The following is a 451,953-nucleotide window of genomic DNA, read 5'->3' as shown; positions in this document are numbered from 1 at the left end:
GCGGCCGGGGTCGGCTTTGCAGTCGGGTCCATCAGCGGGTGTCTCCTCGCAGGATGTGTCGGCAGCGGCGCGACAGGCGCGCCGCTAGAATGTACCTCTTGGTATATTTATGTACCGATGGGTATGATGCTAGGCCGGATGCGCTCCGGCGTCAATCGGACGAATCCCGTGACGGGCCGTTACGCCCTTGCCGGCCGCGCACGCCATCCCACGGTTGGACGGGATCGCGCGGCCGTGGCGCCATGCGAGAATTGAGCTATGTCGATTGCACCGAAACCCGAAGCGGTGGCCGAGGAAACGCCGGCCCGTCCGCATATCGCCGAGCGCCAGGAAGCCCGCCGCCGCCAGATCCTCGACGCGGCGGCGCAGCTCTTCTACACGAAGGGCTATCCCGGCATGACCATGAACGACCTGTGCCGCGCGCTGGGCGTGACCAAGCCTGCGGTCTACTACTACTTCACCGACAAGTACGAGATCTTCGACATCCTGTGCCGCGAGTCGGCGCAGACCTGCCTGCCCGTGATCCGCGAGACGGCAGATCCGTCGCTGCCGGTGCGGGAACGGCTGCATGCCTGCCTGCTTGAAATGGCGCGTCGCTGCGTTTCGTGCCATGTCGCCGCCACACTCAGCTTTCGCGACAACCAGTACCTCAAGCCGGAGACCGTAGCCTGGCTCGACAGCATGGCGCGCGACTTCTACCGGGACCTCTACGCTCTGCTCGAAGAAGGCAAGCGCGAGGGTGTGTTCGCGTTCGGCGATGCGCGCGTCACGGCCCATGCGATCGGCAGCGTGGTCGGTTTCATGTACACCTGGCACCAGCCGGGCCGCATGGAGCCCGAAGCGCTCGCGCAGGAACTCGCCGCCAACATGATGAAGCTGGTGCTGCCGGACTGAGCACGGCGGTCTTGGGGTTATCCCGTGGCCGCGACAGCAGCCGTGGCGCATAATCCTCCTGGAGACCGGTCTTCCCCCTGAGGACTTCGTCTAACGTGTTGTTTTCACGCGGGTTGCCGTTTAGCATTCCCAAAAAATCGAACGACCATTCAGAAATCAGGAGACGGTGTCATGGACAGGATTTGGCTGAAACACTACCCGGCTGGCGTACCTGCCGAGATCGATGCCAGCCAGTTTCGCTCGCTTGCGCAACTGCTCGAGCATTCCTTCCGCACCTACGCTGACCGCCGCGCCTTTGTCTGCATGGACAAGGCCATCACCTATGGCGAGCTGGACCGGATGTCCGCGCGCTTCGCCGCGTGGCTGCAGTCGCGCGGCCTGCGTCCCGGCGCGCGCGTGGCGATCATGATGCCGAACGTGCTGCAGTATCCGGTGGTGCTGGCCGCGGTGCTGCGCGCGGGCTTTGTCGTGGTCAACGTCAACCCGCTCTATACCCCGCGCGAACTCGAGCACCAGCTCAAGGACAGCGGTGCCGAGGCCATTGTCATCCTCGAGAACTTTGCCACCACGCTGCAGCATGTGCTTGCGCGCACGCCGGTCAAGCACGTGGTGGTCGCGAGCATGGGCGACCTGCTGGGCGGCCTCAAGGGCGCCATCGTCAATTTCGTGGTGCGCAACGTCAAGAAGATGGTGCCGGAGTGGGAGCTGCCCAATTGCGTGCGCTTCAACGCCGTGCTGGCCGAAGGACGCAGGCTTACGCTGCAGCCGGCCACGACCGGCCCGGACGACGTCGCGTTCCTGCAATACACGGGCGGCACCACCGGCGTCTCCAAGGGCGCGGAGCTGCTGCATCGCAACGTCGTGGCCAACGTGCTGCAGTCCGAAGCCTGGATGCAGCCCGCGTTGAACAAGGGTGCGCCGATCGAGCAGGTGGTCACGATCACCGCGCTGCCGCTGTACCACATCTTCGCGCTGACGGTCTGCTGCCTGCTGGGCATGCGCAAGGGCGGCATGAGCGTGCTGATCCCGAACCCGCGCGACATCCCGGGGTTCATCAAGGAACTGCAGAAGTACAAGTTCCATATGTTCCCGGCGGTCAACACGCTGTACAACGCGCTGATCAACAACCCCGAAATCGGCAAGGTCGATTTCTCGGGCCTGCGCGTGGCCAATGGCGGTGGCATGGCGGTGCAGGAAGCCGTAGCCAAGCAGTGGCTGGCCAAGACCGGGTGCCCGATCATCGAAGGCTACGGACTGTCCGAGACCTCGCCGTCGGCCACCTGCAACCCGACCGACAGCACGGCATTCTCCGGCACCATCGGCCTGCCGCTGCCATCGACCGATATCGCCATCCGCGACGACGACGGCCGCGACGTGCCGCTCGGCCAGCCCGGCGAAATCTGCATCCGCGGCCCGCAGGTGATGGCCGGCTACTGGAACCGGCCGGACGAGACCGCCAAGGTCATGACGGCCGACGGCTTCTTCAAGACCGGCGATATCGGCGTGATGGACGAGCGCGGCTACACCAAGATCGTCGATCGCAAGAAGGACATGATCCTGGTGTCGGGCTTCAACGTCTATCCGAACGAGATCGAAGGCGTGGCGGCTGAATGCCCCGGCGTGCTGGAAGTCGCCGCCGTGGGCGTTCCCGACACGCATTCCGGCGAAGTGGTGAAGCTCTACGTGGTGAAGAAGGACCCGGCGCTCACCGAGACCGACGTGATCGAGTTCTGCAAGGAGCGGCTGACCGGCTACAAGCGGCCCAAGTACGTCGAGTTCCGCACCGAGCTGCCCAAGACCAACGTGGGCAAGATCCTGCGGCGCGAACTGCGCGATTCCCGCCAGGCGGCCTGATCCCTTACCCGGACCTGCGGCACAGACGGAACGGCCTCCCTCACGTCATTCGGGGAGGCCGTTCTGCTTTGCACGCGCCGTTCAGCACTCGTTCGATGGCGCCAGGCGGGCATCGCCGCCACCATCAGGGTAGATCACCCGCACGCAGGCCCCCGGCTCCAGCCCGGGCGCGGCCGGGGCATTGACCGACGCAATGGTGCCGTCGATGGTGCGTACCTTGTACTGGAACAGGTCGATCTGCTGCGGCGGCGGCCGGTTGAACAGGCGCGAGAGGTCAAACGAGAAGCCGACGCCCACGCCACCTCCGCCCCCACCGCCGCCTCCCACGGCGCCGACGCCAACGCCGCCATAGCTGCCGTAGCCGGCGCTGCCGTCGGCTACATCGATACGGGTCAGGAAGGTCTTCTCGGTGACGCGGCCGAGCTTGATGGTGGCATTGAGCGGCGTGACCTGCGGCGCTGGCGGCGCCGTATTGCAGCCGGCCAGCGCCGCCAGCAGGGCGGCCAGAATCAGTGTGCGTGTGGTCTTCATGGCGAAGTCAGCCCGGCCTTGAGCCGGCCAAGCAGCCGGAACAGGGCGCGGCGGTCGCTATCGGCCAGGCCCGCGAACAGTTGCTCGATCCAGTCTTCGTGCGCGCGCGCCATGCGGGAAAAGGCCTCGCGGCCGGCCGGCGTGAGCCGGATCAGGTAGGCGCGCCGGTCGGTAGGCAGGGCCTCGCGCGAGACCAGTCCTTCCTCCTGCAGCTGGTCGGTGATGCCGGTGACGTTGCCGCCGGTCACCATCATGCGGCGTGACAGCTCGCCCATCTTGAGGCCTTCCGGATGGCGGTCGAGCTGGGCCATCAGGTCGAAGCGGGGCAGGGTACAGGCGAAGTCCTGGCGCAGCCGGCTGCGGATGTCGGCTTCCACCAGGTTGGTGCAGGTCAGCAGGCGCAGCCAAAGGCGCAGCGCCTCGTGGACGGTGTCGCCGGCACGGGTTTCCAGGTCGACCGGGGCGGCATCGGCACTGCCGGCGGCGGAGGGATTGGGCATCTCTATGGCAGGTTGTGCAGTCGGACAGCTGGTTCTGCCGGACTGTCCAGACATTTGATGCCTCAAGTATATGCCGGTTGGACCGTTGGGACCGCCGTCTCAGTCCACCTTTGCACCGGAGGCCTTGACCACCTGGGCCCACTTGGCCGTTTCGGCCTTGATCAGCGCGGCGAACTGCTCGGGCGTGTTGCCGACCGGTTCCGCCCCTTGTGCCAGCAGGCGCTCGCGCACGGCCGGCGCGCCCAGTGCCTTGGCCACCTCATGCTGCAGGCGGCTGACGATCTCCGGCGGCGTGCCGGCAGGCGCCAGCAGGCCAAACCATGAGCTCGCTTCGTAGGTCGGCAGGTTCGCGGCGGCTGCGATGGTCGGCACGTCGGGCAGTGCCGGCGACGGCTTCGCGCTGGTCACGGCCAGCGCCTTGAGCTTGCCGGCCTTGATCAGCGCCATGGAGGACGGCAGGTTGTCGAACATGACCTGCATGGTGCCGCCGGCCAGGTCCGTCAGCGCCGGCCCGCTGCCCTTGTACGGGAAGTGGACCATGTAGGTGCGCGTCTGCGTCTTGAACAGCTCGCCCGCCAGGTGAATCGACGTGCCGTTGCCGCTCGATGCCATGTTGAGCTTGCCGGGATTGGCGCGCGCGTAGGCAATCAGGTCGCGCACATTGCTGATCTTGTTCTGCTGGGCGAAGGCCGGGTTGACGACCAGCACGTTGGGCACCGCGGCCACTTCGGTGATCGGCGCGAAATCCTTGATCGGATCGAACGGCAGCTTGCCGTACAGAGACTGGTTGATGCCGTGCGTGCCGACCGTGCCCATCAGCAGTGTGTAGCCGTCGGGTGCCGATTTCGCGACGATGTCGGCGCCGATATTGCCGCCGGCGCCGGGCTTGTTGTCCACCACCATATTCCAGCCCGGCAGCTTCGCCAGCTCGGCCGCCACGGCCCGCGCCAGGATGTCGGTCGTGCCACCGGCCGCGAACGGCACCACGAGCCGGATCGGCTTGTTCGGATAGGAATCGGCCGCGAGGACAGCCTGGCTGAAAAGCGCGGCGAGACCACCGGACAACAGCAGTGCGACGACGTGCCGGCGATTGGTTGGCATGTGGGTCTCCTGAGGGCTCCGGGCGGCCCGGTTGGATGGGTCAGTGCATTGTAGTTGGCACCTCCGTCGACGCCGATGAGGTGATGCCCTATGACCGCGCATGCGCCGTGCCAATGAAAAAAGCACCCGAAGGTGCCTTTCCTGTTCAAGCGGAATGCGCTCAGAACTTGTGGCGGATACCGATGGCGGCGCCGAACATCGAGCTCTGGCCATTGGCCAGCGCATAGCTGTTGCCAAGGGAAAGGCTGGTGGCGAACGTGGTTGCCAGCGATTCCATCGTGAGGCCGGCGTTCTTGGCGTAGGCCGTGCTCAGGTAGACATCGGTACGCTTGGAGAACGAGTAGCTCGCAATGAAGGCGATTTGCCACGGGTTGGCAACATGCGTGTCGCCGAACAGGCTCTTCATGTTGTCGTAGTTGTACTCGAGCGTCAGGCCGATGGCCGGGGTGACCTGGTAGTTGGCACCGATCCAGTAGAAGTCGTCACGCTGGATCAGCACGTCTACGTTGTTCTTTTGCTGGCCCCAACGGTAGCCGCCCATGATCTTGGCCGGGCCATACGTATAGCTCGCCGCGACCGAAGCCTTCTTGACGGTGCCGTTGCCGGTACCGATGGTCGGATTCCACTGGTCGTAGCCAACGGTCGCGCCGAACGGGCCTGCAGCGTAGGCCACGGCCGCACCGTAGCCCGTGTCGCGCCGGAACGCGCCCGGGACTTCGCCGTTGCCGCCGATCGGCGTTGCCACGCCAACCGTAGCCGGCAAGGCTACGCCAGTCCCGAACGACCAGTGGGCGCCCGCGGTGATCGGACCAAACTTGCCGGTGTACTTGACGGTATTGTCCTCGCGGTAGTTCGGGCCTTGCTGCAGTACGACAGGTTCGTACTGGGTGGCGTAGGCGGTCGGCGAGAAGTTGGCCAGGGCGTCGAACATCGACACGTACTGGCGGCCGAAGGTGAATTGCCCAAAGCTATCGCTTTGCAGACCCACGAAGGACTGGCGACCGAACAGGCGGCCACTTTGCTGGAGGCCGCCGCTGTCACTGCTGAAGCCGCTTTCGAGCACGAATACGGCCTTCAGGCCGCCGCCAAGATCTTCCGTGCCGCGCAGGCCCCAGCGTGATCCGGACAGGCCGCCGGCGTCCATGCGGGCAACGGAATGGGCCGGGCCGCGATTGAAGCCGTTGGTTGCAACCGGTACGGCGCCAACGTTGTTGACATATTCGATGTTGGCGTCCACCACGCCGTAAAGCGTCACGCTCGATTGTGCTTGTGCCGCACCAGCAAACGCGCCCAATGCAGCGAGCGCGATAAGCGATTTTTTCATGCTCAACGATCTCCACTAATGATTGTTATGTGGTCCGCGGGGAAACCTCCTGGGTCTCCAATCCCCACTGCCAAACTTCGTAAGAAGCTGCGAAGCACTGTAACAAACAACCCTTAATTCACTATCCGGTGCCAACCCCTTTGTCTGCTTTTAACAACTCAGGGTTTTTGTGTACTCGTGAGTAAATAGCTAGGCCTGGCATGGGATGGCGGGGATTAGAGGCTTGCTACAATGCGGGTAATCCCGATGCTTTCGCCGATCCGCGGCGGTGGCATGTTGTCCCTGCTTTGGCAGGGTATTGCGGGGCCAGGTCCGGATTTCCGGTATTTGCCTGATCGCCTTTTCCTTTTTCTGGTCTTTTCGCTTTCCCGCATGGACACTTTCATTCGCGAATTCGACATGGCATTGCGTGCCATCGCCGGCGCTACGCGCTCGGGCCGTTCCAACCCGGCTGACCGGCTGGCGCCGGACGATGGGCAGCTCAGTGCGGACGAGCGCCGCCACGTAGCCGGCCTGATGCGCATCAACCATGTCGGCGAGGTCTGCGCACAGGCGCTCTACCAGGCGCAGAAACTCACCGCGCGCAATGGCGAGGTCCGCGCCCAGATGGACGCCGCCGCGCGAGAGGAAGAAGACCACCTGGCCTGGTGCGCCGAGCGCCTGCGCGAGCTCGATTCGCGGCCCAGCCTCCTGAATCCGCTGTGGTATGCCGGCGCCTTTGCCATTGGCTTCCTGGCGGGTCGTGCCGGCGACCGCGTCAGCCTGGGCTTTGTCGCCGAGACCGAGCATCAGGTCGAGCAGCACCTGAGCGGCCACCTCGATCGGCTGCCCGCCGCGGACGGGCGTTCGCGCGTCATCCTCGAACAGATGCGCGACGACGAGATCCGTCACGGCGATGCCGCCCGGGCTGCCGGTGGCGTGCCGCTGCCTGCCCCGGTGCGTGCGCTGATGCGCGGCGCCTCGCGCGTGATGACGACTGCCGCGTACCGGATCTGAGTATCTGAGTATCTGAGTATCTGAGTATCTGACCATCGGGAACGGGCTTGGAACCAGGGCCGTTCCGGCAGTCATGCCGGCCAAATGTTGTATCCTTCCCCACGGTTGCGGGCCGGTCTTTCCCGCACTGTCGGCAGTCCCTCCCCCGGTAGTTCTCAGGTGGTTTCTCTGCTTTCCTCCCTAAGATCTTCATTTCATTAAGGATTCACGTTGACCGTGGGCTTAGGTGTGCGCGCTAAGTCTTTGTTCTGATTCGAAAATCCTGGTTTGTTGCCCTGCAGCGAGCCTTGACCCGCGAAATTGCTTCCTCTAAAGTGGGAAATAGTGTGAGGAAGTGTATTTTTGTGTGAAATTGAGTCCTGCCCGTGGGATCATCCGCAGGGTCGGGAACTGAGCGATTCACGCATGTGCCGGCAAGCCAGAAGCCGGCCGGGACCGGGGGGCAAGCTTGTTTCAGGGAGCTTCGGCGCTCTCCCTGGATGCCAAGGGGCGGATGTCGATTCCGTCGCGGCACCGGGAAGCGCTGCAACAGCAGGCCGAGGGCCGGGTGACGCTGACCAAGCACCCGGACGGCTGCCTGCTGCTGTTTCCCAGGCCTGAGTGGGAAAATTTCCGGGAACGGATTGCGGCGCTGCCGATGGATGCGCACTGGTGGAAACGCATATTCCTGGGCAACGCCGCCGACGTGGAGATGGACGGCGCAGGCCGCGTGCTGATTGCACCGGAGCTGCGCAGTGCCGCCATGCTCGACAAGGAAGTCATGCTGCTCGGCATGGGCAGCCATTTCGAAGTCTGGGATGCCGCGACATACGCCGCCAAGGAACAGCAGGCGATGGCGCAGGGCATGCCGGAAGCATTGAAGAATTTCTCTTTCTGACGAAGTCATGAGTCCTACCGGATCGCCGGCAACCACCGCCCTGCGCCATCGCACCGTGCTGCTGGACGAGGCCGTCGAGGCCCTGGTCTGGCGGCCGGATGGCGCCTACGTGGATGGCACCTTCGGCAGGGGAGGGCACAGCCGGGCGGTACTGGCCCGGCTGGGGCCAGACGGGGCTCTGGTCGCGTTCGACAAGGACCCAGCAGCAATCGCAGAAGCGGGCACCATCCAGGATGCCCGCTTCTCCATTGAGCACGCGAGCTTTGCAGACATGGGCGAGCGCCTGGCCGGGCGCGGCCATGTGGCTGGCGTGCTGCTCGACCTGGGGATCAGCTCGCCCCAGATCGATGAGGCGGCGAGGGGGTTTTCCTTTCGTTTCGAGGGCCCGCTGGACATGCGCATGGACACCACGCGCGGCATCACTGCCGCCGAGTGGCTCGCGCAGGCGGAAGAGCAGGACATTGCCAGGGTGATACGAGACTATGGGGAAGAACGGTTTGCTGTACAGATTGCAAAGGCGATTGTTGCTCGCCGGCGCGAACCCGGCGATGGGGGACCTCTCGCCACTACTGCCGACCTTGCCGCGCTCGTGGCGAAAGCCGTCAAAACACGCGAGAAGGGTCAGGACCCTGCGACCCGCACCTTTCAGGCTCTACGGATTCACATCAATCAAGAGCTTGAGGACCTCGAAAGAGGGCTGAAGGCCGCCTATGACCTGCTGCAGGTAGGCGGTCGCCTCGTGGTGATCAGCTTCCATTCGCTGGAGGACCGCATCGTCAAGCGGTTCATGGCGGCGCACGCCCGTCCCCAGCAGGATGCCGATCCGGCGCTGCGCCGCGCGCCGCTGCGCGCGGCCGACCTGCCGCAGCCCACGTTGCGCCTGCTGGGCCGCGTCAAGCCCGGCGCCCAGGAGATTGCCGACAACCCGCGCGCGCGCTCGGCCGTGATGCGCGTGGCGGAGAAGCTGGCGCCGGCCGCGCCGGGCCGGGGAGGCATGCCGGCATGAACCGACTGACCTTCTTCCTGCTCGCCGCGCTGATCTTCTGCGCGCTTTCGCTCGTCAGCGCGCAGCACCAGGCGCGCACGCTGTTCGTCGCGCTGGAGCGCGCGCAGTCCGAGGAAAAGCAGCTCGACGTCGACTGGTCGCGGCTTCAGTACCAGCAAAGCGCGCTGGGCAAGAGCGCGCGCATCGCCGAGGCCGCGCGCACCCAGTTGCGCATGGCGCCGGTCATGGCGGGCAGGACCCAGTACCTTTCGGGTATCGCGCTGCCGCAGGCCGCGCCGGCCCCCGCGGCTGGCGCCTCCGCTCCCGCCGGGGAGGAACGCCCATGACCATGGCCCGCAGCGGCGCCGCCTCGCGCAACCGCCCGAACAACTCGCGTCCGCGTACAGGGCAGTTCTCGGCCAGCCCGGTGCTGGGCCTGCGCCTGCCGATGTGGCGCTCCAAGTTCGTCGTGTTCCTGATGTTCGCGGCGTTCGTGGCGCTGGCCGTGCGCGCGCTGTGGATCCAGGGTCCCGGCAACCAGTTCTATGAGGCCGAGGGCAAGAAGCGCTTCCAGCGTACGCTGGAGCTGCCGGCCACGCGCGGCAAGATCCTGGACCGCAACGGCCTGGTGCTGGCCACCAGCCTGCCGGTCAAGGCGATCTGGGCCGTGCCCGAAGACGTGCCCAACCAGGTCGAGGCCGCCAAGATCCGCCAGCTCGCGAAGCTGCTCGACATGTCCGAGAAGGACCTGGGCCGCAAGCTGTCGGAAGACAAGAGCTTCGTGTACCTGAAGCGCCAGGTCCAGCCGGACGTGGCGGAGAAGATCGCCGCGCTCAAGATCGAGGGCGTGCACCAGACCCGCGAATACAAGCGCTTCTACCCGGAAGGCGAGGCGATGGCGCACATCGTCGGCTTCACCAACGTCGAGGACCGCGGCCAGGAAGGCGTGGAGCTTGCGCGCGAAGCCGGCCTGGCCGGGCGTGCCGGCGCACGCCAGGTGATCAAGGACCGCCTGGGCCGCGTGGTCGAGGACGTCGGCATCATCAAGACGCCGCGCGACGGCGAGGACATGCAGCTGTCGATCGACGCCAAGATCCAGTACCTGGCCTACAACGAGCTGAAGGCGGTGGTCGAGCGCAGCAAGGCCAAGGCGGCCAGCGCGGTGGTGCTCGACGCCCAGACCGGCGAGGTGCTGGCGCTGGCCAACTGGCCGACCTACAACCCGAACGACCGCACCCGGCTGTCGGGCGAGCAGCTGCGCAACCGCGTGCTGACCGACACCTTCGAGCCTGGCTCGATGATGAAGCCGATCACCATCGGCCTGGCCTTGCAGCTCAAGCGCGTGACGCCGTCGACGGTGGTCGTCACCACCGGCAAGTACAACTTCGAAGGCGCCACCATCACCGACACCCATAACTACGGCGCGCTGACCGTGGGCGGCGTGATCCAGAAGTCGAGCAATATCGGCACGACCAAGATCGCGATGATGATGAAGCCCCAGGAAATGTGGGACATGTTCACCAGCGTCGGCCTCGGGCAGGCGCCCAAGATCGGATTCCCGGGCGCCGTGGCGGGCCGCGTGCGCCCGTTCAAGAGCTGGCGCCCGATCGAGCAGGCCACCATGTCCTACGGCTACGGCCTGTCGGTGTCGCTGTTCCAGATGGCGCATGCCTACACGATCTTCGCCCATGACGGCGAAATCATTCCCGTATCAATGTTCCGCACCAGCGGGCCTGTCACCGGCGAGCGCATCCTGACACCGCAGGTCGCCCGCGACGTGCGCGCCATGCTCGAAACCGTGACCGCACCGGGCGGCACCGCGCCGGAGGCTCAGGTGATGGGCTACCGCGTCGGCGGCAAGACCGGTACCGCATACAAGCATGAAGGCCGCGGCTATAACCGCAGCAAGTACCGCGCCTCGTTCATCGGCCTGGCGCCGATGTCGAACCCGCGCGTCATCGTGGCCGTCAGCGTGGACGAGCCGAGCGCCGGCAGCCACTATGGCGGCGCCGTGGCCGGTCCGGTCTTCGCCGCGATCACGGGCGGCACGCTGCGCGCCCTGAACGTCCAGCCCGACTCGCCGATCCGCCAGCTGGTGGTCAGCGACAAGGTACAGGAAAGCGAACCGTGGAGCTCGACGCAATGACGGCCAAGCCGCTGCTCCCGCTCGAAGTCACCGCACAGGCCAGCGATGCGCTGGCCTGGCTGCGTACCACGGTGTCGGCCAACGCGCAGTTGACCGGCGATACGCGCCGGCTGGTGCGTGGCGACGTCTTTGTCGCCTACGTGCTCGGAAACGAACGCCTGGCCACGGACGGCCGCCCGCATATTGCCCAGGCCATTGCCGCCGGCGCTGGCGCCATCCTTTATGAGGCCGATGGCTACGACTGGACCTTCGGCGATACCGTGCCGCACCTGGCGCTGGAGAACCTGTACCAGCTGGCCGGCCCGATCGCCGCCGGCTGGCATGGCAATCCCGCACGCGGGCTGGCGGTGACCGGTATTACCGGCACCAATGGCAAGACCTCGTGCAGCCAGTGGCTGGCGCGGCTGCTGCAGGCCGCCGGCACGCCGTGCGCCACCATTGGTACGCTCGGCACCGGCTTCCCGGATGCGCTGCACCCGACCGGATTCACCACGCCCGACGCCGTGCAGCTGCAGGCCAGCCTGGCCAGCCTGCACGACGCCGGCGCGCGTGCCGTGGCGATGGAAGTGTCCTCGCACGGGCTCGAGCAGGAACGCGTGGCCGGCACGCATTTCTCGGTTGCAGTGCTGACCAACCTGACGCAGGACCACCTCGACTACCACGGCACCATGGCCGAGTACGAGGCCGCCAAGGCGCGCCTGTTCCGCTGGGACGGCCTGCGCACCGCCGTGATCAACCGCGACGACGCCATGGGCCGGCGCCTGCTGGCGTCCAATGGCGCGGCCATCCAGGCGCCGCACGTGATCGAGTACGGCATCGACGGCCCGGCGGGCGCGTCGGTCAGCGGCGCGCGCGGGCAGTGGCTGCGCGCGACCGGCGTCCGCGCGACGGCGACCGGCACCGCCTTCCATATCGATGGCAGCTTCGGTAGTACCGACGTGGCCACGCCGATGATCGGCGCGTTCAACGTCAGCAACCTGCTCGCGGTGCTGGGAGCGGCGCTGGCCAACGGCGTGGCCTGGGATGCCGCGCTGGCCGCACTGCGCACACTCGCGCCCGTGGACGGCCGCATGGAACTGTTCGGCGCCCATGCCGGGCAGGATGGCCCGCTGGCCGTGGTCGACTACGCGCACACGCCTGATGCGCTTGAAAAGACGCTCGAAGCACTGCGCCCGGTTGCCCAGGCGCGCAACGGGCGCCTGTGGTGCGTGTTTGGCTGTGGGGGCGATCGCGATCCGATCAAGCGTCCGCTGATGGGCGCCTTGGCCGAGCGACTGGCCGACGAGATCGTGCTGACCAGCGATAATCCACGCAGCGAGGACCCGCAGGACATCCTCGACGCTATCGCCGACGGCATGGCCGATCGCGCGCGCGGGCGCCAGATCGAGGATCGCGCGGCCGCCATTCTTTATGCAATCAAGCACGCGGCCGGAGCCGACGTGGTGCTGGTGGCCGGCAAGGGCCATGAGGCCACGCAGGAGAGCCATGGCCGCAAGCGGCCATTCTCGGACCGCGAGCATGTACGCCTGGCCCTCGCCGCGCGGGGGGTATCGGCATGAGCCATTCACTGATGACCAGTTTGCAGGAAGCCGCCGGCTGGATCGCCGGCGCGCGTGTTTTGGGCGATGGCACCCGGAGCTTTGCCCGCGTGCATACCGACAGCCGCACGGTCGAGCCGGGCGACCTGTTCGTCGCGCTCAAGGGCGAGCGTTTCGACGCGCATGATTTCATTGCCGACGTGGTGGCGCGCGGCGCCGTTGCCGTGCTGGTGAGCCGCGAGGTCGACGCCGGCGTGCCGGCGATCGTCGCGCCCGACACGCGCATCGCGCTGGGCGAACTCGGCGCCGGCTGGCGCCGGCAGTTCACGCTGCCGGCGGTGGCGGTGACGGGCAGCAACGGCAAGACCACGGTCAAGGAAATGATCGCGGCGATCTTCGCCGCGGCCGTGGGCGAGGACCAGCGCCTGGCGACCGGCGGCAACCTGAACAACGACATCGGCCTGCCGCTGACGGTGCTGCGCCTGCGCGCGTCGCACCAGCTGGCCGTGCTCGAACTCGGCATGAACCATCCGGGCGAGACGGTCTACCTGGCCGGCATTGCCCAGCCGACGGTGGCGGTGATCACTAACGCCCAGCGCGAACATCAGGAATTCATGGTCAGCGTGGAAGCTGTCGCCCACGAGCACGCCGCGGCCATTGCCGCGCTGCCAGCCGATGGCGTGGCCGTGTTTCCGCTCGACGAGGAAAGCGGCGGCCAGCACGCCGCCGTGTGGCGCGAGGCTGCCGGCGCGCGCCGCGTGCTGAGCTTCGGCACCGCGCCCGAGGCCGACGTGCACGCCACCGTCGCACTGGTCGACGGCGTGCAGGTAATGCAGGTGCGCGCGCCGGGCCATGCCTTCGAGGTCTGCCTCGGGCTGCTCGGCACGCACAACGTGCGCAATGCGCTTGCGGCCACCGCGTGCGCGCTGGCCGCCGGCGTGCACGTGCCGGCGATCCAGGAAGGCCTGGCGACGTTCAAGGCGGTCAAGGGCCGCCTGCAGGTCAAGTACACGCCGGGCGGCACCGTGGTGATCGACGACACCTACAACGCCAACCCCGACTCGATGCGCGCCGCGATCGACGTGCTGGCCGGGTTTGCCGCGCCGCGCCTGCTGGTGCTCGGCGACATGGGCGAAGTCGGCGACCAGGGGCCGGCCTTCCACACGGAGATCGGCGCCTATGCGCAGGCGCGCGGCATCGAGGCGCTGTGGGCGACCGGGGAACTGGCGCCGCACGCCGTGCAGGCGTTCGGCGCGCAGGGCAAGCATTTCGGCCGGGCGGAGGATCTCGCCCGGGCGCTGGAGGAAGACGAAGGGGGCATGGTGGCCAGGGCTGGCGCCGTGCTGGTGAAGGGATCGCGCTTCATGCGCATGGAACGGATCGTGGATGCGCTGGTCGCAGACACTTCCGCTCACTAAGTAAGAAAACACGATGTTATTGGCTCTGGCCCAGTGGCTGCAAAACGATTACAGCTTCCTTCGGGTCGTCAACTACCTGACCTTCCGCGCGGTGATGGCCAACCTCACCGCGCTGGTGATCGGCCTTGCGGCCGGTCCGTGGGTCATCCGCAAGCTGACCGAACTGAAGGTCGGCCAGGCCGTGCGCACGATCGGCCCGCAGACCCACCTGGTCAAGTCCGGGACGCCGACCATGGGTGGCGTGCTGGTGCTCGTCTCCATCGCCATTTCGACGGTGCTGTGGTGCGACTGGGGCAACCGCTTCATCTGGGTGGTGATGCTGGTCACGCTCGGCTACGGCGCCATCGGCTGGGTCGACGACTACCGCAAGGTGGTCTATCGCGATCCGCGCGGCATGTCGAGCCGCGAGAAGTTCTTCTGGCAGACGCTGATCGGCCTGGTCGCCGCGGTCTATCTCGCGTTCTCGGTGTCCGAGAGCAGCAACGTGCGGGTCTGGGACCTGTTCCTGAGCTGGGTCGAGGGCGGCCTGTCGCTGGACATGCCGTACAAGTCCAACCTGATCGTGCCCTTCTTCAAGGAAGTCAGCTACCCGCTGGGCGTGGCCGGTTTCATCGTGCTGACCTATCTCGTGATCGTCGGCTCGAGCAACGCGGTGAACCTGACCGACGGCCTGGACGGCCTGGTGATCATGCCGGTGGTGCTGGTCGGCGGCGCGCTTGGCGCGTTTGCCTACGTGATGGGCAACGCGGTCTACAGCAAGTATCTGCTCTTTCCCCACATTCCCGGCGCGGGCGAGCTGCTGATCTTCTGCTCGGCGCTGGCCGGCGCGGGGCTGGCTTTCCTCTGGTTCAACGCGCACCCGGCGCAGGTGTTCATGGGCGATGTCGGCGCCCTGGCGCTGGGCGGCGCGCTCGGCACCGTGGCGGTGATCGTGCGCCAGGAGATCGTGCTGTTCGTGATGGGCGGCATCTTCGTGGTGGAAACCGTGTCGGTGATGCTGCAGGTCACGTGGTTCAAGATCACCAAGCGCCGCTATGGCGAGGGGCGAAGGCTCTTCCGCATGGCGCCGCTGCACCACCATTTCGAGCTGAGCGGCTGGAAGGAGACGCAGGTCACCGTGCGCTTCTGGATCATCACCATGCTGCTGGTGCTGATCGGGCTGTCCACGCTGAAGCTGCGCTGATGCGGGCGCTTCTTATATAGACACAGGATTACTGAACTACCAACCAACAAAAGGCAGGAATACGAAGTGTTTGGCGAGCTGCAAAAACCTCATGTGCTGGTACTGGGCCTCGGCGAATCGGGGCTGGCCATGGCGCGCTGGTGTGGCCTGAACGGCTGCGCGGTGCGCGTGGCCGACACGCGCGAGGCTCCCGCCAACCTTGTTTTCCTGCAGGCCGAGCTGACGTCGGCCGAGTTCGTGGGCGGCCCGTTCGCCGAAAGCCTGCTCGACGGCATCGGCCTGGTGGCGATCAGCCCGGGCCTGTCGCCGCTTGAGGCCGATACCGGCGCACTGCTGGCCAACGCGCGTGCGCGCGGGATTCCGGTGTGGGGCGAGATCGAACTGTTTGCGCGTGCGCTGGCGCACCTGCAGGCCGAATCCGGCTACGCACCGAAGGTGCTGGCGATCACGGGCACCAACGGCAAGACCACCACCACGGCGCTGACTGGCCGGCTGGTCGAGCGCGCCGGCAAGAGCGTGGCGGTCGCCGGCAATATCAGCCCGTCGGCGCTGGACAAGCTGTCGGCCTGCATCGCCTCGGCCACGCTGCCGGAGGTGTGGGTGCTGGAACTATCGAGCTTCCAGCTCGAGACCACGCACACGCTGGCGCCGCACGCGGCCACGGTGCTCAACGTCACCCAGGACCACCTCGACTGGCATGGCTCGATGCAAGCCTATGCAGCGTCCAAGGCGCGCATCTTCGGCCCGGCCGGCACGGCCTGCGTACAGGTGTTGAACCGTAATGACCGCCTGACCATGGACATGGCCCGCCCGGGCACGGCGCCGGTGACCTTCGGCACCGACCTGCCCGAGGCGCCCGGCAGCTTCGGCGTGCTGCGCGAGGGCGGCATGCCCTGGCTGGTACTGGCCGAAACCGATACGGAAGCCGAAGCAGAGGGCAAGCCGCGCCGCCGCAAGGCCGACGCCGCGCAGGAAGCCGTGCCGGTGCGCCACAAGCGCCTGATGCCGGCCGACGCGCTGCATATCCGCGGCATGCACAACGCCACCAACGCCATGGCGGCGCTGGCGCTGTGCCGTGCCATCGACCTGCCGCTCAACGCGCTGCTGCATGGGCTGCGTGAATACCGTGGCGAACCGCACCGCGTGGAGTGGGTCGCCACCATCGACGACATCGAGTATTTCGACGACAGCAAGGGTACCAACGTGGGTGCCACGGTGGCCGCGCTGTCGGGCCTGGACAAGCGCGTCGTGCTGATCGCCGGCGGCGAAGGCAAGGGCCAGGATTTCTCGCCCCTGGCTGAGCCGGTGGCGCAATACGCGCGCGCCGTGGTGCTGATCGGCCGCGCCGCGGGCGAGCTGCGCGATGCGCTGCAGGGCAGCGGCGCGTCGCTGGTCGATGTCGCCACGCTCGAAGAAGCCGTGAACATGGCGGCGGAACTGGCCGAGCGCGGCGACGTCGTGCTGCTGTCGCCGGCGTGCGCCAGCCTGGATATGTTCCGCAACTATGTGCACCGCGCCGAGGTATTTCGCGCCGCGGTGGAAGAACTGGCCCTGTCGCGGGGGATCATGCCATGAGTGACTCGCAGGTCAAGCGCAGCGGTTTCATCGGCGCCACCATCGGCAATGCCTGGGGCGGCCTGCGCGATGCGGTATCGGGCGTCAAGCCGACCCGCTCGCGCATGATGGAGTACGACCAGCCCCTGCTGTGGGTGGCGATCGTGCTGCTCGCGCTCGGCCTGGTGATGGTCTACTCGGCCTCGATCGCGCTGCCCGATTCGCCGCGCTACGCGAATTACCGCGAAAGCCACTTCCTGGTGCGGCACCTGTTCGCGCTGCTGATCGGCCTCTCGGTCGGGCTCGCGGCGTTCCAGATCCCGGTCAAGGTGTGGGACCGCTACGCACCCAAGCTCTTCATCATCGCGCTGGTGCTGCTGGTGTTGGTGCTGGTGCCGTTCGTCGGCAAGGGCGTGAACGGCGCGCGCCGCTGGATTCCGCTCGGCATCATGAACTTCCAGCCGTCGGAGCTGATGAAGCTCGCGGTGGTGCTGTACGCGGCTAACTACACGGTGCGCAAGCAGGAGTGGATGCAGACCGTGGCCAAGGGCTTCCTGCCGATGGGCGTGGCCGTGGTGGTGGTCGGCATGCTGCTGCTGCTCGAGCCCGACATGGGCGCGTTCCTGGTGATCGCAGCGGTGGCCATGGGCATCCTGTTCCTGGGCGGCATCAACGGCAAGCTGTTCGCCGGCCTGGTCGGCGTGGCGGTCGGCGCGTTCGCGCTGCTGATCACCTTGTCGCCATGGCGGCGCGAGCGGATCTTCGCGTACCTGAACCCGTGGGAAGAGAGCAACGCACTCGGCAAGGCCTACCAGCTCACGCATTCGCTGATCGCGTTCGGGCGCGGCGAATGGACCGGCGTCGGCCTCGGCGGCAGCATCGAGAAGCTGCACTACCTGCCCGAAGCGCACACCGACTTCATCCTCGCCGTGATCGGCGAGGAATTCGGCTTCGTCGGCGTGCTCGTCATCATCATCCTGTTCTACTGGCTGGTGCGTCGCGCGTTCAATATCGGCCGCACCGCGCTGCAGCTCGACCGCACCTTTGCGGGCCTGGTGGCCAAGGGCATCGGTGTGTGGATCGGCTGGCAGACCTTCATCAATATGGGCGTGAACCTGGGCCTGCTGCCGACCAAGGGGCTGACGCTGCCGCTGGTGAGCTATGGCGGCTCGGGCATCCTCATGAACTGCGTGGCGCTGGCGATTCTCCTTCGTATCGACTATGAGAACCGGGTCATGATGCGCGGAGGCAAGGTATGACGCAGCAGCGCACCTTGCTCGTCATGGCCGGCGGCACCGGGGGGCACGTCTTCCCGGGGCTGGCGGTCGCGCACGCGCTGCGCGAGCAGGGCTGGAAAGTAGTCTGGCTGGGCAACCGCACCGGGATGGAAGCCACGCTGGTACCGAAGCACGACATCCCGATGGAGTTCATCCAGTTTGGCGGGCTGCGCGGCAAGGGGCTGGTGACCAAGTTCCTGCTGCCGCTGAACCTGCTGCGCGCGTTCTGGCAGAGCATCGGCGCGCTGCGCCGCGTGCGTCCGAGCGTGGTGCTGGGCATGGGCGGCTATATCACGTTCCCGGCGGGGATGATGGCCTCGCTGCTCGGGCGCCCGCTGGTGCTGCACGAGCAGAACTCGATCGCCGGCCTGGCCAACAAGGTGCTGGCCAAGGTGGCGGACCGCGTGCTGTGCGCGTTCCCGGACACGCTGCCCGGCAGCGAGTGGACCGGCAACCCCGTGCGCGAGGCACTGGCCCATATGGCGCAGCCGGAAGCACGCTATGACCGGCGCACCGGTCCGCTGAACATCCTGGTGGTGGGCGGCAGCCTGGGCGCTGCGGCGCTCAACGAAGTCGTGCCGAAGGCCCTCGCCATGCTGCCCGAGGGGCAGCGCCCGGTGGTCACGCACCAGGCGGGCGCGAAGCAGATCGACACGCTGCGCGCGAACTATGCCGCCGCGCAGGTGTCTGCTCAGGCCGTGCCTTTTATCGATGACATGGCGAAGGCCTATGCCGACGCCGACCTGGTGATCTGCCGCGCGGGCGCGATGACGGTTTCCGAAGTGGCGGCCGCCGGCGTGGCCGCACTGTTCGTGCCGTTCCCGCATGCGGTGGACGATCACCAGACGACCAATGCGGAATTCCTGTCCAAGCAGGGTGCAGCCCTGCTCGTGCAGCAAAAAGAACTGACGGCGGACGGGCTGGCGAAGACCATCGCCGGCCTGAACCGGCCGCAACTGAAAGAGATGGCGCGCCTGGCGCGCGGACTGGCCAAGCCTGAGGCAACCCGGCGCGTAGCCGAGGTCTGCAGCGAGATGGCCAGGGACTGAAGCCCAATACATGTAGTGACTCAATGAAGCATATCGTCAAGAACATCCACTTCGTAGGCATCGGCGGCGCCGGCATGAGCGGCATCGCCGAGGTCCTGCTGAACCTGGGCTACAAGGTCTCGGGTTCCGATGTGGGCAGCAATGCCGCCACGCGGCGCCTGGCCTCGCTGGGCGCCACGGTCATGCACGGGCATGACGCGGCCAATATCGCCGGCGCCAATGCCGTGGTGGTTTCGACCGCCGTGAGCGGCGACAACCCCGAAGTGCTGGCTGCCCGCAGCAAGCGCATCCCGGTGGTGCCGCGCGCGGTGATGCTGGCCGAGCTGATGCGCCTGAAGCAGGGCGTGGCCATTGCCGGCACGCATGGCAAGACCACCACCACGAGCCTGGTGGCCTCGGTGCTGGCCGAAGGCGGGCTGGACCCGACCTTCGTGATCGGCGGCCGCCTGAATTCCGCGGGCGCCAACGCGCGCCTGGGCACGGGCGACTTCATCGTGGCCGAGGCGGACGAATCCGACGCCTCGTTCCTCAACCTGTTCCCGGTCATTGAGGTCATCACCAATATCGATGCCGACCACATGGACACCTACGGGCACGACTTTGCGCGGCTCAAGCAGGCGTTCATCGAATTCACGCAGCGCCTGCCGTTCTATGGCATCGCCGTGCTGTGCGTGGACGACCCGAACGTGCGCGAGATCCTGCCGTTCGTGTCCAAGCCCGTGGTGCGCTACGGCTTTGCCGAGGATGCGCAGATCCGCGCGGTCAACGCGCGCGCCGTCGACGGCCAGATGCACTTCACGGTGCTGCGTCAGCTCAACGGCCACGCCGAGCCGCCGCTGGACGTGGTGCTGAACCTGCCGGGCCTGCACAACGTGCAGAACGCGCTGGCGGCGATCGCCATCGCCACCGAGCTCGAAGTGCCCGACGCCGCTATCGTCAAGGCGCTGCGGGAGTTCCACGGCGTCGGCCGCCGCTTCCAGCGCTACGGCGAGGTGGCCACCGCGGACGGCACTGGCACGTTCACGCTGGTCGACGACTACGGCCACCACCCGGTGGAAATGGCCGCCACGCTCGCCGCCGCGCGCGGTGCGTTCCCGGACCGCCGCCTGGTGCTGGCGTTCCAGCCGCACCGGTTCACGCGTACGCGCGATTGTTTCGAGGATTTCGTCAAGGTGCTCGGCACCGTTGACGCGCTGCTGCTGGCCGAGGTCTATGCCGCCGGCGAAGCGCCGATCGTCGCGGCCGATGGCCGCGCGCTGACCCGGGCCCTGCGCGTGGCGGGCAAGGTCGAACCTGTATTCGTGGAGCAGATGGAAGAGATGCCGCAGGCCATCATGAATGCCGCCCGGCCCGGCGATGTGGTCGTGACCATGGGGGCCGGCTCGATCGGCGCGGTGCCGGGACAAGTGGTCTCGCACCAGCAGCCGCTGCAGGTGGGAGGTGCGGCATGAGCTTCGTCGCCAATCCAAAGATCGACCCGAAATCGCTGGGCAAGGTCGGCGTGCTGTACGGCGGCCGTTCGGCCGAGCGCGAGATTTCGCTGATGTCGGGCGCCGGTGTGCTGGCCGCGCTGCAGTCGCGCGGCGTCGATGCGCACGGTTTCGATCCGGGCAAGCAGGGCGTGGCCGAGCTGGCCGCGGCCGGCTTTGACCGCGTCTTTATCGCGCTGCACGGCCGCTACGGCGAAGATGGGACCATCCAGGGTCTGCTCGAGCAGCTCGGCGTGCCGTACACGGGCAGCGGCGTGCTGGCCTCGGCGCTGGCCATGGACAAGCAGGCGACCAAGCGCCTGTGGATGACGCACGACCTGTCCACGCCGCGCTTCGCCATGCTGTATGCCGATACGGATTTCGATGCGGTGGTGGCCGACCTGGGCCTGCCGCTGATCGTCAAGCCGGCGCGGGAAGGTTCCTCGATCGGCCTGAGCAAGGTCACCGATGCGGCGCAGATGCGCGAAGCCTTTGAGAAGGCGGCGGCGCTGGACAACGACGTCATTGCCGAGACCTTTATCGATGGCGCCGAGCTGACCTGCCCGCTCGTCGGGGAGGGCGCCACGGCCGAAGCGCTGCCGGTCATCCGCATCGTCGCGCCGGATTCGAACTACGACTATCAAAATAAGTACTTTACTGACGATACCCAATATCTGTGTCCGTCCGGTCTGAGCGCCGAAGTCGAGCGCGAAGTGCAGCAACTGGCGGTGCAGGCCTACCGCGTGCTGGGTTGCCGTGGCTGGGCGCGCGCGGACGTGATGCTGCGCGCCGACGGCAAGCCTTTCCTGCTTGAAATGAATACCTCGCCGGGCATGACCGGCCATTCGCTCGTGCCGATGGCCGCGCGTGCGGCTGGCATCAGCTACGAGGACTTCGTCATGCAGGTGGTGGCCGCCGCGACGCTGGACCTGCATCCGAACGAACACTGGAAACCTGAATAACCCTGGCAAGACCATACCGGACGAACTCGCACCATGTGGCATAACGCTCGCCTGCTCAACCTGATCGCCTCCGCGCTCTATGCGCTGGTGGCGCTGATGGCGCTCGCGGCCGGTTTGCTGTGGCTCGCGCAGCGGCCGGTGTTCGCCATTACCCATGTCGTGGTGGCGCCGATGGACGGCGGCGCGCTGCGCCACGTCAACGCGCCCAGCGTGCGGGCCAATGCGGTGGGCAAGCTGACCGGCAACTTCTTCACGCTGGACCTGAACGCGGCGCGGCAGGTGTTCGAATCGGTGCCCTGGGTACGGCGCGCGAGCGTGCGGCGCGAGTGGCCCAACGGACTGACCGTGGAAGTCGAGGAACACGAGGCGCTGGGCACCTGGGGCGCCGCCGACGGCGGCAGGCTCATCAACACCTATGGCGAAGTGTTTGTCGCCAATACCGCCGAGGCCGAGGAAGACGCCCAGCTGCTGGCGCTGGATGGACCGCCCGACAGTGAGGGCGACGTGATCGAGAAGCTCGAGGTCATGCGCGAATGGTTCAAGCCGCTCAAGGCCGAACCGCTGTCGGTGGCGCTGTCCGGACGCTATGCCTGGCGCACCAAGCTGTCCAACGGCATGGTGGTCGAGCTTGGCCGCGAGCAGAACGACGAAGAGCGCGCCGCGATGGAGCAGCGCGTGAAACGTTTCGTTGCCGCGTGGCCGCAGGTCACCGAGCAGTGGGGCAAGCAGATCGATTACGCCGACCTGCGCTACCCGAACGGCTTCGCGATCCGCACGGCAAACGCGCGCTTCCTGACCGACGCGCAGGCCGCGGCGGCCGCGAAGGCCAAGGCGACGGCAGGCACGGGAGCCACAGCAACTGGTACTTCCATCAACAATCCGACGCGACTGAAGAGTAAGAACGCGGAGAAAACCCGATGAGCAAGGAATACAAGGACCTACTGGTCGGTCTCGACATCGGCACCTCGAAGGTGGCGGCCGTGGTGGCGGAACTGCGCCCCGACGGCAGCTACGAGGTGATCGGGATGGGCCAGTCAGAGTCCAAGGGTCTGAAGAAAGGGGTCGTGGTCAATATCGAGGCCACCGTGCAGTCGATCCAGAAGGCGCTCGAAGAGGCCGAGCTGATGGCCGACTGCAAGATCGCCGAGGTATTCACCGGCATTGCCGGCAGCCATATCCGCAGCTTCAATTCGAGCGGCATGGTGGCGATCAAGGACAAGGAGGTCACGCAGACCGACGTGGCGCGCGTGATCGAGACCGCCAAGGCGGTCAATATCCCGACCGACCAGCAGATCCTGCACATCCTGACGCAGGAATTCATCATCGACGGCCAGGAGGACGTGCGCGAGCCGATCGGCATGAGCGGCATCCGGCTGGAAGTGAAGGTGCATATCGTCACCGGCGCCGTCAGCGCCGCGCAGAACATCGTCAAGTGCGTGCGCCGCTGCGGCCTGGAAGTGCATGACCTGATCCTGCAGCCGCTCGCTTCGAGCCTGGCGGTGCTGACCGAGGATGAGAAGGAACTGGGCGTGGTGCTGGTCGATATCGGCGGCGGCACTACCGACATCGCGATCTTCAGCGAAGGCGCGATCCGCCATACGGCCGTGATCCCCATCGCCGGCGACCAGATCACCAACGACATCGCCATGGCGCTGCGCACGCCGACGCCGGATGCCGAGGACATCAAGATGCAGTACGGCATCGCCAAGCAGGCCATTGCCGATCCGGAAGACATGATCGAGGTGCCCGGCGTGGGCGACCGCGGCACGCGCACGCTGTCGCGCCAGGCGCTGGCGGCGGTGATCGAGCCGCGCATCGAGGAACTGTATTCGCTGGTGCACCAGGTGGTGCGTGAATCGGGCTATGAAGAGCTGCTGTCGTCCGGCGTGGTGATCACCGGCGGCACGGCGATGATGCCGGGCATGGTGGAGCTAGGCGAGGACATCTTCCTGAAGCCGGTGCGCGTGGGCGTGCCCGAGTACCGCGGCAATTTGCACGAGGTGGTAAAGAGCCCGCGCTACGCCACCGTGATGGGCCTGCTGCTCGAAGGCCGCGTGCAGCGCATGCGCGGACGAAAGGTGGCTGTGCAGAGCGGCTCGGTCAAGCAGGTGTGGGGCCGCATGAAGGAATGGTTTGTCGGCAACTTCTGACGTGAAGCTTGTCTGACGCAAGGAAAGTCGCGCTGTCTCTGTCGTTCGTGTCTACGCAGACAGGGGTGGCGCGTTGAAGGGAACATCTTTTTAATTGGTTTCTTGTTCAGGAACCAGGGGTTGCGGCGGGGAGGCTGCAAAGTCTGGGGACTGATTTTTCTCGGAGGCAGTGATGGACTTTGACATGATCGAAACGGAAGTGATGGACGGCACCATCATCAAAGTGGTGGGCGTGGGCGGCGCGGGCGGCAATGCCGTGCAGCACATGATCAGCCGCGGCGTGCAGGGTGTTGAATTCATCTGCATGAACACCGACGCGCAGGCACTGAAGCGTTCGAGCGCTTCGCGCGTGCTGCAACTGGGCAATTCCGGCCTGGGCGCTGGTGCCAAGCCGGAAGTCGGTCGTAACTGCGCCGAGCAGGCCCGCGAGCAGATCGCGGACGCGCTGCGCGGCGCCCACATGGTCTTCATCACTGCCGGCATGGGCGGCGGCACCGGTACCGGCGCCGCGCCGATCGTGGCGCAGGTGGCCAAGGAAATGGGCATCCTGACCGTGGGCGTGGTCAGCAAGCCGTTCGACTTCGAAGGCGCGCGCCGCGCCAAGGTAGCCGAGCACGGCTCGAGCGAGCTGGAAAGCTCGGTCGATTCGCTGATCGTGGTGCTCAACGAGAAGCTCTTCGAAGTCATGGGTGATGACGCCGAGATGGACAAGTGCTTCCAGTGCGCGGACGACGTGCTGCACAACGCCGTGGCCGGTATCGCCGAAATCATCAATGTGGACGGCCTGGTGAACGTCGACTTCGAAGACGTGAAGACGGTGATGGGCGAGCAGGGCAAGGCCATGATGGGCACGGCCACCGTGTCGGGCGTGGACCGCGCCCGCCTGGCTGCCGAGCAGGCCGTGGCCAGCCCGCTGCTGGAAGGCGTGGACCTGTCCGGCGCGCGCGGCGTGCTGGTCAACATCACCGCCAGCCGCTCGCTCAAGCTGTCGGAAACCAAGGAAGTCATGAACACCATCCGCAGCTACGCCGCGGAAGATGCGACCGTGATCTTCGGTACGGTGTATGACGACGCGATGGGCGATGCCCTGCGCGTGACGGTGGTGGCGACGGGCCTGGGCCGTTCGGCCAAGAAGCAGCAGCCGATGACCCTGCTCAAGACCGGCACCGACAACATCCCGGTGCAGATGATGGCCGGCATGGCTTCGGCCGCCGCCACGCACAGCTCGCCGGACTACAGTGGCCTGGATACCCCGGCGGTGTGGCGCAGCTCGCGTGAATCGGCGTCGGCCCACGTGGCCGCGCTGCAGGAGAAGGGTGTCGATACGTACGACATCCCGGCCTTCCTGCGCAAGCAGGCAGACTGAGCCGGAGCGGCCGGATCGAGCATCGCAGGGCCGGTCCCTGACGGCTTGCGCGTCCTTGTCGCGAAGCACGCAGCGCTCCCCATCCGCGCGTGCCTTGCATGGACCGTGCATTCCGCCCGGGCTGCCGGTGGTGCCGCGTCCGCGCTGAACCGCCTCCGTTCACATCCTGTCGCCGGGACGGGCGGCCACTGGCCGCCTCCCCGGACTGGTTTCCCGCCTTCCCGGTCGGGATGTGCCGTCGTCCGCGCGGCGCGCTGCAAGGCGCGCCGCGCGGACGTTTTTGTAGCAAGCTGTATCGAAATGCCACCGGATGTCATTGGCCTTGGACGCGCGCGCCGGGGAGCCTATGATTGCCGGCAGGTTTCGCCCTCCCTTCTTTTGACAGGATGCCAATCGCCATGATCGCTGTCGGACAACGCGTCCCGGACGCCACGCTGCAGGAATTCTTCGATACCCAGAGCGAAGGCTGCTCGCTGGGTCCCAATGCCTTTCGCGTGTCGGACCTCGTCAAGGGCCGCAAGATCGTTGTCTTTGCCTTGCCCGGCGCCTTTACGCCGACCTGCTCCGCCAAGCACGTGCCCGGCTACGTGGCCGAGGCGCAAACGCTGCGCGACGCCGGCGTGGATGAGGTCTGGTGCGTCTCGGTCAACGACGCCTTCGTGATGGGCGCCTGGGGCCGCGAGCAGCACACTGCAGGCAAGGTGCGCATGATGGCCGACGGAAGCGCAGAATGGACACGTGCGCTGGGTCTGGACCAGGATCTCTCCGCGCGCGGCATGGGCGTGCGCTCCAAGCGGTACGCGATGGTGATCGACGATGGTGTGGTGACCCACCTGCAGGTGGAGGCGCCCGGCGAATTCAAGGTCAGCAGCGCGGAAGCGACGCTCGAGGCGTTGCGCGGCTGACACAAATCAGTCACGCGATGTGTCGCATATTCCACTCCGTGTGCATGTATTAACACACCGAAACAAAGACTCTTAGCGGGATTTCCCTAGCAGTGTTAAAATCACTTAATCGACTAAGAGAATCTGATAGGTTCTAATAATTACTGAGGCCGCCATGCTTAAACAGCGCACCATCAAGTCCCTGGTGAAGACGGTCGGCATCGGTCTGCACTCGGGTCGCAAAGTGACGCTGACCCTGCGGCCGGCACCGGCTGGGACCGGTATCGTATTCACCCGCGTAGACCTGCCCGAAGCCGTCGAGATTCCCGCAGCCGCCGGATCCATTGGCGACACGCGCCTGGCATCGGTGCTGCAGAAGGATGGCGCGCGCGTTTCCACGGTCGAGCACCTGATGTCGGCCTGCGCCGGCCTGGGCATCGACAACCTCTATGTCGACGTCGACGCCGAGGAAATCCCGATCATGGACGGCAGCGCGGCATCGTTCGTGTTCCTGCTGCAATCGGCCGGCATCGAAGAGCAGAACGCCGCCAAGCGCTTTATCCGCGTAAAGAAGGCCGTCGAAGTGCGCGAAGGCGACAAGCTCGCGCGCCTGGAACCGTTCTTCGGCTTCAAGCTCTCGTTCACGATCGACTTCCGCCATCCTGCCGTCGACAAGACCGGCCAGAGCTTCGCGATCGATTTCGCCGACACCAGCTACGTGCGCGAGATCGCCCGTGCGCGCACCTTCGGCTTCGCCCATGAGGTCGAGGCGCTGCGCGAGATGGGCCTGGCCCGTGGCGGCAGTCTGGATAACGCGATCGTGCTGGATGAGCACCGCATGCTCAACAACGAAGAGCTGCGCTATGGCGACGAGTTCGTGCGCCACAAGATCCTGGATGCGATTGGCGACCTGTATGTGGTCGGCCATCCGTTGATTGGCGCCTATATCGCGCACAAGTCAGGCCATGGCATGAACAACCAGCTGCTGCGTGCACTGCTGGCGGACCAGGAAGCCTATGAGCTGGTGACGTTCGACCGCGTGGAAGACGCTCCGGCCGCGTTCCTGCCGCAGCTCCAGCCCGCGTTTGCCTGATTGCGGCGAGCAGTGGGAAGAAAAAAGCCGGCCCTCGGGCCGGTTTTTCATTTTGCGATCCTACCGATGATGCGACAGCAGGGTCTTCAACGCATCCTGCAGCGGGGACGGCGGCAGGCTGCGCGCCAACTCGTCCAGGCTGGCAAGCCCGACCGCTGTCATCCGTCCGTGGGTCCGCGGCCGCACCACAGGCCCGGTATCCCAGTCGCTGTGGCGCGTTGTTTCGGGTTGTACCCGTACCCGGATTGCAGTCACCTGCGAGCCCCGCTCTTGCAGGCGAGACAGCAATGTCGGCACCACCTGACGCACACGCGCCGCCGCCGCGCCATGCGCGGCCAGCAACAGCAGTACCTGCTCCTGCTGCGGTCCGCGGCCATCGCGCTTGACCCCGGCGACGGCAATGCCGTTGCGCATGGCCGGTGGCAGCAGCGACAGCACCTCGGCTTCGAGCGAGGCGAGTTCCCGCGCGGTCTGCATCAGCGCGGAAACCGGGCCGGCCTTGGCCAGCCAGTCGTTCAGGGGCTTGGCCGCCGGTGTCTGCAGGGCGTGGTGGGTGAACAGGCGCATCGATGCATTCTAGCAAGCCAGGGCGCCGCAACGGCATTTGCGGGGTCCTGTGAAGGGTTTGTCACGCAATCCGAAGCGCACATCCGGCGGCCGGCGATTGAACCTTGCCGTTCCGCCCCGATCTTTCGATAAATCAACGTCCCGCCGGGCTTTGGTAACAGGGCCGCACCCGTCCCGGCCGCGACCCCGGCACATGATAAACTCGGCGTTTTGCGCCAATCTATCCATGCCTGGCACGGCTGGGGCCGCCCGCACGCGGGTCGCCGGTCCGGTCCGCGCAGGTGAAAGCACTCGATGATCACGGGCCTTCTCAAGAAAGTCTTCGGCAGCCGCAACGAGCGGCTGATCAAACAATACCGCCGCACGGTGGCGCAGATCAACGCGCTGGAGCCCAAGTTCGAGCAGCTCTCGGATGACGACCTGCGCGGCATGACGGAGACCTTCCGGCAGCGCCACGCCGGTGGCGAATCGCTCGAGGCCCTGCTGCCCGAGGCCTTTGCCGTGTGCCGCGAGGCCAGCAAGCGCGTCATGAAGATGCGCCACTTCGACGTGCAGCTGATCGGCGGCATGGTGCTGAACGACAACAAGATCGCCGAAATGCGCACCGGCGAGGGCAAGACGCTGACCGCCACGCTGGCCGTGTACCTCAATGCCATCACCGGCAAGGGCGTGCACGTGGTGACCGTCAACGACTACCTGGCCCAGCGCGACGCCGAGTGGATGGGGCGCCTGTACAACTACCTGGGCCTGTCGGTGGGCGTGAACCTGTCGCAGATGGCGCATGACCAGAAGCAGGCCGCATACAACGCCGACATCACCTACGGCACCAATAACGAGTTCGGCTTCGACTACCTGCGCGACAACATGGTCTACGACCCGTCGCAGCGCGTGCAGCGGCCGCTGAACTACGCGATCGTCGACGAAGTGGACTCGATCCTGATCGACGAGGCCCGTACGCCGCTGATCATCTCGGGCCAGGCGGAGAACCACACCGATCTCTACCAGCGCATGAACGGCATTCCCAAGCTGCTGACGCGCCAGATCGGCGAGGAAAAGGCCGACGGTACCGGCGTGGAAGTGCCGGGCGACTACTACGTGGACGAGAAGGGCCACCAGGTCTACCTGACCGAGTCCGGCCACGAGAAGGCCGAGGAAATCCTGGCGCAGCAGGGCCTGATCGGCGAGGGCGAATCGGTCTACGCGCCGCAGAACATCACGCTGATGCACCACCTGTACGCCGCCCTGCGCGCGCACAGCCTGTTCCACCGCGACCAGCACTACGTGGTGCAGAACGACGAGGTCGTGATCGTCGACGAATTCACCGGCCGCCTGATGACGGGCCGCCGCTGGTCCGACGGCCTGCACCAGGCCGTGGAAGCCAAGGAAGGCGTGACCATCCAGCAGGAAAACCAGACGCTGGCCACCATCACGTTCCAGAACTACTTCCGCATGTACACCAAGCTGGCCGGCATGACCGGCACGGCCGACACGGAAGCCTACGAATTCCAGGAAATCTACGGCCTGGAAGTGGTGGTGATCCCGACCAACCGCCCGGCCCAGCGCAAGGACCTGCAGGACCAGATCTACAAGACGTCCAAGGAGCGTTACGACGCCGTCGTGCGCGACATCCGCGACTGCTACGAGCGTGGCCAGCCGGTGCTGGTCGGCACGACCTCGATCGAGACGTCCGAGTACCTGTCGGACCTGCTCGGCAAGGAAAAGCTGCCGCACCAGGTGCTCAACGCCAAGCAGCACGAGCGCGAGGCCGAGATCGTGGCCCAGGCCGGCCGCCCGAAGATGATCACCATCGCCACCAACATGGCCGGCCGCGGTACCGACATCGTGCTCGGCGGCAACGTGGAGAAGCAGGCCGGCTTCATCGAGGTCGACCCGAACCTGTCGGATGCCGACAAGGCTGCGCGCATCCAGCAGCTCAAGGACGAATGGCAGTCGCTGCACGAGCAGGTCAAGTCCTTCGGCGGCCTGCATATCGTCGGCACCGAGCGCCATGAGTCGCGCCGTATCGACAACCAGTTGCGCGGCCGTGCCGGCCGCCAGGGCGACCCGGGTTCGTCGCGCTTCTACCTGTCGCTGGACGACCAGCTGCTGCGCATCTTCGCGGGCGACCGCGTGCGCGCGATCATGGAACGCCTGAAGATGCCCGAGGGCGAGCCGATCGAAGCCGGCATCGTCACGCGCTCGATCGAATCGGCGCAGCGCAAGGTGGAAGGCCGCAACTTCGACATCCGCAAGCAGCTGCTGCAGTACGACGACGTCGCCAACGACCAGCGCAAGGAAATCTACAAGCTGCGCAACGACGTGCTCGAAGCCAATGACGTCGGCGAAATGGTCAAGAACCTGCGCGAAAGCGTGCTGATCGAGCTGTTCCGCGAGCACGTGCCGGCCGATACCATGGAAGAGCAGTGGGATATTGCCGGCCTGGAAGCGCGCCTGCGCGAGAACTGGGGCCTGGAGCTGCCGCTGGCCAAGACCATCGAAGGCGCCCAGAGCATTGAGGACGAACAACTCCTCGACATGATCCAGAAGGCCGCCGAGGAACGTTACGAAGGCAAGGTGGCCATGGTGGGCCGCGAATCGTTTGCCGGTTTCGAGCGCTCGGTCATGCTGCAGAGCATCGACACGCACTGGCGCGAGCACCTGGCCGCGCTGGACCACCTGCGCCAGGGCATTCACCTGCGCGGCTATGCGCAGAAGGACCCGAAGCAGGAATACAAGCGCGAGTCGTTCGAACTGTTCGCGCGCCTGCTGGACGTGATCAAGGACGAAGTCACGCGCGTGACGTTCAACGTGCAGATCCAGTCGCCGGAGGAGCTGGAGCAGGCTTCGGAACAGATCGAGGAAGGCCTGTCGCACCTGGAGAACGTGCAGTACAAGCACGACGAGTTCGCCGAGGGCCGCGAGCCCGTGGAAGAGGCGCCGTCGCCGCGCACCGGCGCCGCCGTGGCCGCGGAAATGGCGCTGGCCGGCATGCCCAAGGTGGGCCGCAACGATCCTTGCCCGTGCGGTTCGGGCAAGAAGTTCAAGCAGTGCCACGGCAAGCTGAGCTGAGCCTGGCGCCAGCCGGACCATGCACGACAGCCCTTGCCGCCACGGCGCAAGGGGCGAAGAGGTAACGACATGCCCGCGCCAAGCGGGCATGTTCGTCTGACGACTGAACAACAGATCAAGCAGGACTACAGGACAGGAGCCGATATGCCCGTCAATCTTCCGCTGCCGCAGGCAGAAAACCTGAAACCCGTCGCCGGCGTCGAGCTCGGCTGGGCCGAGGCCGGCATCCGCAAGGCCAACCGCAAGGACGTGCTGGTGGTGCGTGTGGCGGAAGGCAGCACCGTGGCAGGCGTCTTCACGCGCAACCGCTTCTGCGCCGCGCCCGTGCAGGTGTGCCGCGAGCACCTGGCTGCGGCCAAGGGCATCCGCGCACTGGTGATCAACACCGGCAACGCCAATGCCGGCACCGGCCACCTCGGCCTGGCGAATGCGCGCGCGACCTGCGATGCGGTGGCGGCAAAACTGCACATCACCACGGATCAGGTGTTGCCGTTTTCCACCGGCGTGATCCTGGAGCAGTTGCCGGTGGACCGCCTGGTCGCTGCGCTGCCCGCCGCCATCGCCAATGCGAAGCCGGACAACTGGCTGGCCGCCGCCGAATCGATCATGACCACGGACACGCAGCCCAAGGCGGCGTCGCGCACTGTGCATATCAACGGCAAGACCGTCACGCTGACGGGCATCAGCAAGGGCGCCGGCATGATCCGCCCGAACATGGCGACCATGCTCGGCTTCATTGCCACCGACGCGGCCGTGGCCCAGCCGGTGCTGCAGGCGCTGGTGTCGCATGCGGCCGACCACTCGTTCAACAGCATCACGATCGACGGCGACACCTCGACCAACGATTCCTTTGTGCTGATTGCCACGGGCAAGTCGGGCGCCGCCGCCATCGACCGTGCCGAAGGCCCGGCCTTCGAGGCGCTGCGCGAGGCCGTCACGAGCCTGGCCCAGGAACTCGCGCAGATGATCGTGCGCGACGGCGAAGGCGCCACCAAGCTCATGACCATCCGCGTGGAAGGCGGCAAGGACGTGGCCGAGTGCCGCCAGATCGCCTATGCCGTGGCCCATTCGCCGCTGGTCAAGACCGCGTTCTATGCGTCGGACCCCAACCTGGGCCGTATCCTGGCTGCGGTGGGCTACGCCGGCGTGGACGATCTTGATGTCGACCGCGTCAACCTGTGGCTCGATGACGTCTGGGTGGCTCGCGACGGCGGCCGCAATCCCGACTACCTCGAAGAGGACGGCCAGCGCGTGATGAAGCAGGCCGAAATCACCGTGCGCATCGCGCTCGGCCGCGGCAAGGCCGAGGCCACGGTGTGGACCTGCGACCTCTCGCACGACTACGTGTCGATCAACGCCGACTACCGTTCCTGATCACCGCTCCCTGTTCAACGACGCTCCGCTGCTGCCATGTCTGACCTCGCCTCCCGCCTCGACAACTTCCTCGCCCGACTGGAACAGTGGCTGCCGCCGCAACTGACGGATGCGGACTGGCAGGAGGCGGTAGCGTTCCGCTGGCGCAAGCGGCAGAGCCTGTTCGGCAATATCGGCTACCTGCAGCCGGTGCGCCAGCTGCCGCCGATCCACCTGGACGACCTCAAGAACATCGAGCGCCAGAAGGACGCCATCGTCGGCAATACGCGCCAGTTCGTGAACCAGCTGCCGGCCAACAACGTGCTGCTGACCGGCGCGCGCGGCACCGGCAAGTCGTCGCTGATCAAGGCCTGCCTCAATGCCTTCGTCAAGGACGGGCTGCGGCTGGTGGAAGTGGACAAGAGCGACCTGGGCGACCTTGGCGATATCGTCGAGCAGGTCTCGCAGCGCCCGGAGCGCTTCGTGATCTTCTGCGACGACCTGTCGTTCGAGGAAGGCGAATCGGGCTACAAGGCGCTCAAGTCGGCGCTCGACGGCTCGGTGGCCGCGCAGTCGGACAATGTGCTCGTGTACGCGACGTCCAACCGCCGCCACCTGCTGCCGGAGTACATGAAGGACAACGAGTCCTACCGCCATACCGAGGATGGCGAGATCCACCCCGGCGAGGTGGTCGAGGAGAAGATTTCGCTGTCCGAGCGCTTCGGCCTGTGGCTGTCGTTCTATCCGCCCAAGCAGGACGAGTACCTGGCCATCGTCGGTCACTGGCTCAAGCATTTTGGCTGCACGGACGAGGACATTGCCGCCGCGCGCGGCGATGCGCTGGTGTGGGCGCTCGAGCGCGGCTCGCGCTCGGGCCGGGTGGCCTGGCAGTTCGCGCGCGACTGGGGCGGCAAGCATGGCAAGCCGTTCATTGCCGACGTGGAGGGCGCATGATGCAAGCGCAAGACACGGCTGCGCCGCGCAAGGTTACCGAGGTGGCCGTGGGCGTGCTGGTGCAGCCCGACGGCCGCTTTTTGCTGGCGCAGCGCCCGGGCGGCAAGCCCTACGAGGGCTACTGGGAATTCCCGGGCGGCAAGCTGGAACTGGGCGAGACGGTGGAAGCCGCGCTCGCGCGCGAACTTCATGAAGAGCTGGGCCTGGACATCACCGAATGCGTGCGCTGGCACGTGCTCGAACACGATTACCCGCACGCCTACGTGCGGCTGCATTTCTGCAAGGTCATGGCATGGCGCGGCGATCCGGTCGGGCGCGAGGGCCAGGCCTTCTCGTGGCAGACGGTGCCGGTGACGGTCGAACCGCTGCTGCCGGCCACCATCCCGGTGGTCGAATGGCTGGGCGAAGAATCCCGCGCCGCCTGACAATCCGAGCATTACCCGCGCCCCTGCGGCCGCGGCGCCCGTGATCGCGCCGACATAACAACAGCAAGAAAGGAACCCGTATGCCGCGTGCAGACCGCGTTGCCGACGATATTTCCCTCCCTGAGCTGACCCTGCGCGGCATCATCCTTGGGGCGCTGATTACGGTGGTGTTCACCGCCTCCAACATCTACCTTGGCCTCAAGGTCGGGCTTACCTTCTCCTCGGCGATTCCCGCCGCCGTGATCTCGATGGCGGTGCTGCGCCTGTTCCCGAGCGCCAATATCCTCGAGAACAACATGGTGCAGACGCAGGCCTCGGCCGCGGGCACCCTGTCGTCGATCATCTTCGTGCTGCCGGGCCTGGTGATGCTGGGCCACTGGCAGGGTTTCCCGTTCTGGCAGACGCTGTCGATCTGCGCGGCGGGCGGCATGCTCGGCGTGTTGTTCAGCATTCCGCTGCGCCATGCGATGGTGGTACAGAGCGAGCTGCCATATCCGGAGGGTGTGGCCGCCGCCGAGATCCTGCGCGTGGGCAGTGCCGGGCAGGACACCGCATCCGGCGGGAAGAAGCAGGGTACCGGTCTGGCAGACCTGATGGCCGGTGGCCTGGTGGCGGGCGTGTTCAGCTTTGCCGCGGGCGGCCTGCGCCTGCTCGCCGAGGGCGCCAACCTGTGGCTCGCTGCCGGGGCATCGGTGGTGCGCTTCTCGATGGGCTTCTCGCTGGCGCTGGTGGGTGCGGGCTACCTGGTCGGCATCGTCGGCGGGCTTGCCATGCTGCTTGGCCTGGTGCTGACGTGGGGCATCGCCGTGCCCTGGCTGACAGCCATTACGCCGCGCCCGGAAGGCGCCACGCTGCAGGCCTTTGGAACGATGGTGTGGAGCACGCAGGTGCGCTTCATCGGCGCGGGCACCATCGGTATCGCGGCAATCTGGACGCTGATCACGCTGGCCGGGCCAATGCTCGAAGGCATCCGCGCATCGCTTGGTGCGATCAAGGGCGCCGGTGCGGGTGGTGGTGCCGGGATGCCGCGCACGCAGAAGGATATGCCGGTACGCTGGATCGGCATCCTGGCCGTCGCGCTGGCGGTGGTGCTGGCGGCGACGTTCGGCTATTTCATGATGCCGGCGCCGATGGATGCCGGCGCGCGCTGGCGCCTCGTGGGCTGCGCCGTGCTGTTCGCCTTCGTGTTCGGATTCCTGGTGGCCGCTGCCTGCGGCTACATGGCAGGGCTGGTGGGTTCGTCCGCCAGCCCGATCTCGGGCATCGGCATCATCGCGGTGATCCTGGTGTCGCTGCTGATCCTGGCGATCGGCACGGCCGACGGCCTGCTCGATACACCGGAAGGCGGCAAGTTCGCGATTGCGCTGGCCATCTTCACGACCGCCGCCGTGCTGGCCGTGGCCACGATCTCCAACGACAACCTGCAGGACCTGAAAACCGGCTGGCTCGTGGGCGCCACGCCGTGGCGCCAGCAGGTCGCGCTGCTGATCGGATGCGCGGTCGGTGCGGCGGTGATCCCGCCGGTGCTGGAACTGCTCTACAACGCCTATGGGTTTGCGGGTGCGCTCCCGCGCGCGGGCATGGACCCGGGGCAGGCGCTGGCGGCTCCGCAGGCCACGCTGATGACGGCCATTGCCACCGGCATCTTCACGCACCAGCTCAACTGGAACATGATCCTGATCGGCATTGCGCTCGGCGTGGTGCTGATCGCGATCGACGAGATGCTGCGCCGCGGCGGCACGGGGCGGTTGCCGGTGCTGGCCGTGGGCATCGGCATCTACCTGCCGCCGACGATCAGCTCGGCACTGGTCGTGGGGGCCGTGCTCGCATGGTTTCTGCTGCGCTCCGAGCGCCGCCGCGCCACCGCGCGTGGGGATGATGTCAAGCTGGCGCTTGAACATGCCGAACGGCGCGGCACGCTATTGGCGTCGGGCCTGATCGTCGGGGAAAGCCTGGTCGGGGTGCTGCTGGCGGCCGTGATCGGCCTGTCAGGCAAGGACGCGCCGCTGGCCGTGGTGGGCGAGGGCTTTGCCGTCACGGCCGAATGGCTCGGCCTGGCGGTGTTCGTGCTGGTGTGCGTGGGGTTCTACCGCCGCGTGCTGGCCGCGGCGCACTGAGCTGGCGGGACGGTCCGGCGGGGTGACCCGGTCTCCCGGCTCAGTCGTCTTCGTCTTCCGGCAGGTCCGGCGACGGCGTTTCGCCGGGCTTGCTGCCGATCACGTACTTCTCGGATGCCCACGCGCCCAGGTCGATCTGCTTGCAGCGCTCGGAGCAGAACGGGCGGAACTTGTTTTCGGGAATCCATTCCACCTTGGTGCCGCAGGTGGGGCATTTGACGACGGCAGGCATGACTTCAGAAATTGCAGAGCTTGAGCAGGAACGGGATGTCGGCATCGACTGAACGCGGGCGCAGGTCGCCGTCCTGCTGCGTAAAGCGCACCCACAGCATGTACTTGTTGGCGCTCATCTCGGGGATGAAGGCCAGCAGCGAGTCATCGAGATGCACCTGCATGAGCTGGTAGCTGCGGCCCGAAAGCATCTGCTGGTAGCTGCCGCCGGTGGCGATCACCTTGCCGCTCTGGCCCGATTCACGCAGCAGCCGTAGCACCGTGGAGGTACCGGCGCGCAGCGCCACCAGGGGCCTGGCCCACTTCAGGATATCGGCGCGGCGTTCCTCGGCCGGACGATGTTGCCAGGCGTAGTAGGCCGGCAGGTCGAACTCGCAGGTGCCGCCGGGAATGATGGCGCGGCTGCGAATGCTGGTCAGCCACTCGTTGTCGGCCAGCAGCTGGCCCGCCTTGCCCACGGTCTGGTTGAGCATGGCGATGCCTTGCTCGATCTCGCCGATGACCGCATCCAGTGCTTCCTGGTCGATCTGCGGATTGACGCGCAACGCGGTCAACGCCTGGCGCTGGCGCTCCAGTTCCTTGATCAGGTCGGTCTTGAGATCGGCGCGGCCGGCCACGTCGATGATCTCGAACAGCGTGGTCAGCGCGACATGGTGCTGCAGGGCGTGTTCCTGGCCAAGGAAATAATCCAGCCGATCGAACAGGTCTTCAAGGCGCAGCAGCGTCCTGATGCGTTCGTTGAAAGGATATTCGTACAGGATCAAGTGCTATGTCCGAGCAGCTGAGGCGGCGCTCCTGTGGGAGCGTCCCGGTGCGGGCGTGGCCCGGGGAACGTCAGGAATGCGTGGAAGCTACGTCTCTCCGCGCATTTCGCGTCATGATCCAGCGCATTCTATGCGAGACGGGCTGCGAGGACAATGCAATGTGCGTGATGCGCCGTTTGTTCGCTCATGCCGGACCCGACTGTGCCCCGGAATCAGGCTCGCGTGACGCCGGCGGCGGACAGCGACCGATAGGTCTGGTCCAGCCGGTCCACCTGCGCGGTCAGCGCTTCGACTGGCCCGTCGTTGTCGACCACATCGTCGGCCACGGCCAGGCGCTGTGCCCGCGTGGCCTGTTTCGCCATGATGGCCAGCACCTGCTCGCGGCTGAAGCCGTTGCGCGCCATGACGCGCGCAACCTGCGTGTCCTCGGTGCAATCGACCACCAGCACCCGCCCGACGCGCTCGACCCAGGTGCCGGATTCGACCAGCAGTGGCACCACGTAGATCAGGTACGGGTGCTCGCCGGTATCGGCGATGGCCTTGGCGCGCGTGGTGGTCAGGTTGCGGATCAGCGGATGGGTGATGCCTTCGAGTCGCGCCTTGGCGGCAGGATCGGCAAAGACCAGCGCACGCATGGCGTCGCGGTCCATGGCGCCGTCGGGGCGCAGGCACTGCGGGCCGAAGGCCTCGACCAGCGCGGGAATGGCCTGCCCGCCCGGGGCGGTGATCTCGTGGGCAAGCAGGTCGGTGTCGATGATGGCGGCGCCGCGCGCGGCAAACATGTCGGCCACGCGCGTCTTGCCGCTGCCGATGCCGCCTGTCAGTCCGATCTCCAGCATGTCAGGTTCCGTGGGTGCAATGCCCGAACGATACCAGCTTGGCGCGGCGCAGGCCGCCGCTCACGGCATCGGCAGCGGCAGCACGGCGGGGCCGAAGAACAGCACCAGCACGCCGGCGCCGGCAATGAAGGGGCCGAACGGGAAGGGCGTGTCGCGGCCCTGGCGGCGCAGCGCGATGCTGGCCACGCCAAAGACCACGCCGACCACCGAAGACAGCAGCACCAGCGTCGGCAGCGCCTGCCAGCCGAACCAGGCGCCCAGCGCGGCCATCAGCTTGAAGTCGCCATAGCCCATGCCTTCCTTGCCGCGCACCAGCTTGAACGCCCAGTAGGCGGACCACAGCAGCAGGTAGCCGGCCGCGGCGCCGATCACCGCATCGGCCAGCGGCACGAACAGCCCGCCCAGGTTGAGCAGCAGCCCCAGCCACACCAACGGCAGCGTGATCTGGTCGGGCAGGAGCTGCGTATCGGCATCGATCATCGTCAGCGCCAGCAGCGACCACAGCAGCATCAGCGCGGCCACGCCCTGCCAGGTCGGTCCGAAGTGCCAGGCAGCCAGCGCGCTCAGCACGCCGCAAGCCAGCTCCACCAGCGGGTACCGCATGCCGATAGGCGCTTTGCACGACGAGCAGCGCCCGCGCAGGAAGAGGTAGCTGATGACCGGAATGTTCTCCCAGGCGGCGATGGCATGTCCACAGTGCGGGCAGGCCGAGCGCGGCACCATCAGGTTGTAGCGTTCCGGGTAGGGCAGGGGATCGCCGCGCAGTTCGGCGATGTAGTTGGCCTCGTCATACTCCATCATGCGCGGCAACCGGTGGATCACCACGTTCAGGAAGCTGCCCACCAGCAGGCCGAGGACGGCCGCTGCCGCCAGCAGGAACGACGGCGGCAGCGCCGCCAGCGCCGGCAGCGTGGAGGCGCCGCCGGCGGGAAATACCGGATTCATCGATTACACCACCTGTCCCAGCTTGAAGATCGGCAGGTACATCGCGACCACCATGCCGCCGATGAGCACGCCCAGCACCACGATGATCAGCGGTTCGATCAGGCTCGAAATGGCCGCCACGGCGTCATCGACCTCGCGCTCGTAGAACTCGGCCACCTTGAGCAGCATATTGTCGAGCGCGCCCGATTCCTCGCCGATCTGGGTCATCTGCAGCACCATGGCATCGAACACGTGCGTGGCCTGCATGGCGTTGGTCAGGCTGGTGCCGATGCGCACCGCCTGTTCGATCTCGCGCGTGGCGTCGTAGTAGACCCAGTTGCCGGCGGCACCCGCCACGGATTCCATCGATTCCACCAGCGGCGTGCCGGCGGCGAACATGGTGGCGAGCGTACGCGTCCAGCGCGCGATCACGGCCTTGCGGAACAGGCTGCCGAAGATGGGCAGCTTCAGCAACATGCGGTCGGTGCTGCGCTGGACCTTCTCCGACTTCTTCAAGGCCCGTAAATAGAGGGCGATGCCGCCCACCGGTATGCCGATGACGATGTACCAGTACGAGACAAAGAAGTCCGAGATCGCGATCACTACCAGCGTCGGCGCCGGCAGGTTGGCGCCGAAGCTCGAGAACACGCCCTTGAAGGCCGGGATCACGAACAGCATCAGGATCACCGTCACGGCAAAGGCCACGGTCAGCACCGCGATCGGGTAGATCATCGCGGACTTGATCTGGCTCTTCAGCGCGATGGTCTTTTCCATGTAGAGCGACAGGCGCTCCAGCAGGGAATCGAGGATACCGCCCTGTTCGCCGGCGTCGATCAGGTTGCAGTACAGCGTGTCGAAATAGCGCGGGTGGCGGCGGAAGGCCTGCGCCATGCTGCTGCCGGACTCGATGTCGAAGCGGATGTCGGACAGCAGCTGCGTGAAGTTCGGGTTGGCATGGCCGCGCGCGATGATGTCGATCGACTGCAGCAGCGGGATGCCCGCCTTGAGCATGGTCGAGAGCTGGCGGGTGAAGTACGCGATGTCCTTCTCGGTGATCTTCTTGCCGCGCGCCGCCTTGCGCTTTTTCATCTTGACCACGGTGAGGCCCTGCTTGCGCAGTGCCGCCGTGACCTCGGCCTGGTTCTCGGCCCGCTGTTCCCCGGTGAACGTCTTGCCCTTGCGGTCCTTGCCTTCCCACTCAAAGATGTACTGCGTAGGTGCCTTGCGTCCTGCTTTCGCGCGTGACGGCGCTGCCGCCCGTGCGCCCGCTGCTGGTGCGCGCGTTGCCATGTTCGACCCCCGACATTATTTGTCTGTTGTTTTAAGCATTGGTTGTGGCCAGCACTTCTTCGAGTGACGTGACCCCCTGCTTGACCTTCAGCAAGCCGGCTTCCCGCAACGATAGCACGCCGTCGCGCCGGGCCTGTTCGGCAATCTGCAGCGCCGTGCCGTGCGACAGGATGATCTGCTGCATGGCCTCGGTGATCGGCATGACCTGGTAGATGCCGCAGCGTCCCTTGTAGCCGCTGCCGTTGCAGCGCTCGCAACCGACCGGATGATAAGGCTGCCAGCTGCCATCGATCTGCGCTTCCTTGAAGCCCGCATCGAGCAGTGCCTCATGCGGGATCGAGCCCGCGCGCTTGCATGTGCACAGCCGCCGCGCCAGCCGCTGCGCCGTGATCAGCAGCACGCTGGAGGCAATATTGAATGGCGCCACGCCCATGTTCATCAGGCGCGTCAGCGTAGTCGGCGCATCGTTGGTGTGCAGCGTCGACAGTACCAGGTGGCCGGTCTGCGCGGCCTTGATCGAGATATCGGCGGTCTCCAGGTCGCGGATTTCGCCGACCATGATGATGTCCGGATCCTGGCGCAGGAACGAGCGCAGCGCCGCGGCGAAGGTCAGGCCCGCCTTGTCGTTGACGTTGACCTGGTTGATGCCGGGCAGCTGGATTTCAGCCGGGTCTTCGGCCGTCGAGATATTGATGTCGCCCTGGTTCAGCAGGTTCAGGAACGTGTAGAGCGAAACGGTCTTGCCGCTGCCGGTGGGGCCGGTGACCAGGATCATTCCGTATGGGCGCTTGATGGTGTCCATCAGCAGCGCCTTCTGCTCGGGCTCGTAGCCGAGCTGGTCGATGTCCAGCTTGTCGCTCGACGATTCCAGGATACGCATTACGATCTTCTCGCCGAAGAGCGTAGGCAGCGTCGACACGCGGAAGTCCACCGCCTTCTCGACGATTTCCTTGGAGTCCTTGCCCTGCGGCAGCGGGATCAGCAGCTTCATGCGGCCGTCTTGCGGCACGCGCTTTTCGGAGATGTCCAGGCGCGACAGCACCTTGATGCGCGTCGCGATCTTGTCGCGGATATCGAGCGGCGGGCGTGCTACCTCTTGCAGCACCCCGTCGACACGGAAGCGGACGCGGTAGAAAGTTTCGAATGGCTCGAAGTGAAGGTCTGATGCGCCGCGGTGGAAAGCCTCGGTCAGCAGCTTCTGCAGGAAGCGCACGACCGGCGCATCGTCGATGTCGCTGGTGGCGGTGCGATTGCGCTGCGCAGTCGCAGCGGCCACGGGGTCGTACTCGATCAGCTTGCGCTGGGTGGGCGTTGCCCCGGGCGCGATGTCCTTAAGCGTGCCCGCCGCTTCCCCGGCCGAGCGCACATGCTTCATCAGCTTGTCGTGCTCCACCACCACGGTATCGACCGGCAGGTTGTACTTCTGCTTGATGGCGTCGAGCCCGGCCTGGTTGGACGGGTCGGAGATCGCCACCACCAGGCGGTTCTCGCGCCGGCCTAGCGGCAGCAGTCGATGAGCATGAAATTCGCGGTTGCCCGCCAGCGCAGGCGGAACCTTGTTCAGGTTGTACTGCGTCAGGTCGAGCAGCGGCAGCTGGTACTTGTCGGCGGCGAACAGCGCGACATCGTGCGCGCTCATGGTGCCGCTGCCGACGATCTCGTCGATCAACTGCGTCTGCTTTTCGCGCGCGGACTGTTCCAGCTGGGCGAGCAGCGCAGGCGCGATGCGACGGCTCTGTGCAAGGGCGAGACCAAGTGTCATGGCAGGAACCAAATGGTGCGAGCGCGCGCGGGCGCCCGTCGGGGCCACAGGCCCCCGGATCGGCGCAGTTTGCCGCCGGAGTCACTTTTTGTAAAGGCGACAACGGGCCATGTCGGCATTTGTGCGACAGGGGCGCAACCCTACTTGCGCGGGGAGCGTGGAGGGCGGCGAAGCGTGGGGGATTGGGGCAGGGATTTGGGCAGCGCGAAAAACAAAAAAGCCGCACATTGCTGTGCGGCTTCTTGCTGGCCGGAAACTGCGTGGCCATGAATTCTGGTCGGGGTGAGAGGATTCGAACCTCCGGCCTCTACGTCCCGAACGTAGCGCTCTACCAGGCTAAGCTACACCCCGAATTCTGACTTTGTCGCCAACCGTTGGCGGTCAGCAGCAAAGAAGATAAGTCTAACAGCGTTTCTCCCGAATGGGAAGAGGGTTGCGGCTATTTCAGGATTGCCGCTCCAGCGAGAACGCGCACAGCGCAATCAGCGTATCTTTCAATGCCGACGGCGGAAACAGCTGGGCGGCCTTTTCGGCGGCCTCGGCTTCGCGGCGCGCGGCTTCGTAGGTGACCTCGAGCGCGCCGCTCGCATGGATGGCCGAGAACACCGCGTCGAAATGCTCGGTGCCACCCTGCACGATGGCGTCGCGCGCCAGTGCGCGCTGCTCCGGCGTGCCGTGCTCGAGCAGGTGTAGCAGCGGCAGCGTCGGCTTGCCTTCGCGCAGGTCGTCGCCGGCGTTCTTTCCCATCTGCTCGGCGCTGGCGGTGTAGTCCAGCATGTCGTCGATGAGCTGGAACGCGGTGCCGATGCGGCGGCCGTATTCGGCTGCGGCTTCTTCCATGGCGGTGTCGGCGCCCGCGAGCACGGCGCCAAGCTGGGCCGAAGCCTCGAACAGCTTGGCGGTCTTGTAGCGGATCACCTGCAGGTAGCGCTCGACGGTGACATCGGGATCGTGCATGTTCAGCAACTGCAGCACTTCACCCTCGGCGATCACGTTGGTCGCGTTCGAGAGGATTTCCATGATGCGCATGCTGCCCGCATCGACCATCATCTGAAACGCGCGCGAATAGAGGAAGTCGCCCACCAGCACACTGGCGGCGTTGCCGAACACCGCGTTGGCGGTCTCGCGGCCGCGGCGCAGCTCGGATTCATCGACCACGTCGTCATGCAGCAGCGTGGCGGTGTGGATGAACTCCACGACGGCGGCCAGTTCATGGTGGCGGTGGCCGTCGTAGCCGAAGGCGCGTGCCGACAGCAGCAGGATCACCGGGCGCAGGCGCTTGCCGCCGGCGCTGATGATGTATTCACCGATCTGCTCGATCAGGGGGACTTCGGAAGACAGTCGTTGACGGATGACCGCATCGACCGCGCGCATGTCTGCAGCGACCGGGGCAAGCAAGGCAGTGGCGGAAGGCTGGGTCAAGATGATCACCGTTACGCAAAACCGGACGATTATATGCGATGCCAATGGGGTTCATGCCAGTGCTTGTCCCCGTTCGGGTGATGCGGGGCGCTCGCCGGCCTATAATCCCGGCATGAACAAGCCCACGTCCCGCCGCAACGCCCGCCGCACGGCCTGGTGGGTGGCGTTCGCCGCACTGGCGGGCTTTCTGCTGGCCGATCTGACCTGATCCGCACCTCCACAGAAGTGCATAAGGCGCCGCCGGACAGGCTATGTGCCTGTTTTCTTTGCGTTTTTCTCCCGTCTGGTTTATAGTTCCCGGTTTCCTCCGGTTGTTTTGCCCGTCTCGGGTGGTGGCCGGTGGGAGATAACCGGGCCGCACAGGCGTGCGCAGGCTGCCTAGCAGCGTTTGCGGGAACACCCAGTGCCGGCATTCGGCGTTTTATTCACATCCGAGAGGTTCGACAATGTACGCGGTCGTAAAAACCGGCGGCAAGCAATACAAGGTTGCTGCTGGCGAAAAACTGAAAGTAGAACAGATACCGGCAGACATTGGCGCAGAAATCACGCTCGACCAGGTGCTCGCAGTGGGCGCCGGCGACCAAATCAAGTTTGGTACGCCGCTGGTTAGCGGGGCTTCCGTCAAGGCTACCGTTATCTCCCAAGGTCGTCACGACAAGGTGAAGATCTTCAAGATGCGCCGTCGCAAGCACTACCAGAAGCGTCAAGGCCATCGCCAGAACTACACCGAGCTGCGCATCGAAGCGATCAACGCCTGATCATTCGAACGTAACCCGGTAAAGCGACAGGAGTAAGACATGGCACAGAAAAAAGGCGGCGGTTCCACGCGGAACGGCCGTGATTCCGAATCGAAGCGTCTGGGCGTGAAGGTGTTTGGTGGCCAGGCCATCAACGCCGGCGGCATCATCGTCCGTCAGCGCGGTACCCGTGTGCACGCAGGCGACAACGTCGGCGTGGGCAAGGACCACACCCTGTTTGCACTGGTCGACGGCCACGTGCAATTCGCCGTCAAGGGCCCTGCCAAAAAGCAGCAAGTCAGCGTCGTTCCGGCGGCCTGATAACAGCCTTTGCAGCACGAAGGCCCCGCAATGCTTGCGGGGCTTTTTCATTTTTGGCGACAATGTGAGTTGCCAATGCCGGTCGGTAGCCCGGTCCACCACGGAAACCCACTATGAAGTTCATCGACGAAGCCCGAATCGAAGCCATCGCCGGCAACGGCGGCAATGGCAGCGCCTCGTTCCGGCGCGAGAAGTTTGTGCCCTTCGGTGGTCCGGATGGGGGGGATGGCGGCCGGGGCGGCAGCGTGTTCGCCGTGGCGGACCGTAATATCAACACCCTGATCGACTTCCGCTACGCCAAGAAGCACGTCGCCAAGAATGGCGAGAACGGCCGTGGCTCCGACTGCTATGGCGCCGCGGGCGACGACGTCACGCTGCGCATGCCGGTCGGCACGCTGATCACCGACATGGACACCGGCGAGCTGATCGCCGACCTGACCGAGCACGGCCAGAAGGTCTGCCTCGCGGAAGGCGGCATGGGCGGCTGGGGCAACCTGCATTTCAAGTCCAGTACCAACCGCGCGCCGCGCCAGCAGGTGGACGGCAAGCCCGGCGAGCGCCGCATGCTCAAGCTGGAGCTGAAGGTGCTGGCCGACGTCGGCCTGCTGGGCATGCCCAACGCGGGCAAGTCGACGTTCATCTCGCATATCTCCAACGCGCGCCCGAAGGTGGCGGACTATCCGTTCACCACGCTGCACCCGAACCTTGGGGTGGTGCGCGTCGATCATGAGCAGTCCTTCGTGGTGGCCGACATTCCCGGCCTGATCGAAGGCGCGGCCGAAGGCGCTGGCCTGGGCCACCAGTTCCTGCGCCACCTGCAGCGCACGGGACTGCTGCTGCATATAGTCGACCTGGCCCCGTTCGACGAAGCGGTGGACCCGGTGGCGGAAGCCAAGGCCATCGTCAACGAGCTGAAGAAGTACGATGAAACGCTCTACGACAAGCCGCGCTGGCTCGTTCTGAACAAGCTCGACATGGTGCCGGAGGACGAGCGTGGCGCGCGCGCCAAGGATTTCATCAAGCGCTACAAGTGGAAGGGCCCGGTCTTCCAGATCTCGGCGCTCACCGGCGAAGGCTGCCGCGAGCTGATCTACGCGATCAAGGACCACCTGGCCGCGATCAAGGCCGAAGAGGCCGCTGCGCTGGCCGAGCCCGACATCCGGCTCGACGGGCGCCTGCACAACGTCGACCAGGAAGGTCACGAGCAGTAAGCCGGTTCTTCTTCCTCGCCCATGCGGGGCGAGGGACCACCATTGGGGATGCAAAAAAAGCCCCCCCGGAGACAGGATTTCTCGCCATGCAATCGGTCATTGCCCAGGCAAAACGTATCGTCGTGAAGGTTGGTTCCAGCCTGGTCACCAACGACGGCAAGGGGTTGGACTACGACGCCATTGCGCGCTGGGCGGCGCAGATCGCCAAGCTGCGCTCGATCGGCAAGGAAGTGGTGCTGGTCAGCTCCGGCGCCATTGCCGAAGGCATGCAGCGCCTGGGCTGGGTGCGCCGCCCGCGTGAAATCCACGAACTGCAGGCTGCCGCCGCTGTCGGCCAGATGGGGCTGGCCCAGGTGTACGAGAGCCAGTTCGGCCGCTACGGCATCCGCACCGCGCAGGTGCTGCTCACCCACGCCGACCTGGCCGACCGCGAACGCTACCTGAACGCGCGCTCCACGCTGCTGACGCTGCTGTCGCTGGGCGTGGTGCCGATCATCAACGAGAACGACACCGTGGTCACCGACGAAATCAAGTTCGGCGACAACGATACGCTGGGCGCGCTGGTGACCAACCTGATCGAAGGCGATGCGCTGGTCATCCTGACCGACCAGCGCGGGCTCTACACCGCCGATCCGCGCAAGGACCCGAATGCCGAGTTCGTCGACGAGGCGCTGGCCGGCACACCCGAGCTGGAAGCGATGGCGGGCGGCGCCGGCACGTCCATCGGCCGGGGCGGCATGCTGACCAAGATCCTGGCGGCCAAGCGCGCGGCCAAGTCGGGCGCGCACACCACCATCGCCTCGGGCCGCGAAGCCAACGTGCTGGAACGCCTGGCCGCGGGCGAGGCCATCGGCACGCAACTGCTGGCGCCGACTGGCCGCCTGACCGCGCGCAAGCAGTGGATGGCGGATCACTTGCAGCTGCGCGGCCGTGTGATGATCGATGCCGGCGCGGTAGAAAAGCTGACCAGTGGCGGCAAGTCGCTGCTGCCGATCGGCGTGGTGGAAGTGCAGGGCGAGTTCGCGCGTGGCGAGGTGATCGCCTGTGTCGGCGCCGATGGGCGCGAAGTGGCGCGCGGCATCACGAACTATTCGAGCGCCGAAGCCCGCCTGATCGCACGCAAGCCGTCGTCGGAGATCGAATCGGTGCTGGGTCACCTGAACGAACCCGAGCTGATCCACCGGGACAACCTGGTGCTGGTCTGAGCCCGATCAGCCGGCCAAAAGAAGAAAGGGCGATGCCTCGGCATCGCCCTTTTGCGTTCAGTCCGGCGCCACTCAGCGCTTGTGCGGCGCGCTGTCTTTCAGGTCGCGGACCATTTTTTCCGGTGTACCGGCCACGGTGCGGCCTTCGCAGAAGAAATCGGTCGCCAGCGTGGCCGCGTAGGCGTTGCGCGCGCTGGTCTGCATGCGGACCCAGCTATCGCGGTTATCGCCGCGGTTGAGTTCCCATTCCTTGGCGCCCACGGGCAGCGTCGCGTAGATCCTGCGCTCGAACGCGTCGCAGCGCAGGCCTTCGAAGTTCACGTTGCGCGCGCCACTGGCGCTGCTGATCACCACCGTAAAGCGCACCACCTTGTCCGCGCCGACCGACACCGACTTGCTGTCCACCTCGAACGTGAGGTTGCCGGTGCCGTTGACCGAGAACGGGATCAGGTTCGCATCCTGCGGCAGTGCCGGCAGGATGGCCTCTTCCTCCTTGAAGGTCTTCGGCTCGAACGGATTGATCCACTTGGATTCTTCTTCGGGCATTTCCTTGGCGGTGGTCTTGCAGCCCGCCAGCGCCAGGCAGGCGGCGGCAAGCAACAGGCCGGCAGCGGTCAGGCCGCCGCGGCGGCCGTGGCCGGTAACACGATTCATCAGGACTCCGTGTGGTTGGAAGCCGGCGCGGCCGGCAAAACTGCGTCACCTTCTTCTGCTGCGGCCGGCACCACGGGCGCCCCTACGGCCGCTTGGGCCGCCTGGGGCGGCCGGCGCTGCCCGCCGCCATGGCGGTTGTGATGCACGCCGTATGGACTGAGCGGCACGCGCGCATTGCGGTTCAGGAAGCGCGACAGCTCCGTCAGCGCCAGCTGGTAGACGTCGCGCTTGAACTCGATGACCGCGTCCAGCGGTACCCAGTAGTCGCTCCACCGCCAGGCGTCGAACTCGGGATGGTCGGTGGCGCGCAGGTGAACATCACAGTCCCTGCCTGCCATGCGCAGCAGGAACCAGATCTGTTTCTGGCCTCTGTAATGGCCGCGGATCTCGCGGCGGATGAACTTGTCCGGCACCTCATAGCGCAACCAGTCGCGCGTGCGACCGACGATCCTGACGTGCTCCGGTAGCAGGCCGATCTCCTCATGCAGTTCGCGGTACATGGCCTGTTCCGGCGTTTCGCCGTACTTGATGCCGCCTTGCGGAAACTGCCAGGAATGCTCGCCGATTCGCTTGCCCCAGAAAACCTCGTTTCGTGCGTTGATGAGGATGATGCCGACGTTCGGGCGAAAGCCTTCACGATCGAGCATGACTGCACCTCGAATCCTTTAGAATTATGTCGATTATAAAGGATGCGCGCGGCCCGGCTCAGGCGGGGCGCTGCTGGTTTTCCCCGAGCGGGAAGAGCAGTTTCAGGCAGTTTCAGGCAGTTGCCGGCGCGTTCCAGTCGATTATGCGCGGCATGGCTGCCGCCAATTCACCGGGATTCCCGGTTTCCAGAGAAGACATTCGGATGAAAGCCTCGCAATTTTTCATTTCCACCCTGAAAGAAGCCCCCGCCGACGCGGAAATCGTGTCGCACAAGCTGATGATGCGCGCGGGCATGATCAAGAAGCTCGGCGCCGGCATTTACAACTACATGCCGGTTGGGCTGCGCGCGATCCGCAAGGTGGAAAACATCGTCCGCGAGGAAATGAACCGCGCCGGCGCCGTGGAACTGTCCATGCCCGTGATCCAGCCGGCCGAGCTGTGGCAGGAAACCGGCCGCTGGGACAAGATGGGCCCCGAGCTGCTGCGCCTGAAGGACCGCCACGAGCGCGATTTCGCCGTGCAGCCGACCTCCGAGGAAGTGGTGACGGACATCGCCCGCTCGGAAATCCGCAGCTACAAGCAATTGCCGGTCAATTTCTACCAGATCCAGACCAAGTTCCGCGACGAGCGCCGTCCGCGCTTCGGCATCATGCGCGGCCGCGAGTTCACGATGAAGGATGCCTATTCCTTCGACCGCGACACGGAAGGCCTGAAAAAGTCGTACCAGAACATGTACGACGCCTATGTGCGCATTTTCCAGCGCTTCGGCCTCGAATTCCGCGCCGTGGCGGCCGACAACGGCGCCATCGGCGGCTCGGGCTCGCATGAGTTCCACGTGATCGCCGACACCGGCGAAGACGCCATCGTCTACTGCCCGACGTCCGACTACGCCGCCAACATGGAGGCCGCCGAGGCGCTGCCGCTGCTGGCCGAGCGCGCCGCACCCAGGGAAGACCTGGTCAAGACCTTTACCCCGGAGAAGGTCAAGTGCGAGCAGGTGGCTGAATTCTTGAACATTCCGCTGGAGCGCAACGTCAAGTCGATCGTGCTGGCCACCGACAGTGACGCCGGCGCCCAGATCTGGCTGCTGCTGATCCGCGCCGACCACGAGCTGAACGAGGTCAAGGCCTCCAAGGTGCCGGGCCTGGCCGATTTCCGCTTCGCCACCGAGAACGAGATCGTCGACGCCTTCGGTTCGCCCCCCGGCTACCTGGGCCCGATCGACATGAAGAAGCCGGTCAAGGTCGTGGCCGACCGCACCGTCGCCAACATGAGCGACTTCTGCTGCGGCGCCAACTACCGCGACTACCACTTCACCGGCGTCAACTGGGGCCGCGACCTGCCCGAGCCCGTCGTCGCCGACCTGCGCAACGTGGTCGCCGGCGATGCCTCGCCGGACGGCAAGGGCACGCTGGAAATCTGCCGCGGCATCGAGGTGGGCCATGTGTTCATGCTCGGCACGCGCTATTCCGAGTCGATGAACGCGACCTTCCTGGACGAGAACGGCAAGACCCAGCCGATGCAGATGGGCTGCTACGGCATCGGCGTCACCCGTATCCTGGGCGCGGCGATCGAGCAGAACTTCGACGAGCGCGGCATCATCTGGCCCGCCGCCATCGCCCCGTTCGAAGTGGTGGTGTGCCCGGTCGGCTATGACCGCTCCGAGGCCGTCAAGGCCGAGGCCGACCGCATCCACGCCGAGCTGCTGGCCGCCGGTGTCGACGTCATCCTCGACGACCGCGGCGAGCGCCCGGGCGTGATGTTCGCCGACTGGGAGCTGATCGGCGTGCCGCACCGCGTGGTGGTCGGCGACCGTGGCCTGAAGGAAGGCAAGGTCGAATACCAGGGCCGCCGCGACGCCCAGGCGACCCAGGTAGCCGTGGCCGACGTGGTCGGCCACGTACGCAGCCAGGTCGGCAAGTAAGCCCATGCGCGCGGCCCGTCTGGTTCGCACGGCCGGCAGCCTGCTGCTGGCCCTTGCCGCGGCCGCTGCGCAGGCCGGCGCGCAGAAGGAAGAAGACCTGGCCGACTCGGTACGCGGCGCGCTGGCGGCAGCCATTGCCGACTCGCGCCCGGTGCGCCCCGCCTTCGCCTCGGGCGGCGAGCGCCTGGCTTACCTGAAGTGGCTCGGCGAGATGTCGCACCGGCTCGAAGGGCGCATCCCCGAGCCGCAGATGCGCGTCGAGCTGATCGAAACCGCCTACTACGAAGCCAAGCGTGCCGGGCTGGAGCCCGCGCTGGTGCTGGGGCTGGTGCAGGTCGAGAGCAATTTCCGCAAGTACGCCATGAGCTCGGTCGGCGCGCGCGGGCTGATGCAGGTGATGCCATTCTGGACCCGCACCATCGGCGACAACGACACGCGCAAGCTGTTCCACCTGCAGAGCAACCTGCGCTACGGCTGCACCATCCTGCGCCACTACCTGGACCGCGAGCAGGGCGACCTGTTCCTGGCGTTGGGGCGCTACAACGGCAGCCGCGGCCGCGCGGAATACCCGAACGCCGTGCTGGCGGCGTGGAAGCGCTGGCAGTATTCGGAAGCCACCGTGACCGTCGCGGGCGATCCGGAAATCGCTCCGGCCCGTCCGCGCAAGCTGCAGCCCGAGGCGCCGGACCGCAACCCGTTCTCGCCGCAGCGCCTGGCCAATCCGTCATGACCACCGACACGCGCCCGGCCGTGGGCTCGCCGGGCTACGCCACTTCGTCACCGGAACTCGAACGCTGGCTGGCGCGGCATATCGCCGAAGGCTTCGGCGCCGAATCGCTGGTGCTGTCCATGCTGCGCTCGGGCTACGACGCTGTCTTCGCCCGCACCGCGGTGGCCACGGCCATGGGACATCGGCCGGCCGCATCGTCTGCCACGCCAGCCACGCCAGCCGTTACCCGGGCCACGGTAGCCAGCCCCGCGAAGCGCCCAAGTGCACCTGAGGTGCAGGTGCTGTTCTCGCTGCAGGCACCCGCGATCCGCCTGTACCACCAGTTGCTCAGCGATGCCGAGTGCGATGCGCTGATCGACCTCGCGCGCGGCCGGCTGGCGCGTTCGCCGGTGGTCAATCCCGATACCGGCGACGAGAACCTGATCGATGCACGCACCAGCATGGGCGCGATGTTCCAGGTCGGCGAACACGCGCTGCTCCAGCGCATCGAGGCACGCATCGCCGCGGTGACCGGCGTGCCGGCCGATCATGGCGAGGGTTTGCAGATCCTCAATTACAAGCCCGGCGGCGAATACCAGCCGCATTTCGATTTCTTCAACCCGAAGCGCCCCGGCGAGGCGCGCCAGCTCCGCGTAGGCGGCCAGCGCATCGCCACGCTGGTGATCTACCTGAACACGCCACCCGCCGGCGGCGCAACGGCATTCCCGCGCATCGGCCTGGAAGTGGAGCCGGTCAAGGGCAATGCCGTGTACTTCAGCTACCGGCTGCCCGACGGCACGCTGGACGAGCGCACGCTCCATGCAGGCCTGCCGGTGCAGTCCGGCGAGAAATGGATCGCCACCAAGTGGCTGCGCGAGCACCCGTATCGGGCCGTGGTATAGCTGACTGTCCCGCCGGCCCGCGTCATGCCGTCATGGCAGAATTTAGGCAAACTGTACCGGTACTGTACCGTTTGCTGTGACTAGACTGGCAGCAATCCCTTGTTTCTTGTGGTTGCCTGCCATGGCCTTTCCCGACCTTGCTGCCGGTTCCGGCGTCTTCCTTGCCTTTTCGGCGTTCGCGCTGGTGTCATCCATCACGCCCGGCCCCAACAACACCATGGTGCTGGCCTCGGGCGTGAACTTCGGTTTTGCGCGGACCATTCCGCATCTGCTTGGCATCAGCGGCGGGTTTGCGCTGATGGTGGCTCTGGTCGGGCTGGGGCTCGGTTCGATGTTCTCGCACTGGCCGTGGACCTGGCAGCTGCTGCGCGTGGTGGCAGGCGTCTACCTGGTCTGGCTGGCGTGGAAGCTCGCGACCTCAGGCGGCGTGCAGGACCGCCAGGTCGCGCGCCCGATGGGTTTCCTGAAGGCGGCGGCGTTCCAGTGGGTCAACCCCAAGGCGTGGGTGATGGCGGTGGGCGCGTGCAGCACTTATGTGCTGCACGGCAATGTGTGGCTGAACGTGCTGATGCTGGCCGGCATCTTCGCGGTGATCAACCTGCCCAGCGTGGCGATGTGGGCCGTGTTCGGCTCGGCCCTGCGCCGCTGGCTGGCGCAGCCGCGGGTGCTGCGCGTGTTCAACGTGGGGATGGCGCTGCTGCTGCTGGCGTCGTTGTGGCCCATCCTTGGGGCGCACCACGTCGGCTGACGGCGCTTACATCAGCGCGCGGATCGCCCCCAGGTTCCGCCAATACCCCTTGGCATCCATCCCGCAGCCAAACACATAGCGATCCGGCACCTGGAACCCGCAGAAGTCCGGGTGCATCGGCTTGAGCTTGGTGAGCGTCTTTTCGCACAGCACGGCGGCGTGGAATTCCTTGGCGCCCATGTCCAGGATGCGCTCGCGGATGGCGGCCATGGTTTCGCCTTCATCCAGGATGTCGTCGAGCACCAGCACGACGCGGTCCTTGACCGATTCACGCGGCGCCACGCGCCATTGCATCTCGCCGCCCACGGTCTTGTTGTTGTAGCGGGACAGGTGGATGTAGTCGAACTCCAGCGGGAACTGCAGCTTGGGCAGCAGCATGCCGGTGAACACCACCGCGCCGCCCATCACGGACAGCACCAGCGGGAAGGCATCGCCCATCTTGTCGGTGATGTCCTTCGCCATGCGGTCCAGCGAAGCCTGGACTTCTTCTGCGCTGACGATTTCCTCGGAGTTGGCCCACAGTTCGCGGGCCTGTTCGACGGTCATCATGGTGTCTTTCCTGTCTTTGTCTCTTTGCGGGGGAAAAGGGGGCGGGGCCGGATCAGCGGTTGAACAGGCCCTTCATGCCGCCCTTCATCGCACCCATCTGGCGCATCATTTTCATCATGCCGCCGCCCTTGAGCTTCTTCATCATGCCTTGCATCTGGTCGAACTGGTTCAGCAGGCGGTTCACTTCCTGCACCGGCACGCCCGCGCCCGCGGCAATGCGGCGCTTGCGGCTGGCCTTGATCAGCTCGGGCTTGGCGCGCTCGGCGGCCGTCATGCTGTTGATGATGCCTTCCATGCGGCGCACCTGTTTTTCCGCCTGATCCATATTGGCGCCCTGCGCCTGCTGCGCGAACTGCGCCGGCAGCTTGTCGACCAGGCTGCCCAGGCCGCCCATCTTCTTCATCTGGCCGATCTGGGCCTTGAAATCTTCCAGGTCGAAGCCACCGGTCTTCTTGATCTTCTTGGCCAGCTTCTCGGCGGCGTCCATGTCCACGCCGCGCTGGGCTTCCTCGACCAGCGCGAGGATGTCGCCCATGCCCAGGATACGCTGGGCCATGCGGTCGGGGTAGAACGGCTCCAGGCCGTCGAGCTTTTCGCCCACGCCGACGAACTTGATCGGCCGGCCGGTGATATGGCGCACCGACAGCGCGGCACCGCCGCGCGCATCGCCGTCCAGCTTGGTCAGCACCACGCCGGTCAGCGGCAGCGTGTCATTGAAGGCCTTGGCGGTGTTGACCGCGTCCTGGCCGAGCATGGCATCGACCACGAACAGCGTTTCCGCGGGCTTCAGTTCGGCGTGCAGCGCGGCGATTTCCTGCATCATCGCCTCGTCGATACCCAGGCGGCCCGCGGTATCGACGATCAGCACGTCGTGGTAATGCTTGCGCGCCCAGTCCACCGCCGCGCGGGCGATGTCCACCGGCTTCTGCTCAGGCTGCGACGGGAAGAACTCGGCACCCACCTGTTCGGACACGGTCTTCAGCTGGGCGATAGCGGCCGGGCGGTACACGTCGCACGAGACCGTCAGCACCTTCTTCTTTTTGTTCTCTTTGAGCCACTTCGCCAGCTTGCCGACGGTGGTGGTCTTGCCGGCGCCCTGCAGGCCGGCCATCAGGATGATCGCGGGCGGCTGCACGGCCAGGTTCAGCTCGGCGCTCTTGGCGCCGGTGACCGCTTCCTCGCCGCCGATCACCGCGGTCAGCTCGCGCTGCACCACGCCGACCAGCGCCTGGCCCGGGGTCAGGCTGGCGACCACATCCTCGCCCATTGCCTTTTCCTTGACGCGGGCGATGAATTCGCGCACGACCGGCAGGGCCACGTCGGCCTCCAGCATGGCCAGGCGCACTTCGCGCAGCATTTCGGCGGTATTGGCCTCGGTCAGGCGGGCCTCGCCGCGCATGGTCTTGACGACCCGCGCCAGGCGTTGAGTGAGATTGTCCAGCATGGCAGGAATGGGGGAAGAAAGGGCTGTGTTGCGGCCTCTGTTACCGCGTTAGCCGCCCGCCACTGGCAGGAGGCACTAAGGTAAACTGCGCAAATGGCCATTGTACTGTATGCCCTGACGGCACTTCTCTATTGCGGCCTGGCCTTGCACGGCTGGGCAACCCGCAATCCGCGGCTCGCCGCCGCCGGTGGCCACGCCAATGGCGCGGCGTCGGCCGTGCTGACGGCCAACGGCGGCCCGGCGGCCCACGCAGCGCGGCACGGCGACGTGCAGCCGGCGTGGTGGCACCTGCTGATGGCCGGCGTGCTGGCCAGCCACGGCATGCTGCTGCACGAGACCATCTTCCCGGCCGACCGCATGGTGTTCGGCTTTGCCTTTGCGCTGTCGGCCATGCTGTGGCTGGGCGTGGGCATCTACTGGATCGAGAGCTTCTTCTTCTCGCTCGCCGGGCTGGGGCTGATCGTGATCCCGGTGGCGCTCGTCGCCAGCCTGATGCCGCTGGCCTTCCCGGGCTCGCTGATCCTGGGCTATGCCGCGCAGCCGCTGTTCAAGCTGCACTTCATCATCGCCAACGTGGCCTATGGCCTGTTCACGCTGGCCGCATTCCACGCCTTCCTGATGCTGCTGGCCGAGCGCCGCCTGCATGGCTTCAAGCATGCGCCGGCGCGCCCCGGCAGCGGCAAGCCCAAGGCGCCGGCCGAGCAGTGGCTGGGCCGCTGGCTGGACCTGCTGCCGCCGCTGCTGACGCTGGAAAAGCTGCTGTTCCGCCTGATCGGCGCGGGCTTCGTGCTGCTGACGCTGACGATCGCCTCGGGCTTGCTGTTCTCCGAAGAGCTGTTCGGCCGGGCCTTCCGGCTCGACCACAAGACCGTGTTCGCGCTGATCTCCTGGGCGATGTTCGGCGGCATCCTGGCCGGGCGGCTTTTCCGCGGCTGGCGCGGCCGCGTGGCGCTGCGCTGGGTGATTGCGTCGTTTGGCATCCTGCTGCTGGCCTACGTCGGCAGCCGCTTCGTGATCGAAGTGATCCTGCACCGGCTCTGAGACCGCCATGGCAAGAATCCTTATCCTGCTGGCCGTGGTGCTGGGGGTCATCTGGTGGCTGCGGTCCCGCGCCGAATCGCGCCAGCAGCAAGCTGCCCGCACATCGCGCTCGGCCAATAACGCCTCCCGCGACGACAGCGCCGAGGCCATGGTCCAGTGCGCCCACTGCGGCGTGCACCTGCCGCGCAGCGAGGCCATTGCCTGGCACGGCCTGCACTACTGCCGGCGCAGCCACCTGCCGGACGACAGCGGCGACCACGCATGATCACGGCGCGGCCGACGAACATCGCCCGGCACGCCACGTGGCACGGCTTTGCGCAACTGTGGCGCCAGCCCGAGCCGACTGACTTCCACTGGCGCCTGCTGCGCTACTTCTGCTGGACCCGCGTGGCCGTCGGCCTGCTGCTGCTGGCCTTCGCCATGATGCAGCGCGGCGCCGTGACGCACGGTGCTCCGCTGATGCTGCCGTTCCAGCTTGCATTGCCCGCCTACCAATCGGCGGGCATGCGCCTGGCCGTGCCCTACCTGGGCATTGCGCTGGCCATGCTGGCCGGCACGCTATGGCGGCGGCGCTTCCACCTGCGCGTGCGGCTGCAGGTGCTGGCCGACCTGGCCATGCTCGGCCTGATCTACGAGACCCTGGGCCAGAATGGCCATGCCGACGGGCTGGCCATGATCTTCCTGCTGCCGGCGCTGGAAGCAGGCGCGCTCACCAGCCTGCTGTTCGCGCTGTTTGCCGCCTCGGTCTCGGCGCTGGTGGTCATGGCACACCCGTTCATGCAGACCATCCTGCTGCGCCAGGCCGATGCCGGCCTGCTCGGCTCGGGCCTGTACGGGCTGGTGTTCATGATCGCGGCGCTGCTGATGTACATGCTGGCGTACCGCCAGGTGGCGCAGGAAAGGCTGGCGCTCGCGCGCGAACAGGAACTGCGGCTGCAGCAGCTCGTCAACCGGCTGATGGTCAACGACATGCAGGACGGCGTGATGCTGGTGCGCGCCAACGGCATGGTGGTGGCGGCCAACCCGGCAGCCGTGGTGCTGCTGGGCGTGCAGCCGCACGAACGCGCCTACTCGCGCCGCGCGCGGGAAGGCGAGGGCGACGGGGAGGGCGGCCAGGTCGCGATATTCGACCTGCGCCGCATCCCGCGCCTGCAGCCGCTCATGGAAATGCTGCGCGACTGGCTGCGCCGCAAGGACGACGTGCCGCGCATCCTGCAACTGCTGCCGATCGTCTCGCGTTCCGCGCCGCCGGGCGGCGGTACGCTGCACACGCGGCTGCGGCTGCGTTTCGTGCTGCCGGGCCTGGCCGGACTGCGCAATTCCATCAGCAGTACCTCGACCTTGCCGTCCAGCCTCGACACCGCCGCGTGGAACGAGCTGACGCCAGAGGTCGCGACGCGCCTGCGCCTGGCTATCGCCCAGCAGGAAGCCATGGCCTGGTCCCCCGACGACGAGGCCCTGCTGCGCAGCGAAATGCGCGACACCGTGCTGGTCCATATCGAAAGCTGGGAGCGCATTGCCGAGCAGGTCCAGCAGGAAAAGCTCGCCGCCATGGGCCGGCTGGTGGCCAGCGTCGCCCACCAGATCCGCAACCCGCTGGCCGCCATCAGCCAGGCCAGCGAGCTGCTTGGCGACGGCGCGCGCGTGGGCGACGGCGTCGAATCGGACGTCGATGCACGGCTGCTGCGCATCATCCATGACAACGTGCGGCGGCTGGACCAGGTCGTCTCCGACGTGCTGCAGCTCTCGCGCCGCCCGCGCACGGGCCGCAGCACCGCGCAGCTTGCGCAGGCGTTGCCCGAGATCGTCGACCGCTGGCGCCTGGAAATGCGTTCGCGCCTGCCGCGCGCTGGCGACACGTGCCAGCCGGGCCGCGGCGAGGTCAACCCGAATGCCGTCCGCGTAACGGTCGACGTGGCACAGCCGGTCGTCTTCGACACTTCGCAGCTCCAGCAGGTACTCGGCAACCTGCTCGACAACGCATGGCGTTATTGCAGCCGCCTGCCGGGCGCCATCCGCCTGCTCGCCCACGCGCTGGACCAGCACCATGCCGAGCTGATCGTCTGGAACGATGGCACCGAGATTCCGCGCGAACACCAGCGCAGCCTGTTCGAACCGTTCTTCACCAGCAATGCGCAGGGCACCGGGCTGGGCCTGTTCATGGCGCGCGAGCTGTGCGGCGCCAACGACGCGCAGGTCCGCTACGGCACCATCGCGCTCGACGACCTGCTCGAGCGCACCGGCCTGCTGGCCGCGCCGCGCGATACACTGCCCGCCAAGGCCTTCGTACTGACGCTGCGCATCGACACCGGCGATGCGGCCTCGCCAGACACGAAGATCCACTGAACTTCCGCACCTGACACGCCGCTCCATGCCACCCAGAACGCCCGGCCTTGATCCCATCCTCGTGATCGACGACGAGGCAGACCTGCGCGAGCTGCTCGATATTTCCATCCGCCGCATGGGGCATGACGTGGTGCTGGCCGGCTCGCTGGCCGAAGCGCGCGAGAAGCTCGCGCAGCGCCGCTACAGCCTGGTGCTGACCGATATGCGCCTCGGCGACGGCCTGGGCATCGAGATCGTGCGGCAGCTTTCGGCCGCGCCGGAACGCGTGCCCGTGGCAGTCATCACCGCCTACGGCAGTGCCGACAACGCTGTCGAAGCCCTCAAGGCCGGCGCGTTCGACTACATCGCCAAGCCGGTGTCGCTGGACCAGTTGCGCAGCCTGGTGATGAACGCGCTGGGCCGGCACCAGCAGCGCGAAGACCAGGATCAAGCCGCCGCCGACGCAAGCCTGGCGGCCGACCGCGCCGCCGCGCTGCTGCCCGGCCACTCGCCGGCCATGCAGGAGGTGCGGCGCTCGCTCTCGCGCCTGGCGCGCAGCATGGCGCCGGTGGTGATCAGCGGCGAATCGGGCAGCGGCAAGGAGCGCGCCGCACAGGCCATCCACGCCACCAGCGCGCGCGCCGCGCATCCGTTCGTGGCGGTGAACTGCGGCGCCATCCCCGAAAACCTGATGGAGTCCGAGTTCTTCGGCTACGTCAAAGGCGCGTTCACCGGTGCAGACGCCGAGCGCGGCGGCTTCTTCCAGTCCGCCAACGGCGGCACGCTGCTGCTCGACGAGGTGGCCGACCTGCCGCTGGCCATGCAGGTCAAGCTGCTGCGCGCGCTGCAGGAGCGCCGCGTTCGCAAGATCGGCGCCAGCCGCGAAGATGCCGTCGATGTACGCGTGATGTGCGCGAGCCACAAGGACCTTGCCGCCATGGTCTCGGCCGGCCTGTTCCGCCAGGACTTGTACTACCGGCTCAATGTGCTGGAACTGCGCATGCCGACGCTGCGCGAGCGTGCCGAGGATATCCCCGTGCTCGCGCGCGCCATCCTCGAACACCTGGCCGTGCGCTACGGCGACCCGCGTCCGCGCCGCCTGTCGCAGGCCGCGCTGGAGCGGCTGGTGGCCTATCCGTTCCCGGGCAATGTGCGCGAGCTGGAGAACCTGCTCGAACGCGCCTATGCGTTTGCCGAGTCTGAGGACATCCAGGTGGCCGACCTGGGCCCGCTCGACGCCAATCTGGAACGCGCGGCGCTGCGTGCGGCGCCGTCGCCGCTGACCCCGTACACGCCATGGGCCGGCGGCTGGGCGCCGATGGGGATCATGCCCGCCGAGCCCGCGCCGGTCCCCATGCCCGCGCAGGCCGCAGCCGAGCCGGAGCCGGACGCCGTTGCCGTGGCAGCAGACCTGCCCGATGCCGCCGAGCGCGCCTGCCGGGGCGTGGTGTTCCCGATCGACCTGCAGGCCAGGCTCGAAAACGTGGAGCGCGAGATCATCCTGCAGGCGCTGTCGCAGACCGGCTTCAACCGTACGGCCGCGGCGCCGCTGCTGGGCCTGAACCTGCGTCAGCTGCGCTACCGCATCCAGCAGCTCGATATCCGCGAAGGGCGCGACGAGCGCGAGGAAGGGGAGGGCGCGGCATGAAGGCCCCGGCTTCCGCCTCTGTCCCCGCCAGCTTCCTTCCGGACGCCGAAGGCTGGGTGCCGGCCGCGCGCCGCGTGCCGTCGCCCAATTTCGATGACCGCCCGGAGGGCATGCCGGTCGACCTGGTGGTGCTGCACAACATCAGCCTGCCGCCGGGCCAGTTCGGCAGCGGCGATATCGAGGCGTTCTTCCAGAACAGGCTCGACCCCGACCGCCACCCGTTCTTCGCCACGATTCACCAGGTGCAGGTCTCCGCCCACTTCCTGGTCCGGCGCGACGGCGAACTCGTGCAGTTCGTGCCTTGCGGCAAGCGCGCATGGCATGCAGGCCTGTCTGACTTCTTCGGCCGCGGCCGCTGCAATGACTTCTCGGTCGGCATCGAGATCGAAGGCGCCGATGACCAGCCATTCACCGCCGCCCAGTACGCCACCACCGCCACGCTGGTAAAGGCCCTGCGCACCACTTTGCCGGTGCAGGCGATTGCCGGACACAGCGACATCGCCCCGGGCCGCAAGACCGACCCCGGGCCGCACTTCGACTGGGACCGTTTCGCGCGTCTCGCCGACGTTCCGCAAAACCTGTTACCCTACCGCCCCTCGCACAGTTAGGGTGCTTGCGGCGTCGCCAAGGGGCTGCCACAGCACCATGTCGGCGCGATGTCACATGCCAATTCCCCACGCCCGTGTGGGGCTATCGGACGCGTCGCTCGGATAAAAAAAATTTCCAAAAAATGTGCGTTTGCGCACGACTTGGCGCGATCCCTTGTCGCAGCGCGGTTCCCGGGAATGTGGCGCCGCCGCACTTGTCATCCGGGTGTCGCAACCACGCTTGTCAAGACTGGTCATTCGGTTTTCTTTCACTATACTTGGGCCAGATTTCCGCAGTGACCACTATATGTAGTAGTTCAACCGGGGAGCTGGCCTAGCAACGAGGGGCGCTGTCGCAGACGTGGCGATAGTGGTTGAAACCCTGATGTGGGGCCGGCGCATCACAAGAGTCCCTGGCGAAATGTTTAGCAAAAGGCAGTCAGTCCAGCCGCCGCCAACGCACGGCCGGACGCTTTCGCAGCCGCATTTCGCCAGGGACTCTTTTGTCTCTTAAAACAGGCTAAAAAGACAGGAGTTCTTATGCAGACGGCCCAGAACGAAATCACCACGGGCGCAGCGGGCGCCGCCGGTATTGCAGGTACCGAGCAACAGGCCCCCGCGACCCAAGCCGGCACGACGAACTACCAGGATTACAAGATCATCCGCCGCAACGGCGCCGTGGTGGCGTTCGAGCCGTCCAAGATCACCGTCGCCATGACCAAGGCCTTCCTGGCCGTCAACGGCGGCCAGGGTGCCGCTTCGGCCCGCGTGCGCGAGGTCGTCGAGCAACTGACCGGCAACGTGGTGCGCGCGCTGGTGCGCAGCCGCCCGAGCGGTGGCGCCATCCATATTGAAGACGTGCAGGATCACGTCGAACTGGCCCTGATGCGCTCGGGCGAGCACGAAGTGGCCCGTTCCTACGTGCTGTACCGCGAAAAGCGCGCCCAGGAGCGCGCCAGCGCCAGCGCGCAGGCCGTGGCCCGCGTGCAGGAAGCCGGCATCCAGTTCAACGTGACCGACGGTGGCGTGAGCAAGCCGCTGGACATCGTCGCGCTGCACGCCCTGCTCGACAACGCCTGCGCCGGCCTGGGCAAGGCCGTCAGCGCCGAGCCGATCCTCAAGGAAACGCTGAAGAACCTGTACGAAGGCGTGCCGATGACGCAGGTGTACGACTCCGCCATCCTGGCCGCGCGTACCCTGATCGAAAAGGACCCGGACTACAGCCAGGTCACCGCCCGTATCCTGCTGCACACCATCCGCAAGGAAATCCTGGGCGCCGAAGTGACGCAGGCCGAAATGACCACGCGTTACGCCGAGTACTTCCCCAAGTTCATCGCCCGCGGTATCGCCGCCGAGCTGCTGGACGAGAAGCTGGCCACCTTCGACCTGGCCCGCCTGGGCGCGGCGCTGGACGCCGGCCGCGACTTCCAGTTCAACTACCTGGGCCTGCAGACCCTGTATGACCGCTACTTCCTGCACATCGACGAGACCCGCATCGAGATGCCGCAGGCATTCTTCATGCGCGTCGCCATGGGCCTGGCCCTCAACGAAACCGACCGCGAAGCGCGCGCCATCGAGTTCTACCAGCTGCTGTCGTCGTTCGACTTCATGTCGTCCACGCCGACCCTGTTCAACTCGGGCACCCAGCGCTCGCAGCTGTCGTCGTGCTACCTGACCACCGTCTCGGACGACCTGGAAGGCATCTACGAGGCGCTCAAGGAAAACGCGCTGCTGTCCAAGTTCGCCGGCGGCCTGGGCAATGACTGGACCAACGTGCGCGCACTGGGCTCGCACATCAAGGGCACCAACGGCAAGTCGCAGGGCGTGGTCCCGTTCCTGAAGGTGGTGAACGACACCGCCGTGGCCGTGAACCAGGGCGGCAAGCGCAAGGGCGCCGTCTGCGCCTACCTGGAAACGTGGCACCTGGACATCGAAGAATTCCTGGAGCTGCGCAAGAACACCGGCGACGACCGCCGCCGCACCCACGACATGAACACGGCCAACTGGATTCCGGACCTGTTCATGAAGCGCGTGATGGAAAACGCCGAATGGACGCTGTTCTCGCCGTCCACCTGCCCGGACCTGCACGACAAGGTTGGCAAGGAATTCGAAAAGGCCTACCTCGGCTACGAAGCCAAGGCCGCCAACGGCGAACTGAAGCTGTTCAAGAAGGTCCCGGCCATGCAGCTCTGGCGCAAGATGCTGGGCATGCTGTTCGAAACCGGCCACCCGTGGATCACCTTCAAGGATCCTTGCAACATCCGCAGCCCGCAGCAGCACGTCGGCGTCGTCCACAGCTCCAACCTGTGCACGGAAATCACGCTGAATACCAACGACAGCGAAATCGCCGTGTGCAACCTGGGTTCGGTGAACCTGGTGGCCCACCTGGCCAGGCAGGCTGACGGCTCGTACGCGCTCGACCACGCCAAGCTGCAGAAGACCATCCGCACCGCCATGCGGATGCTGGATAACGTCATCGACATCAACTACTACGCTGTCGAGAAGGCCCGCAATTCCAACCTGCGCCACCGTCCGGTCGGCATGGGCATCATGGGCTTCCAGGACTGCCTGCACGTGCTGCGCACGCCGTACGCCAGCGACGCCGCGGTGAAGTTCTCCGACACCTCGATGGAAGCCGTGTGCTACTACGCCTACCAGGCCTCCACCGAGCTGGCCGAAGAGCGTGGCCGCTACGAGACCTACGCCGGCTCGCTGTGGGACCGCGGCATCCTGCCGCAGGACTCGCTCAAGCTGCTGGCCGAAGAGCGCGGCGGCTACCTGGACGTGGATCTGTCGAGCACGATGGACTGGGACAGCCTGCGTGCCCGCATCAAGCAGCACGGCATGCGCAACTCGAACTGCATCGCGATCGCGCCGACCGCCACGATCTCGAACATCATCGGCGTGTCCGCCTGCATCGAGCCGACGTTCCAGAACCTGTACGTCAAGTCCAACCTGTCGGGCGAGTTCACCGTGGTCAATGACTACCTGGTGCGCGACCTGAAGGAACGCGGCCTGTGGGACGAAGTGATGGTCGCCGACCTGAAGTACTTCGACGGCTCGCTGTCGCGCATCGACCGCATTCCGCAAGACCTGCGCGACATCTACGCCACCGCGTTCGAAGTCGAGCCGACCTGGCTGGTGGAAGCCGCCAGCCGCCGCCAGAAGTGGATCGACCAGGCCCAGTCCCTGAACATCTACATGGCCGGCGCCTCGGGCAAGAAGCTGGACGACACCTACAAGCTGGCCTGGCTGCGCGGCCTGAAGACCACGTACTACCTGCGCACCATGGCCGCCACGCACGTGGAGAAGTCCACCGTGTCGCGCGGCTCGCTGAACGCGGTGTCGTCGGGCAGCGACAGCGGCTCCGCCCTGGACGCGGCTGCTGCATTGGCCCCGGCCATGCCGGAAGCGGAAGGCGCGGTCTGCACGATGCGCCCGGGTGACCCTGGCTTTGAAGAGTGCGAAGCCTGCCAGTAATCAGGCAGTAGAGACTTAACGCAGTAACCAACCACCCCCGGGGTTTGCACCCCTCTCCCGCGAGCGGGAGAGGGGCCGGGGGAGAGGGCCGGCGCCACCACAACGTGAGCCGTCATTTCTGACCACCGCGCCCCCCAATCGAATCACGGAGAACCACATCATGCTGAGCTGGGACGACGACGTTCAAGCCACCCCGCAGGCCGCACCGCAGCCTGCCCTGCAACCCGCTGCATCGGCTGCCACCGCTGACCAGCAAGGCGTGCTGCCGTCGAGCGCCACGCAAGCCGGCATCCTGGGCAACAACCCCAACGCCGCCGCCGCGCAGAGCAACCGCCGCGTCAACGCCGCCGACAAGCGCGTGATCAACGGCTCGACCGACGTCAACCAGCTCGTCCCGTTCAAGTACAAGTGGGCGTGGGAAAAGTACCTGGCCGGCTGCGCCAACCACTGGATGCCGCAGGAAATCAACATGTCGCGCGACATCGCCACGTGGAAGGACCCGAACGGCCTGACCGAGGACGAGCGCCGCATCATCAAGCGCAACCTGGGCTTCTTTGTCACGGCCGACTCGCTGGCCGCCAACAACATCGTGCTGGGCACCTACCGCCAGATCACCGCGCCGGAATGCCGCCAGTACCTGCTGCGCCAGGCCTTTGAAGAGGCCATCCACACGCACGCCTACCAGTACATCGTTGAATCGCTGGGCCTGAACGAAGCCGAGATCTTCAACGCGTACCACGAAGTGCAGTCGATCCGCGACAAGGACGAGTTCCTGATCCCATTTATCGACACGCTGACCGACCCGTCGTTCAAGACTGGCACGCCGGAAAACGACCAGAAGCTGCTGAAGTCGCTGATCGTGTTCGCCTGCATCATGGAAGGGCTGTTCTTCTATGTGGGCTTCACGCAGATCCTGGCGATGGGGCGGCAGAACAAGATGACTGGGGCTGCGGAGCAGTATCAGTACATCCTGCGGGATGAGTCGCTGCACTGCAATTTTGGTATCGACCTGATTAATCAGATCAAGTTGGAGAATCCGCATCTGTGGACGGCTGAATTCAAGGCCGAGATCACCGAGCTGTTCAAGAAGGCGGTGGATTTGGAGTATCGCTATGCGGAGGACACCATGCCGCGTGGCGTGCTGGGTCTGAATGCGCCGATGTTCAAGTCGTATCTGCGATTCATCTGCAATCGTCGTTGCCAGCAGATTGGTCTTGATCAGCTGTTCCCGAACGAGGAGAACCCGTTCCCGTGGATGAGCGAGATGATCGATCTGAAGAAGGAGAGGAACTTCTTCGAGACGCGCGTCATTGAGTATCAGACGGGTGGGGCGTTGAGCTGGGATTGAGTTGTTGTTGTTTTGCTTTGATGATGAGAAATGGGAGCTGATGGCTCCCATTTTTTATGACTCGAGATGGACCGTGTCTGCAATCGACCTGCGGAGTAGCCACTCATGTCTTTCGACCAGACACCTGCTTCAGACTTGGCTCCGCTTTTCGGGCTATGGGTCTATGTTTAGGCTTCGCTGATGCCCGCTAGTGACGGTCGAGCAGGCCAACTGCACGTGTAGAGTATTCACGTCGGCTGCCATGTTGGCGAGTACGCGAAGAGATCGCGCCGCACCACGGAGGACAAATTGATGACGGCTACCAAGCCAGCGATGAAGATGCCTGAGTTACTGGTCTTCGCCAAGTCGCTCGCCTTTGGCTTTGTAGGTGCGGAGGTTTGGCGGACCGCCTTCTACCTCGGTGCGAACTTCGCACAGACGCTGTCTGACGTCCCACTTTGGGCGAAGGCCGGTGGGGTACTGGCCGGACTGCTGCTCTGCCTGATCTATTCAGTTGAGCGGGGCGCGCACGCCGCTGCTGCCCGGATGGGCCGCAGCCTCCGCCTCGATCTGCTGATCGCGATCGGCATCGGCATCTGGACAAATGAGTTGGCCTTGCCTTGGTTGGCTAAAGCCCATGCAGCACTCAAGAATGCAGGTCCTCATTGGGCACCAGCGATATTCCTTCTGCTCTGTATCGTGCTTTTGTCGCCACTGGTTCAACAGTACTGGCCGAGACCCAAAAGAACGACTCCACAGCTTTACTTCATTGCGGATGAGGAAATCGGAGACGAGAAAGAGGATCTGTTTGCAAGCGAGGCGCAAGCCAAGTCGTTCGCGGAGACTGTTCTCGCAAGCGGTGCCCACCCAGGGCTCGTCTTCGGGGTCGATGGACCATGGGGAGTCGGCAAGACAAGCTTCATCAACCTTGCTGAGCGCTATTGGGCAAAAGCGGAAGACAAAGCGATTGTTTGTCGATTCGAACCCCTCCGGTATGCATCAGAGCCTGACCTTGCAGACCGTTTGATTCGCGATTTGTCCGCGGCAATTCAACGAAAGGTCTTCGCTCCGGAGTTTCGGCCGGCGGCGTCGCGGTACTCCCGGCTGATAAAGGGAAAAGCCGACGTATCGTTCCTTGGCTTCAAGCTTTCCTTGGAACCGTCGCAGGAGACCGTTGATGAACTGCTCGATGACATCGACGAGGTCCTTAGGCGCATCGGTCGTCGCGTGATCATCGTCATCGACGACCTTGATCGTTTGGATGCAAAGACTACAAACAACGTCCTGTTCGCAACGCGGCGGACGTTCAAACTCTCGCAGGCTACCTATGTCCTCTGCTACGACACAGAGGTACTTGCCGGAGGCCAGGAGGAAGGTTCCAGGGCGCGGGAGTTTCTTGAGAAGTTTGTGACAGTCAAGTTGAGCTTGTTCGTTGATAGCTCAAGCATTCGGGACTTCTTGCGGAGAGACTGGCAACGCGCAGACAACCAACTTGGCTCGATTCCCTCCGACACGATGCTGAAGCTTGGCGCAGTGCTCAACGAGTTGGCAAGCATTCTCGATGGTGAATTGGCGGCGAAGTACCTACCCCTTGTCGGCGACCTGCGCAAGGTAAAGCGCTTCGTCAACGCAATGCTGCTCATGCAAATCGAGAGGAGCGACTTAGGCCGGACGGACTTCAATAAGCGCGACCTCATCAACCTCATGCTCTTGCATCTGAACTACCCTGGATTGTTCAGGCGCATCTACGCAGAGGAGACGGAGGGACGTAGCGGGACCTTCTCGGTGCGTCGCGAGTACGGAGAATCAGAGTTCAAGAACTCTGCTGAATTCCCGAAGCTTGTGGCGGACCACCAAGGGACCGCAGGATTCCTATTGACGCAGCTTTTCGATGTGACGAGTTTGGAGCTTGGTGATTCGAGCGCCGTTGAGGAGGCAGTTCTGAGGTCGCGCGCGTGCTTCAACCATGAGGACGTGAGGAATCTCGAGGGGTATCTCAAGCTCATTGTGCGGTTCGCAACACCAGAGCCGCAGGAGACATTTGTTCTTTACCAGGAGGCAGTGGAACGAGTTCGGAAGGGGGCGTCTATTGCTTCGGTGCTGACGTCGGCTGACTTCCAATTGGAAAGCGGTGAGCATGCGCATGACCAATTCTGGAGGGTGCTTGTCAATCAATCTCATGAATTCACTCGCGCTGCCGCTGAAGACGCCATTGACACGCTCGCCGACTATTTGCCGCGCTACTCGGCAATCGAGAACCATGATCGCGGGTTGCGACAGAGGTCGATCTACTCCCTATTGCGGCTCTTGGATCGAGCTGGTTGGGGAAGGACATCGGGTCGTCGTCTTCCGAATACCGCGGAGAACATCATAGAGATCGCATGGCGAATCTTTGGCGAGGGCTCCTATGAAGGCAAGGGTCTAATCCAACGCCTTGCCAGCAGTGATCGCGGCGTCCTCGGCTGGAACGATCTCATGTTGTTCAGACTCCAATGCTCCGCAGATCGTCAAGGGCAGCTTTACAACCTGCATTCAGCTCTCATCGTCCATCAGGATAGGGGAGCTGCGACAACAGGTTTGGTCAATAATCTCGCATTAATGGGAATGAGAAGACTGTCTCAGGAGGTCTTCGCGCTGTTCAAGCGAACCTACATTGATCCCCGGCGAAACTTTTTTTCAGAAGTCAGTGATGCCCCAGATGAAGCGTTTCTCGGCGAAGCTTCGTCTCAACTTGGTCAGCGGGCCTCAAGGGGCGCTCAATCCGAGCAAGGTGCCCCTTCGCTTGCTCAGCGCGTTTTCTCGGCGCGCTCTGTCGTCAAATCCTTCGTGGCCTACCAACTGAGCAATTCGCTGCCGCCAAATGGGTCAGGTGTGGGCTGCGGGCTTTACGACGAGTGTGGGGCTGGTGATGGTGGTGGCATAGCAAGGCAAATGAACGAGTACGTGTTTGGAATCTGCTTCAACCCCACCATCCAAGAGGACAACGTCTTCCATTTCCTCGACCACTGCTTGTCGCATTTGAGTAACTCATTCTTTACAGGCGGAGATGAAGAGGGCTATTTTGCGTCCAAAGCTGAACTTCCAGGAGGTCTTGATCCGAAGGAGATGGGACGGTACTGGAGTCAGCACCAGGAACTCATTCGCAAACGAGTCCTACAAGTCGAAGAGCGGTACGTAGTCACGCCCAACTACACAGCTTCGTATCGCGAAGATCTGGCTGGAGTCTTCAAAGTACTTGATGGATTGGTCGACGAAGTATCAGCGGTGGAGGTGGAGTCCGACAAGCTTCTGCCGAACCTGAGTTAAGCAGGGTCGGACACGGGTTGAGCGCGCCTCAGCGACTCGGTGCAGCCTGCGCTCGGGGTACCTAGACCTCACACTCCCTGGCAGGTGCGCTGGCAGGGAGTATGTACGCGATTCTTGTTAGGGTCGCCAAAACTGGCTGTGGCTATTCCGAAGAAATTACGACAACCTTATTCCGTACCTCCACTTTGAGCGCTTGCCCGATCTTGAAGCCGGCCCGTTCCAACCATACTCCACCTAACCGGATCCATGGAACGCATCGCATTCCAGAATAGCGGTTGCCCTCGGCTGCCTTGACCCGGAAATGCCTGTAGCTAGTCGTGAATATGCGCACGTGCGCAGTGGAAGATATCTTCCCCATAGCGAACTCCTGATTCGAAACTTGGAATCGCCCGTGCAAACTGGGCGGCCGGGCACTTGAACACCGCCCGCAGATCGGCCCGCATGTTTCCCCTTTCGGGTCTTGTATCGATGCGCGCTGCCCGGCCTTAGCAGAAAGCTATGGAAGACACGCCACGACTGTCGGACGTGGCAACGCTGCGGGGGTGTGTTCAGCACCGACAGCTAGGCTAAGGATTGCGGATACTGCCGCCAATGAGACAACTCTGCATTGCGGTACCGCAACCCGCGAGGGCAGAGGAAGCGGGCGGATCTATTTCAAGCTCAAGGGATAGATCTGTGCCCTTTCGTCCGGTCCGCCGCCGTCATGAGACTTCGTCACCGCCATCAAGCTGCACCTCGTCCGACAAAGGCCAAAACTCTCCGACCAGCCTTTCACGCGGAAACGACGCAATCGCAGCCGTACTCAAGCCTTCACTGTCGCCACGGACCGATATCCGGCGCGGAAGTGGTTAGCGCCCTTGATCGCAACCAGCTTGTACCCGGTGACATCCAGCCCATGCAGCACAAACGGCTCGACATCAAAGATCTGCTCGGCACGCGAAGCCACGATGACATCGACACCGTTGATGATGAGGCGACACATCACCCCCAGGTCAAAGCGAACCCCTTCAAACATCGCCCCAGGGCGATTCACGAAACGACCGTCCGTAATGCATTTCACATAGGCATCGGCCTCGATCGACGCGCCCTGGAAGCGGCCTTGCTTGCCGCCCAGTGAGACCCTGATCGTGGCCCCGACGCCTGCATGCTGTGCTTGTGCAACCACGGCAGCATCGTTGATCGACGCGAAACAGCACGTGCCGGCGGGCGGATTGGCGTCCAGTAACGCGCGAAGCAGATGCGTGCCGTCTCCGGGTGTGCCGCCGCCCGGGTTGTCTGCGTACTCGTTGACAACGACAGGCCCCTCTGCCGCCGACAGGGCAAGGGCGACGCCCTGTGCGGGGGTCGGAAACGTCGGACGGAACGCCTCGCGATGCGACCAGATCCATTGCGCGACTTCGTCGACGCAACGCTGCGCAAGCGCGGCGTCTCCGGTTGTGGTGCACACGACCGCCGGGCAGGGGGCCGCGATATCCGCGTAGGGGAAGCCGTGGAACCACGAGCAGTCGATGACGCCGGGCTGTGCGGCCAGCTTCCGGCAAACGTCGTTGACTTCCGCCGGGATGAACCCGTCTTGTGTCGTCACGATGTACGGCAGCATCGGCAGGCGTCGCATTGCGGTGACCGGTGTGAGCCCGCCCCGAATCATCTCAAGCAGCAGCGCGACGGCTTCGACGCCCCGGTCATGGAAGTCGGTATGCGGATACAGCTTGCACGGCAACGTCAGGTCGCAAGCGTCGCGCATCGCGTCCGTCATGTTGCCGTGCAAATCGTAGACCGCGGCAATCGGGACACCCGGCCCGACCAGCGCACGAACGGCAAGCGCCAGATCGCCTTCGACGTCTTCAGTGCCGTCGGCGACACCGGCGCCATGCAGGGCCAGCAGCACGCCGTCAGCCGGCAGCGCAGCGCGAATGCCTTCGAGGATGTCTTGCTTCATGGCGGCATACGCGCCGGCTTCGATCGTGCCCGAGGGCGTCGCCTGCCCGACATAGGTGGGAATGAGCGTGGCGCCGGTCCTGCGCGCGCCTTCGATAAAGCCGCCCACCTGATGATTCGATTTGTCGAACGCCGCCAGGATTTCGTCGCCCCGATACTGCTCGAACGCGCGCAGCGGCGTCATGCCCGCGAATTCGGCGGCGTACGTGTTGGTCTCGTGGATGAGTCCGGCAACGGCCAGACGGACGGGCAATTGGTCTGAAGTCACGGGAATGCCTCCGGGAGGTAGGTGTTGCGCGCGATCAGCGATTGACCTTCTTTGGATCAAAGCTTAGGGCGATCTGGGCGCTGGAGACAAGCGCATGGCGCTCTGCCATCCCGACACGTGAAGCCTGCAGCAGACCAATTCCCAGCGGCGGATCAGGAGGCGCCACCTTCATAACCCTTCCCGTAGAACCTACGTTCGACAAGCCGATTTGAATTTTCCAGTGCGCCAGCATTTCCGCAGGGGATACTGGCGTCGGGAGATAGCGGGGAGGCTTTCTGGCTAGTTGCCGGCTGCCAACGCAGGCGCGGCAGCGGCGTTCGTGTCGCTCAATCCCATTTCGGCCAGTCCTACGGTGTAATGACCGCCGGTCTCTCTCTTCAGGGCGAGAAGGTCATAGGTCTTCAGCATGTCCACCAGGCCCGAATGTCCATAGCTGGCGGGCGAGAAGCTGGGGTCGGTACGCTTGAGATACTGGCCCAGAGCACCGAGATGCACGCGGCCCTCGGAGGTGTTGGCGGCAAGCAAGCTGATGGCTTCGACCACGAACCTGGGCCGTCGTTTGACTTGAGGCTGCTTTGGCGGAGCTGGCTTCGTCTGGACGGAAGCACCCCCGACCGTCTCGGGAATCGCTGCGGGGGCCGGTGTCCACTCGAAGAACTGGTCGCTGGCATTGCGCAGCGCTTCCGGCGTCTTAGCTTCTCCAACGATGCAAACCGTCGCGCCACGCTCTCGGAGCTTACGGCAGAGATAGGCAAAATCAGAGTCGCTGGTTACCAGGCAGAACTTGTCAGCCCGGTGATCGAACATGGCTTCCAGCGCATCCAGCGCAAGCGCAATGTCGGCGGTGTTCTTTCCCGCCGCGTATTGATACTGAAGGCAGGGCGTAAAGGCCTGCCGAACCAGCGCTTCTTGCCACGTCTTTCCGAGCGTGCTTTGATTGCCATAGCCGCGCCGGAGCACCACGCGTCCAAACTGGGCCACAACGCGAAGGGCGTAGTCCAGTATGTCCGGCGTCGTGTTATCGCAGTCGACAAGTACGGCAACACGAGATTCGGCAACGAGGGGAGGTGCGCTCATCTGTTCGCTCATCGAGTGACGAAGGGTGACGTCATGATAATGGCAAATCGATTCCTAATAGTAGGCTCCGCAATACGTCTGATATCGGAGAGGAGGAATCCGAATACCCTTTGGAGCCAGGTAGAACAACACTTTGGCTTAATCCAATACAGCATCACGCCGCGGCCGCTGAGAACATTACTCGAATCACCCAGGTGTCCAAGGCATAGCAGGCAACAAAGGCTAAGACGGTCGTCCCGGCGACCGTCAGCAATGCTCCGCGCTGGATCGGGCTGGCCCAGAGCAAGTATCCCAACGCCCCAAGCCAAACCATCGCGAGACCAAGGTCAACCAGAAGCACCGCCGCTGATACAACCCCCGCATAGCCAACAAACATATCATCGCGCGTTGGGGAGGCCATGACGTGAAAGAGGCTTAGCCCGATCAGGGAACCGGGCAGCAGTACCGAGGGCAACAGGAACAACCAACGCAGAACCATTACCTCACTCCATCAGCTGCGACTCGATCCGCCAGCTTCTGCAGCCGACGCGGCAAATCGGGCACCACGTGTGCATAGTAGAAATGGCCTTCACCAGTCCCGGCGGACATCTGGCTCGCAAGTGTTGGTGCTGCCGCAATCAGCGCGGCTTGCGACATGCCCGCGTAAATCGGGTCTCTGTGTTCAGTCAAGTCGATCACAATGACTTTGCGAATGTGAGGAAGCTTCCGCAGCTTATCCAGGAATGTCCCATCGATCGGCGAGCCGATCAGTACCAGATGGTCAACAGTATGCCCCTGCTTGGCGTAGTAGTTTGCGGTCTGCGCTGCAAGCAACGACCCATAGGAGTACCCGATCAGATTGAACTGCGCCGCGTCGGCTGACATGCCAGAGGTGATGACCCATTCCGCATTGTCCTCATAACGGATCGTGAGTCCGGCACGAATGGCGTCGACCAACATTCCACGCTCGCCGAGGACCGTCCGTGTTGCCGTGTTGGTCAGGCCCACATTGAACGATCGTATGCCTGACGCCTGGAACGCCTTTGCGGTGAGGGGGATGTAGCCACCATCCAGCCCAGCACCACCCCAATACAAGGTTCCCCGCGGCCGCAGCAAATAAACCTTGACGGGCTCCGTATCCGAGACCGGGGTCAACCGGACGTTGATTGTCTTGAGTGGTTGCATGACTATCTCTCCTCCCCAAAGACCTCAAGCCGAACCGTCATCGCGCGATCGGCGAACACTCGCGTGGTGAAACCTTCGCTGTCGGTACGACCCTCATGCTGACCGTTCTCGCCAGTCACGCGATACCGCCAGTTCATCAAGGGTTGGCCGCTGATTTCGTCCAGCAACTGGATGCGTTGATCATGACTGGCGGCTCCGTGTGAATGCAGCGATTGCACGGTTGCTGCAAAGCCGCCGCGCACGACAGCACGGCGTTCCGCAGCATCACCAGCAGTCATGGTCATGGTGAACGCCCGGGAGGCATGGAAGATCGGTGGCGGCTGGCAGCCGCAGGTACAGACGTCACCGCTGAGTGCGACTTGCTTGCCCAGGTCCGTGAAAAGCAGGCGTGGCCCGACACAGACAATGAAGGCTTCTTGCTTGCAAGCAGGGCAGTAGACGGCGTCGCCTTCCCGGGCAACAGGCTCGTTGTGCCAAAAGAAGGAGTCACTGCCGCCCACAATGACAGCTCCGTTGCTGGCGATGTCGCCTCTGATCAGATAGGTCCGGGTCACCATAACGAGACCTCGGCGCTTGAGGATGCGCTTTGTGAGCTTGACCTGACGCAAAGGTCTGTAGAGCTTGCTAGATGAAGAATCTTGATTCCGATTGAGGCCATATCCGGCTCCGTTGAGCATGGCAAGTCGCCACCGGAGATATGGAACAAGGCGTTGGGTACGGAATCAATCGGGAGACTTCCAAATTGGTCGCGGAAATTGCTTCAAGGTGTTCGGACCAGTTGTACGCCAGAACTTGGACAATAGCGTGCTGAGAACATGAAATCTGATCTTCGAAAGTTTGCCGGTCATGTGGTTGTCCCGGCGGCGCTCGTGGCAACCGGAATCTTGATCATCTTCCTATACCCTTTTCGCCTGTCGGACGAGAACGTAACGATTGATGTCATGTACATGCAGTATGCCTGCGGGGACTGCTACGTACAGTACCGGGTGCTAAAGGCAGGTGGAGGGGGCGGCCAGATGCAAGCCAGAACGTCCGATAACGAGAGCGATACCCCGACGCGGTTCATTGGCTGGGATGTCGTTGTTCTATACAAGGACTCTGACAAGCCGTTGCTCGAGTACGTAGAACCAGGCACCGCCTCACGCAATGACTGCGCTAGCCCCGTCGTCCGCCTGAGCGGGCAGTTCAGGCGCAAGCTGATCTACATGTTTCTCTACTCCGGCGAAAGGTACGATGGCATCTACTTTGATGCGGACACCGCTTCGATCGTCCCGAACGGCATCCACGGCTGCAGGCCGAGTCGCAGGGCGTCGATCCGATAAGCCAAGATATCTTCGGTGCAGCACTGGGTAATGACAGTGGTTTCGCCGCAGGTCAAACGCCTGAAACGGGGTGAAGCGTAGGGCGACTTTGGGGTAGGCAGCTTCTTGCGTAGGTGTCAGGCTGCCTGTTGCATCGCGCCACACACATGGCCGGCCAACGTCGCGGCGTAATCCTGGAACCGCCGAAGCTCCTCGGGCGGAACGAGCGAGCCGCCGGTGGCCCAGATCACATGCGTGGCGTCGTGCATGTTCAATCCGTGATCGCGCACATACGCCTGGCCCTCCGGCGAGCCGCTCAGCCAGCCCGGGCCTCCGATGCCGGCGGCCGCTGACGGCTCCACTTCCACGCCCATCGACGTCTTGAGCGCGAGCAACTGAACGTAGAGCTGATCGTCGGCGACGGTGAACACGCCGGCGAGTTGGGAAGCCATCAACGGGCTGATCAGATGGGATGCCTGGCCGACGGCGAGGCCATCGGCGTCGGTCCGGTTATCCAGGCCGATGTCGTAGACGGATACGGGAGCTTGCGCACCTGAGGCCAACTGCACCAGTACGCACGGCGAGGCCACGGGCTCGGCGAAAAAGCAGTGCACATGTTCGCCGAACAGGGCCTTGAGCCCGTAAGTGATACCACCGGGTGCGCCGCCGACACCGCAGGGCAGATAGACGAAGAGCGGATGCGCGGCATCCACGACGCGGCCGGCTTCGGCCAGTTGGCGCGCCAGGTGGCGTGCCGCGGCAGCGTATCCGAAGAAGAGCATGGCGGAGCGCTCGTCATCGACAAAATGGCAGCGCGGCGCTGCCAGCGCCTGCTCCCGGCCCGCTGCCACGGCTTCGGCGTAGTCGCCTTCATGTTCCACGACGCGTACGCCGCGTTTGCGCAGGCGGTCCTTCTTCCACGCCTTGGCGTCGGCGGACATATGCACAACCGCATCGAACCCGAGAGCAGCCGCCATCACGCCGATGCTCAGGCCAAGGTTGCCGGTGCTGCCGACCGTCACCGAGTATTGCGAGAACAGCGCGCGCGCCGCCGCCGTCGCCAGCACGCGGCGATCACCGTCCAGGTCGAGGACACCGTGCTCGATCGCGATGGATTCGGCAATCGCCAGCACTTCATGAAAGCCGCCACGAGCCTTGATGGAACCGGCAATCGGCAGTTCGTCGTCCCGCTTGATGAACCAGGCGCCCTCGGCGCCATCGTTGCCGGCGATCGCATGCTGGAGTGCGGTGGCAGGCATCAGTTGCGATTCAACTTGCCCGTGGCATGACGCCAGTTCGGGAAACAGCGTCGCCATGAGCGGTGCACAGCGCGCAAGACGCGACTCGGCCGATGCGATCCCTTCCGTCGATGGGGCAGAAGCTGGCAGGGGTTGCCCCAGCCTCGGATTCAGCCAAAGCAGCGGCTGTCTCGATTGAAGTCTTGCTAATAGATCGCCTGTGAGCGGTAGAGTGGCCATTACGTCCTTCTCCAAGGAATCCCTTATGAGCCGTGATCGTAGACTCTGTAGTCGTGCAAAAATAGCGATCGTTTCTAACGCATGCATTAGTCAGGCTAATACGAATGCAGCTCGATTCCTCTGTCCTCGGCGCGCTGCGGTGTTTTGAAGCTGCGGGGCGCCTGTTGAGCTTCACCAAGGCCGCCGAATCGCTGAACCTCACCCAAAGCGCGGTGAGCCAGCAGATTCGCCATCTGGAAGACCGTCTCGGTTATGTGCTCTTCGTGCGCCAGCCGCGCAACTTGAAACTGACGCCAAAGGGCGAGGCGCTGTTCGAGACGACCACGCGCGCGCTGCATGAGATCCAGCAGACCATCCAGCGACTCGGCCTGCCAAACGCGCCTTTGCAGGTCAATTGCCTGCCGTCGTTTGCGCTGCAATGGCTGATGCCGCGCCTGACCGAGTTTCACCGCGAGCAGCCGGATGTTTCGGTGCGCCTGAAAGCCGAGTTCCAGTCGCTGGACAAGCAAGCGATGGACGCGGAAGACATTGACGTGGCAGTGCGTTACGACCCGGTCCGCTACTGCCAGTTGCACGCGGACGTTTTGCTGGATGAGTACCTGATTCCTGTGGCCACTCCCGAGTACCTCGCCCGGCATCCCGGGTTATCTGAGGGCGCTTCGCTCGACGGCGTCGAGTTGCTGCATGACGCATCGCCATGGGTCGGCGCAGCCGAGTTCGTGGAGTGGCGCACATGGATCGAGGCGTTCCACCCGGCATGGATTGCGCATCTGGAGGGGCCGCAGTTCAATCTTTCGAGCCTTGCCATCAGCGCGGCGTTGAACCATCAGGGGGTGGCAATGGGGCGTACGGCTCTGGTCTATGACGAGATCAGGAGCGGACGGCTGGTGAATGTCTTCGGCAAGCACGTACGCGCGCCGGCGCGCTACATGCTGCTTTCTCGTAATCCTGAGGATCGGCGCACGACCATTTTCTCAAAGTGGCTCAAGGCGGAGTGTGCGAGATTCGAGGCCGCGCGGATGAAGTTGCTTTCGGTGAATGGGGTGTCACGAGAAGCCGGGTAGGGGCCTCTGATACTGCTGTCGGTGCCGCCGAAGAGGCCAGTCATCGCACCGAGACTGGCCGCCAGTTTGCACGTGCTCGGAATCAGTCGGCGTCAACTTTCAGGTTGCGCAACAGCGGTTGCCATTTGTCGCTCTCAGCCTTCAGCCAGTGCTGCAGCCCCTGAGGGGTCTGTTTGTCCAGCGGGACGATCTGCGCACCCAGTTCGGTCAGCTTGGCGACTACTGCCGGGTCCCGCAGCCCCTTCTGCAGCGCCTCCGTAATGCGCTTCGTGATGGCCGGCGATGTGCCTTTCGGCGCATAGATGCCGTGCCAGACCTTGACCTCGAAGCCTTTGAGACCGCCTTCCTGAAGTGTTGGGGCCTGGGGCAGCGCGGCAATCCGTTGAGCCGTGGTGACGCCGAAGAGCTTCACGCGACCGGCCTTGATCTGCGGCAGAGTGGCAGTCGTCTGATCGCACAGCAGGTCGACTTGCCCGCCCAGCAATGCGGTAAGCGCGGGCCCGGCACCGGGATAGGGAACCGCCGTCATCTTGGTTTGCACCGACTCCTCAAACAGCAGGCCACACAATTGCGATACCGCGCCCAGGCCTGCGTTTGCCAGCGAGACTTTGTCCCGGTTCTGGCGAACATAGTGGATCAGTTCCGGCAGCGTTGAGGCGGGGAGGTCTTTGCGGCCCATCAGCGTCATCGGTACATCGGCGACTTGCCCGATGTACTCGAAGTCCTTGAGCGGATCGTAGGAGAGCTTTTTGTAAAGCGCGGGCGCCGTTGCCATCCCGTTGTGGTGAATCAGGATGGTGTAGCCGTCGGGCTGGGCGCGGGCAACGTACGCTGCCGCCACCGTGCCGCCGGCGCCGACGCGGTTCTCCACGATGACACTTTGACCAAGCTCGCGCGTGATGGCAGCCGCGAGCGAACGAGAGACCACATCGGTGGGGCCGCCAGCGGAGTAAGGAACAACCAGAGTAATGGGCTTGGACGGGTACGCGTCCGCGGCCTGGGCGGTCGATGCCAACATCGTTGTTGTAAGCAGGCCAGACATCAACACGCTGGCAATCCTGTATCCAAGCATCATTGTCTCCATCTTGATTTGCCGGCACGCGAGAAATCGCCAGCGAAAGGTGCGTTGCACGTACGATGGGAGACGCCGCTAAATGCGGCAATTCTTATTTCCTGAAGTGGACTTTTGTGGTGGGTGAATGCTGCGCTGCACAGCGGCGATGCAATGCCAGCCTAGCGGTGGAAGGCGACCGTCCCGATGACGTTCCCCATTTGGTCCCGGCCAATCGAAGTACACATACCGCAGTACCCAACGGTCGTCGTATTGACGGGCGAGCGCAAGCGCATGCTTAAGCAACTGCGGCGCGCCAATGTGCCGAAACGCTTCGCGCCCTGCTTGCAGGGCTTGCGCAAGGGACTGCGCTCGGGGCAGTCCGACTTCCTCCCAACGGCTGCGTCCCTTTGCAAGGTATGGCGGCCTGAACGCCTCGCCCAACTGCGTTGCCTTGCCGCGTAGCCATTCCGTGAACCTGCTCTCCACGCCAGCCATGATGCCGTTCGCCAGTGGCAAGCACACATCCAGATTGGCGTGGCTGTCGACCCCGGTGGGCAGTTTGGATTCGAATAGCGCTGCGGTCGGGCAGGAGGGCAGCGCCAGCGCTTTCATCAAAGGCGTGGCATCGGCGCAATCGGTCCAGAAATCGAAGATGTTCGCGGCCAGCGCGGAGGACGAATGCAGGGCTCGCATCTTTGCTGGCTTGTCCCCACGCTCAAGTAGTTCGCCACCGTCGCCATTTGCAAACGCTGCCAATGTTGCTGGCGAGAGTGGCCGCATCAGATTCAGGTCCAAATCGGGGACATAACCGCGTGCGTCAAAGGCGATGCCCCGAGTCGCCGCCCACTCCTGCTGTGCCCTGAATATGGCTGCCGATATAGCATTGGACGGCGGCTGAGCGCAGGTATGTAGCCAGCCGCCCTCGCTTGTCGCGCATCTGAACGGAGCAAGGCGTTACGCCAGAGCACCATCAAGATAGAGATCGACATTGCGAGCAGGAGCGTCCGAAGGCCACTTCTGGTCCAGCCCAGCCACAAAGCGGGCGCCGTCGTAATACGGATCCACATTGCGCGCACCGTCGACATACGGGCTGCGCGGCTCCTGCACCGAACGGGCCCCTTCGGTGTACGGGTCACGTGCATCGCTGACCGAACGGGCACCATCGGTGAACGGGTCGCGTGCGCCAACGTGCGAAAGGCCGGCGGCTTGTGCACCGGCGGCAGCGGCAACCAGGGCGATAGCGAGAACAAAGCGCTTGGTGATGTTGGTAGTCATGATCGATTCCTTTGGCAATAAGTAGGTTTGAGGTCCGGCGGAGACCGCTTCGTTGCAACTCGCCGCCCGGCCTTGGAAAGCATTAAAGGAAACCGATGTATCTCGCCTGTAAAGCGCGCGAGCCCTATTTGTCGGAGTGAGTGTCATCGCCGCAGAGCGATACAAAGCGGTACAAACTCCCCCCACGGATCACGCGGCACATGCGCCGGATACCCCATCAGAGTGACGAGGGAGTGCGGCTTCGACTGCATCGCGGCACTTGTGGCCCGGAAGGGGGGAGCGTCAAAGTGATGCCACGGGCAGTTTCTCAACTTACGCCGCCCCATGCCGTTAAGACGCCTGCCGTACCCAGCCAGTACCCCCGGCATCCCGCCCCTACATCAAAAACCCCGGCAATGAAAATCGCAGTCAAACTCCCGCTAGCCTTCGCCGCAGCCCTCCTCGTCATGTTCGCCGGCGCGCTATACGGCCTCAGCACCCTGAACAGCTCTATCGACGAATACAACAACGTGGTGCTGCAGCGAGTCGAAGAAGAGCGCCTCGTCACCGCGATGCTCGTCGACTTCAAGGAGCAGGTCCAGGAGTGGAAGAACACGATTCTGCGCGGACACGATGCGGCCAGGCTGGAGAAGCACTGGTCCGCATTCGCCGCCCGTGAGAAGGCAGTCCGCGAACGTGGCGCGCTGCTGGGCAAGCGGCTTGCCGAGGGTAAATCCAGGGAACTGGTCACGCAGTTCAACCGTGCGCACGAAGCGATGGGCGCGGGGTATCGTCGCGGTTTCGAGGCGTTCAAGGCGGCCGATTTCGACCCGACCGCAGGCGACCGGGTTGTCGCGGGCGTCGACCGGGAGCCAGCGCGCCTGCTGGAGGAAGCCGCGCGCCTGATCGCCGCGGATACCGCGGCCGTGTCCGCGCAGACGGCGGCAGCGGCGAGCCGCGCTGCCACGCTCAGCTACGTCCTGATGTTCGCGGCGTTCGTCTGCGGGCTGGCCGGCGCGATGTTGTTCAGCCGCACGCTGACCAGGCCGCTGTCGCGTGCGCTCAATGTCGCCCAGACCGTGGCAAAGGGCGACCTGTCGACACGGATCGACACGCGCGGCAAGGACGAGATCGCGGCGCTGATGCACGCGCTGCACGACATGCAGCACAGCCTGTCCGAGGTCGTTGGCCTGGTCCGCCGCAATGCGGAAGGGGTGGCTGCGGCCAGCAGCCAGATCGCGAACGGCAATTTCGACCTCTCGGCCCGCACCGAGCAGCAGGCCGCTTCGCTCGAGCAGACCGCTGCCAGCATGGACGAGCTGACCGCTACCGTGCGCACCAACGCGGAGAATGTCGAACAGGCATCCCACCAGACCACCGTTGCCCGCGACATCGCCCGGCGCAGCGCCGACATGATGGGCGACGTCGTCACCACCATGCAGGAGATCGCAGACCGCTCGGCGAAGGTGGCCGACATCGTTGGCGTAATCGAAGGCATTGCCGTCCAGACCAATCTTCTGGCGTTGAACGCGGCCGTCGAGGCGGCGCGCGCCGGCGAGCAGGGACGCGGCTTCGCCGTGGTTGCGAATGAAGTCCGCACGCTCGCGCAGCGCAGCGCGGTGGCCTCGCGCGAGATCAAGGTGCTGATCGAAGTGGCGGTCGAGCGGGTCGCAGCCGGCCATGCGCTGGTCGGCAACGCCGGCGGCACCATCGAAGAGATGACTGCCGCGATGGCGCAGGTGTCCCGCTTTGTGAATGAAATGGCCGCGGCGTCCGGCGAGCAGAGCAACGGCATCGAACAGGTCAATATGGCCGTTGGTCAGCTCGATCAGGTCACCCAGCAGAATGCCGCGCTCGTCGAAGAGGCATCGGCGGCTACGCAGTCGATGGCAGAGCAGGCGAGGGCGCTGCGCGAGGCGGTGGCGGTGTTCCGGCTTGGCGGGCAGGGGATGGTGGCTGCGTGATTCAATCCGATTCCTTCAGGCGCTAAGCCCTCCGGGAAGGCGCTTCATCCGCACCCACCCGGCATCTCCGTGCCGACCCGATGCACTGCAATCCCTTCTATCGGATCCAGCGGCTCGCGCCATGGGGCACGCTCCAGTGCGCGTTGCGTGTCCTTGTACCCGGCCATCCAGCGGCGCTCGATCCCGCAAGTGGAGAAGTCGATATCGCGGTGAATGTCGTTGCCGTCGAGTTGCGGCGCGTCGAGCTCGACTACATGCATGGTCGTCCCGCATCCCCAGCCGAGCAGTTCCTGCACGTCGGCCTGCACGCGTTCGCTTTCGGGGATGTGCTTGCCCAGTTCGCGGATCACATGCCGCAGGCGGTGGATCTGCCGCTGCCGCTCCAGATGGGATTCCGCCCGGCTGGAATACTGGATATCCCGCAGCCGGCTCATTACCTGCCAGATCGAATCGGGCTCCGGGCCGCTGGCGGGCCAAAGCTGCACGGCGAAGATCAGCGAGCTGCGGCGCGGGCGGTCATCGAGAATCGCTTCCAGCGGCGTGTTCGAATAGATGCCGCCGTCCCAGTAGGGCTCGCCCTCGACCTGTACGGAAGGGAAGCCAGGAGGGAACGCCGCCGAGGCCATCACGTGATCAATATTCAGCGGCGTGTCGCGGTTGGTGAAGTAGCGCATGCGGCCGCTCCGGACACTGACCGTGCCGACCGTCAGCCTTGTCTGCCCGGCATTCAGGTAGTCGAAGTCGACCAGCCTGGCCAGGGTCGCGCGCAGCGGCGAAGTCGAGTAGAACGCCGCCCTGGCGAGGCCGACAGTGGCGCGTACGCCCAGCCACCAGGCATCGGGGCTCGGGGTGAAGAACGAGGGAATGCCCCGGGTTGTGACCGACAGCACCCGCAGCCAGTCCTCGATCTGTCGAAAGCCGCCGCTCCCTTCGGCAGTGCCTCGATAGGCAACGCCGTCCCAGAATTGCTTGAGCCGGGAGAGCCGCTGCTCAGGCGGATTGCCGGCGATGATGGCCCCGTTGATCGCCCCGATCGAGGTGCCGATCACCCATTCCGGCTCGAGACCCGCCTCATGCAGGGACTGATAGACGCCCACCTGGTAGGCGCCGAGTGCGCCACCGCCTTGCAGTACCAGCACGACCTGGCCCGGTAGCTCCGCGAACGACGTTCCAGCATGCGCGGAGCTGGCGCCTGGTGCTTTTGCGTTCTCGCCCATTTGCTCCCCCAGTCTGTCGTGGCACAGGGACGCCAACTGTTCGCCAGTATCGCCCTGCATATCAGGGCCGGCAATCGCCAACTGACGGTGTCGCGGCGCCTTTTTCCCCGGAGTGGCGCTTCAGATACCGGAGCCCTGCGTTTGCCGGCGCATACCGCAAGTTCTTCGGATCTATGCAGAATCCGGCCGCGCGACATCGCGGCGGCGCGCGGCGTTACCTATGCTGGACAGAAGCGGCGATCCGGCCGGGCAGCCGCGTGGTTCCATCTCATTTCAAGGAGACAACCGTGGACAAGCGATTGAGTGAAGAAGGCATGGATCTGATCTTTCGCGAGGCTCGCACGCACAGCGCGTGGCTGAACAAGCCCGTGAGCGACGAGACCCTGCGGCAACTCTATGACCTGATGAAATGGGGGCCGACCAGCGCCAACTGCTGTCCCGCGCGCATTCTGTTCCTGCGTACCCCTGAGGCCAAGCAGCGCCTGTTGCCCGCGCTGGCACCGGGCAACGCAGAAAAGACCATGGCCGCGCCGGTCACGGCCATCATCGCCTATGACATCAAGTTCTACGAGCTTCTACCCAAGCTGTTTCCGCATGCGGACGCACGCTCATGGTTCACCGACACGCCGGAACTCGCGCTCACCACCGCGAGGCGGAACAGTTCCCTGCAGGGCGCGTACTTCATGATTGCGGCCCGCTCGCTGGGGCTCGACTGCGGGCCGATGTCCGGCTTTGACAATGCCAAGGTCGATCATGAATTCTTTCCCGCGGACCCGAAGGAGAATGCCTTCCAGCTCGAATATTTCCCGGACAGCCATGTGAAATCGAACCTCCTGTGCAATCTGGGCTATGGCGACCCTGCCAAGCTGTTTCCGCGCAGCCCCCGCCTGGATTTCGACGAGGCATGCAAACTGCTCTGAAGCAACTGGTGTCGCGCGACCGTGCGCGGCGCCGGTCCGCGACACCCGATCTCTTGCTGGCTCCGGCGTCCGAACTTCAATCTGTGGCGCGGGCCAGACCATGGCGCAATATCGTCTTGTCCGACGATCGTGTATTGGATAATGAAACGCCTTCAAAGCCGCGCTTGACGAGATTGCGGAGAAGCAGATAGATTGGCGCAATCATGAGCCGCTGCCCTGCCTCCCTCTCTCTCCTCACTGCGAACCAACCGCAATGGGGCGCGCGCGCCAAATCCAAAAAACAGTCGCTCACCTGACCGGAGCGCGCTGTTCCGTCAGTTGAGCGACGGAACAGCATCAGTGTAGAAGACGGTCTGCCAGTTTCCCCCTTACTGTCTTGAGCGCCTCTTGCTCCGTCGCTTGCCTGCGCGGTTTCCGAATCGGTCGATCCGGAGCATGCAATGCAAGAAGTGGAACATCTCTATCGTGGTATCTGGCTACCCCTGGTCACCCCTTTTCGCAACGATGAGGTGGATTACGTCGCACTGCGGCGGCTAGTGGCTTATTACCGCTGCAGTGGCCTGGCGGGATTAGTGGTGTGCGGCAGCACCGGCGAAGCCGCCGCGCTCGATGAGGCGGAACAGCTGGCGGTGCTGGATACCGTGCTGGCCGAGGCGGGGGAGTTGCCGGTCATGATGGGCCTGGCCGGCAATAATCTCCGGCATGTGCTGGGCCGTCTGGACAGGATTGGCGAACGTCCGCTGGCGGGGGTCCTGGCGCCTGCGCCGTACTACATCAGACCGTCGCAGGAAGGATTGAAGGCATATTTTCGCGAGCTGGCCGACAGATCCCGCGCACCACTGGTGCTGTATGACATTCCCTACCGGACCGGTGTGACGCTGAGCGCTGAAACGCTGCTTGCGTTGGCGAACCACGGCAATATCCGGGGTATCAAGGACTGCGGCGGGAATGCTGAAACCACACAGGCGCTAATCGCCGATGGCCGCCTGGCCGTCCTCGCGGGAGAGGATCACGAACTGCTTGCCACGCTGTGCATGGGCGGCCAGGGCGCGATCGTTGCATCAGCGCACATTCGGCCTGATCTCTTCTCGGCGTTGTGGCGCGCGGTGGCTGACCAGCGCCTGAGCGTTGCCCGCCATCTTTTCCATGCCCTGATGCCGCTGATTCGGCTCGTGTTTGCGGAACCTAATCCAGGTCCGATCAAGACACTGCTGGCCAGGCATGGCTGGCTGTCTGATGAACTGCGATTGCCAATGACGTCGGCTTCGACCGCGCTAGCTGAGCAATTGGCGATTGCGTGTGAAACCTTGGATTCGCGACACGTGAATGCTTTGTAGTTGCGCAGGCTGGAGGTAGGCGTACGGTCACTGCCGTATGTCTGCCCGTTATTGTGAGTAAGGACTGTGTCCGAATGCCAGGGACCTTCGCCTACGGAGCCGGCGGGAGGCTCGGTACAGGGAACTCGGCGGCGAGGACGACTCGCCGGCCGAATCGCCGATTCCAGAGTCGTCTCAACGCGGCCTTACCTCCATGGCACGACACTTTTCCGATGCACCCGGATTTTGCTTAATTCTAGGTTGTCACTTGACAACCTACGATTGCTTATCTAGCCTCGGAGATATAGATGGTCGTCCGTGCCAAACACCCGAAGAAGGAAGTCGAAGAAGCGCTAAGGTACGCCGAGTCGCAGGGCTGGCGCGTCGAAAAGGCGAAGGGAAACGGACATGCATGGGGCCGCATCTACTGCCAGCCCAACGATAAGGGATGCCGCGGCGGCGAGTTCTGTGTCTTCAGCATCTATAGCACGCCGAAGAGTCCGTTCAACCACGCTGACAGGGTCAGGCGGATCGTGGACCACTGCTCGTATCGGTACGAGGAAGCAATACCGCTTAAGCTGCTTAAGAGGACCTAGCCATGGAGTATGCATTCACCCTCAGATACCAACTGTCGCAGGACGACAGCGATCCCGACACGCTGGTCGAGCGGCTCTATGAAGCCGGATGTGACGACGCGATCGTAGGAACGGGCGTGGCCGGCCGGATCGCGCTCGCCTTCGACCGCGAAGCTGAATCCGCCAGCGCTGCCATCATGAGCGCCCTTGCCGATGCCAGGCGCGCAATGCCATCTGCCACGCTGATCGAAGCCGCTCCCGATCTGGTGGGACTCACCGATATCGCCGATGCCGTTGGCATGTCCCGCCAGAACATGCGCAAGCTGATGCTTGCCAATCCGGATTCATTCCCGGCACCAGCGCATGAAGGCACCAGCTCCCTCTGGCACATGATGGAGGTTCTCTTGTGGATGAGCGGAAAGGGCTATGAGATTGAGCGGGGACTCATTGAAACCGCATCCACGACCAAGCAAGTCAACCTGGCCAGGCGCGCCCGAGATGTGGTTCCGGCGATGGCGCGGCAGTTGCGGGCATTGTTAGCGTAGGGCCGCAGGCAGGATGACTCACGCCGCTGTCATCGCCCTGTCATTCCGGCCATCGACAATGCGCAGCGAAGCAGGGGGCCGAGCCTTCCCGGCTGACCGCGTGACGCGGCGCAGCGACGGAATGTCTTGACTCCCGATTTTTTCCGCCTTCAATGAAAACGTTTTCATCCGGCCCCGCCGCTCTGGCTGCCCGGAATGCTCGAATCAGGTAGCCGTGACGCGAAAACACATCCCCGGTGGCAAGCCCGCCAAGCCCGAAGCCAGGCCCGACAGCGGCGGCGCGACGCTGCTCGACGTGGCTCAGGCCGCGCGCGTGTCGCTGGCGACCGCGTCGCGCGTTTTCAGCGCACCCGGCATGGTGCGGGAGAGCACCGCACAGCGTGTGCTCGACGCGGCGCACAAGCTGAGCTTTCGCCCGAACCTGCTTGGCAGCAAGCTGCGCGCCCAGCAGTCCCGGATGATCGGCGTGATGCTGCCGACGATGGACAACGCGGTATTCGCGGAATGCTGGCGCGGGATCGAGGAGGCGGCGCTCGCCGCCGGCTACTCGCTGATGCTGGTGACGAGCGGCTACGACCCGGCGCGCGAGCGCGAGCGCGTGGAGTACCTGCTGCGTCATCGCGTCGACGGCATGGTGCTGACCGTGGCCGATGCGGCACGCAGCGCGGTGCTGGACCAACTCGACGGCGAGGGCGTGCCGTATGTGCTCGCGTACAACCAGGCCAGCGCACGCGGCCGTCGGCATTCGGTTTCCGTGGACAACCGCGGCAGCGCCTGCGCGGGCGTGGAGACGCTGATCGCGGCTGGGCACCGGCGCATCGTCGTGGTCTCTGGCGCCTTTGTTGCCTCGGACCGCGCGCGCCAGCGCTTTGCGGGCTACCAGGACGCGATGCGCGAACACGGGCTGGAGCCGGTCCCGGCACTCTGCCTGCCGTCGCACACCGCCAGCAATGCGGCGCAGATCCGCGCGCTGATGGACGCTGACGACGCCCCCACGGCCTTCTTTTGCACCAACGACCTGCTGGCGATCGGCGTGATCGCCGACCTGGGCCGGCTCGGCCTGCGCGTGCCGGCCGACGTCTCCGTGCTCGGCTACGACGGCATCGCGCTCGGCAGCGTGGTCGAGCCGACGCTCGCGACCGTGGTGCAGCCCAACACCGACATCGGCACCCGGGCCGTGCGCCATCTGCTGGCGCGGCTGCGGGCCACGCCCGACGGCGCGCCGGCGCCCGCGCGCGTGACGCTGCTGCCCCACGCGCTGCGCGTGACCGGCACCATCGCGGCGCCGCCGGCGCGTGCGAATCCGGGCATTCCCGCGCATGTCCCGCGCGTTGCCGCACGAATCCGGCGTATCCCATAACCCAGCTTTCCACCACCGACAGTTGCCAACCAAGGAGCCTCACATGCAACCGTTCTCCGCCTGGCGCCGCCCGCTGCGCCGGATCGCCCTGATGTTCGCCGCCGCGGCCTTCAGCCACGGAGCCTTCGCGCAGACCGCCATCTGCTACAACTGCCCGCCCGAATGGGCCGACTGGGCCGCGCAGATCCGCGCCATCAAGGAAAAGACCGGCGTTACCGTGCCGCTGGACAACAAGAACTCCGGCCAGTCGCTGGCGCAGTTGGTGGCGGAGAAGGCGAGCCCGGTGGCCGACGTGGTCTACTACGGCGTGACCTTCGGCATCCAGGCCAAGAAGGACGGGGTGACCGCACCGTACAAGCCAGCGCACTGGAACGACATCCCCGATGGCCTGAAGGACCCGCAGGGCAACTGGTTCGCGATCCACTCGGGCACGCTCGGCTTCATGGTCAACGTGGACGCGCTGCGCGGCAAGCCCGTGCCACAGTCGTGGGCCGACCTGCAGAAGCCCGAGTACAAGGGCCTGATCGGCTATCTCGACCCGGCCAGCGCGTTCGTCGGCTACGTCGGCGCGGTCGCCGTCAACCAGGCGCTGGGCGGCACGTTCGACAACTTCGGCCCCGCCTTCAAGTACTTCAAGGACCTGCAGAAGAACCAGCCGATCGTGCCGAAGCAGACCGCCTACGCGCGCGTGCTCTCCGGCGAGATCCCCATCCTGCTCGACTATGACTTCAATGCGTACCGCGCCCGCTACAAGGACCACGCCAACGTGGCCTTCGTCATCCCGAAGGAAGGTACGGTCGTGGTGCCCTACGTGATGAGCCTCGTCAACAAGGCCCCGCATGAGGCCGAGGGCCGCAAGGTGCTGGACTTCGTGCTGTCGGACGCCGGCCAGGCGCTGTGGGCCAATGCCTACCTGCGCCCGGTGCGCAGCAGCGCGGTTTCGAAGGAGGTCCAGGCACGCTTCCTGCCGGCCTCCGAGTACGCGCGTGCCAAGCCGGTCGATTTCGGCCGCATGGCCGATGTGCAGAAGGCATTCAGCGAGCAGTACCTGAAGGAAGTGCGCTGAGCACGCGCTGGTAATGGTCAGTCGTCCCCGCCCCCCGCTCGCGCGGGGACGACGCCACGGCAAGGCCCATCCCATGACAAAGCGAAATCTCCTCCTGTTCGGCTTCGCACTGCCGGCACTGGTCGTCTTCCTTGCGTTCTTCTGCCTGCCGATGGCGCGCCTTGTCGCGGTCAGCGTCGAAGGGCCGCAAGGCGCGGGCGTGTACTGGACCGTGCTGACGAGTCCCCGCTATCTGCACAGCCTGATGGTGACGGTGCTGCTGTCCGGCGCCGTCACGCTGGCGACGCTCGTCATCGCCGGCATCGCCGGCACGTTTCTGCAGCGCAACCCCGTGCCGGGCAAGCCCGCGCTTGTCGCCGTGCTGACGTTCCCCCTGGCGTTCCCCGGGGTGGTGATCGGCTTCATGGTCATCATGCTCGGCGGACGCAACGGCCTTTCGGCGATGGTCGGCGACTGGCTCGCGGGCGAGCGCTGGGCCTTTGCCTACGGGCTTGCCGGCCTCTTCGTCGGCTACCTGTACTTCTCGATTCCGCGCGTGATCCTGACCGTGATGGCGGCGGTGGAGAAGCTCGACACCTCGCTCGAGGAAGCGGCGCGCTCGCTCGGCGCGAGCCCGTGGCGCGTGGTGTGCGACGTGATGCTGCCCGCGCTGATGCCGGCGATGCTCTCCAGCGGCGCAATCTGCTTCGCGACCAGCATGGGCGCGTTCGGCACGGCATTCACGCTGGCCACGCAGCTCGACGTGCTGCCGCTGACGATCTACAACGAATTCACCAACTACGCCAACTTCGGCATGGCGGCCGCGCTCTCCATCCTGCTGGGCAGCGTGACCTGGGCCCTGCTCGCGGTGGCGCGCTGGTTCTCCGGCGATGCCGTCGCCGCCACCGCCTAGGAGCTCGATCATGTCTACCGTTCGCCCTGGCCTTCGCTACTGGCTGCAGCTCGCGCTGACGCTGGCGGTCTGCCTGTTCATGATCGTGCCGGTCGTGCTGTCCGTGCTGGCCGGCCTCACCAACAACATCTTCGTCGGCCTCGCCAGCGGCCTTACCACTCGCTGGCTCGAGGAGGTCTGGTCGCTGTACCGCAATACGATCTTCCTGTCGCTCGGCATCGCGCTCGCATGCCTGGCCTGCACGCTGGTGCTCGGCGTGCCCGCCGCGTACTACATGGCGCTGCGCCGCAACCGCGTCACGCGCCTGATCGAGGAACTGCTGATGTTGCCCGTGGCGATCCCGGGCCTTGCCACCGCGCTCGGCCTGATCCTGCTCTATGGCCAGTGGCAGGCGCTGCGCACGAGCTGGGTGTTTATCCTGATCGGCCACGTGCTGTTCACGCTGCCGTTCATGGTGCGTGCCGTGCTGGCGATCCTGTCGGCCATCGACATCCGCACGCTCGAGGACGCGGCCGCCAGCCTTGGCGCCGGCCGCATGCAGCGCTTCTTCACGGTGATCCTGCCGAACTGCCGCCAGGGGATCCTGGCCGGCGCGCTGATGGTGGTCACGCTGTCGGTCGGCGAGTTCAACCTGACCTGGATGCTGCACACGCCGACCACGCAGACGCTGCCCGTGGGACTGGCGGACAGCTATGCGTCGATGCGGCTCGAGATCGGCTCCGCCTACACCATCGTCTTCTTCGTGATGATCATTCCGCTGCTCGTGCTGATGCAGGCGCTGGCCGCCATGGGCGCGCGCGCCCGCAAGCACGTGCGCGCCGAGGTGCCGGCCGTGACCGCCGCGCCCGCCACCCCTACCGAGACCCGCCATGCATGAACCCACGACCATCCGCCTGCGCCGCTGCGGCAAGACCTTCGCCGACGGCGCACTGGCGCTGCAGCCGCTGGACCTGGACATCGGTGCCGCCGAGACGCTGGTGCTGCTCGGCCCCTCGGGCTGCGGCAAGACCACCACGCTGCGCATCATCGCGGGACTGGAGTCGCCGGACGCTGGCGGCGAGGTCTGGTTCGGCGACACCAACGTGACGGCGCTGCCGATCGAGCAGCGCGGCGTCGGCATGGTGTTCCAGAACTATGCGCTGTTTCCCAACATGACGGTCGCCGAGAACATCGGCTACGGCCTGCGCGTGCGCCGCGTGGACGCCGCCACGCAACGCCGGCGCATCGACGACATGCTCGGCATGATGCATCTCGGGCCGTTCGCCGACCGCCGCGTCGACCAGCTTTCCGGCGGCCAGCGTCAGCGCGTGGCGCTCGCCCGCGCCATTGCCGTGCAGCCGCGCGTGCTGCTGCTGGACGAGCCGCTGACCGCGCTCGACGCCAAGCTGCGCGACGCATTGCGCGCCGACATCAACCAGCTCCTGCGCAGCCTGCGCATCACGGCCGTCTACGTGACGCACGACCAGGCGGAGGCGATGGCGCTCGGCGACCGCATCATCGTCATGGACCGCGGCCGCATCGCGCAGGCAGGCACGCCGCAGGAGATCTACCGCGCGCCGGCCAATGCGTTCGTCGCGGATTTCATCGGCACGATGAACCGCCTCTGCGCCACGGCGGAGCACGGCGGCGCGTGGCGCGTGCCGGGCGGCGTGGTGCCGCGCGACCCCAAGACCGCGGCCGGCCCGCGTGCCGAACTCATGTTCAGGCCCGAGGACGTGGCGCTCGCGCATGCGGACAACGCGCATGTGCAGGGTGCTGTGATCACCGCGCTGTTTCTCGGCAACTGCACGCGGCTGCTGGTGGATGTTGGCGCCGGCGCGCCGCTGATCGTCGACACCACGCGGCGCGACGGCTGGCAGGCCGGCGATCGCATCGGATTGCGCGTCGACACCGCGCACATGATCACATTGGCGGAGGCCGAGGCAGCATGAGCAAGCCCTATCTCGTTGCGCATGTCACCGACCTGCACATCAAGGCCGGCGGAAAACTGTCCTACCGGATGGTCGATACCGCCGGCGCGCTGCACCGCTGGATCGACACGCTGCTGGCCCTGCCGCAACGCCCGGACATCGTCATCATCACCGGCGACCTGGTCGACTTCGGCGCCGAGGCCGAGTACTGCTTCCTGCGCGACATCCTGCAGCGCCTGCCGATGCCATACCGCCTGCTGCCCGGCAATCACGACAGCCGCGGCGCGCTGCGGGCGGTGTTTGCCGATCATGACTACCTGTTTGCCAATGGCGACGGCGAGGCGCCGGTCCACTATGCCGTCGACGCAGGGCCGCTGCGCCTCGTCGGTTTCGACTGCACGGTGCCGGGCAAACCGGGCGGGCGCGTCGATCCCGCCGCGCTGCCGTGGCTGCAGGCCACACTCGCCGCCGCGCCGGCCAAGCCGACGCTGTTGCTGCTGCACCATCCGCCGTTCTACACGGGCATCGGGCACATGGACGAACAGGGGCTGGAAAATGCGGCGGCGCTCGAAGCCGTCGTGCGGCAGCACCCGCAGGTCGAGCGCATACTGTGTGGCCACCTGCATCGCCACATCACGCGGCGCTTCGCCGGCACCATCGCGATCACCGCGCCCGGTCCCGCGCATCAGGTGGCGCTGGACCTGGACCCACAGGCACCGTCGCGCTTCCGCATGGAGCCGCCCGGCTACCTGTTGCACTGGTGGCATCCGCAGCACGGCCTGGTCACACACGCCGCCGCGATCGGCGAGTATGGCCCACTGCATCCGTTCTTCGATGCGCACGGCAAGCTGATCGACTAAGCGGTTACCGGGACAGGTGGCACAGCCGCGCCTCTCCAGGTGAGGCGACAGGGACCAGGTGCGGCAGTTGCCCGTACCGGATAAACTGTGCGCGGCCATTCAGCCCGTGGCGGGCGGCACGCGTTGCACGCCTGCAGCCACTCTTCCTCTTCCGTCATTCCAATGCCAATGAAAGCCATCCTTTCCACCCTGACCTTCGCCCTGCTGGCTCCGCTTGCTGCCCATGCCGCCAACGAATGCGACAAGTACCGCACCAGCTACGACAAGACGTACTGCTTCGCGAAGTTGTTCCTCGAATCCGACAAGGAATTGAATTCGAGCTACAACGAGTTGCGTGGCCTGGTCGGCGACAGCGTGAAGCAGCAGTTGAAGGACACCCAACTGGCCTGGATCAAGTACCGCGACGCGTCGTGCGAGTCTAGCGGGGCCATCGACGTCGACTGCAACTACCGCGTCAACCGCGACCGCGCCGAATACCTGCGCGACCGCGTGCGCGAATGCAAGGCCGGCACCTGCCGCAACGACATGATCAGCAAGAAGTCCTGGAACTGATCCGATGACAGGGGCGATCTCTCGCGGCCGCCGGGCAGTGTTGGCTGGGCTGGCGGCCGGCCTTTCGGCCGTCGCCTGCGCGTCGCAGTCGCCCGCCAGCCCGCGGCCGGTCCGCATCGTCATCGATCCCGGACACACACCGTCGCAAGGCGGCGCATTGGGTGTACGTGGCATCCATGAGGTGCACTACAACGACCGGCTGACCTCGCAGCTGGTACAGGCGCTCACGCTGGCCGGGTTCGATGTGGCCCTCACCCGTGGCCCGACCGAGAACGTGTCGCTGGAAGCGCGCGCCCAGTACGCGAATGCACGGCAGGCGGACCTGTTCCTGTCGATCCACCACGATTCCGCGCAGATGCAGTATCTGGAGAGAGCCAAGGCGGGCGATCTCGATGCATATCGGACTACGCGGCCCATCGCCGGCTATTCGATCTTCGTGTCGCAACGCAATCCGCGCTTCGCGCAGAGCTATGTATTCGCGCAGATCCTCGGCGAAGAAATGCGCAAGCTGGGGCGCGCGCCGACGTTGCATCATGCGGAACCAATCGCCGGCGAATCGCGGGAACTACTGGCGCCAGATTTTGGTATTTATCGCTTCGACGATCTGGTTGTTCTGCGGCAATCCGTGATGCCAGCGGTGCTGCTGGAGGCGGGGGTCATTGTGGATCCGGCTGACGAGGCTTATGTCAGTGATCCGGGGAACCAGGCTCGCATGGTTCATGCGGTGGTTGTAGCGGTGCAACGGTATGTGGCGATGGTTCGGGCCGGCGACGCGGGGAGATGATGTAGCGGCGCTGGAGATCGTGAGGAGGTGGTGGCCTTCGATTCAATATCCCGAAACTGGCTGCATAGCCTATGACCTACCGCAGCGAAACCTGATCGCTTGACACGAACAGTCATAGCATCTGCGCCACGCGTCACGGCAATCGCAGAATCGCAGAATCGAAAGAAATCACAAGTGTTTCAAGATTGATATTAAGCACCGTGCGCTTTTTCCTTTGACGCGCAGCCTGCGCCTGCGGGCATACGCAACGCGGATGCACCGGCTGTGTCATGTCATCATTGACTTTCCGGATTGGTGGACTACACATCTTGATACACAGCCTGTCGCGATCCACGTTCGCACTTGCTGTTGCCATCCCCCGCACCTCAGGCATACAAGTCCGGCGCTGATTTCTGTCATCGCACAGCAGCCCTGCGAACGAACAAGTTGCCTGCCATTCACGGGGGTATTCCCACGCCTTGTGTTTCGCGATGGACATGGAGGCTTTCATGATCCCTCATCCTTCCCCCGTCCTTTCCCGTAGAGGTTGCCTGACCGCCGGCAGTGTCCTGTTGCTGCTCGCCGGTGTCGTCCAGGCCCAGACATCCGTCGTGCCCGAGCAACATTTCCCGCCGGGCTACCTCGAGTCGGTTTCTACTGGCTACGAAAATGGTGCGGGGATCCCAGGGACCGCCATGGACGAGTCGCGTGTCACCCCTGCATCCCCCAAGGAGGCACGCGAACCGACTTCCACGCCTCTGAGTCACGCGATGTTCCTCGTGCCGCCGAAATCTCCCGTTTCGACTTCGCCCCAGAAAAAGAAGCGCCACGAGTGAATGGGGACGGAAGGCGCCGACTGGCGCGGCGCCAAGCCGCGGCATTGGCGACCTATGCAGTGCTGCCCCTTCGCGAGCATCCCGATGAAGCTGCGCGGACGCGGGAAACCCGCAATTGCCGATGCCGGCGCTCATGCAGACAATCGGCGAGCACACAGCTTCATTCCGACATGCTTGTGGCGGTTTCGCTGACCGCCATCTGTCGCTCGCCCACAACGACGCCCATTGGCGCGCAGACCATCGTGACGTCTTCCTCCTCACGCAATCCCCGCCTCCATTTCGACCTCACCACCATCCAGCTCTTCATCGCAGTCGCCGACCAAGGCAGCATCACGCGCGGCGCGGAGCGCCTGCACCTGGCCGCGGCGGCCGCGTCCCGCCGCATCCTCGAGCTGGAATCCCAGCTCGGCGTCTCCCTGTTCGAACGCCTGCCTCATGGCATGGCCCTGACCGAAGCCGGCCGCGCGCTGCTGGCCCACGCCCGCGGCATTACCCACACGGTCCAGCGCATGCAGGACGATGCGTCGTCGTTCGTCGGCGGCGACCTCGGCGTGGTGCGGGTGGCGGCGCCCAAGTCCGCCGTGATCCAGTTCCTGCCGTTCGACATCCAGCGCTGCGCCAGCGCTTGCCCCGGCGTGCGTATCGATCTGCAGGAGATGAACAGCCAGGAGGTCCAGCAGTGCCTGCGCCGCGGTACCGTGGATATCGGCATTTACGAAAGCAGCCTCGGCGTGATCGATATGCCGACTGCACCATACCGGGCCGACCGGCTGATGCTCGTGGTTGCGCGCGGCCATGCGTTGGCGCGGCGCAAGCAGGTGACTACGGACGACGTGCTGGACTGCGACCTGATCGTGCTCGGCGAGAGTTCGGCGATCTCGATCGGGCTGGAGCGGCTGGCTGAAGAGGCCGGCCGCGTACTGCGGATGCGCATGCGGGTGGGCGGCTTTGACAGCATTGCCGCACTGGTGGCGCAGAACCTGGGTGGCGGGGTGATGCCAGAGGCGATAGCGGCCGAGGTGGCCGCTGGCAGCCGCTTCGTGCGGCTGCCCATCGCCGGGCCCTGGGCGCAGCGGCAGTTCGTGCTGTGCCACCGACCGCCCGGCGCGCTGTCGTCGGCCGCGCAGGGCGTGCTGGCGGTGCTTGCGCAAAACGCGAAACCTGAATCCCCCAAATAGCGATAGCCTGCTGCAGCCGCATTGCGCATCATGGGCTCCATAACGACCAGTCATAGGACGGAGACACGCAATGCAGCGCAGACAATTCATGCTCGCGGCCGTGGCCGGATTGGCGGTTCCCAGCCTCGTGCGCGCCGCCGCCGACGTGCACGGGCCGGTGCGGATCGTGGTCGGCTTTGCGCCGGGCGGCGGCACCGATGTGCTGGCGCGTGTCATCGGGCAGAAGCTCGGGGTCATGTGGAACACCAGCGTGCTGGTGGAGAACAAGCCGGGCGCGACCGGCGCGATCGCCGCCGCCTATGTCGCCAAGCAACCGCCTGATGGCACCACGCTGCTGATGGCCCACGTCAACAGCCATGCGATCGCCCCCGCGCTGCTCGACGTCAAGTACGACCCGCGCACCGACTTCTCGCCGATCTCGATGGTCGGCGTCACGCCCAATATGCTGACCTGTCGGCCCGAGCAGAAGGTGCGCACGGTATCGGAGATCGTGGCGCTGTGCCGGCAGAAGCCCGGCAAGATTTCCTTCGGCTCGTCTGGCATCGGCTCGGCCCAGCATCTGGCGCTGGAGATGTTCCGGATGCAGGCGAAGCTCGACGTGGTGCACGTGCCGTACAAGGGCTCGGGCCCGCTGGTGGCGGACCTGCTCGGCGGCCAGATCGACTATGCCTTCGACACGATGACCGCCGCCACGCCGTTCATCCAGCAGGGCAAGGTGATCGCCATCGCGCAGACCCGCCTGAAGCGCGCGGCCAGTCATCCGAATGTGCCAACGCTGGCGGAGTCCGGCTTCCCCGGCCTCGACGCGGCCTCGTGGTACGGCCTGGTGGGCCCGAAAGGCATGGCGCCGGCGCTGGTGCAGCGCATGAACGAGGACGTCAACCGCGTGCTGGCCATGCCCGACGTGGTCGAGCGCCTCAAGAGCTTCGGCGCCGAGGACTCGGGCGGCACGAGCCAGCAGTTCGGCGCCTTCATCGTGTCCGAGTCCAGCAAGTGGGCCAGGGTCGTGAAGGACGCCGGCGTGAAGGCGGAAGCCTGATGGCCGGGCGCGCCGCCGCACCCGCACCCGCGCACGCCACCCGATACCCTTATCCAGGAAGTACCCGATGACAGATTTCGCCGATACCCGCGACCAGACGTCCGCTCGCCCCTTGCCGCTGGCCGGCGTGCGCGTGCTCGACATCTGCCAGGTCATGGCCGGCCCCTATGCCTGCATGCTGCTGGCCGACCTTGGCGCCGACGTGATCAAGATCGAACCGCCAGAGGGCGGCGACCAGACGCGCGGCTCGATGGGGTTCAAGATGAAGGGCCCGGACAGCATGGGCTTCCTCAACATGAACCGCAACAAGCGCAGCGTCACGCTCGATCTCAAGACCGAGTCGGGCCGCGAGGTACTGTATCGCCTGGCGCAGACGGCCGACATCCTGGTCGAGAACTATCGTCCGGGCGTGATGAAGCGCCTGGGCATCGACTACGAGACGCTCAGCAAGATCAACCCGAAGCTGGTCTACTGCAGCATCTCCGGCTTTGGCCAGAGCGGCCCGTGGGCCAGCCGGCCCGGCTTCGACCTGATGGCGCAGGCCATGTCGGGCGTGATGAGCGTGACTGGCTACCCGGGCGGCGCGCCGGTCAAGGCGGGCGTGCCGGTGGCCGACATCGGCTGCGCGCTGTTCGCGACCTACGGCATGCTGTCCGCATATATCGGTGCGAAGGCGACTGGCAAGGGGCAGTATGTCGATGCGTCGCTGTTCGACTCCGCGCTGGCGTTCTCGATCTGGGACACCTGCGAATACTGGGGCACCGGCCGCGAGCCCGAGCCGCTGGGCACGGCCAATCGCATGAGCGCGCCGTACCAGGCGATGAAGGCCGCCGATGGCTATTTCGTCATGGGCGCGACCAACCAGAAGCTGTGGCAGTTGCTGTGCAAGACCATCGACCGGCCGGACCTGCTGGCCGATGAGCGCTTTGCCACCGTCGCGCTGCGCTTGAACAACCGCAAGGAACTGATCGCCGCGCTGGAGGAGAGTTTCGCCAGGCAGGGCTGCGACTACTGGATCGAACACCTGCTCGAAGTCGGCATTCCGGCGGGGCCGATCCTGACCTATCCGCAGGCCTTCGACAGCGAGCACGGCCGGCACCGCCAGATGCGCATCGAGATCGACCACCCGATCGAAGGCAAGGTGCCTAATATCGGCTTCGCCGTGAAGATGGGCGGCACGCCGCAACAGGTACGGCGCCCGCCGCCGCTGCTGGGCCAGCATACGGAGGAAATCCTGGCGGAGCTGGGGCTTTCGAAGGACCAACAGAAGTCGCTGGCCGCGGCCGGCGCGTTCGGCGCGTGAGCACCGCTCAGCCCGACGAAGGGCGGGTCACGCTCACGAGGCAAGGGCAGGTCGCGACGCTGACCTTCGACCGTCCGGCCGCGCGCAATGCGATGACGTGGGCCATGTACGAGCAGCTTGCCTCGCACTGCCGCACGCTTTCCGCCGAGGGCAACTCTGGCGCGCGCGTGGTGGTCATGCGCGGCGCGGGCGGCGAGGCCTTTGTCGCGGGCACCGATATCGCCCAGTTCCGGCAGTTCTCCGGTGGCGACGACGGGGTGGGCTACGAAGCGCGCATCGACGAGGGCATCGGGCTGGTAGAGCGGCTGCCGATGCCTACCGTGGCAGTCGTCGAAGGATGGGCGGTGGGCGGCGGGCTTGCCATTGCCACGGCATGCGATTTCCGTGTCGCGACGCCCAAAGCAAAATTCGGCGTGCCGATTGCGAAGACGCTCGGCAATACGTTGTCGGCACAGAACCTCGCCAAGCTGCGTGCGGCATGGGGCCTGCAGCCCGTGCGCCGCATGCTGTTGCTCGCGCAGATACTCGATGCCGATGCGGCGCTGGCGTGTGGCTTTCTGGAAGGGGTCTATGCACCGGAGGCGCTGGACGGCGAGGTCAACGCCCTGTGCGGCCGGCTCGCCGCGCTGGCGCCGGTAACGCAGCGGGTCGTGAAGGAGTCATTGCGGCGACAGACCGTGGAGGCAGTGGCCGATACCGATGACCTGGTGCGGCAGTGCTATGGCAGCGAAGACTTCCGCGAAGGCGTGGAGGCGTTCGTGGGTCGGCGGCCGCCGGAGTGGAGGGGCAAGTGAATGATGGATAGGGATGGTGACAGCCAGCGCGTTGTTACTCCTCCACGAGTGCCTGCACAGCCCTGCGCGCAACCGGCGTGACCAGCAGGACGGCAGGAAACGCAACCAGCCAGGCCGTCAGCCATGCGCTGATCCACATGCCGGCAAAGTCCGGTACCAGGCCGACAGCGCGATACGTCGAGATGCCGGCAACGATCAGGGACATCAGCCCCGACAGCACCAGGCTGAACAACTGCGGACCGTATTTCCTCGGGATCATGGGCGTTCCTCGTATTCGTTGCGCGGGACGTGCATTTCAGCGGACGCGGTGCAGCGTCTCGGCGAAGTTCCTGCCGAACATTCTGGCGGTCTTCACATCGCCGGGGGCGAACGCATCTGCCGCCGCGGAGTGGTCGGACTGGGCCATCAGGCCCGACCACGATCCCAGCCGGTTGGCGGCCTCGTCATAGGGAACGCCGCCGTGCTGCTCGGGCAAGATAGGGTTGCCGACCCACAGCATCCCGTGCTGCATGGAAAACACGAAGATCGACATCAGCGTTGACTGCTTGTCGCCGGCAGGCAGCGACGACACCGTGAAGCCGGCAGCGAGCTTCCCCTTGAGTTGCTGCGTTCGCCACAGGCGCCCGGTGGCATCCATGAAGGTCTTGAAGGTGCCGGAGACACCGCCAAGGTAGGTTGGCGAGCCGAGGATGTAGGCGTCGTACCCTAGCAGTTCCTCCGGGGCTTCTGCCAGGTCCCTGGCCTTGATCAGCCGGGCTTCGGTATCGGCGACGCTCGCCGCGCCTTCCTGCACGCACCCGGCAATGTGTTCGGTGTGGCCGTGGGCGCTGTGATAGATGATGGCTAGCTTCTTCATGGCGATTAATCCAGTTTACGTTGCGGTAGTTCGGGGAAGGCGTTCTTTATTGCATTAGAGATGCGATACAGCGCGCGGACAGGTACAGGCCGAAGCCAAAGACGGTGTGATTGGCGACGCTGCGCAGGCAGTTCCTGAACGGCGTCGGCGTCCGGGAAGCGGCAAAGCCGGCGCCCATGGCTGGCTGCATGATGAACAGCGGTGCCGCGACTGTAGCCATGCCGACGAGAACCGCCGGCAGCACTGTGGGGTTGTGGGCCCAGCTGGCACCGCCGATCGCAATGAGCAGCCACGCGAACGCGATGCCGATCGCATAGTGCGTGAGCCAGCCCAGTGCGCGTTCGCCGGAAATCGGCTGTGCCTGCCCGATCGAGGCGTGCGCGAATCTCCCGCGAAACAGGTGGCCGACCCATCGCCCGATGAACGCGAAATTGAGTGTCGGGACGCCGATGCGCTTGAGGAACGTCAGCCAGACGTCCATGAAGGCCGTGGCACCCATCCCGATGGCAACGATCGTGGCGATTTCTGGCAGGCGTGTCATGGGGTTCCTTGCAGTTGACTTGCGGAAACGATGTGGCCACTATAGAAGTTGAAGTCAACTTCAAGTCAAGGGCCGTCTGATGGATATCGCCGAAGTCGCCAAACGCACGGGGGTGCCTGCTTCGACACTGCGCTATTACGAGAAGAAGGGGCTGATCGTGTCGCTGGGCCCGCAGGGCGCCCGGCGCAGGTTTGCAGAAGGCGTCGTGAATCAGCTTGCGCTGATCTCGCTCGGGCAGGCGGCGGGACTCTCGCTGGATGAGATCCGTTCGATGTTCGCGCCTGATGGCCAGGCGCACATCGACAGGCAGTTGCTGCTGGAAAAGGCCGACGAGATCGACGCGCTGATCACGCGGCTTCGCGCGATGAGCCACGGCCTGCGGCATGCGGCGGAATGCCCGGCGCCGAGCCATGCTGAATGCCCGACCTTCCAGAAGCTTGTCAAAGCGGCGGCGTCAGGCGCTCTCCAGAGGGGCCTGGGGCAACCAGCATTGAAACGTGGCGCCAGGTAGCGCCGAGGTGGGTCAATGAAGCACTACATCCTGCTGCTGAGAGGCATTAACGTTGGCGGCAAGAACGCCTTGCCGATGAAAGATCTGGTTTCCATCCTCGATAGCCTGGGTGCGGTGGAAGTCAGAACCTATATCCAGAGCGGCAACGTGGTATTCGAGGCCAGCAAGGAGGCGGCAGCGCACATTGCATCGAAGCTCGGCCCGGAGATCAAGCGTCGACGCGGCTTTCAGCCAACGGTGCTGGTGCTGTCACAGAATGATCTGCGCAGGGCGATCGAGCGCAATCCGTTCCCCGATGCTGAAAGCGATGCAAACCGCCTGCAGGTCGGATTCCTGGCTGACGCTCCCGCGAGTCCCGACCTGGAACGACTCGGCACCATCAAGCTGGAGTCCGAGCGCTTTCGTCTCGATGGCAAGGTGTTCTATCTGCATGCCCCGGCAGGCGTTGGAACATCGAAGCTTGCCGCGAACAGCGAGCGACTGCTCGGCGTACCGATGACAGCGCGGAACTGGAAAACGGTTTGCCGGCTCATGGAGATGGCGGAGGCTCGGGCACCGAAATAAGCGAAGGTGCATGATCTGGCCTGCCCGTCGCCAGCGCTGACAGGCTTTTCCTCAGGGAAGGAGTAGCACGACCGCACCGTGACGATGGTGACGCGTCGATCCCTGTGGCCGCGACGCTTTGAGTTCGGCGCCACCGCGTTTCTCCGCCCACCTGCCGGCCGGCTATTGCTTGAGCATTTGCGTCTTGAAGAAGCCACCAGTGCCGGTGGTCGCGACCATGGTCAGCGAGCGGCGGTACAGGGTGTTGCTTGTCGTGACGATGCTGCCATCGGACGGCACAAAGCGGATCGCGGCATAGCCCTGATGCGGGATGTCTACGGACATGGCACAGCCAGTGCTTGCAGGCGACGTCGCAACGGAAGGGGTCACACTGACTCGATAGAGATTCTTCGCTGAGCCCGGCTCGGCCAACATCGCGGTGCCTGTCAACGCGCAGATTTTTGTGCCGCTCGTGTAGGTGCCGCTGACATTGCCCTGGTCATCGATCGATATCTCGAAGCCGTCTTGCTTCCAGCTTCCCTCGATGCTCGCCTGATCCACTGCGAGCGCATTGGCGGGATCGTATGTGGCACCGATGGTTGACGGCGTGTCCGATCCGGCCCTCTGGTAGGAGCCGTCAAGCTTGCTGTTCAGCGCAATAGTCCCTGTGCCAGTGACGGTCGTCGCAACAAGGAACTCGGAGACAGTATCTGGCGTGAAGTTCCAGGTTGAACCGGAAAACCGAAAGCCTCCGCGCACGGTACCGACCAGCTCGGCGCGGACGAAGCGCGCGCCGCTGTCGATGAATGTGACGGTCATGAATTCCGACCACAGCCCCTCGCTGCCATTGCCGACCGCTGCCGTTGAGCCGGGCTGTGGAGCCGACAGGCTCGGCAATGATTCGCCGGTATGCGGTGGGGCCGGAGTCGGCGAGGGGGCAGGCGAAGGTGTAGGCGAAGGTGTAGGCGAAGGCGCCGGGGGAGGGACTGGCGGACTGCTGCCGCTGTCATCTCCGCCTCCGCAGGCGCTCAGCAACGCGCATGCCGCCAGCGCGGCCACTGCAATCTGTGATGGGATGGCTCGCATCGGAATCTCCTTGTTGGATCGTCTTGGTAAGGCCGAGCGATCGTAGGGAGAGCGGTGCGACTGAACTTGATCTCAGATCAATGGACTTGCGGTTTAGGAAGATTGCCATGTCGGAGGGCCCAACAGCGTCGTTTGCGCGCGACAGGCCGGAGGCCGGAACTCAGCGGTGCATCGGTGCAATGGTGGCGCTGTCGTCCCGGTCTTGCACGGGGGCCATCGCATCCCCGGCCGTACCCTGTTGCCTGGCCACGGTACGCAGGATTTCCACAAACGCGTCCATGGCCTCGGATCGCAGTTCGTTCTTCCGCGTGACGATGCCGTAGCTCGTCATGGCCCGGCGGATCGGCACGGGTACGCGCCCGAGCAGTCCTTGCCCGACGTACTTCTCGACCGCGGCGCGCGGCTGCAGCGACAGCATCTCGGTCGCCTGCAACAGCTCCAGCGTGGAGAAGATCGAGGGCGTTTCCACCATGCCGACCAGCGAGCGGATACCCGCGGCGGCAAAGGTTTCTTCGAACAGCTGCCGGATGGCAGTGGCGGGCGGGTAGAGGATCCACGGCCATTCGGCCAGGTCGGCCAGCTCCGGTCGTGCCTGGGCAAGCAAGGGATGGTCCGGCTTGCATACCACCCACACCGGCTCCGGCGACAGGACCTCGAAATCGAAGATCGCCTGCTGGCGCGGCTCGGTCAGGCGCCCGACCATGATGTCGAGCTTCTTTTCCTCCAGCCACACGGCGAGCTGGTCGCTGCTCTGCTCCACCAGCCGGATGACCAGGCGCGGGCGCTTCTGCAGGATCTCGCGGATGCCGGCGGTCACCACCTGCGCCGCCGACGCGGAGATCGCACCGACCGTGAGGTGGCCGTGCCCGCCCGCGCGCAGGGTTTCCAGTTCGCTGACGAACTTGCCGAGGTCGGCCACCGCCGTGCTGGCGTAGCGTACGGCGAACAGGCCCAGGTCCGTCGGGCACATGTCGCGCGGCAGGCGCTCGAACAGCTTTGCCTGGAGCATGCCCTCGATATCGCTCAGGATCTTGGTGGCGGCCGGCTGGGTGATGTGCAGCTGTTCGGCGGCCGCGCGCAGGTTGCGGGTGCGTCCGAGGACGTCCAGCAACTGCAGGTGCCGGAAACGCAGCCTGGCCAGCACGGATGACGGGGGAGCAACGGCTTGTCGGGACATGAGGTTAACCCGGTAATACTGATAACCAGATGGAATCGATGTTAGCAAATAATCGATTGGATGTTTATCGATGCCACACATAGAGTTGCACCTGCGCACCGGACTCCGCCATGGTCCCGATGTTCGCGCCGACAATAATTTGTACGTGGAGACAACGATGACTTCCCTGCCTGCGCTCAGCCTCAGCGCCAAGGAGACCCTGCCCGCCGATGGCCTGCGCGGCACGCTGGTCGGCCGTGCGTGGTTGCCGCCGACCGACGCATCGCCTGGTGGCCCATCGGTGGTGGCCGTGCGCGCCGATGGCGTGTTCGACATCTCCGCAGCCGCGCCGACCATGAGCGGCCTGCTCGAACAGGCGGACCCGGTTGCCACGGTACGCGGCACGCCGGGCCGATGGATCGGCAGCCTGGACAGCCTGCTGGCCAATGCGCCGGCCAGCACCGGCAGCGCGCAAGCCGCGCACCTGCTGGCGCCGTGCGATCTGCAGGTGATCAAGGCGGCGGGGGTGACTTTTGCCGGCAGCCTGGTCGAGCGCGTGATCGAAGAGCAGACCAAGGGCGATCCGCAGGGGGCCGCCGAGGTACGCGCCAGGATCCACGCGCTGGTGGGCGACAGCCTGTCGAGCCTCCGGCCGGGTTCCGCCGAGGCAGGCGAGCTCAAGGCGCTGCTGATCGCGCAGGGCATGTGGTCGCAGTATCTCGAAGTGGGCATCGGCCCGGATGCCGAGGTCTTTACCAAGGCACCGCTGCTGTCGGCGCTGGGCACCGGCACGGAGATCGGCCTGCACCCGGCATCCGAATGGAACAACCCGGAACCAGAAATCGTGCTGGCCGTCGACAGCCGCAGCCGCGTGCTGGGCGCCACGTTGGGCAATGACGTGAACCTGCGCGACTTCGAGGGCCGTAGCGCGCTGTTGCTGGGCAAGGCCAAGGACAATAACGGTTCCTGCGCGATCGGCCCGCTCCTGCGCCTCTTCGATGAAAGCTTTTCGCTCGACGATGTGCGCCGCGCGAAGGTGGACCTGCGCGTCGACGGCCAGGACGGCTTCGTGTTGTCCGGCGCCAGTTCGATGGACCAGATCACGCGCGATCCGCTCGACCTGGTCGGACAAGCCATGGGCCCCACCCATCAGTATCCCGACGGGTTCATGCTGTTCCTGGGCACGCTGTTCGCGCCGGTGGAAGACCGCGACGCGGCGGGCGGCGGCTTCACGCACAAGGACGGCGATATCGTCCGGATCTCAAGCCAGCTGCTGGGCACCCTGGCAAGCCGCGTCAGCCGTAGCGACCGCATTGCCCCGTGGCAGTTCGGCGTGCGCGCGCTGATGGCCAACCTCGCGGCGCGCGGGTTGATCGACGCATCGCTCTGATCGCGCCGGCAGGCGCGACCCCTGATCACCCGACGACCTCACGCACGAAAAAGAACGGGGCGTCGTAATTTCTCGGAACCGCTTCACGCGGATCCGCACTGGAGACAAGCATGCAGAACCTATCTGCCAAATTCGATCCGCTGGCCAGCGCGGTCAGCAAGGCCCGCCTGCGCCTGACGCCATTCCTGGCGCTGATGTTTGCACTGTCGATGCTCGACCGCTCCAACGTCGGCTTCGTCAAGCAGGCGCTGATGGTGGATTCGAACATCGGCAACGCGGCCTATGCGCTGGGCGCCGGCATCTTCTTCATCGGCTACGCCGTGTTCGAGATTCCGAGCAACCTGATCCTGCACCGGGTCGGCGCCAAGGTCTGGCTAAGCCGGATCATGGTGACCTGGGGGCTGGCCTCGGCGGCCATGATGTTTGCCCATGACGAGACCTCGTTCTATGTGCTGCGCTTTATCCTGGGCGTGGCGGAAGCCGGCTTTTCGCCGGGCGTGATCCTGTTCTCGACCTACTGGTTTCCCGCCAGCCAGCGCGGCAAGGCGCTCGGCATGTACTACTTCGGCTTGCCGGTGGCGCTGGTGCTCGGTGGGCCGATTTCCGGCCTGCTGCTTGACGTGATGGGTGGCCAGCTCGGCCTGCGCAACTGGCAATGGATGTTCATCATCGAAGGGCTGGCGGCAGTGGTGGTGGGCGTGATCGCCTTCTTCTACCTGGTCAGCAAGCCGCGCGACGCGAAGTGGCTCAGCGACGACGAAAAGGCCGCGCTGGAAACCGCCATCGCGGCGGAAGACAGCCACAAGGTGGCCCATGGTCCCGCCACGGCACTGAGCGCGCTGGGCAACTGGCAGGTGCTGCGCTTCGTGGCGATCTACTTCGCGATCCAGGTCAGCGTCTATGGCGTCATCTTCTACCTGCCGACGCGCATCTCCGAGCTGACCGGTACCGCGGTCGGCGCCAAGGTCGGCCTGCTGACGGCGATTCCGTGGCTCTGCGCGGTCATCGCCCTGCGCGTGATCACCGGCATGGCCGATGCGAAGGGCAAGCAACGGGAATTTGCCATGGCCATGCTGGCGATGGCGGCCGCCGGCATCGGGCTGTCGACGCTTGGCCATGAGCTGGTGCCGGTGCTGCTGGCCTTCTGCATTGCCACGGTTGGCTTCGTCGTCGTCCAGCCGCTGTTCTGGACGCTGCCGACCGCCTACCTGAGCGGCACCGCCGCGGCCAGTGGCATTGCGCTGATTGGTGCACTGGGCAATCTTGGCGGCTTCATCGCGCCGACGCTGAAGACCGCGGTCGAAGCCGCATTTCACAGCCAGCGGGCGGGCATGCTGGCCCTGGCCATCGCCGGCGCGGTCGGCGTGCTGCTCCTGATGAGCGTCGGGGCGCGGGCCCGACGTGCGGCAGCGTTGCCGCTCGGCTCGTCCAGGGTCGCGTGACGGCATAGCAGTATTCTTTGTATTCGAGATTCCTGACATGACCATCCTCGGACATCACTACATCGGCGGCCGACGCAGCGCTGCCACGGGCCATCCGATCCATAGCGTTGATGCAGTCACTGACAAGCGCCACCCGGTGAGCTTCCATGCGGCGACCGAAGCGGAAGTCGCCGCGGCCGCGCAGGCCGCGCACGATGCCTTCCCGGCGTTCCGGGCCACCAGCCCGGCCGTGCGTGCGGCCCTGCTGGAAGCGATGGCCGATGAGATCGATGCGATCGGGGATGCGTTCATTGCCGAAGCGTCCCGCGAAACCGCCTTGCCGGCGGCGCGGCTGGAGGGCGAGCGCAAGCGCACCAGCAACCAGATGCGCTTGTTTGCCGCCGTCTTGCGCCGCGGGGACTTCCTGGACGCACGCATCGATCGTGCCTTGCCTGACCGCAAGCCCCAGCCGCGCGCAGACCTGCGGCAGTACCGCATCGGCGTGGGCCCGGTGGCGGTGTTCGGCGCCAGCAATTTCCCGATCGCCTTTTCGGTGGCGGGCGGCGATACGGCATCGGCACTGGCGGCGGGATGTCCCGTGGTCGTGAAGGCGCATCCGGGCCACCCTGTGACGTCTGAACTGATGGCCGATGCGATGGAACGTGCCATTGCCCGCTGCGGGGCGCCGGCGGGCATCTTCAATATGGTCCATGGCGCCGCGGCCACTGGCGCGGCATTGGTGCGGGCGCCGCAGATCAAGGCCGTCGGCTTTACGGGCTCGCTGTCGGCAGGGCGGGCGCTGTTCGACATGGCACAGGCGCGTCCGGAGCCGATTCCGGTGTTCGCCGAGATGTCCAGCGTCAACCCGGTCTTCCTGCTGCCTTCGGCACTGGAGGCACGCGGCCCGCAGATTGCGCGCGAGCTGGCGGCGTCGGTGACGTTCGGCTGCGGCCAGCTCTGCACCAGTCCCGGCCTGGTCCTTGGCGTGCGCTCACCGGCCTTCGATGCTTTCCAGGCGGAACTGGCCACGGCCCTGGCGGAGGCCGCGCCGCAGCCCATGCTGGGTGCTGGCATCCGCGACAACTTCCGGCGCGGGTTCGCGGGACTGCTTGCGGTACCCGGCCTGGAAACGCTGGTGGCGGTGGAGGCGGAGAGCAGCATTGGCGGGCATCTGCTCAAGGCTGAACGGCATGTCCTGTTCGACGAAGACGCGCCGCTCGAAGAGGAGGTGTTCGGCCCGCTGACGGTCGTCGTGGCGCTCGATTCGGAGCGCGACTTCGTGGCCTACGCCGAGCGGATGCGTGGCCAGCTGACCGCGACCGTGATGGCTAGCGAGACCGATCTGCTGCGCCATGGCGAGCTGATTGGTCTGCTGGAAGCCAGGGCAGGGCGGTTGCTGTTCAACGGCTATCCGACCGGTGTGGAAGTGGGCGATGCCATCGTGCATGGCGGACCGTACCCCGCGACCACCGACGCGCGCGGCACGTCGGTGGGCAGCGCGGCCATCGAGCGCTTCCTGCGCCCGGTGTGCTATCAGAACTATCCGGACGCGGCCTTGCCGGCGGCCCTGCGCGATGCCAATCCCTGGCGTCTGCCGCGCCTGGTGGATGGCGTATTGACCCGCGATGCGGTAACGAACCCCGGCAGCGTGGAGGCCGCAGCATGAGCGCCATCCTGGAACAAACGCAGCCAGCGGGCCTTGCCCGCAACGCCGCAGCTGCCGTCGAGCCGGTGATCTGGCTGCATGCGGATGACGATGTGGTCATCGCGCGCCGGCAACTGCTTGCCGGCATGCGCCTTGACAATGGCCTTGCAGTCCGCGGACTGGTGCCGGCCGGGCACAAGATGGCCGTACGCACGGTGGCGGCCGGTGTGCCGGTGCGCCGCTACGGGCAGATCATCGGGTTTGCCACGCGCCAGATCCTGGCGGGCGAGCACGTTCACACGCACAACCTCGCCATTGGCGCGTTCGAGCGCGACCATGCCTTCGGCATCGACGCACGGCCCGCGCCGACGGTGGCGTCGCGCGCGCAGTTCATGGGTATCGTGCGCGCCGACGAGCGGGTGGCAACGCGCAACTACATCGGCATCCTGACCTCGGTCAACTGCTCGGCCACCGCGGCCCGCGCCATTGCGGACCACTTCCGGCGCGACATCAACCCGCGGGCGCTGGCGGACTATCCGAACGTGGATGGCGTGGTGGCGCTGACACATGGCCAGGGCTGCGCGGTCGACAGCGAAGGCGAGGGACTGGAACTGCTGCGGCGCACGCTTGGCGGCTATGCCCGCCACCCGAACTTCGCGGCGGTCCTGATCGTCGGCCTGGGTTGCGAGACCAACCAGATCGACGGACTGATGCAAGGCCAGGGCCTGGCGAGCGGCGCAACGCTGAAAACGATGACGATCCAGGCTACCGGCGGCACCGCGCGCACGGTGGCGGCTGGCATCGAACAGGTCAAGGCGATGCTGGCCGACGCCAACCAGGTGCGGCGCGAACCTGTCGACGCCAGCCACCTGGTGGTGGGGCTGCAATGCGGCGGGTCCGATGGCTACTCGGGCATCAGCGCCAATCCGGCTTTGGGCGCGGCCGTTGACAGGCTGGTCGCGCACGGCGGCACGGCCATTCTCTCGGAGACGCCGGAAATCTACGGGGCCGAGCATTTGCTGACACGGCGGGCAGTGTCAGCGGATGTCGGCCGGAAGCTGCTCGACCGGATCCGCTGGTGGGAAGCCTACTGCGCGCGCATGAACGCCAGCCTGGACAACAATCCGTCCGCGGGCAACAAGGCCGGTGGTCTCACTACGATCCTCGAAAAATCGCTCGGTGCCGTGGCCAAGGGCGGTACCACCAACCTGGTCGACGTCTATCGCTATGCGGAGCCGGTGCGGGCACACGGCCTGGTCTTCATGGACACGCCGGGCTACGACCCGGTCTCGGCCACCGGCCAGGTGGCGGGGGGGGCCAACCTGATCTGCTTCACCACCGGGCGCGGCTCGGCATACGGCTGCGCACCGGCGCCCTCGCTGAAGCTGGGTACCAATACGGCGTTGTGGCAGCGGCAGCAGGAAGACATCGATCTCAATTGCGGCGCCGTCGTGGACGGCACAAGGACGATCGACGAGCTTGGCGAAGAGATCTTCCAGCTCATCCTGACCATTGCCTCCGGGCGGCAGTCCAAGAGCGAAGTGCATGGTTATGGGCACAACGAGTTCGTGCCCTGGCAACTGGGCGCCATTACCTGACGATGAGTTGCACGCTCGGGGGATCTGGGCAAGCGTGGGCGCGGTCACGCGCAACCGATTGAAATTCCGCGTCGTCCATCGCACCACTCACCGTGCATATTTTTCATGCCGCGATGCGGCGGTGCCTTTGCATCGCCGCCACGGCCCTTGCCGGTGGCGGCATTCCCGACTGGCATGTTTTTCGCGTCACAGAGCCATCCCACCCCCGGATTGCGCGTCCCCTTGCGCGCCGTCCGTACCGGAGCCCGTGATGACGACAACCCCATTCCTTACCGATGTAAAAACGTTGCGCGAGCGTGCGCGCAAGCATATCGACGATGGTGCCGTAACAGCCGGCTATTCGGCCGAGCGCGATACCGTGATCAAGCTGCTCAATGACGCACTGGCCACGGAACTGGTTTGCGTGCTGCGCTATCGCCGCCACTACTTCATGGCCCAGGGCCCGAACTCAAAGAGCGTGGCGGAGGAATTCCTGGCCCATTCGAACGAAGAGCAGGGCCACGCCGACATGATCGCGGAGCGCATCGTGCAGCTCGGCGGCGAGCCCGACTTCGCGCCCAACGGGCTGGCGAGCCGGTCCCATGCGGAGTATGTCGAAGGCAAGACGCTGACCGACATGATCCGCGAGGACCTGGTCGCCGAGCGCATCGCGATCGACAGCTATCGCGAGATCGTCAAGTTCCTTGGCGACCGCGATCCCACTTCGCGCCGCATGATGGAAGAGATCCTGGCCGTGGAGGAGGAGCACGCCGACGACATGGCGGACCTGCTGGCCCGCCAGGGGACGGAACGCTGATCGTGCAGCCTTGCGGCGGCGTCGTTCAGCTCGTGTGCGGAGGCGCCGGTGACAGCGTGTCGGCTGGCTTGGGCTCCGCCGCTTCGACAGGTGCGGTGGCAGGCTCGTCGACCCAGAGCCAGAACAGGCGGTAGCCGACAGACAGCATCACCGGCCCGATGAACAGCCCGATGATGCCGCCGCTGACCATGCCGCCGAGCGCGCCGATGAGCACCACTGGCATCGGCACGTCCACGCCGCGCCCGAGCAGCAGCGGCTTGAGCACATTGTCGGCCAGCCCGGCCACGAACACATAGACCGCGAACACGATCGTCACGACGCTGGTGCCTTCCGTGGCGAAGACGTAGACGATGACCGGTATCGTGATCAGCGTGGCCGGCAACTGCATGATGCCGAGCAGCAGCACGGCCAGCGCCAGCAGCCCGGCCCCGGGAATGTCCTTCATGATGAATGCGACGCCGATCAGCAGCATCTGGATAAAGGCAATGCCCACCACGCCCTGCGCCACGGCGCGGATGGTCGCGGTGCACAGTTCCACGATGCGCGCGCCACGGTCCGGTCCGACGATGCGCGCGGCGATGCGATGTGCGCTGTTCGTGCCCATTTCGCCGTAGGCCATGATGATGCCGGCGATGATCAGCGCAAACACGAAGACCAGCAGGCCCGTGCCGACCCCGGCGAGCTTGCCCAGCAGGACGACGCTGAAATCCTTCAGTTGCGGCGCGACCTTCATCAGCAGGCCGCTCAGGTCGGTGGCGGCCTGCTGCCAGAACCCATGAAGCTGCTGGCCCACCACCGGCCAGGCGGACACGGAGTCGGGCGGCTGCGGGATGCGCAAGTTTCCGCCCTTGACGATATCGATCGCGCGGTCGACCGAATCGAACACGGCAAGGCCCAGCAGGTAGGCCGGCACCAGGATGATCGCGATCGAGATCAGAATGATCAGCGTGGCGATGTGCCCCTCGCTGAGGCCGAAATGTCCGCGCATCCGTACCTGCAGCGGATAGATCGTGACGGCCAGGATCAGCGCCCAGACCACCAGGTCGAAGAACGGATGGAAAATTTCGAAGCAGAAGATGACCAGCGTGGCGATCAGCCCCGCGCGGATCAGTACGTCCAGCAAACTGCGGGACAGCGCCCGCTCGGAAATGGATGTTTGCAGCATCGCTTGTCTCCTTGCAGGGCGCGGCCGGACGCCAGCCGACAACGCAACGCTGGCTGCGCGCCGGCCGCGGCAGGTGCACGGCGAAGAACGCCGGAATTCAGTCTAGGTCAGCCGGAGTGCCGGAACAAGCTCAATGGCGCCCGTCGCCGGGTGCCTATTCGGGCGATGCCGGGGCCGCGAGCCACAGTGCGAGCGCTGGATTGAGCGCCAGCCATGGCTGCCATGCCGCGCGCACCATGTCGGCCCACCACTGCAAGACGTCTTCGAACGGCAGCGGCGGAGACTGCGCGAGCCAGTGCTCGATGGCGGCGAATGCAGGCGTGGCGCGGACCAGCACGGCAATGAGGTCGGCATCCTGCTCGGGCAGGCTGCGCCGCATGAGCTCGATGTCCATCGTCGGAAGATGTGCGGTGATGCTTGCTTCGGGCATGGTCGTCAACTCCTGGTGAAAGATGCCTGGTGGAAGAGGGCCTTGCCCATTCTTGACGACGAATGTGTCCGCTGCAAGCCCTGTGGGCAAGCCCACGCAGCAAATTGACGGGCCACGCGAACAGGAGCACGCTGGAGGCATCGTTCCACCCCTCCCGCGGAGTCCGCCATGCCCACCGACGATTTCAAGGCGTTCAAGGCAACCCTGGCGATGCTGCTGCGCGACATGCCGGCGGGCACCACCGCCGACTTCACCGACGTGGCAGTGGCCTACTGGGACGGCACGCGCGTGGCGGGCTTCTACCTGCGCGACGGCGGGCACCTCGACGAGGATTTCGAGTTCGATGAAAACGCGTGGGAGAACTGGCGCGACGAACTTGGCGCGTGGCTGGCCGCGCCGCACTTCAGCGAGCGCGACGAACTCAGGGCCCGGTTGTCCGGGGCCGGGCGCGAAACCGGTGGCACCGGCGGCGCGCGCCCGGCGACGGTGAGCTGGCTTACGCCTGCGGCGCAGCGCTGAAGGTCTTGTTGGCGATACCCCATACGCCATTGATTTCCAGCAGCGTGAAGTAGTCGGTGAACGTCACCCCCGGATATTGCAGCACCACCTTGGCCGTGCCGGCATTGCCGGTGACATCGAATTGCGTGATGAAGCGCTTGCGCTGCGCCTCGTCCGCCGCGGGCTCGCCCTGGAAGCGCGCGGCGATGAATTCCTCGACGCTCAGGCTGTAAAGGACGCCATCGCGGAACGAGATGATGCGCGCGTCCGGGTGGAACGCCTTGCGGATGTACTCGCCCTTGCCGCTCGCATGGCCTTTCAGGTAGTTCTCGACGGGCTCCAGGGCGGCAACGTGCTGCGTCGTCGCGCTGGTTTCGCGGAATGTCATGGTCTCCTCCTGTCCAGGGGTATGCCTGGGCCAGGGCCCGGGGCATGGTTCAAAGAGAGCATTGTATTCCAAAATTGTATGCAAAATCTTGATGCTTTTTGCGCAATGCCCGCGCGCGCGGCGCCTGCAATTTTCGTGTTGCCGCTACCACCGAAGCGGGGCGGCAATGTGTGGATCGATGAATTTCCCCTGCGCCGAGCCCGCACCTCCGCAACAGTTATGCCGATATGAGGCTGAATTGCTGTGCCCCCGCGAACAACTGACGGGGCTGCCGCTCTGTCAGAGATCGCGCGGTTTGTCGATGCGAAATATCTAAAATCACAGCCCAATAAAACTGAATTCCGTTTCGCTTTTCCTTCTGCAACGATAGCTTCGCGGTGCGCTTTACGCACCACTTGTGCTTTGCGGAGGAGAGTCATGGGCAAGAAGCGCCGGATTTCCGCTACGGGCATGGCGCCGGCGGAGGGCGCTGCGACAGCGGTTGCCGCCGCGCCGCGCTGGCGCGCAGGCATGGTTGCGATGCTGGTGTGCGCAGGCGTCGCGGCGGGCTTTGGCGCGACCTGGTGGATGATGCATGGCCGCCAGGCGGACCACGCGCAGGACACCGCGGTCGGAGATGGCGTCCGTGGACCGGCCGGCATGGTTCATATCCCGGGCGGCGAATTCCTCATGGGCAGCGACAGCAAGATGGCGCAGGCCAACGAGAAGCCCGCGCACAAGGTTCGCATCCACGGCTTCTGGATGGACCAGCACCACGTCACCAATGCCGAGTTCCGCAAGTTCGTCGAGTCCACCGGCTACGTCACCACCGCGGAAAAGGCGCCCGACTGGGAAACCCTGAAGGTGCAGCTGCCACCCGGCACGCCGCGCCCGCCCGACAGCGCGATGGTGGCTGGCGGCATGGTGTTCGTGGGCACCGCACGGCCCGTTCCGCTGCAGGACTACTCGCGCTGGTGGCGCTACGTGCATGGCGCCGACTGGCGCCACCCGGGCGGCCCGGGCACGTCGATCGAGGGCAAAGACAACCACCCGGTGGTGCAGGTCTCGTACGAAGACGCGCAGGCCTATGCGAAGTGGGTCGGCAAGCGCCTGCCCACGGAAGCCGAGTGGGAGTTCGCCGCGCGCGGCGGCCTGGAGCAGGCCACCTACGCGTGGGGCGAAAAATTCGCGCCGGACGGCAAGCAGATGGCCAATGTCTGGCAGGGACAGCAGGGCCAGCCATTCCCGGTGATCAGCCCGAAGGCGGGCGGCGCGCTGGGCACCAGCCCGGTCGGTACGTTCCCGGCCAACGGCTACGGCCTATATGACATGACCGGCAACGCGTGGCAGTGGGTCGCGGACTGGTACCGCGCGGACCAGTTCCGGCGCGAGGCTGCGCTGGGCAAGCTGATCGCGGATCCGGCGGGCCCCGTGGCGTCGTGGGATCCGAGCGAGCCCGGCGTGCCCGTCAGCGCGCCCAAGCGTGTCACGCGCGGCGGCTCCTTCCTCTGCAACGAGGACTACTGCCTGAGCTACCGGCCCAGCGCCCGTCGCGGCACCGATCCGTACAACAGCATGTCGCACCTTGGCTTCCGGCTCGTGATGGACGACAGCCGCTGGGCCGAGCAGCGCAGGCAGCCGCCGCTGGCGATGGCGCGATAGCGGCGCCATCTCCCCGCGCCCCCTTGCTTACGACTGGAGTACGCGTGATGGAACGCTCCACCCTCAAGCAGTCCGGACGCAATCTTCTGCGTCCGGCGCTGGCCGCGCTGTGCCTGGCCGCACTGGCCTTTGCCGGCGCCAACCTGGGCGGATGCGCGGCACCGGCCGAAGGCGGAACGGCTGCGGCGGGCGCGCAGTCCGCTCCGGCGTCCCAGGCCGCTGCGCAGGCCCTGCCTTCCTGGCGTGACGGCGCGGCGCGGCAGGCGCTGCTGAAGTTCGTGGCCGATACCACGCGCCCCGGCTCGCCGACCTTCGTCGCGCCAGAGGACCGCATCGCCGTGTTCGACAACGACGGCACACTGTGGAGCGAACAGCCGCTTTACTTCCAGTTCTACTTCCTGCTCGACCAGGTCAGAGCGGCCGCGCCGCAGCATCCCGAGTGGAAGAGCAATCCCGCCTTCAAGGCGCTCATGGCCAACGACATGCAGGCCCTGATGCGCAACGAGAAGCCGCTGCTGTCACTGATTGCCGTGGCCAACAGCGGCATGACGGTGGACGAATACGACCGCACCATCCGTGCGTGGCTCGCGCAAGCGAAGCATCCGAAGCTGCAGCGACCGTTCACCGAGCTGGTCTACCAGCCGCAGCTCGAACTGCTGTCCTACCTGCGCGCCAACGGCTTCAGGACCTACATCGTCTCGGGCGGCACCATCGAATTCATGCGGCCGTGGACGGAAAAGGTCTACGGCATTCCGCCCGAGCAGGTAATCGGTTCCTCGCAGGCGGTCAAGTACGTATCGCGCGATGGCAAGCCTGTGCTGGTGCGCGACCCGAAGCTCGAATTCATCGATGACGGACCGGGCAAGCCGGTCGGCATCTACCGCCATATCGGCCGCCGCCCGATCCTTGCCGTGGGCAATTCGGACGGCGACCTGCAGATGCTGGAGTACACCACCGGCGGCGACGGGCCGCGCATGGCCGTGCTGGTCCACCACGACGACGCCGAGCGCGAGTTCGCCTATGACCGGCAGTCAAAGGTCGGCAAGCTCGACAAGGCGCTTGACGCGGCCAGTGCCAGGGGCTGGACGGTGGTCAGCATGAAGCAGGACTGGCTGCAGGTCTATCCGGCCGGCAAGCCATGAGCACGATGAAGGCAGCAGTGAACCGACCGTAACGGGTCAATGAACGGAGGCGGGACATGCACCGAGTTGAAGAGGGCATAGGGAAACGAGGGGGCTCCAGGCTGGTGATGCTGGCCATGGCCGCTGCCGTATTCACCATCGCGGGCTGCGGCAAGAAGGAGACGCCGCCCAAGGAACAGCAGCCGGCGGCACAGGCGCCGGCCGCGGCGCGGGAATCCGGCGCGGCCGCGCCTGTGCCGGCCAAGGAGAATCCGCCGGTTGCAGCCAATGCGCCGGTTCCCGCGGCTTCGGCGCCCGCGCTGGCGGCCACCGCGCCGTCCGGCAAGAAGCCGAACATCCTCGTCATCTTTGGCGATGACGTCGGACAGACCAACATCAGCGCCTACAGCCACGGCGTAGTGGGCTATCGCACGCCCAACATCGACCGTATCGCGAACGAAGGCATGATGCTCACCGATTACTACGGCGAGAACAGTTGCACGGCGGGCCGCTCCACCTTCATCACCGGTGAGGTCGGGTTGCGCACGGGCTTGCTGAAAGTCGGCATTCCGGGCGCGCCGGTCGGCCTGCAGGCGCAGAACGTGACCATCGCCCAAGCGCTCAAACCGCTTGGCTATGCGACCGGCCAGTTCGGCAAGAACCACCTGGGCGACCGCAACGAGTACTTGCCGACCGCGCACGGCTTCGACGAGTTCTTCGGCAACCTGTACCACCTCAATGCGGAAGAGGAGCCTGAGCGCCCGTACTACCCGAAGAACGATACGGCCTGGGTCAAGGCGAACGGGCCGCGCGGCGTCCTTCACTCCTACGCCGACGGCAAGGTGGAAGATACCGGTCCGCTGAACCGCAAGCGCATGGAAACCATCGACGACGAAACCACGGCGGCGGCGATCGGCTTCATGGAGAAGCAGGTCAAGGCCGACAAGCCGTTCTTCGTGTGGATGAATACGACGCGCATGCATGCCTTCACCCATGTTCGCCCGTCCATGCAAGGACAGAGCGGCATGCCGGGCAATGAGTACGCGGACGGCATGCTCGAGCACGACGGCGATATCGGCAAACTGCTCAAGTCGCTCGACGACCTGAAGGTTGCCGACAACACCATCGTCGTCTACACCACCGACAACGGGCCCAACCAGTGGTCCTGGCCGGACGCGGCAACCACGCCGTTCCGCAGCGAAAAGGACACCAACTGGGAAGGCGCATTCCGTGTGCCGGCACTGGTGCGCTGGCCGGGCAGGATCAAGCCCGGCACGGTGTCCACGACGATGATGTCCGGTCTCGACTGGTTCCCGACGCTGCTTGCGGCGGCCGGCGATGGTGACGTCAAGGACCGGCTGCTCAAGGGCATCAGCATCAGCGGAAAGTCCTTCAAGGTGCACCTGGACGGCTATAACTTCCTGCCATACCTGACCGGGCAGACCAACGTCGGACCGCGCCAGGACTTCTTCTACTTCAACGATGATGGCGTACTGGTGGCCATGCGCCACAACGACTGGAAGTTCGTGTTCTGCGAACAGCGCCAGCCGGGCGGCTTCGAGGTGTGGGCCAACCCCTTCACCTGCCTGCGCGTGCCAAAGGTATTCAACCTGCGCATGGACCCGTATGAGCGGGCGAATATCGTCTCCGATCAGTACTATGACTGGACGGCGAAGAATGCCTATATGGTCAGCTATGCAGCGTCGCGTGTGGCGCCGTTCCTCCAGACGTTCAAGGACTACCCGCCCAGCCAGCGCCCGGCGAGCTTCACCATCGACCAGATGACCGAGGCGGTGATGAAGTCCATCGACAAGGGGGCAGGCGCCGGCAAGTAATACCAGTGGCAATGGTTGGCCGGGTCACTCCGGCCAACCTCTTCACCAGGATCGCACCATGAGAGAAGCGCATGCCGGCGCCAACGCCGGCAAGCAGCAAGCGCGGCACAGATCTGACAAACCGCGGCGCCCGGAAGGCGCCGCGTTGCAGGCAGGGCAGGGTCAACTGGCGCATGACGGTGCCGTGCTGGCACCTGCCCTGTTGCTTTTCGCGTCCGGCGCGGCCGGGCTGATCTACCAGGTTCTCTGGATCAAGCAGCTCGCGCTGGTGGTCGGAGTGGATGTGCACGCCGTCACCACCGCCGTCAGCGCATTCTTTGCGGGCCTCGCACTAGGCGGCTGGCTGCTGGGGCGCGTGGCCGACCGTCATGCGCAGCCGCTGCGGCTGTATGCGTGGCTTGAAATCGCCGTGCTGGTGCTGGCCATTGGCGCCACGCTGGCGCTGGCGCGTGCCGCCGCGCCGTTCGCCTGGCTGGAAAGCCGCGCCGGGCTGCTGGCCTGGGCGCTGCCGTTCGTGCTGGTGATCCTGCCCGCGGCGGCCATGGGTGGCACGCTGCCTGTGCTGATGCGTGTGCTGGCGTCGCGCGCGGGCCAGGTCGGCACGCATGGCGGACGCCTCTATGCCGCCAACACCGCGGGCGCCATTGCCGGCACGCTGCTGGCGGGCTTCGTGCTGATCCCGTGGCTCGGCATCACGGGCAGCGCGCTGGCCGCGGCCACGCTCAACGGTCTCGCTGCGGTCGCCGCGCTGACCCTGGCGTCACGCGCGGTGCCTGTGGAGGAGCCGGCCACGACTGCCATCGCGCCAGCCTCCGCACAGTCCGCGCGCGATGCGGGCGACGGCCGCCTGGCATTGGTGCTCTACGCCGCTGCCGGCGGCATTGCGCTTGGCTATGAAGTCGTGTGGTCGCAGGCCATCGTGCAGTTCATCAGCACGCGCACCTTTGCTTTCACGATGGTGCTCGCGACTTATCTTGCGGGCCTTGCGATCGGCAGCGCGCTGGCTGCGCGCCGGGCCGACCGTGCGCGCGACCCTTGGGGCGCGTTCGCCATGTTGATTGTCGCGGCAGGGCTGGTTGCGCTGCTGGAGATCGTCGTGCTCGGCGACTGGCTGCTGCAGACGCAGGCGGCGGTATCGGCCTCGGCGCAGTCGGTCACGTCGAGCGGTCTGCTGGCCGCCTGCGCGAACTTCGCGGTGGCGGCGTTGTGCGTGGTGTTCGTGCCCACGCTGCTGCTGGGCGCCGCGTTCCCGTTCGTGTTGCGCGTGGGCGTGGACAACCACCGGCTAGGAGCCGGTGTGGGCGCGGTGGTGGCGCTCAATACGCTGGGCGGCATCGCCGGTACGGCAGTGGCGGGGTTTGTGCTGGTGCCGCGCATTGGCCTCGTCCATACGCTGTCGTTTCTGGCCGTGGGCGCCGGCATTGTCGGTGTCATCGCCGTAGCGCTCGGCTCGGGCGTGCGCAAGCCGGCGCGCTGGGCCGTGCCGATGGTGGCGCTGCTCGTGGTGATTGCCGCGGCGTTTGCGCCCGCGGACCGGCTCGCCACGCTGCTGGCGCGCGCACGTGGCGGCGAGATGGTGTTCTACGAGGAAGGCCGCGGCGCCACCGTGGCGGTGGTGAAACAGTCGTCGTCGAGCCACTCGTTCAACCGCCTCTATATCCAGGGCGTGTCCAATTCCGGCGACACCATGACGTCGCTGCGCTACATGCGGCTGCAGGCGCTGCTGCCGCTGATCGTGCACAGTGGCACACCGCGCTCGGCGCTGGTGATCGGCCTTGGCACCGGTATCACCGCCGGAGCCACGCTGCCGTATCCGGGCCTTGAGCAGCGCGTGGTGGCCGAGTTGCTGCCGCCGGTGCTGCGCGCCGTGCCGCAGTTCCAGGGCAACTTCGGCGTGGCCGGCGACCACCGCGTCGAGATCCGCCTGCGCGACGGCCGGCGCGAGCTGCTGCAGAGCGACCAGCGCTACGACCTGATCACGCTGGAGCCGCCGCCGCCTTCCGCCGCGGGCGTGGTCAACCTGTACTCGACCGATTTCTATCGCCTTGCGGCAGCGCGCCTGCAAGCCGGCGGCCTGGTCGCGCAATGGCTGCCGCTGCCCACGCAGAACGACGAAGACACGCGTTCGCTGGTGCGCAGTTTCCTCGACGTGTTTCCGTATGCGACGCTGTGGACCACCGAGCTGCACGAGATGATGCTGGTGGGCTCGCTGGCGCCCATCACGCTCGACCCCGTGCGCATCCGCGAGCGCTTTGCCCAGCCGGAAGTCTCGGCTGCGCTGCGCGAGGTCGGCGTAGCGTCGCCGGCCGCGTTGCTGGCGACCTGGGTGACGGACCGCGCGGGCCTGGAGCGCTATGCCGGTGACGCGCCCGCCGTGACCGACGATCACCCCCGCATCGAGTACGCGACCTGGGTGCGGCGCGCCGAGTTCCCGCAGGTCCTGCAGCGCCTGCTGACGCTGCAGAACGAGCCCCCGCTGACCGAAGCCGATGCCGGCCTGATCGCCGATATCGGGCAGGAACGCGAAACGCTGCACACCTTCTACACGGCCGGCCTCGATGCCTACTACGGCGACCGAGACGCCTGGGCGCTGCATATGCAACAAGTCATGCGTACTGATCCCGACAACCCTTACTACGCCTGGTTCGGAGGTGGCCGCCGAAGCTCCGCCCCGGCGCCATCGAGGAATGCCCCATGAGCAACCGCGACGACGTGCTGGCGCTGCAGAGGCGCATGGGCGAAGCCATCGTCGGCCAGCAGCACATGATCGAGCGCCTGTTGCTGGGCCTGCTGGCCGATGGCCACTTGCTGGTGGAGGGGTTGCCGGGCCTCGCCAAGACGCGCGCGATCAAGGTGCTGGCCCGCAACCTGGAAGCAAAGCTGTCGCGCATCCAGTTCACGCCCGACCTGCTGCCGGCCGATATCACGGGCTCCGAGGTGTACTACACCGAGGGCGGCAAGGGCGAGTTCCGCTTCCAGGCCGGCCCGATCTTCGCCAACCTGGTGCTCGCCGACGAGGTCAACCGCTCGCCGGCCAAGGTGCAGGCCGCGCTGCTCGAAGCCATGGAAGAGCGCCAGGTCACCGTCGGCGGCGTGACCCACAAGCTCGACCCGCTGTTCCTGGTCATGGCCACGCAGAACCCGATCGAGCAGGAAGGCACCTATCCGCTGCCCGAAGCGCAAATGGACCGCTTCCTGATGCACGTGAACGTGACCTACCCGGAAGCGGACGCCGAAGCGCAGATCGTGGCGCTGGCGCGTGCCGAAGAATCGGGCGCGGCCGCCGGCACGCAAGCGGCCGCGCTACAACGGCTTGCACCCGAAGTCATATTCGCCGCGCGCGCCGAGATTCACGGCATCCACGTGAGCGAAGCGGTGGCGCGCTACATGGTCGCGCTGGTGCATGCCACGCGCGAGCCCAGGACCGTCGACGACGAGCTCGATCGCTGGATCCAGGTCGGCGTGAGCCCGCGCGGCTCGATCGGACTCGACAAGGTGTCGCGCGCCTATGCCTGGCTGCGTGGACAAGACTTTGTCTCGCCCGAGCACGTGCAGGCTGTCGTGCATGAGGTGTTCCGCCACCGCCTGATCCTGTCATACGAGGCGCACGCGGCCGGTGTCAGCGCCGATGCCGTGATCGACCGCCTGGTGCAGCAGGTCGCCGTGGCCTGACGCGGCGGCCGGCGCCATGCGTTCCCATCTTGCCTCGCTTGGCCGCTCGCCGGTGCCCGCCGGGGAGCGGCCTGCCACACACGCCCAAGCCGGTGTCAGCGTGGACGCCGCGGCGCTGGTGGCGCTCGAAGTCGCTGCGCGCGATTTTCATTTCCTGCCGAGCCAGCCCGTGCACAGCGTGCTGGCGGGCCGGCATGCCTCCCGGGTGCGCGGGCGCGGCCTGACGTTCGAGGAAGTGCGCGGCTACCTGCCCGGCGACGATATCCGCAGCATGGACTGGCGCGTCACCGCGCGCACCGGCAAGCCGCACGTGCGCGTGTACAGCGAAGAGAAGGACCGCCCGGTGCTGCTGCTGGTGGACCAGCGCATCAATATGTTCTTCGGCAGCCGCTGCGCGATGAAATCCGTGGTCGCGGCCGAGGCCGCGGCGCTGGCGGCGTGGCGCGTGCTGTCGGAGGGCGACCGCGTCGGCGGCCTGGTGTTCGGCGACGGCGAATGCACCGAGCTCGCGCCGCGCCGCAGCCGGCAGGCTGTGGAGCACCTGCTCGGCGAGATCGCGCGGCACAACCAGGCGCTGCGTGCCGATGCCCCCGCGCGGCGCGGCGCCGGGCAACTCAATGCCGCGCTCGAGCGCGCCGCGCGCCTCGCGCGGCATGACCACCTGGTCATTGTCATCAGCGACTTCGACGGGCACGACGCGGCCACGCGTGACCTGATGCTGTCGATGAGCGCGCGCAACGACCTGCTGACGATGCTGGTCTACGACCCGTTCCTGCTCGAACTGCCGGACTCCGGCCACCTTGTCGTTAGCGACGGCGAGTTGCAGGTCGAGCTGGGATTCGGCCACGCCTCCACGCGCAAGGGCATCGCCGAATTCGTCGATGCGCAGAGCCGCAACCTGCTGGGCTGGCACCGCGCCATCGGCGTGCCGCTGCTGCCGCTGTCGGCCGCGGAGGAGACGCCGCTGCAATTGCGCCGCCTGCTTGGCCAGGCGCTGCCGCAAGGCCAGGCCACGCTGCGCGCCCGGCAGGGAGGGCGGCCGTGAGCGACCTGACGCACAGCACCGCGGCGCCGGATAGCGCGACGATTGCCGGCGATCTCCGGCAGATGGCCGAAGTGGTCGAGCCGCCGCCGCCGTCGTGGCGGCCGCAGACCATCGGCTGGCCGGTGGCGGGCGCGATCGTGCTGGCGCTGCTGGCCGCCACGGCCTGGCGCTGGTGGCGCCGTTACCGCGCGAATCGCTACCGCCGCGAGGCCCTGGCCGAACTGGCACGATTGCGTGCGGGCCTGGCCGTGTCGCCGCAGGCACGTGCGCAAGCGCTGGCCGCCATGGCGGAACTGCTCAAGCGCACCGCGCTGGCGGCGTGGCCGCGCGCGCATGTCGCCAGCATGGCGGGCGCCGAGTGGGCCAGGTTCCTTCAAGCCCACGCGGGCAAGGCCGGCGCGGCGGTGCCGGTGCTCGCGACGCTGGTCAACGACGCGCAGTACCGCGATGCCGCGGTGCTGGCGCAATGGCCCGACAGCCAGGTGGCGGTCACGGCCGCCGCCTGCCAGCAATGGATTGCCGGCCACCATGTACCAGTTTGAATACCCGTGGTTCTTCGTGCTGCTGCCGCTGCCCTTGCTGCTGTGGTGGCTGCTGCCGCCGTATCGCGAAGAAAGCCCGTCGGTGCGCCTGCCGTTCTTCGGCGAGGTCGCGAGCGCGGCGGGGCTGAAGCCGGCGCCGGGAGCGGTCGTGCCGCGCAGCAACTGGCTGCAGCGCATCCTGGCGCCGCTCGCGTGGGCGCTGCTGGTGACGGCGCTGGCGCGCCCGCAGTTCCTGGAGGCGCCCATCGAGAAGGTGCAGCCCGCGCGCGACCTGCTGCTGGCGCTGGACCTGTCGCAGTCGATGGACACGCGCGATTTCCGCGACCCGGCCGGCGCACTGATCCCGCGCGTGCAGGCGGTGCGCGACGTGGTCAGCCGGTTCGTGACGCGCCGTCCCGGCGACCGCATCGGCCTGCTCGTGTTCGGCGACGCGCCGTACCCGCTGGCGCCGTTTACGCTCGACCATGTGCTCGTGCAGTCCATGATCCATGACCTGCTGCCGGGGATAGCGGGCCCCAGCACGGCGCTTGGCGATGGCATCGGCCTTGGCATCAAGATGTTCGACCAGAGCCAGGCGCCCGAGAAGGTGCTGATCGTGCTGACCGACGGCAACGACACCGCCAGCAAGATGCCGCCCGAACGCGCCGCGGAGATCGCGAAGGAGCGCCATGTGATCGTGCATACGATCGGCATCGGCGATCCGTCCGCCGAGGGCGAGCAGCGCGTCGATCTTGGCGTGCTGCAGCGCATTGCCGCGCGGACGCGCGGGCGCTATTTCTTCGGCGCCGACCAGGCGGGACTCGAAAGCATCTATGCCACGCTCGACCGCATCACGCCGCACAACCACAAGACGCTGTCGTGGCGGCCGCACCGGGAGCTGTTCGTGTGGCCGCTCGGTGCCGCGATGGGCGTGGTGCTGTGGTACCAGCTCGTCATGGCGGTGTGGTCGGCGTGGCTGTCGCGTCCGCGACGGCCTGCCGCGCCGGAACCGGCAGCGCAGGAGCCGTGATGCAGGCGCTCGCGGACTTTCACTTCCTGCGCCCATGGTGGCTGCTGGTGCTGGTCCCGGCGGTACTGCTGGTATGGGCCGTGCGCCGCCGCGGCGATGTTCGGCGCCGCTGGCGTGATGCGATTGCCCCGCATTTGCTGGATGCATTGATGGTCGGCGAGCGCCGCCGGCTGGCCATCCGTCCCGTGCACCTGACTGCGCTGCTGCTCGCACTCGGCGCCATCGCGCTGGCCGGTCCCACGTGGGAGCGCGAACGTCCGCCATTCCTCGACGACAAGGCACCGCTGGCGATTGCTATCGACCTGTCGCCGACCATGGACGCGATCGACGTAACGCCTACGCGGCTCGAGCGCGCCAAGCTCAAGGTCAAGGCGCTGCTCGCGCGGCGCGATGGCGGGCGCACGGCCATCTGGGCCTACGCCGGCTCCACGCACCTGGTGCTTCCGCTGACCGACGACGCCACGCTGCTGCAGACCTTTGTCGATGCGCTGCAGACCCGCATCATGCCCGCGCCGGGCAAGGACACCGCGCTCGCGCTGCGCACCATCGACGCGGCGCTTGCGCATGAGGAAGTGCCCGGCACCATCCTGTTCCTGACCGACGGGGTGGAGGCCGCTGCCGTGCGAGGGTTCAAGGCCCAGGCCGGCAGCGGGCGCAGCCAGCCGGTGGTGCTGGCGATCGGCACCGAGCGCGGCGGACCGCTGCGCAGTGGCCCCGAGGGCTTTGTCGAGAAGGACGGCGTGCGCGTGTTCGCACGCATGGACATGGCCGCGCTCAAGCGCTTTGGCGACGACACCGGCGTGCCGGTCGCCACGTTCACGCCCGATAGCGACGACGACGTCGCCTGGGTGCAGCGCCACGTGCAATCGCACCTGGCGCGAAAGCAGTCGGCGGACAACACGCGCTGGAAGGACGAGGGCTGGAGGCTGACGATCCCGATCGCGCTGCTCGGCGTGCTGTGGTTCCGCAAGGGCTGGACCGTACGCTGGATCACGGGCGTGCTGCTTGCTGTGGCGCTGGCGGCGCCGCAGCAGGACCTCCGCGCGCAAGCGTCGGCGCCCGATGCCGAAGCGCCGCGCGCGTGGCGCTTTGTCGACCTGTGGCTCACGCATGACCAGCAGGGCCGGCGCGCTTTCGAGCGTGGCGATTTCTCCGGCGCCGCGGCGCTGTTCGACGATCCCATGTGGCGCGGCGTGGCGCAGTACCGCACGGGGCAGTACGCACGGGCGGTGCAGAGCTTCGCGCTGGTCGATTCGCCCGAGAGCGACTTCAACCAGGGCGACGCGCTCGCGCGGATGGGCAAGTACAAGGATGCGGCGGCGCGCTACCGGCAGGCCCTGAAGCGCCGCCCGCAATGGCCCGCGGCCACGGCCAACCTGGCGCTCATGGAAAAGCTGGCGGCGAAGGCGGACAAGCCGAAGGAAGGCGAGGAGCCGCCCGATATCAAGCCCGACGAAGTGAAATACGACAGGGATGCCAAGCCACCCGAGGGCGCAGGCAAGAAGCGCGAGATGGGTGCGGTGGAAAGCGCCGAGACCTGGATGCGCGCGATCCAGACCACGCCGACCGAGCTGCTGCAACGCAAGTTCGCGTTGCAGCAGAGCCAGGCGCGGCCGGGCGCCGGAGCCCAGCCATGACGCGCGCGGGCCGGGGTCTCGGCATCTGGTGCACCGGTCTTGCGCTGTGGCAGGCGAGCGCGCTCGCGCTGGCAGCCGACCCACTCGTGCGTGTCGAGGTGGCGGCGCAGCAGCCCGTGCTGCCGGGCCAGCAGATCCGCATCGAGGTGACGGTGCTGGCGCCCAACTTCTTCCTGTCCGCACCGGTCTTTCCGACACTGCAGGTGCCCGGCGCGATCGTCACCATGCCGGACGACCGCGGCCAGAACACGGTCGAGACCATCAATGGCGCGAGCTATGCCGGCATCCGCAAGACCTACCTGTTTGCCGCGGAGCAGGGCGGCGATTTCCAGTTGCCACAGGTCTCCATCGCGTTCACTTATTCCGGTGATGACGGCAAGCCGCGCCAGGGCAGCGTGACGCTGCCGGCCACAACCATTCGCGCTGCGGGCGCCGCCGGCGCGCCAGCCGCAGCCACGCTGCCGGTGGCGCGGCTGATCGTCACGCAGCACTTCGACCGTCCGGTCAGCGGCCCGCAGGCGCATTTCCATGCCGGCGATGCGCTGGTGCGCACTGTCACCACGTTCGCGCCGCAGACCCAGGCCATGATGATCCGGCCGCCGAAGGTGGAGGCGCCATCAGGCGTGCGCGTGTTTGCGGGCGATCCGCAACTCAGCGATGCCGCGCAGGACAGCGCCGGCAATGCGGGCGGCAGCCGCACGGACCGCATCACCTATGTGTTCGAGCACGCGGGGACCTATACGCTGCCCGCGATCAAGGTCGAATGGTTCGATCCGGTCACGCGCAAGCCCGGCGAATCGGAGGCGCCCGAGGTGAAGGTGGACGTGGCCTCCGCGCCGGGGCTGGCAGGACTGTCACCGACCGGCCCCCACGCCGCGCCCTTGCCCGGAGAGCGCGGTGCCGCATGGCGCCGGTGGCTGTGGGCGGCCGGCGGCGTCCTGGTATTGCTGCCGGCGTGGCTGCTGCAGCGTTGGGCCCGGCCGCGCGTGGCACGCCTGCGCCGGGCGCTCGCGGCACGGCGCAGCGCCAGGGCGGCCGGCAGCGAGGCGCGGCTCGCGGTGCTGCTGCAGGCTTGCCGCGACAACGACGCGGTGGCGGCTTATCGCGCGCTCGGTGTCTGGTCGCACACAGCGTGGGGCAAGGCGCAGTCGGAATGGGTGGCCGGCACCGGCAACGCGGCGCTGGCGGCCGCCGTCGGCGAGCTTGAACGGCGTCTGTTCGGTGCCGGTGCCAGCGCGAGGCCATGGAGCGGTGGCGAGCTGGCGCGCCTGTTGCCGGAATATGCCCCCGCGCACCGGCCTGTCCGCGCGCGTCGGGCCACGCCGGCAGCGCTGCCGCCGCTCAATCCCTGAGGCCTGCTGGCCGAACCGGCCGGATCGACTATGATGGGCGCCTCGCCGCCAGCCTGCGGGGATGGAATGATCCTGCGCCACGCCTGGTGGCGGCTTCCTGTCCACTTTGCCCGATGCCGCCATGGCCCGTCTTCAGCTCGATCTCCCCGACGACCAGTTCTGCTATTCGACCCACCTGACCGTGCGCGTCACCGATATCAATTCGGCCAACCACCTGGCCAACGATTCGATGATCTCGATGATTTCCGAGGCGCGCGCCCGCTTCCTCTTCGAGTTCGGCAGCGAGGGCGACCAGGTCGAGGGCCTCGGCATCATCGTCACGGACCTGGCCACCATGTACCGCAATGAAGCGCACGCGCGCGACCAGCTGCTGTTCGAGGTCGGCGTGATGGATTTCAACAAGTACGGCGGCGACATCATCTTCCGCATCACGCGCCCGCAGGACGGCGCGCTGATCGCCATGGCCAAGTCCGGCTTCGTGTTCTTCGACTACCACCAGAAGAAGGTGATGCCGATGCCGGCAGGGTTTGCCGGCCGCTTCCCCAAGGTCAACTGGCTCGGCTGAGCCTCATGCTTCGGGCGGTGCCGCTGGCGCGATGAAGTGCGACACTACGGGCGGCTGATCGCCGGTGTGGAAGGCCAGGACGCGTTCCTGGATGTCGCGGTCGTGCAGCGTCACGCGCTCGTGCTGGCGCAGGTGCTCCAGCCAGGACACGACCTGGAAGCACTCCAGATAGCGTCCGGGCTGCGCGGCGTCCTCGAACAATCCCCATGAAAAGGCGCCGTCGCGCAGGCGCGCCTGGCTCAGTTCGTCCAGCGTGGCGACGAAGCGTGCCGCGTTTTCGGGCTGCACCTGGTACTCGATGGTGATCAGCACCGGGCCGCGGTCATGGCCGACTTCGTCGCTTACTTGCGGGGCCGGCCAGTGCATGGACGGCGCCAGGCGTGACGAATCGCCCTGCTGTAGCTTGTAGCGCCACGTCAGCGCGATGGCGAGCAACGCGCCGGCGCTGGCGATCAGCAGCGCGGCAGGGATGCCGAGGCGGCTTGCCGCCTGGCCCCAGACAATGCTGCCGGCGCTCATCGAGCCGAAGAACACCGTGACGAAGATCGACAGGCCGCGCGCGCGCACCCATTCCGGCAGCGAGGTCTGTGCCGACACGTTCAGCGTGGTCAGCACGGCGATCCACGAGGCGCCCGCCACCAGGCTCGCGGCGCCTGCCGCAACCGGGTTGTGGATCGTCGCGAACAGCAGCAGCGCGACCACGGTGCCCAGCGTGCCGAGCGCCACCACGCGGTCCGGCCCGAGCCACTGGCGCAGCCGGCCCAACCCCAGCGCGCCCAGCACCGCGCCCACGCCCACGCAGCCGAGCAGCGCGCCGTAGAGCTGGGCACCGCCGGCCAATACCTGGCGTGCGATCAATGGCAGCATGGCCCAGTAGGCGCTGGCGAACAGGAAGAATGCGGCAGCGCGTGCCAGCGTGGCCTTGAGCGCCTGGCTGTGCCACGCAAAGCGCACGCCGGCGCGCATCGCGCCGAGCAGGTCTTCGGCAGGCAGGCGGCGCGTGGCCGGGGCCGGCGGGTGCCACCACGCGAGCGCGGCAACCACCGCCAGGAAGCTGGCGGCATTGATCAGGAACGGCGCGGCTACGCCGATGCCGGAAATGATGAAGCCCGCCAGCGCGGGCCCGATGGCGCGGCTGATGTTGATGCCCACGCTATTGGTCGCCACTGCCTGCTGCAGTGCCTGGCGCGGCACCAGGCTCGGCACGATGGCCTGCCAGGCCGGCGCCGTGATGGCGGCGCCCACGCCCATGGCGAACGTGAACAGCAATAGCAGCGCCGGCGTGGCGCCGCCCAGCAGTACGACGATGCCCAGGCCGGCCGCTACTGCGGCCATCACCACCTGCACCACCAGCAGCATGCGGCGCCGGTCGAGGATATCGGCGAGCGCGCCGGCCGGCAGGGCCAGCAGGAACACCGGCAGCGACGTGGCGGTCTGTACCAGCGCCACCCAGGCCGGCGACGGCGCCAGCGAGGTCATCAGCCAGCCGGCACCCACGTCGTGCATCCAGGTGCCGATATTGGACAGCACGGTGGCCGTCCACAGCACGCTGAAGGCGGGATAGGCAAAGGGGCTGGCAGCCGGGGCGGCGTCGCCGGACGAGGAGGGAGCGGGGGAAGGGGTGGCCTTGGATCTGTCCACGGGCGGCTCCGAAAAGGGGGCGCGTCAGTCGGGCAATTCCAAGGCTAGGCAGAAAAACGGCCGCGCAAGGCGGCCGTCGAAAGATTTCAGATCGCAGGCGCTGGCCTCAGACCTTGCGCTCGCCGCCGAGCGCCTCGGTCAGGTCGCTCAGCATGCCAGCCAGTTCTCCCGCCATCAGCGTGAAATCGGCGTCGAAACGCTCGTCTTCGTCGCTGCCGGTGTGGTCGGCTTGTTCCTTGATCACGTCCAGCGGCGCCACGCGCTTGACCGCGAGCGAATCGGTCAGCACGAACGACACGCGGTCGTTCCAGGTCATGGCCAGGCGCGTGCAGCGCTTGCCGCCGGAGATATGGCGGCGCAGGTCTTCGGCATCGAGCGGATGACGCACGTAGCGCACGGTGGCCTTGCTTTCGGCGCCGGACTGGAGTTCGATCTCCTGGTCCACGGTGAAGCCGGCGGGCGCGGTGTCGGTGGCCAGCCAGTCGGTCATGGCTGCCACGGGCGACTGGTTCACGTGCAGGTTCGCGAGCGGCAGCGGGTCGAGTGCCTTGAACAGCATGCCACGCACTTCGTCGGCCTTGGCCGCGCTGGCGGCGTCGATGGCCAGCCAGCCATTGTCGGGGTCGATCCACACGCGCGTGTCGCGGCGGATGCTGAAGGCGCGCGGCAGCAGTTCTTCGGTGACCTGCTCCTTCAGTTCCTTCATTTGCTTGCGGCCGGGCTTGTAGCCTTGCTGCTCCTCGATCTCGGCGGCGCGCGCCTTGGTCACCTGGTTGACCACGGTGGCGGGCAGCAGTTTTTTCTCGGTGCGCAGCGTCAGGAGCATCTGGCGGCCCACGGCGTGGACCAGCTGGCCGTTGTCGCGCGGCGAAGCCCAGCCCTGCGTCTGCATTTCAAGGCTGGTGCCGGGAAAGAAGGCATGTTTGGCCAGGCTGGCTTCGACCTCGTCGGCGCCGGGTGACCATGGAGCGGAAAAACGGTGGAGCTGCAGGTTCTTGAACCACATGGGAGGAATTCGGCCAAAGGGACGAATTCTATCCGGTCGCCGCGGTGCCGCCGGAAAAAGCGGCGGCACCGCGCGGTGGCATGCTACAGATCGAGCTTGGTGATCTTGCTGCCTTCCAGGCTCAGTCCGGCCATCAGGCCCGCATTGGTCATGACGAAACCGACGATCGGAGATTGCGCGGTGTTGGTGTCCAGCACGCCGTTGGCGCCTACCGTTGCCAGCGCCACGGTGGCGTCCACGCCGGCGGTCCAGCCTTCGCTGCGCACGAACTTGTCGTAGGCGTCCTGCGTCAGGAACATCAGGATGACGGACTTGGACTGCGCGCCGATCTGCCAGCCGACCGAGCCCGCGATCAGGCGGTAGTAGCCGCGCGTGGCGCCGCCCGAGCGCAGCGCGCCATCGCCATACTCGCCGCCGACGACAAAACCCGCCGTCAGCGTCTTCGGGAACACCAGGATGCCGCGAGCCTTGTTGGCCAGGTCGTGCGAGCCCTTGACGCTGCCGTACAGCTTGCCGAGCGTGGCATCCACACCCGAATCCAGTTCGCGCCGCCGCGCGGCCTTATCGGTTTGCGCATCGGGACCCGTGGTGGTGCAAGCGGCCAGCGACAGGCTGCCCAGCACGAGGCCGGCACCGGTTTGGAGGAATGAGCGGCGCTTCATAGGATCTCCTTCTGCTTGTTTGTGTACTTTGAAGCATAGTGCCCGGCCGCGTGCGGGCCAATGGCGGACCGTGTGCAACACGTTGAAGTCGTTTCCATTTGTTAATGTTGTGTCGGATGGTCGACTTTTTCGAGGCAAGGCCGCGCATGCTGCGGTACAGTCCCGACGCATGAAGACGATCCTCCATGCCCCCAAGTTATCCCTCCTGCTGGTTGCCGCGCTGCTTGGCGCCTGCGGGTCCCAACCGCCCGCGCCCGACGCGGGCGAGGCCGCCGGCGCAAGCGCAAGCGCGAGCACGAACGCCGACAACGGCTGGCAGGCGCTGCGCGCCCGCTATATGGACTGCGTGCAGCACAAGGCCGACGAAGGCGTGTCCGGCAAGGCGCAGACCAAGGACGTGGTGTCCTCGGCGCTGGCCGCATGCAACGGTGAACTGAAGGCGATGCACGATGCCTTCGGCACCTATCTCGGTGGCCAGATGGTGTCCTCGCACGGCAAGTCCGGCGCGCGCCAGGCGGCCGAGCGCGTCACCATCGACACGCGCGAGAAGGCGCGCGCCTACCTGACGAAATACGTGGAGCGCGAGCGCTATATCGCCCGGGCGCAGTAAGGCCGCCAGGGCCTACAGCATTTCCAGCGGCGCGGGTCCTTTCGGCGGCGGGAACAGGCGGTCGAGTTCCTGAAGTTGTTCCGGCGCGAGCGGGTGCTGCAGCGCGCCGAAGTTCTCGCGCAGGCGTTCGCGGTGTCCGGTCTTCGGGATGGCGATGATGTCGTCGCGTGCAAGCAGCCAGGCCAGCGCAACGTGAACCGGCGTCATGCCGTTGGCCTGCGCGAAGCGCACGAGCTTCGGGTGCCGCACCAGCCGCGCCTGCTCGATCGGCGAATAGGCCATGACCGGCACGCCATGCGCCCGCAGCCACGGCAGCAGGTCCCATTCGATGCCTCGGCGGGTCAGGTTGTACAGGAGCTGGTTGACCGCAACCTGGTCCCCGCCCGGGACCTCCCACAATTCCTCCATATCGGACAGGTCAAGATTGCTCACGCCATAGTGGCGGATCTTGCCATCGCGCTGCAGGCCCCGCAGCGCTTCCACCGTTTCCTCCAGCGCGATGCCGCCGCGCCAGTGCAGCAGGTAGAGGTCGAGGCGGTCGGTGCCGAGCCGGCGCAGGCTGCGTTCGCACGCGGCCACGGTGCCGCGCCGGCTGGCGTTGTGCGGGTAGACCTTGCTGACCAGGAAGACCTCGTCGCGCCGGCCGGCGATGGCTTCGCCGATCATCTCTTCGGACTGGCCCTCGCCATACATCTCGGCGGTGTCGATCAGGCGCAGGCCCAGGTCCAGGCCCAGCCGCAGCGTAGCGATTTCCTCGGCACGCGCGGCGGGGTGTTCGCCCATATTCCACGTTCCCATGCCAAGCGCGGGCACGCGCTCGCCATCGGGCAGGGTGACATGCTTCATGGTGGCTTTCCCTCGTGGTGGGTGGTACGCATGGCTGCTGCGCCCACACTAGTTAACAAGTCACCAATCTACAAGAACACGAGAGCGGAATTAAGGCTGAAATTGTCCCGTCAGCCTGTACGTAGCTGACCGGTACCCGCCATCTTCACCCATGCTGATGCCGATACTCCTGCGTCAGCCCGCCATATCCATAAGCCGCGGCACGTGCATCGATCACGTGGATATACGAGACCGGATGCACGTTGCCGATCAGCTCGGACAGTGCCTCGAACACGGCTTTCAGGTACGCAGCCTTCTCCGCCTTGGTATTGGTTTCATCGGTCACGCTGATATCCAGATGGAAGGCATTGCGCCCGCTTTCGGACAGCGGCTCGCCGCCGATGATCCACTGTTCGCGCGGCACATACTGGACCGCGATGGCGATGACATCGGGCTTCTTGCCGAGCACGCGCTGCGTGAGTTCGGCCACTGCCGCGGCGCTGCGGCGGGTGAGGGCGGCGTCGGGCTGGCCGGAGATCTGCAGGTTGATGTGGGGCATGGCTGGCTCCTGTCTGATTGCGTTGGTGATGTCATGGTAGGTGCCGGTGTACCATCGGAAAAGCGGGAAGTTCCGATATGAACCATCGGATTCTCCGAATCAATGTGTTCATCAGGAATCAGGGGATCACCATGCGCGGATTCGACACCGACCAGTTGCGCACCTTCGTCACGGTGGCCGATAGCGGCAGCCTGTCCGCAGCCGCGCCCCGGCTGTTCCTGTCGCAGTCCTCCGTCAGCGAGCAATTGCGCAAGCTCGAGGAGCGCGCCGGCCTGCCGTTGCTCACGCGCGGGCGCAAAGGCGCGGTGCCGACGCCCGCGGGAATGCGTCTGCTCGAGCATGCGCGGCGCATCCTGGCGCTCAACGACATGGCGCTGCAGGAGTTGCGCGGCCGCGTGCTGGAGGGCGAGCTGCGGCTCGCGGTGACCGATTACTTCCGGCCCGCCGAGATCGCCGGCATGCTGCGCCGCCTGCGCGAACGCCATCCGCTGCTGCGCCTGCACGTCACGGTGATGAAGAGCGCCGTGATCGACGCCACGGCGGACATGGACGCGTTCGATGTCGGCCTGAGCATGCGCATCGTGGGCACGCGCGGCCAGGCAGCGGCACGGCGCGGGACGTTGCTGCGGCGCGAGCTGCTGTCGTGGGTGACGGCGCAGGGCGAGGCCGGCAACTTGCCGCCGACGCTGCCGCTTGTGCTGCTGCCCGACTCGTGCTCGCTGCACCAGTTCGTGGTGAAGCTGCTGGTGCGCAAGCATCGGCCGTTCGAGATCGCGCACTCCGCTTCGGGCGTCGCGGGTTTGCACCTGGCGCTGGCTGCGGGGCTGGGCCTTTCGTGCCTGAACGCGTCGGCGATCGGCCCCGGCGTGGCGCCGCTCGATGCCGCAAGCCAGCGGCGGCTGGGCCTGCCGGCGTTGCCCGAAGCGGAGTTCTTCCTGTTGCCTGGCCGGCGCGGCGAGCCGGATTTCATCGCGGCCGCGCGCGATGCGCTGGCGGAACAGTTCGGGTAATCGCCGGGCACGGGCAGGCGTCTGACGGGGATCAAAAATGTGATCTGAGTGACTCTTTAACAACAAAGCCGAGGAGGATATTTCGCCGCAAATTTGACCTTGCGTTCCCTGTAAATGATAATGCGTCGCATTTTAGTCGCCGCATTACAAAAAATTACAGGGAAATGAGCCTTAAACTGCATCCAGTACACCGCGCCGTTCTGACGGTATTCGCCTGCCAGCCAATGCTGGCCGGCATTGTCCATGCCCAGGAGGCCGGTGCCGCAGCTGCCGCATCGCAGCAGAGCCTTCCCGAGGTCACGGTCAGGGCCGATGCCAGCCAGGACCTGGGGACGGGCTACAACCCCGCGAAGACAGTCAGCGCCACCAAGACCGAGGCGCCGCTGCGCGACGTACCGCAGACGGTCAACGTGGTCACGGCCGATGTCATGCGCGACCAGCATGCCAACTCGATGCAGGACGCCCTGAAGAACGTGCCGGGCGTGTCGTTCTCAACGGGCGATGGCCAGCGCGACCAGGTGTCGATCCGCGGTTTCACCGCGATTGCCGACCAGTTCGTCGACGGCATCCGCGACGATGCGCTCTATTTCCGTGACCTGTCCAACGTGGACCGCGTCGAAGTCATCAAGGGACCGGCCGCCGTGCTCTATGGCCGTGGCTCGTCGGGCGGCCTGATCAACCGCGTGACCAAGAAGCCGGGCATCGACGTGACCGACTTCGCGCTGAGCTACGGCATGTGGGCCGACCGCCGCGCCGAGGCCGACGTCGGCCGCGTGTTCGCCGATGGCGCCGCCGCATTCCGCGTGACGGGCGCGGTGGAGAAGGCCAACAGCTACCGCTCGCAGCAGTTCCTCGATCGCAAGGCGATCGCGCCGTCGCTCGAACTGCGGATCGCACCCGAGACCACCGTGCTGCTGCAGGCCGACTATCTCGAAGACCGTCGCGTGACCGACTTCGGCATCCCGGCCTACAAGGGCCGCCCGGTCGACGTGCCGGCCTCGCGCTACTACGGCGCGGCCAACGCGCGCGACGCCGACTACTCGCAGTCCCGCGTGTACTCGGGCACGGCCACGATCAACCATCGCTTCAACGACAGCTGGTCGATCCGCAATGCCACACGCTATTACCACTATTCGCTGGACCGCAACAATACGCTGACCAACTCCGTCAACGAGGCGGCGCAGACCTTCACCATGAACCACGGCAATGTCGGCCGCGAGGAGCATGGCTGGTTCAACCAGACCGACCTGACGCAGAAGGCCAGTTTCTTCGGCATGCAGCATGAGCTGCTGTACGGCATGGAGATCGGCCAGCAGAACAAGAACCAGGTCAACAACACCAAGCCGGTGCTCGGTGCGGACGGGAGGGTAGCGAACTTCAACCTGTTCAATCCGGTGCTGCCCACGCTGGCGCGCCTGGCGCCGGGCACGCCGGCTACCAACAACCTTGGCGAGTTCAATACCCTGGCGTTCTACACGCAGGACATGCTGACTCTCAGCGAGCAATGGAAGGCGTTGCTGGGCGTGCGCTACGACCGCTTCGAGCAGGAGACGCGGCAGAACATTGCCGGCCAGCCCAATCTGTCGCGCACCGACAATGCGTGGAGTCCGCGTGCCGGCCTGGTCTGGCAGCCGACGAAGGCGCAGTCCTACTACGTGTCGTGGAGCAAGTCGTTCCAGCCGTCGGGCGAAGCCTTCGCGCTCGCGGCCAACAACACGCAACTCGCGCCCGAAACGACCAGCAACACGGAAGTCGGGGCCAAGTACGACTTCCTGGATGGCAAGGCCAGCGCCACGGTGTCGGTGTTCCGCCTGGAACGCACCAATATCAAGGTCGCCAACGCCGCCGGCACGGCACTGATCCCGATCGGCGAGCAGCGCACCGATGGCGTGGAACTCTCGGGCGCGGCCGAGCTGGGCGGCGGCTGGCGCTTCCTGGCCGGCTACGCCTACCTGGACGCTGAAGTGACCAAGTCGACGGCGGCCTTCCAGGGCAAGCGCGCCACGATCACGCCCAGGCATTCGGGCAACGTCTGGCTGACCAAGAGCCTGGGCTATGGCTTTGGCGTGGGCGCCGGCCTGAACATGGTGGGCGCGCGTTACGCCGACCCGGCCAATACAGTGACGCTGCCCGGCTATGTCACGGCCGACATGATGGCCTGGTATCGCCGCGGTGCCTTCGAGGCCCAGCTGAACCTGTACAACCTGTTCGACAAGAGCTACATCGTCTCGGCGCACGGCACCAACCCGAACCTGAACATGCCGGGCGCGCCCCGCAGCGTCATGGCGACGATCCGCTACCGGATGTAAGTCAGTACGGAAATCGGCAGCCAGCAAAAAGGCCGGGCGGTTACACACCGCCCGGCCTTTTTTTCTTTCCGTTATGGCACTAACCGGCTCAGGTCTCGCTCCACTGCCTCAACAGGTTGTGGTAGCAGCCCACCAGGGTCCGGCGCGCATCTTCATCGGCGCCGGTCTGGTTCAGGCGCTGGATGGCGTTGTCCATGTCGAACAGCAGCGCGCGCTGCGTGTCGTCGCGCACCAGGCTCTGGATCCAGAAGAAGCTGGCCACGCGCGTGCCGCGCGTGATCGGCGTGACCTGGTGCAGGCTGGTGGCCGGGTAGACCACCATGTCGCCGGCTTCGAGCTTGACCGAGTGCATGCCGTAGGTGTCCTGCACCTGCAGCTCGCCGCCGTCGTAGCTGTCGCGCGGCGACAGGAACAGCGTGGCCGAGATGTCGGTGCGCAGCTTGCGCCCGTCGTGCGGGTGGATGCGTACGCTGCCGTCCACATGGGCGCCGAAGGTCATGCCCTCGCTGTAGCGGTTGAACATCGGCGGGTAGACGATATTGGGCAGCGCGGCGCTGATGAATCGCGGGTTGCGCTCGAGCATGCCCAGGATCAGGCGCTGGCATTCCAGCGCCACGTCCGAGCGTTCGTCGATCTGCTGGTTGAACTTGACCGGCGCGCCCGAGTAGCCGGCCGTGACGCGGCCATCGACCCAGGCATCGCCCGCCTGTTCCAGCCGTTCGCGCACCGCGCCGACCTGTTCGGCGTTGAGGACCTGGGGGATGACGACCAGCATGGCGGCTTTCCTTACCTGCTTACATGCGATAGGTGAACGACAGCATGGCGGTGCGGCCGGTACCCGGCACCGAGCGTCCGCCATCGGACTGGATCAGTGCATCGTAATACATCTTGTTGAAGATATTGAACAGGTTCAGGCGCAAGTCGTACCTCGGCTGGTGGTAGGCCACCATGCCGTCCCAGCGCACGAAGCTGCCCACCTGGACCGTATTGGTGTTGTTGGCGAAGCGCTCCGACATATAGAAGGCGCCGCCGCCAACTTCCCAGTTGGGCAGGATGGTGTAGCTGGTCCAGGCCGTTGCAGTGTGCTTGGGCGTGTTGGTGGGCACCTTGCCGGTGGTGTTGGCGCCGATGCCGTTGATGATCTCGCCGTCCAGGTAGGTATAGCCGGCGAACACCTGCCACTTGTTGGTGATGTGTCCCGTGGCGCCCGCGCGGAAGCCCTTCACGCGGATCTTGCCGGACAGCGCGTAGGTGGTGGCGTCGATCTGGCTGCGGGCATTGTCCTTGGTGATCTGGAACAGCGCCGAGGTCAGCGACAGGTCGCCGCCCATCAGGTCCCACTTGCCACCGACTTCATAGGACTTGTTCTTCTCCGGGTCCAGGCTTTGCTGGCCGACGGTGCCGACCAGCTGCTCCAGCGAGGGGTTGAACGACGTGCCATACGACACGTAGTAGGACTGGGCTTCGGTCGGCTGCCAGATACCACCGAGGCGCACGCTGGTGAAGTTGACGGTCTGGTCGGCGTTGGCCAGCGCGGTGCTGAAGAAGGGGGCGCGGGCGGAGTTGGATGAGTTGATGGAGTTGCTGATGCTGGCGATGTAGCGGTCATAGCGCACGCCGGCTACGGCCTTCCATTGCTTGCTGAACTCGATCGAATCGTTGAGGTAGGCGGCTATCGTATTGGCCGAGCCGCCTTGCAGATTGCCGGTGCTGGTGGCCACGTTGGCAGGCGAGGCCGTGTAGGTCGGGTTGACCAGCGGTTCGCAGGCAACGTATCCCGCCGTCGCGGCGGTCGTGCCACTGACCAGCGGCTGGCCGTTGCAGCTGCCGTTGCGGTAGTAGTTCTGGTTGTTGTAACCGTCATGGCCGATTTCCGCGCCGACCAGCAGCGTGTGCTTGACGGAGCCAGTATCGAAGTTCGCGGTCAGTTCGGTCTGGTTGAAGATCGAATAGTCGCGGATCTTGCGGTCGTGGCTCTGCAGGCGCACGAACAGCTGGTCCAGCGGCAGGGTACTGGTGGTCAGCGGCGTGAAGCCGCGCGCACTGACCGAGCCGACCGCGTTCGGCGCGGTTTCGCGCGCATCGGTTTCCACGTAGTTGAACTGCGTCTGGTTGCGCAGGCGCAGGTTGGGCGAGAACTTGTGCGTGATGCCCGCGCTCAGCGCCGCGATGTCCTGGTTGGTGCGATCGTCGGTGAAGCCGTAGAAGGTATTGCGGTCGACATTGGTCGGATGGCCGTTCAGGTTCGAAAAGCCATAGTCCGGCATGTCGTGGTTGTGCTGCAGCAGTGCCGACAGGGTGATTTCCGTGGGTGTGCCGATGCCGAAGCGCCACGACGGCGCAATGCCGAAGTCTTGCACCGTCATCTCGTCACGGGTGCTGGGACGGCCATCCTGCGCCATCGCCGAGATGCGGAAGGCCGAGGTGTCGCCGGTGGGCGTGTTGTAGTCCGCGGTGGCGCGCACCAGGCCATTGGTGGTGACCGAGCCCGTCACTTCGGTGGCGGCCTTCATCTGCGGCTTCTTGCTGACCTGGTTGATCACGCCGCCGGTGGACCCGCGCCCGAACAGCATCGACGACGGACCCATCAGCACTTCGACGGAATCCAGCGCGAAGGTATCGCGATAGTACTGGCCGCGATCGCGGAAGCCGTCCAGGTAGATATCGGTGCGGGCCGAGAAGCCGTTCAGGTTGATGTTGTTGCCGATCTGCCCGCCTTCGGCGCCGCCGATGGTGATGCCGGGCACATTGCGCAGCGCGTCGGCCAGCGAACTCACGCCCTGGGATTCCATCAACGCCTTGTTCACCACCGTGACGGACTGCGGCACGTCGCGCAGGTCTTCAGGCAGCTTGCTGATGGAGGTCCTGCCCGCATTGAAATCATCGCGCGAGGCTGCGCCATTGACGACCACCTCCTGCAGCGTCGTGGCTGCGGCGGTCGGGACGGGTGCCTGCTGGGCAAGAGAGGCTGCGGGGGCGGCAAACAGCGCGATCAGCGCGGCTGCGATGGGCGTAGGTTGGGAGCGGCGGTTCATGGCGTACGTTTCTTGTCCGACCCCCGGTGCGGGTCCGGCCGGCGCCGCTGCCAGCGCGAAAGCACGGGAATCGACGATGCCGTCATGGGGGGATGATTTGGGCTGTGCGAATATAAATGAGAATGATTTGCGTTGCAATTGACGTTGCGGACAAGTCACAGACATTGATTGTCGGGTTCATATGTTTTAAATAAAAAACAAACAGGCGCAAAATAGTGCGCAAAACGCCATAAATTGCTTCGCGCAAGACTCCTCTGGCCCCAAGGGGCTGGGCGCGAAGAGAAAACGGCCCTTCGCAGGAAGGGCCGCCTCAGTACATTGGCGAAAATGACCGGCCGGTCAGCTTAAAAATATTTCTCAGTCGGCGCTCATGTTGGCGTTCTTTGCAATCCGCCCCAGGCGTTCGCGTTCGGACTTGATGAAGGCGACGAAGCTCTCCTGCGAGCCCCCTGCCGGCTCAATGCCATTAGGCAGCAGTCGCTCGCGCGTTTCCTGTGTCTGCATGGCCGCGGTCATCTCCGCATTGAGCTTCTTCAGGATGGCGGGGTCGGTGCCCTTGGGCGCGAAGATGCCGGCCCAGTGTCCGATGCGGACTTCAGGCATGCCCTGTTCGGCAGTGGTAGGGATGCCCGGCGCGGCGCTCATGCGCTTGTCCCAGGTTGCGCCGAGCGCCTTGAGCTTGCCCGCCTTGATATGCGGCAGTACCACCACGCTCGCTTCGGATGTCGCGGCGACCTGGCCGCCCATCACCGCGGTGATGCTCTCCGAACCGCTCTTGTATGGCACCGGCGTGAGCGATGCACCTTTCTCCTTGAGCATCTCCTCGACGAAGTGCGGCGTGCTGCCGCTACCGGCCGTGGCGAAGTTCACTCCGCCGCCTTGTTTCTTCGAGTAGTCGATCAGCTCCTTCAGGTTGTTCGCCGGCAACGATGGCGATGCCACGATCACCGAAGGGCTCACCGCGATCAGCGACACCGGTACCAGGTCGTCCGCGGCGTAGGGCATCTTCGTGCGGATCAGGCTGTTGGTCACGGTGCCGACCGCGCCGACGAGGAAGGTATAGCCATCGGGTTTGTTCTTGGCCACAAAGTCGGCGCCGACCACGCCACCGGCACCGGGACGGTTCTCGATCACGACCGGCTGGCCCAGGCGCTTGCTGACGGCGTCGGCCGCGGCACGCGCCACCAGGTCATTGGCTCCGCCCGCCGTGAACGGCACCACGAACTTGATGACGTGCGCCGGCCATGCATCGGCTGCGCGCGCGGGCGAGGGGAGGGCAACGATGATTGCCGCAGCCGCGGCAAGAGATGGCAAGGCAAGGGCCAGCGCGCGGCTGGCGGGGATCTGTCGCATGGTGTCTCAGATGTGTGGGTCCGATTCGCGGCGCGACGGCCATCGCTTGCGCCGCGAATGCCGGACGATGTTACCGGGACTGGCTGTCAGTCTGCTTGACGTGCGTCTTGCGGTGCTTCTCCCTGGAGCGGTGATGCGGAGAAACCCTGACGCACCGGCGGGCGCCGGCAGTGTGCCATCAGTGCTCGCGCTCCCAGGTCTGCGTGCGGCCCAGCAGGCTGATGCCGATGAAGCCGCGCACGTTGAGCTTGCCGCCATCGTCGGACAGCGACATCTTGCTCTTGTAGACCTTGCCGTTCTCGGGGTCGAGGATCTCGCCACCACTCCATTCGTTATCGCCGGTCTTGCGCAGGCCGGAGAGGATGGTCATGCCGATGATGGGCTGGTCCTTGCGCGCATCGGTGCATTTGTCGCACACCTTCGGCTTGCCGTCGCCTTCGACGAAGGTCTTCACCAGCCGGCCGCTGTAGACGCCGTTCTTTTCGGTGATCTCAACCAAGCCGCGTGGCTTGCCGGTGGTGTCGTCAATGGTCTTCCAGTTGCCGCTCGGCGTGGCCTGGGCGTGCGCCGCGGCGCTCGCGAACAAGACGGCGGCGAACATGCCGGCGCGCAGCAGCGCGCGCGCGGGGTTGGCTTGGGGGTGGATGCGCATGAGGTCTCCTCTCGGGTGGTGGCGGTTGCTTGCGCCGGTGCCGGCAGCCATGCTGCTGCCAGTTGCACAGTCTGTGCGGCGTCAAGCGTGCTCGCCAATCTACTGGCGCGGCTTGCGCTTCGCAATCAGCGCCCCGGCGCGCGCAGGCTCCGCGCCGCTGTTGCACGTTTCTCCGAAAGCCGCATCGGCAAGCCGTTTGCGGGAATTCTGTGTCGCAACAAAGCGTGTACCGCGCGTGCCTGAAGCAATCCTCTAGGCGGCCGCGTTGCGATGTTTCACCGGCATCCTTCGCGCGACAGGAACGGGTTGTGCAAAGCGTCGATCTTCACTGACATCGGCATCGCGTGACGGGTGTCGACGCGCATGCGGATCGTTGCCTGCGGACATCGCGACGCGTCTTCATTGCGAAAGCTTTGCCGGATCGCAACGCTTCGGAGCTCGTCGAGCTGTTGCTTCGATGCAAACCGTTGCGTTGGCGCATCAGTGTCGCGCGCGCTCGGCGACATGGATGCGCGCGACCATCGCGCGCGTCATCGCAGCGAGAGGATCATGGCGCGCGGCGCGCTTGCCGTCCGGTGTCGAGACAGCGCGCGCAAGGGCGAGGCGCGTGATCGCGTGCGTGCGGTGCGTGCATGGCAGCGCGTCTTGTACAGCCTCGCTTCGCCTGCCGGAAAGCCTTTATTCATGCGGCTTTCCAGTCGGCACGATGCGTGTTGCGCGCGCGCTTTCGGTGAGTGCGGCGCAGGCATTGCGATGCTTTCACGCGCGATGCGAAGCGCTCGCTGATCGTGTCGGAGTGCGTGCATTCGCGCGCGTCGCGATGCCTGTTCGCGTCGCTGATGAGGACATGCGCCGACGCATGCGGACGAGGTTGCGCGATGGTGTTGGCGATGTCTTCGCGAAGCGGTGCTCGCGATCTAGATCGACTTGCGCGCGCGCGCAAGTTTTTTTGCACTTTTTTCTTAACATCATCGTGCAAACGAATTATGATTCGCCTTGACAAGAGTCCCACTTCATTGCAGCGAAGCAGGAACAAACAAGATTGAACGAAGAGCGCGATGCGAGCTTCGATGCAGTGACACAGTGATGCAGGTAGCTGAGGAGCACGAGAACTTTGACGCAGACCAGGCCGGAACGGCTTCTTAAAACGCGTGCAGTCTCCTTTGGCCCAGTGACGGGATGGGCCAGCTACCTCAAGATGAATGCCGTCTGCCGTGCGCGAGGCCAGGCCCGCACCGCAGGCAAGCCGTCCGATATCTCCTCATTGCTGGCTGCGCGCCGACTCGACGGGCGGCGTGGGCTGATCGAATATTCCGGGGCGCGGCAAGTGCCCGGAGCCCGCATGCGGGCCCGTCTTGCCGCCAGTGCGTCGCCGTGGGCGACGGCCCTGCTACCGAATTCATTAGCGTGCGGCGGAGGTAATGCCGTGCGCCGATGAATCGCTCGCTCGACTGGGGTAGTGGCAAAGTGCTGCGCCTCGGGTCGGTCGGGTCGCCAACCTAGGTCATTCGATATTCACTCTCTAGTGAAGGAGTTATCCATGGCAACGACTGCGAAGAAGAAGCCGGCGGCCAAGAAGGCCGCCAAGCCGGCAGCCAAGAAGGCTGCACCGGCCAAGAAAGCCGCTGTGAAGAAGGTAGCCGCCAAGAAGGCGCCGGCCGCCAAGAAGGCTGCTGTGAAGAAGGTAGCCGCCAAGAAGGCGCCGGCCGCCAAGAAGGCTGCAGTGAAGAAGGTCGCCGCCAAGAAGGCAGCGCCGGCCAAGAAGGCCGCAGTAAAGAAGGTCGCCGCCAAGAAGGCAGCGCCGGCCAAGAAGGCCGCAGTAAAGAAGGTCGCCGCCAAGAAGGCAGCGCCGGCCAAGAAGGCCGCAGTGAAGAAGGTAGCCGCCAAGAAGGCAGCACCGGCCAAGAAGGCCGCTGCCAAGAAGGCTGCGCCGGCCAAGAAGGCTGCGCCGGCCAAGAAGGCTGCTGCCAAGAAGACCGCCGCCAAGAAGCCGGCTGCGAAGAAGGCTGCTGCCAAGAAGCCGGCTGCGAAGAAGGCCAAGGCTGCCCCTGCGGCGGCTCCTGCCGCTGCGCCCGCCGTTGCTCCTGCTGCCGCTGCCAAGACCGCGCTGAACCCGGCCGCTGCCTGGCCGTTCCCGACGGGCAACCGTCCGTAAGCCTCACTCGGTCGAGTGGGGGCCACGACATCCGCAAGGAGTCGCCCGGGCACGTACAGCGTGCCATAGTGGCCGGATACACCGTATCCGGCCAGCAAGACACCAGTCTTGCCAACCCGCCGACGGCGCTTGCCCGGCGGGTTTTTTCTTTTGGGCCTGCCGCTGCGAAGGGGAAGGGGGCGATGGAAGCGCTGTCCCTGACAGCCTGACCTGTCCTCTCAAAAGAAAAGCGCCGCATTCTCTCGGATGCGGCGCCTCCAGTCGCCGGGACGCAGGTGAATCAGTGCGTGACCCGCGTCACGCCGCCGGAGGTCAGCAAGCGCACCCGGTCGCCGGGCCGGAACAGTTCGTCCGCTTCCTGCGTGATCGCGCGCATCTCGCCATTTTCCAGCCGGACCGTGATCTCCAGCCCGCGCCGCTGATTGACCTTGTTCTCGGCCGCGCTGCCGGCAATGCCACCAAGCACCGCGCCAAGAATGCCGGCCGCCACCGAGCCGTTGCCGCTGCCGATCAGGCTGCCTGCGGCGACGCCGCCGATCGCGCCGCCGGCAATGGTGCCGGCGCCGGTCTGGCCGCCCTGGATCATGACGTCGCGCACACCTTCGACCATGCCGTAGCGCACGGTCTGCTCGCGCTGTGCCTGGCCCGTCGAGTAGACGCTGTTGGAGCTGGAGTCCGTGGCACAGCCGCTGATCAGCGCCGCCACGGCGCACAGGGCGATGACACCCGTTCGGAGTTTGTTGTTCATTTCAATGCCCGTAAACGTGCCACGCCCTCGCCGCAGGTCAGGCGTAGCGGTAGCCGAATGCAGACTGGAAGCGGTTGCCGATTTCGTCGAGCGACAACCAATGGTTCTGCGGACCCTGCTGCGCGATCTTGATCGATCCCATCAGCGATGCCAGGCGGCCAGTGGTTTCCCAGTCTAACCCGTTTTCAATGCCGAACAGCAGGCCGCCGCGGAAGGCATCGCCACAGCCGGTCGGGTCCACGATGCGCTCGGCCGGAACGGCCGGGATCGCGTACTGCTGACCATCGGCAAAGATGCTGGCGCCGCGTTCGCCGTGCGTGACGATGAAGGCACGAACCTTGGCGGCAACCTCGGCGCTGGTCCAGGCAGTGCGGGACAGCAGGACCTGCGCTTCGTAGTCATTGACTGTCACGTAGCTGGCGAGTTCAACGAACTCCCGCAGGTCTTCGCCGTTGAACAGCGGCATTGCCTGGCCAAGGTCAAAGATGAACGGAATTCCGGACTCGGCGAACTGGCGCGCGTGGTGGAGCATGCCCTCGCGGCTGTCCGGGGCGACGATGCCGAGCTTCGGTGCGTGGCTGCCACCCAGCGCATCCTTCACGTTGGAGAGCTGCGACTGGCTCATCGCGCCGGGGTGGAAGGCGGTGATCTGGTTGTTGTCCAGATCGGTGGTGATCATGGCCTGCGCCGTGAACGTATCTGGCAGCACGCGGATGTGCGTGGTGTCGATATTCAGCGCGCGCAGGTACTGCAGGTAGGGTTCGGCGTCCGCGCCCACCGTGGCCATGACCACGGGCTCGCCGCCGAGCATCTTGAGCGTATAGGCGATATTGCCGGCGCAGCCGCCGTACTCGCGCCGCATGCCGGGCACCAGGAACGAGACGTTCAGCATGTGGATCTGGTCCGGCAGGATGTGTTCGCGGAAGCGTCCGTCGAACGTCATGATGGTGTCGTAGGCGACGGAGCCGCAGATCAGGCTGGCCATGCTCTCTCCAGGTACTTGGGGTGGTCGGGCCGTGCGCGGCCCGCAGGGTTTCAGAAAACGGAAGCGGCCGCCCCGGGAATGCAGGCGGCCGGTGCGGGATGCCGGGCGGCTTACTTCAGTGCGGCGAGCGCGGCGTCGTAGTCGGGCTCGTTCTTGATCTCGGGCACCAGCTGGCTGTACTTGACGACGTTGTTCTCGTCCAGCACCACCACGGCACGCGCGGTCACGCCGGCCAGCGGGCCGGTCGCGATGTCCACACCGTAGTTGCCCTTGAACTCGGCGCCGCGCATCGTCGACAGCGGCACCACGTTGGCCAGGCCTTCGGCGGTGCAGAAGCGGCCCATGGCGAACGGCAGGTCGGCCGAGACCGTCAGCACCACGGTGTTGGCCAGGCCGCTGGCAGCCTCGTTGAACTTGCGCGCCGACGCCTGGCACACCGGGGTGTCCAGGCTCGGTACGATATTCAGCACCTTGCGCTTGCCGGCGAAGTCGGCCAGCGTCACGTCCTTCAGGTCCTTGCCAACCAGCTTGAAGTCGGCGGCCTTGTCGCCGGGTTGCGGGAACTTGCCTGCCACTTCAATGGCGTTGCCGCCGAGAGTCACGTTGCTCATCACTGCTCCTTCCTGTTCAGGATCTTCGGGGGGCGCAGCTTGCGGCCGGACTCGATTCGGCCCTTGGCAGCAAGCCTGCGGAATCCAGGGACCGTCCACCGTGAAAGCGCGAGCGCCTTGCGCGTGAACAGGCCCTATGGATAGAAAATCAGCACGCGGTAATTGGCCGCCGCCTGCTGAGTCCGGAATCGTACCCGAACCTGCAGCTCCGTGCCCGCACGAAGGCCGTGCGTGGCGAAAGGCTTCTGCGCCGGTTCCAGATACTCGGATGGCTCCAGGACGCGCCGCAGCAGTAACTGGTCCTGCAGGTCGGTCATGACCAGTTCGATGGCCGGCAAGGCGGTGGTGGCGCGGCCCTGGTTGCGCAGCGTGACCGCCAGGATGTAGGCATCGCTGCCTTCATCCTGCTTCTGCAACTGGGAGGTATCGATGCGCAGCGCGTCGATGTCGCGCCATGGCGGCACCACGCAGCCCAGCGGCCTGCACGCGGCTTCCAGCATGGGGCGCAGCGCCGGGAACTGTCCCGCGAGCTGTCCTCGCATCAGGTAGAGCCCCTGCAGGAGCACCCCAATGGCCAATACACCGGCGGCGATGTGCCAGCCATAGCGCAGGCGCGGCGGAGCAGGCGTCGCCGCGGCCTCGCGCGCGCGTTCGCGTTCACGCTCGCGGGCCTGGCGCAGGAAATCAGGTGCGAATGCCGGACCCAGTTGCGGCTCCTGGCGTGCCCAGCGCCGCTCGACGTCCTCGCGCGCAATGGCGCCGGCGGTGGCGCTGAACGCATCGCTGGTGCTCGGCCCGTAAGTGGGGCCATAGTTGCGGCCGTAGTCGTTGTCAGGCTCGTGCGGTGCTTTGGGTGTCGCAGCTTCGGCCGGTGTGTGGGGTGCGCTGCCTGGCGTTTCGGTGCTGTCGCTTGACTGTGCGCGCAGGAACTCGCTGGCGCTGCGCAGCACGGGTTCGCCGGATTCGGCGGCCTCTTCGGTGACCGGTGCGTTGACAGGTGCGTCGACCGGTGCATCAACTTGGTCCTCAGACGCCTTCGGTGCCGCGGCCCCGGTCGTACGCGTGGACGATTCCTCGTCGTCGAGGGCGGAGCTGTCCAGCGCTGGCCACGGAGCATGAGCGGCCCCGATCGCGGCGTATGCCTGATCGGCTTCCTGGCCGGCATGAGTCTTGCCGTTGGCGGCCTCGACGGGACCGGAGTCGGCAGGCTCCGCTTCCGACGGTTCGGCTTCAGAAGCTTCGGCTTCCTGCGTTGCGGGTTGCGCGCTGTCTTCGGCAGCCGGTTCGATGGATGGAGAGCCCGCGTCCTGCCCGCCCGGTGTTTCCACCTCGGCGGGTGCCTCTTCGTCCTCGGCCGGCGCCATCATCATGGTGGGCGAATCGAGCGCGGGCACGTCGTACCCGGGGTCGTAACCAGGATCGAAGTGAGTGGAAGACGCTGTTGGCGCGGTTGCGGCAGGCGCAGCCGCAACTGGTTCCGGCGCCTGCTGTGGCGGCCGCGAGGAGGCCGAGGCAGCCGGCGCGGGCACTTCGATCAGGTGCTCACGCGCATCGAAGACGGTTTCGCAGTGTCCGCAACGCACCAGTCCCTGACGCAGACGCAGCTGGTCGGCGACCAGCCGGAAAGCGGTGCGGCAGGCCGGGCAGCGCGTGACGAGCTTGGCGGCGGCCATCGGCGCACCTCAGGGACGGGTGCCGTGCAGGCAGACCCAGCCTTCCTCGCTGCGCCAGACGGTCAGCGGTAGCCAGGCGGCATAGGCGGCCGCGACTTCCTCGGCCTGGCGCTCGAGCACGCCGGACAGCACCAGGCGTCCGCCGGAGCGCACGCGGGCGCTCAGCATCGCGGCCATCAGCTTGAGCGGGTTGGAGAGGATGTTGGCGACGACGAGATCGTAGGTCGCCTCGGAGACCGACTCCGGCAGCGCGAACCCGGCCTGGACCTGGTTGCGCTCGGCGTTGTAGCGCGACGCTTCCACGGCGTTCGGGTCGATGTCGATGCCGAGCGTAGCGCCGGCGCCGAGCTTCTTCGCCACGATCGCGAGGATGCCGGAGCCGCAGCCGTAGTCGAGCACGGTCTCGCCGGCCTTCAGGTTCTGTTCCAGCCACTGCATGCAGAGCCGCGTGGTCGGATGGCTGCCGGTGCCAAAGGCGAGACCCGGGTCGAGTTCAAGTACCACGGCGTCCGGCTCCGGCGCCTCGTGCCACGACGGCACGACCCAGATCCGTTCGCCGATGCGGATCGGCTCGAACTGCGATTGCGTGAGGCGCACCCAGTCCTGGTCTTCGACATCGCGCAGCACATAGGCCGGCACCGGATCGATGCCGAGTGCATTCGACGCGGCCGCGACCGCGAGCACCGGGTCGGTGTCGTCGCCGAACAGCGCGACCACGCGCGAGCGGTTCCAGGCAAGCCGTGTCGGCTCGAGCCCGGGCTCGCCGAACAGCGGCTGCTCATCCGGCGTGTCGGCGTCGGCGTCTTCCACCGATACCGACAGCGCGCCAAGGTCGAACAAGGCGTCAGACCAGGCTTCGGCCTGGTCCTGCGCCACTTCGATCACACATTCCTGAAATGCCACGGGCTTCCTTTTGTACAGCAGGTGCGGCAGCTGCCGCGTCAGGCTTTTTCGCGCTGCGCCAGGCGATGCTCGAGATAGTGGATGCTGGTGCCGCCTTCGACGAAGTTGGCGTCCATCATCAGCTCGCGGTGCAGCGGGACGTTGGTCTGGATACCGTCTACCACCATCTCCGACAGCGCGATCCGCATGCGGGCAATGGCCTGCTCGCGGCTGGCGCCGTAGGTGATGATCTTGCCGATCATCGAATCATAATTCGGCGGGACGAAGTAGCCATCATACGCGTGCGAGTCCACGCGTACACCGGGACCGCCAGGCATGTGCCAGGCGGTGATGCGGCCCGGCGACGGGATGAACTTGAACGGGTCTTCGGCGTTGATGCGGCACTCGATCGCATGCCCACGGAACAGCACATCCTTCTGGCGGAAGCGCAGCTTTTCGCCGAAGGCGATGCGGATCTGTTCCTGCACGATGTCGATGCCGGTGATCATCTCGGTGACCGGGTGCTCGACCTGCACGCGCGTGTTCATCTCGATGAAGTAGAACTCGTTGTTCTCGTACAGGAACTCGAACGTGCCGGCGCCGCGGTAGCCCATCTTGCGGCAAGCCTCGGCGCAGCGGTCGCCGATGCGCTCGATCAGGCGGCGCGGGATGTGCGGCGCGGGCGCTTCCTCGATCACCTTCTGGTGGCGGCGCTGCATGGAGCAGTCGCGCTCGCCCAGCCAGATGGCCTGCTTGTGCTGGTCGGCAAGGATCTGGATTTCCACGTGGCGCGGATTCTCCAGGAACTTCTCCATGTAGACCTCGGGGTTGCCGAAGGCGCGGCCGGCTTCCTCGCGCGTCATGTTGACGGCGTTGACCAGCGCAGCCTCGGTGTGGACCACGCGCATGCCGCGGCCGCCACCGCCGCCGGCGGCCTTGATGATGACCGGGTAGCCCACCTGGCGCGCGATGGCCAGGATTTCCTTCGGATCTTCGGGCAACGCGCCATCCGAGCCCGGCACGCACGGCACGCCGGCCTTGATCATGGCCTGCTTGGCCGAGACCTTGTCGCCCATCAGGCGGATGCTTTCGGCGGTCGGGCCGATGAAGACGAAGCCGGACTTCTCCACGCGCTCGGCAAAGTCGGCATTCTCCGACAGGAAGCCATAGCCCGGGTGGATCGCCTGCGCGTCGGTCACCTCGGCGGCCGAGATGATGGCAGGCATGTTCAGGTAGGACAGCGGCGACGGGGCCGGGCCGATACACACGGCTTCGTCGGCCAGCTTCACGTACTTGGCTTCCTTGTCGGCTTCCGAGTACACCACCACGGTCTTGATGCCCAGCTCGCGGCAGGCGCGCTGGATGCGAAGGGCAATTTCACCGCGGTTCGCGATCAGAATTTTTTCAAACATGGTCTCTCTCTGCGAGAACGGGAGCGGTCCCCCCAGGTGCCTCAGCGGCACACCGGGCGCGCGGCCGGGGAACTGGCGATGCCAGGGGGCCGCTTCATGGCATGGGATGCTGGCCGCAACGTGCGGACATCCACGAGATCCGGCGAGCCGCTCAGCCCCGCGCCGCATCGGGCAGGGCTGCGCGGCTCGCCGGACAGCATCAGCCGATGACGAACAGCGGCTGGCCGTATTCCACTGCCTGGCCGTTCTCGACCAGGATTTCCTTGATCACGCCGGCCTTGTCGCACTCGATCTCGTTGAGCAGCTTCATGGCCTCGATGATGCAGACGGTCTGGCCTTCCTTGACGGTGTCGCCCACATTGACGAACGGCGCGGCGCCCGGCGACGGGGCACGATAGAAAGTACCGACCATGGGCGAGGTCACCACGTGGCCTGCCGGAAGCTGGGCGGCGGCCGGCTCGGCGGCTACCGGGGCGCTGGCTGCAGCGGCGGCGGCAGGCATGACCGGCAGTGCCTGCATCTGCGGCATGGCCATCGGCGCGGCGATGACTTGCGGCGGTTGCTTGACGATGCGTACCTTGCCATCGCCTTCCGTCACTTCCAGCTCCGAGATGCCGGATTCGGCCACCAGGTCGATCAGCGTCTTCAGCTTGCGCAGGTCCATCTTCTTATCCTCCTGAATCAGGTTGTCCGGGCGCGCCCTGGCGGGCCGCGGCGGAAGAAATCGTCGGTGCGGCGACCGGCTGTCCACGCCCGCGGTGTTCGCACACGCTGCAGGCGCGGCGCCAGGCGGCGCGCGTCATGTTTTTCGGGTAAAGCTTGTTTGCCGGCGGGCTTCAGCCCTTTGGCGGCGGCTGCTCCAGCCCGAGGGCATAGTCCAGCGCCAGCAGGTAGCCGTGCCAGCCCAATCCGCAGATCACGCCGACCGCGAGGTCGGAGAAATAGGAATGGTGACGGAAGCTTTCGCGGCGATGCACATTCGACAGGTGCACTTCGACAAACGGAATGGCCACGCCGGCCAGCGCATCGCGCAGCGCCACGCTGGTGTGCGTATAGGCGGCCGGGTTGATGATGATGAAATCCACCCCTTCCGTACGCGCGGCGTGGACGCGGTCGACCAGCGCCCCTTCGTGGTTGGACTGGAATGACGACAACGCGATACCGGCGTCGGCGGCGTGACGCCCCAGTGCTGCGTCGATATCGGCCAGCGTGGTATGCCCGTAGGTCTCCGGTTCGCGCGTGCCCAGCAAATTGAGGTTTGGCCCATGCAGGACCAGCACCTTGCGGTAGCGGGCTGAGCGACGATTGGAGCGGGTTGCAGTCACGGCGGCTCGACCAGTTCAACGAAATTGCGCGGAGATTACCGTAGCTTAGAGGGATTTGTCTAGCACGCGATACAAGGCTTCATGCGCTTGCCCGGCATTGGCGCGTTGATTAGGCCACTTTGGGGCGCCGGGCGCAATATGCGCGCAGTTTCGATGCAAGTTCGGCACCGATTCCGTGAACTTGCATGAAGAAGCCTGTTATGGCGCCGGCTGCACCTAGGATCGTGGCAGAACCGCGCGCAACTCGTCAGACGTGATGCGTCCCATCTTGCGGTATTTCACGGATCCGTCGGGATTGATCACGACGGTGTAAGGCAGGCCGCCAGCGGCATTGCCGAAGTTGCGCGACAACTCCGTGCCCGCGAAGCCAGCCACCGCGAGAGGATAGGCAACCGGCACTTTCTTCACGAACTGCTGGATATTGGCGGCTGAATCAATGCCGATGCCGACAAACTCGACCTTGCGGGCCGCGTACTCGGCATGCAGCGCGGTCAGCTCCGGCATTTCTTCCACGCAGGGCCCGCACCACGGCGCCCAGAAGTTGACCACCACGGTTTTGCCGCGCAGCTTGCCAAGATCGATATCGGTGCCACTCGGGTCGGGCAGGCGAGTCTGGAAGAAAGTTTCCACGGCCTGCGAGGACGCTGGTTTTGGCGAGAATACGAAATGACCGGCCAGCGCTCCCGCGGCACAGGCCACCACGGCCACGGCAATCCACTGCCACAGGCGGGAACGGTTGACAGGTTTCTGGGTGGGAGCGTTCATGGGGTCTCGGTAAGCGGGCAGCGGTTCGGCGCAGATGCCGGCAAATGGTGATCTTCTGACAGGCTCGGCTGGCCTCAGTTCGACCCATCCGCGTCGGCAAGCAGCGCCCGCACGGCCTGCATGTCGGCCCTGGCCAGGCGGCCGCTCGCATCGGAGCGCGCGGCGCCGCGTTCGTCATCGGCATCATACAGAGCAATATGAATACCGACGGGCACACCCAGCTCGGCACGGACTTCGCCGGCCAGCAGGCGGGCTTCGCGACGGTCGGGCCACTGGCCTTTCCACAGGAAGCTCAGGGTTTCAACCTCGCCGCGGCCATTGAAGTGACGGGACTCGCTGGTCTCGAAGTCGACGCCGGCATTGAGCAGGTGCAATGTGGCGTCCTTGGCGCTGTCGCAGAAGCATTGCAGATAGATATCCGAATGCTCGGTCGCGGTGCCATTGAGCACGGCGCCCACGAGGTACGGGCGGAAGCCAGCCAGGTCCTCCATCGCGAGGATGGCTACCCGGCGCAGCAGCGCCAGCACGCGCGGCTGCGTCTCGGCGTGGAAAAGTGCCTGATAAGCGCGGACTTCGGCTTCGATCATCTCGTTATCGGGCAGCCATTCGCCAGCCACGCGCTGGTCGCCGAGCAACTGGCGCGCGGCCTTGCGCTTCGCGGTGGCGTAATCGGCGCCATCTTCGGCAATCATGCGTGCCGCGGCCTGTGCGATCTCCTCGCGCAGGCGGGCAGGGTCGGAAAGGGCATGTCGTGGCATGTGCCGATGATACCGGAGCAGCGCGCCCGGCCGGTGCGCAGAGCTCTGCCGCAGTGCAGCGAAGCGCGCAAGCGCTCGGGTACAATCGAAGTCTTCCTGCCCGGCATGGTCCGCTGGACCACGGCTGGCAAGCCGACCGGCCCGACCGGTCCCAAGTCTTTCCGGGAACCCCATGCATATTCATATCCTTGGCATCTGCGGCACTTTCATGGGCGGCCTGGCGGTACTCGCCAAGCAGGCCGGTCATCGTGTGACCGGCTGCGATGCCAATGTCTATCCGCCAATGAGCACCCAGCTCGAGGCCCAGGGTATCGAGCTGATCGAGGGCTTCGATCCCGCCCAGCTCGCGCTTGAGCCGGACCTGTTCGTGATCGGCAACGTGGTGTCGCGCGGCAATCCGCTGATGGAAGCGATCCTCAACCGCAACCTGCCCTATGTGTCGGGCCCGCAATGGCTGGGCGAGCACGTACTGGCGGGCAAGTGGGTACTGGCCGTGGCCGGCACGCACGGCAAGACCACCACGACGTCGATGCTCGCGTGGATCCTGGAGGATGCCGGCTACAACCCCGGTTTTCTCGTCGGCGGCGTGCCGCAGAATTTCGGCATCTCGGCGCGCGTGACGGAATCGGACTTCTTCGTGATCGAGGCGGATGAATACGACACCGCCTTCTTCGACAAGCGCAGCAAGTTCGTCCACTACCGTCCGCGCACGGCCATCCTGAACAACCTGGAATACGATCACGCCGACATCTTCCCGGATCTCGCGGCGATCGAAACGCAGTTCCACCACCTGGTGCGTACGGTGCCGGGGCAGGGCCGCCTGGTCGTCAATGGCCTCGAAGCCAGCCTGGCCCGCGTGCTCGAGCGTGGCTGCTGGAGCGAGGTGGAGCAATTTGGCGTTGGTGACTGGCGCGAAAGCGACGCAGGCGGCGACGGCGGCAAGGATGCCTTCGACGTGTGGTTCGGCGAGGCCGTGCAGGGCCGCGTGACCTGGGACCTGCAGGGCACCCATAACCGCTTGAACGCGCTGGCCGCCATTGCCGCCGCGCGCCATGTCGGCGTGCCGCCGGCGCAGGCCATCGAGTCGCTGGGGCGCTTCGCCAACGTGAAGCGCCGCATGGAAGTGCGTGGCGTGGCCGGCGGCGTAACCGTCTATGACGACTTCGCCCATCATCCGACGGCCATCCAGACGACGCTGGAAGGCCTGCGCCGCCGCGTCGATGGCGCGCGCATCCTGGCTGTGCTGGAGCCGCGCTCCAACACCATGAAGCTCGGCGTGATGAAGGCGCAGCTGCCGGCCAGCCTCGAGCAGGCCGACCTGGTGTTCGGCTATGGCGCCCCGAGCGGCAAGGACGCGCTCGGCTGGGACCTAGCTGGCGCGCTGGCCCCGCTTGGCAAGAAGGCCGCGGCTTTCCACGATCTCGGCGCACTGGTCGAGGCCGTGCGCGCCGCGGCGCGGCCCGGCGACCAGGTGCTGGTCATGAGCAACGGCGGCTTCGGCGGCGTGCACCAGAAGTTGCTGGACGCGCTGGGCCAGGGCGCCGCAGGCTAAGGGCAGCCGATATGCTGCTGTACCTGCACGGATTCCGCTCCTCGCCGCAGTCGTTCAAGGCGCGGCTGGTGCAGGAGCGCATGCGCGAATGGGGCGTGGGGCGCTACTACGCCTGCCCCTTGCTCGATGTCTCTCCTGCCCGGGCGATCGCCCAGGCCGAAGCCGCCATCAGCGCGGCGCGCGCGGGCGGCGACCAGGAAATCGCGATCGTGGGGTCCTCGCTGGGCGGCTTCTACGCGCGCTGGCTCGGCGAGCGCCATGGCTGCCGCACGGTGCTGCTGAACCCGGCTATCCACCCGTGGACCGACTTGCAGCAATACATCGGCGAGCAACCGCTGTGGCACGGCGGCGGCTCGGTCACGGTCGAGCCGCGCCATATGCAGGAACTGCTCGACTTGCGCGTCGATGCCCTGACGCATCCCGAACGCTATTACCTGCTGGCTGCCACCGGCGATGAAGTGCTCGACTACCGCGAGATGGTCGCCGCCTGCACGGGCGCGCATATCCGCGTGATCTCGGGCAGCGATCACGGCATCAGCGAGTTTGCGGACTATGTCGACGACGTGCTGGCCTTCTGCGGCTACAGGCCTGGCGGCGTGGTGCCGGGCCGCGCGGCATGAGCGCGCAGAGCGCGCGCCGCTGCGGCTGGACCTGCCACCTGCCATTCGACCCGGCGATCCCGCCGAACCTGCGGCATTGGGTCACGGGCGAAGGCTCGCTGACCGCACGGCTGGTGGCCGCTTCCGAACGCTTCCGTGTGCACCGCTTGCGCCAGGATTCGGCGCGGCCCTATCTGGACGAATGGCAGGCACTCGGGCAATGCCGCCGCGAACCGGCGCTCACGCGCGAAGTGCTGCTGATCTGCGACGAGCAGCCGGCCATCTACGCGCACACCGTCGTGCGCGAGCGCCACGCGCGCCGTGACTGGCCCTTCCTGCGCGGGCTCGGCGAACGCCCCCTGGGCGGTCGCCTGTTTGTGGATCCGGCCGTGCGGCGCGATCCGTTCGAGTTTGCGCGGCTGCTGCCGCACCACCCGCTGCGCCAGGCGCTGCAGCGGATCCTGCCGGCCATGGCGCCGGTGCCGATGCTGCCGGCGCGCCGTTCCGTATTCCGGCGCGGCGCCGGCGTCATGCTTGTGACAGAGGTCTTCTTGCCGGACCTGCTGGCACGGCCTTCACGGGGACTCCGGCAAAGTTGTCCATCAGACCGGAGCCCCGACTGACTTACACACTACCCAGAGCTATAAAGAGAAAGACATCATGAAATTGCAGGGTCGCGTTGCCATCATCACCGGCGCAGCCGCCGGCATCGGGTTTGCCACCGCCGAGCGCCTTGCCGCCGAAGGCGCCATTGTCATCCTTTGCGACGTACAGGAAGCGCGTGTGCGCGAGGCCGCGGCGAAGCTGGCCGCCAACGGCGCCACCGTCGCCGCCTACCGTGTCGACGTGACGCGCCGCGACGAGGTCGATGCCATGGTCGCGGCGGTGCTGGCCGCGCATGGCCGCATCGACGTGCTCGTGAACAACGCCGGCATCACCAAGGATGCGCGCCTGGCCAAGATGACCGAGGCGCAGTTCGATGCGGTCATCGACGTCAACCTGAAGGGCGTGTTCAATTGCGCGCAGGCCGTGGCTTCCGTGATGACCGAGCAGGGCAACGGCGTGATCCTCAACGCGTCGAGCGTGGTCGGCCTGTATGGCAACTTCGGCCAGACCAACTACGCGGCCAGCAAGTTCGGCGTGATCGGCTTCACCAAGACCTGGGCGCGCGAACTCGGGCCCAAGGGCGTGCGCGTCAACGCCGTGTGCCCGGGCTTCGTCAACACCGAGATCCTGCAGACCGTGCCGGAGAAGGTGCTCGATGGCATGAAGGAATCTTGCTGGCTGCGCCGCCTGGCCGAGCCGTCGGAGATCGCCAGCGTGTACGCCTTCCTGGCCAGCGACGACGCCAGCTACATCAACGGCGTCGCCATCGAGACCAGCGGCGGCATGTCGCTCTGACGTCACCTTCATCCGGCCGCACTACGCGACATACCCCGCGCCATACCCCCGCCGTGCCGGTCGCCGGCAGGGGGCCGGAACCAGTGCGGTATCATTCTGACTTTGGCACTTGCGGCCAGCCTGCCCGTCAGGGGCACTCACTCTATCTCCCCGGAACCCTCGTCTGTGCCGCCCGAGCGGCAGGGTTCCCGGCATTTCTGAAAGTACCGATCGATGCAGTTGCTGTTCGAAGAAGGCGGCGAGATTCGCGCCGGCACCGTGCTGACTCAGCAGGGCGAGGCCTACCAGGTCGAATTGCCGGCCGGCAAGCGCACCAAGGTCAAGTCGCGCGACGTGCTGCTGCAGTTTGCCCAGCCGTCGGCGAGCGAGCTGGTGCGCCAGACCGGCGAGATGACCGCCGAAATCGACCTCGACTTCCTGTGGGAATGCGCACCCGAAGCCGAATTCGGCTTTGCCGAGCTGGCCGCCGAATACTACGGCGCGGATGCCGGCCCCGTGCAGCAGGCGGCACTGGCCATGGCCCTGCACGGCAACCCGGTGTATTTCCGCCGCAAGGGTCGCGGACGCTACCAGCGCGCGCCGGAAGACCAGCTCAAGGCCGCCCTGGCCGCGCTTGAGCGCAAGAAGCAGCAGGCACTCTTGCAGGCCGAATATGAAGACCAGCTGAAGGCGCTGACCCTGCCGGAATCGTTCCGCAACAAGGTGCTGCAACTGCTGTTCAAGCCGGACAAGAACAGCCTGGAATACAAGGCGATGGACGCCGCCTGCACTGCGCTCGGCATGTCGCCGATGCGCCTGATGGTGGCGGCCGGCGGCGTGGCCAGCGCGCGTGCGCTGCATGAGGCCAAGTTCCTTGCCGAGTGCTTCCCGAAGGGCACGGGCTTCCCGGAGATCGACGTACCCGAGCCGCAGGCCGACCTGCCCGTGGCCGACGTGCAAGCGTTCTCGATCGATGACGTGACTACCACCGAGATCGACGATGCGCTGTCGGTCACCGAGCTGCCGGACGGCAACCTGCGCGTCGGCATCCACATTGCCGCGCCCGCGCTTGGCATCCGCCGTGGCGAGCCGCTCGACGCGGTCGCGCGCAATCGCCTTTCCACCGTCTACTTCCCGGGCGACAAGATCACCATGCTGCCCGACGCCGTGGTCGAGCGCTACACGCTGCAGGAAGGCCGCCAGTGCCCGGCGCTGTCGCTCTACGTGACGGTCGAGCCACTGCAATGGCAGGTGCTGGGCAGCGAGACGCGCGCCGAGATGGTGATGATCGCGGCCAACCTGCGTCATAACCTGCTCGACGATGTCATCACCGAGGCGTCGCTGGCCGATGGTAGCGGTGACTATCCGTTCCGCGCCGAACTGACGCGCCTGTGGCACTTTGCCGGCGCACTGCACGACGAGCGCCAGAAGGCCCGCCTGGCCAGTGGCCTGCGACCCGAATCGCACAATCGCGCGGATTTCAATTTCTACCTCGACGACCAGGCCGACGGCAGCCAGCGCGTGCGCATCGAGCAGCGCAAGCGCGGATCGCCGCTGGACAAGATCGTGGCCGAGCTGATGATCCTGGCCAACAGCACGTGGGGCAAGCTGCTGGCGGACAACGGCGTGCCGGGCATCTACCGCACGCAGAAGGCCTGGGGCATGCACCGCACCCGCATGCAGACCTACCCGGCCCCGCACGAAGGGCTGGGCGTGGCGCAGTATGCGTGGAGCACTTCGCCGCTGCGCCGCTATGTCGACCTGGTCAACCAGTGGCAGATCCTGGCGGTGGCGCAGCATGGCATCACGGCCAAGCTGGTGGCGCCGTTCAAGCCGAAGGACGCCGACCTGCTGGCCGCGGTGGCGGACTTCGAAGGCACCTACGCGGCCTATGCGGACCACCAGTCGACCATGGAACGCTACTGGTGCCTGCGCTGGCTGCAGCAGGAAGGCCGCGAGCGCATGATGGCCACCACGCTCAAGGAAGGCGCGGTGCGCTTCACCGAGATCCCGCTGGTCACGCGCGTGCCCGAACTGGCGCAGGCGCAGCGCGGCACGCAGGTGCTGCTCGAGATCGGCGACATCGATGAGATCTCGCTCGATGTGTCGTGCCGGGTGCTCGAAGTCTTTGCCGGTGAGGGCGCGTTGCCCGAGGAAGAACTCGAAAGCGACGAGGAAGCCGCTGAAGTCTCGGCAGAAGCCGCGGCGGAGATGGCAGCCGAGCACGCTGCCGAGCAGTCCGCGGAAGGCGCCGAGCCTCCCGCCGGCGAAGCGGGCGACCCGGCCGCAGATGGCAGTGGGGACGGGGCGTCTGCCGCGCGCGACACCATTGTCCCCAGCCAGGGCTGATCCCTTCGGAAAAGCCGGCGGCTCACATACAATGCCCTTCTGACCCGGAGCAGCCGCCGGGCCGGGGGCGCATGACGCCATGCGGCCCCGGCGAATCTCCCAAGCGATTCCCCCAAGCCACTGTCCAGCCAGCTCTCCATCGTGAACGCCGCTCTCGTCGATCCCCGCCACTGGTGGCATGCCAGCAATACGCTGGCCAAGGCGCTGGCCATCTCGGTCGTCGTGCACGTGGTGCTGCTGATGGTCCGGATCGCGGCACCCGAGGTGTTCGAGATCAAGCGCACGGATGCGGCGCTGGACGTGGTGCTGGTCAATTCCAAGTCCGCGCAGAAGCCGCGCAACGCGACCGTGCTGGCACAGGCCAACCTCGATGGCGGCGGCGACCACGACCAGCAGCGCGCCACCACGCCGCTGCCGGCACAGACCGTGTCGCAGGACGGCGACCTGGTGCGCCAGGTGCAGCGCCGCGTCGAGCAACTCGAGCTGGAACAGCAGCGCCTGATGACGCAGTCGCGCGAAGCTGCCCCGGCCGTGCGCAGCCAGCCGCTCAAGCCTGGCGAGCAGCGCCAGGACAATCCGCTGCGCGGCCAGGACGAGCGTACCTCGACGGACGAGATGGCCAAGCTGGAAGCGGAGATCGGCCGCAATATGGAGCACTACGCCAAGCGGCCCAAGCGCTACCAGCTCACCGCCACGAGCGCGCGCGAGGTCGACTACGCGCAGTACTATGACCGCCTGCGCCGCAAGATCGAGGCGCGCGGCACCAGCGATTTCCCGCAAAGCAAGGGCAAGCCGCTGTACGGCCAGCTGATCCTGGTGATCAACGTGAACCGTCTGGGCAAGCTTGGCTACAACCGCGACGGCTACAACGTCGATGCCATCGACGTGGTCAAGAGCTCGGGCGATCCGGCGCTGGACCGCCAGGCCGTTGCCATTGTCCGCGCTGCCGCGCCGTTCGGCCCGTTCACGGCCGAGATGACGGCGCGCCAGGACATCCTCGAAGTCATTTCCACATTCAAGTTCTCGCGCAGCGGGCTGGAAACCCGCTTGCAGGCCCGCTGATGACCTCCACTGAACCTACCCAGCCGGCTGACCGCTACGTCGTGGTCGGCAACCCGGTCGCGCACAGCCGCTCCCCATTCATCCACGCCGCGTTTGCGCAGCAGACCGGCGAGGCCGTCGAGTACGGACGCCTGGAAGCGCCGCTCGACGCGTTCGCCGAGACCGTGCGCGCGTTCCTGGCCGACGGCGGCCACGGCTTCAACGTGACCGTGCCGTTCAAGCTGCAGGCCTATGACCTGGCCGACCGCCTGACGGAGCGTGCCGAAGCTGCTGGCGCGGTCAACACGATGTGGATCGAGGACGGGCTGATCCACGGCGACAACACCGATGGCATTGGGCTGGTGCGCGACATCCAGGACAATCTCGACACGCTGCTGGAAGGCCAGCGCGTGCTGCTGCTGGGCGCGGGCGGCGCGGCCATGGGCGCGATGCTGCCGCTGATCGAATGCCGGCCTTCGCGCATCGTGGTGGCCAACCGCACGGCTTCCCGCGCGAGCGACATGCTCGAGGAATTCGTGGAAGCAGCCGACGCCTACGGCGTGGAGCTGTGGGGCGGCGGTCTCGATGCACTCGAGCAGTTGTCCGAGGACGAGGCCTGCGATGTGGTCATCAACGCATCGTCGAGCAGCCTGCATGGCGAACTGCCGCCGGTGCCGGCGTTCCTGCTCGGCGAAGGCGTGCTGGCGTACGACATGATGTACGGCGCCGAGCCGACCGTGTTCCTGCGCCATGCCGCGCAATGCGGCGCGCGCACGGCCGATGGGCTGGGCATGCTGGTCGAGCAGGCCGCGGAGGCCTTCTACATCTGGCGCGGCGTACGTCCGCGCACCGCGCCCGTGCTGGCCGACCTGCGCGCCGCGCTGCAGGCCGAGCGCAAGGGCTGAACCGCCGCCAGCACCCCGTGGCCACCCGACAGCGCACCCTGCGCGCCGCCGGCACGGCGTTTGCCCCGATGCGCTGGGCCGGCTACCTGATCGCGTGCGTGGCGGCCGGCATTCTTGCGATGCAGGCCTACTTCTTCCTGCAGATCGCGGCCTGGCAGTACGTGACGCCCTCGTCCACGTCATTCATGCGCGCCGAGCGCTGGCGCCTGTGCGGCTTCAACGTCTGGAACTGCAACATCGACCGCCGCTGGGTGCCGTACGACCAGATCTCGCGCAACCTCAAGCGGGCGGTCATCGCGAGCGAGGACGCGGACTTCGTCAATCATCCCGGCTACGAGATCGACGCCATGCTCGATGCCTGGGAGCGCAACAAGAAGCGCGGCCGCGTCGTGCGCGGCGGTTCCACCATCACGCAGCAGCTCGCCAAGAACCTGTTCCTGTCGCCGGAGCAGCACTACCTGCGCAAGGGCCAGGAACTGGCCATCACATGGATGCTGGAGTTCTGGCTGGACAAGCAGCGCATCTTCGAGATCTACCTGAATTCCGTGGAGTGGGGCGAGGGCGTGTTCGGCGCGGAAGCCGCGGCCCAGCACTATTTCCGTACCAGCGCCGCGAAGCTCGGCGTGGGCCAGGCCGCGCGCCTGGCGGCGGCGCTGCCGGCGCCGAAGTGCTTCGACAAGAAGCAGTACTGCGCCAATGTGCGCATCAACTTCAAGGTGAAGGCAGGCATCATCGCAAGGCGGATGGGGGCGGCGACGCTGCCGGATTAACGGGCGTCAACCGCCGCCTGGACTCAGCCCCGGACCCTTAGCTCAACCAGCCTTTGCGCCGGAAATACACCAGCGGAATGGCCGCCGACACCGCCATCAGCGCAATCGCCCACGGATATCCCGCGGCCCAGTCCAGTTCCGGCATGATCTTGAAGTTCATGCCGTAGATGCTGGCGATCAGCGTGGGCGGCATCAGCGCCACCGACACCACCGAGAACAGCTTGATGATCTTGTTCTGGTTGATGTTGATGAAACCGACGGTCGCATCCATCAGGAAGTTGATCTTGTCGAACAGGAACGCGGTGTGGTTCTCGATCGAGTCGATGTCGCGCAGGATCTGGCGCGCCTCGTCCTGCTGCTCGGCCGACAGCAGCTGGCTGCGCATCAGGAAGGACACCGCGCGGCGCGTGTCCATGACGTTGCGGCGGATGCGGCCGTTCAGGTCTTCCTCGCGCGCGATGGTTTCCAGCACGTCGGCGGCGGCGGCGTCGGTCACGTTCTCGGCCAGCACGCGGCGGCTCGCTTCTTCCAGGCGTTCGTAGACTTCCTCGATCGAGTCGGCCGAGTATTCCGCGTCGGTCGCGTACAGGTCCATCAGCACGTCCTTGGCGTTGCGCACCGAGCCCGGGCGCATGCGCGCGCGCAGCCGCACCAGGCGGAACACCGGCAGGTCTTCGTCGTGGATGGAGAACAGCACGTCGCGCGTGAGCACGAAGGCCACGCGCACGTTGCGCGACGCCTCTTCCTCGTCGAGCAGGAAGTCGGTGCGGATGTGGATGTTCTCGTCCTCGCCTTCGAAATAACGCGCGGACGCTTCCAGGTCGCCCAGGTCTTCCAGTTCCGGCAGAGCTACGCCGTAGGCTTCCTTGATCCAGGCCAGTTCCTCGTCGTCGGGGCTGACGACGTCGATCCAGATCGGCTTGTGCTGCAGCAGCTCGTTGCGCTCGTCGACCTGCTCCTGGGCAAGCCGGCCTTTTTGCAGGACGAACAGGTTGATCATCCCCGGGATTCCTTATTGCTAATGCTGATTGCGACGAAAAAACAAAGACAAGCGCGAAGACAAGCGCAGGCTGGCTCGCCGCATCCCAGGTGGTCCGGACCGGTTCAGTGCGGAATCACGGGCAAGCGTGATCGCGCTGCGCGAAACGGCGTCAGGCCGGCGGGCGCAAGGCGATGGCGTTTGCCTGGGGTGGCTGGCAGGCCGGGAGAGGGAAGATCCGCAATGGCACGGCACGCGCTGCGGCGGCCGCCGGCGACACGGAAAAACACTCGCCCGCATGGATTCTGCGGGCGATGCGACGAGGCGGGAGCGCGTGGCGGCTCCGGCGATTCGTCTACGTAGCCCGCAGTGACATGGCATCCGACGAAGCTGCGTTACCGCGGCAACTCGAACACCCGATGCTACTGCCCACGTAGTTTCTCCGGGATTGTGATGGCCGCGAGTGTAGCCCAACGCGGGGGGGCTTGTTAAGTGAAATCTCCACGCGCCGCGCCGGCCTGCAGGCAACGGTCAGGATGACCAGCAGGATGAGGCCGCCGCGATCGAGAGACATGGATGGCGGGCTGCGTGCCACGCCGCTCTTTGTTTTGACTTTGAGCGCGAAACGCTAGCACGCAGCGGGTAAAATTGCCGGAAACGACATATGCTGCGATACAGGAGGGGCGCATCCGCCCCAGCCCGCAGCGGCCGGGTCGCCCGCCATGCGCCGGCGGCGCCGGCGCAACCAGGATATCGAGTAGCCCATGACCTTCATCGAGCAGCTGTCTGCCGCCTGGCAGCGCAATGATTCCCTCCTCTGCGTCGGACTTGATCCTGACCCGCAGAAGCTGCCGCTGTCCCTGACCGGGACGGGCGGCGCGATCTTCTCCTTCTGCCGCGAGATCGTCGACGCCACCGCCGACCTGGTCTGCGCGTTCAAGCCGCAGATCGCCTACTTCCATTCGCAGCGCGCCGAAGACCAGCTCGAGCAGCTGATCCACTATATCCATGATGCCCACCCGGGTATCCCGGTGATCCTGGACGCCAAGCGCGGCGATATCGGCTCCACCGCGGAGCACTACGCCAGTGAAGCGTTCGAGCGCTACAAGGCGGATGCCGTGACCGTGAGCCCCTACATGGGCTTCGATTCGATGCAGCCGTACCTGGCCTATCCGGACCGCGGCGTGATCGTGCTGTGCCGGACATCCAACCCGGGCGGATCGGACGTACAGTTCCTGCAGGTGGATGGAAAGCCGCTTTATCAGCTGGTAGCCGAGGCGGCGAGGGAGCGCTGGAACACCACGGGCCAGATGGGCCTGGTGGTCGGTGCCACCTTCCCGAACGAGATCGCGCGCGTGCGCCAGATCGTCGGCGATATGCCGCTGCTGATCCCGGGCATCGGCGCGCAGGGCGGCGATATCGAAGCCACCGTGAAGGCTGGCCGCACGGCAGACGGCACCGGCATGATGATCAACTCGTCGCGCGCCATCCTCTATGCCAGCGGCGAGAAGGATTTCGCCACGGCGGCGCGCAATGTGGCGTTGCAGACGCGGGACCTCATCAACCGCTACCGCCACGGGTGAGCCGCGCCGCCCTGGCGGCGGGCAGCATCATGACAATTGGGCAAAGTTGGACAACAAGGGCCGTGCCGCACCGGGCGCGGCCCTTTGTCGTTTCAGGCCTCGTTGCGTACCAGTTCGAGCAGCCCGCGCATGGCGTGCTCCGCGGCCTGGCGACGGATCTGCGCGCGGTCGCCCTTGAAGCGCTGGGTCTCGGTGCGCGTGGTGATGCGGTTGCTCCAGCCAAAGCAGACCATGCCGACAGGCTTGTCGGGCGTGCCGCCGTTCGGCCCGGCTACTCCGGTGATCGCCAGCGATACCTGTGCGCGGCTATTGAGCAGCGCGCCTTCCGCCATGGCCTTCGCGACTTCCTCGCTGACGGCGCCATGATCGCGGATCAGCTTGGCGGGCACGCCGATCATGGTGCACTTGGCCTCGTTCGAGTAGGTGACAAAGCCGCGTTCGAACCATCCGGACGAGCCGGACACGTCGGTGATGGCGGCGGCCACCAGCCCGCCCGTGCAGGACTCGGCCGTGGCTAGCATCAGCGATCTTTCGGCAAGGGCTACGCCGGCCTGGATGGCCAGCTGGTCGAGCAAGCGGCTGATGGACATAAATGAAAGTTGCCTGGCGATTGAGGGGACTTGGCGGACGAACGGTGCGGCTGAGGCGAAGACGTCAGAACGACCGCCACAGCGCGAACACCAGCAGGGTGTAGAACGCCGCGAAGATGTCGTCGAACATCACGCCGAACGCGCCGCGCAGCCCCGGGCCCTTGAGCGTGCGGTCGTAATAGGCGATGGGTGCCGGCTTGGCGATATCGAACAGCCGGAACCACAGGAAGGCGGCGAACTGGCCCCAGAGGCCCGTGGGCGTGACAAAGGTCAGCACCAGCCAGAACGCGATGATCTCGTCCCAGACCATGCTGCCGTGGTCGTGCACGCCCATGTCGCGCGCTGTGCGCGCGCAGGCCCATAGCCCGATCAGGAAGCCGGCGCCGATGATCCACAGCCAGGTGGTCGGCTCGATCCACAGCGAGATGACGACAAAGGACAGCCACCCGTAGAGCGTGCCCACGGTACCGGGGCTGACCGGCGACAGGCCGGAGCCGAAGCCGAGGGCGATCAGGTGCGCCGGGTGCGCCAGCATGAAACGGGCCGTGGGCCGGGTGACCTTGGCGGTTTGCCCGGCTGCGAGGGTCATGGCGGGGTCGCGCGGCGCGGCCGCGGGAGGGGAGGTCGACATCAGAATTTGGCTCGTGTGCTTATGTTTTATGTCTGCGGCGCCTTGCGTGCCAGTTTCCCGGGGTTCCCTCCCGGGCATGCCGGCGCAGCCTATGCCGGCATCATGACACGCTCGCGTGCCGGCTGTCAGGGCGAGGCGAAGTGGTCGAAGCTGGCGCCGGCGTAGGTCACCGGGCTGCCATGGCGGTCGACCAGTCGCAGTCCCGGCTCGGGCGTGATCGCGCCGACCCGGGTCAGCGGCAATTCCAGGCGATCCGCGATCGCGGCGATGGCCTCGCGGTTGCCGATCGGCGCGGTGAAGCAGAGTTCGTAGTCGTCGCCGCCGGCCAGCACGCACTCGCGCTGCAGGGCTTCGGGCTGGCCGGCCAGCACTTCCGAGCGCGGCAGCGCATCGACATCGAGCAAGGCGCCCACTTGCGAACGCGCCAGGATGTGGCCAAGGTCGCCGATCAGCCCATCGGAGATATCCAGTGCAGCATGCGCCACGCCACGCAGCGCAAGGCCTAGCGCAATGCGTGGGGACGGCGTTTCCATGCGCGGGCGCACGCGGCTGAATTCCGGTTCGGGCAGCAGCCATTCGCCGCGGCAGTCGCCAAGGGCCAGGCGGGCGTCGCCGAGCGTGCCCGACACCCAGATATCGTCGCCCGGACGTGCGGCATCGCGTCGTAGCGCGGCGCGCGGCGGTACATCGCCGAATACGGTCAGGCTCAGCGTGAGCGGCCCGCGCGTGGTGTCGCCGCCGATCAGCTCGCACCCGTGGGCGTCGGCCAGTGCCAGCATGCCTGCGGCCAGTTCTTCCAGCCAGGCGGGATCGGCCTCGGGCAGCGCCAGCGCTAGCGTGAACGCGCGCGGCTCGGCGCCCATGGCCGCCAGGTCGGACAAGTTGACCGCCAGCGCCTTGTGGCCGAGCGCGCGCGGCGGGACATCGGCAAAGAAATGCCGGCCGCTGACCAGCATGTCGGTGCTGATGGCCAGGTGATGGCCGGGCCGCGGGTCGATCAGCGCGCAGTCGTCGCCCACGCCGAGCACGGCCTTGCGCACCGGCCGGGTAAAGAAGCGGCGAATCAGGTCGAACTCGGAGAGCTGCGCGCGGCGGATCGTGGACATGGGACTAACCGGACCAGGGCGGCGCCGGGGCAAAAAAGGCGGAACGGGACAAGGATGGTGCCATGCCAGAGGCTCGGCAAGATACCGCAGCGGGCGGCAGCATTGACTGTTGCTTGCTGTTCAAGGCCTGCGGCTTGGGGCATATTGTACCGAAACGCAATGCTGGTCCCCGTAAAACGCTTATTGTGAAATTATATTTCACAATGTAAAATGTTGGGTCCAGAGGAAGAGATGGGCGGGCACGTGGAGCCGGTCCGCCGATCATCCGAAGCCCTGTCAAATGACGGCTCCACCGATTGGAATATGCGCCGATGACCAGCCCTCAGCAGTCCCCGTCCCAAGACGATCTGAAACAGCAGCAGCGTGAGGCGCTGCGCAAAGCGGCGCTCGAGTACCACGAGTTTCCGACTCCCGGCAAGATCTCCGTCACGCCGACCAAGCCGCTGTCCAACCAGCGCGACCTCGCCCTGGCCTATTCGCCGGGCGTCGCCGCTGCGTGCGAGGAGATCGTCGCCGACCAGGCGAATTCGTTCCGCTACACCGCGCGCGGCAACCTGGTGGCCGTGATCACCAACGGCACCGCCGTGCTGGGCTTGGGCGACATTGGCGCCGCGGCCTCCAAGCCGGTCATGGAAGGCAAGGCCGGCCTGTTCAAGAAGTTTGCCGGCATCGACGTCTTCGACATCGAAGTCGACGAAAAAGACCCCGAAAAACTGGTGCAGATCATTGCTGCGCTGGAGCCGACCTTCGGCGGCATCAACCTGGAAGACATCAAGGCACCGGAGTGCTTCTACGTCGAGCGCAAGCTGCGCGAGAAGATGAAGATCCCCGTCTTCCATGATGACCAGCACGGCACCGCCATCGTGGTTGCTGCCGCCGTCATCAACGGCCTGACGGTCGTTGGCAAGGACATCAAGAAGGTCAAGCTGGTGGCTTCTGGCGCCGGTGCGGCGGCTCTGGCCTGCCTGGACCTGCTGGTGGACCTGGGCCTGCCCATCGAGAACATCTGGGTGACCGACCTGGCCGGCGTGGTCTATGAAGGCCGTACCGAGCTGATGGACCCGGAAAAGGCCCGCTTCTGCCAGAAGACCGACAAGCGCAAGCTTGGCGAGGTGATCGACGGCGCCGACATTTTCCTCGGCCTGTCCGCCGCCGGCGTGCTCAAGCAGGACATGGTCCAGCGCATGGCCGACAAGCCGCTGGTGCTCGCTCTGGCGAACCCGAACCCGGAAATCGCGCCCGAGCTGGTCAAGGAAGTCCGCCCGGACGCCATCATGGCCACTGGCCGGACTGACTACCCGAACCAGGTCAACAACGTCCTGTGCTTCCCGTTCATCTTCCGCGGCGCGCTTGACTGCGGTGCGACCACCATTACGCGCGAGATGGAAATCGCTGCCGCCAACGCGATCGCCGAGCTGGCGCGCCAGGAGCAGAGCGATATCGTAGCCTCGGCCTATGGCATCCAGGACCTGTCGTTCGGCCCGGAATACCTGATCCCGAAGCCTTTCGACCCGCGCCTGATCGTGTGGGTGGCGCCGGCCGTGGCCGAAGCCGCCATGAAGTCCGGCGTGGCCTCGCGTCCGATCGAGGACATGGACGCCTACCGCCTGCAGCTCCAGCAGTTCGTGTACCACTCGGGCACGCTGATGAAGCCGATCTACGCCGCTGCCCGCAAGGTGGAAATGGCGAAGAAGCGCATTGTCTTCGCCGAAGGCGAGGAAGAGCGCGTGCTGCGCGCCGTGCAGGTGATCGTCGATGAAAAGCTGGCCAACCCGATCCTGATCGGCCGCCCGGCAGTGCTGCAGCACCGCATCGAACGCTTCGGCCTGCGTCTGCGTCCGGGCGTGGATTTCACCGTCGTCAACCCCGAGCACGACGACCGCTTCCGCGATTACTCCGATGTCTACTACCGGATGATGGCGCGCGAAGGCGTGACCCCGCAGTACGCCAAGCTCGAACTGCGCCGCCGCACCACGCTGATCGGCGCCATGCTGGTCAAGAAGGGCGAGGCCGACGGCATGATCTGCGGCACCGTCAGCAATACCGCCGCGCACCTGCGCTACATCGACCAGGTGCTGGGCGGTACCAGCAAGGTCTACGCGGCCATGAACGGCCTGGTGTTGCCGGGCCGCCAGATCTTCCTGGTGGATACGCACGTGAACGTTGACCCGACCGCTGATGAGCTGGCCGAGATCACGCTGATGGCCGCCGAAGAACTCAAGCGCTTTGGCATCGAGCCCAAGGTGGCGCTGCTATCGCACTCGAACTTCGGCTCGTCCGAAGCCCCTTCGGCACGCAAGATGCGCGATACCCTCGCTATTCTGCGCGAACGTGCGCCGGAACTCGAGATTGATGGCGAGATGCACGGCGACAGCGCGCTCGACCAGAAGCTGCGCGACGCCCTGGTGCCGGACGGTTCGCTCAAGGGCGAAGCCAACCTGCTGGTCTGCCCGAATATCGACGCGGCCAACATCTCATACAACTTGCTGAAGGTTGCAGCGGGCAACAACGTCGCCATCGGACCGATCCTGCTGGGCGTGAAAGCGCCGGTGCACATCCTGACGCCGTCGGCGACGGTGCGACGGATCGTCAACATGACCTCGCTGGTCGTGGTGGACGCCGCAGCCAAGCGTTAAGCCAGGGTACGACTCAGACTGCGAAAAAGCCGGGCTTGCCCGGCTTTTTTTGCGCGGTGACATCGCCGGTTAGTATGCGCACACATTCTATTAACATGTTGAAACAATTGAGGATTTCGCGCTGGCGCCGGGCCGGGATTGATTAATTGCTTGCATGCGCGTACCCTTACGCCTTTGATACAGGCGCTCGCCACGGGCGCTCCGGTGAGGTCGGCGGCTTGTATGCCGGCCAGGGTGGCCCGGATTACTTGTCTACCCAGCAGGCGGCAGGCTCGATTTCCGGTTCAACCAAGACAGACCAACGTGGGTTTCCAGATTCCCCTGAAACAGCAGCGGCAGCGGCCCATGCGCGGCCCGCGCAAGCTGGCGCGGGCCCTGTCGGGCCTGGTCCTGGCACTGGCGCTCACGCAGCCAACGCTGGCAAGGCAGCAGCAGGCCGAGGGACTGCCGGGAACCATTGCCGTGCAGCAACTGCCCAATGAAGCACGGCAGACGCTGGAGCGCATTGAGGCCGGCGGCCCATTTCCCTATGAGAAGGATGGTTCGCGGTTCGGCAATTACGAACGCAGCCTCCCTCAACAACAACGCGGTTATTACCGTGAATATACGGTCAAGAGCCAGAACAGCCGGAACCGGGGAGCAAGGCGGATCGTTTGCGGCGGTGACCAGCGCGTGGCCAACGACTGCTACTACACAGAAGACCACTACAACAGCTTCAAACGGATAACCAAATGATGACTGACATTTTCGGATTGGGCGACGCCCTTGCCGCCCGCGAGGAGCGCGGCGCCGGAGATGGCTGGCAGCGGGCGCAGCATCAGGCCCAGAACCTTTACGACAACGTGCTGATGATGCCGCGCCAAGAGCTCACGCACAGACTTCCGCCCGCCGCTCCGGCCGCTGTGCCGGCCATCGCGAACTGGGCCGACGGGGCCGAGGGAGCCATGAACCTGTTCAAGTCGGTGCGCCCGAACATCGTCCAGTCGATCCGCGCATTCCGCGTGCCTGACCTTGCCCAGGCTGCCGCCGAACTTGGCCAGCATTTCCTGTATGCGAACTGCGCCCATTGCGCGAGCAAGGCGGAGATCCTGGAAACGATCGCGACATCGTTCACGTTCCCCAAGCATTTCGGCAAGAACTTCGACGCGCTGGCCGATTGCCTGACCGACATGATCCACAAGGCCGGCCAGCAACCCGGATTCGTGATCGTGCTGGAAGGTCTGCCGATTGCGCAGAAGTTCGACAAGGAAGCGCGCGAGGTGCTGCTGGATGTGTTCCGCGATGCGGCCGAGTTCTGGGCCGAGCGCAAAGTCCAGTTCCGCGTGTTCTATTCGTTCGCCTGATTGCTGTTCGCATTCCGGGGCTTAGTGCTCCGGTTCAAGAAGAAACAAAGCCCGCGATCGTCGCCGATGGTCGCGGGCTTTGGCTTTTAATGCCGATCCGACTGGGACCGCTCAGGATTGCGACGGCAGGTGCCCGTGCGGAGTCAGTCGGTCGATGAGTTCGGGCAGGCCTTCGCTGAGTTGCGCTGCCACGTCTTCCTGGGACATGCCCGTGGAGCTGGCCAGCGAGGCGAGGGCGCCCGTGTCGCCGAGCGCGTCGCTAAGCGCCGACGGCGTGACCGGCTGGTTGCTGCCAACGCCGATCCACGAATCGACCTGTTCGCCCAGGCCAGCTTGCGCAAGCACATCGCGCAGCGCGCCAATGCCGCCGGCCGCGGCACCGAGCGCCTGGCTGTTGGCCGGGGCGCCGCCCTGGCCGCCAAGCAGGCCGCCGAGCAGCGAGCCCAGATCCAGCCCGCCGGTGCCGCCACCACCCGCGCCAGCGGTCAGTCCGCCCAGCAAACCGCCGAGGCTGCCCAGTCCGCCCAGCCCATCTTCCTGGCTGGCCTGCGCCGCGTCGTCCGCGGCGCCCTTGTGGCGCATCGCCATCATGGCCAGTAGTCCTAGCGCCATCATCAGCTTGGGGTTGAGGCCGCCGGCGCTTTCGCCTTCGCCCTGGCGCGTGCCGCCGAGTTGCCCGAGCACCCCGCCCAGCACGCTATCGAGTAGTCCCATGGTCGACTCCTTTTTGAAGGATGGCGTGCGCCGCCATCAGAATCCGCCAAGCAAGGCGTTCAGGGTTGCCAGGCATGCCAGCCCGGCAGTTTCAGTGCGCAGGATGCGCGGGCCGAGTGACACGGCGGTGAAGCCGGCACGCAAAGCCGCCTCTTCTTCTTCCGGCGCCAGCCCGCCTTCCGGTCCGACCAGCAGCGTGACGCCGCCGGCCAGCATCGTTTCCCGGTTGGCCGCCACGTAAGCGGGCAGCGATTGAACGGCGCGCGGCGACACCAGCAGCCGCGCACCTTCGCCCTCGCTACGCAGCCACGTATCCAAGTTAGCGACCGGCGCGACCGCCGGCAAGCGATTGCGTCCGCATTGCTCGCAAGCGGCTTCGACCAGGGCTTGCCAGTGCGCTTGCCGCTTCTGCGCGCGCTCGCCACTCAGCCGCACGACCGAGCGGGCGGCCTGCAACGGCTGGATCGCCGCGACGCCAAGCTCGACGGCTTTCTCGATCAGCCAGTCCATCTTGTCGCCGCCGGCCAGCCCTTGTGCCAGCGTGACGTGGAACGGTGGCTCGGCTTCGGTCGTATCGTGGTCGCCTACGCGCGCGAGCGCATGGCGCTTGCCCAGTTCGGTCAGCGTGGCGGCATGGCTGCCGCCACGCCCGTCGAAGAGGGTGATGGCATCGCCGGGCGCCAGGCGCAGCACCTGCACATGACGGACCACGGCTTCGGGCAGTTCGAAATCCGTGCCGGCGGCCAGCAATGCCCCGGCACTGTCGACAAAGAAACGCGGCGGCATCAGCTTGCCTTGCCTTCCTGGTTGCCGGCCACCGGTCTGCCGAACCCCCAGCGGTAGCCGTCCGGGTCTTCGACCATGCAGTAGCGGTCGCCCCAGAACTGGTCGGCGGGCTCCATCAGGCTGACGGCCCCCGCCGCCACCGCTTGCGCGTGCATGGCGTCGACGTCGTCGCAATATACGTAAAAGGTCTGCGGGCACTCCACGCCGAGCGAGCGCGGCGTGCGCGCCGTGCTACCCCAGGCGCCTTCGGGTGCAAACATGAGGATCAGTTCGCCCTGATAGTGCATTTCGGCATGGGTCGGCACGCCGTTCTCGTCGACCACGTTGCCGGCCGCAAAGCCGAAGGCGCGCTGATAGAAGTCCAGGGCGTTGCGTGCGTTGCTGACGGTCAGGTAAGGGGTGAGCCTCGGGGTGTTGGCCGGTCTCGTCATGATCGTCTCCTGTCGGGGAAACCTCGCGCTGCCTGAAGGCACGCGGTGCGAGTGTGCATCTTACGCGTGCGGGCCGGCGCTGTCGAAGTCCGCGCCCCGGCGCCGAAAGTGCGGTAACGGCAATGTGCGGACGGAACCGGACGACTTCCCGTGCGATTACCGCCCTGTGCCCGGCCTGGCCGCAGGCACCCCGGCGACCGGATTTGCTCCCGGCATCTGCTAAAATTGCGGTTTTCTTGCCGCCAGGCCCAGCGCCACTACGCCCGCATGTCCGCCCTCGCTCATCCCGCCACAAGTCCTTTCGCTTCCCAGCCTGCCAAGCTGATGGCCGATGCCATTCGCGTGCTTGCCATGGACGCCGTCCAGCAAGCCAATTCCGGCCACCCGGGTGCGCCGATGGGCATGGCCGATATCGCAGTGGCACTGTGGGGCCGGCACCTGAAGCACAATCCGGCCAATCCAAAGTGGGCCGACCGCGACCGTTTCGTGCTGTCCAACGGCCACGGCTCGATGCTGATCTATGCGCTGCTGCACCTGACCGGCTATGACCTGCCGGTCGAAGAGCTGAAGAATTTCCGCCAGCTCCACAGCAAGACCGCGGGCCACCCGGAGTACGGCATTACCCCCGGCGTGGAAACGACCACGGGCCCGCTGGGCCAGGGCATCACCAACGCGGTCGGCATGGCGCTGGCCGAACGCCTGCTGGGCGAAGAATTCAACCGCCCGGGCTTCGACATCGTCAATCACCACACCTATGTGTTCCTCGGCGATGGCTGCCTGATGGAAGGCATCAGCCACGAAGCCTGCTCGCTGGCCGGCACGCTGAAGCTCAATAAACTCATTGCGCTGTGGGATGACAACGGCATCTCGATCGATGGCGACGTGGTGCACTGGTTCAACGACGACACGCCCAGGCGCTTCGAAGCCTACGGCTGGAACGTGATCCGCGGCGTCGACGGCCATAACGTGACCGCCGTCGACCTGGCTATTGCGCAGGCCAAGGCCAGCGACAAGCCGACCCTGATCTGCTGCCGCACCAAGATCGGCAAGGGCGCGCCCAACAAGGAAGGCGGCCATGACGTGCACGGCGCCCCGCTGGGCGGCGCCGAAGTGCTGGCCACGCGCGAGGCGCTGGGCTGGGCCCACGCCCCGTTCGAAGTGCCGGCCGAGGTCTACGACGCCTGGGACGCCAAGGCCAACGGCCTGGCCCTGGAAAAGGCCTGGAACGCGCTGTTCGAAGGCTACGCCGATCGCCATCCGTACGAAGCCGGTGAATTCCAGCGCCGCATGCGCGGCGAGCTGCCGGGCAGCTTCGACGCCGCCGTCGATGCCTTCATCGCCAAGTGCGAGGAAAAGGCCGAAACCATCGCTACCCGCAAGGCCAGCCAGAACACCATCGAGGCCTTCGGCCCGGTGCTGCCCGAGTTCCTGGGCGGCTCGGCCGACCTGACCGGCTCGAACCTGACCAACTGGTCGGGCAGCCAGGCGGTGCGTGTCGATGCCTGGGGCAACCACATCAACTATGGCGTGCGCGAGTTCGGCATGAGCGCCATCATGAACGGCATTGCGCTGCACGGCGGCTACATCCCTTACGGCGCCACGTTCCTGACGTTCTCGGACTACAGCCGCAACGCGCTGCGCATGGCGGCGCTGATGAAGATCCGCTCGCTGTTCGTATTCACGCACGATTCCATCGGCCTTGGCGAGGACGGCCCGACGCACCAGTCGATCGAGCATGTGTCCAGCCTGCGCCTGATCCCGAACATGGACGTCTGGCGTACCGCCGACACCACCGAGACCGCCGTGGCCTGGGCCCAGGCCGTGCGCCGCGAGAACGGCCCGAGCTGCCTGGTCTTCAGCCGCCAGAACCTGCCGTTCCAGCAGCGTGACGACGCCACCCGCGCCAATATCGCGCGCGGCGGCTATGTGCTGCGCGACGGCGCCAACCCGAAGACGGGCCGCCCTGACGCCGCGATCCTGGCCACCGGCTCGGAAGTCGGCCTGGCGGTCGGCGCCGCCGACCAGCTCGCCGCCGAAGGCGTGCACGTGCGCGTGGTGTCGGTCCCGTCGACGAGCGTGTTCGACAAGCAGGAAGCCGCCTACAAGGCCAGCGTGCTGCCCGAGGGCGTGCCGCGCGTGGCCGTGGAAGCCGGTGTGACGGATTTCTGGTGGAAATACCAGGTCCAGGCTGTTGTGGGCATCGACACCTACGGCGAATCGGCCCCGGCGGGCGTGTTGTTCAAGCACTTCGGCTTCACCGTCGACAACGTGGTCCGGACCGTCAAGGACGCGCTGCAATAATTTTCCGGCGGACAACCCGACGCCCCAGTTTTCTAGCATCAGGCATCTCAGGAGATAGACATGACCATCAAGATCGGCATCAACGGCTTTGGCCGCATCGGGCGCATGGTGTTCCGCGCCGCCGTCGCAAACTTCAAGGACCTCGAAGTCGTTGCCATCAACGACCTGCTCGAGCCCGACTACCTGGCGTACATGCTGAAGTACGACTCGGTGCACGGCCGCTTCGACGGTGAAGTGTCGGTCGACGGCAACACGCTGGTCGTCAACGGCAAGAAGATCCGCCTGACCGCCGTCAAGGATCCGTCCGAGCTGAAGTGGGGCGAAGTCGGCGCCGACGTGGTGGTCGAGTCGACCGGCATCTTCCTGACCAAGGAAGGCGCGCAGAAGCACATCGACGCTGGCGCCAAGAAGGTGATCATGTCGGCCCCGTCCAAGGATGACACCCCGATGTTCGTGTACGGCGTCAACCACGACACGTACAAGGGCGAGGCGATCATCTCGAACGCCAGCTGCACCACCAACTGCCTGGCACCGGTGGCCAAGGTGCTGAACGACAAGTGGGGCATCAAGCGCGGCCTGATGACCACCGTTCACGCTGCCACCGCCACGCAGAAGACCGTTGACGGCCCGTCCAACAAGGACTGGCGCGGCGGCCGCGGCATCCTGGAAAACATCATCCCGTCGTCGACCGGCGCTGCCAAGGCTGTTGGCGTGGTGATCCCGCAGCTGAACAAGAAGCTGACCGGCATGTCGTTCCGCGTGCCGACCTCGGACGTGTCCGTGGTCGACCTGACCGTCGAGCTGGAAAAGTCGGCCTCGTACGAAGAAATCTGCGCCGAGATGAAGGCCCAGAGCCAGGGCGCGCTGAAGGGCGTGCTGGGCTACACCGAAGACAAGGTCGTGGCCACGGACTTCCGCGGCGATGCGCGCACCTCGATCTTCGACGCTGAAGCCGGCATCGCGCTGGACGGCACCTTCATCAAGGTCGTGAGCTGGTACGACAATGAGTGGGGCTACTCGAACAAGGTTCTGGAAATGGCCCGCGTGGTGGCCAAGTAATCCAGTCAGCCTGACACGAAAAACGCGCCTTCGGGCGCGTTTTTCTTTGCGTGTCAGCCGCCGCGCCGTGCCGCCAGCGGCCGCGCGTCCACGGCGTCGCCGTCGACCAGGAAATGGCCACCGGCCACGTGGTGGATGGTGCGAAGCGCGTCGTGTCCGTCGAAATGCCAGCGTCCGTTGCTGAACACGCGCGCATCGGCGTGTGCCGCGACGACTTCGCCGAGGAACAGGTCATAGGTCTGCTGGATCGGCGGCTCGGGCAGCAGCCGGCATTCCAGCCACGCCGCGCAGCCGGCCAGCAGCGGGGCGCCCACGGCGGTACCAGCGAAGGCATCCAGGCCGAACGCCTCGAACTTGTCCGTGCCTTGCTGTTCGGCGAGTGACTGTCCGGAACTGGAGCCGAGCGCTTCGGTCAGGTCGACCTGGCTTGCCGTTGGCACCTGCAGCACGAACTCGCCGCTCTGCTCGAGCAGCCGGCGCGTCCAGGTGCTCTTGTCCAGCACCACCGCAACCTTGGGCGGCGCGAAATCCAGTGGCATGGCCCATGCGGCGGCCATGATGTTGCGGTGCCCGTCGGCAGCGGCGCTGACCAGTACAGTGGGACCGTGGTTCAACAGACGGTACGCCTTCGCAAGCTCAACCGGATGAATATGTGATGACATGAGCGCATGCGTGGAGTCGGGGGAAACCCGACTATACGCCGACGCAGATGCAATTGCAGGCGGTCGCAAGCGCTGAAAAATCGTGAAATGGCACGGAATTTCCTAATACTGATGGGAAAATGTCCACCATTGCCAGTATCGAAATGCCGAATCTGCTTTCCGCTGCCGTTTTTTCCTCTTACACTAATAACGAGCCGTTGATATCTGATGTGCAGCCAGTGCAAGTCGCGGGGCCATCTTTCATGAGAATAAATCCGAACAAGGCCTGATCATGGTGAACGTGGACACCAAGCTTCTTGTGATTTTCACCGAACTGCTGAGCAAGCGGAACGCGACCTATGTCGCGGAGAAAATGCACATGACCGCCCCGGCCGTGTCGCATTCGCTCGGCCGGCTGCGCGAGATCTTCGACGATCCGCTTTTCATCCGCGTGCCGCACGGGCTCACGCCCACGCCGCGCGCGCTCGAACTGGGCCCCAAGATCCGCGACATGCTGGACTTGTGGTCGTCGATCAATGAGGGCGATGCCGACAATTTCGATCCGGCTGTCGCGACCGGCACGCTGAGCATCGGCTTTGCCGCCGAACTCGGCGACACGGTGTTCAACCGCTTCGTGTTGCGCATCAAGCAGCTCGCGCCGGAACTCCATATCAAGCTCGTCGAATCCCATTCCTGGGAGAGCGACGTGGCGTCGATGCGCGCCAACGAGCTTGACCTGGCGTTTTCGCCGTTTCCGACGCGGCATCCGGAAATCGTCGAGGAGATGGTGACGTCGCTGAGCCTGTGGGTATGCGCGCGCAAGAACCATCCCCTGCTGAAAGGCCAATGCACCCTGGAGCAGTATCTCGACTGCGGCCATATCTTCATGGCGCACTCCGGCGGCGCGGGCCGTCCGGCGCCGTCGCTGATTCCGCTCGACTACGCACTGCAGCAGCGCGGACTGAAGCGCAACGCCACGCTGACCGTGCATTCATGGCGCGCGCAGGCAGAACTGGCCGCGCAGACGGACATGATCTTCACCGTCAATGCCCTGACCAAGGACATGGCCTGCGAAACCTATGGACTCAAGGCATTCCCGTTGCCGGCCGAGCTGAACACCACGGTAGGCCTGAACATGTTCTGGCACCGCAGCCGCAATACGCACCCGATGCTCGTGTGGGCGCGCGGCCTGTTCCGCCAGGTGGTCGGGGAATTCGTCGGCATGCCCGCCGCCAGGTCGCTGCGCATGGTGGCCGAACCGGACATCGAAACACCCTGATCGCGTCGTACGCGGACCCATGAAAAACCGGCGCCGTGGCGCCGGTTTTTCATGCTTGCGTCCCGCCGCGCAAAGGCAGCGGCCGGCTTATCGTTTTGGTCTGTGGGGGCAATCGGTCTTGGTGCAGTTGCCGTACAGCGACAATGCGTGTTCCTGCAGTGCAAAGCCGCGCTCGCGAGCGATGCTCTGCTGGCGTTGCTCGATCTCGCCGTCGAAGAACTCTTCGACACGGCCGCAATCGAGGCACACCAGGTGGTCGTGGTGCTTGCCTTCGTTCAGTTCGAAGATGGCCTTGCCCAATTCGAAGTTGTTGCGCGAAAGCAGGCCCGCCTGCTCGAACTGGGTCAGCACGCGGTAAACGGTCGCCAGGCCGATATCCATATGCTCGTTGAGCAGGATTCGGTAGACGTCTTCAGCGCTCAGGTGGCGCTGTTCACTGGTCTGAAAAATCTCAAGGATTTTCAGCCGCGGCACGGTCGCCTTCAGGCCGATATTCTTGAGGTCCGCCGGACTCGGCATGGGCGTGACTCCCTAGAGTACAATGTCTGGATAGTTGAATCATAAGGGTTTTGGCGACAAAAGTCGCCCGGTGCCAGGGCCAGCGAAGGCGGCTTCAGCCCGCCGGATGCCGTGGCCGACCAGGTAACCGCCGAACGGCGGAAATGCCCCTGCCGGCACTTTCCTTTCCCTCTGGAAGCGAGATACATGCGTTCATTCCGTTCGTCTGCCATGCGTCCGACGCTGGTGTTTTCCCTGCTGGCCGTCGCCCTGCTGGCGGGAGCCTGCTCGACCTACGACTCCACCTCGCGCAAGGTCGCCAACGTCATCACGCCGTACCGGATCAACATCGTGCAGGGCAACTTCGTTTCGCGTGAGGCGGCTTCGCAACTGCACGAAGGCATGACCCGCGACCAGGTGAAGTTCCTGCTGGGCACGCCGCTGCTGACTGACGTTTTCCACAACGATCGCTGGGACTACGTTTTCTCGTTCCGCCGCGGCAATACCCCGGTCGTGCAGCAGCGCCGCTTCACGGTCTATTTCGATGGCGACAAGCTGGTGAAGTTTGGCGGCGACGAGCTGCCGTCCGAATATGAGCTGATTGCCGAGATCGACGGCATGAAGAAAGCCTTGAAGGAGCAGAAGCCCGGTATCGGGGGAAGTTCCGGCACCCAGGCCGCGGCGCCTGCACCTGCGCCCGCGCCGGCGGCAGCCACGGCCGCGCCGCAAGAGGCCCCTGCAGCACCCGCCGCCCAGGAAGGTGCGGCACCGGCAGCTTCGGCGGCGACACCGGCGGCAGACGCGCAACAGGAATCCACTGCGCAGCCGAACTAAGCGCTCCGCCGCGGCCCGGATCGGCCGCCCCGAGATTTCCGGCCGGCGCTTTGCGACCGGCCGTTTTCCGATATCGCCAGGTAAAACACCATGAACATCGCCATTGCTGGCGCATCCGGCCGCATGGGCCGCATGCTGATCGAACACATTCTTGCCACGGAAGAGGTCTCGCTGTCGGGTGCGCTCGATGTGCCGGGCTCGCCCGCGCTGGGCCAGGATGCCGGCCTGCTGCTGGGACGCCATACCGGCGTGGCGATCACGGCTGACCTGGAGGCCGGCCTGGCCGGTGCGGACTGCCTGATCGACTTCACGCGGCCCGAAGGCACGCTGGCCCACCTGGCCGTCGCCAAGCGCCTGGGCGTCAAGATGGTGATCGGCACGACCGGCTTCGACGAAGCCGGCAAGGCCGCGCTGGCGGAAGCCGCGAAGTCCATCGGCGTTGTCTTCGCCGCCAACATGAGCGTGGGTGTCAACGCCACCTTCAAGCTGCTGGAAGTGGCGGCAAAGCTGCTTTCCACGGGGTACGACATCGAAATCATCGAAGCCCATCACCGCTTCAAGGTCGATGCACCCTCGGGTACGGCACTGAAGATGGGTGAAGTGATCGCCGAAGCGCTGGGCCGCGACCTCAAGACCTGCGCGGTCTACGCGCGCGAAGGCCACACCGGCGAGCGCGATCCGAATTCCATCGGCTTTGCCACCGTGCGCGGCGGCGACATCGTCGGCGACCACACCGTGATGTTCGCCGGCATCGGCGAGCGCATCGAGATCAGCCACAAGTCGTCGAGCCGCCAGTCCTATGCCGATGGCGCCGTGCGTGCTGCCCGCTTCCTGGCCGACAAGCCGAACGGCCTGTTCGACATGCAGGACGTGCTGGGCCTGAAGTAAGGCCTGGCCTGGCGGCCTGGCCTGGCCCGGTCGCCGCCGTGATGGCATCGCCGCACGGTTATAATCAGCTTCTTTCGCATTGCACGACTGGCGGGCGCCGCGGGCGCCCGCCGTCTGCCTTCCTGTCCCCCGGATGCGGGCCTCTCAGACGCCGCGCAGACCGTTGTCCTGAACGTTGTCCCGACCATGCAAGACAAATACCTTCCTTCCGCCGTTGAACAAGCCGCCCAGCAGCACTGGCAGGCGATCGACGCCTACCGCGTGTCCGAGCATGCCACCGGCCCCGACGGCAAGGAAAAGCCCAAGTTCTATGCCTGCTCGATGCTGCCGTATCCGTCGGGCAAGCTGCACATGGGACACGTGCGCAACTACACCATCAATGACGTGATGGCGCGCTACCTGCGCATGAATGGCAACAACGTGCTGATGCCGATGGGGTGGGACGCCTTCGGCATGCCGGCGGAAAACGCCGCGCTCAACAACGGCGTGGCGCCGGCCGCCTGGACCTACGACAACATCGCTTACATGAAGAAGCAGATGCAGTCGATGGGCCTGGCCATCGACTGGTCGCGCGAAGTCGCCACCTGCAGCCCGGACTACTACCGCTGGAACCAGTGGCTGTTCCTGAAGATGCTCGAGAAGGGCATTGCCTACCGCAAGACCGGCACCGTCAACTGGGATCCGGTCGACCAGACCGTGCTGGCCAACGAGCAGGTCATCGATGGCCGCGGCTGGCGTTCGGGCGCTATCGTCGAGAAGCGCGAGATCCCGATGTACTACCTGCGTATCACCGACTACGCAGAGGAGCTGCTCGGCGACCTGGACAACCTCGGCTGGCCCGAGCGCGTCAAGATCATGCAGCAGAACTGGATCGGCAAGAGCGTGGGCGTGCGCTTCGCGTTCACGCATGACATCCCGGGCGACGACGGCAAGCCGATCAACGACGGCAAGCTGTACGTGTTCACCACGCGCGCCGACACGATCATGGGCGTGACGTTCTGCGCCGTGGCCGCCGAACACCCGCTGGCCACGCACGCCGCCGCGAACAATCCCGAACTGGCTGCCTTCATCGACGAATGCAAGCACGGTTCGGTCATGGAAGCCGACATGGCGACCATGGAAAAGAAGGGCATGCCGACCGGCCTGCAGGTCACGCATCCGCTCACCGGCGAGAAGGTCGACGTGTGGGTCGGCAATTACGTGCTGATGAGCTACGGCGACGGCGCCGTGATGGGCGTGCCCGCGCACGACGAGCGCGACTTCGCCTTCGCCAACAAGTACCAGTTGCCGATCAGGCAGGTCATCGACGTGAAGGGCCAGCCGTACTCCACCGAAGCGTGGCAGGAATGGTACGGCGACAAGGAAAACGGCGTCTGCGTCGAGAGCGGCAAGTACAACGGCCTCGGCTACCAGGCGGCGGTCGAGGCGATCGCCGCCGACCTCGGCGCGATGGGCCTGGGCGAGAAGAAGGTGACCTGGCGCCTGCGCGACTGGGGCATTTCGCGCCAGCGCTACTGGGGCACGCCGATCCCGCTGATCCACTGCGACAGCTGCGGCGTGGTGCCGGTGCCTGAGAAGGACCTGCCGGTGGTGCTGCCGGAAGACCTGGTGCCGGACGGCACCGGCAATCCGCTGAACAAGGATCCGCGCTTCCTGCAGTGCACCTGCCCGTCCTGCGGCAAGCCGGCGCGCCGCGAGACCGACACGATGGATACCTTCATCGATTCGTGCTGGTACTACATGCGCTATACCTGCCCGGACGCGGCCGCCATGGTCGATGCCCGCAACGACTACTGGATGCCGATGGACCAGTACATCGGCGGCATCGAGCACGCGATCCTGCACCTGCTGTATGCGCGCTTCTGGACCAAGGTCATGCGCGACCTGGGCCTGGTCAGGTTCGACGAGCCGTTCACCAACCTGCTCACGCAGGGCATGGTGCTCAACGAGACCTATTACCGCGAGGACGCCTCGGGCAAGAAGCACTGGTACAACCCGGCCGAGGTCGACCTGCGGACCGACGAGCGCGGCCGCCCGGTGGGTGCCACGCTGATCGCCGACGGCCAGCCGGCGGTGATCGGCGGCGTCGAGAAGATGTCGAAGTCCAAGAACAACGGCATCGATCCGCAGGCGCTGATCGACCAGTACGGCGCCGATACCGCGCGACTGTTCGTGATGTTCGCCGCGCCGCCCGAGCAGCAGCTCGAGTGGAGCGGTTCGGGCGTGGAAGGCGCCTCGCGCTTCCTGCGCCGCGTGTGGAACTATGGCTATGCCAACGCCGCTGCCGTGCACGATGGCGCCGGTGCCGCGCCGGGCGCGGAGGATGCGGACCTGCGCCGCGAGATCCATGGCGTGCTCAAGCAGGCCAACTACGACTACCAGCGCATCCAGTACAACACCGTGGTCTCGGCCACGATGAAGATGCTGAATGCGCTCGAAGGCGCCAAGAATGCCTCGCCGGCCGCGCGCCGCGAGTGCTTCGGCATCCTGCTGCGCGTGCTGTACCCGGTGGTGCCGCACATCACGCATGGCCTGTGGGAGGCGCTGGGCTACGCCGTCGAAGCCGGCGACCTGCTCGACGCCCCGTGGCCGCAAGTGGATGAAAGCGCGCTGGTGCGCAGCGAGATCGAACTGGTGCTGCAGATCAACGGCAAGGTGCGCGGCAGCGTGACCGTGCCGGCTGACGCCGATCGCGCCGCCATCGAGGCCGCGGCCGCCGCCAGCGAGACCGTGGCCAAGTTTGCCGAGGGCAAGGCGCCCAAGAAGATCGTGGTCGTGCCTGGCCGGCTGGTCAACGTGGTGCTGTAAGCGCAGGGATCGGAAACCGACAAGCGGATGAAGGAATTGCCGAGAATGGATCGACTGGACAAGGGCCGCCGCAAGCTGCTCGCCGCCATGCTGGCTACCGGCCTGCTGGCGGGCTGCGGCTTCCACATGCGCGGCAATGCCGACTTCGCGTTCAAGCGGCTCTACATCGGCATTCCGCCCAATACGCTGATGGGTTCGGATCTGCGCCGCGCGATCCGCGGCGGATCGGACACCGTGATCGTGGCTGACCAGAAAGAGGCCGACGCGCTGCTGGACGTGCTGCAGGACACCCGTACCAAGACCATCCTGTCGATCACGACGGAAGGGGTGGTGCGCGAATACCGCCTGACGCAGCGCTTCAGCTTCCGCCTGCGCGATGCCGCCGGCAAGGAGCTGATCCCGCCGTCGCAACTCATCCTCACGCGCGACCTGACCTACAACGAAGCCAATACGCTGGCCAAGGACTACGAAGAGCAGCAGCTCTACCGCGACATGCAGCGCGACATCGTGCAGCAGCTGATGCGCCGGCTGGCCGCGGTCAAGGCCATTTGAGCGCGAACGGACGCACCGCACCGGCATGCAGCTCAAGCTAGACGGACTTGACGCCCACCTGCGGCAGGCCAAGGCCAAGGGCCTGGCGCCGCTGTATGTGGTTCACGGCGACGAGCACCTGCTGGTGCTCGAGGCGGTCGATCGACTGCGCCAGGCCGCGCGCGAGGCGGGTTTCTCCGAGCGCGATGTACTCGTGGCGGAGCGCAATTTCCACTGGAGCCAGCTGGTCGAGGCGCAACAGTCGATGTCGCTGTTCGGCGACCGCAAGATCGTCGAGCTGCGCATTCCGTCGGGCAAGCCTGGCAAGGATGGCGGCGAGGCGCTGCGCGCCGTGGCGGCCCAGCCGTCGCCCGACGTGGTAATGCTGGTCACGCTGCCGCGACTCGATTTCGCCGCGTCCAAGTCGGCCTGGTTCCAGGCGCTGGAGGGCGCGGGCGTGTCGATCAAGGTCGACTCCGTGGACCGTACCCGGCTGCCGGCCTGGGTGGGCGAGCGCCTGGCACTGCAGCAGCAGCGCGTGGAAGGCGGCGAGCCCGGCCGGCGCGCGCTGCAGTTCATTGCCGACAAGGTGGAAGGCAACCTGCTGGCGGCCCACCAGGAAATCCAGAAGCTCGGCTTGCTGTACCCGCCCGGCGAACTGAGCTTCGACCAGGTGCACGATGCGGTGCTCAACGTGGCCCGCTACGACGTTTTCAAGCTGTCAGAAGCCATGCTGGGCGGCGACGTACCGCGCCTGGTGCGCATGCTCGAAGGACTGCGCGGCGAGGGCGAGGCCACGGTGCTGGTGCTGTGGGCGCTGACCGAGGAAATTCGCGTATTATCCAAGGTCCGGCAAGGCATTGCGGCCGGCAAGCCCGCCGCCGTGCTGATGCGCGAGCTGCGGGTCTGGGGCCCGCGCGAACGCCTGGTGCCGCAGGCGGCGCAGCGGCTGACGCAGGCGCGGCTCGATGCGGCGCTGTCCATGGCCGCGCGGCTGGACCGGCAGGTGAAGGGATTGTCCGACCTGCCGCCACCGGGCAGCGGCCCGCTGCCGGCAGAGCCATGGGATGGCCTGCAGCAACTGGCGCTGATGATCGCGCGCTAAGGCTTGCATCCGCGAAGGTTTGCTCCCCTCTCCCGCTTGCGGGAGAGGGGCCGGGGGTGAGGGCAGGCGGTAAATCGGGCGATATCGCCACGAGACGCTCCGACCCTCACCCCCAACCCCTCTCCCGCGCGCGGGAGAGGGGAGGAACACACATTGACGGCCGTCCTCCCGGCCGGCCACTGACATGACCGAGCTCGACCTCAACCAATACATGGACCGCGTCGGCCGCCAGGCACGCGCGGCATCGCGCGCGATGGCGCGTGCCTCCACCGCCGACAAGAACCGTGCGCTGCTGACCATTGCCGCGGCGATCCGCCGTGATGCGGACAAGCTCAAGGCCGTCAACGCACGCGATGTCGAGCGTGCCCGCGCCCACGGCCAGGACGCCGCCTTTGTCGACCGCCTGACCCTGTCGGACAAGGCGATCAAGACCATGGCCGAGGGCCTGGAGCAGATTGCCGCGCTGGCCGATCCGATCGGCGAGATCTCGAACATGAAGTTCCGCCCGACCGGCATCCAGGTCGGCCAGATGCGCGTGCCGCTCGGCGTGATCGGCATCATCTACGAGTCGCGGCCCAACGTGACCATCGACGCGGCGGCGCTGTGCCTGAAGTCGGGCAATGCCACCATCCTGCGCGGCGGTTCGGAGGCGATCGAATCCAACACCGCGCTGGCCGCGCTGGTGGCCGAGGGGCTGGCTGCCGCCGGCCTGCCGCCCGAGGCCGTGCAAGTCATCGAAACCACGGACCGTGCCGCGGTCGGCCGCCTGATCACGATGACCGAATACGTCGACGTGATCGTCCCGCGCGGCGGCAAGAGCCTGATCGCGCGGCTGATGGAAGAAGCGCGCGTGCCGATGATCAAGCACCTGGACGGTATCTGCCACGTGTTCATCGACGCCGACGCCGACCTCGACAAGGCCGTGCGCGTCTGCGACAACGCCAAGACCCAGCGCTACGCGCCGTGCAATACGATGGAGACGCTGCTGGTGTCGCAGGACATCGCCGCGCGCGCGTTGCCGCCGCTATGCCGCATCTACCAGGAAAAGGGCGTCGAGCTGCGCGTCTGCCCGGCAACCCGCGCCACGCTGGAGGCCGCCGGCTTCGGCGGACTCGTCGATGCCTCCGAGGAAGACTGGCGCCTGGAATACCTAGCTCCGATCCTCGCCATCAAGACCGTTCCCGGCCTGGACGAGGCCGTCGCGCATATCAACGAATACGGTTCGCACCATACCGATTCGATCATCACCGAGAACTATTCGACCGGCATGCGTTTCATCCGCGAGGTCGATTCGGCCAGCGTGATGATCAACGCGTCGACGCGTTTTGCCGATGGCTTCGAGTACGGCCTGGGCGCGGAGATCGGCATCTCCAACGACAAGCTGCACGCACGCGGCCCGGTCGGGCTGGAAGGGCTAACGTCGCTGAAGTATGTAGTGTTCGGCCACGGCGAGATCCGCACCTGAGAACTGCGGCGGGCACGCCGTGCCCGCCGCGAACAACAACAACCGCTGCCGCAACGCTTCGCTGAATGCTCTGGGTCAAAGCGCTTCATATCGTCTTTGTCGTGTCCTGGTTTGCCGGCCTGTTCTACCTGCCGCGCATCTTTGTCAACCTGGCCATGGAGACCGAGCCCGCCGGCACGCAGCGCCTGCTGCTGATGGCGCGCAAGCTGTACCGCTTCATGACCATGCTGGCCGTGCCGGCGGTGGTGTTCGGGCTGTGGCTGTACCTCGGCTACGGCATCGGCCGCGGACCGGGGCAGGGCTGGATGCATGCCAAGCTGGCGCTGGTGCTGGTGCTGATCGGCTACCACCACGGCTGCGGCAGGCTGCTGAAGAAGTTCGAGGCGGGCCGCAACACCCGCTCGCATACCTTCTACCGCTGGTTCAACGAGCTGCCCGTGCTGGTGCTGCTGGCGGTGGTGATCCTGGTGGTGGTCAAGCCGTTCTGAAACCCGGTCCGCAGGGACTTTCCCAATCGAGCGCAAGATGAGCAAGCAGGTCGATTACTATTTCTCGCCGCAGTCTCCGTACGTCTACCTGGGGCATGAGCGCTTTGCCGCCATCGCGGCCGCCCATGGCGCCCAGGTCAACCTGAAGCCGTGCGATCTCGGCAAGGTATTCTCGGTGTCCGGCGGTTTGCCGCTCGCGCAGCGTCCGCCGCAGCGCCAGGCGTACCGGCTGGTCGAGCTGGCCCGCTGGAGCGAGTTCCTGGGCAAGCCGCTGAACCTGCAGCCGACGTATTTCCCGGTGTCCGGCGATCCGGCCAGCAAGCTCATCATCGCGGCCCAGCTCGCCCACGGCACTGCGCGCGCCATGCAGCTCGTGGGCGCCATCGGCACGGCGCTGTGGGCCCAGCAGCGCAATATCGCGGATGCCGCCACGCTCGCGCAGCTTGCGGATGAGGCGGGGCTCGATGGCGCCAGCCTGCTCAAGGCCAGCGAGGGGCAGGCCGTGCAGGCCGCCTACGCGCAGAATACGCAGGACGCGATCTCGGCGGGCGTGTTCGGCGCCCCGTGGTACGTCTACGATGGCCAGCCCTACTGGGGCCAGGACCGGCTCGACTTCCTGGACCGCGCACTGGCGGCCAGTTGAACCGTCGCCTAGGCTAATCTGATCTTCCCGTCCGCCACGGCGGACGTTTTTGTTTGCAGGAAACCCGAATCCATGACCCAAGCTTTCTTTGCTCCCTGCCCGCGCGGCCTCGAGGGCGCGCTGGCCGAAGAACTGCGCGAAATCGCCGCGCGGCCCGGAATGGCGTCGCTGGCCCCGTTCGAGGTGCATCGCGAGGTGCCGGGCGGCGTCAGTTTTTCGGGCGAGCTGGCGGCGGCATACGCCGTCAACCTGCACTCGCGCATTGCCAGCCGCGTGCTGATGCGCGTGGCCGCGCGCGGCTACCGGCATGAGGACGATATCTACGCACTGGTACGCAACCAGCGCTGGGAGCAGTGGTTCTCGCCCGACGAGTCGATCCGCGTGGACCTGACCGCCACCAAGTCGCCGCTGCGCAGCCTGAACTTCACCGCGCTGCGCATCAAGGACGGCGTTTGCGATGGCATGCGCGAACGACTGGGCGCGCGGCCCAGCGTGGACACTGTCAGCCCGGATGTGCGCATCTATGCCCACCTGACGGAGCACGACTGCACGCTGTACCTCGATACCACCGGCGAGCCGCTGTTCAAGCGCGGCTGGCGCATGGAGAAGGGCGAGGCCCCGCTCAAGGAGAACCTGGCAGCGGGCATCCTGCGCCTGGCGGGCTGGGTGCGGGGGCAGACCAACCGCCCGTTCTACGACCCGATGTGCGGCAGCGGCACCTTCCTGATCGAAGCCGCGCAGGTGGCGCTGGATATCGCGCCGGGCGGCAGCCGCAGCTTTGCCTTCGAATGGCTCAAGGGCGCCGACACCAAGGCCTGGCAGAAGCTCAAGGCGGATGCCCAGCGCGCCCGCATGCTCGCCTCGGCGGAGGGCTTGCAGATTGCCGGATCGGACATCTCCACTGACATGCTGGCCATGGCGCAGGCCAACTGGACGCGCGCCGGCCTGCCCGACTCAGCGCGTACCAAGCAGGTGGATGCGCGTTTCACGCAGCCGCCGTTCGCCGAGCCTGGCCTGCTGCTGATGAATCCGCCGTACGGTGAACGGATCGTGGTGCGCGGCGAGCGCCGCCAGTCCCAGGATGAAATGCCGCGCGACGAAGCCGAGGAAGCCGCCGCCAACCAGTTCGCCAGCGCCTTTGCCACGACGCTCAAGCAGAACTTCGCAGGCTGGCAGGCCTGGGTCTTTACCGGGGACCTGGCGATGCCGAAGCGCTTGCGGCTCAAGGAGTCGCGGCGCACGCCGCTCTACAACGGCAATATCGAGTGCCGCCTGTTCCGCTTTGACATGGTGCGAGGCGGCAACCGCGGGCCGCAGCCGGCCTGAGTGGCCTGAATAGCCTGAATAGCCGGATGGGCGGCCGGCTGAACGTCAGGGCCGCTTGCGGCCCGTCAGCGCGTCGGGATTGCGCGCGAAGTCGGCCAGGAAGGCCTGCTGGCTGACCACAGGCTCCTGCAGCAGGTGGCGCGGCAGGTCGAACAGGGCGTAGACATATTCCTCGCGCCCCTCGCAACGTTCGGCCGGCAGGCAATATTGCTCCCAGTCCACGCAGGCCGGCGTGTACATGCCGTTGCCAGGCCAGAAGAAGGGCACCAGGCGGCCTTCGCGCAGGCCTTCGATCAGCGCCGCCGGCGCGTCGTAGGCCTCGGCCGATTCGACCTGGCTCATCAGTCCGGCGCGGGTTTCGATCACCATCAGGGTGGCATGGCCTTGCGCCGTCAGCATCAGGATGCCGACCGGATTCGGGTACAGGTAGTACTCGACGAAGCCATAGCGCGCGGTGATCTGCCGCACGCGCTCGGTCATGGCCGGGTCGGACAGGAACGAGTACGAATGCCGCGTCAAAAGCTCGCGCAAGGTGCGTGACAGCGTGGCGAAATACTGCTGCTGCAAGGCGTCGATTTCCTGGTCCAGGCGCTCGACCATATTGGCTTCGTGCTTTTTCACGTAGCGGTCGATCAGGCCATGGTTGAAGCCCTGCACGGCGATGCTCTCATCGGCGGTGCCGGTCAGCAGGATGGTCTTGCACGGCAGGTCCTGCAGCGCCTGGCAGAATTCCAGCCCGTCCATCTGCGGCATCGAATAATCCACCACGATCACGCCAGGCTGCAGGAAGCGGTTGACGTCGTGGATCTGGCGATGGATGCGGTCGATGTCGAGCTGCACCGTGCGCCGCTCGGTGAGGAAGGTCAGGTCGTCGTGCGTGACCCGCACCGGCAGGAAGGCGGGAAAGCGGGTGGCGTAGGCGTCGCGGATCCACTGCAGCGCTTCGCGCGGGTCCGTGAAGGTGACCACCGCGCGCGACGCGTCCATCTGGAATGCCAGGCTGTCGATGAACGATTTGCTGTCATCGACCAGGACGGTCAGGATCGGGTGATGGAAAACCGACAGGTTCCTGTCGTGCGGGTTGAAGGTCATGGTGCGTTCGGGCCATGCAGCAACGCTGGGAAGTCAGCGCAGGCCAGTATAACGCGCTGCCGCCACGGCGGGCGGCAGCGTGTCGTATCCTGCACAGATCCGGGGTCGTCCCGTGGTTAATCCACCGCCTTGAGCATATCCTCGACCACCTTCTTGGCGTCGCCGAATACCATCATGGTCTTGTCCATGTAGAACAGCTCGTTGTCCAGCCCCGCGTAACCGGACGCCATCGAACGCTTGTTGACGATGATGGACTTGGCCTTGTAGGCCTCCAGGATCGGCATGCCGGCGATGGGCGACTGGGGATCGGTCTTGGCCGCCGGGTTCACCACGTCGTTGGCGCCCAGCACCAGCACCACGTCGGCCTGGCCGAACTCGCTGTTGATGTCCTCCATCTCGAAGACCTGGTCATACGGCACCTCGGCCTCGGCCAGCAGCACGTTCATGTGGCCTGGCATGCGGCCGGCCACCGGGTGGATCGCGTACTTTACCGTCACGCCCTTCTCGGACAGCAGTTCGGCCAGTTCCTTCAATGCGTGCTGCGCGCGCGCCACGGCCAGGCCATAGCCCGGCACGATGATCACGGTCTCGGCATTGCCCATCAGGAAGGCCGCGTCGTCGGCGGAGCCTGACTTCACGTTGCGCTGGGCCTGCGCACCGGCCGCGCCGGCCGCTGCCGTGTCGCCACCGAAGCCGCCCAGGATCACGTTGAAGAACGAGCGGTTCATCGCCTTGCACATGATGTACGAGAGGATGGCACCGGACGAACCCACCAGCGAGCCGGCGATGATCAGCATCGGGTTGTTCAGCGAGAAGCCGATGCCGGCGGCCGCCCAGCCCGAGTACGAGTTCAGCATCGACACCACCACGGGCATGTCGGCACCGCCGATCGGGATGATGATCAGCACCCCGAGCACGAAGGCAATGGCCAGCATCACCAGGAACGGCAGCCAGTCCTGCGTCATGAAGAACGCAATGCCGAAGCCGACCATTGCGACGGCCAGCGCCAGGTTCAGCATGTGCTGGCCGGCGAACACCACCGGCGCGCCCTGGAACAGGCGGAACTTGTAGCGCCCGGCCAGCTTGCCGAAGGCGATCACCGAGCCCGAGAAGGTGATGGCGCCGACGAAGCAGCCGATGAACAGCTCGACCCGGTTACCGGTCGGGATCTCATGCGAACCCGCCGGGCTGATGCCGAAAGCGGAGGGTTCCGCCACGGCTGCCACCGCGATGAATACCGCGGCCAGACCGATCAGCGAGTGCATGGCGGCGACCAGCTCGGGCATCTTGGTCATCTCGACCTTTTTTGCCACGTAGGCGCCGATGCCGCCGCCCACCACCAGCGCGCCGAAGATCAGCGCCAGGCCCGAAGCAACCGAGGACTGCGCCGTGCCGGCCGCCAGGAACTCGTTCTTGAGCTTGATGATCAGCACCAGCGTGGTGACCACGGCAATGGCCATGCCGATCATGCCGAAGGCGTTGCCCTTGCGGGCCGATGCCGGGTGCGAGAGCCCCTTCAGCGCCTGGATGAAGCAGACCGAGGCGACCAGGTAGAGCAGGGTGACAAGGTTCATGCTGACGAGTTCGGTCATCACGCACCCTCCTTGGCGCCGGCCTTGGCCTTGGGCGCTTTCTTCTTGAACATCTCCAGCATGCGCTGGGTCACCAGGAAGCCGCCGAACACGTTGACGGCAGCCAGGGCCACGGCCAGCGTGCCCATGATACGGCCCGTGGCGCCCTCGGTGAGGCCGGCTGCCAGCATGGCGCCGACGATGATGATGGCCGAGATTGCATTGGTCACGGCCATCAGCGGGGTGTGCAGCGCGGGCGTTACCGTCCACACCACGTGGTAACCCACGTAGATCGCCAGCACAAAGATGATCAGGTTGATCACCGTGTGGTTCACCATCTCCATCGACTTCTCCTCCCTTGCATTGAATCCTGGATGCCGCCTGCGTTGTCTGTATTGGAATGCGAACGACCGGGATGCCGCGGGCCGCTAAGGCGCCTGCGCGAGCACCGGTGCCAGCGTTGCCGCCGCCGCGCCCGGGGCCGGGAACACACGGGCCCAGTCGCGCTTCATGCTCACCACGGTCCAGCCGCGCTCCGAGGCCGCGTGCAGCGATCCACCGTCGTTTTCCGCATACGCCGATTCGCGCTCGGCGTCGTCATGGTTGACCAGCAGCTGGAATGAAGGCCCCTTGCGCGCCTGCGAATACGACAGCATGGCGATATCGCCCTTGCCGCCGACATTGCCAGCGGCGAACACCGGCCGCTTGCCGATCTGCAGCGCAATGTTGACCGGCTTCATCTGCTTGTCGTTGAAGCTTTCGAACTTCGGCTCGCGCCAGATTTCGTTGTCGCGGCCGTGTTCGCGGAACTGCGCGGAAAGCCGGGAGCCGATGACCTGTTGCGGGGGAATGCCGTAGAAGGACTGGGACACGACGCGCATGAAGTCCGTCGTGCCACCCGAGCAGATCCAGGTCTGGTAGCCGTGGGCGCGCAGCAATGCCAGCAGCTCCAGCATCGGCTGGTAGGTGCTTTCGCGCAGCGAAGCCTTGGATTTTGGATGGCGCGCGCTGGCGACATAGCGCCGCGCGTCTTCCTGGAAGGCGTCGACTGAGGTATTGCCGTAAAGCTCGTTGAGCAGGCGCACGGCGCCCGCCTCCCCGGTGGACTTGAAATAGGCCGCGGGATCGGCCAGGAATTCCTTGTAGGGCGAGCGACTGGCCAGTGCCGGCTCGGCCCGCGCGCGCTCCTGCGCGCGGTTGACCACGAACAGCAGCTCCACCACCGGGTCCTCGCGCCACAGCGTGCCGTCGTTGTCGAACACGGCGATGCGGTCCTCGGGCGAGACGAATTCGGGGCTGCCCGGCGTGGTGGTCTTGCTGACGAAATTCAGGATGGACTGCTTGGCCGCCCCGTCGCGCCACGCGGGCAACGGGTCGAGCAGCTTGGGGCCGCTGGTGGCGGCAGCACTTGCGGCACGGGACGAACTGCCGCCGCCCGATGTGCCGCACGCCGCGCACAATGCCAGCAGGCCAATGCCGGCCGCCTGCGCGAACCGCATGCCAAGGCGGGCACGCCACGGTGCCGCCTTCGCTACGGAATCCCGACACAGGCTGGCCGTCATGGGCTTAGACCTTCTTGATTTCCTTGATGCCGTTCTTCTCGTCGACCAGGATGATCTTCGGCTTGTACGTGGCGATCTCTTCGTCGCTCATCGGCGCGTAGGTGCAGATGATCAGATGGTCGCCGATATGCGCGCGGCGTGCGGCGGCGCCATTGAGCGAGATCTCGCCGCTGCCGCGCTTGCCCTTGATGATATACGTGGAGAAGCGTTCGCCGTTCTGCACGTTGTACAGGTCGATCTTCTCGAACTCCTTCATGTCGGCAGCTTCGAGCAGGTCCTCGTCGATGCCGCACGAGCCCTCGTAGTGGAGGTCCGCCTGCGTCACGGTGACGCGGTGGAGCTTGGCGCGGAGCATGATGCGTTGCATGGGTGATACGTCCTTATATTGATGCGAAATGCAGCCGGCGCCCGCGGGCGCCGGAAAGACTCACGCCGCCTTGCGCACGACTTCGCCGCCGTTGCACATCAGGCAGGCGGCGACGATGTCGTCTTCGAGGTTGAGCGTGAACTGGCCGTCCTTGTCGATGACCAGCTTGAGGAAGTCCAGCACGTTGCGGGCATAGAGCGCCGAGGCGTCGGCCGCGACCATGCTGGCCAGGTTGGTGTGCCCGACGAAGGTGACGCCATGGCGCTCGACTACTTCGTCGGCCACGGTCAGCGGGCAGTTGCCGCCTTGAGCCGCAGCCAGGTCGACCACCACCGAACCGGGCTTCATCTGCTTGACCGTGTCTTCCTGCAGCAGCACCGGCGCCTTGCGGCCCGGGATCAGCGCGGTGGTGATGATGATGTCGGCCTGCTTGGCGCGCTCGTGCACCAGTTCGGCCTGGCGGCGCATCCAGTCCGGCGGCATTGGTCGGGCATAGCCGCCCACGCCCTGCGCGATCTCGCGCTCTTCGTCGGTCACGAACGGGACGTCGAGGAATTTCGCGCCGAGCGATTCGATCTGCTCCTTGACGGCCGGGCGCACGTCCGAGGCCTCGATCACGGCACCCAGGCGCTTGGCCGTGGCGATCGCCTGCAGGCCGGCCACGCCGGCGCCGAGGATCAGCACGCGCGCGGCCTTGACGGTGCCGGCGGCGGTCATCAGCATCGGCATGAAGCGCTGGTAGTGGTGGGCCGCGACCAGCACGGCCTTGTAGCCGGCGATATTGGCCTGCGAGGAGAGCACGTCCATGCTCTGCGCGCGCGTGGTGCGCGGCGCGGCTTCGAGCGCGAACGCGGTGACCGATGCCGCAGCCATGCGCGCGTTGTTCTCGGCATCGAACGGATTGAGCATGCCCACCAGCACCGAGCCAGGCTTCATCTGCGCCAGCTCTGCGGCTTCCGGCGCCCGCACCTTCAGCACCAGGTCAGCGCCAAGCGCCTCGGCGGCGCTGCCGATGGTCGCGCCGACGGCCTCATAGGCGCCGTCGGGCTGGCTGGCCCGTACGCCGGCACCCGCCTGCACCACGACCTTGTGGCCTTGTGCAACGTACTTCTTGACGGTCTCCGGGGTGGCGGCGACGCGAGTCTCGCCGGCCCGCGTCTCCTGCGGGATGCCGATGTACATCGTCAATTTCTCCTTTTGCTGGCGTCATGTCTGGTGGGCGGGCCGACGTCTGGCCCGTTGCACGCCGGCTGCTGCCAGCCGCAGCGCACAATTTTCAACGCAGCTTACAGTAATCTGACGATTTGTTGGTGACCGATCGGTCGGGTTTTGGCACGCCGCCACGTAACGGCGGGAGAGCCGCCACCGCGCTGCACAATGTCCGCGCAACCGGTAAAATGCCAGATTGCCTAAAAAATGTGCATCATGCCACGTGACTGGAATGCCAGCGTGACGGTTGCCGCGGTCATCGAGCGCGGCGGGCGGTTCCTGCTGGTGGAAGAAGAAACCCGTGACGGCTTGCGGCTGAACCAGCCCGCGGGCCACCTGGATCCGGGCGAAAGCCTGATCCGCGCCGTCATCCGCGAAACGCTGGAAGAGACCGCGCATACCTTCGAGCCGCGCGCGCTGCTGGGCTGCTATATGGGCCGGGCGCTGTCGTCGCGCACGGGCACCGACGTGACCTATGTGCGTTTTGCCTTCACGGGCGACCTGGGCTCGCTCGACGCGGGCCGCCAGCTCGATACCGGCATCGTGCGCACCGTGTGGATGAGTGCCGACGAGATCCGCGCCTGCCCCGAGCGTCACCGCACGCCCCTGGTGCAGGCCTGCGTCGATGACTATCTGGCCGGCAAGCGCTTTGCGCTCGACGCGCTCTACACGCACCCGTCGGTGCTGGCCAACGGAGACGCATCGTGAGCGGCAAGCGGGTCGTGGTCGGCATGTCGGGCGGGGTCGATTCGTCGGTCACCGCGTGGTTGCTCAAGCAGCAGGGCTATGAAGTCATCGGCCTGTTCATGAAGAACTGGGAAGACGACGACGACAGCGAATACTGCTCCACGCGTCAGGACTGGCTTGACGTGGTGTCCGTGGCCGACCTGATCGGCGTGGATGTCGAGGCGGTGAACTTTGCCGCCGAGTACAAGGACCGCGTGTTCGCCGATTTCCTGCGCGAGTATTCTGCTGGCCGTACGCCGAACCCCGACGTGCTGTGCAATGCCGAGATCAAGTTCAAGGCATTTCTCGACCACGCCATGTCGCTGGGCGCCGAGACCATTGCCACGGGTCACTATGCGCGCGTGCGTCAGAACGCGGCCGGCCGTTTCGAGCTGCTCAAGGCGCTGGACCATACCAAGGACCAGAGCTACTTCCTGCACCGCCTGAACCAGGCGCAGCTCTCGCGCACGCTGTTCCCGCTGGGCGAGATCCCGAAGACCCGCGTGCGCGAGATCGCCGCCGAGATCGGCCTGCCGAACGCCAAGAAAAAGGACTCGACCGGCATCTGCTTCATCGGCGAGCGGCCGTTCCGCGATTTCCTGAACCGCTACCTGCCGACCAAGCCGGGCCCGATGAAGACGCCCGACGGCAAGGTGGTCGGCGAGCATATCGGGCTGGCCTTCTACACGCTCGGGCAGCGCAAGGGCATCGGCCTCGGCGGCAGCCGCGACGGCAATGGCGACGCATGGTACGTGGCGCGCAAGGACATGGCGAACAATACGCTCTACGTCGTGCAGGGCCACGACCATCCATGGCTGCTGACGCCCACGCTGATCGCCGCCGACCTGTCCTGGGTGGCAGGGGAGCCGCCTGCGGCCGGTGCCGCTATGGCGGCGAAGACGCGCTACCGCCAGAGCGATGCGCCGTGCGTGGTCGAAGCGGCGGACGGCGACACGCTCAGGCTCGCGTTTGCCGAAGCGCAGTGGGCTGTCACGCCGGGCCAGTCGGCGGTGCTGTACGACGGTGACGTCTGCCTGGGCGGCGGCATCATCCAGTCGGCGCAGTGAGCGCAGCCTGAAAGCAAAAACGCCCGCATGCGGGCGTTTTTGTTTCTTGGCGCCGGCGCTCAGGCCTGCGGCGGTTCCGTGTCGATGAACGACTGGCGCTTGGCGAGCTTCTCGTGGTACGTCGCCAGGTTCGGATGGCGCTCGCGCCAGTTGATTTCCGGAAAGCGGAAATCCAGATAGGACAGCGCACAGCCCACGGCCACGTCGGCGAGCGAATAGTGGTTGCCGCTGCACCATGGACGATCCGCCAGGCCGTTCGACATGGCGGCCAGCGCGGCGTGGATCTTGCCAAGCTGGCGCTGCACCCAGCGCTCGCTACGCTCGTGCGGTTCGCGCTGGGTGTTCTCCAGGCGCGCCAGCAGGGCGGCATCGAGCAGGCCATCGGCCAGCGCTTCCCAGCAGCGCACTTCCAGGCGTTCGCGGCCGCCTTGCGGAATCAGGCGGCTGACCGGCGTGAGCGTGTCGACGTATTCGACGATCACGCGCGAGTCATAGATCGAGCTGCCGTCCTCCATGACCAGGCATGGCACCTTGCCGAGCGGATTGTATTGGCCGATCACCGTATCGGCTGACCAGACGTTCTCTTCGATCAACTGGTAGTCGATCTTCTTTTCCGCCATCACTACGCGCACCTTGCGCGCGTAGGGACTGGTTTGGGACGCGAACAGCTTCATTTTCTCCCCTCGAGCTTGTTATGAAGTGCATCGACGCTCGGCGGCAAGCGACGCAGGAGCCCAGTGGCTCCGATGCTTGCCCGATGCACTTCATAACAGGCTAGCGGAACGGCGAGCGCGAGTATACCCGCGCCGCATGGCGAACGAGGCCTCCCGTACGGATGCCCCATGGCTATGCTGGAGCGTTGCCCCGATATTGCGGCATGGGTGGTAAAATCGCCCGTTGCGCGGCGCCGGCCCGTCAGCGCCGTCAGTCGCAGCGAGCACGCGGTGCGGCGCATTGGCCGCTTGCCAGTTGCCCGCGGGGCGCCCCCCACGCCTGGCGCGCGCCTGCGATCCGTCCCATACCCCTCATTCTCCCCGGTTGCCAGCATGTCCATCTCTTCGCTTTCGCCGCTCACCGCCCTGTCCCCCATCGATGGCCGCTATGCCTCCAAGGCCGATGCGCTGCGCGAATGGCTGTCCGAAGCCGCTTTCATGCGCAACCGCGTCAAGGTCGAAGTGCACTGGCTGATCGCGCTGGCCAAGACCGGCCTGCCCGACATGCCGAAGTTCTCGTCGGCCTCGGAAGCCGCGCTGCTGGCCCTGGTTGACAAGTTTTCCGAAGCCGACGCGGCCCGTATCAAGGAAATCGAGGCGGTTACCAACCACGACGTCAAGGCGGTCGAGTACTGGCTCAAGGAGCAGGTCAAGGGCAACGCCGAACTGGAAGCGGCGAGCGAGTTCATCCACTTCGCCTGCACCTCGGAAGATATCAACAACACCTCGCACGGCATGATGCTCAAGGGCGCGCGCGAAGCCGTGGTGGTGCCGGCGCTCAAGCGCGTGCATGCGCGCCTGGTGGAACTGGCCAAGGCCAATGCGGCCCAGCCGATGCTGTCGCGCACCCACGGCCAGCCGGCCAGCCCGACCACGCTGGGCAAGGAAATGGCCAACGTGGCCGCGCGCCTGGCGCGCGCCATCGAGCGCATCGAGCGCGTGGAACTGCTCGGCAAGATGAACGGTGCCGTGGGCAATTACAACGCGCACCTGTCGGCCTACCCGACGTTCGACTGGGAAGCGTTCTCGAAGCAGGTCATCGAAACCCGCCTGGGCCTGACCTTCAACCCGTACACCATCCAGATCGAGCCGCACGACTACATGGCCGAGCTGTTCGACGCCGTGGCGCGCGCCAACACCATCCTGCTGGACCTGAACCGCGATATCTGGGGCTATATCTCGGTGGGCTACTTCAAGCAGAAGACCAAGGCCGGCGAGATCGGTTCGTCGACCATGCCGCACAAGGTCAACCCGATCGACTTCGAAAACTCGGAAGGCAACCTGGGCCTGGCCAACGCGGTGCTGCGCCACCTGTCGGAAAAGCTGCCGGTGTCGCGCTGGCAGCGCGACCTGACCGATTCGACCGTGCTGCGCAATATCGGCGTGGCCTTCGGCTACAGCCTGCTGGCCTACGAGGCCTGCCTGCGCGGCCTGGGCAAGCTGGAAACCAACCCCGAGCGCCTCAACGAAGACCTCGACAACTGCTGGGAAGTGCTGGCCGAGCCGGTCCAGACCGTGATGCGCCGCTTCGGCGTGCCCAACCCGTACGAGCAGCTCAAGGAGCTGACCCGCGGCAAGGGCATCTCGCGCGAGGCGCTGCAGACGTTCATCACCGGCCTGGCCATTCCGCAGGACGCCAAGGACCTGCTGCTCGCCATGACGCCGGCCAGCTATATCGGCAAGGCCGTGGTACTGGCCGAGCGGATCTGACGCTAGCCTGTTCCGTGCGACGCAAGAAAGCCACCCGATCGGGTGGCTTTTTTGCGTGCGCCCAGCATGGGCGCACTCTTGTGGGTGCAAGTCCCACCGTAAGTTGATCACAGCGAACGAAGCGAAGCGCAACTGCGTGAGGGTGACCGAGCGTGGGGAGGAAGCGTGGAGCGAAGCTGCGAGCCGAGGGACACGAACCGGATAGAAGGCGGTGCCGACCAGGACGAGCGGGCGCAATTCCGCGAAGTTCTTGTGATCAAGGGGAGGCGGCGTAAATCCGGCGGTTGTGCAGCGAAGGAGTGCGTTCTTACCTGGGGACGCCCCGCCTTGCGCCTGAAAGGGCGACGGCGTCGAGCCGGAGCGGGGTCTCAGCAGAGGTCATATTAGTTGGGGGTAGCGCCGGGAAGGCTCGAGTCCACCGACGAAGGACCGAACGAGAGGGAGTGTTCGAAGCCGTGTCGATGCAACAGGCATTGCGTCAGAAGCCCGCGCGAGCGGGGCGAGCGAGGGAAACGGACGGTGAAGCCGGCCGGGAACTCGCTCGTGACGAAGCCGGCGGCCCGCGACGCGAACCGGAGGACACAGGGTCGGCGCTGCTGGCAGCGGCGCTGACGCGAGAGAACCTGAAGCAGGCGTTCAGGCGGGTCCGACGCAACAAGGGTGCCGCTGGCGTAGACGGTCTGGATATTGATCAGACCGCTCGCCATCTGGTGTCGGCGTGGCCGGAGATTCGCCAGCAACTGCTCAAGGGGACGTACCGGCCCAGTCCGGTACGGCGGGTAACGATTCCGAAGCCGGACGGAGGCGAGCGTGAGCTTGGTATCGCGACGGTGACGGATCGGTTGATCCAGCAGGCGCTGTTGCAGGTATTGCAGCCGATTCTGGACCCTACCTTCAGCGAGCATAGCTATGGCTTCCGTCCCGGCAGGCGTGCGCACGACGCGGTGCTAGCCGCACAGTCGTACGTGCAATCGGGTCGGCGAATAGTGGTGGACGTGGACTTGGAAAAATTTTTTGACCGAGTCAACCACGACATCCTGATTGATCGCCTACAGAAGCGCATCGAGGACCCCGGAGTCATCCGGCTGGTCCGGGCGTATCTGAACAGCGGGCTGATGGATGGCGGGGTGGTGCTGCAACGGTACGAGGGCACGCCGCAGGGCGGTCCCCTGTCGCCGTTGCTGGCCAACGTGCTGCTCGATGAGGTGGACAAGGAGTTGGAGTGCCGAGGCCATTGCTTCGTGCGCTACGCCGACGATGCGAACGTGTACGTTCGCAGTCGGAGGGCGGGCGAGCGGGTGATGGCGCTGTTGCGGCGGCTGTACGGCAAGTTGCGCCTGAAGGTCAACGAGGCAAAGAGCGCGGTGGCGAGCGCGTTTGGCCGCAAATTCCTCGGCTACAGCTTCTGGGTAGCCGCAGGAGTGGTCAAGCGCAAGGTGGCCGTTAAGCCGCTGCTGACGTTCAAACAACGCATCCGCGAACTGACCGGTCGCTCAGGCGGCCGGAGTCTACGTGCGGTCGTGGAGCGGCTGCAGCCATATGTACGGGGTTGGAAGGCCTACTTCCGGCTGGCGCAAACACCTCATGTCTGGCGAAAGCTGGACGAATGGATGCGTCATCGGTTGCGCGCGATCCAACTCAAGCATTGGCGCTACGGCACTACGATCTACCGGGAATTGCGGGCGCTGGGGGCTGCGCATGCGACAGCCCAGCGGGTGGCGGCCAACAGCCGCTGCTGGTGGCGCAACAGCGATGGCGAGCTAAACCGCGTGCTGAATATCGCCTTCTTCGACCTACTGGGGATGCCTCGCCTTGCTTAACCTCAACCTCTCGAACCGCCCGGTGCGGACCCGCATGCCGGGTGGTGTGGCAGGGGCGCAGCCCGGATGGCTGCCTCCTATGCCGATTTGTAACGGCGATGAAGCCATATCCGTGCCCTGCGGCGGAATGTCGCTTCAAATGATTTGAATAACTTAATTAAGGACTGTCCTGCATCTGCGCACATTCCGCCGCAATAATGCGAGAATCGGAAGCGCGGAGCCAAACTCCCCGTTGCAGACTTGCCCAAAATTGTGAAACGCCCGCGACACGGGCAGAGGAATTTGATGCGTTCGAACGCCAACGCTAGCGGCTACGGTGCCACGGCCATCGGCCTGCACTGGATCATTGCCCTGCTGATCTTCGCCGCCTTCGGGCTCGGCTGGTACATGACCGGCATCCCGGGGCTGACGCCGACCAAGCTCAAGCTGTTTTCGTGGCACAAATGGCTGGGTGTGACCGTTTTCATCATCGCCGTGCTGCGCGTGCTCTGGCGCGCCACGCATGCCGCACCGCCGGTCGCGCCAGGCACGCCGGCATGGCAGGCCAAGGCCGCCGCCGGTGCCCACCACCTGCTTTACGTGCTGATCATCGTGGTCCCTGTCACGGGCTATCTGTACAGCCTGGCCGCGGGTGTGCCGGTGGTCTACCTGGGCTTGTGGAAGATGCCGGTGCTGATCGAGCCCAACGAAGCACTGAAGGAAGTTTTCAAGCTTGTGCACGTCTGGCTGAACTACCTGATGGCCGGCGTGGTCGCGGTGCATGCGGCCGCTGCCATCAAGCACCAGGTCGTCGATCGCGACGGCACGCTTGGCCGCATGCTGCCGTTCCTGCGCTAAGCCACGCGTGCGCAGGCCTGCCCCTGCGGTAGCCATTGTTCGGGAAGTCCCTTTTCGGTTCTGATGCGCGGCGCAGGGCGCCGTCCACTGACAGGAGTCATTGATGAAACGTATTCCCCGCCCCGGTTCGCTGCTGCTGGCCACGGTGCTGGCCACCACCGGTGTTGCCGCCAACCTTGCCTGGGCGCAGATCGACACCGCCAAAAGCTCGGTGACCGCAGTGGCGCGCCAGATCGGCGTGCCCATGGAAGGCAAGTTCAAGAAGTTTGACGCGAACGTCGACTTTGATCCCGCCAAGCTCGCGGCGTCGTCGGCCAAGGTCGAGATCGATGTGTCGAGCTTCGAGATCGCCGACGCCGAGACCACCAAGGAAGTGAAGGGCAAGGATTGGTTCGACGCGGCGAAGTACCCGAAGGCCGTGTTCCAGTCGACCAGCATCAAGAACGGCACGCCGGGCAAGTACGAAGTGGCCGGCAAGCTGACCATCAAGGGCAAGACCCAGGACATCGTCATTCCGGCCACCTATCGGCAGGACGGTGGTGCCCAGGTGTTCGAAGGCGTGCTGCCGATCAAGCGCACGGCCTTCAATATCGGCGACGGCGAATGGAAGGACACTTCCGTGGTCGCCGACGACGTGCAGATCAAGTTCCGTATCGTGACGGCAGCAAAGAAGTGAAACCCGGCAGCGCCGGGCTTTACGAACTGAACAGCTGTTGCCATTCCCGTTGATGTTCCTCTCCAACCTTTTGTCGGGAGATCCCATGAAACTGCGTACCCTCATGACCGCCGTGGCGGCCGTTGCTGCAACCGCCGCCTTTGGCGTGGCTTCGGCCAATACCGTGACCTATAACCTCGATCCGACCCATACCTACCCGAGCTTCGAGGCCGACCACCTCGGCGGCCTGTCGACCTGGCGCGGCAAGTTCGAGAAGTCCAGCGGCGTCGTCACGCTGGACCGCGTCGCCAAGAGCGGCACGGTGGACGTGAAGATCGACCCGGCTTCGATCGACTTCGGCAATGCCAAGCTGAACCAGCATGCCAAGAGCCCCGACATGTTCGACGTCGAGGCTTTCCCTGAAGCCAGCTACAAGGGCAAGTTCAGCAAGTTCAAGGGCGACGTCCCGACCGAAGTGGAGGGCGTGCTGACCCTGCACGGCGTGTCCAAGCCGGTGAAGCTGGAAATCCGCGACTTCAAGTGCATCCAGCATCCGATGCTCAAGCGCGAGGCCTGCGGCGCCGACGCCGTCGGCCAGTTCAACCGCGCCGATTTCGGCGTCGACTATGGCGTGAAGATGGGCTTCAATCCCCAGGTCAAGCTGGCGATCCAGGTCGAAGGCGTCCGGGCAGAGTAAGCCCGAAGCCGCGGCCGGTTCCCGCCGCCACCCGCAGCACCCGAAAAGCCGGCATTCGCCGGCTTTTTTTCTTGAGCTGCCTTCATGGGGAGGGCGAGTCGTGCACTTGGTTGTACGACATGCGGCAGCCACAGTACAATGGTCCGCGGCATTTCACCATCACCGGTGCAGGCAATGGCGCCCGCCCGCCTGCGGGGCACGCTGGCCTTCGCGCCAAAACTCAGGCAATTGCGCATTACTATGAGCCTTCGCTGTCGTTCCCCGTTCCGGTAGCCTTTCCGCGTCCCACTCGCCCCTGCACGCCGTACCCGGCCGATCTGCCAGCCTGTATGGCCCGCAGCGTTTCTCGGATTTCCCCCTGGCGCAATACTGTGTATTCCAAAACGCAAATCGATCCGGTGGTCAGTTTCCGCAACTCGCAGGGTGAGCAGGTGCGGGGCACGATCATCAATCTCCAGAGAAAGTCTCTGGTGATGGAAATCTACAATCCGTATTCGATCGTGCAGGTCAGCGAGGTGCTGAGCGAGCTCAGTGTCCGGATGGGGGCAAAGAACGCCTACCTTGGCAAGGCCGTGGTCATGAGCCTGGTGAATACCGGCCTGACCGCGGTGGTGTCGCTGACGCTGATCGACGAATGGCGCGAGCTCAGCGACCTCAACAACGAGCCCAAGTCGGTCGCCCGCGAGGCCGAACTGTTCGTGCAGGACTGGGACGCGCGCTTCAACATCCGGCGCGACTACCAGATCGTGGTCAACGAGATGCGCGCGTTCCTGTCAGAGGTGTCGCGCTGGGTGGAGCAGGTCGACCTGACCGAGTCGCTGCCCAAGGTCGACGGCCGCCTGCGCGAGGACGTGTTCTACGAGCTCGCCACGCCGATCATGGGCCGCACCAAGCGCTATCTCGACTGGCTCGAGGAAGAGGCGCAGCGCGTCGATCCGGAGATCGCCCCGGTGCACCGCACCTACGCCCAGGCGGCGCTGCACCCGCTGCTGCTGCGCGCGCCGTTCGTCTACCGGACCTTCACCAAGCCGCTTGGCTACGCTGGTGACTACGAGATGGTGAACCAGATCCTGGGCGATCCGCAGCAGGGGCCCACCACCTACTTCCAGATCGTCAACACCGCCTTCCTCAAGGCGGCGGTCGCCACGGCCCACCGCAACCGCATCGACCTGCTGATCGACTTCCTGAAGCGGCAGGCCGAGCGTGCTACGGTGGCCGGACGCCCGTTCCGTTTGCTGAACGTGGGTTGCGGCCCGGCCTTCGAAATCCAGCGCTTTGTCCGCGAATACGAACGCCCGGAAATGCTCTCGTTCCAGCTCGTCGACTTCAGCGAAGAGACCCTCGAATACACCAAGGCCTCGATCGAGCGCGCCGCCGCGCAGGCCGGGCACAAGGTTTCGGTGGAGATGGTTCACCAGTCGGTGCATGAACTGCTCAAGCGGCGCATCGCTGCGGACGATTTCGATGCCAGGGAATTCGATGCCGTCTATTGCGCGGGCCTCTTCGACTACCTGTCCGACAAGGTGTGTTCGCGACTGCTGTCGTACTTCGCGTCGCGCACCCGGCCCGGCGGGCAGGTACTTGTCACCAACGTGCATGCGGACAATCCGGAGAAATTCGGCATGGAGCACCTGCTGGAGTGGTACCTGATCTATCGGGACGACCCGGGCATGCTGGCGCTGCTGCCCGATAATTCGTGCGAGCACCGGGTCTATGTCGATGCCACCGGCGTCAACGTGTTTGCCGAAGCGACCATTCAATGAGGCACTGACCGTACACCGTTCCGCGCCAGCCAGCCGGCGCGGCGGAGTACCACCGGACCAGGTCATGAGTACGAACCAACTATATGCGGGCTACCAGTCCGAACTGGCGGATTTTCGCCTCGCGTTCAGCCGCGGCGGTGCCTATACCGCCATCGTGCTGGTGCTGCTCGGGGTCGGGCTGGACTACGGCCAGTATCCGCAGCAGCAACTCGTCTTCGGGCTCGCGCGCGTGGTGGTGTCGCTGCTGATCGCCGGCGTGGTGGTCATGCTCTACAGCGCGGCCGGGCGGCGTTTCGCGCCCTGGCTCACGCTGACCTGGCTGCTGCTGCCGCAGATCATGATCGCGTGGATGATCTCGCAGACCGAGGGCGTGGAATCGCCGTACTACGTGGGGCTCAACCTGGCGATCTTCGCCTCGGGCATCGCGCTGCCGTTCGGGCTGTGGCAGAACCTGGTGTTCGGCATGCTCTCGTACCTGCTGTATGCGCTGGCCTGCCTGCTGCATTCCGGCGGCATCGAGCCGATGGGCACGTTTATCGTCAATTCGCTGTTCCTGCTGTTCGCCGCGGCGGCCAGCGGCGTCTATACCTTCTTCAACGAGCGCGCGCGTTTCATGCTGTTCCGGCTCAAGGCCGAAGTGGCGGAAAAGAACGCCGAGCTGGAAGTCATCAACCGCAAGCTCGTCGACATCAAGGGCCAGATGCTGCAGCAGGAGAAGATGGCCGCGATCGGCACGCTCGCGGCCGGCCTGCTGCACGAGGTCAACAACCCGGTCAACTTCTGCCTGATGGCGATCGAGGTGGCCATGGAAGAGCCGCAGGCCAAGGAGAACCCGTCGCTGGAGGAGTGCCTGGTCGATGCCAAGCAGGGGATGCAGCGCATCCAGCATATCGTGTCCGACCTGAAGACCTTTGCCTACCGCAAGCCCGGTGCCGAGGTCGAGGGCACGCCGTTCCTGTTCGAGAAGGCGCTCGATTCCTCCATCCGCCTGACGGCCCACGAACTGCGCGGCGTCAAGGTGACGCGCGACCTGCCTGATGACACGCTGGTGCTCGGCGACGAAGCCGCCGTCATCGGCGTGCTGATCAACCTTTTTTCCAATGCCGCGCTGGCCATGCGCAAGGCAGGCACGACGGCACCGGCGATCCATACCACGGTCAGGTGGGTGGAGAGCCGGCTACATGTGCGCGTGCAGGACAATGGCCCGGGCATCGCCCCGGAGCACCTGGCGCGCGTGTTTGAACCCTTCTTTACGACGCGCGACGTGGGGCAGGGACTGGGCCTGGGCCTGTCGATCAGCTATGCGGTGATCGAGCGGCACGGCGGCCAGCTCTATGCCGAAAGCGAAGTCGGCCAGTGGGCCGCCTTCAGCTTCGACCTGCCGCGCGCGGAGTGACCCGGCCATGAGCGAAGTCCAGCAGGCACGGCCCACTGTGCTCTATGTCGACGATGAAGAGATGGCGTGCAAATACTTTGCGCGCGCCGTCGGCAACGAGTATGAGGTTCTGATCGCAACCGGTGCCGATCAAGCCATCGACATGCTGCGTGCGGAGGGCGCGCGCACGGTCATCCTGGTGACCGACTTCCGCATGCCAGGGCGCGACGGCGGCGACCTGCTGCGCCAGGTGGCAGAGGAATTCCCGCAGGTCGTGCGTATCCTCGTCACGGCTTACGCCGACAAGGACGTGCTGCTGCAGACGGTCAACAGCGGCGAGGTGTTCCGCATCCTGGAAAAGCCGCTGAGCGTCGGCGACGTGCGCAATGTGCTGCGGCTGGCCGTGGAGCGTTCGCGCGAGCGGGCCCTGCGGCAGCAGCGGCTGATGGCCATCGACGAGACGCTCGCCTTCCTGGCCCACGAACTGAACACGCCGCTGGCGGCCATCGCCAATTTCGCACGTGGCATTGAAGGCCGCGTGGCGGCGGAATACAGCGCGCAGCGCCAGGGCGAGATCGGCCAGGCCGCCAGCGCGATGCACGACAACGCCCAGTATTGCCTGGCGGTGCTGTCGTCGTTCCTGCAATCCGTGCGCAGCAGCGCAGGCAGCGCGCCGGCGCGGCAGGAGCCCGGCGCCGAGGTGAGCGCGGGTGCGCTGGTCGCGTCGCTGCTGGACACCTATCCCTTTACCGGCGACCAGCGCAACTGGGTACAGGTGGAGATGCATGGCGACTTCCCCGTGCAGACGCTGCCCAATTGCGTGGCACTGGTGCTCTCCTCGGTCATGAGCAACGCGTTGCGCGCGCTCGGCGACATCGGCGCGCCATTGCTGCGATTTATCGTAGTGGCGAAGCCGCGGCAGGAGATCCGCATCTGCGACAACGGGCCCGGGATTCCGCCCGAAGTGATGGAACGACTACTGGTGGACCCCGTCACCACCCACGCCGGGGCAGGCGGCAGCGGCCTCGGCATGATTTTCTGCAACCGCGTCATGCAGTCGTTCGGCGGCGGCATCCGGATCGCCTCAGCGTCCGGGGCCGGCACGACGGTGACGCTGGACTTCCCAAATTTCAAGAATCGAATGCACAGGAGTGACCGATGAGCGAACCGATTGCCACCCAGGCACCACCCCCGGCGATTCTGTTCGTCGACGACGAGGCGACAGCCGTCAAATATTTCCAGCGCGCCATCGGCGCGCTGGCCCCTGTGGTGACCGCCGGCTCGGTGGAAGAGGGCAAGACGCTGCTCGAAGCGCACGCGGACAGCCTGGCGGTGCTGGTGTCCGACCAGCGCATGCCCGGAGAGTACGGCAATGAGCTGCTGCGCCATGCGCGCGAACGCTATCCCCATATCGTGCGGATCCTGACCACGGCTTACTCGGAGCTGGACCAGACCGTCGAGGCCGTCAACCAGGGGCAGATCCACCGCTATATCAAGAAGCCGTGGGATATCACCGCGCTGCGCATGGAGCTGAAGCAGGCGCTGGAAATGGCCGGCCTGCGCAAGGAGCGCGACCAGCTCGTGCGCGAGAAGCTGAGCGTGCTGCAGACCCAGACCGTGGCCACGCGCATCGGCATGGTCCACGCGCTGTGCGCGAGCCTGGTCGGCCCGGGCCGCTTCCAGCCGGTTGAAACCTATCTGGCAGCCACCGAGCTGGCCGGCGCGCGCAATGCCGAGCCCGACTGGCAACGGCTCGACTATGCCGACCTGGTGGGCGCCGAGAGCGAGCGCAGTGGCAGCTTCGGCCATGCGGTAGGCACGCAGTTGGCGGCCTTGCGCACGCGCTATGCCGGGCGCGGTGCCGCCGACGCGGCGGCGATCATCACCGAGGCGCTGGGCGATGGCATGGTGCGCCGCGAAGGCGATGCCGTGGTGTGGACGGCGCCATCCGCGCTCAGCGAATTCCTGGCCAGGCCGGTGGGCGAAGCCGTGTCCGCGCAGCATGCGACGTGGCTGGCCTGCCTGCTGTGGCTGGAAGAGGCCGGCGGCGCGCTGCAGTGCGCGCGGGAAGGCGAGACCATTGCCTGCCGCGCCGGCGAGCGCGCGGCCAGCTTTTCGACGGACCGCCTGGCGATCTGGATCGAGCGGTTTTCGGAGCAGGCCTGAGCGGCGGTCTTGATCGGGTAGCCATTCCCACGGGCAACAAAAAAGCGCACCACGGGGTGCGCTTTTTTTTGCTCGGGGGCTTCAGGCTCAGGCCTGCGCGCCGTAGTTGGGGTCGTCGCGGTCCGTGCCGCCTGCCTTCTTCTCGCCCTTGACCAGGTCTTCGCGCTTGACGCCGAACCACATGGCCAGCGCTGCGGCAACGAACACCGACGAGTAGATACCGAACAGGATACCGACCGTCAGCGCCAGTGCGAAGTAGTGCAGGGTGGGTCCGCCGAAGAAGAACATCGACAGCACCATCATTTCGGTCGAGCCGTGAGTGATGATGGTCCGCGACATCGTGCTGGTGATCGCGTGGTCGATGACCTCGTGCGTGGTCATCTTGCGGTACTTGCGGAAGGCTTCGCGGATCCGGTCGAAGATCACCACCGACTCGTTCACCGAGTAGCCGAGCACCGCCAGGATGGCCGCCAGCACCGACAGCGAGAATTCCCACTGGAAGAACGCGAAGAAGCCCAGGATGATCACCACGTCGTGCAGGTTGGCGATGATGCCCGCCACCGCGAACTTCCACTCGAAGCGGAACGACAGGTAGATCACGATGCCGATCACCACGCACAGCAGTGCCAGCAGGCCGTCGGTCGCCAGTTCCTTGCCGACCTGCGGGCCGACGAACTCCACGCGTTGCAGCTTGACGTCAGGCGCGGCGGCCTGCAGCGCGCCCATGACCTGCTCGCTCTGCTGGGCGGAAGTCACCTGCTTGCCGTCCGGGCCCTTCTGCAGCGGCAGGCGGATCATGACGTCGCGCGAGGTGCCGAAGTTCTGCACCTGGATGTCGTGGTAGCCCAGCTGTCCGACCTGGCCGCGGATCTTCTCCAGGTCGGCCGCCTGCTGGTAGTTGACCTCCATCACCGTACCGCCGGTGAACTCGATCGACAGGTGCAGGCCCTTGTGCCACAGGAAGAATACGGCGGCGGCAAACGTCAGGAAGGAGACCACGTTGAAGACCAACGCGTGCTTCATGAACGGAATGTCGCGCCGGATGCGGAAAAATTCCATGATGTTGTCCTGATGAATCCGTGCTTACTTGGCGACCGGGGTGTCCGCACCCGGCTTCCAGATCTGGCCGATGGCCACGCTCTGCAGCTTCTTCTTGCGGCCGTACCAGAGGTTGACCAGGCCACGGTTGAAGAACACCGCCGAGAACATCGAGGTCAGGATGCCCAGGCAGTGCACCACGGCAAAGCCGCGCACCGGGCCCGAGCCGAAGGCCAGCAGCGCCAGGCCCGCGATCAGCGTGGTGACGTTGGAGTCCAGGATGGTGGCCCAGGCGCGCTCGAAGCCGACGGCGATGGCCATCTGCGGCGAGGCCCCGCCGCGCAGTTCCTCGCGGATGCGCTCGTTGATCAGCACGTTGGCGTCGATGGCCATGCCCAGCACCAGCGCGATAGCGGCGATGCCCGGCAGTGTCAGCGTGGCCTGCAGCATCGACAGCACCGCGATCAGCAGCAGCAGGTTGATGCCCAGCGCGGCGACCGAGAATACGCCGAACAGCATGTAGTACAGGACCATGAACACGGCGATGGCGCCGAAGCCATAGGCCACCGAGTCAAAGCCCTTCTTGATGTTGTCCGCGCCCAGCGACGGGCCGATGGTGCGTTCCTCGATGATCTCCATCGGCGCGGCCAGCGAGCCGGCGCGCAGCAGCAGCGCCAGGTCGTTGGCGGCCTCGGTCGAGTAGGAGCCGGTGATCTGGAAGCTCGAGCCGAGTTCCGACTGGATTGTCGCCACGGTCAGCACTTCACCCTTGCCCTTCTCGAACAGCACGATGCCCATCGGCTTGCCGATGTTCTCGCGCGAGACGTCGCGCAGCACGCGGCCGCCTTGTGCGTCGAGCTTGATGTTGACCGACGGGCGCTGGTTCTGGTCGAAGCCGGCCGAGGCGCTTTCGATACGGTCGCCGGTGAAGATCACCTGCTTGCGCAGGATCACCGGGGCGCCGTTGCCTTGCGTGAACAGTTCGTCGCCAAACGGAACCGGGTCGCCCGGGCGCGGGTTGCGCGGGGCGTCGGGATCGGCCAGGCGCGCTTCCAGCGTGGCGGTACGGCCGATGATGTCCTTGGCCTTGGCGGTGTCCTGCACGCCGGGCAGCTGCACCACGATGCGGTCGGCGCCTTGCTGCTGGATCACGGGCTCGGCCACGCCAAGCTCGTTCACGCGGTTGTGCAGGGTGGTGATGTTCTGCTTGACGGCGGCGTCCTGCACGGCCTTGCGGGCGGCCTCGGTGAAAGTGCCGACCACGTTGTTGCCGTCCATGGCGAAGGCCAGCTCGCGCAGGTTGTCGGCCAGGATGCCGCGCGCGCGGTTGGCGTCGTCGGCGTTGTTGAGGCGCACGGTCAGCTTGTCGCCGTCGCGGTCGATGCCGCCGTGGCGCACGTTCTTGTCGCGCAGCAGGGTGCGGGCATCACCCGAGAGGCTGTCGAGCTTCTTGTCGACGGCGCCCTTCATGTCCACCTGCAGCAGGAAGTGCACGCCGCCGCGCAGGTCCAGGCCCAGGTACATCGGCAGCGCGTGCATCGCGGTCAGCCAGCGCGGCGAGCCCGAGAGCAGGTTCAGCGCGACCACGTAGGTCGGGTCGTTCACGTCGGGGTTGAGCGCGCGCGTCAGGACGTCCTTGGCCTTGAGCTGGTCGTCGGCGGTGCGGAAGCGCGCCTTGACAGAGCCGGACTGGCCGGAAACATCGAAGAAAATGCCGTCAGGCTGGAGCTGGTTCTGGGCCAGGATCTCTTCCACATGCTTCTGCATGGAGAGGTCCACCTTGACCGTGGCCTTGCCCGAGGAGACCTGCACGGCAGGCGCCTCGCCGAAGAAGTTCGGCAAGGTATAGGTGATGCCGATGGCCAGGGCCACCAGGATCACGAGATATTTCCAAAGCGGATAACGATTCATCTCTGGCCAGTCATTCAGCGGTTGGCGGGTCCGCCGGGCGCCTCAGGGGCACGCCGGCAGGGCCGGACCGGTTGGCAAACAGCCGCCTGGCCGCCACGAAAGGCCGCTTTGCGGGCCCACGGGCTGATCAGGCGGCTGCCAGGGCATGCGCAAGCGGGCATGCCGGAAAAGACAAAGGGCAGGGTCGCGAACGGATCAGAGCGACTTCAGCGAGCCCTTCGGCAGCACCGTGGTCACGGCGTTCTTCTGCACGGTGACTTCAGTGCCTGCGGCGATTTCCAGGCTGACGTACTGATCGGTCACCTTGGTCACCTTGCCCAGGATGCCGCCGGCCGTGACGACTTCGTCGTTCTTGGCAAGGGCTTCCAGCATGGCCTTGGCTTCCTTCTGGCGCTTCATCTGCGGGCGGATCATGATGAACCACAGCACCGCGAACATCAGGATGATGGGCAGGAAGCTCATCAGGCCACCCGCTGCGCCGCCGGCACCGGCGGTCTGGGCGAATGCGTTAGAAATCAGCACGTTGATTCTCCGTCACAAAAGTCATTCAAGTAATCGACCATTCTATCACCCGTGCAAGGCACGCCCCGGCATTCTGGGGCGGGAATTCGGGTTTGTTCGGGGTGCGTTCGGAACGACTTGGCGTGGATGCGCGCAAGCCCCGGCGCGACTGCGGTATTCGACCGTGCCGCGCAGGAAAGTTCGCCGCTCAGCGCGTGCCGCGCGCGCGGTCGCTGGCGAACTGGCGGCGGAAGTCGCTGAAGCGGTGTTGTTCGATCGCCTCGCGCATTTCGCGCATCAGCTGCAGATAGTAGTGCAGGTTGTGGATGGTATTCAGGCGCGCGCCCAGGATCTCGCCGACGCGGTGCAGGTGGTGCAGGTAGGCGCGCGAGAAGTTGCGGCAGGTGTAGCAGGCGCAGCCTTCGTCGAGCGGGCGCGGGTCGTTGCGGTGCGCGGCGTTCCTGATCTTGACGTCGCCGTAGCGCGTGAAGAGCCAGCCATTGCGCGCGTTGCGGGTCGGCATCACGCAGTCGAACATGTCGACCCCGGCGGCCACGCCGGCTACCAGGTCTTCAGGCGTGCCCACGCCCATCAGGTAGTGGGGCTTGTTGGCCGGCAGGCGCGGCGCCACATGCTCGAGCACGCGCATCATGTCTTCCTTGGGCTCGCCCACCGACAGGCCGCCGATGGCGAAGCCGTGGAAATCCAGCTCGGGCAGGCCGGCCAGCGATTCGTCGCGCAGGTCCTCGAACATACCGCCCTGGACGATGCCGAACAGCGCATTCGGGTTGGCCAGGCGCTCGAATTCGTCGCGCGAGCGCTTGGCCCAGCGCAGGCTCATGCGCATCGACCTGGCGGCCTCTTCGTGCGTGGCGGGGCGGCCTTCGATCTCGTACGGCGTGCATTCGTCGAACTGCATGACGATGTCCGAGTTCAGCGTGCGCTGGATCTGCATCGAGATCTCGGGCGACAGGAACAGCTTGTCGCCATTCACCGGCGACGCGAACGTGACGCCGTCTTCGGTGATCTTGCGCAGGTCGCCCAGTGAAAACACCTGGAAGCCGCCGGAATCGGTCAGGATCGGCTTGTCCCAGCCGATGAAGCGGTGCAGGCCTTCATGGCTGTTCACCACGTCCAGTCCCGGGCGCAGCCACAGGTGGAAGGTGTTGCCCAGGATGATCTGCGCGCCGATCTCGTTCAGCTCCAGCGGCGACATGGCCTTGACCGAGCCATAGGTGCCGACCGGCATGAAGATGGGCGTTTCGACCACGCCGTGGTTCAGGGTGACGCGGCCGCGGCGCGCGTTGCCGTCGGTGGTGAGGAGTTCGAAGTTGAGCATGGCGGGATTCGGTTCTGGCTTCAGGGCTGGCGCTGGTCTGCGGTGATCACTGGCGGGTCAGGAACATCGCGTCGCCGTAGCTGAAGAAACGGTAGCGCGCCTTGACCGCGTGGCGGTAGGCGGCGCGAATGGCTTGCACGCCGGCCAGCGCCGACACCAGCATCAGCAGCGTCGACTTGGGCAGGTGGAAGTTGGTGATCAGGGCATCGACCAGCCGGAACTGGTAGCCAGGCGTAATAAAGATGTCGGTGTCGCCGCTGCCGGCGTCCAGCGTGCCATCGGCATTCGCGGCGGACTCCAGCGCGCGCAGCGAGGTCGTGCCCACGGCAATGACGCGGCCGCCGCGCGCGCGCGTTTCGCGCACGGCCGCGGCCAGTTCCGGCGAAATCGCGTACCACTCCGAGTGCATCTTGTGTTCGGCGATATTCTCGGTGCGCACGGGCTGGAAGGTGCCGGCGCCCACGTGCAGCGTCAGGAACGCGCGGCGCACGCCGGCGGCGTCGAGCCGCGCAAACAACGCATCGTCGAAATGCAGGCCGGCGGTTGGTGCGGCCACGGCGCCGGGGTTGCGCGCGTAGACGGTCTGGTAGCGGGTTTCGTCGTAGGCGTCCGGATCGTGCGTGATGTAGGGCGGCAGCGGCAGGCGGCCATATTGCTCGATCAGGTCCAGCGCCGGTGCCGGGAAGCGCAGCGTGAAGAACTGGTCGACGCGCGGGCCCACAGTGACGGCAAAGGCGTCCTCGGCCAGGTGCAGCTTGCTACCCTCCGCGGGCGTCTTGGACGCGCGCACCTGGGCCAGCACGGTGTGCGTATCGAGCACGCGCTCGACCAGCACTTCGATCTTGCCGCCGCTGGGCTTGTGGCCGAAGAAGCGCGCCTTGATCACGCGCGTGTCATTGAAGACCAGCAGGTCTTCGGGGCGGAGGTATTCGATGATGTCGCTGAAGGCGCGGTCGACCATGCGGATGGCATCCGGCTGCTCGCCCGGTGCCAGGCGCTCGACCACCAGCAGCCGGCTGGCGCTGCGGTCGGGCAGGGCGCTCTGTGCAATCAGTTCGGGCGGCAGCGGGAAATCGAAATCGGACAGCGTCAACATGGAGAAACGGCAAGGCCCCGGCTTGGCGCCACCAGAGGCGGCAACCGGGATAGGTACAATCGGCGAATCCGATATTGTAAGGCTTGGGCGCCAGGCGCCGCCCGGCCCTGTGTGATACCCCTTATTTCCCCGCCTGCCCGACTGCCGATGCCCGGAACCGCCACCGAACCGACCCAGGACAAAGCCGAAGCCCCTGACTCAGCGCCGTCCGCAAAAGGCAACGCGGCGGGCAAGGCCGCGGGCAAGGACGGCAAGCCATCGTCCGCGGTCGCGCGGCTGGCCAAGATGGGCCTGCGGCGCAGCGTCGACCTGGTGCTGCACCTGCCGATGCGCTACGAGGACGAGACCACGCTGATGCCGATCGCCGAAGCGATCCGCCGCGCCGGGCTCGGCCAGCCCGCGCAGGTCGAGGGCGAGGTCATTTCCAACGAGGTCACCTTCCGCCCGCGCCGGCAGCTTGTCGTGAAGATCGCCGACGACAGCGGCGAACTGACGCTGCGCTTCCTGAATTTCTACGGCAGCCAGACCAAGCAGATGGAGGAAGGCGTGCGCCTGCGCGTGCGCGGCGAAGTGCGCGGCGGCTTCTTCGGTGCCGAGATGGTGCACCCGACGGTGCGCCCGGTGGTGCCCGACGAGCCCTTGCCGGACCGCCTCACGCCGGTCTACCCGGCCACGGCCGGCATTTCGCAGGCCTACCTGCGCAAGGCGATCTCCGGCGCGCTGTCGCGCACGCCCATGCCCGAGACGCTGCCAGCGGCCGTGCTGAAGGGCCCGCTCGCGAAGCTGAAGCTGCGCCCGCTCGCCGAATGCCTGCGCCTGCTGCATACGCCGCCGCCGCAGGAGAGCGAGGCGGCGCTGGCCGACCGCTCGCATCCGGCCTGGCAGCGCATCAAGTTCGACGAACTGCTGGCCCAGCAGATCTCGTTGCGGCGCGCGCATGAGGCCCGGCGCGAGAAGAATGCGCCATCGATGCCCCGGCATGATGGCGGCCTGCTGACGCGGTTCCTGGCGGCGCTGCCGTTCCGCCTGACCGGCGCGCAGCAGCGCGTGGTCGAGGAGATCGCGGCCGACATGACCGCGCAGCATCCGATGCACCGGCTGCTGCAGGGCGATGTGGGCAGCGGCAAGACCATCGTGGCGGCGCTGGCCGCGTGCCAGGCCATCGACGCCGGCTACCAGGCCGCGATCATGGCGCCGACCGAAATCCTGGCCGAGCAGCACTACCGCAAGCTGTCGGCGTGGCTGGAGCCGCTCGGCGTGCCGGTGGTGTGGCTGGCCGGCAGCCTCAAGGCACGCGAAAAGCGCGAGGCCGTGGCGCGCGTGGAATCGGGCGAGGCCCGGCTTGCCATCGGCACGCATGCGCTGATCCAGGACACTGTGCGCTTCGCGCGGCTGGGCCTGTCGGTGGTGGACGAGCAGCATCGCTTCGGCGTGGCGCAGCGCCTGGCGCTGCGCGGCAAGGCACGCGGCGCGGAGCCCGCCCAGCCCGCGCCGGATACGGTCCCGCACCAGCTCATGATGTCGGCCACGCCGATCCCGCGCACGCTGGCCATGACCTATTACGCGGACCTCGATGTATCGGTGATCGACGAACTGCCGCCGGGCCGCACGCCGATCGTCACGCGCCTGGTCAACGACGAGCGCCGCGACGAGGTGATCGGGCGCATCCACCATGCGGCAGCCGAGGGCCGGCAGGTCTACTGGGTCTGCCCGCTGATCGAGGAAAGCGAGGCGCTGCAGCTCCAGACTGCCGTGGAGACCTATGAAACGCTGGTTGCCGCGTTGCCGGACCTGCGCGTCGGCCTGGTCCACGGCCGCCTGCCGCCGGCCGAGAAGGCGTCCGTGATGGACGACTTCAGCGCCAACCGCCTGCAGGTGCTGGTGGCCACTACGGTGATCGAAGTGGGCGTGGACGTGCCCAATGCCTCGCTGATGGTGATCGAACATGCCGAGCGCTTTGGCCTGGCACAGCTTCACCAGTTGCGCGGCCGGGTGGGGCGGGGCACCGCCGAGTCGGTCTGCCTGCTGATGTACCAGGCGCCGCTATCGCCCACCGCGCGCGAACGGCTGGCCACCATGCGCGAGACCACCGACGGCTTCGAGATCGCGCGGCGCGATCTGGAGATCCGCGGACCCGGCGAATTCCTCGGCGCGCGCCAGTCGGGCGAAGCCATGCTGCGTTTTGCCGACCTGAACACCGACGCGTGGCTGGTCGAGTACGCGCAGGAAGCCGCGCAGCTCATGCTGACGCAATTTCCGGAGGCCGTGGAGGCCCATCTGTCGCGTTGGCTGGGTGGCCGCGAGCACTACCTGAAAGCCTGACCAGCAGGGCGATCTTCGTTTGGTGCCCTATGCGCCGCATTCACGCGGCGATCTGACAGATTCCGGAATCGAAGGTAAAATCTATCGCCTACCGCAAATTGATTAGTCATGACGCTCACCGAACTGAAGTACATCGTCGCCGTGGCGCGGGAGCGCCATTTCGGCCGTGCTGCCGAGGCCTGCTTCGTGTCGCAGCCCACCTTGTCGGTGGCGATCAAGAAGCTGGAAGACGAACTCAACGTGCAGATCTTCGAGCGCGGCACCTCGGAGGTCTCCGTGACCTCGGTGGGCGAGCAGATCGTGGCCCAGGCCCAGCGCGTGCTCGAACAGACCATGGCCATCCGCGAGATCGCCAAGCAGGGCAAGGACCCGCTGGCCGGCCCGCTGCGCGTGGGCGTGATCTACACCATCGGGCCCTACCTGCTGCCGTCGCTGGTCAAGCAGATGATCGGCGCCGTGCCGCAGATGCCGCTGATGCTGCAGGAGAACTACACGGTCAAGCTGATCGAGCTGCTCAAGCAGGGCGAGATCGACTGCGCCATCATGGCCGAGCCGTTCGCCGATTCGGGCCTCACGGTGCGGCCGCTCTATGACGAGCCCTTTGTCGTGGCGGTGCCGCGCGGGCACCAGCTCGCCGAAGCCAGCCATGTCGATCCGGACGAGCTGAAGCGGCAGACCATGCTGCTGCTCGGCAGCGGCCATTGCTTCCGCGACCATGTGCTCGGTGTCTGCCCGGAGCTGTCGCGCTTCTCGCAGGCATCGGACGGCATCCAGAAGACGTTTGAAGGTTCGTCGCTCGAAACGATCCGGCATATGGTCGCCAGCGGCGTCGGCATTACCGTGCTGCCTCGCACGTCGGTGCCGGACATGAAGGCCAAGGGCGATATGCTGGCCTACGTGCCGTTCGCCGACCCGGTGCCGGACCGCCGCGTGGTGCTGGCCTGGCGCAAGAGCTTTACCCGCCTGCCTGCCATGGAGGCGCTGGCCAGCGCCGTGGCCGCGTGCGAGCTGCCGGGCGTGCGCAAGCTCGATGCCAAGGAGCTGGCCGAGGCGGCCTGACCGCTTCGTGCATGCCGTGAATCGGGGGCCGCCATGAGCGGCCCTTTTGCATGGTTCGACGAGTCGTGGCAGCTGTGGGGAGGGATTGCGGTGGTCCTTTGCGCTGCCGTCCCGGTTGCCGGGCTCGCTCCGGGTTTGTCCGGGCTTGCAGGGTAATGCAATAATGTCGGGGCTATGCCGCCCGGCCAGGTCCGGCCCAGCCGTGTGGCAATCCTCGTGCTTTCCCAGAATGGAGCGTACTTACCATGGCAAAGAAGAATGAGATGAGCGTGAACATCGGCATCTCCGACAAGGACCGCAAGAAGATCGCCGAAGGCCTGTCCAAGCTGCTGGCCGACACCTACACCCTCTACCTCAAGACCCATAACTTCCACTGGAACGTGACGGGCCCCATGTTCAACACGCTGCATCTGATGTTCGAGACGCAGTACAACGAACTGGCGCTGGCCGTGGATTCCATCGCGGAGCGCATCCGCGCGCTGGGCTACCCGGCGCCGGGCACCTACAAGGAATATGCGCGCCTGTCGTCGATCCAGGAAGAAGACGGCGTGCCGGAAGCCACCGAGATGATCCGCAAACTGGTCGAAGGCCAGGAGGCCGTGGTGCGCACCGCACGCTCGATCTTCCCGCTGGTCGACGCCGCCAGCGACGAGCCGTCGGCCGACCTGCTGACCCAGCGCATGCAGACGCACGAAAAGACCGCGTGGATGCTGCGCTCGATGCTGGCCTGATCGTCGCCTGACTGCCATGCCGGCACGACGCGCCGCAACCGTCCTGGCTGCGGCGCGTTTTCGCTCAGTGCCTCGCTGTGCGCTGAACCCGTGCCCCTCCGATGACTCCTGCCCCCGCTGCTGCCGTGCTGCTTTCCTGTCCCCGAGCTCCCATGTCTGAACGCCTTGCCCTCTATGCGCGCCTGGTGCGCATCGACAAGCCCATCGGCACGCTGCTGCTGCTGTGGCCCACGCTGTGGGCGCTGTGGATGGCGGCTGGCGGCCCGCCGGCCCTGAGCGTGTTCTGCATCTTCTTTGCCGGCACGTTCCTGATGCGCTCCGCGGGCTGCGCGATCAACGACTATGCCGACCGGGACTTCGACAAGCACGTCAAGCGCACGAGGGAACGGCCGCTGACGGCTGGCAGGATTGCGGCATGGGAAGCGCTGGCAGTGGCGGCGGTGCTGGCGCTGCTTGCATTCGCGCTGATCTTGCCGCTCAACAGCCTGACCAAGTGGCTGGCCGTAGTGGCCGCGGTGGTCGCTGGCACCTATCCGTTCTTCAAGCGCTTTTTCGCGATTCCGCAGGCCTACCTGGGTATCGCTTTTGGTTTCGGCATTCCGATGGCGTTTGCTGCCGTGCAGGCCCAGGTGCCGCTGGTGGCGTGGGTGATGCTGCTGGGCAATGTGTTCTGGGCTATCGCCTATGACACGGCCTATGCCATGGTCGATCGCGACGATGACCTGCTGATCGGCATCAAGACCTCGGCCATCACGTTCGGCCGTTTCGATGTGGCTGCGATCATGGTTTGCTATGCGGCCTTCCTGGCGCTGATGGCGTGGGCCGGCGTGATGCTGTCGCTGGGGTGGCCGTATTGGGTGGGCCTGGCTGCCGCTGCGGTTTGCGCGGGCTATCACTACACGCTGATCCGTGACCGCGACCGTATGCGGTGCTTTGCGGCGTTCCGCCATAACAACTGGCTTGGAGCGTGTGTGTTCGCGGGGACCGCGTTGGCGTACGCGATCCGCTAATGTTCCTCCCCTCTCCCATGCATGGGAGAGGGGAGCAAGCCTGCGAAATGGCAGGCGGCGTTGGCAGAACGCCGCTAACCACGCCGCCCGCTCAATCCTTCCCGAACTCTTCCCCCATTTCCTTCCCGCGTGCCGCCGCCGCATGCATGGCGCGCACGAACGCGTCAGCGATGCCGGCGCTTTGCATGGCCGTCAGCGCTGCATAGGTCGTACCGCCCTTGGACGTCACCCGTTCGCGCAATGTGGACACCGCTTCCGGCGACTGGCCGGCCAGCGTGGCGGCGCCGAGGAAGGTCTGTACGGCCAGTTCCCGTCCTTGCTGCGCGCTCAGGCCGAGTTCGGTGGCGGCGCGTTCCATCGCTTCGATGAAGAAGAACACATAAGCCGGGCCGCTGCCCGAAATGGCCGTAACGGCATCGATCTGGTCGTCGCCCTCGACCCACGCGCACTTGCCCACGGCTTCGGCCACTGCGGTGGCAATGGCGCGGTCCTGCGCCGACAGCCCAGTTGGTGAAGCCAGTCCCGTCATGCCCATGCCCGACAACGCCGGCGTATTGGGCATCGCCCGGACCAGCCGCGTGCGGCCGCCGAGCCAGCGCTGCATGTCCTGCAGGCGGATGCCGGCGGCCACGCTGATCACAAGGTTGCCGGCGCCGCTTGCGGGCAGGTACGGCAGCAGGCTGGCCGCGGCTTCGCGGAACTGCTGCGGCTTGACCGCCAGCACCAGCACGTCGGACGCGCCGAAGGCCGCATCCGGCGCGCCGGACGTGTGCACGCCCAGGTCGCGCGCCAGGCGCTGCTGTGCATCGGGGAACGGATCGACCACGCGGATCGAGGCGGCGGGCACGCCGCGCGCGATCAGGCCGCCGATCAGGGCGGTGGCCATATTGCCGCCACCAAGGAAGCCGAAGGTCAGGGTATCGAGCATGTCAGTCTCTGGCTGGAATGGGAGAGGGGGAATGCAGTCGCGGCGCTCACGCGCGCGCGCCGAAGATGGCCGTGCCGATGCGCACGATGGTCGCGCCTTCCGCGATGGCGGCATCCATGTCGCCGGACATGCCCATCGACAGCGTGTCCAGCGGCAGGCCCGCCGCTTGCAGCGACTGCAACAGTCCGCGCATCGCCGCAAACGGCCGGCGCTGCGCGGCGGGGTCGCTCGCGGGCTCGGGAATCGCCATCAGTCCGCGCAGGCGAAGACCGGGCAGGACGGCGACGGCGCGGGCCAGTTCCGGCACGTCTTCAGGCGCGACGCCGCTCTTGCTGGCTTCGTCGCTGATATTCACCTGGATGCAGACCTGCAGCGGCGCCATGCCGGCCGGACGCTGCGCCGACAGCCGCTGCGCGGTCTTGAGCCGGTCAACCGCATGCACCCAGTCGAAATGCTCGGCCACCAGCCGTGTCTTGTTGCTTTGCAGCGGCCCGATGAAATGCCACGCGACCTGGCTGCGCAGGTCGGCCAGCGCAACGATCTTCTCCACGCCTTCCTGCACGTAATTTTCGCCAAAAGCGCGCTGCCCGGCCTCGATTGCCTCGCGCACAATGCCGGGTGCAACGGTCTTGGAAACGGCCAGCAAGGCCACGTCTTCCGGGACTCGTCCGGCTTGTTGTGCCGCCGCCGCGATGCCGCGGTGCACAGCTTGCAAGTTGGCGGCAATTACAGACATAATCCGGCGGACATATAGAAGAAGTAAAAAGAAGTACGAAAAGTACTAACAATTAATCGGGTGGGGTCATTATAGATGGACATCGCGCAGCTATTGGCTTTCGCAGTCAAGAACAAGGCGTCCGATCTACACCTCTCGGCGGACATGCCGCCGATGGTGCGTATTCACGGCGACATGCGGCGCATCAACGTCGCCCACATGGCGCACAAGGATGTCCACGCCATGGTGTACGACATCATGAGCGACTCCCAGCGCAAGAGCTACGAAGAGCGGCTGGAAATCGATTTCTCGTTTGAAATCGCCGGCCTGTCGCGTTTCCGGGTCAACGCCTACAACACGCAGCGCGGCGCGGCCGCGGTATTCCGTACGATTCCCTCCAAGGTTCTCACGCTCGAAGAACTGCGCGCGCCGGCGGTATTCGCCGACCTGTGCATGAAGCCACGCGGCCTGGTGCTGGTGACCGGGCCGACCGGCTCGGGCAAGTCCACCACGCTGGCGGCAATGGTGGACCACCGCAACGAAAACGACATGGGTCACATCCTTACGGTCGAGGACCCGATCGAATTCGTCCACAACTCCAAGAAGAGCCTGATCAACCAGCGCGAGCTGGGTCCGCACACGCACTCGTTCGCCAATGCGTTGCGCTCCGCGCTGCGTGAAGACCCGGACGTGATCCTGGTGGGCGAGTTGCGCGACCTGGAAACCATCCGCCTGGCGCTGACGGCGGCGGAAACCGGCCACCTGGTTTTCGGCACGCTGCACACCAGCTCCGCGGCCAAGACCATCGACCGTGTGGTCGACGTGTTCCCGCCCGAAGAGAAGGACATGGTGCGCACCATGCTGTCCGAATCGCTGGAGGCCGTGATCTCGCAGACGCTGCTGAAGACGCGTGACGGCAACGGCCGCACCGCCGCGCACGAGATCATGATCGCCACGCCCGCGATTCGCCACCTGATCCGCGAGAACAAGATCGCGCAGATGTACTCGATGATGCAGACCAGCAGCGGGCTGGGCATGCAGACCCTGGACCAGTGCCTGTCGGACCTGATCAAGCGCAGCATGATCAGCTACAGCGACGCACGGGCCATTGCCAAGAACCCCGACGCCTTCATGGGCTGAGGCCCGCGCCTCGCCCTCCGGCCGCGCCACCGGAGCGGCCTCTTCTTCGCAGGACCACGCCATGCTCGACCGCGAATCCGCCGCCAAGTACATCAACGACCTGCTCGAGCTCATGGTGAGCAACCGCGGGTCGGACCTGTTCATCACCTCGGACTTCCCGCCCGCCATCAAGGTCGACGGCAAGGTCACGCCGGTCTCGCAGCAGCCGCTCAATCCGACGCAGGCGCTGGGCCTGGTGCGCTCGATCATGAACGAGCGCCAGGTCAAGGAGTTCGACGACAGCCGCGAGTGCAACTTCGCCATCTCGGTGCCCAAGGCCGGGCGCTTTCGCGTCTCGGCATTTATCCAGCAGGGCAAGGCCGGCATGGTGGTGCGGACCATCAACACGCGCATCCCGTCGGTGGCGGACCTGGACCTGCCGCCGACGCTGCATGAGATTGTCATGTCCAAGCGCGGCCTGGTGATCGTGACCGGCGCCACGGGCTCGGGCAAGTCGACCACGCTCGCGGCCATGCTGGACCACCGCAACGCGAATTCCTACGGCCACATCATCACCATCGAGGACCCGATCGAATACGTGCATGCGCACCAGAACTGCGTGGTCACGCAGCGCGAGGTCGGCATCGACACCGAGTCCTGGCATATCGCGCTGAAGAACACGCTGCGCCAGGCGCCCGACGTGATCCTGATCGGCGAAATCCGCGACCGCGAGACCATGGAATACGCGATGCAGTACGCGGAGACCGGCCACCTGTGCCTGGCCACGCTGCACGCCAACAACGCCAACCAGGCCATCGACCGCATCGTCAACTTCTTCCCCGAGGAAAAGCGCCAGCAGCTGCTGATCGACCTGTCGCTGAACCTGAAGGCCATGGTCTCCCAGCGCCTGCTGCCGCGCGCGGGCCGCAAGGGGCGCGTGCCGGCCGTGGAAATCATGATCGGCACGCCGCTGGTGGCCGACCTGATCTTCAAGGGCGAGATCCACGAACTCAAGGAAGTGATCAAGAAATCGCGCGAGCAGGGCATGATTTCCTTCGACCAGGCATTGTTCGACCTGCACGAAAGCGGCAAGATCACGTATGAGGACGCGCTGCGCAATGCCGATTCGCTCAATGACCTGCGGCTGATGATCAAGCTGCACAGCGCCGCCAGCAAGGATACCGACCTCGGTGCCGGTACCGAGCACCTGAACGTGATCTGATCCGCGCGCGTCCGCCCGTGTCCGATCCAGGAGCCAAGTCCGCCATGAGCAATGTCTACCAGTTCGAAGCCAAGTCCCTTGCTGGCCAGCCAGTGCCGCTGTCGCAGTTCCGCGGCAAGGTGCTGCTGATCGTCAACACTGCCAGTGAATGCGGCTTTACGCCGCAGTACGCAGGCCTGCAGGCGCTGCATGACGCCTATGCCCCGCGCGGACTTGAGGTGCTGGGTTTCCCCTGCAACCAGTTCGGCAAGCAGGAGCCCGGCGACGCGCAGCAGATCGGCCAGTTCTGCGAATCGCGCTTTGGCGTCACGTTCCCGATGTTCGCCAAGATCGACGTGAACGGCGCCGATGCCCACCCGCTGTACCAGTGGCTGACCAGCGAGAAGCGCGGCGTGCTCGGCACGCAGGCGATCAAGTGGAATTTCACCAAGTTCCTGCTGCGCCGCGATGGCACGGTCTACAAGCGCTACGGGTCGATGACCAAGCCGGAAGAGATCCGCGCGGACATCGAGACGCTGATCGCCGATCCCGGCGCGTGAAGCTTACGTTCCGCTGGCCCGTACCGCGCGCAGGAAGCCATTGAGCGAGCGGTCCGGCGTTTCGTGGAAACGGTCGTCGAGCATGCGGATTTCGCGGCAGCGGTCCAGGCGGAAGCTGCGGTAGTCGGTGCGCGTCGTGCACCATGCGGCCAGCAGCCACGCATTGCCCCAGAAGAACAATCCCAGCGGCTGCACCACGCGCTCCGTGATGCGCTGTTCCGCATCGCAATAGTCGAGCAGCAGCAGCTTCTGTGCGCCCAGCGCGCCGTGCACGACGTCGAAGGCCTCGCGCACCTGCGCGCGGTTGACATACTCCGGCGCGAACACGCGGCTTTGCTGCGCGGCCAGCCGGCGCGGCGGCGGCAGCGCGGCCATCAGCTTTTCCAGCGCGGGGTCGGCCGCGGCCGCCAGCGCGCCGCCGCCCCAGGCCTTGAGCAGGCGCAGGCCGGCCACCAGCGCTTCGACTTCCAGAGCGGTGAACATCAGCGGCGGTACATCGAAATCGGCGCGCAGGCGGTAGCCGATGCCGGCCTCGCCCTCGACCGGCACGCCCGACAGCGACAGTGCCTGGATGTCACGGTAGACGGTGCGTTCGGACACGCCGAGCCGCTGCGCGAGCAGCGCCGCCGTGGTCAGGCGGCGGCCGCGCAGGACCTGGACGATCTGGAACAGGCGGTCGGCGCGGCGGCTCACATGCCCTCCGGTTCAGCCCGTGAACGGCTCATGCAGGCCGATGCGGTTGCCCTCGCTGTCGGCGATATGCGCGATGCGGCCGATGTCGCCAGGCAGCTGCAGCGGGCCAAACACGGTCTTGCCGCCCGCATGGGCGACGCGCTGCAGCAGCGCGTCGAGCCCCGGGGCATGCAGGTAGGGCAGCGTGCCATAGTGCTGGCTGGGCCGGTAGTCTTCACCGGCCACCAGCGCGCCGCCCGGGTCGGGGTTCGGGAACACCGCCATGTCGACCTGGCTCATGGTTTCGCGCCTGAGCGTCGTTTCGAATACCTGCTCGTAGAAGTGGATCGCACGCTTCATATCGACAACGGGGATCTCCAGCCAGTTGATCAGGCCATTGCTCATGATGGACTCCTGGGTCACGGGGAAAGGAGTCCGCATCTTGCGCGGGGGCTCCTGACAGCGTCCTGTCAGGAGCGTGGCAGCAGGATCAGTGCGGCATCCACGCTGCCAGCACTGGCACCATGATGGCCGTCAGCACGCCGTTCAGGCCCATGCCGAGAGCGGCGAAGGCGCCGGCTTCCTGGTTCACCTGAAATGCGCGCGCGGTACCGATGCCGTGCGCCGCCACGCCGGTGGCGAATCCGCGCACGGTGTAGTCGCGGATGCGCAGCAGGTTCAGCACGCTGGTCGCGCTCACGGCGCCGATGATGCCGGTGGCCATCACCAGCACCGCGGTCAGCGACGGCAGTCCGCCGATCTTCTCGGCCACGCCCATCGCGATCGGGATCGTCACCGACTTGGGCGCGAGCGACAGCACGGTCTCGCGCGAGGCGCCGAGCAACCATGCGATGCCGACGGCCGACACTACGGCCACCAGCGACCCGGCCACCAGCCCGACCAGCAGCGGGAATACGTGCGTGCGCAGCTTGGGCAGTTGCAGGTAGAGCGGCACGGCGAGCGCCACGGTGGCGGGGCCGAGCAGGAAGTGCACGAACTGCGCGCCGTCGAAATAGGTCTTGTATGGCGTGCCGGTGACGGTCAGGACGGTCACCAGCAGCGCGACGGCGATCATCACCGGGTTGGCAAGCGGCGAGAAGCGCGAGCGCTCATAGATGCGGAACGCGAACACATAGGCAAGCAGCGTGGCGGTCAGGCCGACCAGCGGGCTCGCGGCGAGGTAGACCCAGATCTCGTTGAGGCGGGGCGTCATCATGCCTATTCTCCGCTGTTGTCCGCGGCGCCGGCTGCCTGCGGCGCCGGTTCCTTGGGCTTGCGCATCAGCATGCGCGTGACCACGGCGGTGGTGGCGATGGCCAGCCACGTCGAGACTACCAGCGCGATCAGGATCGGCAGCCATTCGCCTTCGATGCGGCTGGCGTGGACCATGATGCCGACGCCGGCCGGCACGAACAGCAGCGACAGGTGCTTGAGCAGTTCGCTGGTGGTGCCCTGGATGATGGGCAGCAGGCGGTCGTCGAAGACCAGCCAGCCGAACAGCATGATCATGCCCAGCACGGGGCCGGGCACCGGCAGGTGCAGCGCGTAGCTGATCACCTCGCCGACGGATTGGAATACCAGGAGGATGGCAAAGGTCTGGAGCATGGGGCGTCTTGGCTTGTACTGTTTCTCCCTCTCCCGATGGGAGAGGGACGACAACCACACCGCCCCGTCCGGAGCGGCTCAGCCCAGCATCTTGTCCACCAGTTCGATCCAGTGCATGACCGGCGTTTCGGTGCCGCCCTGCAGGTGGGAGATGCAGCCGATATTGGCAGAGACGATGGCTTCCGGCTGGGTGGCCTCCAGTTTGGCGAGCTTGTCGTCGCGCAGGCGGTAGGCCAGTTCCGGCTGCAGCACCGAATACGTGCCCGCCGAGCCGCAGCACAGGTGGCTGTCAGCGCAGAGTTTGACTTCCACGCCGAGGCCGGTCAAGAGCGCTTCGACCTTGCCGTGGATCTGCTGGCCGTGCTGCAGCGTGCACGGCGGGTGGTAGGCCACGCGGCGGCCGTCGCGCGGCACCGCGCCGGCGCGCGCATGCAGCGCATCGGCAAAGTCCGGCAGGATCTCCGACAGGTCCCGCGTGAGCGCCGAGACGCGGCGTGCGCGCTCGGCGTACTTCGGGTCGTTGCGCAGCAGGTGGCCGTAGTCCTTCACCATCGCGCCGCAGCCCGAAGCGGTCATGACGATCGCTTCGGCGCCGGCTTCGATGTGCGGCCACCACGCATCGATATTGCGGCGCATATTGTCGAGGCCGCCGCCGTGGTCGCCGGTGTGGAAGCGGATGGCGCCACAACAGCCGGCTTCTTGCGCCACCACCAGTTGTACGCCGACACGGTCGAACACGCGCGCCGTCGCGGCATTGATGTTGGGCGACATCGCGGGCTGCACGCAGCCGTCGAGCAACAGCATCTTGCGCGCATGCGCGGTGCGCGGCCACTGGCCGGGCCCGGCGGTCTTGCCGAGTTCCGGCACCTTGTTGCGCAGCGTGGCCGGCAGCATCGGTCGCATCATCTGCCCGAGCTTCAGCGCGGTGCCGAACAGCGCCGGACGCGTCAGGCCTTCGCGCAGCACCCAGCGCGTCACGCGTTCGCGCGCGGGGCGGCGGATGCCGCGTGCCTCGAGCTGGTCGTCCACCACCTGCCGGCCGATGTCCACCAGCCGCCCGTAGCGCACGCCCGACGGGCAGGTCGATTCGCAGTTGCGGCAGGTCAGGCAGCGGTCCAGGTGCAGCCGCGTGCTTTCACTGACGGCATTGCCTTCCAGCACCTGCTTCATCAGGTAGATGCGCCCGCGCGGGCCGTCTAGTTCGTCGCCAAGCAGCTGGTAGGTCGGGCAGGTGGCGGTGCAGAAGCCGCAGTGCACGCATTTGCCGACGATGGACTTGGCTTCCTCGCCTTCGGGCGTATTGCGGAGAAAATCGGCCAGGGTCGTTTGCATGGTGTGGGGTGTGGTTGCCTTGGCGTTGAACGGGGCGCGCGGCTCAGAGGCCGGGGTACATGCGCTGCGGGTTGAAGATGCCGGCCGGATCGAAGCTGGCCTTCAGCCGCGTGTGGATCGCGGCCAGCGGGGAGGCCAGCGGCGTGAACACGCCGACCGACTTGTCGCCGTTGCGGAACAGCGTGGCATGTCCGCCGGCGGCCTGTGCGATGCCGCGCACCAGTCCGGCATGGTTGCCGTCCGGGCCGGCGTCGGGCAGCCACCAGCGCTGGCCGCCGCCCCACTCGACCAGCTGGGTCCCCGGCAGGTCCAGCGGCGCCGTCGTCGGTGGCACCGCCAGGCGCCACAGCGTACGGCCCTGCAGGGCGGGGGTGAAGAACGCATGCGTCTGCTCGCGCAGCGACTGCCAGAACGCGACGCCTTCTTCCTGCGCGACGGCTTCGCCGCCAAGCCTGGCGCGCGCCGCGCGCACAGCGGCGGTGGCGCCCGACAGCCGCACGTGCAGCAGGCCTTCATGCCAGGCCGATGCCGCGATCGGCAACGGCTGGCCACCCCACTGGTTCAGGCGGTCGATAGCCTCGGCCTGGCTCATTGCGAAGTGCAGCGTGGCGTCGCCGAACGGGGCCGGCAGCACCTTGACCGAAACTTCCAGGATCAGCCCGAGCGTGCCGAGCGAGCCCGCGAGCAGCCGCGACACGTCATAGCCGGCGACGTTCTTCATCACCTGGCCGCCGAAGCTCAGCACCTCGCCATTGCCATCCATCATCTGCGCGCCCAGCACGAAGTCGCGCAGCGCGCCGGCCGATTGCCGGCGCGGACCCGACAAGCCGGCGGCCACGGCGCCGCCGAAGGTCGCGGTGCTGGGCTGGCCAGAGGCTGCGAAGTGCGGCGGCTCGAACGCCAGCATCTGGCGCTTTTCCGCCAGCGCGGCCTCGATCTCGGCCAGCGGCGTGCCGCAGCGCGCGGTGATGACCAGCTCGGCCGGATCGTATTCGACGATGCCGCGATACGCGCGCGTATCCAGCAGCTGGCCGTCCATGGCCTGGCCGTAGAAGTCCTTGCTGCCGCCGCCGCGCAAACGCAGCGGCGTGCGCGTCTCGGTGGCATGCCGCACGGCATCGCGGAAGGAGTCGAGAGTGGCTTGCATGTGGGTCCGTTTCTTGTGCTGGGTCGTGTCGCGGTGTCAGGCATCTTTGCGGCGCCTGCCGCCGCTGCCGCCGGGTACCTCGGGGTGGCCCAGGCGCTGGCGCAGCATTTCGTTGGTCTGGCGCGGCATGGCTGGATCGCGCCGGTCAGAAGCGCGGCAGGTCCGGGTGGGGCAGCAGGCCCTTCTTCACGTGCATCTTGCCGTATTCGGCGCAGCGCGCGAGCGTGGGGATGGCCTTGTCCGGATTGAGCAGGCGCGCCGGGTCGAACGCGGCCTTGACGCCGAAGAAGGCTTCGCACTCGGCGCGCGAGAACTGCACGCACATCGAGTTGAGCTTCTCGACGCCCACGCCGTGTTCGCCGGTGACCGTGCCGCCCAGTTCCACGCAGGCTTCCAGGATGTCCGCGCCGAACAGCTCGGCACGGTGCCATTCGTCCTGGTCCGCGCCATCGAACAGGATCAGCGGATGCATATTGCCATCGCCGGCATGGAACACGTTGATGCAGCGCAGCGCGTACTTGCGCTCCATTTCCTCGATGCGCCGCAGCAGCGTGCCGATGTGCTTGCGCGGGATGGTGCCGTCCATGCAGTAGTAGTCGGGCGAGATCCGGCCGGCCGCCGGGAACGCATTCTTGCGCCCGCTCCAGAAGCGCAGGCGCTCGGCCTCGTTCTGCGACACCACGATGCGCGTGCAGCCCGAGGCGGTCAGCACCGCGCTCATGCGCTCGATTTCCTCGGCCACTTCCTCGGGCGTGCCGTCGGACTCGCACAGCAGGATGGCGGCCGCGTCGAGGTCGTAGCCGGCGTGCACGAATTCTTCCACCGCGGCGGTGGCGGGCTTGTCCATCATCTCGAGCCCGGCCGGAATGATGCCGGCCGCGATCACCGCGGCCACCGCGTTGCCGCCTTTCTCCACATCGTCGAAGCAGGCCATGATCACCTGCGCGAGCTGCGGTTTGGGGATCAGCCGCACGGTGACTTCGGTCACCACGGCCAGCATGCCTTCGGAGCCGATCATCGCGGCGAGCAGGTCCAGGCCCGGTGCGTCCGGGGCTTCCGAGCCGAACACCACGACCTCGCCTTCCATCGTCACCGCGCGCACGCGCAGCACGTTATGCACGGTCAGGCCGTACTTCAGGCAGTGCACGCCGCCGGAGTTCTCGCTGACGTTGCCGCCGATGGTGCAGGCGATCTGCGACGACGGGTCCGGCGCGTAGTACAGGTTGTGGGGCGCGGCCGCGTCCGAGATGGCCAGGTTGCGAACGCCGGGCTGGACCACGGCGGTGCGCGCGTGCGGGTCCACCTTCAGGATGCGCTTGAACTTGGCCAGCGATAGCACCAGGCCTTCGGCGATCGGCATCGCGCCGCCGGACAGGCTCGTGCCCGCGCCGCGCGGCACCACGGGCACGCCCAGCTTGTGGCACAGGCGCAGGATCGCGCAGACCTGCTCCTCGGTATCGGGCAGGGCCACGGCCATCGGTACCTGGCGGTAGGCGGCCAGGCCATCGCATTCATAGGGGACGGTGTCTTCCGGCTTCCACAGCAGCGCCGCGTCGGGCAGGATCTGCGCCAGGCCCGCCAGCAGCGCGCTGCGGCGGCCGTCGTCGGCGCCGGTGCTGCCAGGGCTGGCGCTCAGTGGGGCTTCGTGCGGGGCATTCATGGCAACTCCTGTGGGGGCCTGTCGGCGAGGCCGGCAGATGGTCTGCATATGGCCGGGAGGGGACGGGTGACTATAGCGCAGCGCTTGCGCCCCGGCTCGCCGCAGTACGTGAATTCGGCGCGGCAGGCCGATCAAAAATGCTCATCATGCCGGCGCGTTCTGCGCCGCCCGGGCGGCCTGCAGTGGCAGCGTAGCACCGGGCGGCGCGTGCAGCAAAGGCCGCGCCGCGCCGGTTCAGGCGGCTGACGCGGCGGCAACCGGTACACCATGTCGACCTTGTCGTGGAAGTGCGGCGCAATGTACAGCGTCGGGCTCCAGCCTGAAACGCACGAAACGCACGAAACGCACGAAACCCTTCCTTTCTTCCTTACCAGTCCAGGCTCAACAGCCAGTCGACGAAGTAGCGCGCCTCGGGCTTGAGCGGCGCCTGTTCGCGCTCGACGATGTAGTAGCCGTGCGGCGAGACCGATTCGACGTCGAGCAGCCGCACCATCTGCCCCAGCGACAGCCAGTGCCGCGCCATGCGCTGGCGCACCAGCGCCACGCCCTGGTTGGAGGCGATCGCTTCCAGCATCAGGCCGATATCGTTGAACTGCGGGCCGGTCTGCGGCTCGGGCCAGTCCAGACCGGCGGTCTCGAACCACGGTTTCCAGGGCTCCAGCGGGCTGCGCAGCAGTACCAGCCCGTGCAGGTGCTCGGGCCTGGTGATGGCGCGGCCGTTGACGCGCTCGTAGTACTCGCGCCCGCAGGCCGGGAACACCGGTTCGACCAGCAGCTTGGTCGTCTTCAGGTCCGGATAGCGGCCGGTGCCGTAGCGGATCTCGACATCGGTGTCCTCTGCCTTCACATCGAGGAACGGGATGGCCAGGTGCAGCTCGAGGTCGACATGCGGGTACAGCGCGCCGAACTCGGGCAGGCGCGGCACCAGGTGCTGGCGCCCGAACGTCGGCGGGATCGCCACGCGCAGGCGCGTGCGCAGCTTGTTGTACTCGGGCCGCGCGAGTTCGTTGAGCGACTTGAGCGCGTCCTGCACGTTGCGCAGGTAGCGCGTGCCGGCCGCGGTCAGGCGCAGCGCGGCGTTGGAGCGCACGAACAGGTCTTCGCCCCAGAGCTCTTCCAGGTTCTTGATGCGGTGCGACACCGCGCTGGGCGTGACCGACAGCTCTTCGGCCGCGCGCGCGAAACTGCCCAGGCGCGCCGCGGCTTCGAAGGCCACCAGCAGGTGCAGCGGCGGGACGCGGTTGAACATCGACGCCATCCCGCTCAGCTGGCCGCGCCGCGCACGGAGCGGAAGATCTTGCCCGGGTTCAGGATGCCGTTGGGATCGAGCGCTTGCTTGATCACGCGCATCAGGTCCAGTGCGTCCTCGCCATGCTCGCGCACCAGGAAATCCATCTTGTGCAGGCCCACGCCGTGCTCGCCGGTGCAGGTGCCGCCCATCGACAGCGCGCGCTCGACGATGCGGCGGTTGATGTCCTCGGCCTCGGCCATTTCCTCCGGCTTGTCCGGGTCGACCAGGATCGCCACGTGGAAATTGCCGTCGCCGACATGGCCGACGATCGGGCACGGCAGCGACGAGGCGATCAGGTCCTGCTCGGTCTCGGCCACGCAGTCGGCCAGGCGCGAGATCGGCACGCACACGTCGGTGGTCACCGCGCGGCAGCCGGGCTTGAGCTGCAGCATGGCGAAGTAGGCGGTATGGCGCGCATTCCACAGCCGGCTGCGGTCCTCGGGCCGCGTGGCCCATTCGAAATCCTGGCCGCCGTGCTCGGCGGTGATCTGCTGCACGGTCTCGGCCTGCTCGCGCACGCCGGCCTCGGTGCCGTGGAACTCGAAGAACAGGTGCGGCATTTCCGGCAGCGTCAGGTTGTCGTGCCGGTTGATGGCGCGGATCGCCAGCGCATCGACGAACTCCACGCGCGCGATCGGCACGCCGAGCTGGATGGTCTGGATCACGGCCTGCACCGCGCTGCTCATGCTCGGGAACGCGCAGACCGCAGCGGAAATCGCCTCAGGCTGCGGGTACAGGCGCACGGTCACTTCGGTGATGATGCCCAGCGTCCCCTCGCTGCCCACGAACAGGCGCGTCAGGTCATAGCCTGCCGACGACTTGCGCGCATGCGTGCCGGTGCGGATCACGCGGCCGTCGGCGGTCACCACGGTCAGCGCCAGCACATTTTCGCGCATGGTGCCGTAGCGCACCGCATTGGTCCCGGAGGCGCGCGTGGCGCACATGCCGCCCAGCGACGCGTCGGCGCCCGGGTCGATCGGGAAGAACAGGCCCGTGTCCTTGATCTCCTGGTTGAGCTGCTTGCGCGTGACGCCCGGCTGCACGGTCACGGTCAGGTCTTCCGGCTGGATCGCCAGCACCTGGTTCATCTGCGACAGGTCCAGGCTGATGCCGCCGGCCACCGCCAGCAGGTGCCCTTCCAGCGAAGAGCCCGCGCCGTAGGCGATCAGCGGCACGCCGTGCGCGTTGCACAGGCGCGCGACCTCGGCGACTTCTTCGGTGCTGTGGGCGAACACGACGCCGTCCGGCAGCGCCGGCGGGAATGGCGATTCGTCGCGGCCATGGTGCTCGCAGACGCCGGCGGAGGTCGAGAAGCGGGCGCCGAAGCGTGCCTGCAGCGCATCAAGCAGGGCGGGCGGCAAGGGGCGGCGTGCCAGGGCGGCGGGCGGCGTGGGGTGGTTCATGCAGGGTCTCCGGCGGGTCGCTGCGGCGTGCGCCAGGCTTCCGGAACCGTCGGCGGGTGTCGGCGGCGGAAGGGGCGCGACCCGGTTGTTGATTGGGGGAATGCTGCCATTCTACGCCGCGCGGCGCCTGATGCACCCCCGCGCATGGCCGGAACGATCGGGATTCCCTCGGGGGCGCGATCCGTTCGCGCGGGAGGCAAAGCACGCCATAATGCGCGCCATCCCCAAGACTTCCAGAGGAGACCGGCATGGGCCACCGCCTGTCCAAGATTGCCACCCGCACCGGCGATGCCGGCACCACCGGCCTCGGCGACGGCAGCCGCACGGGCAAGGACAGCCTGCGCATCGCCGCCATCGGCGACGTGGACGAACTCAATTCGCAGATCGGCGTGCTGCTCACCGAAGCCTTGCCGGCCGACGTGCGCGATGCGCTGCTGCATATCCAGCATGACCTGTTCGACCTGGGTGGCGAACTCTCCATCCCTGGCTACACCTTGCTCAAGCCCGAACAGGTGGCCCAGCTCGACGCCTGGCTGGACCACTACAATGCCGGGCTGCCGCGCCTGGCCGAATTCATCCTGCCGGGCGGCAGCCGGGCCGCCGCGCTGGCCCATGTCTGCCGCACCGTCTGCCGGCGCGCCGAGCGCGCGCTGGTCGCGCTTGGCGCCACGGAGGCGCTCAATGAAGCACCGCGCCAGTACCTGAACCGGCTGTCCGACCTGATGTTCGTGCTGGCCCGGGTACTCAACCGCGTCGGCGGCGGGAATGATGTGCTCTGGCAGCGCGGGCGCGATACGGCGAATATCAGAGACAAAAGTGATTGATGATTTGCTTTTTGCTGCCGCAGATCGTTTGCGACGGCAGCGTGGCGTGTATTGCTCAAGGACGGGAGCGGGCGCGCGATTGATCGGACGGCAGTAACCGAGAAAATTACTCGGATTTGCAGGTTCCGCCCTTGAAATGGCCCCGGACGGCCACATTTCGCACTCAGGTTGAATTGCAGCCGCGCGGATAGCGATGGCTCAATAGGAGAGAATAAATGGGTAAGATCATCGGTATCGACCTCGGTACCACCAATAGCTGCGTGTCGATCCTGGAAGGCAACACGCCCAAGGTCATCGAAAATTCGGAAGGTGCTCGCACCACCCCGTCGATCATCGCCTACATGGAAGACGGCGAGATCCTGGTCGGTGCCCCGGCCAAGCGCCAGGCCGTGACCAATCCGCGCAATACGCTGTATGCCGTCAAGCGCCTGATCGGCCGCAAGTTCGAAGAGAAGGAAGTCCAGAAGGACATCGGCCTGATGCCGTATTCCATCGTCAAGGCCGACAACGGCGACGCATGGGTGGGCGTGCGCGACCAGAAGCTGGCGCCGCCGCAGGTGTCGGCCGAAGTGCTGCGCAAGATGAAGAAGACCGCCGAGGACTACCTGGGCGAGCCGGTGACCGAGGCCGTGATCACGGTGCCCGCGTACTTCAATGACTCGCAGCGCCAGGCCACCAAGGACGCCGGCCGCATCGCGGGCCTGGACGTCAAGCGCATCATCAACGAGCCGACCGCGGCCGCGCTGGCGTTCGGCATGGACAAGAACGAGAAGGGCGACCGCAAGATCGCCGTGTATGACCTCGGCGGCGGCACCTTCGACATCTCGATCATCGAGATCGCGGACGTGGACGGCGAGAAGCAGTTCGAAGTGCTGTCGACCAACGGCGACACCTTCCTGGGCGGTGAAGACTTCGACCAGCGCATCATCGACTACATCATCGCCGAGTTCAAGAAGGACCAGGGCGTCGACCTGTCGAAGGACGTGCTGGCGCTGCAGCGCCTGAAGGAAGCCGCTGAAAAGGCCAAGATCGAACTGTCGAGCTCGCAGCAGACCGAGATCAACCTGCCGTACATCACGGCCGATGCCTCGGGTCCGAAGCACCTGAACCTGAAGATGACCCGCGCCAAGCTCGAATCCCTGGTGGAAGAGCTGATCACGCGCACCATCGAGCCGTGCCGCACCGCGATCAAGGATGCGGGCGTCAAGATCAGCGACATCGACGACGTGATCCTGGTCGGCGGCATGACCCGCATGCCCAAGGTGCAGGAACAGGTCAAGGAGCTCTTCGGCAAGGAAGCGCGCAAGGACGTGAACCCGGACGAAGCCGTGGCCGTCGGCGCCGCGATCCAGGGTTCGGTGCTGTCGGGCGACCGCAAGGACGTGCTGCTGCTGGACGTGACGCCGCTGTCGCTGGGGATCGAGACCCTGGGCGGCGTGATGACCAAGATGATCACCAAGAACACCACCATCCCGACCAAGCATGCGCAGGTGTTCTCGACCGCCGACGACAACCAGCCGGCCGTGACCATCAAGGTGTACCAGGGCGAGCGTGAAATGGCGACCGGCAACAAGCTGCTGGGCGAGTTCAACCTCGAGGGCATTCCGCCGGCACCGCGCGGCACGCCGCAGATCGAGGTGTCGTTCGACATCGACGCCAACGGCATCCTGCACGTGGGCGCCAAGGACAAGGCGTCCGGCAAGGAAAACCGGATCACCATCAAGGCGAATTCGGGCCTGTCGGAAGACGAGATCCAGCGCATGGTGAAGGACGCCGAGGCCAACGCCGAGGAAGACAAGAAGGCCCGCGAGCTGGCTGACGCCCGCAACCAGGCCGACGCGCTGATCCACTCGACCAAGAAGGCGCTGACCGAGTACGGCGACAAGCTGGACGGCGGCGAGAAGGAAAAGATCGAAGCTGCGATCAAGGAACTGGAAGACGCCGCACGCGGCGGCGACAAGGCCCAGATCGACGCCAAGGTCGCTGCGCTGTCGGAAGTCAGCCAGAAGCTGGGCGAGAAGGTCTACGCCGACATGCAGGCCAAGGCCGGTGAGCAGGGCGCGGCGGGTGCCGCTGGCGCCGGTGCCCAGCAGGCCCAGCCGCAGGACGATAACGTGGTCGACGCCGAGTTCAAGGAAGTCAACGACAAGAAGTAATCGGGCAGGGCGGCGGCGCGCGCATGCGCCGGCGCCGCCCCGTCCCGACGCCGGGCGACGGACATCGGACCCAGCGGGAAACCGCGGTCGGATGCCTCGCTCGGCTTTTTTGCTATTCGCCGGGAACCGCTGCAGTGGCGGTTCCGGGCCAAAAGGTAATGAGCCACCATGGCAAAACGTGACTACTACGAAGTGCTCGGGGTAGGCAAGAACGCGAGCGACGACGAGATCAAGAAGGCTTATCGCAAGCTCGCGATGAAGTACCACCCGGACCGCAATCCGGACAGCAAGGATGCCGAGGAAAAATTCAAGGAGGTCAAAGAGGCCTACGAGATGCTTTCCGACCCGGAGAAGAAGGCGGCCTACGATCAGTACGGCCACGCCGGCGTGGATCCGAACATGGCGGGCGGCTTCGGCGGCGCCGGCGGCTACGGCGGGTTTGCCGAGGCCTTCGGCGATATCTTTGGCGACATCTTCGGCCAGCAGGGCGGCGGGCGCCGTGGCGCCGGAGGCCCGCAGGCGTATCGCGGCGCCGACCTGCGCTACAGCATGGAAATCTCGCTGGAGCAGGCTGCCCACGGCCACGAGGCCCAGATCCGCGTGCCGCACTGGGACGACTGCGACCATTGCCACGGCAAGGGCGCCGAGCCCGGATCGAGCGTGGAAACCTGCCCGACCTGCCACGGCAACGGCCAGGTGCGCGTGTCGCAGGGCTTCTTCACGATGCAGCAGACCTGCCCGAAGTGCCACGGCAGCGGCAAGTACATCCCGAAGCCGTGCACCAAGTGCCACGGCCAGGGCAAGCTGAAGTCGCAGAAGACGCTGGAAGTGAAGATTCCGGCCGGCATCGACGAAGGCATGCGCATCCGCTCGTCGGGCAACGGCGAGCCGGGCATCAACGGCGGCCCGCCGGGCGACCTGTATGTGGAAGTCCACATCAAGCAGCACGCGGTGTTCGAGCGCGATGGCGACGACCTGCATTGCCAGATGCCGATCTCCTTCGCCACCGCGGCGCTGGGCGGCGACCTGGAAGTGCCGACGCTGAACGGCAAGGCCACCTTCCCGGTGCCCGAGGCGACGCAGTCCGGCAAGACCTTCCGCCTGCGCGGCAAGGGCATCAAGGGCGTGCGTTCGGGCTATCCGGGCGATCTCTACGTGCATGTGAACGTGGAGACGCCGGTCAAGCTGACCGAATCCCAGAAGGACATGCTGCGCCAGTTCGACCGTTCGGTGCATGAGGGCGGCTCGCGCCACAGTCCGCAGGAGCAGTCCTGGCTGGACAAGGTGAAGAGCTTCTTCAGCTAAGCCGACCCCGAAAGACCGGCCATGCCAGCGCGTGGCCGGTTTGCTTTTGTGCCCGCGATGCGGGCCGGCAGCGCATAATGCAGGCGCTGTGTTTTCCCCGCTCCCCGCCGTGCCTTCCCCGCATTCCTGTCCCGATTCCGAACCTTTCGTGCTGCTGGACGATGCCACCGCATCGCCCGGCGAAGCGGCGTCGCGCCTGTACACCGGCCTGGTCCGCGAAGACCTGCTGCCAGCCGGCAGCAATCCCGCCGAACTCGACACCCTGCTCGCCGAAGGCTGGCGCCACGGCTGGCATGCCACGCTGTTTGCCCCTTATGAATTCGGCGGTGCGCTGGTCGGGGCGCCTGCCCATACGGATGACAGGCTGCCGTTCCATGACGGCGCCGTGCGCCTGCTGTGGTTCCGCGAGATGCGGCGGCTGGAATGCGACGCAGTGCGGGCCTGGCTGCCGGCGCCGGATGCCCAGGCGCCCGCCGGGCTCATGGATATCACCGCCGACACCGCGCGCGAATCCTTCGATGCCGCGATCGCGCGCATCCACGCATGGATCGAGGCCGGCGACACCTACCAGGTCAATTTCACGCAGCGGCTCGCGTTCTCGGCCTTCGGTGACCCGCGCGCGCTCTATGCCGCCCTGCGCGCCGCGCAGCCGGTGCCGTTCGGGGTACTGGCCTGCCTGCCGGGCGATGCCTGGGTGCTGTCCCTGTCGCCAGAATTGTTCGTCCAGCATGATGGCGATGGCCGCCTTGTCACGCGCCCGATGAAAGGCACCGCGCCGCTTTCCGGCGATCCGGCAAAGGACGCGCAAGCCGCGGCCGCGCTTGCCGCGGATGCCAAGAACCGTGCCGAGAACGTGATGATCGTGGACTTGCTGCGCAATGACCTGGGCCGCATCGCGCAGCCGGGCAGCGTGGCGGTGCCGGACCGCTTCGTCGTGCAGCCATTCGGTGCCGTGCTGCAGATGACCTCGACCGTCACGGCGACCGCGCGGCCGGATACGCGCTTTGGCGATCTGTTCGGCGCGCTGTTCCCGTGCGGCTCGATTACCGGCGCGCCCAAGCGGCGCACCATGCAGATCATCGCGGAACTCGAGCCCGCGCCGCGCGGGCTCTATACGGGCGCAATCGGCTGGCTGGACGCGCCCGGGCCCGGCGATGGCGGCCTGTGCCGCTTTGCCATGTCGGTGGCCATCCGCACGCTGGCGCTGTCACCGCGCGCGGCGGACGGCCTGCGTGCCGGCGAGATGGGCGTGGGCGGCGGTATCGTGCACGACAGCGTGGCGGCGGACGAGTTTGCCGAGTGCGGCTGGAAGGCGCGTTTCCTGACCCGCCATGATCCGGGCTTCACGCTGTTCGAGACCATGCGTGTGGAAGACGGCCATTGCCTGCGCCTCGACCGCCATCTTGCGCGCATGGCTTCATCGTCAGCGACGTTCGGGTTTGCCTTCGACAGCGCGGCAGTCAGGGCAGCTGTCGAGGCCGAGGCAGCGCGTCTTGGCGCAGGCAACTGGCGTTTGCGGATGAGCGTCGATAAAGCTGGCAAGCTCGCCTTCGCCAGCGGGGCGCTGCAGCCGCTGGCGGCGCAGTCCGTCATGCTCGATATCGCCGCCGAAGCGCTGCCGGATGCCAATCCCCTGCGCCGCCACAAGACCAGCGTGCGCGCGGTCTATGACGCCGGCTGGCAGGCTGCGGAAGGCGACGGCTGCTTCGATCGCTTGTTCTTCAATACGCGCGACGAATTGCTTGAAGGCGGCCGCAGTTCGATGTTCGTCAAGGTGGATGGCGAATGGCTGACTCCGCCATTGGCCGCGGACATCCTGCCTGGCGTGATGCGGGCCGTGATGCTGGAGCACGGCGATGCCCTGCTCGATGGCACCGCCCGCGAGGGAATCGTGACGCGTGCCATGCTGATGCGCGCGCAGGCGATTGTGGCCGTGAATTCGCTGCGCGGGGCGATGCGGGCAACGTTGCGCTAGACCGGGGCAGCGGTCGCGCCACTAGCGATGGTGCGTATCCAGAACCCCATCCCCGAGCTTCCACCGCACCACGCCGGGCAGGTTGATCAGGTCGCGGTCATGGCAGATCATCACCACGGTGCGGCCCTCGGCCGCCAGTTCGCGCACCAGCGCAATGACCTGTTCGCGCGCCTGGCCGTCCAGGCTTGAGGTCGGCTCGTCGAGCAGCATCAGTTCCGGCTCCAGCACCTTGGCGCGCGCCAGCGCCACGCGCTGGATTTCTCCGCCCGACAGGCGCTCGGGCGCGGTGTCCTGCAGGTGCGCGACACCGGCCCAGGCCAGCGCCTCGTCCACGCGCCGCGCGATCTCATGATGCGGCAGGCCGCGCGCGCGCAGGCCGTAGGCAATGTTTTCGCGCACGGAAGTGCGGAACAGGTAAGGGTGCTGGTGCAGGTAGGCGATGCGCTCGCGCAGTTCGCGCGGAAGCGGATCCAGCGGTGCGCTGCGCGCAGCGGCGTTGGAGTCGGTCCAGTGCACGGTGGCGCCGGGCGCAGGTTCCAGGCCGGCCACCATGCGCAGCAGCGTGGTCTTGCCCGCGCCGTTCTGCCCCGTCAACACGATGGCCGTGGCGCGCGGAAAGGCAAGCTCGCCGACCTCGAACAGGCGGCGCGCGCCGATGCTGCGCGACAGGCCGCGCACAGTCAGCAAGGGCGTGGGCGAGGCGTTCATCGGCGGAAGCCTCCGGCGCCTTGCAGCCAGGCCATGGCAACATTCACCAGCAGCGCCAGCGCGACCAGCACGATGCCGAGCGCAATCCCCTGCGCGAACTCGCCCTTGCTCGTTTCCAGCGCGATCGCCGTGGTGATGGTGCGGGTCGAGCCTTCGATATTCCCGCCGATCATCAGCGCCGAGCCCACCTCGGCAATCACGCGGCCAAAGCCCGCCACAATGGCCGCCATCAGCCCGAAGCGCAGTTCACGGACGACCGTGAAAAAGGTGCGCCAGCGCCCCGCGCCGAGCACGCGCGCAGTCTCCTGCAGGCGCCGATCGGCGCCCTGCAGCGTGGACAGCGAGAACGCGAGGATCACGGGAAAACCGATCACCGCCTGCCCGAGCACCATGCCGGCTGGCGTGAACAGCAGCGCCAGGCTGCCGAGCGGACCCTGCCGCGTCAGCAGCAGGTAGAGGATGAGCCCGACCAGCACGGTCGGGAACGAGAGGAAGGCCTGCGCCACCACGACGACAGCGCGGCGGCCAGGGAACTGGTGCGTCGCGATCAGCCACGCAGCGCCCACCGCAGGGGCTGTGGCGATGGCCAGCCCCAGCACCGCCACCATCAGCGAGGTCCAGACAATGAACCAGAGCGCCGCGTCGCCGCTGGCGAGCAGGCGGAACGCGGCCAGCGTGGCGGCGCCGATCTCCACCGGTCAGGCGGAGAAGGTGTGCTCTGCGGCGGGGAAGCTGCCGTCCTTCACGGCGGCCACGTAGGCGCGGATCGCGCCTTCGATCGAGGTCTGTCCATCCATGAAATTGCGCACGAACTTGGCCTTGCGGCCCGGATAGACGTTGATCATGTCCTGCAGCACCAGCACCTGGCCGGAGCAGTCGGCGCCCGCGCCGATGCCGATGGTCGGCACCTTGAGCATTTGCGTGATCTCGCCTGCCAGCGTGGCCGGCACCGCCTCCATCAACACGATCTGCGCGCCGGCGCCCTGCAGCGAGAGCGCGTCGCGCTTGAGCTGGGCCGCGCCCTCGTCGGTCTTGCCCTGCACCTTGAAGCCGCCGAACGCATGCACGGACTGCGGCGTCAGGCCGATGTGGGCGCACACCGGGATGCTGCGTTCGACCAGGAACTTGACCGTCGGGGCGAGCCAGTCGCCGCCTTCGAGCTTGACCATGTGGGCGCCCGCGCGCATCAGCGCGACCGCGCTGGCAAAGGCCATTTCCGGCGTGCCGTAGGTGCCGAACGGCAGGTCGGTCACCAGCAGCGCGGTCTGGTTGGCGCGCGCCACGCATTCGGTGTGGTAGGCCATGTGCTCCAGCGTCACGGGCAGCGTGGTCTGCTGGCCTTGCATCACGTTGCCGAGCGAATCGCCCACCAGGATGACTTCCACGCCGCAGAAGTCCAGCAGTGCGCCAAAGCTGGAGTCGTAGGCGGTCAGCATGGCGATCTTTTCACCGGCGTCGCGCATGGCCTGCAGCCGGGTGATGGTGACGGTCTTGCGGGTGGGATCGAGGAGGTAGCTCATGGCAGTGACGAGTCAGGAGAGTGGCGCCCGGCGTTGCGGTGGCCGGCGCGGCTGTCGTTATGGTTATGTGCCGCCCCGGGCGTCGCTTGGCGGGCCCGGCGGCGGTCAGGGCGCAGCCAGATTGAGAAAGGCCCTGCGACCGCGCATGTTCTCGATGCGCGTCAGTAGTGTACGGAAATCCCCATCGTTGTCCACCGGATTGAAATGGGCGGTGTCCACGATCAGCACCGGGGCTTCGTCGTAGCGGTGGAACAGTTCGCCATAGGCCTGGGTCAGCCGTTGCAGGTATGGCTCGTCGATGCCGGTGGCCTCGCCGGGCGCGCCGCGCCGGGCGATGCGCTCGCGCAGCAGGGACGGGGTGGCCTGCAGCATGATCACGAGGTCGGTGCGCTGGGGCGGCAGCTGCAGCCGTGCGGCAATCGCGTCATACAGCGCCAGCTCGTCCTCGGGCAGGGTCAGCGATGCGTACAGGCGGTCCCGGACGAAGAGGAAGTTGCTCACCATGCGCTGACCTGCGAGCAGGGCGCTCTGCCATTGCTGGAGCTGGTCAGCGCGCTTGTTCAGGCAGGCGAGCTGCAGCGGCAGCGCGTAGCGGGCGGGTTCGCGGTAGAAGCGTTCCAGGAAGGGAGTGGTGCGGGCGCCATCGAGCAGTGCCGCCGCGTGCAGCGTGTGCGCGAGGCGCTGGGCCAGCGCGGTCTTGCTGGATCCGATCGGACCTTCCACCACGATGCGGCGCAGGTGTTCGAGCATAGCGTTGCGGCGCGAGTCGGGACTGTCCCGGCCAGCTCAGTCCTTGACGCCGGCGTTGCCGGCGGCCTGTGCACGCATGCACTTGCAGGTGGAAACTTTCTCGATGCGCTGATCGCCGACGCCCGCAAGGTAATCGATGGCACGGCCTGCGCCAGGGATTACGAGTTCCGGGGCCAGTTCCAGCAGCGGCACGAGCGTGAAGGCACGCACGGTGACTCGAGGGTGCGGCACCGTCAGCCGTTCGTCGTTGTGCTGTTCATCACCGAACACCAGCAGGTCGAGGTCCAGCGTGCGCGGCGCGTTGCGGAACGGGCGTTCACGGCCGAACTGGTCTTCGATGTGGTGGCAGATGCGCAGCAGCTGCCAAGCGGTGAACGAGGTCTGCACCTTGACCACCGCGTTGTAGTAGTCGTCGCCACCGGCATCGACGGGCGCGGTCCGGTACAGCGAGGACCGTGCCAGCACCGTGATGCCGACCTGCTGGGCCAGGCACACGATGGCGTCCTTCAGCGCCTGGCGGGCATCGCCCAGGTTGGCACCGATGCCGATGAAGGCGAGTGTCATTGATGTTCCTCCGGCTGGTCGCGGCCGGCATGGACTTCCTGCCCCGCGTCCGTGTCGCTCCGGGAAGAAACTTTATCCGATTTCCGCGGACCGCGCCGGCGGCGCTTCTTGCGTGCCGGGCCTTCGCCATCGGCCGCCGGGCCGCGAGCGTTGCGCACGTTGTCGATCAGGCCCTCGCGCTCGTCCGGCTCGGCGTCCTGGAAGTCCTGCCACCAGCGGGACAGCTCCTCCGGCAATTCGCCGGACTGGCAGCGCAGGTGCAGGAAGTCGAAACCGGCGCGGAAGCGCGGCGACTCCAGCAGGCGGAACGGCATGCGGCCGACGCGCTTCTCGAAGCGCGGCTGCATGCCCCAGATGTCGCGCATGTCGGTGACGAAGCGGCGCTGGATCGCGAGCTGGCCGGTCTGCTTTTCCAGCACGGCGTCCATGGCCGTGTTGAGGGCCGCGATCGCGTGCTCGCCGCGCGCGCGTTCGGCATTCCAGTGCTGCAGCACGTGGTGCCACAGCAGCGCGGCAAACAGGAAGCCCGGCGATACCGGCTTGCCGGCCTGCACGCGGCGATCGGTGTTGTCCAGCGCCAGCTGCACGAAGCGCTGGCCCATGGGCTGCTCCAGCGCCACGTCCAGCAGCGGCAGCAGGCCCTTGTGCAGGCCAGCCTTGCGCAGTTCCTGCAGCGATGCCCAGGCGTGGCCGGACATCAGCAGCTTGAGCATCTCGTCGAACAGGCGCGCGCTGGGCACGTTGTGGATCAGCGTGGCCAGGCCCGCGACCGGCTCGCGCGTGGCCTCGTCGATGCCGAAGCCGGTCTTGGCCGCGAAACGCACCACGCGCAGCATGCGCACCGGATCCTCGCGGTAGCGCGTGACCGGGTCGCCGATCATGCGCAGCGTGCGCGCGCGGATGTCTTCCATGCCGTGATGGTAGTCATGCACGGTCTGCGCGGCCGGGTCGTAGTACATCGCGTTGATGGTGAAGTCGCGGCGTTCCGCGTCTTCTGCCTGCGAGCCCCACACGTTATCGCGCAGCACGCGGCCCGAGGCATCGATCGCGTGGGTCTTGCTGTCGAGTTCGGAGCGCTTGAGGCGCCGGCCCTCGGGCAGCGTCTCGCTGGCCACGGCATCGACCAGCGCGCGGAACGTGGAAACCTCGATGATTTCCTGCTCGCGCCCGCCATAGAACGTCACATGGACGATCTGGAAGCGCCGCCCGATGATGCGCGAACGCCGGAACAGCGCCTGCACCTGCTCGGGCGTGGCGTTGGTGGCGACGTCGAAATCCTTGGGCTTGATGCCGAGCAGCAGGTCGCGCACGGCGCCGCCAACGATAAAGGCCTGGTAGCCCGCCTGTTGTAGCGTCGAAGTGACTTTTACGGCATTGCGCGACAGCAGGGTCGGGTCAATGCGGTGTTCGTCTGCCGTGACGATGCGCGGCGTGTGGGCGCGGCCGGTGCGGCGCTGCTTGGGGCCGGGGTTGCCCAGCAGGCGGTTGATGAGCTTCTTGATCACGTCAGAACAGATCCATGATGCGCCAGCCTGCAGCGGCGGCATGCTGGCGCAGGCGATCGTCCGGGTTGGTGGCGATCGGCTCGCTGGCCTTTTCCAGCAGCGGCAGGTCGTTGGCCGAGTCGCTGTAGAAGAAGGTCGAGCCGAAATCGTCCCAGTGCGCGCCCTGGCTCTTGAGCCAGGCGTCGACGCGGGTAATCTTGCCTTCGCGGAAGCTCGGCACGCCGTCGACGTCGCCGGTGAACTGGCTCCCGGGCTTGCCGTCGACGGTTGCCGGCTCGGTGGCGATCAGGTGCTTGATGCCGAAGGCGGACACGATCGGCGCCGTGACGAAGCTGTTGGTGGCGGTGACCACGGCGCACAGGTCGCCGGCTTCCAGGTGCTTGTAGACCAGCGCGCGGGCCTGCGGCGTGATGACCGGGTCGATCACTTCCAGCATGAAGCGCTGGCGCAGGGCGTCCAGGCGGTCGCGCGGATTGGCGGCCAGCGGCGCCAGCGCAAAGCGCAGGAAAGCCTGGATATCCAGGGTGCCGGCCTTGTAGTGGCCGTAGAACTCGTCGTTCTTGCGGCGATAGGATTCCTCGTCGACAACGCCCTGGCGCACCAGGAAACGGCCCCATTCGTGGTCGCTGTCAGTCGGGATCAGGGTGTGGTCTAGATCAAAGAGTGCCAGATTCATGGGGCGCGATTTTACCTTAAGGGAGGTGGGCCGGTCGGCGAGCCAGCACGCCGGCCATCGGTAGGCTGGTGGGCGACTATTCCCTGAACTCCGCGAACATTTCGCGAAGCAGGGGCAGGGTCACCGGACGCTTGCGCTCCAGCGAGTATGTGTCGAGGGCGTCGAGCAGCGCCATCAGGCTGGGCATGTCGCGGTAATGACGCGTCACCAGCCAGTGCGTGATCTCCGGGGACAGTTGCAGCCCGCGCTCGCGTGCCGCCTGCAGCACTGCGGACATCTTGTCCTCGTCCGACAGCGGCTGCACCTGGTAGACCAGGCCCCAGCCGAGCCGGGTGCGCAGGTCTTCACGCACCGGCATGGCGCGCGGCGCGAGGCCTCCAGCCACCACCAGCGCGGTGCGTACGTGCGCGCGGACTTCGTTGTACAGCGAAAACACCGCGATCTGGCGTGCTTCGTCGAGCAGGTCGACATCGTCCACCGTATAGAGCTGGCAGGACGGATCGAACAGGAAGTCCGAGAGCGGATGATGCGGGCTCAGGTAGCGGCAGTTGATGCCGGTCTGCGGCGTGGCTTCGCACACGGCGTGCAGCAGGTGGGTGCGGCCGCAGCCCACTTCGCCCCACAGGTAGACCAGCCGGTCCACGGCGCGCTCCTGCGCGACTGCGCCGGGCAGGTCGCGCAGACGCTGCACCGCCTCGCGATTCGAGGCCACGACGAAATTGTCGAAGGTCGAAGGCGGAGGGCTGCCAAGCTCGAGGGAAAGTTGCTTGGGACGCGGGGACATGACGTATGGCTTGCTTGCGGGGGGCAGCTCGCGCGCTGCGCTTGGAATCGGCTCAAGCCGACTATTGTCCGTCATTTTTCCCGTTGTTACCGTCATTTCCGATAAAGGTCGCTGGCCAGGTACGCGCGGCGAAGCTGTCTCGCCCCGACCAGCAGCACCGCACACGTTGGCAGCGCCAGCAGCACGCCGAAGAAACCGAACAGCTGGCCGAACGCGAGCAGCGCGAAGATCACCACCAGCGGGTGCAGCCCGATGCGCTCGCCGACCAACCGCGGAGTCAGGTAGAAGCTCTCGATGAACTGGCCAAAGCCGTACACGACTGCCACCGCGGCCAGCCCGTACCAGTCGCCGAACTGCAGCAGCGCGGCCAGGATGGCCAGCGTCAGGCCGACGCCGAAGCCGATGTACGGGATGAACACCGCCAGTCCCGTGAACACGCCCACGGGCACGCCGACGTCAAAGCCGGCAACGGTCAGCCCGATCGAATAGATCGACGCCAGGATCACCATCACCAGGATCTGGCCGCGCAGGTATTGCGACAGCAGCACATCGGTCTCGCTGGTGAGTTCGCGTACCTTCGGTACCCAGCGGCGCGGCACCAGGCCTTCGATGCGCCGCATCACCATGTGCCAGTCCATCATCAGGTAGAACATGACGATGGGAATGATGAATACCATGCCGGCCACCTCGATCAACGCCGAGCCGGAGACCTTGGCGTAGTTCAGCAGCACCGCCAGCAGGTCTTCGGGGCTGGCCGTGAACCGGTCCGACAGCATGGCGCGCAGGCCCGGGAAATCGAAGCGCACGCGCACGCCAAAATCGGCCAGGCGCGGCGCCACCACGGCGTTGAGCTTCTTCAGCAGCATCGGCAGCTGCTCGCGGAACTGCGGGATTTCCCGTTGCAGCACGGCGATCAGCAGCAGCGCCAGGACCACGCAGATGACCGCCAGCAGCAGGATCATCAAGGCCACGGCGATGGCGCGCGGCACACGGCGGCGCGCGATCCAGTCCACGCCGGGGGTCAGGATGTAGGCGAAGATGAACGCCAGCAGGAATGGCGTCAGGATCGGCGCCAGCGCGACGATGGCCGCAAACAGGCCTGCGGCGACCGCAATCCAGAGCAGGATGCGCTTGGTCTCATCGTTCAGCAGGGGAGCGTTCATCGTGGGCGCATAGGGCGGAACCGGCGAAACTGGAAGCGGGGCGCCTGTATCCGTTAAAATCGCGATTCTACTGGACTCGCGCCCGCCCCCTGCCGTTGCCGGGGCTGTCGGAGCGGCGAAGTCTCCACTTTATCTCCTCTGACACAAGCAGGTTCCCATGAGCGCTTCCCCGACCGCTGGCCAGGCAGGCCTTTCCTACCGCGATGCCGGTGTTGACATCGATGCCGGCGATGCCCTGGTCGACCGCATCAAGCCGTTTGCCAAGCGCACCATGCGCGAAGGCGTGATGGCCGGCATCGGCGGTTTCGGCGCGCTGTTCGAGCTGTCGAAGAAGTACCAGGAGCCCGTGCTGGTGTCGGGCACCGATGGCGTGGGCACCAAGCTCAAGCTCGCGTTCCAGCTGAACCGCCACGACACCGTGGGCCAGGACCTGGTGGCCATGAGCGTGAACGACATCCTGGTGCAGGGCGCCGAGCCGCTGTTCTTCCTGGACTACTTCGCCTGCGGCAAGCTGGACGTGGACACGGCTGCGACCGTGATCCAGGGCATTGCCCGTGGCTGCGAACTGTCCGGCTGCGCGCTGATCGGTGGCGAAACCGCCGAAATGCCGAGCATGTACCCGGATGGCGAGTACGACCTGGCCGGCTTCGCGGTCGGCGCGGTGGAAAAGAAGAAGATCATCGACGGCACCACGATCGCCCCGGGCGATGTGGTGCTGGGCCTGGCCTCGTCGGGCGCGCATTCCAACGGCTATTCGCTGGTGCGCAAGATCATTGACGTGGCGAAGCCGGACCTGAACGCCGACTTCCACGGCCAGCGCCTGCAGGATGCCATCATGGCGCCGACGCGCATCTACGTGAAGCCGCTGCTGTCGCTGATCGAAACCCTGCCGGTCAAGGGCATGGCCCACATCACCGGCGGCGGACTGACCGAAAACGTGCCGCGCGTGCTGCCGCAGAACACCACGGCCGTGCTCCAGCGCGACGCCTGGACGCTGCCGCCGCTGTTCCAGTGGCTGCAGGCGCAGGGCCGCGTGGCGGACGATGAAATGCACCGCGTGTTCAACTGCGGCATCGGCATGGTCGTGATCGTGGCCAAGGAAGATGCCGAACGCGCGATCCGCCATCTGCAGGCGGCCGGCGAGGCCGTGTGGGAGATCGGCGAGATCCGCGAGCGCGCCGAAGGCCAGGCGCAGACCGTGGTGGTCTGATCGCGGCAGCGTTCTTGCCGGCCGGGCGCCGGCAACGTTTGACGAGCAAAGGGCACGTGCGCAGCACGTGCCCTTTGCTTTTGGAATCCTGTCGGGCAGGGTGGTCTACCCCTTCAACCTGATCAGCAGCTCCATCATCCGCGCGACCTTTGCACCATAGGGCGGCTGGAACAGTTTCTGCACCATCGACACCCGTCCCTGATAAAACACCGGCCGTAGCTTGGAGAAGGTGTTGAACCCTTCCCGGCCGTGGTAGTGGCCCATGCCGCTCGGCCCGACGCCGCCAAACGGCAGGTCATGCTGCGCCACGTGCAGCAGCGCATCATTCACCGAGACGCCACCGGACATCACATGCGTGATGTAGTACTGCTGCAGCGCCTTGTCATGCGTGAACGGGTAGATCGCCAGCGGCCGGTCATGCGCGTTGATGTAGTCGGCCACTTCCTGCCGGTCGCGATAAGTACGGACGGGCAGGATCGGTCCGAAGATCTCGCGTTGCGACACCAGCATGTCTTCGCGCGGATTGAGCACCAGGCACGGCGGGAACTTGCGCGTTGCGGCGTCGGGGGCCGGTCCCGCGGCAAGTTCGACGATCATGGCGCCCTTGGCCCTGGCATCCTCCAGCGATGCCCACAGGCGGTCATAGGCGCGCTGGTCGATTATGGCAGTGTAGTCGTTGCTGCCGAGATCGGGGAAGCGCTCGGCGATCAGCCGCCTGGCATGCGCGACGAACGCTTCTACCGCATCCTCGGGCAGGAAGACGTAGTCGACATTGGTGCAGATCTGCCCGGCATTGAACATCTTGACCCACAGGATGCGCTCGACAGCGGCCTGGACGGGAAAGTCGGGTGCCACGATCGCGGGCGCCTTGCCGCCCAGTTCCAGCGTGACCGGCGTGAGGTTGCGCGCCGCATTGGCCATGACCGCACGGCCCGTGGCGCCGGAGCCGGTGAACAGCAGGTGGTCGAACGGCAGCGAGGAAAAGGCTGGCCCGCGCCCGCCGCCGTCCTCGAAGAACTTCAGCTTGTCTTCGGGGAAGTATCGCGGACTGACGCGCGCCAGCAGTTGCGCGAGGTGGCGCGAGTTTTCCGACATCTTGACCATGGCCCGGTTGCCCGCCGCGAAGATCGCGGCAAGCGGGCAGAACGCGAGGTTGAGCGGAAAATTCCACGGCACGATGACCCCGACCACGCCCAGCGGCTGCGGGATGACGCGGTTGCGCGCGCCCGGGTACATCAGCACGTCGATATGGCGCCGTTGCGGCTTCATCCACTTGCGCAGCTGCCGGCGCGCGTCGCGGATCGATTCGAGCGCGACGAAGAATTCAGCGAAAAGGGTCTCGAACTCCGAACGGCTGCCGTAGTCGCGCCCGATCGCTTCGACGATCTGCGCGCGGTTCTCCGTGAGCAGGCGCGACAGCGTCTTCAGGTCGGCGATGCGCTGCGCATAACCGGGCGCCGGATCGGCGAGATACGCGCGGCGCTGCCGCGCGAAGCAGGTCTGGAATTCCTCTGGCATCACCGCGTGATCGGCAAGCAGGTCAATGGCACCCACGGGTTCTCCTGTTGATTCAAGTGCGATACGTCATGGATTGCCGGCAGCCGTGGCATCGGCGGCGGCGTCCTGGTCGCCGTAGGCCTGGCCGCCAAAGCGCAGCGCCGTATGCTGGCGTTGCGACTGGCGCAGCGGGTAGAACATCTGCGCGCCCCAGTGCTCGGCGCCGAAGCGGCGGTCGTCTTCGAGACCGACCTTGGCCGGGTACTTGCGCGTGATGTGGGCCGTGCCGAACAGCACATCCCAGAAGAACAGCAGGTTGCCGAAGTTGCCCTTGTAGTAGCCGATGCCGTCGGCATTGGTCAGCGCATGGTGGGCCCAGTGGGTCGCCGGCGTGGAGATGGTCCGTTCGACCACCCACATCAGCGGCCGCACCACGCGGATGCGGTAGAGCGGCTCGTCCCAGCGCCAGGCGCAGTGTGCGCCGAGGATCACCATCATCTTGACCACGATGTACACGGCGTAGACCTTGCCGAAGCCGAGATACAGCAGCACCCCCGCGCTCCACAGCCCCGGCATCATCAGGTAGTAGAAGAAATTGTTCCGGTACGTGACGCGGATGCTCATGTACGAAGCCGAATGGTGCGCGCGATGCAGCGGCCACAGCCACGGCGTATGGGACGCGCGGTGCCACCAGTACTGCGTCATGTCGTCGGCGACCAGCAGGATCGCCGTCATCGCCCACCACGGCAGGTGGGACCATGCGCCGCGCATGTCGGGCATGAGCCAGTTGCACAGCCAGTTGGCGCCCAGCAGCGCGAACGGCTGCGTCACGGCGATCAGGCTGACGAACATCAGCACTTCGAGCTTGGTGTCGTTGGCGTCGGCGCGCACGCTTTGCTGGTAGCGCCGCGTGGCGAATTCCATCACGGCAAAGCCGAGGATGATGCTGCCGATCAGCAGGTTCTGTAGCTGCAGGTTCATGTGCGTTGTCTCCGATATCTGCGGTCATGCCGGTTATGCGGAAACTCTAGGTTGGCGCGGTTAATGCGTCCAATGCATAATCAGCATCGTTCCAATGCTTCAGACGCAATGAGGTTGTCATGGACCTTCGCCGGCTCAGCCACGTGGTGGCCCTTGCCGATACGCTTCACTTCGCGCGCGCGGCGGAGCAGGTTCACCTGAGCCAGCCCGCGTTCAGCCGCAGCATCCAGGCCATCGAAAGTGATCTCGGGGTACGGCTGTTCGAGCGCGAAGCCGGCGATATCCGGCCCACGCCGGCTGGGGAATTCGTGCTCGAACGCGCGCGGCGGCTGTTGTTCGAGGCGCGCTGCATGCAGCGCGATGTCGATCTTTACCTGGACTCCCGGCTTGGCGACACGGCGTTCGGGGTCGGGCCGTTTCCGGCGGCGACCCTGCTGCCGCGCGTGCTGTCGGAGCTTCGGCGCCTGCATCCACAGGTCGCCTTGCGCGTCGAGGAGAGCAACTGGGTGCTGTTGCTCGAGCGCCTGCGCGCGGAGGACATCGAGTTCTTCGTCGCCGACGTGCGTGACCTCACGGAGGACGCGTCGCTGGACGTGCGCCCGCTGCCCGCCCAGCCGGCGCGCTTCTTCGTGCGCGCGGGGCATCCGCTGACCGGCAAGGCCTGCACGATCCGCGACGCCTGGGAGTACGGGGTGGCAAGCGTCAAGGCGCCGCGCGTGGTCACGGCGGCATTCTCGCGGGCGCTCGGCCTGCCGGATGGCCAGGCGGCCGTGCTGGCGCTCGAATGCGACGACTTCGCCGTGATCCGGGCGGTTACCTTGTCCACGGACATGGTGCTTGGCGCAACCGATGCGTCGGTCAGGGCCGAGCTGGCCTCCGGCGAGCTCGTTGTGCTGGACGTGCAGGGATTGCCGGCGATGAAGGCCGGCATGGGCATTGTGAGCCTGCGCAACCGGACACCTTCGCCGATGGCGGTGAAGGCGATCCGCTGCATCGAGCGGGTGGCAGCGGAGATCAGCGGGGCAGGGGATGCTTTGCCGAAATAGGCAGGTCAGTCCGGCGCGCCAAGGCGGGCCAATGCGTCGCCGGTGACGCGGCAGATGCGCCAGTCGGGCATCACGTCCGCGCCCATCGCCTTGTAGAACGCGATGGACGGCGTGTTCCAGTCGAGCACCGACCACTCGAAGCGGCCGCAGCCGCGCGCCACGGCCAGCGCCGCCAGGTGTCTGAGCAGCGCCTTGCCAAGGCCATGCCCGCGCCAGGCCGGTTCGACGAACAGGTCTTCCAGATACAGGCCGGGTTTGGCGAGGAAGGTCGAGAAATTATGGAAGAACAGCGCGAAGCCGACGGGTTGCACGCCATCAGGCGTATGGGCTTCGACCAGCACGGCCTCGGCCTGCGGCTGCGCGCCGAACAAGGCCTGTTCCAGCTTCTGCGGCGTGGCTTCGACCAGGTGGGTCAGCTTTTCGTATTCGGCCAGTGCCGAGATCAGGCGAAACAGCGTGGTGCTGTCGGCTGGCGTGGCGGGGCGGATGGCAAAGGAAGGAGACGGCATGGCGCAGGGCATCATCGGGACGGGCGACGATTATCGCCGCTCTCGTCACATCCCGGCCAGCCGCGCGACCTGCGCGACATAGTCCGGCGCGAGGCAATCGACGGACAGGCGCTCCGGCGTGCTGCGCAGCCACGTGATCTGGCGCTTGCAGAGCTGGCGCGTGGCCGCGATGCCGCGTTCGCGCATGGTCGCGTAGTCGCTGTCGCCATCGAGGTACTCCCAGACCTGCCGGTAGCCCACGCACCGGATCGACGGCAGGCCGGGGTGGAGATCGCCGCGCCGGCGCAGGCGTTCGACTTCCTCGATCAGGCCGCCGGCCAGCATGGCGTCATAACGCGCGGCAATGCGCGCGTGCAGCACGCTGCGGTCCGACGGCTCCAGTGCGATCACGCGGTAGCGCTGGTCGGCGGTGCCCGTGAAGGTACGGCCGTCTGCCTGCCGTGCCAGCAGTTCGGACATGGGCTGTCCCGAGAGCCGGTGGATTTCCAGTGCGCGCTGGATGCGCTGGGCATCGTTGGGCGCGAGCCGGGCGGCCGTGACCGGGTCGACTTGCGCGAGCATCGCGTGGAGCGCGGGCCAGCCGCGTTCGGCGGCAAGTTCGTCGAGTTCGGCGCGCACGGCGGGATCGGCCTGGGGCAGGTCGTTCAAGCCCTGCGTCAGCGCCTTGTAGTACAGCATGGTGCCGCCCACGATCAGCGGCTGGCGCCCGCGCGCGCGGATCTCACCGATCAGCCGTTCGGCGTCCGTGACGAATTGCGCGGCGGAGTAGCTGTCGGCCGGATCGATGATGTCGATCAGGTGGTGCGGTACCGCGGCCAGTTCGTCAGGCGTGGGCTTGGCGGTGCCGATATCCATCTCGCGATAGACCAGCGCCGAGTCCAGGCTGATGATCTCGACGCTCGCCTGCCGCGCCAGGGCCAGCGCGGCAGCGGTCTTGCCCGAGGCGGTCGGGCCGAGCAGGCAGACGACGGGCGGGTGTTCGGACGATGGCAAGGCGGACATCAGGGCTTGGGCAAGGCGTGGCGAGGCAAGGCGGGCTTACTGGCCGCGCAGGAACAGGCGGTCCAGCTCGGCCACGCTGAGTTGCACCCAGGTCGGGCGGCCGTGGTTGCACTGGTCGGCGCGCTCGGTCTGCTCCATCTGGCGCAGCAGCGCATTCATCTCTTCGAGCGTGAGCTTGCGGTTGGCGCGCACCGCGCTGTGGCAGGCCAGCGTGGCCAGCAGTTCGTTGCGGCGCTCGGCCAGCACGCGCGAGCCACCATAGGCGTTCAGGTCGCGCAGCACATCGCGCGCCAGCGCCTCGGCATCGGCCTGCTGCAGCAGCGCCGGCACGGCGCGCACGGCGAGCGTGGTCGGCGACACCGGCGCGATGTCGAAGCCGAGCAGCTCCAGCGTTTCGCGATGCTCCTCGGCCGTGCCGATCTCCACCGGGTTCGCGGGCAGGGTCACGGGCAGCAGCAGCGGCTGCACGGCGAGGTCGCACGCATCCAGCGCATCCTTGATCTGCTCGTACAGGATGCGTTCGTGCGCCGCGTGCATGTCGACCAGCACGAGGCCGCGCGCATTCTGCGCGAGCACGTAGACGCCATGCAACTGGGCGATGGCATAGCCGAGCGGGTGGTCGTCGGCGGTTTCCGTCGTGTCATCCGCGGGAGGCACCGCGACCTTGGCCACGGCAATGCCATCGAGCAGGCCCGGCGGCTCTTCGGCCCGCGCGGCCTGCGCATCGGCCAGCCATGCGGGCGGCTGGGACGAAGGCACATAGGGCCGCGGCGCCGTGGCGTCACGTACCATGCCCAGGTAGGCCTGGCGCGGCTGGGCGATGCCAAGCTCGGTCTGGCGCGCCGCCGAATAGTTGATCCACTGGCTGCCGCTGCCCCCGGCACCGCCGTAGGGGGCGCGCGGCTCTTGCAGCGGGATGGCGCCCGGCGCGGGCACGGGCACGGGCACGGGCTCGTCGTCCGTGCCGGTGTGCAGGCTGTCGCCGTTCTCGCCGGCCTGGCGTGCCAGGCAGCGCTGCACGGCGTGATAGACGAACTGGTGCACGGCGCGCGATTCCCGGAAGCGCACCTCGATCTTGGACGGGTGGACGTTCACATCCACCGTCTCCGGCGGCAGGTCCAGGCACAGCACGTAGGACGGGAAGCGGTCGCCGTGCAGCACGTCCTGGTAGGCGCTGCGCACCGCATGGTTGAGCAGCTTGTCACGTACGAAGCGGCCGTTGACGAAGAAGTACTGCTGGTCCGGCCGCCCGCGCGAGGCGGTGGGCAGCCCGGCGAAACCATAGAGATGCAGGTCGCCGGCCTCTTCATCGAGCGGCAGCCGAGCCCGGGCAAAGTCGCTGCCGAGCACCTGCGCCGTACGCGTGGCCACGTCGCCGGCATTCCAGTGTTCGAGCGGCTTGCCGTTGTGGTGGACCGAGATCGCCACGTCGGGACGGGCCAGCGCCGCGCGCCGGACCATTTCCAGGCAATGCCCGAGTTCGGTCTGTTCCGACTTGAGGAACTTTCGGCGCGCCGGAGTGTTGAAGTAGAGATGCTGGACATCAACCGTTGTGCCGACTCCGCCAGATGCCGGCTGCAATGCGCCGGTGTCGGCACTGACTTGCGTGGCATGCGGGTCATGCGCGGTACGGCTGGTCAGGGTCAGCTGGGATACGGAAGCGATCGAGGCCAGGGCCTCGCCGCGGAAACCGAGGGTCAGCACCGCCTCGAGTTCATCCAGCGAAGCGATCTTGCTGGTGGCGTGGCGCATCAGCGCGACGGGCAGTTCGTCCGGCGGAATGCCGCAGCCGTTATCCGTGATGACGATGCGCCGCACGCCGCCTTCTTCCAGCCGGATGCCTAGCTGGCTGGAGCCCGCGTCGAGCGCGTTCTCGAGCAGCTCCTTGACCACGGAAGCCGGGCGCTCGACGACTTCGCCGGCGGCAATCTGGCTGATGAGCTGGTCGGGCAGGGGACGGATCGGCCGCGGCGGCTGCGCGGTGCGGAAGGCGGAGGCTGGCATCCGGCGATTATACGTGCCGTGCCGCACGCGGGATGGCTGGGCCGGGCCCGGCAGGTGACCGATACGTCGGTCGGCTCTTGTATGATGTCGCGCTTGTTGGATCAACCTACAACACAACGGGGAAAGACTTGGATCTCGCTCTGCAGCTCATCGACATGCTGGTGCATGTCGACAAATACCTCGGCACGGTCATCCAGCAGTATGGCGTCTGGGTCTACGCCATCCTGTTCGCGATCGTGTTTGCCGAAACCGGGCTGGTGGTGCTGCCATTCCTGCCGGGCGATTCGCTGCTGTTCATCGCTGGGGCGTTCTGCGCCACGGGTGCCATGAACGAATGGGCGCTGATCGGCCTGCTGCTGACGGCGGCGGTCTCGGGCAATACCGTGAACTACTGGGTCGGCAGCTGGATCGGGCCCAAGGTGTTCGACCACCATTGGCGCTTCCTCGACCAGAAAGCGCTGCGCCGCACGCACGACTTCTACGAGCGCCACGGCGGCAAGACGCTGGTGATGGCCCGTTTCGTCCCGATCGTGCGTACCTTCGCGCCCTTCGTGGCCGGTGTTTCGCAGATGACGTTCGCGCGCTTCCAGTTCTTCAATGTGATCGGCGCGCTGGCGTGGGTGGCGGGACTGGTGTTCGCGGGTTACTTCTTCGGCAACCTGCCGTTCATCAAGCAGTACCTGAACCTGATCGTGCTGGCCGGTATCGGCGCGGCCGTGGTGCCGCTCGTGCTGGGCGGTCTGTGGAAGCTGGTGCGCGGCAACAAGGGCCGCGCGTCGAGCGTCGAGCGCTGAGCAGGCTGCCGCGGTCTCGGCGCGGTCTCAGCGCGGTTTCAGTTGAGGCTGCGGCTCATCATGCGCAGGGCCGGCATGCGGTCGCGGATCTGCGCAATGTCGGAGGCGTCCGGGCGCGCCTTCATATACGCTTCCAGGTCCTCCAGCGCAGGCCGGAAGCACTCCAGATTGGCGTAGGCCAGGCCGCGGTCGCGCACTTCCTCGATCGATCCGGGCAGCAGGATGACCAGGCGGTTCTGCACCGCGAGCAGCCGCTGCCAGCGTGACTCCTGCAGGTAGATGGCCTTGAGGTTGCGCAGCATGCGCGCAATGATCTCGCGGTGGCTGGCGGCCTGCAGGAACAGGCCCAGCGGCACCTGGCCGGGATCGGAAATCCCCTCCCGTTCGAGGTAGGGGTCAAGCATCTCCTGAAGCTGTTCTTTCGACAGGGTTTCGCCAGTCAGGGGGTCGAGGATGACTTCCCCGGCGGGGATCGTCATGCGTACCAGGAAATGGTTCGGGAAGGATACGCCCTTCAACGGCAGGCCGATCTGCTGGCCGAGTTCCATGTACAGCACGGCCAATGAAATGGGGATGCCGCGCCGCTGCTTCAGGACCACGTTCAGATATGAATTGTCCGGGTCGTAGTAGTCGTTGGCGTTGGCGCCGAAACCGAGGTCGCGGTAGAAAAAGTGGTTCAGCAGGCGCAGCCGCTGGATGGCCGGCGTACCTTCGGCGATCCGGCGTTTCAGGCGCAGCGCCAGCACGTCCAGCGCGGCCAGTTCGGCTTGCAGGTCCAGGTCGGGGTAGGCGTCCTGTGCGATGGAAAGTGCGGTTTCAGTGAGGGGGATGCCGTTCTCGTCCGCCACAAGGCTGGCGAAGTAATCAAGGACTTTCGTACTTGTCATTGCGGATTCCTGATGCGGCACGGCCGTACCGTGCCCTCGCGCTCACTTTGGCTAGGGCCGGATCCATCGATGAATGAGCATCGATGAAGGAGCCTAGACCGTCCGGCGCTTGAAAGCGGCGTATCGCAGTCCCATGAGCCACAGTGTACCGAAGTAGACCACCGCCGCAAGTACCAGGCAGGAAGCCAGCAGCGCGATGCGCAGAAGTGGCGTCGCGCCCAGCCCGACCCAGTCGAAATTGCGCACGAACCAGAGCAGCAGGCCCGACAGCAGCAGCACCGCGGTGAACAGCTGGGCCAGGAATAGCGACCAGCCGGGCGCGGGCCGGTAGTAGCCGCGCCGGACCAGGCCCGCAAAGAGCAGCAGGGCGTTGATGGTGGCGCCGACGCTGATCGAGAGCGCCAGGCCGGCATGGCTGAGCCACGGCACGAACGCGTAGTTGCAGGCCTGCGTGATGACGAGCACTACGATTGCGATCTTCACTGGCGTGCGGATGTCCTGCCGCGCGTAGAAGCCCGGAGCCAGGATCTTGATGACGATGAGGCCGAGCAGGCCGGTGCCATAGGACACTAGCGCCTGGCGCGTCATTTCGACGGCGTGGGCGTCGAACTTGCCATAGTTGAACAGCACCGCGGTCAGCGGCGTGCCAAACACGAACAGGCCCACCGCGCACGGCACTGCCAGCAGGAAGGTCAGGCGCAGGCCCCAGTCGAGCAAGCCCGAGTATTCGTCGCGATTGCCCTGCGCGCTCGCCTTCGACAGGCTTGGCAGCAGGATGGTGCCTAGCGCCACGCCAAGCAGCGCGGTCGGGAATTCCATCAGCCGGTCGGCATAGGTCAGGTATGACACGCTGCCCGCGGCCAGGCGCGAGGCAATGTTGGTATTGATGATCAGGCTGATCTGCGCCACCGACACGGCCAGCAGCGCCGGACCCATCTGCCGGAGGATGCGGCGCACGCCGGGGTCGGCCCAGGCCTGGCGCATGCTGAAGCTCACGCGCGGCATGGCGCCCAGGCGCTTGAGCGCGGGCACCTGGATCAGCAGTTGCAGGATGCCGCCGATCAGCACGCCCCACGCCTGCGCATAGATCGGCTGCGCCATGCGCGGGCCGACGAACAGGGCCGCGAAGATGAGGCAAAGGTTCAGCAGCACCGGCGTGAAGGCCGGCACGGCGAACTTGCGCCACGTGTTCAGGATGCCGGAAGCCAGGGCGACCAGCGAAATCAGGCCGATGTACGGGAACATCACGCGCGTCATGAAGACGGCGGCGATGTAGGTCTCGCCTTGCCCGCGGAAGCCGGTTGCCACTACGGTCATCACCAGTGGCGCACCGATCACGCCCAGCAGCGACACGCCCATCAGCGCCCAGGTCATGACCGTGGCGACCGCGTCGATCAGGTGCTTGGTTTCGGCATCGCCGCGCTTGGCGTGGTATTCGCCCAGGATCGGCACGAAGGCTTGCGAGAACGCGCCTTCGCCGAAGATACGCCGCAACAGGTTGGGAATCCGGAACGCCACGTTGAAGGCGTCGGTCATGTCCGAAGCGCCGAACGCACGGGCAATTAGGATTTCGCGCACCAGGCCCGTGATGCGCGAGAGCATGGTCAGGCTGCTGATGGTGGCGAGCGCTTTGAGCAGGTTCAAGGTGAGTGGGCGGGAAGCGGTGGATCGGGCAGGCGCGGGCTGGCGGGCATGGTGGCGTGCGGGCCGCGGATCGCGCGCAGGCGCCGGGATGGCGGTTCAGACGCCCGCCGCGCGGCAAAGTTGCCGCAACTGCACGCCGCGTGCGACGAAAGTGGCGCCTATTATACGGATCGTCCCGGCTGCAGCCCGGCGTCGCGTGGTATACCGAGGTCGGCCTTGCGTGTGGCTTCTGCGTGTGTGTATAATTGCCGATTCACAAGGACAGCTGCGTTCCGGATTCGTGTGTCAGTGCATCCCGGGTCGCTTGATATGACTTAATTGTTGTGTCCCCCGCGGCACGCATCTGAATTCAGGATATTTATTTAAATGGCAAATTCCGCACAAGCCCGCAAGCGCGCTCGCCAAGCCGTTGCTCAGAACGCTCACAACTCCAGCCTGCGCTCGCGCCTGCGCACCGCCGTGAAGGCCGTTCGCAAGGCCATCGACGCCGGCGACAAGGCTGCAGCTGCTGAAATCTTCAAGAATTCGCAAGCTACCATCGACAGCATTGCCGACAAGAAGATCGTGCACAAGAACAAGGCTGCACGTCACAAGTCGCGTCTGTCGGCCGCCATCAAGGCCATGGCTGCCTGATAGCTGCCAGGCCGCTGCGGCGGCCTCCTGCGGGAACTGCATAGGGCCCGCCCAACAAAAAAGCTCGTCATCCGACGAGCTTTTTTGCTTTCCGGTCGCCGCATCTTCTGCGGCTCCGGCTGCTTATTCGAGCGAGCAGGCCTCAACCAGTTGCAGGTTGTTGTCGCGGGCGAAGTTCAGGACGAAATCCAGGGCCTTGGGCTCGATCTCGCGCAGGCGCACATCGACTACCACGCATTTGGTGTTGCCGGCGAAGATCGGGCGCACGTAGGGCGAGTAGGTCAGGCGGGGATCGCCGGTATCGCCTTCGGGCCGGAATTGCGCCATCACGCCGCACAGTCGTTCTGCCCAGTCGCTTGGGCGGAAGGTCTTGCCCTCCTTGGTAATGCCTTGGATGAAGTATTCGCGAACATTGGGGTTCATGAGACTGGGCGACTGCGGGTGAGGCGAGGTGACTCGACGGAAAACCCGCGGAACGGGCGCCCGTTTGACGCGGCCGGCGAACGTTTGGTTCGCTCTTTCCGGCCGGGGTGGCGGGGCGTCGGTGTCTGCGGGGGCACTTTTGATGCCGGCGGCGGGCAGCGGCAAGGGTATGCCGGGCCCCGCGTGAATCAGCGAGTATTATATCTTATATAAGACTTGCGCATAAGCCCGAATTCCTGTCAGGAAGCTGTCAGCGGGTGCCGGGCCGGGTTCTTCCGGGCTCGCCAAAGCAGAAATAATCCCTTATGATCGTTGCACGTAAATTGCGTATGCGACGCGAAAGGCGGCTCCGCGACGCGCTTCTGTCATGCAGGCCGTGACGGCGTGTCTCCTCTGGGCCGCCTTCTTTTGTTTTATGAGCTCAACCCCGATCAAGCATTACCTCCAGTTCAGCGACTTGACTCCCGACGAGTACGAGTACCTGCTGGACCGCGCACGGATCCTCAAGGCCAAGTTCAAGAACTACGAAACATGGCACCCGCTGCACGACCGCACGCTGGCCATGATCTTCGAGAAGAACTCGACGCGTACGCGCCTGTCGTTCGAAGCCGGCATCCACCAGCTCGGCGGCCACGCGGTGTTCCTCAACACGCGCGATTCCCAGCTGGGCCGCGGCGAGCCGATCGAGGATGCGGCGCAGGTGATCTCGCGCATGGTCGACATCATCATGATCCGCACCTTCGGGCAGGACATTATCGAACGCTTCGCCGCGCATTCGCGCGTGCCGGTCATCAATGGCCTGACCAACGAATACCATCCTTGCCAGGTCCTGGCCGACGTGTTCACCTACATCGAGCAGCGCGGCAGCATCCGCGGCAAGACCGTGGCATGGATCGGCGACGCCAACAACATGGCCTACACCTGGATCCAGGCGGCCGAGCGCCTGGGCTTCACCTTCCATTTTTCGGCGCCTCCGGGCTACCAGCTCGATGCGGCAATGGTGCCGGCATCGGCCGCAGGCCAGCTCAAGGTGTTCGACGATTCGCTGGCGGCCTGCCAGGGTGCCAGCCTGGTGACCACCGACGTGTGGACCAGCATGGGCTTCGAGGCCGAGAACGAGGCGCGCAAGCGCGCCTTCCAGGACTGGATGGTGACCACGGCCATGATGGACCGCGCCCAGCCGGACGCGCTGTTCATGCACTGCCTGCCGGCCCACCGTGGCGAGGAAGTCGAGGCCGCGGTGATCGACGGTCCGAAGAGCGTGGTCTGGGACGAGGCGGAAAACCGCCTGCACGTGCAGAAGGCGCTGATGGAATACCTGCTCTGCGGCCGCTACTGAAGCGCGCGCCGGCAGGCACAAGGGGAGGGGCCGCGATGGCCCCTCTTTTTACGTGACCGCATCCACATGAATGCAATCAAGGAGATAAAAGTGAGCCAGTTCGACAATGTATCGGTCGTCAAGAAGGCCAACCTGTATTTCGATGGCAAGTGCGTGAGCCACACCGTGCTGTTCGCCGATGGCACGCGCAAGACGCTGGGCGTGATTTTCCCGTCGACACTGACGTTCAACACCGGCGCCCCGGAGATCATGGAAGTCAACGCGGGCGTGTGCCGCGTGCGCCTGGCCGGCTCGGATGCCTGGCAGACCTATGGCGCCGGCCAGCAGTTCAGCGTGCCGGGCAACAGCAGCTTCGATATCGAAGTGCAGGAAACCCTCGACTACGTCTGCCACTTCGCCTGATCGTGGCCACGGAGCCGGTCAGAGCACGACCGGTTCCGGCTCGATGCGCACGCCGAAGCGGGCCTGGACCGTATCGGCGATGCGCGTGGCCAGCGCCAGCAGCGCTGCGCCAGTGCCGCCGCCATGGTGCACCAGCACCAGCGCCTGCTTGCCATAGACGCCCACCGGGCCGTCATCGAATCCCTTGAAGCCGCAGCGATCGATCAGCCAGCCGGCGGCCAGCTTGAACGTGCCGTCGGGCTGGGCATAGCTGACAAGGTCGGGATGGCTGGCCAGCAGCGCGTGCCGTTGCTCGGCGCTGACCAGTGGATTCTTGAAGAAGCTTCCTGCATTGCCGATCTGCGCCGGGTCCGGCAGCTTGCGCGAACGGATGGCAATCACCGCATCGCGGATCGCCGCGGCATCGGGTGCCGCATGGCCCTCGAGTTCCCGCGCCAGTTCCCCATAGGCAAGCACCGGTTGCCAGTCACGCGGCAGGCGCAACATCACCGCCGTGATGATGTAGCGGTCGCGGCCCGCCTGCTTGAACAGGCTGTCGCGGTAGCCGAACGCGCATTGTTCCAGGTCGAGGTCCACGAAGCGCAGGGTCTGACGGTCCAGCGCGCGCAAGCCCGCGAAGCGTTCGCGCAGTTCCACGCCATAGGCCCCGATGTTCTGGATCGGCGCCGCCCCTGCGGTGCCGGGGATCAACGCCAGGTTTTCGAGGCCGGGCAGGCCGTCGGCGATGGTGCGGCAGACCAGGCCATGCCAGTTCTCGCCGGCACCGGCAGTGACCAGCCATGCGTCGGGATCGGTCTCCACGCGGTATCCCGGAATCTCCATCAGCAGCACCAGCGCATCGAGATCCGCGGTCAGCACGACATTGCTGCCGCCACCAAGCACCACCAGCGGCAGGCCGCTGGCGCGCGGGTCTGCCAGCGCGGCCAGCAGGTCGGCTTCGCTGCGGACATGGACGGCATAGCGCGCGCGGACATCGAATCCGAATGTATTGTGGCGGCGCAGGGGATAAAATTCGTGGAAATCTGCCATGCAAGCTAGAGGTGATGCGGCCGCCACAGTGCGGCCGGGCGCCCCATGGGTGCGAGGCAGGCTGGATTATACGGAAGTGCCGGCGCGGCCCGTCCGGGCCGCGGATGCCGGACAAGCGAGCAACAAGGAGAATGCAATGCCGTCGTTTGACGTAGTGTGCGAAGCCAACATGGTCGAGGTCAAGAATGCGGTCGAACAGGCCAACAAGGAGATCTCGACGCGTTTCGATTTCAAGGGTTCGGACGCACGGGTCGAGCAAAAGGAAGGCGAACTGACCGCCTTCGCGGACGATGACTTCAAGCTGGGCCAGGTCAAGGATGTGCTGATCAACAAGATGGCCAAGCGCAATGTCGATGTGCGCTTCCTCGACTACGGCAAGGTCGAGAAGATCAGCGGCGACAAGGTCAAGCAGGTCATCACCATCAAGAAGGGCGTGACCGGCGACCTGGCCAAGAAGATCGTGCGCATGATCAAGGACAGCAAGATCAAGGTCCAGGGCAGCATCCAGGGCGATGCCGTGCGGGTTTCCGGCACCAAGCGCGACGACCTGCAGAGCGTGATCGCGATGCTGCGCAAGGACGTGTCCGAGGCGCCGCTGGACTTCAACAACTTCCGGGACTGATTCCCGTACGGGCGCCGGTGCAATGCCGGCGCCGAGCGAGGCTGCGGGCTGCGCTCAGCGCGGCTGCGGCAGCCCCCCGATCTTCGCGCCGGTCCGGATACCCTTCTGCGCGAACCATCCCTTGTTCATTTCGAGCGCGTAGCGGATCGCTGCCTTGGGGCAGTGGTTGTCTTGCGTCTGCGGCGCCATGTCCTCGATATTGACGATGCTGCCGTCATCGGCCAGGAAGGCGATCGACAGCGGCAGGTCCGTATTCTTCATCCAGAAGCAGTGTCCGGCCTTCTGTTCGAACACGAACAGCATGCCGGCATTGGCCGGCATAGATTTGCGGTACATCAGCCCCTGCTCGCGCGCCGCGGGCGTCGACGCGACCTCTGCCTGAATGGCGTACATCCCCGCCGTAAGGGGCACTACGGGCAGCGCGCTCTGTGCGTGGGCCAGCCCGGTGACGGTGGCGGCCAGCAGGATGCAACGGGAAAGCAGGGTCTTGGTCAGGATTCGCATGGCAATGCGGCTGGGATTCGATGGCAGGCGCAAGCATAGCGCACGCACGGGCGGACTGAGCGGCGGGCCTGGCGGATATAAAAAAAAGGCAGGTTGCCGGGCAACCTGCCTTTTGCGTCTGCGGCGGATTGCTGCCGCGGCTACGTGCTTACTGCGCAGCCGGAGCCGAAGCGGCGGGAGCCGAAGCTGCCTTCTTCGAGTGCTTCTTGTGCGAGCTCTTCTTCTTGGTGGCCTTCGGAGCTTCCTTGGCGGCCGGAGCTGCTTCGGTAGCAGCCGGAGCCGAAGCCTGGGCAAAAGCGCCGGTAGCGAACAGGCCAACAACCAGGGCAGCGATCAGTTTTTTCATTGCGATTACCTCGAAGAGTGACTGTAGTCGGAAAGTTGGCGCGCAATTGGGCGCGTCACCGACAACAACGAGGACACCGCCCACTGCGTTGACGTGATGGGTGTTAGTTTTTGTAACGCACTCGGCCTTTGTTGCCGGCGCCAGTCCCGCGTGCCCGGGCGGGACCCTCCCCGGAGCCGCGTGGCGCGGGTTGCGGGGCACGCGCGGGTGGCAGGCCGAGCAGGTCCGGTGCCACGACGCGGGACTGCCCGGGCTGCAGGCCGAGCTCGCGCAGGTCAAGCCGGCCGATGGTGGCGCGCACCAGGCGCAGGGTCGGGAAGCCGACCGCTGCGGTCATGCGGCGGACCTGGCGGTTCTTGCCTTCGCGAATCTGCAGTTCGAGCCAGCTGGTCGGGATGGCGGCGCGATAGCGTACGGGCGGATGCCGGGGCCAGAGCCAGGACGGCTCCGCGACCGCGCGGACCTTGGCTGGCAGGGTGCGGAAATCGCCGAGATCGACGCCCTCTCGCAGACGCGCCAGCGCGTGCTCGTCGGGGATGCCCTCTACCTGGGCGAAGTAGGTCTTGGCCAGCTTGTGGCGCGGATCGGCGATCCGCGCTTGCAGACCGCCGTCATCGGTGAGCAGCAGCAGGCCCTCGCTGTCGGCGTCGAGGCGGCCAGCCGGGTACACGCCAGGTGTCGCGATCCACTCGGCCAGCGTCGGCCGCGAGGGGTGCTCGGAAAACTGGCTCATGGTGCCAAAGGGCTTGTTCAGGGCAATCAGCGTCATGGGGCAGCAGTATGCCGCAGTCCGGCCAGTTGCCGGCCTGGCGCGGCCTGGCTCAATGGCAGATCATAAGGAATTGCTGCATAATAGTTGGCTAGTCTTGTGTCTTATATAAGACTGACATGGTGCGGCGCAACGCAGGCGGTCGCTTGCCTCCAGCTACAATGCCTACGCTGCGCCTCCCTCATTTTGCTGCCGGGTCGTGTGCCAGGCGGCCGTCTTAACCGTTCCGTACTGGAGACGTCATGTACCAACACATCAAGGTCCCGGCTGGCGAGAAGATCACGGTCAACCAGGATTTCTCGCTGAATGTCCCGGACAATCCGATCATTCCTTACATTGAAGGCGACGGTACGGGCCTGGATATCACTCCGGTGATGATCAAGGTAGTGGACGCCGCGGTGGCCAAGGCCTACGCCGGCAAGCGCAAGATCTCGTGGATGGAGATCTATGCCGGCGAGAAGTCGACCAAGGTCTACGGCCCGGATGTGTGGCTGCCCGACGAGACCCTGGACGTGCTCAAGGACTACGTGGTCTCGATCAAGGGCCCGCTGACCACGCCGGTCGGTGGCGGCATCCGTTCGCTGAATGTGGCCTTGCGCCAGCAGCTCGACCTGTATGTGTGCCTGCGCCCCGTGCGCTACTTCAAGGGCGTGCCTTCGCCGGTGCGCGAGCCGGAAAAGACCGACATGGTCATCTTCCGCGAGAACTCCGAAGACATCTACGCCGGCATCGAATGGGAAGCCGAAAGCGCGCAGGCCAAGAAGCTGATCGCCTTCCTGCAGAACGAGATGGGCGTGAAGAAGATCCGCTTCCCCGAAACCTCGGGTATCGGTATCAAGCCCGTGTCGAAGCACGGCACCCAGCGCCTGGTGCGCAAGGCCATCCAGTACGCCATCGACAACGACAAGCCGTCGGTGACGCTGGTGCACAAGGGCAACATCATGAAGTTCACGGAAGGTGGTTTCCGTGACTGGGGCTATGAGCTGGCCCAGGCGGAATTCGGCGCCGAGCTGGTCGACGGCGGCCCGTGGTGCAAGTTCAAGAATCCGAAGACCGGCCGCGACATCGTCATCAAGGACGCGATCGCCGACGCCTTCCTGCAGCAGATCCTGCTGCGTCCGGCCGAATACTCGGTGATCGCCACGCTGAACCTGAACGGCGACTATATCTCCGACGCGCTCGCGGCGCAGGTCGGCGGCATCGGCATCGCGCCGGGCGCGAACCTGTCCGACTCCGTGGCCATGTTCGAAGCCACCCACGGCACGGCGCCCAAATACGCCGGCAAGGACTACGTGAATCCGGGCTCGGAAATCCTGTCGGCCGAAATGATGCTGCGCCACATGGGTTGGACCGAGGCGGCGGATCTGATCATCGCGTCGATGGAAAAGTCGATCCTGTCCAAGAAGGTGACCTATGACTTCGCGCGCCTGCTGGAAGGCGCGACGCAGGTGTCATGCTCCGGCTTCGGCCAGGTGATGATCGACAATATGTGATCCGATAATATGTGATCCACTGGTCGGCAGGCGCCCGCGCGCGTCTGCAGGCAAGACCCCGGCGCCGCCATGCGGCTACCGGGGTTTTTTCTTGCCCGGCGCGCACGCGTTGGCTAGAACGTGAGGGTGTCCGCAAACGCCGGAGTCCGCAGATGGAAGATCCGTTTCGCCGCACCGCGCTAGCCCCGGCCCTGTTCTACAGGGAACCGCTGGGTGCGCTCGACTGGCTCGAACAGGCGTTCGGTTTCACGCGCACCATGGTCATCACGGACGGCCAGGGCCAGCTGGCGCATGCCGAAATGCGTTTCGGAGACAGCTACCTGATGATAGGGAGCGAGTGGGCCGACTACACGGCAAGCCCCGCCAGCGTGCAGGGCAAGAACACGCAGTCCGTCCATGTCCATCTGCAGGACGGGCTGGATGCACATTGCGAACGCGCCCGTGCCGCCGGCGCGGTGATCATGCGCGAGCCGGAAGACCAGTTCTACGGCGATCGTGTCTACGCCACCCGCGATCCGGAAGGCCATGTCTGGACCTTCGGCCAGACCGTGCGGCGGGTCAGCCGGGAAGAGGCCGAGCAGGCCAGCGGGCTGAAGATCGAAGGCTGGATCTGAGCGGGTCCCAGGGTTTGCGGCATGGCCACCGCGCAGAATGCAGAAAGCCCGGCACGAAGCCGGGCTTTCGGGCGGATGCGGTAGCGTGCAGCTGAGAGCCGTGCAACGGCATTGCCGCTGCCCTGAGGGCGGCGGCCAGGCTGGCGCGGATCCCGTTCCGGGGGAGTTCCCCCCGCATCCTTGGTGACCACCCCGAAGCTCTGCCGGCCCGGGTGCGGTCGCGGCGCACTTCAGGCCGAGGCGTCCTGGATGTTGGTGGCCTGTTTGCCCTTCGGGCCCTGGACCACTTCAAACGAGACGCGCTGACCTTCCTTCAGCGTCTTGAAGCCCGCCATCTGGATTGCCGAAAAGTGCGCAAACAGTTCTTCTTCGCCTTCGTCCGGCTTGATGAAACCGAAGCCCTTGGCGTCATTGAACCATTTGACGATACCGCTTGCCATATACTCCCCCAACGAAATAGCAGATTTCAAAGCGGGGAAGCCTGCGGCCAGCTGGATGACACGCGCTGCGGCGCCATGACAGCCGCTTCCCTTCGGGATGCGGTCGGCAATGACGCAGCATGGTGAATCGCGTGGCGACGCCGCCGGCTTTGTCTGCCGGGCAGGCCGCCACTGGTTCGTAAGCCTCCCTGCTCACGGATCACCCGGTCCGGCCTTTTGCTTGGCTCGCTGGCCTGAACCCGGTGTGCGACCGATTCTTCTGGCAAACCAATCTACTGTCAAGCTGGCGGATTCCCCACTGCCGACAGGGTGTGGCGGGAAAGGGACGGCGGCTGATGGTACCGTGTGGGGGTGCGCACGGTGGCGGGGCACGCGCGGCGGCTGTCTGCGGACGTGTGCCACCCACGTGCATCGCAGTGCCTTTGGCGCTGTCCGAACAACGCGGAATGGGTGGCGCGGCTCTTGAATCCTGCCACTCTTCCCCAAATTGCAGAGTTGCGAGTAAGGGTTAGAATAAAGCCATGGCTACACGGCTGGCGAATGTCCCACAACGCGAAGCAGGCACCATTCTGGAGCGGAAAGAGCAGGCGCTCAAGCCGCCCGCTATGTACAAGGTGGTGCTGCTCAATGACGACTACACTCCGATGGAGTTTGTAGTCATGATCCTGCAACAGTATTTCAGCAGGGACCGTGAGACGGCGACGCAGATCATGCTCACCGTTCATCGGGAAGGTAAGGGCGTCTGCGGTATCTACACCAGAGATATCGCCGCGACAAAAGTCGAGCTGGTGTCAACGCACGCGCGGCAAGCGGGCCACCCCTTGCAGTGCGTGATGGAGGAAGCATGATTGCGCAAGAATTGGAAGTGAGCCTGCACATGGCGTTCGTTGAGGCCCGGCAGGCACGCCACGAGTTCATTACCGTGGAGCACCTGCTGCTGGCGTTGCTCGACAACCCGACGGCGGCTGAGGTCTTGCGCGCCTGCGCGGCCAATATCGAGGACTTGCGCACCAGCCTGAAGAATTTCATCGCTGACAACACACCGGTCGTCCCCGGCACGGATGAGGTCGACACCCAGCCCACGCTCGGTTTCCAGCGCGTGATCCAGCGCGCGATCATGCACGTGCAGTCCACCTCCAACGGCAAGAAGGAAGTGACCGGTGCCAACGTGCTGGTCGCCATCTTCGGCGAGAAGGATTCGCATGCCGTTTACTACCTGCAACAGCAGGGTGTGACGCGCCTGGACGTGGTCAACTTCATCAGCCACGGCATCCGCAAGGATCAGTCCGAGCCAGCCAAGCATGGTGACGGCACGGGCGAAGGCGAAGGCGGCGACGGCAAGGAAAGCCCGCTCGAGCAATACACCCAGAACCTGAACGCGCTGGCCAAGGCCGGCAAGATCGACCCGCTGATCGGCCGCGAAAGCGAAGTCGAGCGCGTGGTGCAGGTGCTGTGCCGCCGGCGCAAGAACAACCCGCTGCTGGTCGGCGAGGCTGGCGTCGGCAAGACCGCGATTGCGGAAGGCCTGGCCTGGCGCATCACCAAGAACGAGGTGCCGGACATCCTCGAAAAGGCCACGGTGTACTCGCTCGACATGGGCGCGCTGCTGGCCGGCACCAAGTACCGCGGCGATTTCGAGCAGCGCCTCAAGGGCGTGCTGAAGTCGCTGAAGGACAATCCGAACGCGATTCTCTTCATTGACGAGATCCATACGCTGATCGGCGCGGGCGCCGCCTCGGGCGGCACGCTGGACGCGAGCAACCTGCTCAAGCCGGCACTGTCGTCGGGCCAGCTCAAGTGCATCGGCGCGACCACCTTTACCGAGTACCGCGGTATCTTCGAAAAGGACGCGGCGTTGTCGCGGCGCTTCCAGAAGATCGACGTGGTCGAGCCGTCGGTCGACCAGACCGTGCAGATCCTGCGTGGCCTGAAGTCTCGCTTCGAGGAGCACCACGGCGTCAAGTACGCGGCTTCGGCGCTGACCGCCGCGGCCGAACTGTCGGCACGCTTCATCACCGACCGTCACCTGCCCGACAAGGCCATCGACGTGATCGACGAGGCTGGCGCGGCGCAGCGCATCCTGCCGAAGTCCAAGCAGAAGAAGACCATCGGCAAAAGCGAGATCGAGGACATTGTCTCGCGCATCGCCCGCATCCCGCCGCAAAGCGTGAACCAGGACGACCGCAGCAAGCTGCAGACGCTGGAGCGCGACCTGAAGTCGGTGGTGTTCGGCCAGGACCCGGCCATTGAGGCGCTGGCGTCGGCCATCAAGATGTCGCGCGCGGGCCTGGGCAAGACCGACAAGCCGATCGGCTCCTTCCTGTTCTCGGGCCCCACGGGCGTGGGCAAGACCGAAGTTGCCAAGCAGCTCGCCTTCATCATGGGCATCGAGCTGCTGCGCTTCGACATGTCCGAATACATGGAGCGCCATGCGGTCAGCCGGCTGATCGGCGCGCCGCCGGGATACGTTGGCTTTGACCAGGGCGGCCTGCTGACCGAGGCCGTCACCAAGAAGCCGCACTGCGTGCTGCTGCTGGACGAAATCGAGAAGGCGCATCCGGATATCTTCAATATCCTGCTGCAGGTCATGGACCACGGCTCGCTGACCGACAACAACGGCCGGCGCGCTGATTTCCGCAACGTGATCATCATCATGACCACCAACGCGGGGGCGGAGACCATGAACCGCGCCACCATCGGCTTCACCACGTCGCGCGAGCAGGGCGACGAAATGGCCGACATCAAGCGCATGTTCACGCCGGAGTTCCGCAACCGGCTGGACGCGATGATCAGCTTCCGTTCGCTGGACGAGGAAATCATCCTGCGCGTGGTGGACAAGTTCCTGATGCAGCTGGAAGAGCAGCTTCACGAGAAGAAGGTGGAAGCCAGCTTCAGCGAGAAACTGCGCAAGTTCCTGGCACACAAGGGCTTCGATCCGCTGATGGGTGCCCGCCCGATGCAACGCCTGATCCAGGACATGATCCGCAAGGCCCTGGCCGACGAGCTGCTGTTCGGCAAGCTGGTGTCCGGAGGCAAGGTGGTGGTCGATCTCGACGACCAGGACCAGATCAAGCTCGACTTCTCCGAAGCCGATCCGGAGCCGCCGGAGGCGCCGGAAAGCGAGCAACGCGCGGAGGTCTGACCGGCGCACGCGGACATTGTCTGCAATTGCGGCCATCCTCGGGCAAAATACAGGGGCGGCAGTAATGCCGCCCTTTGTTTTTTGTCCCGGTAGCCGGCTGGCCGCCTCTTCCTGAAAGACCGATGTCCCGTCCCGAACGCACGCGGCTGCGCCGCATGCTGCTCAAAGTCCTGCCATTGGCCGGCACGCCCCTGACGGCGGTGCAAGCCTTTGCAGCCAGCGCGCCCGCCGACTCGCCCATGAGTGGCCGTCCGATCACGATGGTCCTGCCATTCCCGCCGGGTGGCAGTGTAGATATCGTGGCGCGCCAGTTGCAGCCGGGCCTCAAGACCTTGCTGGGCCAGACGGTCGTGGTCGACAACAAGCCGGGCGCGGGCGGGCTGATCGCCTCGAGCACGGTCGCGCGCGCAAAGCCCGATGGCAATACCTTGCTGATGGCGTTCGATACCCACGCGATCAACCCGTTCGCCTACAAGCAACTGCCCTACGACACGTTCCGCGATTTCACGCCAATTTCGCAGCTGGTGCGTTTCCCGCTGGTCATCGCCGCCAACCCGGCACTGCCGGCCTCGAACGTGCGCGAGCTGGTGGCGCTGGCCAAGGCCAAGCATGACGGCGTGCGCTATGCCTCGTCCGGCATTGGCAGCCTCAACCAGCTTGCGGCGGAAGCGCTGGCAACGGAGACCGGCGTGCACATGCTGCACGTGCCGTACAAGGGCGGCGGCCCGGCCGTGCAGGCCGTGCTGTCGAATGAGGTCGACATCTTCTTCAGCAGCTATGCGGCCGTACAGGCCCACGTCGCGGCCAAGACCATCAAGGTGCTCGGTGTTACCGGCACCAGCCGCCTGAAGCAACTGCCGCAGGTGCCGACGGTGGCGGAGCAGGGCGTGCGCGGGTTTGAGGCGTATTCCTGGATCGGCGTCTTCGGCCCGGCAGGCATGGCACCCGCCACCGTGAGCCGCATCCACGACGCACTGGTGGAATCGCTGCATCAACCGCGCGTGGTCGATGCCCTGGCCGCGCAAGGATTCGAGATCGTCGGCGGCACGCCCGCCGAACTTGGCAGCCTCGTGCGCCATGAGCACGACAAATGGCAGGCCGTGGCGCGCAAAGCCAATATCCAGTTCGAGTAATGGCAAGCAAAGCTGAAATGTTCGACCATGCCGTCGTGGTCTGCCCCGATCTTGATGCCGGCGCCGAGGCCTGGCGCCGGCTCGGCTTTACGCTGACGCCGCGCGGCTATCACACGCTGGGTTCACAGAACCACTGCGTCATGCTGGCGCGCGACTACATCGAACTGCTGCACGTCACGGCGCCCAGTCCGAGCCGGCAGTACTACTGGGAAGTGCAATCCCGCGGCGGCGGCTGTGCGGCGATGTCATGCAAGAGCGCCGATGCCTTCGCCACGGCAGCTCGCCTGCGCGAGGGGGGCTGGCATACTTCGGACCCGATCGAGTTTTCCCGGCCGGTGGTACTGGACGATGGCAGCGAGCACGCCGCCACGTTTCGCGTCACGGCACTCGACGACGCGCCGGGCGCGCGCTATTTCGTCTGCGAACATCGCACGCCCGAACTGCTGTGGCGGCCGGAATGGACGCGGCACGCCAATGGCGCGCGGGCGATCTCGTCGATGTTCCTGGTGGTGGCGCCGGCGCTGGTGGACGCGACCGGCCGTGCCTATGCGGAACTGACCGGCGGCGAATTGACCCAGCTGAGCGACCATATCTGCAGTCTGGCGGTGGACGACGCCACGCTGGTCGTCAGTACGCCCCAGGCACTGGCAGCGGCAACCGGGACGTCGCACGTCCAGCGCGAGGTGCCTGGTTATGCGGCAATCCGCCTGCGCACCGATGCGCTGGCAGAAGCACGCCGGATCTGGCGTGCGGCGGGCATCCCTGCCCAGGACCTCGGGCCGCACGAGACCTTGATTCCGGGGAGCGCCGCCGGCGGCGTCGCCCTGTTGTTCGAACAACAGGGCTGAAGCACGGCAGGCTCAGGCGCTGGCCTTGGCGTGGTGCACGCCGGTCGAGCCGAAACCGCCGGCGCCGCGCTCGCTGCTTTCCGAGAATTCTTCCACCGTCGTGAATACCGGGCGCAGCACGGGCACGAACATCATCTGCGCAATGCGCTCGCCCGGCTGGATCACGATGGGCTCGGTACCGGGTGCGTTGCGGTTCCACACGCTGACCATGATCTGGCCTTGGTAGTCGGCATCGATCACGCCAATCGAATTGCCCAGCACCAGTCCCTTCTTGTGGCCCAGCCCCGAGCGCGGCACGATGGTCGCCGCCATGTACGGGTTGCCCATATGCACGGCGATGCCGGCCGGCACCAGTTGCGCGGCGGTGCCCGGCGCGATCGACACGGGCGCGTCGACGCAGGCGTGCAGGTCGATGGCGGCGGCCATGTCGCTCTGGTAGGACGGCAGGCCCCACTCGTTCAGGCGGGAATCCAGCACCTTGATTTCAACGGACGGGTTCAGTTCTTGGCTCATTTCAGGATCGGTTCTGCGAATTGCCGGCAAGGCGGCTTGCCCTGCCGGGTTCAGTTTTCGGAATTCAGTTCAAATGCTTCGGCCAGCAGCTCGTACGTGCGCAGCCGGGCCGCATAGGTGGCGGTCACGCTGAGCACAACCAGCTCGTCCGCGGCGAACTGCTCGCGCAGGGCCAGCATGCGCTCCGTTACGCGTTCGGGTGTGCCGCAGATCGTGCGCGGTCGCTCGCGTTCGATGATCAGGCGGTCGCGCTCGGTCGGGACATGGCTTTCAGCCTGTTCCAGCGACGGGATCGGCGCATTGATGCCATAGGCCATCTGCAGCCGGCGCAGGTCCACGGCGCGTTCCAGTTCGGCCGCTTCGGCATCGGTGTCGGCGCAGATCACGAAGATCGCGGCGGCGCTGTAGGGGCGTGCCTCGTAGCCGGACTGGAAGTCATCGCGGTACTGCCGCGCGACCAGGTGGCCGGTGTGGGCGTTGATGAAATGAGCAAACGCAAACCGTAAGCCCAGGCGGGCGGCCAGCGCGCCGCCGTAGTCGCTGGAGCCCAGCACCCACAGTTCGGGCTGCGTATCTACCACGGGCTGCAGCAGTACCCCTTCGGCCAGGTGGCCGGGCGGTACGTCGCCGCGCAGCAGGCAAGACAGGTCGCGCACCTGCTCCTCGAACTGCGCGCCGCGGTCGTACTGGCCCATCGCGACGGCCTGCGCTGTGCGCATATCGCCGCCGGGCGCACGGCCCACGCCGAGGTCGATGCGGTTCGGAAACAGCCCCTCCAGCATGCGGAACTGCTCGGCGATCTTGAACGGGCTGTAGTAGGGCAGCATGACGCCGCCCGAGCCCAGCCGGATGCGCTGCGTGACGCTGCCGATGCGTGCCAGCATGACTTCGGGCGCCGGATTGCAGACGCCGCGCAGGCCGTGGTGCTCGGCGCACCAGTAGCGCGTGTAGCCGAGCGCGTCGGCCATCTGCGCAAGCTCTACCGTGGCAGCCAGCGCGTCACGCGCGGTATGGCCGGCGATGACCGGGCTCTGGTCGAGCACGGACAGGCGCAGCCGGGGTCGGTTCGCGGTCATATTGCGTCAGGGCTGGGCTCGGGCCGGCAGGCGCTGGCCGATGGCGGCCACGAGCTGGCGCGCCAGCGTGAGCTTGTCGGCGCGCGGCAGGCGCGTCATGCCGGCGGCATCGAACAGCACGATCTCGTTGTCGTCGAGGCCGAAGGTATGGTGGCCGATATTGCCCACCAGCAGCGGCACGCCCTTGCGCTGGCGCTTCTGCTCGCCGTACTGCTCAAGGTTCTCGCTTTCGGCCGCGAAGCCGACGCAGTAGGGCGCATCGGCGCGCGCCGCGACGGTGGCCAGGATGTCCGGGTTCTGCACGAACTGCAGCGTCGGCGTATCGGTATCGTTGGCCTTCTTGAGCTTCTGCTGCGCCACCTCGGCGGGGCGCCAGTCGGCCACGGCGGCGACTGCGACGAACACGTCCACGTCGCGCAGCTGGGCCAGCACGGTGTCGTGCATCTGCTGGGCGCTGCGCACGTCGGTGCGCACCACGCCACGCGGCGTGGGCAGACCGGTCGGGCCGGCCACCAGCAATACGTCGGCGCCGGCTTCGCGTGCGGCGCGGGCAATCGAAAAGCCCATCTTGCCCGACGAAAGATTGGTGACGCCGCGCACGGGGTCAATGGCCTCGAAGGTCGGGCCCGCCGTGATCAGCACGCGCTTGCCCGCGAGCGGCTTGGGCTGGAAGAAGGCGATGATGTCGTCGAGCAGTTCTTCCGGCTCCAGCATGCGGCCGTCGCCGACTTCGCCGCACGCCTGGTCGCCGCTGCCCGGTCCGAGAATGACGACACCGTCGTCACGCAGCTGCGCCGCGTTGCGCTGCGTCGGCGCTGCGGCCCACATCTGGCGGTTCATGGCCGGCGCCACCAGCAGCGGACAGTCGCGCGCAATGCACAGCGTGGTGAGCAGGTCGTCGCACAGGCCATTGGCGAGCTTGGCCAGGAAATCGGTCGATGCGGGCGCGATCACGATGGCGTCGGCCTCGCGCGAGAGGTCGATGTGCGCCATATTGTTGTCGACGCGCGCATCCCACTGCGACAGGAAGACCGGGCGGCCCGACAGGGCCTGCATGGTGACCGGGGTGATGAAATGGGTTGCCGCCTCGGTCATCGCCACCTGTACCGTGGCGCCGGCCTTGGTCAGCAGGCGGACCAGCTCGGCGGACTTGTAGCAGGCGATGCCGCCGGTCAGGCCGAGAACGATGTGCTTGCCGCGCAAATCCATGTGGGACTCGTCAGAGAAAGGGGTTTCGGCATGATACCGGCAGCGCGCGCAGGCTGCCGGAGGCGGCTTGGTGCCGGCTCAGTGCCGGCTCAGTGCCGACGAACGCGCCGCAGCTCGTCGACGATCAGCAGCACCGCGCCCACGGTGATGGCGCAGTCGGCCACGTTGAAGGCGGGCCAGTGGTAGTTGCGCACGTAGAAATCGAGGAAGTCGATCACGTGCCCGTAGACCACGCGGTCGACCACGTTGCCCACGGCGCCGCCCAGGATCAGCGATACGGCGAAGCAGAACAGCCGCTGGCCCGTGTGGCGGTACAGCAGCCAGACGATGAACGCGCCGACCACGAGGCCGAGCCCGGTGAAAAACCAGCGCTGCCAGCCGCCGGCATCGGCCAGGAAGCTGAACGCCGCGCCCTTGTTGTACACCAGGACCAGGTTGAAGAAGCTCGTCACCGGACGCGATTCGCCGTACATGAACGTACGCACGATGACGATCTTGAAGAACTGGTCCAGCACCACCACCAGCAGGGCGAACGCCATCCACAGCAGCGGCGTGGTGTTGCCCGAGGCCTTGTTATTGCGGCGTGCCGGGCGCGCGGAACGGGTCGTGGACGATGCCATCAGGCATGGCTCCTGTGTTCACCGGCACCGAACAGGTTGCTGTCGCAGCGGCCGCAAAGGGTCGGATGGTCGGGGTTCTCGCCGACGTCGGCGCGGTAATGCCAGCAGCGCTCGCACTTCGCGTGGTCCGAAGCCGCGACGGTGACCAGCAGGTCGCCAGCCTCGGGCGCGTGCTCGACCGTGGCCGCGGAGGTCAGCAACACGAAGCGCAGGTCGTCTCCCAGGCTCTGCAGCGCGGCCAGCACCGGGCCGCCGGCCTGGATGGTGACTTCAGCCTGCAGCGAGGAGCCGATCGCGCCTTCCACGCGTACCGCTTCGAGCTGCTTCGTGACTTCCGCGCGGACTTCGCGCAGCGTATGCCATTTCTGCAGCAGGTCGTCGGCCTCGTCCACTTCCGGCAGCGGGTAGTAGGTGCTCGTGAAGATGGTGTCGGTGTGGCCGGTGCCATGCGCGAACACCTGCCAGGCTTCCTCGGCGGTGAACGACAGGAACGGCGCCATCCAGTGCAGCATGGCCTGCGTGATGTGGTACAGCGCGTTCTGCGCCGCGCGGCGGGCCTTCGAGTCCGGCGCGGTGGTGTAGAGGCGGTCCTTCAGCACGTCCAGGTAGAAGCCGCCCAGGTCTTCCGAGCAGAAGGTCTGCAGCTTGGCCACCACCGGGTGGAACTCGTACGCCTCGTAGTGCGACAGCACCTCCTTCTGCAGGCGCTCGGTGAGCGCCACGGCGTACTGGTCGATCTCCAGCCATTCCGAAGCCGGCAGAGCGTGCTTCGCGTGGTCGTAGTCGGACAGGTTCGACAGCAGGAAGCGCAGCGTGTTGCGGATGCGGCGATAGCTTTCCACCACGCGCTTGAGGATCTCGTCCGAGATCGACAACTCGCCCGAGTAGTCGGTCGAGGCCACCCACAGGCGGATGATCTCGGCGCCCATCTTGTTGGCGATGTCCTGCGGCGACACGGTATTGCCGACCGACTTCGACATCTTGCGGCCCTCGCCGTCGACGGTGAAGCCGTGCGTCAGCAGCGCCTTGTACGGCGGCTTGCCATACAGCATCGACGCGGTCAGAAGCGACGAGTGGAACCAGCCGCGGTGCTGGTCCGAGCCTTCCAGGTACAGGTCCGCCAGGCGGCCATCGGCTTCATCGGCCGACGGGTCATACAGGTCGTCGCGATGCGAGCCGCGAATCACGGTCCAGTGCGTGGTGCCCGAATCGAACCACACGTCGAGCGTGTCGCGGTTCTTCTCGTACTGGTCGGCCTCGGCGCCGAGCAGTTCCTTCGGGTCCAGCGCCTGCCAGGCTTCAATGCCGTGCTGCTCGACGCGCTTTGCCACTTCTTCCAGCAGCTCGGGCGTGCGCGGGTGCAGTGCGCCGGTTTCCTTGTGGAGGAAGAAGGCCATCGGCACGCCCCACTGGCGCTGGCGCGACAGCGTCCAGTCCGGGCGGTTGGCGATCATATTGTGCAGGCGCTGCTTGCCCCAGGACGGGTAGAACTCGGTGGCCTCGATGCCGGCCAGCGCGGTCTCGCGCAGCGTCGGCACCGCCGTGCCGTCCTGCTCGACCGGATCCACGTCCATGCCCGCGAACCACTGCGAGGTGGCGCGGTAGATGATCGGCGTCTTGTGGCGCCAGCAGTGCATGTAGCTGTGGGTGTACTTGTGCGAGTTGAACAGGTTGCCGGACGCCTTCAGCACCTCGACGATCTTCGGGTTCGCATCCCAGATCGACAGGCCGCCGAACAGCGGTAGCGTGCCCGCGTACACGCCGTTGCCCATCACCGGGCTGATGATGTCGTGGTCGCTCATGCCGTGCGCCTTGCACGACTGGAAATCCTCCACGCCATAGGCCGGCGCCGAGTGCACGATGCCCGAGCCGGTGTCGGTGGTCACGTAGTCGCCGAGGTAGATCGGCGACAGGCGGTCATAGCCGGCGTCCATCTTCGCCAGCGGATGGTGGAAGCGGATCTCCGACAGCGCGGCACCGGTGGCGGTTGCCACGACCTTGCCTTCCAGTTCGTAGATCTTGAGCTGTTCCTCGACGCGCTCGGTCGCCAGGATCAGGTAGCCGCGCGGCGTGTCGACCAGCGCGTATTCGACTTCCGGATGCACATTGAGCGCCTGGTTGCTCGGGATCGTCCACGGCGTGGTGGTCCAGATCACGATCCAGCCCGGCCTGGCGTTCAGCTGCTCGAACGGCATCTTGAAGGCGTGCGCGAGCTTGTCCGTCTCGGCGAACGGGAAGCCCACGTCGATCGACAGGTCGACCTTGTCCTTGTACTCGACCTCGGCCTCGGCCAGTGCCGAACCGCAGTCAAAACACCAGTTCACCGGCTTGAGGCCGCGGAACACATAGCCCTTTTCCATGATCTTGCCGAGGGCGCGGATCTCGTCGGCCTCGTTGCTGTAGTTCATGGTCAGGTAGGGATGGTCCCAGTCGCCGAGTACGCCCAGGCGTTCGAAGTCCACCATCTGGCGCTTGATCTGCTCGGTGGCGTAGGCACGTGCCTTGGCCTGGACTTCCTGCACCGGCAGGCCCTTGCCGAACTGCTTCTCGATCTGGATCTCGATCGGCATGCCGTGGCAGTCCCACCCCGGCACGTAGACGGCGTCCAGGCCGGTCAGCCCGCGCGCCTTGACGATCATGTCCTTGAGGACCTTGTTGACCGCGTGGCCGATGTGGATGTCGCCGTTGGCGTACGGCGGGCCATCGTGCAGCACGAACTTCTTGGCGCCCTTGCGGGCCGCGCGGATCTTCTTGTAGAGCTGCTTGTCCTGCCACTGCTTGACCCACTGCGGTTCACGCTTGGGCAGGTCGCCGCGCATCGGGAAGGCGGTGTCCAGCAGGTTGACCGGATATTTGCTTTTCTCGGGCTTGGCGCGTTTGTCGTTGGACATGTCGATTCTCGGGGCAATTCGTTTGGCGCGCACGCGGCCGCGTATGGGAGCCGATATGGGCGTGCGCGCAGGAAAGACGGGATGAGGCGGAGCGCGAACCGGCACCGCGCGGTGCCGGGCCGCTAGCTAATTCGGTCGGTGGCGGACGTGGCGAAGTCGCGGCCGCCAGCGCCCTCGGCGCGGCCGGTGGAGGCGTCCGGCGCGGTCAGGCCGAAGAAGGCGCGCGCGTCGGCGCTGTCCTTGGCGATGGCCGCGGTCAGGTCTTCCAGGTTGTCGAAGCGCGCCTCGTCGCGCAGCTTCTTCATGAACTCCACCCGGATCAGCTTGCCGTACAGGTTCTCGTTGACGTCGAACAGGTGGACTTCCAGCAAGACGCGGCCGGCGTCCTCGATGGTCGGGCGCACGCCGATGCTGGCCACGCCCGGCAGCGGACGATCGGCAATGCCGTGGACCTGCACAACGAAGATGCCGTTGACCGCCGGACGCTTGTGCGAGATGCGCAGGTTCAGCGTCGGGAAGCCCAGGTCGCGGCCCAGCTTGCGGCCGTGGATCACGTGGCCGCTGATCGCATAGCCATGGCCAAGCAGGCGGCGCGCATGTTCGAGGTCGCCAACAGCCAGCGCCTGGCGCACGGCCGAGCTGGAGATGCGGATGCCGCCCTCGGATACCGAGCCCATCTGCTCCACGTCGAAGCCAAAGCGCTGGCCTGCGTCCTGCAGGTAGCTGAAATCACCAGCGCGCCTGGCACCAAAGCGGAAGTCGTCGCCGACCAGCACCCAGCGCGCGTGCAGGCCGTGCCACAGCACGTTCTCGACGAACGCCTGCGGCGACTGGCCGGCAAAGTGGGCGTTGAAGTGTTCCACCACCACGCGGTCGACGCCGTTGCGGCGCAGGCTCTCGAGCTTGTCGCGCAGCAGGGCGATGCGGGTCGGGGCCTTGTCCGGCGTGAAGAACTCGCGCGGATGCGGCTCGAACGTCATCACGCACAGCGGCAGGCCGCGTGCATCGGCCGCCGCGCGTGCACGCGCCAGCAGCGACTGGTGGCCGCGATGCACACCGTCGAAATTGCCGATGGTGAGCGCGCAGGGCGCGCGGCTCTCGGCGTTGGGCAGGCCGCGGAAGACTTTCACGGGGACGGCGGGAAATGTTTCGGGTAAAGCGGGCATTATAAGGCGAATGGGTCCGATTGCCCCTTCCGGGTGCCCCTGAGGCGGTCAGGTCCGCTGTTTTTGTGGCGCAACCGGCCTGTCGACATGGCGCAATGCCGCAAAAGGCGGCATGATATGCGCCACTCCAGACGCGCGGCGCATTGGCGGCCGGCCTGTCCCAGCTTTGACCCTCACATCCACTTGAACGCGCTGCTCAATCGGCTGTTGCCGCGATTCCTGCCGCCTCCCGGCGCCCAGCTCGATATCGAGACGCGTGCCAAGCTGATGGCAATTGTCCATAAGGCATCGCCGTCGGGCACGGTGGCGGCGGTGCTGCTGCCGGCCCTGACCATCCTTGCCTTCTGGGATTCGGCCGACCATGCCGCGCTGCTGGGCTGGGGCGTGGTGATGCTGGTGCTGGCCGGCGGCGGTGCATGGTTCTACCTGGGCTACCAGCGCGACGGTGCTTCCATGAGCCGTTCCGCGCACACGCGCAAGTGGTGGGGCAATATGCGCGGATTGGCTTTCCTGACCGGGCTGGCGTGGGGTAGTTCGGCGCTGCTCCATATGTATACGGGCTCCGAGGTCTTCTCCAGCGTGCTGTACCTGCTCAGTCTGGGCGTACTGGCGGGCGGGGCGGTATCGCAAGCGCCGGTGCCGTCAAACCTGGTCTATGCCGGCGTGCCGGTCGTGGTCCCGAACCTGCTGGTGGCCGAAATTGCCTTCCCGGGCCACGGCATCTACGTGCAGTTGCTGCTGATCATCTACGCGCTGATGTTGGGGCGCCACGCTCTTGGCCTGCAGGGCACGCTGGTCAGGGCGATCCAGCTCGAGGTCGACAGCCGCCGGCTGGCCAAGCAGTTCCAGGACGAAAAGGAGCGCGCCTTGCATGCGAGCGAGGAGAAATCGCGCTTCCTGGCCGCGGCCAGCCACGACCTGCGGCAGCCGGTGCACGCGCTGGTGATGCTGGTGGAAGCGTTGCGTGCGCGCAACCAGTCCACGGTGCTCCATCCGCTTGTCGAGCAGGTGGCGGCCGGGACGCAAACCATCGACTTGCTGTTCCGCTCCTTGCTGGACCTGTCCAAGCTGGAAGGCCGCAAGGTGCTGCCCACGCTGGAGCCATGCGAGCTGAGCGCGCTGATCCGCGACGTGATGAGCCAGTTCGCCGCCGATGCGCGGGAAAGCGGCCTGACGCTGACACCGCGCGTCCCCGACGAACTGTACGCCATGGCCGAGCCTGTGTTGCTGCGCCGCGCGCTGTTCAACCTGGTGCAGAACGCATTGCGCTATACGAAGCGCGGCGGCGTGCTGATCACGGCGCGCCAGCGTCGCAAGCACGTGCGGCTGGAGGTGTGGGACACCGGGGCCGGCATCCTGCCCGACCACTTGCCGGACATCTTCTCGCCGTACTACCAGGTCCATAACCCGCAGCGCGACCCGTCGCAGGGCCTGGGCCTCGGGTTGGCCATCTTCAAGGAGTGCGTGCGCCTGATGCGCGGCACCTATGGGGTACGTTCGGTACCTGGCAAGGGCTCTGTCTTCTGGTTCGCGCTGTCCACGGTGCCGGCCGAGACCGTAGCCAGCGTGCGCCAGATGCGCGCCATGGCCGCGGCCGAGGATTCCAAGCCGGACAAGCTGCAAGGCACGGTGCTGGTAGTCGACGACGATACCCAGATCCGCAAGGCCTGGATCGCGCTGATGGAGGCGTGGGGCATCCGTGTCGCCTGCGCCGCGCATGGCGCTGAAGCGGACGAGTTGTTTACCAGGGGCTTGCGGCCGGACATCATCTTCTGCGATCTGCGTCTGCCGGGCAGCGAAAACGGCCTGGATTTGCTGGAGCGCTGGCAGAACACCCAGCCGCAGGCGCGTAGCGCCCTGCTGACCGGCGATCTGAAATCCGCCGCGCTGGCGGCGGCGGAAGAGGCGGGATACTTCGTGTTGCCCAAGCCCGTGGACCCGGCGTCGCTGCGGATGCTGTTGCGCCGCTGGCTGCGTTCCGCAGGCTGAGGGGACGGCCCTGGCCGCGGCGCGGCTTTACTGGCGCAAGCGGAAGCGCTCCATGCGCGACATGACCTGCATGCGTGTCCGGACGCCGAGCCGCTGCAGGATGGCCGAGACATGCTCTTTCACCGTGTTCTCGGTCAGCCCCAGCCGGCGTGCGATCACCTTGTTGGGCAAACCTTCCAGCACCAGCGCGAGCACGGAGCCCTGACGCGGCGTCAGGCCGAGCTCCGAGGGCGTGACCGGGATGCCGTGGGCGGGCCCGAAGGACTGCGCGCGACCGTTGAGCGCTTCATCGCTCGGAAACGAGGTATCACCGGCGAGCACCTTGCGTACCGCGGAGGTAAAGGCGTGAGCGTCCAGGTGCTTGCCCACGAAGCCGCAGGCTGACAAGGCGCGGGCGCGGCCGACGATCTCCGGCGTGGCTTCGGCCGACATGAAAATGAAGCGGGCGCCCGGGATGACTGTCTTGAAAGACTGCATGGCATCGAAGCCGGTGCCATCGTTCAGCCAGATATCCAGCAGCACGATATCTGGGCGCAGGCCCTGCTGGAGGCTGGTCAGCGCTTCCCTGGCGCTGCCGGCGGCATGGACTGCAACATCAGGCATCACCTCCGTCAGGAACGCGGTAGTGCCTGACAAGGCCATAGGATGATCATCGACCACCAACAACGTCGGTGCAGCGTTCGACATGCTAATTCCCGTCTAATTTCCCGTTTCGTCCTTGTTGTCACCAGCATGCACAAAACTGGAGCGTGGACGTAGGACCCACTCTATCAGAGGGTGCGAAGCGTCACAATCCATCAAATGGGGGTTTACGGGCCGGCTGTTGCGTGCCGGTTGCATGTCCCATCTCCGGTTATCGTGAATTAAGTACCTAATGTATTACCTTTGCCGGAGTTTAGTGTCTGCGCTTGGTAGAATTGCGCGATGAAAAAAATCGTCATCCTGATTTCAGGGCGGGGCTCCAATATGGAAGCCATCGTCCAGGCCTGCGCGGCTGGCGGCTGGCCGGCGCGCATCGCCGCGGTCATATCCAACCGGCCGGATGCGGCCGGGCTGCAATTTGCGAAGGCCCGCGGTATCTCCACCGGCGTGGTCGACCACCGCCAGTATCCGGATCGCGCCAGCTTCGACGCGGCGCTCGCCGATGCCATCGATGGCTACGAGCCCGATCTTGTCGTGCTCGCGGGGTTCATGCGTATCCTGACCACGGGCTTCGTCGACCGGTACGCCGGCCGGCTGCTTAATATCCATCCGTCGCTGCTGCCATGCTTCCCGGGTCTGAATACCCACAAGCAAGCGCTCGACGCCGGCGTGAAGCTGCACGGTGCCACCGTGCATTTCGTCACGCCTGAACTCGATCACGGCCCCATCGTGATCCAGGCGGCTCTCGATGTATTGCCCGTCGATACGCCAGAGAGCCTTGCCGCCCGCCTGCTCGATTGCGAGCATGTGATTTATCCCCGTGCCGTGCAATGGTTCGTCGAAGGGCGCCTGCAGGTCCAGAACGGGGTCGTACACGTCAATCCGGCCGAGCCGCAATTGCTCATGGCCATCTCCGCCGGCGTACCGGCGGCAGGAGCAAAGCCATGAGTCGTCATCAGGCAGGGGCGCGTCCGGCGTCCAAGGAATCCCGTCAACCTTCGCGGGCCCGCAAGTCCACTCCTCTCCGCAAAGCGGCACGTTCGGCCCAAGGCGCCCCGGGCGCGGACGGTCAGCAAGTGCGTGCACCGGGCGGGCTTCATGCTTCGCATATCCAGCATATCGACCGCTTGCTTGGCAAAGTCATGCTGTTCGCGCGCCCGGCGGATGCCGTGGTGAGCCATTATTTCCGCGAGAACAGCAAGCTTGGCCATCGCGAGCGCGGCATCATCGCCGAGGCGATCTACGCAGTGTTGCGCCGGCGCGTGGAGTTCGGCCAGTTTGCCGAAAGCGGCAGCGGTTCGGCGTCGCGCCGCCTGGCGCTGCTGGGCCTGGCCGCAACGCTTGGGCGCGATACGCTTACGCCATTCCTGTATCCGGACGAGGCGGAGTGGCTGGACCGCCTGACCACGATCGAGCGTGCGAGCCTGTCGCCGCGCGTGCGGGCCAACCTGCCCGAGTGGCTGTTCGATGACCTGGTGGCACGCCATGGCGAGGCCTTCGCCTCGGCACTGGGTGATGCCTGGCTGCGCCCGGCCCCGCTGGACTTGCGCGTGAACGTGGGCAAGACCAGCCGGGAGGCGGTCCTGGCCGAACTGGAAGCTGCGGGGCTGCGCGCCGAACCTACGCCGATGGCGCCCGATGGCATCCGGATGCAAGGCAAGCCGGCGCTGAACAAGTTGCCGCTGTTCGTGAATGGCATGGTGGAAGTTCAGGACGAGGGCAGCCAGCTGCTGTGCAGCCTGGTCGCGCCGAAACGTGGTGAGATGGTTGTCGATTTCTGCGCCGGCGCGGGCGGCAAGACGCTGGCGCTGGGCGCGGCCATGCGTTCGACTGGCCGCCTCTATGCGTTCGATGTTTCGGAAAAGCGGCTCGCCAATCTCAAGCCACGCCTGGCGCGCAGCGGGCTGTCGAACGTGCACCCGGTGCTCATTGATTCCGAGCGTGATGCCAAGGTCAAACGCCTGGCAGGCAAGATCGACCGCGTGCTGGTCGATGCGCCTTGCAGCGGACTTGGCACGCTGCGCCGCAACCCGGACCTGAAATGGCGCCAGAACCCGGAGTCGGTGCTGGAGCTGACAGCCAAGCAAAGCGCGATCCTTGACGCCGCAGCACGGCTGGTCAAGGGCGGCGGGCGCGTTGTCTACGCAACCTGCAGTGTGCTTGAGGCCGAGAATGAGGCAATCGTGCGCGATTTCCTCGCTTCCCACCCGAATTTCCGCCTGATTCCGGCGGCGCAGGTATTGGCGGAGCAGAAGATCGAAGTGCCTGCATTGCCGACAGAAGGCGGCATGTTTGCGCTATATCCCCACCTGCATCAGACCGACGGCTTCTTTGCCGCCGTGCTGGAGCGTACGCAGTAATCCCTCCTGCCAGCAATCGCGCGGCCCGCGCGATTGCCGGTGCGGCAACAGGGTATCCAGGCAGATTCTCCATGAGCGGAAACCCATTGGCCGACCTGACGGCCTCCCATGCAACGTTCGGCAAGATGCTCGATGACCTGATCCGCGACGCGGGTGGGCCGGGCTTCATCTGGCAGCTTGCGGTGCTGACGGGCTGCCTGCTGGCGGCGTGGCCGCTGGCGCGCTTTATCGTCAAACGGCTCGAGGACCGGTACGCGTCTTCCAGCTTCTCGCTGCGATTTGCCGCCGCAAGCCTCGAGCGGGCCATGTTTCCGCTGTTCGGCTGGCTGCTCGTCATGGTGGCCCGCTTCGCGCTGCAGCCGATTATGGCCATCAGTGTGCTGCGCCTGGCGCTTGTGCCGCTGTTTGGCATTACCGCGCTCTACTTCACCTTCTACATCTTGCGGCGCGTGCTTTCGGGCAGTGGTCAGGTGCACGGCATGCTGCTGCTGGTGGAAAAGGTGCTGACCACGCTGGTCTGGGTGACCATGGCGTTGTACGTACTGGGCGTGCTGTCCGATGTGACGGGATGGATGGAAGCCATGCGCTTCTCGCTCGGCAAGCAGAAGGTGAGCCTGGCCGACATCCTCATGGCAGTGGTGTGGATCCTGCTGACCGTGTTGGTGGCGATGTGGTTCGGATCATGGCTGGAAGAGCGCCTGATGCGCTCGGCCAGCCTCGATGTGAACCTGAAGGTCGTATTGACCCGCATTTCGAAGGCGCTGCTGCTGCTCGTCTCGCTGCTCCTGAGCTTGTCGCTGGTGGGGATCGACCTGACAGTGCTGTCCGTGTTCGGTGGCGCCTTGGGCGTTGGCCTGGGCCTCGGTCTGCAAAAGATTGCCAGCAACTACATTTCCGGGTTCATCATCCTGCTCGATCGCTCGGTCAAGCTGGGCGATCAGATCACGGTGGACAAGTACACCGGCATCGTCTCGCAGATCCGCACCCGCTACACGGTCGTGCGCAACGGCGACGGCGAAACGCTGGTGCCTAACGAGCAGTTGGTCGCGCAATCGGTGCAGAACCACTCATTTTCGAATACCAATGTCCGCGTGGCGACGCGCGTGCAGGCAGACTACGCTGCCGACCCCGAAACCGTGATCATGCTGCTCACGGAATGCGTGCGCGACCTGCCGCGCGTGCTGCGGGATCCGGCGCCGGCGGCATTCCTGGTGATATTCGCCGACAGCGGCATCGAATATGAGGTGGCGGTCTATATTGCCGATCCGCAAAACGGCAAGCTTGGCGTGCAGTCGGCCATGAACCGCGCGATCTGGCGCACACTGCGCGAGCATGGCATTTCGATTCCGTATCCGCAGCGGGAAGTCCGCGTGCTCGGCGCGTCCGGGCAGTTGCAGTCACTCGATGATGATTCCATCTCATCTCCGAAAGTGGCGAAATCGGCATGACCGCATAAGAAAACAGGCGAGGGCTGCACAATGGAACAAAAGTTGATCGTCCCTCGTCAAACTCCGGGAAAAAGCGTATGACTCAGGCTTGCGCGATCCGGTAGAATGCCGGGTTGTCGCGGGCTGCGAGCATCCCGCCCCCACACCAGACAGCCGCCAGATTGCAGCGGCTCGTGCCTGTCCCGCCTGCCATAGCCGGCGCCGGAACTGCGCGCCAGGGGTTCCCGCCAACAGATGGCGGGTCCGTGGCGGACGCCAGACCCTTACGCAATCAGTGGATTTGCAGTCTTTTTTCTGCGCGTTGTGCGCGGCGCCGGGGCGGCCGCAAAGGAAAGCCCCTGTTTAACCGACGGAGAACAGAGTTTGTTCGACACTATTCTTGACTGGGCCGCCAATGGCCTTGCCAACTGGTCCTGGTGGGAGATCGTGATCTACACGCTGGTGATGACTCATATCACCATCTCGGGCGTCACCATCTTCCTGCATCGCTGCATGGCGCACCGATCGCTGGACTTGCATCCGATTGCTCAGCATTTCTTTCGCTTTTGGCTCTGGCTGACGACGGGCATGGTCACGCGCGAGTGGACAGCCATCCACCGCAAGCACCACGCCAAGTGCGAAACCGAGGACGATCCGCACAGCCCGCAGACCCGCGGCATCCGCAAGGTGTTGCTGGAGGGCGCCGAGCTGTATCGTGCCGAAGCCAAGAACAAGGAAACCATCGCCAAGTTCGGCCATGGCTGCCCCAACGACTGGGTCGAGCGCAATGTGTACTCGCGCTTCGGCTGGCAGGGCGTTGGCCTGATGCTGATCATCGACCTCGCACTGTTCGGCGTGATCGGCATGACGGTTTGGGCCGTGCAGATGCTGTGGATCCCGATCCACGCCGCCGGCATCATCAACGGCCTGGGTCACTGGTGGGGCTATCGCAACTACGATTGCGAGGACGCCTCGACCAATGTCTCGCCGTGGGGCCTGATCATCGGCGGTGAAGAACTGCACAACAACCACCACACGTACCCGACTTCAGCCAAGTTCTCGGTCAAATGGTACGAGTTCGACGTGGGTTGGGGTTATATCCGCGCCATGCAGGCCGTGGGCCTGGCCAAGGTGAAGAAGACGCCGCCCAAGGCTCGCCTCGTCGAAGCGCGTCCGGTCGACGACAACACGCTGGAAGCCATCATCGCGAATCGTTATGACGTGATGGCGCGCTATGCGAAGGCCGTGAAGAGCGCGTTCCGGCAGGAACTGGAGCAGCTCAAGGAAGGCCGCGGTGCCGAGTACCGTATCCTCAAACCGGCAAGCAAGTGGTTCCACCGCGACGAGGCCAAGCTGGCCGCGCCGCAGCGCCAGCAACTGGCCAGCATTGTCGAGCAGAGCAAGTCGCTGCACACGTTCGTGGAGATGCGACGTGAGCTTGCCGCCATCTGGGGCCGTTCCAACCTGACGCGCGAGCAGCTGCTGCAGCAACTGCAGGCCTGGTGCCATCGTGCCGAGGCCAGCGGCATCCAGGCGCTGCACGATTTTTCGCTGCGCCTGCGCCGCTACGCCTGATACAATCGGCGCGCGCCCGAATGGCTACACAAGGCCCCGCCCATGGCGGGGCTTTTGTTTTAGATAAACTCCCCCATGTTATGGCCGCACGCATGAAGTTGCTTGCCTGAAGGGCCAAGAGGAGTACCGGAGATGACCTCACAATCGATCAAGACCGTCGAGTTCGAAAAGCCGAACCTGGCGGATGCCGAAAACGCCGCCGGCAGCTGCGTGGCCCATGCCTGGGCCAAGGTGCCGCCCATGCTTTCCCCTGACGAGCGGCAGGCCCTCAAGGCGCGCATCAGGCGGTTGCTCAAGGAGCGTAACGCCGTGCTGGTCGCGCACTATTACGTGGACGCCGACCTGCAGGACCTGGCCGAGGAAACCGGCGGATGTGTCTCGGACTCGCTGGAAATGGCCCGTTTCGGCCGTGACCATTCGGCCCGGACCCTGGTGGTGGCCGGCGTGCGCTTCATGGGCGAAACCGCCAAGATCCTGAGCCCGGAAAAGACCATCCTGATGCCGGACCTGGACGCGACCTGCTCGCTGGATCTCGGTTGCCCGGCCGACGAGTTCGCCGCCTTCTGCGACGCGCATCCGGACCGTACCGTGGTCGTGTACGCCAATACCAGCGCAGCGGTGAAGGCCCGCGCCGACTGGATGGTGACCTCCAGCATTGGCCTGAAGATCGTCGAGCACCTGCATGCGCGCGGCGAGAAGATCCTGTGGGCACCGGACAAGCACCTCGGCGGCTATATCCAGAAACAGACCGGCGCCGACATGCTGCTGTGGCAGGGCTCCTGCCTCGTGCACGACGAGTTCAAGGGCGTCGAACTGGACCTGCTGCGCCGCGAGTTTCCCAAGGCCAAGATCCTGGTGCATCCGGAATCGCCGGCCAACGTGGTGGCGCAGGCGGACGTGGTCGGTTCCACGTCCCAGATGATCGCGGCCGCGCAGGAACTGGACGCGACCGAATTCATCGTGGCGACGGACAACGGCATCCTGCACAAGATGCGGATGGCGGCGCCGGGCAAGCACTTCATTGAAGCGCCGACCGCGGGCAACAGCGCCACCTGCAAGAGCTGCGCTCACTGCCCGTGGATGGCGATGAACGCGCTGTCGAACCTGGCCGAGGTGCTCGAGACCGGCCGCAATGAGATCCACGTGGATCCGGCCACGGGCCGCCAGGCGGTGGTCTGCATCAACCGCATGCTGGATTTCGCTGCGCAGCAAAAGGCCAATGTCCGCCCCGCGGCCGACCTGGCGAAGGAACAGGCCTTGTTCCAGGGAATCGGTCCGGCATGAGCGTGAATCCCGTTTTCGATAGCTATGGTCCGGCGCTGAAGGCGGCGCTGGAAGCCAACGTCGGCGCGGCGATCGCCGAGGACGTTGGCAGTGGTGACCTGACCGGCCTGCTGGTGCCGGCGGACAAGCAGGCCAAGGCGCGGGTGATCGTACGCGAGCAGGCGATCTTGTGTGGCCAGCCATGGTTTGCCGGCTGCATGAAAGCCGTCGACGAGCGGCTGCAAGTGACATGGAAGCAGGAAGAGGGCGCCCGCATGGCGCCCGATTCCGTCGTCTGCGAAATTACCGGGCCAGCGCGCGCGCTGCTGACCGCCGAGCGGCCGGCGCTGAATTTCCTGCAGTTGCTGTCCGGCGTGGCGACGGCCACGCGGCGCTATGCCGACCTGATCGCCGGCACACGCGCACGCGTGCTGGATACCCGCAAGACATTGCCCGGCCTGCGGCTGGCGCAGAAGTATGCGGTCCGGGTCGGCGGCGGCGAGAACCAGCGGCTGGCGCTCTATGATGGCATCCTGATCAAGGAAAACCATATCGCGGCGGCGGGCAGCATTACGGCCGCGATGCAGGCCGCGCTGGCGCTTGGCGCGGATGCGGCGGTCCAGGTCGAGGTGGAGTCGCTCGCCGAACTGGAAGAGGCGCTGGCTGCCGGCGCCACGTCGATCCTGATCGACAACTTCACGGTGCCGATGATGCACGATGCCGTGCGTATCAATGCCGGCCGCGCGCTGCTGGAGGTCTCGGGTGGCGTCAATGCGGAAACCATCCGCACGTTTGCCGAGACCGGTGTCGACCGCATCTCGGTGGGGGCACTGACCAAGGATGTGCGCGCCACTGATTATTCGCTGCGCATCGTCGGCTGATCTGCGTCGGCCAAGAATACAAACGGCCCGCTCGATGCGGGCCGTTTTGCTTGCGTGCGCCCAGCATGGGCGCACTCTTGTGGGTGCAAGTCCCACCGTAAGTTGATCACAGCGAACGAAGCGAAGCGCAACTGCGTGAGGGTGACCGAGCGTGGGGAGGAAGCGTGGAGCGAAGCTGCGAGCCGAGGGACACGAACCGGATAGAAGGCGGTGCCGACCAGGACGAGCGGGCGCAATTCCGCGAAGTTCTTGTGATCAAGGGGAGGCGGCGTAAATCCGGCGGTTGTGCAGCGAAGGAGTGCGTTCTTACCTGGGGACGCCCCGCCTTGCGCCTGAAAGGGCGACGGCGTCGAGCCGGAGCGGGGTCTCAGCAGAGGTCATATTAGTTGGGGGTAGCGCCGGGAAGGCTCGAGTCCACCGACGAAGGACCGAACGAGAGGGAGTGTTCGAAGCCGTGTCGATGCAACAGGCATTGCGTCAGAAGCCCGCGCGAGCGGGGCGAGCGAGGGAAACGGACGGTGAAGCCGGCCGGGAACTCGCTCGTGACGAAGCCGGCGGCCCGCGACGCGAACCGGAGGACACAGGGTCGGCGCTGCTGGCAGCGGCGCTGACGCGAGAGAACCTGAAGCAGGCGTTCAGGCGGGTCCGACGCAACAAGGGTGCCGCTGGCGTAGACGGTCTGGATATTGATCAGACCGCTCGCCATCTGGTGTCGGCGTGGCCGGAGATTCGCCAGCAACTGCTCAAGGGGACGTACCGGCCCAGTCCGGTACGGCGGGTAACGATTCCGAAGCCGGACGGAGGCGAGCGTGAGCTTGGTATCGCGACGGTGACGGATCGGTTGATCCAGCAGGCGCTGTTGCAGGTATTGCAGCCGATTCTGGACCCTACCTTCAGCGAGCATAGCTATGGCTTCCGTCCCGGCAGGCGTGCGCACGACGCGGTGCTAGCCGCACAGTCGTACGTGCAATCGGGTCGGCGAATAGTGGTGGACGTGGACTTGGAAAAATTTTTTGACCGAGTCAACCACGACATCCTGATTGATCGCCTACAGAAGCGCATCGAGGACCCCGGAGTCATCCGGCTGGTCCGGGCGTATCTGAACAGCGGGCTGATGGATGGCGGGGTGGTGCTGCAACGGTACGAGGGCACGCCGCAGGGCGGTCCCCTGTCGCCGTTGCTGGCCAACGTGCTGCTCGATGAGGTGGACAAGGAGTTGGAGTGCCGAGGCCATTGCTTCGTGCGCTACGCCGACGATGCGAACGTGTACGTTCGCAGTCGGAGGGCGGGCGAGCGGGTGATGGCGCTGTTGCGGCGGCTGTACGGCAAGTTGCGCCTGAAGGTCAACGAGGCAAAGAGCGCGGTGGCGAGCGCGTTTGGCCGCAAATTCCTCGGCTACAGCTTCTGGGTAGCCGCAGGAGTGGTCAAGCGCAAGGTGGCCGTTAAGCCGCTGCTGACGTTCAAACAACGCATCCGCGAACTGACCGGTCGCTCAGGCGGCCGGAGTCTACGTGCGGTCGTGGAGCGGCTGCAGCCATATGTACGGGGTTGGAAGGCCTACTTCCGGCTGGCGCAAACACCTCATGTCTGGCGAAAGCTGGACGAATGGATGCGTCATCGGTTGCGCGCGATCCAACTCAAGCATTGGCGCTACGGCACTACGATCTACCGGGAATTGCGGGCGCTGGGGGCTGCGCATGCGACAGCCCAGCGGGTGGCGGCCAACAGCCGCTGCTGGTGGCGCAACAGCGATGGCGAGCTAAACCGCGTGCTGAATATCGCCTTCTTCGACCTACTGGGGATGCCTCGCCTTGCTTAACCTCAACCTCTCGAACCGCCCGGTGCGGACCCGCATGCCGGGTGGTGTGGCAGGGGCGCAGCCCGGATGGCTGCCTCCTATGCCGATTGCTTGCGCGGCGCTGGCTGTCAGCGCTTGCGCGCCGGCTGCATGACGGTGGGCAGGGCCTTCGGCAGGGTTTCCGGATAGTCGCGGCTGAAATGCAGCCCGCGGCTTTCGTGGCGCGAATATGCGCTGTCCACGATCAGCGAGGCGACCTCGACCAGATTGCGCAGTTCGAGCAGGTCGCGCGTGACGCGGAAGTTCGCATAGTACTCGGCGATCTCCTCGCGCAGCAGGCGGATGCGGTGCTGCGCACGCTCCAGCCGCTTGCTGGTGCGCACGATGCCGACGTAGTTCCACATCATGCGGCGCAGCTCGTCCCAGTTGTGGGAGACCACGACTTCCTCGTCGGCGTCGGAGACGCGGCTCTCATCCCAGGCCGGCAGTGCAAGGTCCGGCAATCCGGCCTTGTCCTGGCCTGCAATGTCGTTGGCGGCGGCGCGGCCGATCACCATGCACTCGAGCAGGGAGTTCGATGCCAGCCGGTTGGCGCCATGCAGGCCCGTGCAGGCGGTTTCGCCCACGGCGTAGAGATTGCCGATATCGGTGCGGCCCGAAGTATCGGTCACTACGCCGCCGCACGTGTAGTGGGCGGCCGGCACCACCGGGATCGGCTCGCGTGCGATGTCGATGCCCAACTCCAGGCAGCGCGCGTGGATAGTGGGGAAATGTTCCTTGAGGAAGGCCTCAGGCTGGTGCGTGATGTCGAGGTAGACGCAATCCAGCCCGCGCTTTTTCATCTCGAAGTCGATCGCGCGCGCCACCACGTCGCGCGGTGCCAGTTCGGCGCGTTCGTCGTGTTCCGGCATAAAGCGGGTGCCGTCCGGCAGCTTCAGCAGCCCGCCTTCGCCACGCACGGCTTCCGAGATCAGGAAGGACTTGGCATAGGGGTGGTACAGGCAGGTCGGATGGAACTGGATGAACTCCATGTTCGACACCCTGCAGCCCGCACGCCATGCCATGGCAATGCCATCGCCGGTGGCCGTGTCCGGGTTGGTGGTGTACAGGTAGACCTTGCCGGCACCGCCTGCGGCCAGCACCGTGTGCGTTGCGGTAATGGTGCGCACCTCTCCGGTGCTGTCGTCGAGCACGTACAGGCCGTAGCAGCGGTTGCCGGGCAATCCGAGCTTACGCGACGTGATCAGGTCGATCGCGAACTGGTCTTCCAGGATCGTGATGTTCGGGTGCTGGCGGGCCTGCTCCGACAGCGTGCTGACCACGGCATGGCCGGTCGCGTCGGCGGCGTGGATGATACGGCGCCGGCTGTGCCCGCCTTCGCGCGTCAGGTGATAGCCGAGTTCTGCCTGCTCGTCCTTGGTGAACGGCACGCCGCGATCAATCAGCCACTGGATGGCTTCCCGTCCATGCTCCACGATAAAACGCGTTGCCTCTTCATCGCAGAGACCTGCACCGGCGACGAGCGTGTCCTGCGTGTGCTCGTCGTGGCTGTCGTTTGAGTCGAGCACCGCGGCTATGCCGCCCTGGGCCCAATCGCTTGCGCCATGTGTCATGGCGCGCTTGCTGAGAATGACAACCCGGTGGGTGTCGGCCAGTTGCAGCGCGACCGTGAGACCGGCCAGCCCGCTGCCTACGATGGCGACGTCGAAGTTCATGGTGCAGGAAGTGCCCGCGTAAGGGCGCGGCATATGGGGGGGAAAGCTGGAAAGTCTACACCCCGGTTTGCCCTCACGCATCAGCGCCGTCGCTGTCGCAGGGGTCAATCTGCCCGTGGTGGCTCGTGGTACCTGCCATAAGCTGCGTTGACGCCACAAAACAAAAAGCCCCGCATCTGCGGGGCCTTCTGGCTGAAACCGTGGATCAATTACTTGATCTTGGTTTCCTTGTAAGCGACGTGCTTGCGGGCGACGGGATCAAACTTCATGATCTCCATCTTTTCCGGCATGGTGCGCTTGTTCTTGGTGGTGGTGTAGAAATGACCCGTACCTGCGGTCGATTCCAGCTTGATCTTGTCGCGGCCGCCCTTGCTTGCCATGATGTACTCCTAATTAGACTTCGCCACGTGCGCGCAGATCGGCGAGCACGGAGTCGATGCCTTTCTTGTCGATCAGGCGCAGGCCGGCGTTCGAGACGCGCAGGCTCACCCAGCGGTTTTCCGATTCAACAAAGAAACGACGATTCTGCAGGTTGGGCAGAAAACGGCGCTTGGTCTTGTTGTTTGCGTGGGAAACGTTGTTGCCGACCATCGGCGCTTTCCCGGTCACTTGACAGACGCGTGCCATGAAGCACTCCTAACTCTTCTATTCGTGGACAATGTTCGCAACAGATCAACAAAAGGCGCGCGGGCCCGGACTGCAGCGGATGAGACTTCAGCAAAACGGGCATTATAGACTGGAAACCACCTGCTGATCAATGCCTTCTGCACTCTGGCGTTGTATGCGGCCTCGTCGTGCCGTTGACGTCACGTGATGGTCTTCAGTTGGCCGTGCTCGGCGAAGGAGTGGACATCGGTGCCCGCTACGACGAAGTGATCGAGCAGCCGTACATCGATCAGCTCCAGCGCCCGCGCCAGCAGTCGGGTCATCTGCAGGTCGCTCTGGCTCGGCGTGCAGCAGCCGGAAGGGTGGTTGTGCGCCACGATGACGCTGGCTGCGTTGTGCGCCAGCGCCCGGCGTGCCACCTCGCGCGGATAGACGGTCGTCTGGTTAAGCGTGCCGCGGAATAGTTCCTCGGTTGCGATCATGCGATTGCGCGTGTCGAGGAACAGGCAGAGGAAGACCTCATGTGCCAGCGGGGCCAGCGTCAGGCGCAGATAGCTCCGTACCGCGGCGGGCGAATCCAGGCCGCGCGGCAGCTGCAGTGACTCGGCCAGCATGCGCCGCGCCAGTTCGGGCACCGCCTGCAGCTGAGTGAACTTGGCTTCGCCCATGCCCCGCATGTCCAGGACTGCGCGGGCATCGGCCGAAAACAGGCGTGTCAGCGAGCCGAAACGGACCATCAGGTCGCGCGCCAGCTCCACTGCGCTCTTGCCGGTTGCACCGACGCGCAGGAACACGGCCAGCAGCTCAGCATCGGACAGGGCGGCGGCGCCGCACTCCTGCAGTTTTTCTCGAGGCCGCTCGCAAGCGGGCCAGTTTGTGATGCTCATGTCTCAGGAGTCTCCGGGCGGTGAGCCCGGGCAAGGCAGGGGTGGATCGGCAGGGCGGGCGGCAGCCCAGTCGAATACAATACGGGTTGTTCGTGCGACACGCACACTCGTGTCCGTCCGCGTCACGTTAGACGCATCGACCCTGGGAGAGTACTCCCACATGCTAGTGAAACGAAGCCCACCATAGCTTACGCCGCTAGCGCCTGCTCACTTTTCAGAGTTGTCTGAGAAGCGTTGCTTGCAGTACTGGCTTACCAGCCAGTGCCCGCCCAAAGGCGCGAACCACGCCCTTGGGCGTGGCTTTGTCCACTCTCTAGAGGGGGCAATGGCTTTACATGCCGAAGTCAGGCATCAAGTTTGAACGTGGCCCCGTTGGCCACCAAACGCCAAGTGGGCGAATGTCTTCTGCCCACAAGGCGGAGCATTTGCATTTCCGGTCCAGGTGGGCCGGCAGGTAGGGTTCAGGCGAAGCGAAAGCTCTGCACGCTATGGTTCGGTCAAACACGTCCGCGAGGGCGCTTTGATAGAGAACCTGCTATGCGACTAGCAGTAGCCTAGGGAGACATGCGTCACTGGTAACGGTGGGGTATGAAGCTCTCCTGACAATGTAGCCCCCGTAAGGGTGCCAGAGGACCGTGAGGTCTTCCGGTAGAGGCTCCAAGCAGCCATGGGGTCGAGGAGCTAGGCTGACTGGTATGGGTAACGGAAGTGAACTGCTGATAAACGTCGTGAGTATTGCGGTGCCAAAGCTGCTGACAGGCACTAACCAAACGGTATTTGGTCGGTTGCTCCGCTGGACATTCGGAGCACGTCGTCACTAGACCATCGGCGAAGAGGCAGACCCTAACCCGGTCTTGTAGCGTGCAGGGAACGTGGTAAGCCCGTATGGCTGCCCGGGCGCAGTGCGGCTCAGGCAGGCGGACCGTAAGGAACGCTGTTGGCTGTGCGGGTATGGGAGGTTGGAGAAAGCGAACGCCGGGTTGTAATGATTCGGATAGGGGTTGAAACATCACCTCACGCGAAAGCGGGCAGACTTCCAACTGGTCTTTCGTCGCAGGACGACTGGCTAACCCGCTTGAAACCGAAATTTCTTCCCCTGAGGGGCAATATGCCCTTCAGGGGGCATGTTGTCTCTGCGTTTTGGGGGAAGACCTCAAGATAGGAGAGCAGCATGGAAGCATTTATCCGTGAGGATGAATCTGCGCTCTCCGGCGCACCGCTACGCTGGGATGCCATCAATTGGCGCCAAGTGGAACGGAACGTCCGGGCAATGCAGATTCGAATTGCGAAGGCAACACAGGAAGGGGACTGGCGCAGGGTGAAAGCCTTGCAACGGTCTCTGACCCGCTCGTTTTCCGCCAAGGCATCGGCGGTAAAGCGAGTGACGGAGAACCAAGGTAAGCGAACGGCAGGCGTCGATCGCGAACTGTGGGACTCGCCTGAAGTCCGGTGGGAAGCCATCGGGCGGTTGAAGCGCCGAGGGTACAGGCCATTGCCATTGCGGCGGGTCTTTATTCCTAAGGCCAACGGGAAGGAACGCCCACTAGGCATTCCGACCATGTTGGATCGAGCCATGCAGGCTTTGCACCTGCTGGCGCTGGAGCCGGTGTCCGAAGGGACGAGCGATCCGAACTCTTATGGGTTCCGGATCAATCGTTCCACGGCGGATGCCATGTCACAGCTGTTCGTCAACCTGTCCAGAGGGCACTCAGCCCAATGGATACTGGAGGCGGATATCAAAAGTTGCTTTGACCATATCAGTCACGACTGGCTGGAGCGCAATGTCCCGATGGACAGAGTCATCCTCCGCAAGTGGCTGAAGGCTGGCGTGGTATTTCAGGGCCAGTTTCAGGCGACCGAAGCCGGAACACCGCAGGGAGGAATCATCTCCCCGACTCTGGCAAACGTGGCGCTGAACGGGTTGGAACGACAACTGGTTGCTTCCTTCGAGAAGAAACTGGGGGTCGCCAAAACGCGGAAGCTGAAGGTGAATGTTGTGCGCTATGCGGACGACTTCGTGATCACGGGCACTACGCCTGAGATCCTACAAAACGAGGTGAAGCCGTGGGTGGAGCAGTTCCTAGCGGTACGAGGGCTGACGCTATCAACGGAGAAAACGCGGATCATCAACATAGCCGACGGCTTTGACTTTCTTGGGTGGAACTTCCGGAAGTACTCCGGAACACTGCTCATCAAGCCGAGTAGAAAGAACGTGCAGACGTTCTACCGCAAGGTGAAGGATGTCATCAGTGCCAACAAGACGGTGAAGCAGTCAGAGCTGATTCGACTGCTGAACCCGATGCTAAGAGGTTGGGCGCAGTACCACCGCGCCGTAGTGGCGAAGGCGGCTTTCAACCGTTTGGGGCACGACATGTTTCGTGCCCTATGGCGGTGGGCCAAGCGGCGACATCCAGGCAAGAGGGCGGATTGGGTGCGGAAGAAGTACTTCAGCTCAGTCGGTCAGCGCAGCTGGGTGTTTGGCACCACAATAGTGAAAGATGTCGACAGTGAGGTATGGGTTGAGTTGTACTCGCTCGCGAGCACGCCCATCCAAAGGCACAAGAAGGTCAGAGGGGATTACAACCCTTTTGATCCGGCGCAGGAGGTGTATGGTGAAACATTGCGACAGGAACGGCTGCTTGACAGCATGGCGCACCGAAAGCAGTGGATCAAGCTGTACATGTCCCAGCGAGGCTTGTGTGCTCTGTGTCAGTGCAAGATGACCAAGGACACTGGGTGGCATGACCACCACATCGAGTACCGCGTACGCGGTGGCTCCGATGGTCTGAGGAACCGCGTGCTGCTGCATCCAAGCTGTCACGTCCAAGTGCATAACCACGGGCTTTCTGTTGTAAAGCCGGTGCCACCGATTTGATGGTATTTTTGTGAAGGCTTGAGCCGTATGCGGGGAAACCCGCACGTACGGTTCTTAGGGGGGAGTGGGCCAGCGATGGCCTGCTCCTACCCTACCTCGGTTGATCACCCATGAATTTGCAAACATTTGCGTCGGAAGCCGACGGCGGCACAACTGGCCGCAAGACGGTCCAGGCTGACTCCTTCCTGACCCTCCACTACAGCCTCTCTCTCGAAAACGGCACCGAAGTTGTCAGCACGTTCGAGGACAAGCCCGCCACGCTGTTGCTTGGCCAGGGACAGTTTGCCCCGACCCTGGAGCAGGCGCTGCTCGGCATGCCCGAGGGCGAGCGCATGACCTACCGCCTGGCACCCGAGCAGGCGTTCGGTCCGCGCAATCCGGAACTGCTGCAGTGGGTCTCGCTTGCCACGCTGCGCGAGAACAGTTCGTTCGAGGAAGACTACAGTCCGGGCGACCTGGTGGAGTTCAACGCGCCCGGCGGCGGCAAGTACGCGGGCGTCCTCAAGGAGATCGGCGACACTGCGGCGCTGTTCGATTTCAACCATCCGCTGGCCGGGCAGACCATCCTGTTCGACGTGCAGCTGATCGGGATCCTCTGATTGCGCTCACCTGTCCTGACATTGCAGCATGCCTGACCTGACTACCGCACCCGATGCCGAGATCCTGATGGCGCAGCCGCGCGGCTTCTGCGCCGGCGTCGACCGGGCCATCGAGATCGTCGAGCGCGCGCTGGCGCGCTTCGGGGCGCCGATCTACGTGCGCCACGAGATCGTCCACAACGCCTATGTCGTGGCGGACCTGCGCCGCAAGGGCGCTGTGTTCGTGCACGAGCTGGACGAGGTGCCGGCCGGCGCCACTGTCATCTTCAGTGCCCACGGGGTGTCCAAGGACGTCCGGGCCGAGGCCGCCGCCCGCGGCCTCAATGTGTTCGACGCGACGTGTCCGCTGGTGACCAAGGTCCATGTGGAAGTCGGCAAGATGCGCACGGAGGGTTGCGAGATCGTGATGATCGGCCACCGCGGACATCCGGAGGTCGAGGGCACGATGGGGCAGGCCGAAGGCGGCATGCTGCTGGTCGAGTCTGTGGCTGACGTCGCCGGGCTGGTTGTGGCCGACCCCGCACGCCTTGCGTACGTGACGCAGACCACGCTGTCCGTGGACGAGACCCTCGAGATCGTGGCGGCACTGAAGGGGCGCTTCCCGATGATCCGGGAGCCCAAGAAGCAGGACATCTGCTATGCCACGCAGAACCGCCAGGATGCCGTGAAGTTCATGGCGCCCCAGGTGGAAGTCGTGATCGTGGTGGGCAGCCCCAACAGTTCCAACTCGAATCGGCTGCGCGAGCTGGCGGCGCGCCTGGGCGTGCCGGCCTATATGGTGGATGCGCCCGAGCAGGTGCGTCCGGAATGGGTCGCCGGCAAGCGACGCATCGGCCTGACAGCGGGGGCTTCGGCGCCCGAGGAACTTGCGCAGTCCATCGTTGCCCGCCTGCGTGAACTCGGCGCCGGCCACGTGCGCGCCCTGGCTGGCATCGAAGAAAACATGGCTTTTCCGCTTCCGCGCGGCCTGCAGGCCGCCACCACGGTCGGCGTCACCGCCTGACCTGCCTTGCTGGCGCTGCGTTCTGCGGCGCCCATTTCCCGTCTTCCTGTCTTCCCGTTCCTGCTGTTCCCGCGCCTTGCGTGCGCGGGCGCACGGACATTCCGCTCCGATTAGCCGGATGCTTTTATCGTCACAGCGATAATCGCAATCGAATCGAGAGTAGGCCCCTTTTCGGTGCAGCCATTACTTACCTGTCGAGGCAAGCAGACAAATCAGGGTAATCCCCGTATCTGGGGTTTTCCCTATTATGGTGCGGCGCTACATTCTGCACATTAGAGATCGGTGCAGGGGTTTTCGTATGAAACGCCTAATTAATACGAATGGATTATGCGTGGCACCAGGCGTGCGTATTTCGATGGGAGATAGAAGCGGGCACGATTCTTGTAAGTAATGGTGCTGTTCCCGCCAGATGGTCGGGAATTGCCCCAATTTGTGCATTGGGGAAATTCCCTAGCTCATTTGGCGGGTAATTCGTCCAAGTTGTTGCGTCGCGTATTGCATCGCCGAAGAAAGGGGATACAATGCGCGCGTTTCAAATTGAAACTAAACAAAGGCGGTACGGGGAGACGTCCGGGAGGCGTCGCAAATCCCTGTTTTGTGAATCCCTAGGAGATCACTCATGCAAATCTCGTTTGCCAAGATTCTGCCGATTGCGGCCGCAGTGGCGCTCGTTGCAGCTTGCGGCAAGAAAGAAGAAAAGCCGGCTGAACCGTCGGCATCGGCTCCGGCCGCTACGGCTCCGGCCGCGGGTGGCGGTGAAGTCGTAGTCAAGATCGGCCATGCTGCACCGCTGACCGGCGGTATCGCCCACCTTGGCAAGGACAACGAAAACGGCGCCCGCCTTGCCGTGGAAGAAGTCAACAAGACCGGCCTCGAGATCGGTGGCAAGAAGATCAAGCTGGAACTGATTGGTGAAGACGATGCCGGCGATCCGAAGACCGGCACGGCCGTGGCGCAGAAGCTGGTCGACGCCAAGGTTGCGGCAGTGGTCGGCCACCTGAACTCGGGCGTGTCGATCCCGGCCTCCAAGATCTACAGTGACGCCGGCATCGTGCAGATTTCGCCGTCGTCGACCAACCCGGACTACACCAAGCAAGGCTTCAAGACGACCTACCGCGTGGTTGCCACCGATGCCCAGCAGGGTCCGGCACTGGCCAACTACGCCGCCAAGAGCCTGCACGCCAAGAGCGTGGCCATCGTCGACGATGCCACCGCCTACGGCAAGGGCCTGGCCGACGAGTTCGAGAAGACCGCCAAGGCGGCTGGCGTGAACGTGGTGGCCCGCGAAGCCACCAACGACAAGGCCACCGACTTCAAGGCCATTCTGACCAAGATCAAGGGCAAGAAGCCTGACGTCATCATGTATGGCGGCATGGATGCCACCGGCGGCCCGTTCGCCAAGCAGGCCAAGGAACTGGGCATCTCGTCCAAGATCGTTGGCGGTGATGGCGTCTGTACCGACAAGGTGGCCGAACTGGCCGGCGATGCCGTGTCCAACATCATCTGTTCCGAGGCAGGCCTGGCCCTGTCGAAGATGGAGAACGGCGCCGACTTCGAGAAGCGCTACCAGGCTCGCTTCAACACCCCGGTGCAGATCTATGCACCGTTCACGTATGACGCCGTGATGGTCATCGTCGACGCCATGAAGCGCGCCAACTCGGTCGAGCCGGCTGCCATCCTGGCCGAAATGCCCAAGACCAACTACAAGGGCGTGATCGGCAACATCGCCTTCGACGAGAAGGGCGACATGAAGGAAGGCACCATCACGCTGTACGAGTACAAGGACAAGAAGAAGTCCGTCCTCGACGTCGTGAAGATGTAATCAGGGCTTACCGGCCCATCCGAACGGCACCGTGAGTATTTTGCGGTGCCGTTCTTTTTAGCCTCGCCTAATGTAGAAGCATCCTTACCCTGGATGGAGCATGGCGGGGCCGCTTACCAGCAAACCAACCACCTTAAGTTACCCATCACACACTAGAGTCCCCCCGGCATCCACACCATGCCGTAAGGTCCGGGACTGAAGTAGGAGTTTTCATGGATATCCTTATCCAACAGATCGTGAACGGTCTTGTGCTCGGCAGCATCTATGCGCTGATCGCACTGGGCTACACCATGGTCTACGGCATTCTGGGGATCATCAACTTCGCCCACGGCGACGTCCTGATGATCGGCGCGCTGACCGCTTTATCAACGATCTTGGGGTTGCAGAAGTTTGCCCCCGGCCTGCCCGAATGGCTGACGCTGGTGATTGCCACCCTCGTCGCTATGCCGGTCTGTGCAGTACTGGCCTACACGATTGAACGGGTCGCCTACCGGCCCTTGCGAAATGCGCCAAGACTGGCGCCGCTGATTACCGCGATCGGCGTTTCCATCATCCTCCAGACGATGGGCATGCTGATCTGGTCGCGCAACCCGCTGACCTTCCCGCAACTGCTGCCCTCTGAACCGATCGATATTGGCTCCACCGGCGCCACCATCACCGGCAAGGAAATGGTCATCATCGGCATGGCCGTGATGGTCATGGCCGGGCTGCTCGCACTGGTCAACCGCACCAAGCTCGGCCGCGCCATGCGCGCCACCGCCGAGAACCAGAAGGTGGCTGGCCTGATGGGCGTGAACCCCAATTTCGTCATTTCCGCCACCTTCATGATCGGCGCCACGCTGGCGGCGCTAGCCGGCGTCATGATGGCCACCAACTACGGTAATGCCCACTTCTACATGGGCTTTATCCCCGGCCTGAAGGCATTTACTGCCGCGGTGCTGGGTGGCATCGGCAACCTGGCCGGCGCCATGGTCGGCGGCATGCTGCTGGGCCTGATCGAAGCGCTGGGCGCCGGCTACATCGGCGACCTGACCAACGGTGTGTTCGGCTCGAACTACCAGGACGTGTTCGCCTTCATTGTCCTGATCACCGTACTTGTATTCCGTCCGTCCGGCATCATGGGCGAGCGGGTCGCCGAACGCGCTTGAGGAGCGAATCCATGAATACCCCGATTCCATCCACGGCGGCCGTTGCGGCGCCTTCCCGTGTTCCGGCCAAGACCATGGCCGCGCTGCTGGGCTTCTTTATCGTTGCGCTTTGCGCGCCGTTCATCGTGCAGACGCTCGGCGGCAACTATTGGGTCCGCGTGCTCGACTTTGCGCTGATCTACATCATGCTGGCGTTGGGCCTGAACATCGTGGTGGGCTTTGCCGGCCTGCTCGACCTCGGCTACATCGCCTTCTACGCGGTTGGCGCCTACCTGATGGCGCTGCTCGGCTCGCCGCACCTGTCGAACCAGTTCGAGTGGATCCACCAGCTGTTCCCGCACGGCCTGCATCTTTCGATGTGGTGGGTGCTACCGCTTGCGGTGCTGGTGGCGGCCACGTTCGGCGTGCTGCTCGGCGCCCCGACGCTCAAGCTGCGCGGCGACTACCTGGCCATCGTGACGCTGGGCTTCGGCGAGATCATCCGCATCTTCATGAACAACCTGGACCGCCCGCTGAACATCACCAACGGGCCGAAGGGGATCACGGCGGTGGATCCGGTCCATATCTTCGGCTTCAATTTCTCAAAGTCGCACGAGATATTCGGGCTCAAGTTCACGCCGGTGTTCATGTACTACTACCTGCTGGTGTTCCTGGTCATCGTGATCGTGTTCATCTGCCTGCGCCTGCAGAACTCGCGCATCGGGCGCGCCTTCGTCGCGATCCGTGAGGACGAGATCGCCGCCAAGGCGATGGGCATCAATACCCGCAACATCAAGCTGCTGGCCTTCGCCATGGGCGCGTCGTTCGGCGGCGCCTCGGGCGCGGTGTTCGGCGCCTTCCAGGGTTTCGTCTCGCCCGAGTCTTTCGTGCTGTGGGAGTCGATCTATGTGCTAGCCATCGTGGTGCTCGGTGGCATGGGTCATATCCCGGGCGTGATCCTGGGCGGCATCCTGCTCGTGGGCTTCCAGGAACTGCTGCGCGCGGTGGCAGAGCCCGCGCAGAACATGATCTTCGGCCATACCATCGTCGATGCGGAAGTGCTGCGTCAGCTCCTGTTCGGCCTGGCGCTGGTGGGTGTGATGTTGTACCGCCCGGCTGGCCTGTGGCCGTCGCCGCGCAAGGAAGATCGCCCAGTGGCTCGCCGCGCGGCGGCCAGCGTGGGCCGTTTCTGACCAGGAGGACGATATGAGCAACGACAACTTCCTCCTGTCGGTACAGGGGGTCAACAAGCGTTTCGGCGGCCTGCAGGCGCTGTCCGACGTGGGCCTGCAGATCAAGCCGGGCGAAATCTATGGCCTGATCGGCCCGAACGGGGCCGGCAAGACCACGTTCTTCAACGTGATCACCGGCCTCTACACGCCCGATTCCGGTGAGTTCGTGCTGGGTGGCCAGCCCTACCAGCCTACCGCCGTGCATGAGGTGGCCAAGGCGGGCATCGCCCGCACCTTCCAGAACATCCGCCTGTTCGGCGACATGACCGCGCTCGAGAACGTGATGGTGGGCCGGCACGTCCGGACCAAGGCTGGCCTGTTCGGCGCGGTATTCCGGCCGCCCTCGGTGCGCCGCGAAGAAGAGGACGTGGAGGATCGCGCGCACGACCTGCTCGAGTATGTCGGGATCGGGAAGTACGCCAACTTCACTTCGCGCAACCTCTCGTACGGCCACCAGCGCCGGCTGGAGATTGCCCGCGCACTGGCCACCGATCCCAAGCTGCTGGCCCTCGACGAGCCGGCAGCCGGCATGAACGCGACCGAAAAGGTGGAGCTGCGCGGCCTGCTCGACAAGATCCGCAACGACGGCAAGACCATCCTGCTGATCGAGCACGACGTGAAGCTGGTGATGGGCCTGTGCAACCGCATGACGGTGCTGGACTACGGCAAGGTGATTGCCCAGGGCCTGCCGCAGGACGTGCAGAACAACCCCGCGGTGATCGAGGCTTACCTCGGCGCGTCGTCGCACTAAGGCGGGAGGACAGCAAATGAAAGAAACAGTACTGAAGATTTCCGGCCTGAAGGTGGCCTACGGCGGCATTCAGGCCGTCAAAGGCGTGGACCTGGAGATCAAGGACGGCGAGCTCGTCACGCTGATCGGCGCCAACGGCGCCGGCAAGACCACCACCATGAAGGCCATCACCGGCATGCAAGGGTGGGCTGGTGGCGACGTGGAGTACATGGGCAAGTCCATCAAGGGCGTGCCCAGCTACGCGCTGCTCAAGCAGGGGCTGGCGATGGTGCCGGAAGGCCGCGGGGTATTCGCGCGCATGACCATTACCGAAAACCTGCAGATGGGCGCCTATACCCGCAACGACGAAAGCGGCATCAAGGACGATGTCGATCGCATGTTTGGCATCTTCCCGCGCCTGAAGGAGCGGGCCAATCAACTGGCGGGCACCATGTCCGGCGGCGAGCAGCAGATGCTGGCCATGGCGCGCGCGCTGATGAGCCAGCCCAAACTGCTGCTGCTGGACGAGCCGTCGATGGGCCTGTCGCCGATCATGGTCGAGAAGATCTTCGAGGTCGTGCGGGACGTCTCGGCGCAGGGCGTGACCGTGCTGCTGGTCGAGCAGAACGCGCGCCTGGCGCTGCAGTCCGCGCACCGTGGCTACGTGATGGAGTCGGGCCTGATCACGATGAGCGGCGAGGCCAAGCAGATGCTCGACGATCCGAAGGTGCGGGCCGCATACCTCGGCGAATAAGGCCGGCTGCCGGGCCGGCTGATCCGGCCGGATGCACAAAAGGTGTTGGTAGGCCGGTCATCAGTGCCTAGAATTCCCTGTGAGCCTTGGCTCACAGGGATTTTTTTTGCCGGAATTTCGCAAGAAGACCCTTCTCGACAAAAACGCTAGAGGAGATGGAAATGATCGTGCGTAAATTGCCTGCAGTATGCTTGGCGGCGGTGATGGCGCTGGCCTGTACGGCCGCGAGTGCCCAGCAGGCGAGTGCCCCGGGAGCCGACTCCGGTCAGGTTCCGGCTGCACCACCGACCACCGCCGAAGCCAAGGCATTTATTTCGGAGCGCTTCAAGGCGGCCGATACCAACCACGACGGCAAGCTGACCCGCGAGGAAGCGAAAGCGGGGATGCCGCAGGTCTACAAGAATTTCAGCAAGATCGATTCGCTGAAGCGGGGCTACGTCACCGAACGCCAGATCGGCGCGTATTGGCAAGCGAAGACCAAGGAGCAGATGCAGAAGGAAAATCCCATCTGGAACTGACCGTCGGCGAATGCGGCAAGGTAACTCAAGCCGCGTGATGCGGAACGGAGCGCCCGACGCTCCGTTCCGCGGACAGACTTTCAGGGCACGAGCTTTCGCTCCGATGCTCAGGCCAGCTTCTTCAGCAGCGTACGCAGCATGCCGATCATCTGGTCGATCTCTTCGCGCGTCACGTTCAGCGCCGGCATGAAGCGCAGCAGGTTGGCGCGCGGCGCGTTCAGCAGCAGGCCTTCCGGTCCCATGTCGCGGGCTTCCTCGACCAGTTGCGGGCCGATGTCCTTGCCCAGTTGCAGCGCGCGCAGCAGGCCTTCCCCGCGTTCCCCGGCCAGGCCGAATTCATTGCACAGTGCCAGCAGCTGTTCCTTCAGGTATTCGCCCTTGGCATTGACGTCATCCAGGAAGCCCGGCGCGGTCAGCTGTTCGATCACCGAGCTGCCCACGGCCGTCATCAGCGGGTTGCCGTTATAGGTGCCGCCCTGGTCGCCGGCTTCGAAGCTGGCGACTTCGGCCTTGCACAGCAGCGCCGACAGCGGCACGCCGCCACCGATGCCCTTGCCCAGCGTCATGATGTCCGGCTCGACGCCCGACAACTGATAGGCGAAGAGGGTGCCGCAGCGGCCGCAGCCCGTCTGCACTTCATCGACGATGAGCAGCAGCTTGTGCTTGTCGGCCAGCGCGCGCAGGCCCTGCATGAACTCGCGCGTGGCGGGGATCACGCCGCCTTCGCCCTGCACCGGCTCGAGCATGATGCCGACGGTCTTGTCGGTGATGAGCTTCTCCACCGAGGCCAGGTCGTTCAGGTCCGCCTTCGGGAAACCCGGTACCTGCGGCGCGAAGATGGTGTCCCAGCCGGCCTTGCCCGACGCGCTCATGGTGGCGAGCGTGCGGCCATGGAAGCTGTGGTCCATGGTGATGATCTCGAAGGCGCCGTTCTTGTGCTTGCGGCCCCATTTGCGCGCCAGCTTGATCGCGCCTTCGTTGGCTTCGGCGCCGCTGTTGGCGAAGAAGACCTTGTCGAAGCAGCTGTTGTCGGTCAATTGCTTCGCAAGCTTCAGCATCGGCTCGTTGTAGAACGCCGGGCTCGGGTTGATCAGCTTGCCCGCCTGCGCGACCACGGCGTCGACCATGCCCTGGTTGGAATGGCCGAGGCAGTTCACTGCCCAGCCTTGCACGAAGTCCAGGTATCGCTTGCCGTTGTGGTCCGTCAGCCAGGAGCCCTTGCCCTCGGTGAAGACGAGCTCGGGCCGGTTGGTGATGTACATCAGGGATTGAACGGGATACTCAGCAAATGCCATGGCGGACTCCAGGGGTCGGCGTAAATCGTTAGACGGGATGGCGAAAAGACGAACCGGGCAAACAGGGCGAAACCCGGAAGGGAAAGGGTAGGGCCCAAAGCAAAAAGCCACGGGGGTTGCCCGTGGCTTGTTGACCTGAACAGACGCTGTCGACGGTCAGCCGCGCGGCACCCCGGTGGGGAGCATCGTACGGAAGCTGCGTCGGATCATGGCGGTGTTCATGCGGGCAAATATAAGGCGCATGGCCCCCGGTGTCAAAACGAATTTTGGCGGTCGGGGGCATTGTTGCGCTGGCGGAACGGCCTTGGCAGCCCGGTCAGGCTGCCGGGGCGGCCGGGTGCATGTCGGCCTCGGACGTGAACGAGTCGGCGAAGAACGCATCCTCATGCAGCTTGCACTGCTTGGTGAAGTCGGCGCGGGCGGCGTTGATCATCACCGGGGCGCCGCAGGCGTAGACCTCATGGCCCGACAGGTCCGGGTGGTCCGCGATTACGGCCTGGTGGACGAAACCGGTGCGCCCGCTCCAGTTGTCTTCCGGCAGCGCGTCGGAGATGACCGGCACATACTTGAAGTTGGGGAGGTCGCGCGCCCACTGCTCGCACAGCGCGTGCATGTACAGGTCCTTCGGCCGGCGGCCGCCCCAGTACAGCTTCATCGGGCGCGTGATGCCGGTGTAGGCGGCGTGCTCGACGATGGCCTTGATCGGCGCGAAGCCCGTGCCCGAGGCCAGCAGGACGATCGGCGCATCCGATTCCTCGCGCAGGAAGAAGCTGCCCAGCGGGCCTTCGAAGCGCAGGATGTCGCGCTCCTTCATGGCCGGCGCGCCTTCCTTGGCGCCGAACACATAGTCCGTGAACGCGCCGCCGGGCATGTGGCGGATATGCAGTTCGATCGGGCCGTCCTCGTGCGGCGGCGTGGCGATCGAATAGCTGCGGCGCTTGCCGTCGCGCAGCAGGAATTCCACGTACTGGCCGGCCAGGTACTGCATGCGCTCGGTGGCAGGCAGCTGCAGCTTGATGGCGATCACGTCGTCGGCCAGGCGTTCCAGCGAGGCGACGCGGCACGGCACCTTCTTGATGGGGATGTCGCCTGCGCCGTGGACTTCGCGGCATTCGATGGTGATGTCCGAGCTGGCGTTGGCGCAGCAGAACAGTGCGCGGCCCTCGGCCTTTTCCTGCGTGGTGAGTGCCGCCGGGGCGTGGTCGCCCTGTACGATCGTGCCGTCCAGCACGCGGCCCTTGCACGAACCGCATGCACCGTTCTTGCAGCCGTAGGGCATGCCGATGCTATGGCGCAGGGCCGCGCCCAGGATGGTTTCATCGGCAGCCACTTCGAACTTGTGGCCGCTAGGCATGACGGTTACTTGATAAGCCATAATCGATCTATGAGCGAAAATCTTCTGAAGCTGCAGCCATCGCGCCGTCCGGGCCCTGCCGTTCGCCTGGGCCGCCCGCGCCTGCTGATCGTGGGGTGCGGGGATGTGGGGACGCGCTGCCTGCGAATCCTGTCGGCGCGCATGCGTGTCTTTGCCGTGACCTCGCAGCCGGCGCGCCGGGCCGAGCTGCGTGCCGCCGGCGCGGTGCCGCTGGTCGCGGACCTGGACCGGCCTGCCACGCTCGCACGCCTGCGCGGCCTGGCTGGCCGTGTGCTGGACCTGGCGCCGCCGCCCGGGGGGGGAGAGGGCGATCCGCGCACACGCGCCTTGCTCGCCACCCTGCGCCGCAGCGCATGGCGCCGCAACCGGGCGCACGCCGGCGAGCCCGTCATTCTACCCGAGCGGCGCAAGGCCCGTCCGGCGTTTGTCTATGCCAGCACTTCGGGCGTCTACGGCGACCGCGCCGGCGCGCGCGTGGCCGAATTCGCCCGCGTGCGCCCGCAGACGGCGCGCGCGCGGCGCCGCGTCGCGGCCGAGCGCGCGGTGCGCGAGTTCGGCCGGGCTGGCAACTGGCGCACCAGCATCGTGCGCATTCCCGGAATCTATGCCGAGGACCGCCTGCCACTCGCGCGGCTGAAGCGCGGCACACCGGCCCTGGCGCCGCAGGACGATGTCTACACCAGCCATATCCACGCCGACGACCTCGCGCGGACCATGGTTGCCGCGCTGTTCCGCGGACTCCCCCAGCGCGTGGTGCATGCGAGCGACGATACCGAGCTGCGCATGGCCGACTACTTCGACCTGGTGGCCGACCGCCGTGGCCTGCCGCGGCCGCCGCGAATCACACGCCAGCAGGCGCGTGAAGTGATGGATCCCACGCTGCTGAGCTTCATGAGCGAATCGCGCCGCCTCGACAACCGGCGCCTGAAACGCGAGCTGCGCCTGCGGTTGCGCTATCCCACCGTTTCCTCCTTCTTCGACGCCTGAGCCGAGAGGATCCCCCGCCGTGCCGTTTCAGGCACGGCGCTTGCGTTCCCGCTCGCCGCGTCGTTTCCTGTCTATACAGCGACTGGTTTCTTGCCCTGGAGCCGTGCATCCGCTTTGGCCGCTGGCGGCTGCTTTATTGGGCACTTTGCTCCGTAATTCGCAGTGAAAGTGCACAACTGGCTCTCGTAGTGGATCATCGCCTCGGGCAAGTACTACGTTGACTTGTATATACAGGATTGTAAAATCGCCGGAAACGAGCGGTGCCACAGGCATGGCGCCGCCGCTGACGGACAAAACCAAAGGAGCTTACCGATGAGGATTCAGAGCCGGATTGCAGGTCAGGCCGCCAGGCGCGTGGCCCGTGCGTCGCTGTTCGCAGCCGTTGCCATGGCCGGAGCGGCCCACGCCCAGACCACGCAGGTCACGCTCGGCATGAGCGGCTGGACCGGCTTCGCGCCGCTGACGCTGGCCGACAAGGCGGGAATCTTCAAGAAGCACGGCGTCGATGTGGACATCAAGATGATTCCGCAGAAGGACCGCCATCTTGCGCTGGCCTCGGGCGCGATCCAGTGCGCGGCTACGACGGTCGAAACGCATGTCGCGTGGAACGCCAACGGCGTGCCCATCACGCAGATCGTGCAGCTCGACAAGTCCTACGGTGCCGACGGCCTCGCCGTGCGCACCGACGTCAAGAGCTTTGCCGATCTGAAAGGCAAGACTATCGGCGTGGACGCGCCCGGCACCGCGCCGTACTTTGGCCTGGCCTGGATGCTGAAGAAAAACGGCATGACGCTCAAGGACGTGAAGACCACCACGCTGTCGCCGCAGGCGGCCGCGCAGGCCTTCGTGGCCGGCCAGAATGACGGCGCCATGACCTACGAGCCCTACCTGTCCACGGTCCGCCAGAACCCTGACAAGGGCAAGATCCTGGCCACCACGCTCGACTACCCGATGGTGACCGACACGCTGGGCTGCGCGCCCAAGTGGCTCAAGGACAATCCCAAGGCCGCGCAGGCACTGGTCGACAGCTACTTCGAAGCGCTCGAGATGATCCGCAAGGAGCCCGAGAAGTCCAACGAGATCATGGGCGCGGCGGTCAAGCAGACCGGCGAGCAGTTCGCCAAGTCGTCGGCCTACCTGCGCTGGCAGGATCGCGAGGCCAACCGCAAGTTCTTCTCGGGCGAGCTGGCCAGCTTCAGCAAGGAAGCCGCCGGCGTGCTGCTAGACATCGGCGTGATCCGCCAGGTGCCGGACGTCACCGCTCTGTACGACGCACGCTTCCTCAAGTAAGCAAGGGGCTGATGTCATGGCGCAAGTTCAAGTGAGTTCCCCGGCGCCGGTCGCCCTGGCCGCCAAGGCGGCGCCGGCGCGCCGCCGGCATCCGTGGCTGTCGCCGCTGGTGCCGGTGTCGCCGCGCGCGCGCTGCGTGCTGGGCCTGTCCTTCTTCGTGCTGTTTTTCGCGATATGGGCCGTGGTGACGCTGGGCGGTTTCGTGCCGCGCACCTTCCTGGCCGATCCGGCGACCATGGCGCGCGAAGGGCTGACGCTGTTCACGCAGTACAACTTCATCGGCGATATCGGCATGACCGTGTGGCGCGTGCTCGGGGGCTTCGTGCTGGCGGCGGTGCTCGCGGTGCCGCTGGGCATCCTGATGGGCGCGTACAAGGCCGCCGAAGCGTTTTTTGAACCGTTCGTTTCGTTCTGCCGCTACCTGCCGGCTTCGGCCTTCATCCCGCTGCTGATCCTGTGGGCCGGCATCGGCGAGACGCAGAAGCTGCTGGTGATCTTCATCGGCTCGTTCTTCCAGATCGTGCTGATGGTGGCGGTCGCCGTGGGCGGCGCGCGCAAGGACCTGGTGGAAGCCGCCTATACGCTCGGCGCCAACAGCCGCGGCATCGTCAAGCGCGTGCTGATCCCGGGCGCGGCGCCGGAGATCGCCGAGATCCTGCGCCTGGTGCTGGGCTGGGCGTGGACCTACGTGATCGTCGCGGAACTGATCGGCTCGTCCTCGGGCATCGGCCACATGATTACCGACAGCCAGGCGCTGCTGAACACCGGGCAGATCATCTTCGGCATCATCGTCATCGGCTGCATCGGGCTGGTGTCCGACCTCGTCTTCAAGCAGGCCAACCAGCGCCTGTTCCCGTGGAGTTCGATCTGATGAGCGCCCTGTCCATCCAGCAGGTCTCGCGCACCTTCACCAACCCGCGCGGCGGCCAGACCCAGGCGCTGCTGCCGGTCGATTTCGAAGTGCGCGACAACGACTTCGTCACCATCCTGGGCCCGTCGGGCTGCGGCAAGTCCACGCTGCTGCGCATCGTGGCGGGCCTCGACTCGCCCTCGGGCGGCAACGTGCTGCTCGACGGCCAGCCGGTCAGCGGCCCTGGCGCCGACCGCGGCATGGTGTTCCAGTCGTACACGCTGTTCCCGTGGCTGACGATCGAGCAGAACGTACGCTTCGGCCTGCGCGAGCGCGGCATGAGCGAGGCCGAGCAGCGCGAGCGCAGCGACTTCTTCATCCAGCGCGTGGGTTTGCGCGGCTTCGAGCATCACTACCCGAAGCAGCTCTCGGGCGGCATGCAGCAGCGCACCGCGATTGCGCGCGCGCTGGCCAACGATCCCAAGATCCTGCTGCTCGACGAGCCGTTCGGCGCGCTCGACAATCAGACCCGCGTGCTGATGCAGGAATTGCTGCTCGGCATCTGGGAGGCTTCTCGCAAGACGGTATTATTCGTGACCCACGATATCGACGAGGCCATCTTCATGGCCAACCGGGTGGCGGTGTTTTCCGCCAGGCCGGGTCGGATCAAGAGCGAGATCGCGGTGGATTTCCCGCATCCGCGCCATTACACGATCAAGACGTCGCCGGAGTTTTCCGCGCTCAAGGCGCGGCTGACCGAGGAGATCCGCGCCGAGGCCATGGCCGCGGCCGAACACTGAAGACCATGAACCACGCCGCGGGCCAGGGGCCAGCCACTTCCGCCACGAACTCTCCGACCGCGCTCTACCAGCAGGTCAAGGAGTACATCGCGCGCCAGATCCAGAGCGGCGCGTGGCAGCCGGGCGACCGGGTGCCGTCGGAGCAGGAGCTGGTGAACCGCTTCGGCGTGTCGCGAATGACCGTCAACCGCGCGCTGCGCGAACTGTCCGAGCAGGGCAGGGTGGTGCGCGTGGCCGGCGTGGGGACGTTCGTCGCCGAGCACAAGCCGCAGTCCACGCTGCTCAGCGTGGTCAACCTGCAGGACGAGATCCGCATGCGCGGGCATGACTATGCCTGCGACGTGATCCTGGTCGAACGCGTTGCGGCATCGATCGAAGTGGCCGCGGCGCTCGAACTGCGCACTGGTGAATCGGTGTTCCATTCGGTCTGCGTGCACCGCGAGGACGGCGTGCCGGTTCAGCTCGAAGACCGCTACGTCAACCCGCGCGTGGCGCCGCACTTCATCAGTCAGGACTTCAGCCAGATCAAGCCCGGCGAGTACCTGCTGCGCAACGTGCCCTACGACCAGGTCGAGCACGTGGTCGACGCCATTTCCGCAACGCCCGACCAGGCCGCGCAGCTGGAAATGCCGCCGACGCAACCGTGCCTGATGCTGACCCGCCGTACCTGGACCAACGGTGTGCCGGTCACTTTCGTGCGTTGCCTGCACCCGGGCAACCGCTACCGCCTCGGCAGCCGCTTCCGCGCCGACGGCAATCCCGCCTTCGGCTGATTTCCGACAGAAGTCAGCCATCCCACCAAAATTTTGTTCTAAGCTGTATAGACAGGAACATACAAGACAGGAATCGAACCATGAACGCCAGCCAATCCGCACAAGCCGACCGCCCGCTGCTGACCCTGCATCCGGGCCAGGTCACCCTGGCCGACCTGCGCCGCATCTACCGCGGCGAAGTGCGCCTGGAGATGGCCGACTCGGCCTGGGCCGGCGTCCGTGCCGCGCAGGCCACCGTGCAGGACATCATCGACGCCGATGCCGTGGTCTATGGCATCAATACGGGCTTCGGCAAGCTTGCGCAGACGCGCATCCCGAACGACAAGCTGGCCGCGCTGCAACGCAATCTCGTGCTCTCGCACAGCGTCGGCACGGGTCCGGACCTGGCCGAGGACACGGTGCGCCTGATCCTGGCCATCAAGGCGGTGAGCCTCGCGCGTGGCCACTCGGGCGTGCGTCCCGAAATCATCGAAGCGCTGCTCGCGCTGGCCAACCACGGCGTGACGCCGTGCATCCCGGCCAAGGGCTCGGTCGGCGCATCAGGCGACCTGGCGCCGCTGGCCCATCTGTCGTGCACGCTGATCGGCGTCGGCGACGTGATGGTCGATGGCCGCCGAGTGCCGGCCGCCGAAGGGCTGGCGCGTGCCGGCCTGTCCGCGTTCGAACTCGGTCCCAAGGAAGGCCTGGCGCTGCTCAACGGCACGCAGGTGTCGACCGCGCTGGCGCTGGCGGGGCTGTTCGCCGCCGAAGACACCTTCGCGGCGGGGCTGGTGGCCGGCGCGCTGTCGCTGGAGGCGATCAAGGGTTCGGTCAAGCCGTTCGACGCACGCATCCATGAAGCGCGCGGCCAGGCGGGGCAGATCGCGGTGGCCGGTGCCGTGCGCGCGATGCTCGACGGCAGCGAGATCGTCGATTCGCACAAGACTTGCGGCCGCGTGCAGGACCCATACTCGATCCGCTGCCAGCCACAGGTGATGGGTGCCTGCCTTGACAACCTGCAGCACGCCGCGCGCATCCTGCAGATCGAGGCCAACGCCGCGTCGGACAACCCGCTGGTGTTCCCCGAGCAGGGCGACGTTGTCTCCGGCGGCAACTTCCACGCCGAGCCGGTGGCCTTCGCCGCCGACATCATCGCGCTGGCGATCGCCGAGATCGGCGCGATATCCGAGCGCCGCCTGGCGCTGCTGCTGGACACCGGCCTGTCGGGCCTGCCGCCGTTCCTGGTGCGCGACGGCGGCCTGAACTCGGGCTTCATGATCGCGCAGGTCACCGCGGCGGCGCTGGCGTCGGAGAACAAGTCGCTCGCGCATCCGTCGAGCGTGGACAGCCTGCCGACTTCGGCCAACCAGGAGGACCACGTGTCGATGGCCACCTACGGCGCGCGCCGGCTCGGCGACATGGCCGCCAATACCGCAGTGGTGGTCGGAATCGAGGCGATGGCGGCTGCGCAGGGCATCGAGTTTCACCGGCCGCTGAAGTCGTCGCCGCTGATCGAGAGCGAGCTGGCCCGCATCCGCGCGCGCGTGGCGTTCGTGGAAGCGGACCGCTACCTGGCCCCGGATATCGAAGCGATGAAGCAGTGGGTGGTGCAGGGCGATGCCGGTGCGGGTTGGCCCGCTGCGGTCCGCGACGTCCTGCCGACCAACGCCATGAGCGCATGATCGCAGCAAGGAGAAAACAACCATGAACGCCAGCGAATCCCAATTCCTCCAGCGCGGCCAGCGCGAGATCCGCGCGCCGCGCGGCACGCAGCTGCACTGCAAGAACTGGCTGATCGAAGCGGCCTACCGCATGATCCAGAACAACCTGGATCCCGACGTGGCCGAGCGCCCGCAGGACCTGGTGGTCTACGGCGGCATCGGCAAGGCCGCGCGCAACTGGGAATGCTTCGACGCCATCCTCGACAGCCTGCGCCGCCTGGGCGAGGACGAGTCGCTGCTGGTGCAGTCCGGCAAGCCGGTCGGCGTGTTCCGCACGCACCCGGACGCGCCGCGCGTGCTGATCGCCAACTCGAACCTCGTGCCGCACTGGGCCAACTGGGACAAGTTCAACGAACTCGACCGCGCCGGCCTGATGATGTACGGCCAGATGACCGCGGGTTCGTGGATCTACATCGGCACGCAGGGCATCGTGCAGGGCACCTACGAGACCTTCGTCGAAGCGGGCCGCCAGCACTACGGCGGCGACCTGTCGGGCAAGTGGATCCTGACCGCCGGCCTCGGCGGCATGGGCGGCGCGCAGCCGCTGGCCGGCGTGCTGGCCGGTGCCTGCGTGCTGGCGATCGAATGCCAGGAGTCGCGCATCGACTTCCGGCTGCGCACGCGCTATCTCGACAAGAAGGCCACCACGCTCGACGAAGCGCTGGCGATGATTGCCGAGGCCACGCGGAAGAAGGAAGCGATCTCGGTGGGCCTGCTTGGCAATGCCGCCGACATCGTGCCCGAACTCGTCAAGCGCGCACAGGCGGGCGGCATGCGCCCGGACATCGTCACCGACCAGACCTCGGCGCATGACCTCGTCAACGGCTACCTGCCGCAAGGCTGGACCGTCGCGCAATGGGAGCAGGCGCGCCAGCACGATCCGAAATCGGTGGAGGCCGCGGCGCGTCCGTCGATCGTGAAGCACGTGCAGGCCATGCTCGACTTCCAGAAGATGGGCGTGCCCACCGTCGACTATGGCAACAACATCCGCCAGGTCGCGTTCGACGAGGGCGTGAAAAATGCATTCGACTTCCCGGGCTTCGTACCCGCCTATATCCGCCCGCTGTTCTGCCGTGGCAAGGGCCCGTTCCGCTGGGTCGCGCTGTCCGGCGATCCCGAGGACATCTACAAGACCGATGCCAAGATGAAGGAGCTGTTCCCCGAGGACAAGCACCTGCACCGCTGGCTCGACATGGCGCATGACCGCATCGCGTTCCAGGGCCTGCCCGCGCGCATCTGCTGGGTGGGGCTCGGTGAACGCCACCGCGCGGGCCTCGCGTTCAACGAGATGGTGAAGTCCGGCGAACTCAAGGCGCCCATCGTGATCGGCCGCGACCACCTCGACTGCGGCTCGGTTGCATCGCCGAACCGCGAGACCGAGGCCATGCGCGACGGCTCCGACGCCGTGTCCGACTGGCCGCTGCTCAACGCGCTGCTCAATACGGCGGGCGGAGCCACGTGGGTCAGCCTGCACCATGGCGGCGGTGTCGGCATGGGCTTCTCGCAGCATTCCGGCGTGGTGATCGTCTGCGACGGCACCGACGCCGCGGCCAGGCGCATCGAGCGCGTGCTGTGGAACGACCCGGCCACGGGCGTGATGCGCCATGCCGATGCCGGCTATGACCTCGCGCTCGACTGCGCGCGCGAGAAAGGCCTCAACCTGCCGATGGTGAACCGCGCATGACCCGCTTCGCACTCGACACCCTTTCGCCCACGCCGTGGAAGAATGGCGGCGGCACCACGCGCGAAGTCGCCGTGTGGCCGCCCGATGCGGGACTCGATGACTTTGCGTGGCGCATCAGCGTCGCCGACATCTGCGCGGATGGTCCGTTCTCGGCGTTCGCGGGCATCGACCGGCAGATCGTGCTGCTCGATGGCGCGGGCGTGCGCCTGCGCGCCGCCGACGGCAGCTTCGACCATCGCCTCGATACTGCCGGCGAGCCGTTCGCGTTCGCGGGCGACGTCGCGGTGGACGCCACGCTGATCGACGGCGCCACGCGCGACTTCAATGTGATGGCGCGCCGTGGCATCTGCCGCGCACAGGTGTATGCCATGCGGCGCGGTTTTTCCTTCAACTCGGGCGAGGATGCCGTGGCGCTGTTCGTGCTCAAGGGTGCCTGGCGCGATCCCGGCGCGAGCCTGATGGAGCCGCTGCGCGCCAACGAGGGCGTCTGGTATCCGACCGGCGTTACCGCCGCATTCCATGCCCTCGCGCCGCTCGAGGACGATTCGCTTTGCCTGTGCATCACGCTGGAAACGGAGACTGACCAATGACCGCGCCCTTTGCTGCGGGACGGCCCGAAGCCCGATCCGCCGACGGAGTCTGGCACCGCTGTCACCTGCTGCCCGATGCCGACCCGGAACGCGCCGTGCGCGACGGTGCGCTGGTAGTCGAGCAGGGCCGCATTGCCTGGCTCGGTCCCGAAGCGGAACTGCCCGCCGACTATCGAGGCCTGCCGCGCCATGACGCAGGCGGGGCGTGGATCACGCCGGGCCTGGTCGATTGCCATACGCACCTGGTCTACGGCGGCCAGCGTGCCGATGAATTCGCCATGCGGCTGGCCGGCGCCAGCTATGAAGAGATCGCACGCGCGGGTGGTGGCATCGTGTCTTCGGTACGCGCCACGCGTGCCGCCGACGATGAGACGCTGTTCGCGCAAGCGGCGGCCCGGCTCGCGCCGCTGCTTGCCGAAGGCGTGACGGCCATCGAGATCAAATCGGGCTATGGCCTGGAACTGGAGGCCGAACGCCGGCAACTGCGCGTGGCGCGCCGCCTCGGCGAAGCCTTCGGCGTGTCGGTGCACACAACTTTCCTCGGTGCGCATGCGCTGCCGCCTGAGTATGCCGGACGCGCCGACGACTACATCGACCTGGTGTGCAACACCATGTTGCCGGCACTGGCTGAAGAAGGGCTCGTCGATGCCGTCGATGCGTTCTGCGAGTCGGTCGGCTTTTCGCTGGCGCAGACCGAGCGCGTCTTTGACGCTGCCGCCCGTCACGGCCTGCGGGTCAAGCTGCACGCGGAGCAGTTGAGCAACCTTGGAGGCGCCGTGCTGGCCGCGCGTCATCGCGCGCTGTCGGCGGACCACCTGGAGCACCTGGACGAAGCCGGCGTGGCGGCCATGGCGGCCGCGGGTACGGTGGCGGTGCTGCTGCCGGGCGCCTATTATTTCCTGCGTGACACGAACCTGCCGCCGATCGCGCTGCTGCGCCAGTATGGCGTGCCGATGGCGATCGCCACCGATCACAATCCGGGTACGTCACCGGTCACATCGCTGCTGCTGATGATGAACATGGCCTGCACCCTGTTCCGCCTGACGGTGCCCGAGGCGCTGGCCGGCGTGACTATGCATGCGGCGCGCGCGCTTGGTGCCGCTGACCGCCATGGCGTGCTCGCAGCGGGCCGCGCGGCGGACTTCGTGCTCTGGCGCGTCGACTCTCCGGCGGAGCTGGCCTACTGGTTCGGCCGCAATCCGGCCGCCGCCGTGGTGCGGCAGGGACGCATCCATCCGGCGCCGGCGCAGCACGGCGGGGAGGGCATGACAGCATGAACGAAGCACGTATTCTCGCGCCTCACGCATTGCTGCCCACTGGCTGGGCACGCGACGTGCTGCTGGCATGGGACGCCGATGGCCGCCTGACTTCGGTACAGACTGGCGCATCCGCAGCGGCCGACGTGGCGCGCGCGGCCGGGCCGGTGCTGCCCGGCATGCCGAACTTGCATTCGCATGCGTTCCAGCGCGGCTTTGCCGGGCTGACCGAATACCGCAGCGTGACGCAGGATGGAGATCCCGCCGGTGCCGACTCGTTCTGGAGCTGGCGCACGCAGATGTACCGCTTTGCGCTGCGCCTGTCGCCCGACACGCTGGAGGCCATCGCCACGCAGCTCTACATCGAGATGCTGCGTGCGGGTTATACGAGCGTGTGCGAGTTCCACTACGTGCACCACGACATCGATGGCAAGCCCTACGCGGACGCGGCCGAGATGTCGCTGCGCCTGCTGCGCGCGGCCGAGCGTACCGGCATGGGCATGACGCTGCTGCCGGTGCTGTACCAGACGGCCGGGTTCGGCGACAAGCCCCCGCTGGCCGAGCAGCGCCGCTTCCTGCATGACACCGATGCCATGCTGACGCTGCTTGAGCGGCTTGCGCCGGCGTGCCGGCAGAGCGGCGCCCGCCTTGGGCTGGCCCCGCATTCGCTGCGCGCGGTGCCGCAGCAAAGCCTGACGCATGCGCTGGCAGGCCTGCACGCAATGGATCCGACCGCGCCCGTGCATATCCACATTGCCGAGCAACAGCGCGAGGTCGACGACTGCATCGCCTGGACCGGCATCCGCCCGGTCGAATGGCTGCTTGACCACGCCGAGGTCGACGCGCGCTGGTGCCTCGTGCATGCGACCCATATGGACTGGGACGAACGCCGTCGGCTCGCGCACAGCGGCGCCGTGGCCGGCATTTGCCCGACCACCGAAGCCAACCTTGGCGACGGTGTGTTCGAGGCCGCGCCGTACCTGGCCCAGCACGGTGCCTGGGGCATCGGCTCGGACAGCCACGCGAGCGTCAGCGTGGCCGAGGAACTGCGCATGTTCGAGTATGGCCAGCGGCTGGCGCTGCAGCAGCGCAATGTGCTGGCGTCCGAATCGCACATGCAGGTTGCGGTCCGCCTGTATCTCGAAGCCGTGGCCGGCGGCGCACGTGCCGCGGGGCGCGCGGTGGCCGGGCTGGCACCGGGCCAGCAGGCCGATTTCGTCGTGCTCGACGGCGCGCACCCGGCGCTGGCGGGGCTCGACGGTGCGCAGGCGCTGGCCACCCACGTCTTTGCCAACCACGGCCATGAGACACTAGCGGAAGTCCGCACCGCCGGCCGTTGCCGCGTGCAGCATGGCGCGCATCCGCTGCAGGCGGACGCCGGCCGGCTGTTCGTGGCCGCGCGCGCGAGCCTGCTGGGCGACTGAAACCGGCGGCCGCCGCCTTGTCACTTTGGGGCGGCGGCCCAGCATCACACAAACCATGTCCTTTTCTACCGATACCCCAGCCTTTACCCTGCATCGCGGCACCCGCCCGCTGCTGGTATCGATGCCGCACGTCGGCACCTACCTGCCCGCCACCGTGTCGCAGCGGCTGACCGCCGAGGCGCGTACGGTGCCCGATACCGACTGGCACCTGGAACGCCTCTACGACTTCGCGCGCGAGCTCGGCGCCTCGGTGCTGGCGGCCACGCACTCGCGCTACGTGGTGGACCTGAACCGTCCGCCCGACAACGCAAACCTCTATCCCGGCCAGGACACCACCGGCCTGTGCCCGGTCGACACCTTCGACAAGACGCCGCTGTACGCCAGCGGCGCAGGCCCGGACGAGGCCGAGATCGGCGCGCGCCGCGACGCCGTGTGGCGGCCCTACCATGCCGCGCTGGGCGAAGAACTGGCGCGCCTGCGCCAACTGCACGGCACCGTGGCCCTGTGGGATGCGCATTCGATCCGTTCGGTGCTGCCGCGTTTCTTCGAAGGCAAGCTGCCGGACTTCAATCTTGGCACGGCCAACGGCGAGAGCTGCGACCAGGCGCTCGCGGACGAGCTGTTGGAGATCGCGCAAGACGTGCCCGGTCATACCGCGGTGCTGAACGGGCGCTTCAAGGGCGGCTATATCACGCGCAACTACGGGCAACCGCGCGCTGGCGTGCACGCTGTGCAGCTGGAACTCGCGCAGTCGGCGTACATGAGCGAGTCGTATCCGTTTGCGTATGACGAGGCGAAGGCCTCGGCGCTGCAGCCGTCGCTGCAGCAGATGCTGGTGGCGGTGCTGGGGTTTGTGGAAGGGCGCTGAGCAAAGCAGCGTTGCGGCGCGGCGGGAGGTACAACGCCTCCCTGCTGTCACGAGCGGGGCATGCGCTAGATTGCCTCACCCGATCGGGCGCGCCGCACCTCAATGGCGACGCAGCCCACTACTTGCCGCCGGCGAGCCGCGCGTCGATATGCTTGGCGCGCTCAAGCGAACCGGGATGGCTGCTGAGCATGCTGGACTGGCCGCCATCGAGTGTCGCCAGCTTGCGGAATGCGGAAGCCAGTGCCTGCCGGTTGGCGCCGTTCTTCGTCAGCAGGTCGAACGAATAGTCATCGGCGGCGCTTTCCTGCCGCTGCGAGAACTGTGCATTGATGAACTGTTCGCCCAGGTCGGCGAGCTGCGACGACGTCAGCGCGGTGAGGGTCGGACTGCCCAGCGAGCCAAGCACGCCGCGCGCGGCTGACGTGCTGTACGCGACCTGCATGGCGTGCCTGGTATGGCCCAGCGCGACGTGGCCGATCTCGTGCCCTACGACGCCGCGGACCTCATCGTCGGTCATCAGGTCCATCAAGCCGCTGTAGACGCGCACGCAGCCGTTGGCCATGGCCCAGGCATTCACGTCCTTTGTCATGTACACCTTGGCGTCGAGTGGCATGCCGGTATTGCCGAGGCCGCTCATCACATTGGCCAGTCGCCTGGCGTAGGTGCTGTCGGCCGCCGCGATGGTGTTCTTCTTGTCCATCTCTGCGCACGACTGGTCAGACAGAGTCTTGACGTTGGCATCGGTCAGCGTGGCCGCGGAAAACAGGCTGCCGCCGGCTTGCGTCATGCTGTCCATGTTCATGTTGGCGCAACCGGCTTGCAAGGCAACGCAGGCAACGGCCGGGATGGCATATCGCGCGAATCGCGTCATGGTTGGGCTCCTTGGCGGGATTGACCAATGCATAGGATACGAAAGCGCGGAGCCGGTACGCCAGTGGATTCCGTCCGACACGTGATGCGGTAATGCGCGTTTAGCGAAAATGCCCCGGGGAAGGCAGGATGGATCGCTGCCGCGTTGGCAACAGAGCTGGTCCTCTGTGATGTCAAATCTACTTCGAATGCGGTGGAGGAGGTCCCGGAGCCGGTTCGTGCACTTCGCCGAGGCGACAGCCGATCGTATGAGGGCAGAGGTGGGGTGGGGCGTATGCGGCGGGATGTGTTACTGGGGCGGTTCTGGACCACCGCATGGGAGCCGGGAATCCGGAGCATGGATGGCCCCCGAACGATTGCACCTCGCCGGGACTCGTGCGCCAGCCGGCGAGGTGCAGAGTGCGGGATCGAGGAAACGGATTGGCCGCACATCATCAGTGTGCGATGGGAATGGATCAGGGTCTGTGCGCCACTGAACAGAGCGGCACGGGTGCGATGCCCAGAAAAAAGGTTTTTCGCCGGATTGCAGGGAATGGGTAATGAGGGGGTTGCCGCGCCTGCCAAGCACGAAACCCCCAACCCTTCCCCATGCAAAAGTTGACGCTTGTCAATTTAACGGAAACCACGGGTCCTATAGTTCAACTACTTTCTTATAAACGAGGAGCTTTCGCATGGTCCACCTTCGCCGCCTTCCCATCCTCCTCGCAGCCGCTGCCCTCGCATGGGCGCCCGTCGCCTTCTCGGCATCGCCGTCAAACGACGCCGAGCACGAGAAGCACCATCCCAAGGAGCAGGTAAAAAAGCCGGCGCCGGCGGTCACACCCCAGAAAAAGGGAGATGGTGACCTCGACGCCAAGACAGCACACTTGCGCGCAATCCGTGAGCGGCTGTCGCGGGCCGGAACCCCGGAAGAGGTCCAGGCACTGATGGCCGAACGCAACAAGGTCGTGCAGGATGCCATGGCTGTCATGCACAAGGACATGATGGGAATGGGAATGGCCGGCGCAGGCGGGATGTCGTCGCCCAAGGGCAAAGGCGGAGCATCGCCCGACCAAATGCAAATGTGTCAGGACATGATGGGCCAGCACATGGCCTTCATGCAGGAAATGATGCAGGCAATGACGGGTTCTCAAGCGATGGGCGGCGGCAGTATGGGCCAAGGGATGGGGCAGGGAATGGGCGGCGGTATGATGAGCAAGTAGTCTGTTCCCAGCGGGCCATCTGTCATTGCCACGCAGGCGGCAGACGTCGGTTATTCAAAGGCGTAAGGTGGCCTCGCTCCGTTGAGCTTGGTTACCACTGGCGCGCAGCGCACGGGCTTCTCGCGTTAATCAAGCATTTCGACTTGGGGTGCCAGGGAGGCCACTGTCGCCGTCCTGATGGTCATCCTAAGGTCATTACCACCGGCGCCTCGACAGAGGAACTCTTCCGAGACGGTGCGCGCGGCGTGGTTGGTGGTCGCAAGCTCGCCCTCGGTAATACGGTCCTGATGCAAACGGAGGGCGTCTCGACTGACGTGCTGACCAAAGGATGTGACGGACTACGTGCCCAGGGCGCTAGTGTCATGCACCTGGCGGTGAACGGCGCGCTCGCCGGAATCATTGCCGTCTCAGACCCTGTGAAGGCCACCACGCCTGAAGCCCTTGCGAGGCTTAAGGACGAGGGTATGCACCCAGAATCCGGTCGTTGCAGCAAATGAAGTGCTTCTGCAGCTTGACCAGTTCAATTTGCAGCAGGTGCAGGCTGGCCTCGTAGTCCTCATGGGAAATGGCGCTTGCTTCGGATGTAGAACTCTTGCTACTTGCCTTCATTCTCTTGGTTCCCCTTTGGCGATTCGGACGCATCGGGTGGAGCTGGGTGAGGCCTCCCGGGGGTAAGCTGGGTGACTTTTTCGGAGAGCAGCAGGTCCAGGGCAGGTCGGTCGACGACTTCCTGTTCGAGCAGTAGCTTCGCAAGTGCGTCCAGCTTGTGCCGATTTGCCAGCAAAGTCTGCTTCACCCGCTGGCTCGCGTCACCCAGGATCTTCCGGACCTCCGCATCAATAATCTGAGCCGTACTCTCGCTGTACTCCTTACGTCCCCGGGGCACCAGTCCTGGTGCGTTGAATAGGGGGCTTGGCATGTCCTCGTAAGTCGCAAGTCCAAGCTGGTCGCTCATACCGAACTGCGTAATCATCTGGCGTGCCATGTCCGTCGCTCGCTGCAAGTCATTCTGGGCGCCGGTGGATACATCGCCAAAGACGATTTGCTCGGCCATTCGCCCGCCGAGCAGCACATCGAGCCGGTCAAGTAGTTCGCTCTGCTTCAGTAAATAGCGGTCCTCGGTCGGCGTCTGCTGTGTATAGCCGAGTGCTGCCACGCCACGCGGAATGATGGAGACCTTTGAAACTCGGTCAGCGCGGGGGCGCAGTTCCGCGACGATGGCGTGACCAGCCTCGTGGTACGCGATGGTTTCCTTCTCCTGTGGATTCATGACGCGATTCTTCTTCTCCAGGCCGCCAATGATGCGGTCCAGTGCCTCGTCGAAATCGACCATCTCCACGGCATCTTTACCCTTGCGCGCAGCCAGCAGAGCGGCCTCGTTGACGAGGTTGGCGAGGTCTGCCCCAGCGAAGCCAGGCGTGCGGGCTGCCAGCTTTGTCAGTTCGACAGTGGGAGCCAGGACGACATTCCTGATGTGGACTTTGAGAATCTGCTCGCGACCCTTCAGGTCTGGGCGGTCCAACGCGACATGACGGTCAAACCGTCCTGGGCGCAATAGCGCAGGGTCGAGAATTTCCGGCCGATTGGTCGCGGCCATAATGATGACGCCCTTGTTGGTATCAAAGCCATCCATCTCGACCAGCAATTGGTTTAGGGTCTGTTCGCGTTCGTCATTGCCGGTAACTGCACCGAGCGCACGAGTCTTGCCCAGCGCGTCGAGTTCGTCGATGAAGATAATGCAGGGTGCTTTGGTCTCCGCCTGGTTGAAGAGGTCGCGCACCCGTGCTGCCCCGACTCCGACAAACATCTCGACGAAGTCCGAGCCACTCATGCTGAAGAACGGCACGCCGGCCTCACCGGCTACCGCCTTTGCCAGGAGTGTCTTGCCGGTGCCCGGCGCCCCGAGTAGCAGCACGCCCTTGGGAATCTTGCCACCCAGGCGACGATAGCGCTGCGAGTCCTTCAGGAAATTGACGATTTCAGCAAGCTCGTCCTTGGCTTCGTCGATACCGGCGACGTCGGCAAACGTCACGCCAGTTTCCTTTTGCATGTAGACCTTGGCTTTGCTCTTCCCAATCTCCATCATGCCGCCGGCGGCACCACCCATCCGTTTGATGAGGAAGCTCCAGACGGCAAAGAAGAGCATTGCAGGAACAACCCAGGACAACAGCGTGCTAATCCACTTGTTGTCGGCCTGGCCAACAAAGCGCACCTTGGCAGTTTCGAGGTCCTGGACCAGATTCGGGTCATTGACCCGGAGCGTTGAGAACAGGTGGTCCCCCTTCTCCTGACGCTGCATCTCTTCGACTTGTTGCTTGGGAAGCAAATGCTCAATGCCATCGGTGTTGACCGTACCCGTAATGGCGCCCTCGCCAAGGGAAATGTCCTTGAGCTTGCCCGCCTTGAGCAGAACCTTGAAGTCGCTGTACGGTAACGTTTCGACGTGGGACGAGAACAGGACACTCTGAAGGATGAGCATCGCCGAGACGGCCAAGAGCACATACCAGAGGGAAAACTGCTGTTGTCGAGGTTCCATGAAGGGGCCTTTCGTGTTGTCGCGAATCGGTAGAAATTGGGGCCGGTGCTATCCACAGTCGACCGCCAGTCCAGACGGAAGGGGCAAAGAGCAAACGTCCAGGCAAGGGAAGGCGTGTGCCGTGTCAGACAAGCCCTTTCGGTTCAAGGTTAGTCTTTGCCTTCAAGCACGTTGTGGAGCCATGCGAAAAAGGCGCCGGCAGCGAAGAACCAGGCTACGAAAAGGGAGGCTCTGCTGGACAGAATTCGCATTGTTAGTGTGGGCATCCAGGGGAATTGGCTCTTGATGCCAATCAAGAAACCCGAGCGTTTTCGTGCATGCGAAAGTGCTGGGTAGCCCACGATAGTTCTGGGCGCTGCTGGCGTATCCAAAGCTTCTCTCGGGCGGGGTTCTTGGTGTTTCCGCAAATTGGCGGGTGGCCGTTGCTCGGGGGATGCTGCAGCGGGTGAAACAGCAGAGCGCCACCCCGGAATATGGGGTTTCACTGGAGTGAGGACGTTCTCGGACTCTACGGGAAACAAAAAACCCCGCAAAGCCAGGCTGGGCGGGGTTTGCGGGTTCTGGGAACTGCTTTGGAACTGTGTCTGGTGCCCGGGGTCGGACTCGAACCGACACGCCTTGCGGCGGGGGATTTTGAGTCCCCTGCGTCTACCTGTTTCACCACCCGGGCAGGTGTGGGCGCCTGAATCGGCACCGCGCTGAGCCGCGAATTATGCCGGAAATCGTCGCTGCCGACAACCTGCGGGCGCGCTCAGCGGCCCCGCCGGGCGTTTGTGTGGCGGCTGCGGTCGTTGTATTCGGGCGGCTTGCGGGCGATCCAGCGGATAAAGTCGGCCATGGCCGGGTGGTGCCGCAGTGCCTCCCAGTCGTGGAAGCCGCCCGCCAGCTCGGCCTCGGTGAAGACCGAGTGGATTTTCTGGTGGCAGACGCGGTGCATCGGTACGGTGTCGTGCCCGCCATGGCTGCGCGGCACGGGATGGTGGAGGTCGGTGCTTGGGCCTTCCACGAGTGGCCTGCCGCAGAGCGGGCAGCGGCCGGCGGCGTCGTCCGGCGTGGGTTCGGGCGGGCCGAGCTGGTCGGGCCGGCCGGCCCGGAGACTGCGTTTGACGACCATGGCGCGGTCCGGTGAGTGGTATTGGTACGGATATCCGCGCAGGCCGGGCCGGAGCTACGATGGCAGGGTTTGCCACGCGCCACCGAGCACGCCATGCCCGCACAATCCTCCCTGGCCAGCCTGGCCCGGCTGCCTTCGCAGGACCCGGCCTTCTACGAGCGAGAATACAACAACCGCGACCGCGTGCCCGACAACGCCGAGCACATGGCGCGCTGGGCGACGCTGTCGGCGCAGGTACGCGCGCGCGGCGGCTACCAGGAGAATCTCAGCTATGCCGCACCGGGTTCGGCCCACGCGCAGGACGAGCGGCTGGACTACTTCCCGGGGACCGGCGAGCGCCCGCCGCTGCTGGTGTTCGTGCATGGGGGCTATTTCCGCGCGCTCGACAAGCGCGACCACAGCTTCGTGGCGAGCGAGCTGCCGCGGCTCGGCGTATCGGTGGCGGTCGTGAACTATTCGTTGTGCCCGTCCGTGACCGTACCGGCCATCGTGCGCCAGGTGGTGGGCAGCGTAGCGTGGCTCTACCGGCAATCGGAGCGGCTCGGCCACGACCACGCGCGCATCTTCGTGGCGGGCCACTCGGTTGGCGGTCACCTCGTGGCCATGCTGATGGCGGCGCTGTGGCCGCAGGTGGGCCAGGACCTGCCGGACGACCTGATCAAGGGCGGGCTGTCGATCAGCGGCCTGTACGACCTGGAGCCGCTGCGCCGCGCCGACTTCCTGCAGCGCGACCTGCGCCTGTCCGAGGCCGACGTGGCGCGCCTGTCGCCGGCATTCATGCAGCCCGCGACGCACGCGCCGCTGGTGACGGCCGTGGGCGAACTGGAAGCCGCCGAGTACCACCGCCAGAACGCGTTGATCCGCGCCGCGTGGCCGGCCAATGCCAATGCGGCGCAGGATGTGCCGCTGCCGGGCCGTCATCACTTCAACGTGATGGACGACCTGGCCAATCCCGACAGCACGCTGCTGCGCGCTGTCCTGGCCCTGACGGGCGTCAGGGCGTAGCCGCGCTCAATCCTCCAGCACGCGCAGCAGGGACGAGGTGTCGTCCTTGCCCCAGCCCTTGTCCATCAGGATCTGCAGCTGGGCGGAAGTGGCCTGCAGAGCGGGCAGCGTCAGTCCGATCTGGCCCGCGATATCGCGCGCCAGTCCGAAGTCCTTGTCATGCAGCCGCGCCTCGATGCCGGCGGCGAAGTCGCGCGCGACCATCTTGGGGCCCATCATGTCGAGCATGCGGCTGCCGGCCATGCCGGTGGACATGGCCTCGAACACGCGCGCCGTATCGACCTGCTGCGCAGACGCGAAGCGCATGGCCTCGGCGATGCCTTCGATGTTGACCACCTGCGCGATCTGGTTGCACAGCTTGGCCACCTGGCCAGCGCCGTGGTCGCCAATGTGCGTGATGGTCTTGCCGAGCAGCGCCAGCAGCGGGCGCACGTCTTCCAGCACGGCGGGCTTGCCGCCGACCATGATGGTCAGCGTGGCGGCCTCGGCCCCCATGGTGCCGCCGGATACCGGGCAGTCCAGCATGTCGATGCCGCGCGCGGCCAGCGCGGCGGCGATTTCGCGCGTGACGATCGGCGAGATGGTGCTGTGGTCGACGCAGACCGTGCCGGGGGCGGCGCCGTGGATCGCGCCGTTCTCGCCGAGCAGCACCTGGCGCACGTCCTCGGACGACGTGACGTTGGTGAACACCACGCTGGCGCCGCGCGCGGCTTCGGCGGGCGTGAAGTACGGCTCGGCGCCAAGCGCGCGCGCAGCCTCGGCGGCTTCCGGGCGGCGCACGAAGGCGCGCACCGAATGGCCGGCGGCCAGCAGGTGGCGGACCATGTGCGTGCCCATCGCGCCCAGGCCGATAAAGGCGACGGTGCGCGCGGAGGATTGTGGAGTGGTGGTGGTCATGCGGTGTTTCCCTTTCAGTGCGGCCGTGCCGGTCGCAATGGCTACAGGTGCTACTCGTCGCCCGCGTAGGCGAACTTGCCGTTGCGGACGGTTCCCATCACGCGCGAGCGCTGGTCGAAGCCCTGGTGGTCCTTCGCGTTCAGGTTCAGCACGCCGTTGGGAACGGTGAGGTTGGTGGTGGCTTCAATGGCGTTGCGCAAGGCGTTGCGGAATTCGCGTGTGCCAGGCTGGGCGCCGGTCTTCAGCGCGCGCCGCGAGGCATCGTCCAGCAATTGCCACGCGCCCCACGCGTCGCCGGCGAACTGGGTCACGCTGTCGGCGCCGTACTTCGCTTCATAGCGCGTGACGAAATCGAGCGCCACCTTGCGCACGGGATGGCTGGCCGGCAACTGGCGTGCCACCACGACGGGACCGGTCGGGAACAGCGTGCCTTCCACGTCCTTGCCACCCACACGCAGGAAGTCCCACGTGGCGATGCCATGGGTCTGGTAGATCTTGCCCTTGTAGCCGCGCTCGACCAGCGTCTTCTGCGGCAGCACCGCGGGCGTGCCCGAGCCGGCGATGAGGATGGCGTCCGGGTTGGCCGACATCAGCTTGAGCACCTGCCCGGTCACCGAGGTGTCGTTGCGGCCAAAGCGTTCATTGCCGACGACCTTCAGCTTGCGCACTTCCGCCAGGCGCGAGAACTCGCGCCACCAGCTTTCGCCGTAGGTGTCGGAGAAACCGATGAAGCCGACCGTCTTCACGCCATGGTTGCCCATGTACTCGGTCAGCACCGTGGCCATGTGCGAGTCGTTCTGCGGCATCTTGAAGGCCCAGCGCCGGCGCGCATCGGTCTGCGGCTCGATGATCGCGGCGGAGGCCGCCAGCGCCACCATGGGCGTTCCGTTCTCGGCGATGGCATCCAGCGCGGCAATCGCGTTGGGCGTGATGTTGGGGCCGACGATGACATCGACCTTTTCCTCGGAAATCAGCTTGCGCACGTTGCGCACCGCGGCGGCGGGGTCCGAGCCGTCGTCGAGCAGGACGTAGTGGGCTTTCTGCCCGCCGAGCGTCTGGGGCCACATCAGGACGGTGTTCTTCGACGGAATGCCGATCGATGCCGCCGGCCCGGTGGTCGAGACATCCACGCCGACACGGATGTCGGCAAATGCGGCATTGGCAATCAGTGCGGTGGCGGAGGCGCAGGCGACGGCGAGCGCGCGGCGCAGCAGGTTGGACATGGTTCTCCTCTTGATGTGTTTTCTCTTTTTTCTCTGCTGCTTCTCTCCCGCGGATGTGGGGAGAGAAGCAGTCAGGCAGCAAGCATAGCGGAGCGGCTGATCGTCCGCATTGTCCAGTGGCGCGTGCTTACCGTGCGCCCAGCCGCCAGAGCGAAGTGACTTCCGCCGAGCGCGCTGCATGCAGCGCGTCCGCGGCGTCCGCCGCACGCGGGTGGCGCGGGCGGATGTCCGAGCGGCCCAGCACCTGCAGGCCGGCCGCTTCGATCCAGCCGAGCAGTTGCTCGCGCGAGCGCAGGCCGAGGTGCTCGGCCAGGTCGGACAGCAACAGCCAGCCCTCGCCGCCAGGCTCGAGGTGCGCCGCCAGGCCGTCGAGGAAGCCGCGCAGCATCGCGCTGTCGGGATCGTAGACGGCGCGCTCCACGGGCGAGCTCGGTCGTGCCGGGACCCAGGGCGGGTTGCAGACGACCAGCGGCGCGCGGCCCGGCGGGAACAGGTCGGCCTCCAGGATCTCTACCTGGCCAGCCACACCAAGCTGTTCGAGATTCTCGCGCGCGCAAGCCAGTGCGCGCGCATCCTGGTCCGTGGCCACGACGCGCTGGACGCCACGCCTGGCCAGCACGGCCGATAGCACGCCGGTGCCTGTGCCGATGTCGAAGGCAAGGGTCTTCGAAGGCAGCGGCTCATTGGCGACCAGGTCCACATACTCGCCGCGCACCGGCGAGAAGACGCCGTACCACGGGTGGATGCGCGCGCCCAGCGCGGGAATCTCCACGCCCTTGCGGCGCCATTCGTAGGCGCCGATCATGCCGAGCAGCTCGCGCATCGACGCCACATAGGCCTCGCCGGCTTCGCCATAAACCTGCTCGCAAGCCTGCGTGACGTCCGGCGCGCGGCGCAGCGGCACCTTGTGGCCGGCGTCGAAGGGCAGCAACAGCATGCCCAGCGTCCGTGCGCGCTGGGACTGCGCCAGCCTGTGCTGGTGGAAAGCCTCGGTGATCGACTCGGGTGCGGCGGGTTTGTGCCCGGGCCGGCTCTTCTTCTTGGGCTTGCGCTCGGTACGGCGGGCCATGGCCTGCAGCAGCTGACGCGCGTTCTGGAAGTCGCCGCGCCACAACAGCGCGGTGCCTTCGCAGGCCAGGCGGTAGGCGGTGTCGGCGGAGGTAGTGTCATCGGCCACCACCACGCGGCGCGGCGGCGGCAGGCCGGCTTCGGAGCGCCAGCGCGCGCTATGCTCGGCGCCGTCCTCGGTCCAGTGGATCTGCGGGAGTTCGCTCATGAGCGGGCCTCCGGCTGCGGGCGGCACGGGCGTGCCAGGAAAACGTGCATGAAAGTGTCCTGCATAAGAAGAAAGGGCGGGGCGACGGGGCTCAAAGTTCGTAGGCTTCGTGCTCGCCCGACATGGCTTGCTCCACCAGCTTGCGGTTCAGCGTTGGCGAGAACAGTTCGATGAAGGTATAGACGAAGCTGCGCAGGTAGGCGCCCTGCTTGACGGCCAGGTGTGTGACATTGGTGCCGAACAGGTGCCCGGCCGGGATGCCCCGCAGGTTGCGGTCGCGCTCGGCATCATACGCAAGGCCGGCGACAATGCCGATGCCCAGCCCGATCTCCACATAGGTCTTGATCACGTCCGCATCGATCGCTTCCAGGATGATGTCGGGCTGCAGGTGGCGCAGCTCGAACGCCTTGTCGATCTTGGGCCGTCCGGCGAAATTCGGGTCGTAGGTGATGAGCGGGTAGTTCTTCAGGTCCTCCAGCGCCAGGTGTTTCTTTTCCAGCAGCGGGTGGTCGGGTGGCGTGATCACCACATGTTGCCATTGATAGCCGGGTAGCGAGACCAGGGTCTTCTCGTCGGAAATGCCTTCGGTAGCAATACCGATGTCGGCCTGGTCATGGAGCAGCATGTCGGCAATCTGTGCCGGGTTGCCCTGCTGGATCGACAGCCGCACTTTCGGGTAGCGCTTCGTGAACTCGCTGATGACGCGCGGCAGCGCATAGCGCGCCTGGGTGTGCGTCGTTGCGATGGTGAAGTTGCCCTGGTCCTGGGCGGCATAGTCCATGCCGACACGCTTCAGGCTTTCCACTTCCTGGAGAATCTTCTCCACCGAGTTCAGGATGCGGCGCCCCGGCTCGGTCAGGCTGCGGATGCGCTTGCCATGGCGCGTGAAGATATCGACACCCAGCTCTTCTTCCAGCTCAATAATGGCCTTGGACACACCGGGTTGTGATGTGTAGAGCGCTTTTGCAGCTTCCGTCAGATTGTAGTTCTGGCGTACCGCTTCACGCACAAAACGAAACTGGTGCAGGTTCATATAACTTCAGTCGTATAAACAAACAACTTCTTATTAGTTTGAGGTATGAGGCCAGTTTATTACGATTCTCGAACTTTGTTAATGAACGGCCAGCCCGCATTGCGCCCGCAGCCGCCACCCTGAAAGTGGCGCCGGCAAGACGGAAAGGCCCAGCCGAGCCCCTCCATGTCCCTTGCCTATACCGTTTCCGGTCTGCTCGTAGGCGTCCTCGTCGGTCTGACCGGGGTGGGCGGGGGCTCGCTCATGACGCCGCTACTGACGCTGCTGTTCGGCTTCTCGCCGGCCACGGCGGTCGGTACGGACCTGGCTTTCGCGTCGATCACCAAGGGCTTCGGCACGCTTGCGCACCGTGCGCACGGGCATGTGCAGTGGCAGGTCGTGCGTCGCCTGTGCCTCGGCAGCCTGCCGGCCGCGGCGGCCGCCATCCTGGTCCTGAAGAGCGCCGGTGAACTCAATGGACAGTGGCTGCACGCGATTCGCGTGACGATCGGCGTGTCGGTGCTGCTGACCGTGCTGTCGCTGCTGTTCCGCAAGCAGATGCTGGTCTGGCTCGAACGCAATCCGCGCTTTCAGCTCGCAGGCCGCTCGCAGGCCATTGCCACGGTCGTGGTGGGCGCTGTGCTGGGCGTGCTGGTGACCGTTTCCTCTATCGGTGCCGGCGCGGTTGGCGCCACGCTGATCCTGCTGCTGTATCCGCAAATGAAGCCGGCCGAAGTGGCCGGCACCGATATCGCCTACGCCGTCCCGCTGACGGCGCTGGCCGGGCTGGGCCATGTGTGGCTCGGCACCGTCGACTGGAATCTGCTGCTGGCGCTGCTGGTGGGCTCGATCCCCGGCATCTGGCTGGGTGCTCAGCTTTCCCGCGCGCTGCCCGAGCGCCTGGTGCGCGCGGCCCTGGCCACCACGCTGACCCTGGTCGCCATCAAGCTCGTCTCCTGAATCCCACGAATACTGAACGGACCCCGCCATGTATCAGTACGACCAATATGACCAGCGCATCGTCAACGAGCGCGTCGCCCAGTTCCGTGACCAGGTGCGCCGCCGCCTGTCGGACGAGCTGACCGAGGAAGAATTCCTGCCGCTGCGCCTGCAGAACGGCCTGTACATGCAGCGCCATGCCTACATGCTGCGCGTGGCGATTCCGTACGGCCTGCTGGCCTCCAAGCAGCTGCGCAAGCTGGCCCACATCGCGCGCGAGTACGACCGCGGCTACGGCCACTTCTCCACGCGCCAGAACATCCAGTACAACTGGATGGAACTCGAGCGCGTGCCCGACGTGCTGGCCGAGCTCGCCAGCGTCGAGATGCACGGCATCCAGACCTCGGGCAACTGCGTGCGCAATATCACCACCGACCACTTCGCCGGCGTGGCGCCGGACGAGTCGGTGGACCCGCGCGTGCTGGCCGAGTTGTTGCGCCAGTGGAGCACGTTCCAGCCGGAATTCGCGTTCCTGCCGCGCAAGTTCAAGATCGCGATCTCGGCCTCGAAGGACGACCGCGCCGTGGTGCAGATGCATGACATCGGCATCTACGTCTACAAGAACGACGCCGGCGAGACCCGCATCCGCGTGCTGGCCGGCGGCGGCCTGGGCCGTACCCCGATCCTCGGCACGGTCATCAAGGACGACCTGCCGTGGCAGCACATGCTGACCTACGTCGAGTCCGCCATCCGCGTGTACAACCGCTATGGCCGCCGCGACAACAAGTACAAGGCGCGCATCAAGATCCTGGTCAAGGCCATCGGCGCCGAGAAGTTCGCGCAGGAAGTCGAAGAGGAATGGCAGTACAGCAAGGACGGCCCGGGCACGCTGACGCAGGACGAGTTCGACCGCGTTGCGCAGTACTTCGCGCCGCCGGCCTATGAAAAGCTGGCCGACACCGACGCTTCGTACGAGAAGCACCTGCTCGAAGACAAGGCCTTCGCCCGCTGGGTCAGCCGCAGCGTGCATGGCCACAAGGTACCGGGCTACGCCGCCGTGACGCTGTCGACCAAGCCGGGTCCGGTCTCGCCTCCGGGCGACGCTACCGCCGAGCAGATGGAAGCCGTGGCCGACCTGGCCGACCGCTTCGGCTTCGGCGAGCTGCGCGTCGCGCACGAGCAGAACCTGGTGCTGCCGGACGTGAAGAAGCACGACCTGTACGAGCTGTGGCAACTGGCGAAGAAGGCTGGCCTGGCCACTGCCAACATCGGCCTGCTGACCGACATCATCGCCTGCCCTGGCGGCGACTTCTGCTCGCTGGCCAACGCCAAATCGATCCCGATCGCGCTGGCCATCCAGGAGCGTTTCGACAACCTGGACTTCGTCCATGACCTGGGCGAAGTGTCGCTGAACATCTCGGGCTGCATCAACGCCTGCGGCCACCACCATGTCGGCAATATCGGCATCCTCGGCGTCGACAAGGATGGTTCCGAGTGGTACCAGGTCACGCTGGGCGGCGCCCAGGGCAACAGCACGGCGCTGGGCAAGGTCATCGGCCCGTCGTTCAGCGCCGAGGAAATGCCGGACGTGATCTCGCGCATCATCGAGACCTTCGTGGCCAACCGCATCGAAGACGAGCGCTTCATCGAAACCGTGAACCGGATCGGCATCACCCCGTTCAAGGAACGCGTGTACGCCGACAAGCAACCGCGCGAGCGCGCCGAAGCCTGAGGACCGGAGAAAGACACATGGCAAAGATCATTCAACTGCAACGTACCGCCGACGCGGTCACCCCGGTCATCGTCGAAGACAGCTGGACCGTGCTGCGCGGCGCCGAGGGCCAGCCGCTGACCGACGAGCAGATCACCGCCGCCGTGCAGAGCCAGGATGCCGTCCTGTTCCCGCTCTCGGTGTGGAAGTCGCATGAAGGCCTGCTGGCCGGCCGCGCGCGCGAGCGCACCGGCGTGTGGCTTGCTCCCGAAGACGAGCCGGGCGATGCCCAGGCGCTGTTCGACGGCGTGGCCGTGGTCGCGGTCGATTTCCCGGTGTTCCGCGATGGCCGCGGCTTTTCCACGGCCTACCTGCTGCGCACCCGCTACCAGTGGAAGGGCCAGCTGCGCGCGATCGGCGACGTGCTGCGCGATCAGCTCAACTTCATGAAGCGCTGCGGCTTCGACACCTTCGCGGTGCGTGCCGACAAGAACATCGACGACGCGATCAAGGGCTTCACCGAGTTCACCGTGACGTACCAGGCTTCGGTCGACGAGCCGCTGCCGCTGTTCCGGCGCGCGCGCGCCGAGTTTGGCGCAAGGGAATCGGCATGAGCAGTGCATTGAGCGACATCGCGGTGGTGGATGCCGGCGCGCCGGCGTCGGCGCTGCGTCCCGCGCTGTGGACCATGCCCGAGTACACGGGCAGCCTGGCGGCGCTGGAAGAGAAGGAGCGCGAGCTGGCGACCCGCCTGGCGGGCATTGCCGGGCGCTTCTTCCGCGCGCGCTTCGCCACCAGCCTCGCCGCCGAGGACATGGTGCTGACCGATGCGATCCTGCGCGGCACGGAGGCCGTACGCGCCGGCATCCGCGTGTTCACGCTGAACACCGGGCGCCTGCACGCCGAGACCCTGGCTGTCCTCGATCAGGTCAAGGCGCACTACGGCTACACCGTCGAGCAGTTCACGCCGGACACCGAGGCCGTCGAGAACTACCTGAAGAAGCACGGATTGAACGCGTTCTATGACAGCGTCGACCTGCGCAAGGAATGCTGCGGCATCCGCAAGGTGGAGCCGCTCAACCGCGCGCTGTCGCACGCCGATGCCTGGATGACCGGCCAGCGCCGCGAACAGGCCGTCACGCGCGCCGAGCTGCCGTTCGAGGAACTGGACGAAGCCCGCGGCATCCCGAAGTTCAATCCGCTCGCGGACTGGACCGAGGCCGAGGTATGGGCTTACCTGAAGCGCCACAACGTGCCGGTCAACGCGCTGCATGCCAAGGGCTACCCCAGCATTGGCTGCGAACCCTGTACCCGCGCGGTGCGCGCCGGTGAGGACGTGCGTGCCGGGCGCTGGTGGTGGGAGAGCAAGGACTCGAAAGAGTGCGGGCTCCACGAACAGAACATCAAGCATTGACGCATTGAAGCATTCGAGGCCGAACGACATGGGCATCATGAACGACATCGCAAGCGCCGCCAGCAACGTGGCGCACCTGCTGCAGGTACAGAACGACCACCTCGACCGCCTGGAGGCCGAGTCGATCTACATCATCCGCGAGGTCGTGGCAGAGTGCCGCAACCCGGCGCTGCTGTTCTCGGGCGGCAAGGATTCGATCGTCATGCTGCACCTGGCGCTGAAGGCCTTCCGCCTCGGTGACCGCAAGATCGACCTGCCGTTCCCGCTGGTGCACATCGACACCGGCCACAACTACCCGGAAGTGATCACGTTCCGCGACCAGCGCGTGGCCGAGCTCGGCGCGCGCCTGGTGGTGGGGCACGTGGAAGATTCCATCAAGCGCGGCACCGTGCGCCTGCGCAAGGACACTGACTCGCGCAACGCCGCGCAGGCTGTGACGCTGCTGGAAACCATCGCCGAGCACCAGTTCGACGCGCTGATGGGCGGTGCCCGCCGCGACGAAGAGAAGGCCCGCGCCAAGGAGCGCATCTTCTCGTTCCGCGACGAGTTCGGCCAGTGGGACCCCAAGGCCCAGCGCCCCGAGCTGTGGAGCCTCTACAACGCCCGCATGGCGCAGGGCGAGCAGATGCGCGTGTTCCCGATCTCGAACTGGACCGAGCTGGACGTGTGGCAGTACATCGCCCGCGAAAAGCTGGCGCTGCCGCCGATCTATTACGCGCACCAGCGCGAAGTGGTGCGCAAGAACGGCCTGCTGGTGCCGGTGACGCCGATCACGCCGAAGCAGGACGGCGACGTCAGCGAGGTGCTGTCGGTCCGCTTCCGCACCGTGGGCGACATCAGCTGCACCTGCCCGGTGGCCAGCACGGCGGATTCGCCGGAATCGATCATCGCCGAGACGGCCGTGACCGAGATCACCGAGCGCGGCGCCACGCGCATGGACGACCAGACCAGCGAGGCGTCGATGGAACGCCGCAAGAAGGAAGGCTATTTCTAAGCCGACGCAGCCAAGGATTCAGACATGACTCACCAATCTACCCACCAGGGCCTGCTGCGCTTCATTACCGCCGGCTCCGTCGACGACGGCAAGAGCACGCTGATCGGCCGCCTGCTGTTCGACAGCAAGGCCGTGCTGTCCGACCAGCTCACTGCGCTCGCCAACGCCAAGAACAAGCGCACCGCGGGCGAAGAAATCGATTTCTCGCTGCTGACTGACGGCCTCGAAGCCGAGCGCGAGCAGGGCATCACCATCGACGTGGCGTACCGCTATTTCTCCACGGCGCGCCGCAAGTTCATCATCGCCGATACGCCGGGCCACGAGCAGTACACGCGCAACATGGTCACGGGCGCCTCGACCGCGCACGCGGCCATCGTGCTGGTGGACGCCACCCGCGTGACGGTCAAGGACGGCCGCGCCGAGCTGCTCGCGCAGACCAAGCGCCATTCGGCCATCCTGAAGCTGCTGGAGCTGCAGCACGTGATCGTGGCCGTCAACAAGATGGACCTGGTCGACTACAGCGAAGAACGCTTCAACGAAATCCGCGCGGCCTATGCCGAACTGGCTGAACAGCTCGGCCTGAAGGACGTGCGCTACGTGCCGGTGTCGGCGCTGCGCGGCGACAATATCGTGCATGCCAGCGACGCCATGCCGTGGTATCAGGGCGAGTCCCTGCTGCCGCTGCTCGAAGAGCTGCCAGTGGAAGAAGCCGCGCCCGAAGGCGACGCCGCGCTGCGCTTCCCGGTGCAACTGGTGATCCGCCAGGACGGCTCGCAGTCGGACGATTTTCGCGGCTATGCCGGCCGTGTCGAGGCAGGCACCGTGCGCGTCGGCCAGAAGCTGCGCGTGCTGCCGGCCAACCGCGAAGCCGTGGTGGCCGAGGTGCTGACGCCGAACGGCGCCGCCGACTCCGCCAGCGCGGGCGATACCGTAACGGTGCGCCTGGCCGAGGACGTCGATGTATCACGCGGTGACATGTTCGTTGCCGCCGACGCGACGGCCGCCTCGGCCAAGAAGCTGCAGGCCGACCTGTGCTGGTTCGACGACGAATCGCTGAACCCGTCGCGCAAGTACGTGCTCAAGCACACCACGGCCAGCGTGTTCGCACGCATATCGGCGGTGGATCGCGTGCTCGACGTGCACACGCTGTCGCACGAGACGGGCCGTCACGAGATCCGCCTGAACGATATCGGCTCGGTGCAACTCTCGCTGCAGAAGCCGATTGTTTGCGACACCTACGGTGACAACCCGGCGACCGGCGCATTCGTGCTGATCGACGAGGCGACCAATCATACGGTGGCCGCGGGCATGATCCGTGCGTACTCCTGAGCGTTACGACACGCAGTCAAGCGCAAGCGCAAGGGGCAGATGATGAGCAAGACAGGCAAAGCGACCGGCAAGGTCTACCTGATCGGGGCGGGTCCCGGGGCGGCGGACCTCATTACGGTGCGTGGTGCACGGTTGTTGGGCGAAGCCCAGGTCGTGCTGCATGACGCACTGGTATCGCCGGAGATGCTGGCCTGGTGTCCGCAGGCGAAGCTGGTGGAAGTGGGCAAGCGTTGTGGCAAGCGTTCGACGGCGCAATTGTTCATCAACCGCCAGATCGTCGACATGGCTACCAAGTTCGAACGCGTGGTGCGCCTGAAGGGCGGCGACCCCATGCTGTTCGGCCGCGCCGACGAGGAGCTTCAGGCGCTGGAATCCGCGGGCATCGCGTACGAGGTGGTGCCCGGCATTACCGCCGCGCTCGCGGCCGCATCGGCCATCGCCAAGCCGCTCACCAAGCGCGGCGTGTCGCGCAGCGTTGCCTTTGCCACGCAGGCCAAGGCGGCGGACGGCACCGAAGTGCCGGCCGCGGCGGCCGACATCGAGGCCGATGTGCGCGCCGATACGCTGGTCTACTACATGGGACGCGACCAGGCTGCGGCCATCGCGGCGCAACTGATCGCGCACGGCAAGGCTCCTTCGACACCGGCCTGGGTAGTGGAGGCCGTGAGCACGCCGCGCCAGCGCAGCCATGCCTTCACGCTGCAGCAGATGGCGGCCGGCGAGGCAGCCGGCTGGATCGACCCGGCACAGCCGAGCTTGCTGATGATCGGCGCGGCGCTGGCGGCCCGGGCGACGGAGCCAGTGCTCGATGTGACGGAGCCTGTTGCCGTAAAAGCGGCCTGAGGCAGCGTTGCAGACGAAAGAATGACCGGGCATCTGCCCGGTTTTTTCTTTCAGGCGCCGCCAGTCGCGGCCGGGGCGAGCGACGCCACGCAGTACGAGGCGATCGCATCAAGCACGCTGTCGGCTTCGCCCACGGCCGCGGCGCAGCGAATCGACAGGGCAGGGTACTGCTGCCGGCAGGCATCGACCAGCGCCGGCAGGTCGCGCCGCAGGTGGCCGCCCTGGCCAAAGAACACAGGTACTACGGTGATCTCGGCGACGCCTGCGGCGGCCAGTTCACCGAGGGCCTCCGGCAACTGCGGCGACATCAGTTCCAGGAAGGCAAGGCGCACCGGCATATCCGGCAGCACGGCGCAGAGCTTCTGCGCCAGCCGGTCGAATGGTTCACGCCAGCGCACATCGCGCGCGCCATGCGCGAACAGGACAAGGGCCTGGCGACTGGGCGTGGTTTCGGTCGGTTGCATGGCGTGGCCTTGCGTCAGTGACGATCGACCCAGCGCAACGCCGTCAGCGCCAGCAGCAGGTACAGCGTGCCTGGCACGAGCGCCGACACGATCGGCGGCCACGTATGCAGCAGCCCCACGTGCGAGAACAGCGTATTCGACAGGTGGAAGGACAGCCCCAGCATGATCCCGCCGAACACCTTGACGCCGACCGCGCCGGCACGCGCGTGCAGGTACGCGAAGGGCAGGGCAAGCGCCATCATGACGAACAGCGTCAGCGGGTAGACCACCTTCTTCCAGAACGCGATCTCGTAGCGCTGCGTGTCCTGCTTGTTGTCACGCAGGTGCCGGATATAGCGGAACAGGTCCAGCGTGGACATGCGCTCGGGCGTGACCAGCAGCACGGACAGGATCTGGGGCGTGAGTTCAGAGTGCATGGTGACGCTCGGGAAGCGCACCTGTTCCGCGCGGAACTCGGGCGCCAGGCCGTCGCGCCGGGTGGTGGACGGCTGCTGGTTCAGTTCGGAAAAGCGGGTTTCGTTGACATCGTTGAGCTGCCACGACTGGGCACCCTGGTACCGGCCTTCCTTGACCACGCGGATGACGCGCAGGCGGTAACGGTCGTCGAACTCGTAGACCGTGATGCCCGTGATGGTCTGGTCCGGCCGCAACCCGGCCACATTGACGAAGCGCGTAACCTCGCTGCCGGTCGCGTCCTTGTCGCGGTCCTTGACCCACACGCCGGAGCGGAAGTCCGACGATACCGTGGCGCCAATGGCTTCCAGCTTGATCTTCTGCGCGAACTGCTCCGCGCGCGGCCCGATGAACTCGCCGAAGATGAACGTGATGATGGCCAGCGGCACCGCCAGCTTGAACAGCGAGAACAGCGCCTGGCGCGTATTGAGCCCCGCCACGCGGAAGATGGTGTACTCGGACTGGCTGGCGAGCTGCGAGAAGACATAGATCGCGCTGATCAGCACTGCGATCGGCAACACCTCGTAGATCCGCGTGGGGGCCTGCAGCAGGACATGCAGGAACGCGATCAGCGAGGTGTACTTGCCGTTGACGCTCTCCAGTTCGTTGAGCAAGTCGAAGAACACGAACAACGACAGCACCGCGAACAGGATGAAGATGAACACCCCATAAACCTGGCGCGCAAAGTAGCGCTCATAGACGCGCAGCAGCCTCATGCCGTACCCCCCTTGGCGGGTGCGGGCCGACGCCCGAACACGGCGCGCCAGCCTCCCAGGCTGCGGTTCTGGCGGTAGCGGAACATCAGCAGCGCGGCCAGGAACACCACCAGGTGGATCGGCCACCACCCCAGCCAGAACGGGACCGAGCCGGAGCGCACCCAGGACTGGGCGAGGTTGATCATGTTGCTGTAGGTCAGGTAGATCAGCACCGCGAATACCAGCGGCGTGTAGCGCCCGAGCCGCGGGTTCACGTATGCCAGCGGGATCGCGATCATGACGAAGTTGAAGGCGAGAATCGGCAGCGAAATGCGCCAGAGCAGCTCGCCGAGGTTCTCGCGCGTGGGGTTGCGCAGCAGGTCGATGGTGTTGCGGCTCTTGGGCGGCTGCTCGTTCTGGCTTTCAGGTGGCTTGTTGTCCACCTTGACCGCATAGCGCTCGAACTCGACGATGCGATAGTCGATCTGGCCCGGCGTGCCCGCGTAGCGGCGGCCGTTCTCCATCACCACCAGGCGGTCGCCGTTGGGCATGGTCTCGAAGGTGCCCTGGTGGGCCAGCGCGACGCCGATCTTGTTGGCCTCGGCATTGGCGACGAAGACGTTGCGGGCGTATTTCATGTCGGCATCGATGCCTTCGATGAACAGCACGTAGTTGCCGTTGGATGGCTCGATGAAACGCCCGGCGGCAATCATCGACAGCACGCCGCGCTGCTCGAAGCGGTCGCGGAACAGCGCGCTCTGCTGGTTGGCCCACGGCCACGCGAACATGCCCAGCAGCAGCGCCAGCACGATGAACGGCGCGGCGAACTGCAGCACCGGCTTGACCAGGTCGCGCAGCGAGATGCCGGCCGAGAACCAGACCACCATCTCGGAGTCCTTGTACCAGCGCGTCAGCACGATCAGCGTCGAGATGAACAGCGTGGCCGAGAGCAGGATGGACAGGTAGCCGATGGTGGCCAGGCCGATCAGGATCAGCACATCGTTAGGGCTGGCCTTGCCATTGGCGGCCAGGCCCAGGATACGGATCACGAGCGACGTGAGCATGAAGGTCAGCATCACCAGGAACACCGCGCCGGCGGTGTAGGCGAGCTCGCGTCGCAGGGCTTGTTGAAAGATCATGCGGTGTCGGTTCCGGACTGCCGGCCGGCGCGGGCGATGAGCCGTGCGTGAAGTGCCTCGCAGGACAGCGGGCTGGCGGCGGGGCGGATCGGCAGCGGCAGGTCGCGGATAAAAATCGCGGATAATGGAGGCTTTCGTGTCTACAAGCCCCTGGAAGGAAGCGCGATGGAATTTAGCACAAAAGCCCTGGATTGGAGTAAAGCCGGCCAAAATGGTTTCCTGGCGACAAAGACCGACTGCCTGGTGGTCGGCGTGTTCGAAGGCCAGAACCTGGCGGGCGTGGCCAAGGCCCTCGACGTGGCCACCAAGGGCTTGGTCGCACGGTTGCTGAAGCAGGGCGACTTCGAAGGCAAGCGCGGCACGCAGCTCACGCTGCACGAAGTGGCCGGCGTGGGCGCCGCCCGCGTGCTGCTGGTCGGCCTGGGCAAAGAGGCGGATTTCAACGACAAGGCCTTTGCCGAAGCCGTGCGCACGGCCGTGCGTGCCTTGTCGGCCACGCGTGCTACCTCGGCGCTGTGGTGCCTGTCGCAGCAGCCGCCGCAGCAGCGCGACATCGGCTGGGCGGTCATTACCACCATCACGCTGGTGCGCGACGCGGGCTACCGCCTGCTGGAGCGCCACCCGGGCCTGAAGCGCGCCAACGGCAAGCCGGGCACGGCCGACAAGCCGACGCTGCGCAAGGTAGTGCTGGCCGTGGACGCCAACCATGCCAAGGCCGCGACCCAGGCCGTGGTGCGTGGCACGGCCATTGCCAACGGCATGGAACTGACCCGCGACCTGGGCAACCTGCCGTCCAATATCTGTACCCCGACCTACCTGGCCAACACGGCGCGCGCCATTGCCAAGCGCCACAAGCTCAAGGTGGAAGTGCTCGGCCGCAAGCAGATCGAAGCGCTCAACATGGGCTCGTTCCTGTCCGTGACCCGGGGCAGCGACGAGCCGCCGCAGTTCATCGTGCTGCGCTATGACGGCGCCGGTGCCAAGCAGGCGCCGGTCGTGCTGGTGGGCAAGGGCATCACCTTCGATACCGGCGGCATCTCGCTCAAGCCGGGCGAGGGCATGGATGAAATGAAGTACGACATGTGCGGCGCCGCCTCGGTGCTGGGCACGCTGCAGGCCGTGGCCGAGATGGGCCTGAAGCTCAACGTGATCGCCGTGGTGCCGACCTGCGAGAACATGCCCAGCGGCGTGGCCACCAAGCCCGGCGACGTCGTGACCAGCATGTCGGGCCAGACCATCGAGATCCTGAACACCGACGCCGAAGGCCGCCTGATCCTGTGCGATGCGCTGACCTACGTCGAGCGCTTCAAGCCGGCCGCGGTGATCGATGTCGCGACGCTGACGGGCGCCTGCATCATCGCGCTGGGCCACATCAACAGCGGCCTCTACGCGCGCAGCGACGCGCTCGCCGACCAGCTCCTGCAGGCCGGCCGCACGTCCATGGACACCGCCTGGCGCATGCCGCTGGACGACGAGTACCAGGACCAGCTCAAGTCGAACTTCGCCGACATGGCCAATATCGGCGGCCGCCCGGCCGGCAGCGTGACCGCCGCCTGCTTCCTGGCGCGCTTCACCGAAAAGTACGACTGGGCCCACCTGGACATCGCCGGCACGGCCTGGAAGAGCGGCGCGGCCAAGGGTGCCACCGGCCGCCCGGTGCCGCTGCTGGCGCAGTTCCTGATGGATCGCGCCGCCTGACAGGCGCAAGGGGCAGGGTAGTCATGACGCGCATCGATTTCCACAGCAACGTGCCGGACAAGCTCGGCTATGTCTGCCGGCTGGTCCGCAAGGCGTACAGCGCTGGCCAGAAGGTCGTGGTGCACGGCCAGCCGCCGCAGCTCGCGGAACTCGACGCGCGCCTGTGGACGTTCTCGCCGCTGGACTTCCTGCCTCACTGCGGCGTGGACAGTCCCAACGCATCGGTCACGCCGATCGTTTTGGCCGCCAGCCTGGACGGTGTCCCGCACCATCAGCTGCTGATCAACCTGGATGCGCAGGCGCCGGGGCAGTTCGCCAGCTTTGAGCGCCTGATAGAAGTGGTCGGCGCCGGCGCCGAAGACCGCGAGGCCGGGCGCGAGCGCTACCGCTTCTACCGTGAGCGCGGCTATGCGCTGACGCACCACGATCTCAGCCAGCCACGGGGAGACTCAGCATGAGCGAACGCACGACCTCGCGGGTGATCCCGCGGCTCGGGCCCAACGACAGCATTCCGCTGCTGACCGAGGTGGTGGAGTTGCCGGATGCTGCTGCGGCGCCATCGGACGACGGCGTCATCGATACGGCTGGCATGGCCGAGTCGGGCGTGGTCACGCACGTAGGCGACACGGGTGAGCCGGACGCGCTGGCGATTCCGGTTTTGGCCGATGAGCTGGAAGACGGCGATACCGCCTTGCCCGTCACCGAACCGGAGGACACCGTGGCCAGCCGCTACGCGTCCGATGCGCCCGGTGAAGACGACTTGCGCGCGATGCGCAGCGAGTTGCTGACACGCGTGATGATGCGGTTCCGCACCGAGTGGCCGCAGGTCGTGGAGGCGCATACCGAGGCAACGCTGCGCGCGCGGCTGGCGCCGCTGACCGCGCAGCTTGCGGCGGAATTGACGCAGGCGCTGGAGGCGCGGCTGGTTGAATGGCTCGATGCGACGCTGGAGGAGATTGAGAGGGATCCGGGGGGGATGTGAGGGGGGATTGGGTGGTGGTGCTCTGGTCGGGATTGGTGCATTCGGTGCATTCGTTCTTGGCAGGCGTGGCTGTTTCATCGCCGGCTACGCCGGCGAAACAGCGGCGCTTGCCAAGCACCCCCGCCAGCCAGCCCAATTAATCCGTCACCGCCCCCTTACTCGCCGTAGACGCCAACCGCGAAAACTTCGCCAACACCCCCCGCGTATAACGCGGCGCTGGCTGCTTCCACTCAGCCCGGCGCCGCGCCAACTCTTCATCCGACACATTCACCCGCAGCAGCAGCTTGTGCGCGTCGATGGTGATCGAATCCCCTTCCTGCACCAGCGCGATATTCCCGCCTACATACGCTTCAGGCGCAACATGGCCCACCACCATGCCCCACGTGCCGCCCGAGAAGCGGCCGTCGGTGATGAAGCCCACTGACTCGCCCAGCCCCTTGCCGATGATGGCCGAGGTCGGCGCCAGCATCTCCGGCATCCCCGGCCCACCCTTGGGCCCCAGGTAGCGCAGCACCAGCACGTCGCCTGGGTTGATCTTGTCGGCGAGGATCGCCTCCATCGCGCTCTGCTCGTCCTCGAATACCCGTGCCGGCCCGGTGATGACCGGGTTCTTCAAACCGGTGATCTTGGCAACGGCGCCTTCCTCGGCCAGGTTGCCCTTCAGGATGGCCAGGTGCCCTTCGGCGTAAAGCGCCTTCTCGATCGGCATGATCACGTCCTGATCGGCGCGCGGCTGGTCGGGCACGTGCTCGAGTTCCTCGGCCAGCGTGCGGCCGGTGATGGTCAGGCAGTCGCCATGCAGCAGCCCGGCCTTCAGCAGGATCTTCATGACCTGCGGGATGCCGCCGGCCTTGTGCAGGTCGGTGGCCACGTACTGGCCCGACGGCTTCAGGTTGCAGATCACCGGCACCTTGCGGCGGATGCGCTCGAAGTCGTCGATGGTCCATTCGACTTCGGCCGAGTGGGCGATCGCCAGGTAGTGCAGCACGGCGTTGGTCGAACCGCCGGTGGCCATGATCAGGCTGACCGCGTTCTCGATCGACTTGCGCGTGATGATGTCGCGCGGCTTGATGTCTTTCTTGACGGCCTCGACCAGCACGCGCGCCGATTCGGCCGCGCTGTCGACCTTCTCCTGGTCGGGGTTGGCCATGGTCGACGAATACAGCAGCGACATGCCGAGCGCCTCGAACGACGAACTCATCGTGTTGGCGGTGTACATGCCGCCGCAGGAGCCGGTGGACGGGCAGGCGTTCCGTTCCACGCCCTCGAAGTCTTCCTCGCTCATGCGGCCGGCGGTGAATTCGCCCACCGCCTCGAACGACGACACGATGGTCAGGTCCTTGCCTTTCCAGTTGCCGGGCCGGATGGTGCCGCCATAGACATAGATGCCCGGCACATTGGTGCGCGCCAGCGCGATCATGCCGCCCGGCATGTTCTTGTCGCAGCCGCCGATCACGACCACGCCGTCCATCCACTGGCCCTGCGCGGCGGTCTCGATGCAGTCGGCAATGACCTCGCGCGAGATCAGGGAGTACTTCATGCCCTCGGTGCCCATCGACATGCCGTCGGAGATGGTCGGCGTGCCGAACACCTGCGGGTTGGCGCCGGCGGCCTTCACGGCATCGATCGCGGCATCGGCCAGGCGCTGCAGGCCGGCGTTGCACGGCGTGATCGTCGAATGGCCGTTGGCGATGCCGACCATCGGCTTGTCGAAGTCCTCCTTCTTGTAGCCGAGCGCGTAGTACATCGAGCGGTTCGGGGAACGCGCCACGCCTTGCGTGATGTTCTGGGAGCGCTTGTTGAATGCCATGATGGGGTCTCCGGGGGATGTCTTTCGGCCGCCAGGCCGCCGTGCGGGCGCAGGCAGAGCGATGTTGTGCCGAAAGAATGCGACTTGCGTTTTGGCGTGTCAAATATATTATTTGACCGTTATTGAGTCGAAAAACATATCAGGAGGACCATTGGACCTGCGCCAGCTGCGGTACTTTGTCACGGTAGCGGAAGAGTTGCATTTCGGGCGCGCGGCCACGCGGCTGGCCATGACGCAGCCGCCGCTTTCGCAGCAGATCCAGGCGCTGGAGGAGGAAATCGGCGTGCAGCTTTTCGCACGCACGCGCCGCTCAGTGATGCTGACGCCCGCCGGTCAGCAGTGGCTGCCGGAGGTCCGGCGCGTGCTGGCGGACGCGGCGGCGCTGCCAGGGCTCGCGCAGCGGTTCGCGCGCGGGGAGATCGGCTCGCTCGCGCTGGCGTTCGTCAGTACGGCCGACTACGGTATCCTGCCCGACCTGCTGCGGCGCTTCCGCGCGCAGCATCCGGAGGTCCAGCTGCAGTTGCGCGAGGCCACCAGCGATATCCAGCTCGAGGCCCTGATCGACGGCAGCATCGACGCCGGGCTGGTCATCCGTCCGCAATGGCCGGCCATGCCGCACGGCCTGTCCTACCTGCCGCTGATCAGCGAGCCGCTCGTGCTGGCGGTGCCGGATGGCTGGCGGCCCGCGCACGGCAACGTACCGGTGGATGGCAAGGTTTCGCTGCGCGACGCCGCGCAGGAGCCGCTGATCATTTTCCCGCGCCGAAGCGCGCCGGTGTTCTATGACATCATTACAGGCTACTATGCGCGCGACGGCTTGACGCCGGTGATCGCGCAGGAAGCCATCCAGATGCAGACCATCGTGAGCCTGGTGTCTGCAGGCATGGGGGTGGCGCTGGTGCCGGCCTCGCTCTGCAACCTTCGCCGCACCGGCGTGTCGTACCTCGCGTTGCGCGAGGCGGGGCCGCAGATCGAGACCGGACTGGCCTGGCGCGAAGGCGCCGCCGGTGTCGCGCCGGCGCTGCGTTCCCTGATCGACATCGCGAGCGGGCTGGCGTCCGAGGGATCTTTGGTATCCGCGGCTGCCGGGCCTTTATAACTTCCACCCACCTCACCATGCTGATTCATCCCCAATTCGATCCGGTTGCCATCCATCTTGGCCCGCTTGCCATCCGCTGGTACGGGCTGATGTACCTGGCCGGGTTCATCATGTTCCTGTGGTTCGGCCGCCTGCGCATCCACCAGCCGCATATGGCGGCGAAGGGCTGGGTGACGCGCGACCTCGACGACATGCTGTTCTTCGGCGTGCTGGGCGTGATCCTGGGCGGGCGGCTCGGCTATGTGCTGTTCTACAAGCCGTCCTACTACCTTTCGCATCCGCTGGAGATCTTCAAGGTGTGGGAGGGCGGCATGGCCTTCCATGGCGGCTTTCTCGGCGTGCTGGTCGCGATGTGGCTGTTCGCGCGTCTGCGCAAGCGCCACTGGCTCGAAGTCACCGACTTCATCGCGCCGATGATCCCATGCGGGCTGGCCGCTGGCCGCATCGGCAACTTCATCAACGGCGAACTGTGGGGCCGGCCCACGGACCTGCCGTGGGGCATGATCTTCCCGCAGGCGGGCGACAACATTCCGCGCCACCCGTCGCAGCTTTACCAGTTCGCCGGCGAAGGCGTGGCGCTGTTCATCATCCTGTGGCTGTTCGCGCGCAAGCCGCGGCCGATGGGCGCAGTGTCCGGCGTGTTCCTGATCGGCTATGGCTGCTTCCGTTTTGCCGCCGAATTCGCGCGCGAGCCGGACAACTTCCTGGGCCTGCTGGCGCTGCACCTGTCCATGGGCCAGTGGCTGAGCCTGCCGATGATCCTGGCCGGTATCGCGATGGTGGTGTGGGCCTATCGCCGGCAGGCGCGTTCCGGCGAGGAACAGCCCGCGGCGGGATCGGGCTCCTGACGGTACGTTCGCGCGGCGTCAGGGGCCTGCCGCGCGCAATGCCTCGATCCGTTCGTGCGTGTGCGGATGCGTGGAGAGGAAATCGTCCAGCGCAGGGCCCTCCGCCTTGGCGCCGGCAGCAGGCTCGTTCTTGTGCGCGCCACGGTTCTGGTTCCCGAGCGCGATCAGGACATCGGCGAGCGCTGACGGCGGCAGCCGGTTGCGCTGCATGACCTCGATCGCATAGGCATCGGCCTCGCGTTCGTGCTCGCGCGAATAGCGCAGCGTCAGCATCGCGGCGGGCACGCCGGCCAGCACGGAAGAAAAGTCCCCGAACATATACGCAGCCAGCGCGCCGACGGCCGAAGCCTGGATGACCTGCTGCAGGCCGTGGCGTTGCGCGACATGGCCCGCCTCGTGGGCGAGCACCCCGAGCATGCCGGCGCCCGTGCCGGCCAGCCCCACCAGTTCGTCCGTGACCACGATGGTGCCGCCGGGCAGGGCCAGCGCGTTGGCGCCCAGGCGCCCGCCCCGGCGGAACACGATCTGGTAGTCATGGCCGGGATCGTCCGGCCGCTTCAGCCCGGCGAAGCCTGTGCGGATGCGGGCCTGTTCCGCAGGGGGCAGGCGCGTGGGCTCGACCACCCCGTTGTCCAGGCTGGCCAGCGTGGCACGGCCGAGCTGTGCCTCGAGCGCGGGCGGCACCGCCCGCGCAATATGCGACGCGCCCCACGGCAGCAGTACGTAGTAGCCCAGCACGAATACGGCGACCAGCGCAGCCACTGCCATGCCCGCCATGCGCCAGCTGTTCTGTGCCTTGACCACCCAGCCTTCCTGATGCCCCGTCGCGGCGAGCAGGCTGTCGAAGGCAGCGTGGTCGCTGACCTGGCAGAAGGCGCCGTCCGCGAACGTTACGAGGCGCGGCGCGCGCCGTACCCGCTCCGATACGCGCAGCGACGACAGCGCCGCGCGCCGCAGCTCCGCGCCATCGGCATCGCGCAGCACGGCCTGCCCGGCGTCCACGGCCAGTGTGGCCGGGTGCGCCCGCGACGAGCGGCCATCGAAGTAGGTGACGGGAATCATCGGCGCAATTTCATCGGTGAGTCATTTCCGGCTCTGGCTGTGCACGCAGGCTCAGAGCGCAATGTCGATGTCATACCAGTCCGCCGCGGCATCGCCGAGCGCACCGACGTTCTCGGCCTGGCCCGCGACGAAGGCGTCCAGCGGCGCGCGCGCCAGCAGCGACATGCATTCCACGCGGTAACGCGCGGACCGGACCCGGGCAAACGGCAGGAACAGTCCCAGGGTCAGTGCAATGCCAATCATGTTCGTCAGGAAAATATAGAACAGGCGGCCTGCCTTCACTTCGCTGCGGAAACCGTGCGGGGCCAGCGTGGTGTGGTTCCACACGAGGTTCTGCAGCGAGGCATTGAAGTATGGGCCGACGGCCAGCAAGGCGACATAGATGCCGAGGGTGCCGAGCAAGCCGGCAAACACCGCGGCGCCGCGGCCCGATCCGGCACTGAAGCCCAGCGCGATGCCGCCGGCCACCGCGACCAGCACGACCACGATCGTCATGGCGAAGGTGCGCAGGTACACGCCGTAGAACGAGCCGGCCGATGCATCGAACGCAAATGGCGCCGTGCCGAAACGCGTGTGATTGTGCTGGTAGTGCTTCAGGCGCTGGTGCGCGAGCGGCGCCAGCGCACCGAGCGTGAATACCGTGAGCAGCGGCCACAGCACGAATACCTTGTACGCTTCGGCATCGCCGCCGGTGAAGGCAAAGCGCAGGCCGCGATAGCTCGAGTTCGCCATGCGAAAGCGCAGCGACCGGACCAGCAGGAGCGGGAACACCGCCGCCAGCGCCAGGGCCAGCAGTGCTGCCAGCATCGGTGACACCTTGCCGGCAAGCTGGAACGCGAACGCCAGCACGAACACGATGGCGCGTCCCTTGAGAATCGCTGCTGCCCGGCCGTGGTAATCGAATGTGGCCCCGTCCAGGCTGGTGTTGCGATAGAAATACTGCAGCGTGCGGACCTTGGCCCACGCGGAGTAGATGCCGAACGTGACGATGGTCAGCAGCGTGTTGACGATCCAGATGCGGAAATACTCCGATCCCGTGCCTGTGAAGGCGAGCCGCAAGGCCCTGGGCTCGATCGGGCGTGTCGCCGGAGCCTGGCCGCTGTCGGGCGTTTCGGGAGAAGCAGGGACTGCGCTGGTGTCGCCGGTTTGCATGGTCGGAATTCCCGTCTGGTCGGATGGCGGCCCCGAGGCCAAGTTGTTTCATCAGCGCAACCATTTTGCGCGTGTCGATTGTGCCTTACTCCACATACTGCAGGTGCCTGAACTGGCAAATTCACCACAAATGCCAAGGTTTGCGGGGAAACTCCGAAAGCCGCAAGATGGCGTCCCTGAGACTTTGGTCGTAACAGCTGAGATACATTCTGTTACATGAATACGGCTTTGTAACAAGTTTCCCATTCTCAACATCAATAAAAACAATGACTTATGCCACGTGGCACGATACTCGCTAACTATCTTGTTACAAGAATGCGGGCCATGCCGAAGCTCGCGAAGGACGGGGCCGGGGAGGACCTGCAGGCAGACAGGGGCACCGGACAACAAAACGACGGCAAACGGGAAAATCCGCGCATACCACACTGTGCGCGATCAAGGGGGGCGCAGGGTCAGCGTCGGTAGTCCATGACCCACGCAGGCCGATGCCGTCGGGGCAGCGACCGGCGATGACATAGTCCGCAGCAGTTCTTTCAGGCGCGGGCGCATGCTGGCAGGGAGGCTGGCATGCGCCCGCCGCACCTCTGGCTCATTCCAGCCGCTTATGTTTCTTTTCTGTTGCGCGCCGCAACATCGAAATGCCTTGCCTGAGACTTCCGATTATTCATAATTATGAATTATCGGGCGACCTGCACATGGTGCGGGAGGGGCCCCGGATCGATCCTGGCGGAGGCTTATGCGTATCGTCCAGCAGGCGCTTTACCTCGAGGTGGCGGACCGCATGCGCGGCATGATCGACGCGCATGCGCTCGTACCGGGGGCATGGATCGACGAAAGCGCGCTGGCCGCCCAGCTCGGCATCTCGCGCACGCCGCTGCGCGAGGCGCTCAAGGTGCTGGCCGCCGAAGGGCTCGTCCGGCTCGAGCCCCGGCGCGGCTGCTTCGTCAATGAACTGTCCGAGCGCGATCTCGACGAGATCTTTCCGCTCATGGCGCTGCTCGAGGGGCGCTGTGCCTACGAGGCCGCGCGCAATGCCACCGCGCAGGATCTTGAAGCGCTGGAAGGGCTGCACGCCGAGCTTGCGCGGCATGCCGGCGCAGGCGATATCGATGCCTATTACGAAACCAATTTCCAGATCCACGAAGCCATCCAGCGTCTGGCCGGCAACCGCTGGCTTTCCGGGCTGATCAGCGACTTGCGCAAGGTGCTGCGCCTGTCACGGCACAAGAGCCTGAAGCTGCCCGGGCGCATTCATGAGTCCTGCGCCGAACACCTGGGCATTTTTTCGGCGCTCAAGGCGCATGATCCCGAAGGCGCCGAAGCCCTGATGAAGACCCATCTGCTGCGCCAGCGTGCCGCACTGACGGCGCTGGACCGCACCGCCACGGCCGAAGCGGCCGCGCCGCACGAGTTCCCGAAGATTTCGTCACGCACCAAGGCAGGTATCCCATGAGCTCCCTCGACTCCGGCGACCACAAGATCAGCGCCCCCTTGGGCGTCAGCGAACCGTCAGGCCCCAATCTCTTGTCGAGGATCGGGCGCTGGTGGGGCCGCAAGGGCGATGCCGACGCGGCTCCTGCACCGGCAAAGGATGCCGAGGCCGCGCCACTGCCCGCGCGCGTGGCGCGCCGCCAGCGCGACCAGTTGCGGCTATGCCTCGATGCGCGGCTGACCGACAGCAACGCCAACGCCGCCGCGCAGGCCTGGCAATCCGAGTACGAAGCCGCGGACGAGGGCATGCGCCGCGGCATGCTCGAAGTGCTGGCGGAAGTGGCCGGCAGTACGGGGCCGGATGAGGGTGCCGCGGACGCGGACAAGCCCGGCAAGCCGGCACGCGGCGGCTCCGGCCTGAGCCAGGCCTTGTCCAATGCGCGCATCCGCTTCTTCAAGCGCCTGGCCGCGCTGCATGGCCAGCGTGGCAACAGCGCGTGCGGCCTGCATTTCCTGATCCGCCTGCGCGCCGATATGCTGCGCTGGCAACGGCGCATTCCCGGCTTGCGCGTGCTCGACGAAGACCTCGAGGCGCTGTTCTCGAACTGGTTCGATGTCGGCCTGCTCGAACTGCAGCCCATCACCTGGGACTCGCCGGCCTCGCTGCTCGAGAAGCTGATCCGGTACGAAGCCGTCCACGAAATCTCGTCATGGACGGATCTGCGCAACCGCCTCGATTCCGACCGGCGCTGCTATGCGTTCTTCCATCCGCGCATTCCGCGCGAGCCGCTGATCTTCGTGGAAGTGGCCTTCGTGCCGGAGATGGCGGCCAACGTCCAGGCTTTGCTCGACGAAGCCGCGCCGCTCGAAGACCTGCGCCGCGTGAAGTGGGCCATCTTCTATTCGATCTCGAATACGCAGGCCGGGCTGCGCGGCGTCAGCTTCGGCAATTTCCTGCTCAAGCGCGTGATCGAGGAGCTGCAGCGCGAGTTTCCCAAGGTCCGGCAGTTCGCGACGCTGTCGCCGATCCCCGGGTTTGCCGACTGGCTGCGCAAGCAGGACGGCGCCGCCGTGGCCAGCGCGCTGGGACCAAAGCGGCTGGCGCGCTGGCAGGACCGGCACGGCCCGGCGCCAGCCGGCGGCGCGGGCTGGCTCGAGGCGTTGCCGCCCGATTCCCAGGACGCCGTGGTGCGTGACACCGCGTTGTCGCTGGCCGCCCATTACCTCGTGCGCGAGCGCAGCCAGTCCTTCCCCGCCGATCCGGTGGCGCGTTTCCACCTTGGCAATGGTGCGTGCGTGGAACGGCTTAACTGGGGGGCGGACCTGTCGCGAAAAGGCTGCATACAATCGTGCGGCATGATGGTGAATTACCTTTACGCGCCCGAGGCACTGGATGACAATCTAGCGCGCCTTGGCGAAGGCAACCCGCGCATCAGCCGTGCCGTGGGGAAGCTGCTGTGACTCGGGTCAGGTCACGAACAACATGCCATGGCACCGCCGTTTGCTGAGCACCAGGTACGGCATTTGTCGGGATTTACAACAAGCGCAACGAGCGCAACGAGCAAAACAAGCAGTATCCGGATCAACTTTCCACTTCGAGAGAAAGAGGAGGCAGTGAAGATGAATCTTCGTCAGTTCAGCCTGGCCGCGTGCGCGCGCGCCGCCGTCGTGGTCGCTGGCCTTGCCGGCATGGCATGGCAGGCGCCGTCCGCGCTGGCGGATACCTGGCCGTCCAAGCCGGTCACGGTCATCGTGCCGTTCCCCGCAGGCGGCGGCACCGACGCCTTCGCGCGCCCGCTGACCGCGCAGCTCTCCAAGCAGCTCGGCAAGCAGTTCGTGATCGATAACCGCGGCGGTGCCGGCGGCACCCTTGGGGCGAGCCTGGCGGCCAAGGCCGCGCCGGACGGATACACGGTCTTTATCGGCGGTGCGCACCACGCGATTGCGCCATCGTTCTACAAGAAGCTCGACTACGACATCGAAAAGGATTTCATCCCCGTCACGGTGATCGCCCAGCCGCCCCAGGTCATCGTGGTGAACCCGTCGCGCGTGCACGCCAATACGCTGCAGGAACTGCTCGACTACGCACGCAAGAATCCGGGCAAGCTTAACTATGGCTCGGCGGGCAACGGCTCCTCGCACCATCTCGCGGGCGAGCTGTTCAAGCTGCAGACCAAGACCCTGATCACGCATATTCCCTACAAGGGCGCGGGCCCGGCGCTGTCGGACCTGATCGCCGGCCAGGTCGACATGATGTTCGACGGCCTTGGCTCATCCGCGCAACATATTCGCGCCGGCCGCATCAAGGCGCTGGCGGTGGCATCGGCCAAGCGCTCGCCGGCATTCCCGAATGTGCCGACCGCGGCGGAGGCGGGCGTGCCGAACTACGAGGTGTCGACCTGGTACGCGATGTGGGTGCCCAAGGGCACGCCGAAGGAGATCGTCGACCGCCTGTACACCGAGACCGAGAAGGCCCTGAATACGCCCGAGCTCAAGCAGGTCTGGATCAGCAATGGCTCGGAAACGCCGCAGTTCACCCAGGAGCAGTTCGCCCAGTTCCAGCGCAGCGAGATCAAGCGCTGGGCCCAGGTGGTGCAGCTCTCCGACGCCAAGATCGACTGAGCGATGAGCGGTACTGTCGAGTTCGCAGCCCAAGGCACCACGGCTACTGTCACGCTGTCGCACCCGGGCAAGCTCAACGCCATCTCGGCGCAGATGTGGCTGGCGCTGGCCGACGGCTTCACGCGGCTGTCGGCCGACACCTCGCTGCGCTGCGTGGTGGTGCGCGGCGCCGATGGCAATTTTGCCGCCGGCGCCGACATTGCCGAGTTCCCCATCGTGCGCGGCGACGAGTCCGCGGTGCGCCGCTACCACATGGAGATCATCGCTCCGGCGCTGGAGGCCATTGCCGGCTGCCCGCACCCGACCGTGGCGATGATCGAGGGCGTATGCGTCGGCGGCGGGCTGGAGATCGCCTGCCATTGCGACCTGCGCATCGCGGCGGACAATAGCCGCTTCGGCGTGCCGATCAACCGGCTCGGCTTTCCGATGGCGCCGGGTGAACTGCAGGGTTTGCTCGCGCTGGCGGGGCGTGCCGTCGCGCTGGAGATCCTGCTCGAGGGCCGCGTCTTCGATGCGGCCGAGGCGCGCGAAAAGGGCTTGCTGACTCGCGTGGTGCCGGCCGGCGCATTGGCGGCGGAGGTCGATGCCACGGTGCGCAGGATCACGGCCGGGGCACCCGTCGCGGCGCGCATCAACAAGGCCACGATCCGCCGCCTGTCGCCGCAGCCCGAGCCGCTGAGCGCCAAGGAACTGGCCGCGCATTTCGCCTACGCCGAAGGCGGCGACCATGCCGAAGGCGTGGCGGCCTTCCTGGCCCGCCGCCCCCCGCGGTTCGAAGGGAACTAGCGCGTTTCCCCATTACAATCGTCCATCGCCCAATCGTCCATTGCCTTCCGCGCCTGGATGCCGGAAGTCTTTCTTCATCCGCACCATGAACGCCAACCTGTTCGCACTGTTCGAAACCCGCTTTCCCGCCGACCGCAGCGCCTGCTGTATCGAGACGCACGACGGCCTGTACTACAGCTGGGACGATCTCGACCGCGCCACCGCCAAGCTGGCCAACCTGCTGACCGGCCTGGGCCTGCCCGAAGGCGCGCGCGTGGCCGTGCAAGTGGAGAAATCGCCCGAAGCGCTGTTCCTCTACCTGGCCACGCTGCGCGCCGGCTATGTCTACCTGCCGCTGAACACGGCCTACCAGGAAGCGGAGATCGACTACTTCGTCGGCAATGCCGAGCCGTCGGTGGTGGTGTGCAGCAGCAAGAATTTCGGCTGGGTATCGAAGGTGGCCTTCCGCCACGGCACCAGCTACGTTTTCACACTCGACGAAGACCGCACCGGCTCCCTGCTGTCGCGCGCCGCGGCCCGGCCCGATACCTTCGAGACCGAGCAGCGCGCCGAAGATGACCTGGCGGCCATCCTCTATACGTCCGGCACCACCGGGCGCAGCAAGGGCGCGATGCTGACGCACGGCAACCTGGCCTCCAACGCGCAGACGCTGCACGAATACTGGGGCTGGCGCAGCGACGACGTGCTGCTGCACATGCTGCCGATCTTCCACGTGCACGGCCTGTTCGTCGCCTCGCACGGCGCGCTGCTGGCCGGTGCCAAGATGATCTGGGCGCCGAAGCTGGACATGGCGCAGGTGCTGAAATTCCTGCCGCGTTCCACGGTGATGATGGGCGTGCCGACCTACTACGTGCGCATGCTGCAGGAGTCGCGCTTCGACGACGACACCTGCCGCCGCATGCGCCTGTTCGTCTCGGGCTCAGCGCCGCTGCTGCTGGAGACCTTTGAAGAATTCCGCAAGCGCACGGGCCACACCATCCTCGAGCGCTACGGCATGAGCGAGACCGTGATGCTGGTCTCCAACCCGTACGACAGCGCGCTGGGCGAACGCATCGGCGGCACTGTCGGCATGCCGCTGCCCGGCGTGTCGGTGCGCGTGGTCGATGGCGAGGGCCGGCCCAGCGCGATCGGCGAGATCGGCAATATCGAGGTCAAGGGCCCGAACGTGTTCAAGGGCTACTGGCGCATGCCGGAGAAGACGCGCGAGGAATTCACCGCGGACGGCTGGTTCAAGACCGGCGACGTGGGCCGCTTTGGGGGCGCCATCGTCAGCCAGGCCGGCGAGCGTCCGGTGCCGGACAACTATGTGACCATTGTCGGGCGCAGCAAGGACCTGATCATCTCCGGTGGCTACAACGTCTATCCGAAGGAGATCGAGAGTTTCATCGACGAGATGCCGGGCGTGGCCGAGAGCGCGGTGATCGGCGTGCCGCATGTCGATTTCGGCGAGGCGGTGGTGGCGGTAGTGGTGAAGAAGCCAGGCGCCGACCTCGACGAGGGCGATCTGATCGGCTCGCTCAAGGGCCGCATCGCCAACTTCAAGGTCCCCAAGCGCGTGCACGTGGTGGAAGAGCTGCCGCGCAACACCATGGGCAAGGTGCAGAAGAACGTGCTGCGGCAGCAGTTCGCCGCGCTCTGAACGGCGGCGGGGCGGCCTGCCAGCGCGGCCGGCCGCCCGGGTTTTACTTCAGCATCTGCACCGAGCCATTCACCGACACGGTGACCTGCGTCTTGCCGCCCTCGACGGGTACCGGTGCCGCGGAGTCGGACATCATGGCCTTGGCAGCGCCATACATGCGCGGCATCGGCGGCACCATGCCGCTCTCGTTCACGTTCACTTCGCGGATCGTATAGCTGCTGTAGCCGAACAGCTTCGAGGCGGACTGCGCTTTTTCGCGGAATGCGCTCACGGCCTGCTCGGTCAGCTTGCCCTCGGCGGCCTGGCGCGCTTCGCGCGACAGCGAAAACGCAATGCCCTGTACCTGCATCTGGTTGGCCAGCTCACCGGCCAGCTTCGACACGGCGGCAAAATCACGCGACTGCAGGATGACTTCCGAGCGGCCGCGCCACGTACTGATGCGGCCGTTGCGGTCGGTACTCGGGCGGATCGTGAAGCCACCAGACTCCGCCTGCACACCCGGCGTGCGCTTGGCCTGGTTGATGACGGCCTGCGTGCGGGTCGAGAGCTGCGACGAGATCGCGCCCGGCTCCGCGCCTTCCTGCTCTGCCGCCAGTGTCAGGTGCACCACGTCGGTCGGCACTTCGGTCACGGCCTGTGCCGAGAGGGACAGCACGCCGGCCGGCGCCGGCAGGGTTTGCGCGGATGCGACCAGCGCCGAGGTGCCGAGCAGGGTGGCTGCAAGCAGTTGTTTCATCTTGTTCTCCCAGTCAAAGTGATGGGTATGAGACGCGAACTCCCCGCAATCGTTCCCGGTACGGCCGGCGCGCGGCGGTCCCGTCAGAATGCCCTCCAGGCCTTCCAGAACATGTAGCTGGCCAGGGATAGCAGTAACACCGCGAACGCCTTCCTGAGCTGCGCCACGTCCATGCGGTGCGCGGTGCGCGCACCCAGCGGCGCCGTCAGCACGCTGGCGATGGCAATCGCCAGCAGCGCCGGCAGGTAGATATAGCCGAGCGAGCCGACTGGCAGGCCCGGCTGCTGCCAGCCGCTCCAGATGTAGCCGAGCACACTGGCTACCGCAATCGGAAAGCCCAGTGCAGCCGAGGTGGCCACTGCATTGTGGATGGGCACATTGCACCAGGTCATGAACGGCACGGAAACAAAGGCACCGCCCGCGCCGACCAGGCTGGACAGGAAGCCGATCACCGATCCCGCGCCCACCATGCCCGGCACTCCCGGCAACTGGCGGCTTGGCTCGGGGCGCCGGCTGCGCAGCATCTGCAGCGCCGAGAAGCCGACGAAGCAGGCAAATGCCAGCGACAGCCAGCTTGTCTTGAGCGCGGCGAACACCTTGCCGCCGCCGATCATGCCGCCCAGCAGGATCCCCGGCGCCAGCGCGAGCACGATCGGCCAGCGCACCGCGCCGCGCTTGTGATGGGCCCGCACCGACGACAGCGAAGTGAACAGGATGGTCCCCATCGACGTGGCGATGGCCATGTGCACGATGGCCTCGCCGGCAAAGCCGAGGCTCGTGAACAGCAGCGTGAGGAAGGGCACCATCATCATGCCGCCGCCCACGCCGAGCAGGCCGGCGCAGAAACCGGTAAAGGCGCCCAGCGCGAGCAGGGCGGGAATCAGGGCAAGACTCATGGGAAAAGAAAAACGCAGCGTCGCTGGTGGTTGTGGATGCGTCTGCCGCTGTCGGGCAGCGCGAATCAGCCCATCAGCCGCGTGGTGATGAAGCGCCATTCGGCCGGCGTGACCGGCGTGATCGAGAGCCGGTTGCCGCGCCGTAGCACGACCATATCGGCCAGTTCCTCATGCGCGCGCAGTTCCGCCAGCGGGATCAGTGCGCTCTTGCGCACGAACTTCACGTCGACGAGCTGCCAGCGCGGTTCGTCTGCCCTGGATGCCGCGTCGTAGTAATGGCTCTTCGGATCGAACTGGGTCGGATCGGGGTAGGGCTGCGAGCAGACCTCGGCGATCCCGGCAATGCCGGGTTCCGGACAGGACGAGTGGTAGAACAGCACGCCGTCGCCGATGCGCATGACGTCGCGCATGAAATTGCGTGCCTGGTAGTTGCGCACGCCGGTCCACGGCAATGTCCCTTCCGTGGCAAGGGTATCGATGCTGGCTTCGTCCGGCTCGGACTTCATCAGCCAGTACTGGCGGGCACGTGCGGGCGCTTTTTCCGTGCGGTTGTTTTCTGCGCGGCTCATGGCAGTCGGGTGCGGGTGTCTGCAATACGCGCTGCACGCGCGACGCGGCAGCGACCGGCAAGAAAAAAGGCGGTGGTCTGTGAAACCACCGCCTTTTTTGAGGGGTCCCCGCCTCGGCCGTTGGGTCGGCATCCTGAACCCAAGTGAGGTTCAGAGTGGCTGCGGAAGTCGTATTTCGGGTACATCACCCACTCAGGGAGTCCAAGCCAGGCCCGGACTATGAGTGCGGCGACGCGCTCGCCCATACGACATGATCCCGCACCATGCGATGCATATCGGTTCAAGGAGTTTATGACCCTCGCGAACCAGGCAGGGAAACTGTCAAACGTCTGACGCTCCGGACACCCCGACGTGACCAAAAACCGGACTCGCGGGCGGGATGTCAGACGTTTGCCGTTTCGAACTAGGATGGGATGAGAACGGCGGCCAGGCGCGATAACCCGGCCATTTTGCTGCACGTCTGTGGTGCCCCGTGCAGTCTGGCTACACTATACACCTCGATGTGTTGCATACCAAGTCCACCGCACCGCGTAGTTACATTTTGCAGAGCAGCGCGGCATCCAGCGCACATCGGTGCCGAGCGCGCTCAGTTCGGCTGCGCCTGCGTGCCGGTGCCAACATGCGCATATTGCCGCAAGGCCTCGTCGGCGCGCTCGTTGAGCTCGCGGATGCGCGCGCGGATGGCATCGACGGGGATTGCGCCGTCCGCCTGCTGCTTGCGCTGCAGGGCCAGCAGGTCGGACGCGATGGTGATCGCCGCCATCACCGCCACGCGCTCCACGCCCTTGGCCGAGGCGTTGTTGCGCAGCTTGTTCATCTGCGTGTCCACCAGGGCCACCGCCTCCAGCAGCGCGGCCTCGTTCTCGGGCGAGATCGCGAAGCGGTAGGGCTGGCCGGCGATATTCACTTCGACTTGCTTGTTGCTCATGCGTGTTCTCCCGAGGCCTTGTGCGCGGCGCGTTCCTGGGCCGAGGACCCGGTGTCCTCGCCGAGCAGGTCGAGCTGGCGCGAATCGCCCGCGGTGGGCAGCTTGTCCAGGATGGACTGGATGCGCAGTTGCGCTTCCTCGATCTTGATATTGAGCAGCTCGCGGTCGGCGGCCATCGCTTCGCGCTCGCCGCGCAACTGTGCGGCCTCGCCTTCCAGGCGCGCGATTTCGTCGCGCAGCCGCTGGTTCTCCGCCGCCAGGGTGTCCGCGTGATGGAGCACGCGGCCGATCTTGGCGGCCAGCTGTTCGAGTTCGTTAAGCATAGGGCCTGTCATGGTGAAGGGTGTCAGGTATCGCGATTCTAGCCGAAGCGTCGTCGCGCACAATGAAAGGCAAGGCGGATGTGACCGCCATGGCGCGCGGAAGTTGCAGGCTTCTGCGCCGAATTCGCCGTTTGCGCGTCGTTTGCGCGCCATTCATGCGTCGTCAAGGGCGGTCCGGGGGCGCATTGACTCAGCTAGGGAAACTGCCTACACTCGCGCTCGTTCCAGGTGCTCGCCATCGTGCCCGCGGCAGGGTGGCAGTTCAACGGGAAACAGGGAGCCGCGGCCGACAGACAGCTCGGCCAGGCCAACCTGTGCTGCCCCCGCAACGGTAAGCGGCCGCGATGCCTGCCCACACACGGCATCGCAGGGCTGGCCCATCGCCACTGAACCTCAAGCGTTCGGGAAGGCGGCCAGCCTGGCGTCGCCAGCCCGGATACCGGCCTGAACGCGGGCTGCCGCCCCTGCGCGGCACGCCTCATCGCCATCTGGCCCGCGGGGGAACGGGTCTGGCTGTCCTATCCATTCCTGCATCATGCGTTCATCGCTTTACAGGTCGAACCGTCCGGCGCTGCCGACGGTGCGTCCGTCCGTGGCTGTCGTGCTGGCTGCCCTGTCTTCCCTTGCCCTGAATCCTGCCGTGGCCCAGACCGCCGGGATGCCGGGCGCGTCCCAGCCGGCCGCCGACGCCGCGCCCGCGCAACTCGCGCCGGTGGTGGTCACGTCGACCCGCACCGCGCAGCCGCTCACCGAGGCCCTGCCGCATACCACGGTTGTGACGCAGGAAGATATCGTCAACTCGCAGGCACCGGACCTGCGCACGCTGCTGCGCAACCAGGCCGGCGTGGAGCTGACCACCAATGGCGGCATGGGCACGAACACCTCGCTGTTCATGCGCGGCGCCAATTCCAACCAGACACTGATCCTGATCGACGGCGTGCGCGTGTCTTCGGTGAGCAGCGGCACGGCGCAGCTGGCCAATATCCTGCCCGACCAGATCGACCATATCGAAGTGGTGCGCGGCAACGTGTCGGCGCTGTACGGTTCGGACGCAATTGGCGGCGTGGTGCAGATCTTCACCAAGAGCGGTGCTGGCCAGGCGCCGGCCGCGAACGCGCAGGTCGAATACGGCAGCAACAATACGCGCCAGGGCACGGTCGGCTACGGCGGCCAGATCGGCGACACCTCGTTCAACGTGACCGGCTCCGCGTTCAAGACCGACGGCTTCTCGTCGATCAACACGAAGCAGGCGCCGCGCGCCAACCCGAATGACAACCCGTACGAGAACCAGAGCGTATCGGCGCAGGTGAAGCACCAGTTCACGCCGAACTGGGACGCGGGCGTGGCCGGCTACTATTCGAAGAGCAAGCTGTCGTACGACAGCAGCTTCGGCCGGCCCACCGACGACAACCGCTCCAACAGCGAGCTGTACACCGTGTCGGCCTTCGTCAACGGCAAGGTGCTGCCGGACTGGGCCACGCACTTCAAGCTGGCGCAGAGCGAGGACCGCAGCGAGAACTTCCTGAATGGCGTGAACAACGGCACCTTCAACACGCGCAACCGCCAGTTCAACTGGCAGAACGAGTACGCGCTGGCACCGACACACACCTTGCTGTTCGGCACCGACTACCTGCAGCAGGAGCTGGATTCCAATTCGTACGTCGCGCCCTCGCGCAATGTCTTCTCGGTGTTCGGCGGCTATGATGGCCGCTTCGGCAAGCACCAGCTGCAACTCAACGGCCGCAACGACCACTACTCGGACTTCGGCAACCAGGGCAGCTTCTTTGCCGGCTATGGCTACAACCTGACCGATGCGCTCAAGCTGATCGCCAGCGTCAGCAACGCCTTCCGCGCGCCGACTTTCAACGAGTTGTATTTCCCGGGCTTCGGCAATCCGAACCTGCAGCCCGAGCGCGCCAAGTCGGCCGAAGCCGGGGTGCAGTACAACACGCCGCAAGCCGGCCTGCTGCGCGTGACGGCCTTTGAAACGCGCTACAACGACCTGATCGTCACGGTGGCGCAGCCCAACGGCATGTTCCTGCCGAGCAACGTCAACAAGGCCAAGGTACAGGGCCTCGAGGCCTCCTGGCGCGCGACACTATGGAACACCGATGTCGGTGCCAGCGTCACGTTCCAGAACCCGGTCGACGAGCAGACCAACACCCAGCTCGTGCGCCGTGCGCGCCGCCATGCCGCATTCGACGTGGGCCGCAATTTCGGCAACTGGCGCTTCGGCGGCGAGTGGCTGCTGTCGTCGTCGCGCCTGGACGCGGGCTCGCGCACGCTGGGCGGATACGGTATCGTCAACCTCAACGCGCGCTACAACATCGACAAGCAATGGTTCGTCGCTGCCCGGGTGGAAAACCTGTTCGACAAGAACTACCAGCTTGCCTTCCCGTACAACACGCAGGGCAGGGCGGGCTACATCACGCTGGGCTGGCGCCAGAAGTGACGGGCCGGATGGCGCGCCATGTCTGACTTCCGGCGCGCCCTCGCGGTATGGCTGGCGCTCGCGGCCGCGGTCGTGGCGGTGTTCCTGCTGTCGCTGGCGCTGGGCAGCGTGCGCATGGATGCCGGCCAGCTCTGGCAGGCGCTGACCGGCGCCGACACCGGCACCGCCGGTGCCATCGTGCGCGACCTGCGCCTGCCGCGCGCGGCGGCGGCGTTCGCATGCGGCGGCTTGCTGGCCCTGTCCGGTGCGCTGATGCAGGTGCTGCTTCGCAATCCGCTGGCCGAACCGTATGTACTGGGCGTATCCGGCGGCGCCGCCACCGGCGCGCTTGGGGCGATGCTCATGATGCTGCCGCTATGGGCCGTGCAGGGCGGTGCGGCGGGCGGTGCGCTGCTTTCGATGGTGCTGGTTGCCACGCTGGCGCGGCGCGATCTGCTGCATCCGCAGGTACAGGGCGGACACCATGAGGCCGGGGCGCGCCTGTTGCTGACTGGCGTGATCCTGGCTTCAGGCTGGGGCGCGCTGATCACGCTGATCCTCGCGATTGCGCCCGAGGCCCGGCTGCGCGGCATGCTTTTCTGGCTCACGGGCGATCTGGGCGGTACGGCCGAATATGGTGCCGCGCTCGCCATGCTGCTGCTTGCCGTGCTGCTGGCCATGCCGATGGCGCGTTCGCTCAATGTGATGCTGCTCGGTGAAACCGTGGCGCAATCGCTGGGTGTGCGAGTCGGGCGCGTGCGCCTGGCCACGTTCCTGCTCGCTTCGCTGTCGATCGCCGTGGCCATCACGACCGCCGGCTCCATCGGCTTTGTCGGCCTGGTGGTGCCGCATCTCGTGCGCCTCGCCTGGGGCAACGACCAGCGCCTGCTGCTGCCGGCCTCGGCGCTGCTTGGCGGCGCGCTGCTCATGGCTGCCGACCTGATCGCCCGCACCGTGATCGCGCCCGCGCAGCTTCCGGTGGGTGTCATCACCGCGCTGCTGGGCGTGCCGACCTTCCTCTACCTGCTGCTGCGGAGGCCACGATGACGTCATGGTCAGAACCCGCGGCCGCATGCCCGACGCTGGCGCTCCGTGATGTGAGCCTGCGCACCGGCACGCGCGTACTGCTCGAGCGCCTGTCGCTGGAGATCGCGCCGGGCCAGCTCTGGTGCGTGGCCGGGCCCAACGGCGTGGGCAAGTCCACGCTGATGGCGGTGCTGTCCGGCCTGCGCCGCGCGGATGCCGGCGGCGCCAGCCTGGATGGCACGCCGCTCGAGCGCCTGTCGCCGGCCGCACTGGCCCGCCAGCGCGCCTATCTGCCGCAGGCGGTGCATGACACCTTCTCGATGTCCGTGCTGGATGCCGTGCGCGTCGGCCGCCATCCACACCTGTCCGGCTGGGGCTGGGCCGGCCGGGACGACGATGCCGTGGTGCGCGCCGCCATCCATGCGATGGATCTCGACACCCTGTCCGCACGCGATGTGCTGACGTTGTCCGGCGGCGAACGCCAGCGCGCGGCGCTGGCCGCCGTGCTGGCGCAGCAGGCGCCGCTGCTGCTCCTCGATGAACCGGTCTCGCACCTGGACTTGCGCCACCAGATCATGGTGCTCGAAGCGCTGGCGGCGCTGGCGCGCGCCGGCCGCCACGCCATCGTCGTGATCCTGCACGACCTGAACCTGGCCCGACGCTATGCCACCCATGCGCTGCTGATGGCCGAAAATGGCACCGCGCTGCATGGGCCGGCGCATCAGGTGCTGACACCCGAACAATGCTCGCATGCGCTGCGCACGCCGATCGTCAGCGTCACGGACGGTGTGCACACCGCGCTGATTCCAGATGGATCTCCCCGCCCGGCGGGGTCATCGCACGACGAACCATGAACGACAACACGAACGACAACACGAACGACAACACGAACGACAACACGACGGAACAGACCAGCGGCCAGGACGATGCCGGCCGCGATGCGCGCCACAAGGCACGCATGGTCCGCAAGAAGGAAGTGGTCGACGCGAAGATCGCCGCCGCGCAGGACGAGCGCGGCGTGATCGTGATCACCACCGGCAACGGCAAGGGCAAGTCCAGCTCGGGCTTCGGCATGGTGGTGCGCGCGCTGGGCCACGGCATGCGCACCGGCGTCGTGCAGTTCATCAAGGGCGCGCAGCCTACCGGCGAGGAAATGTTCCTGCGCCGCTTTCCCGACGAGTGCGCTTTCCACGTAATGGGCGAAGGCTATACCTGGGAAACGCAGGACCGCGCGCGCGACGTGGCCAAGGCCGAAGCGGCCTGGGAAGTGGCCCGGGGCATGCTGCGCGACCCGTCGATCGGGCTCGTGCTGCTCGACGAACTCAATATTGCGCTCAAGCTGCACTATCTTGATGTGGAGCAGGTCGTCGCCGACCTGCGTGCGCGCCCGCCGATGCAGCACGTGGTCGTCACGGGCCGCGGGGCGCCACCGGCACTGGTGGAGGCGGCCGACACCGTGACCGACATGGTTCCTGTCAAGCACGCCTTCCAGCAGGGCATCAAGGCGCAGCGCGGCGTGGAGATGTAGCGGTACACTGCGGCCGGTCCGTTTTTACTCGTACTCATTGCGCATCATGATGTTCCCCGAAATCGCCCCTCTCGACGACGCGCTGCGTCCGGCCCTGCGGGCCGCCATCGACGACAAGACCAAGCCGCTCGGCGCGCTCGGCCGGCTGGAAGACCTTGCCATGCAGATCGGCCTGATCTGTGGCACCACGCAGCCCTCTCTCAAACGCCCCACCGTGATCGTTTTCGCGGGCGATCACGGCGTCGCTGACGCGGGCGTCAGCGCCTATCCGGCCGAAGTCACGGCGCAGATGGTGCTGAACTTCCTGAACGGCGGCGCGGCCATCAACGTGTTCTCGCGCCTGCATGGCATTGCACTCGAGGTCGTCGATGCCGGCGTGCGCGCGCCGTTGCCCGCGTCGCCGGGACTGGTCAACTGCCGGATCGCCGACGGCACGCAGAACTTTGCCGAAACGCGCGCCATGAGCGCGGAGCAAGCCAGCGCGGCGATGATGGCCGGCATGGCGCGCGTGCTGCGCGCCGCGCAGCAGGGCTGCAACGTGATCGGCTTCGGCGAGATGGGCATCGCCAACACCTCGTCGGCGGCCTGCATGATGAGCCGGCTCACGGGTCTGCCGCTGGCCGACTGCATCGGCCGCGGCACGGGGCTCGACGATGCGGGACTCGCACACAAGCGCGAGGTGCTCGAACGCGCGCTCGCACTGCACGCGGACGCCGTGGCGCCGCTCGATGTACTGGCCGCATTCGGCGGCTTCGAGATCGCGATGATGGCGGGCGCTTTCCTGGCCGCTGCGGCGAGCCGCATGGTGATCCTCGTCGACGGCTTCATTGCGTCGGCCGCGCTGCTAGTGGCGCAATGCATCGATGCCCGCGTGCTGCAGTACTGCGTGTTCTCGCACTGCTCGCACGAGCGTGGCCACCGCGCGCTGCTCGATCATTTCAAGGCCGAGCCGCTGCTGGCGCTGGACCTGCGCCTGGGCGAGGGCACCGGCGCGGCGCTGGCCTGGCCGCTGCTGGCATCGGCCACGGCCTTCCTGAACGAGATGGCCACCTTCAGCGGTGCCGGTGTCAGCGGCGCCTCGGCCTGACCGCAACGCATGGCCGACGAACTGCGCTTCTTCCTGACCGCGCTGGGCTACTTCACCCGGCTGCCGCTACCGCCGCCGCTGGCGCGCTGGGTCGGCTATGAGCCGCGTTACCTGAATGCGGCCGCGCGTTACTTTCCGTTCGTCGGCCTGCTGGTCGGTGCCGTGGCCGCGTTGGCCACGTGGGGCGCGCTGCAGTGGTGGCCACCCGGCGTGGCGGTGCTGCTGGGCATGGCGGCCACCTTGCTGCTGACAGGCGCCTTCCATGAAGACGGGCTGGCCGATTGCGTGGATGCGTTTGGCGGTGCGTGGCGGCGCGAGGACGTGCTGCGCATCATGCACGATTCGCGCATCGGCGCCTTCGGCGCCATCGCGCTGGTCGTGGCGCTGCTGCTCAAATGGCAATTGCTTGTGGCGATCGGCGCGCGCAGCGGGTTGGCCGAGTTGCTGCTGGTGCTGGTCGCCGCGCATGGCGCCAGCCGCGCCATGGCCGTGAGCTACCTGGCCACGCTGGACTATGTGCGCGACGAAGGCAAGGCCAGGCCCGTGGCGCAGCGGCCTGGGGCGACGGGGCTGGCCTTTGCGCTGCTGTGCGGGGCCGCGCCGCTGGTGCTCGTGTCGCCGGCCTTTGCTGGCGTGACGCTGGCCGCGCTGGCGATCCTGCGCATATTGCTGGGCCGCTATTTCGTGCGCCGCATCGGCGGCTATACGGGCGACTGTCTCGGCATGGCCCAGCAACTGGCCGAACTGCTGATCTACCTGGTGGCCGCGGCATGGACGTGGTCCTGATCCGCCACGCGCGGCCCGATATCGGCCCCGGTATCTGCTACGGCCGCCTGGACCTGTGCCTGGCCGCGCCGGTTGCGCCGGCGCCAGCGGCCATCGTTGCGGCGCTGCCGACACCGCATCGCGTGCTGACGAGCCCACTGCGGCGCGCCGCGGACACGGCCCGGCTGCTGCTGCAGGCCTTGCCCGCGCACACGCTGGAGCCCGAGTTCGAGCCGCGCCTTGCCGAGATCGACTTCGGCGCGTGGGAAGGGCGCGCATGGGACGACATCGCGCGTGGCGAGCTCGACGCGCTCGCACAGGACCTGCTCGATGCCTGCCCGCACGGCGGCGAGACCGCGGCGCAGGTCATGGCGCGTGTGTCCGGCTGGGCAGAGTCGCTGGCTCAGCCGGCTTCGCCCGACGCCTGTCTGTGGGTAATCGGCCACGCGGGACCCATGCGCATGCTGGCCGCCCACTGGCTCGGCCTGCCGCTGGCGACGACGCTGGGTTGGGAGCTGGGCTTTGGCGCGAGCTGCCGGTTCCGTCTCGGCCACGGCATGCCGCAGCTCGCGTGGTGGAACCGCAGCGCGGGTTGATCAGCGCGCGGGCCGGCGGCTGCGCGCCGTGTCGAGGTCCTTGCAGATCTGCTCGGCGCCCTGCACCACGCGCGGGCCGGCGCGGTTGACGAGGTCGCCGTTGATCGTGAACAGATTGCCGCGTGCCACCGCCGTGACCTGCTTCCATTTCTCCCACATCGCAAAATCCGCCAGCGGCCGGTCCGATTGCGTGGCGCCCGCGCCTGCGGTCAGCATGACTTCCGGATTGCCGGCCACCACAGCCTCCACCGACACGGTGGGCACCAATGGCGATTCAGCGGCAAACAGGTTGCGGCCGCCGCACAGCGCAAGCAGGTCGCTGACCAGGTGCTGGCCATTGAGCGTCATCAGCGGCTGCTGCCAGACCTGGTAGAACACCGTGACGGGCGGCTTGCCCGCGTAGGTCTTGCGCAGCGTCGCCACGCGCTGGCGGAAATCGTCCGCGGCACGGCGGGCCACGGCTTCGGTGCCCAGCAATGTGCCGAGCTTTTCCAGGTTCTCGGGAATCGCATCGAGCCGGCGCGGCTCGCTGTAGAACAGCGGCAGCCCAAGTGCGCGCAGGCGGTCGGTCTGCTTCTGCGCATTGCCGTGGCGCCACACCACGATCAGGTCCGGCTTGAGCGCGGCAATGCGTTCGAGGTCCAGCGCCTTGTTGTCGCCGACGCGCGGAATATCACGCGCCTGCGGTGGGTAGTCGCTGTAGCTGACGGTGCCGACGATGCGCTCGCCGCCGCCCGCGGCGTAGATCAGCTCGGTCACGTGCGGGGCCAGCGACACCACGCGCCGGGCGGGCTGGGCGAGCGTGACAGTCTGGCCGGCGTCGTCGACGACGGAAATGGCGGCCATGGCCGGCGCGGCAGCGCAGAGCCATGCAGCGGCAGCAAGGTGGCGTATGAGGGCAGTACGATCGGACATCGGCTGGATGAGCGGGTTCGCAGTGGTGGCATTCAGCGGCGCATCACGGCAGCCAGCGCGGCTTCCAGGTGCTGCCATGCGTGCTGTGTGTCGGGCGGCAGGCCAAGGCGCAGGCCCGGCGGGCAGTCGCCGGCGGCATCGAAGCGGCGGGTCCAGACGCCATGCAGGGCCAGCGCATCGTGCAGTCGGGCCGCCTCTTCATGGGGCACCCAGCAGAACAGCGGTTGCATCACTGCCTGCAGGCCGTAGCGATGCAGCAGTGCCGACAGGCGCTCGCCCCATGCGGCCAGCCTGTCACGGTTGGCAGCCTGCCAGCCGGCATCGGCCAGCGCCGCGCGGGCGATCACGCGCGCCGGGCCCGATACGGTCCAGTGGCCCAGGCGCTCATGCAGCGCATCGAGCAGCGCGCGCTCGCCGAGTACGAAGCCGCAGCGGACGCCGGCGAGCCCGTAGAACTTGCCAAGCGAGCGCAGCACTACGAGGCCTGGTGCGCCGCTGTGAGCCGCGATGGAGTGTCCCGGCGTGCAGTCGATGAAGGCTTCGTCGACGACCAGGGTGCCGGTGCGCCGGGCGAGGGTCGCGTGCCAGCCCAGCAGCGTTTTTGCTGGGAGCAGGCGGCCGGTCGGATTGTTCGGATTGACCACGACCAGGTGGTCCAGGCCATCAGCCAGCGAAGGCTGCGCAAAATCCGCTTCGCCGAGCAGCACGACTTCATGGCCGGCAGCGGCGAACGCAGGGGCGTACTCGCTGTATCCGAGCGCGGCCACGCCGACGCGTCCGCGCGCGAGCTGTTGCGGCAACGTGCGGATTGCGGCCTGTGAGCCGGCGACCGGCAGCGCCTGCCGAGCGCCGAACGCGCGTGCGGCGATGTCCGCGAGACCGTCGTCGTCCTCGGGCAGGCGCTGCCAGGCCTCGGCCGGAATCGGGGGAACCGGATAGCCCGACGGATTGATGCCGGTGGACAGGTCCAGCCATCCGGCGGCGGGCCGTCCGTAGCGGCGCACGGCTGCCTGCAGGTCGCCGCCGTGGCGGATGGGAGCCAGTGCGGGTCTCATCGGGATAGCAGGGCGGGAAACGCGTACAGGGCCGCTGCGCTCGCCAGGGCCAGCGCGAGCCATAGCCACAACGTGCGCCGCACCAGCCGCAGGCAGGCCAGCACATGGCCGGCGTCAGGCCGGGCGCCGGTGCCCAGGGGCGGACGTGCCTCGAGTTCACCGTGGTAGCGGGCCGGACCGCCCAGCGCCACGCCTATCGCACCGGCGCCGGCGGCCATTACCGGGCCCGCGTTGGGGCTGGACCAGGCCGGCGCCTGCGTCCGCCAGCACCGCAGGGCTTGCGCGGTGGTGCCGAGCAGCGCATAGGACAGCGCCGTCAGCCGCGCGGGCGCGAGGTTGAGAACATCGTCAAGCCGCGCGGCAGCCCAGCCGAAATACCGCAGGCGCGGCGTGCGGTAGCCCCACATCGCATCGAGTGTATTTGCCAGCCGGAACGCGATCACCGCGGGCGCGCCGCCCACGAGGAACCAGAACAGCGCGCCGAAGATCGCGTCGTTGCCATTCTCCAGCGCCGATTCGCATGCGGCGCGCGCCAGCGCTTCACTGTCGGCATCGGCCGTGTCGCGTGACACGACGCGAGCGGTCAGTGCGCGTGCCGCGCCAAGGTCGGCACGTGCCAGCGCCTCGGCGATCGGCGCGATGTGCTGGTACAGGCTGCGCGCGCCCAGCGCCGCGTAGAGCGCGACGACGTGCACCATCCAGCCGAGCCACGGATGCCACCCGGTTGCAGCGTCGGCCAGCAGCGAGACCAGCGCCGCCGGCACCAGCACCATCAACGACCACGCAGCAATGCCCGCGATTCGCTGGCGCCAGGCGGGCGTGGTCTGTGGAGATCGATTGAAGCGGTGTTCCAGCGCATTGGCGAGACGGCCGAAGCCGGCCAGCGGATGCCAGCGCCTGGGCTCGCCCAGCCACTGGTCCAGCAGCACGCCCGCCAGCGCCGCGGCCGCGCAAGCTGGCCAGGACAACGTGATCATGCCGGGTCAGGGCCTTTGACGGGAACAGGAATGCCGGCGACCAGCAGCCGCACGCAATCGGCGGCCGCAGCCAGCTTCTGGTTCAGGCGGCCGAGTTCATCGACATAGAAACGGGTGATCGCGCCCATCGGCACCACGCCGAAGCCGATCTCGTTCGATACCAGGATCACGTGGCCGGGCAGCGTGGGCAGGGCGTTGAGCAGCGCTTCGATTTCTTCGGTGAAGACGTCCGGCGGCGTGATCACGCCATGCTCGGGATACGCGCGGTCTTTCGGGAACAGCAGGTTGTTGAGCCACAGCGTGACGCAATCCACCAGGATGCAGCCGTCATGGCGTGCATGCGCGTAAAGCGTATCGGCCAGGCGGATCGGTTCTTCAACCAGCTGCCAGTCGGCCGGCCGGCGTGCGCGGTGCAGTGCGATGCGCAGCTCCAGCTCTTCGTCGGTCTGGTCCGGGTCCTGGCGCGCAGTGGCAACGTAGGTGACCGGCCCGCCCTTGATGGTGGCGTGGTCGGTCGCCAGCTGCTCGGCGTAATGGCTCTTGCCCGAGCGTGCGCCGCCGAGCACCAGCGTGAGCTGGCGCGGGCCATGGCCGTTCGCGGCTCGGCGGGGCTCGGCGGCCGTGGCGGACGCGGTATCGGTGGCCGGTGTTTCCATCCGGGTATTGTAGCGGTCGCATCCGGTCGTCGCACGGACGGATGAGATAATCGGCCGCTATGCAATGTGATGCTTCTGAAACTAGGGACAACGGCGACATGGGTACCTTGCGCGGCACGCTGATGGTCCAGGGCACGACTTCCGACGCCGGCAAGAGCACGATCGTCGCGGGCCTGTGCCGCGTGCTGGCCCGCGCCGGCACGCGCGTGGTGCCATTCAAGCCGCAGAACATGGCGCTGAACAGCGCCGTGACGGCCGACGGCGGCGAGATCGGCCGCGCCCAGGCGCTGCAGGCGCTGGCCGCCGGGCTGGCGCCGCATACCGACATGAACCCGGTGCTGCTCAAGCCCAGCAGCGACACCGGCGCGCAGATCATCATCCACGGCCAGGCCCGGCTCGACCTCGACGCGCGCGCCTATCACGCCTACAAGCCCGAGGCCATGAAGGCGGTGCTGGCCTCGCACACGCGGCTGGCGCAGGCCTATGACGTGGTCGTGGTGGAGGGCGCCGGCAGCCCCGCCGAAATCAACCTGCGCGACCGCGACATCGCCAACATGGGTTTTGCCGAGCGCGTCGATTGCCCGGTCGTGCTGGTGGCCGACATCGACCGCGGCGGTGTCTTCGCGCACCTCGTGGGCACGCTGGATTGCCTGTCGGACAGCGAGCGCGCGCGCGTCACCGGCTTCATCGTCAACCGCTTCCGCGGCGATATCCGCCTGCTGGAGCCAGGGCTGGACTGGCTGGAGGCGCGCACCGGCAAGCCGGTATTCGGCGTGCTGCCCTACTTGCACGGCCTGCATCTCGATGCGGAAGACGCCATCATCGGCACGCAGTCGGCCAAGCTCGGCGCGGCGGACACGCTGCTGCGCGTGATCGTGCCGGTGCTGCCGCGCATCTCGAACCATACCGATTTTGACGCGCTGCGCGCCCACCCGCAGGTGGACCTGCGCTTTATCGGGCCCGGCATGCCGGTGCCGCCGGCGGACCTCGTGATCCTGCCCGGCAGCAAGAGCGTGCGCGCCGACCTGGACTTCCTGCGTGCCAATGGCTGGGAGCCGGCGCTGCAGCGGCACCTGCGTTATGGCGGCAAGGTGATCGGCATCTGCGGCGGCATGCAGATGCTGGGCCGGCAGATCCACGATCCCGCCGGGCATGAAGGGCCGGCGGGCAGCAGCGCCGGCTTCGGCTGGCTCGACTATGAGACCACGCTTGCGCCGCACAAGCAGCTTCGCCGCGTCAGCGGCCGGCTGGCAGGCGCCGATGCGGCGGTCGCCGGCTACGAAATCCACATGGGCGTCAGCGCCGGTGCGGCGCTCGACAGCCCGGCGCTATGGCTGGAAGCGGGCGATGGCACCGCACGCCCCGATGGTGCCTGTTCCGAAGACGGCCAGGTGCTGGCGACCTACGTGCACGGCCTGTTCGACGAGCCGGCGGCCTGTCAGGCGCTGCTGCGCTGGGCCGGGCTGGACGGGGCGCAAGGGATCGACATGGCGGCCCTGCGCGAGGCTTCGATCGAGCGGCTGGCCGACAGCGTCGCCAGCCATCTCGACCTGCGCGCCATGTTCGCGCCGCTGTGCCGCTAACGGGTTGTCGGCTGCAGCCGTGCGAGCAGCGCCGGGACGTCGTTCCAGGTCACCCGCCGGACCGCCACGATGATGTCCGTACCGGGAAACGGGTCCTCGAAGCTTTCGGATTCGTGGCTGTCCAGTCTGCGGTAGAACTCGCGCGCCTGGTCGTTGGCGTCGAGCACATACAGGAACAACGGGCGGCCCGGCCAGCCTGTGGCCACGCGCGCCGCGCAGTGGGCCAGCAGGCGCTTGCCTAGCCCATGCCCGTGGAAGGCCGGCAGCACGTGCAGATTGTCCAGGTAGATGCCATGGGAAGGTTCCGCATTGGGCATCAGGCACGCGAAGCCAGCGGGCTCGCCATCGACACGGGCCAGCGTCACTTCGAGTGGCGCTTCGGCGCCATTGCACAAGCGCGCATGCCAGGCCGCACGGCGCTCGGCCGGTGCGGTATGTGCCAGGTATTCTTGCGGCAGCAAGCCGGCGTAAGTGCGGCGCCAGCTTTCAGCGTGCAGGGCCGCCACCAGGTTGGCGTCGGCGCAGGTGGCGGGCGTCAGGGCGACAGGCATGGATCGTGGCGGTCAGTGGCGGGGTGGGGCCTCATTCTGCCGCATCGGCACGCGGCCACCTGTCGGCATCCCGCCTCCTGTTAGAATTGCGAATCTTTCCCATTTGCATTGCTTGGCCCGTGGCATGCATCGTGCGCCATTTCCGCCGGCCTTCGCATTCCCTTCTGTCGCCCATGGTCACTGGCCGCCTTCGCGTCGTCATCGTCAAGCTGCACCTGTATATCGGCCTGGTTTTCGGCCTGTTGTTCGTCCTGATGGGGCTCACCGGCACCACCATTGCGTGGCGCGACGAGCTCGACGCGTGGCTGAACCCCGAGCTGCTGGTGGCATCGGCGCCGGTGTCGATGCCGGTGTCGCCCGATACCGTGCAGGCGGTCACCGAGCGCCTGTCCGGTCCCGGCTACGGCAAGCCCAACCTGCTGATGCTGCCGGTCGACGAACATGGCGTCTTTGTCGCCTGGTACCCGATCAAGGTGCCCGATGGCGCCGTGCCAGGGCGTTCGCGCCAGGTGATGATCGACCCGGTCACGTTCGAGGTGAAGGGCGAGCGCGTGTGGGGCGAGCCCGGCCTGTCGCGCCGGCAACTGCTGCCGACGCTGTTCCACCTGCATCGATACCTGCTCAGCGGCGAGACCGGCAAGACCATCACCGGCGTGGGTGGCATGATGCTGCTGATCACCGTGCTGCTCGGCATCGTGGCATGGTGGCCGAAGCTGCGGCCGCGTTCGGTGCTGCAGGCGTTCCGCATCACGCATGGGGGATCGTGGTCGCGCTTCACCTATACGCTGCATCGCGCGGGCGGCATTTTTGCCGCGCCGGTGCTGGCGATCATCGCCTTCTCGGGCTGGTATCTGAACCTGCCGAAATGGGTCACGCCGATCGTGTCCAGCGTGATGACCGTGACGCCGCCGGCGAGGCACGTGTCGGCGCCGGTCGAGCCCGGCGCGCGGCCGCTGGGCGCGGCGCGGATGATGGCGGCCGCGCAGGCCGAATACCCGGATGCCGCCGTGACCCGTATCAGCTTCCCGCGCAAGGCGGGCGATGCCTATGAGGTGCGCCTGCGCCAGCCGGGCGAGGTGCGCAAGGACAGCGGCGCCACGCGCCTGTGGCTAGATGCCTATACCGGCCGGCGGCTCGGCGTGCGCGATCCCGCTGATGCGCCGGCGGGCGACACCTTCCTGAACTGGCTGTTCCCGCTGCATACCGGCGAGGCCTTCGGCGTGCCGGGCAGGGTGTTCATCACCGTATTCGGGCTGGCGCCGCTGATGTTTGCCATCACGGGCGTGCTGATCTGGTGGAAGCGCCGGCGCGGGCACCGGCGCCATGTGGTTAAGGCGAGCCAGCGGGGCGGGGGGATGCGTGGGCTTGAAGTGTGAGGGGTTTGGGGGGATGGTGGGGTTGTCGTGCTTGGCAGGCGCCCCAATCATCACCACAAGCCCCCCGCCGGCGACGCCGGCGAAACAGCGGCGCATGCCAAGCACGACAACCCATCACCCCAAATTCGCCCCTCAAATCTCCAGATTGTCGATCAGCCGCGTAGCCCCCAGCTTAGCCGCCGTCAGCACCACCAGCGGTTCACCGGCGGCGAATTCCTCGCGCGTCGGCGCCTGCAGGTTGCTGCGCTTGCGGATGGCCACGTAGTCCGGCTTCCAGCCGCGCTGGGCCAGTGCGGCGCACGCGTTGGCCTCGACGGTCTGCAGTTGCGTGGCCGCGCGGTCGCTGCCCAGCACGGTGTCGCGCACATCGTGCAGCGTGCGGTAGAGCATGGGCGCCTCGGCGCGCTCGGCTTCGCTCAGATAGCGGTTGCGCGACGACAGCGCCAGGCCGTCGTCGGAACGCACGGTTTCCGCTGGCACGATCTCGATCGGCAGCGCGAACTGCTGGACCATGCGGCGCACAATCATCAACTGCTGGTAGTCCTTCTTGCCGAATACCGCCACGCGCGGCTGCGCGCACGTGAACAGCTTCATCACCACGGTGCAGACGCCCTTGAAGAAGCCCGGACGGAACTCGCCTTCGAGGATATCGCCAAGGTCGTGCGGAGGATCGATGCGGTACTCCTGCGGCTCCGGGTACATATCGCGCTCGGTCGGGGCGAACAGCACATACACCCCTTCGCTTTGCAGCTTCTCGATGTCGTCCTGCAAGGTGCGCGGATACTTGTCGAAATCCTCATTCGGGCCGAATTGCAGGCGGTTGACGAAGATCGAGGCCACCACCGGGTCCCCATGCTGGCGTGCCAGGCGCATCAGCGACAGGTGGCCTTCGTGCAGGTTGCCCATGGTCGGGACGAACGCGACACGGTTTTGCCCGCGCAACTGGTCACGCAGCTCTTGGATGGAGGAAATGACTTTCATGAACTTGGTGTGCTGTCGTGGTATGGGTGACCCTGGCGCCTTCTGGCGGGCGCGCCGACATGCCCTGCCGGGCCTTGTGCGGCCTCTTCAAGGGTTGTCGGCGGATTGTAGAACATGTGGCTGCGCGGCGGGCTCGGCGCGGCGGGGAGGTCAGGTCGGGGTGTACGCCAATCGCACATAAATTGGCGCGAACGGCTCGGCCTGCGTGATCTCCACCAGCGATTCGCGCGACAGCTCCAGCATGGCGATGAAGTTCACGACCACCACGGGCACGCCCTTGCCGGAGCGGATGGCGTCGTCGAACAGCTCGGTGAATTCCATGAAGCGCGCGTGCTGCAGCCGGCGCAGGATCTGGCTCATATGCTCGCGCACCGACAGTTCTTCACGCGAGATCTTGTGGTGCTGGTTGAGCTTGGCCCGCTTGAGCACGTCGGCCCACGCTGCCTGCAGGTCGATCGTTTCCACGTCCGGGAAACGCGGCGCCAGGCTTTGCTCGATATAAACCTGCGAGCGCAGGAAGTCGCGGCCCAGCTGCGGCACGGTGTCCAGGCGCTGCGCGGCCAGCTTCATCTGCTCGTATTCGAGCAGGCGGCGCACCAGCTCGGCGCGCGGATCCTCGGCATCCTCGTCGCTGTCGGCCTTCTTGACCGGCAGCAGCATGCGCGACTTGATCTCGATGAGCATCGCCGCCATCAGCAGGTACTCGGCCGCCAGCTCCAGATTGGTCTTGCGGATCTGCTCGATGTACGAGAGGTACTGCCGGGTGACCTGCGACATCGGGATGTCCAGGACGTTGAAGTTCTGCTTGCGGATCAGGTACAGCAGCAGGTCCAGCGGGCCCTCGAACGCCTCCAGGAAGATCTCGAGTGCGTCGGGCGGGATGTAGAGGTCCTGCGGCAGCTTGAACAGCGGTTCGCCATACAGGCGCGCGAACGCCATGCCGTCAACCACATCGGCCGGGCCGCCCGGCTGCGCCGGCGGCGCGGCATGCAGTTCCACGGCAAGCGGCAGCTTGTCCTGATCGCTCGGGTTCATGGATGGCGTGCGTTATCCGCCACTTCAGAGCGAATCAGTTGTCCAACGAGTAGACGTAGGGCTTTTGCGCCACACGCGAAGCCTGGGCGCGGGTGCGCTCGTCGAGGTCGATCGGTTCCTTGTCCCACAGCAGGGCGCGGCCTTCGCGCTGCTCGGTTTCGAGGGCGGGACGTTCCTGCTTCAGCGATTTCAGGAACTGCGTGATTTCCGATTCGTACATGGCCATGGTGGGATTCTGGTAATGCGCCGCGAGGCGGCAGAAGGTACGGTGCGGCAGGATTTTACAGTATTCGGTCCCTGCCACGGTCCGTTCCACGGTGCCGGAATGCCGCCAGGGCTTGGCGGCCGGCATGCTTATGGCGGTATGTGGTTTCGGGCACGGGCGGGGGTGTGGTCAAATACCGACATTGCGTGCCGCGCGCACGCGCCATTCCGCCCGTCGGAGCAACACCAGCGAATGAGGACCGAACCGGCCCGCGTGGCGGCCACCCCAGACTGGAGTATCGGGCCGGATGCGCGGCGCCGGAGGCACGCGCGCCTGCGCGCGCTGCTCCTGCCTGCGCTGGCGGCGTGGCTGCTGCCGGCGCAGGCCGCCTACGAGGTCGAGGTAGAGGCACCCAAGCCTTTGCGCGAGATCCTGGAAAACCACCTCGACCTGTCCCGCTACAAGGACCGCACCGACCTGTCTCACGACCAGTTCGACTATATGGTCGAAACCGTGGGCGACCAGGTGCGGCAATTCGCTTCCACCGAGGGATATTTCGATCCCGTCACCACCACGCGACTGGAGGGCGAGGGCGACAAGCGCGTGGTGCACGTGATGGTCGACCCCGGCGCGCGCACGCTCATTCGCAACGTCGATATCAAGGTGGATGGGCCGGCGGCCACGCGTTCTCCCGAACAGGTGGCCGAGGTGCAGAAAAAGTGGGGCTTGCCCGCCGGGGAGCCGTTCCGGCAGGAAGCCTGGGACAAGGCCAAGGAAGATGCGCTGGTGGCGCTGCAGAGCCGGAGCTACTACGGGGCGCGGCTGGCCCAGTCCCGGGCGCTGATCGAGCCCGACGAACTGCGCGCGGACCTGTCGGCGCGCTATGACAGCGGGCCGGCGTACCTGCTGGGGCCGTTGCATGTCAGCGGCACGCGACGCTACCCCGCGCAGATCATCTACAACGTGAATCCGCTCAACGAAGGCGAGCCGTACCGCGTGGAGCGGCTGCTCGAGCTGCAGCGCGCGATCCAGAACCAGCCCTATTTCTCGAACGTGCAGGTCGAGCTGGTGCCGCCTGCCGGGCCGGCGGCCAACCCGCCTGAGGGCGTGATTACCGCGCCGGTCGAGGTCAAGGTGCGCGAGTATCCAGAACATCGGCTCAACGGCAGCGTCGGCTTCACGACCGATACCGGCGCGCAGGTCGGAGGCCGCTATTCCTACTACAACCTGTTCAACCGCGCCTGGGTGTTCGATTCCCAGGCCAGCATCGAGCAAAAACGCACCTACCTGTTCGCCGAAACCGCCATGCCGCCGGATCGGAGCACGTTCCGCAACAGCTTGTATGGCAGCTACGAACGCACCCTCGACCTCGAGAACACGGACACCACGAGCTGGCGTGCCGGCCTGAAGCGCTCGCGCTCGCGCGAGAAGTACGACATCACGCTGTCGCTGGACTTCTACTATGACAACCTGCTGCCGCAGAACCAGCCCGCGCAGATCAGCAAGGCACTGGTCCCGGCTTTCGCGTGGACGCGGCGCGATGTGGACAATCCCGTTTTTCCCCGGCGCGGCAACGTGATCAACACCCAACTCGGCGTGGCGGCCAAGGGGCTGCTCAGTGATGCCACGTTCTTCCGCGTGTACGGGCGCATCCGCCAGTACGTGCCGGTGGGCAACCGCGACTTGTTCATCGCGCGGCTGGAGCTTGGCGCCAACCTCACCAGCGCCGATTCCAGCAAGATCCCGGCCACGCTGCGCTTCCGCGCCGGCGGTACCGATTCCGTGCGCGGGTACAGCTACCAGTCGATCGGCACGGCAAGCGGCTCCAGCGTGCTGCCGGCCAAGTACCTGGCCACGACCGGGCTGGAGTACCAGTACTGGTTCAAGCCCGACTGGGGCATGGCGGTGTTCTGGGACGCCGGCACGGCCGCTGACGCGCTCAACGAGGTGAAGATCTTCAATGGCGTGGGCGTCGGCGCGCGCTGGCGCAGCCCGGTGGGACCGGTGCAGCTCGACATCGGCTACGGCATCCAGGACAAGCAGTTCCGTCCGCATATCTCGCTCGGAGTGGCGTTCTGATGAGCCTGGCCGACATGCCTTCCGTACCGGGCCGGGGCAACGACGGGCCGCCGCCTGACGCACCGCCGCCTCGCCGCCGGCGTTGGCGGCGTGTGCTGGCGTGGATCGCCGCGGGCCTGCTGGCCTTGCTGGTGGCGCTGGCTGCCGCCGGCGTGCTGGCGCTGCGCTCCGAGGCCGGCACGCGGCACCTGTGGGCGCTGGCCACGCGGCTATCGGCGGGGATGCTGTCTGGCAAGTATGAGGGCGGCACGCTGTTCCAGGGCCTGCGGCTGCGCGACGTGGTGTTCGCGAGCGGCGAAACGCGCGTCACGTTCGACCGGATCGACAGCAGCTGGAATATGGCGTGGTCGCCGCGACACTGGCATGTGGCGTGGCTGCGTATCGGCAAAGTGGACGTGCAACTGGGGCCGTCCGCCCCGAGCACGACGCCGGCAAAGATGCCGGCTTCGCTCGAACTGCCGCTGGCCATCGACATCGACGTGCTGACGCTGGAGCGGCTGGCCCTGCGCACCAGCCCGGCGCCAACGGCGCAGCCGATGATCTTCACGGGGCTGGCGGGCGCGCTGCATTCCGACGGGCTGCGGCATCGCCTCAGTGTCGACCGGCTCGAGACACCCTATGGCAAGCTGGCCGCCAACGCGCAGATCGCGGCGCAGGCCCCGTTTGCGCTCAACGTGCAAACCTTGCTCGAGGCAAGCTGGCAAAAGGAGGACTTTACGGTCAGCGCCAGCGCGCAGGGTTCGCTCGAGGCGTTGCGCGCCGAGCTTGAGGCCAACGGCGAGCGCATCCGCGCGCGCGCCAGCGCCGACGTGACGCCATACGGCAAGGTGCCGTTCACACACCTGCTGGTCGATGGCGAGCGCATCAACCCGCGGCTGTTCAGTCCGTCGGCGCCGCAGGCGAACCTGACGGTTCACGCCGAACTGCGGCCGGTCGACGCAACCGGTGCGCCGGCGAAGCCGCCGGCGCCGGCATCGGCGCCGGCATCGGCGCCGGCATCGGCGCCGGCATCGGTTCCGGCTTCAGGCCCGGCGGCACCTGCCCCGGCGGCGGCTCCGCTCACCGTCGCCGGCGACATCATGGTGCGCAACCTCGAAGCGGGCCGCATCGATGCTGGCAAACTGCCGGTGCAGTCCGTGCAGGCCCACGTGCAGCTCAACGAGAAGGCACAGGCCTTGCGCGATCTGCGCATCGCCCTGGCGGGCAAGGCCGAGATCACGGGCAGTGGCTCGCTGCAGGACGGCCGCGGTGCCTTCGACCTGGACGTGCGCGGCCTCAATCCCGCCGCCTTGCATGGCTCGCTGAACGAAGCCAGTTTGTCCGGCCCGCTGGCCGTTCGGCTGGACCGCGGCCGCCAGAGCGTGGCGCTGGACCTCAGCGGCGGCGAGCTCAAGCTCTTTGCCGATGCCAGCATGGACGAGGAAACACTGACGCTGTCGGCGCTGCGCGCAACCCTGGGCGCGGGGACGCTCACGGCCGACGGCAAGCTCGGCCTGAAGGACCGGCAGGCCTTCGAGTTCAAAGGCAAGCTGGCGGCGTTCGACCCGGCGCGCCTGGCCAAGGTCGCCAGCGGCCGCATCAACGCGGACTTCAGCACGACCGGCACACTGGTCAACGAGATTCGCGCCGCGGTGGATTTCACCGTGCGCGAGAGCGAGTACGCCGGCCTGCCGATGACCGGTGCGGGCAAGATCCGCCTGGCCGGCGAGCGCCTGCTGCCCAGCGAGGCCTCGCTCAGCATGGCCGGCAACCAGGTCGACCTGCGCGGCAGCTTCGGCGCGCGCGGCGACCGCCTGCATGTCGCCGTGGACGCGCCACAACTGGAGCGGCTGAAATTCGGCGTGGCGGGCAAGCTCAAGCTTGACGCGGACGTGAGCGGGACGATCAAGCGGCCCGAGATCGTGGGCGACTACAGTGCGCAGGCGCTGAAATTCGGACCACACAGCGTGGCGACGGCCAGCGGCCACGCCGAAGTTCGCGGCGGGCTCGACGGCACGTTGTCGGTCCAGCTCGCGGCGCGCGGCTACAAGGGGCCGCAGGCAAGCCTGAGTACGCTCGATGCCACGCTCAACGGCACCCAGGCCAGCCACGTTTTCGATGCCAAGGCTGCCGGCACGCTGCACCAGCGGCCGCTGCAGCTGGCGCTGTCCGGCCAGGGGGCGTGGAAGGGGCCGAAAGATGGCTGGCAAGGCACCATCCGCACGCTGGAGGAACGCAGCACCGTCAACGTGAAGCTGGCCGCGCCGGCGCAACTCATGGTGGCCGATCAACGGCTGCGGCTCGGCGCCACGCGCCTGCTGCTCGACCGCGCCGTGCTGCAGGTCGACAGCCTGGATTGGGACCACGGCCGCATCCGCACGCAGGGCCATCTGGATGGCATGCAGGTCGGCCATGTGCTGGAGCTCGTCGAAACCGTGACCGGTGAGAAGCCGCCGATGCGTTCGGACCTCGTGCTCGACGGCCGCTGGAACCTGACACTCGCGGAAACCGCGGCAGGGTTTGCCGAAATCCGCCGCCGCAGCGGCGATATGTCGGTCAATGCGGGGCGTGGCTTCACGTTGCTGGGGCTCGGCGAGACCTCGCTGCGCGCCGACATCGCCGGCAATCGCATCACGCTGCGCGGGGGCACCGTGGCCGAGCGCATCGGCAAGGTGGCGGTCGATGTCTCGGCGGGACTGGTGCCGGACCAGGGCCTGCTCACCGTAGGGCCGGCCTCGACGCTGGGCGGCACGGTGCGGCTCGATGTGCCGCGGCTGAAGTCTCTGGAAGCGCTGAGCGGGCCGCAGTATGCCTTCGAAGGCAAGCTCGCGGCCGCGCTGCGGCTCTCCGGCACGGTCGGCGCGCCCGTGCTGGCCGGCACGGTCGACGGCGACAGCATTGCGCTGACGATGTATGACCTGGGCATCCGTCTGACCGACGGTACCGTTCGCATCGTGCTGGATCAGAACACGGTGGAACTGAAGCAGGTAGTGTTCCACGGCGGCGACGGCAAGGTCACCGCCACCGGCAACGTCAAGCTGGGCGAAGCCGATCCGAACCTGACGGCCAGCATCGTCGCCGACAAGCTGCAGCTGTTCGCCAGCCCCGAACGCACGCTGATCCTGTCGGGCAACGCGACCATCGGCAATGAAAACCGCCAGATGGTGATCCGCGGCAAGTTCCGCGTTGACCGCGGCCTGTTCGATTTGCCGAAGGCGGGAGCCCCGGTGCTCGGCGACGACGTCGTGGTGGTGCGCCGCAAGGACCAGCGCGAACTGAAGACGGCGGCCACGCCGGCGCCGGAGACCAAGCCCGCAAGCAAGTTCAGCCCGCTGATCGAGGTCACGGTGGATCTCGGCAACGACTTCCGCTTCCGCGGCGCCGGCGCAGATATCGAACTGGCCGGGCAGATGACGGTGCGCAGCGAGCCGCTCTCGCCGCTGAAGGCCACGGGCACCGTGCGCGTGACCGAGGGCACTTACGAGGCCTTCGGCCGCAAGCTGAACATCGAACGCGGTACCCTCAACTTCAACGGCCCGATCGACAATCCGAACATGTTCATCCGCGCGATGCGCCGCGGCCAGGAAGTCGAAGCCGGCGTGGAGGTGACCGGCACGGTGCGGCTGCCGCGCGTGCGGCTGGTATCCGAGCCCAATGTGCCGGAGGAAGACAAGCTGTCGTGGCTGATGTTCGGCTATGGTGCGGAAAGCGCCGCGGCGGGCCAGCAGAAGCAGCTCGGCGGCGCGGCACTGGGTGGTGCCGCGCTCGGCATGATCGGCGGCAAGGCGGGGAAGGGCGTCGTGCAGCATTTCGGCCTCGACGAATTCTCCATCGGCCCGTCCACGGCCGGCCTGAATGACCAGCAGGTGGTGAGCGTGGGCAAGGCCGTGACCGAGAAGCTCTCGGTCGGTTACGAGCAGAGCCTGACGTCGGCTTCCAACGTGGTCAAGCTGACCTGGGCGTTCTCGCGCCGCTGGTCGCTGATCGCCAAGGGCGGATCCATCAATGGTCTGTCGGTTTTGTTCAACCGCCGCTTCGATAACTGGGGCATCCTGTTCTCGGGGGCTTCGAATCGCAGCGGCACCACAAGGAGCCAGGAGGATGGCAACCCGGAATCCGATAGTGAAAGCGCGGCACAGGCTGCATCGGCTGCCGCCGCAGAGCCGGTCAAGCGCTGACCGTCACCCGCCAACTTTTGCGTCGCCGCGACGCCTTGCCGCCATGGGCCTGTTCGCTTCCTTGCTCGCGTTGTTCGGCTGCGACCAGCAGAAGGTCGATGAAGCCATGAAGAAGGCCGGCGACACCGCTCGCGCAACGTGGAACTCGGTCAAGCCGGATAGCCAGTTGTTCAAGGGCATCGAGCCGGGGCAGTCCACCGAGGCTGACGTGCTGCGCCAGGCCGGCAAGCCGGAGACCACCTGGGAAGAAGAGAGCGGCGCGCGGCGGCTGGAATATCCGCGTGGGCCGGAGGGAGCTACCACGTGGATGGTGACGATCGATGCCGACGGCAAGGTCGCCCGCATCGAGCAGGTCCTGACCGCGGAAAATTTCACCCGGGTGCGGCCTGGCATGAACCAGGACCAGGTCAGGCGCATGCTGGGCAAGCCGACCAAGGTCGAGAAGTTTTCGCTGAAGAAGGAGGAGGTGTGGGGCTACCGGTGGTGGGAGTCGTCGCAGGAGAAGGCCTTTTTCAATGTGCACTTCAGTCCTGATGGCATGGTTACGACGACGTCGCGGAGCGAGGATCCTTCCCGCATGGGGGGAGGCTGATCGCCCTGCGGCGATAAAAAAAAGGCGGCTGCCCGAGGGCGCCGCCGTTTTGCATGCTGCCGTGATGCAAGGTCAGCCAATCCGCATGCCAGGCACCGCGCCGCTATGCGGCTCCAGGATATAAAGCCCCGGATTGGCCTTCTCATCCGCCGCCGAAGCCGCCAGCACCATCCCTTCGGATACCCCGAACTTCATCTTGCGCGGCGCCAGGTTGGCGACCACCACGGTCAGCTTGCCCACGAGCTGTTCCGGCGAGTAGGCCGACTGGATACCCGAGAACACATTGCGCGTGCGGCCCTCGCCAAGGTCGAGCGTGAGCTGCAGCAGCTTGCTGGAGCCTTCGACCTTCTGGCATTCGACGATCTTGGCGACCCGCAGGTCGATCTTGGCGAAGTCGTCGATCGTGATGGTGTCGGCGATCGGCTCGATCGATGCGGCTGCGGCCGGCGCCGTGGCCTGCAGGGACTCGCGGTTGGCTGCCAGCAGCGCGTCGATCTGCTTCGCATCGACACGGGTCATCAGGTGCTGGTACGGCTGCACCGGGCTCGCGGCCGACAACTGCTTGTCGATGGCGCGCCAGTCCAGCGGCTCGACATTGAGGAATCGCTCCACGCCGGCGGCCATCGTCGGCACCACCGGCTTCAGGTAGACCGTCAGCAGGCGGAAGGCTTCGAGCGACACCGAGCACGCGGCGTGCAGCGCCGGGCGCTTGGCCTCGTCCTTGGCCAGTTCCCAGGGCTTTTCGGTATCGACGAAAGCGTTGACGGCGTCGGTCAGTTCCATCACCTGGCGCAGCGCCTTGCTGTACTCGCGCGCTTCATACAGGTGGGCGATCTGCGGGGCGGCCTGGCGCAGCTGCTCCAGCAGCGGATGGGCCAGCGCGCCCTCGTCGACCTTGCCCTCGAAACGCTTGACCAGGAAGCCCGCGGCGCGGCTGGCGATGTTGACGTACTTGCCGATCAGGTCGCTGTTGACCCGGGCGATGAAGTCGTCCAGGTTCAGGTCCAGGTCTTCCATGCTCGCATTGAGCTTGGCGGCGAAGTAGTAGCGCAGCCATTCCGGGTTCATGCCGGTGTCGACATAGCTCTGCGCGGTGATGAAGGTGCCGCGCGACTTGCTCATCTTGGCGCCGTCCACCGTCAGGAAGCCGTGCGCGAACACGTTGGTCGGCGTGCGGTAGCCCGAGAAGCGCAGCATGGCCGGCCAGAACAGCGTGTGGAAGTACAGGATGTCCTTGCCGATGAAGTGGTACTGCTCGGCCGTGGAGTGCGGGCCGACCCAGGCGTCGAAGTCGATGCCCTTCTTCTCGGCCAGGTTCTTGAAGCTCGCGTAGTAGCCGATCGGCGCGTCCAGCCACACGTAGAAGTACTTGCCCGGCGCGCCCGGGATCTCGAAGCCGAAGTAGGGCGCGTCGCGCGAGATGTCCCAGTCCGACAGGGTCGAGGCTTCGCCTTCGCTGCCCAGCCATTCCTGCATCTTGTTGGCGGCTTCGGGCTGCGCCAGGTCGGCCACCCACTCGCGCAGGAAGGTCTCGCAGCGGGGGTCGGACAGCTTGAAGAAGAAGTGCGTGGACGACTTGCGCACCGGGGTGGCGCCGGAGACTACCGAGTACGGGTTCTTCAGGTCGGTCGGCACGTATGTCGTGCCGCAGACCTCACACGAGTCGCCGTACTGGTCCTTGGCGCCGCACTTCGGGCACTCGCCCTTGATGAAGCGGTCCGGCAGGAACATGTTCTTGACCGGGTCATAAAACTGCTCGACCTCGCGCTCGGCGATCAGGTCGTCGGCCTTCAAGGCCAGGTAGATCTTCTCGCACAGCTCGCGGTTTTCCTCGGCGTCGGTGCTGTAGTAGTTGTCGAACGACACCAGGAAGCTGTCGAAGTCGCGCTTGTGCTCGGTCCAGACGCGGTCGATCAGCTGCTTCGGCGTAATGCCTTCCTTCTCGGCACGCAACATGACCGGCGTGCCGTGGGTGTCGTCGGCGCCGACGTAGTAAACCTCGTTGCCCATCATGCGCTGGAAACGCACCCAGATGTCGGTCTGGATGTATTCCACCAGGTGGCCGATATGAATCTGGCCGTTGGCATATGGCAGGGCAGATGTGACGAGGATACGACGTGCGGTCATGGAAAAGAGCCGGTGGGGATGACGGGGGGAAGCAATCGAAGCAGCAGCCGCGGCGGAGCCAGGCGCCAACTGCGAAAGGGCTATTTTAGCAAGCACCGCGGAGCGCGGCCGGTATTGCCGCATGGTGAAAACTCGGAAACCCATTGAGTGACGTAACGGGCACTCATTTTGCTGAAGCAAAAAAAAGCGCCGGTTAGAGCCGGCGCAGCTTTCCACAACGGAAAAGGAGGAGAAATCAGGTACCGCCCGGGAGGTCAGCCACCCATCGCGAGCCAGCAACGGTGGCAAGCGGTACCTGTCTCTATGACTAGGTCACCCTTGAATTGGTTTCAAAAAAATTTCGACACGGCGATTTTGTGTCCGGCCGGCCTCGGTGGCGTTGTCCGCCACCGGTTGGGTCTGGCCCCGGCCCTCGGCCGACAGGCGGTTGCGCGAGACTCCGCGGTCACCCAGGTAGCTGGCGACGCTCTGGGCGCGGCGCTGCGAGAGCTGCATGTTGTATTGCGCGTTGCCGGTGCTGTCGGTATGGCCGACGACATTGGCGCTCACGTCCTGGTGCTGGCCCAGCGTCTGGGCCACCTGGTCGAGTACCGAGCGGAACGACGGCTTGATCGTGGCGCTGTCGGTGTCGAAGGTGACCTGGCTCGGGATATTGACCTTGAGCGAGCCATCCGGCTGCTCGGTGATCTGGGTGCCGGTGCCGGCCGTGTCCTTGTTCAGCTTGCCGCGGATGGCGTTCCAGTTGTAGCCGGTGGCGCCGCCAATGGCACCGCCCACCGCCGCGCCGACCAGCGTGCCAGTGGTGTTGCCGCCGATCAGATTGCCCAGTCCCGCACCCACTGCAGCACCCACGCCGGTCCCGACGGCCGTGTGAGTCTGTTGTTCGGTGGCGCAGCCGGCAGCCAGGAGGGTGGCCGCGGCGAGCGAGACGGTGGCGAACTTGAATTTCATGCTTTCTCCTTCTGATATCCCGTAGAAGTTCTTTTTGCTGCTGCAACGTAAATGGTAACGCCGTTTAGTAGCGGCCAGTGCACGTGCCGTGCCGCCGCGCCGCAGGCAAGCGGGCACGACGGGGCCTTGTGCAACACTGGGGCACTACAATATGGATATGGCGGCGCGTGCACAAGTGCAAGCTTGTGAGATTTGTAAATGTCTGTAATCCCACATGGCAGGCAAGGGTTTGTACGCCAATTCACGGTCCTGATGGCCGCCGTCAGCTAGCACTCCCACGTTAGAATTAGGCATGATTCTTGTTTACCGCTACCGGGTGAAGTCGCTCAACGGCCTGCTCAACAAGCAGAGCCGAGCGGTGAACTACGTCTGGAACTTCTGCAACGACACGCAGAAGCACGCGCTCAAATGGGGTAAGAAGTGGCCGAGCGGGTTCGATCTGAACGTGCTGACCACCGGTAGCAGCAAGGAACTCCGCATCCATTCCGGCACGATCAACGCGACGTGCGAGCAGTACGCAAAATCGCGCAGCCAGCATCGCCGGCCTTACCTGCGATACCGTGGCAGGAAGTGCCTTGGATGGGTGCCCCTGAAGGGCCGCGATCTGAAGCGAGAGGGCGAGGCGTTTCGCTTTGCCGGGAATACCTTTCGCGTGTTCAACAGCCGCCCGTTGCCCGAAGGTAGGATCAAGGACGGCACAAACTTCGCGCAGGATTCGCGCGGAAACTGGTTTCTCAACATCGTGATAGTGGTTGCTGATGTGCCGGCACGCCCGCTCCAAGCTGGCGTCGGCATCGACCTTGGCTTGAAGGACTTCGCAACGCTCTCGACCGGCGAGAAACTCTCCAATGACCGGTTTGGTCGGCATGCCGCCGAAAGACTGGCGAAGGCGCAGCGTGCGCGAAAGCACAAGCGGCATATTGCCAAGTTGCATGCCAAGGTGGCGAATGCCCGTGCCGACTTCCAGCACAAGCTCGCGCTCGATCTCGTCCGGCGCTTCGATTACATCGCAGTCGGCAACGTGTCGGCTTTAAAACTCGCCAAGACCAAGATGGCGAAGAGCGTCTACGACGCATCCTGGTCGTCCTTCCGGGACAAGCTCCGCTACAAAGCGATTGCGCACGGGGCCAAGTTTGAGGAAGTGAACGAAAGCGGTTCTACCCAGTCCTGTTCGGCGTGCGGCTCGAAAGACAGCACGACGCGGCCGAAAGGTATCGCAGGACTGCGAATAAGAGAGTGGACCTGTAGTAGCTGTGGTGTCGTGCATGACCGTGATACCAATGCTGCGCTGAACATTCTCCGATGCGGACGTGCATCGCCAGCTGTGGGAATCCCCTGCCGTTAGGCAGGGGAGGACGCCAAACTTTGATACATTAGCCCTCCCCCTCCCCAACCCTCTACAAAAAGCGGAGTTTGTCTTGAGCCTCAGCACTGAACAGGTCACAGAAGTCCTGCGCACGGTCATCGACCCCAACACGGGCAAGGATTTGGTGTCCACCCGCTCGGCCAGGAACGTCCGCGTCGACGGCGGCGATGTGTCGCTGGAGGTGGAACTGGGCTATCCGGGCAAGAGCCAGTTCGATCCGATTCGCAAGCTGGTCGTTGCTGCGGTGCGGCAATTGCCCGGCGTCAGCAACGTGAGCGTCAGCGTCAGCATGAAGATCGTCGCCCACGCGGTGCAGCGCGGCGTCAAGCTGCTGCCGGGGGTGAAGAACGTGATCGCCGTTGCCTCGGGCAAGGGCGGTGTCGGCAAATCCACCACGGCGGTCAACCTGGCGCTGGCCCTGGCGGCGGAAGGCGCGCGCGTCGGCATGCTCGACGCGGACATCTATGGTCCCAGCCTGCCGATGATGCTGGGCATCGACGGCCGTCCCGAATCGTCCGACGGCCAGACCATGGAGCCGCTGGAAGGCCACGGCGTGCAGGCCAACTCGATCGGTTTCCTGATCGAGCAGGACAACCCGATGGTATGGCGCGGCCCGATGGTCACGTCGGCCCTGGAGCAGCTGCTGCGCCAGACCAACTGGCACGACCTCGATTACCTGATCGTCGACATGCCGCCCGGCACGGGCGACATCCAGCTCACGCTGTCGCAGAAGGTGCCCGTGACCGGCGCGGTGATCGTGACCACGCCGCAGGACATCGCGCTGCTGGACGCCAAGAAGGGCCTGAAGATGTTCGAGAAGGTGGGCATCCCCATTCTTGGCATCGTCGAGAACATGGCGGTGTACTGCTGCCCGAACTGCGGCCATGTCGAGCATATCTTCGGCCACGGTGGCGGCGAGAAGATGTGCGCCGACTACGGCGTCGAGCTGCTGGGCAGCCTGCCGCTGAACCTGTCGATCCGCGAGCAGGCGGATTCGGGCCGTCCGACCGTGGTTTCCGATCCCGACAGCCCAGTGGCGGAACTGTATCGCGGCATCGCACGCAAGGTGGCCATCAAGGTGGCCGACAAGGCGCGCGACATGACCAGCAAGTTCCCCAGCATCGTGGTGCAGAACACCTGAGGCCAACGCCATGGACACGCCCGCGCCGCAAGCCCGCCCCGCCGTCACGATGGCGGTGGTCATGCGCAAGGTGGCGCTGGCGAGCCGCTGGCAGCCCTGGAAATGGGAGCTCGACGCGGTCTGGCCGGACCTGGGCGAGTTCGGCACCGCCCCCATGTGCCTGGCACAGGACGAGCACGGCGCGCGCTGGCTCTATCCGGGCTTCGAGGTCGTGCTGTTCCATGACCAGGGCGAAGGCTACTACCTCAACCTCACCTCGACGCAGCCCTGCTGGTTCGTGCACTGGCGCATGCAGGAAGATGTTCCCGCGGACGAGGCGCGGCCGGTGCCCGTCACCGTCTCCCTGTCCTACAACGAGGCGGGGCGCTGGCTCGATGCCGGCGAAACCGTCGAGAACGTGCCGCTTGCCGCCGACCAGCGCGAATGGCTGCAGGCCTACGTCGACCAGAACTATCGTCCCGAACCCAAGCAGCGCCGCCGGCCCGAGTCGTTCAAGGCGCCGCAGGATCGCGCACGCTACTGACGGCTGCCAGCCATGAGCGACTCGTCCTTCCTGTCACGCTGGTCGCGCCGCAAGGCAACGGTGCGGGACGGCGGTACCGTGCCGGACGAGGCGCCGGTTCCCGATCCCGTTCCTCCCGCACCGTTGCCCGCAACCGGTGCTCAGGCTTCTGCAACGGCCGCAGAAGCGCCGGTGGACTTTCCCACCATGGCGGACGTGGCGCGGCTTCGGCCGGGTGACAATATCGCGCGCTTTGTCGCGCGCGGCGTGGATGAAGGCGTCAAGCGCGCCGCGCTCAAGACCTTGTTTGCCGACCCGCACTTCAATGTGATGGACGGGCTCGACACTTACATCGACGACTACGGCAAGCCGGACCCCATTCCATTGGATGTGTTGCGTCGCCTGCGGCAGTCCGAGGCGCTGGGGTTATTCGACCCCGCGGATGCACCGGAGCCGACGGAGTCGGCGGCGTTGCCGGAAGGCGCCGCGCAGGCTGCGCCGGCCTTGTCCGACGAAGGACAGGACGATGCCGGGGTGCCCGAAGCACCCGCCCATGTGACTGAGCCGTACCCGGACAAACACGCGTAGCTTCCCGCATACACCGGTCCTACAATAGGACTCCCTCACAAATTCCCGGCCTGCAGACTCTCGCAAGAAAGGGCGCCCGGGCCGGTCAGCCGCATTCGCCATGCCGACGCTGATCTGCAATTGCAATGACACCATGCCGCTTGACGGGGCGGCGCTGTCGCAAGCCAGTGGGACGCCGCTGAAGGTACACCGCCTGCTGTGCCGCAGGGAAATCGGTGATTTCACCGCTGCGCTCGATGGTACCGATGACGTGATCGTCGCCTGCACGCAAGAGCAGCACCTGTTCGCGGAGATCGCGGCCGAGGCCGCGCGCGGCACCGATGGCCGCACCGTGGTGATCGCTCCCGTGCGTTTCGTGAACATCCGCGAGACCGGAGGCTGGTCCCAGGGCGCGAAGCGCGATCCCAGGACCGCCAACGCCAAGATCGCGGCATTGCTGGCCGTGGCCGCACTGCCGGAGCCGGAGCCCGTGCCCGTGGTGGACTACCGCTCCGAAGGCACCGTGCTCGTGATGGGGCCCGCCGACCGTGCCTTGCCCTGGGCCGAGCGGCTCGCGGCCATGTCGCTGGAAGTCACCGTGCTGCTGCCCGCCGGTGCGCCACATCGCCGGGTGGCGCCCGCAATTGTTCCCGCGCAGCGGGCCTACCCCGTACACAGCGGTACGCTGCAAGCATTGACCGGCTGGCTCGGCGCGTTTGCCGCGACCTGGGAGACCGGTGCGGGCCGCAGCAATCCCATCGATCTGGATCTCTGCACGCGATGCAATGCCTGCATCGAAGCCTGCCCGGAACAGGCGATCGACTTCAGCTACCAGATCGACATGGACCGTTGCCGCGCGCACCGCGATTGCGTGCGGGCATGCGGCGCGGCTGCCGCGATTGATTTCGATCGGCCGGCAGCAACCGCCGAGGCACGTTTCGACCTGGTCTTCGATCTCAACGACGCGCCGGCCTTCACCATGCACCAGCCGCCGCAAGGCTACCTGCATGCCGGCGCTGATGCGCTGCGCCAGCAGCAACAGGCACTGGCCCTGACACAGCTCGTCGGCGAGTTCGAGAAGCCGAAATTCTTCCGCTACAAGGAAAGCCTGTGCGCCCACGGCCGCAACCAGACCACGGGGTGCACCGCCTGCATCGACATCTGCTCGACGCAGGCGATCCGCTCGCAGTGGCATGACGGCAAGGGACGCATCGAGGTCACGCCCAATCTCTGCATGGGCTGCGGCGCGTGTACCACGGTCTGCCCGAGCGGGGCGATCAGCTATGCCTATCCGGGCCCGGAGATGCTGGGCATGCGCCTGCGCACGCTGCTGTCGGCCTACCGGTCGGCGGGCGGGCGCGACGCCGTGGTGTTGCTGCACGGCGATGCCTCCGGCACGCCGGCCATCCTGGCCCTGGGCCGCGCGGCGCGTGCCGGGCAGGCGCAAGGCGTACCTCCGAACGTGATGCCGGTGCCGCTGTTTCATCCGGCCGCCGCGGGGCTGGAGCTCTGGCTTGCGGCGCTGTGCTGGGGCGCGGCGCGCGTGGCGGTGTTGCTGACCGGCGACGAGGCGCCGCAGTACCGCACCGCGTTGATCGAGCAGATCAATGTGGCGTGCTCGCTGCTGGCCGGGCTCGGCTACGACGGCGCCACAGTGTCGCTGGTCGAGGCGGGCGACGCCGCGTCGCTGGACGCGGGGCTTGCCGCGCTGCGCCCGGCGCTGCGCGAATTGCCGCCGGCGCCGTTCGGTGCCGTGGCCGCCAAGCGCGAGATGCTCGAGTTCGTGCTGGACCACCTCGCGCGCCACGCGCCGGTTCCGGCCGACATCGTGCCGCTTCCGGCGGCGGCGCCGATCGGGGCCGTGGCGGTGGACACCGCTGCCTGCACGCTCTGCATGGCCTGCGTGGGCGCGTGCCCGACCCAGGCGCTGCGCGACAATCCGGAGCGCCCGGTGCTTGGCTTTCTCGAGCGCAACTGCGTGCAATGTGGCCTGTGCGAGAAGACCTGCCCCGAGAACGCGATCACGCTCGTCCCGCGCCTGCTGGCCGGTGATGCGGCGCGGCGCACCGTCACGCTCAACGAGTCGCAGCCGTTCCATTGCGTGCGCTGTGGCAAGCCGTTCGGCACCGCGCAGATGGTGGAGTCGATGCTGGTCCGCCTGGCCGGGCACCCCGCCTTTGCCGGTGCTGCCGCCGAGCGCCTGAAGATGTGCCCCGATTGCCGCGTGATCGACATGATGGAGCGCGATCCCGGAGCGGTCAGCGGTGCCACGCTGCGGTAAGCGCTTCCGCCCAGACAAAGAACATCACGATATGACAGATTTCCAGCCCATCCAGCTGACACCCCCTGCGCACGCCGACGATGCCGAGGACATTGCCCGTGCCGATCTTTATGGTCTCCTGGCCACGCTGTTCTACCGGGCGCCGGACGCGGCGCTGCTTCATCACATCGCCGCCAACCGCGCACCGGACGACGATTCGGACACGGTATTGGGTCGAGCATGGAATATCTTGTGCGATGCGGCATCGGCCACGACCGAGGCCGAGACGGCTGACGAGTATCGTGAACTGTTCCTCGGTGTGGGCCGCCAGGAGGTCTTCCTGTATGGGTCCTACTACCTGACCGGCTTCCTGAACGAACGCCCGCTGGTGGCCTTGCGCGATGACCTGGACCGCTACGGGCTGGTGCGGCATGACGATGTCAGCGAGACCGAGGACCACGTGGCGACGCTGTGCGAGGTGATGCGCTTCCTGGTTGCCGGCGAGGATATCGCCATTTCCAATCTGGGCGAACAGCAGCGCTTCTACGCGCGGCACATGCAGCCCTGGATCGGAAAATTGTGCGATGCACTAAGCAGCCATCCACAAGCGCGCTTCTATCGCAGCGTTGCCGGACTGATGCAGGCCTTCGCGGAGGTCGAGGCCGTGGCACTCGAGATGCATTGAATACATCGCCCTCGCATATAGGGATTAACCCGGGATCGGCATGGTCTTTCAGCCAGGTTGCACCTAGAATATGCATAACAACGCATAACGGCTGAATCATCGGCGCGCCAACGCCGAACCGAGGAGTGCCTTACATGAGAGAGAAGCAACCCAGGGTCGCACGCCGCACGTTTCTCGCGGGCGCTGGAGTTGTCGCTGCGGCCGCCGGCGCAGCGTCGCTGACCGCGCGCGGTCCTGCCGCGCCCGTCGGGAGTGCCGTCATTCCCGAGCCCGCCGACGTACCGTCGGACAGCAAGGGCTATCGCGTTTCCGAACACATTCGCAAGTACTACCGCACCACGCTGGTGTGAGCATGCCGGCGGGCCGGCATGCGCGGCCCCGCCTACTCCGCATCTGCTGGATGCCTGCTTTCCTCTGCTGAGGTGAGACATGATCTTGACCCGCAAACGCGCGGCGCAGGGCGCATCGACCCGGCTCGCTGACGGTCTGGCGCAGGCCAGCGCAACTGCCGGATCCGGCCGGCTTTCCACGCGGCTCGCCGCGGGCCTTGCCGGTGCCATGCCGACCATGGACCGGCGCAGTTTCCTCAAGCGTTCCGGCATCGGCGTCGGGGCGGGGCTGGCGGCTTCGCAACTGACGCTGCTGCGCAAGGCGGACGCCGCCGATGACAAGACCGTCGCGGCCGCGGAAGGCAAGGGCGGCATTGTCGTGAAGCGTACCGTGTGCGGCCATTGCTCGGTGGGCTGCGCCGTCGATGCCGTGGTGCAGAACGGCGTATGGGTGCGGCAGGAGCCGGTGTTCGACTCGCCCATCAATATGGGCGCGCACTGCGCCAAGGGCGCCGCGCTGCGCGAGCATGGCCACGGCGAATATCGCCTGAAGTACCCGATGAAGCTGGTCAACGGCAAGTACCAGCGCATCAGCTGGGACCAGGCGCTCGACGAGATCACCGCCAAGATGAAGGAGATCCGCCAGCAGACCGGGCCGGATTCGATGTTCTTCATCGGCTCGTCCAAGCACAGCAACGAGCAGGCCTACCTGATGCGCAAATGGGTGTCGTTCTTCGGCACCAACAACACCGACCACCAGGCGCGCATCTGCCACTCCACCACCGTGGCAGGCGTGGCGAATACCTGGGGCTACGGGGCGATGACCAACTCGTACAACGATATGCAGAACGCGAAGGCGGCTCTGTATATCGGCTCCAACGCGGCCGAGGCGCATCCGGTGTCGATGCTGCACCTGCTGCACGCGAAGGAGAACGGCTGCAAGGTGATCGTGGTGGATCCGCGCTATACGCGCACCGCTGCCAAGGCGGACCACTATGTGCGCATTCGCTCGGGCACCGACATCGCCTTCCTGTTCGGCGTGCTGTACCACGTCTTCCAGAATGGCTGGGAGGACCAGAAGTTCCTGCACGACCGTGTCTATGGCATGGACAAGGTCAAGGAGGAGATCCTGGCCAAGTGGGCGCCCGACAAGGTCGAGGAAGTCTGCGGCGTGCCCGAGGCGCAGGTGAAGATGGTGGCCGAGATCATGGCGAAGAACCGGCCCAGCACGCTGGTCTGGTGCATGGGGCAGACCCAGCACACGATCGGCAACGCGATCGTGCGCGCCTCGTGCATCGTGCAGCTCGCGCTCGGCAATATCGGTGTCTCCGGCGGCGGTGCCAACATCTTCCGCGGCCATGACAACGTGCAGGGCGCCACCGACGTCGGGCCCAACCCGGATTCGCTGCCCGGCTACTACGGCCTGGCCACGGGCGCGTGGAAGCACTATGCGGCGGTGTGGGGCGTCGACTACGAATGGATCAAGAAGCAGTTCGTGTCGCAGGCGATGATGGAGAAGTCCGGCTCGACCGTGTCGCGCTGGATCGACATGGTCACCGAGAAGAACGAGCTGATCGACCAGGACAACAACGTGCGCGGCGTGTTCTTCTGGGGCCATGCGCCGAACTCGCAGACGCGCGGCCTGGAAATGAAGAAGGCCATGGACAAGCTCGACCTGCTGGTCGTGGTCGACCCGTATCCGTCCGCCACCGCGGCCATGGCCAACATGCCGCCGCCCGAAGGCGACAAGGTCAATCCGAACCGCGCGGTCTACCTTTTGCCGGCCTGCACGCAGTTCGAAACCTCGGGCTCCTGCACGGCCTCCAACCGTTCGCTGCAATGGCGCGAGAAGGTCATCGAGCCACTGTTCGAGTCGATGCCCGACCAGACCATCATGCAGGCGTTTGCCGACAAGCTCGGCTTTGGCAAGGAGCTGTCGAAGAACTACAAGATGATCGAGGTCAAGCGCGCCGGCCGTACCTGGATGGAGCCGGAGACCGAGTCGATCCTGCGCGAGATCAACCGCAGCAACTGGACCATCGGCTACACCGGCCAGTCGCCCGAACGCCTCAAGGCGCATATGCGCAATATGCAGATGTTCGACGTGAAGACGTTGCGCTGCAGCGGCGGCAAGGATGCCGCGACCGGCTACGACCTGACCGGCGACTACTTCGGCCTGCCATGGCCGTGCTACGGCAATCCGGAACTCAAGCACCCTGGCTCGCCTAACCTGTACGACACCAGCAAGCATGTGATGGATGGCGGCGGCAACTTCCGCGCGAACTTCGGCGTGGAGCGCGATGGCGTCAACCTGCTGGCCGAGGACGGTTCATACTCGAAGGGGGCCGAGATCACCACGGGCTATCCCGAGTTCGACCACGTGCTGCTCAAGAAGCTGGGCTGGTGGGACGACCTGACCGACGACGAGAAGAAGGCCGCCGAAGGCAAGAACTGGAAGACCGACCTCTCGGGCGGCATCCAGCGCGTGGTGCTCAAGGTGCATGGCTGCCACCCGTTCGGCAATGCCAAGGCGCGTGCCGTGGTGTGGAACTTCCCGGACCCGATTCCGCAGCACCGCGAGCCGCTGTATTCCACACGGCCCGACATGGTCGCGAAGTATCCGACCCACGACGACAAGATGGCGTTCTGGCGCCTGCCGACGCTGTACAAGACCGTGCAGCAGCGCAACGTCGAGAACAAGATCTACGAGAAGTTCCCGATCATCCTGACGTCAGGCCGCCTGGTGGAGTACGAGGGCGGCGGCGAGGAAACCCGTTCGAACCCGTGGCTGGCCGAACTGCAGCAGGAGAACTTCGTCGAGATCAACCCGCGCGCCGCCTCCGACCGCGGCATCCGCAACGGCGACTTCTGCTGGGTCAAGACGCCGACCGGCGCCCGCATCAAGGTACGTGCGCTGGTGACGGAGCGCGTCGGCCCCGATACGGCCTTCATCCCGTTCCACTTCTCGGGCTGGTGGCAGGGCAAGGACCTGAAGGAGTACTACCCCGACGGCGCGATGCCGGTCGTGCGCGGCGAGGCCGTCAACACGGCCACCACGTATGGGTACGACTCGGTCACGATGATGCAGGAAACCAAGACCACGATCTGCCAGATCGAACGCTTTGCATAAGGGCAGGATGACATCATGGCACGCATGAAATTTATCTGTGACGCCGAACGCTGCATCGAGTGCAACAGCTGCGTCACTGCCTGCAAGAACGAGCACGAGGTGCCGTGGGGCGTGAACCGGCGCCGCGTGGTCACCATCAACGACGGCATGGTCGGCGCGGAGAAGTCGATCTCCGTGGCCTGCATGCACTGCTCGGACGCCCCCTGCATGGCGGTCTGCCCGGTCGACTGCTTCTACCGCACCGAGGATGGCGTGGTGCTGCACGACAAGGACGTCTGCATCGGCTGCGGCTACTGCTCTTACGCGTGCCCGTTCGGCGCGCCGCAGTTCCCGTCCACGGGCACCTTCGGCGTGCGCGGCAAGATGGACAAGTGCACCTTCTGCGCGGGCGGACCCGAGAAGAACGGCTCGGAGGCCGAATTCGAGAAGTACGGCCGCAACCGGCTGGCCGAAGGCAAGCTGCCGCTGTGCGCGGAAATGTGCTCGACCAAGGCGCTGCTCGGCGGCGACGGCGACGTGATCGCCGACATCCTGCGCAACCGCGTGATCAAGCGCGGCAAGGGCGGCGATGTGTTCGGCTGGGGCACCGCATACGGGACCAAGGGCGGTGCGCAGCAGGCGCCTGCAGCACCGGCGGCGCCGGCCAACCCGGCCCCCGCCGCGGGCAACGGAGGGCAACCGTCATGACGCACATTCCGATGGCCGCCATGCTGGCCGTGGCCAGCCTGCTGCTCGCGGGCTGTGGCGAAAAGGCCCAGACCGCGACGGCCTCGCACAAGAAGTCGGATGCGCCGGCCTACCAGGGCGCGCCGGACGACCCGTTTGTCGTCAAGGGTTGGACAGCTGGTGACAAGACCACCTGGGACAACCAGATCCGCCAGCGCAACCAGCTGCAGAACGAATACAACCGCACGCCATGACTGCGCCGCAGGCAGGGCGGGGTGACCCGAAGGAGCGCATATGAGGCCCTCGCAGAACATGTGCCGCTGGCGTGCCTGGCTCGCCGCAAGCGCGCTGGCCATGTTGACGTTCGCAAGCGGCGGCGCCGCTGTTGCGCAGGCGCCGGCCTCGGCGCCGCCGGCTGCCCGGTCCACGCAGTCCGCACAGACGGCGGACGCGAACAACCCGGCCACGCATCCGGTGCAGCCGTTCGCCGGCATTGCCTCGGAGAACATTTTCAACGTGCCGCGCCGCGACGTTGCCAACGAAGCCAGGTCGCAGCAGGAACGCACTGTGACGCAGCCCGGCAACAACGCGCCGGTCTGGCGGGAGGTCAATTCCGACCAGGCCCACTACAGCAGCCTGCCGGCCAAGGAAGCCGGCGTGCTGATCCAGCGTACCGGGCAGCAGTGGCGCCTGTTCCGCAATGGCGTGATCACCGTGTGGGGCGGCTGGCTGCTGGTCGTGGTGCCATTGGCGATCCTGGGCTTCTTCCTCTGGCGCGGCACCATCCCGCTGCGCGAGCCGCGCACCGGCCGCATGATCGAACGCTTCACGCCGTTCGAGCGCATCGTCCACTGGACCATGGCGATCTCGTTCGTGCTGCTGGCGGTGTCGGGCATCGTGATGCTGTTCGGCAAGCATTTCCTGCTGCCAGTGATGGGGCATACGCTGTTCGGCTGGCTCAGCTACCTGCTGAAGAACATCCATAACCTGGCGGGCCCCGTGTTCACGCTGTCGATCATCGTCGCCTTCGTGATCTTTGTGCGCAGCAACCTGCCCAGCCGTGACGACCTCGACTGGATAACCAGCCTCGGCGGCCTGGCCAGCGGCAAGCACGTGCCGAGCGGCCGCTTCAATGCAGGCGAGAAGATGTGGTTCTGGGGCGGGCTGGTGATCTTCGGGCTGGTGCTGTCCGCGTCCGGGTGGGTGCTCGACATGATCGTGCCGGGGCTCGATTACTACCGCGCCACCATGCAGATCGCCAACGTGATCCACGGCATTGCCGCCGTGCTGATGATCGCGATGTCGCTTGGTCACATCTACATGGGCACCATCGGCATGGAAGGCGCCTACCGTGCCATGCGCGACGGCTGGGTCGACGAGGCCTGGGCCAGGGAGCATCACGAGCATTGGTACGACGATATCAAGGCTGGCAAGATCCCGGCCCAGCGCTCGCCGACGCCGGATGCCGGTGCTGCCCGCCGGCGCAGTCCGGGCGAGGCCTGAGGTACGGACATTGACGCTCCTTCACGGATACCGACCATGAAACGCTTCCTGATGCTGGTTGCGCTGGCCGCCGGCGCCGTCGCAACCCAGGCCACGCTGGCCAAGCTGCCGCCGCCGACCGATGCGCAGAAGGCCAAGGCCGAGGAGACCAAGGCGAAGTCGGCCTGGGCCGACAAGGTCGCGGCCTTCCAGCTGTGCAAGTCCCAGGACAAGACCGCGGCACGCTACTACAGCGACATGAAGGCCGGCGGCAAGGAAACTCACGCCCCTGTGCAGACCGCCGCCTGCGTGGATCCGGGGCCATTCGTGCCGCCTGAGGCGCCAGCCGCCCCCGCCGCCTCGGCGGCAGTACAATCGCCTGCAAAGGCGCCGTAATCCAGGCCCCATCGCTTGCCAGGCTGGCGTATGGGGCAAACCTGAGCAGCCCCGATCTCGCCACCCATGCCTCTGCGTCCCGAACTTACCCACGCGGCCGTTCCCCTGATCGAAGAAGTGGAAGTCGTCGACGAGCTCGGGCGCGCCCGCCCCGCGTACCTGCCCGGGGAGCGCCCGCTGACGGTCTATCTCGACAAGCGCGAACTGGTCACGCTGATGACGCTGGGTGGTGCGCCTGAGCACCTCGTGCTCGGCTACCTGCGCAACCAGCGGCTGGTGGAATCGATCGAGGACATCGCCGCCGTGCAGGTCGACTGGGAAACCGAATCGGCCGCCGTGACCACCAGGACGGGCGTTGACCGCATCGAGGAACGCACCGCGCGCCGCGTGGTGACGACCGGCTGCGGGCAGGGCACGGTATTCGGCTCGCTGCTCGACGAGATCGACAATATCCGGCTGCCCGTCGGCGACATGCTCGACCAGGACACCCTGTACGCCATCATCGACACCATCCGCCTGCAGCAATCGGTGTACAAGCAGGCCGGCTCGGTACATGGCTGTGCGCTGTTCCGCGGCAGCGAACTGCTGATGTTCGTGGAGGACGTGGGCCGCCACAACGCCGTGGACGCGATCGCCGGGCGCATGTGGCTGGAAGACATAAGCGGCGACGACAAGGTGTTCTACACCACCGGCCGCCTGACCTCCGAAATGGTGATCAAGGGTGCGCAGATGGGTATCCCGTTCCTCCTGTCGCGCTCGGGCGTGACGCAGATGGGCTACCAGATGGCGCAGCGCGTCAACCTGACGCTGTTCGCCAGGTGTACGGGAAAGCACTTCCTGCTATACACAGGAAAAGAGCGCTTTCAACACCACCTGGCCGAGGAAGTTGTTGCGTAGGCGGCACTTCAATTGAGCCGGCGTCGGGGCTCGAACTGCTGATGAATTAGTTGCGCATTATTGCGCAGACATGCACAATTTGCGCATGTCACGCATGATGGTCAGCATTCAAGAAGCAGCGGAGTTTCTGGGCGTCTCGGCCCCAACGCTGAGGCGCTGGGAGCGCGAAGGCAAGCTCATCCCAGACGAACGCACAGCGGGCGGGCGACGACGCTACGATCTGGCGCGGCTGCGCCCCGAACAATTCCACACGCCCGATCCGGCGCGACGCACCGTGGCCTACGCCCGTGTTTCCAGCCACGACCAGAAGGATGACCTTGAGCGGCAGAAGCAGGTGCTGGAGCTTTACTGTGCCCGCCAGGGCTGGACGTTTGAGGTGATTGGCGACCTTGGCTCCGGCATGAACTACCACAAGAAGGGCCTCAAGCGCCTGCTGGGCGCGATCATCGAGGGCGCTGTCGGGCGCCTGGTCATCACCCACAAGGACAGGCTGCTGCGCTTCGGTGCGGAACTGGTGTTCGCCATCTGCGAGGCGAAGAACGTCGAGGTCGTGATCCTCAACCAGGGCGAGGACACGACGTTCGAGGAAGACTTGGCCAAGGACGTGCTGGAGATCATCACGGTGTTCAGCGCCCGGCTCTACGGCAGCCGTTCGCGCAAGAATCAGAAGCTGCTCGACGGCGTGCGCCAGGCCGTCGAGCATGCCCAGTCATGCTGATTGCTCACCGCATCGCCCTCGATCCGAACAACGCGCAAGCCACGTATCTGGCGCGTGCCGCGGGCACGGCGCGCTTCGCCTATAACTGGGCGCTGGCCGAGTGGAAGCGCCAGTACGAGGCGTGGAAGACGGACAACGCGCTGCCCAAGCCGTCGCAGGCAGCGTTGCGACGCCAACTGAACGCGATCAAGCGCGAGCAGTTTCCGTGGATGATGGAAGTCACCAAGAATGCGCCGCAGATGGCGATCATCCAGTTGGGCGACGCGTTCAAGAATTTCTTCGCAGGCCGCGCCCGCTATCCGCAGTTCCGCAAGAAGGGCGTGCACGACCGCTTTACGCTCACCAACGATCAGTTCAGTATCGACGCCTCACGCATTCGCATCCCCAATCTCGGCTGGGTGCGCGTGCGCGAGACGTTGCGCTTTGCTGGCAAGATCATGTCGGCCACGGTCTCCCGTGTGGCCGACCGCTGGTTCGTCAGCATCACCGTGGACACACCCGACAGTTCGCACCTGCCCGAAGCCGAAAACCAAGGCGCAGTGGGTGTCGATCTGGGTGTGTCGGCGCTGGCCACGCTCTCGACGGGAGAGGCGATTCCTGGTCCCAAGCCGCACAAGGCTTTGCTAGCCCGCCTGCGCAAGCTATCGCGCAGCCTGTCGCGCAAGGTCAAGGGATCGGCCAATCGTCGCAAGGCGAAGGCAAAGCTGGCGAAGCTGCATGCCCGCATCGCAACCATCCGCTCGGATGCCCTGCACAAGCTCACGACTGATCTCACTCGCCGCTTCCACACCATCGGCATTGAAGACCTGAACGTGCGCGGCATGGTGAAGAACCGGCACCTGGCGCGTTCGATCGCCGACATGAGCTTCTTCGAACTGAGGCGGCAGCTGGAGTACAAGGCGGACATGCGCGGAGCCAAGGTGGTGGTGGCCGACCGCTTCTATGCCAGCAGCAAGACGTGCTCGGCGTGCGGACACAAGCTGGAGAGCTTGCCGCTGTCCATGCGCGAATGGATGTGTCCCCCGTGCGGGACGATTCACGACCGCGATGTGAACGCGGCCGTGAACCTGTGCAACCACGCCGTGAGTTCCACGGTGTCAGCCCGTGGAGAGGAAGGCTCTGGCTCGGATCGCAAGACCCGAGTGAAACCGTCCTCCGCGAAGCGGGAAGTCAGCTTTGTTCCTGTTTGAGCAGGAATGAGCAAGTCTGATGGAACGGCGGATTGGTTGTACAATTCGGCGCACTCTGCCTAAGCGTTTACCCCTCCCTACCCTATGAGCATCAAATCCGACAAGTGGATCCGCCGCATGGCGGAACAGCACGGCATGATCGAGCCGTTCGAACCCGGCCAGGTGCGGGAGGCTGACGGGCGCAAGATCGTGTCGTACGGTACGTCGAGCTACGGCTACGACATCCGCTGCGCCGACGAATTCAAGATCTTCACCAATATCAACAGCACCATCGTCGACCCGAAGAACTTCGACGAGAAGTCCTTCGTGGACTTCAAGGGTGACGTCTGCATCATCCCGCCGAACTCGTTCGCGCTGGCGCGCACGATGGAGTACTTCCGCATTCCGCGCAGCGTGTTGACCATCTGCCTGGGCAAGAGTACGTATGCCCGCTGCGGCATCATCGTCAATGTGACGCCCTTCGAGCCCGAGTGGGAAGGCTATGTGACGCTGGAGTTCTCCAACACCACGCCGCTGCCCGCCAAGATCTACGCCGGCGAAGGCTGCGCCCAGGTGCTGTTCTTCGAGAGCGACGAAGTCTGCGAGACCTCGTACGCCGACCGGGGCGGCAAGTACCAGGGCCAGCACGGTGTCACACTGCCGAAGACCTGAGCGCATTACAATGCCGGCGTTTGCCGGAACGGACGGCCCGCGACAGACGCGCTGGCGCCAAGACCTGACGTGAGAGCCACATGTCGCCGTCGCAGGGGAACCCCTGCCGGCCATGTGGCTCAGTCCTTTATGTCCTGCTTTCCCATCAAGGATGCCCGATGAAATTCCGCTTTCCCGTCATCATCATTGACGAAGACTTTCGCTCCGAGAACATCTCCGGCTCGGGCATCCGCGCGCTGGCCGAGGCGATCGAGAAAGAAGGCATGGAGGTCATGGGCCTGACCAGCTATGGCGACCTGACCTCGTTCGCGCAGCAGTCCAGCCGTGCGTCGACCTTTATCGTGTCGATCGATGACGACGAGTTCGTGACCGCCGATGACCAGCCCGAGGCGGCTGCCATCGAGAAGCTGCGCGCCTTCGTCAATGAAGTACGCCGCCGCAACACCGACCTGCCCATCTTCCTGTACGGCGAGACCCGCACCTCGCGCCATATCCCGAACGATATCCTGCGCGAGCTGCACGGCTTCATCCACATGTTCGAGGACACCCCCGAATTCGTGGCGCGCCACATCATCCGCGAAGCCAAGGTCTACCTCGACACGCTGGCGCCGCCGTTCTTCAAGGCGCTGATTGACTACGCGCAGGATTCGTCGTACTCGTGGCACTGCCCGGGCCACTCGGGCGGCGTGGCATTCCTGAAGAGCCCGGTCGGCCAGGTGTTCCACCAGTTCTTCGGCGAGAACATGCTGCGCGCCGACGTCTGCAATGCGGTCGACGAACTCGGCCAGCTGCTCGACCACACCGGCCCCGTGGCGGCGTCCGAGCGCAATGCCGCGCGCATCTTCAACTCGGACCACATGTTCTTCGTGACCAATGGCACGTCGACGTCGAACAAGATGGTGTGGCACGCCAACGTGGCGCCGGGCGACATCGTGGTGGTGGACCGCAACTGCCACAAGTCGATCCTGCACGCGATCATGATGACGGGCGCGATCCCGGTCTTCCTGATGCCCACGCGCAACCACTACGGCATCATCGGCCCGATCCCGAAGAGCGAGTTCGATCCGGAGACAATCCGCAGGAAGATCGCCAATCACCCGTTCGCGAGCAAGGCGAAGAACCAGAAGCCGCGCATCCTGACGATCACGCAGGGCACCTATGACGGCGTGCTGTACAACGCCGAGCAGATCAAGGGGATGCTCGCGTCGGAAATCGACACGCTGCATTTCGACGAAGCGTGGCTGCCGCACGCGGCGTTCCACGAGTTCTATCACGACATGCATGCGATTGGCCGCAACCGCCCGCGCAGCAAGGACGCGCTGGTGTTCGCCACGCAGTCCACGCACAAGCTGCTGGCCGGCCTGTCGCAGGCCTCGCAGATCCTCGTGCAGGATTCCGAGACGCGCAAGCTGGACCGCTACCGCTTCAACGAGGCGTACCTGATGCACACCTCGACCAGCCCGCAGTATTCGATCATCGCGTCGTGCGACGTGGCCGCGGCGATGATGGAAGCTCCCGGCGGCACCGCGCTGGTGGAGGAAAGCATCCAGGAAGCGCTGGACTTCCGCCGCGCCATGCGCAAGGTCGAGGGCGACTTCGAGGCCGGCAACAACGGCGACTGGTGGTTCAAGGTCTGGGGGCCCGACACGCTCAACGAAGAGGGCATGCCCGAGCGCGAAGAGTGGATGCTCAAGGCCAACGAGCGCTGGCACGGCTTCGGCGACCTGGCCGACGGCTTCAACCTGCTCGACCCGATCAAGGCCACCATCATCACTCCGGGCCTGGACGTGGACGGCGAGTTCAGCGACCGCGGCATCCCGGCAGCCATCGTCACCAAGTACCTGGCCGAGCACGGCATCATCATCGAGAAGACGGGCCTGTACTCGTTCTTCATCATGTTCACCATCGGCATCACCAAGGGCCGCTGGAACTCGCTGGTGACCGAGCTGCAGCAGTTCAAGGACGACTACGACCAGAACCAGCCGCTGTGGCGCGTGCTGCCAGAGTTCGTCGGCAAGCACCCGCAGTACGAGCGCATGGGCCTGCGCGACCTGTGCGACGCCGTGCATAGCGTCTACAAGGCCAACGACGTGGCGCGCGTGACCACCGAGATGTACCTGTCGGACATGGAGCCGGCGATGAAGCCGTCGGATGCGTGGGCGATGATGGCACACCGCGAAATCGAGCGCGTGCCGGTGGACGAGCTCGAGGGCCGCGTCACCGCCATCCTGCTGACGCCGTACCCGCCGGGCATCCCGCTGCTGATCCCGGGCGAGCGCTTCAACCGCACCATCGTCCAGTACCTGAAGTTCGCGCGCGAATTCAACAAGCTCTTCCCGGGCTTCGAGACCGACGTGCACGGGCTGGTGCTGGAAGAGGTCGATGGCCAGAAGGCCTACTTCGTCGATTGTGTGAAGCAGGGCGGGTGAGCTTTACGCTGATGCGCTGAGGTGGTCATGCGCCGGCCTGCCAAGTGGCAGGCCGGCATTTTCTTTTTGACGGCGCGCTCTTACGTGCTCCCGCTTACGCACTCCGTTTAAGCCTTCCAGTCCACGTTGAAGTCGCCCAGGTAGTCATCCACCGCTGCGCCCACCGTTGGATGAAAAGCATCCTTCCCCAGTTTGTCGAACAGTTCAAAGCGCTTGAGCTTGTCCTTGACGGGGTCCTTCATCTCCGCGAAGTGCAGCTCGATTCCGCGCTCGTCCAGGGCCTTGTCGAGTTCGCGCAGCATGTCCGCCGAGGTCACGTCGACGCTGGTCACCGGCTCGGCCGCCACCACCACGCGCCGCACCACCGTGGGCGAGGCATCGACGGCGCGCAGCACGCATTCCTGGAACAGTTCGGCATTCGCGAAGAACAGTGGCGCATCCCAGCGGAACAGCACCAGGCCCGGCACGCGGCGCGCGGTCGGGTAGCGCTCCACGTCGTGATAGCCACGCACGCCGTCGGCGCGCCCGAGCACCGCGTAGTGCGGGCGCCAGCCGTCCCACAGGAACTCGATGATGGCAATGACCACGGCCAGGCAGATGCCCGGCACCGCGCCAAAGACCGCGACGCCGGCAAAGCAGGCCATTGACAGCCAGAACTCCCACTGCTGGATGCGGTAGATCCGCCGAAGGTCGGTAAACTCGAACAGGCCGAGCGCCGCCGCGATGACGACCGCGGCCAGCGCGCTATTGGGCAGGTGGCGCATCAGGTCCGGTGCAAACAGCAGCAGCGCCGCCACCGCCAGCGCGCCGACCACGCCGGTGAGTTGCGTGCGCGCCCCCGCGGCTTCGGCCACCGGCGTGCGCGAGGCGCTGCTGCTGATCGGGAAACCCTGAAACAACCCGGCGGCCAGGTTGGCGGCGCCCAGTCCGACCATTTCCTGGTTCGGATCGACCGGGTACTTCAGGCGCGCGGCGTAGGTGCGCGACAGCACGCTGGTATCAGCGAACGCCACCAGCGCGACCGCGCAGCCGCCCAGCACGATCTGGGTCAGGTCGACGCCGTTGAGCCACGGCAGGGCGAAGCCGGGCAGGCCTTGCGGCATCTTGCCGAGCACCTTGACCCCGTGCGCATCGAGACCGAACAGGCTCACGCTGAGCGTTGCCAGCACGACCGCGATCAGCACGCCGGGCACGCGCTCGAACCGCTTCAGCAGCAGGATCAGTACCAGGCTCGCGCCGCCCACCGCCACGCTGTACCAGTTGGGCTTGCCGTCGAGGATGGCGTTGCCCAGGCTCCACAATTCCCGCAACGGCCCGGCATCTTCGATCGAAATGCCAAGCAGCTTGGGCAACTGGCTGACCAGCACGGTGAACGCGATGCCGTTCATGTAGCCATAGCGAATCGGCTTGGACAGCAATTCGGTAATGAAGCCGAGCCGCAACAGGCCGACAACGATACAGACCAGCCCCGATACCACTGCCATCATGCTCGCGATAGTGATGGCGCGTGCCGGGTCGCCGCCGGAAAGCTGGACCACCACGGCCAGGATCGGCGCCGCCAGCGCGGAGTCGGGACCCAGTACCAGGATGCGGCTCGGGCCGAACAGCGCGTACGCGAGCAGCGGGACGATGGTGGCGTACAGGCCGTAGATGCCCGGCACGCCCGATGCTTCGGCATAGGCGATGCCGACCGGCACCAGCATGGTCGTGAGCACCAGTCCCGCCGCCAGGTCGCGCGGCAGCCAGCCAAGCTCGTACGTGCGCAGCATCTGCAGGCCCGGCAGCCAGCGCAGCCAGCCGGAGGTCGAATCATGAGCTGCGGTCTTGCGTGCCGTTGAGCTGTAGGGTTGGTCGGACACGGGCTCCTCTCTAAGGTTGCGCAACAGGATTCGAAGTGGACGATTCCTAGCATAGCAATCCGCACGGATGGCGGGCATGGCGTTTGCAGCGACGGGTTTCAAGCCTGGGATAGATCGCGGAACGGCACCTGGGCTGTGGGACCGTTTTTGTTGCGGTGCGGCACGGTACTGCCCGCAAGACGCGGGTAAAGGTGGCGCAAGCGGCAGCCAGGCTTGGCCTGCTCACAAGGCACGCGGCGCTCAAGGCAGCCGCGACCACCATGGGACGGCTACACCGGCGCAGGACCTTCCAGCGTGATCGGGTGGTCCAGCGCAAATCGCGCGGAGGCGGGAACCAAGCAGTCCTGCAACCGGTGGTCAAACTTTTCAGCAGCGCGCATATCCTGCCAATGAAAATCGCTCAAATTGCCCCGCTTCAGGAATCCTGCCCGCCCAGGCACTACGGCGGCACCGAACGTGTCGTGGCGTATCTCACCAATGAACTGGTCAGGCTGGGTCACGACGTGACGCTGTTTGCCAGTGCCGACTCATCGACTGCCGCCCGGCTCGTGAGTTGCGTGCCGCGGGCGCTGCGCAGCGACCCGTCGGTGCGTGACTTCGTGCCCTATCACGCGATGATGCTTGATGAAGTCCTCCGGCGGGCAGACGACTTCGACATCCTGCACTTTCACACCGAACTGCTGCATTTCCCGATGGTGCGCAGCTTCGCGCATCGCACGGTGACCACACTGCACGGCAGGCTGGACCTTCCGGACCTGTGGCCGTTCTACTCCGTGTTCCCGGACATACCGCTGGTATCGGTGTCGCTCGGGCAGCGTGGTCCCATGCCGCCGGTCTCCTGGCTGGGCAACGTCTATCATGGCCTGCCTGAACAGCTGCTGCCGTTCCATGCCTCGGGCCGGGGCGGCTACCTGGCTTTCCTCGGGAGAATCTCGCCGGAGAAGCGCCCCGACCGCGCGATCGAGATTGCCGTGCGAAGCGGCCTGCCGCTGAAGATTGCCGCCAAGATCGACCGCGTCGACCGCGCATACTGGGAAGCCGACATCGCGCCGCTGCTCAGCCGGCACGCCAATGTGGAGTATCTTGGAGAAATCGGCCAGCGCGAAAAGATGCGCTTCCTCGGCGACGCCCGTGCGCTGCTGTTCCCGATCGACTGGCCCGAGCCTTTCGGCCTCGCGATGATCGAAGCCATGGCTTGCGGCACGCCGGTGATCGCGTTCCGGTGCGGCTCGGTCCCGGAAATCGTCGATGACGGGGTCACCGGCTTCGTCGTCGACAGTATCGACGAGGCTGTGGCGGCAGTCGGGCGTATCGGCGACATCGATCGCCGCGGCGTGCGACGCGCGTTCCAGGCGCGCTTCAGCGCCGAACGCATGGCCAACGATTACCTGGCATTGTATGGCCGCCTGCACGACCCGGCGTCCGGCAATGGGCGCCCGTATCGGGATCAGCCCGCCGACCCGGCCTTGCACATCGCGGCCTGAACCTGGAGGGGAATCCATGCTTGATGCTCCCGAAGGCCGGCGCGGCACGGAGCCGGAAGCGACGCCGTCCGCGCCCATTGTGATCGCCGCGTCGCGCTCGCTGCGCCAGACCCAGCCGCGCACGCTGAAGCACGGCGACACCTTCTCCGTGTTCGACCAGCACGGGGACGCGATCGCCGGCTCGGGCGGCTCGGACGGCATCTATCACTGCGACACGCGCCACCTGTCGCACTTCCACCTGACCATCAACGGGTGGCGTCCGATCCTGCTCAGTTCCGTGCTGCGCGACGACAACGCCGCGTTCAGTTGCGATCTGACCAACCCCGACCTGTTCGATGCGCAAGGGCAACTGGCCATGCCGCACGACCTGATCCATGTACGCCGCTCGCGCTTCCTGTGGGACAGCACTTGCTACGAGCGGCTGGCCGTGCGCAATTTTGATGACGTGCCGCGGCACATCCGGCTGGAACTGGCGTTCGCGGCGGATTTCGCCGACTTGTTCGAGGTGCGCGGTGCCAGGCGCACCAGGCGCGGCCGTCATCATGCGCCTGTGCTGACGGGCAATGACGCGCGGCTCGCGTACACCGGGCTGGATGATTGCGAGCGCACCACGCATCTGTTATTCGACCCCGCGCCGACGCTCCTGCGTGAGGACGGGGCGTTATTCGAGCTGGAACTGGTGCCGCAGAAGACATATCTGCTTTACGTGGAGGTGTGCTGCGGCCAGGTGCGGCCCGAAGGGCCTCCCCTGCATTACGCCTTCCCGTCGGCCCTGCGTGCTGCGCGGCGCGCACTCCAGGCGTTGTCGGCGCAGGCCGCAACGGTGACCACCTCCAACGAGATCTTCAACGAGGCCGTGGGCCGCAGCATGTCCGATCTCTACATGCTGATCACGCAGACGCCTTACGGGCCCTATCCCTACGCCGGCATTCCTTGGTTCAGCACCTTTTTCGGCCGCGATGCGCTGATCACGGCGATGGAAACCCTGTGGCTGGACCCGGACATCGCGCGCGGCGTGCTGGGTTACCTGGCGGCGCACCAGGCGACGACATCCGATCCTTCGGCCGATGCCGAGCCGGGCAAGATCCTGCACGAAAGCCGCAAGGGCGAAATGGCGAACCTTGGCGAGGTGCCGTTCCGTTGCTACTACGGCAGCATCGATTCCACGCCGCTGTTCGTGATGCTGGCAGGCGCCTACCTGGACCGCACGCATGACCTGGCCACGGCACGCGCGCTGTGGCCGCATATCGAGGCGGCGCTGCGCTGGATCGACCAATATGGCGACCGCGACGGCGACGGCTTCGTCGAGTACGGGCGGCGCAGCGCCGAAGGGCTGCTCAACCAGGGCTGGAAGGACAGCCGCGATTCGGTCTTCCATGCGGACGGCACCCTGGCGGAAGGCCCGATCGCGATGGTGGAGGTGCAGGCATATGTGTACGGCGCCTTGACGGCGGCCGCACGGATCGCACACAGCCTGGGCCACGGCGGACGTGCTGTCGCACTCGAAACGCGTGCCGCGCAGCTCCGCCAGCGCTTCGACGATGCCTTCTTCGACGAGGCACTGGGCACCTACGTGCTCGCGCTCGATGGCGACAAGCGGCCATGCCGCGTGCTGTCCTCCAATGCGGGCCATGCGCTCTATACGGGCATTGCACTGGCGGAGCGCGCAGCGCCGGTGGCGGCCGCGCTGATGGGCAGCGCATCGTTCTCCGGCTGGGGCGTGAGGACCATCGCGTCGAGCGAAATCCGCTACAACCCGATGAGCTATCACAATGGTTCGGTCTGGCCTCACGACAACGCCATCATCGCCGCCGGGATGGTTCGCTACGGCTTGCGCGAAGCGGCCTTGCGCATCTTCGACGGCCTGTTTGCCGCGTCCACCCATATCGACCTGCGCCGCCTGCCCGAGCTGTTCTGCGGCTTCGTGCGCCGGCGCAACCGCGGCCCGACGCTGTATCCGGTGGCGTGTATCCCGCAGGCCTGGGCGGCCGCCGCGCCGCTGTCGCTGCTGCAATCGTGCCTGAACCTGGACTTCGACGTGGGCGCGCGCCAGATCCGCTTCGGCTATCCGGCGCTGCCGTCCTTCATGGAGGACGTGACACTGCAAGGACTCTGCGTGGCCGATGCATCCGTCGACCTGATGCTGCGGCGCACGGGCAGCAGCGTTGTCGTGAATGTGGTGGCGCGGCGGGGGGATGTGCTGGTGACGACTACGAATTAGCCGCTGGGCCCCAGGCGGCGGCTATCTGCCCTCCTGAGGCGAAAACGCAAAAGGATTGTCAGGTTGACTGAACTTGAGATGTATCACCGTCCCGGTCGGAGTGAAGCGACCTCGTTCGAACGAGTAATAATCCAGCTGCAAGCCGACGCGAGCCTCCCGCGCATCGTCGAACAGATAGCTATTCTTCGGAAAGGAAATTCCGCCGCTCCTTGTTGATACTACTGCCCGACATGCTGAAAGCAGGCTCGGCAAATGCAGGAAGGTCGCCTTGCCATTCTGGCGGATCGGGTCAATCAGCAGGTAGATTTGAGTGTGCCGGCCAGCCTCGCCGGATCTGTTGCTGTGTCCTTCTACGCACAGCAGAGGGGGCCGGTAATCGGTTCGTTGCGCAAGAAACACCAAGGCACTTGTCGGCACGATATCCAAGGCATGCTCGCCGGGGAAGGTTGTGGCACGGGAAAAACGATAGACCCGGCCGTTGACGATGACGCGATTCCCGGCGACTTCAATATTTACAGGCTTTCCTTCCAGTTCGGATCGAAGCTGAATATAAATGCCTGGCTTGTCTGGATACGCGTACGCAATACCAGCGTCGCTCCTGATCGGATCATGAAACACGGCACCTGCCTGATCGGCATAGAAGGCATCATGGCTTTCATAGGCAGGGGCCGCAATGCAATCTCCGGCAAGAAGAATCAGGGTCGCGGCCAGTATCGAAGCTGACTTCATCTATATGCCTTGCCTCCAGAGGCTTTCACGTAGTCTGGATTGTGGCCCCAGAATATTGAGCTGCCATGCGCGGCAGTAGAAACCCAAATGGAATCATATCTTCCACGCTCGGCGCCATCGACTATCTTTCCGTTCTTCTTGTTCCTGACCCTCCAGTACACAATAGTCTCACGTCGCTTCTCCTGTACGCCAAAGATGTTATGAGCGGGGCTTCCGAATTTGAAACCATCTTGTACTTTCGGATGCTTGGCATAGTTTGTCTTGAAGTCGAGACCGTCCCACCAGAACGCACCATTAGAAGGATCTGGTCCATCATTGGCTAAGGCCTTTTTTCCCCATTCAACGGCGAGTTTCATGCCCGGATTGAGTTCTATGTCTTTGACCGAGGCGCGCATTAACTTATTGAAACGAGCGTTTGACCCTTCCCACGCATACGAATAGTTAGGGTCGGCAGCTCGTAATTGCGACACCGTCTTTCCGCCCCATGCTCGACGTCTGTTAGCCACAGCAAAGGCAATTCCACCGATTTCCTCGGAGTCATCGCGAATGGAAGCTTCCCCGTAGGCGATTGCAGCAAGCAAGCGCAGATCCGGGTCAATCGCATCGCTCATCGAAGGTCTCCCGCCCGCCAAGCGACTCTCGACGCCCATCGGCACGCCATGATGCGTGAAACCATGGTGGCAGGCGATGAGTTGGCCCCCGGTACTTGTCGGATCGCCGTTCTTCAGTGCATAGCGAATATCGGGCATTCGTGGTCCCTCCGTGACAGAAGGAACCAGCTATACATGCCGCAACAAGCGCCGGATATAAGGAAAGGATGAAAATCGCCTGATGTTTTCGAGATAGGGCAGTCTCTGACTTTCAAGTCCTGGAGGCGATGGACCCGCCGTAGCAGAGGCAGGCCTGCGACGTGCGCTTATCCGGCGCAGAGCAACGCGCGGAAAAAAAATGCCCCGCATCTGCGGGGCATTGGTAGACACGACAGCCTCAGCCTACTTCTTCTCGAACTCGAACTGCGGCGCCGCCGGCTCCGCGGGTGCCGCTGTGCCTGGCAGTTCCAGCGTGCCTGGCGCCGATGCCGGCTTTTCCGGCTCGCCGCCGAGCGGAATACTGACCTCCGCCCCGGTGTTATGGTGCAGCGACCCCTTGTCCAGGAAAGCGGTCACCATGCCCGGCCAGAACATCACGGCCAGCACCATCAGCAACTGCAGGCCGACCCAGGGCAGGGCGCCCCAGTAGATGTCCGAGCTCTTGACCTCCTTGGGCGCGATGCCCCGCAGGTAGAACAGCGCGAAGCCGAACGGCGGGTGCATGAACGAGGTCTGCATGTTCACGCACAGCATCACGCCGAACCACACCAGCGCCGCGGTGGCCGCGGCTTCGGGGTTGCCGCCCATCGAGTCGGCGACCACCGGCGCCAGCACCTTCACCGCCACCGGGGCCAGCATCGGCACCACGATGAAGGCGATCTCGAAGAAGTCCAGGAAGAAGGCCAGGAAGAAGATGAACAGGTTCACCACGATCAGGAAGCCGATCCAGCCGCCCGGCAGCGAGGTGAACAGGTGCTCCACCCAGGCACCGCCGTCCACGCCCTGGAACACCACCGAGAAGCAGGTGGAGCCGATCAGGATGAACACCACCATCGCCGTGATGCGCGCGGTGGACTGGTAGGCGTCGACGATCAGCAGGCGCAGGTCGGTCATCTGGCCGGAACGGATGACCAGCCACAGGATGACCAGGTAGAGTACCGCCAGAGGAATGCGGAACAGATGCGAGCCAAAGGCAAAAACGCCCACGGCCGCGGCGATCAGCGTCGCTACAATGCCGGCGCGGTAGACCAGGCGGTCGGTGCTGGTGAAGGCCTTGTCGCGGATCACCGCAAGCACCAGCGCGCCAACGGCACCCATGGCGCCCGATTCGGTCGGCGTGGCAATGCCCAGCATGATCGTGCCCAGCACCAGGAAGATCAGCACCGCGCAAGGGATGATGCCGCGCAGGCACTTGGCCCACAGCGCCCAGCCGCGCAGCGTGCGGGCTTCGGCCGGAACGGGCGGCAGCCAGTCGGGCTTGAAGCGCGCCAGGAAGAACGTGTACAGCGCGAACAGCGCGATCTGCACCACCGACGGGCCCCATGCGCCCAGGTACATGCTGCCCACGTCGGCGCTGCCGGCGGGCGTCTTGAGCTGGTCGGCCAGCACCACCAGCACCAGCGACGGCGGCACCAGCTGCGTGATGGTGCCCGACGCCGCCAGCACGCCGGTGGCGTACTTCATGTTGTAGCGGTAGCGCATCATCACCGGCAGCGAGATCATCGCCATGGCGATCACCTGCGCGGCCACCGTGCCGGTGATCGCGCCCAGGATGAAGCCGACGATGATCACCGAATAGCCGAGGCCGCCGCGCACCGGGCCGAACAGCTGGCCCATGGAGTCGAGCATGTCCTCGGCCAGCCCGCATTTCTCCAGGATCGCACCCATGAAGGTGAAGAACGGGATGGCCAGCAGCAGCTCGTTGGCCAGCACGCTGCCGAACACGCGGCTGGGCACAGCCTGCAGGAAGCTCAGCGGAAAATAGCCCCACTGGATGGCCAGGAAGCCAAAGGCCAGGCCGACGGCGGACAGCGAAAACGCGACCGGGAACCCGATCAGCATGAATACCACCAGGCCGCCGAACATCAGCGGCGGCATATATTCCAATGGAATCATTGCACCGGCCTCTCGTATTTGGATTCGATACGCACCAGGCCTTTCAGGGCGGCAAAGCGCTTGATCAGTTCAGATACACCCTGCAGGGCGAGCAGGGCGAAGCCGACGGGCACCACCAGCTTGATCGGGTAACGCGGCAGGCCGCCGGAATTGCCCGATTGCTCGAGGAGGCGCCACGAAGGCAGGAACAGGGAATCCCAGGACAGCCACGTGAACAGGATGCACGAGGGCAGCAGGAAGACGACGATGCCGAAGATGTCGATCCAGTGCTGCGCGCGCTCCGAGACATTGCCGTAGATCAGGTCGACGCGGACATGTTCATTGCGCTGGAAGGTGTACGAGGCGCCGAACATCACGGCGATCGCAAACATGTACCACTGCAGTTCGAGTGGCCAGTTATCGCTCAAGTTGAAGCCATAGCGCAGTAGGGCGTTGCCTGCGCTGATCAGGCACGACAGCAGGATCATGATGTTTGCAAGCCTGCCCGTGTGCTGATTCAACCTGTCGATCTGTCGTGACAGACCAAGCAAGTAGTTCATGGGTTGTCTCCCCGGTTTTTTGCGGCGATTAGTTTATCTGTAACAAAATGCGTCGGCGCTTGGGGCTAATACCTATCACATTGCGCAAAAATACGGCGTGCCAAAGAAAAAAGCCACGATGGCCGGGCCATCGTGGCTTTTTCTTGCTTGAGCTTACGCGGAACTTACAGCGCGGCGCGTGCGGCGGCGATGGCGGCGCGCACCTGGTCCGGTGCGGTGCCGCCGATGTGGTTGCGCGCGGCGACCGAGCCTTCGAGCGTCAGCACGCCATGCACGTCGTCACCGATCAGCGCGGCCTTGTCGCCCAGGCCAGACACCTCGCGCAGCTCGGCCACGCTCAGGTCGGCCAGGTCGCACTGGCGGCTGTCGCAGGCGCGCACGGCATGGGCCACGGCTTCGTGCGCGTCGCGGAACGGCAGGCCCTTCTTGACCAGGTAGTCGGCCAGGTCGGTGGCGGTAGCGTAGCCCTGCAGCGCGGCGGCGCGCATCGCCTCCGGCTTGACGGTGATGCCCGGCACCATGTCGGCGAAGATGCGCAGCGTGTCGACCACGGTATCGACCGTATCGAACAGCGGTTCCTTGTCTTCCTGGTTGTCCTTGTTGTACGCGAGCGGCTGGCCCTTCATCAGCGTCAGCAGGCCGATCAGGTGGCCGTTGACGCGGCCGGTCTTGCCACGCGCCAGTTCGGGCACGTCGGGGTTCTTCTTCTGCGGCATGATCGAGCTGCCGGTGCAGAAGCGGTCGGCGATGTCGATGAAGCCGACCCGCGGGCTCATCCACAGCACCAGCTCTTCAGAGAAGCGTGACACGTGGGTCATCACCAGCGCGGCGGCGGCGCAGAATTCGATGGCGAAGTCGCGGTCCGAGACGGCGTCCAGCGAGTTGCGGCACACGCCGTCGAAGCCGAGCTGTTGCGCAACGAATTCGCGGTCGATCGGATAGCTCGTGCCGGCCAGCGCGGCGGCGCCCAGCGGCAGGCGGTTGACGCGCTTGCGGCAATCGGCCATGCGCTCGGCGTCGCGCGTGAACATTTCCACGTAGGCCAGCAGGTGGTGGCCGAACGTGACCGGCTGCGCCACCTGCAGGTGCGTGAAGCCCGGCAGGATGGTGTGGGCGTTCTGGTCGGCCAGGTCCAGCAGCGAGACGCGCAGCGCGCCGAGCAGGGCGATGATGTTGTCGATCTCGCTGCGCAGCCACAGGCGGATGTCGGTCGCGACCTGGTCGTTGCGCGAACGGCCGGTATGCAGTCGCTTGCCGGCGTCGCCCACCAGCGCGGTCAGGCGCGCCTCGATATTCAGGTGGACGTCTTCCAGGTCCAGCTTCCACTCGAAGCCGCCGGCCTCGATTTCGCCCTTGATCTGCGCCATGCCGCGCTCGATCTCGGCGCGGTCGGCTTCGGCGATGATGCCCTGCTTTGCCAGCATGGCCGCATGGGCCAGCGAACCCTGGATGTCGAACAGGGCCAGGCGCTTGTCGAAGAACACCGAGGCGGTGTAGCGCTTCACCAGGTCGGACATCGGTTCGGAGAAGCGGGCGGACCAGGCTTCGCCTTTCTTGGCAAGTTGGGAGGTCGTCATGGACGTCAGGGCTTTGGCTCGCGCGGCGTGCGGCCGGTGCATGACCATGCGGGGCGGGCGCGAGCGGATTTCGGAGAAACGAGGATTATATCGCCCGCGCGGCCCGCGACGGCGGTTGCGGGGCCGGGGCCAGGGGCTTCAGAGCGGGGAGTGGATCAACGGTCCCTTGAATACCACGGGGCCGCTCGGCCCGTCCGGGTTGGGCGATCCGCCCGGCGGCTCCACGCTGACCGCAAGGGCCGGGACGGCAGCGGGGATCTGCGTCAGTGCGAGCCGCGCCGTCTGCCCGCGGCCGATCACGCCCAGCGAGCGGGGCTTGCCACCTTCCGGCAGCGCCCATAACTGAAGCACCTGCTGCCCGGGCAACGTCATGTCGTCAAGCCTGCGTACCAGCAACTGCTGCGCGCCGGCATCCCAGGACACCAGCAGCGCCGGCCGGGATTGTGCATTGTTAAGCACCGCGATGACCGTGGTCTCGCCAGGCTGTCGTTGTGTCATCAGCCAGCCGATGCCGACGGCCAGCACGGCGACGGTGGCCATGGCGGCCGCGGCGCCGCGCCAGAATGCCGGCGCCGACCACAGCTTCTGCCACCACGACGGTCCCGGCGCCGCGGACGAAGGCGCGGGCTTCCAGCCGAGCCGCTGCTCGATACCGCACCAGACCGCCTCCACCGGCCCGGCGGCGGGCTGCAGCTCGGCCATGCCGGACAGCCTGACCTGCCAGTGGCCGATCGCCGCGCGCACCGCCGGTTCCTCGCGCGCGAGCTGCTCCATGCGGCGCCGGGCGCCGCCGCGCAACACGCCCAGCGCGTACTGGGCCGCCATGCGGTCAAGCAGGTCGGGGTGCCGGGTCAGCCTCATGGCGCGCCCTCCAGGCAGGTGCGCAGGTGCTCCAGGCCGCGGCGGATCCAGGACTTGACGGTCCCAAGCGGCGTGCGCAGCCGCTGCGCCAGTTCGGCGTGACTCAGGTCATGCAGGTAGGCCAGCACGATGGCCTGGCGTTGCGCCTGCTCCAGGCGCTGCAGGCAGCGGTTCAGTGCGCGCGCCTGCTGGCTCGCCAGCGCGAGTTCGGCTGGGCCCGCGGCATCGTCGGCCAGCCATTCTCCCAGTTCATCGTCGAGTTCCACCGTCTGCGGCAGGCGCGCGGCGGCCGCGCGGCGCAGGCAGTCCAGCGCGCGGTTGCGAACAATGGTGGTCATCCAGGTCATCGGCGCGGCCAGGTGCGGCCGGTAGTCGACGGCGTGGTGCCAGATGCTGACAAAGCTTTCCTGCACGACATCCTCCGCCCAGTCACGCCTGCCAGTGATACGCAGCGCAAGGCCGAACAGTTTCGCCGAAGTCTGCTCGTAGAGCGCGCGCAGCGCCTGGCGGTCGCCGAGCGCCACCGCCTGCAGCCACGCCGCAAGCTGGTCGTTGTCGGCCGGCGGGGCAAAGGACGGTTCCGGGGAAGCAGACACGCGGCGGTTCCAGGGCGAAGGCTTTGCCCGATTATAGGCAGCGCCGGTGCATCCGATTGTCCGGTGCCTGCGTAAAAGGGTCAGGCGAGCCGCACAGCGGACGCTGCCCCTTGATGCCATACAGGAGAACACCATGGAACGCATGCCCACGCCAGACCGCCGGCTGGTCCAACCCGCGGACGTTGCCATCGTTACCTTGCCCGACGAGCGCCGGCGCGGCCTGCTCAAGGTGCCGGGCCTGTTCGCGCTCGGCTCGCTGGCCGTGCTGAGCCTGGGCGAGTCGATGCCGGCCTGGGCCCAGACACAGTCGGGCAGCACGAAGGACGACATCAATATCCTCAACGTCGCGCTCGGACTGGAGTACCAGGCCATCGCGGCCTACCAGGTCGGGGCGGAAAGCGGGCTGCTGCAGAAGCCCGTGCTCGATACGGCGGTGAAGTTCCAGACCCACCACAAGGCCCATGCGCAGGTGCTGGCCGGCACGGTATCGAAGCTCGGAGGGTCGCCGGTGATGGCGAAGAAGCCGTCGGAGTATGCATTTCCGACCGGACAGCTCAAGACGCAGGCGGACGTGCTGCGCTTCGCGGCGGGGCTGGAGAAGGGCGCCACCGCGGCTTATCTCGGCGTGCTGCCGAATTTCTACAACCGTGACCTGACCAAGGCAGCGGGCAGCATCCTCGGCGACGAGGCCATGCATTGGGCGGTGCTGCTGCATGCGCTGGGGGAAGACCCGGTGCCGGGCGCGTTTGTGGGCTGAGCCAGGCTATAGTCGCCAGATGGACAAACGCCCGGACGACATATCGTCCGGGCGTTCTGTGACGCAATGGCTCAGTTGGCGATCAACCCGTATTGCGCAGCCCCGCCGCTACCCCGTTGATAGTCAGGTGGATACCGCGGCGAACGCGGATATCGTCCCCGTCCTTGCCCGAGCGATAGCGCTTGAGCAACTCGACCTGCAAGTGGTTGAGCGGATCCAGGTAGGCGAAGCGGTTCTTGATCGAGCGTGCCAGCAGCGGGTTGTCGGACAGCCGCTCCTGGTGGCCCGTGATCAGCGCCAGCATCTCGCTGGTCAGGTGCCATTCCTTGCTGATGCGCGCGAACACGTTCTTGCGCAAGGCCGCGTCGTCACAAAGCTGCGCATAGCGCGAGGCCACGGCCAGGTCGGTCTTGGCCAGCACCATGTCCATATTGGACAGCAGCGTGGAGAAGAACGGCCAGGTCTTGACCATCTTGCGCAGCGTGGCTACCGCGGCCTTGCGCGCCTTTTCGTCGGGCGCGGTGTCCAGCAGCGACTTGACCGCGCTGCCGAAACCATACCAGCCCGGCAGCAGCAGGCGGCACTGGCCCCACGAGAAGCCCCACGGAATCGCGCGCAGATCCTCGATGCGGCGGTTCTTCTTGTCCATCAGCTTGCGCGAGGCCGGGCGCGATCCCAGGTTCAGGTCCGCGATCTCGATGATCGGCGTGGTGGCGAAGAAGTAGTCCTTGAAGCCCGGGGTTTCATACACCAGGTTGCGGTAGGCGCCGAAGGCGCGGTCCGACAACTGCTGCATGATGCCCTCGAACGTGCTCAGCTCCTTCGGCGCGTTCTGCTGCGGCAGCAGCGACGCTTCCAGCGTCGCGGCGATCACCGTTTCCAGGTTGCGCCGGCCGATCTCGGCATTGGCGAACTTGCTGTTGATGATCTCGCCCTGCTCGGTCAGGCGGATCTGCCCGTTCACCGTGCCCGGCGGCTGCGACAGGATGGCCTGGTAGGTCGGGCCGCCGCCGCGGCCAACCGTGCCGCCGCGGCCGTGGAACAGGCGCAGCTTGACCTTGCGCTGCTCGAACAGCTGCACCAGCGCCAGCTCGGCCTTGTACAGCTCCCAGTTCGAGGTCAGGAAGCCGCCGTCCTTGTTCGAATCGGAGTAGCCCAGCATCACTTCCTGCTCGACGCCGTGGTGCTCGATCACCGAGTCGAAGCCCGGCAGGTCCAACAGCGACTGCATGATGCCGGCGGCGTTCTGCAAGTCCTCGATGGTTTCGAACAGCGGAATGACCATCAGCTCCATGCGGGCCGGGTCGGTCTTGCTGCCCAGCGTGCCCTGCAGCATGCCGGATTCCTTCTGCAGCAGCATGACCTCGACCAGGTCGGACAGCGTTTCCGTGTGCGAGATGATGTAGTTGCGCGCGACCCGCTTGCCGTAGCGCGCGCGCAGTTCGCGTGCCGTTGCCAGGATCGCCAGTTCGTTGCGGGTCTGTTCCGAGTACTCGTGCCAGGGCAGCGTCAGCAGGCGCGGCTGGCGCAGTTCGGCCAGCAGCAGTTCGAGCTTGCGCGATTCCGGCAGCGCGGCGTAGTCCTTCTCGACGCCAGCGGCGGCGAACAGCTCGGCCACCACCGCTTCATGTACGTCGGAGACCTGGCGCATGTCGACCGATGCCAGGTGGAAGCCGAACACGGCAATCGCGCGTACCAGTGCATCGATGCGCGTGCTGGCCAGCGCCCGGCCGTGGTGCGCGCGCAGCGAGTCGATCACCACCTGCACGTCGGCGGCGAAGGCTTCGGCGCTGCTGTAGGGTTCGGCGTCGGCCACCGGATGGCGCGGCGCGCCGTGGCCGGTCAGCACCTTGCTGGTCGCGGCCAGGCGCGCGTAGATGCCGATCAGCGCGCGGCGGTAGGGCTCGTCGGCGCGATGCGCCGAATGGTCGGGCGAGGCCTCGGCCAGCGAGAGCAGCTCGGGGCTGGCGTCGACCATCAGCGACGACATCGACAGCTCGGCGCCGAGCGCATGCACTTCATCCAGATACCAGCCCAGGATCATCTGCGACTGCTGGGTGGCGGCGTGATCCAGTGTTTCCGCCGTGACGTTCGGATTGCCGTCGCGGTCGCCGCCGATCCACGAACCCATCTGCATGAACGGCGCGAGCGGCGCCGGTTCGGCCGCACCGCCCTTGGTCTTGCGCGAGGCCGGGAAGATCGCGGCGATGTCCTCTTCCAGTTCGCTCATCAGCTGCGGGATGCCGTGCAGGAAGGTGGTGCGGTAGTAGGACAGCGCGTTGTCGATCTCGTCCGCGACGGTCAGGCGCGCGTCGCGCAGCATGCGAGTCTGCCACAGCGTGGTGACCTTGGCGCGCAGCTGCGCGGTGTTGTGGTCGCGCTCGCGCGCGGTCATCGGCAGGTCGCGCTCGGCCAGCAGGCGCGCGATCTCGCGCTCGGCGTCAAGAATGCTCTTGCGCTGGACTTCGGTCGGGTGCGCGGTCAGCACCGGCACGATCAGCGCCTCGTCCAGGAACTTGCGCAGCTGCTTGCCGGTGACGCCGGCGGCGTCGATCTTTTCCAGCGCGTGCTGCAGGCTGCCGTCCTGCGGCGGCGAGCCAGCCAGCGCATGGATGCGGCGACGGCGGTTGTGGTGCTGGTCCTCGGCGATATTGGCCAGGTGCGAGAAATAGCTGAACGCGCGCACGACCTGGTTGGTCTGGTCGCGCGACAGGCGCTTGAGCAGGCGGTCCAGCTCGGCGCCGGCGGCGCGGTCGTTCTCGCGGCGGAAACGCACGGCGGTCTGGCGGATGGTCTCGACCACCTCGAAGGCGGCGTCGCCTTCCTGCTCGCGCAGGCATTCGCCCAGCAGGCGGCCCAGGAAGCGGATGTCCTCGCGCAGGGGCAGGTCCTTGTCGGCGGCGGAGCGGCGGGCGGGGCTGGGGTTCATGGCACCGTTGGCGGGCACGACCATCAGGTTGGCCTTTGAAATCCGCTTGGTACCGGTGGCCTTGGAAGCGGTCTTACGGGTGGGGGCGCCGTTTGCGTCACTCTGGCCTGAGGCCTGGGAGGGGACTTCTCGATTGGCCATGCGTCGGCCGGGGCGCGCAGCGTGCTGCGTCATGCAATCTCCTCTTGCTCTACTTCTGGTCCAATGGTGCGGAGCGGCGATTGGGTCGCGTGCTAACATTGACGAATGCAAGCACCCGCCTCTCCGACTTCTTCTAACGCCGTGTCCAGCAGCCTTCCACACAAGCTCGTCATTGCCTCCCGCGAGAGCCGTCTGGCCATGTGGCAGGCGGAACATGTGCGTGCTGCGCTGCAACAATACTATCCCGCGTGCGATGTGTCCATTCTGGGCATGACCACGCGCGGAGACCAGATTCTAGACCGGACTTTGTCGAAAGTCGGTGGAAAGGGTTTGTTTGTCAAAGAGCTGGAATTCGCCATGGCGGAAGGCCGGGCCGACCTGGCGGTGCATTCGCTCAAGGATGTGCCGATGGAGCTGCCCGAAGGCTTTACCCTGACGGCGGTGATGGAGCGTGAAGATCCGCGCGATGCGCTGGTATCGTCGGCGTTCGCTTCGCTCGACGACATGCCGGCGGGCACCGTGGTGGGCACATCGAGCCTGCGCCGCGAAGCCGCGTTGCGGGCACGCTACCCGCACCTGGTCATCAAGCCGCTGCGCGGCAACCTGGATACCCGGCTGGGCAAGCTCGATCGCGGCGAGTATGGCGCGATCATCCTGGCCGCGGCAGGTCTCAAGCGCCTGGGCCTGGGCGACCGCATCCGCGCGCTGATCGCGCCGGAGGCCTCGCTGCCGGCGGCAGGGCAGGGCGCGCTCGGCATCGAGATCCTTTCGACGCGCCCGGACGTCGCCGGATGGCTGGCGCCGCTGAACCATGCTCCGACCGCGCTTGCGGTAACGGCTGAACGGGCCGTGTCGCGCAGGCTGGGCGGATCCTGTCAGGTGCCGTTGGCGGCGCATGCGCGCTGGGACGGCGACCAGTTGCGACTCGACGCCTTCGTGGCGATGCCCGATGGCACGCGCCAGACGCGCGCCATGGCGGTCGGTCCCGCGCCCGACGCCGCGGCGGCCGAAGCGCTCGGCGAAGCCGTTGCACGCGACCTGCTGTCGCAGGGTGCGGCAGATATCCTCGCCGCGCTGGCCGAAACGCCTGATCCCCAAGCTCCTGCCTGAGGCCGGCCCATGCCCCGCCCGACTGTCGTTGTCACACGACCCGCCGGGCAGTCCCGGCAACTGACCGAGGCCCTCCAGGCCGCCGGCCTGGATGTGCTGGGCTTTCCGCTGCTGGCCATTGGCCCCGCTGCGGATGACGCGCCGCTACGCGCCGCGCTGGCGCGCCTGGGCGAGTTCGCGCTGGTGGTCTTTGTCAGTCCCAATGCGATCCAGTACGCGCTCGATGCACTGGCGTCGGTGCAGGGCAATGCCATGGCCCAGTGGCCGTCAGGCGTGCCGGTGGCCGTGGTTGGCCCCGCGAGTGTCACGGCCCTCGCCGAGCGAGGCATTACCGCGCCTGATCATCGCGTGATCGCGCCCGCCGGCGCCGGCTGCAACGCTACGAACGGTGTCGCCGCCGGCGAAGAGGCACGTTTCGATTCCGAGGCCCTCTGGGCGCAGCTGGACCCCGCCGCGCTGCGGGGGCGCGCCGTCCTGATCGTGCGCGGCAACGGTGGCCGCGACTGGCTGGGCGATCGCATGCGGGAAGCCGGTGCCGAGGTCACGGCAGTCGAGGCCTACCAGCGCAACTTGCCGGAACCCAGCGCCATGCAATGGCAGGCCGTGCGCGACGGCCTGGGCGCGGGCGCTGCCCCGCAGGCCTGGCTGCTGACCAGCTCGGAAGCCGTGCGCAACCTCGATACGCTGGCGCGACAGAACCTGTCGCCGCAGGAACTGGCCACCCTGAAACAGGTGCAGTGCATCGCGCCGCATGCGAGAATCGCCGAACAGGCGGAGGCGCTCGGCTTTACGCGCATCCTGCGTGCGGCGCCGGGCGACGCCGGGCTGCTTGCGGCGTGCAAGCAGTGGGCGGATGCCTATGCCGGACCGGTGCCTGCGAGCACCGTGGCTCCCGCGGTCACCGTGGCACCGCCGGCGCCACGGCCGGAGTCGCCGCCCGTGCAGCCGCCTGCCATGACAAACAGGGTCGAACGCGTGACGCAAGAATCTACGTCCTCCTCAACCACCATTCCGCCCGCCGCGGCTTCAGACGGGCCAGCGCCGCCGTTCACCGGGCCGCGCCCCAACGCCGCATTGTGGGTGCTCGTGGCAGTCCTGGTACTGGCGACCGCCGGCGGCTTCTGGTGGCTGCAGCAGCGGGTCGACCACCTGACCGAGGAGCTGGCGCGGCGGCAGCAGAGCAACGATGCGCTGGTGCAGGAAACCCGCGTGTTGTCGCGCAATGCGCAGGACACGGTCAAGGAACTGCAGGCCAAGGTTGGCGGGCTTGACGGCCAGGTCAGCGAAACCCGCGACAAGCAAGCCGCGCTCGAACAGGTCTATCAGGACCTGATGCGCAACCGCGACGACTGGGAGCTCGCCGAGATCCAGCAGCTGCTGACCAATGCCGGTCAGCAGCTCCAGCTGACGGGCAACGTGCAGGTCGCGCTGGCGGCGCTGCAGAGCGCCGACGCGCGCCTGGCCCGTACCGACAAGCCGCAGTACAACCTGCTTCGCCGCGCGCTTGCACGCGATATCGCGCGCATGAAGGCGGTCCCTGATACCGACCTGACCGGTGCCGCGATCAAGCTGGACGAGGCCATCAACCAGATCGATTCGCTGCCGCTGCTGTCGAGCGAACGCATGCTTGAACGCACTGAAGCAGGAGACCGCCAGGAAGCAAGCCGTGGTGCGGCCAAGGGTGCGAAGGCATCGGCGCCGGCAACCGGCGGCACCGGCAACTGGTTCACGCGGTTCTGGGACTACATGCGCGAGGAACTGGCGCAGGTCATCCGCATTCGCAAGGTTGATGACGCCGAAGCCTTGCTGCTGTCGGGCGACCAGGGCTGGTTCCTGCGCGAGAACGTCAAGCTGCGCCTGCTCAATGCGCGGCTGGCGCTGTTGTCGCGCAACGAGCCGGTCTTCCGCAATGACCTGGCCGCGGCGCAGGCCATGATCGGCCGTTACTTCGACGCCAAATCGCGGCGCGTGCAGACCGTGCTGACCTTGCTCAAGCAGGCGCAGGCCGGCGCGGTGACGGTGCAGCTGCCGACCATGGCGGAAAGCCTGGGCGCACTGCATGCGCTGAAGAAGGAGTAAGCATGCGCCTTCTGTTCTGGGTAGCCGTCCTGTTCGGTGGCGCCGTCGGACTGGCGCTGTTCACGCAGTTCAACCACAGCAATGTGGTGCTGTTCTATCCGCCGTACCGGGTCGAGCTGTCGCTGAACCTTGCGCTGGCATTGCTGCTGCTGGTGTTCTTCGTGGTGTGGACGGTCCTGTCCACGGTGCGCCATCTTTCCGAGATGCCGCGCCGCGCCGCCGCCTATCGCGAGCGCAGCCGCATGAACAAGGCCCAGGCGGCGTTGCGCGAATCGATCGAGAACCTGTTCGCCGGCCGCTTCGCCCGCGCCGAACGCGCGGCACGCGAAGCGCAGTCGTGGGAGGCGCAGGCACAGACGGCGGCGCTGGTTGGCGCCCGCGCCGCACACCGCATGCAGGAAACCGAGCGCCGCGACGCCTGGATGGCGCAGGTCACCGATCCCGAGCGTGAGCAGGCCCGGCTGGTATCGATGGCGGAACTGCTGGTCGACGCGCGCGATGCCGACGGCGCGCTGGAAACCATCGCGCAATTGCAGGCACAAGGCGCGCGCCAGATCCACGTGCAGCGCATTGCGCTGCGCGCGCACCAGCACCTGAAGAACTGGTCCGAGGTTCTGCGCCTGGCCCGTTCGCTCGAAAAACGCAACGCGCTGCATCCGGTGCTTGCGCTGCGGCTCAAGCAGATGGCCTGCGAGGCCATGCTGGAAGAGCGGCGCCACGATGCCGAGGCGCTGTCTGCTTTCTGGCGCACGCTCTCGGCCGACGAGCGGCGCGCCGCGCGCATCGCCGAGCCGGCGGCGCGCTACTTTGCCGCGCTCGGCCGGCAGGATGAGGCGCGCCGCATCATCGAGGACGCGCTCAAGGTCAACTGGGACAGCCGCCTGGTGCTGCGCTACGCGGACTGCGCCAAGGCCGGCCAGGCATTACCGCAAATCCAGCAGGCGGAAAAATGGATCAGCGAGCATCCGGCGGACGCCGATCTCTACTACACGCTTGGCGTGCTTTGCCTCGGTGAGCACCTTTGGGGCAAGGCACAATCGAGCTTTGAACGTGCGTTGAAGTATGCGGACCGGGAGCAGCAGACCCGCCTGCGCGTGCGCACTCACCTGGCGCTCGCACGCCTGTTCGAAGAGACCGAGCGCCCCGAAGAGGCGCAGCGCCACTACCGCGAAAGCGCAATGCTGGCCGCTTGAGGCCGGGATGCGGAGGCCCACGGGCTTCCGCGCATCATTCCTTTGCGGCGTTCATCTTGCCAGCCGCCGCCTTCACTACCGCATAGCGCTCAAGCGTTTCCTTGCGCGCCACGTCGTGCTGCACCAGCGGGCGCGGGTAGTTCGCGCCAAGGCGCACGCCCGCGGCCGCGAGCACGTCGTCCGGTGCGGTCCACGGCGCATGCACGTACTTGTCCGGCAGCGCGGCCAGTTGCGGCAGGTACTTGCGGATAAAGCGGCCCTGCGGATCGAACTTCTCGGACTGAGTGACCGGGTTGAAGATGCGGAACCACGGCTGCGCATCGCATCCCGTTGAAGCAGCCCACTGCCAGCCGCCATTGTTGGCTGCAAGGTCAAAGTCGTTGAGCTGCTCGGCGAAATACTGCTCGCCGCGGCGCCAGTCCACGCCCAGGTCCTTGACCAGGAAGCTGGCTGCCACCATGCGCAGCCGGTTGTGCATGTAGCCGCTTTGCCGGATCTGCAGCATCGCGGCATCGACCAGCGGATAGCCCGTGGCGGCATCGCGCCATGCCTCGAAGTAGCGTTCGGCAGTTGCGCCGTCGCGCCAGCGGATGGTGTCGTAGGCGGGGTGGAAGGCTGCCCCCGCAGCCACATGCGGATGATGGTGCAGGATCATGAAGTAGAAGTCCCGCCAGATCAGTTCCGACAACCAGGTGGCCGCACCGGCGCTGGCCGCGCCACCGCGCAGCGCTGCCTCGTGTGCTGTGCGGGCGAGTGTGCGGATCGATACCGTGCCGAACCGCAGGTGCACGGACAGGTAGCTCGGCCCGCGCAGCGCGGGGAAATCGCGCCGGCGGGCATAGCTGCCCATGCGTGACGTGAATTCCTCCAGTAATGCCTGACCGCCGGAACTGCCCGTCGGCATGGCAATGTCCGGGAGGTTGCTCGGGGCAAAACCAAGGGCTCCCAGCGATGGCAGCGCAGCCTGCCCGCTTTCGGGTGGTGGCGCCAGCGCATCGAGATACGGCTCGATCGGGTAGGGTCTCAGGTCGAACGGCTGGACCGTCCTGAGCCAGGCATTCTTGTAGGGCGTGAATACGGCGAACGGCTTGCCCTGGCCGGTCAGGATCTCATCGCGCTCGAAGATCACCTGATCCTTGAAGGTGAAGAAAGCGCGCGAGTCTGCCGCCAGCGCCTCGCGTACCGCAGCGTCGCGCGCATTGGCGGCCGGTTCATAGTCGTGGTTGGCGAATACAGCCTGTGCATCCAGCCCGCGGGCCAGTGCGGGGATCGCGCTGGCGGCGGCATCATGCAGCATGATCAGGCCGCCGCCGGCCGCGCGCAGCGTGGCGTCCAGCTCCGCCAGCGATCCGCGGATGAAATCGACACGGCGGTCCGCTCGCAGGCCGCGGGCCAGCAGGGGACCCAGGATATCGCGGTCGAACACGAACACACACCACACCCGGACGCAATGCTTGAGGGCATAATGCAGCGCCGCGTGGTCGGTGGCCCGCAGGTCGCGCCGGAACCACACGAGGCCGCGGCCGAACCGGCGGCCGATCTGGTACGGCGGACGAACTGTGCCCGATGTGTCTGCGACGCGCATGGTGCCCGAAGGAAGGAATTTCCGGGCGATACCCTACCATAGCGATACAGCGCCACGGCTGCGCAATCCTTTCATTGACGATTCCATTTCCATGACCCTCGATCGCATCCTTCAATCCCAGGGCTTCGGCACGCGCCGCTACTGTGGCGACCTGATCGCCGCCGGACTGGTGGAGGTCAACGGCGAGCTCTGCGAAGACCCGCGAGCCCAGTTCGAGGTCGACGGCCTGCAACTGACTGTCGATGGCGAAGCGTGGGTGGCCTGCACCAAGGCCTACCTGATGCTGAACAAGCCAGCCGGCTACGAATGCTCGCAACGACCTCGCCACCATCCGAGCGTCTACAACCTGCTGCCGGTGCCGCTGCGCCAGCGCGAAGTCCAGGCCGTGGGAAGGCTGGATCACGACACCACCGGCCTGCTGCTGCTGACCGACGATGGCCAGTTCATCCATGCGCACACTTCGCCCAAGCGCAAGGTGCCCAAGGTGTACGAGGTCACGACGGCGGAGCCGGTCACGCCGGAACAGGCGCAAGCGCTGCGGGATGGCGTGCAACTCGACGACGAACCGGCGCCGATCGCCGCAGAAGCCTGCGAAATTACCGGCGAACGTAGCCTGAGGCTGACCTTGCTGCAGGGCAAGTATCACCAGGTCAAGCGCATGGTGGTGGCGGCCGGCAACCACGTGACAGCCCTGCACCGCAGCGCCTTGGGCGGCTTGCAGCTTGATCCCGCGCTTCCGGAAGGGGAATGGCGCTGGCTGACGCCGGCGGACCTGGCGGCCTTGACCAGCAAAGAATGAGCGGATGCTGCGCTGCAGCGTCGTCCAATTCTTTTCAGGAAGCCCTCCGGCGATTTGATAAAATGCCAGTTATGGCCAAGCCCGAAGCACCTCCCATCAATCTGACCAATCAGTTCCTGATTGCCATGCCAGGCATGGCTGATCCGACCTTTTCGGGCTCCGTCGTCTACCTTTGCGAACACAATGAGCGCGGCGCGCTCGGGCTGGTGATCAACCGCCCGATCGATATCGACATGGCCACGCTCTTCGACAAGATCGACCTCAAGCTGGAAATTCAGCCGGTGGCCCATCAGCCGGTCTATTTCGGCGGCCCGGTGCAGACCGAGCGCGGTTTTGTGCTGCATGACCCGGTAGGCATCTACGTGTCGTCTCTGGCAGTACCTGGCGGGCTGGAGATGACCACTTCGAAGGACGTCCTCGAGGCCGTGGCCAACGGTAGCGGCCCGCATCGTTTCCTGCTGACGCTGGGTTACTCCGGCTGGGGCGCAGGCCAGTTGGAAGAAGAGCTTTCCCGCAACGGCTGGCTCACGGTCCAGGCTGATCCCGAAATCATCTTCAGCGTGCCTCCCGAAGAACGATTTGCGGCAGCCATCCGCCTGCTGGGCATCGACATCACCATGCTTTCCGGCGAGGCAGGGCATGCCTGACGGCGTGGGGCGCGAACTGCCCCGCGACGGCACGGTCCTGGCATTCGACTACGGCGAAAAAAAGATCGGCGTTGCCCTGGGCAATTTCGTCACGCGCCACGCCACCGCACTGACCATTCTTCCGAACCTGTCTGTCGAAGGCCGCTTTCAGGCGGTGGGCGAGTTGATCCGTGAGTGGACCCCCGTGCAGCTGATTGTTGGCATGCCGGTCAACCCCGAAGGCGGCGAGCAGCCTTCCATGCGGCTTGCGCGCCGCTTCGGCAACCAGCTCAACGGGCGCTTCAGCCTGCCGGTGGAGTGGGTGGACGAACGCTATTCCTCGCGCATGGCTGCCATGGCCGGCGCGCGCCGCGGCGAACTCGATGCCGAAGCCGCGCGCATCATCCTGCAACAGTATTTCGACCAGCTTCCGCTATGACCCGACATACCAATCCCGACGCCGAGACGCTCTACCGCGCCTTGCTCGACCAGGCCCAGGCGCTGATCCCGCAAGCCGAGCGCGCGCAGTGGTCCGTGGCCGGCATCCACTCCGGCGGTGCCTGGATTGCGCAACGGCTGGCGGCGGACCTGAGCCTGCCTGATCACGGCGTCATCAACGTGGCGTTCCATCGCGACGACTATGCCAAGAAGGGCCTGCACAGCCAGGCGCAGCCGAGCACGCTGCCGTTCGACGTGCAGGACCGCAAGATCCTGCTGATCGATGACGTGCTCGCCACCGGCCGCACCATCCGGGCGGCAGTCAATGAATTGTTCGACTATGGCCGTCCGGCGCGCGTGGCGCTGGGCGTGCTGGTGGACCGCGGCGGCCGCGAGCTGCCGATTGCGGCGGACCTGGTCGCGCTGCAGACCGAGCTGCCGCGCGAGGCCACGCTCGTGCTGTCGCGCCAGGGCGAGGGCGCGCAGGCGACCTTTGCTTTCTCCACCGAATCCTCGGCCGGTTGAACCGGCCAATTTTTCGTCCACCGGCCCCGAGACCAGACCACTTCCCTGATTTTTGCCCGCGCCTGACCACCCATGACCAAGACGTTCCGCAACCCGCAGCTGACCAAGAACGGCGAACTGAAGCATCTGCTGTCGATCGAGGGATTGTCGCGTGACATGATCACGCACATCCTGGACACCGCCAGCCAGTTCGTGTCGCTGTCCGATTCCGACCGCGATGTGAAGAAGGTGCCGCTGCTGCGCGGCAAGAGCGTGTTCAACCTGTTCTTCGAGAACTCCACGCGCACGCGCACCACCTTTGAGATCGCCGCCAAGCGGCTGTCGGCGGACGTGCTGAACCTGAACATCAACGCCTCGTCGACGAGCAAGGGCGAGTCGCTGCTCGATACGATCAACAACCTGTCGGCCATGTCAGCCGATATGTTCGTGGTCCGCCACGCCAGTTCCGGCGCGCCGTACCTGATCGCCGAGCACGTGGCCCCGCACGTGCACGTGATCAACGCCGGCGATGGCCGCCATGCGCACCCGACGCAAGGCCTGCTGGACATGTACACGATCCGGCATTTCAAGAAGGACTTCACGCAGTTGCGCGTAGCGATCGTCGGCGACATCCTGCACTCCCGCGTGGCGCGTTCGGATATCCACGCGCTCACCACGCTGGGCGTGCCGGAAGTGCGCGCGATCGGGCCGCGCACGCTGCTGCCGTCGGCCCTGGAGCAGATGGGGGTGCGCGTCTTCCACAACATGGAAGAAGGCCTCAAGGGCGTGGACGTGGTGATCATGCTGCGCCTGCAGAACGAGCGCATGAGCGGCGCACTGCTGCCGTCGGCACAGGAATACTTCAAGGCCTTCGGCCTCACGCCGGAACGCCTGGCGCTGGCCAAGCCCGACGCCATCGTGATGCACCCGGGGCCGATGAACCGCGGCGTGGAGATCGACTCCGCGGTGGCGGATGGCCCCCAATCGGTGATCCTGAACCAGGTAACGTTCGGCATTGCCGTGCGCATGGCGGTGATGGGGATCGTGGCAGGAAACAGTGACTGACCGCACGATGCCGATTTCGAGCCAGAACATCCTGAACACGCCAAGCGACACGACAAGCCAAGCTATGAAGATTCACATCCAGGGCGGCCGCCTGATCGACCCGGCCGCGAACCTCGACGCCCAGCAGGACCTCTACATCGCCGCCGGCAAGATTGTCGGCGTGGGTAGCGCGCCGGCGGATTTCACCGCCAACAAGACCATCGATGCCCGCGGCCTGATCGTGTGCCCGGGTCTGGTCGACCTGTCGGCCCGGCTGCGCGAGCCCGGCTCCGAACACAGGGCCACGCTCGAATCCGAAGTGGCCGCCGCGGCCGCCGGTGGCGTGACCAGCCTGCTCTGCCCGCCTGATACCGACCCTGTGCTCGACGAGCCCGGCCTCGTGGAGATGCTCAAGTTCCGTGCCCGTACGCTGAACCAGACCCACGTCTACCCGCTTGGCGCGTTGACTCAGGGCCTGAAGGGTGAAGTGCTGACCGAGATGAACCAGCTGACCGAAGCCGGCTGCATCGGCTTCAGCCAGGCCGAGGAGCCGGTGCGCAACACGCAAGTGCTGCTGCGCGCGCTGCAATATGCGCAGACCTTCGGCTTCACCGTGTGGCTGCGCCCGGAAGATCCGTTCCTCGGCGGCGGCGTGGCCGCGAGCGGCGCGGTGGCGTCGCGCCTGGGGCTGTCGGGCGTGTCCGTGATCGCCGAGACGGTGCGCCTGCATACCATCTTCGAACTGATCCGCTCCACCGGCGCCCGCGTCCATCTTTGCCGCCTGTCGTCGGCGGCGGGCCTGGAACTGATGCGCCAGGCCAAGCGCGAAGGCCTGCCGGTCACGTGCGACGTCAATATCCACCATGTCTCGCTGACCGACGTCGACATCGGCTATTTCAACGCGCAGATGCGCTTTTCGCCACCGCTGCGCAGCACGCGCGACCGCGATGCCATCGTCGCCGCGCTCGCCGACGGCACCATCGACGCGCTGTGCTCGGACCACACGCCGGTGGACGACGATGAAAAGCTGCTGCCGTTCGCCGAAGCCACGCCGGGCGCGATCGGCCTGGAACTGCTGCTGCCACTGACGCTGCGCTGGGCTGCCGAGCACAAGGTGCCGCTGCAGGCGGCACTGGCGCGCATCACCTCCGAGCCTGCACGCGTGGCTGGTCTGAAGGCAGGTACGCTGGCTTTGGGCGCGGTCGCCGATATCTGCGTATTCGATCCGAAGGCAGTCTGGAAGGTCGACCGCCAGTCCATCAAGAGCCAGGGCAAGAACTCGCCATGGCTCGGCTACGAGATGGAGGGCAGGGTGCGCATGACGGTGGTCGGCGGCCAGGTCGTCCACGGCAACCACAACCAGCACTGACACGCGCATGATCTGGCTGCGCAAGGCGGCGCTGGTGCTGCACCTGGTGCGGGGGTTGCTGACCTGCGCGGTGTTGTTCCCATGGCTGGGCGCACGGTCGCGTGAATGGCACATCCGGCGCTGGTCGCGCCGGCTGCTGCGGATCTGCGGGATCGAGCTCGAAATCGCCGGTGAAATGCCGGCGCACGGCGGTTGCCAGGGAGCGCTCGTGGTTTCCAACCACGTCTCGTGGCTGGATATCTACGTCATCCACAGCTGGCGGCCGGTGCGCTTTGTCGCCAAGTCGGAGATACGGAGCTGGCCGGTCATTGGCTGGCTGTGCGAGAAGACCGGGACGCTGTTCATCGAACGTGCGCGCAAGCGCGACGCCCATCGCGTGCTGCATGACATTACCGACGTCATGCTGCAGGGTGACTTGGTGGGCGTATTTCCCGAAGGCACGACCACGGACGGCAGTGATGTGCTGCCGTTCCACGCTAACCTGATGCAGGCGCCGATCTCGGGCGGGGTGCCAGTTTTGCCGCTCGGACTCAGCTATATGGACGCCGCGACCGGCAAGCCCACGCTGGCCCCGGCCTATATTGGCGACCTGAGTCTGCTCGACTGCCTCAATGCCGTCTTGCGCGCGCCGCGCATCAAGGCTCGGCTGTCGATCGGGCCGATGCTCCATCCCAAGTCCGACAGCCGCCGCGAACTGGCGGGCGCCGCGCGGGAAGTGGTCGTTCACCTAGCCCGGGGCGCACATGAGGCGGCGGCAGCTGCCGCGGTCCAGCGCAGTCAATCGGGTACGGAGACCGCCGACGTGCAGGCATCGACTGCCACGACCTGAGCCAGGCTGTCGTCCCCGCCGTGGCGGGGTACGGCGGGATCAGGCTAACGGGTCACAATATTGGGGGCACTCCACCTGGACCACCGTCCGCGCGGCGGGATCCGGGGCGAGCCGCGCGGCGGTCAGCTTGCCGCCCCAGACGCAGCCGGTATCCAGCGCCATCAGGTTTGAGCGCATCACCAGGCCGAGTGTCGACCAATGCCCGCAAACGACGGTGACGTTCTCCGTGAGGCGGCCCGGCACGTCGAACCACGGCATGAAACCGGCGGGAGCATTGCCCAGCCCTTCCTTGGTCTTGAAGTCCATCACGCCGTCGGCTGTGCAATAGCGCAGCCGGGTCAGGGCGTTGATGACCACCCGGTGACGCTCGACGCCCCGCAGGCCGTTGTGCCAGCGGTCGGCGGCATTGCCGAAGATGTCGGCAAGAAAGCCTTGCCAGTTGGGGCCTTGCAGTTGTTCTTCGACTTCGTGGCCCAGGTCGATGACTTGCTCTGCGGTCCATTGGGGGAGTACGCCGGCATGGACTAGCAGGAAATCGTCCTCGAGAAGGGCAAGGGGACGGTGGCGCAGCCAGGTGAGCAAGTCCTCATGGTCGGGGGCAGTCAGGAGGTCCTGAAAGGTGTCGGACTTGCCGTTCTTGCGGACGCCTGCGGCTGCCGCCAAGGCGTGGATGTCGTGGTTGCCTAGGACAGTTTCGGCGCGCGCACCGAGTGCGCGGACGGTGCGCAGGGTCTGGAGGGAGGCGGGGCCGCGGTTGATGAGGTCACCGACAAGGCGGAGGCCGCTGTCTTTGGGAAGCTTGGCGAGGAGTTGGTCGAAGGAGCCGGAGCAGCCTTGGAGGTCGCCGATGGCGAATGATGATGTATAAGGCACTTTATGCTTGTGTCCGCGGAGCAGAAGAAAAAAATCGTCGCTATTTGTAGAGAAGTGACCGGCAATCTGCCGAATCGTTACAACAGGCTACAAAAAGACTCCGGCTATCGGCCGGTGAGCCCATACAGTCGGATAGAATACCGCGACTTCTGCAGGTACTTAACGCCCCGCCGTCCCCCACGAGGACAAGGTGGGCGCTCGGCATTTGTCGGGTAATCGGAACATATCGAGAGCAGGGAGCTAGTTTTGTCGCATATTTTGGTCACAGGGGGTGCCGGTTTCATTGGTGCCAACTTCGTTCTGGCATGGCTGCAGGATAAGGCCGCCGACGGCGTCGTCAACGTCGACAAGCTGACGTATGCGGGCAACCGCAAGACGCTGGCGTCGCTCGAAGATGACACTCGTCACGTTTTTTCGCAGACGGATATCTGCGACCGCGCCGCGCTGGACAAGCTGTTCGCTACCTACAAGCCGCGCGCAGTGGTTCACTTTGCGGCCGAAAGTCACGTTGACCGCTCCATCCACGGCCCTGGCGAATTCATCCAGACCAACATCGTTGGCACGTTCACCCTGCTGGAGGCCGCTCGCGCCTACTGGGGGGCGCTGGATGAGCCGGCCAAGTCTGCGTTCCGCTTCCTCCACGTCTCTACGGACGAAGTGTTCGGCTCGCTGAGCGAGACCGATCCTCAATTCTCGGAGACCACTCCGTACGCGCCCAACAGCCCGTACTCGGCCTCCAAGGCCGCCTCGGACCACCTGGTCCGCGCCTACCATCACACCTACGGCCTGCCGGTTGTGACGACGAACTGCTCGAACAACTACGGGCCGTATCATTTCCCGGAGAAGCTGATCCCGCTGATCATCGCCAATGCGCTGGGCGGAAAGCCGCTGCCGGTGTATGGCGATGGCCTAAACGTGCGTGACTGGCTCTATGTGGGCGATCACTGCTCGGCTATCCGTGAGGTGCTGGCTCGCGGCCGACTCGGCGAAACTTATAACGTCGGTGGCTGGAACGAGAAGACCAACCTCGATGTCGTACACACGCTCTGCGATTTGCTGGATGAACTCAAGCCCAAGACTGCGGGCTCCTATCGCGACCAGATCACCTTCGTGAAGGATCGTCCGGGACACGATCGTCGCTACGCGATCGATGCCCGCAAGCTGGAACGCGAATTGGGTTGGAAGCCGGCTGAAACATTTGAGACGGGGCTGCGCAAGACAGTGCAGTGGTATCTCGACAACCAGGCATGGGTGCAGGACGTGATGTCTGGTGAATACCGGAACTGGGTGGCAAAGCAATATGCAGCGTAATCCGGTGGTGCCGACTCTTCTCGTCACGGGTTGCAACGGGCAAGTGGGATTCGAGTTGCGCCGCAGCCTGGCGCCGCTCGGCAACGTGGTGGCACTGGATCGCGCGGCCTGCGACTTGACCCGCGCCGATGAATTGCGCCGCGTCGTGCGTGAATATCGCCCCGATGTGATCGTCAATCCCGCAGCATATACCGCTGTGGACAAGGCGGAAACCGAGACTGAACTTGCTTTTGCCATCAATGGCACAGCAGCCGGCGTCCTGGCTGAAGAGGCCAAGGCGCTGGGCAGTCTGCTGGTGCACTATTCGACCGACTACGTTTTCGACGGCACCAAGGACGGCGCTTACGTCGAAACCGATGCCGTCAATCCGCAATCCGTCTACGGCAAGAGCAAGCTGGCTGGCGAGCAGGCCATTGCTGCCACGGGCGCGCAGGCTTTGGTGCTGCGTACTTGCTGGGTGGCGGGTGCCCATGGTGGCAACTTTGCCAAGACCATGTTGCGCCTGGGCAAGGAACGCGACAGCTTGCGGGTCATTGCCGACCAGTTTGGCGTACCGACTACGGCATCTCTCATTGCTGACGTCACCGCACAGATCGTGGCTCGTCACTGGTTGGCCGGGGATCGTCAGGCCTTTGCGAGCGGCGTCTACCACTTGGCCGCAGCAGGCGAAACGACTTGGCACGCCTACGCCACGGAAGTGCTTCGCTACGCGAAAGCACGCGGTGTGGAACTCAAGGCCGATCCCGAACAAATCGAAGCTATTCCTGCTACGGCCTATCCGCTGCCGGCACCGCGTCCGTCCAATTCGCGACTGGACACCACGCGACTGCGGGAAACTTTCGGCATTCATCTACCGGACTGGAAGCAGGGTGTGCATTTCCTGCTGGATCAGATCCTTCCGTAAAAGTGGTCAATATGCGCAAAGGCATCATCCTGGCCGGGGGTTCCGGCACGCGGCTCTATCCCATCACGCGGTCTGTTTCCAAGCAGCTGCTGCCGGTTTATGACAAGCCGATGATTTACTACCCGCTTTCCACGCTAATGCTGGCGGGGATTCGGGACATTTTGATTATCTCCACGCCGGAAGATACGCCACGCTTTTCCGACATGCTGGGGGACGGAAGCAAGTGGGGCATCAATCTGCAGTATGCCGTGCAGCCGTCACCGGACGGCTTGGCGCAGGCGTTCATCATCGGTCGCGAATTCATCGGCAATGATCCATCGACGCTGATTCTTGGCGACAACATTTTTCATGGGCACGACCTCGTCAGTCAGCTTGCCCGCGCGACGGAACAGTCGAGAGGCGCCACGGTTTTTGCCTATCACGTTCAGGATCCTGAGCGTTACGGTGTTGTTGAGTTTGATGAAAAATTCCGAGCGCTGTCCCTGGAAGAGAAGCCGGTGAAGCCGCGTTCCAATTACGCGGTGACCGGACTCTACTTTTACGACAACCAGGTTTGCGATATCGCGGCGGACATCAAGCCGTCGCCGCGTGGCGAGCTGGAAATCACTGACGTCAACAAGCGCTATCTGGAGATGGCGCGGTTGGACGTGGAAATCATGGGCCGGGGGTATGCATGGCTGGATACCGGGACGCATGAGTCGTTGCTGGAGGCGGCTAGCTTTATCGCAACACTGCAGCACCGGCAGGGGCTTATGGTTGCCTGCCCGGAAGAAATTGCGTTCCGAAGTAAGTGGATCAGCGCCGAGGAGGTTGAAGCATTGGCCACCCCGCTGTCGAAAAATGGCTACGGCAAGTACCTGCAGCAAATCATCTCGGAGTCCATCAAATGAGTCTGAACGTCATTCGCACCGCGATTCCGGACGTTATGATTATCGAGCCCAAGGTGTTCGGTGACGACCGCGGGTTTTTTTTCGAGAGCTTCAACGCTCGCCAGTTCGAGGAAGCGACTGGTGTGCAGCGGACATTCGTGCAGGACAACCATTCGCGTTCAGCGCGGGGCGTTTTGCGAGGTCTGCATTATCAAATTAAGAACCCGCAAGGTAAGCTCGTGCGCGTGGTGGCTGGTGAGGTCTTTGATGTCGCCGTAGATATCCGCAGGCGATCCCCGACATTTGGCAAATGGGTGGGCGTCACACTTTCCGCCGAGAATAAGCGCCAATTGTGGGTGCCTGAGGGATTTGCCCATGGTTTTGTCGTGACTTCGGATTACGCGGAGTTTCTGTACAAGACTACCGACTACTGGTATCAGGAGTTCGAGCGCAGCATTGTGTGGAATGATCCGACATTATCGATTGAATGGCCAGTAGCCGATCCGATGCTGGCGGCGAAGGATGCCGCCGGCCAGCATTTCGACGCGGCGGAAGTTTACGAAGGCGCAGTTTGAGTTTGCCCTCTTTCAGCCTGACGTTGGTAGCGAGGAAGATGTGAGTCTGATCCCAATCATTCTGAGCGGTGGCGCTGGTTCCCGGCTCTGGCCGGTATCGCGCGAACACCACCCGAAGCCTTTTATCCGGCTCGCGGATGGGCAGAGTCTGCTGCAGAAGGCTTATCTTCGGGCGGCGGGCTTACCGGAGGTCGCGCATGTCATCACGGTGACCAATCGCGAACTTTTCTTCAAGACAGTCGACGAGTATAGGGAAGTCAGCATCGATGGTGTTCGCACGTCGTTTCTGCTGGAGCCCACTGGGCGCAATACCGCAGCTGCGATTGCCGTAACGGCGCGGCATGTAGCCGATACTTTCGGTGACGACCAAGTCCTGCTTGTGTTGGCCGCCGATCACCTAGTCGCCGATCAAGCAGCATTCGCTGATGCTGTTGAACGTGCCGAAGTGCTTGCGCGCGATGGTCAGATCGTCACCTTCGGGATCCAGCCGGATTCGCCAGAAACCGGCTTTGGCTACATCGAGGCAGATGATACAAAGGTCATGCGTTTCGTGGAGAAGCCAACGCTGGAAAAAGCTCAGGAATATCTTGCTTCGGGGCGATTCCTGTGGAACTCCGGCATGTTCTGTTTTACGGCCGGCAGCATCCTCCGCGAGCTATATCAGCACCGGCCGGACATTCTCGCCGCCGCTACCGAATGCATAGAACGGTCGCATGTCGCAGCCGGCCCCGAGTGGACCCAAATCGACTTGGATGCCGTCGCCTTTCGTGCGGTACCGGAGGAGTCGCTGGACTACGCCGTAATGGAAAAATGTGAGCGTGCCTCGGTGGTGCCTTGCAGCATTGGATGGAGCGATATTGGCTCATGGAAGGCGCTTGGCGACCTTCAGAAGGCCGACGCGCGTGGAAACCGGATCGACGGAGACGTGGTCATGTACGACGTCGAAAATTGTTTCGTGATGAGTCGTGAGCGCCTGGTTGGTGCGGTAGGTGTCGAGAATCTCGTTGTGGTCGATACGCCGGACGCGTTGCTGATCGCTCACAAGGATCGCACGCAGGATGTAAAGCACATCTACGGTGAACTGAAAAAACGCGACCACGATGCCTACAAGCTGCATCGCACCGTGCGCCGACCTTGGGGCGCCTACACTGTGCTCGAAGAAGGTCCGCGTTTCAAGATCAAGCGGATCGAGGTGAAGCCAGGTGCGAGCCTGAGCCTGCAAATGCATCACCACCGCAGCGAACACTGGATCGTGGTGCGAGGCACTGCGAAAGTGGTCAACGGCGAGAAATCGTTTCTGGTCGCCACGGATGAATCAACCTATATCCCCGCGGGACACAAGCACCGCCTGGAGAACCCGGGTGTTGTCGATCTCATCATGATCGAAGTGCAAAGCGGAGACTACCTCGGGGAGGACGACATCGTCCGCTTCGAGGACGTGTATGGACGTATCTGATATGGATATAGCAGTAGCTGGACGCTCGGAGAAGTATCTCGCGGAGCATGCTGGGAACGACGACCTGATCGTAGGCATTCGTTCGGCGCGGATCTGGGGAACCCTGGGCTGGCATGACATCAAGCAGCGGTATCGACGCTCGGTCATCGGGCCATTCTGGTTCACGCTCAGCACGGCAATCATGGTCTTGGTACTCGGGGCGCTGTATTCAACGCTGCTGCACCAGGAAATTCGCGACTATCTTCCATACTTGGCCGTTGGATTGGTGGTTTGGCAGTTCATCGGTGCCGTCGCCAACGAAGGCTGCTTGTCGTTCATTGGGGCGGCGTATCTGATCAAACAAGTTCGGATTCCGCTGACCATTCATGTCTGCCGGATCGCCTGGCGCAATTTCGCGATCTTGTTGCATAGCTTGCCGGTCGTGGTGATCGTGCTGATTGCGTTTGGTCACTGGCCGACTTGGGAATTCCTGTTGGTGCCGCTGGCTCTCGCGCTGTTGTTACTGCACGGCATCTGGTTTGGGGTTGCGCTCGGTGTTTTGTGTGCTCGGTTCCGCGATATTCCCCCGATTATTGGCAATCTGATTCAGGTGGTGTTTTTCTTCACGCCGGTGATGTGGTCACCGGAGATTCTGAAAGAGCGCAGTTGGGTGGCGGAGTACAACCCGCTGTACCACCTGATCGAAACGGTTCGTGCACCGATCACCGGGCGCCCCGTCCATTGGGAGTCATGGGCATGGTCAATCGGTCTGCTGGTGTTTGGTTTTGCGGTCGCACAGTTGCTGATGCGCCGTTATCGCAACCGTGTTCCTTACTGGCTTTGACACCGTGAGTTCATATATCAGTGCCCGGGAAATCTCGGTTTCGTTTCCCATCTACGAAAACTCGCATCGTTCACTCAAGAAGACCGTGTTGAACCTCACGACCGGAGGCCGGATCGGTCGGGATGCGGGCAATCACGCGGTAGTAACAGCGCTGGATCAACTGAGTTTTCGCTTTGGTGACGGCGAGCGAATAGCTTTGGTTGGTCACAATGGCTCTGGCAAGACCACGCTGTTGCGCACCCTGTCTGGAGTCTACGCGCCCGTGAGCGGTGTGCTGGAAACACAAGGCAAAATTGCCTCGCTGCTCGACGTGTCGATGGGGCTAGACCCTGATGCAACAGGCTTCGAAAACATTTATCTTCGCGGCATTCTTGATGGCCTGAAGCCCGCAAAGATCCGCAGCAAGATCGATGAGATTGCCGATTTCAGCGAGTTGGATGAATACCTGAACTTGCCGGTGCGGACGTATTCGAGCGGCATGATGCTGCGCCTTGCGTTCGCCATATCGACGAGTGTCGAGGCTGACATCCTGATCATGGATGAATGGTTGAGTGTCGGTGATGCCGCTTTTGCCGAGAAGGCTGAGAAGCGGCTCGCGGCGCTGGTTGACAATGCATCGATTCTCGTCGTTGCCTCACATGATCCGAACATGGTGCAGCGGATTTGCACTCGGCGCATCGAGATGCAGCATGGCAGGATCGTATCCGATACCCCGATTGTTTCCGCTAAGGTAGAAGTGACGGCGCAGGAGGCGGTCTGACGTCCAGACGGACGGCCAGGACCGGCGAACCCGCGGCGATGTTGCTGACCACGGAACAGCAGAGTTGAATGACATGACTGATTGCGGTCGCGGGTATGTGCCAGGCGCCAGCAGTGAGTTGTAAGCCCCAATTGAACCAAGATGCGAGCTGATCATCCTTTGCTCCAGTATGGCGAGACTTTTCTCGCACAGCAGCCGTTGAAACTGGTTAAGGGCATCGTGGGCGGCTATGTTGCCTATCCGATTGCCCATCATATGGAGCGACGCAGTGTGACCGCGAAGGTTGCTGAACTCCGCAACCATTACAAGTTACCGTTCTCGCAACGTCGCGCCTTAGCGTTTGAGCGGTTGCGTGACATCCTGCGCTTTGCTGGCGCAGAGGTGCCGTACTACCGAGATCTGTTCCGGGCGCTCTCATTCGATCCCGACAGGGTCAATGATGTGCGTCAACTCGAGGAGATCCCCTACCTGACGAAGGACATCATCCGAGAGCAAGGCAACCGGTTGCTCTCAAGGCCGCTTGAGGGTGTCCGCCATCACGCTTGCAAGACGGGGGGGTCCACAGGCCTGTCGTGCACAATTTTCTACGATCAGCCCGCGGCCGACCATTCCTCGGCCGTGACGTATTTCGCCCGCCAGGCGATCGGCAAGCGGCGCCATCGTTCGGAGCTGCACTTCGCTTGCCGTTTTCCCAACGATCCAATTCCGCAATGGCCGTCGCGCGAAGACTTCAAATGCTTCGCAATGAACCGCACCAATATCTTCTTCGACCGTATCGATGATGTCGGCCTGGAGGAAATCTGGACAACCCTGAAGCGACGCAAGCCTTATCTCGTGCACGCGCATCCGTCAACGATCCATGCGTTGGCTGCCTATGTTCAACGTCGGTATGGCGGCGGGAAAGCATTCGCCGTGTTCGAGTCGAGCGGCGAGTTGCTCGAGGCAAAGGCGCGCGAACTGATTGCGTCGGCATTGCGTTGCCGCGTGGTGGATCGTTACGGCCTCGCCGAACTCGGCGTGATGGCTTATGAATTGAATGGTTCCGGAGCGGGCTTGCAGGTCCTCGAGTCGGAAGGCTGGCCCGAGAGTCGGCCGGTTTCTGACAACCCTGATGGCGCACATGAACTTGTCTTTACCGGTTTTCGCAACAAGCTCATGCCGTTGATTCGTTATGCCACCGGCGACCTTGCTACCGTTGAAGAGCGTCCTGACGCGTTCGTTCTGACCAACGTCACAGGCCGTATCCATGATGTCGTCCCAATCAACGGTGTCGACTACCCGACTCATCACATTCAGGACATTCTCGATCATCGAGTTGGCGGAATTCAGGAGTTCCAGATCGATTTGCGCACAACGCCACCGACGCTGCGGCTGGTGCTCGAACCGTGGGCTAATCCGGACGAGACTCGGCAGAAACTCAGGACGTTTTGGCCTTCGGGATTCGATGTTGCCTTCGTCGGGCATGAGGACTTCGTGCGCGTAGGGAGCCGCGCAAAGTTCAGGCACGTGGTGACTGCATGATTGGCGTATTGTTCGGGCAACCGTCGAGCACAGCGGGCCGGCTTGTTGCCGCGGCACTGGGCCGATCGGTCAGCCGCACGCAAGTCGCGCTGGCAGGACATGGTGGACTCGATGCCGGTTATCCGATACTGGCTGCTGTCGATTTGGCAGATTCCTGGGGGGACTTGCTGGTCGGATGGCTGCGCGGCGGGAGCCGGAAGCTGATCCTCTTCGGCACGGTTCCCGGTGTATTGGCAGACAGTCTCGGCTGGGCATCCGCAGAATGGCCGGTGTCGCTGCGAGAAGCGAGCCGAAGCCAGTCGGCCCCAAGCCGTGCCTGGCGCGCCAGCGCAGCGACTGTGGCCTATGGCGAGCGAGCCAAAATTCTGGGCGGCGCCAAGTGGGTGCGAGCCTTCGAACGGTTCGATTTCACCGACGAGTGGAATAACTTGGGCTTCGGCGCAATCCGCGCGGATGGTTCGCCCTGGGCAGTGTCTCGTGCGATGGACGCAGGTGCCGATGAAATTGCCGCTGTCAGTGTTGATGGCGTTCGGGCCGGTTCATATGCGGCTTTGGGGGAGTTGGACGACGCGAGCGTGTTGTGGTTCAACCGTCCCGTCGGGCCTTGCGATTCATTCGAATGGCGAATTGTTGAGGCGTTTCTCGCGAACCATCGCGCGGAGACGTTGCCATGCCAACCAGTTTTGAGCGAGATTCCGTGGGGCTACGATGCTGCGATCACATCGCGGCTGGATTGCGACGAGGACGTGGAATCCGCGCGCCCATTGCGGGACGCCTATCTGGAGATGAACGTGCCGTTCAGCCTCGCAGTTCACACGAGCAATCTGTCCGATCCCCGCAACATTCCGCTGCTTCACGAGCTGCTGCGTGAAGGCGGAGCAATTCTGTCGCACACAGCCACGCATGCCCCAAATTGGGGTGGCAGTTACGAGGCCGCGTTGCAAGAAGGCTCGCAGTCGGTTATCCGCATCCGTGAGGCGACAGGACACCATGTGCACTACGCCGTTTCACCGTTCCACCAGTCACCTGGCTATGCGCTTCACGCGCTGGCGGACGTAGGTTATCAAGGTTGCATTGGGGGCATCATCCGCAATGATCCCGAATTCAATCTCGCACGCGGAGGCGAACTTGCCGGGTTGCCGGTCGGCTTCGTCGGTCACAGCCAGCAGTGCATGCTGCACGGCGAATGCATGTTGGCGGAAGGCGATCCGCTGGCGATCTTTAAGCAGGCATTTGATTCTGCCCGGGATGTCGGCACATTGTTTGGCTATCTCGATCATCCGTTCTCCACTCGCTACGCTTATGGCTGGCAGGATGAGCAGACTCGGATTGACACGCATCGCGCACTAATTGCCTATATCCGTCAGTCGAGCGAAAGGCCGCTCTTCCTGAATGAGGATATTGCTATGGACTTCCTGCGCGCCAAGGCGTTGACGCAGGTCGTTGCGAAAGACGATGGCTATAGCATCGCGGCAGCACCGTTGCGTGTCCGCGATCTCGAACTCTCGGTCGAATACAAGGGCCATCGCTTGCAGGTATCAAAGGAGTTGTGGTTGTCATGAAGGTCATGGTCGTCGTGGGCACGCGCCCGGAAGTCATCAAGCTTGCTCCGGTGATTACTGCTCTGCGTCCGCTGGTTGACACTATTGTGTGCAGCAGCGGCCAGCACCGCGAGATGCTCGAGCACGCTATGTCTTTTTTTTCGCTCAAGGCCGATCTGCGGTATGACGCGATGGTTCCCGGTCAGTCACTGAATGCGTTGACTGCGCGTCTGATGGAGCAGTTTGATAGGGCATTGGAGCAAGTGCAACCGGATTGGGTGCTCGTGCAAGGAGACACGACCACGGCGCTATGCGCAGGCTTGGCAGCTTTCCATCATGGGGTCAAGGTCGGGCACGTGGAGGCAGGCTTGCGCACCGGCGACCTTGCGAGCCCGTTTCCGGAAGAGGCGAACCGAAGTCTGCTTGGCCGCATTGCCACGCTGCATTTCGCACCGACGGCGCGCGCGAGAGAGAGCCTTCTTCGCGAAGGTGTTCGCGATGACACGATTGTTGTGACCGGCAATACGGTTGTAGACGCCATTAACGCAGTGCGCCGGAGCTGGGACGTAGCGCCACCGCCGGTGCCGGCAGAGCTTGCTGCGCTGGAGAGCGAAGTCCCTCAGGTTCTCGTGACCTGCCATCGTCGGGAGAATCATGGAGAGGTGTTGCTCGCTATCTGCGGGATGCTCAGACGCCTCTGTGCACGATATCCGGATCATCGGTGGGTGTTCCCGGTTCACTTGAACCCAAAGGTTCGGAAGCCGGTGCTCGAAGAGTTGTCGGGCATTGCGAATCTCGTGCTGCTCGACCCGGTTGACTATCCGACCAGTCTCTATCTGATCAGTAGAAGTGTGCTGGTTGTTAGCGATTCTGGGGGGATCCAGGAGGAGGCCCCCACGTTTGGCGTGCCTACAGTTGTCATGCGCGACGCAACCGAGCGAATGGAAGGTATCGATGCTGGCTATGCGACGTTGGCCGGGCGGTCCGATATCAGCATTGAGCAGGAAGTTATTCGTTGGCTCGAAGAGCCCGCGCGCCGGGCGTCACTGGTGGCCAGAAGCAATCCCTACGGCGATGGTCGCGCCGCGGAGCGGATTGTGGCGAGCCTGACTGGACAACCAATGGAGGCGTTCCTTGGGTAGCCATCAAGCGTCCGGCGCCGTTGGCGATTGCGTGCTGTTCTCGACGGCCGATTGGGACGAGCCATACTGGACCAACAAGCAGCACATGGCGCGCGTTTTTGCGCGTATGGGCTGGCGCGTCCTCTATGTGGAGAGCGTTGGGCTCCGTGCGCCACGCATGGCGAGCCAGCGCGACTGGGGTCGCCTCTGGCGCCGGCTGTGGCGAGGTGTGCAGTCAATATTGATCGGCGCACCCAGGCGCGATAACAATATATGGGTGTTTTCGCCATTAGTGGTGCCGGCGCTTCATCACTGGCCGCTGGTTCGCCGCTTCAATCAGGCATTGCTGAGCATTGGCATTGGGCGCTTCGTGAGCATGCTCGGCTTTAGTAAGCCCCTGGTCTGGACATATCACCCGTTTATGATGGATGCCGTTGGCGCGCTGCAGCGTGGAGCGCTCGTCTACCATTGCGTTGATGACCTGGCTGCTATTCCAGGAGTCGATGTGGACGCATTCAGCACCGCTGAGCGTCGCCTGCTGGCTGGTTGCGATGTGGTGTTCGCCACAGCAATGTCGCTGAAGGAACGATGTGAGCCATTCAATGCTAACACGCACTTTCTTGCCAACGTTGTAGACGCTCAACATTTCGGGAGGGCGCTCGAACCAGGGCAGTTGCCAGCAGAACTGATTGATGTTCCCGAACCGCGTGTCGTTTATCACGGCGTGCTTTCCGACTTCAAGGTTGATTTCAGTCTGCTTCTTGCGGCAGCACGCGCTCGGCCTGACTGGCAGTGGGTCTTCATCGGGGAGGAACGTGAGGGCCAGCGTAGTGAGTTGGTCGCGGAACTTGCGCAACTGGCCAATGTGCATTTTTTGGGTTACCGCAGCTATGCACGATTGCCGGACTACCTTCGCGTCATGCAAGTTGGTTTGCTGCCGTCACTGATTAATGACTACACGAAGTCCATGTTCCCGATGAAGTTTTTCGAGTACCTTGCGGCCGGCCTGCCAGTCGTTTCGACGCCCCTCGCGTTTACCGAGGCACGTTTGAACGGCCTCGAAGTTGGCGCGGATGTCGACAGCTTTATCGCCGCAATTGAAAAGCAGCTTGCACGTGGCAGGTTGAGCTGCGATGAGTCATGTCGTTTCGTCGGCGACAATACCTGGGACGCCCGTACCATCAAGATGCTCGAAACGGTACGCAGTCTGGAGGGTCACGCATGACGCCTGCTTTTTCCCCCCGACGTGCTGGCGCTGGTGGCGCAGCAGCAAGGCCGCTTCGCGTGCTGCACATCTATCGCACTTATTTTCCGGATCCTCCGGGCGGCCTTCAGGAGGCTATCCGGCAAATCGCCCTGTCCTGCTCGGAACGGGGAATCGAATCGCGAATTTTCACCATGTCGCCGACACCGGAGCCGCAATTGGTGAGCTTGCCTGAGGGGCAAGTGGTTCGTGCCAGGTCGTGGGCAGCACCGGCTTCCTGCGATCTCGGTGGGCCCCACTCCCTACTTCGTTTTCGCGAGCTCGAGCGTTGGGCCGATGTGCTTCACTTTCACTTTCCCTGGCCGTTCGGCGACGTGCTGCGCATGCTGGGCCGAAGGAACAAGCCGGCGGTGATGACCTATCATTCAGATATCGTCCGCCAGCGGTACCTGGGGATGCTATACAGGCCGCTAATGCGACGAATGCTCGACTCGATGGACGCGGTCGTCGCGACGTCCCCCACATATGCACGCACGAGCCCTGTGCTCGGGGCGATGGTGAAAAAGGGGCTGCTGCATTCGATTCCGCTTGGTATCGGGGATTATGCAAATACGACGCCCACATCGAACGACGCGGCGTTGCTTGAGCGCTTTGGAATTGATGACGATTGCGCCGGCGCCCCGGTTTTCCTGGCGCTGGGGGTGCTTCGCTACTACAAGGGCCTTCACACGCTAATAGAAGCCGCACGCGATGTGCCGGCAAGGATAGTGATCGCAGGATCCGGCCCCGAAATGGAACGCCTGAAGGCGCTGGCGGTGCAGCATCGCGCCGAGCGGGTTGTATTTGCCGGACAGGTTTCCGACGCGGAGAAGATCGCACTATTGCGCCGTTGCCGTGCACTCGTGCTGCCATCGCATCTTCGATCAGAAGCTTTCGGCATGGTACTAGTTGAAGCTGCGATGTTCGGAAAGCCAATGGTTTGTTGCGAGGTAGGAAGTGGCACATCGTTCGTGAATGAGCATGGCGTGACCGGCCTTGTGGTTCCGCCGGAGGCACCCGTTGAACTTGCCGCGGCGCTGCGCCGGTTGCTGGCTGATTCGGAATCCGCCGCGAAGATGGGCGAGGCCGCGCGCGAACGATATTTGCGCTTGTTTTCAGGCGCGGCGCTTGGCAAGGCTTATGACGATCTATATCGGAAGGTCGCTCAGACGCGTTACGTCGCGCACAGGTTCACTGATGCAAGCGGGGCAGAGGGCTCATGTTGACCAGCGATGCCGAACATTCGGCAAGCCTGACTGTGATGTCGGCGGCGGGTGCGGAGGCTGCTCAGACTGACGGAACCGGCTGTGTGCACCATGCAATCAAAAGCGCGTGACCCGCGTGGTCGCTGCCGCGGTGAAGAGTACTACGAATGAAGGCACTATTTACGACCTATCCAATGGCATTCCACACTCCTGGCGGTGGGGAAATCCAGTTGCTGGCATACCAACGCAACCTTCCGCGCTTTGGTATCAACGTCACGTTGTTTGACCCCTGGAATCCACGCTTCCTCGATCACGAACTGGTTCATTTCTTTTCGTGTGTGGGCGGGTCCGTCCATTACTGCAATTTTGTCCGGCAACTGGGCTTGCCGCTGGTCGTGTCCTCCAGCTTGTGGGTTACCGAAGAGACCGCACACCTGTATCCGATGGCCGAGATCGCACACCAGTTTTCGTTGGCCGATCGTGTCATCGCGAACTCCGAGATTGAATGCGACACGCTCGCGCGCGTATTCGACCAGCCCCGCGAACGCTTTGTCTCTGTGCTCAACGGTGTAGAGCCGATGTTCTATGAGGAGGTTTCGCCTGATCTGTTCCGCGAGCATTTCGACATTGGCGGTGCCTTTGTGCTCAATGTAGGGAATATTGAGCCGCGCAAGAACCAGCTTTCGCTGGTGCGGGCGATGAAAGCTTTCCCGGAGCGCAAGCTCGTTCTGATTGGCCATCAGCGCGATCCGGCCTACGCTCGCCAATGCCTGGAGGAAGGCGGCAACCAGGTGGCCTATTTAGGCCCCCTCCCACATGATTCCCTGCTGTTGCGCTCGGCCTATGTGGCATGTGATGTGTTCTGCCTGCCAAGTACGCTTGAAACACCTGGCCTGGCTGCCCTGGAGGCCTACGCAGCGGGCTGCCGTATTGCTGTGACCCAAGTTGGGTCGACATTTGAGTATTTCGGCGACGACGTGGCCTATCTGGATCCGAACGATACCCAGAGTATCGTTCGGGCGCTCCTCGCCGCCATCGGCGGTTCACTCGGATACAGCCAGCATACCGCAACGCGGGACTTTCGCTGGTCTGCTGTGCTCGAACCCATGGCGACAATCTATAGCTCTGTGATCAAGAAATGAAATTCCAACTGAAAGCATTCAGGAACGTCGAGTCCGCCACGGAACCCGCGTTCCAGTGGCAGGCAATCACCGGAGATCCTCAATTCCTGATAGAGGGCTGGGAGCAAATGCGAGAGCACGTGGTGCGGTTCTCATTCAGGCTCGCCACCAAACACCTGCGCCGTTCACCTTGCGTGCTCTATGTGGATGTCGGTGCGGGGCTGTCTGAACAGGGTGCTATCTACTTTAATGTTGATCCGGATGGTTTCGTGGATCAGGAGATTGCTTTCCCTGCGTCGCTGAATGGCTTGCGCTTCGATGCGGTCTCCCATCCGGGCTTGTTCTCGGTGCTCGATCTGCGTATCGAGATTGTCGGCGGAGCCAATCAAGCCTGCTCCGACTCACGGCGCATAGTTGTGACGGATGACAGTACTGGCGATGGCTCGAACTGGGCGGGCAATCAGGTTGAGCTGAGCTATGAGCGCTGGATCGAGAACAATGAGCCGTCGCCATCCAACTTTCCGCGCTATCGCGAAGGCGCTGCGAATTGGCCCCATCAGCCACTGATCAGCATTGCAATGCCGGTCTACAACACGCCCGAGCAATGGCTTCAGAAGGCGATCGAGTCCGTTGTCGCGCAGGTCTACGATCGCTGGGAGCTTTGCGTCGCAGACGACAGTTCGACCGAACCACATGTTCGCGAAATGCTCGACGCCTATGCCGCTCGCGATTCGCGCATTAAGGTGACCTACCGCGAAACCAACGGTCACATTAGTGCGGCAAGCAATACCGCACTCGAGATGGCTACGGGCGAGTACATCGGCCTGCTGGATCATGACGACGAATTGCATCCGCTTGCGCTGTTCCACATGGTCGAGGCGATCAACGCCAGGCCGGATGCAGTGCTGATCTACAGCGACGAGGATAAGATTTCCGTAGATGGTGTCCGCTCGGAGCCTTACTTCAAGTGCGATCTCAATTATGCGCTCTTCCTGAGCCAGAACATGATCTGCCACTTCTCTGTCTACAAGGCTGCCGCATTGCGTGAAGTGGGAGGGTTCCGCGTAGGCTTCGAGGGTGCGCAGGATTACGACTTGTCGCTGCGCGTGATGGATGCCTACGGCCCGCAAGCCGTGCTCCATGTACCGAGGGTCTTGTATCACTGGCGACTGATTCCACAGAGCACAGCGTCAAGCCACGAGGTCAAGCCTTATGCGTCGAATGCTGCGCAGCGCGCGATCGGCGAGCATCTCGTACGCATAGGCGTGTCGGGCACGGTAGAGCCCGCACCGCGAGCGAGCGGCTTTAACAAGGTTGTCTATTCCCTGCCGGAAGAGTTGCCACGCGTGGAGATCATCATCCCGACGCGCGATGCCGCAGTTCTCGTGCGCCAGTGTGTCGATTCGATACGCGAGAAGACTACGTACGAGAACTATGTGATCACGATCATCGACAACGGCTCGACCGAGCAGGCGACATTCGACCTGTTTGCATCCTATGCCGGTGACGCACATATCCGCGTTTCACGCGACGAGTCACCTTTTAACTATTCGAGAATCAATAACCGCGTAGCGTTGGCGAGCAAGGCGGACTTCATCTGCCTGATGAATAATGATATCGAAGTTATTGCCACGGACTGGCTTACCGAGATGGTGTCGTTAGCGTTTCAGGACAAGGTCGGGGCGGTAGGCGCCAAGCTGCTCTATCCCGATGATACGGTTCAGCACGCCGGCGTGATCGTCGGGTTGGGTGGTGTGGCCGGGCATTCGCACAAGCACTCGCCGCGCCACGCCCCTGGTTATTTCTATCGGACACTGCTACGCAGTGACATGAGCGCCGTAACGGCCGCCTGCCTGCTGATTCGTACTTCGATTTACAAGGAAGTTGGCGGTCTCGACGAGCAATTGGAAGTCGCATTCAACGATGTTGACTTCTGCCTACGTGTGCAGCAGGCAGGCTATCGCAATGTGTGGACGCCGTATGCCGAGCTCTATCATCACGAATCGGCGTCGCGCGGATATGAGGATACGCCCGAGAAGAAGGCGCGCTTTGACCGCGAGATTGCGTTCGTCAAGTCTCGCTGGGGTGAGAGACTCCTGAATGACCGCTGCTATTCCCCAAATCTCACTCTGGATTCTGAAGATTTCGCGATTGCTATGTATTCGCGCGTCCCCGGATCAAACTGAACCCACATGGCGTCAAACATTACCGGTTGGCTTGCCGAATACCGACATCCCCTCGAAAGTGCACCGTTCGCGTTGCCAAGCGCGATCTATTTCCTAATTAAATTCCGGGCTGACCTTGCGCAGTTTGAAAGTCGCACCGTTCGTGGGCGGATGGAACTGTATTTCTGGTGGAAGGCGCTCGGCCGAAAGGACTATCCGGACTTCGATTGGGAACTCCGCGAACAAGACGTGACCTTTCTGCGTCAATTCGATGGCAAGACTTTAATAGAGCAATTTCCGGAGAGCGTAGCGCTATGGCTACGCAGTTCGGAACCGGATGTTCTTGAGCCGGAGCCGCTGATTCTCGCGTTGAGCGAGCGTCGCCCCATCGCCGGTAGCGGCATGGAAGAGTTCCCGCGTTTTCTGGACCTGATCATCAACAGCCGGCCGGACTTGTTCCGGACATTGGATCTGTCCACATTTGCCGGTCAACTTGCGGCAATGAATTGGTGGGAATCGCATGGACGCGACGAGTACCCGCGCCTCAATTGGACGTCGACTTCGATATGGCGACACCTAAATGAGCCTGCCGGAGTTCCGACGGCGCTGGGGATGCCTGCGCCTCGATTTCTTCCGCTGCTTCTTGCCGAACGGCCAGACCTCAAGCCTGCACTAACGATGAACACGCTGCTTGGCATGTTCGCATGTGTGGAGTGGTGGGAGCGGCATGGAAAGCAAGAGTATCCTCGTCTCAGTTGGTCCACTGCGGGCATCTGGACCGGGATGAATGAGATCGATAGCATCGATTCACAGACGGGGCTGCGACTACCCCGTTTTCTCAAAGCTCTGTTGGCCGAACGTACGGACTTACCGATTTCCATGACAACGAACTCCCTGAGGGGGCTGTTCGAATGCGCGAACTGGTGGGAGCGCCATGGCCGACTTGAGTATTCGAAACTCGCTTGGAGCACAGGGCCTCTTTGGAACTATCTGAGTCGGGTGGTTGAAGACACGACGGCTGTTTTGAGACTGCCGCGTTTCCTGAGTGTTCTCATTGATCTGCGTGCCGATTTGCGGAACACGATGCATACAGATACAGCGAGTGGGCAGTTGGCGTGCTACGAATGGTGGAACAGTCACGGCCGCAATGAATATCCGATGCTCGAATGGTCGAACGCCGGCCAATGGGAGCAGTTGCTAGAGCCATATCAGGCGGATGATATCCCCACGCCGTTGCCCAAATTTCTGTATGCGATGTGGCGTGAGCGTATGGACTTACAAGCCGCTTTCGATCTAAGGGGCAAGGAAGGCGTGAGCGGACTCGTGCATTGGTGGCAGAGTACCGGACGGGGAGAGTACAACGCATTGGCTGGTGCAGATATTCAGTTCGACAACCAGCGGGGTCAGTATGTAGCAATGGCCACGCAGCGCCTCGGTGCATTTCCTCTTGGCGTCAATATTATTGGCTTTCCTCAGGGCTCACTTGGTTTGGGCGAGGACGCGCGAACTGCTGCGCGGGTGTTCGAACGACTGCAGATTCCGGTGGTGCTTGTTAACGCGCCAATGGTGGGACCGGCAAAGCGAGACCACTCCGCCGATCATTTGCTCAGCGCCGATCTGCGCTATGGCGTGACCCTGTTCTGTCTGCCGCCACCGGAGATGGTTCGTCTTGCGCTCGAAGGCGGCCGCCGTATCATCGATTCCAATACATACAAGATTGGAGCATGGCCATGGGAGTTGCCCCATTGGCCCCAGGCGTTTGGCCAGGTGCATGGCTTTGTGGACGAAATTTGGGCACAGAGTCGATTCGTCGAGGCGGTCTATAAGCGTCTTGGTCATTCGCGCGTTGTCCACATGCCGATGGCCGTTGAGATTCCAAAGCCAGTAAATCCGAATCGTCGGCGTTTTGAGATGGCTGAAGATCGCTTTCTGTTCTATCTGATGTTTGACGGCAACTCCTGGCTCAGCAGGAAGAACCCGATAGCGGGCGTACAGGCTTTCCAGAAGGCATTCGGTTCGGACAGCGAACCAGTCGGCCTTGTGATCAAGGCAATGAACGTGCGTGACTCGGATCCGACCTGGCAAGATGTCCTACGGATGGCGGAAGCAGATCCACGCATTCAGATCGTATCGGAACATATGAGCCGACAGGATTCAGTCGATTTCATGGCCACTTGCGATGCATACATCTCGCTTCACCGAAGCGAGGGATTTGGGCGGGTGATCGCCGAAGCCATGGGTCTGGGCCAACCGGTCGTAGCGACCAATTTTTCCGGCAATGTCGATTTCTGCGATCAGCAGACTTCGTACCTTGTGGACGGAGAACTCGTTCCGTTGCATGCTGGCGAGTATCTGTTCAGTGAAGGCCAGTACTGGTGTGATCCAGACGTATCGGTCGCCGCTCAGCAGCTTCGCCGCCTTTATGAAAATCCCAAGGAGCGAGCGCGCATTGCGGCTGCTGGTCAAGCGCGCATCAAAGACAGTTACTCGCTTGCCGCGGTCGCACGCGCTTACGAGACGCGCTTGAAAGCCATCGTTGCGGAAGGTGGAGTACTAGGGGAGCAGCAATGAGGCTGATGATCTGCGCTATCGACATCTTTGTCGGAGACGCCGTTGGCAATCACTGCCTCGGTATTGCGCGTTGCGCGCAGCGGTCGGGCTGGGAGGTGCGGTTGTACGCGCGCAATTTCGATATTGGCGTCGCGGATATTCGCCCAATAAGTGCCTTGTTCGACGAGATCGCACCTGAGGATATATTGCTGGTGAGCTATTCCATTGTCGATCCGCAGCTCGACAGGCTGCTGGCGCTTCCGAATCGAAAGGCCTGCTATTTTCATGGTGTCACGGATCCGGCGTTGCTTCGCGAATTCGAACCAGTGACGGCCGAGTATTGTGAGCAAGCGATTGCGCAGCTACCCAAGCTTGTGGATTTCGATCTGGTAGTCGCGAATTCCGCATATATCGCTGGAGGATTGGCGCCATATATGGATTTGGGCGCGATCGAAGTTATTCCACCGGTCTTCGCGGACCTCCCAGCATTTGCAGTAGAATGCGCGCCGCGCCATGAAAATGGGCGTTTTAATATGCTGGCACTTGGACGGGTGGTGCCGCACAAGCGGATCGAGGACTCTATCAGGGTATTGGCGTGCGCTGTGACCGATGGCCTCGATGCGACGCTTTCCATTGTTGGTACGGCGCCGAATCATGAGTATACGAAGTCACTGCTAAAGCTCTCCAGGGATCTAGATGTGCTTGCTCGCGTCGATTTTACAGGCATGATCGACGATGCAGATATGCTGTCGAGCTACGACAAAGCATCGATTCTCCTGTCGATGAGTCGTCATGAGGGGTTCTGCATTCCAGCGCTTGAGGCGATGTACCGGGGCATTCCCGCCGTTGTGAGGGCGGGACATGCAGCGGCGGAGGTCGTGGGCGATACAGGCTTGGTCGCGGATGTCGACGCCACGCCAGATCGGATCGCCGAATCGATCCTGTCGCTGCGTCGAGGGGAACAGTGGCGCGAGTTGCAGCGGCGTGCACGGGCGCGTGCCGAGGGCATTTTGAATGCTTGCAACGACGAGCGCTGGTCCACGCTCTTGAACACAATTGGACAACGAGCTTAAGATGAATTCCCCACCCAAGATACTGGTCACGACGTACCACTCCGCCTTCTTGGTCCGGGGTGGTGGCGAGTTTGAGATAGTTAGTTTGGTCGACAGCTTGAAGAAGCAGGGCTATATCGCTGATATATACGGTCCGTTTTCGCAGTCGCTTGACCGCTATGATGTCGTGCTCCATTTCTCCGTCCATGGCGGTGGACTTGAGTTGCTCCGTTCTGTGGCAGCAGCGGGTAAGCCGATTGTCCTGTGGCCGAACCTATGGGCCGACGAACTGCATCCGCCGCCAAGCGGTTTGATTGCTGAACATGTGGCGCTTGCCAAAGTCATCGTTTTCAAATCGATCGCTGAGAAGGAGCATTTTTGCTCGCGCTATGCGGTGCCAGAGGGGAAGATTCGCTTTGTACCGGCGGGTGTCGACCAGATCTTTTCCAAGAATGCGCCGGACCGACTATTCCGCACAATGTACGGACTTGAGAAGTATGGCATCTGGTTTGGTGTGATTGAGCCTTCTAAGAACCAGCTAACCGCTATACGCGCGCTTCGGGACTGTGGCATGCCACTTGTGTTCGTCGGACGCTATCGAGACCGTGAGTACTACAACGCCTGCCGGCGCGAAAGCCCATCGAACTTTCTGTTTATTGAAGGATTGCCTTACCGATCCGAGGTGATGCGGGCCGCGCTCCAGGAATGTAGTTTTTATGTCGAAGTC

At 65.5% G+C, this 451,953-nt stretch carries 413 protein-coding genes, 2 tRNA genes, 1 other RNA gene, 2 pseudogenes and 1 riboswitch (2 of these 419 only partly in view); of the genes and pseudogenes, 250 read left to right on the top strand and 168 right to left on the bottom strand.

The window, feature by feature from the left end:
- Positions 1–32, bottom strand: partial view of an AMP-binding protein gene (locus CupriaWKF_RS14905; protein WP_276098616.1) — the 5' end (the start) only. Its footprint begins 1,750 nt before the window's first position; the window shows 32 of its 1,782 coding nt (coding positions 1–32); its start codon is at positions 30–32; its stop codon lies beyond the left edge, outside the window.
- A 226-nt stretch (positions 33–258) separates the two neighbouring features.
- Here CupriaWKF_RS14905 and CupriaWKF_RS14900 point away from each other — a divergent pair, with 226 nt between their 5' ends.
- Together CupriaWKF_RS14900 and CupriaWKF_RS14895 are read left to right on the top strand one after the other, a co-directional pair.
- Positions 259–894, top strand: coding sequence for a TetR/AcrR family transcriptional regulator (locus CupriaWKF_RS14900; RefSeq protein ID WP_276098615.1), 636 nt, complete (start codon positions 259–261; stop codon positions 892–894).
- 171 nt (positions 895–1,065) lie between these two features.
- Positions 1,066–2,748, top strand: coding sequence for a long-chain fatty acid--CoA ligase (locus CupriaWKF_RS14895; protein WP_276098614.1), 1,683 nt, complete (start codon positions 1,066–1,068; stop codon positions 2,746–2,748).
- An 81-nt stretch (positions 2,749–2,829) separates the two neighbouring features.
- Here the strand turns inward: CupriaWKF_RS14895 and CupriaWKF_RS14890 are convergent, their stop codons facing one another.
- From CupriaWKF_RS14890 to CupriaWKF_RS14875, 4 genes are all read right to left on the bottom strand, one after another.
- Positions 2,830–3,279, bottom strand: a complete 450-nt coding sequence (locus CupriaWKF_RS14890; RefSeq protein ID WP_276098613.1) for a hypothetical protein — start codon at positions 3,277–3,279, stop codon at positions 2,830–2,832.
- On the bottom strand, positions 3,276–3,779 hold the full coding sequence (locus CupriaWKF_RS14885; RefSeq protein WP_276098612.1) for a MarR family transcriptional regulator: 504 nt from the start codon (positions 3,777–3,779) through the stop codon (positions 3,276–3,278). The genes CupriaWKF_RS14890 and CupriaWKF_RS14885 overlap by 4 nt, the downstream gene beginning before the upstream one ends.
- A 99-nt stretch (positions 3,780–3,878) precedes the next feature.
- Positions 3,879–4,880: a tripartite tricarboxylate transporter substrate binding protein gene (locus CupriaWKF_RS14880; protein WP_276098611.1), complete on the bottom strand. Its 1,002-nt coding sequence runs from the start codon at positions 4,878–4,880 to the stop codon at positions 3,879–3,881.
- Positions 4,881–5,040: 160 nt separating this feature from the next.
- Entirely contained in the window at positions 5,041–6,204 is a 1,164-nt protein-coding gene (locus CupriaWKF_RS14875) for a porin (RefSeq protein ID WP_276098610.1), read from the bottom strand.
- A 372-nt stretch (positions 6,205–6,576) separates the two neighbouring features.
- Between CupriaWKF_RS14875 and coq7 the strand changes: the two genes are divergently transcribed.
- The 18 genes from coq7 (at position 6,577) to lpxC (ending at position 27,151) form a co-directional block, all read left to right on the top strand.
- A complete protein-coding gene (gene coq7, locus CupriaWKF_RS14870) occupies positions 6,577–7,200 on the top strand; it encodes a 2-polyprenyl-3-methyl-6-methoxy-1,4-benzoquinone monooxygenase (RefSeq protein ID WP_276098609.1) in 624 nt (207 codons plus the stop codon).
- A 448-nt stretch (positions 7,201–7,648) separates the two neighbouring features.
- Complete coding sequence (mraZ, locus tag CupriaWKF_RS14865) at positions 7,649–8,077, top strand: division/cell wall cluster transcriptional repressor MraZ (protein WP_276098608.1); 429 nt, start codon at positions 7,649–7,651, stop codon at positions 8,075–8,077.
- Between the two features lie 7 nt (positions 8,078–8,084).
- The gene (gene rsmH / locus CupriaWKF_RS14860; RefSeq protein WP_276098607.1) at positions 8,085–9,083 is read left to right on the top strand and encodes a 16S rRNA (cytosine(1402)-N(4))-methyltransferase RsmH; all 999 of its coding nucleotides are present in this window, start codon (positions 8,085–8,087) and stop codon (positions 9,081–9,083) included.
- A complete protein-coding gene (gene ftsL, locus CupriaWKF_RS14855; RefSeq protein ID WP_276098606.1) occupies positions 9,080–9,409 on the top strand; it encodes a cell division protein FtsL in 330 nt (109 codons plus the stop codon). Before rsmH ends, ftsL begins: the two co-directional genes overlap by 4 nt.
- Positions 9,406–11,208 carry a penicillin-binding protein 2 gene (locus CupriaWKF_RS14850; protein WP_276098605.1) on the top strand — a complete coding sequence of 601 codons (1,803 nt, stop codon included), beginning with the start codon at positions 9,406–9,408 and terminating at the stop codon, positions 11,206–11,208. The genes ftsL and CupriaWKF_RS14850 overlap by 4 nt, the downstream gene beginning before the upstream one ends.
- Complete coding sequence (locus tag CupriaWKF_RS14845) at positions 11,205–12,767, top strand: UDP-N-acetylmuramoyl-L-alanyl-D-glutamate--2,6-diaminopimelate ligase (protein WP_276100820.1); 1,563 nt, start codon at positions 11,205–11,207, stop codon at positions 12,765–12,767. Before CupriaWKF_RS14850 ends, CupriaWKF_RS14845 begins: the two co-directional genes overlap by 4 nt.
- Positions 12,764–14,164, top strand: a complete 1,401-nt coding sequence (gene murF, locus CupriaWKF_RS14840; protein WP_276098604.1) for a UDP-N-acetylmuramoyl-tripeptide--D-alanyl-D-alanine ligase — start codon at positions 12,764–12,766, stop codon at positions 14,162–14,164. Before CupriaWKF_RS14845 ends, murF begins: the two co-directional genes overlap by 4 nt.
- A gap of 13 nt (positions 14,165–14,177) precedes the next feature.
- Entirely contained in the window at positions 14,178–15,347 is a 1,170-nt protein-coding gene (mraY, locus tag CupriaWKF_RS14835) for a phospho-N-acetylmuramoyl-pentapeptide-transferase (protein ID WP_276098603.1), read from the top strand.
- Positions 15,348–15,413: 66 nt separating this feature from the next.
- Entirely contained in the window at positions 15,414–16,922 is a 1,509-nt protein-coding gene (gene murD / locus CupriaWKF_RS14830; RefSeq protein WP_276098602.1) for a UDP-N-acetylmuramoyl-L-alanine--D-glutamate ligase, read from the top strand.
- Positions 16,919–18,160: a putative lipid II flippase FtsW gene (gene ftsW, locus CupriaWKF_RS14825; protein WP_276098601.1), complete on the top strand. Its 1,242-nt coding sequence runs from the start codon at positions 16,919–16,921 to the stop codon at positions 18,158–18,160. The genes murD and ftsW overlap by 4 nt, the downstream gene beginning before the upstream one ends.
- Entirely contained in the window at positions 18,157–19,227 is a 1,071-nt protein-coding gene (murG, locus tag CupriaWKF_RS14820) for an undecaprenyldiphospho-muramoylpentapeptide beta-N-acetylglucosaminyltransferase (RefSeq protein ID WP_276098600.1), read from the top strand. Before ftsW ends, murG begins: the two co-directional genes overlap by 4 nt.
- Before the next feature lie 23 nt (positions 19,228–19,250).
- On the top strand, positions 19,251–20,678 hold the full coding sequence (gene murC, locus CupriaWKF_RS14815; RefSeq protein ID WP_276098599.1) for a UDP-N-acetylmuramate--L-alanine ligase: 1,428 nt from the start codon (positions 19,251–19,253) through the stop codon (positions 20,676–20,678).
- Positions 20,675–21,658 carry a D-alanine--D-alanine ligase gene (locus CupriaWKF_RS14810; RefSeq protein WP_276098598.1) on the top strand — a complete coding sequence of 328 codons (984 nt, stop codon included), beginning with the start codon at positions 20,675–20,677 and terminating at the stop codon, positions 21,656–21,658. The genes murC and CupriaWKF_RS14810 overlap by 4 nt, the downstream gene beginning before the upstream one ends.
- Positions 21,659–21,691: 33 nt before the next feature.
- A complete protein-coding gene (locus CupriaWKF_RS14805) occupies positions 21,692–22,579 on the top strand; it encodes a cell division protein FtsQ/DivIB (protein ID WP_276098597.1) in 888 nt (295 codons plus the stop codon).
- On the top strand, positions 22,576–23,808 hold the full coding sequence (ftsA, locus tag CupriaWKF_RS14800) for a cell division protein FtsA (protein WP_211945849.1): 1,233 nt from the start codon (positions 22,576–22,578) through the stop codon (positions 23,806–23,808). Before CupriaWKF_RS14805 ends, ftsA begins: the two co-directional genes overlap by 4 nt.
- Before the next feature lie 172 nt (positions 23,809–23,980).
- Positions 23,981–25,174, top strand: a complete 1,194-nt coding sequence (ftsZ, locus tag CupriaWKF_RS14795) for a cell division protein FtsZ (RefSeq protein WP_276098596.1) — start codon at positions 23,981–23,983, stop codon at positions 25,172–25,174.
- A 398-nt stretch (positions 25,175–25,572) separates the two neighbouring features.
- Positions 25,573–26,079 (top strand): peroxiredoxin, encoded by a 507-nt coding sequence (locus CupriaWKF_RS14790; RefSeq protein WP_276098595.1) that lies wholly within the window; start codon positions 25,573–25,575, stop codon positions 26,077–26,079.
- Positions 26,080–26,233: 154 nt separating this feature from the next.
- Positions 26,234–27,151 (top strand): UDP-3-O-acyl-N-acetylglucosamine deacetylase, encoded by a 918-nt coding sequence (gene lpxC / locus CupriaWKF_RS14785; RefSeq protein ID WP_276098594.1) that lies wholly within the window; start codon positions 26,234–26,236, stop codon positions 27,149–27,151.
- A 60-nt stretch (positions 27,152–27,211) separates the two neighbouring features.
- Here the strand turns inward: lpxC and CupriaWKF_RS14780 are convergent, their stop codons facing one another.
- Entirely contained in the window at positions 27,212–27,718 is a 507-nt protein-coding gene (locus CupriaWKF_RS14780; RefSeq protein WP_276098593.1) for a DciA family protein, read from the bottom strand.
- Positions 27,719–28,012: 294 nt separating this feature from the next.
- On the opposite strand from CupriaWKF_RS14780, the gene secA reads away from it, so the two are divergent.
- The 5 genes from secA (at position 28,013) to CupriaWKF_RS14755 (ending at position 35,636) form a co-directional block, all read left to right on the top strand.
- Positions 28,013–30,787 carry a preprotein translocase subunit SecA gene (gene secA, locus CupriaWKF_RS14775; RefSeq protein WP_276098592.1) on the top strand — a complete coding sequence of 925 codons (2,775 nt, stop codon included), beginning with the start codon at positions 28,013–28,015 and terminating at the stop codon, positions 30,785–30,787.
- 144 nt (positions 30,788–30,931) lie between these two features.
- The gene (gene argJ, locus CupriaWKF_RS14770; RefSeq protein WP_276098591.1) at positions 30,932–32,161 is read left to right on the top strand and encodes a bifunctional glutamate N-acetyltransferase/amino-acid acetyltransferase ArgJ; all 1,230 of its coding nucleotides are present in this window, start codon (positions 30,932–30,934) and stop codon (positions 32,159–32,161) included.
- 36 nt (positions 32,162–32,197) lie between these two features.
- Positions 32,198–33,094, top strand: a complete 897-nt coding sequence (locus CupriaWKF_RS14765; RefSeq protein ID WP_276098590.1) for an ATP-binding protein — start codon at positions 32,198–32,200, stop codon at positions 33,092–33,094.
- On the top strand, positions 33,091–33,519 hold the full coding sequence (locus CupriaWKF_RS14760) for an NUDIX domain-containing protein (RefSeq protein WP_276098589.1): 429 nt from the start codon (positions 33,091–33,093) through the stop codon (positions 33,517–33,519). Before CupriaWKF_RS14765 ends, CupriaWKF_RS14760 begins: the two co-directional genes overlap by 4 nt.
- An 80-nt stretch (positions 33,520–33,599) precedes the next feature.
- Positions 33,600–35,636, top strand: coding sequence for an oligopeptide transporter, OPT family (locus CupriaWKF_RS14755; protein ID WP_276098588.1), 2,037 nt, complete (start codon positions 33,600–33,602; stop codon positions 35,634–35,636).
- Positions 35,637–35,676: 40 nt separating this feature from the next.
- Here the strand turns inward: CupriaWKF_RS14755 and CupriaWKF_RS14750 are convergent, their stop codons facing one another.
- From CupriaWKF_RS14750 to ispB, 8 genes are all read right to left on the bottom strand, one after another.
- Complete coding sequence (locus CupriaWKF_RS14750; RefSeq protein WP_011299110.1) at positions 35,677–35,868, bottom strand: DNA gyrase inhibitor YacG; 192 nt, start codon at positions 35,866–35,868, stop codon at positions 35,677–35,679.
- 4 nt (positions 35,869–35,872) lie between these two features.
- Positions 35,873–36,631, bottom strand: a complete 759-nt coding sequence (gene zapD, locus CupriaWKF_RS14745; RefSeq protein WP_224082031.1) for a cell division protein ZapD — start codon at positions 36,629–36,631, stop codon at positions 35,873–35,875.
- A gap of 212 nt (positions 36,632–36,843) precedes the next feature.
- Complete coding sequence (coaE, locus tag CupriaWKF_RS14740) at positions 36,844–37,470, bottom strand: dephospho-CoA kinase (RefSeq protein ID WP_276098587.1); 627 nt, start codon at positions 37,468–37,470, stop codon at positions 36,844–36,846.
- A 60-nt stretch (positions 37,471–37,530) separates the two neighbouring features.
- Positions 37,531–38,415: an A24 family peptidase gene (locus CupriaWKF_RS14735; protein WP_276098586.1), complete on the bottom strand. Its 885-nt coding sequence runs from the start codon at positions 38,413–38,415 to the stop codon at positions 37,531–37,533.
- 3 nt (positions 38,416–38,418) lie between these two features.
- Positions 38,419–39,684: a type II secretion system F family protein gene (locus CupriaWKF_RS14730; protein ID WP_276098585.1), complete on the bottom strand. Its 1,266-nt coding sequence runs from the start codon at positions 39,682–39,684 to the stop codon at positions 38,419–38,421.
- A 31-nt stretch (positions 39,685–39,715) separates the two neighbouring features.
- Entirely contained in the window at positions 39,716–41,446 is a 1,731-nt protein-coding gene (gene pilB / locus CupriaWKF_RS14725; RefSeq protein WP_276098584.1) for a type IV-A pilus assembly ATPase PilB, read from the bottom strand.
- 274 nt (positions 41,447–41,720) lie between these two features.
- A tRNA-Pro gene (locus CupriaWKF_RS14720) sits at positions 41,721–41,797 on the bottom strand.
- Positions 41,798–41,890: 93 nt separating this feature from the next.
- Positions 41,891–42,820: an octaprenyl diphosphate synthase gene (gene ispB, locus CupriaWKF_RS14715; protein ID WP_276100819.1), complete on the bottom strand. Its 930-nt coding sequence runs from the start codon at positions 42,818–42,820 to the stop codon at positions 41,891–41,893.
- Between the two features lie 49 nt (positions 42,821–42,869).
- On the opposite strand from ispB, the gene CupriaWKF_RS14710 reads away from it, so the two are divergent.
- The 5 genes from CupriaWKF_RS14710 (at position 42,870) to proB (ending at position 46,342) form a co-directional block, all read left to right on the top strand.
- Positions 42,870–43,076 (top strand): hypothetical protein, encoded by a 207-nt coding sequence (locus CupriaWKF_RS14710; protein ID WP_276098583.1) that lies wholly within the window; start codon positions 42,870–42,872, stop codon positions 43,074–43,076.
- A gap of 238 nt (positions 43,077–43,314) precedes the next feature.
- Positions 43,315–43,626 carry a 50S ribosomal protein L21 gene (gene rplU, locus CupriaWKF_RS14705; RefSeq protein WP_011299103.1) on the top strand — a complete coding sequence of 104 codons (312 nt, stop codon included), beginning with the start codon at positions 43,315–43,317 and terminating at the stop codon, positions 43,624–43,626.
- A 39-nt stretch (positions 43,627–43,665) separates the two neighbouring features.
- The gene (gene rpmA, locus CupriaWKF_RS14700; RefSeq protein ID WP_092306246.1) at positions 43,666–43,926 is read left to right on the top strand and encodes a 50S ribosomal protein L27; all 261 of its coding nucleotides are present in this window, start codon (positions 43,666–43,668) and stop codon (positions 43,924–43,926) included.
- Positions 43,927–44,039: 113 nt separating this feature from the next.
- Positions 44,040–45,137, top strand: a complete 1,098-nt coding sequence (gene obgE, locus CupriaWKF_RS14695; protein WP_276098582.1) for a GTPase ObgE — start codon at positions 44,040–44,042, stop codon at positions 45,135–45,137.
- An 86-nt stretch (positions 45,138–45,223) separates the two neighbouring features.
- On the top strand, positions 45,224–46,342 hold the full coding sequence (proB, locus tag CupriaWKF_RS14690; RefSeq protein ID WP_276098581.1) for a glutamate 5-kinase: 1,119 nt from the start codon (positions 45,224–45,226) through the stop codon (positions 46,340–46,342).
- Positions 46,343–46,414: 72 nt separating this feature from the next.
- Here the strand turns inward: proB and CupriaWKF_RS14685 are convergent, their stop codons facing one another.
- Together CupriaWKF_RS14685 and CupriaWKF_RS14680 are read right to left on the bottom strand one after the other, a co-directional pair.
- The gene (locus CupriaWKF_RS14685) at positions 46,415–46,996 is read right to left on the bottom strand and encodes a CNP1-like family protein (protein WP_276098580.1); all 582 of its coding nucleotides are present in this window, start codon (positions 46,994–46,996) and stop codon (positions 46,415–46,417) included.
- Positions 46,996–47,643 (bottom strand): RNA pyrophosphohydrolase, encoded by a 648-nt coding sequence (locus CupriaWKF_RS14680; protein WP_276098579.1) that lies wholly within the window; start codon positions 47,641–47,643, stop codon positions 46,996–46,998. Before CupriaWKF_RS14680 ends, CupriaWKF_RS14685 begins: the two co-directional genes overlap by 1 nt.
- A 203-nt stretch (positions 47,644–47,846) precedes the next feature.
- Between CupriaWKF_RS14680 and CupriaWKF_RS14675 the strand changes: the two genes are divergently transcribed.
- The 4 genes from CupriaWKF_RS14675 to CupriaWKF_RS14660 all read left to right on the top strand — a co-directional run bounded on the left by CupriaWKF_RS14675 (position 47,847) and on the right by CupriaWKF_RS14660 (position 51,927).
- Positions 47,847–49,568 (top strand): proline--tRNA ligase, encoded by a 1,722-nt coding sequence (locus CupriaWKF_RS14675; RefSeq protein WP_276098578.1) that lies wholly within the window; start codon positions 47,847–47,849, stop codon positions 49,566–49,568.
- A 4-nt stretch (positions 49,569–49,572) separates the two neighbouring features.
- Positions 49,573–50,298, top strand: coding sequence for a lytic transglycosylase domain-containing protein (locus CupriaWKF_RS14670; RefSeq protein WP_276098577.1), 726 nt, complete (start codon positions 49,573–49,575; stop codon positions 50,296–50,298).
- On the top strand, positions 50,295–51,179 hold the full coding sequence (locus CupriaWKF_RS14665) for a 2OG-Fe(II) oxygenase (RefSeq protein WP_276098576.1): 885 nt from the start codon (positions 50,295–50,297) through the stop codon (positions 51,177–51,179). The genes CupriaWKF_RS14670 and CupriaWKF_RS14665 overlap by 4 nt, the downstream gene beginning before the upstream one ends.
- Positions 51,180–51,300: 121 nt before the next feature.
- Positions 51,301–51,927 carry a LysE family translocator gene (locus CupriaWKF_RS14660; RefSeq protein ID WP_276098575.1) on the top strand — a complete coding sequence of 209 codons (627 nt, stop codon included), beginning with the start codon at positions 51,301–51,303 and terminating at the stop codon, positions 51,925–51,927.
- A 6-nt stretch (positions 51,928–51,933) separates the two neighbouring features.
- On the opposite strand, the gene CupriaWKF_RS14655 is transcribed toward CupriaWKF_RS14660, so the two are convergent.
- Together CupriaWKF_RS14655 and ffh are read right to left on the bottom strand one after the other, a co-directional pair.
- Entirely contained in the window at positions 51,934–52,476 is a 543-nt protein-coding gene (locus CupriaWKF_RS14655; protein WP_276098574.1) for a hypoxanthine-guanine phosphoribosyltransferase, read from the bottom strand.
- Positions 52,477–52,528: 52 nt separating this feature from the next.
- The gene (gene ffh / locus CupriaWKF_RS14650; RefSeq protein ID WP_276098573.1) at positions 52,529–53,920 is read right to left on the bottom strand and encodes a signal recognition particle protein; all 1,392 of its coding nucleotides are present in this window, start codon (positions 53,918–53,920) and stop codon (positions 52,529–52,531) included.
- Between the two features lie 93 nt (positions 53,921–54,013).
- Between ffh and ccsA the strand changes: the two genes are divergently transcribed.
- The 8 genes from ccsA (at position 54,014) to CupriaWKF_RS14610 (ending at position 67,634) form a co-directional block, all read left to right on the top strand.
- On the top strand, positions 54,014–54,961 hold the full coding sequence (ccsA, locus tag CupriaWKF_RS14645) for a cytochrome c biogenesis protein CcsA (protein ID WP_276098572.1): 948 nt from the start codon (positions 54,014–54,016) through the stop codon (positions 54,959–54,961).
- 7 nt (positions 54,962–54,968) lie between these two features.
- On the top strand, positions 54,969–55,226 hold the full coding sequence (locus CupriaWKF_RS14640; protein WP_276098571.1) for a PP0621 family protein: 258 nt from the start codon (positions 54,969–54,971) through the stop codon (positions 55,224–55,226).
- Positions 55,223–57,307, top strand: coding sequence for a histidine kinase dimerization/phospho-acceptor domain-containing protein (locus CupriaWKF_RS14635; RefSeq protein WP_276098570.1), 2,085 nt, complete (start codon positions 55,223–55,225; stop codon positions 57,305–57,307). The genes CupriaWKF_RS14640 and CupriaWKF_RS14635 overlap by 4 nt, the downstream gene beginning before the upstream one ends.
- A 25-nt stretch (positions 57,308–57,332) precedes the next feature.
- Positions 57,333–58,934: a sigma-54 dependent transcriptional regulator gene (locus CupriaWKF_RS14630; protein WP_276098569.1), complete on the top strand. Its 1,602-nt coding sequence runs from the start codon at positions 57,333–57,335 to the stop codon at positions 58,932–58,934.
- On the top strand, positions 58,931–59,542 hold the full coding sequence (gene ampD / locus CupriaWKF_RS14625) for a 1,6-anhydro-N-acetylmuramyl-L-alanine amidase AmpD (RefSeq protein WP_276098568.1): 612 nt from the start codon (positions 58,931–58,933) through the stop codon (positions 59,540–59,542). The genes CupriaWKF_RS14630 and ampD overlap by 4 nt, the downstream gene beginning before the upstream one ends.
- Positions 59,543–60,061: 519 nt before the next feature.
- The gene (locus CupriaWKF_RS14620; RefSeq protein WP_276098567.1) at positions 60,062–63,001 is read left to right on the top strand and encodes a ribonucleoside-diphosphate reductase subunit alpha; all 2,940 of its coding nucleotides are present in this window, start codon (positions 60,062–60,064) and stop codon (positions 62,999–63,001) included.
- Positions 63,002–63,161: 160 nt separating this feature from the next.
- Positions 63,162–64,349 (top strand): ribonucleotide-diphosphate reductase subunit beta, encoded by a 1,188-nt coding sequence (locus CupriaWKF_RS14615; RefSeq protein WP_116318196.1) that lies wholly within the window; start codon positions 63,162–63,164, stop codon positions 64,347–64,349.
- A 291-nt stretch (positions 64,350–64,640) separates the two neighbouring features.
- Positions 64,641–67,634 carry a KAP family NTPase gene (locus CupriaWKF_RS14610; RefSeq protein ID WP_276098566.1) on the top strand — a complete coding sequence of 998 codons (2,994 nt, stop codon included), beginning with the start codon at positions 64,641–64,643 and terminating at the stop codon, positions 67,632–67,634.
- An 802-nt stretch (positions 67,635–68,436) separates the two neighbouring features.
- Here CupriaWKF_RS14610 and CupriaWKF_RS14605 read toward each other — a convergent pair.
- From CupriaWKF_RS14605 to CupriaWKF_RS14585, 5 genes are all read right to left on the bottom strand, one after another.
- A complete protein-coding gene (locus CupriaWKF_RS14605) occupies positions 68,437–69,840 on the bottom strand; it encodes a M81 family metallopeptidase (protein WP_276098565.1) in 1,404 nt (467 codons plus the stop codon).
- Positions 69,841–70,119: 279 nt separating this feature from the next.
- Positions 70,120–70,917 carry an NYN domain-containing protein gene (locus CupriaWKF_RS14600; RefSeq protein ID WP_276098564.1) on the bottom strand — a complete coding sequence of 266 codons (798 nt, stop codon included), beginning with the start codon at positions 70,915–70,917 and terminating at the stop codon, positions 70,120–70,122.
- A gap of 154 nt (positions 70,918–71,071) precedes the next feature.
- Entirely contained in the window at positions 71,072–71,395 is a 324-nt protein-coding gene (locus CupriaWKF_RS14595; RefSeq protein ID WP_276098563.1) for a hypothetical protein, read from the bottom strand.
- Positions 71,395–72,081 carry a thioesterase domain-containing protein gene (locus CupriaWKF_RS14590; RefSeq protein ID WP_276098562.1) on the bottom strand — a complete coding sequence of 229 codons (687 nt, stop codon included), beginning with the start codon at positions 72,079–72,081 and terminating at the stop codon, positions 71,395–71,397. The genes CupriaWKF_RS14595 and CupriaWKF_RS14590 overlap by 1 nt, the downstream gene beginning before the upstream one ends.
- A gap of 2 nt (positions 72,082–72,083) precedes the next feature.
- Complete coding sequence (locus tag CupriaWKF_RS14585) at positions 72,084–72,758, bottom strand: PAAR domain-containing protein (protein ID WP_276098561.1); 675 nt, start codon at positions 72,756–72,758, stop codon at positions 72,084–72,086.
- Positions 72,759–72,896: 138 nt separating this feature from the next.
- On the opposite strand from CupriaWKF_RS14585, the gene CupriaWKF_RS14580 reads away from it, so the two are divergent.
- The gene (locus tag CupriaWKF_RS14580) at positions 72,897–73,403 is read left to right on the top strand and encodes a hypothetical protein (protein ID WP_276098560.1); all 507 of its coding nucleotides are present in this window, start codon (positions 72,897–72,899) and stop codon (positions 73,401–73,403) included.
- Positions 73,404–73,519: 116 nt separating this feature from the next.
- Here the strand turns inward: CupriaWKF_RS14580 and CupriaWKF_RS14575 are convergent, their stop codons facing one another.
- Positions 73,520–74,860: a D-serine ammonia-lyase gene (locus CupriaWKF_RS14575; protein ID WP_276098559.1), complete on the bottom strand. Its 1,341-nt coding sequence runs from the start codon at positions 74,858–74,860 to the stop codon at positions 73,520–73,522.
- 104 nt (positions 74,861–74,964) lie between these two features.
- Between CupriaWKF_RS14575 and CupriaWKF_RS14570 the strand changes: the two genes are divergently transcribed.
- Positions 74,965–75,924, top strand: a complete 960-nt coding sequence (locus CupriaWKF_RS14570; protein WP_276098558.1) for a LysR family transcriptional regulator — start codon at positions 74,965–74,967, stop codon at positions 75,922–75,924.
- Between the two features lie 82 nt (positions 75,925–76,006).
- On the opposite strand, the gene CupriaWKF_RS14565 is transcribed toward CupriaWKF_RS14570, so the two are convergent.
- The 3 genes from CupriaWKF_RS14565 to CupriaWKF_RS14555 all read right to left on the bottom strand — a co-directional run bounded on the left by CupriaWKF_RS14565 (position 76,007) and on the right by CupriaWKF_RS14555 (position 78,253).
- Positions 76,007–76,966 (bottom strand): tripartite tricarboxylate transporter substrate-binding protein, encoded by a 960-nt coding sequence (locus CupriaWKF_RS14565; protein ID WP_276100817.1) that lies wholly within the window; start codon positions 76,964–76,966, stop codon positions 76,007–76,009.
- A 108-nt stretch (positions 76,967–77,074) separates the two neighbouring features.
- Positions 77,075–77,773, bottom strand: a complete 699-nt coding sequence (locus CupriaWKF_RS14560) for a hypothetical protein (RefSeq protein ID WP_276098557.1) — start codon at positions 77,771–77,773, stop codon at positions 77,075–77,077.
- Positions 77,774–77,932: 159 nt separating this feature from the next.
- Positions 77,933–78,253: a hydroxyquinol 1,2-dioxygenase gene (locus CupriaWKF_RS14555; protein WP_276098556.1), complete on the bottom strand. Its 321-nt coding sequence runs from the start codon at positions 78,251–78,253 to the stop codon at positions 77,933–77,935.
- Between the two features lie 395 nt (positions 78,254–78,648).
- Here CupriaWKF_RS14555 and CupriaWKF_RS14550 point away from each other — a divergent pair, with 395 nt between their 5' ends.
- Positions 78,649–80,196 (top strand): methyl-accepting chemotaxis protein, encoded by a 1,548-nt coding sequence (locus CupriaWKF_RS14550; protein ID WP_276100815.1) that lies wholly within the window; start codon positions 78,649–78,651, stop codon positions 80,194–80,196.
- Positions 80,197–80,240: 44 nt separating this feature from the next.
- Here CupriaWKF_RS14550 and CupriaWKF_RS14545 read toward each other — a convergent pair whose 3' ends face one another.
- A complete protein-coding gene (locus tag CupriaWKF_RS14545) occupies positions 80,241–81,413 on the bottom strand; it encodes a patatin-like phospholipase family protein (protein WP_276098555.1) in 1,173 nt (390 codons plus the stop codon).
- Between the two features lie 314 nt (positions 81,414–81,727).
- Here CupriaWKF_RS14545 and CupriaWKF_RS14540 point away from each other — a divergent pair, with 314 nt between their 5' ends.
- Entirely contained in the window at positions 81,728–82,333 is a 606-nt protein-coding gene (locus CupriaWKF_RS14540) for a malonic semialdehyde reductase (RefSeq protein WP_276100814.1), read from the top strand.
- Between the two features lie 76 nt (positions 82,334–82,409).
- Here CupriaWKF_RS14540 and CupriaWKF_RS14535 read toward each other — a convergent pair whose 3' ends face one another.
- Complete coding sequence (locus tag CupriaWKF_RS14535; RefSeq protein ID WP_276098554.1) at positions 82,410–82,538, bottom strand: hypothetical protein; 129 nt, start codon at positions 82,536–82,538, stop codon at positions 82,410–82,412.
- 235 nt (positions 82,539–82,773) lie between these two features.
- On the opposite strand from CupriaWKF_RS14535, the gene dapA reads away from it, so the two are divergent.
- The 11 genes from dapA (at position 82,774) to CupriaWKF_RS14480 (ending at position 92,193) form a co-directional block, all read left to right on the top strand.
- Positions 82,774–83,670, top strand: a complete 897-nt coding sequence (gene dapA, locus CupriaWKF_RS14530) for a 4-hydroxy-tetrahydrodipicolinate synthase (protein WP_276098553.1) — start codon at positions 82,774–82,776, stop codon at positions 83,668–83,670.
- 287 nt (positions 83,671–83,957) lie between these two features.
- Positions 83,958–84,245 (top strand): hypothetical protein, encoded by a 288-nt coding sequence (locus CupriaWKF_RS14525; RefSeq protein ID WP_276098552.1) that lies wholly within the window; start codon positions 83,958–83,960, stop codon positions 84,243–84,245.
- Between the two features lie 2 nt (positions 84,246–84,247).
- On the top strand, positions 84,248–84,769 hold the full coding sequence (locus CupriaWKF_RS14520) for a DNA-binding protein (RefSeq protein WP_276098551.1): 522 nt from the start codon (positions 84,248–84,250) through the stop codon (positions 84,767–84,769).
- A gap of 229 nt (positions 84,770–84,998) precedes the next feature.
- Complete coding sequence (locus CupriaWKF_RS14515; protein WP_276100813.1) at positions 84,999–86,129, top strand: substrate-binding domain-containing protein; 1,131 nt, start codon at positions 84,999–85,001, stop codon at positions 86,127–86,129.
- Positions 86,130–86,172: 43 nt separating this feature from the next.
- Positions 86,173–87,195, top strand: a complete 1,023-nt coding sequence (locus tag CupriaWKF_RS14510; RefSeq protein ID WP_276098550.1) for an ABC transporter substrate-binding protein — start codon at positions 86,173–86,175, stop codon at positions 87,193–87,195.
- A gap of 73 nt (positions 87,196–87,268) precedes the next feature.
- Entirely contained in the window at positions 87,269–88,087 is an 819-nt protein-coding gene (locus CupriaWKF_RS14505) for an ABC transporter permease (protein ID WP_276098548.1), read from the top strand.
- Between the two features lie 10 nt (positions 88,088–88,097).
- The gene (locus tag CupriaWKF_RS14500; RefSeq protein WP_276098547.1) at positions 88,098–88,964 is read left to right on the top strand and encodes an ABC transporter permease; all 867 of its coding nucleotides are present in this window, start codon (positions 88,098–88,100) and stop codon (positions 88,962–88,964) included.
- On the top strand, positions 88,957–90,018 hold the full coding sequence (locus CupriaWKF_RS14495; protein ID WP_276098546.1) for an ABC transporter ATP-binding protein: 1,062 nt from the start codon (positions 88,957–88,959) through the stop codon (positions 90,016–90,018). The genes CupriaWKF_RS14500 and CupriaWKF_RS14495 overlap by 8 nt, the downstream gene beginning before the upstream one ends.
- Entirely contained in the window at positions 90,015–90,857 is an 843-nt protein-coding gene (locus CupriaWKF_RS14490) for a phosphodiesterase (protein WP_276098545.1), read from the top strand. The genes CupriaWKF_RS14495 and CupriaWKF_RS14490 overlap by 4 nt, the downstream gene beginning before the upstream one ends.
- Positions 90,858–91,025: 168 nt before the next feature.
- The gene (locus tag CupriaWKF_RS14485; RefSeq protein WP_276098544.1) at positions 91,026–91,409 is read left to right on the top strand and encodes a lysozyme inhibitor LprI family protein; all 384 of its coding nucleotides are present in this window, start codon (positions 91,026–91,028) and stop codon (positions 91,407–91,409) included.
- A gap of 4 nt (positions 91,410–91,413) precedes the next feature.
- The gene (locus CupriaWKF_RS14480) at positions 91,414–92,193 is read left to right on the top strand and encodes an N-acetylmuramoyl-L-alanine amidase (RefSeq protein ID WP_276098543.1); all 780 of its coding nucleotides are present in this window, start codon (positions 91,414–91,416) and stop codon (positions 92,191–92,193) included.
- 133 nt (positions 92,194–92,326) lie between these two features.
- Here the strand turns inward: CupriaWKF_RS14480 and CupriaWKF_RS14475 are convergent, their stop codons facing one another.
- Positions 92,327–92,683, bottom strand: a complete 357-nt coding sequence (locus CupriaWKF_RS14475; protein ID WP_276098542.1) for a hypothetical protein — start codon at positions 92,681–92,683, stop codon at positions 92,327–92,329.
- Positions 92,684–93,184: 501 nt separating this feature from the next.
- On the opposite strand from CupriaWKF_RS14475, the gene CupriaWKF_RS14470 reads away from it, so the two are divergent.
- The 4 genes from CupriaWKF_RS14470 (at position 93,185) to CupriaWKF_RS14455 (ending at position 97,322) form a co-directional block, all read left to right on the top strand.
- On the top strand, positions 93,185–94,186 hold the full coding sequence (locus CupriaWKF_RS14470; protein WP_276098541.1) for a LysR family transcriptional regulator: 1,002 nt from the start codon (positions 93,185–93,187) through the stop codon (positions 94,184–94,186).
- A gap of 70 nt (positions 94,187–94,256) precedes the next feature.
- Positions 94,257–95,225 carry a tripartite tricarboxylate transporter substrate binding protein gene (locus CupriaWKF_RS14465; protein WP_276098540.1) on the top strand — a complete coding sequence of 323 codons (969 nt, stop codon included), beginning with the start codon at positions 94,257–94,259 and terminating at the stop codon, positions 95,223–95,225.
- Between the two features lie 67 nt (positions 95,226–95,292).
- Positions 95,293–96,528: a CoA transferase gene (locus CupriaWKF_RS14460; protein WP_276098539.1), complete on the top strand. Its 1,236-nt coding sequence runs from the start codon at positions 95,293–95,295 to the stop codon at positions 96,526–96,528.
- Positions 96,525–97,322 (top strand): enoyl-CoA hydratase/isomerase family protein, encoded by a 798-nt coding sequence (locus CupriaWKF_RS14455; protein WP_276098538.1) that lies wholly within the window; start codon positions 96,525–96,527, stop codon positions 97,320–97,322. The genes CupriaWKF_RS14460 and CupriaWKF_RS14455 overlap by 4 nt, the downstream gene beginning before the upstream one ends.
- A gap of 34 nt (positions 97,323–97,356) precedes the next feature.
- On the opposite strand, the gene CupriaWKF_RS14450 is transcribed toward CupriaWKF_RS14455, so the two are convergent.
- The 3 genes from CupriaWKF_RS14450 to CupriaWKF_RS14440 are packed head-to-tail and all read right to left on the bottom strand — an operon-like array spanning position 97,357 to position 98,719.
- Positions 97,357–97,581, bottom strand: a complete 225-nt coding sequence (locus tag CupriaWKF_RS14450; RefSeq protein WP_276098537.1) for a DUF2798 domain-containing protein — start codon at positions 97,579–97,581, stop codon at positions 97,357–97,359.
- A gap of 36 nt (positions 97,582–97,617) precedes the next feature.
- Positions 97,618–98,178, bottom strand: a complete 561-nt coding sequence (locus CupriaWKF_RS14445) for a flavodoxin family protein (protein ID WP_276098536.1) — start codon at positions 98,176–98,178, stop codon at positions 97,618–97,620.
- Between the two features lie 46 nt (positions 98,179–98,224).
- A complete protein-coding gene (locus CupriaWKF_RS14440) occupies positions 98,225–98,719 on the bottom strand; it encodes a DUF2938 domain-containing protein (protein WP_276098535.1) in 495 nt (164 codons plus the stop codon).
- A gap of 79 nt (positions 98,720–98,798) precedes the next feature.
- Here CupriaWKF_RS14440 and CupriaWKF_RS14435 point away from each other — a divergent pair, with 79 nt between their 5' ends.
- Together CupriaWKF_RS14435 and CupriaWKF_RS14430 are read left to right on the top strand one after the other, a co-directional pair.
- Positions 98,799–99,230, top strand: a complete 432-nt coding sequence (locus CupriaWKF_RS14435; RefSeq protein WP_276098534.1) for a helix-turn-helix domain-containing protein — start codon at positions 98,799–98,801, stop codon at positions 99,228–99,230.
- Positions 99,231–99,245: 15 nt separating this feature from the next.
- Positions 99,246–99,794: a DUF1697 domain-containing protein gene (locus CupriaWKF_RS14430; RefSeq protein ID WP_276098533.1), complete on the top strand. Its 549-nt coding sequence runs from the start codon at positions 99,246–99,248 to the stop codon at positions 99,792–99,794.
- Between the two features lie 162 nt (positions 99,795–99,956).
- Here the strand turns inward: CupriaWKF_RS14430 and CupriaWKF_RS14425 are convergent, their stop codons facing one another.
- Together CupriaWKF_RS14425 and CupriaWKF_RS14420 are read right to left on the bottom strand one after the other, a co-directional pair.
- Positions 99,957–100,592, bottom strand: coding sequence for a hypothetical protein (locus CupriaWKF_RS14425; RefSeq protein ID WP_276098532.1), 636 nt, complete (start codon positions 100,590–100,592; stop codon positions 99,957–99,959).
- A 427-nt stretch (positions 100,593–101,019) separates the two neighbouring features.
- Entirely contained in the window at positions 101,020–102,036 is a 1,017-nt protein-coding gene (locus CupriaWKF_RS14420) for a LysR substrate-binding domain-containing protein (protein WP_276098530.1), read from the bottom strand.
- A gap of 157 nt (positions 102,037–102,193) precedes the next feature.
- On the opposite strand from CupriaWKF_RS14420, the gene CupriaWKF_RS14415 reads away from it, so the two are divergent.
- The 5 genes from CupriaWKF_RS14415 to CupriaWKF_RS14395 all read left to right on the top strand — a co-directional run bounded on the left by CupriaWKF_RS14415 (position 102,194) and on the right by CupriaWKF_RS14395 (position 108,865).
- Positions 102,194–103,405 carry a fumarylacetoacetate hydrolase family protein gene (locus CupriaWKF_RS14415; protein WP_276098529.1) on the top strand — a complete coding sequence of 404 codons (1,212 nt, stop codon included), beginning with the start codon at positions 102,194–102,196 and terminating at the stop codon, positions 103,403–103,405.
- Between the two features lie 110 nt (positions 103,406–103,515).
- A complete protein-coding gene (locus tag CupriaWKF_RS14410) occupies positions 103,516–104,847 on the top strand; it encodes an MFS transporter (protein WP_276098528.1) in 1,332 nt (443 codons plus the stop codon).
- A gap of 37 nt (positions 104,848–104,884) precedes the next feature.
- On the top strand, positions 104,885–106,492 hold the full coding sequence (locus tag CupriaWKF_RS14405; RefSeq protein ID WP_276098526.1) for an aldehyde dehydrogenase (NADP(+)): 1,608 nt from the start codon (positions 104,885–104,887) through the stop codon (positions 106,490–106,492).
- Entirely contained in the window at positions 106,489–108,069 is a 1,581-nt protein-coding gene (locus CupriaWKF_RS14400) for an altronate dehydratase family protein (RefSeq protein ID WP_276098525.1), read from the top strand. The genes CupriaWKF_RS14405 and CupriaWKF_RS14400 overlap by 4 nt, the downstream gene beginning before the upstream one ends.
- Before the next feature lie 250 nt (positions 108,070–108,319).
- Positions 108,320–108,865: a ferritin-like domain-containing protein gene (locus CupriaWKF_RS14395; protein ID WP_276098524.1), complete on the top strand. Its 546-nt coding sequence runs from the start codon at positions 108,320–108,322 to the stop codon at positions 108,863–108,865.
- Positions 108,866–108,890: 25 nt separating this feature from the next.
- Here CupriaWKF_RS14395 and CupriaWKF_RS14390 read toward each other — a convergent pair whose 3' ends face one another.
- Positions 108,891–110,030: an AI-2E family transporter gene (locus CupriaWKF_RS14390; protein ID WP_276098523.1), complete on the bottom strand. Its 1,140-nt coding sequence runs from the start codon at positions 110,028–110,030 to the stop codon at positions 108,891–108,893.
- A 154-nt stretch (positions 110,031–110,184) separates the two neighbouring features.
- Entirely contained in the window at positions 110,185–110,460 is a 276-nt protein-coding gene (locus tag CupriaWKF_RS14385) for a hypothetical protein (protein ID WP_276098522.1), read from the bottom strand.
- Positions 110,461–110,628: 168 nt separating this feature from the next.
- Between CupriaWKF_RS14385 and CupriaWKF_RS14380 the strand changes: the two genes are divergently transcribed.
- The gene (locus CupriaWKF_RS14380) at positions 110,629–110,979 is read left to right on the top strand and encodes a hypothetical protein (RefSeq protein ID WP_276098521.1); all 351 of its coding nucleotides are present in this window, start codon (positions 110,629–110,631) and stop codon (positions 110,977–110,979) included.
- Here the strand turns inward: CupriaWKF_RS14380 and CupriaWKF_RS14375 are convergent.
- Positions 110,957–111,346 (bottom strand): nuclear transport factor 2 family protein, encoded by a 390-nt coding sequence (locus CupriaWKF_RS14375; RefSeq protein WP_276098520.1) that lies wholly within the window; start codon positions 111,344–111,346, stop codon positions 110,957–110,959. The genes CupriaWKF_RS14380 and CupriaWKF_RS14375 overlap by 23 nt on opposite strands.
- 567 nt (positions 111,347–111,913) lie before the next feature.
- On the opposite strand from CupriaWKF_RS14375, the gene CupriaWKF_RS14370 reads away from it, so the two are divergent.
- The 11 genes from CupriaWKF_RS14370 to CupriaWKF_RS14320 all read left to right on the top strand — a co-directional run bounded on the left by CupriaWKF_RS14370 (position 111,914) and on the right by CupriaWKF_RS14320 (position 125,765).
- Positions 111,914–112,987: a formylglycine-generating enzyme family protein gene (locus CupriaWKF_RS14370; RefSeq protein ID WP_276100811.1), complete on the top strand. Its 1,074-nt coding sequence runs from the start codon at positions 111,914–111,916 to the stop codon at positions 112,985–112,987.
- Positions 112,988–113,034: 47 nt separating this feature from the next.
- On the top strand, positions 113,035–114,129 hold the full coding sequence (locus CupriaWKF_RS14365; protein ID WP_276098519.1) for an HAD family hydrolase: 1,095 nt from the start codon (positions 113,035–113,037) through the stop codon (positions 114,127–114,129).
- 56 nt (positions 114,130–114,185) lie between these two features.
- Positions 114,186–115,943, top strand: a complete 1,758-nt coding sequence (locus CupriaWKF_RS14360) for an arylsulfatase (RefSeq protein WP_276098518.1) — start codon at positions 114,186–114,188, stop codon at positions 115,941–115,943.
- Positions 115,944–116,001: 58 nt separating this feature from the next.
- Positions 116,002–118,641: a fused MFS/spermidine synthase gene (locus CupriaWKF_RS14355; protein WP_276098517.1), complete on the top strand. Its 2,640-nt coding sequence runs from the start codon at positions 116,002–116,004 to the stop codon at positions 118,639–118,641.
- The gene (locus CupriaWKF_RS14350; protein WP_276098515.1) at positions 118,638–119,615 is read left to right on the top strand and encodes a MoxR family ATPase; all 978 of its coding nucleotides are present in this window, start codon (positions 118,638–118,640) and stop codon (positions 119,613–119,615) included. Before CupriaWKF_RS14355 ends, CupriaWKF_RS14350 begins: the two co-directional genes overlap by 4 nt.
- Before the next feature lie 16 nt (positions 119,616–119,631).
- The gene (locus CupriaWKF_RS14345) at positions 119,632–120,660 is read left to right on the top strand and encodes a DUF58 domain-containing protein (protein WP_276098514.1); all 1,029 of its coding nucleotides are present in this window, start codon (positions 119,632–119,634) and stop codon (positions 120,658–120,660) included.
- Entirely contained in the window at positions 120,657–121,202 is a 546-nt protein-coding gene (locus CupriaWKF_RS14340; protein ID WP_276098513.1) for a DUF4381 domain-containing protein, read from the top strand. Before CupriaWKF_RS14345 ends, CupriaWKF_RS14340 begins: the two co-directional genes overlap by 4 nt.
- Positions 121,189–122,211 (top strand): VWA domain-containing protein, encoded by a 1,023-nt coding sequence (locus CupriaWKF_RS14335; protein WP_276098512.1) that lies wholly within the window; start codon positions 121,189–121,191, stop codon positions 122,209–122,211. The genes CupriaWKF_RS14340 and CupriaWKF_RS14335 overlap by 14 nt, the downstream gene beginning before the upstream one ends.
- Positions 122,211–123,848 (top strand): VWA domain-containing protein, encoded by a 1,638-nt coding sequence (locus tag CupriaWKF_RS14330; protein WP_276098511.1) that lies wholly within the window; start codon positions 122,211–122,213, stop codon positions 123,846–123,848. The genes CupriaWKF_RS14335 and CupriaWKF_RS14330 overlap by 1 nt, the downstream gene beginning before the upstream one ends.
- Entirely contained in the window at positions 123,845–125,200 is a 1,356-nt protein-coding gene (locus CupriaWKF_RS14325; protein WP_276098510.1) for a BatD family protein, read from the top strand. Before CupriaWKF_RS14330 ends, CupriaWKF_RS14325 begins: the two co-directional genes overlap by 4 nt.
- A 121-nt stretch (positions 125,201–125,321) precedes the next feature.
- Positions 125,322–125,765, top strand: coding sequence for a thioesterase family protein (locus CupriaWKF_RS14320; RefSeq protein ID WP_224080864.1), 444 nt, complete (start codon positions 125,322–125,324; stop codon positions 125,763–125,765).
- A 3-nt stretch (positions 125,766–125,768) separates the two neighbouring features.
- Here CupriaWKF_RS14320 and CupriaWKF_RS14315 read toward each other — a convergent pair whose 3' ends face one another.
- The 3 genes from CupriaWKF_RS14315 to CupriaWKF_RS14305 form a co-directional block, all read right to left on the bottom strand.
- On the bottom strand, positions 125,769–127,406 hold the full coding sequence (locus CupriaWKF_RS14315) for an MFS transporter (protein WP_276098509.1): 1,638 nt from the start codon (positions 127,404–127,406) through the stop codon (positions 125,769–125,771).
- 106 nt (positions 127,407–127,512) lie between these two features.
- A complete protein-coding gene (locus CupriaWKF_RS14310; RefSeq protein ID WP_276098508.1) occupies positions 127,513–128,412 on the bottom strand; it encodes a recombination-associated protein RdgC in 900 nt (299 codons plus the stop codon).
- 83 nt (positions 128,413–128,495) lie between these two features.
- Positions 128,496–129,074 (bottom strand): YSC84-related protein, encoded by a 579-nt coding sequence (locus CupriaWKF_RS14305; RefSeq protein WP_276098507.1) that lies wholly within the window; start codon positions 129,072–129,074, stop codon positions 128,496–128,498.
- Between the two features lie 169 nt (positions 129,075–129,243).
- Between CupriaWKF_RS14305 and CupriaWKF_RS14300 the strand changes: the two genes are divergently transcribed.
- Positions 129,244–129,684 (top strand): hypothetical protein, encoded by a 441-nt coding sequence (locus CupriaWKF_RS14300; protein ID WP_276098506.1) that lies wholly within the window; start codon positions 129,244–129,246, stop codon positions 129,682–129,684.
- A gap of 12 nt (positions 129,685–129,696) precedes the next feature.
- Here CupriaWKF_RS14300 and CupriaWKF_RS14295 read toward each other — a convergent pair whose 3' ends face one another.
- Together CupriaWKF_RS14295 and CupriaWKF_RS14290 are read right to left on the bottom strand one after the other, a co-directional pair.
- Positions 129,697–130,530, bottom strand: a complete 834-nt coding sequence (locus CupriaWKF_RS14295; protein ID WP_276098505.1) for an aldo/keto reductase — start codon at positions 130,528–130,530, stop codon at positions 129,697–129,699.
- Positions 130,531–130,675: 145 nt separating this feature from the next.
- Entirely contained in the window at positions 130,676–131,068 is a 393-nt protein-coding gene (locus CupriaWKF_RS14290; protein ID WP_276098504.1) for a 4-oxalocrotonate tautomerase family protein, read from the bottom strand.
- A 131-nt stretch (positions 131,069–131,199) separates the two neighbouring features.
- Between CupriaWKF_RS14290 and CupriaWKF_RS14285 the strand changes: the two genes are divergently transcribed.
- On the top strand, positions 131,200–132,078 hold the full coding sequence (locus tag CupriaWKF_RS14285) for a LysR family transcriptional regulator (RefSeq protein WP_276098503.1): 879 nt from the start codon (positions 131,200–131,202) through the stop codon (positions 132,076–132,078).
- A gap of 164 nt (positions 132,079–132,242) precedes the next feature.
- A complete protein-coding gene (locus tag CupriaWKF_RS14280) occupies positions 132,243–134,387 on the top strand; it encodes a TonB-dependent siderophore receptor (RefSeq protein ID WP_276098502.1) in 2,145 nt (714 codons plus the stop codon).
- Between the two features lie 88 nt (positions 134,388–134,475).
- Here CupriaWKF_RS14280 and CupriaWKF_RS14275 read toward each other — a convergent pair whose 3' ends face one another.
- The 6 genes from CupriaWKF_RS14275 to CupriaWKF_RS14250 form a co-directional block, all read right to left on the bottom strand.
- Positions 134,476–135,162, bottom strand: a complete 687-nt coding sequence (locus tag CupriaWKF_RS14275) for a Fe2+-dependent dioxygenase (RefSeq protein WP_276098501.1) — start codon at positions 135,160–135,162, stop codon at positions 134,476–134,478.
- 19 nt (positions 135,163–135,181) lie between these two features.
- On the bottom strand, positions 135,182–137,422 hold the full coding sequence (locus CupriaWKF_RS14270; RefSeq protein WP_276098500.1) for a TonB-dependent siderophore receptor: 2,241 nt from the start codon (positions 137,420–137,422) through the stop codon (positions 135,182–135,184).
- 357 nt (positions 137,423–137,779) lie between these two features.
- Positions 137,780–138,775 (bottom strand): tripartite tricarboxylate transporter substrate binding protein, encoded by a 996-nt coding sequence (locus CupriaWKF_RS14265; RefSeq protein ID WP_276098499.1) that lies wholly within the window; start codon positions 138,773–138,775, stop codon positions 137,780–137,782.
- A gap of 178 nt (positions 138,776–138,953) precedes the next feature.
- On the bottom strand, positions 138,954–139,427 hold the full coding sequence (locus CupriaWKF_RS14260) for a DUF2147 domain-containing protein (RefSeq protein WP_276098498.1): 474 nt from the start codon (positions 139,425–139,427) through the stop codon (positions 138,954–138,956).
- A gap of 275 nt (positions 139,428–139,702) precedes the next feature.
- Entirely contained in the window at positions 139,703–139,933 is a 231-nt protein-coding gene (locus tag CupriaWKF_RS14255; protein WP_276098497.1) for a hypothetical protein, read from the bottom strand.
- Between the two features lie 176 nt (positions 139,934–140,109).
- Positions 140,110–140,406 (bottom strand): hypothetical protein, encoded by a 297-nt coding sequence (locus CupriaWKF_RS14250; protein WP_276098496.1) that lies wholly within the window; start codon positions 140,404–140,406, stop codon positions 140,110–140,112.
- A gap of 561 nt (positions 140,407–140,967) precedes the next feature.
- Between CupriaWKF_RS14250 and CupriaWKF_RS14245 the strand changes: the two genes are divergently transcribed.
- Complete coding sequence (locus CupriaWKF_RS14245) at positions 140,968–141,582, top strand: histone H1-like DNA-binding protein (RefSeq protein ID WP_276098495.1); 615 nt, start codon at positions 140,968–140,970, stop codon at positions 141,580–141,582.
- A gap of 280 nt (positions 141,583–141,862) precedes the next feature.
- On the opposite strand, the gene CupriaWKF_RS14240 is transcribed toward CupriaWKF_RS14245, so the two are convergent.
- The 10 genes from CupriaWKF_RS14240 to CupriaWKF_RS14195 all read right to left on the bottom strand — a co-directional run bounded on the left by CupriaWKF_RS14240 (position 141,863) and on the right by CupriaWKF_RS14195 (position 150,741).
- Entirely contained in the window at positions 141,863–142,330 is a 468-nt protein-coding gene (locus CupriaWKF_RS14240) for a hypothetical protein (protein ID WP_276098494.1), read from the bottom strand.
- A gap of 37 nt (positions 142,331–142,367) precedes the next feature.
- Complete coding sequence (locus CupriaWKF_RS14235; RefSeq protein WP_276098493.1) at positions 142,368–143,315, bottom strand: carbohydrate kinase family protein; 948 nt, start codon at positions 143,313–143,315, stop codon at positions 142,368–142,370.
- 110 nt (positions 143,316–143,425) lie between these two features.
- Positions 143,426–143,926 carry a thiol peroxidase gene (gene tpx / locus CupriaWKF_RS14230; RefSeq protein WP_276098492.1) on the bottom strand — a complete coding sequence of 167 codons (501 nt, stop codon included), beginning with the start codon at positions 143,924–143,926 and terminating at the stop codon, positions 143,426–143,428.
- A 134-nt stretch (positions 143,927–144,060) separates the two neighbouring features.
- A complete protein-coding gene (locus tag CupriaWKF_RS14225; protein ID WP_276098491.1) occupies positions 144,061–145,599 on the bottom strand; it encodes a DUF3426 domain-containing protein in 1,539 nt (512 codons plus the stop codon).
- 9 nt (positions 145,600–145,608) lie between these two features.
- Positions 145,609–146,502 (bottom strand): 50S ribosomal protein L11 methyltransferase, encoded by an 894-nt coding sequence (gene prmA / locus CupriaWKF_RS14220; protein ID WP_276098490.1) that lies wholly within the window; start codon positions 146,500–146,502, stop codon positions 145,609–145,611.
- Positions 146,503–146,540: 38 nt separating this feature from the next.
- Positions 146,541–147,893, bottom strand: coding sequence for an acetyl-CoA carboxylase biotin carboxylase subunit (gene accC, locus CupriaWKF_RS14215; protein WP_276098489.1), 1,353 nt, complete (start codon positions 147,891–147,893; stop codon positions 146,541–146,543).
- Between the two features lie 199 nt (positions 147,894–148,092).
- Positions 148,093–148,557, bottom strand: a complete 465-nt coding sequence (accB, locus tag CupriaWKF_RS14210) for an acetyl-CoA carboxylase biotin carboxyl carrier protein (RefSeq protein WP_276098488.1) — start codon at positions 148,555–148,557, stop codon at positions 148,093–148,095.
- 172 nt (positions 148,558–148,729) lie between these two features.
- Positions 148,730–149,218: a type II 3-dehydroquinate dehydratase gene (aroQ, locus tag CupriaWKF_RS14205; protein ID WP_276098487.1), complete on the bottom strand. Its 489-nt coding sequence runs from the start codon at positions 149,216–149,218 to the stop codon at positions 148,730–148,732.
- 216 nt (positions 149,219–149,434) lie between these two features.
- Positions 149,435–149,983, bottom strand: a complete 549-nt coding sequence (locus CupriaWKF_RS14200; RefSeq protein ID WP_276098486.1) for a TlpA disulfide reductase family protein — start codon at positions 149,981–149,983, stop codon at positions 149,435–149,437.
- Between the two features lie 74 nt (positions 149,984–150,057).
- Entirely contained in the window at positions 150,058–150,741 is a 684-nt protein-coding gene (locus CupriaWKF_RS14195) for a UDP-N-acetylmuramate--alanine ligase (RefSeq protein WP_276098485.1), read from the bottom strand.
- Between the two features lie 172 nt (positions 150,742–150,913).
- Here CupriaWKF_RS14195 and mpl point away from each other — a divergent pair, with 172 nt between their 5' ends.
- The 8 genes from mpl (at position 150,914) to mtgA (ending at position 159,337) form a co-directional block, all read left to right on the top strand.
- Positions 150,914–152,293, top strand: coding sequence for a UDP-N-acetylmuramate:L-alanyl-gamma-D-glutamyl-meso-diaminopimelate ligase (mpl, locus tag CupriaWKF_RS14190; RefSeq protein WP_276098484.1), 1,380 nt, complete (start codon positions 150,914–150,916; stop codon positions 152,291–152,293).
- A gap of 11 nt (positions 152,294–152,304) precedes the next feature.
- Positions 152,305–152,913, top strand: coding sequence for a YqiA/YcfP family alpha/beta fold hydrolase (locus CupriaWKF_RS14185; RefSeq protein ID WP_276098483.1), 609 nt, complete (start codon positions 152,305–152,307; stop codon positions 152,911–152,913).
- Entirely contained in the window at positions 152,910–153,515 is a 606-nt protein-coding gene (locus CupriaWKF_RS14180) for a chorismate lyase (RefSeq protein ID WP_276098482.1), read from the top strand. Before CupriaWKF_RS14185 ends, CupriaWKF_RS14180 begins: the two co-directional genes overlap by 4 nt.
- Before the next feature lie 37 nt (positions 153,516–153,552).
- Complete coding sequence (fabG, locus tag CupriaWKF_RS14175) at positions 153,553–154,293, top strand: 3-oxoacyl-ACP reductase FabG (protein ID WP_276098481.1); 741 nt, start codon at positions 153,553–153,555, stop codon at positions 154,291–154,293.
- A 213-nt stretch (positions 154,294–154,506) separates the two neighbouring features.
- Positions 154,507–156,621, top strand: coding sequence for an RNB domain-containing ribonuclease (locus CupriaWKF_RS14170; protein WP_276098480.1), 2,115 nt, complete (start codon positions 154,507–154,509; stop codon positions 156,619–156,621).
- Positions 156,622–156,762: 141 nt separating this feature from the next.
- Entirely contained in the window at positions 156,763–157,683 is a 921-nt protein-coding gene (locus CupriaWKF_RS14165) for a TonB family protein (RefSeq protein WP_276098479.1), read from the top strand.
- Positions 157,683–158,567 carry a shikimate dehydrogenase gene (gene aroE / locus CupriaWKF_RS14160; RefSeq protein ID WP_276098478.1) on the top strand — a complete coding sequence of 295 codons (885 nt, stop codon included), beginning with the start codon at positions 157,683–157,685 and terminating at the stop codon, positions 158,565–158,567. The genes CupriaWKF_RS14165 and aroE overlap by 1 nt, the downstream gene beginning before the upstream one ends.
- Positions 158,568–158,635: 68 nt before the next feature.
- Positions 158,636–159,337 (top strand): monofunctional biosynthetic peptidoglycan transglycosylase, encoded by a 702-nt coding sequence (mtgA, locus tag CupriaWKF_RS14155; protein ID WP_276100810.1) that lies wholly within the window; start codon positions 158,636–158,638, stop codon positions 159,335–159,337.
- A 37-nt stretch (positions 159,338–159,374) separates the two neighbouring features.
- Here mtgA and corA read toward each other — a convergent pair whose 3' ends face one another.
- Positions 159,375–160,337 carry a magnesium/cobalt transporter CorA gene (corA, locus tag CupriaWKF_RS14150; RefSeq protein WP_211945766.1) on the bottom strand — a complete coding sequence of 321 codons (963 nt, stop codon included), beginning with the start codon at positions 160,335–160,337 and terminating at the stop codon, positions 159,375–159,377.
- Positions 160,338–161,080: 743 nt separating this feature from the next.
- Here corA and pyrF point away from each other — a divergent pair.
- Complete coding sequence (gene pyrF, locus CupriaWKF_RS14145; RefSeq protein WP_276098477.1) at positions 161,081–161,899, top strand: orotidine-5'-phosphate decarboxylase; 819 nt, start codon at positions 161,081–161,083, stop codon at positions 161,897–161,899.
- A 92-nt stretch (positions 161,900–161,991) separates the two neighbouring features.
- Here pyrF and CupriaWKF_RS14140 read toward each other — a convergent pair whose 3' ends face one another.
- The 3 genes from CupriaWKF_RS14140 to thiL form a co-directional block, all read right to left on the bottom strand.
- The gene (locus CupriaWKF_RS14140) at positions 161,992–162,489 is read right to left on the bottom strand and encodes a CinA family protein (RefSeq protein ID WP_276098476.1); all 498 of its coding nucleotides are present in this window, start codon (positions 162,487–162,489) and stop codon (positions 161,992–161,994) included.
- 64 nt (positions 162,490–162,553) lie between these two features.
- Positions 162,554–163,120 (bottom strand): phosphatidylglycerophosphatase A, encoded by a 567-nt coding sequence (locus CupriaWKF_RS14135; protein ID WP_276098475.1) that lies wholly within the window; start codon positions 163,118–163,120, stop codon positions 162,554–162,556.
- 125 nt (positions 163,121–163,245) lie between these two features.
- Complete coding sequence (gene thiL, locus CupriaWKF_RS14130; RefSeq protein WP_276098474.1) at positions 163,246–164,226, bottom strand: thiamine-phosphate kinase; 981 nt, start codon at positions 164,224–164,226, stop codon at positions 163,246–163,248.
- A gap of 311 nt (positions 164,227–164,537) precedes the next feature.
- Between thiL and CupriaWKF_RS14125 the strand changes: the two genes are divergently transcribed.
- The 3 genes from CupriaWKF_RS14125 (at position 164,538) to CupriaWKF_RS14115 (ending at position 168,205) form a co-directional block, all read left to right on the top strand.
- Positions 164,538–166,862 (top strand): NADP-dependent malic enzyme, encoded by a 2,325-nt coding sequence (locus CupriaWKF_RS14125; RefSeq protein WP_276098473.1) that lies wholly within the window; start codon positions 164,538–164,540, stop codon positions 166,860–166,862.
- A gap of 345 nt (positions 166,863–167,207) precedes the next feature.
- A complete protein-coding gene (locus CupriaWKF_RS14120) occupies positions 167,208–167,597 on the top strand; it encodes a ribonuclease (protein ID WP_276100809.1) in 390 nt (129 codons plus the stop codon).
- Complete coding sequence (locus CupriaWKF_RS14115) at positions 167,594–168,205, top strand: barstar family protein (RefSeq protein WP_276098472.1); 612 nt, start codon at positions 167,594–167,596, stop codon at positions 168,203–168,205. Before CupriaWKF_RS14120 ends, CupriaWKF_RS14115 begins: the two co-directional genes overlap by 4 nt.
- 111 nt (positions 168,206–168,316) lie before the next feature.
- Here CupriaWKF_RS14115 and CupriaWKF_RS14110 read toward each other — a convergent pair whose 3' ends face one another.
- The 3 genes from CupriaWKF_RS14110 to CupriaWKF_RS14100 are packed head-to-tail and all read right to left on the bottom strand — an operon-like array spanning position 168,317 to position 170,136.
- Complete coding sequence (locus CupriaWKF_RS14110) at positions 168,317–168,919, bottom strand: YidB family protein (RefSeq protein ID WP_276098471.1); 603 nt, start codon at positions 168,917–168,919, stop codon at positions 168,317–168,319.
- 36 nt (positions 168,920–168,955) lie between these two features.
- Positions 168,956–169,705 carry a 16S rRNA (uracil(1498)-N(3))-methyltransferase gene (locus CupriaWKF_RS14105; protein WP_276098470.1) on the bottom strand — a complete coding sequence of 250 codons (750 nt, stop codon included), beginning with the start codon at positions 169,703–169,705 and terminating at the stop codon, positions 168,956–168,958.
- The gene (locus CupriaWKF_RS14100; protein WP_276098469.1) at positions 169,705–170,136 is read right to left on the bottom strand and encodes a VOC family protein; all 432 of its coding nucleotides are present in this window, start codon (positions 170,134–170,136) and stop codon (positions 169,705–169,707) included. The genes CupriaWKF_RS14105 and CupriaWKF_RS14100 overlap by 1 nt, the downstream gene beginning before the upstream one ends.
- A gap of 267 nt (positions 170,137–170,403) precedes the next feature.
- Here CupriaWKF_RS14100 and tkt point away from each other — a divergent pair, with 267 nt between their 5' ends.
- Both tkt and gap read left to right on the top strand, forming a co-directional pair.
- The gene (gene tkt, locus CupriaWKF_RS14095) at positions 170,404–172,437 is read left to right on the top strand and encodes a transketolase (protein ID WP_276098468.1); all 2,034 of its coding nucleotides are present in this window, start codon (positions 170,404–170,406) and stop codon (positions 172,435–172,437) included.
- A gap of 60 nt (positions 172,438–172,497) precedes the next feature.
- Positions 172,498–173,496 carry a type I glyceraldehyde-3-phosphate dehydrogenase gene (gene gap / locus CupriaWKF_RS14090; RefSeq protein WP_276098467.1) on the top strand — a complete coding sequence of 333 codons (999 nt, stop codon included), beginning with the start codon at positions 172,498–172,500 and terminating at the stop codon, positions 173,494–173,496.
- A gap of 53 nt (positions 173,497–173,549) precedes the next feature.
- Here gap and CupriaWKF_RS14085 read toward each other — a convergent pair whose 3' ends face one another.
- The gene (locus CupriaWKF_RS14085) at positions 173,550–174,158 is read right to left on the bottom strand and encodes a flavin reductase family protein (protein ID WP_276098466.1); all 609 of its coding nucleotides are present in this window, start codon (positions 174,156–174,158) and stop codon (positions 173,550–173,552) included.
- 271 nt (positions 174,159–174,429) lie between these two features.
- On the opposite strand from CupriaWKF_RS14085, the gene CupriaWKF_RS14080 reads away from it, so the two are divergent.
- Positions 174,430–175,416, top strand: a complete 987-nt coding sequence (locus CupriaWKF_RS14080) for a LysR family transcriptional regulator (RefSeq protein WP_276098465.1) — start codon at positions 174,430–174,432, stop codon at positions 175,414–175,416.
- A gap of 87 nt (positions 175,417–175,503) precedes the next feature.
- Here the strand turns inward: CupriaWKF_RS14080 and fur are convergent, their stop codons facing one another.
- Positions 175,504–175,935 carry a ferric iron uptake transcriptional regulator gene (gene fur / locus CupriaWKF_RS14075; protein WP_276098463.1) on the bottom strand — a complete coding sequence of 144 codons (432 nt, stop codon included), beginning with the start codon at positions 175,933–175,935 and terminating at the stop codon, positions 175,504–175,506.
- Positions 175,936–176,121: 186 nt separating this feature from the next.
- On the opposite strand from fur, the gene CupriaWKF_RS14070 reads away from it, so the two are divergent.
- The 9 genes from CupriaWKF_RS14070 to CupriaWKF_RS14030 all read left to right on the top strand — a co-directional run bounded on the left by CupriaWKF_RS14070 (position 176,122) and on the right by CupriaWKF_RS14030 (position 186,002).
- Positions 176,122–176,748, top strand: coding sequence for an outer membrane protein assembly factor BamE (locus tag CupriaWKF_RS14070; RefSeq protein ID WP_276098462.1), 627 nt, complete (start codon positions 176,122–176,124; stop codon positions 176,746–176,748).
- A gap of 90 nt (positions 176,749–176,838) precedes the next feature.
- The gene (gene dapB, locus CupriaWKF_RS14065) at positions 176,839–177,636 is read left to right on the top strand and encodes a 4-hydroxy-tetrahydrodipicolinate reductase (RefSeq protein ID WP_276098461.1); all 798 of its coding nucleotides are present in this window, start codon (positions 176,839–176,841) and stop codon (positions 177,634–177,636) included.
- 186 nt (positions 177,637–177,822) lie between these two features.
- Positions 177,823–180,444: a leucine--tRNA ligase gene (leuS, locus tag CupriaWKF_RS14060; protein WP_276098460.1), complete on the top strand. Its 2,622-nt coding sequence runs from the start codon at positions 177,823–177,825 to the stop codon at positions 180,442–180,444.
- Between the two features lie 45 nt (positions 180,445–180,489).
- The gene (lptE, locus tag CupriaWKF_RS14055) at positions 180,490–180,996 is read left to right on the top strand and encodes an LPS assembly lipoprotein LptE (RefSeq protein ID WP_276098459.1); all 507 of its coding nucleotides are present in this window, start codon (positions 180,490–180,492) and stop codon (positions 180,994–180,996) included.
- Positions 180,997–181,021: 25 nt separating this feature from the next.
- The gene (gene holA, locus CupriaWKF_RS14050; protein ID WP_276098458.1) at positions 181,022–182,080 is read left to right on the top strand and encodes a DNA polymerase III subunit delta; all 1,059 of its coding nucleotides are present in this window, start codon (positions 181,022–181,024) and stop codon (positions 182,078–182,080) included.
- Between the two features lie 184 nt (positions 182,081–182,264).
- The gene (locus tag CupriaWKF_RS14045; RefSeq protein WP_276098457.1) at positions 182,265–183,545 is read left to right on the top strand and encodes a glutamate-5-semialdehyde dehydrogenase; all 1,281 of its coding nucleotides are present in this window, start codon (positions 182,265–182,267) and stop codon (positions 183,543–183,545) included.
- Between the two features lie 65 nt (positions 183,546–183,610).
- On the top strand, positions 183,611–184,033 hold the full coding sequence (locus CupriaWKF_RS14040; RefSeq protein ID WP_276098456.1) for a CopD family protein: 423 nt from the start codon (positions 183,611–183,613) through the stop codon (positions 184,031–184,033).
- Positions 184,034–184,070: 37 nt separating this feature from the next.
- The gene (locus CupriaWKF_RS14035; protein ID WP_276098455.1) at positions 184,071–184,676 is read left to right on the top strand and encodes a 2-hydroxychromene-2-carboxylate isomerase; all 606 of its coding nucleotides are present in this window, start codon (positions 184,071–184,073) and stop codon (positions 184,674–184,676) included.
- A 72-nt stretch (positions 184,677–184,748) separates the two neighbouring features.
- The gene (locus tag CupriaWKF_RS14030) at positions 184,749–186,002 is read left to right on the top strand and encodes a class I SAM-dependent RNA methyltransferase (RefSeq protein WP_276098454.1); all 1,254 of its coding nucleotides are present in this window, start codon (positions 184,749–184,751) and stop codon (positions 186,000–186,002) included.
- 45 nt (positions 186,003–186,047) lie between these two features.
- On the opposite strand, the gene CupriaWKF_RS14025 is transcribed toward CupriaWKF_RS14030, so the two are convergent.
- The 6 genes from CupriaWKF_RS14025 to CupriaWKF_RS14000 form a co-directional block, all read right to left on the bottom strand.
- Positions 186,048–187,094, bottom strand: a complete 1,047-nt coding sequence (locus tag CupriaWKF_RS14025; RefSeq protein WP_276098453.1) for a response regulator — start codon at positions 187,092–187,094, stop codon at positions 186,048–186,050.
- Between the two features lie 116 nt (positions 187,095–187,210).
- The gene (locus CupriaWKF_RS14020; RefSeq protein ID WP_276098452.1) at positions 187,211–188,686 is read right to left on the bottom strand and encodes an NAD(P)(+) transhydrogenase (Re/Si-specific) subunit beta; all 1,476 of its coding nucleotides are present in this window, start codon (positions 188,684–188,686) and stop codon (positions 187,211–187,213) included.
- Positions 188,686–189,009 carry an NAD(P) transhydrogenase subunit alpha gene (locus CupriaWKF_RS14015; RefSeq protein WP_276098451.1) on the bottom strand — a complete coding sequence of 108 codons (324 nt, stop codon included), beginning with the start codon at positions 189,007–189,009 and terminating at the stop codon, positions 188,686–188,688. Before CupriaWKF_RS14015 ends, CupriaWKF_RS14020 begins: the two co-directional genes overlap by 1 nt.
- Before the next feature lie 84 nt (positions 189,010–189,093).
- Complete coding sequence (locus tag CupriaWKF_RS14010; protein ID WP_276098450.1) at positions 189,094–190,227, bottom strand: HAD family hydrolase; 1,134 nt, start codon at positions 190,225–190,227, stop codon at positions 189,094–189,096.
- A 4-nt stretch (positions 190,228–190,231) separates the two neighbouring features.
- Entirely contained in the window at positions 190,232–190,594 is a 363-nt protein-coding gene (panD, locus tag CupriaWKF_RS14005; protein WP_276098449.1) for an aspartate 1-decarboxylase, read from the bottom strand.
- A 60-nt stretch (positions 190,595–190,654) separates the two neighbouring features.
- Positions 190,655–191,776 (bottom strand): Re/Si-specific NAD(P)(+) transhydrogenase subunit alpha, encoded by a 1,122-nt coding sequence (locus tag CupriaWKF_RS14000; RefSeq protein WP_276098448.1) that lies wholly within the window; start codon positions 191,774–191,776, stop codon positions 190,655–190,657.
- Between the two features lie 243 nt (positions 191,777–192,019).
- On the opposite strand from CupriaWKF_RS14000, the gene CupriaWKF_RS13995 reads away from it, so the two are divergent.
- Together CupriaWKF_RS13995 and mnmA are read left to right on the top strand one after the other, a co-directional pair.
- The gene (locus tag CupriaWKF_RS13995; RefSeq protein ID WP_276098447.1) at positions 192,020–192,511 is read left to right on the top strand and encodes an NUDIX hydrolase; all 492 of its coding nucleotides are present in this window, start codon (positions 192,020–192,022) and stop codon (positions 192,509–192,511) included.
- Entirely contained in the window at positions 192,508–193,596 is a 1,089-nt protein-coding gene (mnmA, locus tag CupriaWKF_RS13990) for a tRNA 2-thiouridine(34) synthase MnmA (RefSeq protein WP_276098446.1), read from the top strand. Before CupriaWKF_RS13995 ends, mnmA begins: the two co-directional genes overlap by 4 nt.
- A 59-nt stretch (positions 193,597–193,655) precedes the next feature.
- Here the strand turns inward: mnmA and CupriaWKF_RS13985 are convergent, their stop codons facing one another.
- The gene (locus CupriaWKF_RS13985; RefSeq protein ID WP_276098445.1) at positions 193,656–194,270 is read right to left on the bottom strand and encodes a glutathione S-transferase C-terminal domain-containing protein; all 615 of its coding nucleotides are present in this window, start codon (positions 194,268–194,270) and stop codon (positions 193,656–193,658) included.
- A 372-nt stretch (positions 194,271–194,642) separates the two neighbouring features.
- Between CupriaWKF_RS13985 and purB the strand changes: the two genes are divergently transcribed.
- From purB to CupriaWKF_RS13940, 9 genes are all read left to right on the top strand, one after another.
- Positions 194,643–196,019, top strand: a complete 1,377-nt coding sequence (gene purB / locus CupriaWKF_RS13980; RefSeq protein WP_276098444.1) for an adenylosuccinate lyase — start codon at positions 194,643–194,645, stop codon at positions 196,017–196,019.
- Between the two features lie 455 nt (positions 196,020–196,474).
- The gene (gene ltrA, locus CupriaWKF_RS13975; RefSeq protein ID WP_276100660.1) at positions 196,475–197,839 is read left to right on the top strand and encodes a group II intron reverse transcriptase/maturase; all 1,365 of its coding nucleotides are present in this window, start codon (positions 196,475–196,477) and stop codon (positions 197,837–197,839) included.
- A gap of 285 nt (positions 197,840–198,124) precedes the next feature.
- Positions 198,125–198,676 (top strand): cytochrome b, encoded by a 552-nt coding sequence (locus tag CupriaWKF_RS13970; RefSeq protein WP_276098443.1) that lies wholly within the window; start codon positions 198,125–198,127, stop codon positions 198,674–198,676.
- Positions 198,677–198,779: 103 nt separating this feature from the next.
- Positions 198,780–199,352 carry a YceI family protein gene (locus tag CupriaWKF_RS13965; protein ID WP_276098442.1) on the top strand — a complete coding sequence of 191 codons (573 nt, stop codon included), beginning with the start codon at positions 198,780–198,782 and terminating at the stop codon, positions 199,350–199,352.
- 85 nt (positions 199,353–199,437) lie between these two features.
- Complete coding sequence (locus tag CupriaWKF_RS13960) at positions 199,438–200,028, top strand: YceI family protein (protein ID WP_276098441.1); 591 nt, start codon at positions 199,438–199,440, stop codon at positions 200,026–200,028.
- A 371-nt stretch (positions 200,029–200,399) separates the two neighbouring features.
- A complete protein-coding gene (locus tag CupriaWKF_RS13955) occupies positions 200,400–201,791 on the top strand; it encodes a class I SAM-dependent methyltransferase (RefSeq protein WP_276098440.1) in 1,392 nt (463 codons plus the stop codon).
- A gap of 64 nt (positions 201,792–201,855) precedes the next feature.
- Positions 201,856–203,187, top strand: coding sequence for a HAMP domain-containing sensor histidine kinase (locus CupriaWKF_RS13950; protein WP_276098439.1), 1,332 nt, complete (start codon positions 201,856–201,858; stop codon positions 203,185–203,187).
- A 7-nt stretch (positions 203,188–203,194) separates the two neighbouring features.
- Positions 203,195–204,328: a hybrid sensor histidine kinase/response regulator gene (locus tag CupriaWKF_RS13945; protein WP_276098438.1), complete on the top strand. Its 1,134-nt coding sequence runs from the start codon at positions 203,195–203,197 to the stop codon at positions 204,326–204,328.
- The gene (locus CupriaWKF_RS13940) at positions 204,325–205,332 is read left to right on the top strand and encodes a response regulator (RefSeq protein ID WP_276098437.1); all 1,008 of its coding nucleotides are present in this window, start codon (positions 204,325–204,327) and stop codon (positions 205,330–205,332) included. Before CupriaWKF_RS13945 ends, CupriaWKF_RS13940 begins: the two co-directional genes overlap by 4 nt.
- Before the next feature lie 87 nt (positions 205,333–205,419).
- On the opposite strand, the gene secF is transcribed toward CupriaWKF_RS13940, so the two are convergent.
- From secF to queA, 5 genes are all read right to left on the bottom strand, one after another.
- Positions 205,420–206,391, bottom strand: a complete 972-nt coding sequence (secF, locus tag CupriaWKF_RS13935; protein WP_276098436.1) for a protein translocase subunit SecF — start codon at positions 206,389–206,391, stop codon at positions 205,420–205,422.
- 24 nt (positions 206,392–206,415) lie between these two features.
- Entirely contained in the window at positions 206,416–208,281 is a 1,866-nt protein-coding gene (secD, locus tag CupriaWKF_RS13930) for a protein translocase subunit SecD (protein ID WP_276098435.1), read from the bottom strand.
- 195 nt (positions 208,282–208,476) lie between these two features.
- The gene (gene yajC / locus CupriaWKF_RS13925; protein ID WP_276098434.1) at positions 208,477–208,803 is read right to left on the bottom strand and encodes a preprotein translocase subunit YajC; all 327 of its coding nucleotides are present in this window, start codon (positions 208,801–208,803) and stop codon (positions 208,477–208,479) included.
- 187 nt (positions 208,804–208,990) lie between these two features.
- Positions 208,991–210,121 (bottom strand): tRNA guanosine(34) transglycosylase Tgt, encoded by a 1,131-nt coding sequence (tgt, locus tag CupriaWKF_RS13920; protein WP_276098433.1) that lies wholly within the window; start codon positions 210,119–210,121, stop codon positions 208,991–208,993.
- A gap of 46 nt (positions 210,122–210,167) precedes the next feature.
- Complete coding sequence (queA, locus tag CupriaWKF_RS13915) at positions 210,168–211,217, bottom strand: tRNA preQ1(34) S-adenosylmethionine ribosyltransferase-isomerase QueA (protein ID WP_276098432.1); 1,050 nt, start codon at positions 211,215–211,217, stop codon at positions 210,168–210,170.
- Between the two features lie 147 nt (positions 211,218–211,364).
- Here queA and recG point away from each other — a divergent pair, with 147 nt between their 5' ends.
- From recG to ubiA, 4 genes are all read left to right on the top strand, one after another.
- Entirely contained in the window at positions 211,365–213,539 is a 2,175-nt protein-coding gene (gene recG / locus CupriaWKF_RS13910) for an ATP-dependent DNA helicase RecG (protein ID WP_276098431.1), read from the top strand.
- Between the two features lie 108 nt (positions 213,540–213,647).
- Positions 213,648–214,598, top strand: a complete 951-nt coding sequence (locus tag CupriaWKF_RS13905) for a LysR substrate-binding domain-containing protein (protein WP_276098430.1) — start codon at positions 213,648–213,650, stop codon at positions 214,596–214,598.
- A gap of 245 nt (positions 214,599–214,843) precedes the next feature.
- The gene (locus CupriaWKF_RS13900; RefSeq protein ID WP_276098429.1) at positions 214,844–215,329 is read left to right on the top strand and encodes a Dps family protein; all 486 of its coding nucleotides are present in this window, start codon (positions 214,844–214,846) and stop codon (positions 215,327–215,329) included.
- Positions 215,330–215,481: 152 nt separating this feature from the next.
- Entirely contained in the window at positions 215,482–216,339 is an 858-nt protein-coding gene (gene ubiA, locus CupriaWKF_RS13895) for a 4-hydroxybenzoate octaprenyltransferase (RefSeq protein WP_276098428.1), read from the top strand.
- Positions 216,340–216,430: 91 nt separating this feature from the next.
- On the opposite strand, the gene proC is transcribed toward ubiA, so the two are convergent.
- Positions 216,431–217,267, bottom strand: a complete 837-nt coding sequence (gene proC, locus CupriaWKF_RS13890; protein WP_276098427.1) for a pyrroline-5-carboxylate reductase — start codon at positions 217,265–217,267, stop codon at positions 216,431–216,433.
- Positions 217,268–217,313: 46 nt separating this feature from the next.
- Positions 217,314–218,003 (bottom strand): YggS family pyridoxal phosphate-dependent enzyme, encoded by a 690-nt coding sequence (locus CupriaWKF_RS13885; protein WP_276098426.1) that lies wholly within the window; start codon positions 218,001–218,003, stop codon positions 217,314–217,316.
- Positions 218,004–218,078: 75 nt separating this feature from the next.
- Here CupriaWKF_RS13885 and CupriaWKF_RS13880 point away from each other — a divergent pair, with 75 nt between their 5' ends.
- The 3 genes from CupriaWKF_RS13880 to CupriaWKF_RS13870 all read left to right on the top strand — a co-directional run bounded on the left by CupriaWKF_RS13880 (position 218,079) and on the right by CupriaWKF_RS13870 (position 220,862).
- Entirely contained in the window at positions 218,079–219,122 is a 1,044-nt protein-coding gene (locus CupriaWKF_RS13880; protein ID WP_276098425.1) for a type IV pilus twitching motility protein PilT, read from the top strand.
- A 61-nt stretch (positions 219,123–219,183) separates the two neighbouring features.
- Positions 219,184–220,323: a PilT/PilU family type 4a pilus ATPase gene (locus CupriaWKF_RS13875; RefSeq protein ID WP_276098424.1), complete on the top strand. Its 1,140-nt coding sequence runs from the start codon at positions 219,184–219,186 to the stop codon at positions 220,321–220,323.
- Between the two features lie 44 nt (positions 220,324–220,367).
- Positions 220,368–220,862, top strand: a complete 495-nt coding sequence (locus tag CupriaWKF_RS13870) for a glutathione peroxidase (protein WP_276098423.1) — start codon at positions 220,368–220,370, stop codon at positions 220,860–220,862.
- Between the two features lie 3 nt (positions 220,863–220,865).
- Here the strand turns inward: CupriaWKF_RS13870 and CupriaWKF_RS13865 are convergent, their stop codons facing one another.
- From CupriaWKF_RS13865 to CupriaWKF_RS13825, 9 genes are all read right to left on the bottom strand, one after another.
- A complete protein-coding gene (locus CupriaWKF_RS13865; RefSeq protein ID WP_276098422.1) occupies positions 220,866–221,555 on the bottom strand; it encodes a YafY family protein in 690 nt (229 codons plus the stop codon).
- Positions 221,556–221,567: 12 nt separating this feature from the next.
- Complete coding sequence (locus CupriaWKF_RS13860; protein WP_276098421.1) at positions 221,568–221,939, bottom strand: VOC family protein; 372 nt, start codon at positions 221,937–221,939, stop codon at positions 221,568–221,570.
- 85 nt (positions 221,940–222,024) lie between these two features.
- A complete protein-coding gene (locus CupriaWKF_RS13855; protein ID WP_211945709.1) occupies positions 222,025–222,750 on the bottom strand; it encodes an LrgB family protein in 726 nt (241 codons plus the stop codon).
- Positions 222,751–222,752: 2 nt separating this feature from the next.
- Positions 222,753–223,139, bottom strand: coding sequence for a CidA/LrgA family protein (locus CupriaWKF_RS13850; protein ID WP_276098420.1), 387 nt, complete (start codon positions 223,137–223,139; stop codon positions 222,753–222,755).
- 78 nt (positions 223,140–223,217) lie between these two features.
- Positions 223,218–224,471 carry a glycolate oxidase subunit GlcF gene (gene glcF, locus CupriaWKF_RS13845; RefSeq protein ID WP_276098419.1) on the bottom strand — a complete coding sequence of 418 codons (1,254 nt, stop codon included), beginning with the start codon at positions 224,469–224,471 and terminating at the stop codon, positions 223,218–223,220.
- A 43-nt stretch (positions 224,472–224,514) separates the two neighbouring features.
- Positions 224,515–225,618 (bottom strand): glycolate oxidase subunit GlcE, encoded by a 1,104-nt coding sequence (gene glcE, locus CupriaWKF_RS13840; RefSeq protein WP_276098418.1) that lies wholly within the window; start codon positions 225,616–225,618, stop codon positions 224,515–224,517.
- A gap of 145 nt (positions 225,619–225,763) precedes the next feature.
- Positions 225,764–227,278: an FAD-linked oxidase C-terminal domain-containing protein gene (locus tag CupriaWKF_RS13835; RefSeq protein ID WP_276098417.1), complete on the bottom strand. Its 1,515-nt coding sequence runs from the start codon at positions 227,276–227,278 to the stop codon at positions 225,764–225,766.
- Between the two features lie 367 nt (positions 227,279–227,645).
- Positions 227,646–228,536 (bottom strand): LysR substrate-binding domain-containing protein, encoded by an 891-nt coding sequence (locus CupriaWKF_RS13830; RefSeq protein ID WP_276098416.1) that lies wholly within the window; start codon positions 228,534–228,536, stop codon positions 227,646–227,648.
- Positions 228,537–228,541: 5 nt separating this feature from the next.
- A complete protein-coding gene (locus CupriaWKF_RS13825; RefSeq protein WP_276098415.1) occupies positions 228,542–229,972 on the bottom strand; it encodes an FAD-linked oxidase C-terminal domain-containing protein in 1,431 nt (476 codons plus the stop codon).
- A gap of 248 nt (positions 229,973–230,220) precedes the next feature.
- Between CupriaWKF_RS13825 and CupriaWKF_RS13820 the strand changes: the two genes are divergently transcribed.
- From CupriaWKF_RS13820 to CupriaWKF_RS13805, 4 genes are all read left to right on the top strand, one after another.
- Entirely contained in the window at positions 230,221–230,796 is a 576-nt protein-coding gene (locus CupriaWKF_RS13820) for a cob(I)yrinic acid a,c-diamide adenosyltransferase (RefSeq protein ID WP_276098414.1), read from the top strand.
- A gap of 215 nt (positions 230,797–231,011) precedes the next feature.
- On the top strand, positions 231,012–232,952 hold the full coding sequence (dnaK, locus tag CupriaWKF_RS13815; RefSeq protein ID WP_276098413.1) for a molecular chaperone DnaK: 1,941 nt from the start codon (positions 231,012–231,014) through the stop codon (positions 232,950–232,952).
- A 168-nt stretch (positions 232,953–233,120) separates the two neighbouring features.
- Positions 233,121–234,257 carry a molecular chaperone DnaJ gene (gene dnaJ / locus CupriaWKF_RS13810; protein WP_276098412.1) on the top strand — a complete coding sequence of 379 codons (1,137 nt, stop codon included), beginning with the start codon at positions 233,121–233,123 and terminating at the stop codon, positions 234,255–234,257.
- 148 nt (positions 234,258–234,405) lie between these two features.
- Positions 234,406–236,232, top strand: a complete 1,827-nt coding sequence (locus CupriaWKF_RS13805; protein ID WP_276098411.1) for a bifunctional anthranilate synthase component I family protein/class IV aminotransferase — start codon at positions 234,406–234,408, stop codon at positions 236,230–236,232.
- Between the two features lie 21 nt (positions 236,233–236,253).
- Here the strand turns inward: CupriaWKF_RS13805 and CupriaWKF_RS13800 are convergent, their stop codons facing one another.
- The 9 genes from CupriaWKF_RS13800 to CupriaWKF_RS13760 form a co-directional block, all read right to left on the bottom strand.
- Positions 236,254–236,940 (bottom strand): energy-coupling factor ABC transporter ATP-binding protein, encoded by a 687-nt coding sequence (locus CupriaWKF_RS13800; RefSeq protein ID WP_276098410.1) that lies wholly within the window; start codon positions 236,938–236,940, stop codon positions 236,254–236,256.
- On the bottom strand, positions 236,937–237,635 hold the full coding sequence (locus CupriaWKF_RS13795; protein ID WP_276098409.1) for an ABC transporter permease: 699 nt from the start codon (positions 237,633–237,635) through the stop codon (positions 236,937–236,939). The genes CupriaWKF_RS13800 and CupriaWKF_RS13795 overlap by 4 nt, the downstream gene beginning before the upstream one ends.
- A 3-nt stretch (positions 237,636–237,638) precedes the next feature.
- Entirely contained in the window at positions 237,639–238,460 is an 822-nt protein-coding gene (gene panB, locus CupriaWKF_RS13790; protein ID WP_276098408.1) for a 3-methyl-2-oxobutanoate hydroxymethyltransferase, read from the bottom strand.
- A gap of 105 nt (positions 238,461–238,565) precedes the next feature.
- On the bottom strand, positions 238,566–239,210 hold the full coding sequence (locus CupriaWKF_RS13785; protein WP_276098407.1) for a deoxynucleoside kinase: 645 nt from the start codon (positions 239,208–239,210) through the stop codon (positions 238,566–238,568).
- Positions 239,211–239,246: 36 nt separating this feature from the next.
- The gene (gene folK, locus CupriaWKF_RS13780) at positions 239,247–239,774 is read right to left on the bottom strand and encodes a 2-amino-4-hydroxy-6-hydroxymethyldihydropteridine diphosphokinase (protein ID WP_276098406.1); all 528 of its coding nucleotides are present in this window, start codon (positions 239,772–239,774) and stop codon (positions 239,247–239,249) included.
- Positions 239,771–241,279, bottom strand: a complete 1,509-nt coding sequence (pcnB, locus tag CupriaWKF_RS13775) for a polynucleotide adenylyltransferase PcnB (RefSeq protein WP_276098405.1) — start codon at positions 241,277–241,279, stop codon at positions 239,771–239,773. Before pcnB ends, folK begins: the two co-directional genes overlap by 4 nt.
- 1 nt (position 241,280) lies before the next feature.
- On the bottom strand, positions 241,281–241,955 hold the full coding sequence (locus CupriaWKF_RS13770; RefSeq protein ID WP_276098404.1) for an HAD family hydrolase: 675 nt from the start codon (positions 241,953–241,955) through the stop codon (positions 241,281–241,283).
- 76 nt (positions 241,956–242,031) lie between these two features.
- The gene (gene hda / locus CupriaWKF_RS13765) at positions 242,032–242,739 is read right to left on the bottom strand and encodes a DnaA regulatory inactivator Hda (protein WP_276098403.1); all 708 of its coding nucleotides are present in this window, start codon (positions 242,737–242,739) and stop codon (positions 242,032–242,034) included.
- A gap of 92 nt (positions 242,740–242,831) precedes the next feature.
- A complete protein-coding gene (locus tag CupriaWKF_RS13760; protein WP_276098402.1) occupies positions 242,832–243,902 on the bottom strand; it encodes an AI-2E family transporter in 1,071 nt (356 codons plus the stop codon).
- 157 nt (positions 243,903–244,059) lie between these two features.
- Here CupriaWKF_RS13760 and purM point away from each other — a divergent pair, with 157 nt between their 5' ends.
- Positions 244,060–245,112: a phosphoribosylformylglycinamidine cyclo-ligase gene (gene purM, locus CupriaWKF_RS13755; protein WP_276098401.1), complete on the top strand. Its 1,053-nt coding sequence runs from the start codon at positions 244,060–244,062 to the stop codon at positions 245,110–245,112.
- Positions 245,113–245,217: 105 nt separating this feature from the next.
- On the opposite strand, the gene CupriaWKF_RS13750 is transcribed toward purM, so the two are convergent.
- Positions 245,218–246,666 carry a coniferyl aldehyde dehydrogenase gene (locus tag CupriaWKF_RS13750; protein WP_276098400.1) on the bottom strand — a complete coding sequence of 483 codons (1,449 nt, stop codon included), beginning with the start codon at positions 246,664–246,666 and terminating at the stop codon, positions 245,218–245,220.
- A gap of 30 nt (positions 246,667–246,696) precedes the next feature.
- Complete coding sequence (locus tag CupriaWKF_RS13745) at positions 246,697–247,590, bottom strand: sterol desaturase family protein (protein WP_276098399.1); 894 nt, start codon at positions 247,588–247,590, stop codon at positions 246,697–246,699.
- A gap of 119 nt (positions 247,591–247,709) precedes the next feature.
- Between CupriaWKF_RS13745 and CupriaWKF_RS13740 the strand changes: the two genes are divergently transcribed.
- The gene (locus tag CupriaWKF_RS13740) at positions 247,710–248,636 is read left to right on the top strand and encodes a LysR family transcriptional regulator (RefSeq protein ID WP_276098398.1); all 927 of its coding nucleotides are present in this window, start codon (positions 247,710–247,712) and stop codon (positions 248,634–248,636) included.
- 5 nt (positions 248,637–248,641) lie between these two features.
- Here the strand turns inward: CupriaWKF_RS13740 and CupriaWKF_RS13735 are convergent, their stop codons facing one another.
- Genes CupriaWKF_RS13735 through mutL form a run of 3 tightly spaced genes read right to left on the bottom strand, consistent with a single transcriptional unit; the run spans position 248,642 to position 252,151 of the window.
- Positions 248,642–249,145, bottom strand: a complete 504-nt coding sequence (locus tag CupriaWKF_RS13735) for a GNAT family N-acetyltransferase (protein WP_276098397.1) — start codon at positions 249,143–249,145, stop codon at positions 248,642–248,644.
- Between the two features lie 45 nt (positions 249,146–249,190).
- Positions 249,191–250,147, bottom strand: a complete 957-nt coding sequence (miaA, locus tag CupriaWKF_RS13730) for a tRNA (adenosine(37)-N6)-dimethylallyltransferase MiaA (RefSeq protein WP_276098396.1) — start codon at positions 250,145–250,147, stop codon at positions 249,191–249,193.
- A gap of 36 nt (positions 250,148–250,183) precedes the next feature.
- Positions 250,184–252,151: a DNA mismatch repair endonuclease MutL gene (gene mutL, locus CupriaWKF_RS13725; protein WP_276098395.1), complete on the bottom strand. Its 1,968-nt coding sequence runs from the start codon at positions 252,149–252,151 to the stop codon at positions 250,184–250,186.
- Between the two features lie 140 nt (positions 252,152–252,291).
- Between mutL and CupriaWKF_RS13720 the strand changes: the two genes are divergently transcribed.
- Entirely contained in the window at positions 252,292–252,945 is a 654-nt protein-coding gene (locus CupriaWKF_RS13720) for a VTT domain-containing protein (protein WP_276100807.1), read from the top strand.
- Between the two features lie 38 nt (positions 252,946–252,983).
- Here CupriaWKF_RS13720 and CupriaWKF_RS13715 read toward each other — a convergent pair whose 3' ends face one another.
- Positions 252,984–253,832, bottom strand: a complete 849-nt coding sequence (locus tag CupriaWKF_RS13715; RefSeq protein ID WP_276098394.1) for a SirB1 family protein — start codon at positions 253,830–253,832, stop codon at positions 252,984–252,986.
- A 93-nt stretch (positions 253,833–253,925) separates the two neighbouring features.
- Complete coding sequence (murJ, locus tag CupriaWKF_RS13710; protein ID WP_276098393.1) at positions 253,926–255,476, bottom strand: murein biosynthesis integral membrane protein MurJ; 1,551 nt, start codon at positions 255,474–255,476, stop codon at positions 253,926–253,928.
- A gap of 366 nt (positions 255,477–255,842) precedes the next feature.
- Between murJ and rpsT the strand changes: the two genes are divergently transcribed.
- A complete protein-coding gene (gene rpsT / locus CupriaWKF_RS13705) occupies positions 255,843–256,109 on the top strand; it encodes a 30S ribosomal protein S20 (RefSeq protein WP_011298911.1) in 267 nt (88 codons plus the stop codon).
- Between the two features lie 123 nt (positions 256,110–256,232).
- On the opposite strand, the gene CupriaWKF_RS13700 is transcribed toward rpsT, so the two are convergent.
- Positions 256,233–256,532 carry a DUF3579 domain-containing protein gene (locus tag CupriaWKF_RS13700; RefSeq protein WP_276098392.1) on the bottom strand — a complete coding sequence of 100 codons (300 nt, stop codon included), beginning with the start codon at positions 256,530–256,532 and terminating at the stop codon, positions 256,233–256,235.
- Positions 256,533–256,947: 415 nt separating this feature from the next.
- On the opposite strand from CupriaWKF_RS13700, the gene argF reads away from it, so the two are divergent.
- The gene (gene argF, locus CupriaWKF_RS13695; protein ID WP_276098391.1) at positions 256,948–257,871 is read left to right on the top strand and encodes an ornithine carbamoyltransferase; all 924 of its coding nucleotides are present in this window, start codon (positions 256,948–256,950) and stop codon (positions 257,869–257,871) included.
- A 90-nt stretch (positions 257,872–257,961) separates the two neighbouring features.
- Positions 257,962–258,273, top strand: a complete 312-nt coding sequence (locus tag CupriaWKF_RS13690) for a pyrimidine/purine nucleoside phosphorylase (RefSeq protein ID WP_211945889.1) — start codon at positions 257,962–257,964, stop codon at positions 258,271–258,273.
- Between the two features lie 18 nt (positions 258,274–258,291).
- Here the strand turns inward: CupriaWKF_RS13690 and murB are convergent, their stop codons facing one another.
- Entirely contained in the window at positions 258,292–259,302 is a 1,011-nt protein-coding gene (gene murB / locus CupriaWKF_RS13685; protein WP_276098390.1) for a UDP-N-acetylmuramate dehydrogenase, read from the bottom strand.
- 136 nt (positions 259,303–259,438) lie between these two features.
- On the opposite strand from murB, the gene CupriaWKF_RS13680 reads away from it, so the two are divergent.
- Complete coding sequence (locus CupriaWKF_RS13680) at positions 259,439–259,924, top strand: YajQ family cyclic di-GMP-binding protein (RefSeq protein WP_224080736.1); 486 nt, start codon at positions 259,439–259,441, stop codon at positions 259,922–259,924.
- 54 nt (positions 259,925–259,978) lie between these two features.
- Here CupriaWKF_RS13680 and CupriaWKF_RS13675 read toward each other — a convergent pair whose 3' ends face one another.
- The 3 genes from CupriaWKF_RS13675 to CupriaWKF_RS13665 form a co-directional block, all read right to left on the bottom strand.
- On the bottom strand, positions 259,979–260,428 hold the full coding sequence (locus CupriaWKF_RS13675; protein WP_276098389.1) for a DUF192 domain-containing protein: 450 nt from the start codon (positions 260,426–260,428) through the stop codon (positions 259,979–259,981).
- A 148-nt stretch (positions 260,429–260,576) separates the two neighbouring features.
- Positions 260,577–260,774, bottom strand: a complete 198-nt coding sequence (locus CupriaWKF_RS13670; protein WP_276098388.1) for a hypothetical protein — start codon at positions 260,772–260,774, stop codon at positions 260,577–260,579.
- A 103-nt stretch (positions 260,775–260,877) separates the two neighbouring features.
- A complete protein-coding gene (locus CupriaWKF_RS13665) occupies positions 260,878–261,543 on the bottom strand; it encodes a pseudouridine synthase (RefSeq protein WP_276098387.1) in 666 nt (221 codons plus the stop codon).
- Positions 261,544–261,785: 242 nt separating this feature from the next.
- Between CupriaWKF_RS13665 and icd the strand changes: the two genes are divergently transcribed.
- Together icd and CupriaWKF_RS13655 are read left to right on the top strand one after the other, a co-directional pair.
- Positions 261,786–263,036 carry an NADP-dependent isocitrate dehydrogenase gene (gene icd, locus CupriaWKF_RS13660; RefSeq protein ID WP_276098386.1) on the top strand — a complete coding sequence of 417 codons (1,251 nt, stop codon included), beginning with the start codon at positions 261,786–261,788 and terminating at the stop codon, positions 263,034–263,036.
- A gap of 152 nt (positions 263,037–263,188) precedes the next feature.
- Positions 263,189–263,650: a VOC family protein gene (locus CupriaWKF_RS13655; protein ID WP_276098385.1), complete on the top strand. Its 462-nt coding sequence runs from the start codon at positions 263,189–263,191 to the stop codon at positions 263,648–263,650.
- 230 nt (positions 263,651–263,880) lie between these two features.
- On the opposite strand, the gene CupriaWKF_RS13650 is transcribed toward CupriaWKF_RS13655, so the two are convergent.
- Positions 263,881–264,090: a cold-shock protein gene (locus CupriaWKF_RS13650; protein WP_011298900.1), complete on the bottom strand. Its 210-nt coding sequence runs from the start codon at positions 264,088–264,090 to the stop codon at positions 263,881–263,883.
- A gap of 521 nt (positions 264,091–264,611) precedes the next feature.
- Here CupriaWKF_RS13650 and clpS point away from each other — a divergent pair.
- The 4 genes from clpS to CupriaWKF_RS13630 all read left to right on the top strand — a co-directional run bounded on the left by clpS (position 264,612) and on the right by CupriaWKF_RS13630 (position 269,213).
- Entirely contained in the window at positions 264,612–264,938 is a 327-nt protein-coding gene (clpS, locus tag CupriaWKF_RS13645; RefSeq protein WP_116318045.1) for an ATP-dependent Clp protease adapter ClpS, read from the top strand.
- Positions 264,935–267,232, top strand: coding sequence for an ATP-dependent Clp protease ATP-binding subunit ClpA (gene clpA / locus CupriaWKF_RS13640; RefSeq protein ID WP_276098384.1), 2,298 nt, complete (start codon positions 264,935–264,937; stop codon positions 267,230–267,232). The genes clpS and clpA overlap by 4 nt, the downstream gene beginning before the upstream one ends.
- 122 nt (positions 267,233–267,354) lie before the next feature.
- Positions 267,355–268,365, top strand: a complete 1,011-nt coding sequence (locus tag CupriaWKF_RS13635) for a tripartite tricarboxylate transporter substrate binding protein (protein WP_276098383.1) — start codon at positions 267,355–267,357, stop codon at positions 268,363–268,365.
- A complete protein-coding gene (locus tag CupriaWKF_RS13630; RefSeq protein ID WP_276098382.1) occupies positions 268,365–269,213 on the top strand; it encodes a VOC family protein in 849 nt (282 codons plus the stop codon). Before CupriaWKF_RS13635 ends, CupriaWKF_RS13630 begins: the two co-directional genes overlap by 1 nt.
- Before the next feature lie 12 nt (positions 269,214–269,225).
- On the opposite strand, the gene dut is transcribed toward CupriaWKF_RS13630, so the two are convergent.
- From dut to CupriaWKF_RS13600, 6 genes are all read right to left on the bottom strand, one after another.
- Entirely contained in the window at positions 269,226–269,726 is a 501-nt protein-coding gene (gene dut / locus CupriaWKF_RS13625; protein ID WP_276098381.1) for a dUTP diphosphatase, read from the bottom strand.
- A gap of 50 nt (positions 269,727–269,776) precedes the next feature.
- Positions 269,777–270,802 (bottom strand): LLM class flavin-dependent oxidoreductase, encoded by a 1,026-nt coding sequence (locus CupriaWKF_RS13620; RefSeq protein WP_276098380.1) that lies wholly within the window; start codon positions 270,800–270,802, stop codon positions 269,777–269,779.
- A 6-nt stretch (positions 270,803–270,808) separates the two neighbouring features.
- The gene (coaBC, locus tag CupriaWKF_RS13615) at positions 270,809–272,011 is read right to left on the bottom strand and encodes a bifunctional phosphopantothenoylcysteine decarboxylase/phosphopantothenate--cysteine ligase CoaBC (protein ID WP_276098379.1); all 1,203 of its coding nucleotides are present in this window, start codon (positions 272,009–272,011) and stop codon (positions 270,809–270,811) included.
- Between the two features lie 89 nt (positions 272,012–272,100).
- Positions 272,101–272,631 carry a signal peptidase II gene (gene lspA, locus CupriaWKF_RS13610; protein ID WP_276098378.1) on the bottom strand — a complete coding sequence of 177 codons (531 nt, stop codon included), beginning with the start codon at positions 272,629–272,631 and terminating at the stop codon, positions 272,101–272,103.
- Positions 272,631–275,522: an isoleucine--tRNA ligase gene (ileS, locus tag CupriaWKF_RS13605; RefSeq protein WP_276098377.1), complete on the bottom strand. Its 2,892-nt coding sequence runs from the start codon at positions 275,520–275,522 to the stop codon at positions 272,631–272,633. The genes lspA and ileS overlap by 1 nt, the downstream gene beginning before the upstream one ends.
- A gap of 122 nt (positions 275,523–275,644) precedes the next feature.
- On the bottom strand, positions 275,645–276,652 hold the full coding sequence (locus tag CupriaWKF_RS13600; protein WP_276098376.1) for a bifunctional riboflavin kinase/FAD synthetase: 1,008 nt from the start codon (positions 276,650–276,652) through the stop codon (positions 275,645–275,647).
- 219 nt (positions 276,653–276,871) lie between these two features.
- On the opposite strand from CupriaWKF_RS13600, the gene CupriaWKF_RS13595 reads away from it, so the two are divergent.
- Positions 276,872–278,677, top strand: a complete 1,806-nt coding sequence (locus CupriaWKF_RS13595; RefSeq protein ID WP_276098375.1) for a hybrid sensor histidine kinase/response regulator — start codon at positions 276,872–276,874, stop codon at positions 278,675–278,677.
- 27 nt (positions 278,678–278,704) lie between these two features.
- On the opposite strand, the gene CupriaWKF_RS13590 is transcribed toward CupriaWKF_RS13595, so the two are convergent.
- Positions 278,705–279,364 carry a response regulator transcription factor gene (locus tag CupriaWKF_RS13590; RefSeq protein ID WP_276098374.1) on the bottom strand — a complete coding sequence of 220 codons (660 nt, stop codon included), beginning with the start codon at positions 279,362–279,364 and terminating at the stop codon, positions 278,705–278,707.
- A gap of 237 nt (positions 279,365–279,601) precedes the next feature.
- On the opposite strand from CupriaWKF_RS13590, the gene purN reads away from it, so the two are divergent.
- The 7 genes from purN to ltrA (CupriaWKF_RS13555) all read left to right on the top strand — a co-directional run bounded on the left by purN (position 279,602) and on the right by ltrA (CupriaWKF_RS13555) (position 288,644).
- On the top strand, positions 279,602–280,267 hold the full coding sequence (purN, locus tag CupriaWKF_RS13585) for a phosphoribosylglycinamide formyltransferase (protein ID WP_276098373.1): 666 nt from the start codon (positions 279,602–279,604) through the stop codon (positions 280,265–280,267).
- Positions 280,264–281,679 carry an RsmB/NOP family class I SAM-dependent RNA methyltransferase gene (locus CupriaWKF_RS13580; protein ID WP_276098372.1) on the top strand — a complete coding sequence of 472 codons (1,416 nt, stop codon included), beginning with the start codon at positions 280,264–280,266 and terminating at the stop codon, positions 281,677–281,679. Before purN ends, CupriaWKF_RS13580 begins: the two co-directional genes overlap by 4 nt.
- A gap of 71 nt (positions 281,680–281,750) precedes the next feature.
- Positions 281,751–283,127 (top strand): mechanosensitive ion channel domain-containing protein, encoded by a 1,377-nt coding sequence (locus tag CupriaWKF_RS13575; RefSeq protein ID WP_276098371.1) that lies wholly within the window; start codon positions 281,751–281,753, stop codon positions 283,125–283,127.
- A gap of 363 nt (positions 283,128–283,490) precedes the next feature.
- On the top strand, positions 283,491–284,681 hold the full coding sequence (locus CupriaWKF_RS13570; protein ID WP_276098370.1) for an acyl-CoA desaturase: 1,191 nt from the start codon (positions 283,491–283,493) through the stop codon (positions 284,679–284,681).
- A 132-nt stretch (positions 284,682–284,813) separates the two neighbouring features.
- Positions 284,814–285,965, top strand: a complete 1,152-nt coding sequence (nadA, locus tag CupriaWKF_RS13565; protein ID WP_276098369.1) for a quinolinate synthase NadA — start codon at positions 284,814–284,816, stop codon at positions 285,963–285,965.
- Entirely contained in the window at positions 285,962–286,825 is an 864-nt protein-coding gene (gene nadC, locus CupriaWKF_RS13560) for a carboxylating nicotinate-nucleotide diphosphorylase (protein ID WP_276098368.1), read from the top strand. The genes nadA and nadC overlap by 4 nt, the downstream gene beginning before the upstream one ends.
- Before the next feature lie 454 nt (positions 286,826–287,279).
- The gene (ltrA, locus tag CupriaWKF_RS13555; RefSeq protein ID WP_276100660.1) at positions 287,280–288,644 is read left to right on the top strand and encodes a group II intron reverse transcriptase/maturase; all 1,365 of its coding nucleotides are present in this window, start codon (positions 287,280–287,282) and stop codon (positions 288,642–288,644) included.
- Positions 288,645–288,751: 107 nt separating this feature from the next.
- On the opposite strand, the gene nadB is transcribed toward ltrA (CupriaWKF_RS13555), so the two are convergent.
- The 4 genes from nadB to radC form a co-directional block, all read right to left on the bottom strand.
- Positions 288,752–290,338, bottom strand: coding sequence for an L-aspartate oxidase (nadB, locus tag CupriaWKF_RS13550; protein ID WP_276098367.1), 1,587 nt, complete (start codon positions 290,336–290,338; stop codon positions 288,752–288,754).
- A gap of 209 nt (positions 290,339–290,547) precedes the next feature.
- The gene (gene rpmG, locus CupriaWKF_RS13545; protein ID WP_010814980.1) at positions 290,548–290,718 is read right to left on the bottom strand and encodes a 50S ribosomal protein L33; all 171 of its coding nucleotides are present in this window, start codon (positions 290,716–290,718) and stop codon (positions 290,548–290,550) included.
- A 13-nt stretch (positions 290,719–290,731) separates the two neighbouring features.
- A complete protein-coding gene (rpmB, locus tag CupriaWKF_RS13540; protein ID WP_006575661.1) occupies positions 290,732–290,965 on the bottom strand; it encodes a 50S ribosomal protein L28 in 234 nt (77 codons plus the stop codon).
- 179 nt (positions 290,966–291,144) lie between these two features.
- Positions 291,145–291,831 (bottom strand): DNA repair protein RadC, encoded by a 687-nt coding sequence (radC, locus tag CupriaWKF_RS13535; RefSeq protein ID WP_276098366.1) that lies wholly within the window; start codon positions 291,829–291,831, stop codon positions 291,145–291,147.
- A gap of 1,171 nt (positions 291,832–293,002) precedes the next feature.
- Between radC and ltrA (CupriaWKF_RS13530) the strand changes: the two genes are divergently transcribed.
- The 9 genes from ltrA (CupriaWKF_RS13530) to CupriaWKF_RS13490 all read left to right on the top strand — a co-directional run bounded on the left by ltrA (CupriaWKF_RS13530) (position 293,003) and on the right by CupriaWKF_RS13490 (position 302,491).
- Positions 293,003–294,706 carry a group II intron reverse transcriptase/maturase gene (ltrA, locus tag CupriaWKF_RS13530; protein ID WP_276098365.1) on the top strand — a complete coding sequence of 568 codons (1,704 nt, stop codon included), beginning with the start codon at positions 293,003–293,005 and terminating at the stop codon, positions 294,704–294,706.
- A 110-nt stretch (positions 294,707–294,816) separates the two neighbouring features.
- A complete protein-coding gene (locus CupriaWKF_RS13525) occupies positions 294,817–295,305 on the top strand; it encodes a peptidylprolyl isomerase (protein ID WP_276098364.1) in 489 nt (162 codons plus the stop codon).
- A 28-nt stretch (positions 295,306–295,333) separates the two neighbouring features.
- Positions 295,334–296,308: a 4-hydroxy-3-methylbut-2-enyl diphosphate reductase gene (ispH, locus tag CupriaWKF_RS13520; RefSeq protein WP_276098363.1), complete on the top strand. Its 975-nt coding sequence runs from the start codon at positions 295,334–295,336 to the stop codon at positions 296,306–296,308.
- Positions 296,309–296,927: 619 nt separating this feature from the next.
- Positions 296,928–298,130, top strand: coding sequence for a branched-chain amino acid ABC transporter substrate-binding protein (locus CupriaWKF_RS13515; RefSeq protein WP_276098362.1), 1,203 nt, complete (start codon positions 296,928–296,930; stop codon positions 298,128–298,130).
- A 212-nt stretch (positions 298,131–298,342) separates the two neighbouring features.
- Positions 298,343–299,278, top strand: a complete 936-nt coding sequence (locus tag CupriaWKF_RS13510) for a branched-chain amino acid ABC transporter permease (protein WP_276098361.1) — start codon at positions 298,343–298,345, stop codon at positions 299,276–299,278.
- Between the two features lie 11 nt (positions 299,279–299,289).
- Positions 299,290–300,450: an ABC transporter ATP-binding protein gene (locus CupriaWKF_RS13505; RefSeq protein WP_276098360.1), complete on the top strand. Its 1,161-nt coding sequence runs from the start codon at positions 299,290–299,292 to the stop codon at positions 300,448–300,450.
- Positions 300,451–300,463: 13 nt separating this feature from the next.
- The gene (locus tag CupriaWKF_RS13500) at positions 300,464–301,240 is read left to right on the top strand and encodes an ABC transporter ATP-binding protein (RefSeq protein WP_276098359.1); all 777 of its coding nucleotides are present in this window, start codon (positions 300,464–300,466) and stop codon (positions 301,238–301,240) included.
- Between the two features lie 16 nt (positions 301,241–301,256).
- Entirely contained in the window at positions 301,257–301,973 is a 717-nt protein-coding gene (locus tag CupriaWKF_RS13495) for an ABC transporter ATP-binding protein (RefSeq protein WP_276098358.1), read from the top strand.
- Between the two features lie 161 nt (positions 301,974–302,134).
- Complete coding sequence (locus CupriaWKF_RS13490) at positions 302,135–302,491, top strand: EF-hand domain-containing protein (RefSeq protein ID WP_276098357.1); 357 nt, start codon at positions 302,135–302,137, stop codon at positions 302,489–302,491.
- 107 nt (positions 302,492–302,598) lie between these two features.
- Here the strand turns inward: CupriaWKF_RS13490 and CupriaWKF_RS13485 are convergent, their stop codons facing one another.
- Both CupriaWKF_RS13485 and CupriaWKF_RS13480 read right to left on the bottom strand, forming a co-directional pair.
- Positions 302,599–303,786 carry an acetylornithine transaminase gene (locus CupriaWKF_RS13485; RefSeq protein ID WP_276098356.1) on the bottom strand — a complete coding sequence of 396 codons (1,188 nt, stop codon included), beginning with the start codon at positions 303,784–303,786 and terminating at the stop codon, positions 302,599–302,601.
- 316 nt (positions 303,787–304,102) lie between these two features.
- On the bottom strand, positions 304,103–305,161 hold the full coding sequence (locus tag CupriaWKF_RS13480) for a CDP-6-deoxy-delta-3,4-glucoseen reductase (RefSeq protein WP_276098355.1): 1,059 nt from the start codon (positions 305,159–305,161) through the stop codon (positions 304,103–304,105).
- Between the two features lie 9 nt (positions 305,162–305,170).
- Here CupriaWKF_RS13480 and CupriaWKF_RS13475 point away from each other — a divergent pair, with 9 nt between their 5' ends.
- The 11 genes from CupriaWKF_RS13475 (at position 305,171) to hutG (ending at position 317,383) form a co-directional block, all read left to right on the top strand.
- Positions 305,171–306,148, top strand: a complete 978-nt coding sequence (locus tag CupriaWKF_RS13475) for an NAD-dependent epimerase/dehydratase family protein (RefSeq protein WP_276098354.1) — start codon at positions 305,171–305,173, stop codon at positions 306,146–306,148.
- Between the two features lie 387 nt (positions 306,149–306,535).
- Positions 306,536–307,438 carry an ABC transporter substrate-binding protein gene (locus CupriaWKF_RS13470; protein WP_276100806.1) on the top strand — a complete coding sequence of 301 codons (903 nt, stop codon included), beginning with the start codon at positions 306,536–306,538 and terminating at the stop codon, positions 307,436–307,438.
- Positions 307,439–307,454: 16 nt separating this feature from the next.
- Positions 307,455–308,309, top strand: coding sequence for an ABC transporter permease (locus CupriaWKF_RS13465; RefSeq protein WP_276098353.1), 855 nt, complete (start codon positions 307,455–307,457; stop codon positions 308,307–308,309).
- Positions 308,309–309,088, top strand: coding sequence for an ABC transporter ATP-binding protein (locus CupriaWKF_RS13460; RefSeq protein WP_276098352.1), 780 nt, complete (start codon positions 308,309–308,311; stop codon positions 309,086–309,088). The genes CupriaWKF_RS13465 and CupriaWKF_RS13460 overlap by 1 nt, the downstream gene beginning before the upstream one ends.
- A gap of 5 nt (positions 309,089–309,093) precedes the next feature.
- Positions 309,094–309,861 carry a histidine utilization repressor gene (hutC, locus tag CupriaWKF_RS13455; protein ID WP_276098351.1) on the top strand — a complete coding sequence of 256 codons (768 nt, stop codon included), beginning with the start codon at positions 309,094–309,096 and terminating at the stop codon, positions 309,859–309,861.
- A gap of 80 nt (positions 309,862–309,941) precedes the next feature.
- On the top strand, positions 309,942–311,522 hold the full coding sequence (gene hutH, locus CupriaWKF_RS13450; RefSeq protein ID WP_276098350.1) for a histidine ammonia-lyase: 1,581 nt from the start codon (positions 309,942–309,944) through the stop codon (positions 311,520–311,522).
- A gap of 22 nt (positions 311,523–311,544) precedes the next feature.
- Positions 311,545–313,245 carry a urocanate hydratase gene (gene hutU / locus CupriaWKF_RS13445; protein ID WP_276098349.1) on the top strand — a complete coding sequence of 567 codons (1,701 nt, stop codon included), beginning with the start codon at positions 311,545–311,547 and terminating at the stop codon, positions 313,243–313,245.
- Positions 313,242–313,835: a HutD family protein gene (locus CupriaWKF_RS13440; protein WP_276098348.1), complete on the top strand. Its 594-nt coding sequence runs from the start codon at positions 313,242–313,244 to the stop codon at positions 313,833–313,835. The genes hutU and CupriaWKF_RS13440 overlap by 4 nt, the downstream gene beginning before the upstream one ends.
- The gene (gene hutI, locus CupriaWKF_RS13435; RefSeq protein ID WP_276098347.1) at positions 313,832–315,112 is read left to right on the top strand and encodes an imidazolonepropionase; all 1,281 of its coding nucleotides are present in this window, start codon (positions 313,832–313,834) and stop codon (positions 315,110–315,112) included. The genes CupriaWKF_RS13440 and hutI overlap by 4 nt, the downstream gene beginning before the upstream one ends.
- Positions 315,109–316,515, top strand: a complete 1,407-nt coding sequence (locus CupriaWKF_RS13430) for a formimidoylglutamate deiminase (protein ID WP_276098346.1) — start codon at positions 315,109–315,111, stop codon at positions 316,513–316,515. Before hutI ends, CupriaWKF_RS13430 begins: the two co-directional genes overlap by 4 nt.
- 55 nt (positions 316,516–316,570) lie before the next feature.
- Entirely contained in the window at positions 316,571–317,383 is an 813-nt protein-coding gene (gene hutG / locus CupriaWKF_RS13425; protein ID WP_276098345.1) for an N-formylglutamate deformylase, read from the top strand.
- Positions 317,384–317,501: 118 nt separating this feature from the next.
- Here the strand turns inward: hutG and CupriaWKF_RS13420 are convergent, their stop codons facing one another.
- On the bottom strand, positions 317,502–318,254 hold the full coding sequence (locus tag CupriaWKF_RS13420) for a M48 family metallopeptidase (protein WP_276098344.1): 753 nt from the start codon (positions 318,252–318,254) through the stop codon (positions 317,502–317,504).
- A gap of 670 nt (positions 318,255–318,924) precedes the next feature.
- On the opposite strand from CupriaWKF_RS13420, the gene CupriaWKF_RS13415 reads away from it, so the two are divergent.
- Positions 318,925–319,455, top strand: a complete 531-nt coding sequence (locus tag CupriaWKF_RS13415; RefSeq protein ID WP_276098343.1) for a hypothetical protein — start codon at positions 318,925–318,927, stop codon at positions 319,453–319,455.
- 233 nt (positions 319,456–319,688) lie between these two features.
- Positions 319,689–319,922 (top strand): annotated as a pseudogene (locus CupriaWKF_RS13410) (copper-transporting ATPase); the annotation flags it as partial.
- A gap of 4 nt (positions 319,923–319,926) precedes the next feature.
- Here CupriaWKF_RS13410 and CupriaWKF_RS13405 read toward each other — a convergent pair.
- The 4 genes and pseudogenes from CupriaWKF_RS13405 to CupriaWKF_RS13390 all read right to left on the bottom strand — a co-directional run.
- Positions 319,927–320,064 (bottom strand): annotated as a pseudogene (locus CupriaWKF_RS13405) (polyphosphate kinase 2); the annotation flags it as partial.
- Positions 320,051–321,991: an ATP-dependent zinc metalloprotease FtsH gene (ftsH, locus tag CupriaWKF_RS13400; protein ID WP_276098342.1), complete on the bottom strand. Its 1,941-nt coding sequence runs from the start codon at positions 321,989–321,991 to the stop codon at positions 320,051–320,053. The gene ftsH and the pseudogene CupriaWKF_RS13405, both read right to left, overlap by 14 nt.
- A 585-nt stretch (positions 321,992–322,576) precedes the next feature.
- Positions 322,577–322,661: transfer RNA gene (locus CupriaWKF_RS13395), tRNA-Leu, on the bottom strand.
- Positions 322,662–322,742: 81 nt separating this feature from the next.
- The gene (locus CupriaWKF_RS13390; RefSeq protein WP_276098341.1) at positions 322,743–323,105 is read right to left on the bottom strand and encodes an HNH endonuclease; all 363 of its coding nucleotides are present in this window, start codon (positions 323,103–323,105) and stop codon (positions 322,743–322,745) included.
- 93 nt (positions 323,106–323,198) lie between these two features.
- Between CupriaWKF_RS13390 and CupriaWKF_RS13385 the strand changes: the two genes are divergently transcribed.
- Positions 323,199–324,110 (top strand): alpha/beta hydrolase, encoded by a 912-nt coding sequence (locus tag CupriaWKF_RS13385; RefSeq protein WP_276098340.1) that lies wholly within the window; start codon positions 323,199–323,201, stop codon positions 324,108–324,110.
- A gap of 6 nt (positions 324,111–324,116) precedes the next feature.
- On the opposite strand, the gene CupriaWKF_RS13380 is transcribed toward CupriaWKF_RS13385, so the two are convergent.
- From CupriaWKF_RS13380 to CupriaWKF_RS13365, 4 genes are all read right to left on the bottom strand, one after another.
- The gene (locus CupriaWKF_RS13380) at positions 324,117–325,007 is read right to left on the bottom strand and encodes an NAD(P)-dependent oxidoreductase (RefSeq protein WP_276098339.1); all 891 of its coding nucleotides are present in this window, start codon (positions 325,005–325,007) and stop codon (positions 324,117–324,119) included.
- Between the two features lie 50 nt (positions 325,008–325,057).
- Positions 325,058–326,230, bottom strand: coding sequence for an ABC transporter substrate-binding protein (locus tag CupriaWKF_RS13375; protein ID WP_276098338.1), 1,173 nt, complete (start codon positions 326,228–326,230; stop codon positions 325,058–325,060).
- Positions 326,231–326,357: 127 nt separating this feature from the next.
- Positions 326,358–327,506, bottom strand: coding sequence for a class I SAM-dependent methyltransferase (locus tag CupriaWKF_RS13370; protein WP_276098337.1), 1,149 nt, complete (start codon positions 327,504–327,506; stop codon positions 326,358–326,360).
- A gap of 91 nt (positions 327,507–327,597) precedes the next feature.
- Positions 327,598–328,539, bottom strand: coding sequence for a CysB family HTH-type transcriptional regulator (locus tag CupriaWKF_RS13365; RefSeq protein ID WP_276098336.1), 942 nt, complete (start codon positions 328,537–328,539; stop codon positions 327,598–327,600).
- 165 nt (positions 328,540–328,704) lie between these two features.
- On the opposite strand from CupriaWKF_RS13365, the gene CupriaWKF_RS13360 reads away from it, so the two are divergent.
- The 7 genes from CupriaWKF_RS13360 to cobA are packed head-to-tail and all read left to right on the top strand — an operon-like array spanning position 328,705 to position 335,748.
- Positions 328,705–329,478, top strand: coding sequence for a sulfite exporter TauE/SafE family protein (locus CupriaWKF_RS13360; protein ID WP_276098335.1), 774 nt, complete (start codon positions 328,705–328,707; stop codon positions 329,476–329,478).
- 28 nt (positions 329,479–329,506) lie between these two features.
- Positions 329,507–331,189: a nitrite/sulfite reductase gene (locus CupriaWKF_RS13355; protein WP_276098334.1), complete on the top strand. Its 1,683-nt coding sequence runs from the start codon at positions 329,507–329,509 to the stop codon at positions 331,187–331,189.
- Between the two features lie 17 nt (positions 331,190–331,206).
- Positions 331,207–331,782 carry a DUF934 domain-containing protein gene (locus tag CupriaWKF_RS13350; RefSeq protein ID WP_276098333.1) on the top strand — a complete coding sequence of 192 codons (576 nt, stop codon included), beginning with the start codon at positions 331,207–331,209 and terminating at the stop codon, positions 331,780–331,782.
- On the top strand, positions 331,779–332,582 hold the full coding sequence (locus CupriaWKF_RS13345) for a phosphoadenylyl-sulfate reductase (RefSeq protein ID WP_276098332.1): 804 nt from the start codon (positions 331,779–331,781) through the stop codon (positions 332,580–332,582). Before CupriaWKF_RS13350 ends, CupriaWKF_RS13345 begins: the two co-directional genes overlap by 4 nt.
- A gap of 28 nt (positions 332,583–332,610) precedes the next feature.
- On the top strand, positions 332,611–333,576 hold the full coding sequence (cysD, locus tag CupriaWKF_RS13340) for a sulfate adenylyltransferase subunit CysD (protein WP_276100805.1): 966 nt from the start codon (positions 332,611–332,613) through the stop codon (positions 333,574–333,576).
- 24 nt (positions 333,577–333,600) lie between these two features.
- A complete protein-coding gene (locus CupriaWKF_RS13335) occupies positions 333,601–334,905 on the top strand; it encodes a GTP-binding protein (protein WP_276098331.1) in 1,305 nt (434 codons plus the stop codon).
- Positions 334,906–334,944: 39 nt separating this feature from the next.
- Complete coding sequence (gene cobA / locus CupriaWKF_RS13330) at positions 334,945–335,748, top strand: uroporphyrinogen-III C-methyltransferase (protein WP_276098330.1); 804 nt, start codon at positions 334,945–334,947, stop codon at positions 335,746–335,748.
- A gap of 50 nt (positions 335,749–335,798) precedes the next feature.
- Here cobA and CupriaWKF_RS13325 read toward each other — a convergent pair whose 3' ends face one another.
- Genes CupriaWKF_RS13325 through lptF form a run of 3 tightly spaced genes read right to left on the bottom strand, consistent with a single transcriptional unit; the run spans position 335,799 to position 338,499 of the window.
- Positions 335,799–336,212 carry a CbiX/SirB N-terminal domain-containing protein gene (locus CupriaWKF_RS13325; protein ID WP_276098329.1) on the bottom strand — a complete coding sequence of 138 codons (414 nt, stop codon included), beginning with the start codon at positions 336,210–336,212 and terminating at the stop codon, positions 335,799–335,801.
- A 14-nt stretch (positions 336,213–336,226) separates the two neighbouring features.
- Positions 336,227–337,381, bottom strand: coding sequence for an LPS export ABC transporter permease LptG (gene lptG, locus CupriaWKF_RS13320; protein ID WP_276098328.1), 1,155 nt, complete (start codon positions 337,379–337,381; stop codon positions 336,227–336,229).
- On the bottom strand, positions 337,378–338,499 hold the full coding sequence (gene lptF / locus CupriaWKF_RS13315) for an LPS export ABC transporter permease LptF (RefSeq protein WP_276098327.1): 1,122 nt from the start codon (positions 338,497–338,499) through the stop codon (positions 337,378–337,380). The genes lptG and lptF overlap by 4 nt, the downstream gene beginning before the upstream one ends.
- A 165-nt stretch (positions 338,500–338,664) precedes the next feature.
- Here lptF and CupriaWKF_RS13310 point away from each other — a divergent pair, with 165 nt between their 5' ends.
- Genes CupriaWKF_RS13310 through CupriaWKF_RS13300 form a run of 3 tightly spaced genes read left to right on the top strand, consistent with a single transcriptional unit; the run spans position 338,665 to position 341,179 of the window.
- Positions 338,665–340,197, top strand: a complete 1,533-nt coding sequence (locus CupriaWKF_RS13310; RefSeq protein ID WP_276098326.1) for a leucyl aminopeptidase — start codon at positions 338,665–338,667, stop codon at positions 340,195–340,197.
- Between the two features lie 23 nt (positions 340,198–340,220).
- Entirely contained in the window at positions 340,221–340,655 is a 435-nt protein-coding gene (locus CupriaWKF_RS13305; protein ID WP_276098325.1) for a DNA polymerase III subunit chi, read from the top strand.
- On the top strand, positions 340,652–341,179 hold the full coding sequence (locus tag CupriaWKF_RS13300) for a hypothetical protein (protein ID WP_276098324.1): 528 nt from the start codon (positions 340,652–340,654) through the stop codon (positions 341,177–341,179). Before CupriaWKF_RS13305 ends, CupriaWKF_RS13300 begins: the two co-directional genes overlap by 4 nt.
- 136 nt (positions 341,180–341,315) lie before the next feature.
- On the opposite strand, the gene ilvD is transcribed toward CupriaWKF_RS13300, so the two are convergent.
- Complete coding sequence (gene ilvD, locus CupriaWKF_RS13295; protein ID WP_276098323.1) at positions 341,316–342,989, bottom strand: dihydroxy-acid dehydratase; 1,674 nt, start codon at positions 342,987–342,989, stop codon at positions 341,316–341,318.
- A gap of 151 nt (positions 342,990–343,140) precedes the next feature.
- Between ilvD and CupriaWKF_RS13290 the strand changes: the two genes are divergently transcribed.
- Together CupriaWKF_RS13290 and lgt are read left to right on the top strand one after the other, a co-directional pair.
- The gene (locus CupriaWKF_RS13290) at positions 343,141–344,088 is read left to right on the top strand and encodes a LysR family transcriptional regulator (protein ID WP_276098322.1); all 948 of its coding nucleotides are present in this window, start codon (positions 343,141–343,143) and stop codon (positions 344,086–344,088) included.
- 17 nt (positions 344,089–344,105) lie between these two features.
- The gene (gene lgt, locus CupriaWKF_RS13285) at positions 344,106–344,936 is read left to right on the top strand and encodes a prolipoprotein diacylglyceryl transferase (protein WP_276098321.1); all 831 of its coding nucleotides are present in this window, start codon (positions 344,106–344,108) and stop codon (positions 344,934–344,936) included.
- A gap of 18 nt (positions 344,937–344,954) precedes the next feature.
- Here lgt and CupriaWKF_RS13280 read toward each other — a convergent pair whose 3' ends face one another.
- On the bottom strand, positions 344,955–345,998 hold the full coding sequence (locus CupriaWKF_RS13280; protein ID WP_276098320.1) for a M48 family metallopeptidase: 1,044 nt from the start codon (positions 345,996–345,998) through the stop codon (positions 344,955–344,957).
- Between the two features lie 51 nt (positions 345,999–346,049).
- On the bottom strand, positions 346,050–347,150 hold the full coding sequence (locus tag CupriaWKF_RS13275) for a YjgN family protein (protein WP_276098319.1): 1,101 nt from the start codon (positions 347,148–347,150) through the stop codon (positions 346,050–346,052).
- Positions 347,151–347,886: 736 nt separating this feature from the next.
- On the opposite strand from CupriaWKF_RS13275, the gene CupriaWKF_RS13270 reads away from it, so the two are divergent.
- The 5 genes from CupriaWKF_RS13270 (at position 347,887) to CupriaWKF_RS13250 (ending at position 353,628) form a co-directional block, all read left to right on the top strand.
- On the top strand, positions 347,887–348,603 hold the full coding sequence (locus CupriaWKF_RS13270; protein ID WP_276098318.1) for a GntR family transcriptional regulator: 717 nt from the start codon (positions 347,887–347,889) through the stop codon (positions 348,601–348,603).
- Complete coding sequence (locus CupriaWKF_RS13265) at positions 348,600–350,042, top strand: malonyl-CoA decarboxylase family protein (RefSeq protein WP_276098317.1); 1,443 nt, start codon at positions 348,600–348,602, stop codon at positions 350,040–350,042. The genes CupriaWKF_RS13270 and CupriaWKF_RS13265 overlap by 4 nt, the downstream gene beginning before the upstream one ends.
- Positions 350,043–350,201: 159 nt before the next feature.
- Positions 350,202–351,203 (top strand): tripartite tricarboxylate transporter substrate binding protein, encoded by a 1,002-nt coding sequence (locus tag CupriaWKF_RS13260; protein WP_276098316.1) that lies wholly within the window; start codon positions 350,202–350,204, stop codon positions 351,201–351,203.
- Positions 351,204–351,206: 3 nt separating this feature from the next.
- Positions 351,207–351,989 carry an enoyl-CoA hydratase-related protein gene (locus CupriaWKF_RS13255; RefSeq protein WP_276098315.1) on the top strand — a complete coding sequence of 261 codons (783 nt, stop codon included), beginning with the start codon at positions 351,207–351,209 and terminating at the stop codon, positions 351,987–351,989.
- Between the two features lie 85 nt (positions 351,990–352,074).
- The gene (locus CupriaWKF_RS13250) at positions 352,075–353,628 is read left to right on the top strand and encodes a malonyl-CoA synthase (RefSeq protein WP_276098314.1); all 1,554 of its coding nucleotides are present in this window, start codon (positions 352,075–352,077) and stop codon (positions 353,626–353,628) included.
- Between the two features lie 43 nt (positions 353,629–353,671).
- Here the strand turns inward: CupriaWKF_RS13250 and CupriaWKF_RS13245 are convergent, their stop codons facing one another.
- The 6 genes from CupriaWKF_RS13245 to CupriaWKF_RS13220 form a co-directional block, all read right to left on the bottom strand.
- Entirely contained in the window at positions 353,672–354,364 is a 693-nt protein-coding gene (locus CupriaWKF_RS13245; RefSeq protein WP_276098313.1) for an SIMPL domain-containing protein, read from the bottom strand.
- Positions 354,365–354,447: 83 nt separating this feature from the next.
- Positions 354,448–355,260, bottom strand: a complete 813-nt coding sequence (locus CupriaWKF_RS13240; RefSeq protein ID WP_276098312.1) for a sulfite exporter TauE/SafE family protein — start codon at positions 355,258–355,260, stop codon at positions 354,448–354,450.
- Positions 355,261–355,325: 65 nt separating this feature from the next.
- Positions 355,326–355,829, bottom strand: coding sequence for an EVE domain-containing protein (locus tag CupriaWKF_RS13235; protein WP_276098311.1), 504 nt, complete (start codon positions 355,827–355,829; stop codon positions 355,326–355,328).
- Between the two features lie 101 nt (positions 355,830–355,930).
- A non-coding RNA gene (gene ssrS, locus CupriaWKF_RS13230) (6S RNA) lies at positions 355,931–356,148 on the bottom strand.
- Positions 356,149–356,415: 267 nt separating this feature from the next.
- A complete protein-coding gene (locus CupriaWKF_RS13225) occupies positions 356,416–356,757 on the bottom strand; it encodes a cell division protein ZapA (RefSeq protein WP_276098310.1) in 342 nt (113 codons plus the stop codon).
- Entirely contained in the window at positions 356,754–357,080 is a 327-nt protein-coding gene (locus CupriaWKF_RS13220; RefSeq protein WP_276098309.1) for a hypothetical protein, read from the bottom strand. The genes CupriaWKF_RS13225 and CupriaWKF_RS13220 overlap by 4 nt, the downstream gene beginning before the upstream one ends.
- A 209-nt stretch (positions 357,081–357,289) precedes the next feature.
- A riboswitch (cobalamin riboswitch) is annotated at positions 357,290–357,543 on the top strand.
- Positions 357,544–357,615: 72 nt separating this feature from the next.
- On the opposite strand from CupriaWKF_RS13220, the gene CupriaWKF_RS13215 reads away from it, so the two are divergent.
- The 7 genes from CupriaWKF_RS13215 to CupriaWKF_RS13185 all read left to right on the top strand — a co-directional run bounded on the left by CupriaWKF_RS13215 (position 357,616) and on the right by CupriaWKF_RS13185 (position 364,513).
- Entirely contained in the window at positions 357,616–359,532 is a 1,917-nt protein-coding gene (locus CupriaWKF_RS13215; protein ID WP_276098308.1) for a TonB-dependent receptor, read from the top strand.
- An 18-nt stretch (positions 359,533–359,550) separates the two neighbouring features.
- Positions 359,551–360,558: an iron ABC transporter permease gene (locus CupriaWKF_RS13210; RefSeq protein ID WP_276098307.1), complete on the top strand. Its 1,008-nt coding sequence runs from the start codon at positions 359,551–359,553 to the stop codon at positions 360,556–360,558.
- Entirely contained in the window at positions 360,555–361,391 is an 837-nt protein-coding gene (locus tag CupriaWKF_RS13205) for an ABC transporter ATP-binding protein (protein WP_276098306.1), read from the top strand. Before CupriaWKF_RS13210 ends, CupriaWKF_RS13205 begins: the two co-directional genes overlap by 4 nt.
- A 104-nt stretch (positions 361,392–361,495) precedes the next feature.
- Positions 361,496–362,065 (top strand): cob(I)yrinic acid a,c-diamide adenosyltransferase, encoded by a 570-nt coding sequence (gene cobO, locus CupriaWKF_RS13200; protein WP_276100804.1) that lies wholly within the window; start codon positions 361,496–361,498, stop codon positions 362,063–362,065.
- Between the two features lie 46 nt (positions 362,066–362,111).
- Entirely contained in the window at positions 362,112–363,152 is a 1,041-nt protein-coding gene (cobT, locus tag CupriaWKF_RS13195; protein ID WP_276098305.1) for a nicotinate-nucleotide--dimethylbenzimidazole phosphoribosyltransferase, read from the top strand.
- A 9-nt stretch (positions 363,153–363,161) separates the two neighbouring features.
- Positions 363,162–363,938, top strand: a complete 777-nt coding sequence (locus CupriaWKF_RS13190; protein ID WP_276098304.1) for an adenosylcobinamide-GDP ribazoletransferase — start codon at positions 363,162–363,164, stop codon at positions 363,936–363,938.
- Positions 363,923–364,513 (top strand): histidine phosphatase family protein, encoded by a 591-nt coding sequence (locus CupriaWKF_RS13185; RefSeq protein WP_276098303.1) that lies wholly within the window; start codon positions 363,923–363,925, stop codon positions 364,511–364,513. Before CupriaWKF_RS13190 ends, CupriaWKF_RS13185 begins: the two co-directional genes overlap by 16 nt.
- Here the strand turns inward: CupriaWKF_RS13185 and CupriaWKF_RS13180 are convergent, their stop codons facing one another.
- Genes CupriaWKF_RS13180 through cobU form a run of 4 tightly spaced genes read right to left on the bottom strand, consistent with a single transcriptional unit; the run spans position 364,514 to position 368,116 of the window.
- Positions 364,514–365,428, bottom strand: a complete 915-nt coding sequence (locus CupriaWKF_RS13180) for a cobalamin-binding protein (protein ID WP_276098302.1) — start codon at positions 365,426–365,428, stop codon at positions 364,514–364,516. It abuts the gene before it with no gap.
- 32 nt (positions 365,429–365,460) lie between these two features.
- Entirely contained in the window at positions 365,461–366,483 is a 1,023-nt protein-coding gene (cobD, locus tag CupriaWKF_RS13175) for a threonine-phosphate decarboxylase CobD (protein WP_276098301.1), read from the bottom strand.
- Entirely contained in the window at positions 366,480–367,460 is a 981-nt protein-coding gene (cbiB, locus tag CupriaWKF_RS13170; RefSeq protein WP_276098300.1) for an adenosylcobinamide-phosphate synthase CbiB, read from the bottom strand. Before cbiB ends, cobD begins: the two co-directional genes overlap by 4 nt.
- Positions 367,457–368,116, bottom strand: a complete 660-nt coding sequence (gene cobU / locus CupriaWKF_RS13165; protein WP_276098299.1) for a bifunctional adenosylcobinamide kinase/adenosylcobinamide-phosphate guanylyltransferase — start codon at positions 368,114–368,116, stop codon at positions 367,457–367,459. The genes cbiB and cobU overlap by 4 nt, the downstream gene beginning before the upstream one ends.
- A gap of 122 nt (positions 368,117–368,238) precedes the next feature.
- Here cobU and CupriaWKF_RS13160 point away from each other — a divergent pair, with 122 nt between their 5' ends.
- Positions 368,239–369,699, top strand: a complete 1,461-nt coding sequence (locus CupriaWKF_RS13160; RefSeq protein ID WP_276100803.1) for a cobyric acid synthase — start codon at positions 368,239–368,241, stop codon at positions 369,697–369,699.
- Here CupriaWKF_RS13160 and CupriaWKF_RS13155 read toward each other — a convergent pair.
- Complete coding sequence (locus CupriaWKF_RS13155) at positions 369,696–370,250, bottom strand: GNAT family N-acetyltransferase (protein WP_276098298.1); 555 nt, start codon at positions 370,248–370,250, stop codon at positions 369,696–369,698. The two genes, CupriaWKF_RS13160 and CupriaWKF_RS13155, sit on opposite strands and share 4 nt — an antisense overlap.
- 173 nt (positions 370,251–370,423) lie before the next feature.
- Here CupriaWKF_RS13155 and CupriaWKF_RS13150 point away from each other — a divergent pair, with 173 nt between their 5' ends.
- Entirely contained in the window at positions 370,424–371,626 is a 1,203-nt protein-coding gene (locus CupriaWKF_RS13150) for a PepSY-associated TM helix domain-containing protein (protein ID WP_276098297.1), read from the top strand.
- Positions 371,627–371,758: 132 nt separating this feature from the next.
- Here CupriaWKF_RS13150 and panC read toward each other — a convergent pair whose 3' ends face one another.
- The 3 genes from panC to CupriaWKF_RS13135 all read right to left on the bottom strand — a co-directional run bounded on the left by panC (position 371,759) and on the right by CupriaWKF_RS13135 (position 373,868).
- Positions 371,759–372,607 (bottom strand): pantoate--beta-alanine ligase, encoded by an 849-nt coding sequence (panC, locus tag CupriaWKF_RS13145; protein WP_276098296.1) that lies wholly within the window; start codon positions 372,605–372,607, stop codon positions 371,759–371,761.
- A gap of 150 nt (positions 372,608–372,757) precedes the next feature.
- Positions 372,758–373,642: a ScpA family protein gene (locus tag CupriaWKF_RS13140; RefSeq protein WP_276098295.1), complete on the bottom strand. Its 885-nt coding sequence runs from the start codon at positions 373,640–373,642 to the stop codon at positions 372,758–372,760.
- Between the two features lie 34 nt (positions 373,643–373,676).
- Positions 373,677–373,868 (bottom strand): DUF3460 family protein, encoded by a 192-nt coding sequence (locus CupriaWKF_RS13135; RefSeq protein ID WP_276100802.1) that lies wholly within the window; start codon positions 373,866–373,868, stop codon positions 373,677–373,679.
- 231 nt (positions 373,869–374,099) lie between these two features.
- Here CupriaWKF_RS13135 and CupriaWKF_RS13130 point away from each other — a divergent pair, with 231 nt between their 5' ends.
- From CupriaWKF_RS13130 to bamE, 3 genes are read left to right on the top strand one after another with little or no spacing between them, the layout of a single operon-like run.
- Positions 374,100–375,926 carry an autotransporter assembly complex family protein gene (locus CupriaWKF_RS13130; protein ID WP_276098294.1) on the top strand — a complete coding sequence of 609 codons (1,827 nt, stop codon included), beginning with the start codon at positions 374,100–374,102 and terminating at the stop codon, positions 375,924–375,926.
- A complete protein-coding gene (locus CupriaWKF_RS13125) occupies positions 375,926–380,083 on the top strand; it encodes a translocation/assembly module TamB domain-containing protein (protein ID WP_276098293.1) in 4,158 nt (1,385 codons plus the stop codon). The genes CupriaWKF_RS13130 and CupriaWKF_RS13125 overlap by 1 nt, the downstream gene beginning before the upstream one ends.
- A gap of 43 nt (positions 380,084–380,126) precedes the next feature.
- A complete protein-coding gene (gene bamE, locus CupriaWKF_RS13120; RefSeq protein ID WP_276098292.1) occupies positions 380,127–380,675 on the top strand; it encodes an outer membrane protein assembly factor BamE in 549 nt (182 codons plus the stop codon).
- A 72-nt stretch (positions 380,676–380,747) separates the two neighbouring features.
- Here the strand turns inward: bamE and metG are convergent, their stop codons facing one another.
- Positions 380,748–382,802, bottom strand: coding sequence for a methionine--tRNA ligase (gene metG / locus CupriaWKF_RS13115; protein WP_276098291.1), 2,055 nt, complete (start codon positions 382,800–382,802; stop codon positions 380,748–380,750).
- A 312-nt stretch (positions 382,803–383,114) separates the two neighbouring features.
- Positions 383,115–383,753, bottom strand: coding sequence for an OmpA family protein (locus tag CupriaWKF_RS13110; RefSeq protein WP_276098290.1), 639 nt, complete (start codon positions 383,751–383,753; stop codon positions 383,115–383,117).
- A 292-nt stretch (positions 383,754–384,045) separates the two neighbouring features.
- Here CupriaWKF_RS13110 and CupriaWKF_RS13105 point away from each other — a divergent pair, with 292 nt between their 5' ends.
- The 17 genes from CupriaWKF_RS13105 to CupriaWKF_RS13025 all read left to right on the top strand — a co-directional run bounded on the left by CupriaWKF_RS13105 (position 384,046) and on the right by CupriaWKF_RS13025 (position 402,162).
- Complete coding sequence (locus tag CupriaWKF_RS13105) at positions 384,046–385,098, top strand: transposase (RefSeq protein WP_276098289.1); 1,053 nt, start codon at positions 384,046–384,048, stop codon at positions 385,096–385,098.
- Positions 385,099–385,171: 73 nt separating this feature from the next.
- The gene (gene apbC, locus CupriaWKF_RS13100) at positions 385,172–386,260 is read left to right on the top strand and encodes an iron-sulfur cluster carrier protein ApbC (protein WP_276098288.1); all 1,089 of its coding nucleotides are present in this window, start codon (positions 385,172–385,174) and stop codon (positions 386,258–386,260) included.
- A 10-nt stretch (positions 386,261–386,270) separates the two neighbouring features.
- The gene (locus tag CupriaWKF_RS13095; protein ID WP_276098287.1) at positions 386,271–386,783 is read left to right on the top strand and encodes a DUF3305 domain-containing protein; all 513 of its coding nucleotides are present in this window, start codon (positions 386,271–386,273) and stop codon (positions 386,781–386,783) included.
- Positions 386,784–386,795: 12 nt separating this feature from the next.
- On the top strand, positions 386,796–387,350 hold the full coding sequence (locus tag CupriaWKF_RS13090; RefSeq protein ID WP_276098285.1) for a DUF3306 domain-containing protein: 555 nt from the start codon (positions 386,796–386,798) through the stop codon (positions 387,348–387,350).
- A 100-nt stretch (positions 387,351–387,450) separates the two neighbouring features.
- Positions 387,451–389,610 carry a 4Fe-4S dicluster domain-containing protein gene (locus tag CupriaWKF_RS13085; RefSeq protein WP_276098284.1) on the top strand — a complete coding sequence of 720 codons (2,160 nt, stop codon included), beginning with the start codon at positions 387,451–387,453 and terminating at the stop codon, positions 389,608–389,610.
- Positions 389,611–389,641: 31 nt separating this feature from the next.
- Positions 389,642–390,274: a molecular chaperone TorD family protein gene (locus tag CupriaWKF_RS13080; protein ID WP_276098283.1), complete on the top strand. Its 633-nt coding sequence runs from the start codon at positions 389,642–389,644 to the stop codon at positions 390,272–390,274.
- Positions 390,275–390,408: 134 nt separating this feature from the next.
- The gene (locus CupriaWKF_RS13075; RefSeq protein ID WP_276098282.1) at positions 390,409–390,624 is read left to right on the top strand and encodes a formate dehydrogenase; all 216 of its coding nucleotides are present in this window, start codon (positions 390,409–390,411) and stop codon (positions 390,622–390,624) included.
- Between the two features lie 79 nt (positions 390,625–390,703).
- On the top strand, positions 390,704–393,733 hold the full coding sequence (locus CupriaWKF_RS13070) for a molybdopterin-dependent oxidoreductase (protein ID WP_276098281.1): 3,030 nt from the start codon (positions 390,704–390,706) through the stop codon (positions 393,731–393,733).
- Positions 393,734–393,748: 15 nt separating this feature from the next.
- The gene (gene fdh3B / locus CupriaWKF_RS13065; protein ID WP_276098280.1) at positions 393,749–394,420 is read left to right on the top strand and encodes a formate dehydrogenase FDH3 subunit beta; all 672 of its coding nucleotides are present in this window, start codon (positions 393,749–393,751) and stop codon (positions 394,418–394,420) included.
- Positions 394,417–394,653 carry a hypothetical protein gene (locus CupriaWKF_RS13060; RefSeq protein ID WP_276098279.1) on the top strand — a complete coding sequence of 79 codons (237 nt, stop codon included), beginning with the start codon at positions 394,417–394,419 and terminating at the stop codon, positions 394,651–394,653. The genes fdh3B and CupriaWKF_RS13060 overlap by 4 nt, the downstream gene beginning before the upstream one ends.
- A 40-nt stretch (positions 394,654–394,693) precedes the next feature.
- Entirely contained in the window at positions 394,694–395,902 is a 1,209-nt protein-coding gene (locus tag CupriaWKF_RS13055; protein WP_276098278.1) for a formate dehydrogenase subunit gamma, read from the top strand.
- Between the two features lie 36 nt (positions 395,903–395,938).
- A complete protein-coding gene (locus CupriaWKF_RS13050; RefSeq protein WP_276098277.1) occupies positions 395,939–396,277 on the top strand; it encodes a hypothetical protein in 339 nt (112 codons plus the stop codon).
- Between the two features lie 66 nt (positions 396,278–396,343).
- Positions 396,344–397,174, top strand: coding sequence for a formate dehydrogenase accessory sulfurtransferase FdhD (locus tag CupriaWKF_RS13045; RefSeq protein WP_276098276.1), 831 nt, complete (start codon positions 396,344–396,346; stop codon positions 397,172–397,174).
- Positions 397,175–397,259: 85 nt separating this feature from the next.
- Positions 397,260–397,892, top strand: a complete 633-nt coding sequence (locus tag CupriaWKF_RS13040; protein ID WP_276098275.1) for an IS607 family transposase — start codon at positions 397,260–397,262, stop codon at positions 397,890–397,892.
- The gene (locus tag CupriaWKF_RS13035; RefSeq protein WP_276098274.1) at positions 397,886–399,082 is read left to right on the top strand and encodes an RNA-guided endonuclease TnpB family protein; all 1,197 of its coding nucleotides are present in this window, start codon (positions 397,886–397,888) and stop codon (positions 399,080–399,082) included. Before CupriaWKF_RS13040 ends, CupriaWKF_RS13035 begins: the two co-directional genes overlap by 7 nt.
- An 84-nt stretch (positions 399,083–399,166) precedes the next feature.
- Complete coding sequence (gene dcd / locus CupriaWKF_RS13030; RefSeq protein WP_029046089.1) at positions 399,167–399,733, top strand: dCTP deaminase; 567 nt, start codon at positions 399,167–399,169, stop codon at positions 399,731–399,733.
- 158 nt (positions 399,734–399,891) lie between these two features.
- Positions 399,892–402,162 carry an arginine/lysine/ornithine decarboxylase gene (locus CupriaWKF_RS13025; protein ID WP_276098273.1) on the top strand — a complete coding sequence of 757 codons (2,271 nt, stop codon included), beginning with the start codon at positions 399,892–399,894 and terminating at the stop codon, positions 402,160–402,162.
- Positions 402,163–402,269: 107 nt separating this feature from the next.
- On the opposite strand, the gene sulP is transcribed toward CupriaWKF_RS13025, so the two are convergent.
- A complete protein-coding gene (sulP, locus tag CupriaWKF_RS13020; protein ID WP_276100801.1) occupies positions 402,270–403,931 on the bottom strand; it encodes a sulfate permease in 1,662 nt (553 codons plus the stop codon).
- Between the two features lie 479 nt (positions 403,932–404,410).
- Between sulP and CupriaWKF_RS13015 the strand changes: the two genes are divergently transcribed.
- Both CupriaWKF_RS13015 and CupriaWKF_RS13010 read left to right on the top strand, forming a co-directional pair.
- Positions 404,411–405,505, top strand: coding sequence for a glycosyltransferase family 4 protein (locus CupriaWKF_RS13015; protein ID WP_276098272.1), 1,095 nt, complete (start codon positions 404,411–404,413; stop codon positions 405,503–405,505).
- 16 nt (positions 405,506–405,521) lie between these two features.
- On the top strand, positions 405,522–407,726 hold the full coding sequence (locus tag CupriaWKF_RS13010; protein ID WP_276098271.1) for an amylo-alpha-1,6-glucosidase: 2,205 nt from the start codon (positions 405,522–405,524) through the stop codon (positions 407,724–407,726).
- Between the two features lie 21 nt (positions 407,727–407,747).
- Here the strand turns inward: CupriaWKF_RS13010 and CupriaWKF_RS13005 are convergent, their stop codons facing one another.
- From CupriaWKF_RS13005 to CupriaWKF_RS12975, 7 genes are all read right to left on the bottom strand, one after another.
- Positions 407,748–408,455, bottom strand: coding sequence for a hypothetical protein (locus CupriaWKF_RS13005; RefSeq protein WP_276098270.1), 708 nt, complete (start codon positions 408,453–408,455; stop codon positions 407,748–407,750).
- On the bottom strand, positions 408,452–409,204 hold the full coding sequence (locus CupriaWKF_RS13000; RefSeq protein WP_276098269.1) for a hypothetical protein: 753 nt from the start codon (positions 409,202–409,204) through the stop codon (positions 408,452–408,454). Before CupriaWKF_RS13000 ends, CupriaWKF_RS13005 begins: the two co-directional genes overlap by 4 nt.
- A gap of 243 nt (positions 409,205–409,447) precedes the next feature.
- Positions 409,448–411,160, bottom strand: coding sequence for a TRAP transporter large permease subunit (locus CupriaWKF_RS12995; protein WP_276098268.1), 1,713 nt, complete (start codon positions 411,158–411,160; stop codon positions 409,448–409,450).
- Positions 411,157–411,699 (bottom strand): TRAP transporter small permease subunit, encoded by a 543-nt coding sequence (locus CupriaWKF_RS12990; protein WP_276098267.1) that lies wholly within the window; start codon positions 411,697–411,699, stop codon positions 411,157–411,159. The genes CupriaWKF_RS12995 and CupriaWKF_RS12990 overlap by 4 nt, the downstream gene beginning before the upstream one ends.
- Positions 411,700–411,863: 164 nt before the next feature.
- The gene (gene argH / locus CupriaWKF_RS12985) at positions 411,864–413,276 is read right to left on the bottom strand and encodes an argininosuccinate lyase (RefSeq protein ID WP_276098266.1); all 1,413 of its coding nucleotides are present in this window, start codon (positions 413,274–413,276) and stop codon (positions 411,864–411,866) included.
- Between the two features lie 138 nt (positions 413,277–413,414).
- Positions 413,415–414,137, bottom strand: coding sequence for an anti-sigma factor (locus CupriaWKF_RS12980; RefSeq protein WP_276098265.1), 723 nt, complete (start codon positions 414,135–414,137; stop codon positions 413,415–413,417).
- Entirely contained in the window at positions 414,134–414,733 is a 600-nt protein-coding gene (locus tag CupriaWKF_RS12975) for a sigma-70 family RNA polymerase sigma factor (protein WP_276098264.1), read from the bottom strand. The genes CupriaWKF_RS12980 and CupriaWKF_RS12975 overlap by 4 nt, the downstream gene beginning before the upstream one ends.
- Before the next feature lie 142 nt (positions 414,734–414,875).
- On the opposite strand from CupriaWKF_RS12975, the gene CupriaWKF_RS12970 reads away from it, so the two are divergent.
- Complete coding sequence (locus tag CupriaWKF_RS12970; protein ID WP_276100799.1) at positions 414,876–415,490, top strand: ferritin-like domain-containing protein; 615 nt, start codon at positions 414,876–414,878, stop codon at positions 415,488–415,490.
- Positions 415,491–415,572: 82 nt separating this feature from the next.
- Here CupriaWKF_RS12970 and ppc read toward each other — a convergent pair whose 3' ends face one another.
- Entirely contained in the window at positions 415,573–418,593 is a 3,021-nt protein-coding gene (gene ppc, locus CupriaWKF_RS12965; RefSeq protein WP_276098263.1) for a phosphoenolpyruvate carboxylase, read from the bottom strand.
- A 72-nt stretch (positions 418,594–418,665) separates the two neighbouring features.
- Here ppc and hemC point away from each other — a divergent pair, with 72 nt between their 5' ends.
- The 3 genes from hemC to CupriaWKF_RS12950 are packed head-to-tail and all read left to right on the top strand — an operon-like array spanning position 418,666 to position 422,942.
- Positions 418,666–419,670: a hydroxymethylbilane synthase gene (hemC, locus tag CupriaWKF_RS12960; protein WP_276098262.1), complete on the top strand. Its 1,005-nt coding sequence runs from the start codon at positions 418,666–418,668 to the stop codon at positions 419,668–419,670.
- A gap of 9 nt (positions 419,671–419,679) precedes the next feature.
- Entirely contained in the window at positions 419,680–421,749 is a 2,070-nt protein-coding gene (gene hemDX / locus CupriaWKF_RS12955; protein ID WP_276098261.1) for a fused uroporphyrinogen-III synthase HemD/membrane protein HemX, read from the top strand.
- A 2-nt stretch (positions 421,750–421,751) separates the two neighbouring features.
- Positions 421,752–422,942 carry a heme biosynthesis HemY N-terminal domain-containing protein gene (locus tag CupriaWKF_RS12950; RefSeq protein ID WP_276098260.1) on the top strand — a complete coding sequence of 397 codons (1,191 nt, stop codon included), beginning with the start codon at positions 421,752–421,754 and terminating at the stop codon, positions 422,940–422,942.
- Positions 422,943–422,976: 34 nt separating this feature from the next.
- Here the strand turns inward: CupriaWKF_RS12950 and CupriaWKF_RS12945 are convergent, their stop codons facing one another.
- Positions 422,977–424,527 carry a deoxyribodipyrimidine photo-lyase gene (locus tag CupriaWKF_RS12945; RefSeq protein WP_276098259.1) on the bottom strand — a complete coding sequence of 517 codons (1,551 nt, stop codon included), beginning with the start codon at positions 424,525–424,527 and terminating at the stop codon, positions 422,977–422,979.
- Between the two features lie 91 nt (positions 424,528–424,618).
- Between CupriaWKF_RS12945 and CupriaWKF_RS12940 the strand changes: the two genes are divergently transcribed.
- The 7 genes from CupriaWKF_RS12940 to CupriaWKF_RS12910 all read left to right on the top strand — a co-directional run bounded on the left by CupriaWKF_RS12940 (position 424,619) and on the right by CupriaWKF_RS12910 (position 430,136).
- Complete coding sequence (locus CupriaWKF_RS12940) at positions 424,619–425,326, top strand: pseudouridine synthase (RefSeq protein ID WP_276098258.1); 708 nt, start codon at positions 424,619–424,621, stop codon at positions 425,324–425,326.
- Positions 425,327–425,397: 71 nt separating this feature from the next.
- The gene (locus CupriaWKF_RS12935) at positions 425,398–425,973 is read left to right on the top strand and encodes a YqgE/AlgH family protein (RefSeq protein ID WP_276098257.1); all 576 of its coding nucleotides are present in this window, start codon (positions 425,398–425,400) and stop codon (positions 425,971–425,973) included.
- On the top strand, positions 425,966–426,391 hold the full coding sequence (gene ruvX, locus CupriaWKF_RS12930; RefSeq protein ID WP_276098256.1) for a Holliday junction resolvase RuvX: 426 nt from the start codon (positions 425,966–425,968) through the stop codon (positions 426,389–426,391). Before CupriaWKF_RS12935 ends, ruvX begins: the two co-directional genes overlap by 8 nt.
- The gene (pyrR, locus tag CupriaWKF_RS12925; protein ID WP_276098255.1) at positions 426,388–426,915 is read left to right on the top strand and encodes a bifunctional pyr operon transcriptional regulator/uracil phosphoribosyltransferase PyrR; all 528 of its coding nucleotides are present in this window, start codon (positions 426,388–426,390) and stop codon (positions 426,913–426,915) included. Before ruvX ends, pyrR begins: the two co-directional genes overlap by 4 nt.
- A 72-nt stretch (positions 426,916–426,987) precedes the next feature.
- Positions 426,988–427,959, top strand: coding sequence for an aspartate carbamoyltransferase catalytic subunit (locus CupriaWKF_RS12920; protein WP_276098254.1), 972 nt, complete (start codon positions 426,988–426,990; stop codon positions 427,957–427,959).
- A 64-nt stretch (positions 427,960–428,023) separates the two neighbouring features.
- Positions 428,024–429,307 (top strand): dihydroorotase, encoded by a 1,284-nt coding sequence (locus CupriaWKF_RS12915; RefSeq protein ID WP_276098253.1) that lies wholly within the window; start codon positions 428,024–428,026, stop codon positions 429,305–429,307.
- Between the two features lie 7 nt (positions 429,308–429,314).
- Positions 429,315–430,136, top strand: coding sequence for a lysophospholipid acyltransferase family protein (locus CupriaWKF_RS12910; RefSeq protein WP_276098252.1), 822 nt, complete (start codon positions 429,315–429,317; stop codon positions 430,134–430,136).
- Positions 430,137–430,175: 39 nt separating this feature from the next.
- Here the strand turns inward: CupriaWKF_RS12910 and CupriaWKF_RS12905 are convergent, their stop codons facing one another.
- Positions 430,176–431,009: a symmetrical bis(5'-nucleosyl)-tetraphosphatase gene (locus tag CupriaWKF_RS12905; RefSeq protein WP_276098251.1), complete on the bottom strand. Its 834-nt coding sequence runs from the start codon at positions 431,007–431,009 to the stop codon at positions 430,176–430,178.
- A gap of 246 nt (positions 431,010–431,255) precedes the next feature.
- On the opposite strand from CupriaWKF_RS12905, the gene rfbB reads away from it, so the two are divergent.
- From rfbB to CupriaWKF_RS12820, 17 genes are all read left to right on the top strand, one after another.
- Positions 431,256–432,320: a dTDP-glucose 4,6-dehydratase gene (gene rfbB / locus CupriaWKF_RS12900; RefSeq protein WP_276098250.1), complete on the top strand. Its 1,065-nt coding sequence runs from the start codon at positions 431,256–431,258 to the stop codon at positions 432,318–432,320.
- The gene (gene rfbD / locus CupriaWKF_RS12895) at positions 432,310–433,224 is read left to right on the top strand and encodes a dTDP-4-dehydrorhamnose reductase (RefSeq protein ID WP_276098249.1); all 915 of its coding nucleotides are present in this window, start codon (positions 432,310–432,312) and stop codon (positions 433,222–433,224) included. Before rfbB ends, rfbD begins: the two co-directional genes overlap by 11 nt.
- An 11-nt stretch (positions 433,225–433,235) precedes the next feature.
- Positions 433,236–434,114, top strand: a complete 879-nt coding sequence (rfbA, locus tag CupriaWKF_RS12890) for a glucose-1-phosphate thymidylyltransferase RfbA (protein WP_276098248.1) — start codon at positions 433,236–433,238, stop codon at positions 434,112–434,114.
- The gene (gene rfbC / locus CupriaWKF_RS12885; protein ID WP_276098247.1) at positions 434,111–434,668 is read left to right on the top strand and encodes a dTDP-4-dehydrorhamnose 3,5-epimerase; all 558 of its coding nucleotides are present in this window, start codon (positions 434,111–434,113) and stop codon (positions 434,666–434,668) included. Before rfbA ends, rfbC begins: the two co-directional genes overlap by 4 nt.
- Before the next feature lie 40 nt (positions 434,669–434,708).
- A complete protein-coding gene (locus CupriaWKF_RS12880; RefSeq protein ID WP_276100798.1) occupies positions 434,709–436,124 on the top strand; it encodes a mannose-1-phosphate guanylyltransferase/mannose-6-phosphate isomerase in 1,416 nt (471 codons plus the stop codon).
- 1 nt (position 436,125) lies between these two features.
- Positions 436,126–436,947, top strand: coding sequence for an ABC transporter permease (locus tag CupriaWKF_RS12875; protein ID WP_276100797.1), 822 nt, complete (start codon positions 436,126–436,128; stop codon positions 436,945–436,947).
- A 4-nt stretch (positions 436,948–436,951) separates the two neighbouring features.
- Complete coding sequence (locus CupriaWKF_RS12870; RefSeq protein WP_276098246.1) at positions 436,952–437,707, top strand: ABC transporter ATP-binding protein; 756 nt, start codon at positions 436,952–436,954, stop codon at positions 437,705–437,707.
- A 141-nt stretch (positions 437,708–437,848) separates the two neighbouring features.
- Positions 437,849–439,228: a phenylacetate--CoA ligase family protein gene (locus CupriaWKF_RS12865; RefSeq protein ID WP_276098245.1), complete on the top strand. Its 1,380-nt coding sequence runs from the start codon at positions 437,849–437,851 to the stop codon at positions 439,226–439,228.
- Positions 439,225–440,790 (top strand): polysaccharide deacetylase, encoded by a 1,566-nt coding sequence (locus CupriaWKF_RS12860; protein WP_276098244.1) that lies wholly within the window; start codon positions 439,225–439,227, stop codon positions 440,788–440,790. Before CupriaWKF_RS12865 ends, CupriaWKF_RS12860 begins: the two co-directional genes overlap by 4 nt.
- On the top strand, positions 440,787–441,911 hold the full coding sequence (gene wecB, locus CupriaWKF_RS12855) for a UDP-N-acetylglucosamine 2-epimerase (non-hydrolyzing) (protein WP_276098243.1): 1,125 nt from the start codon (positions 440,787–440,789) through the stop codon (positions 441,909–441,911). Before CupriaWKF_RS12860 ends, wecB begins: the two co-directional genes overlap by 4 nt.
- Entirely contained in the window at positions 441,904–443,115 is a 1,212-nt protein-coding gene (locus CupriaWKF_RS12850; protein ID WP_276098242.1) for a glycosyltransferase, read from the top strand. Before wecB ends, CupriaWKF_RS12850 begins: the two co-directional genes overlap by 8 nt.
- Positions 443,112–444,359, top strand: coding sequence for a glycosyltransferase (locus CupriaWKF_RS12845; protein ID WP_276098241.1), 1,248 nt, complete (start codon positions 443,112–443,114; stop codon positions 444,357–444,359). The genes CupriaWKF_RS12850 and CupriaWKF_RS12845 overlap by 4 nt, the downstream gene beginning before the upstream one ends.
- 146 nt (positions 444,360–444,505) lie before the next feature.
- Entirely contained in the window at positions 444,506–445,480 is a 975-nt protein-coding gene (locus CupriaWKF_RS12840) for a glycosyltransferase family 4 protein (RefSeq protein WP_276098240.1), read from the top strand.
- Positions 445,477–447,645: a glycosyltransferase family 2 protein gene (locus CupriaWKF_RS12835; RefSeq protein ID WP_276098239.1), complete on the top strand. Its 2,169-nt coding sequence runs from the start codon at positions 445,477–445,479 to the stop codon at positions 447,643–447,645. Before CupriaWKF_RS12840 ends, CupriaWKF_RS12835 begins: the two co-directional genes overlap by 4 nt.
- Before the next feature lie 6 nt (positions 447,646–447,651).
- Entirely contained in the window at positions 447,652–450,195 is a 2,544-nt protein-coding gene (locus CupriaWKF_RS12830) for a glycosyltransferase (protein ID WP_276098238.1), read from the top strand.
- Complete coding sequence (locus CupriaWKF_RS12825; protein ID WP_276098237.1) at positions 450,192–451,247, top strand: glycosyltransferase family 4 protein; 1,056 nt, start codon at positions 450,192–450,194, stop codon at positions 451,245–451,247. The genes CupriaWKF_RS12830 and CupriaWKF_RS12825 overlap by 4 nt, the downstream gene beginning before the upstream one ends.
- Before the next feature lies 1 nt (position 451,248).
- Positions 451,249–451,953, top strand: partial view of a mannosyltransferase gene (locus CupriaWKF_RS12820; protein ID WP_276098236.1) — the 5' portion only. Its footprint extends 273 nt past the window's final position; the window shows 705 of its 978 coding nt (coding positions 1–705); the start codon lies at positions 451,249–451,251; its stop codon lies beyond the right edge, outside the window.

Source organism: Cupriavidus sp. WKF15, from assembly GCF_029278605.1.
Taxonomy (GTDB): domain Bacteria; phylum Pseudomonadota; class Gammaproteobacteria; order Burkholderiales; family Burkholderiaceae; genus Cupriavidus.
Note: the sequence above shows the minus strand (reverse complement) of the source record. Positions and strands in the feature narration are given on the sequence as shown.

Bases quoted from the DNA above. Each gene is read 5' to 3' on its own strand.
- CupriaWKF_RS14505 (WP_276098548.1), top strand. From the start codon at position 87,269: ATGACAAAGCGAAATCTCCTCCTGTTCGGCTTCGCACTGCCGGCACTG.
- CupriaWKF_RS14735 (WP_276098586.1), bottom strand. From the start codon at position 38,415: ATGAATCCGGTATTTCCCGCCGGCGGCGCCTCCACGCTGCCGGCGCTG.
- CupriaWKF_RS12940 (WP_276098258.1), top strand. From the start codon at position 424,619: ATGACCCTCGATCGCATCCTTCAATCCCAGGGCTTCGGCACGCGCCGC.
- CupriaWKF_RS13010 (WP_276098271.1), top strand. From the start codon at position 405,522: ATGCTTGATGCTCCCGAAGGCCGGCGCGGCACGGAGCCGGAAGCGACG.
- CupriaWKF_RS13635 (WP_276098383.1), top strand. From the start codon at position 267,355: ATGTCCCGTCCCGAACGCACGCGGCTGCGCCGCATGCTGCTCAAAGTC.
- ileS (WP_276098377.1), bottom strand. From the start codon at position 275,522: ATGTCCAACGACAAACGCGCCAAGCCCGAGAAAAGCAAATATCCGGTC.
- CupriaWKF_RS14115 (WP_276098472.1), top strand. From the start codon at position 167,594: ATGATGACTGACATTTTCGGATTGGGCGACGCCCTTGCCGCCCGCGAG.
- CupriaWKF_RS14370 (WP_276100811.1), top strand. From the start codon at position 111,914: ATGATGCATGGCCGCCAGGCGGACCACGCGCAGGACACCGCGGTCGGA.
- CupriaWKF_RS14895 (WP_276098614.1), top strand. From the start codon at position 1,066: ATGGACAGGATTTGGCTGAAACACTACCCGGCTGGCGTACCTGCCGAG.
- CupriaWKF_RS13310 (WP_276098326.1), top strand. From the start codon at position 338,665: ATGGAATTTAGCACAAAAGCCCTGGATTGGAGTAAAGCCGGCCAAAAT.
- CupriaWKF_RS12845 (WP_276098241.1), top strand. From the start codon at position 443,112: ATGACGCCTGCTTTTTCCCCCCGACGTGCTGGCGCTGGTGGCGCAGCA.
- CupriaWKF_RS13325 (WP_276098329.1), bottom strand. From the start codon at position 336,212: ATGCAACCGACCGAAACCACGCCCAGTCGCCAGGCCCTTGTCCTGTTC.
- ffh (WP_276098573.1), bottom strand. From the start codon at position 53,920: ATGCTGGACAATCTCACTCAACGCCTGGCGCGGGTCGTCAAGACCATG.
- CupriaWKF_RS12970 (WP_276100799.1), top strand. From the start codon at position 414,876: ATGCCCACGCCAGACCGCCGGCTGGTCCAACCCGCGGACGTTGCCATC.
- CupriaWKF_RS13210 (WP_276098307.1), top strand. From the start codon at position 359,551: ATGTCTGACTTCCGGCGCGCCCTCGCGGTATGGCTGGCGCTCGCGGCC.
- CupriaWKF_RS14380 (WP_276098521.1), top strand. From the start codon at position 110,629: ATGCCCACCGACGATTTCAAGGCGTTCAAGGCAACCCTGGCGATGCTG.
- lspA (WP_276098378.1), bottom strand. From the start codon at position 272,631: ATGGCATCGTCCACGACCCGTTCCGCGCGCCCGGCACGCCGCAATAAC.
- wecB (WP_276098243.1), top strand. From the start codon at position 440,787: ATGAAGGTCATGGTCGTCGTGGGCACGCGCCCGGAAGTCATCAAGCTT.
- ispH (WP_276098363.1), top strand. From the start codon at position 295,334: ATGCCTGACCTGACTACCGCACCCGATGCCGAGATCCTGATGGCGCAG.
- CupriaWKF_RS13590 (WP_276098374.1), bottom strand. From the start codon at position 279,364: ATGTCGAACGCTGCACCGACGTTGTTGGTGGTCGATGATCATCCTATG.
- icd (WP_276098386.1), top strand. From the start codon at position 261,786: ATGTACCAACACATCAAGGTCCCGGCTGGCGAGAAGATCACGGTCAAC.
- CupriaWKF_RS12950 (WP_276098260.1), top strand. From the start codon at position 421,752: ATGCGCCTTCTGTTCTGGGTAGCCGTCCTGTTCGGTGGCGCCGTCGGA.
- CupriaWKF_RS14015 (WP_276098451.1), bottom strand. From the start codon at position 189,009: ATGGAGATGGTGAACCACACGGTGATCAACCTGATCATCTTTGTGCTG.
- CupriaWKF_RS13715 (WP_276098394.1), bottom strand. From the start codon at position 253,832: ATGACAAGTACGAAAGTCCTTGATTACTTCGCCAGCCTTGTGGCGGAC.
- CupriaWKF_RS13180 (WP_276098302.1), bottom strand. From the start codon at position 365,428: ATGTCCGATCGTACTGCCCTCATACGCCACCTTGCTGCCGCTGCATGG.
- CupriaWKF_RS14805 (WP_276098597.1), top strand. From the start codon at position 21,692: ATGTGGCATAACGCTCGCCTGCTCAACCTGATCGCCTCCGCGCTCTAT.
- rpsT (WP_011298911.1), top strand. From the start codon at position 255,843: ATGGCAAATTCCGCACAAGCCCGCAAGCGCGCTCGCCAAGCCGTTGCT.
- dapA (WP_276098553.1), top strand. From the start codon at position 82,774: ATGCAAGAAGTGGAACATCTCTATCGTGGTATCTGGCTACCCCTGGTC.
- CupriaWKF_RS13670 (WP_276098388.1), bottom strand. From the start codon at position 260,774: ATGAAAAAACTGATCGCTGCCCTGGTTGTTGGCCTGTTCGCTACCGGC.
- CupriaWKF_RS13255 (WP_276098315.1), top strand. From the start codon at position 351,207: ATGAGCGGTACTGTCGAGTTCGCAGCCCAAGGCACCACGGCTACTGTC.
- CupriaWKF_RS14275 (WP_276098501.1), bottom strand. From the start codon at position 135,162: ATGCTGGTCGTCATCCCCCAGGTCCTCAACGCCGAACAGGTCGGCGCG.
- CupriaWKF_RS13770 (WP_276098404.1), bottom strand. From the start codon at position 241,955: ATGAATCTGGCACTCTTTGATCTAGACCACACCCTGATCCCGACTGAC.
- CupriaWKF_RS12980 (WP_276098265.1), bottom strand. From the start codon at position 414,137: ATGAGGCTGACCCGGCACCCCGACCTGCTTGACCGCATGGCGGCCCAG.
- CupriaWKF_RS14640 (WP_276098571.1), top strand. From the start codon at position 54,969: ATGGCAAGAATCCTTATCCTGCTGGCCGTGGTGCTGGGGGTCATCTGG.
- dapB (WP_276098461.1), top strand. From the start codon at position 176,839: ATGAACATCGCCATTGCTGGCGCATCCGGCCGCATGGGCCGCATGCTG.
- CupriaWKF_RS13940 (WP_276098437.1), top strand. From the start codon at position 204,325: ATGAGCGAACCGATTGCCACCCAGGCACCACCCCCGGCGATTCTGTTC.
- proB (WP_276098581.1), top strand. From the start codon at position 45,224: ATGCAATCGGTCATTGCCCAGGCAAAACGTATCGTCGTGAAGGTTGGT.
- CupriaWKF_RS13385 (WP_276098340.1), top strand. From the start codon at position 323,199: ATGCCCGCACAATCCTCCCTGGCCAGCCTGGCCCGGCTGCCTTCGCAG.
- CupriaWKF_RS14890 (WP_276098613.1), bottom strand. From the start codon at position 3,279: ATGAAGACCACACGCACACTGATTCTGGCCGCCCTGCTGGCGGCGCTG.
- recG (WP_276098431.1), top strand. From the start codon at position 211,365: ATGCCCGGAACCGCCACCGAACCGACCCAGGACAAAGCCGAAGCCCCT.
- CupriaWKF_RS14490 (WP_276098545.1), top strand. From the start codon at position 90,015: ATGAGCAAGCCCTATCTCGTTGCGCATGTCACCGACCTGCACATCAAG.
- CupriaWKF_RS13995 (WP_276098447.1), top strand. From the start codon at position 192,020: ATGCCACGTGACTGGAATGCCAGCGTGACGGTTGCCGCGGTCATCGAG.
- hutH (WP_276098350.1), top strand. From the start codon at position 309,942: ATGAACGCCAGCCAATCCGCACAAGCCGACCGCCCGCTGCTGACCCTG.
- CupriaWKF_RS14085 (WP_276098466.1), bottom strand. From the start codon at position 174,158: ATGTCATCACATATTCATCCGGTTGAGCTTGCGAAGGCGTACCGTCTG.
- CupriaWKF_RS13485 (WP_276098356.1), bottom strand. From the start codon at position 303,786: ATGGCATTTGCTGAGTATCCCGTTCAATCCCTGATGTACATCACCAAC.
- dcd (WP_029046089.1), top strand. From the start codon at position 399,167: ATGAGCATCAAATCCGACAAGTGGATCCGCCGCATGGCGGAACAGCAC.
- CupriaWKF_RS12865 (WP_276098245.1), top strand. From the start codon at position 437,849: ATGCGAGCTGATCATCCTTTGCTCCAGTATGGCGAGACTTTTCTCGCA.
- CupriaWKF_RS14685 (WP_276098580.1), bottom strand. From the start codon at position 46,996: ATGAATCGTGTTACCGGCCACGGCCGCCGCGGCGGCCTGACCGCTGCC.
- CupriaWKF_RS14880 (WP_276098611.1), bottom strand. From the start codon at position 4,880: ATGCCAACCAATCGCCGGCACGTCGTCGCACTGCTGTTGTCCGGTGGT.
- CupriaWKF_RS13735 (WP_276098397.1), bottom strand. From the start codon at position 249,145: ATGCCGTCTCCTTCCTTTGCCATCCGCCCCGCCACGCCAGCCGACAGC.
- glcE (WP_276098418.1), bottom strand. From the start codon at position 225,618: ATGCAAGCCACTCTCGACTCCTTCCGCGATGCCGTGCGGCATGCCACC.
- fdh3B (WP_276098280.1), top strand. From the start codon at position 393,749: ATGGCACGCATGAAATTTATCTGTGACGCCGAACGCTGCATCGAGTGC.
- CupriaWKF_RS14545 (WP_276098555.1), bottom strand. From the start codon at position 81,413: ATGGGCGAGAACGCAAAAGCACCAGGCGCCAGCTCCGCGCATGCTGGA.
- CupriaWKF_RS13870 (WP_276098423.1), top strand. From the start codon at position 220,368: ATGAGCAATGTCTACCAGTTCGAAGCCAAGTCCCTTGCTGGCCAGCCA.
- miaA (WP_276098396.1), bottom strand. From the start codon at position 250,147: ATGTCCGCCTTGCCATCGTCCGAACACCCGCCCGTCGTCTGCCTGCTC.
- ftsA (WP_211945849.1), top strand. From the start codon at position 22,576: ATGAGCAAGGAATACAAGGACCTACTGGTCGGTCTCGACATCGGCACC.
- glcF (WP_276098419.1), bottom strand. From the start codon at position 224,471: ATGCAAACGACCCTGGCCGATTTTCTCCGCAATACGCCCGAAGGCGAG.
- CupriaWKF_RS14555 (WP_276098556.1), bottom strand. From the start codon at position 78,253: ATGACTACCAACATCACCAAGCGCTTTGTTCTCGCTATCGCCCTGGTT.
- CupriaWKF_RS13075 (WP_276098282.1), top strand. From the start codon at position 390,409: ATGAGAGAGAAGCAACCCAGGGTCGCACGCCGCACGTTTCTCGCGGGC.
- CupriaWKF_RS13515 (WP_276098362.1), top strand. From the start codon at position 296,928: ATGCAAATCTCGTTTGCCAAGATTCTGCCGATTGCGGCCGCAGTGGCG.
- CupriaWKF_RS13025 (WP_276098273.1), top strand. From the start codon at position 399,892: ATGAAATTCCGCTTTCCCGTCATCATCATTGACGAAGACTTTCGCTCC.
- coq7 (WP_276098609.1), top strand. From the start codon at position 6,577: ATGGACACTTTCATTCGCGAATTCGACATGGCATTGCGTGCCATCGCC.
- pyrF (WP_276098477.1), top strand. From the start codon at position 161,081: ATGACCTTCATCGAGCAGCTGTCTGCCGCCTGGCAGCGCAATGATTCC.
- CupriaWKF_RS14000 (WP_276098448.1), bottom strand. From the start codon at position 191,776: ATGTACATCGGCATCCCGCAGGAGACGCGGGCCGGCGAGACTCGCGTC.
- CupriaWKF_RS14610 (WP_276098566.1), top strand. From the start codon at position 64,641: ATGACGGCTACCAAGCCAGCGATGAAGATGCCTGAGTTACTGGTCTTC.
- ftsH (WP_276098342.1), bottom strand. From the start codon at position 321,991: ATGGAACCTCGACAACAGCAGTTTTCCCTCTGGTATGTGCTCTTGGCC.
- queA (WP_276098432.1), bottom strand. From the start codon at position 211,217: ATGTTGACGCTGTCCGATTTCGATTTCCCGCTGCCGCCCGAACTGATT.
- murF (WP_276098604.1), top strand. From the start codon at position 12,764: ATGAGCCATTCACTGATGACCAGTTTGCAGGAAGCCGCCGGCTGGATC.
- CupriaWKF_RS14395 (WP_276098524.1), top strand. From the start codon at position 108,320: ATGACGACAACCCCATTCCTTACCGATGTAAAAACGTTGCGCGAGCGT.
- CupriaWKF_RS14365 (WP_276098519.1), top strand. From the start codon at position 113,035: ATGGAACGCTCCACCCTCAAGCAGTCCGGACGCAATCTTCTGCGTCCG.
- CupriaWKF_RS13630 (WP_276098382.1), top strand. From the start codon at position 268,365: ATGGCAAGCAAAGCTGAAATGTTCGACCATGCCGTCGTGGTCTGCCCC.
- pilB (WP_276098584.1), bottom strand. From the start codon at position 41,446: ATGACACTTGGTCTCGCCCTTGCACAGAGCCGTCGCATCGCGCCTGCG.
- CupriaWKF_RS14535 (WP_276098554.1), bottom strand. From the start codon at position 82,538: ATGATTGCGCCAATCTATCTGCTTCTCCGCAATCTCGTCAAGCGCGGC.
- CupriaWKF_RS13080 (WP_276098283.1), top strand. From the start codon at position 389,642: ATGACAGATTTCCAGCCCATCCAGCTGACACCCCCTGCGCACGCCGAC.
- CupriaWKF_RS14225 (WP_276098491.1), bottom strand. From the start codon at position 145,599: ATGGCCGCCGCCAAGCTCGTCACGCGCTGCCCGGCCTGCCGCACCGCT.
- CupriaWKF_RS14850 (WP_276098605.1), top strand. From the start codon at position 9,406: ATGACCATGGCCCGCAGCGGCGCCGCCTCGCGCAACCGCCCGAACAAC.
- CupriaWKF_RS14885 (WP_276098612.1), bottom strand. From the start codon at position 3,779: ATGCCCAATCCCTCCGCCGCCGGCAGTGCCGATGCCGCCCCGGTCGAC.
- CupriaWKF_RS14525 (WP_276098552.1), top strand. From the start codon at position 83,958: ATGGTCGTCCGTGCCAAACACCCGAAGAAGGAAGTCGAAGAAGCGCTA.
- CupriaWKF_RS14620 (WP_276098567.1), top strand. From the start codon at position 60,062: ATGCAGACGGCCCAGAACGAAATCACCACGGGCGCAGCGGGCGCCGCC.
- CupriaWKF_RS13700 (WP_276098392.1), bottom strand. From the start codon at position 256,532: ATGAACCCCAATGTTCGCGAATACTTCATCCAAGGCATTACCAAGGAG.
- CupriaWKF_RS13525 (WP_276098364.1), top strand. From the start codon at position 294,817: ATGAATTTGCAAACATTTGCGTCGGAAGCCGACGGCGGCACAACTGGC.
- folK (WP_276098406.1), bottom strand. From the start codon at position 239,774: ATGACACTCGCCTTCATCGGCATCGGTGCCAACCTGGGCGATGCCCGC.
- ruvX (WP_276098256.1), top strand. From the start codon at position 425,966: ATGCCTGACGGCGTGGGGCGCGAACTGCCCCGCGACGGCACGGTCCTG.
- dnaK (WP_276098413.1), top strand. From the start codon at position 231,012: ATGGGTAAGATCATCGGTATCGACCTCGGTACCACCAATAGCTGCGTG.
- CupriaWKF_RS14810 (WP_276098598.1), top strand. From the start codon at position 20,675: ATGAGCTTCGTCGCCAATCCAAAGATCGACCCGAAATCGCTGGGCAAG.
- CupriaWKF_RS14110 (WP_276098471.1), bottom strand. From the start codon at position 168,919: ATGGGACTACTCGATAGCGTGCTGGGCGGGGTGCTCGGGCAACTCGGC.
- CupriaWKF_RS13500 (WP_276098359.1), top strand. From the start codon at position 300,464: ATGAGCAACGACAACTTCCTCCTGTCGGTACAGGGGGTCAACAAGCGT.
- murB (WP_276098390.1), bottom strand. From the start codon at position 259,302: ATGGCAGATTTCCACGAATTTTATCCCCTGCGCCGCCACAATACATTC.
- CupriaWKF_RS14285 (WP_276098503.1), top strand. From the start codon at position 131,200: ATGCGCGGATTCGACACCGACCAGTTGCGCACCTTCGTCACGGTGGCC.
- pyrR (WP_276098255.1), top strand. From the start codon at position 426,388: ATGACCCGACATACCAATCCCGACGCCGAGACGCTCTACCGCGCCTTG.
- CupriaWKF_RS14675 (WP_276098578.1), top strand. From the start codon at position 47,847: ATGAAAGCCTCGCAATTTTTCATTTCCACCCTGAAAGAAGCCCCCGCC.
- CupriaWKF_RS14780 (WP_276098593.1), bottom strand. From the start codon at position 27,718: ATGCGCCTGTTCACCCACCACGCCCTGCAGACACCGGCGGCCAAGCCC.
- CupriaWKF_RS14665 (WP_276098576.1), top strand. From the start codon at position 50,295: ATGACCACCGACACGCGCCCGGCCGTGGGCTCGCCGGGCTACGCCACT.
- CupriaWKF_RS12830 (WP_276098238.1), top strand. From the start codon at position 447,652: ATGGCGTCAAACATTACCGGTTGGCTTGCCGAATACCGACATCCCCTC.
- CupriaWKF_RS13745 (WP_276098399.1), bottom strand. From the start codon at position 247,590: ATGAACCTGCAGCTACAGAACCTGCTGATCGGCAGCATCATCCTCGGC.
- CupriaWKF_RS14580 (WP_276098560.1), top strand. From the start codon at position 72,897: ATGAAATCTGATCTTCGAAAGTTTGCCGGTCATGTGGTTGTCCCGGCG.
- CupriaWKF_RS14550 (WP_276100815.1), top strand. From the start codon at position 78,649: ATGAAAATCGCAGTCAAACTCCCGCTAGCCTTCGCCGCAGCCCTCCTC.
- CupriaWKF_RS12995 (WP_276098268.1), bottom strand. From the start codon at position 411,160: ATGATTCCATTGGAATATATGCCGCCGCTGATGTTCGGCGGCCTGGTG.
- cobA (WP_276098330.1), top strand. From the start codon at position 334,945: ATGATGAGCAAGACAGGCAAAGCGACCGGCAAGGTCTACCTGATCGGG.
- CupriaWKF_RS13900 (WP_276098429.1), top strand. From the start codon at position 214,844: ATGGCAAAGAAGAATGAGATGAGCGTGAACATCGGCATCTCCGACAAG.
- CupriaWKF_RS13370 (WP_276098337.1), bottom strand. From the start codon at position 327,506: ATGAGCGAACTCCCGCAGATCCACTGGACCGAGGACGGCGCCGAGCAT.
- CupriaWKF_RS13440 (WP_276098348.1), top strand. From the start codon at position 313,242: ATGACCCGCTTCGCACTCGACACCCTTTCGCCCACGCCGTGGAAGAAT.
- CupriaWKF_RS13005 (WP_276098270.1), bottom strand. From the start codon at position 408,455: ATGAAGTCAGCTTCGATACTGGCCGCGACCCTGATTCTTCTTGCCGGA.
- ftsL (WP_276098606.1), top strand. From the start codon at position 9,080: ATGAACCGACTGACCTTCTTCCTGCTCGCCGCGCTGATCTTCTGCGCG.
- CupriaWKF_RS13675 (WP_276098389.1), bottom strand. From the start codon at position 260,428: ATGCGAATCCTGACCAAGACCCTGCTTTCCCGTTGCATCCTGCTGGCC.
- CupriaWKF_RS14670 (WP_276098577.1), top strand. From the start codon at position 49,573: ATGCGCGCGGCCCGTCTGGTTCGCACGGCCGGCAGCCTGCTGCTGGCC.
- CupriaWKF_RS13190 (WP_276098304.1), top strand. From the start codon at position 363,162: ATGGCCGACGAACTGCGCTTCTTCCTGACCGCGCTGGGCTACTTCACC.
- bamE (WP_276098292.1), top strand. From the start codon at position 380,127: ATGGGCCTGTTCGCTTCCTTGCTCGCGTTGTTCGGCTGCGACCAGCAG.
- CupriaWKF_RS14385 (WP_276098522.1), bottom strand. From the start codon at position 110,460: ATGCCCGAAGCAAGCATCACCGCACATCTTCCGACGATGGACATCGAG.
- CupriaWKF_RS14730 (WP_276098585.1), bottom strand. From the start codon at position 39,684: ATGGCAACGCGCGCACCAGCAGCGGGCGCACGGGCGGCAGCGCCGTCA.
- tkt (WP_276098468.1), top strand. From the start codon at position 170,404: ATGTCCGCCCTCGCTCATCCCGCCACAAGTCCTTTCGCTTCCCAGCCT.
- CupriaWKF_RS13125 (WP_276098293.1), top strand. From the start codon at position 375,926: ATGAGCCTGGCCGACATGCCTTCCGTACCGGGCCGGGGCAACGACGGG.
- CupriaWKF_RS13335 (WP_276098331.1), top strand. From the start codon at position 333,601: ATGACTCACCAATCTACCCACCAGGGCCTGCTGCGCTTCATTACCGCC.
- CupriaWKF_RS13250 (WP_276098314.1), top strand. From the start codon at position 352,075: ATGAACGCCAACCTGTTCGCACTGTTCGAAACCCGCTTTCCCGCCGAC.
- CupriaWKF_RS13985 (WP_276098445.1), bottom strand. From the start codon at position 194,270: ATGAAGCTGTTCGCGTCCCAAACCAGTCCCTACGCGCGCAAGGTGCGC.
- CupriaWKF_RS13300 (WP_276098324.1), top strand. From the start codon at position 340,652: ATGAGCGAACGCACGACCTCGCGGGTGATCCCGCGGCTCGGGCCCAAC.
- CupriaWKF_RS14035 (WP_276098455.1), top strand. From the start codon at position 184,071: ATGAGCAAGCAGGTCGATTACTATTTCTCGCCGCAGTCTCCGTACGTC.
- CupriaWKF_RS14845 (WP_276100820.1), top strand. From the start codon at position 11,205: ATGACGGCCAAGCCGCTGCTCCCGCTCGAAGTCACCGCACAGGCCAGC.
- CupriaWKF_RS13950 (WP_276098439.1), top strand. From the start codon at position 201,856: ATGAGTACGAACCAACTATATGCGGGCTACCAGTCCGAACTGGCGGAT.
- CupriaWKF_RS14010 (WP_276098450.1), bottom strand. From the start codon at position 190,227: ATGACGGCCAGCCTGTGTCGGGATTCCGTAGCGAAGGCGGCACCGTGG.
- argH (WP_276098266.1), bottom strand. From the start codon at position 413,276: ATGACGACCTCCCAACTTGCCAAGAAAGGCGAAGCCTGGTCCGCCCGC.
- purN (WP_276098373.1), top strand. From the start codon at position 279,602: ATGAAAAAAATCGTCATCCTGATTTCAGGGCGGGGCTCCAATATGGAA.
- ccsA (WP_276098572.1), top strand. From the start codon at position 54,014: ATGGCCATTGTACTGTATGCCCTGACGGCACTTCTCTATTGCGGCCTG.
- CupriaWKF_RS12990 (WP_276098267.1), bottom strand. From the start codon at position 411,699: ATGAACTACTTGCTTGGTCTGTCACGACAGATCGACAGGTTGAATCAG.
- CupriaWKF_RS14240 (WP_276098494.1), bottom strand. From the start codon at position 142,330: ATGAACAACAAACTCCGAACGGGTGTCATCGCCCTGTGCGCCGTGGCG.
- radC (WP_276098366.1), bottom strand. From the start codon at position 291,831: ATGAGCATCACAAACTGGCCCGCTTGCGAGCGGCCTCGAGAAAAACTG.
- mtgA (WP_276100810.1), top strand. From the start codon at position 158,636: ATGCGCTGGGCCGGCTACCTGATCGCGTGCGTGGCGGCCGGCATTCTT.
- CupriaWKF_RS13390 (WP_276098341.1), bottom strand. From the start codon at position 323,105: ATGGTCGTCAAACGCAGTCTCCGGGCCGGCCGGCCCGACCAGCTCGGC.
- rfbC (WP_276098247.1), top strand. From the start codon at position 434,111: ATGAGTCTGAACGTCATTCGCACCGCGATTCCGGACGTTATGATTATC.
- CupriaWKF_RS14200 (WP_276098486.1), bottom strand. From the start codon at position 149,983: ATGAACGCTCCCACCCAGAAACCTGTCAACCGTTCCCGCCTGTGGCAG.
- CupriaWKF_RS13365 (WP_276098336.1), bottom strand. From the start codon at position 328,539: ATGAACCTGCACCAGTTTCGTTTTGTGCGTGAAGCGGTACGCCAGAAC.
- CupriaWKF_RS13035 (WP_276098274.1), top strand. From the start codon at position 397,886: ATGCTGATTGCTCACCGCATCGCCCTCGATCCGAACAACGCGCAAGCC.
- CupriaWKF_RS13245 (WP_276098313.1), bottom strand. From the start codon at position 354,364: ATGAAACAACTGCTTGCAGCCACCCTGCTCGGCACCTCGGCGCTGGTC.
- mutL (WP_276098395.1), bottom strand. From the start codon at position 252,151: ATGCCAGCCTCCGCCTTCCGCACCGCGCAGCCGCCGCGGCCGATCCGT.
- CupriaWKF_RS12875 (WP_276100797.1), top strand. From the start codon at position 436,126: ATGGATATAGCAGTAGCTGGACGCTCGGAGAAGTATCTCGCGGAGCAT.
- CupriaWKF_RS14485 (WP_276098544.1), top strand. From the start codon at position 91,026: ATGAAAGCCATCCTTTCCACCCTGACCTTCGCCCTGCTGGCTCCGCTT.
- CupriaWKF_RS14875 (WP_276098610.1), bottom strand. From the start codon at position 6,204: ATGAAAAAATCGCTTATCGCGCTCGCTGCATTGGGCGCGTTTGCTGGT.
- CupriaWKF_RS13350 (WP_276098333.1), top strand. From the start codon at position 331,207: ATGGCAAAGATCATTCAACTGCAACGTACCGCCGACGCGGTCACCCCG.
- CupriaWKF_RS14120 (WP_276100809.1), top strand. From the start codon at position 167,208: ATGCGCGGCCCGCGCAAGCTGGCGCGGGCCCTGTCGGGCCTGGTCCTG.
- CupriaWKF_RS13070 (WP_276098281.1), top strand. From the start codon at position 390,704: ATGATCTTGACCCGCAAACGCGCGGCGCAGGGCGCATCGACCCGGCTC.
- CupriaWKF_RS13850 (WP_276098420.1), bottom strand. From the start codon at position 223,139: ATGCTCCAGACCTTTGCCATCCTCCTGGTATTCCAATCCGTCGGCGAG.
- fabG (WP_276098481.1), top strand. From the start codon at position 153,553: ATGAAATTGCAGGGTCGCGTTGCCATCATCACCGGCGCAGCCGCCGGC.
- CupriaWKF_RS14310 (WP_276098508.1), bottom strand. From the start codon at position 128,412: ATGTGGTTCAAGAACCTGCAGCTCCACCGTTTTTCCGCTCCATGGTCA.
- CupriaWKF_RS14180 (WP_276098482.1), top strand. From the start codon at position 152,910: ATGAGCGCGCAGAGCGCGCGCCGCTGCGGCTGGACCTGCCACCTGCCA.
- CupriaWKF_RS14600 (WP_276098564.1), bottom strand. From the start codon at position 70,917: ATGAGCGCACCTCCCCTCGTTGCCGAATCTCGTGTTGCCGTACTTGTC.
- CupriaWKF_RS12835 (WP_276098239.1), top strand. From the start codon at position 445,477: ATGAAATTCCAACTGAAAGCATTCAGGAACGTCGAGTCCGCCACGGAA.
- CupriaWKF_RS14305 (WP_276098507.1), bottom strand. From the start codon at position 129,074: ATGAAGCGCCGCTCATTCCTCCAAACCGGTGCCGGCCTCGTGCTGGGC.
- CupriaWKF_RS13510 (WP_276098361.1), top strand. From the start codon at position 298,343: ATGGATATCCTTATCCAACAGATCGTGAACGGTCTTGTGCTCGGCAGC.
- metG (WP_276098291.1), bottom strand. From the start codon at position 382,802: ATGACCGCACGTCGTATCCTCGTCACATCTGCCCTGCCATATGCCAAC.
- CupriaWKF_RS14140 (WP_276098476.1), bottom strand. From the start codon at position 162,489: ATGTCCATCAGCCGCTTGCTCGACCAGCTGGCCATCCAGGCCGGCGTA.
- CupriaWKF_RS14105 (WP_276098470.1), bottom strand. From the start codon at position 169,705: ATGCCGCCGCGTTTCTTTGTCGACAGTGCCGGGGCATTGCTGGCCGCC.
- CupriaWKF_RS13620 (WP_276098380.1), bottom strand. From the start codon at position 270,802: ATGACCGCGAACCGACCCCGGCTGCGCCTGTCCGTGCTCGACCAGAGC.
- CupriaWKF_RS12840 (WP_276098240.1), top strand. From the start codon at position 444,506: ATGAAGGCACTATTTACGACCTATCCAATGGCATTCCACACTCCTGGC.
- accB (WP_276098488.1), bottom strand. From the start codon at position 148,557: ATGGACCTGCGCAAGCTGAAGACGCTGATCGACCTGGTGGCCGAATCC.
- CupriaWKF_RS14400 (WP_276098525.1), top strand. From the start codon at position 106,489: ATGAGCGCCATCCTGGAACAAACGCAGCCAGCGGGCCTTGCCCGCAAC.
- CupriaWKF_RS14390 (WP_276098523.1), bottom strand. From the start codon at position 110,030: ATGCTGCAAACATCCATTTCCGAGCGGGCGCTGTCCCGCAGTTTGCTG.
- CupriaWKF_RS14300 (WP_276098506.1), top strand. From the start codon at position 129,244: ATGAAGACGATCCTCCATGCCCCCAAGTTATCCCTCCTGCTGGTTGCC.
- CupriaWKF_RS13140 (WP_276098295.1), bottom strand. From the start codon at position 373,642: ATGAACCCGAGCGATCAGGACAAGCTGCCGCTTGCCGTGGAACTGCAT.
- nadC (WP_276098368.1), top strand. From the start codon at position 285,962: ATGAGCGTGAATCCCGTTTTCGATAGCTATGGTCCGGCGCTGAAGGCG.
- lptF (WP_276098327.1), bottom strand. From the start codon at position 338,499: ATGATCTTTCAACAAGCCCTGCGACGCGAGCTCGCCTACACCGCCGGC.
- leuS (WP_276098460.1), top strand. From the start codon at position 177,823: ATGCAAGACAAATACCTTCCTTCCGCCGTTGAACAAGCCGCCCAGCAG.
- CupriaWKF_RS14415 (WP_276098529.1), top strand. From the start codon at position 102,194: ATGACTTCCCTGCCTGCGCTCAGCCTCAGCGCCAAGGAGACCCTGCCC.
- ftsZ (WP_276098596.1), top strand. From the start codon at position 23,981: ATGGACTTTGACATGATCGAAACGGAAGTGATGGACGGCACCATCATC.
- CupriaWKF_RS14235 (WP_276098493.1), bottom strand. From the start codon at position 143,315: ATGGCCAGCCTGATCTGCGGCTCCGTCGCCTACGACACCATCATGACG.
- CupriaWKF_RS14325 (WP_276098510.1), top strand. From the start codon at position 123,845: ATGACGCGCGCGGGCCGGGGTCTCGGCATCTGGTGCACCGGTCTTGCG.
- CupriaWKF_RS14565 (WP_276100817.1), bottom strand. From the start codon at position 76,966: ATGTCTGGCCTGCTTACAACAACGATGTTGGCATCGACCGCCCAGGCC.
- CupriaWKF_RS14355 (WP_276098517.1), top strand. From the start codon at position 116,002: ATGAGAGAAGCGCATGCCGGCGCCAACGCCGGCAAGCAGCAAGCGCGG.
- CupriaWKF_RS14655 (WP_276098574.1), bottom strand. From the start codon at position 52,476: ATGATGACCGTCGAACAGGCCCGCGAACTGTGGGCCAACTCCGAGGAA.
- CupriaWKF_RS13375 (WP_276098338.1), bottom strand. From the start codon at position 326,230: ATGTCCAACCTGCTGCGCCGCGCGCTCGCCGTCGCCTGCGCCTCCGCC.
- CupriaWKF_RS13110 (WP_276098290.1), bottom strand. From the start codon at position 383,753: ATGAAATTCAAGTTCGCCACCGTCTCGCTCGCCGCGGCCACCCTCCTG.
- CupriaWKF_RS13050 (WP_276098277.1), top strand. From the start codon at position 395,939: ATGAAACGCTTCCTGATGCTGGTTGCGCTGGCCGCCGGCGCCGTCGCA.
- clpS (WP_116318045.1), top strand. From the start codon at position 264,612: ATGGCTACACGGCTGGCGAATGTCCCACAACGCGAAGCAGGCACCATT.
- lptE (WP_276098459.1), top strand. From the start codon at position 180,490: ATGGATCGACTGGACAAGGGCCGCCGCAAGCTGCTCGCCGCCATGCTG.
- panD (WP_276098449.1), bottom strand. From the start codon at position 190,594: ATGCAACGCATCATGCTCCGCGCCAAGCTCCACCGCGTCACCGTGACG.
- CupriaWKF_RS13470 (WP_276100806.1), top strand. From the start codon at position 306,536: ATGGCCGGAGCGGCCCACGCCCAGACCACGCAGGTCACGCTCGGCATG.
- cbiB (WP_276098300.1), bottom strand. From the start codon at position 367,460: ATGATCACGTTGTCCTGGCCAGCTTGCGCGGCCGCGGCGCTGGCGGGC.
- rpmG (WP_010814980.1), bottom strand. From the start codon at position 290,718: ATGGCAAGCAAGGGCGGCCGCGACAAGATCAAGCTGGAATCGACCGCA.
- hutC (WP_276098351.1), top strand. From the start codon at position 309,094: ATGAACCACGCCGCGGGCCAGGGGCCAGCCACTTCCGCCACGAACTCT.
- CupriaWKF_RS13150 (WP_276098297.1), top strand. From the start codon at position 370,424: ATGGTCACTGGCCGCCTTCGCGTCGTCATCGTCAAGCTGCACCTGTAT.
- CupriaWKF_RS13970 (WP_276098443.1), top strand. From the start codon at position 198,125: ATGCGTTCGAACGCCAACGCTAGCGGCTACGGTGCCACGGCCATCGGC.
- ltrA (WP_276098365.1), top strand. From the start codon at position 293,003: ATGGAAGCATTTATCCGTGAGGATGAATCTGCGCTCTCCGGCGCACCG.
- ppc (WP_276098263.1), bottom strand. From the start codon at position 418,593: ATGACGCAGCACGCTGCGCGCCCCGGCCGACGCATGGCCAATCGAGAA.
- CupriaWKF_RS13305 (WP_276098325.1), top strand. From the start codon at position 340,221: ATGACGCGCATCGATTTCCACAGCAACGTGCCGGACAAGCTCGGCTAT.
- dut (WP_276098381.1), bottom strand. From the start codon at position 269,726: ATGAGCCAAGAACTGAACCCGTCCGTTGAAATCAAGGTGCTGGATTCC.
- cobO (WP_276100804.1), top strand. From the start codon at position 361,496: ATGGTCCGCAAGAAGGAAGTGGTCGACGCGAAGATCGCCGCCGCGCAG.
- coaE (WP_276098587.1), bottom strand. From the start codon at position 37,470: ATGCTGGAGATCGGACTGACAGGCGGCATCGGCAGCGGCAAGACGCGC.
- gap (WP_276098467.1), top strand. From the start codon at position 172,498: ATGACCATCAAGATCGGCATCAACGGCTTTGGCCGCATCGGGCGCATG.
- CupriaWKF_RS13160 (WP_276100803.1), top strand. From the start codon at position 368,239: ATGGTCCAGGGCACGACTTCCGACGCCGGCAAGAGCACGATCGTCGCG.
- CupriaWKF_RS14320 (WP_224080864.1), top strand. From the start codon at position 125,322: ATGGCCCGTCTTCAGCTCGATCTCCCCGACGACCAGTTCTGCTATTCG.
- CupriaWKF_RS13430 (WP_276098346.1), top strand. From the start codon at position 315,109: ATGAACGAAGCACGTATTCTCGCGCCTCACGCATTGCTGCCCACTGGC.
- CupriaWKF_RS14900 (WP_276098615.1), top strand. From the start codon at position 259: ATGTCGATTGCACCGAAACCCGAAGCGGTGGCCGAGGAAACGCCGGCC.
- CupriaWKF_RS14290 (WP_276098504.1), bottom strand. From the start codon at position 131,068: ATGCCCCACATCAACCTGCAGATCTCCGGCCAGCCCGACGCCGCCCTC.
- CupriaWKF_RS14635 (WP_276098570.1), top strand. From the start codon at position 55,223: ATGATCACGGCGCGGCCGACGAACATCGCCCGGCACGCCACGTGGCAC.
- mpl (WP_276098484.1), top strand. From the start codon at position 150,914: ATGCATATTCATATCCTTGGCATCTGCGGCACTTTCATGGGCGGCCTG.
- sulP (WP_276100801.1), bottom strand. From the start codon at position 403,931: ATGCTGCGCACGTACGAGCTTGGCTGGCTGCCGCGCGACCTGGCGGCG.
- CupriaWKF_RS13760 (WP_276098402.1), bottom strand. From the start codon at position 243,902: ATGAACGCTCCCCTGCTGAACGATGAGACCAAGCGCATCCTGCTCTGG.
- rfbA (WP_276098248.1), top strand. From the start codon at position 433,236: ATGCGCAAAGGCATCATCCTGGCCGGGGGTTCCGGCACGCGGCTCTAT.
- CupriaWKF_RS14170 (WP_276098480.1), top strand. From the start codon at position 154,507: ATGCAGTTGCTGTTCGAAGAAGGCGGCGAGATTCGCGCCGGCACCGTG.
- CupriaWKF_RS13820 (WP_276098414.1), top strand. From the start codon at position 230,221: ATGGGCCACCGCCTGTCCAAGATTGCCACCCGCACCGGCGATGCCGGC.
- CupriaWKF_RS13105 (WP_276098289.1), top strand. From the start codon at position 384,046: ATGATTCTTGTTTACCGCTACCGGGTGAAGTCGCTCAACGGCCTGCTC.
- ilvD (WP_276098323.1), bottom strand. From the start codon at position 342,989: ATGGCATTCAACAAGCGCTCCCAGAACATCACGCAAGGCGTGGCGCGT.
- CupriaWKF_RS13665 (WP_276098387.1), bottom strand. From the start codon at position 261,543: ATGACGCTGATTGCCCTGAACAAGCCCTTTGGCACCATGAGCCAGTTT.
- CupriaWKF_RS14445 (WP_276098536.1), bottom strand. From the start codon at position 98,178: ATGAAGAAGCTAGCCATCATCTATCACAGCGCCCACGGCCACACCGAA.
- CupriaWKF_RS13650 (WP_011298900.1), bottom strand. From the start codon at position 264,090: ATGGCAAGCGGTATCGTCAAATGGTTCAATGACGCCAAGGGCTTCGGT.
- CupriaWKF_RS14070 (WP_276098462.1), top strand. From the start codon at position 176,122: ATGCGTTCATTCCGTTCGTCTGCCATGCGTCCGACGCTGGTGTTTTCC.
- hutI (WP_276098347.1), top strand. From the start codon at position 313,832: ATGACCGCGCCCTTTGCTGCGGGACGGCCCGAAGCCCGATCCGCCGAC.
- CupriaWKF_RS13060 (WP_276098279.1), top strand. From the start codon at position 394,417: ATGACGCACATTCCGATGGCCGCCATGCTGGCCGTGGCCAGCCTGCTG.
- CupriaWKF_RS14500 (WP_276098547.1), top strand. From the start codon at position 88,098: ATGTCTACCGTTCGCCCTGGCCTTCGCTACTGGCTGCAGCTCGCGCTG.
- CupriaWKF_RS13855 (WP_211945709.1), bottom strand. From the start codon at position 222,750: ATGATGACGCCCCGCCTCAACGAGATCTGGGTCTACCTCGCCGCGAGC.
- CupriaWKF_RS14425 (WP_276098532.1), bottom strand. From the start codon at position 100,592: ATGACCGTCACATTCATCGACAGCGGCGCGCGCTTCGTCCGCGCCGAG.
- CupriaWKF_RS14020 (WP_276098452.1), bottom strand. From the start codon at position 188,686: ATGACCGAACTCGTCAGCATGAACCTTGTCACCCTGCTCTACCTGGTC.
- CupriaWKF_RS14335 (WP_276098512.1), top strand. From the start codon at position 121,189: ATGTACCAGTTTGAATACCCGTGGTTCTTCGTGCTGCTGCCGCTGCCC.
- CupriaWKF_RS13185 (WP_276098303.1), top strand. From the start codon at position 363,923: ATGGACGTGGTCCTGATCCGCCACGCGCGGCCCGATATCGGCCCCGGT.
- CupriaWKF_RS14575 (WP_276098559.1), bottom strand. From the start codon at position 74,860: ATGGCCACTCTACCGCTCACAGGCGATCTATTAGCAAGACTTCAATCG.
- CupriaWKF_RS13905 (WP_276098430.1), top strand. From the start codon at position 213,648: ATGACGCTCACCGAACTGAAGTACATCGTCGCCGTGGCGCGGGAGCGC.
- CupriaWKF_RS13090 (WP_276098285.1), top strand. From the start codon at position 386,796: ATGAGCGACTCGTCCTTCCTGTCACGCTGGTCGCGCCGCAAGGCAACG.
- rpmB (WP_006575661.1), bottom strand. From the start codon at position 290,965: ATGGCACGCGTCTGTCAAGTGACCGGGAAAGCGCCGATGGTCGGCAAC.
- CupriaWKF_RS13945 (WP_276098438.1), top strand. From the start codon at position 203,195: ATGAGCGAAGTCCAGCAGGCACGGCCCACTGTGCTCTATGTCGACGAT.
- CupriaWKF_RS14255 (WP_276098497.1), bottom strand. From the start codon at position 139,933: ATGTCGCCGAGCGCGCGCGACACTGATGCGCCAACGCAACGGTTTGCA.
- CupriaWKF_RS13220 (WP_276098309.1), bottom strand. From the start codon at position 357,080: ATGCTTAACGAACTCGAACAGCTGGCCGCCAAGATCGGCCGCGTGCTC.
- proC (WP_276098427.1), bottom strand. From the start codon at position 217,267: ATGCTCGATACCCTGACCTTCGGCTTCCTTGGTGGCGGCAATATGGCC.
- fur (WP_276098463.1), bottom strand. From the start codon at position 175,935: ATGCCGAGTCCGGCGGACCTCAAGAATATCGGCCTGAAGGCGACCGTG.
- CupriaWKF_RS13205 (WP_276098306.1), top strand. From the start codon at position 360,555: ATGACGTCATGGTCAGAACCCGCGGCCGCATGCCCGACGCTGGCGCTC.
- CupriaWKF_RS14595 (WP_276098563.1), bottom strand. From the start codon at position 71,395: ATGGTTCTGCGTTGGTTGTTCCTGTTGCCCTCGGTACTGCTGCCCGGT.
- CupriaWKF_RS13490 (WP_276098357.1), top strand. From the start codon at position 302,135: ATGATCGTGCGTAAATTGCCTGCAGTATGCTTGGCGGCGGTGATGGCG.
- dnaJ (WP_276098412.1), top strand. From the start codon at position 233,121: ATGGCAAAACGTGACTACTACGAAGTGCTCGGGGTAGGCAAGAACGCG.
- CupriaWKF_RS13415 (WP_276098343.1), top strand. From the start codon at position 318,925: ATGGTCCACCTTCGCCGCCTTCCCATCCTCCTCGCAGCCGCTGCCCTC.
- CupriaWKF_RS14270 (WP_276098500.1), bottom strand. From the start codon at position 137,422: ATGAACCGCCGCTCCCAACCTACGCCCATCGCAGCCGCGCTGATCGCG.
- CupriaWKF_RS14460 (WP_276098539.1), top strand. From the start codon at position 95,293: ATGACAGATTTCGCCGATACCCGCGACCAGACGTCCGCTCGCCCCTTG.
- CupriaWKF_RS13460 (WP_276098352.1), top strand. From the start codon at position 308,309: ATGAGCGCCCTGTCCATCCAGCAGGTCTCGCGCACCTTCACCAACCCG.
- CupriaWKF_RS13465 (WP_276098353.1), top strand. From the start codon at position 307,455: ATGGCGCAAGTTCAAGTGAGTTCCCCGGCGCCGGTCGCCCTGGCCGCC.
- cysD (WP_276100805.1), top strand. From the start codon at position 332,611: ATGGGCATCATGAACGACATCGCAAGCGCCGCCAGCAACGTGGCGCAC.
- CupriaWKF_RS12910 (WP_276098252.1), top strand. From the start codon at position 429,315: ATGATCTGGCTGCGCAAGGCGGCGCTGGTGCTGCACCTGGTGCGGGGG.
- holA (WP_276098458.1), top strand. From the start codon at position 181,022: ATGCAGCTCAAGCTAGACGGACTTGACGCCCACCTGCGGCAGGCCAAG.
- CupriaWKF_RS14475 (WP_276098542.1), bottom strand. From the start codon at position 92,683: ATGAAAGCCTCCATGTCCATCGCGAAACACAAGGCGTGGGAATACCCC.
- ispB (WP_276100819.1), bottom strand. From the start codon at position 42,820: ATGCGCGCGGTCGATGCGGTCATCCGTCAACGACTGTCTTCCGAAGTC.
- CupriaWKF_RS13505 (WP_276098360.1), top strand. From the start codon at position 299,290: ATGAATACCCCGATTCCATCCACGGCGGCCGTTGCGGCGCCTTCCCGT.
- CupriaWKF_RS13885 (WP_276098426.1), bottom strand. From the start codon at position 218,003: ATGTCTGTAATTGCCGCCAACTTGCAAGCTGTGCACCGCGGCATCGCG.
- CupriaWKF_RS14465 (WP_276098540.1), top strand. From the start codon at position 94,257: ATGCAGCGCAGACAATTCATGCTCGCGGCCGTGGCCGGATTGGCGGTT.
- CupriaWKF_RS14280 (WP_276098502.1), top strand. From the start codon at position 132,243: ATGAGCCTTAAACTGCATCCAGTACACCGCGCCGTTCTGACGGTATTC.
- purB (WP_276098444.1), top strand. From the start codon at position 194,643: ATGTCCATCTCTTCGCTTTCGCCGCTCACCGCCCTGTCCCCCATCGAT.
- CupriaWKF_RS14430 (WP_276098533.1), top strand. From the start codon at position 99,246: ATGAAGCACTACATCCTGCTGCTGAGAGGCATTAACGTTGGCGGCAAG.
- CupriaWKF_RS13785 (WP_276098407.1), bottom strand. From the start codon at position 239,210: ATGCTCGAACACCTGCGCCGCATCGTGGTGGAAGGTCCGATCGGATCC.
- CupriaWKF_RS13860 (WP_276098421.1), bottom strand. From the start codon at position 221,939: ATGAGCAATGGCCTGATCAACTGGCTGGAGATCCCCGTTGTCGATATG.
- CupriaWKF_RS13240 (WP_276098312.1), bottom strand. From the start codon at position 355,260: ATGAGTCTTGCCCTGATTCCCGCCCTGCTCGCGCTGGGCGCCTTTACC.
- CupriaWKF_RS14410 (WP_276098528.1), top strand. From the start codon at position 103,516: ATGCAGAACCTATCTGCCAAATTCGATCCGCTGGCCAGCGCGGTCAGC.
- CupriaWKF_RS13260 (WP_276098316.1), top strand. From the start codon at position 350,202: ATGAATCTTCGTCAGTTCAGCCTGGCCGCGTGCGCGCGCGCCGCCGTC.
- CupriaWKF_RS14080 (WP_276098465.1), top strand. From the start codon at position 174,430: ATGGTGAACGTGGACACCAAGCTTCTTGTGATTTTCACCGAACTGCTG.
- CupriaWKF_RS14585 (WP_276098561.1), bottom strand. From the start codon at position 72,758: ATGCTCAACGGAGCCGGATATGGCCTCAATCGGAATCAAGATTCTTCA.
- CupriaWKF_RS14590 (WP_276098562.1), bottom strand. From the start codon at position 72,081: ATGCAACCACTCAAGACAATCAACGTCCGGTTGACCCCGGTCTCGGAT.
- coaBC (WP_276098379.1), bottom strand. From the start codon at position 272,011: ATGGATTTGCGCGGCAAGCACATCGTTCTCGGCCTGACCGGCGGCATC.
- CupriaWKF_RS13280 (WP_276098320.1), bottom strand. From the start codon at position 345,998: ATGATTCCCGTCACCTACTTCGATGGCCGCTCGTCGCGGGCGCACCCG.
- ampD (WP_276098568.1), top strand. From the start codon at position 58,931: ATGAAGGCCCCGGCTTCCGCCTCTGTCCCCGCCAGCTTCCTTCCGGAC.
- hda (WP_276098403.1), bottom strand. From the start codon at position 242,739: ATGTCCCCGCGTCCCAAGCAACTTTCCCTCGAGCTTGGCAGCCCTCCG.
- argF (WP_276098391.1), top strand. From the start codon at position 256,948: ATGAGCTCAACCCCGATCAAGCATTACCTCCAGTTCAGCGACTTGACT.
- hemDX (WP_276098261.1), top strand. From the start codon at position 419,680: ATGCCCCGCCCGACTGTCGTTGTCACACGACCCGCCGGGCAGTCCCGG.
- CupriaWKF_RS14040 (WP_276098456.1), top strand. From the start codon at position 183,611: ATGCTCTGGGTCAAAGCGCTTCATATCGTCTTTGTCGTGTCCTGGTTT.
- CupriaWKF_RS14480 (WP_276098543.1), top strand. From the start codon at position 91,414: ATGACAGGGGCGATCTCTCGCGGCCGCCGGGCAGTGTTGGCTGGGCTG.
- hemC (WP_276098262.1), top strand. From the start codon at position 418,666: ATGCAAGCACCCGCCTCTCCGACTTCTTCTAACGCCGTGTCCAGCAGC.
- CupriaWKF_RS14100 (WP_276098469.1), bottom strand. From the start codon at position 170,136: ATGACGAGACCGGCCAACACCCCGAGGCTCACCCCTTACCTGACCGTC.
- CupriaWKF_RS14025 (WP_276098453.1), bottom strand. From the start codon at position 187,094: ATGACCTTCAACCCGCACGACAGGAACCTGTCGGTTTTCCATCACCCG.
- CupriaWKF_RS13135 (WP_276100802.1), bottom strand. From the start codon at position 373,868: ATGGCCATGTACGAATCGGAAATCACGCAGTTCCTGAAATCGCTGAAG.
- CupriaWKF_RS14570 (WP_276098558.1), top strand. From the start codon at position 74,965: ATGCAGCTCGATTCCTCTGTCCTCGGCGCGCTGCGGTGTTTTGAAGCT.
- CupriaWKF_RS14440 (WP_276098535.1), bottom strand. From the start codon at position 98,719: ATGACACGCCTGCCAGAAATCGCCACGATCGTTGCCATCGGGATGGGT.
- argJ (WP_276098591.1), top strand. From the start codon at position 30,932: ATGCCCGTCAATCTTCCGCTGCCGCAGGCAGAAAACCTGAAACCCGTC.
- CupriaWKF_RS14125 (WP_276098473.1), top strand. From the start codon at position 164,538: ATGACCAGCCCTCAGCAGTCCCCGTCCCAAGACGATCTGAAACAGCAG.
- CupriaWKF_RS13095 (WP_276098287.1), top strand. From the start codon at position 386,271: ATGGACACGCCCGCGCCGCAAGCCCGCCCCGCCGTCACGATGGCGGTG.
- lptG (WP_276098328.1), bottom strand. From the start codon at position 337,381: ATGAGGCTGCTGCGCGTCTATGAGCGCTACTTTGCGCGCCAGGTTTAT.
- hutU (WP_276098349.1), top strand. From the start codon at position 311,545: ATGAACGCCAGCGAATCCCAATTCCTCCAGCGCGGCCAGCGCGAGATC.
- CupriaWKF_RS14030 (WP_276098454.1), top strand. From the start codon at position 184,749: ATGACCCAAGCTTTCTTTGCTCCCTGCCCGCGCGGCCTCGAGGGCGCG.
- CupriaWKF_RS14435 (WP_276098534.1), top strand. From the start codon at position 98,799: ATGGATATCGCCGAAGTCGCCAAACGCACGGGGGTGCCTGCTTCGACA.
- panB (WP_276098408.1), bottom strand. From the start codon at position 238,460: ATGAGCTACCTCCTCGATCCCACCCGCAAGACCGTCACCATCACCCGG.
- aroE (WP_276098478.1), top strand. From the start codon at position 157,683: ATGACCTCCACTGAACCTACCCAGCCGGCTGACCGCTACGTCGTGGTC.
- CupriaWKF_RS14185 (WP_276098483.1), top strand. From the start codon at position 152,305: ATGCTGCTGTACCTGCACGGATTCCGCTCCTCGCCGCAGTCGTTCAAG.
- CupriaWKF_RS12860 (WP_276098244.1), top strand. From the start codon at position 439,225: ATGATTGGCGTATTGTTCGGGCAACCGTCGAGCACAGCGGGCCGGCTT.
- CupriaWKF_RS14245 (WP_276098495.1), top strand. From the start codon at position 140,968: ATGGCAACGACTGCGAAGAAGAAGCCGGCGGCCAAGAAGGCCGCCAAG.
- lpxC (WP_276098594.1), top strand. From the start codon at position 26,234: ATGCTTAAACAGCGCACCATCAAGTCCCTGGTGAAGACGGTCGGCATC.
- CupriaWKF_RS13835 (WP_276098417.1), bottom strand. From the start codon at position 227,278: ATGAATGCCCCGCACGAAGCCCCACTGAGCGCCAGCCCTGGCAGCACC.
- CupriaWKF_RS14195 (WP_276098485.1), bottom strand. From the start codon at position 150,741: ATGCCACGACATGCCCTTTCCGACCCTGCCCGCCTGCGCGAGGAGATC.
- thiL (WP_276098474.1), bottom strand. From the start codon at position 164,226: ATGTCCACGATCCGCCGCGCGCAGCTCTCCGAGTTCGACCTGATTCGC.
- CupriaWKF_RS13680 (WP_224080736.1), top strand. From the start codon at position 259,439: ATGCCGTCGTTTGACGTAGTGTGCGAAGCCAACATGGTCGAGGTCAAG.
- CupriaWKF_RS14450 (WP_276098537.1), bottom strand. From the start codon at position 97,581: ATGATCCCGAGGAAATACGGTCCGCAGTTGTTCAGCCTGGTGCTGTCG.
- CupriaWKF_RS12825 (WP_276098237.1), top strand. From the start codon at position 450,192: ATGAGGCTGATGATCTGCGCTATCGACATCTTTGTCGGAGACGCCGTT.
- CupriaWKF_RS14615 (WP_116318196.1), top strand. From the start codon at position 63,162: ATGCTGAGCTGGGACGACGACGTTCAAGCCACCCCGCAGGCCGCACCG.
- rpmA (WP_092306246.1), top strand. From the start codon at position 43,666: ATGGCACAGAAAAAAGGCGGCGGTTCCACGCGGAACGGCCGTGATTCC.
- CupriaWKF_RS13225 (WP_276098310.1), bottom strand. From the start codon at position 356,757: ATGAGCAACAAGCAAGTCGAAGTGAATATCGCCGGCCAGCCCTACCGC.
- CupriaWKF_RS13475 (WP_276098354.1), top strand. From the start codon at position 305,171: ATGAGCGAAAATCTTCTGAAGCTGCAGCCATCGCGCCGTCCGGGCCCT.
- CupriaWKF_RS14345 (WP_276098514.1), top strand. From the start codon at position 119,632: ATGCGTTCCCATCTTGCCTCGCTTGGCCGCTCGCCGGTGCCCGCCGGG.
- CupriaWKF_RS13345 (WP_276098332.1), top strand. From the start codon at position 331,779: ATGAGCAGTGCATTGAGCGACATCGCGGTGGTGGATGCCGGCGCGCCG.
- CupriaWKF_RS13825 (WP_276098415.1), bottom strand. From the start codon at position 229,972: ATGAACCACCCCACGCCGCCCGCCGCCCTGGCACGCCGCCCCTTGCCG.
- CupriaWKF_RS13960 (WP_276098441.1), top strand. From the start codon at position 199,438: ATGAAACTGCGTACCCTCATGACCGCCGTGGCGGCCGTTGCTGCAACC.
- hutG (WP_276098345.1), top strand. From the start codon at position 316,571: ATGTCCTTTTCTACCGATACCCCAGCCTTTACCCTGCATCGCGGCACC.
- CupriaWKF_RS13480 (WP_276098355.1), bottom strand. From the start codon at position 305,161: ATGGCTTATCAAGTAACCGTCATGCCTAGCGGCCACAAGTTCGAAGTG.
- CupriaWKF_RS13580 (WP_276098372.1), top strand. From the start codon at position 280,264: ATGAGTCGTCATCAGGCAGGGGCGCGTCCGGCGTCCAAGGAATCCCGT.
- CupriaWKF_RS13130 (WP_276098294.1), top strand. From the start codon at position 374,100: ATGAGGACCGAACCGGCCCGCGTGGCGGCCACCCCAGACTGGAGTATC.
- CupriaWKF_RS14360 (WP_276098518.1), top strand. From the start codon at position 114,186: ATGCACCGAGTTGAAGAGGGCATAGGGAAACGAGGGGGCTCCAGGCTG.
- CupriaWKF_RS14350 (WP_276098515.1), top strand. From the start codon at position 118,638: ATGAGCAACCGCGACGACGTGCTGGCGCTGCAGAGGCGCATGGGCGAA.
- nadA (WP_276098369.1), top strand. From the start codon at position 284,814: ATGACCTCACAATCGATCAAGACCGTCGAGTTCGAAAAGCCGAACCTG.
- CupriaWKF_RS14510 (WP_276098550.1), top strand. From the start codon at position 86,173: ATGCAACCGTTCTCCGCCTGGCGCCGCCCGCTGCGCCGGATCGCCCTG.
- rfbD (WP_276098249.1), top strand. From the start codon at position 432,310: ATGCAGCGTAATCCGGTGGTGCCGACTCTTCTCGTCACGGGTTGCAAC.
- CupriaWKF_RS14660 (WP_276098575.1), top strand. From the start codon at position 51,301: ATGGCCTTTCCCGACCTTGCTGCCGGTTCCGGCGTCTTCCTTGCCTTT.
- CupriaWKF_RS14680 (WP_276098579.1), bottom strand. From the start codon at position 47,643: ATGCTCGATCGTGAAGGCTTTCGCCCGAACGTCGGCATCATCCTCATC.
- CupriaWKF_RS13495 (WP_276098358.1), top strand. From the start codon at position 301,257: ATGAAAGAAACAGTACTGAAGATTTCCGGCCTGAAGGTGGCCTACGGC.
- CupriaWKF_RS13655 (WP_276098385.1), top strand. From the start codon at position 263,189: ATGGAAGATCCGTTTCGCCGCACCGCGCTAGCCCCGGCCCTGTTCTAC.
- CupriaWKF_RS12945 (WP_276098259.1), bottom strand. From the start codon at position 424,527: ATGCGCGTCGCAGACACATCGGGCACAGTTCGTCCGCCGTACCAGATC.
- CupriaWKF_RS14265 (WP_276098499.1), bottom strand. From the start codon at position 138,775: ATGCGACAGATCCCCGCCAGCCGCGCGCTGGCCCTTGCCTTGCCATCT.
- cobD (WP_276098301.1), bottom strand. From the start codon at position 366,483: ATGAGACCCGCACTGGCTCCCATCCGCCACGGCGGCGACCTGCAGGCA.
- CupriaWKF_RS13015 (WP_276098272.1), top strand. From the start codon at position 404,411: ATGAAAATCGCTCAAATTGCCCCGCTTCAGGAATCCTGCCCGCCCAGG.
- CupriaWKF_RS13360 (WP_276098335.1), top strand. From the start codon at position 328,705: ATGTCCCTTGCCTATACCGTTTCCGGTCTGCTCGTAGGCGTCCTCGTC.
- tgt (WP_276098433.1), bottom strand. From the start codon at position 210,121: ATGCTCAACTTCGAACTCCTCACCACCGACGGCAACGCGCGCCGCGGC.
- CupriaWKF_RS14520 (WP_276098551.1), top strand. From the start codon at position 84,248: ATGGAGTATGCATTCACCCTCAGATACCAACTGTCGCAGGACGACAGC.
- tpx (WP_276098492.1), bottom strand. From the start codon at position 143,926: ATGAGCAACGTGACTCTCGGCGGCAACGCCATTGAAGTGGCAGGCAAG.
- murG (WP_276098600.1), top strand. From the start codon at position 18,157: ATGACGCAGCAGCGCACCTTGCTCGTCATGGCCGGCGGCACCGGGGGG.
- CupriaWKF_RS13965 (WP_276098442.1), top strand. From the start codon at position 198,780: ATGAAACGTATTCCCCGCCCCGGTTCGCTGCTGCTGGCCACGGTGCTG.
- accC (WP_276098489.1), bottom strand. From the start codon at position 147,893: ATGTTTGAAAAAATTCTGATCGCGAACCGCGGTGAAATTGCCCTTCGC.
- ftsW (WP_276098601.1), top strand. From the start codon at position 16,919: ATGAGTGACTCGCAGGTCAAGCGCAGCGGTTTCATCGGCGCCACCATC.
- CupriaWKF_RS13740 (WP_276098398.1), top strand. From the start codon at position 247,710: ATGGACCTTCGCCGGCTCAGCCACGTGGTGGCCCTTGCCGATACGCTT.
- CupriaWKF_RS14045 (WP_276098457.1), top strand. From the start codon at position 182,265: ATGACCGAGCTCGACCTCAACCAATACATGGACCGCGTCGGCCGCCAG.
- CupriaWKF_RS13420 (WP_276098344.1), bottom strand. From the start codon at position 318,254: ATGACGCGATTCGCGCGATATGCCATCCCGGCCGTTGCCTGCGTTGCC.
- rplU (WP_011299103.1), top strand. From the start codon at position 43,315: ATGTACGCGGTCGTAAAAACCGGCGGCAAGCAATACAAGGTTGCTGCT.
- CupriaWKF_RS13275 (WP_276098319.1), bottom strand. From the start codon at position 347,150: ATGCAAACCGGCGACACCAGCGCAGTCCCTGCTTCTCCCGAAACGCCC.
- CupriaWKF_RS13380 (WP_276098339.1), bottom strand. From the start codon at position 325,007: ATGACCACCACCACTCCACAATCCTCCGCGCGCACCGTCGCCTTTATC.
- ubiA (WP_276098428.1), top strand. From the start codon at position 215,482: ATGTCTGAACGCCTTGCCCTCTATGCGCGCCTGGTGCGCATCGACAAG.
- CupriaWKF_RS14765 (WP_276098590.1), top strand. From the start codon at position 32,198: ATGTCTGACCTCGCCTCCCGCCTCGACAACTTCCTCGCCCGACTGGAA.
- CupriaWKF_RS13000 (WP_276098269.1), bottom strand. From the start codon at position 409,204: ATGCCCGATATTCGCTATGCACTGAAGAACGGCGATCCGACAAGTACC.
- CupriaWKF_RS13155 (WP_276098298.1), bottom strand. From the start codon at position 370,250: ATGCCTGTCGCCCTGACGCCCGCCACCTGCGCCGACGCCAACCTGGTG.
- cobT (WP_276098305.1), top strand. From the start codon at position 362,112: ATGATGTTCCCCGAAATCGCCCCTCTCGACGACGCGCTGCGTCCGGCC.
- CupriaWKF_RS12920 (WP_276098254.1), top strand. From the start codon at position 426,988: ATGACCAAGACGTTCCGCAACCCGCAGCTGACCAAGAACGGCGAACTG.
- rsmH (WP_276098607.1), top strand. From the start codon at position 8,085: ATGAGTCCTACCGGATCGCCGGCAACCACCGCCCTGCGCCATCGCACC.
- secA (WP_276098592.1), top strand. From the start codon at position 28,013: ATGATCACGGGCCTTCTCAAGAAAGTCTTCGGCAGCCGCAACGAGCGG.
- cobU (WP_276098299.1), bottom strand. From the start codon at position 368,116: ATGGAAACACCGGCCACCGATACCGCGTCCGCCACGGCCGCCGAGCCC.
- CupriaWKF_RS14260 (WP_276098498.1), bottom strand. From the start codon at position 139,427: ATGCGCATCCACCCCCAAGCCAACCCCGCGCGCGCGCTGCTGCGCGCC.
- CupriaWKF_RS14755 (WP_276098588.1), top strand. From the start codon at position 33,600: ATGCCGCGTGCAGACCGCGTTGCCGACGATATTTCCCTCCCTGAGCTG.
- CupriaWKF_RS14495 (WP_276098546.1), top strand. From the start codon at position 88,957: ATGCATGAACCCACGACCATCCGCCTGCGCCGCTGCGGCAAGACCTTC.
- murC (WP_276098599.1), top strand. From the start codon at position 19,251: ATGAAGCATATCGTCAAGAACATCCACTTCGTAGGCATCGGCGGCGCC.
- CupriaWKF_RS13085 (WP_276098284.1), top strand. From the start codon at position 387,451: ATGCCGACGCTGATCTGCAATTGCAATGACACCATGCCGCTTGACGGG.
- CupriaWKF_RS14630 (WP_276098569.1), top strand. From the start codon at position 57,333: ATGCCACCCAGAACGCCCGGCCTTGATCCCATCCTCGTGATCGACGAC.
- CupriaWKF_RS12915 (WP_276098253.1), top strand. From the start codon at position 428,024: ATGAAGATTCACATCCAGGGCGGCCGCCTGATCGACCCGGCCGCGAAC.
- CupriaWKF_RS13055 (WP_276098278.1), top strand. From the start codon at position 394,694: ATGAGGCCCTCGCAGAACATGTGCCGCTGGCGTGCCTGGCTCGCCGCA.
- mraY (WP_276098603.1), top strand. From the start codon at position 14,178: ATGTTATTGGCTCTGGCCCAGTGGCTGCAAAACGATTACAGCTTCCTT.
- CupriaWKF_RS13040 (WP_276098275.1), top strand. From the start codon at position 397,260: ATGTCACGCATGATGGTCAGCATTCAAGAAGCAGCGGAGTTTCTGGGC.
- CupriaWKF_RS14405 (WP_276098526.1), top strand. From the start codon at position 104,885: ATGACCATCCTCGGACATCACTACATCGGCGGCCGACGCAGCGCTGCC.
- CupriaWKF_RS14330 (WP_276098511.1), top strand. From the start codon at position 122,211: ATGCAGGCGCTCGCGGACTTTCACTTCCTGCGCCCATGGTGGCTGCTG.
- clpA (WP_276098384.1), top strand. From the start codon at position 264,935: ATGATTGCGCAAGAATTGGAAGTGAGCCTGCACATGGCGTTCGTTGAG.
- CupriaWKF_RS14790 (WP_276098595.1), top strand. From the start codon at position 25,573: ATGATCGCTGTCGGACAACGCGTCCCGGACGCCACGCTGCAGGAATTC.
- CupriaWKF_RS14295 (WP_276098505.1), bottom strand. From the start codon at position 130,530: ATGAAGCATGTCACCCTGCCCGATGGCGAGCGCGTGCCCGCGCTTGGC.
- CupriaWKF_RS14135 (WP_276098475.1), bottom strand. From the start codon at position 163,120: ATGTCGACCTCCCCTCCCGCGGCCGCGCCGCGCGACCCCGCCATGACC.
- lgt (WP_276098321.1), top strand. From the start codon at position 344,106: ATGCTGATTCATCCCCAATTCGATCCGGTTGCCATCCATCTTGGCCCG.
- secD (WP_276098435.1), bottom strand. From the start codon at position 208,281: ATGAATCGTTATCCGCTTTGGAAATATCTCGTGATCCTGGTGGCCCTG.
- CupriaWKF_RS13355 (WP_276098334.1), top strand. From the start codon at position 329,507: ATGTATCAGTACGACCAATATGACCAGCGCATCGTCAACGAGCGCGTC.
- CupriaWKF_RS14710 (WP_276098583.1), top strand. From the start codon at position 42,870: ATGATCACCGTTACGCAAAACCGGACGATTATATGCGATGCCAATGGG.
- CupriaWKF_RS12935 (WP_276098257.1), top strand. From the start codon at position 425,398: ATGGCCAAGCCCGAAGCACCTCCCATCAATCTGACCAATCAGTTCCTG.
- CupriaWKF_RS13800 (WP_276098410.1), bottom strand. From the start codon at position 236,940: ATGAACGCCTCGCCCACGCCCTTGCTGACTGTGCGCGGCCTGTCGCGC.
- corA (WP_211945766.1), bottom strand. From the start codon at position 160,337: ATGATCAACCTGTTCGTCCTGCAAAAAGGCCGGCTTGCCCAGGAGCAG.
- CupriaWKF_RS13045 (WP_276098276.1), top strand. From the start codon at position 396,344: ATGCCTCTGCGTCCCGAACTTACCCACGCGGCCGTTCCCCTGATCGAA.
- secF (WP_276098436.1), bottom strand. From the start codon at position 206,391: ATGGAATTTTTCCGCATCCGGCGCGACATTCCGTTCATGAAGCACGCG.
- CupriaWKF_RS13270 (WP_276098318.1), top strand. From the start codon at position 347,887: ATGCGTATCGTCCAGCAGGCGCTTTACCTCGAGGTGGCGGACCGCATG.
- CupriaWKF_RS13265 (WP_276098317.1), top strand. From the start codon at position 348,600: ATGAGCTCCCTCGACTCCGGCGACCACAAGATCAGCGCCCCCTTGGGC.
- panC (WP_276098296.1), bottom strand. From the start codon at position 372,607: ATGAAAGTCATTTCCTCCATCCAAGAGCTGCGTGACCAGTTGCGCGGG.
- CupriaWKF_RS13575 (WP_276098371.1), top strand. From the start codon at position 281,751: ATGAGCGGAAACCCATTGGCCGACCTGACGGCCTCCCATGCAACGTTC.
- CupriaWKF_RS13880 (WP_276098425.1), top strand. From the start codon at position 218,079: ATGGACATCGCGCAGCTATTGGCTTTCGCAGTCAAGAACAAGGCGTCC.
- CupriaWKF_RS14540 (WP_276100814.1), top strand. From the start codon at position 81,728: ATGGATCTGATCTTTCGCGAGGCTCGCACGCACAGCGCGTGGCTGAAC.
- CupriaWKF_RS13875 (WP_276098424.1), top strand. From the start codon at position 219,184: ATGCTCGACCGCGAATCCGCCGCCAAGTACATCAACGACCTGCTCGAG.
- CupriaWKF_RS13215 (WP_276098308.1), top strand. From the start codon at position 357,616: ATGCGTTCATCGCTTTACAGGTCGAACCGTCCGGCGCTGCCGACGGTG.
- CupriaWKF_RS13235 (WP_276098311.1), bottom strand. From the start codon at position 355,829: ATGAGCCGCGCAGAAAACAACCGCACGGAAAAAGCGCCCGCACGTGCC.
- CupriaWKF_RS14375 (WP_276098520.1), bottom strand. From the start codon at position 111,346: ATGACATTCCGCGAAACCAGCGCGACGACGCAGCACGTTGCCGCCCTG.
- nadB (WP_276098367.1), bottom strand. From the start codon at position 290,338: ATGAACTTCGACGTCGCCATCGTAGGCAGCGGGCTGGCCGGTCTCACG.
- CupriaWKF_RS14420 (WP_276098530.1), bottom strand. From the start codon at position 102,036: ATGTCCCGACAAGCCGTTGCTCCCCCGTCATCCGTGCTGGCCAGGCTG.
- obgE (WP_276098582.1), top strand. From the start codon at position 44,040: ATGAAGTTCATCGACGAAGCCCGAATCGAAGCCATCGCCGGCAACGGC.
- CupriaWKF_RS14760 (WP_276098589.1), top strand. From the start codon at position 33,091: ATGATGCAAGCGCAAGACACGGCTGCGCCGCGCAAGGTTACCGAGGTG.
- CupriaWKF_RS14750 (WP_011299110.1), bottom strand. From the start codon at position 35,868: ATGCCTGCCGTCGTCAAATGCCCCACCTGCGGCACCAAGGTGGAATGG.
- purM (WP_276098401.1), top strand. From the start codon at position 244,060: ATGAGCGCTTCCCCGACCGCTGGCCAGGCAGGCCTTTCCTACCGCGAT.
- CupriaWKF_RS13830 (WP_276098416.1), bottom strand. From the start codon at position 228,536: ATGGCGTCGATGTTCAACCGCGTCCCGCCGCTGCACCTGCTGGTGGCC.